The organism is Cnuibacter physcomitrellae (genome assembly GCF_014640535.1).
Lineage (GTDB): Bacteria > Actinomycetota > Actinomycetes > Actinomycetales > Microbacteriaceae > Cnuibacter > Cnuibacter physcomitrellae.
Genome location: NZ_BMHD01000001.1, coordinates 851244 through 1312616, shown reverse-complemented (window position 1 = coordinate 1312616; position 461373 = coordinate 851244). Strand labels below are relative to the sequence as shown.

Annotated in this window: 409 protein-coding genes, 4 tRNA genes, 1 pseudogene and 2 riboswitches (2 of these 416 running past the window's edge); of the genes and pseudogenes, 244 read left to right on the top strand and 170 right to left on the bottom strand. The window is 71.2% G+C overall.

The features are described 5' to 3' along the window. The 9 genes from IEX69_RS06095 to IEX69_RS06055 form a co-directional block, all read left to right on the top strand. Positions 1-385, top strand: the 3' portion of a protein-coding gene (locus tag IEX69_RS06095) for a mannose-1-phosphate guanylyltransferase (RefSeq protein ID WP_085020180.1). 737 nt of this gene lie to the left of the window's left edge; only the last 385 of its 1122 coding nucleotides appear in the window; its start codon lies beyond the left edge, outside the window; it ends in the stop codon at positions 383-385. 81 nt (positions 386-466) lie between these two features. Beyond that, positions 467-1564, top strand: coding sequence for a BMP family lipoprotein (locus IEX69_RS06090; protein WP_085020179.1), 1098 nt, complete (start codon positions 467-469; stop codon positions 1562-1564). Between the two features lie 215 nt (positions 1565-1779). Next, entirely contained in the window at positions 1780-2868 is a 1089-nt protein-coding gene (locus IEX69_RS06085) for a BMP family lipoprotein (RefSeq protein ID WP_085020178.1), read from the top strand. Between the two features lie 110 nt (positions 2869-2978). Continuing rightward, a complete protein-coding gene (locus IEX69_RS06080) occupies positions 2979-4535 on the top strand; it encodes an ABC transporter ATP-binding protein (RefSeq protein WP_085020177.1) in 1557 nt (518 codons plus the stop codon). Beyond that, a complete protein-coding gene (locus tag IEX69_RS06075; protein WP_229756247.1) occupies positions 4532-5923 on the top strand; it encodes an ABC transporter permease in 1392 nt (463 codons plus the stop codon). Before IEX69_RS06080 ends, IEX69_RS06075 begins: the two co-directional genes overlap by 4 nt. A gap of 77 nt (positions 5924-6000) precedes the next feature. Then, positions 6001-7251: an ABC transporter permease gene (locus IEX69_RS06070; RefSeq protein WP_085021513.1), complete on the top strand. Its 1251-nt coding sequence runs from the start codon at positions 6001-6003 to the stop codon at positions 7249-7251. A gap of 9 nt (positions 7252-7260) precedes the next feature. Beyond that, positions 7261-7683 (top strand): cytidine deaminase, encoded by a 423-nt coding sequence (locus IEX69_RS06065; RefSeq protein ID WP_085020174.1) that lies wholly within the window; start codon positions 7261-7263, stop codon positions 7681-7683. A gap of 108 nt (positions 7684-7791) precedes the next feature. After that, a complete protein-coding gene (locus IEX69_RS06060; RefSeq protein ID WP_085020173.1) occupies positions 7792-9081 on the top strand; it encodes a thymidine phosphorylase in 1290 nt (429 codons plus the stop codon). Between the two features lie 155 nt (positions 9082-9236). Next, positions 9237-9758: a DinB family protein gene (locus tag IEX69_RS06055; protein ID WP_085020172.1), complete on the top strand. Its 522-nt coding sequence runs from the start codon at positions 9237-9239 to the stop codon at positions 9756-9758. A gap of 13 nt (positions 9759-9771) precedes the next feature. Here the strand turns inward: IEX69_RS06055 and uriH are convergent, their stop codons facing one another. Beyond that, complete coding sequence (uriH, locus tag IEX69_RS06050; RefSeq protein ID WP_157127214.1) at positions 9772-10719, bottom strand: uridine-preferring nucleoside hydrolase UriH; 948 nt, start codon at positions 10717-10719, stop codon at positions 9772-9774. A 61-nt stretch (positions 10720-10780) separates the two neighbouring features. Between uriH and IEX69_RS06045 the strand changes: the two genes are divergently transcribed. Both IEX69_RS06045 and IEX69_RS06040 read left to right on the top strand, forming a co-directional pair. Then, positions 10781-11965 carry an adenosylhomocysteinase gene (locus tag IEX69_RS06045; RefSeq protein WP_085020171.1) on the top strand — a complete coding sequence of 395 codons (1185 nt, stop codon included), beginning with the start codon at positions 10781-10783 and terminating at the stop codon, positions 11963-11965. Positions 11966-11977: 12 nt separating this feature from the next. Further along, the gene (locus IEX69_RS06040) at positions 11978-12709 is read left to right on the top strand and encodes an IclR family transcriptional regulator (RefSeq protein WP_085020170.1); all 732 of its coding nucleotides are present in this window, start codon (positions 11978-11980) and stop codon (positions 12707-12709) included. 40 nt (positions 12710-12749) lie between these two features. On the opposite strand, the gene IEX69_RS06035 is transcribed toward IEX69_RS06040, so the two are convergent. Continuing rightward, the gene (locus tag IEX69_RS06035; RefSeq protein WP_085020169.1) at positions 12750-14030 is read right to left on the bottom strand and encodes a hypothetical protein; all 1281 of its coding nucleotides are present in this window, start codon (positions 14028-14030) and stop codon (positions 12750-12752) included. A 93-nt stretch (positions 14031-14123) separates the two neighbouring features. Here IEX69_RS06035 and IEX69_RS06030 point away from each other — a divergent pair, with 93 nt between their 5' ends. Then, a complete protein-coding gene (locus tag IEX69_RS06030) occupies positions 14124-15245 on the top strand; it encodes an adenosine deaminase (protein WP_085020168.1) in 1122 nt (373 codons plus the stop codon). A 69-nt stretch (positions 15246-15314) separates the two neighbouring features. Here IEX69_RS06030 and IEX69_RS06025 read toward each other — a convergent pair whose 3' ends face one another. Continuing rightward, on the bottom strand, positions 15315-15707 hold the full coding sequence (locus tag IEX69_RS06025; RefSeq protein ID WP_085020167.1) for a VOC family protein: 393 nt from the start codon (positions 15705-15707) through the stop codon (positions 15315-15317). 82 nt (positions 15708-15789) lie between these two features. Between IEX69_RS06025 and IEX69_RS06020 the strand changes: the two genes are divergently transcribed. Continuing rightward, entirely contained in the window at positions 15790-16758 is a 969-nt protein-coding gene (locus tag IEX69_RS06020) for a helix-turn-helix transcriptional regulator (RefSeq protein WP_085020166.1), read from the top strand. A gap of 46 nt (positions 16759-16804) precedes the next feature. Next, positions 16805-17254 (top strand): PTS sugar transporter subunit IIA, encoded by a 450-nt coding sequence (locus tag IEX69_RS06015; RefSeq protein WP_229756246.1) that lies wholly within the window; start codon positions 16805-16807, stop codon positions 17252-17254. A gap of 6 nt (positions 17255-17260) precedes the next feature. Here the strand turns inward: IEX69_RS06015 and poxB are convergent, their stop codons facing one another. The 3 genes from poxB to IEX69_RS06000 all read right to left on the bottom strand — a co-directional run bounded on the left by poxB (position 17261) and on the right by IEX69_RS06000 (position 21709). Continuing rightward, positions 17261-18994, bottom strand: a complete 1734-nt coding sequence (gene poxB / locus IEX69_RS06010) for a ubiquinone-dependent pyruvate dehydrogenase (protein WP_085020165.1) — start codon at positions 18992-18994, stop codon at positions 17261-17263. Positions 18995-19088: 94 nt separating this feature from the next. After that, positions 19089-20741 (bottom strand): phospho-sugar mutase, encoded by a 1653-nt coding sequence (locus tag IEX69_RS06005; RefSeq protein WP_229756409.1) that lies wholly within the window; start codon positions 20739-20741, stop codon positions 19089-19091. A gap of 134 nt (positions 20742-20875) precedes the next feature. Next, positions 20876-21709: a purine-nucleoside phosphorylase gene (locus IEX69_RS06000; RefSeq protein WP_085020163.1), complete on the bottom strand. Its 834-nt coding sequence runs from the start codon at positions 21707-21709 to the stop codon at positions 20876-20878. Positions 21710-21808: 99 nt separating this feature from the next. Between IEX69_RS06000 and IEX69_RS05995 the strand changes: the two genes are divergently transcribed. Further along, positions 21809-23239, top strand: a complete 1431-nt coding sequence (locus IEX69_RS05995) for an NAD(P)H-quinone dehydrogenase (protein ID WP_085020162.1) — start codon at positions 21809-21811, stop codon at positions 23237-23239. Positions 23240-23264: 25 nt separating this feature from the next. On the opposite strand, the gene IEX69_RS05990 is transcribed toward IEX69_RS05995, so the two are convergent. Beyond that, entirely contained in the window at positions 23265-25046 is a 1782-nt protein-coding gene (locus IEX69_RS05990; RefSeq protein WP_085020161.1) for an acetyl/propionyl/methylcrotonyl-CoA carboxylase subunit alpha, read from the bottom strand. Positions 25047-25157: 111 nt separating this feature from the next. Further along, entirely contained in the window at positions 25158-25796 is a 639-nt protein-coding gene (locus IEX69_RS05985; protein ID WP_085020160.1) for a Maf family protein, read from the bottom strand. A 44-nt stretch (positions 25797-25840) separates the two neighbouring features. On the opposite strand from IEX69_RS05985, the gene IEX69_RS05980 reads away from it, so the two are divergent. From IEX69_RS05980 to IEX69_RS05965, 4 genes are all read left to right on the top strand, one after another. Further along, a complete protein-coding gene (locus IEX69_RS05980) occupies positions 25841-27088 on the top strand; it encodes a class I SAM-dependent RNA methyltransferase (RefSeq protein WP_085020159.1) in 1248 nt (415 codons plus the stop codon). 80 nt (positions 27089-27168) lie between these two features. Continuing rightward, the gene (locus IEX69_RS05975) at positions 27169-27837 is read left to right on the top strand and encodes a response regulator transcription factor (RefSeq protein WP_229756245.1); all 669 of its coding nucleotides are present in this window, start codon (positions 27169-27171) and stop codon (positions 27835-27837) included. 7 nt (positions 27838-27844) lie between these two features. Beyond that, on the top strand, positions 27845-29236 hold the full coding sequence (locus tag IEX69_RS05970; RefSeq protein ID WP_085020157.1) for an ATP-binding protein: 1392 nt from the start codon (positions 27845-27847) through the stop codon (positions 29234-29236). Continuing rightward, positions 29233-30228, top strand: coding sequence for a DUF8320 family protein (locus IEX69_RS05965; RefSeq protein ID WP_085020156.1), 996 nt, complete (start codon positions 29233-29235; stop codon positions 30226-30228). Before IEX69_RS05970 ends, IEX69_RS05965 begins: the two co-directional genes overlap by 4 nt. A 373-nt stretch (positions 30229-30601) precedes the next feature. Here IEX69_RS05965 and IEX69_RS05960 read toward each other — a convergent pair whose 3' ends face one another. Further along, a complete protein-coding gene (locus IEX69_RS05960) occupies positions 30602-30850 on the bottom strand; it encodes an acyl-CoA carboxylase epsilon subunit (protein WP_085020155.1) in 249 nt (82 codons plus the stop codon). 42 nt (positions 30851-30892) lie between these two features. On the opposite strand from IEX69_RS05960, the gene IEX69_RS05955 reads away from it, so the two are divergent. Continuing rightward, the gene (locus tag IEX69_RS05955; RefSeq protein ID WP_085020154.1) at positions 30893-33433 is read left to right on the top strand and encodes a bifunctional lysylphosphatidylglycerol flippase/synthetase MprF; all 2541 of its coding nucleotides are present in this window, start codon (positions 30893-30895) and stop codon (positions 33431-33433) included. A 115-nt stretch (positions 33434-33548) separates the two neighbouring features. Here the strand turns inward: IEX69_RS05955 and IEX69_RS05950 are convergent, their stop codons facing one another. After that, on the bottom strand, positions 33549-35153 hold the full coding sequence (locus IEX69_RS05950) for an acyl-CoA carboxylase subunit beta (protein WP_085021510.1): 1605 nt from the start codon (positions 35151-35153) through the stop codon (positions 33549-33551). Positions 35154-35222: 69 nt separating this feature from the next. Between IEX69_RS05950 and IEX69_RS05945 the strand changes: the two genes are divergently transcribed. The 5 genes from IEX69_RS05945 (at position 35223) to IEX69_RS05925 (ending at position 39978) form a co-directional block, all read left to right on the top strand. Continuing rightward, positions 35223-36035: a biotin--[acetyl-CoA-carboxylase] ligase gene (locus IEX69_RS05945; RefSeq protein ID WP_085020153.1), complete on the top strand. Its 813-nt coding sequence runs from the start codon at positions 35223-35225 to the stop codon at positions 36033-36035. A 29-nt stretch (positions 36036-36064) separates the two neighbouring features. Continuing rightward, the gene (locus tag IEX69_RS05940; protein WP_085020152.1) at positions 36065-36805 is read left to right on the top strand and encodes a PH domain-containing protein; all 741 of its coding nucleotides are present in this window, start codon (positions 36065-36067) and stop codon (positions 36803-36805) included. Between the two features lie 46 nt (positions 36806-36851). Beyond that, positions 36852-37985, top strand: coding sequence for a 5-(carboxyamino)imidazole ribonucleotide synthase (locus tag IEX69_RS05935; protein ID WP_268235383.1), 1134 nt, complete (start codon positions 36852-36854; stop codon positions 37983-37985). 173 nt (positions 37986-38158) lie between these two features. Continuing rightward, entirely contained in the window at positions 38159-38626 is a 468-nt protein-coding gene (gene purE, locus IEX69_RS05930; protein ID WP_085020150.1) for a 5-(carboxyamino)imidazole ribonucleotide mutase, read from the top strand. Next, positions 38623-39978, top strand: coding sequence for an LCP family protein (locus IEX69_RS05925; RefSeq protein ID WP_229756244.1), 1356 nt, complete (start codon positions 38623-38625; stop codon positions 39976-39978). The genes purE and IEX69_RS05925 overlap by 4 nt, the downstream gene beginning before the upstream one ends. 89 nt (positions 39979-40067) lie before the next feature. Here the strand turns inward: IEX69_RS05925 and IEX69_RS05920 are convergent, their stop codons facing one another. From IEX69_RS05920 to rfbB, 4 genes are all read right to left on the bottom strand, one after another. Beyond that, positions 40068-42251: a hypothetical protein gene (locus IEX69_RS05920; RefSeq protein WP_174604469.1), complete on the bottom strand. Its 2184-nt coding sequence runs from the start codon at positions 42249-42251 to the stop codon at positions 40068-40070. Positions 42252-42431: 180 nt separating this feature from the next. Then, positions 42432-43571: a glycosyltransferase family 4 protein gene (locus IEX69_RS05915; protein ID WP_085020149.1), complete on the bottom strand. Its 1140-nt coding sequence runs from the start codon at positions 43569-43571 to the stop codon at positions 42432-42434. Beyond that, the gene (gene rfbD, locus IEX69_RS05910) at positions 43572-44423 is read right to left on the bottom strand and encodes a dTDP-4-dehydrorhamnose reductase (protein ID WP_085020148.1); all 852 of its coding nucleotides are present in this window, start codon (positions 44421-44423) and stop codon (positions 43572-43574) included. Between the two features lie 11 nt (positions 44424-44434). Continuing rightward, the gene (rfbB, locus tag IEX69_RS05905; RefSeq protein WP_085020147.1) at positions 44435-45424 is read right to left on the bottom strand and encodes a dTDP-glucose 4,6-dehydratase; all 990 of its coding nucleotides are present in this window, start codon (positions 45422-45424) and stop codon (positions 44435-44437) included. A 98-nt stretch (positions 45425-45522) separates the two neighbouring features. On the opposite strand from rfbB, the gene IEX69_RS05900 reads away from it, so the two are divergent. From IEX69_RS05900 to IEX69_RS05865, 8 genes are all read left to right on the top strand, one after another. Beyond that, the gene (locus IEX69_RS05900; RefSeq protein ID WP_085021508.1) at positions 45523-46017 is read left to right on the top strand and encodes a GtrA family protein; all 495 of its coding nucleotides are present in this window, start codon (positions 45523-45525) and stop codon (positions 46015-46017) included. Then, a complete protein-coding gene (locus IEX69_RS05895) occupies positions 46017-46853 on the top strand; it encodes a glycosyltransferase family 2 protein (RefSeq protein ID WP_085020146.1) in 837 nt (278 codons plus the stop codon). The genes IEX69_RS05900 and IEX69_RS05895 overlap by 1 nt, the downstream gene beginning before the upstream one ends. After that, positions 46850-48682, top strand: coding sequence for a putative glycosyltransferase family protein (locus IEX69_RS05890; protein ID WP_085020145.1), 1833 nt, complete (start codon positions 46850-46852; stop codon positions 48680-48682). The genes IEX69_RS05895 and IEX69_RS05890 overlap by 4 nt, the downstream gene beginning before the upstream one ends. A gap of 74 nt (positions 48683-48756) precedes the next feature. After that, positions 48757-49770 carry a glycosyltransferase gene (locus tag IEX69_RS05885; protein WP_217348610.1) on the top strand — a complete coding sequence of 338 codons (1014 nt, stop codon included), beginning with the start codon at positions 48757-48759 and terminating at the stop codon, positions 49768-49770. Positions 49771-49772: 2 nt separating this feature from the next. Then, the gene (gene rffA, locus IEX69_RS05880) at positions 49773-50930 is read left to right on the top strand and encodes a dTDP-4-amino-4,6-dideoxygalactose transaminase (protein ID WP_085021506.1); all 1158 of its coding nucleotides are present in this window, start codon (positions 49773-49775) and stop codon (positions 50928-50930) included. A 9-nt stretch (positions 50931-50939) separates the two neighbouring features. Beyond that, positions 50940-51563: a dTDP-4-dehydrorhamnose 3,5-epimerase family protein gene (locus tag IEX69_RS05875; RefSeq protein ID WP_085020144.1), complete on the top strand. Its 624-nt coding sequence runs from the start codon at positions 50940-50942 to the stop codon at positions 51561-51563. After that, positions 51563-52432 (top strand): glucose-1-phosphate thymidylyltransferase RfbA, encoded by an 870-nt coding sequence (gene rfbA / locus IEX69_RS05870; protein ID WP_085020143.1) that lies wholly within the window; start codon positions 51563-51565, stop codon positions 52430-52432. The genes IEX69_RS05875 and rfbA overlap by 1 nt, the downstream gene beginning before the upstream one ends. A 3-nt stretch (positions 52433-52435) precedes the next feature. Further along, positions 52436-53446 (top strand): glycosyltransferase family protein, encoded by a 1011-nt coding sequence (locus IEX69_RS05865; protein ID WP_085020142.1) that lies wholly within the window; start codon positions 52436-52438, stop codon positions 53444-53446. On the opposite strand, the gene IEX69_RS05860 is transcribed toward IEX69_RS05865, so the two are convergent. From IEX69_RS05860 to IEX69_RS05825, 8 genes are all read right to left on the bottom strand, one after another. Beyond that, entirely contained in the window at positions 53443-54411 is a 969-nt protein-coding gene (locus IEX69_RS05860; protein ID WP_157127213.1) for a class I SAM-dependent methyltransferase, read from the bottom strand. The two genes, IEX69_RS05865 and IEX69_RS05860, sit on opposite strands and share 4 nt — an antisense overlap. Before the next feature lie 6 nt (positions 54412-54417). After that, complete coding sequence (locus IEX69_RS05855; RefSeq protein WP_085020141.1) at positions 54418-55683, bottom strand: glycosyltransferase family protein; 1266 nt, start codon at positions 55681-55683, stop codon at positions 54418-54420. 167 nt (positions 55684-55850) lie between these two features. Beyond that, positions 55851-56771, bottom strand: coding sequence for a glycosyltransferase (locus IEX69_RS05850; RefSeq protein WP_085020140.1), 921 nt, complete (start codon positions 56769-56771; stop codon positions 55851-55853). Further along, positions 56768-57940 (bottom strand): glycosyltransferase family 4 protein, encoded by a 1173-nt coding sequence (locus tag IEX69_RS05845; protein ID WP_157127212.1) that lies wholly within the window; start codon positions 57938-57940, stop codon positions 56768-56770. The genes IEX69_RS05850 and IEX69_RS05845 overlap by 4 nt, the downstream gene beginning before the upstream one ends. Further along, the gene (locus IEX69_RS05840) at positions 57937-59022 is read right to left on the bottom strand and encodes a glycosyltransferase family 2 protein (protein ID WP_085020139.1); all 1086 of its coding nucleotides are present in this window, start codon (positions 59020-59022) and stop codon (positions 57937-57939) included. Before IEX69_RS05840 ends, IEX69_RS05845 begins: the two co-directional genes overlap by 4 nt. A 4-nt stretch (positions 59023-59026) precedes the next feature. Further along, the gene (locus IEX69_RS05835; protein ID WP_229756243.1) at positions 59027-60226 is read right to left on the bottom strand and encodes an ABC transporter ATP-binding protein; all 1200 of its coding nucleotides are present in this window, start codon (positions 60224-60226) and stop codon (positions 59027-59029) included. 2 nt (positions 60227-60228) lie between these two features. After that, positions 60229-61137, bottom strand: coding sequence for an ABC transporter permease (locus IEX69_RS05830; protein ID WP_085020138.1), 909 nt, complete (start codon positions 61135-61137; stop codon positions 60229-60231). A gap of 91 nt (positions 61138-61228) precedes the next feature. Continuing rightward, a complete protein-coding gene (locus IEX69_RS05825; protein ID WP_085020137.1) occupies positions 61229-63772 on the bottom strand; it encodes a glycosyltransferase in 2544 nt (847 codons plus the stop codon). Between the two features lie 99 nt (positions 63773-63871). Here IEX69_RS05825 and IEX69_RS05820 point away from each other — a divergent pair, with 99 nt between their 5' ends. From IEX69_RS05820 to IEX69_RS05800, 5 genes are all read left to right on the top strand, one after another. Beyond that, entirely contained in the window at positions 63872-64420 is a 549-nt protein-coding gene (locus tag IEX69_RS05820) for a hypothetical protein (RefSeq protein ID WP_085020136.1), read from the top strand. Between the two features lie 118 nt (positions 64421-64538). Next, positions 64539-64784: a nucleotide exchange factor GrpE gene (locus IEX69_RS05815; RefSeq protein ID WP_085020135.1), complete on the top strand. Its 246-nt coding sequence runs from the start codon at positions 64539-64541 to the stop codon at positions 64782-64784. Beyond that, complete coding sequence (locus IEX69_RS05810; protein WP_085020134.1) at positions 64784-65596, top strand: rhamnan synthesis F family protein; 813 nt, start codon at positions 64784-64786, stop codon at positions 65594-65596. The genes IEX69_RS05815 and IEX69_RS05810 overlap by 1 nt, the downstream gene beginning before the upstream one ends. A 40-nt stretch (positions 65597-65636) precedes the next feature. Next, positions 65637-67679 (top strand): glycoside hydrolase family 99-like domain-containing protein, encoded by a 2043-nt coding sequence (locus IEX69_RS05805; protein ID WP_085020133.1) that lies wholly within the window; start codon positions 65637-65639, stop codon positions 67677-67679. A gap of 130 nt (positions 67680-67809) precedes the next feature. Next, positions 67810-70419 (top strand): hypothetical protein, encoded by a 2610-nt coding sequence (locus IEX69_RS05800; protein WP_157127211.1) that lies wholly within the window; start codon positions 67810-67812, stop codon positions 70417-70419. A 15-nt stretch (positions 70420-70434) separates the two neighbouring features. Here IEX69_RS05800 and IEX69_RS05795 read toward each other — a convergent pair whose 3' ends face one another. The 4 genes from IEX69_RS05795 to IEX69_RS05780 are packed head-to-tail and all read right to left on the bottom strand — an operon-like array spanning position 70435 to position 74831. Next, positions 70435-71745, bottom strand: a complete 1311-nt coding sequence (locus IEX69_RS05795; protein ID WP_085020131.1) for a hypothetical protein — start codon at positions 71743-71745, stop codon at positions 70435-70437. Between the two features lie 31 nt (positions 71746-71776). Further along, a complete protein-coding gene (locus IEX69_RS05790; RefSeq protein ID WP_085020130.1) occupies positions 71777-72802 on the bottom strand; it encodes an NAD-dependent epimerase/dehydratase family protein in 1026 nt (341 codons plus the stop codon). A 29-nt stretch (positions 72803-72831) separates the two neighbouring features. After that, positions 72832-73629, bottom strand: a complete 798-nt coding sequence (locus IEX69_RS05785; protein ID WP_085020129.1) for a glycosyltransferase — start codon at positions 73627-73629, stop codon at positions 72832-72834. After that, on the bottom strand, positions 73626-74831 hold the full coding sequence (locus IEX69_RS05780; RefSeq protein WP_217348609.1) for a nucleotide sugar dehydrogenase: 1206 nt from the start codon (positions 74829-74831) through the stop codon (positions 73626-73628). The genes IEX69_RS05785 and IEX69_RS05780 overlap by 4 nt, the downstream gene beginning before the upstream one ends. Before the next feature lie 178 nt (positions 74832-75009). On the opposite strand from IEX69_RS05780, the gene IEX69_RS05775 reads away from it, so the two are divergent. Both IEX69_RS05775 and IEX69_RS05770 read left to right on the top strand, forming a co-directional pair. Continuing rightward, positions 75010-75555, top strand: a complete 546-nt coding sequence (locus IEX69_RS05775) for a GtrA family protein (protein WP_229756242.1) — start codon at positions 75010-75012, stop codon at positions 75553-75555. A gap of 236 nt (positions 75556-75791) precedes the next feature. Further along, the gene (locus IEX69_RS05770; protein WP_085020127.1) at positions 75792-77105 is read left to right on the top strand and encodes a glycosyltransferase family protein; all 1314 of its coding nucleotides are present in this window, start codon (positions 75792-75794) and stop codon (positions 77103-77105) included. Here IEX69_RS05770 and IEX69_RS05765 read toward each other — a convergent pair. Genes IEX69_RS05765 through IEX69_RS05750 form a run of 4 tightly spaced genes read right to left on the bottom strand, consistent with a single transcriptional unit; the run spans position 77092 to position 80746 of the window. Continuing rightward, a complete protein-coding gene (locus tag IEX69_RS05765) occupies positions 77092-78639 on the bottom strand; it encodes a DUF2142 domain-containing protein (RefSeq protein WP_085020126.1) in 1548 nt (515 codons plus the stop codon). The two genes, IEX69_RS05770 and IEX69_RS05765, sit on opposite strands and share 14 nt — an antisense overlap. Next, positions 78636-79061, bottom strand: a complete 426-nt coding sequence (locus IEX69_RS05760; RefSeq protein WP_085020125.1) for a DUF2304 domain-containing protein — start codon at positions 79059-79061, stop codon at positions 78636-78638. The genes IEX69_RS05765 and IEX69_RS05760 overlap by 4 nt, the downstream gene beginning before the upstream one ends. Continuing rightward, positions 79058-79813, bottom strand: coding sequence for a glycosyltransferase family 2 protein (locus IEX69_RS05755; protein ID WP_085020124.1), 756 nt, complete (start codon positions 79811-79813; stop codon positions 79058-79060). Before IEX69_RS05755 ends, IEX69_RS05760 begins: the two co-directional genes overlap by 4 nt. A gap of 39 nt (positions 79814-79852) precedes the next feature. Continuing rightward, complete coding sequence (locus IEX69_RS05750; RefSeq protein WP_174604468.1) at positions 79853-80746, bottom strand: glycosyltransferase; 894 nt, start codon at positions 80744-80746, stop codon at positions 79853-79855. Between the two features lie 63 nt (positions 80747-80809). Here IEX69_RS05750 and IEX69_RS05745 point away from each other — a divergent pair, with 63 nt between their 5' ends. After that, complete coding sequence (locus IEX69_RS05745) at positions 80810-82078, top strand: polysaccharide biosynthesis protein (protein WP_174604467.1); 1269 nt, start codon at positions 80810-80812, stop codon at positions 82076-82078. Beyond that, a complete protein-coding gene (locus IEX69_RS05740; protein WP_085020123.1) occupies positions 82075-82857 on the top strand; it encodes a glycosyltransferase in 783 nt (260 codons plus the stop codon). Before IEX69_RS05745 ends, IEX69_RS05740 begins: the two co-directional genes overlap by 4 nt. On the opposite strand, the gene IEX69_RS05735 is transcribed toward IEX69_RS05740, so the two are convergent. The 3 genes from IEX69_RS05735 to IEX69_RS05725 are packed head-to-tail and all read right to left on the bottom strand — an operon-like array spanning position 82823 to position 86087. Further along, the gene (locus tag IEX69_RS05735; protein ID WP_229756241.1) at positions 82823-83692 is read right to left on the bottom strand and encodes a glycosyltransferase family 2 protein; all 870 of its coding nucleotides are present in this window, start codon (positions 83690-83692) and stop codon (positions 82823-82825) included. The two genes, IEX69_RS05740 and IEX69_RS05735, sit on opposite strands and share 35 nt — an antisense overlap. A gap of 11 nt (positions 83693-83703) precedes the next feature. Further along, positions 83704-84864: a hypothetical protein gene (locus IEX69_RS05730; RefSeq protein WP_085020121.1), complete on the bottom strand. Its 1161-nt coding sequence runs from the start codon at positions 84862-84864 to the stop codon at positions 83704-83706. A 44-nt stretch (positions 84865-84908) separates the two neighbouring features. Then, on the bottom strand, positions 84909-86087 hold the full coding sequence (locus IEX69_RS05725) for an acyl-CoA dehydrogenase family protein (RefSeq protein ID WP_085020120.1): 1179 nt from the start codon (positions 86085-86087) through the stop codon (positions 84909-84911). A gap of 172 nt (positions 86088-86259) precedes the next feature. Here IEX69_RS05725 and manA point away from each other — a divergent pair, with 172 nt between their 5' ends. Beyond that, entirely contained in the window at positions 86260-87510 is a 1251-nt protein-coding gene (gene manA, locus IEX69_RS05720) for a mannose-6-phosphate isomerase, class I (RefSeq protein WP_085020119.1), read from the top strand. A 38-nt stretch (positions 87511-87548) separates the two neighbouring features. Here manA and IEX69_RS05715 read toward each other — a convergent pair whose 3' ends face one another. Continuing rightward, entirely contained in the window at positions 87549-88502 is a 954-nt protein-coding gene (locus tag IEX69_RS05715; RefSeq protein ID WP_085020118.1) for a GlxA family transcriptional regulator, read from the bottom strand. 183 nt (positions 88503-88685) lie between these two features. Between IEX69_RS05715 and IEX69_RS05710 the strand changes: the two genes are divergently transcribed. The 3 genes from IEX69_RS05710 to IEX69_RS05700 all read left to right on the top strand — a co-directional run bounded on the left by IEX69_RS05710 (position 88686) and on the right by IEX69_RS05700 (position 94112). Beyond that, positions 88686-89009, top strand: a complete 324-nt coding sequence (locus tag IEX69_RS05710) for a WhiB family transcriptional regulator (protein ID WP_085020117.1) — start codon at positions 88686-88688, stop codon at positions 89007-89009. A gap of 137 nt (positions 89010-89146) precedes the next feature. Next, positions 89147-92686: a glycosyltransferase family 2 protein gene (locus IEX69_RS05705; RefSeq protein WP_085020116.1), complete on the top strand. Its 3540-nt coding sequence runs from the start codon at positions 89147-89149 to the stop codon at positions 92684-92686. Continuing rightward, the gene (locus IEX69_RS05700) at positions 92676-94112 is read left to right on the top strand and encodes a DUF5719 family protein (RefSeq protein WP_157127210.1); all 1437 of its coding nucleotides are present in this window, start codon (positions 92676-92678) and stop codon (positions 94110-94112) included. The genes IEX69_RS05705 and IEX69_RS05700 overlap by 11 nt, the downstream gene beginning before the upstream one ends. Positions 94113-94155: 43 nt before the next feature. Here IEX69_RS05700 and IEX69_RS05695 read toward each other — a convergent pair whose 3' ends face one another. Then, positions 94156-94596, bottom strand: coding sequence for a metallopeptidase family protein (locus tag IEX69_RS05695; protein WP_085020114.1), 441 nt, complete (start codon positions 94594-94596; stop codon positions 94156-94158). Positions 94597-94679: 83 nt separating this feature from the next. Here IEX69_RS05695 and IEX69_RS05690 point away from each other — a divergent pair, with 83 nt between their 5' ends. Both IEX69_RS05690 and ahcY read left to right on the top strand, forming a co-directional pair. Beyond that, on the top strand, positions 94680-94883 hold the full coding sequence (locus tag IEX69_RS05690) for a DUF3499 family protein (RefSeq protein WP_085021501.1): 204 nt from the start codon (positions 94680-94682) through the stop codon (positions 94881-94883). A gap of 60 nt (positions 94884-94943) precedes the next feature. Next, entirely contained in the window at positions 94944-96425 is a 1482-nt protein-coding gene (ahcY, locus tag IEX69_RS05685) for an adenosylhomocysteinase (RefSeq protein ID WP_085020113.1), read from the top strand. A gap of 82 nt (positions 96426-96507) precedes the next feature. Here the strand turns inward: ahcY and IEX69_RS05680 are convergent, their stop codons facing one another. Beyond that, positions 96508-97419, bottom strand: a complete 912-nt coding sequence (locus tag IEX69_RS05680; protein ID WP_085020112.1) for an RDD family protein — start codon at positions 97417-97419, stop codon at positions 96508-96510. Between the two features lie 17 nt (positions 97420-97436). Between IEX69_RS05680 and IEX69_RS05675 the strand changes: the two genes are divergently transcribed. Further along, positions 97437-98432 (top strand): stage II sporulation protein M, encoded by a 996-nt coding sequence (locus tag IEX69_RS05675; RefSeq protein ID WP_085020111.1) that lies wholly within the window; start codon positions 97437-97439, stop codon positions 98430-98432. Positions 98433-98456: 24 nt separating this feature from the next. Here IEX69_RS05675 and IEX69_RS05670 read toward each other — a convergent pair whose 3' ends face one another. From IEX69_RS05670 to IEX69_RS05650, 5 genes are all read right to left on the bottom strand, one after another. After that, complete coding sequence (locus IEX69_RS05670) at positions 98457-99764, bottom strand: DUF58 domain-containing protein (RefSeq protein WP_085020110.1); 1308 nt, start codon at positions 99762-99764, stop codon at positions 98457-98459. 7 nt (positions 99765-99771) lie between these two features. Next, the gene (locus IEX69_RS05665) at positions 99772-100746 is read right to left on the bottom strand and encodes an AAA family ATPase (RefSeq protein WP_085020109.1); all 975 of its coding nucleotides are present in this window, start codon (positions 100744-100746) and stop codon (positions 99772-99774) included. A gap of 61 nt (positions 100747-100807) precedes the next feature. Further along, complete coding sequence (locus IEX69_RS05660; RefSeq protein ID WP_085020108.1) at positions 100808-101989, bottom strand: DUF4350 domain-containing protein; 1182 nt, start codon at positions 101987-101989, stop codon at positions 100808-100810. After that, entirely contained in the window at positions 101986-102651 is a 666-nt protein-coding gene (locus IEX69_RS05655; protein ID WP_085020107.1) for a DUF4129 domain-containing protein, read from the bottom strand. The genes IEX69_RS05660 and IEX69_RS05655 overlap by 4 nt, the downstream gene beginning before the upstream one ends. Beyond that, positions 102648-104153 carry a hypothetical protein gene (locus IEX69_RS05650; RefSeq protein WP_085020106.1) on the bottom strand — a complete coding sequence of 502 codons (1506 nt, stop codon included), beginning with the start codon at positions 104151-104153 and terminating at the stop codon, positions 102648-102650. The genes IEX69_RS05655 and IEX69_RS05650 overlap by 4 nt, the downstream gene beginning before the upstream one ends. A 150-nt stretch (positions 104154-104303) precedes the next feature. Between IEX69_RS05650 and mtrA the strand changes: the two genes are divergently transcribed. The 6 genes from mtrA to secA all read left to right on the top strand — a co-directional run bounded on the left by mtrA (position 104304) and on the right by secA (position 113051). Continuing rightward, a complete protein-coding gene (gene mtrA, locus IEX69_RS05645; protein ID WP_085020105.1) occupies positions 104304-104984 on the top strand; it encodes an MtrAB system response regulator MtrA in 681 nt (226 codons plus the stop codon). A 31-nt stretch (positions 104985-105015) separates the two neighbouring features. Continuing rightward, positions 105016-106692 (top strand): MtrAB system histidine kinase MtrB, encoded by a 1677-nt coding sequence (gene mtrB, locus IEX69_RS05640; protein WP_085020104.1) that lies wholly within the window; start codon positions 105016-105018, stop codon positions 106690-106692. After that, entirely contained in the window at positions 106685-108385 is a 1701-nt protein-coding gene (locus IEX69_RS05635; RefSeq protein ID WP_157127209.1) for an LpqB family beta-propeller domain-containing protein, read from the top strand. Before mtrB ends, IEX69_RS05635 begins: the two co-directional genes overlap by 8 nt. A 91-nt stretch (positions 108386-108476) precedes the next feature. Beyond that, positions 108477-109190, top strand: coding sequence for a ComF family protein (locus IEX69_RS05630; protein ID WP_085020102.1), 714 nt, complete (start codon positions 108477-108479; stop codon positions 109188-109190). 100 nt (positions 109191-109290) lie between these two features. Continuing rightward, complete coding sequence (gene hpf, locus IEX69_RS05625) at positions 109291-109998, top strand: ribosome hibernation-promoting factor, HPF/YfiA family (protein ID WP_085020101.1); 708 nt, start codon at positions 109291-109293, stop codon at positions 109996-109998. 119 nt (positions 109999-110117) lie between these two features. Then, complete coding sequence (gene secA / locus IEX69_RS05620) at positions 110118-113051, top strand: preprotein translocase subunit SecA (RefSeq protein ID WP_085020100.1); 2934 nt, start codon at positions 110118-110120, stop codon at positions 113049-113051. Between the two features lie 102 nt (positions 113052-113153). Here the strand turns inward: secA and IEX69_RS05615 are convergent, their stop codons facing one another. Further along, a complete protein-coding gene (locus tag IEX69_RS05615) occupies positions 113154-113618 on the bottom strand; it encodes an Rv3235 family protein (protein WP_085020099.1) in 465 nt (154 codons plus the stop codon). A 472-nt stretch (positions 113619-114090) separates the two neighbouring features. Between IEX69_RS05615 and IEX69_RS05610 the strand changes: the two genes are divergently transcribed. Further along, a complete protein-coding gene (locus IEX69_RS05610; protein WP_085020098.1) occupies positions 114091-115584 on the top strand; it encodes a sensor histidine kinase in 1494 nt (497 codons plus the stop codon). A 695-nt stretch (positions 115585-116279) separates the two neighbouring features. On the opposite strand, the gene IEX69_RS05605 is transcribed toward IEX69_RS05610, so the two are convergent. Further along, complete coding sequence (locus tag IEX69_RS05605) at positions 116280-116528, bottom strand: WhiB family transcriptional regulator (protein ID WP_085020097.1); 249 nt, start codon at positions 116526-116528, stop codon at positions 116280-116282. Between the two features lie 202 nt (positions 116529-116730). Here IEX69_RS05605 and IEX69_RS05600 point away from each other — a divergent pair, with 202 nt between their 5' ends. Then, entirely contained in the window at positions 116731-117153 is a 423-nt protein-coding gene (locus IEX69_RS05600; protein ID WP_157127208.1) for a hypothetical protein, read from the top strand. A 63-nt stretch (positions 117154-117216) separates the two neighbouring features. Here the strand turns inward: IEX69_RS05600 and bcp are convergent, their stop codons facing one another. After that, entirely contained in the window at positions 117217-117696 is a 480-nt protein-coding gene (gene bcp, locus IEX69_RS05595; RefSeq protein WP_085020095.1) for a thioredoxin-dependent thiol peroxidase, read from the bottom strand. Between the two features lie 76 nt (positions 117697-117772). Here bcp and IEX69_RS05590 point away from each other — a divergent pair. The 3 genes from IEX69_RS05590 to IEX69_RS05580 all read left to right on the top strand — a co-directional run bounded on the left by IEX69_RS05590 (position 117773) and on the right by IEX69_RS05580 (position 122620). Next, positions 117773-117848 (top strand) — tRNA-Lys (locus IEX69_RS05590). Positions 117849-118171: 323 nt separating this feature from the next. Beyond that, positions 118172-120943 carry a helix-turn-helix transcriptional regulator gene (locus IEX69_RS05585; RefSeq protein WP_085020094.1) on the top strand — a complete coding sequence of 924 codons (2772 nt, stop codon included), beginning with the start codon at positions 118172-118174 and terminating at the stop codon, positions 120941-120943. A 300-nt stretch (positions 120944-121243) separates the two neighbouring features. Beyond that, entirely contained in the window at positions 121244-122620 is a 1377-nt protein-coding gene (locus IEX69_RS05580) for a glucose-6-phosphate dehydrogenase (protein WP_085020093.1), read from the top strand. A gap of 119 nt (positions 122621-122739) precedes the next feature. Here the strand turns inward: IEX69_RS05580 and IEX69_RS05575 are convergent, their stop codons facing one another. Next, positions 122740-123234, bottom strand: a complete 495-nt coding sequence (locus IEX69_RS05575) for a hypothetical protein (protein WP_157127206.1) — start codon at positions 123232-123234, stop codon at positions 122740-122742. 160 nt (positions 123235-123394) lie between these two features. Between IEX69_RS05575 and IEX69_RS05570 the strand changes: the two genes are divergently transcribed. Further along, positions 123395-124633, top strand: a complete 1239-nt coding sequence (locus IEX69_RS05570; RefSeq protein ID WP_085020091.1) for a mechanosensitive ion channel family protein — start codon at positions 123395-123397, stop codon at positions 124631-124633. A gap of 31 nt (positions 124634-124664) precedes the next feature. Here the strand turns inward: IEX69_RS05570 and IEX69_RS05565 are convergent, their stop codons facing one another. Continuing rightward, complete coding sequence (locus IEX69_RS05565) at positions 124665-124859, bottom strand: hypothetical protein (protein WP_085021500.1); 195 nt, start codon at positions 124857-124859, stop codon at positions 124665-124667. Positions 124860-124954: 95 nt separating this feature from the next. On the opposite strand from IEX69_RS05565, the gene otsA reads away from it, so the two are divergent. The 6 genes from otsA (at position 124955) to ilvC (ending at position 132490) form a co-directional block, all read left to right on the top strand. Then, positions 124955-126523 carry an alpha,alpha-trehalose-phosphate synthase (UDP-forming) gene (gene otsA, locus IEX69_RS05560; RefSeq protein WP_229756240.1) on the top strand — a complete coding sequence of 523 codons (1569 nt, stop codon included), beginning with the start codon at positions 124955-124957 and terminating at the stop codon, positions 126521-126523. Continuing rightward, the gene (otsB, locus tag IEX69_RS05555; RefSeq protein WP_085020090.1) at positions 126520-127299 is read left to right on the top strand and encodes a trehalose-phosphatase; all 780 of its coding nucleotides are present in this window, start codon (positions 126520-126522) and stop codon (positions 127297-127299) included. The genes otsA and otsB overlap by 4 nt, the downstream gene beginning before the upstream one ends. Positions 127300-127364: 65 nt before the next feature. After that, complete coding sequence (gene ilvD, locus IEX69_RS05550; protein ID WP_085020089.1) at positions 127365-129059, top strand: dihydroxy-acid dehydratase; 1695 nt, start codon at positions 127365-127367, stop codon at positions 129057-129059. Between the two features lie 40 nt (positions 129060-129099). Beyond that, positions 129100-130914 carry an acetolactate synthase large subunit gene (locus IEX69_RS05545; protein ID WP_085020088.1) on the top strand — a complete coding sequence of 605 codons (1815 nt, stop codon included), beginning with the start codon at positions 129100-129102 and terminating at the stop codon, positions 130912-130914. A gap of 3 nt (positions 130915-130917) precedes the next feature. Beyond that, positions 130918-131427, top strand: a complete 510-nt coding sequence (ilvN, locus tag IEX69_RS05540) for an acetolactate synthase small subunit (protein WP_085020087.1) — start codon at positions 130918-130920, stop codon at positions 131425-131427. Between the two features lie 37 nt (positions 131428-131464). Then, on the top strand, positions 131465-132490 hold the full coding sequence (gene ilvC / locus IEX69_RS05535) for a ketol-acid reductoisomerase (RefSeq protein WP_085020086.1): 1026 nt from the start codon (positions 131465-131467) through the stop codon (positions 132488-132490). A gap of 202 nt (positions 132491-132692) precedes the next feature. On the opposite strand, the gene IEX69_RS05530 is transcribed toward ilvC, so the two are convergent. Continuing rightward, entirely contained in the window at positions 132693-133736 is a 1044-nt protein-coding gene (locus IEX69_RS05530) for a LacI family DNA-binding transcriptional regulator (protein ID WP_085020085.1), read from the bottom strand. 154 nt (positions 133737-133890) lie between these two features. Here IEX69_RS05530 and IEX69_RS05525 point away from each other — a divergent pair, with 154 nt between their 5' ends. From IEX69_RS05525 to IEX69_RS05495, 7 genes are all read left to right on the top strand, one after another. Beyond that, positions 133891-135129 (top strand): sugar ABC transporter substrate-binding protein, encoded by a 1239-nt coding sequence (locus IEX69_RS05525; protein WP_085020084.1) that lies wholly within the window; start codon positions 133891-133893, stop codon positions 135127-135129. Between the two features lie 372 nt (positions 135130-135501). Next, positions 135502-136644, top strand: coding sequence for a carbohydrate ABC transporter permease (locus IEX69_RS05520; RefSeq protein ID WP_085020083.1), 1143 nt, complete (start codon positions 135502-135504; stop codon positions 136642-136644). A gap of 89 nt (positions 136645-136733) precedes the next feature. Beyond that, positions 136734-137567 (top strand): carbohydrate ABC transporter permease, encoded by an 834-nt coding sequence (locus IEX69_RS05515; RefSeq protein WP_229756408.1) that lies wholly within the window; start codon positions 136734-136736, stop codon positions 137565-137567. After that, positions 137564-138403 (top strand): Type 1 glutamine amidotransferase-like domain-containing protein, encoded by an 840-nt coding sequence (locus IEX69_RS05510; RefSeq protein ID WP_085020082.1) that lies wholly within the window; start codon positions 137564-137566, stop codon positions 138401-138403. Before IEX69_RS05515 ends, IEX69_RS05510 begins: the two co-directional genes overlap by 4 nt. Next, positions 138400-140466: a glycogen debranching N-terminal domain-containing protein gene (locus tag IEX69_RS05505; protein WP_085020081.1), complete on the top strand. Its 2067-nt coding sequence runs from the start codon at positions 138400-138402 to the stop codon at positions 140464-140466. Before IEX69_RS05510 ends, IEX69_RS05505 begins: the two co-directional genes overlap by 4 nt. Positions 140467-140623: 157 nt before the next feature. Further along, the gene (locus IEX69_RS05500; protein WP_085020080.1) at positions 140624-141223 is read left to right on the top strand and encodes a hypothetical protein; all 600 of its coding nucleotides are present in this window, start codon (positions 140624-140626) and stop codon (positions 141221-141223) included. 1 nt (position 141224) lies between these two features. Next, on the top strand, positions 141225-141557 hold the full coding sequence (locus IEX69_RS05495) for a hypothetical protein (RefSeq protein ID WP_085020079.1): 333 nt from the start codon (positions 141225-141227) through the stop codon (positions 141555-141557). 39 nt (positions 141558-141596) lie between these two features. Here the strand turns inward: IEX69_RS05495 and IEX69_RS05490 are convergent, their stop codons facing one another. Together IEX69_RS05490 and IEX69_RS05485 are read right to left on the bottom strand one after the other, a co-directional pair. Beyond that, entirely contained in the window at positions 141597-143090 is a 1494-nt protein-coding gene (locus tag IEX69_RS05490) for a hypothetical protein (protein WP_157127205.1), read from the bottom strand. Between the two features lie 201 nt (positions 143091-143291). Next, positions 143292-143696, bottom strand: coding sequence for a DoxX family protein (locus tag IEX69_RS05485; protein ID WP_085020077.1), 405 nt, complete (start codon positions 143694-143696; stop codon positions 143292-143294). Positions 143697-143807: 111 nt separating this feature from the next. On the opposite strand from IEX69_RS05485, the gene serA reads away from it, so the two are divergent. The 4 genes from serA to IEX69_RS05465 all read left to right on the top strand — a co-directional run bounded on the left by serA (position 143808) and on the right by IEX69_RS05465 (position 148518). Further along, positions 143808-145400, top strand: coding sequence for a phosphoglycerate dehydrogenase (gene serA, locus IEX69_RS05480; protein WP_085020076.1), 1593 nt, complete (start codon positions 143808-143810; stop codon positions 145398-145400). 100 nt (positions 145401-145500) lie between these two features. Next, positions 145501-146565 carry a 3-isopropylmalate dehydrogenase gene (locus IEX69_RS05475; protein WP_085020075.1) on the top strand — a complete coding sequence of 355 codons (1065 nt, stop codon included), beginning with the start codon at positions 145501-145503 and terminating at the stop codon, positions 146563-146565. Between the two features lie 37 nt (positions 146566-146602). After that, positions 146603-147757 (top strand): branched-chain amino acid aminotransferase, encoded by a 1155-nt coding sequence (locus IEX69_RS05470; protein WP_085020074.1) that lies wholly within the window; start codon positions 146603-146605, stop codon positions 147755-147757. Further along, positions 147754-148518 (top strand): fumarylacetoacetate hydrolase family protein, encoded by a 765-nt coding sequence (locus tag IEX69_RS05465; RefSeq protein WP_085020073.1) that lies wholly within the window; start codon positions 147754-147756, stop codon positions 148516-148518. Before IEX69_RS05470 ends, IEX69_RS05465 begins: the two co-directional genes overlap by 4 nt. Positions 148519-148591: 73 nt before the next feature. Here the strand turns inward: IEX69_RS05465 and IEX69_RS05460 are convergent, their stop codons facing one another. Then, the gene (locus tag IEX69_RS05460; RefSeq protein ID WP_229756239.1) at positions 148592-149038 is read right to left on the bottom strand and encodes a MarR family winged helix-turn-helix transcriptional regulator; all 447 of its coding nucleotides are present in this window, start codon (positions 149036-149038) and stop codon (positions 148592-148594) included. A 109-nt stretch (positions 149039-149147) separates the two neighbouring features. Next, positions 149148-150392 carry an MFS transporter gene (locus IEX69_RS05455; RefSeq protein WP_085021497.1) on the bottom strand — a complete coding sequence of 415 codons (1245 nt, stop codon included), beginning with the start codon at positions 150390-150392 and terminating at the stop codon, positions 149148-149150. Between the two features lie 189 nt (positions 150393-150581). Between IEX69_RS05455 and IEX69_RS05450 the strand changes: the two genes are divergently transcribed. Both IEX69_RS05450 and IEX69_RS05445 read left to right on the top strand, forming a co-directional pair. Beyond that, positions 150582-152063, top strand: coding sequence for an MDR family MFS transporter (locus IEX69_RS05450; RefSeq protein WP_373284419.1), 1482 nt, complete (start codon positions 150582-150584; stop codon positions 152061-152063). A 112-nt stretch (positions 152064-152175) separates the two neighbouring features. Then, entirely contained in the window at positions 152176-153699 is a 1524-nt protein-coding gene (locus IEX69_RS05445; RefSeq protein ID WP_085020071.1) for an amino acid permease, read from the top strand. A gap of 4 nt (positions 153700-153703) precedes the next feature. Here the strand turns inward: IEX69_RS05445 and IEX69_RS05440 are convergent, their stop codons facing one another. Further along, the gene (locus tag IEX69_RS05440; protein ID WP_085020070.1) at positions 153704-154159 is read right to left on the bottom strand and encodes a MaoC/PaaZ C-terminal domain-containing protein; all 456 of its coding nucleotides are present in this window, start codon (positions 154157-154159) and stop codon (positions 153704-153706) included. A gap of 25 nt (positions 154160-154184) precedes the next feature. Beyond that, on the bottom strand, positions 154185-155024 hold the full coding sequence (locus tag IEX69_RS05435; RefSeq protein WP_085020069.1) for an SDR family oxidoreductase: 840 nt from the start codon (positions 155022-155024) through the stop codon (positions 154185-154187). A gap of 96 nt (positions 155025-155120) precedes the next feature. Here IEX69_RS05435 and IEX69_RS05430 point away from each other — a divergent pair, with 96 nt between their 5' ends. Then, entirely contained in the window at positions 155121-155795 is a 675-nt protein-coding gene (locus tag IEX69_RS05430) for an esterase/lipase family protein (RefSeq protein WP_229756238.1), read from the top strand. 67 nt (positions 155796-155862) lie between these two features. On the opposite strand, the gene IEX69_RS05425 is transcribed toward IEX69_RS05430, so the two are convergent. Beyond that, entirely contained in the window at positions 155863-157119 is a 1257-nt protein-coding gene (locus IEX69_RS05425) for an MFS transporter (protein ID WP_085021495.1), read from the bottom strand. A gap of 81 nt (positions 157120-157200) precedes the next feature. Here IEX69_RS05425 and IEX69_RS05420 point away from each other — a divergent pair, with 81 nt between their 5' ends. Genes IEX69_RS05420 through IEX69_RS05410 form a run of 3 tightly spaced genes read left to right on the top strand, consistent with a single transcriptional unit; the run spans position 157201 to position 159723 of the window. Continuing rightward, complete coding sequence (locus IEX69_RS05420; protein ID WP_162818546.1) at positions 157201-158079, top strand: LysR family transcriptional regulator; 879 nt, start codon at positions 157201-157203, stop codon at positions 158077-158079. A 47-nt stretch (positions 158080-158126) separates the two neighbouring features. Further along, on the top strand, positions 158127-158867 hold the full coding sequence (locus IEX69_RS05415) for a histidine phosphatase family protein (RefSeq protein WP_085020067.1): 741 nt from the start codon (positions 158127-158129) through the stop codon (positions 158865-158867). After that, positions 158851-159723, top strand: coding sequence for an NAD(P)H-hydrate dehydratase (locus IEX69_RS05410; protein WP_157127204.1), 873 nt, complete (start codon positions 158851-158853; stop codon positions 159721-159723). Before IEX69_RS05415 ends, IEX69_RS05410 begins: the two co-directional genes overlap by 17 nt. Positions 159724-159758: 35 nt before the next feature. Here IEX69_RS05410 and IEX69_RS05405 read toward each other — a convergent pair whose 3' ends face one another. Next, a complete protein-coding gene (locus tag IEX69_RS05405; protein ID WP_157127203.1) occupies positions 159759-160145 on the bottom strand; it encodes a hypothetical protein in 387 nt (128 codons plus the stop codon). 92 nt (positions 160146-160237) lie between these two features. Here IEX69_RS05405 and IEX69_RS05400 point away from each other — a divergent pair, with 92 nt between their 5' ends. The 6 genes from IEX69_RS05400 (at position 160238) to IEX69_RS05375 (ending at position 165977) form a co-directional block, all read left to right on the top strand. Continuing rightward, complete coding sequence (locus IEX69_RS05400) at positions 160238-160489, top strand: DUF3253 domain-containing protein (RefSeq protein WP_229756237.1); 252 nt, start codon at positions 160238-160240, stop codon at positions 160487-160489. Continuing rightward, positions 160486-161016 (top strand): 2'-5' RNA ligase family protein, encoded by a 531-nt coding sequence (locus tag IEX69_RS05395; RefSeq protein WP_085020063.1) that lies wholly within the window; start codon positions 160486-160488, stop codon positions 161014-161016. Before IEX69_RS05400 ends, IEX69_RS05395 begins: the two co-directional genes overlap by 4 nt. 16 nt (positions 161017-161032) lie before the next feature. After that, entirely contained in the window at positions 161033-162007 is a 975-nt protein-coding gene (locus IEX69_RS05390) for a diacylglycerol/lipid kinase family protein (RefSeq protein WP_085020062.1), read from the top strand. Positions 162008-162176: 169 nt separating this feature from the next. Further along, positions 162177-163487 (top strand): hemolysin family protein, encoded by a 1311-nt coding sequence (locus IEX69_RS05385; RefSeq protein WP_085020061.1) that lies wholly within the window; start codon positions 162177-162179, stop codon positions 163485-163487. Positions 163488-163626: 139 nt separating this feature from the next. Further along, the gene (locus IEX69_RS05380) at positions 163627-164418 is read left to right on the top strand and encodes an ABC transporter ATP-binding protein (protein ID WP_229756406.1); all 792 of its coding nucleotides are present in this window, start codon (positions 163627-163629) and stop codon (positions 164416-164418) included. After that, positions 164400-165977, top strand: coding sequence for a hypothetical protein (locus IEX69_RS05375; protein WP_085020060.1), 1578 nt, complete (start codon positions 164400-164402; stop codon positions 165975-165977). The genes IEX69_RS05380 and IEX69_RS05375 overlap by 19 nt, the downstream gene beginning before the upstream one ends. Positions 165978-166007: 30 nt before the next feature. Here the strand turns inward: IEX69_RS05375 and IEX69_RS05370 are convergent, their stop codons facing one another. Further along, positions 166008-166826: a DUF1206 domain-containing protein gene (locus tag IEX69_RS05370; RefSeq protein WP_085020059.1), complete on the bottom strand. Its 819-nt coding sequence runs from the start codon at positions 166824-166826 to the stop codon at positions 166008-166010. Between the two features lie 92 nt (positions 166827-166918). Between IEX69_RS05370 and gltX the strand changes: the two genes are divergently transcribed. Further along, positions 166919-168439 (top strand): glutamate--tRNA ligase, encoded by a 1521-nt coding sequence (gltX, locus tag IEX69_RS05365; RefSeq protein ID WP_085020058.1) that lies wholly within the window; start codon positions 166919-166921, stop codon positions 168437-168439. Beyond that, entirely contained in the window at positions 168436-169407 is a 972-nt protein-coding gene (locus IEX69_RS05360; protein WP_085020057.1) for an NAD(P)/FAD-dependent oxidoreductase, read from the top strand. Before gltX ends, IEX69_RS05360 begins: the two co-directional genes overlap by 4 nt. Before the next feature lie 208 nt (positions 169408-169615). On the opposite strand, the gene IEX69_RS05355 is transcribed toward IEX69_RS05360, so the two are convergent. The 3 genes from IEX69_RS05355 to IEX69_RS05345 form a co-directional block, all read right to left on the bottom strand. Then, positions 169616-170851, bottom strand: coding sequence for an RNA polymerase sigma factor (locus IEX69_RS05355; RefSeq protein WP_085020056.1), 1236 nt, complete (start codon positions 170849-170851; stop codon positions 169616-169618). Then, a complete protein-coding gene (locus tag IEX69_RS05350; RefSeq protein ID WP_085020055.1) occupies positions 170848-171309 on the bottom strand; it encodes a YciI family protein in 462 nt (153 codons plus the stop codon). Before IEX69_RS05350 ends, IEX69_RS05355 begins: the two co-directional genes overlap by 4 nt. Before the next feature lie 111 nt (positions 171310-171420). After that, positions 171421-171990 (bottom strand): hypothetical protein, encoded by a 570-nt coding sequence (locus IEX69_RS05345; RefSeq protein WP_085020054.1) that lies wholly within the window; start codon positions 171988-171990, stop codon positions 171421-171423. A 151-nt stretch (positions 171991-172141) separates the two neighbouring features. Between IEX69_RS05345 and IEX69_RS21065 the strand changes: the two genes are divergently transcribed. Next, positions 172142-172735, top strand: a complete 594-nt coding sequence (locus IEX69_RS21065; RefSeq protein WP_174604465.1) for a hypothetical protein — start codon at positions 172142-172144, stop codon at positions 172733-172735. On the opposite strand, the gene IEX69_RS05335 is transcribed toward IEX69_RS21065, so the two are convergent. Together IEX69_RS05335 and IEX69_RS05330 are read right to left on the bottom strand one after the other, a co-directional pair. Then, positions 172720-173310, bottom strand: a complete 591-nt coding sequence (locus IEX69_RS05335; RefSeq protein WP_085020052.1) for a DJ-1/PfpI family protein — start codon at positions 173308-173310, stop codon at positions 172720-172722. The two genes, IEX69_RS21065 and IEX69_RS05335, sit on opposite strands and share 16 nt — an antisense overlap. Positions 173311-173515: 205 nt before the next feature. Then, entirely contained in the window at positions 173516-174058 is a 543-nt protein-coding gene (locus IEX69_RS05330) for a GNAT family N-acetyltransferase (protein WP_085020051.1), read from the bottom strand. Between the two features lie 90 nt (positions 174059-174148). Between IEX69_RS05330 and IEX69_RS05325 the strand changes: the two genes are divergently transcribed. From IEX69_RS05325 to IEX69_RS05315, 3 genes are all read left to right on the top strand, one after another. Continuing rightward, positions 174149-174220, top strand: a tRNA-Gln gene (locus IEX69_RS05325). Positions 174221-174618: 398 nt separating this feature from the next. After that, positions 174619-175041: a type IV toxin-antitoxin system AbiEi family antitoxin domain-containing protein gene (locus tag IEX69_RS05320; RefSeq protein ID WP_229756236.1), complete on the top strand. Its 423-nt coding sequence runs from the start codon at positions 174619-174621 to the stop codon at positions 175039-175041. Beyond that, positions 175038-175997 (top strand): nucleotidyl transferase AbiEii/AbiGii toxin family protein, encoded by a 960-nt coding sequence (locus tag IEX69_RS05315; protein ID WP_085020049.1) that lies wholly within the window; start codon positions 175038-175040, stop codon positions 175995-175997. Before IEX69_RS05320 ends, IEX69_RS05315 begins: the two co-directional genes overlap by 4 nt. Before the next feature lie 52 nt (positions 175998-176049). Here the strand turns inward: IEX69_RS05315 and IEX69_RS05310 are convergent, their stop codons facing one another. The 3 genes from IEX69_RS05310 to IEX69_RS05300 form a co-directional block, all read right to left on the bottom strand. Further along, positions 176050-177306, bottom strand: a complete 1257-nt coding sequence (locus tag IEX69_RS05310) for a hypothetical protein (protein ID WP_085020048.1) — start codon at positions 177304-177306, stop codon at positions 176050-176052. After that, a complete protein-coding gene (locus tag IEX69_RS21195; RefSeq protein ID WP_373284486.1) occupies positions 177296-177424 on the bottom strand; it encodes a sigma factor-like helix-turn-helix DNA-binding protein in 129 nt (42 codons plus the stop codon). The genes IEX69_RS05310 and IEX69_RS21195 overlap by 11 nt, the downstream gene beginning before the upstream one ends. 120 nt (positions 177425-177544) lie before the next feature. After that, a complete protein-coding gene (locus IEX69_RS05300; protein WP_174604464.1) occupies positions 177545-177823 on the bottom strand; it encodes an RNA polymerase sigma factor in 279 nt (92 codons plus the stop codon). Positions 177824-177926: 103 nt separating this feature from the next. Here IEX69_RS05300 and IEX69_RS05295 point away from each other — a divergent pair, with 103 nt between their 5' ends. After that, complete coding sequence (locus tag IEX69_RS05295) at positions 177927-178286, top strand: hypothetical protein (protein ID WP_157127201.1); 360 nt, start codon at positions 177927-177929, stop codon at positions 178284-178286. A gap of 11 nt (positions 178287-178297) precedes the next feature. Here IEX69_RS05295 and IEX69_RS05290 read toward each other — a convergent pair whose 3' ends face one another. The 3 genes and pseudogenes from IEX69_RS05290 to IEX69_RS05285 all read right to left on the bottom strand — a co-directional run bounded on the left by IEX69_RS05290 (position 178298) and on the right by IEX69_RS05285 (position 181225). Continuing rightward, positions 178298-178888 carry an aminoglycoside adenylyltransferase domain-containing protein gene (locus IEX69_RS05290; RefSeq protein ID WP_157127200.1) on the bottom strand — a complete coding sequence of 197 codons (591 nt, stop codon included), beginning with the start codon at positions 178886-178888 and terminating at the stop codon, positions 178298-178300. 38 nt (positions 178889-178926) lie between these two features. After that, positions 178927-179007, bottom strand: a pseudogene (locus IEX69_RS21190) (nucleotidyltransferase domain-containing protein); the annotation flags it as partial. 199 nt (positions 179008-179206) lie between these two features. Beyond that, the gene (locus IEX69_RS05285; RefSeq protein WP_085020043.1) at positions 179207-181225 is read right to left on the bottom strand and encodes a DUF262 domain-containing protein; all 2019 of its coding nucleotides are present in this window, start codon (positions 181223-181225) and stop codon (positions 179207-179209) included. Positions 181226-181358: 133 nt separating this feature from the next. Here IEX69_RS05285 and IEX69_RS05280 point away from each other — a divergent pair, with 133 nt between their 5' ends. The 3 genes from IEX69_RS05280 to IEX69_RS05270 all read left to right on the top strand — a co-directional run bounded on the left by IEX69_RS05280 (position 181359) and on the right by IEX69_RS05270 (position 185136). Then, the gene (locus IEX69_RS05280; protein ID WP_085020042.1) at positions 181359-182132 is read left to right on the top strand and encodes a hypothetical protein; all 774 of its coding nucleotides are present in this window, start codon (positions 181359-181361) and stop codon (positions 182130-182132) included. 102 nt (positions 182133-182234) lie between these two features. Continuing rightward, positions 182235-184070 carry a glycoside hydrolase family 15 protein gene (locus tag IEX69_RS05275; protein ID WP_174604463.1) on the top strand — a complete coding sequence of 612 codons (1836 nt, stop codon included), beginning with the start codon at positions 182235-182237 and terminating at the stop codon, positions 184068-184070. Positions 184071-184077: 7 nt separating this feature from the next. Next, a complete protein-coding gene (locus IEX69_RS05270; protein ID WP_229756234.1) occupies positions 184078-185136 on the top strand; it encodes an FUSC family protein in 1059 nt (352 codons plus the stop codon). A 26-nt stretch (positions 185137-185162) separates the two neighbouring features. On the opposite strand, the gene IEX69_RS05265 is transcribed toward IEX69_RS05270, so the two are convergent. Genes IEX69_RS05265 through IEX69_RS05255 form a run of 3 tightly spaced genes read right to left on the bottom strand, consistent with a single transcriptional unit; the run spans position 185163 to position 187629 of the window. Then, positions 185163-186338 (bottom strand): substrate-binding domain-containing protein, encoded by a 1176-nt coding sequence (locus IEX69_RS05265; RefSeq protein ID WP_085020041.1) that lies wholly within the window; start codon positions 186336-186338, stop codon positions 185163-185165. Between the two features lie 59 nt (positions 186339-186397). Beyond that, positions 186398-186874 (bottom strand): cupin domain-containing protein, encoded by a 477-nt coding sequence (locus tag IEX69_RS05260; protein ID WP_085020040.1) that lies wholly within the window; start codon positions 186872-186874, stop codon positions 186398-186400. Continuing rightward, positions 186874-187629 (bottom strand): cysteine hydrolase family protein, encoded by a 756-nt coding sequence (locus IEX69_RS05255; protein WP_085020039.1) that lies wholly within the window; start codon positions 187627-187629, stop codon positions 186874-186876. The genes IEX69_RS05260 and IEX69_RS05255 overlap by 1 nt, the downstream gene beginning before the upstream one ends. 169 nt (positions 187630-187798) lie before the next feature. On the opposite strand from IEX69_RS05255, the gene IEX69_RS05250 reads away from it, so the two are divergent. Continuing rightward, positions 187799-188497, top strand: a complete 699-nt coding sequence (locus IEX69_RS05250; protein ID WP_174604462.1) for a GntR family transcriptional regulator — start codon at positions 187799-187801, stop codon at positions 188495-188497. 42 nt (positions 188498-188539) lie between these two features. On the opposite strand, the gene IEX69_RS05245 is transcribed toward IEX69_RS05250, so the two are convergent. Genes IEX69_RS05245 through IEX69_RS05235 form a run of 3 tightly spaced genes read right to left on the bottom strand, consistent with a single transcriptional unit; the run spans position 188540 to position 191179 of the window. Next, positions 188540-189700 carry a SpoIIE family protein phosphatase gene (locus IEX69_RS05245; RefSeq protein ID WP_157127197.1) on the bottom strand — a complete coding sequence of 387 codons (1161 nt, stop codon included), beginning with the start codon at positions 189698-189700 and terminating at the stop codon, positions 188540-188542. 10 nt (positions 189701-189710) lie between these two features. Continuing rightward, the gene (locus IEX69_RS05240; protein ID WP_085020036.1) at positions 189711-190685 is read right to left on the bottom strand and encodes a hypothetical protein; all 975 of its coding nucleotides are present in this window, start codon (positions 190683-190685) and stop codon (positions 189711-189713) included. 32 nt (positions 190686-190717) lie between these two features. Further along, positions 190718-191179, bottom strand: coding sequence for an SRPBCC family protein (locus IEX69_RS05235; protein WP_085020035.1), 462 nt, complete (start codon positions 191177-191179; stop codon positions 190718-190720). A 64-nt stretch (positions 191180-191243) separates the two neighbouring features. Between IEX69_RS05235 and IEX69_RS05230 the strand changes: the two genes are divergently transcribed. Continuing rightward, positions 191244-191957 (top strand): alpha/beta fold hydrolase, encoded by a 714-nt coding sequence (locus IEX69_RS05230; RefSeq protein ID WP_085020034.1) that lies wholly within the window; start codon positions 191244-191246, stop codon positions 191955-191957. A 54-nt stretch (positions 191958-192011) separates the two neighbouring features. Here IEX69_RS05230 and IEX69_RS05225 read toward each other — a convergent pair whose 3' ends face one another. Then, a complete protein-coding gene (locus IEX69_RS05225; RefSeq protein WP_085020033.1) occupies positions 192012-192665 on the bottom strand; it encodes an FMN-dependent NADH-azoreductase in 654 nt (217 codons plus the stop codon). 111 nt (positions 192666-192776) lie between these two features. Between IEX69_RS05225 and IEX69_RS05220 the strand changes: the two genes are divergently transcribed. Further along, the gene (locus IEX69_RS05220) at positions 192777-194504 is read left to right on the top strand and encodes an amidohydrolase (RefSeq protein WP_217348605.1); all 1728 of its coding nucleotides are present in this window, start codon (positions 192777-192779) and stop codon (positions 194502-194504) included. Between the two features lie 120 nt (positions 194505-194624). Here IEX69_RS05220 and IEX69_RS05215 read toward each other — a convergent pair whose 3' ends face one another. The 8 genes from IEX69_RS05215 to IEX69_RS05185 form a co-directional block, all read right to left on the bottom strand. Next, positions 194625-196796: an oxidoreductase gene (locus IEX69_RS05215; protein WP_217348604.1), complete on the bottom strand. Its 2172-nt coding sequence runs from the start codon at positions 196794-196796 to the stop codon at positions 194625-194627. A 25-nt stretch (positions 196797-196821) separates the two neighbouring features. Beyond that, positions 196822-197664, bottom strand: coding sequence for an SDR family oxidoreductase (locus IEX69_RS05210; RefSeq protein WP_085020032.1), 843 nt, complete (start codon positions 197662-197664; stop codon positions 196822-196824). Then, the gene (locus IEX69_RS05205; RefSeq protein WP_085020031.1) at positions 197661-198866 is read right to left on the bottom strand and encodes an acyl-CoA dehydrogenase family protein; all 1206 of its coding nucleotides are present in this window, start codon (positions 198864-198866) and stop codon (positions 197661-197663) included. The genes IEX69_RS05210 and IEX69_RS05205 overlap by 4 nt, the downstream gene beginning before the upstream one ends. A gap of 45 nt (positions 198867-198911) precedes the next feature. Further along, entirely contained in the window at positions 198912-200672 is a 1761-nt protein-coding gene (locus tag IEX69_RS20830) for an AMP-binding protein (RefSeq protein ID WP_217348603.1), read from the bottom strand. Continuing rightward, the gene (gene aroA / locus IEX69_RS20825; RefSeq protein WP_217348602.1) at positions 200669-202051 is read right to left on the bottom strand and encodes a 3-phosphoshikimate 1-carboxyvinyltransferase; all 1383 of its coding nucleotides are present in this window, start codon (positions 202049-202051) and stop codon (positions 200669-200671) included. Before aroA ends, IEX69_RS20830 begins: the two co-directional genes overlap by 4 nt. A gap of 100 nt (positions 202052-202151) precedes the next feature. Continuing rightward, a complete protein-coding gene (locus tag IEX69_RS05195; protein WP_085020030.1) occupies positions 202152-202850 on the bottom strand; it encodes an anti-sigma factor family protein in 699 nt (232 codons plus the stop codon). After that, positions 202847-203353, bottom strand: a complete 507-nt coding sequence (locus IEX69_RS05190; RefSeq protein WP_085020029.1) for a sigma-70 family RNA polymerase sigma factor — start codon at positions 203351-203353, stop codon at positions 202847-202849. Before IEX69_RS05190 ends, IEX69_RS05195 begins: the two co-directional genes overlap by 4 nt. Positions 203354-203429: 76 nt before the next feature. Next, positions 203430-205142, bottom strand: a complete 1713-nt coding sequence (locus IEX69_RS05185; RefSeq protein ID WP_085020028.1) for a class I adenylate-forming enzyme family protein — start codon at positions 205140-205142, stop codon at positions 203430-203432. 155 nt (positions 205143-205297) lie between these two features. Here IEX69_RS05185 and IEX69_RS05180 point away from each other — a divergent pair, with 155 nt between their 5' ends. Further along, positions 205298-206758 (top strand): phytoene desaturase family protein, encoded by a 1461-nt coding sequence (locus IEX69_RS05180; RefSeq protein WP_085020027.1) that lies wholly within the window; start codon positions 205298-205300, stop codon positions 206756-206758. A gap of 9 nt (positions 206759-206767) precedes the next feature. Here IEX69_RS05180 and IEX69_RS05175 read toward each other — a convergent pair whose 3' ends face one another. Then, positions 206768-207403, bottom strand: coding sequence for an MBL fold metallo-hydrolase (locus IEX69_RS05175; protein WP_085020026.1), 636 nt, complete (start codon positions 207401-207403; stop codon positions 206768-206770). A 78-nt stretch (positions 207404-207481) separates the two neighbouring features. On the opposite strand from IEX69_RS05175, the gene IEX69_RS05170 reads away from it, so the two are divergent. From IEX69_RS05170 to IEX69_RS05160, 3 genes are all read left to right on the top strand, one after another. Continuing rightward, entirely contained in the window at positions 207482-208390 is a 909-nt protein-coding gene (locus IEX69_RS05170; RefSeq protein ID WP_085020025.1) for a diacylglycerol/lipid kinase family protein, read from the top strand. Between the two features lie 62 nt (positions 208391-208452). Further along, positions 208453-208525, top strand: a tRNA-Glu gene (locus IEX69_RS05165). A gap of 129 nt (positions 208526-208654) precedes the next feature. Then, positions 208655-208837, top strand: a complete 183-nt coding sequence (locus tag IEX69_RS05160) for a hypothetical protein (RefSeq protein WP_085020024.1) — start codon at positions 208655-208657, stop codon at positions 208835-208837. A 314-nt stretch (positions 208838-209151) separates the two neighbouring features. Here IEX69_RS05160 and IEX69_RS05155 read toward each other — a convergent pair whose 3' ends face one another. From IEX69_RS05155 to IEX69_RS05145, 3 genes are all read right to left on the bottom strand, one after another. Then, complete coding sequence (locus IEX69_RS05155; RefSeq protein WP_085020023.1) at positions 209152-211185, bottom strand: glycosyltransferase family A protein; 2034 nt, start codon at positions 211183-211185, stop codon at positions 209152-209154. 80 nt (positions 211186-211265) lie between these two features. Next, on the bottom strand, positions 211266-211760 hold the full coding sequence (locus IEX69_RS05150) for an FBP domain-containing protein (protein ID WP_085020022.1): 495 nt from the start codon (positions 211758-211760) through the stop codon (positions 211266-211268). Positions 211761-211815: 55 nt separating this feature from the next. Continuing rightward, positions 211816-213627: a glycoside hydrolase family 15 protein gene (locus tag IEX69_RS05145; protein WP_085020021.1), complete on the bottom strand. Its 1812-nt coding sequence runs from the start codon at positions 213625-213627 to the stop codon at positions 211816-211818. 103 nt (positions 213628-213730) lie between these two features. Between IEX69_RS05145 and IEX69_RS05140 the strand changes: the two genes are divergently transcribed. The 3 genes from IEX69_RS05140 to IEX69_RS05130 all read left to right on the top strand — a co-directional run bounded on the left by IEX69_RS05140 (position 213731) and on the right by IEX69_RS05130 (position 216191). Further along, positions 213731-214474 (top strand): M23 family metallopeptidase, encoded by a 744-nt coding sequence (locus IEX69_RS05140; protein WP_085020020.1) that lies wholly within the window; start codon positions 213731-213733, stop codon positions 214472-214474. Between the two features lie 167 nt (positions 214475-214641). Beyond that, positions 214642-215562: a DUF4097 family beta strand repeat-containing protein gene (locus IEX69_RS05135; protein ID WP_085020019.1), complete on the top strand. Its 921-nt coding sequence runs from the start codon at positions 214642-214644 to the stop codon at positions 215560-215562. Beyond that, positions 215559-216191 (top strand): PadR family transcriptional regulator, encoded by a 633-nt coding sequence (locus tag IEX69_RS05130; protein WP_085020018.1) that lies wholly within the window; start codon positions 215559-215561, stop codon positions 216189-216191. The genes IEX69_RS05135 and IEX69_RS05130 overlap by 4 nt, the downstream gene beginning before the upstream one ends. Here IEX69_RS05130 and IEX69_RS05125 read toward each other — a convergent pair. After that, positions 216175-216987 (bottom strand): TIGR00645 family protein, encoded by an 813-nt coding sequence (locus tag IEX69_RS05125; RefSeq protein ID WP_085020017.1) that lies wholly within the window; start codon positions 216985-216987, stop codon positions 216175-216177. The two genes, IEX69_RS05130 and IEX69_RS05125, sit on opposite strands and share 17 nt — an antisense overlap. A 195-nt stretch (positions 216988-217182) precedes the next feature. Here IEX69_RS05125 and IEX69_RS05120 point away from each other — a divergent pair, with 195 nt between their 5' ends. Further along, complete coding sequence (locus IEX69_RS05120) at positions 217183-218193, top strand: TerC family protein (RefSeq protein WP_085020016.1); 1011 nt, start codon at positions 217183-217185, stop codon at positions 218191-218193. A gap of 31 nt (positions 218194-218224) precedes the next feature. Here the strand turns inward: IEX69_RS05120 and IEX69_RS05115 are convergent, their stop codons facing one another. Then, the gene (locus tag IEX69_RS05115) at positions 218225-219178 is read right to left on the bottom strand and encodes a putative endonuclease domain-containing protein (protein WP_085020015.1); all 954 of its coding nucleotides are present in this window, start codon (positions 219176-219178) and stop codon (positions 218225-218227) included. Between the two features lie 314 nt (positions 219179-219492). Here IEX69_RS05115 and leuC point away from each other — a divergent pair, with 314 nt between their 5' ends. Genes leuC through IEX69_RS05085 form a run of 6 tightly spaced genes read left to right on the top strand, consistent with a single transcriptional unit; the run spans position 219493 to position 226031 of the window. Then, positions 219493-220941, top strand: a complete 1449-nt coding sequence (gene leuC / locus IEX69_RS05110) for a 3-isopropylmalate dehydratase large subunit (protein ID WP_085020014.1) — start codon at positions 219493-219495, stop codon at positions 220939-220941. Positions 220942-220943: 2 nt separating this feature from the next. Next, complete coding sequence (leuD, locus tag IEX69_RS05105) at positions 220944-221540, top strand: 3-isopropylmalate dehydratase small subunit (protein WP_085020013.1); 597 nt, start codon at positions 220944-220946, stop codon at positions 221538-221540. Between the two features lie 59 nt (positions 221541-221599). Further along, on the top strand, positions 221600-222970 hold the full coding sequence (gene murA / locus IEX69_RS05100; protein ID WP_085020012.1) for a UDP-N-acetylglucosamine 1-carboxyvinyltransferase: 1371 nt from the start codon (positions 221600-221602) through the stop codon (positions 222968-222970). 28 nt (positions 222971-222998) lie between these two features. Beyond that, complete coding sequence (locus tag IEX69_RS05095) at positions 222999-223901, top strand: lysophospholipid acyltransferase family protein (protein ID WP_085020011.1); 903 nt, start codon at positions 222999-223001, stop codon at positions 223899-223901. Continuing rightward, positions 223898-225040, top strand: a complete 1143-nt coding sequence (locus IEX69_RS05090) for an NAD(P)H-dependent glycerol-3-phosphate dehydrogenase (RefSeq protein WP_229756233.1) — start codon at positions 223898-223900, stop codon at positions 225038-225040. Before IEX69_RS05095 ends, IEX69_RS05090 begins: the two co-directional genes overlap by 4 nt. Further along, positions 224940-226031 carry a D-alanine--D-alanine ligase family protein gene (locus IEX69_RS05085; RefSeq protein WP_085020010.1) on the top strand — a complete coding sequence of 364 codons (1092 nt, stop codon included), beginning with the start codon at positions 224940-224942 and terminating at the stop codon, positions 226029-226031. The genes IEX69_RS05090 and IEX69_RS05085 overlap by 101 nt, the downstream gene beginning before the upstream one ends. 92 nt (positions 226032-226123) lie before the next feature. Here IEX69_RS05085 and IEX69_RS05080 read toward each other — a convergent pair whose 3' ends face one another. Continuing rightward, positions 226124-226609, bottom strand: coding sequence for a DUF3515 family protein (locus IEX69_RS05080; RefSeq protein ID WP_085020009.1), 486 nt, complete (start codon positions 226607-226609; stop codon positions 226124-226126). A gap of 24 nt (positions 226610-226633) precedes the next feature. On the opposite strand from IEX69_RS05080, the gene IEX69_RS05075 reads away from it, so the two are divergent. Next, positions 226634-227794 (top strand): thiamine-phosphate kinase, encoded by a 1161-nt coding sequence (locus IEX69_RS05075; protein WP_085020008.1) that lies wholly within the window; start codon positions 226634-226636, stop codon positions 227792-227794. A gap of 25 nt (positions 227795-227819) precedes the next feature. Here IEX69_RS05075 and rsmD read toward each other — a convergent pair whose 3' ends face one another. Further along, positions 227820-228386, bottom strand: coding sequence for a 16S rRNA (guanine(966)-N(2))-methyltransferase RsmD (rsmD, locus tag IEX69_RS05070; protein WP_085020007.1), 567 nt, complete (start codon positions 228384-228386; stop codon positions 227820-227822). Positions 228387-228485: 99 nt separating this feature from the next. Between rsmD and IEX69_RS05065 the strand changes: the two genes are divergently transcribed. From IEX69_RS05065 to IEX69_RS21160, 4 genes are all read left to right on the top strand, one after another. Beyond that, on the top strand, positions 228486-230699 hold the full coding sequence (locus IEX69_RS05065; protein ID WP_085020006.1) for an ATP-dependent DNA helicase RecG: 2214 nt from the start codon (positions 228486-228488) through the stop codon (positions 230697-230699). Positions 230700-230773: 74 nt separating this feature from the next. Then, a complete protein-coding gene (coaD, locus tag IEX69_RS05060; RefSeq protein ID WP_085020005.1) occupies positions 230774-231268 on the top strand; it encodes a pantetheine-phosphate adenylyltransferase in 495 nt (164 codons plus the stop codon). Between the two features lie 39 nt (positions 231269-231307). Further along, complete coding sequence (locus tag IEX69_RS05055; RefSeq protein ID WP_157127195.1) at positions 231308-232873, top strand: TolB family protein; 1566 nt, start codon at positions 231308-231310, stop codon at positions 232871-232873. Positions 232874-233021: 148 nt separating this feature from the next. Next, positions 233022-234245, top strand: coding sequence for a coenzyme F420-0:L-glutamate ligase (locus IEX69_RS21160; protein WP_308420477.1), 1224 nt, complete (start codon positions 233022-233024; stop codon positions 234243-234245). A gap of 51 nt (positions 234246-234296) precedes the next feature. Here IEX69_RS21160 and yidC read toward each other — a convergent pair whose 3' ends face one another. The 3 genes from yidC to IEX69_RS05035 form a co-directional block, all read right to left on the bottom strand. Beyond that, positions 234297-235046, bottom strand: a complete 750-nt coding sequence (gene yidC / locus IEX69_RS05045; RefSeq protein WP_085020003.1) for a membrane protein insertase YidC — start codon at positions 235044-235046, stop codon at positions 234297-234299. Positions 235047-235151: 105 nt separating this feature from the next. Next, positions 235152-235472, bottom strand: coding sequence for a hypothetical protein (locus IEX69_RS05040; protein WP_157127194.1), 321 nt, complete (start codon positions 235470-235472; stop codon positions 235152-235154). A 207-nt stretch (positions 235473-235679) separates the two neighbouring features. Next, the gene (locus tag IEX69_RS05035; protein ID WP_174604461.1) at positions 235680-236090 is read right to left on the bottom strand and encodes a transferase; all 411 of its coding nucleotides are present in this window, start codon (positions 236088-236090) and stop codon (positions 235680-235682) included. Positions 236091-236198: 108 nt separating this feature from the next. Here IEX69_RS05035 and cofC point away from each other — a divergent pair, with 108 nt between their 5' ends. Further along, entirely contained in the window at positions 236199-236822 is a 624-nt protein-coding gene (gene cofC, locus IEX69_RS05030) for a 2-phospho-L-lactate guanylyltransferase (RefSeq protein WP_085020000.1), read from the top strand. Positions 236823-236879: 57 nt separating this feature from the next. Here the strand turns inward: cofC and IEX69_RS05025 are convergent, their stop codons facing one another. Further along, positions 236880-237851, bottom strand: a complete 972-nt coding sequence (locus IEX69_RS05025; protein WP_085019999.1) for a sugar-binding transcriptional regulator — start codon at positions 237849-237851, stop codon at positions 236880-236882. A 177-nt stretch (positions 237852-238028) separates the two neighbouring features. Here IEX69_RS05025 and IEX69_RS05020 point away from each other — a divergent pair, with 177 nt between their 5' ends. The 3 genes from IEX69_RS05020 to glpK all read left to right on the top strand — a co-directional run bounded on the left by IEX69_RS05020 (position 238029) and on the right by glpK (position 242348). After that, positions 238029-239810, top strand: coding sequence for a glycerol-3-phosphate dehydrogenase/oxidase (locus IEX69_RS05020; RefSeq protein WP_085019998.1), 1782 nt, complete (start codon positions 238029-238031; stop codon positions 239808-239810). A 193-nt stretch (positions 239811-240003) separates the two neighbouring features. Continuing rightward, positions 240004-240726: an MIP/aquaporin family protein gene (locus tag IEX69_RS05015; protein ID WP_229756405.1), complete on the top strand. Its 723-nt coding sequence runs from the start codon at positions 240004-240006 to the stop codon at positions 240724-240726. Positions 240727-240830: 104 nt separating this feature from the next. Next, complete coding sequence (gene glpK, locus IEX69_RS05010) at positions 240831-242348, top strand: glycerol kinase GlpK (protein WP_085019996.1); 1518 nt, start codon at positions 240831-240833, stop codon at positions 242346-242348. A 118-nt stretch (positions 242349-242466) separates the two neighbouring features. Here glpK and cofD read toward each other — a convergent pair whose 3' ends face one another. Further along, on the bottom strand, positions 242467-243468 hold the full coding sequence (gene cofD / locus IEX69_RS05005) for a 2-phospho-L-lactate transferase (protein WP_085019995.1): 1002 nt from the start codon (positions 243466-243468) through the stop codon (positions 242467-242469). Positions 243469-243545: 77 nt separating this feature from the next. Between cofD and IEX69_RS05000 the strand changes: the two genes are divergently transcribed. Next, a complete protein-coding gene (locus IEX69_RS05000; protein ID WP_085021488.1) occupies positions 243546-244193 on the top strand; it encodes an MOSC domain-containing protein in 648 nt (215 codons plus the stop codon). Positions 244194-244307: 114 nt separating this feature from the next. Here IEX69_RS05000 and IEX69_RS04995 read toward each other — a convergent pair whose 3' ends face one another. Beyond that, complete coding sequence (locus IEX69_RS04995; RefSeq protein WP_085019994.1) at positions 244308-245669, bottom strand: aminotransferase class I/II-fold pyridoxal phosphate-dependent enzyme; 1362 nt, start codon at positions 245667-245669, stop codon at positions 244308-244310. 158 nt (positions 245670-245827) lie between these two features. Here IEX69_RS04995 and IEX69_RS04990 point away from each other — a divergent pair, with 158 nt between their 5' ends. The 8 genes from IEX69_RS04990 to IEX69_RS04955 all read left to right on the top strand — a co-directional run bounded on the left by IEX69_RS04990 (position 245828) and on the right by IEX69_RS04955 (position 254391). Next, complete coding sequence (locus IEX69_RS04990) at positions 245828-246676, top strand: nitrilase-related carbon-nitrogen hydrolase (RefSeq protein ID WP_085019993.1); 849 nt, start codon at positions 245828-245830, stop codon at positions 246674-246676. Between the two features lie 56 nt (positions 246677-246732). Continuing rightward, positions 246733-248169, top strand: a complete 1437-nt coding sequence (gene hydA, locus IEX69_RS04985) for a dihydropyrimidinase (RefSeq protein WP_085019992.1) — start codon at positions 246733-246735, stop codon at positions 248167-248169. Positions 248170-248214: 45 nt separating this feature from the next. Continuing rightward, on the top strand, positions 248215-249231 hold the full coding sequence (locus IEX69_RS04980; protein ID WP_085019991.1) for a TIGR03842 family LLM class F420-dependent oxidoreductase: 1017 nt from the start codon (positions 248215-248217) through the stop codon (positions 249229-249231). Continuing rightward, positions 249228-250100 (top strand): ABC transporter permease, encoded by an 873-nt coding sequence (locus tag IEX69_RS04975; protein ID WP_085019990.1) that lies wholly within the window; start codon positions 249228-249230, stop codon positions 250098-250100. Before IEX69_RS04980 ends, IEX69_RS04975 begins: the two co-directional genes overlap by 4 nt. Then, on the top strand, positions 250097-250921 hold the full coding sequence (locus IEX69_RS04970; protein WP_114704485.1) for an ABC transporter ATP-binding protein: 825 nt from the start codon (positions 250097-250099) through the stop codon (positions 250919-250921). The genes IEX69_RS04975 and IEX69_RS04970 overlap by 4 nt, the downstream gene beginning before the upstream one ends. Beyond that, complete coding sequence (locus IEX69_RS04965) at positions 250918-251691, top strand: ABC transporter permease (RefSeq protein WP_085019989.1); 774 nt, start codon at positions 250918-250920, stop codon at positions 251689-251691. The genes IEX69_RS04970 and IEX69_RS04965 overlap by 4 nt, the downstream gene beginning before the upstream one ends. Positions 251692-251775: 84 nt before the next feature. After that, a complete protein-coding gene (locus IEX69_RS04960) occupies positions 251776-252927 on the top strand; it encodes an ABC transporter substrate-binding protein (protein WP_085019988.1) in 1152 nt (383 codons plus the stop codon). Between the two features lie 132 nt (positions 252928-253059). Then, the gene (locus IEX69_RS04955; protein ID WP_085019987.1) at positions 253060-254391 is read left to right on the top strand and encodes an aspartate aminotransferase family protein; all 1332 of its coding nucleotides are present in this window, start codon (positions 253060-253062) and stop codon (positions 254389-254391) included. 85 nt (positions 254392-254476) lie between these two features. On the opposite strand, the gene IEX69_RS21060 is transcribed toward IEX69_RS04955, so the two are convergent. Continuing rightward, positions 254477-254602, bottom strand: coding sequence for a hypothetical protein (locus IEX69_RS21060; protein ID WP_259421087.1), 126 nt, complete (start codon positions 254600-254602; stop codon positions 254477-254479). A gap of 114 nt (positions 254603-254716) precedes the next feature. Between IEX69_RS21060 and IEX69_RS04950 the strand changes: the two genes are divergently transcribed. The 7 genes from IEX69_RS04950 to IEX69_RS04920 all read left to right on the top strand — a co-directional run bounded on the left by IEX69_RS04950 (position 254717) and on the right by IEX69_RS04920 (position 259089). Then, a complete protein-coding gene (locus IEX69_RS04950) occupies positions 254717-255655 on the top strand; it encodes a LysR family transcriptional regulator (RefSeq protein WP_085019986.1) in 939 nt (312 codons plus the stop codon). A 36-nt stretch (positions 255656-255691) separates the two neighbouring features. Then, positions 255692-256207 (top strand): YceD family protein, encoded by a 516-nt coding sequence (locus IEX69_RS04945; protein ID WP_085021486.1) that lies wholly within the window; start codon positions 255692-255694, stop codon positions 256205-256207. Positions 256208-256280: 73 nt separating this feature from the next. Next, entirely contained in the window at positions 256281-256484 is a 204-nt protein-coding gene (gene rpmF, locus IEX69_RS04940) for a 50S ribosomal protein L32 (RefSeq protein ID WP_085019985.1), read from the top strand. A gap of 46 nt (positions 256485-256530) precedes the next feature. Further along, the gene (gene rnc / locus IEX69_RS04935; RefSeq protein WP_085019984.1) at positions 256531-257265 is read left to right on the top strand and encodes a ribonuclease III; all 735 of its coding nucleotides are present in this window, start codon (positions 256531-256533) and stop codon (positions 257263-257265) included. Between the two features lies 1 nt (position 257266). Then, the gene (locus IEX69_RS04930; protein WP_085019983.1) at positions 257267-258280 is read left to right on the top strand and encodes an Fpg/Nei family DNA glycosylase; all 1014 of its coding nucleotides are present in this window, start codon (positions 257267-257269) and stop codon (positions 258278-258280) included. Positions 258281-258400: 120 nt separating this feature from the next. Then, positions 258401-258778 (top strand): type II toxin-antitoxin system RelE/ParE family toxin, encoded by a 378-nt coding sequence (locus tag IEX69_RS04925; RefSeq protein WP_085019982.1) that lies wholly within the window; start codon positions 258401-258403, stop codon positions 258776-258778. A gap of 5 nt (positions 258779-258783) precedes the next feature. Continuing rightward, on the top strand, positions 258784-259089 hold the full coding sequence (locus IEX69_RS04920; protein WP_085021485.1) for a helix-turn-helix domain-containing protein: 306 nt from the start codon (positions 258784-258786) through the stop codon (positions 259087-259089). Positions 259090-259308: 219 nt separating this feature from the next. Here the strand turns inward: IEX69_RS04920 and IEX69_RS04915 are convergent, their stop codons facing one another. After that, complete coding sequence (locus IEX69_RS04915) at positions 259309-260043, bottom strand: YoaK family protein (protein WP_085019981.1); 735 nt, start codon at positions 260041-260043, stop codon at positions 259309-259311. 52 nt (positions 260044-260095) lie between these two features. On the opposite strand from IEX69_RS04915, the gene IEX69_RS04910 reads away from it, so the two are divergent. From IEX69_RS04910 to IEX69_RS04890, 5 genes are all read left to right on the top strand, one after another. After that, positions 260096-261175 carry an acetamidase/formamidase family protein gene (locus IEX69_RS04910; RefSeq protein WP_085019980.1) on the top strand — a complete coding sequence of 360 codons (1080 nt, stop codon included), beginning with the start codon at positions 260096-260098 and terminating at the stop codon, positions 261173-261175. Next, positions 261168-262739, top strand: coding sequence for an AtzH-like domain-containing protein (locus tag IEX69_RS04905; protein ID WP_085019979.1), 1572 nt, complete (start codon positions 261168-261170; stop codon positions 262737-262739). Before IEX69_RS04910 ends, IEX69_RS04905 begins: the two co-directional genes overlap by 8 nt. Before the next feature lie 131 nt (positions 262740-262870). Next, the gene (locus tag IEX69_RS04900) at positions 262871-264088 is read left to right on the top strand and encodes a pyridoxal-phosphate-dependent aminotransferase family protein (protein WP_085019978.1); all 1218 of its coding nucleotides are present in this window, start codon (positions 262871-262873) and stop codon (positions 264086-264088) included. Continuing rightward, positions 264085-265365 carry an allantoate amidohydrolase gene (locus tag IEX69_RS04895; protein ID WP_085019977.1) on the top strand — a complete coding sequence of 427 codons (1281 nt, stop codon included), beginning with the start codon at positions 264085-264087 and terminating at the stop codon, positions 265363-265365. Before IEX69_RS04900 ends, IEX69_RS04895 begins: the two co-directional genes overlap by 4 nt. 4 nt (positions 265366-265369) lie before the next feature. Beyond that, positions 265370-266248 carry a MurR/RpiR family transcriptional regulator gene (locus IEX69_RS04890; protein ID WP_229756231.1) on the top strand — a complete coding sequence of 293 codons (879 nt, stop codon included), beginning with the start codon at positions 265370-265372 and terminating at the stop codon, positions 266246-266248. Between the two features lie 112 nt (positions 266249-266360). Here the strand turns inward: IEX69_RS04890 and IEX69_RS04885 are convergent, their stop codons facing one another. Together IEX69_RS04885 and IEX69_RS04880 are read right to left on the bottom strand one after the other, a co-directional pair. Then, entirely contained in the window at positions 266361-267008 is a 648-nt protein-coding gene (locus IEX69_RS04885; protein ID WP_085021484.1) for an NADPH-dependent F420 reductase, read from the bottom strand. Between the two features lie 78 nt (positions 267009-267086). Next, positions 267087-267710 carry a nucleotidyltransferase family protein gene (locus IEX69_RS04880; RefSeq protein ID WP_085019975.1) on the bottom strand — a complete coding sequence of 208 codons (624 nt, stop codon included), beginning with the start codon at positions 267708-267710 and terminating at the stop codon, positions 267087-267089. A gap of 22 nt (positions 267711-267732) precedes the next feature. Here IEX69_RS04880 and uraD point away from each other — a divergent pair, with 22 nt between their 5' ends. Together uraD and uraH are read left to right on the top strand one after the other, a co-directional pair. Beyond that, the gene (gene uraD / locus IEX69_RS04875; RefSeq protein WP_085019974.1) at positions 267733-268275 is read left to right on the top strand and encodes a 2-oxo-4-hydroxy-4-carboxy-5-ureidoimidazoline decarboxylase; all 543 of its coding nucleotides are present in this window, start codon (positions 267733-267735) and stop codon (positions 268273-268275) included. Then, a complete protein-coding gene (uraH, locus tag IEX69_RS04870; protein ID WP_085019973.1) occupies positions 268272-268616 on the top strand; it encodes a hydroxyisourate hydrolase in 345 nt (114 codons plus the stop codon). Before uraD ends, uraH begins: the two co-directional genes overlap by 4 nt. Before the next feature lie 65 nt (positions 268617-268681). Here the strand turns inward: uraH and pucL are convergent, their stop codons facing one another. The 3 genes from pucL to IEX69_RS04855 form a co-directional block, all read right to left on the bottom strand. Next, positions 268682-269605: a factor-independent urate hydroxylase gene (gene pucL / locus IEX69_RS04865; RefSeq protein WP_085019972.1), complete on the bottom strand. Its 924-nt coding sequence runs from the start codon at positions 269603-269605 to the stop codon at positions 268682-268684. A 125-nt stretch (positions 269606-269730) separates the two neighbouring features. Next, complete coding sequence (allB, locus tag IEX69_RS04860) at positions 269731-271116, bottom strand: allantoinase AllB (RefSeq protein WP_085019971.1); 1386 nt, start codon at positions 271114-271116, stop codon at positions 269731-269733. 9 nt (positions 271117-271125) lie between these two features. Then, the gene (locus tag IEX69_RS04855) at positions 271126-272523 is read right to left on the bottom strand and encodes an NHL repeat-containing protein (RefSeq protein WP_188760935.1); all 1398 of its coding nucleotides are present in this window, start codon (positions 272521-272523) and stop codon (positions 271126-271128) included. A gap of 63 nt (positions 272524-272586) precedes the next feature. Between IEX69_RS04855 and IEX69_RS04850 the strand changes: the two genes are divergently transcribed. The 3 genes from IEX69_RS04850 (at position 272587) to IEX69_RS04840 (ending at position 276208) form a co-directional block, all read left to right on the top strand. Beyond that, complete coding sequence (locus IEX69_RS04850) at positions 272587-273639, top strand: methylenetetrahydrofolate reductase C-terminal domain-containing protein (protein WP_085019969.1); 1053 nt, start codon at positions 272587-272589, stop codon at positions 273637-273639. Between the two features lie 55 nt (positions 273640-273694). Further along, the gene (locus tag IEX69_RS04845; protein WP_085019968.1) at positions 273695-275416 is read left to right on the top strand and encodes an alpha-keto acid decarboxylase family protein; all 1722 of its coding nucleotides are present in this window, start codon (positions 273695-273697) and stop codon (positions 275414-275416) included. A gap of 117 nt (positions 275417-275533) precedes the next feature. Next, positions 275534-276208 carry a hypothetical protein gene (locus tag IEX69_RS04840; protein WP_157127192.1) on the top strand — a complete coding sequence of 225 codons (675 nt, stop codon included), beginning with the start codon at positions 275534-275536 and terminating at the stop codon, positions 276206-276208. 47 nt (positions 276209-276255) lie between these two features. Here the strand turns inward: IEX69_RS04840 and IEX69_RS04835 are convergent, their stop codons facing one another. Beyond that, positions 276256-277095: a PhzF family phenazine biosynthesis protein gene (locus tag IEX69_RS04835; protein ID WP_085019966.1), complete on the bottom strand. Its 840-nt coding sequence runs from the start codon at positions 277093-277095 to the stop codon at positions 276256-276258. A 248-nt stretch (positions 277096-277343) separates the two neighbouring features. Between IEX69_RS04835 and IEX69_RS04830 the strand changes: the two genes are divergently transcribed. The 3 genes from IEX69_RS04830 (at position 277344) to IEX69_RS04820 (ending at position 283221) form a co-directional block, all read left to right on the top strand. After that, positions 277344-281384, top strand: coding sequence for a GH92 family glycosyl hydrolase (locus IEX69_RS04830; protein WP_174604459.1), 4041 nt, complete (start codon positions 277344-277346; stop codon positions 281382-281384). 155 nt (positions 281385-281539) lie between these two features. After that, positions 281540-282862, top strand: coding sequence for an MFS transporter (locus tag IEX69_RS04825; protein ID WP_085019964.1), 1323 nt, complete (start codon positions 281540-281542; stop codon positions 282860-282862). A 65-nt stretch (positions 282863-282927) separates the two neighbouring features. Beyond that, complete coding sequence (locus IEX69_RS04820; RefSeq protein WP_085019963.1) at positions 282928-283221, top strand: DUF4287 domain-containing protein; 294 nt, start codon at positions 282928-282930, stop codon at positions 283219-283221. A gap of 217 nt (positions 283222-283438) precedes the next feature. Here the strand turns inward: IEX69_RS04820 and IEX69_RS04815 are convergent, their stop codons facing one another. From IEX69_RS04815 to IEX69_RS04785, 7 genes are all read right to left on the bottom strand, one after another. Then, on the bottom strand, positions 283439-284014 hold the full coding sequence (locus tag IEX69_RS04815; RefSeq protein WP_085019962.1) for a pyridoxine/pyridoxamine 5'-phosphate oxidase: 576 nt from the start codon (positions 284012-284014) through the stop codon (positions 283439-283441). After that, positions 284011-284817 (bottom strand): creatininase family protein, encoded by an 807-nt coding sequence (locus IEX69_RS04810; protein WP_217348601.1) that lies wholly within the window; start codon positions 284815-284817, stop codon positions 284011-284013. The genes IEX69_RS04815 and IEX69_RS04810 overlap by 4 nt, the downstream gene beginning before the upstream one ends. Next, entirely contained in the window at positions 284814-286142 is a 1329-nt protein-coding gene (locus IEX69_RS04805) for an FAD-binding oxidoreductase (protein ID WP_085019961.1), read from the bottom strand. Before IEX69_RS04805 ends, IEX69_RS04810 begins: the two co-directional genes overlap by 4 nt. Positions 286143-286223: 81 nt before the next feature. After that, on the bottom strand, positions 286224-287405 hold the full coding sequence (locus IEX69_RS04800) for a nitrate ABC transporter substrate-binding protein (RefSeq protein ID WP_085019960.1): 1182 nt from the start codon (positions 287403-287405) through the stop codon (positions 286224-286226). Positions 287406-287486: 81 nt separating this feature from the next. Next, the gene (locus tag IEX69_RS04795) at positions 287487-288338 is read right to left on the bottom strand and encodes an ABC transporter permease (protein ID WP_085019959.1); all 852 of its coding nucleotides are present in this window, start codon (positions 288336-288338) and stop codon (positions 287487-287489) included. 5 nt (positions 288339-288343) lie between these two features. After that, positions 288344-289114, bottom strand: coding sequence for an ABC transporter ATP-binding protein (locus tag IEX69_RS04790; protein ID WP_085019958.1), 771 nt, complete (start codon positions 289112-289114; stop codon positions 288344-288346). A gap of 8 nt (positions 289115-289122) precedes the next feature. Then, the gene (locus IEX69_RS04785; protein ID WP_085019957.1) at positions 289123-290376 is read right to left on the bottom strand and encodes an amidohydrolase family protein; all 1254 of its coding nucleotides are present in this window, start codon (positions 290374-290376) and stop codon (positions 289123-289125) included. A 271-nt stretch (positions 290377-290647) separates the two neighbouring features. Here IEX69_RS04785 and IEX69_RS04780 point away from each other — a divergent pair, with 271 nt between their 5' ends. Continuing rightward, positions 290648-291241 (top strand): helix-turn-helix domain-containing protein, encoded by a 594-nt coding sequence (locus tag IEX69_RS04780; protein ID WP_085019956.1) that lies wholly within the window; start codon positions 290648-290650, stop codon positions 291239-291241. Continuing rightward, the gene (locus tag IEX69_RS04775; protein WP_085019955.1) at positions 291238-292185 is read left to right on the top strand and encodes a PDR/VanB family oxidoreductase; all 948 of its coding nucleotides are present in this window, start codon (positions 291238-291240) and stop codon (positions 292183-292185) included. The genes IEX69_RS04780 and IEX69_RS04775 overlap by 4 nt, the downstream gene beginning before the upstream one ends. A gap of 121 nt (positions 292186-292306) precedes the next feature. Here IEX69_RS04775 and IEX69_RS04770 read toward each other — a convergent pair whose 3' ends face one another. Next, positions 292307-293650 carry an amidohydrolase family protein gene (locus IEX69_RS04770; RefSeq protein ID WP_085019954.1) on the bottom strand — a complete coding sequence of 448 codons (1344 nt, stop codon included), beginning with the start codon at positions 293648-293650 and terminating at the stop codon, positions 292307-292309. A 115-nt stretch (positions 293651-293765) separates the two neighbouring features. On the opposite strand from IEX69_RS04770, the gene IEX69_RS04765 reads away from it, so the two are divergent. Together IEX69_RS04765 and IEX69_RS04760 are read left to right on the top strand one after the other, a co-directional pair. Then, a complete protein-coding gene (locus IEX69_RS04765) occupies positions 293766-294896 on the top strand; it encodes an XdhC family protein (protein WP_085019953.1) in 1131 nt (376 codons plus the stop codon). After that, a complete protein-coding gene (locus IEX69_RS04760; RefSeq protein ID WP_085019952.1) occupies positions 294893-296293 on the top strand; it encodes an 8-oxoguanine deaminase in 1401 nt (466 codons plus the stop codon). The genes IEX69_RS04765 and IEX69_RS04760 overlap by 4 nt, the downstream gene beginning before the upstream one ends. A gap of 686 nt (positions 296294-296979) precedes the next feature. Here IEX69_RS04760 and IEX69_RS04755 read toward each other — a convergent pair. Then, the gene (locus IEX69_RS04755; RefSeq protein ID WP_085019951.1) at positions 296980-297606 is read right to left on the bottom strand and encodes a LysE/ArgO family amino acid transporter; all 627 of its coding nucleotides are present in this window, start codon (positions 297604-297606) and stop codon (positions 296980-296982) included. 69 nt (positions 297607-297675) lie between these two features. Here IEX69_RS04755 and IEX69_RS04750 point away from each other — a divergent pair, with 69 nt between their 5' ends. Then, positions 297676-298551 carry a LysR family transcriptional regulator ArgP gene (locus IEX69_RS04750; RefSeq protein WP_217348600.1) on the top strand — a complete coding sequence of 292 codons (876 nt, stop codon included), beginning with the start codon at positions 297676-297678 and terminating at the stop codon, positions 298549-298551. Between the two features lie 454 nt (positions 298552-299005). Here IEX69_RS04750 and IEX69_RS04745 read toward each other — a convergent pair whose 3' ends face one another. The 9 genes from IEX69_RS04745 to IEX69_RS04705 all read right to left on the bottom strand — a co-directional run bounded on the left by IEX69_RS04745 (position 299006) and on the right by IEX69_RS04705 (position 308936). Further along, entirely contained in the window at positions 299006-301924 is a 2919-nt protein-coding gene (locus IEX69_RS04745) for a molybdopterin-dependent oxidoreductase (protein WP_085019949.1), read from the bottom strand. Beyond that, on the bottom strand, positions 301921-302736 hold the full coding sequence (locus IEX69_RS04740; RefSeq protein WP_085019948.1) for an FAD binding domain-containing protein: 816 nt from the start codon (positions 302734-302736) through the stop codon (positions 301921-301923). Before IEX69_RS04740 ends, IEX69_RS04745 begins: the two co-directional genes overlap by 4 nt. 153 nt (positions 302737-302889) lie before the next feature. After that, positions 302890-303336 (bottom strand): molybdenum cofactor biosynthesis protein MoaE, encoded by a 447-nt coding sequence (locus tag IEX69_RS04735; RefSeq protein WP_085019947.1) that lies wholly within the window; start codon positions 303334-303336, stop codon positions 302890-302892. After that, positions 303320-303853, bottom strand: a complete 534-nt coding sequence (locus tag IEX69_RS04730) for a MogA/MoaB family molybdenum cofactor biosynthesis protein (protein WP_229756229.1) — start codon at positions 303851-303853, stop codon at positions 303320-303322. Before IEX69_RS04730 ends, IEX69_RS04735 begins: the two co-directional genes overlap by 17 nt. Beyond that, positions 303850-304278 carry a cyclic pyranopterin monophosphate synthase MoaC gene (gene moaC / locus IEX69_RS04725; RefSeq protein WP_085021482.1) on the bottom strand — a complete coding sequence of 143 codons (429 nt, stop codon included), beginning with the start codon at positions 304276-304278 and terminating at the stop codon, positions 303850-303852. The genes IEX69_RS04730 and moaC overlap by 4 nt, the downstream gene beginning before the upstream one ends. An 80-nt stretch (positions 304279-304358) precedes the next feature. Beyond that, positions 304359-305726, bottom strand: a complete 1368-nt coding sequence (locus IEX69_RS04720) for a molybdopterin molybdotransferase MoeA (RefSeq protein ID WP_229756228.1) — start codon at positions 305724-305726, stop codon at positions 304359-304361. A gap of 181 nt (positions 305727-305907) precedes the next feature. After that, entirely contained in the window at positions 305908-306171 is a 264-nt protein-coding gene (locus IEX69_RS04715) for a MoaD/ThiS family protein (RefSeq protein ID WP_085019945.1), read from the bottom strand. Further along, positions 306168-307289: a GTP 3',8-cyclase MoaA gene (moaA, locus tag IEX69_RS04710; protein ID WP_085019944.1), complete on the bottom strand. Its 1122-nt coding sequence runs from the start codon at positions 307287-307289 to the stop codon at positions 306168-306170. Before moaA ends, IEX69_RS04715 begins: the two co-directional genes overlap by 4 nt. Before the next feature lie 405 nt (positions 307290-307694). Further along, positions 307695-308936, bottom strand: coding sequence for a ThiF family adenylyltransferase (locus tag IEX69_RS04705; RefSeq protein WP_085019943.1), 1242 nt, complete (start codon positions 308934-308936; stop codon positions 307695-307697). Positions 308937-309507: 571 nt separating this feature from the next. Between IEX69_RS04705 and IEX69_RS04700 the strand changes: the two genes are divergently transcribed. Continuing rightward, positions 309508-313254: an AAA family ATPase gene (locus tag IEX69_RS04700; RefSeq protein ID WP_085019942.1), complete on the top strand. Its 3747-nt coding sequence runs from the start codon at positions 309508-309510 to the stop codon at positions 313252-313254. A gap of 81 nt (positions 313255-313335) precedes the next feature. On the opposite strand, the gene gnd is transcribed toward IEX69_RS04700, so the two are convergent. Then, entirely contained in the window at positions 313336-314790 is a 1455-nt protein-coding gene (gene gnd / locus IEX69_RS04695) for an NADP-dependent phosphogluconate dehydrogenase (protein WP_085019941.1), read from the bottom strand. Between the two features lie 166 nt (positions 314791-314956). Then, on the bottom strand, positions 314957-319504 hold the full coding sequence (locus IEX69_RS04690; RefSeq protein ID WP_085019940.1) for a lamin tail domain-containing protein: 4548 nt from the start codon (positions 319502-319504) through the stop codon (positions 314957-314959). Positions 319505-319854: 350 nt separating this feature from the next. Here IEX69_RS04690 and IEX69_RS04685 point away from each other — a divergent pair, with 350 nt between their 5' ends. Both IEX69_RS04685 and pth read left to right on the top strand, forming a co-directional pair. Continuing rightward, positions 319855-320487 carry a 50S ribosomal protein L25/general stress protein Ctc gene (locus IEX69_RS04685; RefSeq protein ID WP_085019939.1) on the top strand — a complete coding sequence of 211 codons (633 nt, stop codon included), beginning with the start codon at positions 319855-319857 and terminating at the stop codon, positions 320485-320487. A 21-nt stretch (positions 320488-320508) separates the two neighbouring features. Next, on the top strand, positions 320509-321099 hold the full coding sequence (pth, locus tag IEX69_RS04680; RefSeq protein ID WP_085019938.1) for an aminoacyl-tRNA hydrolase: 591 nt from the start codon (positions 320509-320511) through the stop codon (positions 321097-321099). Here the strand turns inward: pth and IEX69_RS04675 are convergent. Then, positions 321096-323075, bottom strand: a complete 1980-nt coding sequence (locus tag IEX69_RS04675) for a solute carrier family 23 protein (RefSeq protein WP_229756227.1) — start codon at positions 323073-323075, stop codon at positions 321096-321098. The genes pth and IEX69_RS04675 overlap by 4 nt on opposite strands. Positions 323076-323170: 95 nt before the next feature. Between IEX69_RS04675 and mfd the strand changes: the two genes are divergently transcribed. Further along, on the top strand, positions 323171-326806 hold the full coding sequence (gene mfd, locus IEX69_RS04670; protein ID WP_085019937.1) for a transcription-repair coupling factor: 3636 nt from the start codon (positions 323171-323173) through the stop codon (positions 326804-326806). On the opposite strand, the gene nhaA is transcribed toward mfd, so the two are convergent. Beyond that, positions 326803-327987, bottom strand: coding sequence for a Na+/H+ antiporter NhaA (gene nhaA / locus IEX69_RS04665; protein ID WP_085019936.1), 1185 nt, complete (start codon positions 327985-327987; stop codon positions 326803-326805). The genes mfd and nhaA overlap by 4 nt on opposite strands. Positions 327988-328092: 105 nt before the next feature. Here nhaA and IEX69_RS04660 point away from each other — a divergent pair, with 105 nt between their 5' ends. Beyond that, positions 328093-328767 (top strand): nucleoside triphosphate pyrophosphohydrolase, encoded by a 675-nt coding sequence (locus tag IEX69_RS04660; RefSeq protein ID WP_085019935.1) that lies wholly within the window; start codon positions 328093-328095, stop codon positions 328765-328767. 1 nt (position 328768) lies between these two features. On the opposite strand, the gene IEX69_RS04655 is transcribed toward IEX69_RS04660, so the two are convergent. Both IEX69_RS04655 and IEX69_RS04650 read right to left on the bottom strand, forming a co-directional pair. Then, on the bottom strand, positions 328769-329821 hold the full coding sequence (locus IEX69_RS04655) for an ABC transporter permease (RefSeq protein WP_085019934.1): 1053 nt from the start codon (positions 329819-329821) through the stop codon (positions 328769-328771). Next, positions 329818-330744, bottom strand: coding sequence for an ABC transporter ATP-binding protein (locus IEX69_RS04650; protein WP_085019933.1), 927 nt, complete (start codon positions 330742-330744; stop codon positions 329818-329820). The genes IEX69_RS04655 and IEX69_RS04650 overlap by 4 nt, the downstream gene beginning before the upstream one ends. 89 nt (positions 330745-330833) lie before the next feature. Here IEX69_RS04650 and hisS point away from each other — a divergent pair, with 89 nt between their 5' ends. The 13 genes from hisS (at position 330834) to IEX69_RS04585 (ending at position 343312) form a co-directional block, all read left to right on the top strand. Then, positions 330834-332123, top strand: coding sequence for a histidine--tRNA ligase (hisS, locus tag IEX69_RS04645; protein WP_085019932.1), 1290 nt, complete (start codon positions 330834-330836; stop codon positions 332121-332123). A 24-nt stretch (positions 332124-332147) separates the two neighbouring features. After that, positions 332148-332624: a MarR family winged helix-turn-helix transcriptional regulator gene (locus tag IEX69_RS04640; RefSeq protein ID WP_085019931.1), complete on the top strand. Its 477-nt coding sequence runs from the start codon at positions 332148-332150 to the stop codon at positions 332622-332624. After that, complete coding sequence (locus tag IEX69_RS04635) at positions 332624-333865, top strand: MFS transporter (protein ID WP_085019930.1); 1242 nt, start codon at positions 332624-332626, stop codon at positions 333863-333865. Before IEX69_RS04640 ends, IEX69_RS04635 begins: the two co-directional genes overlap by 1 nt. Before the next feature lie 160 nt (positions 333866-334025). Next, positions 334026-335690, top strand: coding sequence for an MDR family MFS transporter (locus tag IEX69_RS04630; protein WP_085019929.1), 1665 nt, complete (start codon positions 334026-334028; stop codon positions 335688-335690). A gap of 20 nt (positions 335691-335710) precedes the next feature. After that, positions 335711-336157, top strand: a complete 447-nt coding sequence (locus IEX69_RS04625; RefSeq protein ID WP_162818556.1) for a MarR family winged helix-turn-helix transcriptional regulator — start codon at positions 335711-335713, stop codon at positions 336155-336157. Further along, positions 336154-336753, top strand: coding sequence for a TetR family transcriptional regulator (locus tag IEX69_RS04620; protein ID WP_085019927.1), 600 nt, complete (start codon positions 336154-336156; stop codon positions 336751-336753). The genes IEX69_RS04625 and IEX69_RS04620 overlap by 4 nt, the downstream gene beginning before the upstream one ends. A gap of 55 nt (positions 336754-336808) precedes the next feature. After that, a complete protein-coding gene (eno, locus tag IEX69_RS04615; protein ID WP_085019926.1) occupies positions 336809-338089 on the top strand; it encodes a phosphopyruvate hydratase in 1281 nt (426 codons plus the stop codon). A gap of 41 nt (positions 338090-338130) precedes the next feature. Then, positions 338131-338652, top strand: coding sequence for an FtsB family cell division protein (locus IEX69_RS04610; protein ID WP_085019925.1), 522 nt, complete (start codon positions 338131-338133; stop codon positions 338650-338652). Continuing rightward, positions 338649-339161, top strand: a complete 513-nt coding sequence (locus tag IEX69_RS04605) for a DUF501 domain-containing protein (RefSeq protein ID WP_085019924.1) — start codon at positions 338649-338651, stop codon at positions 339159-339161. The genes IEX69_RS04610 and IEX69_RS04605 overlap by 4 nt, the downstream gene beginning before the upstream one ends. Next, positions 339161-340411, top strand: a complete 1251-nt coding sequence (locus IEX69_RS04600) for a S8 family peptidase (protein ID WP_085019923.1) — start codon at positions 339161-339163, stop codon at positions 340409-340411. The genes IEX69_RS04605 and IEX69_RS04600 overlap by 1 nt, the downstream gene beginning before the upstream one ends. Before the next feature lie 42 nt (positions 340412-340453). After that, the gene (locus IEX69_RS04595) at positions 340454-341992 is read left to right on the top strand and encodes an NAD(P)/FAD-dependent oxidoreductase (protein WP_085019922.1); all 1539 of its coding nucleotides are present in this window, start codon (positions 340454-340456) and stop codon (positions 341990-341992) included. Positions 341993-342088: 96 nt separating this feature from the next. After that, positions 342089-342162 (top strand) — tRNA-Leu (locus IEX69_RS04590). A gap of 280 nt (positions 342163-342442) precedes the next feature. Further along, on the top strand, positions 342443-343312 hold the full coding sequence (locus IEX69_RS04585; RefSeq protein ID WP_085019921.1) for a hypothetical protein: 870 nt from the start codon (positions 342443-342445) through the stop codon (positions 343310-343312). On the opposite strand, the gene IEX69_RS04580 is transcribed toward IEX69_RS04585, so the two are convergent. Then, positions 343288-343563: a hypothetical protein gene (locus tag IEX69_RS04580; protein WP_157127191.1), complete on the bottom strand. Its 276-nt coding sequence runs from the start codon at positions 343561-343563 to the stop codon at positions 343288-343290. The genes IEX69_RS04585 and IEX69_RS04580 overlap by 25 nt on opposite strands. 49 nt (positions 343564-343612) lie before the next feature. Between IEX69_RS04580 and IEX69_RS04575 the strand changes: the two genes are divergently transcribed. Next, positions 343613-343825 (top strand): hypothetical protein, encoded by a 213-nt coding sequence (locus IEX69_RS04575; RefSeq protein ID WP_157127190.1) that lies wholly within the window; start codon positions 343613-343615, stop codon positions 343823-343825. Between the two features lie 84 nt (positions 343826-343909). On the opposite strand, the gene IEX69_RS04570 is transcribed toward IEX69_RS04575, so the two are convergent. Both IEX69_RS04570 and IEX69_RS04565 read right to left on the bottom strand, forming a co-directional pair. After that, positions 343910-344440, bottom strand: coding sequence for a metallophosphoesterase family protein (locus IEX69_RS04570; protein WP_085019918.1), 531 nt, complete (start codon positions 344438-344440; stop codon positions 343910-343912). 653 nt (positions 344441-345093) lie between these two features. Continuing rightward, positions 345094-346749 (bottom strand): glycerol-3-phosphate dehydrogenase/oxidase, encoded by a 1656-nt coding sequence (locus IEX69_RS04565; protein WP_085019917.1) that lies wholly within the window; start codon positions 346747-346749, stop codon positions 345094-345096. Positions 346750-346886: 137 nt separating this feature from the next. On the opposite strand from IEX69_RS04565, the gene IEX69_RS04560 reads away from it, so the two are divergent. Next, positions 346887-347660, top strand: a complete 774-nt coding sequence (locus IEX69_RS04560) for a triose-phosphate isomerase family protein (RefSeq protein ID WP_085019916.1) — start codon at positions 346887-346889, stop codon at positions 347658-347660. 154 nt (positions 347661-347814) lie between these two features. On the opposite strand, the gene IEX69_RS04555 is transcribed toward IEX69_RS04560, so the two are convergent. Then, positions 347815-348549, bottom strand: a complete 735-nt coding sequence (locus IEX69_RS04555; protein ID WP_085019915.1) for an ABC transporter ATP-binding protein — start codon at positions 348547-348549, stop codon at positions 347815-347817. Next, the gene (locus IEX69_RS04550; RefSeq protein ID WP_085019914.1) at positions 348546-349631 is read right to left on the bottom strand and encodes an FtsX-like permease family protein; all 1086 of its coding nucleotides are present in this window, start codon (positions 349629-349631) and stop codon (positions 348546-348548) included. The genes IEX69_RS04555 and IEX69_RS04550 overlap by 4 nt, the downstream gene beginning before the upstream one ends. 149 nt (positions 349632-349780) lie before the next feature. Between IEX69_RS04550 and IEX69_RS04545 the strand changes: the two genes are divergently transcribed. The 4 genes from IEX69_RS04545 to IEX69_RS04530 all read left to right on the top strand — a co-directional run bounded on the left by IEX69_RS04545 (position 349781) and on the right by IEX69_RS04530 (position 353436). Next, positions 349781-350956 (top strand): sensor histidine kinase, encoded by a 1176-nt coding sequence (locus tag IEX69_RS04545; protein ID WP_085019913.1) that lies wholly within the window; start codon positions 349781-349783, stop codon positions 350954-350956. After that, complete coding sequence (locus IEX69_RS04540) at positions 350953-351573, top strand: response regulator (RefSeq protein WP_085019912.1); 621 nt, start codon at positions 350953-350955, stop codon at positions 351571-351573. Before IEX69_RS04545 ends, IEX69_RS04540 begins: the two co-directional genes overlap by 4 nt. A gap of 73 nt (positions 351574-351646) precedes the next feature. Next, complete coding sequence (locus IEX69_RS04535) at positions 351647-352186, top strand: ArsR/SmtB family transcription factor (RefSeq protein ID WP_085019911.1); 540 nt, start codon at positions 351647-351649, stop codon at positions 352184-352186. After that, positions 352183-353436 (top strand): MFS transporter, encoded by a 1254-nt coding sequence (locus tag IEX69_RS04530; protein ID WP_085019910.1) that lies wholly within the window; start codon positions 352183-352185, stop codon positions 353434-353436. The genes IEX69_RS04535 and IEX69_RS04530 overlap by 4 nt, the downstream gene beginning before the upstream one ends. A gap of 88 nt (positions 353437-353524) precedes the next feature. On the opposite strand, the gene IEX69_RS04525 is transcribed toward IEX69_RS04530, so the two are convergent. The 3 genes from IEX69_RS04525 to IEX69_RS04515 form a co-directional block, all read right to left on the bottom strand. Beyond that, positions 353525-354802: a RuBisCO large subunit C-terminal-like domain-containing protein gene (locus tag IEX69_RS04525; RefSeq protein ID WP_085019909.1), complete on the bottom strand. Its 1278-nt coding sequence runs from the start codon at positions 354800-354802 to the stop codon at positions 353525-353527. 93 nt (positions 354803-354895) lie between these two features. Next, positions 354896-355741: an HAD family hydrolase gene (locus tag IEX69_RS04520; RefSeq protein WP_085019908.1), complete on the bottom strand. Its 846-nt coding sequence runs from the start codon at positions 355739-355741 to the stop codon at positions 354896-354898. Between the two features lie 22 nt (positions 355742-355763). Further along, positions 355764-356705: a DUF7973 family transport facilitator gene (locus IEX69_RS04515; protein WP_085019907.1), complete on the bottom strand. Its 942-nt coding sequence runs from the start codon at positions 356703-356705 to the stop codon at positions 355764-355766. 216 nt (positions 356706-356921) lie between these two features. Here IEX69_RS04515 and IEX69_RS04510 point away from each other — a divergent pair, with 216 nt between their 5' ends. Further along, complete coding sequence (locus IEX69_RS04510) at positions 356922-358421, top strand: FGGY family carbohydrate kinase (protein ID WP_085019906.1); 1500 nt, start codon at positions 356922-356924, stop codon at positions 358419-358421. A 136-nt stretch (positions 358422-358557) separates the two neighbouring features. Further along, a complete protein-coding gene (locus tag IEX69_RS04505; protein WP_085019905.1) occupies positions 358558-360051 on the top strand; it encodes an FGGY family carbohydrate kinase in 1494 nt (497 codons plus the stop codon). Between the two features lie 113 nt (positions 360052-360164). Here the strand turns inward: IEX69_RS04505 and IEX69_RS04500 are convergent, their stop codons facing one another. Then, on the bottom strand, positions 360165-361199 hold the full coding sequence (locus IEX69_RS04500; protein ID WP_157127189.1) for a zinc-binding dehydrogenase: 1035 nt from the start codon (positions 361197-361199) through the stop codon (positions 360165-360167). A 166-nt stretch (positions 361200-361365) separates the two neighbouring features. Between IEX69_RS04500 and IEX69_RS04495 the strand changes: the two genes are divergently transcribed. From IEX69_RS04495 to IEX69_RS04475, 5 genes are all read left to right on the top strand, one after another. After that, positions 361366-362925, top strand: coding sequence for an FGGY-family carbohydrate kinase (locus IEX69_RS04495; protein WP_174604457.1), 1560 nt, complete (start codon positions 361366-361368; stop codon positions 362923-362925). Positions 362926-362959: 34 nt separating this feature from the next. Beyond that, positions 362960-363802: an HAD-IIA family hydrolase gene (locus tag IEX69_RS04490; RefSeq protein WP_085019903.1), complete on the top strand. Its 843-nt coding sequence runs from the start codon at positions 362960-362962 to the stop codon at positions 363800-363802. A gap of 21 nt (positions 363803-363823) precedes the next feature. Beyond that, entirely contained in the window at positions 363824-365215 is a 1392-nt protein-coding gene (locus IEX69_RS04485; protein ID WP_085019902.1) for an iron-containing alcohol dehydrogenase, read from the top strand. Positions 365216-365285: 70 nt separating this feature from the next. After that, positions 365286-366158: a class II fructose-bisphosphate aldolase gene (locus IEX69_RS04480; protein WP_085019901.1), complete on the top strand. Its 873-nt coding sequence runs from the start codon at positions 365286-365288 to the stop codon at positions 366156-366158. After that, positions 366155-366943, top strand: a complete 789-nt coding sequence (locus IEX69_RS04475) for an HAD-IA family hydrolase (RefSeq protein WP_085019900.1) — start codon at positions 366155-366157, stop codon at positions 366941-366943. Before IEX69_RS04480 ends, IEX69_RS04475 begins: the two co-directional genes overlap by 4 nt. Positions 366944-367040: 97 nt before the next feature. Here the strand turns inward: IEX69_RS04475 and IEX69_RS04470 are convergent, their stop codons facing one another. Further along, a complete protein-coding gene (locus tag IEX69_RS04470; protein ID WP_217348599.1) occupies positions 367041-367775 on the bottom strand; it encodes a GntR family transcriptional regulator in 735 nt (244 codons plus the stop codon). A gap of 223 nt (positions 367776-367998) precedes the next feature. On the opposite strand from IEX69_RS04470, the gene IEX69_RS04465 reads away from it, so the two are divergent. Together IEX69_RS04465 and IEX69_RS04460 are read left to right on the top strand one after the other, a co-directional pair. After that, a complete protein-coding gene (locus IEX69_RS04465) occupies positions 367999-370173 on the top strand; it encodes an alpha-ketoacid dehydrogenase subunit alpha/beta (RefSeq protein WP_085019898.1) in 2175 nt (724 codons plus the stop codon). 33 nt (positions 370174-370206) lie between these two features. Beyond that, positions 370207-371703 (top strand): dihydrolipoamide acetyltransferase family protein, encoded by a 1497-nt coding sequence (locus IEX69_RS04460; RefSeq protein WP_085019897.1) that lies wholly within the window; start codon positions 370207-370209, stop codon positions 371701-371703. A gap of 181 nt (positions 371704-371884) precedes the next feature. On the opposite strand, the gene IEX69_RS04455 is transcribed toward IEX69_RS04460, so the two are convergent. Together IEX69_RS04455 and IEX69_RS04450 are read right to left on the bottom strand one after the other, a co-directional pair. Beyond that, positions 371885-372448, bottom strand: a complete 564-nt coding sequence (locus IEX69_RS04455) for a flavin reductase family protein (protein WP_229756226.1) — start codon at positions 372446-372448, stop codon at positions 371885-371887. Next, entirely contained in the window at positions 372438-374780 is a 2343-nt protein-coding gene (locus IEX69_RS04450) for an Ig-like domain-containing protein (protein ID WP_157127188.1), read from the bottom strand. Before IEX69_RS04450 ends, IEX69_RS04455 begins: the two co-directional genes overlap by 11 nt. Before the next feature lie 122 nt (positions 374781-374902). Between IEX69_RS04450 and IEX69_RS04445 the strand changes: the two genes are divergently transcribed. From IEX69_RS04445 to IEX69_RS04415, 7 genes are all read left to right on the top strand, one after another. Beyond that, entirely contained in the window at positions 374903-375634 is a 732-nt protein-coding gene (locus IEX69_RS04445; protein WP_085019895.1) for a TetR/AcrR family transcriptional regulator, read from the top strand. Continuing rightward, positions 375631-376902 carry an MFS transporter gene (locus tag IEX69_RS04440; protein WP_085019894.1) on the top strand — a complete coding sequence of 424 codons (1272 nt, stop codon included), beginning with the start codon at positions 375631-375633 and terminating at the stop codon, positions 376900-376902. The genes IEX69_RS04445 and IEX69_RS04440 overlap by 4 nt, the downstream gene beginning before the upstream one ends. Further along, positions 376899-378194, top strand: a complete 1296-nt coding sequence (locus tag IEX69_RS04435) for a type III PLP-dependent enzyme domain-containing protein (protein ID WP_229756225.1) — start codon at positions 376899-376901, stop codon at positions 378192-378194. The genes IEX69_RS04440 and IEX69_RS04435 overlap by 4 nt, the downstream gene beginning before the upstream one ends. Then, entirely contained in the window at positions 378191-379504 is a 1314-nt protein-coding gene (locus IEX69_RS04430; protein WP_085019893.1) for a D-arabinono-1,4-lactone oxidase, read from the top strand. Before IEX69_RS04435 ends, IEX69_RS04430 begins: the two co-directional genes overlap by 4 nt. A gap of 60 nt (positions 379505-379564) precedes the next feature. After that, positions 379565-380995: a GH1 family beta-glucosidase gene (locus IEX69_RS04425; RefSeq protein WP_308420476.1), complete on the top strand. Its 1431-nt coding sequence runs from the start codon at positions 379565-379567 to the stop codon at positions 380993-380995. A gap of 63 nt (positions 380996-381058) precedes the next feature. Beyond that, the gene (locus IEX69_RS04420; protein WP_085019892.1) at positions 381059-381625 is read left to right on the top strand and encodes a LemA family protein; all 567 of its coding nucleotides are present in this window, start codon (positions 381059-381061) and stop codon (positions 381623-381625) included. A 26-nt stretch (positions 381626-381651) separates the two neighbouring features. Then, positions 381652-382521, top strand: a complete 870-nt coding sequence (locus IEX69_RS04415) for a M48 family metalloprotease (protein WP_085019891.1) — start codon at positions 381652-381654, stop codon at positions 382519-382521. On the opposite strand, the gene IEX69_RS04410 is transcribed toward IEX69_RS04415, so the two are convergent. After that, positions 382518-383705 (bottom strand): winged helix-turn-helix domain-containing protein, encoded by a 1188-nt coding sequence (locus tag IEX69_RS04410; RefSeq protein WP_229756224.1) that lies wholly within the window; start codon positions 383703-383705, stop codon positions 382518-382520. The genes IEX69_RS04415 and IEX69_RS04410 overlap by 4 nt on opposite strands. 68 nt (positions 383706-383773) lie before the next feature. Here IEX69_RS04410 and IEX69_RS04405 point away from each other — a divergent pair, with 68 nt between their 5' ends. Then, positions 383774-384997, top strand: coding sequence for an AI-2E family transporter (locus tag IEX69_RS04405; RefSeq protein WP_085019890.1), 1224 nt, complete (start codon positions 383774-383776; stop codon positions 384995-384997). Then, on the top strand, positions 384994-386238 hold the full coding sequence (gene ilvA, locus IEX69_RS04400) for a threonine ammonia-lyase (RefSeq protein WP_085019889.1): 1245 nt from the start codon (positions 384994-384996) through the stop codon (positions 386236-386238). The genes IEX69_RS04405 and ilvA overlap by 4 nt, the downstream gene beginning before the upstream one ends. Before the next feature lie 18 nt (positions 386239-386256). On the opposite strand, the gene IEX69_RS04395 is transcribed toward ilvA, so the two are convergent. Next, positions 386257-387180 carry a CE1 family esterase gene (locus tag IEX69_RS04395; RefSeq protein ID WP_085019888.1) on the bottom strand — a complete coding sequence of 308 codons (924 nt, stop codon included), beginning with the start codon at positions 387178-387180 and terminating at the stop codon, positions 386257-386259. 54 nt (positions 387181-387234) lie between these two features. Here IEX69_RS04395 and IEX69_RS04390 point away from each other — a divergent pair, with 54 nt between their 5' ends. After that, positions 387235-387576, top strand: coding sequence for a MerR family DNA-binding transcriptional regulator (locus tag IEX69_RS04390; protein WP_085019887.1), 342 nt, complete (start codon positions 387235-387237; stop codon positions 387574-387576). Between the two features lie 79 nt (positions 387577-387655). On the opposite strand, the gene greA is transcribed toward IEX69_RS04390, so the two are convergent. Both greA and IEX69_RS04380 read right to left on the bottom strand, forming a co-directional pair. Then, entirely contained in the window at positions 387656-388135 is a 480-nt protein-coding gene (greA, locus tag IEX69_RS04385) for a transcription elongation factor GreA (protein WP_085019886.1), read from the bottom strand. A gap of 60 nt (positions 388136-388195) precedes the next feature. Then, the gene (locus IEX69_RS04380) at positions 388196-388654 is read right to left on the bottom strand and encodes a DUF4307 domain-containing protein (RefSeq protein ID WP_174604456.1); all 459 of its coding nucleotides are present in this window, start codon (positions 388652-388654) and stop codon (positions 388196-388198) included. Positions 388655-388745: 91 nt separating this feature from the next. Here IEX69_RS04380 and mca point away from each other — a divergent pair, with 91 nt between their 5' ends. Both mca and IEX69_RS04370 read left to right on the top strand, forming a co-directional pair. Further along, positions 388746-389609 carry a mycothiol conjugate amidase Mca gene (gene mca, locus IEX69_RS04375; protein ID WP_085019884.1) on the top strand — a complete coding sequence of 288 codons (864 nt, stop codon included), beginning with the start codon at positions 388746-388748 and terminating at the stop codon, positions 389607-389609. Then, positions 389606-389869, top strand: a complete 264-nt coding sequence (locus IEX69_RS04370; protein WP_085019883.1) for a hypothetical protein — start codon at positions 389606-389608, stop codon at positions 389867-389869. The genes mca and IEX69_RS04370 overlap by 4 nt, the downstream gene beginning before the upstream one ends. A gap of 116 nt (positions 389870-389985) precedes the next feature. Here IEX69_RS04370 and trhA read toward each other — a convergent pair whose 3' ends face one another. Further along, positions 389986-390681 carry a PAQR family membrane homeostasis protein TrhA gene (trhA, locus tag IEX69_RS04365; protein WP_085019882.1) on the bottom strand — a complete coding sequence of 232 codons (696 nt, stop codon included), beginning with the start codon at positions 390679-390681 and terminating at the stop codon, positions 389986-389988. A 70-nt stretch (positions 390682-390751) separates the two neighbouring features. On the opposite strand from trhA, the gene IEX69_RS04360 reads away from it, so the two are divergent. Together IEX69_RS04360 and phoH2 are read left to right on the top strand one after the other, a co-directional pair. Further along, positions 390752-391537 (top strand): isoprenyl transferase, encoded by a 786-nt coding sequence (locus tag IEX69_RS04360; protein WP_276328899.1) that lies wholly within the window; start codon positions 390752-390754, stop codon positions 391535-391537. 200 nt (positions 391538-391737) lie between these two features. Further along, positions 391738-393102, top strand: a complete 1365-nt coding sequence (gene phoH2, locus IEX69_RS04355; RefSeq protein WP_085019880.1) for an RNA 5'-3' helicase PhoH2 — start codon at positions 391738-391740, stop codon at positions 393100-393102. Between the two features lie 3 nt (positions 393103-393105). Here phoH2 and IEX69_RS04350 read toward each other — a convergent pair whose 3' ends face one another. From IEX69_RS04350 to xseA, 7 genes are all read right to left on the bottom strand, one after another. Then, positions 393106-393657, bottom strand: a complete 552-nt coding sequence (locus IEX69_RS04350; protein ID WP_085021474.1) for a dihydrofolate reductase family protein — start codon at positions 393655-393657, stop codon at positions 393106-393108. 66 nt (positions 393658-393723) lie between these two features. Then, complete coding sequence (locus IEX69_RS04345) at positions 393724-394194, bottom strand: prepilin peptidase (protein WP_085019879.1); 471 nt, start codon at positions 394192-394194, stop codon at positions 393724-393726. Between the two features lie 112 nt (positions 394195-394306). Further along, on the bottom strand, positions 394307-395719 hold the full coding sequence (locus IEX69_RS04340) for a class II fumarate hydratase (protein ID WP_085019878.1): 1413 nt from the start codon (positions 395717-395719) through the stop codon (positions 394307-394309). 64 nt (positions 395720-395783) lie between these two features. Continuing rightward, entirely contained in the window at positions 395784-396389 is a 606-nt protein-coding gene (locus tag IEX69_RS04335; RefSeq protein ID WP_085021473.1) for a carbonic anhydrase, read from the bottom strand. 96 nt (positions 396390-396485) lie between these two features. Continuing rightward, positions 396486-397148 carry a DUF4245 domain-containing protein gene (locus IEX69_RS04330; RefSeq protein ID WP_085019877.1) on the bottom strand — a complete coding sequence of 221 codons (663 nt, stop codon included), beginning with the start codon at positions 397146-397148 and terminating at the stop codon, positions 396486-396488. A 2-nt stretch (positions 397149-397150) separates the two neighbouring features. After that, the gene (locus tag IEX69_RS04325) at positions 397151-397369 is read right to left on the bottom strand and encodes an exodeoxyribonuclease VII small subunit (protein WP_085019876.1); all 219 of its coding nucleotides are present in this window, start codon (positions 397367-397369) and stop codon (positions 397151-397153) included. 35 nt (positions 397370-397404) lie between these two features. Next, positions 397405-398667 carry an exodeoxyribonuclease VII large subunit gene (xseA, locus tag IEX69_RS04320; RefSeq protein ID WP_229756223.1) on the bottom strand — a complete coding sequence of 421 codons (1263 nt, stop codon included), beginning with the start codon at positions 398665-398667 and terminating at the stop codon, positions 397405-397407. Between the two features lie 103 nt (positions 398668-398770). On the opposite strand from xseA, the gene IEX69_RS04315 reads away from it, so the two are divergent. Beyond that, a complete protein-coding gene (locus tag IEX69_RS04315; protein ID WP_085019875.1) occupies positions 398771-399805 on the top strand; it encodes a 4-hydroxy-3-methylbut-2-enyl diphosphate reductase in 1035 nt (344 codons plus the stop codon). Between the two features lie 18 nt (positions 399806-399823). Here IEX69_RS04315 and IEX69_RS04310 read toward each other — a convergent pair whose 3' ends face one another. Both IEX69_RS04310 and fbaA read right to left on the bottom strand, forming a co-directional pair. Continuing rightward, positions 399824-400450 (bottom strand): DUF6264 family protein, encoded by a 627-nt coding sequence (locus tag IEX69_RS04310; protein WP_085019874.1) that lies wholly within the window; start codon positions 400448-400450, stop codon positions 399824-399826. A 10-nt stretch (positions 400451-400460) separates the two neighbouring features. Then, the gene (fbaA, locus tag IEX69_RS04305) at positions 400461-401486 is read right to left on the bottom strand and encodes a class II fructose-bisphosphate aldolase (protein WP_085019873.1); all 1026 of its coding nucleotides are present in this window, start codon (positions 401484-401486) and stop codon (positions 400461-400463) included. Positions 401487-401679: 193 nt separating this feature from the next. On the opposite strand from fbaA, the gene IEX69_RS04300 reads away from it, so the two are divergent. From IEX69_RS04300 to glpX, 5 genes are all read left to right on the top strand, one after another. Next, complete coding sequence (locus tag IEX69_RS04300) at positions 401680-403041, top strand: NAD(P)H-dependent oxidoreductase (RefSeq protein WP_085019872.1); 1362 nt, start codon at positions 401680-401682, stop codon at positions 403039-403041. A 64-nt stretch (positions 403042-403105) separates the two neighbouring features. Beyond that, the gene (locus IEX69_RS04295) at positions 403106-403897 is read left to right on the top strand and encodes a FadR/GntR family transcriptional regulator (protein ID WP_217348598.1); all 792 of its coding nucleotides are present in this window, start codon (positions 403106-403108) and stop codon (positions 403895-403897) included. Between the two features lie 67 nt (positions 403898-403964). Continuing rightward, entirely contained in the window at positions 403965-405287 is a 1323-nt protein-coding gene (locus tag IEX69_RS04290) for an MFS transporter (RefSeq protein WP_085019871.1), read from the top strand. Positions 405288-405341: 54 nt separating this feature from the next. Next, a complete protein-coding gene (locus tag IEX69_RS04285; protein ID WP_085019870.1) occupies positions 405342-406613 on the top strand; it encodes a four-carbon acid sugar kinase family protein in 1272 nt (423 codons plus the stop codon). A gap of 17 nt (positions 406614-406630) precedes the next feature. Beyond that, positions 406631-407617 (top strand): class II fructose-bisphosphatase, encoded by a 987-nt coding sequence (gene glpX, locus IEX69_RS04280; protein WP_174604576.1) that lies wholly within the window; start codon positions 406631-406633, stop codon positions 407615-407617. Positions 407618-407777: 160 nt separating this feature from the next. Here glpX and IEX69_RS04275 read toward each other — a convergent pair whose 3' ends face one another. After that, positions 407778-409328 (bottom strand): DNA recombination protein RmuC, encoded by a 1551-nt coding sequence (locus tag IEX69_RS04275; RefSeq protein WP_085019869.1) that lies wholly within the window; start codon positions 409326-409328, stop codon positions 407778-407780. Positions 409329-409444: 116 nt separating this feature from the next. Continuing rightward, complete coding sequence (locus tag IEX69_RS04270; protein ID WP_174604453.1) at positions 409445-411046, bottom strand: PucR family transcriptional regulator; 1602 nt, start codon at positions 411044-411046, stop codon at positions 409445-409447. A gap of 164 nt (positions 411047-411210) precedes the next feature. On the opposite strand from IEX69_RS04270, the gene IEX69_RS04265 reads away from it, so the two are divergent. The 3 genes from IEX69_RS04265 to IEX69_RS04255 all read left to right on the top strand — a co-directional run bounded on the left by IEX69_RS04265 (position 411211) and on the right by IEX69_RS04255 (position 414829). Next, a complete protein-coding gene (locus tag IEX69_RS04265) occupies positions 411211-412722 on the top strand; it encodes a CoA-acylating methylmalonate-semialdehyde dehydrogenase (RefSeq protein WP_085019867.1) in 1512 nt (503 codons plus the stop codon). Positions 412723-412797: 75 nt separating this feature from the next. Next, positions 412798-413871, top strand: coding sequence for a redox-regulated ATPase YchF (gene ychF, locus IEX69_RS04260; protein ID WP_085019866.1), 1074 nt, complete (start codon positions 412798-412800; stop codon positions 413869-413871). Positions 413872-414346: 475 nt separating this feature from the next. Then, the gene (locus tag IEX69_RS04255) at positions 414347-414829 is read left to right on the top strand and encodes a DUF5071 domain-containing protein (RefSeq protein ID WP_085019865.1); all 483 of its coding nucleotides are present in this window, start codon (positions 414347-414349) and stop codon (positions 414827-414829) included. A 178-nt stretch (positions 414830-415007) separates the two neighbouring features. Here IEX69_RS04255 and IEX69_RS04250 read toward each other — a convergent pair whose 3' ends face one another. Continuing rightward, entirely contained in the window at positions 415008-415316 is a 309-nt protein-coding gene (locus IEX69_RS04250) for a hypothetical protein (RefSeq protein ID WP_085019864.1), read from the bottom strand. Between the two features lie 58 nt (positions 415317-415374). Here IEX69_RS04250 and IEX69_RS04245 point away from each other — a divergent pair, with 58 nt between their 5' ends. From IEX69_RS04245 to IEX69_RS04205, 9 genes are all read left to right on the top strand, one after another. Further along, entirely contained in the window at positions 415375-416142 is a 768-nt protein-coding gene (locus IEX69_RS04245; protein ID WP_085019863.1) for a hypothetical protein, read from the top strand. Continuing rightward, a complete protein-coding gene (locus IEX69_RS04240) occupies positions 416129-417253 on the top strand; it encodes a hypothetical protein (RefSeq protein WP_085019862.1) in 1125 nt (374 codons plus the stop codon). Before IEX69_RS04245 ends, IEX69_RS04240 begins: the two co-directional genes overlap by 14 nt. 49 nt (positions 417254-417302) lie before the next feature. Beyond that, the gene (locus IEX69_RS04235) at positions 417303-417449 is read left to right on the top strand and encodes a hypothetical protein (protein WP_157127186.1); all 147 of its coding nucleotides are present in this window, start codon (positions 417303-417305) and stop codon (positions 417447-417449) included. A gap of 76 nt (positions 417450-417525) precedes the next feature. Next, on the top strand, positions 417526-419322 hold the full coding sequence (locus IEX69_RS04230) for a hypothetical protein (protein WP_085019861.1): 1797 nt from the start codon (positions 417526-417528) through the stop codon (positions 419320-419322). Next, positions 419322-422228, top strand: coding sequence for a tetratricopeptide repeat protein (locus IEX69_RS04225; protein WP_157127185.1), 2907 nt, complete (start codon positions 419322-419324; stop codon positions 422226-422228). Before IEX69_RS04230 ends, IEX69_RS04225 begins: the two co-directional genes overlap by 1 nt. A 30-nt stretch (positions 422229-422258) precedes the next feature. After that, positions 422259-422347: riboswitch (glycine riboswitch) on the top strand. Beyond that, positions 422348-422445: riboswitch (glycine riboswitch) on the top strand. It abuts the riboswitch before it with no gap. Positions 422446-422500: 55 nt separating this feature from the next. Then, positions 422501-423622, top strand: coding sequence for a glycine cleavage system aminomethyltransferase GcvT (gene gcvT, locus IEX69_RS04220; RefSeq protein WP_085021468.1), 1122 nt, complete (start codon positions 422501-422503; stop codon positions 423620-423622). Position 423623: 1 nt separating this feature from the next. Then, positions 423624-424001, top strand: a complete 378-nt coding sequence (gene gcvH, locus IEX69_RS04215) for a glycine cleavage system protein GcvH (RefSeq protein ID WP_085019860.1) — start codon at positions 423624-423626, stop codon at positions 423999-424001. 4 nt (positions 424002-424005) lie between these two features. After that, entirely contained in the window at positions 424006-426879 is a 2874-nt protein-coding gene (gene gcvP, locus IEX69_RS04210; RefSeq protein WP_085019859.1) for an aminomethyl-transferring glycine dehydrogenase, read from the top strand. A gap of 50 nt (positions 426880-426929) precedes the next feature. After that, entirely contained in the window at positions 426930-427688 is a 759-nt protein-coding gene (locus IEX69_RS04205) for a pentapeptide repeat-containing protein (protein ID WP_085019858.1), read from the top strand. A 26-nt stretch (positions 427689-427714) separates the two neighbouring features. Here IEX69_RS04205 and IEX69_RS04200 read toward each other — a convergent pair whose 3' ends face one another. After that, the gene (locus tag IEX69_RS04200) at positions 427715-428491 is read right to left on the bottom strand and encodes a CPBP family intramembrane glutamic endopeptidase (protein WP_085019857.1); all 777 of its coding nucleotides are present in this window, start codon (positions 428489-428491) and stop codon (positions 427715-427717) included. Positions 428492-428689: 198 nt separating this feature from the next. Between IEX69_RS04200 and IEX69_RS04195 the strand changes: the two genes are divergently transcribed. From IEX69_RS04195 to IEX69_RS04170, 6 genes are all read left to right on the top strand, one after another. Further along, complete coding sequence (locus IEX69_RS04195) at positions 428690-430303, top strand: peptide ABC transporter substrate-binding protein (protein ID WP_085019856.1); 1614 nt, start codon at positions 428690-428692, stop codon at positions 430301-430303. A gap of 159 nt (positions 430304-430462) precedes the next feature. Then, positions 430463-431392, top strand: coding sequence for an ABC transporter permease (locus IEX69_RS04190; protein ID WP_085019855.1), 930 nt, complete (start codon positions 430463-430465; stop codon positions 431390-431392). Further along, positions 431382-432338: an ABC transporter permease gene (locus IEX69_RS04185; RefSeq protein WP_085019854.1), complete on the top strand. Its 957-nt coding sequence runs from the start codon at positions 431382-431384 to the stop codon at positions 432336-432338. The genes IEX69_RS04190 and IEX69_RS04185 overlap by 11 nt, the downstream gene beginning before the upstream one ends. Beyond that, on the top strand, positions 432335-434062 hold the full coding sequence (locus IEX69_RS04180) for a dipeptide ABC transporter ATP-binding protein (protein ID WP_085019853.1): 1728 nt from the start codon (positions 432335-432337) through the stop codon (positions 434060-434062). Before IEX69_RS04185 ends, IEX69_RS04180 begins: the two co-directional genes overlap by 4 nt. An 88-nt stretch (positions 434063-434150) precedes the next feature. Continuing rightward, on the top strand, positions 434151-436055 hold the full coding sequence (gene typA, locus IEX69_RS04175; RefSeq protein WP_085019852.1) for a translational GTPase TypA: 1905 nt from the start codon (positions 434151-434153) through the stop codon (positions 436053-436055). A gap of 139 nt (positions 436056-436194) precedes the next feature. Then, complete coding sequence (locus IEX69_RS04170; protein ID WP_157127184.1) at positions 436195-436722, top strand: hypothetical protein; 528 nt, start codon at positions 436195-436197, stop codon at positions 436720-436722. 93 nt (positions 436723-436815) lie between these two features. Here the strand turns inward: IEX69_RS04170 and efeB are convergent, their stop codons facing one another. From efeB to efeU, 3 genes are read right to left on the bottom strand one after another with little or no spacing between them, the layout of a single operon-like run. After that, complete coding sequence (gene efeB, locus IEX69_RS04165; RefSeq protein WP_085019850.1) at positions 436816-438114, bottom strand: iron uptake transporter deferrochelatase/peroxidase subunit; 1299 nt, start codon at positions 438112-438114, stop codon at positions 436816-436818. 17 nt (positions 438115-438131) lie between these two features. Further along, positions 438132-439316, bottom strand: a complete 1185-nt coding sequence (efeO, locus tag IEX69_RS04160; RefSeq protein WP_085019849.1) for an iron uptake system protein EfeO — start codon at positions 439314-439316, stop codon at positions 438132-438134. Beyond that, entirely contained in the window at positions 439313-440227 is a 915-nt protein-coding gene (efeU, locus tag IEX69_RS04155) for an iron uptake transporter permease EfeU (RefSeq protein ID WP_085019848.1), read from the bottom strand. Before efeU ends, efeO begins: the two co-directional genes overlap by 4 nt. A gap of 170 nt (positions 440228-440397) precedes the next feature. Here efeU and IEX69_RS04150 point away from each other — a divergent pair, with 170 nt between their 5' ends. The 4 genes from IEX69_RS04150 (at position 440398) to IEX69_RS04135 (ending at position 443758) form a co-directional block, all read left to right on the top strand. Further along, positions 440398-440829, top strand: a complete 432-nt coding sequence (locus IEX69_RS04150; RefSeq protein ID WP_085019847.1) for a hypothetical protein — start codon at positions 440398-440400, stop codon at positions 440827-440829. A 36-nt stretch (positions 440830-440865) separates the two neighbouring features. Further along, positions 440866-441192, top strand: a complete 327-nt coding sequence (fdxA, locus tag IEX69_RS04145; protein ID WP_085019846.1) for a ferredoxin — start codon at positions 440866-440868, stop codon at positions 441190-441192. Continuing rightward, positions 441193-442308 carry a succinyldiaminopimelate transaminase gene (dapC, locus tag IEX69_RS04140; protein WP_085019845.1) on the top strand — a complete coding sequence of 372 codons (1116 nt, stop codon included), beginning with the start codon at positions 441193-441195 and terminating at the stop codon, positions 442306-442308. Positions 442309-442453: 145 nt separating this feature from the next. Continuing rightward, a complete protein-coding gene (locus tag IEX69_RS04135) occupies positions 442454-443758 on the top strand; it encodes a citrate synthase (RefSeq protein WP_085019844.1) in 1305 nt (434 codons plus the stop codon). 17 nt (positions 443759-443775) lie between these two features. On the opposite strand, the gene dapD is transcribed toward IEX69_RS04135, so the two are convergent. Further along, complete coding sequence (gene dapD / locus IEX69_RS04130; RefSeq protein WP_085019843.1) at positions 443776-444735, bottom strand: 2,3,4,5-tetrahydropyridine-2,6-dicarboxylate N-succinyltransferase; 960 nt, start codon at positions 444733-444735, stop codon at positions 443776-443778. 40 nt (positions 444736-444775) lie between these two features. On the opposite strand from dapD, the gene dapE reads away from it, so the two are divergent. From dapE to IEX69_RS04115, 3 genes are all read left to right on the top strand, one after another. After that, positions 444776-445870, top strand: coding sequence for a succinyl-diaminopimelate desuccinylase (gene dapE / locus IEX69_RS04125; protein WP_085019842.1), 1095 nt, complete (start codon positions 444776-444778; stop codon positions 445868-445870). 10 nt (positions 445871-445880) lie between these two features. Continuing rightward, entirely contained in the window at positions 445881-447071 is a 1191-nt protein-coding gene (locus tag IEX69_RS04120; RefSeq protein WP_085019841.1) for a mannosyltransferase family protein, read from the top strand. Between the two features lie 88 nt (positions 447072-447159). Then, the gene (locus IEX69_RS04115; protein WP_085019840.1) at positions 447160-447333 is read left to right on the top strand and encodes a DUF3117 domain-containing protein; all 174 of its coding nucleotides are present in this window, start codon (positions 447160-447162) and stop codon (positions 447331-447333) included. Between the two features lie 72 nt (positions 447334-447405). Here the strand turns inward: IEX69_RS04115 and IEX69_RS04110 are convergent, their stop codons facing one another. After that, a complete protein-coding gene (locus IEX69_RS04110) occupies positions 447406-448044 on the bottom strand; it encodes an O-methyltransferase (RefSeq protein WP_085019839.1) in 639 nt (212 codons plus the stop codon). Between the two features lie 96 nt (positions 448045-448140). Between IEX69_RS04110 and IEX69_RS04105 the strand changes: the two genes are divergently transcribed. After that, positions 448141-448554, top strand: coding sequence for a twin-arginine translocase TatA/TatE family subunit (locus tag IEX69_RS04105; protein ID WP_085019838.1), 414 nt, complete (start codon positions 448141-448143; stop codon positions 448552-448554). A 53-nt stretch (positions 448555-448607) separates the two neighbouring features. On the opposite strand, the gene IEX69_RS04100 is transcribed toward IEX69_RS04105, so the two are convergent. From IEX69_RS04100 to IEX69_RS04090, 3 genes are read right to left on the bottom strand one after another with little or no spacing between them, the layout of a single operon-like run. Then, positions 448608-449753 (bottom strand): P-loop NTPase, encoded by a 1146-nt coding sequence (locus IEX69_RS04100; RefSeq protein ID WP_085019837.1) that lies wholly within the window; start codon positions 449751-449753, stop codon positions 448608-448610. Next, the gene (locus IEX69_RS04095; RefSeq protein WP_085019836.1) at positions 449750-450274 is read right to left on the bottom strand and encodes a DUF1003 domain-containing protein; all 525 of its coding nucleotides are present in this window, start codon (positions 450272-450274) and stop codon (positions 449750-449752) included. Before IEX69_RS04095 ends, IEX69_RS04100 begins: the two co-directional genes overlap by 4 nt. Next, entirely contained in the window at positions 450264-451625 is a 1362-nt protein-coding gene (locus IEX69_RS04090; protein WP_085021467.1) for a magnesium transporter MgtE N-terminal domain-containing protein, read from the bottom strand. The genes IEX69_RS04095 and IEX69_RS04090 overlap by 11 nt, the downstream gene beginning before the upstream one ends. 84 nt (positions 451626-451709) lie before the next feature. On the opposite strand from IEX69_RS04090, the gene IEX69_RS04085 reads away from it, so the two are divergent. Beyond that, complete coding sequence (locus tag IEX69_RS04085; protein WP_085019835.1) at positions 451710-452273, top strand: LapA family protein; 564 nt, start codon at positions 451710-451712, stop codon at positions 452271-452273. Between the two features lie 18 nt (positions 452274-452291). On the opposite strand, the gene IEX69_RS04080 is transcribed toward IEX69_RS04085, so the two are convergent. Then, complete coding sequence (locus tag IEX69_RS04080; protein ID WP_085019834.1) at positions 452292-453761, bottom strand: aminopeptidase P family protein; 1470 nt, start codon at positions 453759-453761, stop codon at positions 452292-452294. Between the two features lie 30 nt (positions 453762-453791). Here IEX69_RS04080 and IEX69_RS04075 point away from each other — a divergent pair, with 30 nt between their 5' ends. Then, positions 453792-454661: a PHP domain-containing protein gene (locus tag IEX69_RS04075; protein WP_085019833.1), complete on the top strand. Its 870-nt coding sequence runs from the start codon at positions 453792-453794 to the stop codon at positions 454659-454661. Positions 454662-454984: 323 nt separating this feature from the next. On the opposite strand, the gene IEX69_RS04070 is transcribed toward IEX69_RS04075, so the two are convergent. Continuing rightward, positions 454985-456514, bottom strand: a complete 1530-nt coding sequence (locus IEX69_RS04070) for a DEAD/DEAH box helicase (RefSeq protein ID WP_085019832.1) — start codon at positions 456512-456514, stop codon at positions 454985-454987. Positions 456515-456702: 188 nt separating this feature from the next. Here IEX69_RS04070 and IEX69_RS04065 point away from each other — a divergent pair, with 188 nt between their 5' ends. Next, positions 456703-457419, top strand: coding sequence for a ferritin-like fold-containing protein (locus IEX69_RS04065; RefSeq protein ID WP_373284408.1), 717 nt, complete (start codon positions 456703-456705; stop codon positions 457417-457419). 85 nt (positions 457420-457504) lie between these two features. Continuing rightward, positions 457505-458428 (top strand): Ig domain-containing protein, encoded by a 924-nt coding sequence (locus IEX69_RS04060; RefSeq protein WP_085019830.1) that lies wholly within the window; start codon positions 457505-457507, stop codon positions 458426-458428. Here IEX69_RS04060 and IEX69_RS04055 read toward each other — a convergent pair. Further along, positions 458409-458726 carry a hypothetical protein gene (locus IEX69_RS04055; protein ID WP_085019829.1) on the bottom strand — a complete coding sequence of 106 codons (318 nt, stop codon included), beginning with the start codon at positions 458724-458726 and terminating at the stop codon, positions 458409-458411. The genes IEX69_RS04060 and IEX69_RS04055 overlap by 20 nt on opposite strands. Before the next feature lie 4 nt (positions 458727-458730). Then, positions 458731-458955, bottom strand: a complete 225-nt coding sequence (locus IEX69_RS04050) for a DUF3107 domain-containing protein (RefSeq protein WP_085019828.1) — start codon at positions 458953-458955, stop codon at positions 458731-458733. A 170-nt stretch (positions 458956-459125) separates the two neighbouring features. Here IEX69_RS04050 and IEX69_RS04045 point away from each other — a divergent pair, with 170 nt between their 5' ends. Next, positions 459126-461373 carry the 5' portion of a UrvD/REP family ATP-dependent DNA helicase gene (locus IEX69_RS04045; RefSeq protein WP_085019827.1) on the top strand. Its footprint extends 938 nt past the window's final position, so 2248 of the gene's 3186 nt are visible here — the first part of the coding sequence; it begins with the start codon at positions 459126-459128; its stop codon lies off the right edge, out of view.

The window sequence follows — 461373 nt, the reverse complement described above, 5'->3', positions numbered from 1 at the left end:
CGTCGACCGTGTCTGGCCTCGCCTGAAGAAGATCGCCATCGACTACTCGGTCGCCGAGCCCGCGGCGAAGGACGGCGCGCTGGCCGTCATCCCCGGGGAGTTCGAGTGGGACGACGTCGGGGACTTCGCGTCCATCGCGAAGCTGCACAGCAGCGGTCGGGGCAGCGAGCTGGCCATCCTGGGCAAGAACGCGCGTGTCCTGGCGGACGCCTCGAGCGGGATCGTCGTGTCGCAGTCCAAGCGGGTGATCTCGCTGATCGGGGTGACCGACATCGTCGTGGTCGACACCCCGGATGCGCTGCTGGTCACCACCAGCGAGAACGCCCAGCGGGTCAAGTCCGTCGTCGACGCGCTCCGCGCAGGCGGCTCCGGCGACGTGCTCTGACCCGTCGCGCGCCGCTCGGGGAGTGCCGCGCGCATCCGATCACGGCAGAATCGACCACAGCATCACGGAGGTAGGAAGACCATGACGTCACGGCAGGGCATCGGCGCCGCAGGGGCACGACGACTGGCCGGAGTGCTCGTCGCGGTGGGGGCGCTCGCCCTCGCGGGCTGCGCACCCGCGCCCACCGCGGAGCAGTCGGCCACGGCCACGCAGGCGGGCGACGACGCGTACTGCGCCCGCATGGTCACCAACTCGGGCGGTCTCGAGGACCGCTCCTTCAACCAGTCGAGCTGGGAGGGCCTGGAGAAGGCGCAGCAGGAGCTCGGCATCGACGCGCAGGTCCTGGTGTCGACCGGCGAGAACGACCTCGCGCCGAACGTCGACCAGGCGGTGCAGAGCGGATGCGGGTTCGTCCTGACCGTCGGCTACGAGCTCGCCCAGGCCACCCTCGACGCGGCGACCGCCTCGCCGGACACCCACTTCGCGATCGTCGATGAGACCGTCGACGCCCCGAACGTGAAGCCCATCGTGTTCGACACCGCCCAGGCCGCCTACCTCGCGGGCTACCTCGCGGCCGGGGTGACGAAGACCGGCAAGGTCGCGACGTTCGGCGGCGGCAACCAGCCCCCGGTCACCCTCTTCATGGACGGGTTCTCGGACGGCGTCGACCGCTACAACGCCGACCACGGCACCTCGGTGCAGCTGCTCGGCTGGAGCAAGGCCGCGCAGGACGGCGTCTTCACCGGCGACTTCGAGGACATCAACAAGGGCAAGACCGTCACGCAGAGCTTCATCGACCAGGGCGCCGACGTCATCCTCCCCGTGGCGGGGCAGGTCGGCGAGGGCGCCGCGTCCGCCGCCCTCGACTCCGGCGACGTGCTCATCGTGTGGGTCGACAACGACGGATACGACACCCTCCCGGCCGAGTACCGCCCGATCATCCTGACCAGCGTCATGAAGAACACCGGTGACGCCGTCGTGTCGATCGTCGGCGACGACGAGGACGGCTCGTTCGACAACACGCCCTACGTCGGGACGCTCGCGAACGGCGGCGTCGGTCTCGCTCCGTACCACTCGCTGGAGCCGGAGGTGAGCGCGGACCTCGACGCCGAGCTCAAGGACCTCGAGAAGCAGATCGTGGCCGGCACGATCGTGGTGCAGTCGCCGAGCACGCCCTGAGCCGGGTTCGTGCGCGGCCTCCCCACTACCAGCAGATCCGGTGCGGATGGCTGCGCTTCGCGCAGACATTTCGCGCAGATTACGTGGTGATCGCAGGTTTGTAACTCTTGCTCCTCGACCTCGTCGGGAGGTCTGACGCGCGGCGTCACATTGGGTAACGTGTACTCCCACACAGCCCCTGCGTGCGCGCAGGGCCTCACTTTGGAGGATTCATCTTGAGCATCACCCTGCGTCGCGCCGGCATCGTCGGCGTCGCCACCTTCGGTGTGGCCGCGCTGCTCGCCGGTTGCGCATCCGCACCGTCCGACAGCTCCTCGACCGGCACCGCGGCCGCCTCGAGCGACTTCCTGCCCTGCATGGTCTCCGACTCGGGCGGCTTCGACGACAAGTCGTTCAACCAGGCCGGCTACGAGGGCATCATCGAGGCCGGTGACGAGCTCGGCGTGAAGCCGATCACGGTCGAGTCGTCCGGCGACACCGACTTCGCTCCCAACATCGACCAGCTGATCTCGCAGAACTGCAACCTGGTGATCTCGGTCGGCTTCCTCCTCGCCGACGCCACCAAGGCCGCCGCCGAGGCCAACCCCGACGTGAACTTCGCGATCATCGACGACGCGTCGATCGACGCCTCCAACGTCAAGCCGATCACGTTCGAGACCTCGCAGGCCGCGTTCCTCGCCGGCTACGCCGCCGCCGCCTACTCGAAGACCGGCACCGTCGGCACCTTCGGCGGCATCCAGATCCCGTCGGTCACCATCTTCATGGACGGCTTCGCCGACGGCGTGAAGTACTACAACGAGCAGAACGGCGCGTCCGTCAAGACGGTCGGCTGGGACGTCGCGTCGCAGACCGGCTCCTTCACCGGTGGCTTCGCCGCCGGCGTCGAGGCCAAGACCGCGGCCCAGGGTCTGATCGACCAGGGCGCCGACGTGATCCTCCCCGTGGGTGGACCGATCTTCCTCTCCGCAGGCGAGGCGATCCGCGACTCCGGCAAGGACATCGCCCTCATCGGCGTCGACTCCGACAACTACGACACCGCTCCCGACCTCAAGGACCTCTTCCTCACCTCGGTGCTCAAGGGCGTCAAGGTCGGCACGGAGGACGTCGTGAAGGCCGCGGCGGAGGGCGACTACTCGGCTGAGCCGTTCGTCGGCACGCTCGAGAACGACGGCGTCGGCATCGCGCCGTTCCACGACTTCGAGTCGAAGGTCCCGTCGGACCTGCAGTCGAAGCTCGACGAGATCAAGAAGGGCATCATCGACGGCTCGATCAAGGTCGAGTCGCCGTCGTCGCTCGTCGGCTGACGATCCGGCGCGTCCAGCGCACACGAGGTCGGGGGAGCCAGCATCGCTGGTTCTCCCGACCTCTTCTTTCCACGACAGACTTCCCACGACCCGATGGATAGGGTGAGGCTATGAAGCTCGAACTACGGGGCATCACGAAGCGTTTCGGTGCCCTGACCGCGAACGACCACATCGATCTGACGGTCGAACCGGGCGAGATCCACTGCCTTCTCGGCGAGAACGGCGCCGGCAAGTCGACGCTCATGAACGTGCTCTACGGCCTCTACCAGGCCGACGAGGGCGAGATCCTGCTGGACGACGTGGTCCAGCAGTTCTCCGGGCCCGGAGACGCCATGAACGCCGGCATCGGCATGGTCCACCAGCACTTCATGCTCATCCCGGTCTTCACCGTGGCCGAGAACGTGATGCTCGGGCACGAGCAGACCGGCTTCGGCGGGCGGCTCGACGTCGGCGCGGCCCGCAAGCGGGTCCGCGAGATCAGCGACCGGTTCGGGTTCGACGTCGATCCCGACGCCCTGGTCGAGGATCTCCCGGTCGGCGTGCAGCAGCGCGTGGAGATCATCAAGGCGCTGTCCCGCGATGCGAAGGTGCTCGTGTTCGACGAGCCCACCGCGGTGCTCACGCCGCAGGAGACCGACGAGCTGATGGAGATCATGCGTCAGCTGAAGGCGTCGGGCACCGCCATCGTCTTCATCACCCACAAGCTCCGCGAGGTCCGCGAGGTCGCCGACCGCATCACCGTGGTGCGCCTGGGCAAGGTGGTCGGCGAGGCCGAGCCCACCGCATCCAACGCCGAGCTGGCCGCCCTCATGGTGGGCCGCTCCGTGGAGCTGACCGTGCAGAAGGAGGCGCCGCGCCTGACCTCCAACGCCCTCGTGGTCGAGAACCTCTCGGTGATCGACCCTCGCGGGCAGATCGTGGTCGACGACGTCTCGTTCGACGTCAAGGGCGGCGAGATCCTCGCCATCGCGGGCGTCCAGGGCAACGGGCAGACCGAGCTCACCGAGGCGCTGCTGGGCCTCCAGGAGCGTGTGACCGGCGAGGTGTCGCTCGACGGGGCGTCGCTGCGCGGCCTCTCTGTGCGTCGCATCCTCGAGGCGGGCGTCGGGTTCGTGCCCGAGGACCGCAAGGAGGACGGCCTCGTCGGCGAGTTCACCATCGCGGAGAACCTCATGCTCGACCGCGCCGAGGGCAAGCCCTTCGTCAAGGCCGGGACCGTGCAGGAGAAGTACCTGCGGGATTTCGCGACCGAGAAGTCGCGTGAGTTCGACGTGCGCTCGCAGGGCATCGACACCCCGGTGGGCCGTCTCTCGGGCGGCAACCAGCAGAAGGTCGTGCTGGCGCGCGAGCTCAGCCGCGAGCTCCGGCTCTTCGTGGCCGCGCAGCCCACGCGAGGCATCGACGTGGGCTCGATCGAGTTCGTGCACAAGCGCATCGTCGCCACGCGCGACGAGGGCATCCCGGTGATCGTGGTCTCCACTGAGCTCGACGAGGTCGTCGCGCTCGCCGACCGCATCGCCGTGATGTACCGAGGCGGCATCGTGGGCATCGTGCCCGGGAACACGCCGCGCGACATCCTCGGCCTCATGATGGCGGGCGAGGCCCCGCCGGCCGACCTCCACCTCTCGGCGGCGACGCCGGCAGACACCGAAGGGATCATCGCGTGAGCGACGGCACCCGCCACGACCTCGGAGGCGCTCAGGAGGAGCCCATCACCCCGGGCTCCGACGACGCCACCTCCACCACGGAGGTCTCCCCCCAGCCCGACACGGCCGCCGCGAGCTCGGCGACCGCACCCGCGACCGGCACCGCCCCGACGTCGTCGACCGAGGCCGTCGAGCCGCCGTCGCGCTGGCGGAGGGCGTTCACCGAGATCGTCGGCGGGTCGGTGATGATCTCGATCCTCGCGGTGGTGCTGGCGATGATCGCCGGCGGCATCCTGATCGCGGTGACCGACGAGAACGTCCAGGCCGCGTCGCAGTACTTCTTCGCGCGCCCGGGCGACACCCTGGCCGCCATCTGGGACTCGGTGTCGGGGGCGTACGTCTCGCTCTTCCAGGGGGCGATCTTCAACCCCAAGCGCGGCGACTTCCTCTCCCAGATCAAGCCGTTCACCGAGACGCTGACGTTCGCGACGCCGCTGATCGCCGCGGGCCTGGGTGTGGGGCTCGCGTTCCGCGTCGGCCTGTTCAACATCGGCGGCCGCGGCCAGATGATCATCGCGGCGGCATGCGCCGGGTGGGTGGGCTTCACGTTCCACCTGCCGTACGGGCTCCACATGGTGCTCGCCGTGCTCGCCGGCCTCATCGGCGGCGGCATCTGGGGCGGCATCGTCGGGCTCCTCAAGGCCCGCACCGGCGCCCACGAGGTGATCGTCACGATCATGCTCAACTACGTCGCGTTCTACCTGGTGTCGTACCTGCTGCGCACTCCGATCCTCCAGGCGCCGGGCTCGAACAACCCCAAGTCGCCGCCGCTGGACGACACCGCGACGTTCTTCCCCATCCTCGGTCCGCAGTTCAACCTCACGTTCGGGTTCGTCCTCGTGATCGCGGCGACGGTCTTCGCGTGGTGGCTGCTCAACAAGTCCGCGCTGGGCTTCCAGTTCAAGGCCGTGGGCATCAACCCGAACGCGGCTCGCGTCGCGGGCATCAACGTCAAGAACATGTACGTGTACGCGATGCTCATCTCCGGCGCGCTGGTCGGCCTGGCCGGCGTCTCCCAGGTGCTCGGCCCGCAGAAGGCCGGGTTCACCTCGGGTGTGGATGCGGGCATCGGCTTCGATGCGATCACCGTCGCCCTGCTGGGCCGGTCGAAGCCGTGGGGCATCTTCGTCGCCGGCATCCTGTTCGGTGCGTTCAAGGCGGGCGGGTTCTCGATGCAGGCCGCGGAGGGCATCCCGATCGACATCGTGCTCGTCGTGCAGTCGCTCATCGTGCTGTTCATCGCGGCGCCGCCGCTGGTGCGGGCCGTGTTCAGGCTGCCCGACCCGTCGGCTCCGACCAGACCCAAGAAGCAGAAGGCGCGCGCGCAGAAGGCGGTGGCGGCACAGTGAGCGAGAACGTCTCGACCCACAACCTGGCATCGGATGCGGGTGTCCCGCCGACCGAGCACAACCACCCCGACGCCCCGATCGATCCGGCGCAGCAGGTCGTGGTGCGCTCCTGGAAGGCGCCCATCGCGTTCGCGATCTTCGCCGTGGCCTCGGTGCTGCTGTTCATCGTCTTCGGGCGCGACGGCGACACGACCTTCCGGCTCTCCACCGACAGCGACGTGATCCAGCTGCCGCAGGCGGTGCTGCCCACGCGCGGGACCGGCATCGTGCTCTCGATCGTGCTCGTCGCGCTCGCGCTGCTGTCGTTCTACCTCGTCGCCTCGGCGCGCAAGGTGCGCCTGTGGTACTCGGCGATCTTCGCCGTGCTGTTCCTCGTCGCCTTCCTCACCTGGGCCGCGGCGGGGCAGACGCTGCCGGTGCCGGGCCTCCTCATCGGCACGGTCGGCCTCTCGGTGCCGCTCGTGTTCGGTGCCCTCGGCGGCGTCATCTCCGAGCGCGTCGGTGTGGTCAACGTCGCGATCGAGGGTCAGCTGCTCGGCGGCGCGTTCGTCTCCGCGGTCATCGCCTCCGTCGTCGGCAACCCCTACGTGGGCCTCATCGGCGCGATCATCGCGGGCATGCTGGTGTCGTTCGTGCTCGCCGCGTTCTCCATCAAGTACTGGGTCGACCAGGTCATCGTCGGGGTCGTGCTCAACGTCCTCGTCACCGGCCTGACCTCGTTCCTGTACTCGACGGTCCTCACCGAGGACGCGCCGCTGCTCAACTCCCCGCCGCGGTTCGACGTGATCGAGATCCCGCTGCTGTCGCAGATCCCCATCATCGGGCCGACGCTCTTCCGGCAGACGATCATCGTCTACCTGGTGTACATCGCCGTCGCCGCGGTCTACATCGGGCTGTTCCACACCAAGTGGGGCCTCCGGCTCCGCGCGGTGGGCGAGCACCCGCAGGCCGCCGACACGGTCGGCATCAAGGTCAACACCACCCGGTTCTGGAACGTCGCGCTCGCCGGTGCGATCGCCGGCCTCGGCGGGGCGTACTTCACCCTCGGATCGGTGGGCTCGTTCCAGAAGGAGATGACCGCGGGCATGGGGTACATCGCCCTCGCCGCCGTGATCTTCGGACGGTGGGACCCCATCCGAGCCACCCTGGCCGCCCTGCTGTTCGGCTTCGCGACGAACCTGCAGTACGTGCTCGGCGTCATCGGCTCGCCGGTCCCGAGCGAGTTCATGCTGATGCTGCCGTACGTGGTCACCATCGTCGCGGTCGCGGGGCTGGTGGGACGCGTCCGCGGGCCGGCCGCATCCGGCATACCGTACGCCAGCAGATAGGAGCACCCCATGGATCGCACGGATGTCGACTGGGACTCGCTGCGCGCCGTCGCCCTCGAGGCGATGGAGAAGGCGTACGTCCCCTACTCGAAGTTCCCCGTCGGGGTCGCCGCGATCGTCGACGACGGCCGCGTCATCTCCGGCTGCAACGTGGAGAACGCCTCCTACGGCCTGACCCTCTGCGCCGAGTGCACCCTGGTCTCGACGCTGCACATGACCGGGGGCGGGAAGCTCGTCGCGTTCACGTGCGTCGACGGGCACGGCGACGCGCTCATGCCCTGCGGCCGCTGCCGCCAGCTGCTCTTCGAGCACTCGGCGGAGGGGATGCTGCTCGAGACGGTCTCGGGGATCAAGACCATCGACGAGGTCATCCCCGATGCGTTCGGCCCCCGCACACTGCAGGAGTACCGGGCGGAGTCGGTCGCCGAGTAGCGCACCGCCCGTCCAGCCCCACGCTGATCCGTCACTTTCGGACAGTGCGCGGGCCCGACACTGGCGGAAAGTGACGGATCACCAGACACGAGAACGAGGGATTGCACCATGACCGAGGCCTTCGACGCCGTCGACCTCATCCGCACGAAGCGCGATCACGGCACGCTGACCACCCCGGAGATCGACTGGCTGGTCGACGCGTACACGCGCGGCTACGTCACCGACGAGCAGATGGCCGCGCTCGCGATGGCGATCCTGCTCAACGGGATGACACGATCCGAGATCCGCGACCTCACCCTGGCGATGATCGCGTCGGGGGAGCGGATGGACTTCTCCACGCTCGGGAAGCCGACGGTCGACAAGCACTCGACCGGGGGAGTGGGCGACAAGATCACCCTGCCGCTGATGCCCCTCGTGGCCTCCTTCGGCGTCGCGGTGCCCCAGCTCTCCGGACGCGGCCTCGGTCACACCGGCGGCACGCTCGACAAGCTCGAGTCGATCCCCGGTTGGCGCGCCTCCCTCACCAACGAGGAGATGTTCGCGCAGCTGCGCGACGTGGGCGGCGTCATCTGCGCCGCGGGATCGGGGCTCGCCCCCGCCGACAAGAAGCTCTACGCCCTGCGCGACACGACGGGCACGGTGGAGGCCATCCCGCTGATCGCGTCCTCGATCATGTCGAAGAAGATCGCCGAGGGCACCGGATCCCTGGTCCTCGACGTGAAGTTCGGATCGGGCGCGTTCATGCAGGACTACGACCGCGCGCTCGAGCTCGCCCGCACGATGGTCGACCTCGGCAACGACGCCGGGGTCGCGACCACGGCGCTGCTCACCGACATGAACGTGCCCCTGGGCCTCGCGATCGGCAACGCCAACGAGGTGCGCGAGTCGGTGGAGGTGCTCGCCGGCGGCGGGCCCGCCGACGTCCGGGAGCTCACGCTGGCCCTCGCTCGGGAGATGCTGCGGCTGGCGGGCCAGCCCGATGCCGACGTCGAGGCCGCCCTCGACGACGGTCGGGCGATGGACACCTGGCGCCGCGCCATCGCGGCGCAGGGCGGCGATCCGGATGCTCCGCTGCCGGTCGCGCAGGAGACCCACGTCGTCACCGCCCCGTCCTCCGGCGTGCTGGTGCGTCAGGATGCGCTGCCGTTCGGCATCGCGGCCTGGCGGCTCGGCGCGGGCCGCGCCCGCATGAGCGACCCCGTCGTGCACGCGGCCGGCGTCGACCTGCACGCGAAGCCCGGTGACGAGGTCGTGGCGGGGCAGCCGCTCTTCACCCTGCTCGCCGACGACGCCGCCCGCTTCCCCCGCGCTCTCGAGGCCGTGGAGGGCGCGTGGGAGATCGCCCCCGCCGGCACCGAGATCCCCGCCCGCCCCTTGGTCGCCGCGCGCGTCGACTGACCTGCGCAGCGCGGGGCTCACGCGCCGTCAGGTCCACTGAGCGCTCACTTCAGGGCCCCACCCGTGCCGAGGTGGTGCCGAAAGTGAGCACTGGATCGTGGGTGGGTGGCAGGAAGTCGGTGGAGGGACGACGGGCGCGCGCCTAGCGTGAGAGCATGCCCATCACGCCCGACACGAAGAACTGGACGTGGGTGCTCGAACGCGAGTGCCCCGAGTGCGGGTTCGACGCCTCCGCCGTCGATCTCGTCGAGGTGCCCGCGCTGCTGCGCGAGAACGCGGCGGCGTGGCCGTCCGTCCTCGAGCGAGAGGATGTACGCGAGCGGCCGGACGACGCCACCTGGAGCGACCTCGAGTACGCCGCACACGTGCGCGACGTGTTCCGGGTCTTCCGCGAACGGCTCCGGCTCATGCTCGCGGAGGAGGCACCCCGTTTCGAGAACTGGGACCAGGACGCGACCGCGATCGAGGATCGCTACCGCGAGCAGGATCCGGCGGTCGTCTCGGCCGAGCTGACCGCCGCGGCCGACGAGATGGCCGAGGCGCTCGCCGCCGTCCCCGACGACGCACGGCAGCGGACCGGGCTCCGCAGCGACGGCTCGGCGTTCACCGTCGAGACCCTGGCGCAGTACTTCCTCCACGACCCCGTGCACCACCTGCACGACGTGAGCCGGGGCTGACGGGTTACGGAACCTACCGAACCGGCTCGCCGATGCGCTCGAGGGCGCGCACCACCAGGTCCCAGAACCCGCCGTGGTCCAGGCCCACGGCGGCGGAGGTGGTGCAGCCCTCGGGTGCGGGTCGGCGGAAGTCGGCCACCGTCATGCCGAGCGTGAGCGCCCCGGACAGCTCGACGTCGAGCGGCACCGGCACCGTCCGCACGATGCTCGGGTCGATCACGCGCGCCACCGCGACAGGGTCGTGCACGGGCGGATGCTCGAAGCCCTGCGCCTCGAGGTACGTCGCTCCGAAGAACTCGAGGAGCTCGACGACGAACCGAGCCGGCGAGGTGTCGAGGGCGCGGATGCGCGACACGACGTCCGGGGTCGCCAGCGCCTGGTGGGTGACGTCGAGACCGACCATCGTGACCGGCCAGGCCTCGTTGAAGACGATGTGGGCGGCCTCCGGGTCGATGATGATGTTGAACTCGCTCGTCGCCGACCAGTTGCCGCCGTGGTAGCCGCCGCCCATCAGCACGACCTCGCGGACGCGCGGCACGATCCGCGGCTCCTTGCGCGCGGCGAGCGCGATGTTGGTGAGCCCGCCGGTGGGCACGAGCGTGATCGTGCCCGGCTCGTGCGCGAGCACGGTCTCGATGATGAGGTCGACGGCGTGGCGCCCGTCGACCTCGAAGGCGGGTGCGGGCAGCTCCGGCCCGTCGAGCCCCGAGTCGCCGTGGATGTCGGGCGCGACCTCCACCTCGCGGACCAGCGGCCGCGCGCATCCGGCGGCGAAGGGGACGCCCGTGATGCCGGCGACGGTGGCGACCGAGAGGGCGTTGCGCGTGACCTTCTCGAGCGTCTGGTTGCCGACGACCGTGGTCACGGCGACCAGCTCGATCGAGGGGTCGCCGTGGGCGAGCAGCATCGCGATGGCGTCGTCGTGGCCCGGGTCGCAGTCGAGGATGATCTTCGTCGGCACGACGCCATCCTAGCGTGGATTGCATATATGAAAGCGAGCTTCATATGTGTAGAGTGCGGTCATGACCGATCTCGCTGCCCAGGGCGCCGCACGCGTCGACTGGATCCGCTCCCGCATGGCCCTCCTCGCCGCCGCTCGTGACGAGCTGAGCGTCACCAGGCCGTTCGCGGGCCGTCGCATCGGCATGTCGCTGCACGTCGAGCCGAAGACGGCGGTGCTCGTCGAGACCCTCGCCGCGGGCGGGGCGGAGCTCATCGGCACCGGCAACCACGGTTCGACGCAGGATGACGTGGTCGCCTACCTCAACACCCTCCCGGGCATCGAGATCGTGGGGCGTCGCGACGACGACCTCGACCAGCACCACGCCAACCTCGCCCACGTGCTCGACTCCGGCTTCGACATGGTGCTCGACAACGGCGCCGACCTCGTCGCGGGTCTGGTGGCGCGCGGCACCGCCGCCACCGTGCTCGGCGGCACGGAGGAGACGACGTCCGGCGGCCTCCGCCTCCGCGACGACGGCGAGCTCGCCGGGCGGGTCCCGTTCCCGGTGATCGTGATCAACGACAGCATGCTCAAGGCGATCGGCGAGAACCGGCACGCCGTCGGCCAGTCCGTCGTCGAGAGCCTCATGCGCATCACGAACCTCATGGTGCCCGGCCGTCGCTTCGTGGTCTTCGGCTACGGCTGGTGCGGCCGCGGAGTCGCCCAGTACCTGCGGGCCCTGGGCGGCCGGGTCGCCGTCGTGGAGGTCGACGAGCTCAAGGCCTTCGAGGCCGCGCTCGACGGCTATCGGGTGGGCTCGATCGACGACTTCGCCGAGTGGGGGGACGTGTTCATCACCGCGACCGGCCACCCCGGGGTGCTCCCGGTGGAGCAGATCGAGCGGATGCATGACGGTGCCGTCCTCGCCAACTGCGGTCACTTCCCGTGGGAGATCGACGTGGCCGGCCTCCGAGCCGCGGCGACCGGGTCCCGCGAGATCATCGACTCCGTCGAGCGGATCGACCTCCCCAGCGGCCGCCACGTGGTCCTCATCGCGGACGGCAGGATGTTCAACCTGGCCGGGCGCGAGCCGAAGGGCAACTCGATCGAGTCGATGGATCTCGGCTTCCTCCTGCAGACGCTCTCGCTGGAGCGGGTCGCGACGCGCGCGGCCGAGCTCCCGGCCGGCGCGCAGCCCGTCCCCGACGACATCGAGCGCACCATCGCGAGGCGGTTCGTGGCGGCGCTGTCCTCGGCCGAGTAGGGCGGCGGAACCGTGGCGGAGCCCGCCCAGACCCCGGAGTACGCCGTCCCGGCGCTCGACAAGGCGCTCGACGTCCTCGAGCTGCTCGCCGAGCGCGGGGGCGGCCTCAGCCAGCTCGACATCGCGACGGCCATCGACCGGTCGCCCGGCCAGATCTTCCGCGTGCTCGCCACCCTGGAACGCCGCGGCTACCTCCTGCGCGACCGGAGGAGCGGCCTGTACGAGCTCTCGCTGCGGCTGTTCGACCTGGCCCACCGGCAGGAGCCGCTGCACGCGCTCGAGACGGCCGGGCTGCCCGTGATGCGCGCGCTCACCGAGTCGGTGCGGCAGTCGTGCAACCTCAGCGTGCTCGACGCCGAGAGGGTGCGGGTCGTCGCCCAGGTCGAGAGCCCGGCCGACTTCGGGTTCCGCGTGCGGGTGGGCGCCCTCTTCGAGATCGGGCCCACCGCGACCGGTCTCGTGCTGGCCGCGTTCGATCCCCGGGGGGCCGAGCTCGCCGACCGGCGCGGCGTCGATCCTGCGCTGCTCGAGCGCATCCGCGAGGCCGGGCACCTGGTGAGGGCGGATGCGGTCCAGCCGTCGATCACCGACGTGGTCGTCCCCGTCCTGCGTGGGGACGGGACCGCGCTCGCCGCACTCACGGTGCCCTACGTTGCGACGAGCCTCAGCGCCTCCCTAGCGGACGACGTGCTGGCCGCCGCCCGGGCGGCCGCGAGCGAGATCGCCGCCGACCTCGTGCTCTGACCGCTCCGGCCCTGCGCTCGAACCGAGGCCGGCGCCGCGCTCAGTTGCACTGGGCCGCGGCGGCGATCTGCTCGTCCGAGGGCCGGCCGTAGGCCTGGATGCCCGAGCCGTCGGTGTCGAACCCCTGCGCGATGGCCCAGGCCGTGGCCCACATCTCGTCGTCGCCGCCGAACACCGGGCTCCGGAAGATCTTCTCGCACTCGGGCCTGAGCACCTGCGTGTGGCCGACCTCGTGGGTCACGACGGCCTTGGCGTCGAAGTCGTTGTAGCCGTCGTTCCAGCCCTCGGCGATGGGGTAGTTGAGCATGATGATCGCCCACCCGTCGTGGTCGTACATGTACTGGGCCGTCCCGGAGAACCAGCCCTCGCCGAGCCCCGACACCTCCGGCGCCCAGTCGATGTCGAGCTGGACGCCCCGCGAGATCGAGTTCGCGTACGCCTCGATCTCCTTGCGGACGGCCAGCGCCGGGTCGGCGCGCTCGGCCAGCTCGGTCGCCTCGGCTGCCGCGACGGCATCCTCGGCGGCGGCCATCGAGTCGACGAGATCGCCGTTGCGTCCGGCCACCAGGACGGCGTCGGACGCCTGGTCGATGAGGTCGGCCAGGTGGAACCGGGCCTCGTAGCTGGTGGCAGGATGCGCGTCGATCGTCGCCTGCCCCGCCGCCGCGAGGGCGCCGAAGTACGTGGTCTCGGCTCCGCTTGTCGCCTCCACGGCCGCAGCGACCGCGTCGTCGTTCGCTCCCGCCTCGGCGGCGACGCCCTCGAGGTCGTCGATCTGGTCCTCCATCGAGCCCGACGCCGCGTCGAGCTCCCACGGCGGCCGCCAGCCGTCGGAGACCGGCGGCGGGACCGTGACCGAGGTCACGCTGAACTCGGGGGAGGCGGTGATGGTGGTCTCGAGGTCCGTCGACGAGGTGCGCAGGGCCTCCGCCTCGGCCGAGGCATCGCGGCCGAAGGCGCTCGCCGCGGTGACGCCCTCGAGCCGGAGGTGCAGCGATCGGGCGTCCTCGAGTCGCGCGGTGTTGGCGGCGATCGCGAGACGCTGGTCGTCGGCGGCCTCCTGCAGCGCGGCCGTGTCGGCGGAGTAGCGCTGGATCGAGAGCACGCTCCATGTCGTGAAGCCGGCGGCCAGTGCGAGGAAGGCCAGGGTGGGGATGAGGATCGCCGCGACCAGCCGGCCCCGGCTGCGACGGCGCGTGGGCGCCTGCCCCGGCGGCGGCCACTCCTGCGCCGGAGGCTGCAGCGGCGCCGCCTGGACGCCGTCCCCGGTCCCGTCGTAGCCGGGCGGCGGCCATCCCGCGGTGGTGTGCTGGTCGCTCATGGTGCTCCCCCTCGTCAGCGGCCCCCGCCGCGTCGCCATCCTAGGGGAAGCCGGGCTGTTCGCCCGGACGCGCGGAGCCCTAGGCTTGAGCCCATGAGCGACAGCGCAGACGACGGCCTCGTGCCCGGCACCGACATCCCCTTCGAGTCCCTTCCGAAGGTGTCGCTCCACGACCACCTCGACGGGGGTCTGCGTCCGGCGACGATCATCGAGCTCGCCGACGAGATCGGCTTCGAGCTGCCCGCGACGGACGCGGACGACCTCGGCGACTGGTTCGAGGAGAGCGCCGACTCCGGCTCGCTCCCGGACTACCTGGCCACCTTCGACGTCACCCTCGGCGTGATGCAGACCCGCGAGGGCCTCACACGGGTGGCGCGCGAGTTCGTCCAGGACCTCGCCGCCGACGGCGTGGTCTACGGCGAGGTGCGCTGGGCGCCGGAGCAGCACCTGCAGCGCGGCCTCACGCTGGACGAGGTCGTCGAGGCGGTGCAGGCCGGCCTCGAGCAGGGCGTCGACGACGTGCACGCCGAGGGGCAGACCATCCGCGTCGGGCAGCTCATCACGGCCATGCGCCACGCCGGCCGCGGTCTCGAGATCGCGGAGCTCGCGGTGCGGCATCGCGACCGCGGCGCGGTCGGGTTCGACATCGCCGGGGCGGAGCTGGGCTTCCCGCCCGCCAACCAGCTGGCGGCCTTCGACTACCTCGCCCACCACCTCTTCCCGACGACCGTGCACGCCGGCGAGGCCGACGGGCTCGACAGCATCCGCGGGGCCCTCTTCCACGGCCGGGCCCTGCGCCTCGGTCACGGCGTCCGCCTGGCCGAGGACGTGACGATCGAGCGCCAGGACGACGACAACACGTACGTCTCGCTCGGCGTGCTCGCCCAGTGGGTGAAGGACCGCGAGATCGCCCTCGAGCTCTCGCCGTCGTCGAACCTCCAGACCGGGGCCATCGCCCAGTGGGGCGACGAGCTCGTCGACCACCCGTTCGACCTGCTGTACCAGCTCGGCTTCCGCGTCACCGTCAACCCCGACAACCGCCTGATGTCGAACACGACGATCAGCCGCGAGCTGGCGCTGCTCACCGAGACGTTCGCGTACGACCTCGACGACCTCGAGACGTTCCAGCTGAACGCGGCCGCGGCGAGCTTCCTCCCGCTCGAGGACCGCGAGGACCTCGCCGACGCGATCTCCGACGCGTTCGACGAGCTCTGATCCCGCACCCCCGGCGCCGCGCCGCCGCCGATCCGGCGGGGCGCGGCGCTGCCGAGTGAGGGGCGGTCCCTAATCGGCGGCTCGCCTGGCCGCGGCGTGGTCGGGCAGCTCCTGGAGCGTCCAGCGGTTGCCGTCGGGGTCGGCGAACGAGACGAAGCGTCCCCAGTCGAGGTCGAGCACGCCCTCGGCGGCGACCCCGGCGGCCTCGAGGCGTGCCAGCGCCGCATCCGCGTCGGGCACGACGACCTGGATGCCGTTCTGCGATCCCGGCGCCATCTCGGTCAGTCCCGTGCCGAACGCGATGGAGCACGCCGACCCGGGCGGGGTGCACTGCACGAAGCGCACACCGTCGCCGGGGGATGCGTCGTGGTCGGCGCTGAAGCCCAGCGCATCGACGTAGAACGCCTTCGCGCGGTCGACGTCGGTCACCGGCACGAAGATGAGCTCGATCTTCCAGTCCATGGTCTCTTCCCTTCTCGGATGCGCACCACGGTAGGCGGGAAACAGGTCAGTTCTCGTCCTGATGATCGGGGAGAATCGGGAGATGGCCGAGACGACCTCCCGCATCCTCGCGTTGCTCTCGCTGCTGCAGACCCACCGGCAGTGGCCGGGTCCCGAGCTGGCGGCGCGGCTCGAGGTGACGCAGCGCACGCTCCGGCGCGACGTCGAGCGCCTGCGTGAGCTCGGGTACCGGGTCGAGGCCACGCGAGGCAGCACCGGAGGCTACCGGCTCGAGGCCGGATCGCAGCTGCCGCCCCTGCTCCTCAGCGACGACGAGGCCGTGACGATGGCGATCGGACTGCGCGCCGCGGTCACCCAGGGGCTCGTCGACGGCGACGTCACGACCACGAGCGCGCTGGCGAAGTTCGAGCAGGTGCTGCCCCCGGCCCTGCGCAGCCGCGTGAACGCGCTGGCGGCGCACGTCGAGACGCGGGCCCCCGAGACGGGAGCCGCCCCCGTCTCGCAGGAGCTCCTCGGCCGGCTCGCCCTGGCCTGCCGAGACAGGGAGCGCATCCGCTTCCGCTACGACCGGCCCGGTGCCGATCCGACGCGGAGGGTCGTCGAGCCGCACGCGCTCGTCGCCTCCGCCCGGACCTGGTTCCTCGTCTGCTGGGACGTCGACCGGAGCGACTGGCGCACCTTCCGGGTCGATCGGATGGACGACCTGCTCCTCACCCGTCTGCGCTTCGAGCCGCGCGCCCTGCCGACGGAGTCGGCGGCGGCGTTCGTCGAGCGGGCGTTCGAGGGGTTGCGGACCCGGTCGAGCGCGGAGATCCATCTCCACGCCCCGCTGGCGGAGGTGCTCGCCCGCTTCGGGCCCTGGGCGAAGGGAGCCGTCGCCGTCGACGAGCGGACGACCCGCTGGACCATCCAGGCGGACGGGACTCCGGCGCTCCTCCGCATCCTCTCCTGGATCCCCGAGGACATGCCCTTCACGATCGTCGACCCCGGCCTGGCCGAGGCGGCGCGTCGCCACTCCCGCCGGCTCGACGAGGCTGTGCAGGGGCGCTGAGCGCACTCAGCGTTCTCGGAACACGCGCTGGGAGGATCGGCTCACGATGTCGACGCCGATGGAGCAGCCCTCTCTTCCCCTGCCGGCCGTGTCCGTGGGCGTCTCCGCCGCCGACTGGCGCGAGGCGATCCGCAGCGCCGGGGAGGCGCTCGAGTCGGCGGGGACGACCGGCCCCGGCTACGCCGATCGGATGGTCGCGATGGTCGACGACCACGGGCCCTACATCGTGATCGCGCCCGGGGTGGCGCTGGCCCACGCGCGACCCGACGACGACGTGCGGCGCACCGGGTGGGCCGTGGTGACGCTCGCCGAGCCGGTGGTCTTCGGGCATCCCCACCACGACCCGGTGTCGGTCGTCGTGGGATTCGCGGCCACCGAGCCGGACGCCCACGTCACGGGCGTCGCGCGCATCGCCAACCTCTTCAACGACGAGTCGCTCGCCGCCGCCCTCGCCCGTGCCACGTCCCCCGACGCCGTCCGCGCCCTCCTGCCCTGAGGACGGTCAGGAGAACAGGCGGCGGAAGACGTTCGTGTCGGCGAGGTCGATGAGCTCGGTGCCGCGGCCGGACATCACGGTGCGGAGCGCGTAGAGTGTGAACCCCTTCACCTGCTCGGCCGTGATGGTGGGCGGGATGGAGAGCTCCTGCCGCGCCGTCACGACGTTGACGAGCGCGGGGCCGTCGTGCGCGAACGCGTCGCGCAGGGCGCCCTCGAGGTCGCCGGGCTTCTCGACACGGCGGGCGAACAGCCCCACCGCGGACGCGACGGCGGCGAGGTCGGGGTTGTCGAGCTCGGTGCCGTAGTTGACGAACCCCGCGGCCTTCATCTCCACCTCGACGAAGTTGAGCGAGGAGTTGTCGAACACGACGACCTTCACGGGGAGCTTGTTCTGACGAAGCGTCAGCAGCTCGCCGAGGAGCATCGCCAGACCGCCGTCGCCCGCCAGGGCCACCACCTGGCGGCCGGGAGCGGCGCTCTGCACACCGACCGCCTGCGACAGCGCGTTCGCCATCGAGCCGTGCGAGAACGAGCCCACGAGGCGACGGCGGCCGTTCATCCTGAGGTAGCGCGCCGCCCAGACGACCGGGCTGCCCACGTCGGGGAGGAACACCGCGTCGTCGGCGGCGAGCTCGCTGACGAGCTTGGCCACGTACTCGGGATGGATGGGCGTGCGACCGCGATCGTCGACCGCCAGCTCGTCGAGCTCCTTGCGGGTGCTCGCGTAGTGCTTCAGCGAGCGCTCGAGATGGCGGGACGACTTCCTCTCGCCGAGGAGGGGCAGCAGCGCGGGGATGGTGTCGGCGACGCTGCCCACGAGCCCGAGGTCGACGGGGGTGCGGCGGCCCAGCTGCTCTCCGCGGATGTCGAGCTGGATGACCTTCGCCTTCGACGGATAGAACTGGGGGTAGGGGAAGTCGGTGCCGAGCATCAGCAGCGCGTCGCACGACTCGATCGCCCGGTAGCCGGACGAGAAGCCGAGCAGCCCGGTCATGCCGACGTCGTACGGGTTGTCGTACTCGACGAACTCCTTGCCGCGCAGCGCGTGCACGATCGGTGCCTGGAGCCGCTCCGCGAGCTCGAGGAGCTGCGCGTGCGCGCCCTCCACGCCGGCGCCGGCGAGGATCGTGACCTTCTCGGCCGAGTCGAGGATGCTCGCGGCCTCGGCGAGCTGTGCGTCGGTCGGGCGGGCCACCCTCGGCAGCGTGCGGATCGGGGTGGTCGACCGGCGGCCCTTGCTCGACTCCAGGAACAGCTCGCCCGGGATGACGAGCACGGCCACGCCCCGGCGCTCCACCGCCGTGCGCATCGCGATCTCGAGCATGCGCGGCATCTGGCTGGGGTCGGAGACCATCTCGCAGTACACGCTGCACTCGCGGAAGAGCTCCTGCGGGTGGGTCTCCTGGAAGTAGTTCGTCCCGATCTCGGAGATCGGGATGTGCGCGGCGATCGCCAGCACGGGCACGCGCGAGCGGTTCGCCTCGTACAGCCCGTTGATGAGGTGCAGGTTGCCCGGTCCGCAGCTGCCGGCGCAGACCGCCAGCTCGCCCGTGATCGCCGCCTCACCCGACGCGGCGAACGCGGCCGCCTCCTCGTGCCGGACGTGCTGCCACGCGACCTTGCCGTACCGGCGCAGCGCATCCGTGAACCCGTTGAGCGAGTCGCCGGGGATGCCGTACACCCTCTCGACTCCGGCGGCGTGGATGGTCTCGACGATGGTGTCGGCGATCGTGGTCATGCGGTTCCCCTCGTGACTGGCGGACGTGGTCCACGCTACGCCGTGCGTCCGACCGAGCGGAGAGGGTCGTCTGGTCCTGTCGGGGTCAGGCCGGTCAGGAGATGCGCGCCCGCAGGTCCGCCTCGAGGCGGAGGAGGGCCTCCGCGACGGCGGTCTTCCGTGCCAGGAGGTCGCCCTCCGTGCTCCACGCGTCGACGTAGACCTTGAGCTTGGGCTCCGTGCCGCTCGGCCGCACCATCACGCGTGCGTCCCCGAGGTCGAAGCGGAGCGCATCCGTCGTCGGGGCGTCGCCCGCCGCGGCGGCGAGGTCGTCCATCGACACCACGGGGAAGTCGCCGAGCTCGGTCGGGGGAGTGGCCCGCAGCTCCGCCATCAGCTCCCGGATGCGCGAGAGGTCGGTCACCCGCAACGAGATCTGCGAGGAGCCGTACGCCCCGAACCGCTCCACGAAGTCGTCGAGGCGGTCGGCCAGCGTGCGCCCCTCGGCGGCGAGCGTCGAGGCGAGGTCGAGCACGGCCACGGCGGCCGAGATGCCGTCCTTGTCTCGGACGGTCCCGGGGTTCACGAGGTAGCCGAGCGCCTCCTCGTAGCCGAAGACGAGCGAGGGGACCCGCGAGATCCACTTGAAGCCGGTGAGCGCCTCGACGAAGCCGAGCCCGTACTCCTCGGCGACCGCGCGCAGGCCCGGGGAGGAGACGATCGAGCACGACAGCATCCCGTCGGTCACCCCCGCGGCGGCGGCCCGTTCGGCCGCGCGCCAGCCCAGGAGCTGGCCGACCTCGTTCCCCGTCAGACGACGGAACCCGCTCGGCGCGGCCCGGTCGGGGATCGCGACGCCCAGTCGATCCGCATCGGGGTCGTTGGCGAGGATGAGGTCGGCACGCGACTCGCGGGCGTAGGCGTAGGCGAGGTCGAGCGCCCCGACCTCCTCGGGGTTCGGGAACACGACGGTGGGGAAGGCGCTGTCGGGCGCGATCTGCTCCTCGACGAGGACGGGCTCCTCGAATCCCGCCCGAACGAGCACGCGGGAGAGCGTCTCCCATCCGACGCCGTGCATGGCGGTGTAGACCACGCGCAGCGGGCCGCGCTCGCCCGGAGCGCTGGTGGCCACGCCGGCCGTGGCCTCGACGTAGCGCTCGACGAGGGCCTCGTCGGCGACCTCGTAGTCGCCGGACCGCGGAAGCTCGAGCACGTCGTCCTCACGGGCGACGCGCTCGATGTGCGCGGCGATGTCGGCGTCGGCCGGCGGCACGATCTGGGAGCCCTCGTCGTCGCCGCCGAGGTACACCTTGTAGCCGTTGTCGCGCGGCGGGTTGTGGGACGCGGTGACCATCACCCCGGCGCTCACCCCCAGATCGCGCACCGCATAGGCGACGAGCGGCGTGGGCAGGAGGCGCGGGAGGAGGACGGCGCGCACCCCGGCGCCCGCCATGATCTCGGCGGTGTCGCGTGCGAACACGTCCGACTTGCGGCGCCCGTCGTAGCCGATGACCACCGACGGGCGGACGCCGGGCGCCGCGCGCTCGAGGAGGTAAGCGGCGAGCCCGGCCGCGGCCTGCGACACGAGCACCCGGTTCATGCGGTTCGGGCCGGCCGCGACCTCGCCGCGGAGGCCCGCGGTGCCGAAGCCGAGCCGGGAGCCGAACCGGGAGCGCAGGGCGGCGACCGCCTCGGGGTCGTTGGTCCCCACGCCGTCGAGGATGGCGGACAGCTCGGCCCGGGTCTCCGGGTCGGGGTCCTGGGCCATCCACGAGGCCGCGGCGTCGACGAGCCGCTCGAGGTCGTTCGGCCGCTCCGGCTCGCCGTGCCGTTCGGCCCCGGTGGGGGTCGACCGGTCGTCGAGGTGCTCGGCGCCGTCGCCGGTGGTGCGGGTGGTGCTCATCAGAGGCTGCCGACCACCTTCGCGAGGAGGTCCCCGATGCGCGCCTCGGCGTTCTTGCCCGCCTCGATGACCTCGGCGTGGCTGAGCGGGGTCTTCTGGATGCCCGCGGCCAGGTTGGTGATGAGCGAGAAGCCGAGGATCTCCATCCCGGCCTGGCGGGCGGCGATCGCCTCGAGCGCGGTCGACATGCCCACGATGTGGCCGCCGATGGTCTTCGCCATCTGCACCTCGGCGGGGGTCTCGTACTGCGGCCCGCGGAACTGCACGTACACGCCCTCGTCGAGCTCGGGCGCCACGGCCCGGGCGGCGTCGCGCAGGCGCGAGGCGTAGAGGTCGGTGAGGTCGACGAAGGTGGCGCCCTCGAGCGGCGAGTCGCCGGTGAGGTTGATGTGGTCGCTGATGAGCACGGGGGTGCCCGGCGTCCAGGTCTCCCTGATGCCGCCCGCGCCGTTGGTGAGCACCATGACGGAGGCGCCGGTCGCGGCCGCCGTGCGCACGCTGTGCACCACGCGCCGCACGCCGTGACCCTCGTAGTAGTGCGTGCGGGCGCCGATGACGAGCGCGTGCTTGCCGTTCGCCAGACGGATCGAGCGCAGCGATCCCACGTGCCCGGCCACGGCCGGCGCGCTGAACCCCACGACCTCGGTGGCGGGGATCTCGGCGACGGTCTCGCCGAGCAGGTCGGCCGCCTTGCCCCAGCCGCTGCCGAGCGTGAGGGCGACGTCGTGACGCTCCACTCCGGTCAGCTCGGCGATCCGATCCGCCGCCTCCTTCGCGACCTCGAACGGGTCGGTCTCGGGGTTGTCGAGGGGATGGGGGATGCTGCCTGCCATGCCTCCAGCCTAACGCCGGTGAGTGTTCGTCATCCGTTCACGCCGGACGCCGGAGCCGGGCCGGATCGCGGCGGCTCGCACCCTGGCAGAATGGCGTGCATGGCCTATGAGTTCGAGCGCAAGCAGAAGGTCGTCGTCGTCGGCGGCGGCCCCGGCGGATACGAGGCGGCGATCGCCGGAGCGCAGCTCGGGGCAGACGTGGTGCTGGTCGAGTCGACCGGGGTGGGCGGCTCCGCCGTGCTCACCGACGTCGTCCCCTCGAAGGGCCTGATCGCCGTCGCCGAGGCGACCAACGGCATCCGCGAGGCCGCCGACATCGGCGTGCAGTTCTTCGCCCGCACCGAGAAGGGCCGCCCCATCCGTCCCGACGTCGCCATCAACCTCGCCCAGGTCAACAAGCGCCTCATGGGTCTGGCCCGGCAGCAGTCGGAGGACGAGCGCGCGAGCCTCGTGCACGCGGGCGTCAAGATCGTGAACGGCTACGGCCGGCTCGAGGGCCCGTCCTCGGTCGTGGTCTCGACCGGCCCCGGGGGGACGGACTTCGACCAGTTCGACGCCGACACCGTGGTCGTCTCGGTCGGTGCCAGCCCCCGCGTGCTGTCGACCGCGATGCCCGACGGCAAGCGCATCCTCACGTGGAAGCAGCTGTACGACCTGCAGACGATGCCCGACCACCTCATCGTGGTCGGATCCGGTGTGACCGGCGCCGAGTTCGCCTCCGCCTTCAACGCCCTGGGCTCCAAGGTCACGCTGATCTCGTCGCGCGACCAGGTGCTCCCGGGTGAGGACGCGGACGCGGCGGCCGTCATCGAGAACGTCTTCAAGCGCAACGGGATGACGGTGCTGTCGAAGTCCCGAGCCGACTCGGTGGTCGCCACCGAGGACGGCGTCGTCGCGACCCTGTCGGACGGCCGGACGGTCGAGGGATCCCACTGCCTCATGGCGGTCGGCGCGGTCCCGAACACGAAGGGCATCGGTCTCGCGGAGGCGGGCGTCCAGCTCACCGACTCGGGGCACATCCGCGTCAACCGCGTCGCCCGCACGAGCGTGCCGAACATCTACGCGGCGGGCGACTGCACCAACTTCCTGCCGCTGGCCTCGGTGGCCTCGATGCAGGGCCGCACGTCGATGCTCCACGCCATGGGCGACGCGGTCACCCCCACCGAGCTGCGCAACGTGGCGTCGAACATCTTCACCCAGCCGCAGATCGCGACGGTCGGATGGACGCAGCGGCAGATCGAGGAGGGCATCGCCCAGGGCGACATCTACAAGCTGCCGCTGTCGTCGAACCCCCGCGCGAAGATGATGGGCATCCGCGACGGGTTCGTGAAGATCTTCGCGCGCACCGGCTCCGGCACCGTGATCGGCGGGGTCGTCGTCGCGCCGAACGCCTCCGAGCTCATCTTCCCGATCGCGCTCGCGGTGGAGCACCGCCTCACCGTCGACCAGGTGAGCCGCGCCTTCACGGTCTACCCCTCGCTCTCGGGCAGCATCACCGACGCCGCCCGCGCCATGCACATCGTCCTCTGACCGCCGGGCGGATGCTCGGCGCAGGTCAGGCGATGGTGAGGAGGACCTGGCCGGAGGGGACCGTGGTGCCCACCTGGGCGGCGATGTCGGAGATCGTGCCGTCCTTGTGAGCCGTGATGGGCTGCTCCATCTTCATCGCCTCGAGCACGAGCACGAGGTCGCCCTTGACGACCTGGGTGCCCTCCTCGACGGCGATCTTCACGACGGTGGCCTGCATCGGCGCCTTCACCGAGTCGCCGGTGGCGGTCGAGACGCCGCCCGACCCGGCCCCGCGGCGGCGGGGAGCGGCGCCGGACGAACGACCGCCGTGCGCGGCGACCGAGCGGGCCTCGGCGGCGACCAGGCGTGACGGCAGGGCCACCTCGACGCGCTTGCCGTCGACCTCGACGACGATGGTGCGGCGCTCCGCCGGCTCCTGGAGCTCGTCGAGCGACCCGCTCCACGGCTCGGCGGGGTTGGCGTACTCGGTCTCGATCCAGCGGGTGTACACCGAGAACGGCGCCCCCTCGGCGGTGAACGCGGGGTTGGTGACGATGTCGCGGTGGAAGGGCAGCACGGTCGGGAGCCCGGCGACCTCGAACTCGGCGAGGGCACGGCGGGAGCGCTCGAGCGCCTCCTCGCGGGTCGCGCCGGTGACGATGAGCTTCGCGAGCAGCGAGTCGAACGCGCCGCTGATCACATCGCCCGCCTGCACTCCGGAGTCCACGCGCACGCCGGGGCCGCCCGCGGGCTTGAACACGTGCACCGGCCCGGGGGCGGGGAGGAAGTTTCGGCCCGGGTCCTCGCCGTTGATGCGGAACTCGAACGAGTGCGCGCGGGGGGCGGGGTCCGGGTAGTCGAGCACGCCGCCCTCGGCCAGGCGGAACTGCTCGCGCACGAGATCGATCCCGGTGACCTCCTCGGAGACCGGATGCTCGACCTGGAGCCGCGTGTTCACCTCGAGGAAGGACACGGTGCCGTCCTTGCCGACGAGGAACTCGCAGGTCCCGGCGCCGACGTAGCCCACCTCGCGGAGGATGGCCTTCGACGCCGAGTACAGCAGGGCGACCTGCTCGTCGCTGAGGAAGGGCGCGGGCGCCTCCTCGACGAGCTTCTGGTGACGGCGCTGCAGCGAGCAGTCGCGGGTGGAGACCACGACGACGTTGCCGTGCTCGTCGGCGAGGCACTGGGTCTCGACGTGGCGCGGCTGGTCGAGGTACTTCTCGACGAAGCACTCGCCGCGGCCGAAGGCCGCGATCGCCTCGCGGGTGGCCGACTCGAACTGCTCGGGCACCTCCTCGAGGGTGCGGGCGACCTTGAGGCCGCGGCCGCCGCCGCCGAAGGCCGCCTTGATGGCGACGGGCAGGCCGTGCTCGGCGACGAAGTCGAGCACCTCGCCCGCGTCCTTCACCGGGTCGAGGGTCCCGGGAGCCAGCGGCGCCCCGACCTTCTCGGCGACGTGACGCGCGGAGACCTTGTCGCCGAGGCGCTCGATCGCCTCCGGGGAGGGGCCGATCCAGGTGAGGCCGGCGCCGATCACGGCGCGGGCGAAGTCGGCGTTCTCCGCCAGGAACCCGTATCCCGGGTGGACCGCATCCGCCCCGGAGCGTCGGGCGACGGAGAGGATCTTCTCGATCACGAGGTACGTGTCGGCGCTCGTCGAGCCGTCGAGCGCGTAGGCCTCGTCGGCGAGCTGAGCGTGCAGTGCGTCGCGGTCCTGGTCGGCGTACACCGCCACCGAGCCGATCCCCGAGTCCCTCGCGGCCCGGATCACCCGGACGGCGATCTCTCCACGGTTGGCGACGAGGACCTTCGAGATACGCGGCATGACACACAAGCCTATTGGGGGGTGGCGGATACGTTTTGGCGGAACGGCATAAAGATCGAGTCTCGATCAGTCACCGTGTCTACAACGGCCCGTCGGGCATCCTGAACGCGGTCAGCGATTCCAGAACGACGTCCAGTCGGCGCCGAAGCCGCGGAGCAGATCGCGCACCACCGGCAGCGACATCCCGACGACGGCCGACGGCGCGCCCTCGATCGAGCGGATGAACGGGGCGGCGAGGCCGTCGATCGTGAACGCGCCCGCGACGAGCAGCGGCTCGCCAGAGGCGACGTACGCGTCGATCTCGTCGTCGGTGATGTCGTCGGCGAACGTCAGGCGCGCCTCGTCGACCCGGCCCGCTCCGTCGCGGCGCGCTCCGCCGCGGTGGTCGACGATCCAGTGACCCGAGTGGAGGACGCCCGATCCGCCGCGCTGGGCGAGCCAGCGGTCGCGGGCCACCTCGGGGCGGTGGGGCTTGCCGTAGGCCACGCCGCCGAACTCGAACGCGGAGTCGCCGCCCAGGATGAAGCCGTCGATCGGCTCCCCGTCGACCTCGGTGCCCACGATGGCCTCCGCTTTGAGCCGGGCGAGCAGTTGGACCATGGCGCCCGGGGCGAGCGGGCCGGTCTCGGCCTCCACGCGGGCGACCTCCGCCTCCTCGTCGACGAGCGGCGGGACCACGACCGGCTCGATGCCGATCTGCCGGAGCAGGGAGAGCCGGGCGGGGGACGTGGAGGCGAGGTAGAGGCGCATGACTGCCTTCGCGGGGAGGCATCGCATCGTGAGATGCTCGATGCATGGCTGGAACGACCGACGGGCTCGTCGAGCTCGACGTACTCACCGTAGCCCACGGGGGTGTCTCGGTCGCCCGGCTCGAGGGCCGCGTGGTCTTCGTCTCCGACACGCTGCCCGGCGAGCGTGTGCTCGCCCGGGTGACCGACGACAGCAAGTCGTCGTTCTGGCGGGCCGAGACCGTCGAGGTGCTCGAGCCGTCGCCTCACCGCCGCCCGCACGTCTGGGCGGCCGCGGGTCTGGAGCGCGCACCGGAGGACCGCGCCGGCGGCGCGGAGTTCGGGCACATCGACCTCGCGCACCAGCGCGCGCTCAAGACCGACGTGCTGACGGATGCGCTGAAGCGCCAGGGCCGGATCGACCGCGTCGTCGAGGTGGCGGCGCTCCCGGGCGACGAGGAGTCGGACGGGCTCGGCTGGCGCACCAGGCTCACCCTGCACACGGACGGTCGCGGTGCTCTCGGTCCGTACGCCGCCCGATCGCACCGCGTCATCGACGTCGACGCGCATCCGCTCGCTCGACCGGCGATCGAGGCGGCCGCGCTCGCCGAGGCCCGGGCCGGGTCGTCCGCGCGCTCCGAGGGCGGCGAGCTCTCGTTCGCGGAGACCGCCGACGGCGACGTCCTGATCTCCTCGGGCCGTCACGACGATCCGATCCTCGAGCGGGTGGGGGACCGCCTCTTCCGCGTCGCCCGCACGGGCTTCTGGCAGGTGCACCGCGGAGCGCCGACCGCGCTCACCGCCGCCGTCCAGGAGGCGGTCGACGCCGACCGCTTCGACCCCGCCGCCGCCAACCTCGACCTCTACGGGGGCGTCGGGCTCCTGGCCGCCGCGCTCGGCGACCGGTTCGGCCGCTCCACGCGCGTGACCAGCGTGGAGAGCGACGCCGTCGCGACCGGGTTCGCCCAGGAGAACCTCGCGGACTGGGTGGGCGCCTCGGCGGTCACCGCCCGTGTCGACCGCTACCTCGACCGGGTGGAGCGTTCGGCCTCGTCCGCGGAGCGGCGCCGACTGGCGGGCGCCACCGTCGTGCTCGACCCGCCCCGCTCGGGTGCGGGCAAGGCTGTGGTCGGGTCGCTGACCCGGCTCGGCGTGGCCCAGGTGGTCTACGTCGCCTGCGATCCGGTGGCGTTCGCGCGGGACGTGGCCCTGTTCGGCGAGGCCGGCTACACGCTCGGTCGAGCGCAGGCGTTCGACCTCTTCCCGCACACCCACCACCTCGAGACCGTGGGGACGTTCACCCGGGCGGACTGACCGCCCGCGGCGCCGAGCGCCCGGCCTCCGACGAGGCGCCGCGCCGCGTCCCTTCTAGGATGAGGGAAGGGGAGCATGACATGGCAGACGATGACGACCTGATCCGCGTGGCGATCGTGGACGACCACGAGTCCGTCCGGCTGGGGGTCCGCGCGGCCTGCGAGAGCGCGGGGTACGAGGTGCTCGCGGCGACCGCGTCGGTGGGCGAGCTGTGGACGGCGCTGGACGGACGAGCGTGCGACGTGATCGTGCTCGACCTCAGCCTCGGCGACGGGTTCACCGTCACCGAGAACGTGCAGCACTCCCTCTCCCTCGGCGCCGCCGTGCTCGTGCACAGCATCGCGGACCGTGTCGGACTGGTGCGCGAGGCGCTCGCGGCGGGGGCGGCCGGCGTCATCCCCAAGGCCGTGCCGACGCAGACGATGATCGACGCCATCGGCACCGTCGCCCGGGGAGGGGTGCTCAACAACCTCGAGTGGGCCAGCGCGATCGACGCCGACCGCGAGTTCGGGAAGGCGCAGCTGGCTCAGCGCGAGCGCGACGTGCTCCACCTCTACGCCTCGGGGCTGCCCCTCTCGCAGGTCGCCGCCCGTCTGAACATCAAGGTCTCCACCGCGAAGGAGTACCTCGACCGCATCCGCGCCAAGTACGTCGAGGTGGGCCGCCCGGCCCGCTCGAAGATCGAGTTGCTGCGGCGCGCGGTGGAGGACGGGATCCTCGCCCTCGACGAGCGCGCCGACGACCGGTGACGATCCCGTGATCGGCGACGGCGCCGTGGACGGCGGCGGCCGAGGCGGACGCCGCGTCCGTCCCGCCGACCGCGGCGGGCGGGTCCGGGCGGTGATCGGCGGACTCGGCTCGCGCCGGCCGCGCGCCTCGACCAGGGAGCGGATCGACACGATCCTCGCCCGCCTCGTCGCCCTGTTCGGCCTCGTCTTCACCGTGCAGTCGATCCCCGCCATGCTCGGGGCGGCAAAGGGCGTGAGCCCGGTCTGGGCGGTGGTGACGCCCGTGTGGTGGCTCGCGGTCATCGCGGCCGCCGCCGTGTGCTCGGTCGTCCGCCGGGGCGCCCGCGTCAGTGCCGGGGTCGTGGCGATCAGCTTCGTGCTCATCATGGTGCTGTGGCCGCTCGGCGTGCCGGACCCGTCCGATGCCGACGGCGTGCAGCCCTGGATCTTCTACGTGCTCAGCCTCACCATCGCGGCAGCGGCGATCGCCTTCCCGCCGTTCGTCGCCGGCGGATACGCCCTCGCCGTCGCCGCGATCTACGTCGCGCTCCGGCTCTCGCCGGCCGGCGGGGCCGCGACGCCGATCCCGGTCGCGATCGAGACCGCCTACGGGGTGCTGATCGGGATGTTCGTCGTGGTCGTCATCGGGACGCTCCGTGCGGCGGCGTCGAAGGTGGACTCCGCGCAGGCGCAGGCGATCGCCAGCTACACCGTCGCCGCCAGGCAGCACGCGATCGAGCTCGAGCGCACGCGCATCGACGGGATCGTGCACGACCGCGTGCTCGCCTCGCTCCTCGCCGCCGCGCGCGCCGAAGGGGAGGAGCAGCGCGGCGTCGCCGTCGCCATGGCCGCCAGGGCCCTCGACGAGCTGCGGGAGCTCGGCGCGTCCGACGACGCGACCGAGAGCGCGGCGGAGACCGGCCCGGCCGGCCCCAGCGACGGGATCGCGGACGGGGCATCGGCCGCCGCCGACGCGATCGAGCGGATGGAACCGGGTCCGGCCCTGCTGGAGCGGTTGCGGCTCATCGCCGCCGCGGCTCCCGGTGTCGGGTTCGACGCCCTGGACGTGCCGCCCGCGATCCCCTCCCGCATCGCCGACGCCCTGTGCGCCGCGACGGCGCAGGCGGTCGAGAACAGCGTCCTCCACGCGGAGTCGCCCGGCGCTCCGGTGCTCGAGCGGCCGGTGCGTCGGGAGGTCGTCGTCTCCCGGGCCGGGGGCGGGGTGACGGTGGTCGTCACCGACACCGGGACCGGCTTCTCCGTGGAGGACGTCCCGGCGGATCGACTGGGCCTCCGGGTGTCGGTCCTCGAACGGATGCGGTCCGTCGGCGGCGAGGCGGACGTCGCCTCCGCCCATGGCGCCGGCACCCGCATCCGGCTGGCGTGGCGGCGCCTCGACGACGAGGAGGGCAGAGCGTGATCGTCGTGCCGCGGCTGCTCCTCATCCTGCTCACCGCCGCCATCTCGGCCTACCACATCGTGCTCGGCGTCTACACGCTGGGCACCCCGCAGTCGCCCTGGCCGGTCGTCGTCTCGATGGTCCTCTACGCCGTCGCGACCACGCTGAGCCTGTGGCCGGGGCGACGGCAGCGCATGCCCGCGTGGCTGGCCGCGGGCGACGGCGCCGTGTCGGTGGTGATGCTCATCCTGGTGCTCAACCAGCTCGATCCGCGCGCCGACAACGGCTACGCCACCTGGCCGATCGCCGCGGTCGGCACCCTGATGACGATCGTCGTCGTGCGGCAGCGGGCCTGGTTCGCCTGGAGCGGCGTCGTCGTGCTGGCGCTCACCGTCCTGGTCTGGGCGGACGATCCCGTCGCCCTCACGACGCTGGGGGTGGTCGGCAGTGCGGTCTTCGTCGGCGTCGGCCAGGCGGCGACCCGCGCCGTCGGGCTCTCCGCCCGCGACGCCCGGCTGTACGAGCGCGCCGCCCGGCGTGCGGTCGAGTGGCATGCGCGAGAGGAGGCGGAGCGGAGCGAGCGCGGAGACCGGGTGAGGATGATGACCACCGTCGCCACGCCCCTGCTCGAGCGGATCGTCGCCACCGGCGGTGTCCTGGACGAGGACGAGCGCGCCGAGTGCCTCCGCCTAGAGGCCGCCCTGCGCGACGAGATCCGCGGGCGTCGACTGCTCGACGACGAGGTGCGCCGGGTGGTCTCCGCCGCCCGGCAGCGCGGCGCGGAGGTGAGCCTCCTCGACGAGGGCGGGATCGACGAGCTCCCCGACGCCGATCGGGCGCGGATCATGGCCGAGATCGCCGAGCACATCGGAGGCAGCGAGGCCGACCGGATCGTCGTGCGCACGGGCGCCGTCGACGACGACGTCGCGGTCACCGTGGTGGGTCTCTCCCGCCGTCCGGACGAGGAGGAGGACGCCGTCACGCTCTGGCTGGAGATCCCGCGGCGGGCCTGAGCTGCGCTTCAGGTGAGGTACTACCTACGCTCGGGCGGTCGATCCGAGCGGCCCTCCACGCGGCGGACGAAGGGGCCGAGGGCGGAGCGTGTGGAGAGGGCTCAGAGGACGGAGACGACGAAGGGGCCGGCCTGACGGCCGACCCCTTCGTGAAGACTCCGAGTCAGGGCGATAACCCGAATACCGCCCTGACTCGCCCCCAAGCATCCGCCCGCTTACCCTAGTCAGCGGATGCCCGGCGGTGTTCCTCGGGTCAAAGACTGAGAGACACCTAGCACTGACGATATTGCCGCCTCCGAGAGGCGGCGTCAGTAGGGATTTCGGAGGACATTTCCTTCAGGTCGTTCAGGAATCGTCCAACCTGCTCTCAGCTTCAGGCGCCGCCGAACGAGCGCCAGCCGTGACGGCCCGGCTGGAGCGGCTGCCGGAGCGCGCGCTGGCTGTGGCTCCAGGCGGAGGGAGCGATGGCGGGCTCGTCGTGGATCGACTCGAGTTCGGCCGCGACGGCGGCCTCGACGACGACCGTGACGGCCGCGACCTCCTCGGCGGTGACCCCTGCGGTGAGGACCCGGATGCCGGAGTCGGTGCCGGACTGGGGGTGCTGCGCGGTCGAGTCGGTCACACCGACGAGGCTACATTAGTCACGACGACAAGGGGGCTCTGGATGCTGACGACCTGGACTGTCCTGCGCAGGTATCTCGCGAGCATCCCGCTCTCGCTGGGGTTCGCCGCGCTCCTCGTGGTGACGGCTCTCGTCACGGGCACGTTCTTCGGCGAGCCGAGCGACCCCACGGTGCAGACCTGGGCGGCCGGGGTGACCACGACCGTCGACGCGGGACGCTGGTACACGGTCCTCACCGCTCCCTTCATCCCGTGGGACCCGCCGCAGCTGATCGCCGGCATCGTGCTCTCCGCGGGACTGCTCGGCATCGCCGAGCGGCTGCTGGGGCGCGTGCGGATGCTCGTCGTGCTCGTCGTCACCGGCATCCTCGGGGTCGGGGTGGGCGTCCTCGTGCAGTGGCTCGGCTCGATCGCGGGCGAGTGGTGGTCGGACGGGACGAGCGCCGACCTCACGATGGATCCGCTGACACCCATCGCGGGTGCCCTGATGGTCGCCACCGCCTTCATGGGGCCGCTCTGGCGGAGGCGCTTCCGCCTCACCGTGTTCGCGCTGCTGGCGATGCTCGTCCTCTACGACGGCGACACCTCGAGCGTGTACAAGCTCATCGCGGCGCTCGCGGGACTGGTGATCGGATGGGCGGTGTCGCCGCGCCGAGGCCACCTCACCTGGCATCGCAGCTCCTTCGCGGAGTCGCGTGTGCTCATTGCCACCATCGTGGTCGTCACCGCGATCGGCCCGCTCATCACCTACCTGCATCCCGACAGCGACAACCTCGGCGCGCTGAGCCTGATCTCGAGCCTCTTCGGTCCGGAGGTGTTCCCGTCCGCCTCCGACCTCGCCGACACCTGCGGGTTCAGCAGCGCCGAGATCTGCGCTCAGCTGACGGCGTTCAGCGCCCTCGGCAGCGTGGGCGCGGTTGTGCTGACGTTCGCGCCGATCGCGCTGCTGCTCGTCGCCGCGTACGGGCTCCGCAGGGGTCGCCGCTTCGCCTGGGCACTCGCGCTCGTCACCAACGCGGCGCTGGCCGCGATGGGCGCGTCGCTCGCTGCCCTCTACTTCGGGCTCCTCGGTCCGCTGTTCGACGGGGCCGACCTCAGCGGCTTCGACATCGGCGACATGGTCGTCCTCGGCGGGTCGATCGTGCTGGTGCCCGTGGGGGTCATCGTCCTGCTCGTGGTCACCCGGAAGCGGTTCTGGAACCCTGCGCCGCGCGAGGCCGTCATCCGGTTCTGGGTGACGATGGCGGTGGTCCTCGTCGTGCTCGGGGTGGCGTACTCGGTGTCGGCGTTCCTCACGATCGACGAGTTCTCTCCCGCGACGTCGCCGGGAGAGCTCGTCGTCGACACCTGGCGGCGCTTCCTTCCCGCGACCGCGCTCGGTGTCGTCGCCGCGATCCCGGTGCCCACCAACCCGATCACCCTCCTGCTCTTCCAGTGGGTGGGGCCGGTGTTCTGGGCGGTGTTCGCGGTCGGCGTCGTGCGCCTCCTCCGCGCCGACGAGCGCCATGTCGCCGTCGGCGACCACCAGCGCATCCGCGCCCTGCTGCGCCGTGGCGGCGGCGGGACGCTCGGATGGATGACGACCTGGCCCGGCAACGTCTACTGGTTCCGCGAGGACGGCCAGGCCGCCGTCGCGTACCGCGTGATCAACGGCGTCGCGATCACGATGTCCGATCCGGTCTGCGCGCCCGGCGAGGAGGACCGCACCATCCGCGAGTTCGCCTCCTACTGCGACCGGCACAGCTGGATCCCCGTCTTCTACAGCGTCCACGACGACCTCCTCCCGGTCTTCACGGGCATGGGCTGGCAGCACATGTCGGTGGGCGAGGAGACGCTGATGCACCCGCAGACGCTCGAGATGACGGGGAAGCCCTGGCAGAACGTCCGCTCCGCGCTCAACCGCGGCACCAAGGAGGGCATGACGACGGTCTGGACCACCTACGACGAGCTGCCGCGCGCGACGATCGCCCAGATCAACGCGATCTCCGAGGCCTGGGTGTCGGAGAAGGAGCTCCCCGAGATGGGCTTCACCCTCGGGGCGCTCGAGGAGATCAAGGACCCCGACGTCAAGCTGATGCTCGCCGTCGACCCGGAGGGGCGCATCCACGGCGTCACGAGCTGGCTCCCGGTCTACCGCGACGGACGCCCGATCGGCTACACGATCGACTTCATGCGCCGCGCCGACCAGTCGATGAACGGGACCATGGAGTTCCTCATCGCCTCCGCCGCGCTCCACATGAAGGAGGAGGGCATCGAGGTCCTCAGCCTCTCCGGGGCGCCGCTCGCCAAGGCGCCCGTGCCGAAGGGGGAGGAGCCTCCCGCACCGACCGTGATGACCGAGCTGCTCGACTTCCTCGCGAAGACGCTCGAGCCCGCCTACGGCTTCTCGACGCTGTTCCGGTTCAAGGCGAAGTTCAACCCGACCTACGTCGGCATCCACATGGCGTACCCCGACCCGCTCGCGCTGCCCACCATCGGCACCGCGATCGGCAAGGCGTACCTGCCGTCGATGACGACGCGCGAGACCGTCGCCCTCGTCCGCACCCTCGCCGGCTCCGGCTCGAGCTCCTCCGCGTCGAAGTAGCCCGCCCGCCTCGCCTCACCCCTGGCTTTGTCCAGGAAATCGTCGCCTTTCGCACGATTTGCGACGGTTTCCTGGACAAAGCCAGGGGTGGACGGGGCGCGTGCTACCGCGGGGATCAGAGGGGGATGTTGCCGTGCTTCTTCGGGGGCAGGCTCGCCCGCTTGGTGCGGAGGGCGCGGAGCGCCTTCACGACGGCCACCCGCGTGGCCGCGGGCTCGATCACGCCGTCGAGCTCGCCGCGCTCGGCCGCGAGGAACGGCGAGGCCACGTTGTAGGTGTACTCGTTGGCCAGACGGGTGCGCACGGCGGCGACGTCCTCGCCGGCCTCCTCGGCGCGCTTGATCTCACCGCGGTACAGGATGTTCACCGCGCCCTGGCCGCCCATCACCGCGATCTCCGCGGTGGGCCAGGCGAGGTTGATGTCGGCGCCGAGCTGCTTGGATCCCATCACGATGTACGCGCCGCCGTACGCCTTGCGGGTGATGACGGTGACGAGCGGGACGGTCGCCTCGGCGTAGGCATAGAGCAGCTTGGCCCCGCGGCGGATGACGCCGGTCCACTCCTGGTCGGTGCCGGGCAGGTACCCGGGCACGTCGACGAGCGTGAGGATGGGGATGGAGAACGCGTCGCAGAAGCGCACGAACCGGGCGGCCTTCTCGCCCGCCTCGATGTTGAGGGTGCCCGCCATCACGTTCGGCTGGTTCGCGATCACGCCCACGGAGCGGCCTTCGACCCGGGCGAACCCGATCACGATGTTGGGCGCATACAGCGGCTGCACCTCGAGGAAGTCGCCGCCGTCGACGATGTGCTCGATGATCGTGTGCACGTCGTAGGGCTGGTTCGTCGAGTCGGGGATGATCGTGTTCAGCTTGCGATCGGAGTCCGTCACCTCGAGCTCGACCTCGGCGTCGTAGACCGGGAGCTCGGCGAGGTTGTTGTCGGGGAGGAACCCGATGAGGGCGCGGGCGTAGTCGAGCGCGTCGTCCTCGTCGCTGGCGAGGTAGTGCGAGACGCCCGAGACCTTGTTGTGCGTGAGGGCTCCGCCGAGCTCCTCCATCCCGACGTCCTCGCCGGTGACGGTCTTGATCACGTCGGGGCCGGTGACGAACATCTGGCTCGTCTTGTCGACCATGATGACGAAGTCCGTCAGAGCGGGGGAGTAGACCGCGCCGCCCGCGGCCGGGCCCATGACGATCGAGATCTGCGGGATGACGCCCGACGCCGCGGTGTTGCGGCGGAAGATCTCGCCGTACTTCCCGAGCGCGACGACACCCTCCTGGATGCGAGCGCCGCCGGAGTCGAGCATGCCGATGATCGGGACGCCCGTCTTGAGCGCGAGGTCCATGATCTTCACGATCTTCTCGCCCGCCACCTCGCCGAGGGAGCCGCCGAAGATGGTGAAGTCCTGCGCGTACACCGCGACCTGGCGGCCGTGGATCGTGCCCGTCCCGATGACGACGGCGTCGCCGTAGGGACGGGAGCGCTCCATGCCGAACGCGTGCGTGCGATGGCGGACGAACTCGTCGAGCTCGACGAAGCTGCCGTGGTCGAGGAGGGCCTCGATGCGCTCGCGCGCGGTCTTCTTGCCCTTGGCGTGCTGCTTGGCGATGGCGGCCTCGCCCGACGCCGTCACTGCCTCGTGATAGCGGTCGCGGAGATCGGCCAGCTTGCCCGCCGTGGTGGAGAGGTCGGGCGAGGTCGTGGTCTGGTCGTCGGTCACGCCGTTCACTCTACAGTCGGCCTCCCGCGCCTCCTCGTTGACGAAACCCACAAACGGTAGCGTGGAGACATGCCCATGCCGCTGTCGTCGTCCCTGGTCCCGCGCCTGGAGTGGCTCGAGCGGACCGGGTCGACCAACGCCGACCTCGTCGCCTGGGCCGCCGGCCCGGAGGCTGCCGCCTGGCCCGACCTGTCGGTGGTGGCGACGGCGGACCAGACCGCCGGGCGCGGGCGCCTGGGACGCACCTGGATCGCGCCGCCGGGACGCACGCTCGCCGTGTCGGTGCTCGTCAGGCCCGGGCCCGCGGACGTCGCTCCCGCGGTGATCGGGCTGCTGCCCCTCCTCGCCGGGGTCGCGATGACCGCGGTCGTCCGCGAGCTGGTCCGCCCGGAGGACGGCGACCGCCCGGCGACCGGCATGAAGTGGCCCAACGACGTGCTCATCGGCGACCGCAAGGTGGCGGGCATCCTGGGCGAGGTCCTGCCGGACGGCGGCGGTGCGGTGATCGGCGCCGGGCTGAACCTCACGCTCTCCGACGACGAGCTGCCCACACCCGTGTCGACCTCGCTCGCCCTCGAGGGCGTCGACGAGCTGTCGACGGATGCGGTGCTCGCCGCCTACCTCCGCGAGCTCTCGACGCGCTACCGCGACCTGCTCGCCGCCGACGGCGACGCCGAGCGCAGCGGCCTGCTGGTGGCGGCGCGCGAGCTGAGCGCCACGCTCGGCCGCCGCGTGCGCGTCGAGCTGCCCGACGGCGCCGTCCGGGAGGGGACGGCGGTGGCGCTCGACGCGGTCGGCCGGCTCGAGGTCGAGGAGGGCTCCGGCGGGCGGCTGATCGTCTCGGCGGCCGATATCACGCATCTCCGGCACAGCGACAGCTGAAATCGAGCAACTGCCCGCACAATGGCAGCATGCCGAAGTCCGCTGGCGACACCGACGACCTCACGTCGGCCTTCGGCGACGGCGGATGGGACGACCCCACCGCGTTCGGCGAGACCGTGGCGCACCCGCGTCCCCAGGGGCGTCGACCGAAGAACCGGCGCCCCGCCCCCTCCGGCGACGAGGCGTCGACGGAGCGCTTCGGCTGGGGCGCCGCGCGACCTCCGCAGACCGTGCTCGGTGCCTCCGCCTCCCCGAACCCCTGGCCGCTCGCCCCGCTGAGCTCCGAGACGGCCCCCGTGCCCGAGCGCATCCTCGCCAGGGTGCGGCCGCACGGGCGGCGCCTCATCCTGCCCGCGCTGGTGCTCTTCGCCGTGAGCGGCGCGTTCGGCTGGTTCTACGGCTCCTTCGCGGAGGAGTGGCAGAACATCGCCGTGCTGGCGGGCGCGATCGCCGCCGTGGTGCTGCTGGTCCTGCTGCCCTACCTCGCCTGGCTCGGGCACCGCTACACGATCACGACCCGCCGCATCATCGCGCGTCGGGGGCTCCTGGTGCGTCATCGACAGGACGTCTTCCTCGCTCGGGTGACCGACGTGCGCCTCCGCCGCGGTCCGCTGCAGGCGATGGTCCGCTCCGGCGACGTCCGCGTCGTGGCCGGGCCCGACCTCACGCTCGTGCTCCACGACGTGCCCTCGGCCACGCTCGTCTCGGCGCTCCTCGGCGACCTCACCGAGCATCCGACCGCCACCTGGTCGCTCGGCGCCGGCGGCTGACCGTCCTCCCGCGGAGACTCCCCGCGTCGCGAGTAGGCTGGTCGCCGTGCTGAGAGTGGGAGTGGTCGGTGGCGGACAGCTGGCGCGGATGATGATCCCGCCCGCGATCGAGCTGGGGATCGTCATCCGCGTGCTCGCCGAGGACGAGGGGATGGCCGCGCAGATCGCGGCCACGCAGGTGGGCGACTACCGCGACCTCGACACGGTGCTCGCGTTCGCCGAGACCGTCGACGTGGTCACCTTCGATCACGAGCACGTTCCGCAGACCGTCCTGCGCGAGCTCGTCGCACGGGGTGTCGCGGTGCACCCGGGTCCGGATGCCCTGCAGTACGCCCAGGACAAGATCCGGATGCGCGAGGGGCTCACCGCACTCGGCGTGCCCGTCCCGGACTGGGCCGCGGTGACGGATGCCGCGGGTCTGCAGGCCTTCCTCGACGACCACGGCGGTGCCGCCGTCGTCAAGACGGCGCGGGGCGGTTACGACGGCAAGGGCGTCCGCGTCGTGCGCTCGGCCTCCGACGTCGAGGACTGGTTCGCCGCCCTCGACGAGGACGGACGCGGGGGCGCGCTGCTCGTGGAGGAGCTCGTCTCGTTCCGCCGCGAGCTCGCGCAGCTGGTGGCGCGGCGGCCCTCCGGCGAGACGACGCTCTGGCCGGTCGTCGAGACCGTGCAGCAGGACGGCGTGTGCGCCGAGGTGTTCGCGCCGGCGCCCGGGGCGGCGGAGCGTCTGGCGGAGATGGCGGCCCGGATCGGACTCCAGATCGCCGAAGGGCTCGGTGTGACGGGCGTGCTGGCGGTGGAGCTGTTCGAGACCGACGACGACCGGATCCTCGTCAACGAGCTGGCCATGCGTCCGCACAACAGCGGTCACTGGAGCATCGACGGATCGACGACGAGCCAGTTCGAGCAGCACCTGAGAGCCGTCCTCGACCTCCCGCTCGGGGCGACCGGGGTGCGCGAGCCGTGGGCGGTCATGATCAACGTGCTCGGCGGCCCCGAGACGGCGACGCTCGACGAGCGCCTGCCCCTCGCACTCGCCGACCAGCCGGAGGCGAAGGTGCACCTCTACGGCAAGAGCCCGCGCCCGGGCCGCAAGATCGGGCACGTGACGGTGACCGGCGACGACCTCGACGACGTCACCTACCGGGCCCGTGCCGCGGCCGCCTTCTTCCGTGACTGAGTCCCCGGAACCGACCCCTGATCCGTCACTTTCTGCTAGTGCGCGCCGCCCGCACTAGCAGAAAGTGACGGATCAGGATTCCCGGCCCACGCCGAGGAGCTACGGAGGGATCCCAGGGTCGCCGACCTAGAGTGTCATCCGTGTCATCACCCGCGCCCGTCGTAGGAATCGTCATGGGTTCCGACTCCGACTTCTCCGTCATGAAGGACGCCGTCGAGGTCCTCGACGACTTCGGCGTGCCCGCCGAGGTGCAGGTGGTCTCGGCGCACCGCACCCCCGAGCGGATGATCGACTACGGCAGGACCGCCCGGCTCCGGGGCCTCCGTGTCGTGATCGCGGGAGCCGGAGGTGCCGCGCACCTCCCGGGCATGCTCGCCGCGGTGACGACGCTGCCGGTGATCGGGGTCCCGGTGCCGCTCGCCCGACTCGACGGGCTCGACTCGCTGCTCTCGATCGTGCAGATGCCGGCCGGCATCCCCGTCGCGACCGTCTCGATCGGCAACGCCAAGAACGCGGGCCTTCTCGCCCTCAGCATCCTCTCGGTCGCCGACGACGGCATCGCCGATCGCCTCGCCGGCTATCGCGAGGAGCTCGTCGAGCTCGTCGACCGCAAGAACGCCGACCTGCAGGAGCGCCTGTGACGACGCTGGCCGCCAGCCCCATCCGCTACCCCGACCTAGGGTCGGAGAAGGCGATGACCGTCCGCGGCTGGTGGCTCGTCGTCATGAACGTGCTGATCCCCGGGTCCGCGCAGGTGCTCGCGGGCAACAGGCGCCTCGGCCGCTTCGGGCTCGTGTTCACCCTCGTGATGTGGGTGCTGCTGCTCGCCACGGTGATCGTGGGCCTGGTGTCCCGCACGACGCTCATCTCGCTCGCCACCATGCCGATCGCGCTCACGGTGCTGCAGGTGATCCTCGTCGCCTACGCGGTGCTCTGGATCGTGCTCACCCTCGACACGCTCCGGCTCGTGCGCATCATCCGGGTCACGCCCCAGGCGCGGCCGCTGATCGCGGCGTTCGCCGTCATCCTGCTCTTCGTCTCCGCCGGATCGGCCGCCTACGGCGCGACGCTCGCCGGATCGCAGCGCGACCTCCTCAACTCGGTGTTCAACGTGCAGGCCGCGGCCGAGCCGCCCGTCGACGGGCGCTACAACATCCTCCTCCTCGGCGGCGACGCCGGACCCGACCGCGAGGGCATGCGTCCCGACTCGATCTCCGTGGTGTCGATCGAGGCGGCGACCGGCAAGGCCACGATGTTCGGCATCCCGCGGAACCTCGAGAACGCGCCCCTGGTCGAGGGCTCGCCGCTCATCGGCACCGACTACGCGCCCGACGGCAGCTACGACTGCGGCAGCGACTGCCAGATCAGCTTCCTCTACCCCCGGGTGGAGGCGTTCGACGAGGACCTCTATCCGAATGCCGAGGCGGAGGGCTCGCTGCCCGGCATCGAGGCGACGAAGGATGCGGTCCAGGCCGTGCTCGGGATCACCATCCAGTACTACGTGCTCATCGACATGCAGGGCTTCGCCGACCTCATCGACGCGCTCGGCGGTGTCGACATCGACGTGGCGGAGCGCCTGCCCATCGGCGGCGACGAGGACCTCAACGAGGTCGAGGGCTGGATCGAGCCGGGGATGCAGCACATGGACGGCGACCTCGCCCTCTGGTACGCGCGTTCTCGTCACTCCACGAGCGACTACGACCGCATGGAGCGTCAGCGCCAGCTGCAGGAGGCGATCCTCGCGCAGTTCGATCCGGCGAACGTGCTCTCGAAGTTCCAGGGCATCGCCTCGGCGGGTGCCCAGGTGGTGAAGACCGACATCCCGCAGTCGACGCTGCCCTACTTCGTCGAGCTGGCGATGAAGACGAAGGACCTCCCGATCGACTCGGTCGAGCTCACGCCCCCGCTCATCGACCCCGAAGACCCGGACTACACCGTCATCCACGACACGGTCGCCGCGGCCCTGGCCCCCTCCACGCCCGCGCCTCAGTAGCCCCTCCCGTTCCGCCACCCTCCTGGCCTTTCGCCACGCGCATGCGCATGGCGAAAGGCCAGGAGTGTGGCGAACGGGTGATCGAGCGCTCAGCGTTCGCGGCGGCGCGCGGCGAGGAGGGCGGTGGCGAGTGCTGCCACGAGGAGAGCGAGCGCGGCGAGCGCCAGAGCGGGCGTGACGGGCGCGCCGGTCGCAGCGAGCTCAGCGGAGGCCGCGGCGCTGGAGGACGGGGTCGGCGAGACCGGCGGCGTGGGCGGAGCGTCGGGAGCGGCGACCGCGATCGGGGCCGCGAGCCCCAGGAAGGCGACGATCTCGTGTCCGGCGGGATTGGTCTGGAGAGGGACCTCGGCCCAGTTGTTCGCCAGCCACACGGTGCCGGACTGGTCGATCGCGACGCCCGTGTTGCGGACGAGCCCGTCGAAGAAGTATCCGGTGATGTCCGGCGAGATCGCGTCACCCGTGGTCAGCCCCTCCGGACAGGTCGACGCCGTCGTCCCGCAGAACGCGGAGAGGCGCTTGCCCGCGAAGTTCGCGACCCAGACGTTGCCGTCGCCGTCGGTCGCGATGCCCCAGGGGAGCGTGGCGCCGCCCCCTTCGTACTGCTCGACGGTCGACCCGTCAGCGGCGATGGCAGCGACCGAGCCGAGGTACGGATCCTGACCGGCTCCGTCCCAGACGCCTCGATCGTCGAACTGCGCCGCCATGAGGGAGTCGAAGGTGGGGCCGCCCGAGTCGGGACGTACCGGACAGGGCAGGGTCACGCCGCCCGAGTTCGCCACCCAGACCGTGCCGTCCGCCGAGGACGCCAGCCCCATCGGGTTGTCGAACGCGGCGTTCGGACCGGGGGAGCCGGCGAGGACTCCGCCGTCGTAGGACAGCATGTCGACCGCGTCGTTCACGATGCCCGACACGAACAGGGCCGATCCGTTGTCGACGACGTCGAAGGGCTGGTCGAGGTCGAGCTCGTCGGCTGGGACGATACGGGCCTGCGCGGGGTCGCCGCCCGGATAGACGGTGACGGTGCCGTCGTTGCAGTTGGCGAACCAGACCGATCGGTTCGCGTCGATCGCCAGCCCCTGGGGCCAGTTCAACGATCCCTGCGTGAACCCGGTATCCGCAGGCGAGAGCGCGACGCCCTCGGAGGTGAAGAGCGATGCGCTGTCGTGCGGCGGCTGCTGGTCGGCGGGGCATCCCGGCGCGGGAGCCGCGAAGCCGAAGTTCGCGACCCAGACGTTCCCGGTGGGCACGTCGATCCCTACGCCGAACCCGGCACCGGAGAGGCCGCCGCCGGTGAATGCGGTCATCTCGCCGGTCGGAGAGAACCTGAACACCTCGTCCGACCCGCAGACGGGCGAGTGGGGATCGGCGTCGTACTGGTAGTTGTTGATCACCCAGATGTCGCCCTCGTGATCGACCGCGAAGTTGCCCGGTCCGGCGAGCGACTGCCCGTCGCCGTCGAACCGAAGCGCCAGGGTCCACGCCACCGGGGATCGATCCAGTACCGCGGAGGCCGGATCGAGCGCGGTGAGCGTCGAGAGCTCGTAGAGGCGCTCGGGGGCAGAGCTCGGGTTCCGTGCGACGCCGGACAGGGCCCGCAGTGGATCGACCGGGGTCTCCGGGGCCGTGGCGAGCGCACCGAGGGAGACGATCTCGCGACAGGTGCCGTCGGGGTATCGGACGGGGTCGGCGAAGGGGCTCGTCACGCACGTCGCGAGGGCTGCGGTCAGCGTGTGGAACGCCGCCTCTGTCGAGGTCTCCGCGCCGTTCGGGGGCGACGCGAGCACCTCCGCTTCCGCGCCCGTGGCCGTGTCGGCGAGATTCGCCGCCATCCCCGCCGCGTTCCGGATGCCGGGCGCGACCCCGGCGACACCGGTCGCGGAGACGAACTGAGCCATGGCCCAGGCCATCGCCACCGTGGTCCGTTCGTTGATCACGGCCGAGCCCGCACCCACCGGCAGCACGGCCGCGAGCGTCGCGGGGACCGCATCCGGATGCACGGGGTCGGCCGGAGCCACCGCCCGCAACCACACCACGCCGTCCTCGGGCGCGGCCGGCGCCGGCACGGAGAACGTCCCGTCCGCGGCGACCACTGCGCTGGAGGGATCTGCGGAGGAACCGGATGCGCGTGCCTCGACGGTCCATCCTGCCCAGCCCGCGGGCATGCCCGCCGCGGCGACGGTGCCCAGCGACCCCGTGACGACGCCCGGAGCGGCCGCGTCGGCGGAGGCGCCGAGGGCGACCGCCGATCCGACCAGCCCGACCGCGACCGCCATCCCGATGATCCTGCCCCGTCGCACCATCTCGCGCCCTCCCGACGCCACCCTAGGCCGCGACACCCGCGCGCGTCGAGCGTCCCCGGGCGATCCCGTTCGCCACCCTCAAGTGGTTTCGCCACACCGATCGAGGTGGCGAAACCACTTGAGTATGGCGAAACGTGTGAAAGGGGACGCGGGTCAGAGGTCGGCGTGGAGCTGCCAGACCTTCTCGGCGGAGTCGCGCCAGGAGAAGGAGCGGGCGCGGTCGAGACCCGAGATGGTCAGGCGCTCGGCGAGCGCCGCGTCGGTCGTCACGGCCTCGATCGCCTCGGCGATCTGGGCGGGATACGCCTCGGCGGTGGTGCGCTCGATGACATGCGTCGCGCCGGCGCCCACCTCGAGGAGCGCGGGGACGTTCGCGTGGATCACCGGTGTGCCGAAGCTCATCGCCTCGACCACGGGCAGGCCGAAGCCCTCGGCGAGGCTCGGATAGACGAACGCCGTGGCGCGGTCGATCACGAGCGCCAGATCGCTGTCGCTGAGGAAGCCGAGCACCCGCACGCGGGAGGCGTCGACGCCGGCGGACGCGGCCACCTGGAGGACGTCGACGTCGCCCCAGCCCTGAGGGCCGGCGATGAGCAGCGGCAGGTCGCCCGACTGCGGCAGTGCGAGGGCGCGGATCAGCAGCTCGAGACCCTTGCGCGGCTCGAGCGTGCCGACGGCGAGCAGGTATCGGTCGGGCAGCTCGAGCTCGCGGGCGCGGGCGGAGGCCTGCACCGGCAGCTTGAGCGCCGGGCTGACCGCGCCGCCGATCACCCGAATGCGGTCGCCGAACGAGAAGTAGCGGTCGAGGTCGTCGGCCACGGCGTGGGTGGGCACGACGATGGCGTCGGCGTACTTGGCCGCGCGCTTGGCCATCGCCCGATGCCAGGCGACACCCCGCGGTGTGAGCGCATCCGGATGCGTCCACGGCACGACGTCGTGGATGGTCACGGCGACCTGGGTGCCCAGCTGCTCGGCCCTGTTGTGGCGGCGAAGCGGCGCCATGAGGCTCGTGGCGTGCACCATGCCGTTGCCGGACGAGCCGATGACTCCGTGTTGCCAGGCAGCCGTCAGCTCACGGCGGGGGAGCGACGCGCGGTGGAGATCGGCGAGACCGGGAAGGGTCTCGCGGATCTCGGCGGCGCGCTCGTCGGGGATCTTGGAGACGATCCCCTCGACATCGCAGCCGCGCGGAGCTGTCGCGATGAGCTGACGGGTCAGCTCCGTGGTGTAACGGCCGATTCCCCCCGGAACACTCGCGACGAGCTGATCGACGATCACTCGCAGCGTTGCCATCTACTCTCCAAAGACTCCCGAGCTCGCCGCCTCGTGCAGGGCGGCCCGCCAGTCGCGCATGGGCGCGAGACCTGCTCGGGACCACGCGTCGTGCCCGAGTACGGAGTACGCGGGACGCGGGGCAGGACGGACGAACTGCGAGCTGTCGGTGGGTTCGACCTTATCAGGGGAGAGTCCGGCTTCCTGGAAGGTCGCCTGGGCGAACTCGAACCAGGAGGCGGTGCCCGCGTTGGTGCCGTGATAGATGCCCGCGGGCGCGCCGGAGTCGGCGAGGAGCACGAGCTGGCGTGCCAGGTCGGCCGTCCAGGTCGGCTGGCCCACCTGGTCGTCGACCACGCTGACGGTGTCGCGCTCGCGCCCGAGGCGGAGCATCGTGGCCGGGAAGTTCGGACCATCGGCGCCGTAGAGCCAGGCCGTGCGCACCACGTATCCGCGGGCGGGGTTGAGACGCAGCACCGCCTCCTCGCCGGCGGCCTTGGTGCGGCCGTAGGCGTTGAGCGGATCGCGCGGCTCGTCCTCGCTGTAGGGGGATGTGGCGTCGCCCTGGAAGACGTAGTCGGTGGAGACCTGGATGAGCGCGGCGTCGTTGGCCGCGGTCGCCAGGGCGAGGGTCGCGGCCCCGGTCGCGTTGACGGCGTACGCGGCGTCCTCGTCGGTCTCGGCCGCGTCGACCTTGGTGTAGGCGGCGCAGTTGAAGACCACGTCGATCCCGGCCACCGCCGCGGCGACCGCGTCGGGGTCGGTGATGTCGAGCTCCGCGCGGGACAGGGCGACCACGTCGCGCCCTGCGAGCGCCCGCTGGAGGTCGTGGCCGAGCATCCCGGAGGCGCCGGTGATGAGGTATCGCGTCACGGTCCCGTGCCTCAGACCAGGGCGGCGCGGGCCTTGAGCGGCTCCCACCAGGCGCGGTTGTCGCGGTACCACTGCACCACGTCGGCGAGGCCCTGCTCGAACGGCACGAGCGGCTCGTAGCCCAGCTCCGCCTGGATCTTGGAGATGTCGACCGAGTAGCGCAGGTCGTGGCCGAGGCGGTCGGCGACGCGGTCGACGTACGACCAGTCCTTGCCGGTGGCGTCGAGCAGCAGCTGGGTCAGCTCCTTGTTGGTCAGCTCGGTGCCGCCGCCGATGTTGTAGATCTCGCCCGCGCGGCCGCGGGTGAGGACCATGGCGATGCCGCGGGTGTGGTCGTCGACGTGCAGCCAGTCGCGGATGTTGTTGCCCTCGCCGTACAGCGGCACGTGCTTGTCGTCGATGAGGTTGGTCACGAACAGCGGGATGACCTTCTCGGGGAAGTGGTACGGGCCGTAGTTGTTCGAGCAGCGCGTGATCGACAGGTTGAGGCCGTGCGTGCGGAAGTAGGAGCGGGCGAGCAGGTCGCTGCCGGCCTTCGACGCGGAGTACGGCGAGTTCGGCTCGAGCGGGCGGTCCTCGGCCCACGAGCCCTCGGCGATGGATCCGTACACCTCGTCGGTGGACACGTGCACGAAGCGGGGCAGGTCGTTGCGGAGCGCCGCGTCGAGGAGCTGCTGTGTGCCGAGCACGTTGGTCTCGACGAAGATCGACGCGTCGCGCACCGACCGGTCGACGTGCGACTCGGCGGCGAAGTGCACCACGGCGTCGAGGCCGGGGAAGAGGTCGTCGAGCAGCTGTCCGTCGCGGATGTCGCCCTTGACGAACGTGAGCCGCGGCGAGTCGGACACCGGGAGCAGGTTGTCGAGGTTGCCGGAGTACGTCAGTGCGTCGAGCACCACGACCTCCGCGCCCTCGAGGCCCGGGTAGGCGTCCTCCAACGTGCGACGCACGAAGTTGGAGCCGATGAACCCGGCGCCGCCGGTGACCAGGATCTTCTTCATGGGGTGAGTACTCCTCGCTCGATGACCCGTCGATTGTAGCGGGCGTGTCCTGGAGGTTCCGGACGCGGGCACCTGCGCTCTATAGAGTGAGCGTCGTGATGCGGCCAGACGAGACCCCGGCGGAGCGGCCGGGCCTCCTCCTCAGGCTCGTCCGCGACCAGCGCATCGCCTTCCTGCTGGTGGGGGCGACGAACACCGGCTTCGGCTTCCTGGTCTTCATCGCCTTCGACCTCACCCTCGGGGTGTGGGTCGACGCCGCGGCGGGCGAGACAATCGGCTCGCTCGCCGTGCTGCTCGCCGCGCACGTGATCAGCGTGCTGTTCGCGTTCGTCATGTACCGCACGTTCGTGTTCCGGGTGCGAGGTCACGTCCTCCGCGACCTGGCGCGCTTCGAGAGCGTGTACCTCGTCGCGATCGGGATCAACGCCGTGATCCTGCCCATCCTGGTGAACCTCGGCTGGAACCGGATCGTGGCCCAGCTGGCGATCCTCGTCGTCACGACCCTCATCAGCTGGTTCGGTCATCGCGGCTTCTCGTTCCGCAGGCAGGGCGAGGTGGCGACCGAGACGGAGCCGGAGAGGGGGCGGACCTGATGCCCAAGCTCTCCGTCGTCATCCCGGCCTACCAGAACGAGGCGTTCATCGCCGCCGCGGTCGAGTCCGTCCTGGACCAGGACCACCCCGACTTCGAGCTCGTCGTGGCCGACCACTCGTCCACCGACGCGACGAGGCGCATCCTGGAGCGGTACCTCGGCGACCCCCGGTTCACGCTGCTCGACACGCCGACCGGCGGGGGTGCGGAGGCCAACTGGCGACGGGTGTCCGCAGCCGCGAGCGGGGAGCTCCTGAAGCTCCTCCCCGGCGACGACGTGCTCTATCCCGGCGCGCTGCGGGCGCACACGGAGGCGCTCGACGAGCACCCGAGCGTGGTGCTCGTCTCGAGCCCCCGCGACATCCTCGACGCGGCCGGCCGCGTCACCATCCGCAACCGCGGGCTCCAGGGCGTGGCCCGGCGTGTGCAGCCCGGGGTCGAGGCGGTGCGGCAGACCGTCCGGCGCGGCACCAACGTGTTCGGCGAGCCGGGATCGGTGACGATGCGACGAGCGGTCCTCGAGGAGGCCGGCGGCTGGGATGCCCGATTCCCCTACCTGATCGACCAGAAGACCTACTCCGCGGTGCTGTTCCGCGGGGACTACCTCCCGGTCGACAAGACCTTCGGCGGGTTCCGGGTCAACCAGGGTCAGTGGAGCGTCGCCCTGACGAACGAGCAGGCGGCCCAGGCGAAGGCCTACCACCACTGGTGTCGCGAGAGCGCACCCGACAGGATCAGCGCATCCGACGTCTGGATCGGCGACCGGCGGGCCGAGCTCATGGCCCTGGCGCGTCGCGCCTACTACACGGTGAACGGCAGACGGATGAGGTCGGCATGAGGACCCTCGACCGGTTGTCGCTGCGACTGGCCACCTGGCGGTGGCTGCCCTACGCGACGGCGGCGGTCCTGTCGCTCGCCGCCCTGTGGATCGGGTTCGACCTCTGGCACGTCGACTGGACGGTGCCGTTCTGGTACTCGGGCGACGCCCTCGCCGTCGCCTCCCACTTCAAGACCGTCATCGAGACCGGGTGGTTCACCTACCAGCCCGATCTCGGGGCGCCCTACGGCCAGCGGTACAACGACTACCCGCAGGCCGACAACCTCAACTTCATCGCCGCGAACCTCCTCCGCGTCTTCAGCGGGCAGTTCGGCGTGCTGATGAACGTGTACTTCGTGCTCGGCTTCCCGCTCGCCGCGCTCACCGCGGTGTGGTTCCTGCGGCGGGTGGGCGTGTCTCGGACGCTCTCGGTCGCGCTCGCGGTGGTCTACTCCCTCGCCCCGTACCACTTCATCAAGGGGGAGGGTCACCTCTTCCTCGCGCAGTACTTCGTGGTGCCGCTCGCCCTCGGGATCGTGTGGCGAGTGGCGACCGGACGCGGACTCTGGCGTCTGCGGCCCACCGGTTCCGGACCGGTGCGCGTGCTGACCCTGCGCAACGCGGCGACGCTCGGCTCGTTCGTCCTGATCGCCACGGCGTCGAGCTACTACACGGTCTTCGTGGCGCTCCTCCTGGCCGTCGCCGGCGTCTCCCGGCTCTGGCGCACCCGGCGGTGGCGACCGTTCTGGGGCGCGGCCGCGGCCGGAGGCGTCCTCGTCGTCACGATGGCGATCAACCTCCTGCCGGACCTGCTCTACCGCCTGCAGAACGGGGTGAACGACGCCGTCCTGGTGCGCAGCCCGCCCGAGGCCGAGCTCTACTCGTTCAAGCTCGCGGCTCTGCTGCTGCCCACGCCCGGTCATCGCTTCGAGCCCTTCGCCACCCTGCGGGCGCTCTACGACGCCCACTACCCGCTGCCGAGCGAGCAGCCGGTGCTCGGCATCATCGCGTCCGCCGGGCTGATCGCGCTGCTCGTCGCGGCGCTGCACCTGCTGCTGTCGGCGGGACGTCCTGGCTGGCGCACGACGCGGTCGCTGGCGCGCCGGCTGTCGATCCTCGCCGGTCTGGCGCTCACCGCCTTCCTCTTCGCTACCGTCGGCGGGTTCTCGACCTTCCTCTCCTTCGTCGACTTCCCCATCCGGTCGTGGAACCGGATGGCCATCCTCCTCGCGCTGCTCTCGCTCGCCGCGGTGGGCCTCCTGCTCGACCGCCTCGTGCGGCGGGCGGTCCTCCGCCGTCGTGCCGCGACACGGCGGTCCTCCGCGCGGCGCTGGGTCGTGGCGGTGCCGCTGGCGGTCGTGCTCGTGGTCCTGGCGACCTGGGACCAGATCCCCGCCGTGGACCAGTCGGCCAGGGCGGCCGCGGTCGCGTCGTTCGACTCCGACCAGCGGTTCGCGGAGGACGTCGAGGCCGCCGTGCCGGCCGACTGCATCGTCTACCAGCTGCCCTACATCGCCTTCCCCGAGTCGCCGCCCGTGAACGGCATGACGGACACCGACGAGCTCCGACCGTTCCTCCACTCCGACTCCGTGCGCTGGACCGCGGGCGGCATCAAGGGCAGGCCCGAGGTCGACGAGGTGGGGTCGTGGTCGTCGCTGCCGGTGCCGGAGCTCCTCCAGAAGCTCGACGGGATCGACGCCTGCGGCGTCGTCGTCGACACGGCGGGCTACGCGGACCGCGGCGCGGACGTCCTGGGGCAGCTCCAGCAGACGACGGGAGCATCGCCGGAGAGGTCCGACGACGGCCGCTTCGTGTTCCTCTCCCTGGCCGGAGGCCCCCAGCAAGGGTGAACGTCGTCTGAGAGGGCGTGAGATGCCGCTCGGGCATCCCGGTTCATGTCGAATCCACATGATACGTTTCCGCCGTGCAACAGGACGAGCTGGGGGAGGCCGCCTACTCGGTGTCGGTGGTGATCCCCGTCTACCAGGGTGAGCGCACGCTGGCGTCGGTCGTGTCCGAGCTCGAGCCTCTCACCCACACGAGCGTCACGCCAGGGGGCATCGCCTACCGCGTCGACGAGGTGGTCCTCGTGCACGACAACGGCCCCGACCACTCCGACGTGGTGATGCGGGACCTCGCCGCCCGGCATCCGTTCGTCAGGATCGTGTGGCTCAGCCGGAACTTCGGTCAGCACGCCGCGACGATCGCGGGGCTCGCCCGCGCCACGGGCCGCTGGATCGTGACGATGGACGAGGACGGCCAGCACGACCCGGCCGCCATCCCGCTCTTCCTCGACGCCGCCGTGCAGGAGCGTGCCGGCGTCGTCTACGCCGACTTCACCAACGAGCGACCGCACGGCGCCGTGCGGTCGGTGGCGTCTCGATCGTCGAAGTCGCTGCTCGGCCGGGTCTTCGACACGCCGGATGCGCGCCTGTTCCAGAGCTACCGCCTCATCCGCGGCGACATGGCCCGTAAGCTCGCGCAGTTCGCGGCGACCGGCGTCTACCTCGACGTGGCGCTGTCCTGGGTCACCAACCGGGTGGCGACCGTCCCGACCCGGCTGCGCTCCGACGACGGCCGGGTCTCCAGCTACACGGTCGGCTCCCTCTTCGCCTACTTCTGGCGGATGGTGCTGACGAGCGGGACGCGCGGCCTGCGCCTCGTGAGCGTGCTGGGCGGTGCTCTGGCGGCGATCGGGTTCCTCCTCGCCGTGTACGTCATCGTCGCGATGATCGTCGGCGAGGGCGACTCGGTGGAGGGGTGGGGCTCGACCATGGTCGTCATGCTGATCTGCTTCGGCGCCGTCCTCGTCTCGCTCGGCGTGATCGCGGAGTACATCGGCGTCTCGCTCAGCGTCTCGATGGGCCGTCCGCTCTATCTCGTGGTGGACGACCCGGAGACCGTCATGTCCGACACCCCCTCCCCGCGGACGCTGTGACGGTGGCGGGGGGAGACTCCGGTGGGGGAGACGTCGTGTTCAGCCGGCCGTTCCGGGCGCCCGGCGAGCTGGAGAACCTCGACCGGGTCCTGCGGTCCGACCACTCGCACGGCGACGGGGTCTTCACCGCCTCCGCCACCGCGCGCCTGCGGGAGATCACGGGGGCCGGGCACGTCCTGCTGACGACGTCCTGCACGCACGCGCTCGAGATGGCGTCGATGCTCCTCGACCTCGGACCGGGAGACGAGGTCGTGCTGCCGACGTTCACCTTCCCGTCCGCCGCGACGGCGATCGTCACGCGCGGCGCGACGCCGGTCTTCGCCGACATCGACCCCCGCACCGGCAACGTCGACCCCGAGTCCGTCGCGGAGGCCGTGACCGAGCGCACCCGCGCGATCTCCGTCATGCACTACGGGGGAGTGGCCGCCGACCTCGACGCGCTGGAGGCGATCGCCCGGCCGAGGGGCATCCCGATCATCGAGGACAACGCCCACGGCCTCGGCGGCGTCTCCGGCGGACGTCGACTGGGCACGGAGGGCGCCTTCGGGGCGCAGAGCTTCCACGACACCAAGAACGTCCACTGCGGCGAGGGCGGCGCCCTCCTCATCAACGACGAGCGCTACGTCGCCCGCGCGGAGATCATCCGCGAGAAGGGAACCGACCGCTCGCGCTTCCTCCGGGGCGCCGTCGACAAGTACTCCTGGCAGGACGCGGGGTCCAGCTACCTCCCGAGCGAGCTCAACGCCGCCGTGCTCGACGCCCAGCTCGCCGCCTTCGACGAGATCCAGCGCAGGCGGCGCGCGGTGTGGGACGCCTACGCGGCAGGGCTCGCCGACTGGGCGGGGGAGCACGGCGTCGACACGATGTCGGCCGCGCCGGGTCTCGAGCACTCCGCTCACCTCTACTACCTGCTGCTGCCCGAGCACGAGGACCAGCAGGCGCTGATCGCGCACCTCAAGGCGCGCGGCGTGCGCGCGGCGTTCCACTACATCCCGCTCGACAGCGCACCCGCGGGGCTCCGCTACGGCAGGAGGGTGCGTCCCCTCGATCGGGCCGCCCGCTTCCACGACAGGCTCGTGCGCCTGCCCCTCTGGGCGGGCATGACGGATGCGGAGGTCGAGCGGGTGCTCGACGGTGTCCGCTCATTCCGCCCCCGCTAGACTGCACGGGTGCAATTCAGAGAACTGAGCATCCCGGACAGCTACGAGATCACCCCTCGGCAGTTCCCGGACGATCGTGGCGTGTTCCTCGAGTGGTACCGCTTCGACAGGCTGGCCGCCGAGATCGGACACCCCCTCGACCTCGCGCAGGCGAACACCTCGGTCTCCAAGCGCGGTGTGGTGCGCGGCATCCACTTCGCCGACATCCCGCCGAGCCAGGCCAAGTACGTCACGGCCACCCACGGCGCCGTGCTCGACTTCGTGATCGACATCCGCGTCGGATCGCCGACCTTCGGTCAGTGGGACTCGGTGCTCCTCGACGACGTCGACCGCCGCGGCATCTACCTGGCCGAGGGCCTGGGTCACGCCTTCGTCGCGCTCACCGATGACGCCACCGTCAGCTACCTGGTCTCGAGCACCTTCAACGCGGAGCGCGAGCACGGGATCAACCCGCTCGACGAGGAGGTGGGCCTGGTGTTCCCCGAGGCCGCCGGCGAGCTGCTGCTCTCTCCGAAGGACACCGACGCCCCCGGCCTCAGCGAGGCGGCGGCGTCCGGGCTCCTCCCGACCTGGGACGAGGCGCGGGCGTTCTACGACTCGCTGAGCCGCGGTGCGACGGAGGGTGGTCGCTGATGCGCGGGATCATCCTCGCCGGAGGCTCCGGCACGCGGCTCTGGCCGATCACCAAGGGCATCTCCAAGCAGCTGATGCCGATCTACGACAAGCCGATGATCTACTACCCGCTGTCGACCCTGATGATGGCGGGCATCAGCGAGATCCTCATCATCACGACGCCGGAGTACAACGAGCAGTTCAAGGCGCTCCTCGGCGACGGATCGAGCCTGGGCATCCGTCTCGAGTACGCGGTCCAGCCCTCGCCCGACGGTCTCGCGCAGGCGTTCATCATCGGTGAGGAGTTCATCGGCGACGAGTCCGTCGCCCTCGTCCTCGGCGACAACATCTTCCACGGTGTCGGTCTCGGGTCCTCGCTCCGGAACAACGAGGAGCTCACCGGCGCCCGGATCTTCGCGTACCACGTGTCGAACCCCAAGGCCTACGGCGTGGTCGAGTTCGACGACGAGTTCCGTGCGCTCTCCATCGAGGAGAAGCCGGCGCAGCCCAAGAGCAACTACGCCGTGCCCGGTCTCTACTTCTACGACAACGACGTGGTCGAGATCGCGAAGTCGATCGAGCCGAGCGCGCGCGGCGAGCTGGAGATCTCCACCGTCAACGAGCGCTACCTGGAGCGCGGCACCCTCACCGTGCAGGTGCTCGATCGCGGCACCGCGTGGCTCGACACCGGAACGTTCGAGTCGATGATGCAGGCATCCGAGTACGTGCGTGTGATCGAGGACCGTCAGGGCTTCAAGATCGGCTGCATCGAGGAGATCGCCTGGCGCGCAGGGTGGATCGACACCGCGCAGCTCGCCGAGCTCGCCGCGCCGCTGGTGAAGAGCGGCTACGGCGCGTATCTGCAGGAGCTCATCGCCGGCGAGTCGTAGCCGGTGAGCGGGATCCTCCGGCGGGCGCGCAAGGGCGCGTTCGCCGTCCGGAGGGGCGTGCGCCGCGCCGTGGGACGCCTGCGAGGCGCTCCCCGGCTGACGTGGTCCCTCCGCATCTCCGCTCCCGCCGGCCCCGCGGGGGACGTCTGGGGCGACGTCTACTACGCGGAGGACCTCGCGGCGGCTCTGCGCCGGCTCGGCCAGGAGGTCTACGTCGACCGCCTCGAGCAGCGCATCCGGCCCGTGGCCCGTCTGCGCGACGATGTCGTGCTCCAGCTCACAGGCCTCCATCGACCCGAGCTCGTTCCCGGCGCGGTCAACGTGATCTGGGTGATCAGCCATCCCGAGTGCCGTGACGTTGAGGAGCTCCGCCGCTTCGACCTCCGGTACGCCGCCTCCGGTCGCTGGGCGGCGCGGATCGCTGCCGAGGACGGCGTCGCGGTCCGGGCGCTGCCCCAGGCGACCGCGCCCGGCCGGTTCACCCCGCGGCGCTCGGGCGACGAGCTGGCGAGCGACGTCCTCTTCGTGGGGAAGACGCGACGCGTCTTCCGTCCGATCGTCCGCGACGCGGTCGCCGTCGGCGCCGACCTGACGATCTACGGCGACGGATGGGGCGACTTCATCGACCCGTCGCACGTCGCCGCCGAGTTCCTCGACAACGCCCGCGTGCCGGACGCCTACCGCGGCGCCCGCATCGTCCTGAACGACCACTGGCGCGAGATGGCCGAGGAGGGATTCCTCTCGAACCGGCTCTTCGACGCCGTCGCTGCGGGGGCGAGGGTGGTCTCCGACCCGGTCGAGTCGAAGGACGCCGACTTCGGCGGTGCCGTGCGCTTCGCTGCGACGCAGGAGGAGCTCGCCGCGCTGCTCGATCCGGCGGAGCCGGGATGGCCCGACGACGCGAGGATGCGCGAGATCGCCGCCGACGTCGCCGCTCGTCACTCCTTCGACAGGAGAGCCGAGACGCTCCTCGCCGACGTCCTCGCGGTCCGCGGTCGTCGCGGCGGGGCCTAGCGCCCCTTCAGCTTCGCGACGACCGACCCGGCCGCCCTGACGGGGGCCGACACCCGCCACGACGTGCTCGTGCGCAGCTCCCTGATCTGAGCCTGAAGGGCCTCGTTCTCGGCCGAGATCCGCCCCACCTGGCCCCGCAGGGCCGTCGCCTCCGCGGACGTCTCGGACTCGTACTGCTGCGCCCGCTCCATCTCCGCTTCGCGGTCCCGGTACGACTGGGCCAGTCGGCGGTGCAGGTCGAGCCGCTCCTCGTCGAGCTTCAGCCTCTCTCCGGCCGCGGCGAAGCGAGCGCGCAGGCGCGAGGCCTCGGTCTCGTCCGCCTCGACGAAGGGGCGCAGGGCCTCGGGGACGTCCGCCCCGACGGCGAGCACCCCCAGCCCGTGCTCGTGGTGGAACTCGAAGGAGGGGTAGGCGGCCTTGAGCTCGTCCCACACCCTCCAGACACCGAACTCGCGATCGCGCTCGGCGATGTCGTGCATGATGACCACCCCGCGGCTCGACACCTTCGGAAGCCACCGGTCGACGTCGTTCCGCACCGCTTCGTAGGTGTGCAGGCCGTCGATGTGGAGCAGGTCGATCGAGCCGGGGGAGAACTGCTCCGCGGCCTCGTCGAAGGTCGTGCGGAGCAGGTGCGTGAAGTCGCCGTAGCGCCGGGCGCAGAAGGCGCTCCAGTCGACCCAGACGTCCTCGCCGTACTCGCCCGCCTGGAAGTCGCCGGCCCAGGTGTCGACCGCGTAGCAGGTCGTCGGGAGCCCTGCGGCGATCACGGCGTCGCAGAACGACGAGAAGGAGACGCCGTTGTGCGTGCCCAGCTCGACGAGGAGGTCGGGTCGGACGGCGCCGACCAGCCAGTGGCCGAAGGGCACATGGCCGTACCAGGCGCTGGGGACGTCGACGCGCGTGGGTCGATAGAGGTCGATCTCGGCGAAAGGGTCAGCGGGGGAGCGCGCATCGATCATGGTCATCCGAGTTTAGGTGTTCCGACGGCGTGGCCGCAGGTGGCGGAGGACGGTGGTCGCCAGGGCCCTCAGGCGGCGTTCGCCGCGGACGGAGGGCCAGGAGGACAGCGTCGCGATCTCCTGGCGCACGAGGCTCAGGTCGTCCTCCTGCGTGTCGCGCTCGGTGGTGAGCCGGTCGACCTCCTCGCCGAGCTCGGCGGCGTCCGCTCGGGCGGCGGTGAGGGCGTGCTCGAGTGACTCGACCTCCTCCTCGCGCCGGGTGATCTCGTGCTGCAGCTCGGCGATGCTGTCCGCGTGGAGGGCGGCCGTGGTCGAGGAGGCGATGGCGGACCAGCGCTCCCGGGCGGCCCAGGTGAGCATGGGGCGCGGCCGCGGACTCTGCCGGGCGCGCGCGACGGCGACGTCGACGAGGTCCTCCGCCTGCTCCGCTCGGAGGGAGGTGGTGTGAGCCGACCGGACCCGCTCCTGGAGTCGTGCCGACAGGGCGGCGTACGTCGCCGGATCCGCGTGGAGACCCTCGATCGTGGCGATCAGGTCCGCCGAGTCCCGGTACGTCGGGACCTCCTCGAGCCCGAGGGCGTCGAGGCCGAGGCTCTCGTTGGTGATCGGGATGCTGCCCGCAGCGATCGACTCGAAGAGCCGGCTGTTGTGGCAGCCGTACACCCGCGCCTGAGCGATCACGTCGTCGAGGACGAACCACGACCGACGGTACGCGTCGGGCAGGGAGAAGTAGCTCACCGCTCCCCGGTGGTCCGCCGCCGGCGGCGCGGTGTCGGGGTCCCCGACCCCGAACATCGTGGTGGGCACGGACTCGGACACGGAGTGGAGGACGGTGTCGAGCTGCCGAGGAGACCCCCAGCCGTTGGCCGTCGTCAGGAGGAGGGCCTCACGGTCGACGGGTGACGGGGAGGGGGAGAAGAGGTCGGCGTCGACCGAGATCGGCACGACGGCGACCTCGTCGCCGTACGGCACGGCAAGCGTCGAGGCGGCCGCGGGGGAGGAGGCCCAGACGCCGTCGTACTCGCTCAGGTACGGCAGCTCGGACCAGGCGTCGATCCAGTTCCGCGCCCACGCGATCGCGGCCGTCGTCGGGGCGAGGAGGCCCGGCACGAAGCTCTCGAGCATGACGATGACGGCGTCGACGTCATCCGGCGTCCGCCGGCCCCAGTCCGACATCGGATGCAGGGCGACGCCCCACCCTCGGGCCGCCAGGGCCCGCGAGAGCCCCAGGGCGACGTACACGTCGCCCTTGCCCTCGTCGAGGTCCGCCGTGGACACGGCGAACAGGAGCCGGCCGCGAGGTCCGGCGCGATGGTCTCCGCGAGCGAGCGCGTCATACTCGTCTCGGAGGGCTCTCTCGATCTCGGGTGCGCGTTCGAATGCGATGGGTGCCTCCGGGTGAGATTCGGGTTCTGGACCAACGAGGCATCGTCAGAACGTCCAGTCTACCCGTCGCCGCGGCGGCTCCTCCGGGTCGCGCTCACCCTCCGGATGTCGAGGCCGAGGCCGAGCACGGCGCGCAGCGGCCACAGGAGGCGACCGGGGTACCTCCGGGTGAGGAACGTCTTGGCGCTGTCGTGGTGCGCGCGAAGCATCATCTCGGACGACTCGGCCGTCGAGTGGGCGCCCGTGTGCGTGACGACGGCACGTGGAGCGTAGACGTTGCGGTAGCCCAGCCGGCCGAGGCGGAAGCCGAGGTCGACGTCCTCGAAGTACATGAAGTAGGCCTGGTCGAACCCGCCCAGCTCGTCGAAGACCGACCGCCTCACGAGGAGGCAGGCTCCGGAGAGCCATCCGGCGTCGCGTTCGGTGGGGACCGACTCGTGCTGGCGGTACGCGGCGGTCCACGGATTGCCCGGCCAGATCCGCGAGAAGAGCGCGTGTCCGGCACCGTTCACCACCGACGGGATGGCCCGGGCCGACGGGTACACGGTGCCGTCGGCCTCCAGGATGCGCGGACCGGCGGCCCCGATCGAGTCGTCGGAGGCGAGTGCGGCGGTGAGGCGGACGATGCTCGCGGGTCCGAGCACGACGTCGGGGTTGCTGATGAGCACGGCGTCGACCCCGGGATCGAGCGTGCGGACGACGGCGTTCACGGCGGAGCCGTATCCCGGGTTGCCGGCGATGGCGGTGTACGACGCGGCGTGACGGGCGGCGACGTCGCGGACGGCGCCCGCCTGACCCGACTCGGGGTGGTTGTCGGCCACGTGCGTCTCGACGCGCACCGCCGGGCCCTCGGCCGTCTCGTCGGCCGGCCGCGATGCGGCGTCGATCGATCCCAGGAACGACTCGAGCTCCTTGACGGAGTCGTAGCTCACCGTCACGACGGCCACCCGCCAGGGATCCGTCCGATCGGTCGCGCTCATGGTGTCACCCCCGCGTCAGCGTAGGCCCGCAGGTGCTCGCGAGCGCAGGCCTCCCAGGTGAACTCCGCCGCGCGGAGCACCGCGGCCGATCGCAGCCGCTCGGTCATCGCGGGATCGTCGAGCATGTCGGCCAGGGCGGCGGTCAGCGAGGCCTCGTCGGGCTCGGAGTACACGACGGCGTCGCCGCCGACCTCGGGGATGGAGAGCCGCGGTGTCGTCAGGACGGCCGATCCGCAGGCCATCGCCTCCAGGACGGGGAGGCCGAACCCCTCGCCGAGGCTCGGGTACGCGACGAGCGCTGCGGAGCCGAGGAAGGCGGGGAGGTCGTCGATCGGCAGGTAGCCGAGCTCGCGCACGCCCTCGGGGCGCGTGTCGAGGAGCGAGGCCGCCTCCGCATCCCACCCGCGGGCGCCGGAGAGCGCGAGGACGGGCGTGGTCCGGCCCTCCGCGGCGCGCGTCCGCGTGAGGGTGCGGTGGGCCCGGATGAGGGCGGGCACGTTCTTCCGCGGCTCGATCGTGCCGAGGAAGGCGATCCAGCCGCGCTCGAGAGGCAGATCGTTCTGCGCGCCGAACCGCTCCCCGGCCTCGGGCGCGGGTGGGCGGAAGACGTCGGCGTCGATCGCCAGATACGCGACGACCGCGGACCCCCTGATGCGGCCGACGTGCTCTCGCAGCGCCTCGATGGTCGCGCGGCTCGGCGACACGATCGCGCGGGCGCGGCGGAGCGCCAGCCGGGTCCACGTGGTGAAGAAGAGCCTCTTGAGGCGGGAGTGCACGGCGGGATCGGTGAAGAACGTGGCGTCGTGGACGGTCACGACCGAGGCCCCGCGGCGCAGCAGCGGGAAGGTGTAGTGCGGGGAGTGGACGACCCGGGCCCCGAGCCTCCTGGCCAGACGCGGGAGCCCGACCTGTTCCCAGATCAGACGGGCGGGTCTAGCGTCGACGGCCTTGGGTGCGAGCACGTACCGGTGGCTCGGAGCCGCGGATCTCAGCGACTCGACGTCCCGCTCCTTCGTCACGACCGTGATCGAGTGTCCGAGCCTGTCGAGCCCCGAGAGCAGCCCCACGATGTACCGGGCCACGCCGCCGCGGTTCGGGGGGAGGGACGTGGCGTCGAGGAGGATGGGCAACGCCCCGTCCGACCCGGTCGTCCCTCGTGCACTCGTCATCGGCTCTTCAGCCTAGTCGGTGGCGTCCCGGCGGGCGGCTTGGCGCGGTCGGGGACCAGCCACTGCGCCACCGCAGCGCGGCTCACCGTCGCCGAACGGTCGACCCTCCGCCTCGCCGCCCAGGCGCCGGGGAGGGCCCGGACGGCCGCGGACAGGGACCGCCGCCGCCGACGTGCCTCGGCCGAACGCGGTGACCGGAGGGTGGCGGCCGCCGCCTTGGCGGTGGTGCGCACGAGCGCCGTCGCCCAGACGCGGAGCGGTGCATGCCGGACGGCGACGACCACGCGGTTGCGCTCGTTCCAGAACCGGAACAGCTCGGATCCCGTCCCGCTCGACGCCGCGTGGGCGTGACGGGACTCGGCATCCGCCGCGTAGGTGATGCGCCAACCTCGCCGGCGCAGACGCCAGGAGAGCTCGGTGTCCTCGTAGTACATGAAGAGGGACTCCAGGAACAGGCCGACCTCGTCGAGGGCCGCGCCGCGGATCGCCGCGCCGCCCCCGGAGAACCCGAACACGTCGTCGGAGCCGCGCGCGTCCGACGCCGGCGTGAGCCAGTCGCGATCCCGCCCGTTCCCGCTCGCGGTGACCTCGTTGCCCGTGCTGTTGACGAGGACCGCGCCGGCGGCATCGGGCGCCCATCGGGTGCCGGCCGCGTCGACCACCGTCCGCGGTGTGTCCGGCGCTGATGCGGGCACGGGGGAGTAGGGGTCGGCGAGCAGGATCCGCGCCGTCACCGCACCGACGTCCGGCTCACGGAGGCCGCGGAGGAGAGCCGCGACGAACCCCGGGTCGGCGACCGCGTCGTTGTTGAGCAGGACGTACGCATCGGCGGGATGGGACCGGATGGCCGAGTTGACTGCGGCGCCGAAGCCGCGGTTCGTCTCGTTGGCCACGTGCGCGGCCGAGGGGTGCCGTGCCTGCAGGGTCTCCGCCGAGCCGTCGCCGGACCCGTTGTCGACCACGACGATGCCGAAGTCCACGCCATCCAGGCCCGTCTGACGCTCCAGCGACGCCACGGCGGCCGAGGTGAGGTCGGGCCGGCGCCAGTTGACGACGACGGCTCGGACGCGGAGGCCCTCCACCCGCTCAGCCGAGATCGGCGAACCGCGGGATCGAGTGGACGGCGCCGACGGACAGCTCGTCGTGCGGCACCTCGAAGCTGGCGGCCTGCGGCAGCTCGTGGAGGTGTCGTCGGTCCAGGTCGACCAGGGTCGCGTTGACGAAGTACTTCCCGGAGCCGAAGTTGACGTCGGTGAGGGTGAACTCGACCGTGCGGCGTCGACCCAGCGGCGACAGCTGCGCGTCGAGGCGGGCGCTGCCCGTGCCGTACGCGACCTGCCCCATGACGTTGTCGATCTGCAGCTCGACCGCCCAGCCCCTGAGCTCCTCGCCCTCGTTCTCGAGGGTGACGGAGACGATGAGGTCGTCCCCGGGCTGGACCGCCTCGCCCGGGTCGCGGCCCTCGGCGCGGACGCTCACCTCGGCGACCCGCGCGGACTCGCCGGGGACGGGGGTGCCCCCGTGGGCGGCCTCCTCGGACTGCCGGCGCTCCTCGAGCAGCTCGCGGAAGTCGCGCACCGCGACGTACGGCGCGCCGTCGTACACCACGCCGCCCTTGCTGAGCAGGACGGCCCGGTCGCAGAGGTCGGTGACCTGGCCGAGTGCGTGGGTGACGAGGACGATCGTGCGTCCCTCTGCCTGGAAGGAGCGGATCTTGTCGAGGCACTTCCGCTGGAAGGCCTCGTCGCCGACCGCGAGCACCTCGTCGACCAGGAGCAGGTCCGGGTCGACGTGCACGGCGACGGCGAACGCGAGCCGGACGTACATGCCGCTGGAGTAGAACTTCACCTGGGTGTCGATGAAGTCGCGGATGCCCGAGAAGTCGACGATGTCGTCGAAGTAGAGGTCGGTCTGCTTCTTCGTCAGCCCGAGGATCGAGGCGTTCAGGTAGACGTTCTCGCGCCCCGTGAGGTCCTGGTGGAAGCCCGCTCCGAGCTCGAGGAGGGCGGCCAGGCGACCCCGCCGGCGCACCGTCCCGGAGGTCGGCTGGATGATGCCGCCGATCGTCTTCAGCAGGGTGCTCTTGCCCGAGCCGTTCGAGCCGATGAGCCCGATCGTCGATCCCGAGTCGATCTCGAGCGAGACGTTGCGGAGGGCCCAGAAGTCCTCCTTGAACTTCTGGGAGCGGCCCCAGTTGAGCAGACGCTCCTTGAGGCTCTTCTCCTTCCGGATGACGAACCGCTTCGAGACGTCGTTCACCTGGACGACGGGGACGTGTGAGACCACGATCAGAGCTCCTGGGCGAAGTCGCCCTGCAGTCGATGGAAGATGCGCTGAGCGCCGAACAGCAGCACGACGCCGACGGCGGCGGCGATCAGCATGCGGACGCCGAGCTGGGGGAGGGAGAAGCTGCCGCCCGGATCGGCCCAGATGGCCTCCTGGAAGCCGAGCACGGCAAGCGTGACGGGGTTGTCGATGTAGATCTCGGTCAGCCAGCCGGGAAGCGAGGTCGACGCCTGCTGCCAGGTGTAGAGGATCGGGGAGCCCCACATCATCAGCAGGAGCACCACCTCGACGAGGTACTGGACGTCGCGCAGGTAGACGTTGAGCGCGGCCAGCAGGATCCCGATCGCGGTGCCGTAGAGGAGCACCAGGACGATCGACCCCACACCGTAGAGCAGATGCGGGCCGAACGACAGCGTGCCGAACGCGAGGGCGGCGATCAGCAGGATGACGAACTGGATGACGAAGTTGAACAGGGCCGAGCCGACGGCCGCGAGCGGGAAGATCTCGCGCGGCAGGTAGACCTTCTTGACCAGTCCGGCGTTCGCGATGATCGACCCGGTGCCGCCGCCGACGATCTCGCTGAAGAGCGTGTAGATCGTCAGGCCGCCGAAGATGTAGACCGCGAAGTCCGGGATCCCGCGGGCGGCGCCGAGGAACTGGCCGATGACGAGCCAGTAGATGAGCAGCTGGGTGAGCGGCTTGATCAGGCTCCACACGAACCCGAGCGCGCTGTCCTTGTACCGCGCCTTCAGCTCGCGCCGCGTGAGCAGGCCGAGCAGGCGGCGGTGGTCCCAGATCTCGCGGATCGATGACGCGCTCGCGGCGACTCCCGACGATGCTCCGGCATCCTGCCAGGGGGTCTCGGCGAGGCGTGCGGCCCGGGCGTCGGATGTCTCGAGCAGGTCCGTCACGATGCGACCTCCTGGGGCTCAAGTGCGACCGACAGGGGCGTCGGCGGGTTCGAGGATACAGCACAAAGGCTGAGCCCCCGCCGGAGCGCGCTCACCCTCGCGAGGCCCGCCGGTGCGTGATCCTGGACTGGACCTTGCCGGCGAGAGAGCTGATCCCGCCGGTGGTGAGGTAGTGCCTGGCCAGGGCCAGATCCCGGCTCAGGCCGTGCCTGCGGGCCGAGATCGCCTGGAAGCGCTCCTCCGGGGTCCGGGCCGCCCCCCGCCTGGCTCCCGGGAGATCCGGGAGTCCCGCTCGGAACGCGAGGTCGGGCGCGCGCCGGGGCTCGCGGCAGAACTCCACGAGCGGGCGCAGGGTCCTCTCCCAGGTGAACCGCTCCCGCACCCGGGCGACCGCGGCGCGGGCGTCGGCCGCCTTCCCCTCGTCGTAGAGCACGGACTCGAGCGCTGCGGCGAGGGCCTCGACGTCGCGGGAGGGCACGGCCGCACCGAGTCCCTCCTGCTCGATGAGGTCGGCGAAGCCGTCCCCGCGGGTGGCGACGATCGGGAGGCCTGCCCAGAGGTAGTCGAGGATGCGGGTGCGGAACGAGAAGGTGGTCTCGATGTGCTCGTAGTGGGTGCTTACCCCGAGGTCGGCCTCGAGCAGGTAGTTCTGCCGGTCGTTCAGCGCCACCCAGCTGTCGTTGAAGAAGACGTGGCGGTCGGTCAGGCCGAGCTCCGCGGCGAGGCGACGTGTGCTCGAGACGATCGCCATCTCGGGCACGTCGGGGTTCGGGTGGGCGACCCCCATGAAGAACAGCCTGATGTCGGGATGACGTTCCGCGACGACGCCGATCGCCCTGACGAGCGTGCGGGTGTCGAACCAGTTGTAGATGCCGCCGCCCCAGATGACGACCTTGTCGTCCTCGCCGATGCCGTCCACGACACCGCGGAGGGCGCGCCGGGTGTGCTCGGGCGGGGTGGAGTCCATGCCGAACGGGGCGATGGCGATGAGCTCCTCGAGGGTGTCGTCGGCGGAGTACGTGGCCGGGTTGATCCGGCCCAGCGCCGCCAGCTGGCCGAGCCAGAACAGCCGCTGGCGCTCCGAGGCGCAGAGGAAGAAGTCGCCGCGGGCCAGCTGCTGGTTGAGGACGTCGGTGGCGGAGCGCACCTGGGCGCTCCAGCGCTCGCCGCCGAACTCCCGGCCCTGCTCGAGCTGCTCGAGGTGCATCGGGTCGTAGAGGTCGGCGACGATGACCTTCTCCGACTGCTGGAGGGTCTCGTAGTGGTGCAGCGCGTAGCCCTGGAAGAAGATCACGTCCGCCCACTGCTCGTGCACCCGCATCTGGCGCTCGTTCTGCAGGTCGACGTGCGCGACCTCGAACGCGTCCGACGCGCGGTTCGCGGCGTTCCAGGTGAGCAGGCGCACATCGTTCTCGGCGCTGAGGGCCTCGCACACCTTCCAGGCCCGCAGGCCCGGACCCGCCATCTTCTCGCCGAGGGCGTCACCGGTGATGACGAGCACCCGCCGGCGGGCGGGAGCCTCCTCGATCCCGAACACGTCCACGATCGAGCGGAAGCCCTCGAGGTACTCCGAGTCGGGCAGGAGCGGGTGGATCATGGAGCCGAAGAGCCGGAAGAGCTCGCCGTCCGTCCGCCGCCGCTCCTGCTGGATGCGCGCGCGATCGGCGTCGAGCCCGGGGAGGTCGGCGACGAAGCGGTCCAGGGCGTAGAGCCCGGCCAGGGTCTCCTTGGGCACCTCGGTGGAGGCCGACGACTCGTCGGCGGCGTCGCTGTAGCTCCGGATGTCGAGGGAGGTCGAGTCGAGGCCGCCCTTCGCCACCGAGCGCCGGGCCAGCAGGGCCATCGCGCCGGGGAGGAAGCGGGCGAGGTTCTCGTCCGAGAGGTTCTTGTACAGCGTCGCGAGGGCGTTCTTCTCGAGGAGGTAGGTCTCGCGATAGGCGCCGAACGAGCCCATCGAGGCGTGGTGCCGGTGGAACACGGTCGAGGACGGGACGAACCGGACCCGGAACCCCATGAGGTTGAGGCGCCACCCGAGGTCGACGTCCTCGAAGAACATGAAGTAGCGCTCGTCGAACCCGCCCGCCTCGCGGAAGGCCTCGGAGCGGACCAGGAGCGCGGAGCCGGTGCCGTAGAGCACGTCGCGTTCCCGGTCGAAGCGGGCGTCGTCCGGCTCGGACTCGTGCTCCTTGTAGCCCATCCCGAACCAGGTCAGGCCCCCGCCCACGAAGTCGACCGTCTCGCCGTTCCAGTCGAGGACCTTGCTGGCGACGGCGGCGATGTCGGACGAGGAGCGGAACGCGGTCGCGGCCGCGGTGAGCCAGGCCGCGTCGGGGCGCGCATCGCTGTTGAGGAAGGCCAGGATGCTCCCGCTCGCGGCGCCGGCGCCGAGGTTGGACCCTCCCGCGAAGCCGAGGTTCACCTCGGAGACGATGAGTCGGACGTCGTCGCGCCCCGCGAACGCGGCCCGGAGGACGGACTCGCTGTCGTCGCCCGAGCCGTTCTCGACGACGACGATCTCGAGCCGGTCCCGGGGCCAGTCCAGACCGTCGAGCCCTCGCACGCACTCGAGCACGTCCGACGCGCCTCGATAGTTGACGATGATGACCGAGACGACCTCGGGGATGTCCGGATCCACGCTCTTCCTCACTGTCGGCCGCCGTCGGGCGGGCACCGGCTCAGCCTATCGCCGGTGGGTCTGCGGGCTTCTGGAGCACGGCTTCCTAGTATCGGAACCATGATGCGCCGTGACCCGCTGATCCGCTCCGCCCGTTCGGGCCTCGTCGTCGCCGCGACCGCGACGGCGCTCGCGCTCGGCCTCTCCGGCTGCGTCGACCCCGGGCCGGCGTCGCCCTCGACCGGTACCGCGACGTCCACGCCGTCCGCCACGTCGTCGCCCACGTCCTCTCCCAGGCCCACGGCACCCTCGACCTCGCCGGCCCCGGGCTCGCCCACCGCGTCTCCGAGCCCGTCGTCGACCCCTCAGCCGAGCACGGTGACGGTCCAGATCCTCAACACGCAGTACGACGGCGGCTCCGGCCAGATCCGCGTGGCGGGGATGGTCACCGATCTCGTCAGCAGCACCGGGATGTGCGTGGCGACGGCCAGCCAGGGCAGCACCACCGTCGATGCCCAGGTGGCGGGGCAGGCGGACGCAACGGTCACCTACTGCGCGGATCTCGCCGTCACTCTGCCGGCCGGGGCGACGGGCACCTGGGACCTGGCGCTCGGCTTCGTCGACGCCGATCACCAGGGGGTGGCCACGACGACCGTGCTCGTCGGTTGACCCGTCGCGCCGGGCCGTTCGTCCGTTCGCCCCAGCGCGCCCCTGTACTATGTCTGGGTTTCCCTCTGCACGTCGACGGAGGGCGATCGAGGGGTGTACGAGTGATTCGAGGCGACGGATGAGCGAGTCGGGGTCCGCTGAGCAACAGCTGGCCGAGCTGCGACGCGAGCTCACCGCTCTCCGTTCGCAGCTCGCGCGGGCGAACGCCGAGACCGAGGAGCTCCGGCAGCGGCTCAAGGGCAGCAGGGGCGAGGCCGCGCGCTTCGCCGCGCAGACCCAGTCGATGCGCCGCTCCCTCTCGTGGCGGATCACCCGACCGCTGAGGATGTGGCGCCGCAAGGGGCTCAACGGCGGTTGGACCTGATGGCGGCGCCCACCGTCCTCGAGCGCGTCCTCCCCGTGGCGCGCCTCGAGGGGTCGAGGACCGCGCTCGCGGCCTCCGACCGGTACGCCGTCGTGGCGAGCTGGGGCCCGGGCCCGCGTGTCTCGCGGTCGCTGGCGGAGATGGTCGTCGCCCTCGAGACGCAGGGCTACTCCGTGGTCGTCGTCCGGGCGAGCGAGGACGACTCGCCGCTCGACTGGTCGGGCCTGCCGGAGAACGACGCCCTCGTCGTGCGCAAGCCCAACATCGGCTACGACTTCGGATCCTGGGCGACCGCCTTCGAGCTCTTCCCCGAGATCAGGCGAGCGCCCTACGTGCTGATCACCAACGACAGCCTGGTCGGTCCGTTCGCCTCGATCGAGCCCCTGGTGCGCGACTTCGAGGACAGCTTCTACGACGTCTGGGGCTCGACCTGGACCACCCAGTTCATGCCGCACCTCCAGAGCTTCTTCGTGGGCTTCCGCGGCGGCATCCTCGAGGACCACGTCCTGCGCAAGTTCTGGCACGACCTCCCCGACCAGACGGTGAAGTCCAAGATCATCCACATGTACGAGCTCGGCCTGAACCGTCTCCTGCAGGGTGAGGGCTACGTGACGGGCGCCTGGCTCGACTACAACCTCGTCGTGCGCTACTCGCAGAACCCCGTGATCCTGGGCTGGCGGCGGATGGTCGAGCTCGGCTTCCCGTTCGTCAAGCGCGAGCTGCTCCGCGATCCCTCGATCGTCGGCGACGGACGCGACGTGCCCGACGTGATCCAGCGCACCTATGGTGTCGACCCTCGGGAGTGGATGTGAAGCGGGCCGTTCGACGACAGGTCGAGAGTGGGACAGGGACATGAGAAGGTACACGATCGGCGGTGCGAAGCGCCGCAGCGGACGACTGCTGAAGCGGATCGGCGAGAGGCTGGCGGAGACCCCGAAGCCGAAGGAGCCGGGGACCTTCCCGGCCGACTTCGGGCGCTGGGCCGCGGGCCGCAACGGCCGCTTGCGCGCCCTGTACCCGGGCGGGTGGAAGAAGCTCATCGATCGGACGCCTACCGGCGCCCGGGTCGGCGTGGTGGTCCACGTGTACTACACCGACCTGCTGCCGGGCATCGTGGAGTCGCTCGCCGCGATTCCCGTGCCCTTCGACCTGCTCGTCACCAACGCCTCCGGTGAGCCGGTGGAGATCGATCCGGACCTCCTGCCGCGCGCGGCACGCATCCAGATCCTGCCCATCGAGAACCACGGCCGCGACATCCTGCCGCTCGTCTCGCTCGCGAACGCGGGCCTGCTCGACCCCTACGAGCTCGTGTTCAAGGTCCACACGAAGAAGAGCGAGTGGCGACAGGCCCACGGCGAGCTCGAGGGCTCGGGGGACCAGTGGCGGGAGGCGTTCTTCGAGGAGCTGATCGGATCGGCGTCCGTCGTCGAGCGGGTGCTCGGGGAGTTCGCCTCCGATCCGTCGCTCGGCATCCTGACCTCCGACGGCAACGTCCTGGGGCCGGAGTTCTGGGGCGGCGACGTCGACATCGTCGGCTCGCTGCTGCGTCGCATCCAGCTCGACCTCGAGCTCGACGACCTGCGGTTCGCCGCCGGCTCGATCTACTGGATCCGCGGCTTCCTGCTGCAGGCGCTCCGGTCGTTCGAGCTCAGCGCCGACGACTTCGAGCCCGAGCAGGGTCAGGTCGACGGCACGACGGCGCACGGCGTCGAGCGCGTGCTCGGCCTGACGGCGATCGAGGCGGGGTACGACATCAGGACGGCGTCCGAGCTGTCCGCCGAGATCGACCAGGAGGCCTGGCGGCACTACGAGGTCGAGGCGACCCGTGGCCCTCGCGCCCGTGTCATCCCCTTCTACCTCCCGCAGTTCCACACGTTCCCCGAGAACGACGAGTGGTGGGAGAAGGGCTTCACCGAGTGGTCGAACGTGGCGGCGGCCCGCCCGCTGTACCACGGCCACGTGCAGCCGTTCCTGCCCAGCGAGCTCGGGTTCTACGACCTCCGGACGCCGGGCGTCCGCGATGCGCAGTACGAGCTGGCGACCTCGATGGGCATCGAGGGCTTCATGTACTACTACTACTGGTTCGCGGGCAAGAAGCTGATGGACCTCCCCATCGAGGATCTCGCCGCGAGCGACCGCGATCAGCCGTTCTGCATCATGTGGGCCAACGAGAACTGGACCAGGCGCTGGGACGGCAGCGAGAGCAACGTGCTCATCGCCCAGGACTACGACCGCGTCCCGGCCGAGCAGTTCATCCACGACGTCATGCACCTGCTCCTCGACGAGCGGTACATCCGCGTCGACGGCAAGCCCGTCCTGGCGGTGTACCGGATCACCCAGCTCCCCGAGCACCGGTCGGTCGTCGACTACTGGAGGGCCGAGGCCGTCAAGGCGGGGCTGCCGGGCCTGACGCTCCTCACGGTCGACGTCGGCGCCAGCATGCAGGGCATCGTGGGGCGCCCGGCGGACCAGGGCCTCGACGGCTACCTGGAGTTCGCCCCGCACAACAAGCTCTGGGCGGGGCTGCCTCGCGACGTGTTCGGGTTCGACGAGCGCTTCGAGGGCAACTTCCTGAGCTATGCCGCCATGGCCGAGGACGCCGAGCAGACGCTGCTCCGCGACGGGGCCGAGGCCGATCGGTATCCCGGTGTGATGGTCAACTTCGACAACACCGCTCGGCGTCAGTGGCAGCCCGACATGTGGTGGGGAGCGAACCCCTACACGTTCCGCCGATGGCTGTCGGCGGCGGTGGGAGCCGTGGCCGACCGCGATCCCGACCAGCGGGTGGTCTTCGTCAACGCCTGGAACGAGTGGGCGGAGGGGGCCGTGCTCGAGCCCTCGCAGCGGTTCGGACGGAGCTACCTGCTCGCGGTCCGCGACGTGCTGGTCCGCTGAACGGAGGACACGCGCGGCACTGCGACCCCGCCCACGAGCCCGTCTTCCCTAATATGGAGCGAACGAGCCTCGACAGATGCCGCGGACGGCGATAGTCCCGGGACGGCTCGTCCGACCGAATGGGGACACCATGGCTGACGGCCGGCGGACTCGCGGAGTGCTCGCGATGCTCATCAGCGTCGTGATCGCGGCAGCTGGGCTGGCGGTGGTCATGCCGATCGCTGCGGAGCCCGCCTCGGCCGCGAACGCGGCGGACTTCGACCCCGGCAACATCATCAGCGACGAGAACTTCTTCAACGGCGACGCGATGAGCGCCCAGGCCGTGCAGTCGTTCCTCAACGGGCAGGTGTCGTCGTGCCGGTCCGGATACACCTGTCTGAAGGACTACTCCCAGTCGACCTGGACGCGTCCCGCCGACGCGATGTGCGGGCAGTACACGGGCGCGGGGAACGAGTCGTCGGCGACGATCATCTACAAGGTCGGCAAGGCGTGCGGGGTCAGCCAGGCCGTGCTGATCGTGCTGCTCGAGAAGGAGCAGTCGCTCATCACCGACACCTGGCCGAGCGCCCGGCAGTACCAGGCCGCGACCGGGTTCGCCTGCCCCGACACCGCCCCGTGCGATGCGGAGTACTCGGGCTTCTACAACCAGGTGTACAAGGCCGCCTGGCAGTACAAGCGGTACACGAACCCGGCCGGGACGAGCGCCTTCTTCACCTGGTTCCCGGTCGGCCGCACCTCCAACATCCTGTACAACCCGAACGCGGCCTGCGGCTCCGGCCCCGTCCTCATCAAGAACAAGGCCACGGCGGGGCTGTACTACTACACGCCCTACCAGCCCAACGCCACGGCGATGTCGAACGTGTACGGCGGCCAGACCGACGGCTGCTCCTCCTACGGCAACCGCAACTTCTGGCGGCTCTACACCGACTGGTTCGGCGACCCCCGGTCGAGCAACAACAAGTACGGCTCCTACGACAACGCGTACCCCGTCGCGGGCGGGGTGCAGGTGACCGGCTGGGCGGTCGACTCCGCGACCGACGCGACCCAGACCCTCAACGTCTCGATCGACGGCAACCTCGCTGCGACGATCACGGCCGACTACCGCCTCGACTGGATCTCGGCGATGTTCCCCGGCAAGAGCGCCAATCACGGGTTCACCTCGATCCTCGGCGCGAGCCCCGGCAGGCACACCGTCTGCGTCGTCAAGCAGGGTGGCATCGACCTGGGCTGCAAGGTGGTGACGGTCCCGTCGAACGCCAGGGCCGCCGGCTACCTCGACGTGGCGGAGGGGACGCCGCGGGGGATCCACATCTCGGGCTGGGCCGTCAACAAGACCTCGTCCGCTCCCGTCTACCTCTGGGTGAGCGTCAAGGACGGCGCGGGCGGTCCTCAGCCGGTGAACATCGACCTGCCCTGGACCGGGCAGGCGTACCCCGGCACCGGCACCACCCACGGGTTCGACCTGACCATCCCGGCCGACCCCGGCATCCGCGAGGTCTGCGTCTACGGCGTCGACTCGATCCTGCTCGCCTGCAAGGTCGTGACGGTGCCGCCCTACGAGGCGGGCAAGGTCGAGAGCGCCACGGGCATCGTGGGAGGCATCACCGTCAAGGGGTACAGCCTCGACCAGCGCAAGAGCGAGTCCACCTACGTCTGGATCACCGTCGACGGCAACGGGGGACCGTACGCGGCCAACCAGCCCTCCGACACCGCGGCCGCGGCCTATCCGGGACTGGGCAAGAACCACGGCTTCTCCGCCACCCTGCCCGCATCCCCTGGCGACCACCGGGTCTGCGTCATCGGGACGAGCCTGCAGACCGACTACGGCTGCCAGACCGTCACGGTCCCGCACAACGAGATCGGCTCCTTCGACACCGTCACGGCGACGATGGGCACGGTCACGGTGAGCGGCTGGTCGATGGATCGGACCAGCACCAAGTCGACGTACGTCTGGGTCTTCATCGACGGCGTCGGCGGGCCGCTCGCCGCCAACCAGCCCCTGAACTGGATCGACGGGATGTTCGGCAAGGGCGCCAATCACGGCTTCTCCGGCTCGTTCCGCGCCTCGGCGGGCACCCACCAGGTCTGCATCGTCGGCACGCAGGAGAACGTCTCCTACGGCTGCAAGACCGTCGACGTCCCCACGAGCGGGGCGGCCAGCCTCGACTCCGTGACCACCTCCGACCGGAAGATCACGCTCAGCGGGTGGGCGGTCGACCGTCTGTCCACGGCGACGACGTACGTCTGGGTGACGGTGGACGGCGTCGGCGGCCCGTACGCCGCCAATCGGCCGCTGGACTGGATCAACAACTACTTCCCCGGTGTCGGACCGAACCACGGGTTCCTCATCGACATCCCCGCCACGGTCGGCAACCACACGGTGTGCGTGCGGGCGACCCACGACGGCCAGGACCTGGGCTGCCGCACGGTGAACGTGCCGTCGACGGGCGCCGCGAGCATCGACTCGGTGACCGGGGTGAAGGGCGGCGTCCGCGTCCAGGGCTGGGCGGTCAACCGGGCGACGACCGAGACCACGTACGTCTGGGTGTTCGTCGACGGCGCGGGCGGACCGCTCGCGGCCGACAAGCCGCTGTCGTGGATCGACTCCTACTTCCCGGGCGTCGGACCGAACCACGGGATCGACGGGGTGATCGCGGCCTCGCCGGGATCGCACCAGGTCTGCGTCACCGCGACCTTCGACGGAGCGAACCTCGGCTGTCGGACGGTCGTCGTTCCCTGACCGCCTGCCGCCGGCTCACTTCTCGACGATGTTGTGCCAGGCCTCGCGGTACGCCTCGTCGTCGTACGGTCCGATGTGGAGGTATCCGGCGTCCACCAGCTCACCGAGCTCGCCGAGCGTGAACAGCGGCGCGTAGTTGGGCTCGGGCTCGGCCTTCTCGTCGACGAGATCGGGGTGCTCCTCCCGGATCGCCGCGGCGGCGAAGAGGACCTCCCTCGTGTGCAGCTCATTGCGCGACTGCGCATCGGCCGAGATCCGCATGCCCCACACACCCCACACGATCGACCCCGCCAGCAGAGTGGCTCCGACGGCCGCCAGGATCCGGCCCCGCAGGACGGTGTCGAGCCCGACGGCGATGAGGGGGACGAGCATGGCGAAGGCGAAGTAGATGTAGCGACTCGACCCCGACGCCTCGAAGGAGAGATTGAGGCGCGAGAAGCCGGTCAGGAGCGCGAAGACGATCCCGGCGAAGGCGAACGCGAAGGCCAGGGGCTGGTCCCGCCAGATCCTGCGGAACCTCACGAGGGCGAACACGAGGAGCGCCACGCCCAGGACGATGCCCACGTACTGCACCGGGGTGAGCGAGCTGAGCGCGACCTGGATCATGTTGAGCGCGTACAGCGGCACGGCGAGCAGCAGCTCGGAGATCGAGCGCGGTTGCCAGTCGGAGGGCATGAAGTAGATCGGGTGCGTCTTGACCCACACGTACCAGACGGAGTACACGGCGCCGGGTACGGCCACCAGGAGCGCGGCGCGCCACAGGCCGACGCGGCGGAACGCGATGATCGCGAGCCCCGCGATCATCGCCAGCGCGGTGCCCGCGAACATCAGGCTGACGATCGAGATGAGGCTCAAGGGCGCGAGCCATCGGAGGTAGTTCTCGCGGGTCAGCCGATCGGCGAGCAGGAGCGTGAGGGCGCCGAGCGCGATGGCGCCCACGAACCCGACCTGGAACGCCCAGAAGAGGTTCTCCGAGCCCGCACCGTAGAAGAGGAACACCGCCGCCATGAGAGTGGACAGCCACGGGCGCACGCCGAGGCGGTTCATCGCGCGCCAGAGGAGGTGCGCCAGGGCCAGGTGCGCCAGCACGGCCAGCGCGAGGTACGGCCAGTACTGATCGAGCCCGATGGTGCGGACCAGCCCCTGGGTCAGGAGCATCGGGATGGTGCTCCAGTGCCCGAGATGCGGTGTGATCCAGTCGGTCGCCCGGAGGGAGATGAAGAGCCACTCGTCGTAGAAGAACCACTGGGCCCGACCCAGGTACATGATCAGCGCGAACGCCGCACCGAGTGAGGCCAGGTGGAACAGGAGGGGCAGCCGCTTCATCCGTGCCTCCGCTGCGGGATCCGCCGCCTGCTCAGATCGTGCCGTCGGCGACGGCGTTCTCGATCCACGGGATGACCTCGTCGAGCATGGTCTCGAGCGACGTCGTCGCCTCGAAGCCCAGGAGCTCCTTGGCCTTGCTGACGTCCGGGACGCGCTTGGCGACGTCGTACTCGAAGCCGGGGTCGCTGACGAGGTTGAGCGGCACGTCGGGGCCCTTGATCTTGCGCCAGATGACCTCGGCCAGCTCCTTCACCGAGTGGCCCTCGGCGGTGGAGATGTTGAAGTCGTTGTTGAGCGCGGCGGGGTGGTCGAGCGAGAGCACGATGCCGCGCGCCAGGTCGCCGCCGTAGGTGTAGTGGCGGACCTGCTCGCCGGACCCGAGGATGTGGAGCGGGTCCTGGCCCTTGAGGACCTTCTGCACGAGGTCGGGGACCACGTGGCTCATGGCGAGCTTCACGTTGCCCGAGTCGATCTCGACGTCGCCCAGGGCGCGGCTCTCGCCGATGCCCACGCAGTTGAAGGGGCGGAGGATCGTGTAGGGCAGCTTGTACTGGTCCCACGCGGCGCGCGCGAAGTACTCGACCGCGAGCTTCTGGAAGCCGTAGGACGACAGCGGCGGCGGCACCTCGCGCTCGTCGCCCTCCTTCGACGGCCACCGGTCGGTCGACTCGAACACCATCGAGCTCGACATGTAGGTGACCTTCTCCAGGCGACCGGACTTGTGGGCGGCGATCGCGGCGTCGACGCTCGAGGCGATGATGCGCTCGTTCTGCGCCAGCAGGTCGTAGGCGTAGGTGTGGAAGTAGGAGATCCCGCCGATGAGCGCGGCGCCCGCGATGAAGTGGTCGACGTCCGCGAGGAGCTTGGTCATGAGCTCGACGTCCTGGACGTCGCCGACCACGAGCTCGTAGTTCGGGTCGTCGTCGTAGGACTTCTTCACCGGGCCGTACTTCGAGTAGTTGTCGACGCCGACGACCTGGTAGCCCTTGGCGAGCAGCTCTTCGACGATGTAGCCGCCGATGAATCCGGCGGAGCCGGTGACGAGGACCTTCTTCATGGGGTGGGTGTTCCTCTCCGTAGGGAGTGTCAGGGGTTCGTGATCGTGTCGGCGAGGGCGCGCACCTCGGGTGCGGTCAGCTTCCGGCCGAAGCCGAAACGGTACCAGCGGAGGTACTTGGGGATCCACTTCGCGAGCTTGAAGTTGGACTGCCCGAAGGTGCGGTCGAGCCAGATGGTGGGGATCTCGGCGACGGGGGCGCGGAGCCGGTGGGCCTTCGCGGTCAGCTCGAGTCCGATCTCGAAGCCGTCGCGGCTGTGGATCCCGACGCTGCGGACGAACTCGGCGTTGTACGCCTTGAACGAGTTGGTGGCGTCGCGGGTGCCGGTGTTCGTGAACAGCTGGAAGGTCAGTCCCGCCAACCGGGAGAGCAGGCTCTTGAACCGGGGGCCTCCGACCTGCTGGCCGCCCGGCATGTAGCGGGAGGCGCAGGCGACGACGACACCGCGCTCGACGAGCCGGACGAGGTCGTCGATCTGCCTCGGGTCGTCGCACCCGTCGGCCATCGTCACCACGACGGTCTCGCTCGTGGCGTGGTCGATGCCGTACCGGATGGCATGGGCGGGTCCTCGGCCGTAGTCGTTCACCGCCAGCTTCAGACGCGGCTCCGCCTCGGCGTAGGCGGTCACCACGGGGGCGGTCGTGTCGGTCGGCGAGTCGACCACCACGATCACCTCGGCGTCGACGTGGACCGCCTCGAAGATCCGGTCGAGCCCGGGGACGATGTCCTCGCCCTCGTTGTACGCCGGGATGACGATCGAGGCCCGTGGCCCCTCCCGCTCGCCGGCGTCGTCGCTCGGGCGATCGGGTCGATCCGGGGAGGTCACACCACGACCCCGTTGCCGAGGAGGTTCCAGACGTCGGCGACCGGCTTGTCGGTCGTCAGGCCGCGGTACTCCTTGTGCGGGGTGGCGACGATGAGGATGTCGGCCTTCTCCAGCACGGCATCGAGGGGGAGGAGGGTGTCGTCGATGTGCTCGGGCACGTACGGGTCGGTCCCGATGACGGCCTTGGCCCGGAACTTCAGCACGCGCCGCAGCTTGTAGGACAGGCTCGAGCGGATGTCGTCGGAGCCCGCCTTGAAGGCCATGCCGAGGATGCCGACCGTGAGGTTCTCGAGGTCGAAGCGCTTCTCGAGCTGGGTCACGATGTAGAGCGGGAGCCCCTCGTTCACGAGCATCGCGGAGTGGCCGAGCGAGAACTGGTTGTCGCTGAAGGCGGCGAGCTGCATCGCGTCCTTGAACAGGCACGGGCCGGCGGCGAAGCCGGGACCGGGCAGGTCCTTCGCGCGGGGGTAGTTGTACGTCAGGCCGGCGCGGATGCGCTCGAAGTCGAGCCCGCGGGAGTTGGCCATCATGTAGAACTGGTTGGCCGCGGCGAACTTGATGTAGCGCCACGTGTTGGTGAAGAGCTTCGCGAGCTCCGCCTCCTCGGGCTCGAGGTCGACGATCTCGTCGGTGAGCGTGCGGAACAGCGTCGAGGCGCGCTCGCGGCCGCTCTGCGTCCGGCTGGAGACGATCTGGGGGAGCGTGAACAGCTCCTCCATCGCCTTGTGCTCGGCGATGCGCTCGGGGCAGAAGGCGACCTCGGTGGCCAGGCCCTTGTCGCGCAGCATGCGCTCGACCAGAGCCGTGACGCCGGGGTAGACGGTGCTGCGGAGGATCAGCAGCTGGTCGTCGTGGAAGTAGGGGCTGCAGCTCTCGAGGGCGGCGGGGATGGCGTTCGGGTCGGGGTTCAGGTGCTCGTCGACCGGGGTGCCGATGACCACGACGACGTTCTCGGCGGTGCCCACGACCGCGGCGTCGGTCGACGCGGTGAACATGCCGTTGGCGAGGACCCGCTGCAGCACCTCCTCGGCGCCGGGCTCGCTGAAGGGCATCTCGCCCCGGAGGATGGTCTCGACCGCGGTGGCGCTCAGATCGTAGACGACGGTCTTGGATCCCCGGTCCGCGAGGGCGATCGCCAGGGGGAGACCGACATGTCCGCCCCCACCGATCACCACCACGTCGTTCTCGAAATTCGTAGGCAATTCTGCTCCTGAAGAGGAAGGACACGCCCCAGCCGACCCCCGGCCCGCGTGCTTGAACCAGCCAAGAATACATGGCGGTTATGATTCTCTTGTTTCGGCGCGGTGGGACGGCTGAGATATCTTCGGGTCGACCATGAGGATTCTTCGCCCAAGAGCTATCGTAGGGAGCGGTCGACTGGTGCAGCGAGTGAGACGGGTCTGGACCTACGCGTACGACAAGTTCATCCGGCACGCGCTGAAGTTCGGTGTCGTCGGACTCGCGGGCTACCTGATCGACGTCGGCGTCTTCAACGTGCTCCGCCTCGACTGGCTCGGCGACGGCTGGTGGTCCGACCCGCTGGGGGCGAAGTTCGTCTCCGTGACCTGCTCCACGATCGCGACCTGGTTCGGCAACCGGTACTGGACCTTCCGGGAGAACCGCCGCAAGAACGTCGTCCTCGAGTTCGTCGAGTTCACCGCCATCGCCGTGGTGGGCCTCGGCATCAGCCTCGGCTGCCTCTGGGTGTCGCACTACGTCCTGGGCTTCGACAACCTCGTGGCCGACAACATCTCGGGGAACGTGATCGGCCTCGTGCTGGCCACGCTGTTCCGGTTCCTGCTCTACCGGTACTGGGTCTTCTCGCCCAAGCGGGCCGACGGCTTCGCCGCGCTGCAGGAGAAGGAGCGGCTCGCCGCGGAGGCCGCCGTCCTCGGTCTGCCGCCCCAGACCGTCCGCGACGTCTGATCGCCCGCCGCGGCCGCCATCGGACGGTCTCGTCCCTGCTCTACGGTTAAGGCGTGCCCGCGTAAGATGTGCCCGCGCCACCCGCTCGGGTGGGTGCACCGCTCGGACGATCCGCGAGCGCACCGCTCCAGAGAACCACCGCACCGTGAGGAACCCCTGTTGCACCACCACAGAGTCCAGAAGACAGGGCGACCGCCGGGCCGCCCCCGCGGCCCTCTGAATCAGGGTCGCGCGCTGTGATCCGTGCTCTCCTCGCCCGCCTCGGGTCGTGGCGGGTGCTTCCCGCCGTCGTGCTCTCGCTGGCCAGCGTCGCCCTGGTCGCCGTCCAGGCGCCCCAGCACTCCGCGCTCTCGCTCTACGACGAGTACGTGTACTACGACTACCTGGTGAAGGTCCCCACCCAGGGGCTCGTGGTCACGGGGGAGCGCACGGGCCCCGAGGCCCGGAGCGCCATCCTCTGCCGGGGCGTGGTGAACATCACCGATCCCAAGTCGAACTGCGAGTCGTACGACATCACGGACGACAAGTACTTCCCCTACGGCGGGCGCACGGGCGCCGACATCTACACGCCGCTCTACTTCGCCGTCACCTGGGTCGCGGCGCAGCCCTTCACCTGGTTCGGGATCGGTCTGCTCGATGCCGGAAGGCTCGTGGGCATGCTGTGGCTCGCCGGGGGAGTGCTGGTGCTGTACGCGCTGCTCCGCCGGCTCGGGGTGGGGCGGCTCCTCGCGACGGGCCTCGGACTGGGCGTGGTGGCCACCCCGTCGGCGTACTGGGCCACGACCTACCTGAGCACCGACGCGCCGGCGATCCTGGTCTCGGCGGGCGCCTTCCTCCTCGGCGTCGCGGTGATGCGTCGCGAGCGCTCGCCCTGGTGGCTGCTGCCGTTCACGGTGATCGCCGTCGCCCTCAAGGTCCAGTTCATCTTCCCGGTGCTGGCGGTCGGGCTGGCGATCATCGTCATGCGCATCCTCGCGTGGCGTCGCGACCGCGACCCCGGCCTCGTCCGCTCCCTCCTCGGCGATCGCGCCGTGGTCGCCGTCGTGGTGAGCGTGGTGGCGGGGGTGATCGCCCAGGCCGTCTGGCTGGTCGTCCGGACCGTCCTGGCCAAGCCGAGCGTCGACGGGGGCTACCTGGAGGCGGAGAAGCTCAACCCGGTCAGCCTGGTGCAGAACGTCTTCCTCTTCGTCAGCAACGTCGGACTCGACCAGACCAACGTCGGCGCGATCGGGACCTTCTTCGGGTACCTGCTCACCATGGCCACGGCCACCTTCCTCGTGGTCATGATCACGCGTCTGGTGAAGGGGTCGGACGAGGAGACGTCACTGGCCTGGGGGCTCGGCGTCATCGGGCTCCTGATGGGCCCGGCGCTGCTGTTCCTGGTCTGGATGTCCTCGCGGACGATCATCGAGCTCCCGCTCCGCTACGGCATCGTCCTCCTGCCGGGGTTCGTCGCCGGCGTCGGGATGCTGGTCAGCCGTCTCCGCTGGGCGGGTCCGGCGACGGCGGTGCTCGGCGTGGCCGCCGTGCTGACGTCTATCGCCTCGTGAGCTCGTCGTCCGACGACCGCACGACGGAGACGGCGAGGCCCGCGGTGGCCACGGTGAAAAGCGTCAGCAGCACGACGGGGCCCAGCGGGGGCGCCCATCCGGGGCTGCCCAGCATCTCGCCCCAGGATCCGAGGTAGCCGACGGTGTTGCGACGCATCGCGGTCGCGAACGCCCACACGCTGCACGCGGTCCAGATCGCCGCGAACGCCCACACGACGATCGTCGTCGCCCGGCCCGACCTGCGCCCGGCGAGGAAGCGCGGCGACGTCGCGATGACGGCGGCCGCACCGACGATCAGGCACATCAGCAGGACGAGGCTGTAGCGACCCTGCCAGATGTACCCGCCCCGGGTGATGTAGAGCGCCTGCACGAAGGGCGGCAGGAAGAAGAAGGCCGCGGCCAGCACGGCCGCGAAGACCAACCGTCTTCCACGCACCCAGATCAGGACGCCGACGGCCAGCAGTCCGATCATCGCGTAGAACGCGATGTACACCAGCGGGTTGAAGATCGTGTCGAGCCAGCCGAGCACGCCGATCATCTGCCGGATCTGCGTGTAGAAGTCGCCGATGCTCTGGAGGAAGCCCTGGAGGAACGGCGTCCCCACGCCCTTGGCGGGCGGCGCGACATCGGGCCCGGTCGTCGGCGCGGTGCCGAGCGAGTTGCTGGTCAGGGTCCACCACACACTCAGCAGCGTGGCGGCCACGATCACCGCGGCGGCGACGATGACGGCGCGGCGTCGGAGGAGGGCGAGGAGGTCCCGCCACCCGAGCAGCAGCAGCGGGGCCAGCAGCAGCACGGCCATCCAGAGCGGTGAGATCGAACGGGCGTGGACGACGAGCGCCGTGGCGACGGCGACGACCGTCACCCGTCCTCTCAGCCGGGACTCGTCGGGCGAGAGGACGATCGAGAGGAGGGCGGTGAATGCCGCCAGGGCCCCGGTGAACTCGAGGGCGTTCGGGTTGACGGACGCCATGATGAAGACGGCCATCGGGGTGAGGGCGACGAGCACCGCGGTGGCGGGCAGCCGCCCGCGCCGCCAGCCGCCGACGAGGTGGATCGACAGCGCGACGAGGAACGAGCACAGGATGCCGCTCACGATGCGCATGGCGTAGAGGCCCGACTCGTCCTGAAACAGCAGACTCGGCCATCCGACGAGGGCGTAGTAGACGGGGTCGTACAGGCTCGCGGAGGAGTAGCTCGACACCATGGCGGCCGGATCGCCGGAGAACTGCGGGATGCAGTCCACGGGCTGGGTGGCGAAGAAGGCGTAGCAGGTCTGCTCGTACTCGAAGGCGACCCAGGCCGGGACCTGGAGCACGCCGCCCTTCTCGATCATCGCCGACGGCGTCAGCTCGCCGCGGGCCACCGAGGCGGCCTTGACCATGTGGGCGGGCTCGTCGGGAGAGCCGCCCGGGGGCGTGGCCAGCGCCCAGATGCTCGTCACGACGGCGAGCAGGAGCCAGGGCAGCAGCAGGGACCGCCAGAGAGGACGTCGGCGGGGGACCGTGACGTCGGGACCGGTGGTCGCCGTCATTCGCGCCGCTGCTCCTGTCTGCCCTGCTCCGGGACGTCGCGGGGGCTCTCCTGGCGGCTCCGGTACGACTCGAGTGCGTCCTCCAGCCGCTTCACACGGAGCTCCTGGAGGGCGGCCGCCTCCGTCAGCGTGCGCACCTGGCCCTCGAGCTTGGTGAGCTCACCGCTGTGCTGGATCGAGACCAGGAACAGCACGGCGATGCTGAGGAAGAAGGCGAGGTTGATCGGGACGGTGACGCCGAGGAGGCTCGCCGCCCGGTCGAGCAGGCCCGGGAACACCGCGAAGACGAGCGCCACGAGGCCGGCCAGCAGCCACCACACGGCGTGCCGCTCTCGGAGGTGGTGCCGTCGGAGGGACTCGATCACCACGGCGAGGGTGAACAGGGCGGCCACGATGCCGACGATGTAGATGGTGATGCTCATGCGGGGGCGTTCACGCTCGGTTCTGCGACGGTCGCGGACAGCGGGAGCCGCGGGCGGATCAGCGCGACGAAGAGCGCCATGCCCGCCCTGCCGAGGTACACGGCGGCCTTGTACGGGTTGTGCGACGGCACGCCACCGGCACGGGGACGCATGGCCACGGGCACCTGGGCGATGCTGAGGCCCGCGCGCTGGGCGATGACGAGGGACTCGATGGTGTCGCCGAGGTACTCCGACGGGTAGTGCACCGCGAACAGCCGCACCGCCCGGGGGCCGCTGGCGCGGAAGCCCGAGGTGGTGTCGGTGAGCCTCGTCTTCGCGATGCGGCTGAGGACGGCGGACAGCACCACCATCGCCCAGTGCCGCGGCCCGCTGACCCGGTAGTCGCCGACGCCGGCGAAGCGTGCTCCCATGACGACGTCGTGGGTCTCGAGAGCGGAGACGAGCTCGGGGATCGAGCGGGGGTCGTGCTGCCCGTCGGAGTCGACCTGGATGACCGTGTCGTATCCGTACTGCAGGGCGTACTTGAAGCCGGCGCGCATCGCTCCGCCCACGCCAAGGTTGATCGGCAGGCGGAGCACGGTGGCCCCCGCCTCCGCCGCACGACGACTGGTGGCGTCGCTCGAGCCGTCGTCGACCACGAGGACCCCGACGCCCGGGACGGTGGCGAACACCTCGCGCACGACGTCGGCGACGGCCTCCTCCTCGTTGTACGCAGGCATCACCACGAGGATTCTCGAGGGGGAGTGCGACATGCCCGCCATCCTACCGGGGGCGCCTGGAGGCCCCGGGAGTCAGGCCGCTGTGGCGACCCGCTCGACCTCCACGGGCATCCGCCCCGTGCGGCCGCGCCAGCCGTCGCGGATGCCCGCGACGATCATCCGCAGGCGGCGACCGCGGTCGGGCACGAGGACCAGGGCGATCACGAAGTGGCGCAGGTCCGCCGCGGTCTGCTGGAGCGCCCACGCCCGGCGCCCGCGGCCGTGCATCCGGTTCATGAGGATGCGATTGCGCGCGAGGTAGTAGTAGCGGAACGTGGCCGCGTGCGTGACGTGGAGCTCGCGTCCCAGCGCGCGCACGACGTGCCGGCGGCCCAGGGCGTGGCCGAGCTCGGCGAGCGGATCGAGCACCACCTCGAACCCGTGGTCGCGGACACGCAGCCAGAGGTCGGTGTCGACGCAGTCGATGAAGAGCGCCTCGGCGAAGGGGCCGACGGCCTCGAGCACGGCGACGGGGATGAGGAGGCCGGACTGGATCGGCTCGGAGCCGAGGACGAACCCGTCGCGCACCCCGGCCTCCAGCGCGGGGAGCCCCTCCACCCGGCGCGGCGCGACCAGGCCGACCCGGATCCCGGCGGCCGTCGCCGCCTGCGCGGTCGCGACGAGGGAGGCGACGTAGTCGGGCGCGACCGTGGAGTCCTGGTCGAAGGTGAGGACCCACCGCGCGTCGACGTGGGCCCGCGCCGTCCTGATCCCGGTGTTCAGCGCCGCCGCGATGCCCCGGTTCTCGTCGTGCGTCACGACGATCGCTCCGGCCTCCGCCGCGTCGTCGAACGGGGCCGTCGCGCCCGAACCGTCGTCGACGACGACGACGGCCTCCACCTGAGGCCGCAGGGCGGCGACGAGGGAGGCGAGAGAGTCGCCGTCGGGACGGTAGGCCGTGATGACGGCGACGGATCCGGGCTGCACGGCCCCATTATGCTTGGAGCCCATGAGCGCCACGACTCCGCACTGCCGGGGACCGGCCGTCTGATGACGGGCCAGGCTCAGACGATCAGCCGCCGCTCCTTCCTGGGGGTGGGCGCGGCCTCCGGCATCTCCGCGGGTGTCGGCTTCGTCGTGCTGCTCCTCGTCCCGCACATCCTCGACCCCGCCGACACGGCGCTCTTCATCGCGTTCTGGTCGTTCCTGTTCGCCTGGTTCGGCATCCTCGGCGGGCTGTCCGCCGAGTCCACGAGGGCCGTCCACGCGAGCGACCGGATGCCGGCCGACGGCAGACGACCGCGCATCCTGCCGGTCGGCCTCGCGCTCGGGGTCGCCGTGGGAGTGCTGCTCTGGGTCACGAGCCTGTGGTGGGGCGCCCTGGTCTTCGATGCGGCCCACGCCTGGCTCGCCGTCCCGCTCAGCTGCTCGGTCGCGCTGTTCTCGGGCCACGCCGTGATCGTCGGCGTGCTGGGCGGCCGGATCCAGTGGCCGACCTTCGCGCGACTGGTCACCGCCGAGTCCCTGCTCCGGCTCGTGCTGGTCGTCGTCGCCGCCCTCGTCGCCGCCGTGCTCGGCGGCCTCGCCGTCGCGGTGAGCGTCTCGAGCGTGACGTGGCTGATCGGTCTGGCGTTCTCGCCCACGCTCCGCGCCGCCGCCCGCGCCCGCAGCGACGGATCGGCCGGTGCGCTGCTGCGCCGCTTCGGGCACGCCTGCGTCGCCTCGGGCTCCAGCGCGATCCTCGTGGTCGGCTTCCCCGTCATCCTGAAGCTCACCTCGAGCGAGGCGGCGTACGCGGCCGCGGCGCCCCTCCTCCTCGCGATCACCTTCACGCGCGCCCCGCTGCTCATCCCGCTGAACGCGTACCAGGGTGTCGCGATCGCCCACTTCCTGAACAACCGCGCCGCGGGCTTCCGCGCGATGCTGCCGATCGGAGGGCTCATCGCGGCCGTGGCCGTGGTGGGCGGGGTGATCGCCTACTTCGCGGGACCGCCGCTCCTCGTGTGGTGGTACGGGCCCGACTACTCGCTGGAGGCCTGGGTCGTCGGGGCCCTGGTCCTCGCGGCCGGCCTGCTCGCGCTGGTCACGGTCACCGGTGCGCTCTGCCTCGCGCTCGACCGCCACTCCGCGTACTCCGCGGGATGGATCACCGCCACCGTCGTGGCGATCCTCGTGCTCCTGCTCCCGCTCGGGGTCGACGCCCGCGCCGTCCTGGCCCTCGCGGTCGGCCCGCTCGCCGGACTCGCGGTGCATGCGGTGGCGATCAGACGGGCTGCGCGCGAGCCGCTGCCGACCACGACCGAGGAGGAGCCGGCATGACCGACGGGATCAGGGCCAGCGTCTGCATGGCCACCTACCGCGGCGCCGCCTACGTGGCGGAGCAGATCGAGTCGATCGTCGCACAGCTGGGCCCGGACGACGAGCTCGTCATCGTCGACGACTGCTCCCCGGACGACACCCGTGCGGTCATCGTGGAGACCGTGGCGCGCCTCGGCGAGTCGCGCGTGCTCCTCACGAGCACCGACCGGAACGTCGGCTACGTGCGAGCGTTCGAGACGGCCATCCGCCGCGCTCGCGGGCGCTACGTCTTCCTCTCGGACCAGGACGACGTCTGGACCCCGGGCCGGCACGAGGCGATGATCGCCGGACTCTCCGACTCGCTCGTCGTGGCGGCGAACCACAGCATCCTGGGGCGGAACGGGGCCCGCCTCTGGTACCCGCCCCTCACGGCACGCCAGTCGGGGAGGTGGTGGGCGAACCTCTTCGCCGTGATGATCGGATACCGCCCCTACTTCGGATGCGCGATGGGCTTCCGGCGCGAGGCGATCGACGCGGGCATCCTGCCCATCCCGTCCTACCTCCACGAGTCGCACGACGTCTGGATCGCCATCGTCGGGAACGTGTGGCGGAGCATCCGTCATCTCGAGGACGTCGTCGTCGAGCGCCGCCTCCACGACTCCAACCAGACGCCGCTCGGCATCCGAGGGCTGGGCACGATCCTGCGGGCCCGAGCCGTGTTCGCGCGACTCATCGTCGAGGCCGCGCGCCGTCGGCGGGCGAGGGTCAGCGCGCGACGACGTGGTGCAGCAGGGTCCTGACCCCGGCGGAGTCGCGCGCTCGGAGGGCTGACGGCAGCTCGCTCGCGGCGTTCAAGCGCGACGTGAGGTGGAGGCGCGCGGCACGCGCGGCGCGGCGCCATCCGCGGGCACGCATCCGGTCGGCCATCTCGTGGAACAGGGCGCGCTCCTCGAGGAACTTCGCGCCGTCGGGCCCGCGGAGCGCCGAGACGCTCGCGCGATGCCGTCGGTAGGAGAACACCACCTCGTCGTCCAGCACCAGGTCGCCGCCGGCCAGCAGGATCTCGAGGATGAGCGCAAGGTCCTCGACGACCTCGAACTCCTCCCGGAAGTCGAATCGGCGCAGCTCGTCGGCACGCCAGACGAGGGCGGGGAAGTAGAGCCAGTTGCCGCGGAGGAGGCTCGCGGCGAGGTCCTCGCCCCCGAGCACCCGCGGTCCGGACCCGCGCGGGCGCAGGAGGGCCTTGATGCGGTCGGCCATCGGGGTGTGCTCGGCGCCCTCGGCGTCGATGACGTCGACGCCGGGCTGGAGGATGGCGGCGTCGGGGAACCGCTCGGCGAGCTCGGCCACGCGCGCGACGTAGCCCGGGTGCATCCGGTCGTCGCTGCCGAGGATGACGGCGCGCTCGTGCTCGACCAGGCGTACGCACTCGCGGAAGTTCCCGGTGACCCCGAGGTTCCGGGCGTTGCGCCGGTACTCCACCCGAGGGTCCTCGATCGCGCGCACCCACTCGCCCGGGGCTTCGTCCGGGTAGCGGTCGTCGACCACCACCAGGCGCCAGTCCGGGTCGGTCTGGGCGAGCACGCTCTCGACCGCCACGCGGAGGTGATCCGCCCTGCCGTAGAACGGCATCATGACGTCGAGCGTCATCGGACGGCGACCGCGGAGGCAGAGGCGACGAAGGACCGGCGCGGCACACCCAGGTCGAGGCCGACGCGGTGGTTGTCGAGCTTCGAGTGCACCGCGAGGGCGACGAGCAGCATCCAGCCGCCGGTCACGATCATGACGTCGTTCCAGACGCTCACGGTGACCAGCGCCGTGGAGACGAGAGCCGGATACAGGGTCATTGGCACGTGCTCGCCGGGCACGCCGCGGGAGTCGAGCGGCCGGTCGACGGCGAACCACCAGAGCCGGTAGAACAGGCCGGCGATCAGGGCGGCGAGCAGCAGCACTCCGACGATCCCCGCGTGCTGCTGGACGTCGGCCCACGCACCGGCGGACTGTGCCGACCAGGCGAGGGCGAGCACGACGCCGAGCTTCACCGCCCCCATGGCGACCAGGAGCACGACGCGGGCGACCGGGCCGAGGCGGCGGGCGAGCACCATCACGCCGAGCATGAGGGCGCACACGCCGGTGGCCGTGAGCACCGGCAGGTCGCGCGTGAGGACGATCGTCGCTGCGCCGAGCACGACCCAGATCACGGCGGATGCGGTCGGCCGCAGGGACTGCGCCCACTGGATGCCGACCGTGATCACCAGCAGGAGCGCGATGAACCCGAGCGCGGCGGAGGAGCCGACGAGCCCCTGCACATGGCCGTAGCGGAACAGGTCGCCGTACGTCCACACCGGCTCGCCCTCGCGGGGCACCAGGGGGTGGACGGGCTGCCGCACGAACACCGCGACGACCAGCTCGAACAGCAGCGAGAACCCGATGAGGAGGGAGAACGCCCTGGTGAGCGCGGAGAGCAGGACCGGCCAGGTCAGCCCGGCAGCGAGGAACAGACCGACCACGAGACCGGCCAGCTGGGCGAACGCCACGAGGGCGTCCTCGCCCGGACGCAGCGTGAACGGGATCATGACCACCAGGACGAGCACGTACAGCAGCAGCGTCTTCGGCAGCCGCGACAGCGGGAGGTTCCGCCACAGCCTGGTCCGGGTGAGGTGGACCACCGTGACCGCGACCAGCACGCCGGCCAGGCAGAGGTAGCCCCAGACGCCGAGCAGATCGCGCCAGAGACCCGCGCCGAAGCCGACCAGGAGGGCGGCGACGGCGAGCCCACGGCCGCTTACGTCGATCGGATAGCGCACCCAGGGATCCTATCGACGCCGGCGCGGCTCCGCCGCGGCACGGATCACACGAACGCGGCCGACCCGGTGAGCGCGCGCCCGACGATGAGGGTGTTCATCTCACGCGTGCCCTCGTAGGAGTAGAGCGCCTCCGCATCCGCGAAGTGCCTCGCCACGTCGTACTCGAGCACGATGCCGTTGCCGCCGAGGACCTCGCGGGCGTGCGAGACGGTCTCGCGCATCCGGGCCGTGGTGTACGCCTTCGCGAGGGCCGAGTGCTCGTCGCGCTGGGTGCCGGCGTCGAGCATCTGCGACACCCGCACCACCATCCCGAGGCTCGCGGTGATGTTGCCCATGCAGGTCACGAGGTGGTCCTGGACCAGCTGGTGGGAGGCGATGGGCTTCCCGAACTGGACGCGCTCGCGGGCGTAGCGGAGAGCAGCCTCGTAGGCGCCGATGGAGTTGCCGACCGCGGCCCAGGCGACCTCGGCGCGGGTGAGGCGCAGCACCTTCGCGGTGTCGCGGAACGAGTTCGCGTTCTGCAGGCGGTTCGCCTCGGGCACCCGGACGTCCTCGAGGGTGATGTCGGCGTTCTGCACGATGCGGAGGCTCTGCTTGCCCTCGATCTTCGTCGCCGTGAAGCCGGGGGTGGCGCGGGGGACGATGAAGCCCTTCACCTGGCCGTCCTCCGCGGACTTGGCCCAGATCACGGTGATGTCGCCGAACGTGGCGTTGCCGATCCAGCGCTTGGAGCCGTTCAGCACCCACTCGTCGCCGTCGCGGGTCGCGACCGTCCTGAGGCCCTGCGCGGAGTCGGAGCCCGAGTCGGGCTCGGTGAGCCCGAACGAGCCCACCACGTCGCCCGCGGCCATCTTCGGCAGCCACTCCCGGCGCTGCTCCTGCGAGCCCGCCACGCTGATCGAGCCCATGGCGAGGCCGTTCTGCACGCCGACCAGCGTCGCGATCGACGCGTCGACGCGGGCGAGCTCGAGGGCGACGAACCCGCGGAAGACCGCCGAGTTCTCGAACGGGCGGGTCTCCTCCCAGGCGAAGCTGTAGACGTCCTGGGCGGCGAGGCCCTTCACGGTCTCGTGGGGGAAGGTGGCGGCCTCCCAGTGCCCGTTGACGATCGGCTTCACCTCCGTCTCGAGGTAGTCGCGGAGCGAGGCGAGAGCCTCCTTCTCGCGATCGGTGAGGAGGTCGGCGTATCCGTAGAAGTCGCTGGCGAGGGGCTCGAACGTCATCGGTGATGCTCCAGTGCGGGTGAGGCGGGGGGGTGTTCGACGGGGAGCCTAACGGCGCTGTCAGGATGAGCGACGAGCGGTTGGTACTTTGGTCTAAAGACCCGTGTCGACGCCTCCGACGGATTGTAGGCAGGTGCCAACCGGTGAGACGTCCTACGGGAGGAACGAGACAGTGTTCGTCGAGATCACCAACACGCCGCGCGACTACGCCTGGGGGTCGGAGACCGCCATCCCCGATCTGCTCGGCTCCCCCCGGACCGGCGATCCGCAGGCCGAGCTCTGGCTCGGGACGCATCCGTCCAATCCGAGCCGGGTCGTGCATCCGGATGCGGTCGGCGGAGCCGCCGACCTCGCGGAGCTGCTGCGCCGCGAGGGTCAGCCGCCGCTGCCCTTCCTGCTCAAGGTGCTGGCCGCCGAGCGGCCGCTGTCGCTGCAGGCGCACCCGACCCCCGAGCGCGCCCGCGAGGGCTTCGAGCGCGAGAACGCGGCCGGCGTGCCGATCGACGCGCCCCACCGCAACTACCGCGACGCCTCGCACAAGCCCGAGATCATCGTGGCCCTGAGCCCGACCTTCGACGCGCTCTGCGGCTTCCGCCCGGTCGAGGAGGTGCGCGACATCGTGAACCTCTTCGTCACCATCGACAGCGCGCGCTCGGCGCCGAGCTGGGACGTGCTCGGCAGGCTGGTGCACTACCTCGAGGACTCGCAGGCGATCGGCCGACCCGATGCGGAGGTGCTGCAGAGGGCATTCGAGTGGCTCGTCGCGGGCGGTCCCGAGGTCGAGGAGCTCGTCTCCCTCGTGGTCCTGCTGGCGGAGATGGCCCTCCACCCGGCTCACGCCCACATGACCGAGCCCTACACGAAGGCGGTCGAGACCGTCGTGCGCCTCGGTGAGGAGTACCCGGGTGACCCGGGCATCGTCGTCTCCCTGCTGCTGAACCGCGTCACCCTGACAGCCGGTCAGTCGCTCTTCCTGCCAGCGGGGAACATCCACGCCTACCTGTCGGGGCTCGGCATCGAGGTGATGGCCTCCTCCGACAACGTGCTGCGCGGGGGGCTCACCCCGAAGCACGTCGACGTCGCCGAGCTGCTCGAGGTGCTCGAGTTCGGCGTGCTGCCCGTGCCGTACCTCGAGCCGGCCCACCCGGCGCCGGGCCTCAGCGTCTTCGCGCCGCCGGTGCCCGACTTCGAGCTGGTGCGCGCCGACCTCGACGGGGAGGCGGGGCCGTCGTCGGCCGAGTACGAGCCCGCGGGCGGCGCCATCGTGCTCTGCACGTCCGGCGCGGCCTCGATCGCCGGCGCCCACGGCTCGATCACGCTCGTGCGCGGTCAGGCCGCGTACGTGTCGGCCGACGAGGGCAGTCTCACCCTCGCCGGGACGGCGACCCTCTTCCTGGCCGCCCCCTCTCGCACGGCGGGCTGATCCGCGAAAGGCCGAGCGACCCCGCGTGGTCGCGCGGCCTAGGCCGACTGGACGCAGAAGGTGCGACGGTAGGCGGCGGGGGTGGTGGCCAGCGTCCTGGCGAAGTGGTGGCGCATGACCGCCGCCGTCCCGAAGCCGCTCTCCGCCGCGACCGCGTCGAGCGGGAGGTCGCTCTGCTCGAGCAGCTCCTGCGCCCGGAGCAGGCGCTGCCGGTTCAGCCACGCGCCCGGGGTCGCACCCAGCTCCGCCTTGAACCGGCGCGCGAAGGTCCGGGGCGACATGATCGCCCGCTTGGCGAGCTGGTCGACGGTCAGGTCCTGGTCGAGGTTCTTCAGCATCCAGTCGGTCACCGCGGCGAACGAGTCGGTCTGCTGGGCGGGGATCGGGTTGGCGATGTACTGCGACTGGCCGCCGTCGCGCTGGGGCGGTACGACCATGCGCCGGGCGACGACGTTGGCCGACGCCGCTCCGAGCTCCTTGCGGATGAGGTGGAGGCACGCGTCGATGCCCGCCGCGGTCCCGGCGCTGGTCACGACGTTCCCGTCCTCGACGAAGAGCACGTCGGGATCGACCTCGATCGTCGGGAACTCCGTCGCCAGCCGGGCCGCGTGCATCCAGTGGGTGGTCGCCCGACGGCCGTCGAGGAGCCCCGCCTTCGCCAGGGTGAAGGCGCCGCTGCACACGCTCAGCACCCAGGCGCCGCGCTCGACCGCGTCACGCAGCACGTCCACGACCTGGGGATGCACGTCGTCGTCGATCCGGTGCGCGGGCACGGCGATCAGGTCGGCGGCGTACGCGCTCTCGAGCCCGGCCTGGATCATCATGTCGTAGCCCAGGCTGGTCGGCACGGGCCCCGGCTCCGCGGTGACGATGGAGAAGTCGAAGCTCGGGCCGCCCATCTCGCTGCGGTCGATCCCGAACGCCTCGCACACCACCCCGAACTCGAACGGAGCGACACCGGGGACGGCGAGGAGGGCGACACGACGCAGCATGACGGCAGGATATCGACGTCCGTCGCCTCTTCGCCACCGCGACCGCGACACGAACCGTGTCGGACCCTCGAGGATCGGTTGAGGGTTTAGCATCTGCGACTTGACGCATTCGAACTACATCGGTGTAATTAGTTAAAGGGGTTCTCCGGCAGGTCGCAGCGAATTCAGAAGGGTGGCCGTGATATGGCAATGTCCGAGTATCGCGCAGGCGTCCCCGACGACTGGTTCGTCGATCCGGTCAACCTCGGTGTCCCGGGTGTCCGCAAGGTCGCTGCCGACGACGATGACGCCCTCGCCTGGCAGGCCGATTCGCTCTGCGCGCAGACCGATCCCGAGGCCTTCTTCCCCGAGAAGGGCGGCTCCACCCGCGACGCGAAGCGCATCTGCGCCTCCTGCGAGGTGAAGGCGCAGTGCCTCGACTACGCGCTCGCGAACGACGAGCGGTTCGGCATCTGGGGCGGGCTCTCCGAGCGCGAGCGTCGCAAGCTCCGCAAGCGCGCGGGCTGATCCGCGCCCCGCGGGCGATCCGCGCTCGATCCGCGCTCCATCCTGGGATGCCGGGTCTCATAGAGGGCTCACATAAGCGGCGGCACGCCGCAGATGAGGCGATCCGCGTCGATCGTCCCGCATAGCATCGACGCGATATGCACGCTCGAGTCACAGCCGTTCTCGTCGCCTCGAATGGCGGCGAGCACCTTCCGCGCACCCTCGAGGCGCTCGCGGCTCAGACCCGGCGCCCCGACACCATCATCGTGGTCGACTGCGCCTCCACCGACGACACCCAGTCGCTGCTGGCGAAGTCGAAGCCCGACCACTTCATCCAGGCCTCCGGCCGGCTGTCGTTCGGCACGGCGATCGACCACGCGCTCGGCGTGGTCGCGCCGCCCGAGCACCAGGACGAGTGGCTCTGGCTCCTCGCCCACGACACCGCTCCCGAACCCGATGCCCTGGCGGCGCTGCTCGCCGCCGTCGAGGTCAACCCCTCCGTCGCGGCGGCGGGCCCGAAGCAGATGGAGTGGGACGACACGGCCTACCTGGCCGCGTTCGGCGAGACCGTCACGCGCTTCGGCGCGAGCGTGCAGCTGACGGAGATCGAGCTCGATCAGGCGCAGCACGATCGGATGAGCGACGTGCTCGGCATGGGGGCGGCGGGCCTGCTGGTGCGCCACCGCGTCTGGAACGAGCTCGGCGGCTTCGACCCCGCGCTCCCGACGGCCGACAACGCGCTCGACTTCTCCATCCGTGTCCGGCTCGCCGGGCACCGGGTGCTCGCCGTGCCGGCGGCGCGCGTCGCGACCGACGGCGACGGCCTCTCCGGGCCCGGCCGCTCGCAGAAGGGGTCCGCCCGGCGGCGCCGCCAGGCTGCCGCTCGCGCCGCTCAGCTCCACCGCCGACTCGTCTACGCACCCGGGGCGGCCGTGGCCCTGCTCTGGCTGTCGCTGGTGCCCCTCGCGGTCGTCCGCGCGCTGTTCCAACTCGTGCGCAAGCAGCCCGGAGCGGTGGGAGGCGAGTTCTCCGCCGCCTTCCGGACGGCGTTCGGATCGCACATCGGCGAGGCGCGTCGCAGGCTGAAGGCCGCGAAGCGGGTCGGCTGGAGCGCGATCGCTCCGCTCCGCATGCCCGGCGACGAGGTGCGGAGACGGCGTTCGCTGCAGCGCGAGATCGCCCTCACCTACCTCCGCGGCGATCGTGACCGCATCCAGTTCATCGCCAGCGGCGGGCTGGCGACCGTACTCGTCATGGCGCTGGTCGGGTTCGTGCTGTTCATCCCGCTCTTCGGCGCCGCAGCGCTCCTGGGTGGCGGCGCCCTGCCGCTGTCGTCGGATGCGGGCAGCCTGTGGGCGCAGATCGGCGTCGGCTTCCGCGACATCGGGCTCGGGTTCACCGGCGCCGCGGACCCGTTCGCCGCCGTGCTCGCGGTCCTCGGCTCGATCACGTTCTGGTCGCCCAGCTTCGTGCTGGTCTGCCTGTACCTCGTCACGCTGCCCCTCGCCGCCCTCGCGGCCTGGTTCTGCGCCGCAGCGCTGACCGACCGGCCGCTGGCCCGCACGACCGCGGCCGTGCTCTGGGCGATCGCGCCGCCGCTGCTCTCCGGGCTCGACGCGGGCATGATCGGCCCGGTCATCGCCCACCTCCTCCTGCCGTGGCTGGTCCTCGCGGCTCTGTCGGCGCCGCGTTCCTGGTCGGCATCGGGCATGGCGGCGATCCTCTTCGCCGCGGTCGCCGCCGCGGCGCCGTCGCTCTGGCCTGCTCTCCTGGTCATGTGGGTCGCCGCGACCATCGCGAGCAGGCGCGACGTGGCTCGGCTCATCGGCATCCCCATCCCCGCCCTCGTGCTCTTCGCCCCGCTGGCGTACGACCAGTGGATGCGCGGGACCCCGCTGGCCCTGCTGGCCGACCCCGGCGTGCCGGTCTGGCGCGATCCGGCCGGCGCCGTCGACCTCCTCCTCGGTCTGCCCCAGCGCGGGCTCTCGGGCTGGGTCGACCTCGCTGGACAGGTGGGCATCTCGTCGACGCTCGTCGGGATCATCGCCGTCGTCCTCATCGTGCCGCTCGCGCTGACCGCGCTCGTCGCCCTCTTCCTCCCGCGCAGCTACGCGGCGCTCGCGTCGATCGGGATCGCGATCCTCGGGCTCGGCACCGCGCTCCTGGCCGGACAGCTCCAGCTGGCCACCAGCGGCAGCCACTCCGTGGCGATCTGGTCCGGTTCGGGGCTCAGCCTCTACTGGCTCGGCATGGTGGGCGCAGCCGTGCTCGCCCTGCATTCCCTCCGCTCCTTCGCCGCCGTCCCCGCCGTGATCGGGTCCGTCGCGATCGGCGTCCTCGTCCTGCCGCTCGGACTGGGCGTGCTCCTCGGCACGGCCGAGGTGGTGCCCGGCAGCGGTCGGCAGATGCCCGCCTTCGTCGTCGCGGAGGCCATCGCCAACCCCCGGGTGGGCACCCTCGTCCTCTCCCCGCAGGCGGACGGCGGCCTCGCCGCCTCGGTCGTCCACGGTGCCGGGCCGACGCTCGACCAGCAGTCGACGCTCGCCTCCACGTCCGCGCTCTCCGGCGCGGGATCGGACACGCTCGACGAGCTGGTCGGCAACGCCGCGTCGATCAGCGGATCCGACGTCTCGGGCGAGCTGAACGCGCTCGGCATCGCGTTCGTGCTGCTGCAGCCGGTCAGCGCTGCCGAGTCGAGCACCGAGGCGGCGGCGACCGTCGCCCGCACCTCGAACGCCCTCGGAAGCAACCCCTCGCTGACCCTCGTGGGCGACACCTCGGTCGGCGGGCTCTGGCAGGTGGGGTCGGCCCAGCCGTTGCCGAGCCTGCCCGCTCCGGTGCCGAGCAACGTCGGCACCCCGCTCGGCATCCTGGTGCTGGTGGTGCAGGGCGCCGTCTTCCTCATTGCCCTGCTGCTCGCCCTGCCCGCGGGACGCCTGCAGGTGCAGGGCGGACGCGCCGTGAGCTCGACCGCGCACGTCGCGGCGGCGCACTCGACGGCGGAGGCCATCGCGGAGGACAAGACCAGCGAGTACGACGACGACGAGGTCGCCGGCGACGAGCCCGAGATGCTCGACGAGGTCCGGGCCGACGAGGAGACCCCGGTGCGCGAGGTACCGGTGGGCACCATCGTGGGGGGATCCGGCTTCGTGCCGGTCGAGCCCCCGGCGCCCACGGCGCCCGCCACGACGGGTGCGGCCGCGGCGTCGACTGCCGCGGCTCCGGCCGGCCCGGTCATCCTCGTCGAGGACGAACGGCCCGCACCGGACTCGGTAGTCGAGGTCCCCTCCGAGTCGGGTCCCGCTGCCGAGGAGGTCGACGTGGTCGTCCTCGCGGACCCGGGGAGCGCGGAGGACGCCGTCGTGGCGCCTGCCCCCGGTCCGGCCGACGCCCGCGGTGCCGACGGCGGGGTCTCCGATGCCAGGATCTCGGACGCTCGGGTCTCGGATGCCGAGAGCGCTGACGCCGACTCCGACTCGGCCGCGTCCGACGCCGCCGGTTCCGACGCTTCAGCGTCGCCCGTCGCGCAGCCCGTCGCTCCGACGCCCGACCTCGAGGAGCCGGCCGCGGCCGACGACGCTTCCCCGGCGGGGGCGACGGATCCCGGTTACGACCCCGACGACGAGACGGTGCTGAGCGTGCGCGACGCGATCGCCCGCCACGACGCCCAGCGACGAGGAGACGACGATGCCCGCTGATCGCAGGATGGTGGCGAGAGGGGCGCGCATCGCGGCAGGGGTCGTGGGTGTGGTGGCGGTGGCCGCGTCAATCGGAGTCGCCTTCTTCGTCCCGTTGCCGAGCGTCACCGCCGAGCCTCGTTCCACGGTGGTCGATCCGACGCCCGCGGCGGAGGTGCGAGCGTGCCCCGGTGGTCTCGTCCGGCTGTCCGACGACTCCGGCCAGGACGCCACGGCCATCTCGTCGATCGGGGCGCCCACGGTGACGGACTACGTGAACGTCTCGCCCGACCCGCTCACCACGGAGCAGCTGGCCTCCCCGGACGACCGCGCCGGTCGCGCCGACGCCGCACCCGTGCGGGTGGCGCTGCCGGCCGGGGCTCAGGACGGCGACACGCTCTTCGGCGCGGGCCAGGCGCAGGTGGCCGGCACCCCCGAGATCTCCGGTCTCGCGGTGGCGTCCTGCACGCAGCCGACGTCCGACACGTGGCTCGTCGCCGGTGCGACCACCACCGGCCGCACGAGCTTCGTCATCCTGGCGAACCCTCAGGACGTGGCGGCGAAGGCCGACATCGCGATCTTCGACGAGAAGGGTCAGGTCGAGGCTCCCGGTGCTCGCGGCATCGACATCCCCGCGCGCAGCACGCGCATCCTCTCGCTGGCCGGGCTCGCGCCCGACGCGACCTCGCCCGTCCTGCACGTGACGACGACCGTCGGAGCGGTGACCGCTGCCGTGCAGCAGAGCGTCGTGCGCGGACTGGAGCCCGGGGGAGTGGAGCTGGCGGGTCCCTCCGCGCCCCCCTCGACCGAGGCGACCGTCCCCGGCATCGAGATCACCTCGTCGGCCGCGATCTCGGGGCGCCTGGCCGACGCGGACGAGGGCGACCTCCAGAGCATCCTGCGCCTCTACCTGCCCGGCACGGAGCCCGCCGCGGTCCGCATCCACATCCAGGGCGAGACCGAGGGCAGTGCCTCGACCGACTACCAGGTCGGGCTCACACCCGGGGTCGTCACCGACTTCCCGCTGCAGGACGTGCCTGACGGCACGTACACGGTGACGCTCGAGTCCGATCATCCGGTCGTGACGGCGGCACGCACCTCGCGGGTCGACGGCAGCAGCCCCGATCTGGCCTGGTTCCCCTCCGTCCAGGCGCAGGCGGAGTCGTTCGTCGCCGCCGTCCCCGCCGCGGCGGCCTCGCGCATCCACCTGTACAACCCCGGCGACTCGGAGCTGTCGGTGACGGTGACGGGCTCGGCCGCGCCCGCGTCGGTCACCATCCCCGCGCACTCCACGCGCTTCATCTACCTCGACTCCGGTCAGGGCTACAGGGTCGAGTCGAACGGCCCCGTCGCGGCGTCGCTGTCCTTCGTCGGCGACGGCAGGCTCGCCGGGATGGGCCTGATGCCTCCGGACGCCGCGTCGCCGCCGGTCCTCGTCTACGGCTGACGTCCGCGGCGGAGCTCGCGCTCAGAGGCCGTGGGCTCCGCGCTCAGAGGTGGGTGAAGCCCTCGGGCGCGACGTCCCAGGGATCCTTGCCGAGCATCTCCGCGACCGCACGGAAGACGCACGCCTCGATGGCCATCCTCCGATGCGACTCGTCGTCGCGGTGGAGGTTCGACATCCGCTGGATGGGCAGACGGAAGAGGATCACGCGGTCGTCGCCGACGGCCCAGCGGTCGACGTGGTCGGGCGACCCGAAGCGACCGAACGGCATCGGCGCGACCTCGAACGAGGTCGTGGCGAGCTCGTTGGGGAAGACGCTCCGCAGGTACTCCGCGGTATCGGCGACGACGAGGTCGAAGAAGTCGAGGCGGGAGCGCAGCGGAGGCAGGAAGGGGCCGGTGGCGGAGGACCTCAGGTCACGGCCGTGCCTCGATCGGGACCTCCGGCTGGCCGCGGATGCTCGGCTCGTCCGTCGTGCTCGGGGCATGCGCCCAGTCTAGGAGACGGCGTCCGGCGACACGTCGGCGAGCCGCCGATCCAGCGGCCAGGGAGACGACTATCGTGAACACGATGATCATCAGGGAGTGCTCGCGACCCTCGTGCCGCGGCGAGGCTGTGACGACGCTCACCTACGACTACCGCGACTCCCTCGTCGTGGTCGGTCCACTCAGCCCGACGCCCGAGCCCCACAGCTACGACCTCTGCGCCGTGCACACCGATCGGCTCTCGGCCCCGCAGGGGTGGCAGATCGTCCGGTACGTCGTCGCCGACTGAGTCGTCCCGCAGCACCCGTGCTGCAAGGCCTCTCCCATCTCCGCATGGGATGATGAGGCAATGAGCATTGTGTCGACCGACGTCCGTCCTGCCTACAAGGTCGCCGACCTCGCGCTGGCCGAGGCCGGCCGTCATCAGATCCGCCTGGCGGAGAACGAGATGCCCGGACTGATGGCCCTCCGCGAGGAGTACGGCCCGCTCCAGCCGCTGGCCGGCGCGCGCATCACGGGTTCGCTGCACATGACGGTGCAGACCGCGGTGCTCATCGAGACGCTCGTCGCGCTCGGCGCGCGGGTGCGGTGGGCCAGCTGCAACATCTTCTCCACGCAGGACGAGGCCGCCGCCGCCATCGTCGTCGGCGCCCACGGCACCCCGGACGCGCCGGCCGGCGTGCCGGTCTACGCCTGGAAGGGCGAGACGCTCGACGAGTACTGGTGGTGCACCGACCGCGCCTTCGACTGGTCCGCCGAGGCCGAGGCGACCGGGGCCGACTGGGTCGGCCCGAACATGATCCTCGACGACGGCGGCGACGCCACCCTCCTCGTGCACAAGGGGCGCGAGTTCGAGGCGGCGGGAGCAGTCCCGGACGACCAGCCCGGCGACAGCGAGGAGTACCGCATCATCCTCGCCACCCTCCGTCGTACCCTCGCCGAGACGCCGACGCGGTGGACCACGGTCGCCGAGGAGGTGCAGGGGGTCACCGAGGAGACGACGACCGGAGTGCACCGCCTCTACGAGCTCTTCGCTCGCGGCGAGCTGCTCTTCCCCGCCATCAACGTGAACGACTCCGTCACCAAGTCGAAGTTCGACAACAAGTACGGCATCCGCCACTCGCTGCCCGACGGCATCAACCGGGCCACCGACGTGCTCATCGGCGGGAAGGTCGCGTTCGTCGCCGGCTACGGTGACGTGGGCAAGGGCGCCGCGGAGGCCCTGCGCGGCCAGGGCGCGCGTGTCATCGTCTCCGAGGTCGACCCGATCTGCGCCCTCCAGGCGGCCATGGACGGCTACCAGGTCGCCCGGCTGGAGTCGGTCGCCGACGAGGTCGACATCGTGATCACCTGCACCGGCGACGTCGACGTCATCACGGTCGACGACATCCTGAGCCTCAAGCACCTCGCCATCATCGGCAACGTCGGCCACTTCGACAACGAGATCGACATGGCCGGCCTCGCCGCCCTCCCCGGCGTCGAGAAGGTCGAGATCAAGCCGCAGGTGCACGAGTGGCGGCTCCCGACCGGGCGCAGCGTGCTCGTGCTGTCGGAGGGGCGCCTGATGAACCTCGGCAACGCGACGGGTCACCCCAGCTTCGTGATGAGCAACTCGTTCACCAACCAGGTGCTCGCCCAGATCGAGCTCTACACGCGTCCCGAGGCCTACCCGGTGGGCGTCTACGTCCTGCCCAAGGCGCTCGACGAGAAGGTCGCTCGTCTCCACCTCGACGCGCTGGGCGTCGAGCTGACGACCCTCCGCCCGGAGCAGGCCGCCTACATCAACGTCCCGGTCGAGGGCCCGTACAAGCCCGACCACTACCGGTACTGACCCCGCCGCCCGAGAAGGGGTCCTTCCGCACCCGCGGGCGGGCCCCTTCTCGCCTTTCGGCGGGGTTGGGAGGGCGTGCTCGTCAGCGGTCGGGGAAGCCGTGGGGGAGGCTGCGCAGGGCGGGCTGGAGGCGCTCCAGGCGGCGGCGCTCGCCGAGCAGGGCGGCGTAGTCGCGGTCGCGGCGCATCACCGCCACCCCCACCAGGAAGACGAACGGGTCGACGTCCGGGAGCGGGGACACGAATCGCGACGCCTCCGCCGCGAGCTCGAACGACAGGCGGGCGCGGATGCGCGGATCGGTGCGCGGGGCCGACGCCAGGTGCGCGGCGATCCTCCGGGAGAGGCGGTCGGGCAGCTTCGCCACATCCGCGATCTGCGCCCACGCGAAGAGCTCAGGCGGCATCGCGTAGCCGTGCGGCACGGGATGCGGCACCCGTTCGTGCTGGCTGTACGTCCCGGCGATCAGGTCACCGAGCCGCTTCGACCTCCGGTTGAGGAGAGACACGATGAACGCGATGGATCCGAAGCTGACGAAGATCTCCACGTAGCCCAGGAGGCCGCGGATGATGGCGTGCCGGAGTCCGGCGGCCCCGCCGTCGTCGCGCACGATCCTCGACCCGACCGCGAGTCGACCGAGCGACCGGCCTCTCGTCAGCACCTCCACCACGATCGGTGCGACGACCCAGAAGAACACGGTCGTCGCGGTGACGAGCGCGGTCGCGAGCGCCTGGTCGATGGGGAGGGCGGGCAGGAGCTGCCCGTACCAGGTGAGGACGGCGATCAACGGGAGGGTGAACACCAGCCAGTCGATCGCTCCGCCGGCGCTGCGCAGGAGGAACCCGGTGGGCCTCACGTCCAGGGCGACGGCCTCCCCGGTCAGCAGCTCGTCGTCTCCGACGCCCACGACGGCGGCGGCCCCGGACGCCCCCGCGACAGGGGCGCCGGCGGAGCTCGCGCCCGTCCGGCCCGGGTCCGAGACAGGCGGTCGGCTCATGGATATCATCTAATCAGATGGACCTCGACGCCTACACAGCGGCTCACTCCGAGGAGTGGGCTCGCCTCGACGAGCTGGGACGCAAGCGCGCCTTCACCGGCCAGGAGGCCGACGAGCTCATCGAGCGCTATCAGTCCGGCGCGACCCAGCTCTCGGCGCTGAAGACGGTCGCCGGCTCCACGGCGCAGGGCGATCGACTGTCGGTGTCGCTGTCCCGCGCCAGGTTGCGCTTCACCGGCGCCAGCGCGAACGTGCTGCGGGCCGTCCCCGCCTTCTTCGCCCTGCAGCTCCCGGCAGCCCTGTACCGCATCCGCTGGCTCACGCTGGCGATGGCGCTGGCCACCGTGCTGATCGCCACGCTCTGGGCGCTCTGGATCGGCGGCGATCCCGCGGTCATGGCCAACCTCGGCGACGACGAGCAGCTCAAGAAGCTCGCCAACGAGGACTTCGTCGACTACTACAGCGAGAACCCCGCGGCGAGCTTCACCGGGCAGGTCTGGACCAACAACGCCTGGATCGCGGCGCAGTGCCTCGCCTTCGGGATCCTCGGGGTCTGGGTGCCGCTCGTCATCCTCCAGAACGCGCAGAACCTCGGCATCAACGCCGCCGTGCTGTTCGAGTACGGCCACGGCGACACGTTCTTCCTCTACATCCTCCCGCACGGGCTGCTCGAGCTCACCGCGATCTTCGTCGCGGCCGCCGCGGGCACACGGTTGTTCTGGGCCTGGATCGCGCCGGGGGCCCGCACTCGCGGCCAGGCGCTCGCCGAGGACGGCCGGGCGCTCTTCACCATCGCCCTGGGGCTCGTGATCGTGCTCTTCGTCTCGGGCGTCATCGAGGGCTTCGTCACGCCGTCGCCGCTGCCCTGGCCGGTGAAGATCGGGATCGGCGTGGTCGCGCTGGGCGCGTTCCTCTTCTACATGCTCTTCGTCGGCGGGCGGGCCTACCGGGCCGGGCAGACCGGCGACCTCGAGGAGTTCGAGGCCGGAGCCCGGACGCTCACGGCGGCCTGAACGGATCCTAGGCCGTTCACCCAGTCAGAGCCGGCCGGCGGCCTTGAGCGCGAGATAGCGGTCGGCGACGGCGGGCGGCAGGTCGCCGGGCGGGGCCGTCACGACCTCGGCGCCCTCCTGTCGGAGAGCGGTCGAGACACGCTGCACGTCGAGGAGCGCCCGCTCGGACGCGGCGGCCCGGTACGTCTCCTCTCGGGTCGATCGCTCGGACACGGCGGCCGCGAGATCGGGGTCGGTGACCGACGCCACCACCACCAGGTGATCGCGGCTGAGCTGCGGCACGGTCGCGAGCAGTCCCGAGGACCCGCCCGGCGAGTCCGCGGCCGTGACGAGCACGACCAGGGCGCGCTGCGTCGTGACCTGCCTCACGAGCGCCGGGACGGCGGTCCAGTCCGTCTCGATGAGGTCGGGGTCGACCGGGGCCATGGCGTCGACCATCCGGGAGAGCAGCTCGGGACCGGATGCGCCGTGCACGCGACCGCGGAGCCGCCGGTCGTAGAGCACGAGATCGACCCGGTCGCCCGCTCGTGTGGCGAGGGCGGCGAGGAGGAGGGCGGCCTCGAACGCGGTGTCGAGGCGGACCTCGTCGCCGATGCGGGCCGCGGACGTCCGGCCCGTGTCGATCACGATCACGACGCGCCGATCACGCTCCGGCCGCCAGGTGCGGACCATCACGTCGGAGTGCCTCGCCGTGGCCCGCCAGTCGATCGACCTCACGTCGTCGCCGCGGACGTACTCGCGGAGACTGTCGAACTCGGTGCCCTGGCCACGGACCATGATGCTCGTGCGGCCGTCGAGCTCGCGCAGGCGCGCCAGACGGGAGGGCAGGTGCCGCCGCGACAGGAACGGCGGCAGCACCCGCAGTCGCCCGGGCGAGAGCAGCACCGCCTGCCGGGCCGCGAACCCCAGCGGACCGAACGAGCGCAGCGCCACCCGCGCGACCCGGCGCTCGCCGCGGCGGAAGGGCGTGAGCGGGATCTGCATCGCGCGCCGCTCACCGGCCGGGATCACCAGACGCATCCGCGTGCGTGCCGCGCCCGCCGAGGGCTGCCACGCGTCTCGGACCAGGACGACCATCCGGCGCCGACCGAGGTTGGAGACGTAGAGGGTGCTGACGGCCGACTCGCCGAGTCGGATGCGCGCGGGGAGATCGCGTTCGAGGGCCACCCGCCGCGGCGAGGCGGCGAACGCCACGTCGACGAGCACGAGCAGCAGGGTGAGGGCCAGCCACGCGAGCAGCGTGGGATAGGCGAGGTCGAAGAGCACGTCGAGCACCACCACGGGGACGAGGCCCACGAGGAGGAACGCGACGACGCGACCGGTCAGTGCCATGCGCGGATCAGATCGGCACCCGGACCTGCGTGAGGATCGACCGGAGGATCGCGTCGACCGCGACCCCCTCGAGCTCCGCCTCAGGTCGCAGCTGGATGCGGTGCCGCAGCACCGGGACCACCATCGCCTGCACGTGGTCGGGCGTGATGGCGGGATAGCCGTTGAGCCACGCCCACGCCTTCGAGGCCGCCAGGAGGGCGGTCGCCCCGCGCGGGCTCACGCCGAGCTTCACGGACGGGCTCTGCCGGGTGGCGCGGGCGAGGTCGACGATGTAGGCGAGCACGTCGGGTGCGGCCTGCACCTGGCGCACGGCCCGCTGCGCGGACTCGAGGCCGGCGGCGTCGAGCACCGGCGTGACGCCGGCGGCCCGGAGGTCGCGGGGATCGAAGCCGCTCGCGTGCCGGGCGAGCACCGCGACCTCGGCGTCGCGCTCCGGGAGGTCGAGCACGAGCTTGACGAGGAACCGGTCGAGCTGCGCCTCGGGCAGGGTGTACGTGCCCTCGTACTCGATCGGGTTCTGCGTGGCGGCGACGAGGAACGGGCTCGGGAGCGCCCGGCTCACGCCGTCGACGCTGACCTGACGCTCCTCCATCGCCTCGAGGAGTGCCGACTGCGTCTTCGGCGGCGTGCGGTTGATCTCGTCGGCGAGCAGGATGTTCGTGAAGACCGGACCCTCGCGGAACGTGAACTCACCGGACCGTGCGTCGTAGACGAGCGAGCCGGTGACGTCGCCGGGCATCAGGTCGGGCGTGAACTGCACGCGCTTCGTGTCGAGCGAGAGCGCGTGGCTGAGGCTCCGGACGAGCAGCGTCTTCGCCACACCGGGCACGCCCTCGAGCAGCACGTGCCCGCGCGCGAGCAGCGCGATGATGAGGCCGGTGACGGCACCGTCCTGGGCGACGACGGCCTTGCCCACCTCGGTGCGCACCCGGCCCAGCGCGGCGCGGAGCTCATCCGGTGAGAGGTCTGGTCGATCCGTCATTCTCGTGTGTCCTCGTTCCTGCGATGGTGGTCGGTCGTCTCCGCCGCGGTGCGGCGGGTCGTCAGTCGGGCCTGGTCGCCGCCCGGACCTCGCGCTCGAGCACGAGGAGCCGGTCGGAGAGGGCCTGGAGGTCGGCCTCGCCGGCGGGGACCGCCCCGACGAGTGTGTCGTACACCTCGGCGGACGGTCTACCGGTCACCGCCGACACCGCCGACACGACCTCCGTCAGGTCGCTCGAGCGGGAGAGGTTCAGCGCCGTGGAGAGCCGCTGCACGGTCCCGACGCGGAGGGCGTCGACCGCTCGGAGCGTGGCCCCCTCGCGAGCGTAGAGGCGGGCACGGCCCTCGGCCGTCTCGCGGGCCCGGACGACGACGGGCATCTCCTCGACGACGACCGGCCCGAGACGGCGCCCGCGCCAGACCGCCGCAGCCACGAAGACCACGATGAGCAGCAGGATGACGGGCGTGACCCACCCCGGGGTGAGCTCCTGGATCGTCGGCGGCGCGTCCTCGGGGAGGTCGGCGGAGGTGGGCAGGTACCAGACGAGGGTCGGGTTCTCGCCCAGGAGGCCCAGCGCCAGCGCGGCGTTGCCGGCGAGCGGGATCGAGTCGTTCCGCAGGGCGTCGCTCACGCCGAGCACGTCGACGGTGCGGTCGCCCTGGTCGAGTCGCACCAGGCCGTAGGCGCCCGCGCCCGTGTCGAAGCATCCGGTGGCGTCACCCGGGTCGGCCGTGTAGGCGATGTCCGCCTGCGACACCTCGCCGGCGCGCTCGGCCGCGGGGATGCCGCATCCGGCGTCGACCGTGTCGTCGGACGACTCGACCGCCGTGGTACGGACCCCGGGGGCGAGGATGTCGAGCTCGTCGTCCGACGGCGTCGGCAGGACGAGGTCGGCGTCGAGGTCGCCGAGCGCCTCGAGGCCGTCGTCGTCGAGGTAGCCGTAGAGATCGGCCATCATCACGGTGACCGGGCCCTGCGCCCCCGACACGGCTCGGCGGGTCTCGTCGAGGGATCCCGTCACCACGACGTCGACGCCCTGCTGCTTCAACACCTCGACGAGAGCCTTGGATCCAGCCGAGCTGGGGCTCGTCGCGGAGTAGAGGCCCTGATCGACGAGGCCGCGGAAGCTCGACAGCAGGGTGAACCCGGCGAGGAGGATCGCGGCGACCGAGGCGAGGATCCAGAACAGCCAGCGTCGCAGCCGGGGGCCCGTGCGAGGCGTCTCGACGACCGTGGCGGTCATCGCGCGGCCGCCGAGGGGACGGCCTCGAGGCGGGTGGGTCGGGCGCGCTCCAGGGCGCCGTCGAGTGCGACGAGCCTGTCGTAGCCCGCGCTGGTGCCGGGCTGATCGAGATACCGCACCTCGTCGAAGGCGCGCGCGCCGAGACGCAGCTCCTCGGCCGAGTCGGGGAAGGACCGGCCCGCGCGGCTCGCGAACTCCTGCGCCGTGGTGCCCGGTGCCGACAGGACGACCGTCCGCTCGGCGAGGGCTCGCGCGATGGCGCGGTACTGCTCCTCGATCGCGGTCGACCAGTCGCCCGCGCTCGAGGCTCGGCGGGCGGCGGCGCGGATCTCCGCGGCGGATCGGGCGTCGTCGGCGCCGAACAGCTCGGTCGTCCGCAGCGCGCTCCTGGTGTTCAGGCGCGGGCGGCCGAACACGAGGAACGCGACCACGATCAAGGCGGCGACCACGAGCACGACGCCCAGGGGGATGAGGGCCCCGAAGCTGGGGCCACCCGGCGCCTGCAGCGAGCCGAGCCAGTCCTGGAACGCCTTCGACGCCTGATCGAACCAGGTCGGCCGCGCCGCCTGGTACTCGGGCTTCGACAGCTCGTCGAGCAGCCACTGACGGCCTTGGTCGGCGTCGGGCTGGACCGGCGGGTCGAGCAGGGCGAAGGGGTTCATGCACCTGCCCTGGGGAGGTACGGATCGGGCCAGCGGCCCTCCTCGTCGGGCGACTGCGCCGACTCGACGAACCGCGTGAGCTCGACGTCGAGCCCCTCCTTGCGCATCCGCAGGTCGATGTAGATCACGGCGACCACCGCGGCCTGGACGACGGAGGTGATGGCGCTGACGGCCGTGGTGAACGCGATGAACACGACGTAGAGCACGATGATCGCGACGATGCCGGAGCCCGTCCCCGTGGGGTCGATGAGGGACGGGACGATGCCGATGAGCAGGGAGAACGGCGTGCTGAGGATCTGGCTGGCGAAGTACAGGATGACGCCGACGAGCGCGATCGTGCCGAACGTGCGCCAGAAGTAGCCGCCCGTGAGCGACCAGGAGCGGCGGATCGCCGCGATGACGCCCTTCCTCTCGAGCACGATGATGCTCGGGACCATCGCGGTCTTCGTCCCGAGCCAGGCCCCGAGGACCAGGAAGCCGAGGCCGAGGAACACGGAGACCAGGACCGCGGCCGCGACGCCGCCTCCCGTCCCGCTGATCGCGCCGAGCACGATGATGCCGATCACGATTGCGAGTCCGATGAGGCCCGCTCCGACGAGCATGAGCAGCCACAGCGAGAGGGGGAGCACGCGCTTGAACGCGGCCTTCCAGAGCTCTCCCAGGCGCCGCTTCTCACCGAGGGTGCCCCGGGCGACCTCGACGACCAGGACGCCCTGCAGGAGAGCCGAGGCGAAGAGGCTGACCGCCAGCACCACGATCGTGCCGATGATGCCGAGCGCGACGTTGCCTGCGGCGATCACGTCGGCGTCGTCACCGACCGCGTTGAGGCTGCGACCGACGAGGAAGACGGTGAGGCCGACGAAGAAGAGCGTGGTGACGACGACGACGGCGGCCTGGATGATGAGGCCCGAGCCGAACGTCGCCTTCGGATTGCGCCGGAGCACCTGGAACGGTGCGCCGAGCAGGGTGCCGAAGCCGAGCGGACGGAGGGGGATGAGGCCGGGCTTGGGCGGTGGCGTCCACCCCTCGGGGGTGCCGGGCGCGGCGAACTGCGCGCCGTACTGCGCGTAGGCGGGCGTGCCGTTCCCGGGCGGCGGATACTGCGGCTGCCCGTACTGGGGCGGCGGGTACTGGGGCTGCCCGTACTGGGGCGGCGGGTACTGGGGCTGTCCGTACTGGGGAGGCGCGTACTGCGGCGGCGGGTACTGGGCCTGCGGCGGCGCGGAGGAGGGCTGGCCGGGCGGCGGCGCGTACTGTCCGTACTCCGGTGCCTGCGGCAGGGGAGCGTACTGTCCGTATTCCGGCGCCTGAGGCGCGTACTGCCCGTACTCGGGAGCCTGCGGCGGGGGAGCGTACTGCCCGTACTGGGGCTGCGGGGGCGCGGCAGGCGGGGGAGCGTCCTGGCCGTGCTGCGGCTGGGCGGGGCCGGAGGGCGGCGGTGGGGTGGGCTCGTCGCGACGCCCCTCGGTGCCCGGCGCGGTCCACCCGTGGTCGTCGCTCATCGAAGCCCTTCTCGCTGCGGCGGCAGGGAACCCCCAGCCCCCGGCACCCATGCTACGCACTCTCGTTCTGAGATTTCACAGTGCTCGCTCGCGCGTTCCTGATCAGCGCTCGATTACGCTGGTGCCACACCCGTCTGGAGAGAACAGCACATGGACCCTCGCATCCTGGTCGTCGACGATGACACCGCGCTGGCCGAGATGATCGGCATCGTGTTGCGATCGGAGGGGTACGAGCCGTCCTTCTGCACCGACGGGGCCGAGGCGCTGGGCGCGTTCCGCGACTCCCGGCCCGACCTCGTACTCCTCGACCTCATGCTGCCCGGCCTCGACGGCATCGAGGTGTGCCGCTTGATCCGCGCCGAGTCCGGCACGCCCATCATCATGCTCACTGCGCGGAGCGACACGTCCGACGTGGTGAAGGGCCTCGAGTCCGGCGCCGACGACTACGTCGTCAAGCCCTTCAACCCCAAGGAGCTGGTCGCCCGCATCCGCACCCGGTTGCGTCCATCGAGCGACGCCGCTCCCGAGACGCTGCGTGTCGGCGACCTCGTGGTCGACGTCGCCGGGCACGAGGTGCGGCGCGGATCCGATCGCATCAACCTCACGCCGCTCGAGTTCGACCTGCTGCACGCGCTGGCCGCGAAGCCGCAGCAGGTCTTCACCCGCGAGATGCTCCTGGAGCAGGTGTGGGGCTACCACTACAAGGCCGACACCCGTCTCGTGAACGTGCACGTGCAGCGGCTGCGGGCCAAGGTCGAGGCGGATCCCGACAACCCGCGCATCGTGATGACCGTGCGCGGGGTGGGCTACCGCGCCGGCGCGGTCACATGACGCCGCCCGCCGTGCGGGCAGCGAGCGGCGGATGACCGAGAACGTCCGGCGTTCCCGGGTCGGCCCGACGGTGGTACGCACCTGGCGCCGTTGGCCGCTCGAGATCGCCCGTGCCTGGCGCCGATCGCTGCAGTTCCGGACCATCGTGGTCACGGTCGCGCTGTCGACCGTCGCCGTGGTCGCGACCGGCACGTACATGTCGATCAGCATCGGCAACGATCTCTTCCAGTCGCGCCTCAACCAGGTCGTGACCGAGTCGCGGAACGCCGCCACGGCCGCCCAGAACATCTTCGACGCGGCGGACGCGGCGTCGGATGCGTCGACGCTGTCGCTGCTGAACTCCGCCAAGTCGGCGATCATCGCGTCCTCGTCCTCGCGGCTGATCGCGCTGCTGGCGATCCCCGGCCAGACCTCGCCCTCCTCGACGGTGCTCTCGTTCTCCAGTCCCGAGCTCACCGGCGACGTCATCTCCGACCAGCTCCAGGACGAGGTGGCCGCGAGCGACGGCGGCACGCAGACGCAGTACTGGCAGTCCGTCTCGCTCGCCGACGAGCGCGGCGACAGCCAGCCGGGCATCATCGTGGGCACGCCCCTCAGCATCCCCGGGGTGGGCAACTTCCAGCTCTACATCGGCTACAACCTCGCCGATGCGGAGCAGACGCTGGTGTTCGTCCAGCAGACGCTGTGGCTGGGCGGGCTGGCGCTGATCGTGCTCATCGGGCTGGTCTCCTGGGTCATCGTCCGGCTCGTGGTCGAGCCGATCCGCCTCGCCGCCGAGACGAGCGAGAAGCTCGCGGCCGGTGAGCTGGAGGTGCGCATCCCGGAACGCGGGGAGGACGTGATCTCGACGCTCGCGCGCTCGTTCAACGGGATGGCCGACAGCATGGCCGCCCAGATCAACCAGCTGGCGGAGCTGTCGCAGGTGCAGCAGCGCTTCGTCTCCGACGTCTCGCACGAGCTGCGCACGCCGTTGACCACCATCCGTCTGGCCGGCGACATGCTCTACGACCAGCGCTCCACGTTCCCGCCCGCCACTGAGCGCACGGCCGAGCTGCTGCACACGCAGACGAAGCGGTTCGAGGAGATGCTCTCCGACCTGCTCGAGATCAGCCGGTTCGACGCGGGCTCGGCGTCGCTCGACACCGAGCCGACGAGTCTCGTCCGGCTCGCCGAGGATGCCGCGGACCAGATGCGGTCCCTCGCCGAGCAGGCGGGCTCGGATCTGCGGGTGGTGGCGCCGGGCGGGTACACGGAGGTCGAGATGGACCCCCGCCGCATCCGCAGGATCGTGCTCAACCTCATCGGCAACGCGATCGAGCACGGGGAGCGCCGGCCCGTCGTGATCACCGTCGACAGCTCGCCGACGGCGGTCGCGCTGTCGGTGCGCGACTACGGCGTCGGGATGAGCCCCGAGGACGCCGAGCGCGTCTTCGACCGGTTCTGGCGCGCCGACCCGTCCCGCAAGCGGACGATCGGCGGCACCGGCCTCGGTCTGGCGATCTCGCTCGAGGATGCGACGCTCCACGGCGGCGCGCTCGAGGTGTGGTCGGCCCCCGGGGAGGGCTCGAACTTCCGGCTGACGCTCCCGCGTCGGCGTGGCGTCACCCGCGGGCCGTCGCCGCTGCCGCTCGAGCCCGACGACGTGCGGGGCGCGCAGGCGTCCCTCGGCGACGTCCGTCGCCCCGAGGGAGGCGATCGGGATGCGTGAACGACTGGCCCTCCTGCGCAGGAGCGCGGCGCTCAGGGTCGGGGCCGTGCTCGCGGTGCTGGCGCTCGCGGTCTCGCTCGCGTCCTGCGCCGCCATCCCGCGTTCCGGCGACGTCGGCTCGGAGTCGGGGCCCGCCACCGACGACAACATCGACGTCATCTTCCTCGCGGCGGGTCCCTCGGCCGGCGCGACGCAGGAGCAGATCCTGGCGGGGTTCGTCAACGCCGCGAAGGATCCGCAGAACGACTACGAGGTGGCGCGCAACTACCTGTCGCAGGGCTTCGCCGCTCAGTGGAAGCCCACGGCGGACGTCATCGTCGACAGCGGTCCGCGGTCGACCACCCCCACCGGCGACACGTCGCTGCGGCTCACCGTCACACCCCAGGCCCGTGTCGACGGGGAGGGCAGCTACAGCGAGACCGCGGCGGCGCCGCTCTCGCTCGACTACTCGTTCGTGCAGCAGGACGGCGAGTGGCGCATCTCCGCCGCGCCCGACGGCACGCTCATCGAGGACGTCTTCTTCGAGCAGGTGTTCAGCTCGCACTCCCTCTACTTCTTCGATCCCACCTACACCTTCCTGGTCCCCGACCTCCGCTGGTTCCCGACCTCCGCCTCCGTCGGCACCCGCATCGTGAGGTCGCTGCTCGAAGGCCCGACACCCTGGCTCGACGGGGCGGTGGTCACCGCCTTCCCGGACGGCACGTCGACCTCCAGCGTCGTCACCTCGGGAGGCACCACCCGCGTCGAGCTCTCGAGCAACGTCCTCCAGGCCTCGACGATCGACCTGCAGCGGATGCGGTTCCAGCTGTCCGCGAGCCTGGGCGGGGTGGCCTCGGTGTCGTCGGTGGCGATCAGCGTCGACCAGAACATCGTCGACGTGCCCTCGACCGATCGCGCGGCGCCCGAGGTGGCGCCCCGAGTCGGGCTCACCCCGCTCGTGGTCTCCGGCGATCGCTTCGGCTACCTCAGCGCCGACTCGGTCGCGGAGGTGCCGGGCCTGAGCGACGCCGTCGTCGCACTGCAGCCGAACGCGGTGGCCTACTCGGCCCGATCCACGGTCGCGGCGGTCAGGGCCGGGGATGGCGTCGTGGCCGCGGTCCGCGCCGGGGGAGCGACCACGGTCGTCGACCAGCGGTCGGGACTCATCGCGCCGGCGGTCGACCCGTTCGGCTGGGTGTGGAGCATCCCCGCGGCCGACCCCGGCGCCGTCGTCGCGGTGTCGCCGAGCAACGCGGCGTCGAACGTGCCCGCCCAGTGGGGCGGCGCGACCGAGATCCGGTCCTTCGAGATCTCCCGCGACGGCACGCGCGCGGTGGCCTACCTCGTGAGCGGGGGCGTGCCCCAGCTGGTGGTCGCGGCGGTGCTCCGCGACCAGGCGGGGACGCCGACGGGGCTCGGGCAGCCCGTCGTGCTCGCGGGCGGGTCCGGCACGCCGATCGACGCCACCTGGGTCGACCAGTACAGCGTCGCCGCGGTCTACGCCACGCCCTCCAGTGAACCGCAGGCGCTCTCGCAGCTGCTCGGCGGACGCAGCTCGGCGCTGGGCTCTCCCACGGGCGCCGACGCGGTCGCCGGCGGGAACGACCTCGACGGTCTGCGGGTGCGCACGACCGAGGGGACGCTGCTCCAGCTGCGCGGGAGCGCGTGGCAGACCGTGGCCTCCGACGTGTCGGTGCTGGCCGTGCAGAACTGAGCGCTCCTGCACAGCCCCGTCGGGAGATCGTCCTCTCCACCGCGCTGGCCTCGGCGACGCACGCCCCGGCGGCCGCGGCCATGATCGGGGGATGTCCGATCTCCCGTCCGCTCTGGTCGCGACCGTCCGCGACGCGCTCGCCGTGCTCCTCCCCGTCGACTGCGGCGGATGCGGGCAGCCGGGTCTCGCGCTCTGTCCTCGCTGCCGGGCCTCGATGACGCCGCAGCCGGCCGCCGTCGACGGCCTTCCGGCGGAGGCGCCAGGGGTGACCGCCGCCCTGCGGTACGAGGGCGCGGTCGCGGCGGCCCTCCGCCGGTACAAGGATGCGGGGCGCGTCGATCTGGCGCGCGCCCTCGCGCCCGCGCTGCGGGCGTCGATCGTCGAGCTCTGGCCCGCGGTCGCCGCCGGTGGGGAGCCGCCGGGCCTGCTGGTCGTCCCCGCGTCGAGGCCCGCGCTCCGTCGGCGGGGGTACGCGCCGGTGGCCCGGCTGCTGCAGAGCGCGGGGCTCCGAGCCACGTCGAGCACCCGTCTCGAGCTCACCCGGCGGGTCGGGGACCAGGCCGATCTGGGGCGCGAGGAGAGGCGGGCGAACGTCTCCGGCGCGATGAGAGCGGTCGGGGCCCGGGGCGGTCGATTCGTCCTCGTCGACGACGTCGTGACGACCGGCGCGACCCTCACCGAGGCCGCGCGGGCCGTCGTCGCGGCGGGCGGTCAGGTGGTCGCCGCGGCCTGTCTCGCGCACGCCGAACGCCGCCTGCAGACCACTTCGGAAACGCCTGGCCACCACTCGGCGGACGATCAGTGACATTCCGTCCGCACCCGGATAGGTTGGTCGGCACACAAGGCGCGAAGGGACTCGCACTTGACGGCGAGGACCTCGCGGCTCAGACGGCTAGGAGGTCTCCATGGACGTGAACATCATCGGACGGAACGTGGGAATCACGGATCGGTTCCGCGAGTACGCCACCGAGAAGGCCGAGAAGGTCGCTCATCTCGCCGACCGGGCCCTCGCCCTCGAGATCCGGGTCTGCCGCCACCATACGGGCAGCCAGATGGCGTCGTCCGGCGACGACCGGGTCGAGCTCACCCTGATCGGCCCCGGGCCGCTGGTGCGCGCTGAGAGCGCCGCATCCGACAAGTACGCCGCCTTTGACCTGGCCATCGGGAAGCTGATGGAGCGCATCCGCCGGGCGAAGGACCGCAAGAAGGTGCACCGCGGTCAGCATCGGCCCGCATCCCTCCACGAGGTGGCGACGGGCGGGTTCAGCGCGGTCGCCCTCGAGCCGGTCGACGCCGGGGTCCTGAACGGCACGAACGCGGCCTCGGAGCCGTCCGGCGACGAGCCGGCCGAGGCGACGGACGACTACAGCCCCGTGGTCATCCGCGAGAAGGTGTTCCCCGCCGTGCCGATGACGGTGGACGACGCCCTGTACCGGATGGAGCTCGTGGGCCACGACTTCTACCTCTTCGTCGACTCGGGCACCATGCAGCCGAGCGTCGTGTACCGGCGCAAGGGCTGGAACTACGGCGTGATCCATCTCGACGAGAACGCCGACGCCACACCGCTGCCCGCGAGCGAGGGCATCAAGCGGGTCGCCGCGGCCACCCGCTGACGGCCGAGGGCTTCTCCCACTGCGCATCCTGCGCTCACACCGGCCACGTCCAGGCGTGAGCAAGTAGTATGTTCCGCGATGCTCGCCAGCCGAGCGACGATCGCAGTGGGAGAAGCTCCGTGGCCTCAGTTCTCGAAAAAGTCCTCCGCGTCGGCGAAGGGCGCACCCTCCGCCGACTCCAGGCGTACGCGAAGGCGATCAACGCGCTGGAGGACGACTTCAAGTCGCTGACCGACGAGGAGCTCCGCGAGGAGACGACGCAGCTGCGCGTGCGCCACGAGGCGGGCGAGTCGCTCGACCACCTCCTGCCCGAGGCCTTCGCCGCGGTGCGCGAGGCGTCGGTCCGCACCCTCGGCCTCCGGCACTTCGACGTGCAGCTCATGGGTGGCGCGGCCCTCCACCTCGGCAACATCGCCGAGATGAAGACCGGTGAGGGGAAGACCCTCGTGGCCACCACGGCGGCCTACCTCAACGCCATCGCCGGCAAGGGCGTGCACATCGTCACGGTGAACGACTACCTCGCCAGCTACCAGAGCGAGCTGATGGGTCGCGTCTTCCGTGCCCTCGGCATGACGACCGGCGTCATCCTCGCCGGGCAGACGCCCGCCGAGCGCCGCGAGCAGTACGCCGCCGACATCACCTACGGCACGAACAACGAGTTCGGCTTCGACTACCTCCGCGACAACATGGCCTGGCAGGCCTCCGACATGGTGCAGCGCGGCCACTACTTCGCCATCGTCGACGAGGTCGACTCCATCCTGATCGACGAGGCCCGGACCCCGCTCATCATCTCCGGGCCGGCGTCGGGCGAGGCGAACCGTTGGTTCAACGAGTTCGCCACCATCGCCACCAAGCTGAAGCCCGAGGTCGACTACGAGGTCGACGAGAAGAAGCGCACGGTCGGCGTGCTCGAGCCCGGCATCGAGAAGGTCGAGGACTACCTCGGCATCGACAACCTCTACGAGTCGGCGAACACCCCGCTCATCTCCTTCCTCAACAACGCGATCAAGGCGCGTGCGCTGTTCAAGAAGGACAAGGACTACGTCGTCCTCAACGGCGAGGTGCTGATCGTCGACGAGCACACCGGTCGCATCCTGGCCGGGCGTCGCTACAACGAGGGCATCCACCAGGCCATCGAGGCCAAGGAGGGCGTGCAGGTCAAGGCCGAGAACCAGACCCTGGCCACCGTGACCCTGCAGAACTACTTCCGCCTCTACGACAAGCTCTCCGGCATGACCGGTACGGCCGAGACCGAGGCCGCCGAGTTCATGAGCACGTACAAGCTCGGCGTGGTCCCGATCCCCACGAACAAGCCGATGCAGCGCATCGACCAGCCCGACCTCGTCTACAAGAACGAGCAGGCGAAGTTCGACCAGGTCGTGGAGGACATCGTCGAGCGCCACGAGAAGGGGCAGCCGGTCCTCGTCGGCACGACGAGCGTCGAGAAGAGCGAGTACCTCTCGCGCCTGCTCGCCAAGCGCGGCGTCCGGCACGAGGTGCTGAACGCGAAGAACCACGCGCGTGAGGCGGCGATCGTCGCTCAGGCCGGTCGACTCGGCTCCGTCACCGTCGCCACGAACATGGCCGGTCGAGGCACCGACATCATGCTCGGCGGCAACGCCGAGTTCCTCGCCGTGTCCGAGATGCACGCCCGCGGTCTCAACGCCTCCGAGAACCCGGAGGAGTACGAGGCGCAGTGGGACGAGGTCTTCGACAAGGTCAAGGCGGAGGTCGCCGAGGAGGCCGAGAAGGTCATCGCGGCCGGCGGTCTCTACGTCCTCGGCACCGAGCGCCACGAGTCGCGGCGCATCGACAACCAGCTGCGCGGTCGATCCGGCCGTCAGGGCGACCCGGGCGAGAGTCGCTTCTACCTCTCCCTCACCGACGACCTCATGCGCCTGTTCAACGCGGGTGCCGCCGAGGCGCTGATGGGGCGAGGCTCGGTGCCCGACGACCTGGCGATCGAGTCGAAGGTCGTCTCGCGCGCCATCCGCAGCGCCCAGTCGCAGGTCGAGAGCCGCAACGCCGAGATCCGGAAGAACGTCCTCAAGTACGACGACGTCCTCAACCGTCAGCGCGAGGCGATCTACAGCGACCGCAAGCACATCCTCGAGGGAGACAACCTCCAGGACCGCGCCCAGAAGTTCCTCGAGACGGTGATCGACGACATCATCACCGACCACGCCGGCTCCGGCAACGGCGACGACTGGGACTTCGACGCGCTCTGGGCCGAGCTGAAGACCCTCTACCCGATCTCGATCACGGTCGACGAGGTCGTCGCCGAGGCGGGCAGCAAGGGCAAGATCAACCGCGACTTCATCGCCCGCGAGGTGCTGTCGGATGCGCGCATCGCGTACCAGAAGCGCGAGGAGACGCTCGGCGAGACCGCCATGCGCGAGCTCGAGCGCCGCGTCGTGCTCTCGGTGATCGACCGCCGCTGGCGCGACCACCTCTACGAGATGGACTACCTGAAGGACGGCATCGGCCTGCGCGCGATGGCCCAGCGCGACCCGCTCGTGGAGTACCAGCGCGAGGGATACGCGCTGTTCCAGTCCATGATGGGCCAGATCCGCGAGGAGTCGGTCGGCTTCCTGTTCAACCTCGAGGTCGAGGTCAACGCCGCCCCCGCGGGCGTCGAGGCGCCGACCGTCGAGGCCAAGGGGCTCGCCCCGCAGACGGCCGGGACCGAGAAGCTCAGCTACTCGGCGCCCAGCGACTCGGGCGGCGTGGAGGTGCGCAACCAGCGCGGCCAGGTCGAGCAGGCCGCCACGGCGCGCGCTCGCGAGGCGGAGGAGCGCTCCGCGCCCGTCGCCTCCGCGTTCGCGAAGTCGGAGCCGCAGGGCGGCGGTGCTCCGGCACCGAGGTCGGGCGGCCAGGGCGGAGCCTCGGGGTCCGGCTCGGGCTCTGGCTCGGGCAAGGGTCAGGCGGCGAAGGGCGGTGCGCAGGGCGGCGGTCAGCGTGGCGCCTTCGGACAGCGCCCGGGCGGCGGACAGCCGGCTCCCGCGGCGAACAACCGCGCCCAGCGCCGCGCGCAGGGCAAGAAGAAGGGCTAGCCCTCCTCCCTCTACGGGCGCCGCTCGGCTGCGGCCGCTCGCGGGCTGCGTCCTGCGCTCGGCTACGGCCGTGGTGCTCGGCTACGGCCGCCTGAGCGCCGTTCAGAGGACGTGCACGGCGGTGGCGCGCCAGCGCGACCGCGACCATTCGAGGCGCAGCGCCACGGCTCGTGACCGAGCGCGCCCGTGGATGATGACCACCGCATCCACGATGCCCGTCGACGGTTCGCTCAGCACCGTGCTGCCCATCGTGAGGGCCAGCCGTGCGGGCGCCTCCCCGCGGGCCGCCCTCCCGCGTCGCCCCAGCGCGTCGCGGAGCAGCAGATGCTCGTAGACGTCGTCGCTGAGCCAGCGGGCGAGTTGATCGAGCGCGCGCGTTCCCGCCAGCACCTCGACAACGCACCGCGCCATGTTCTGGGCGAAGACGCGTGCGTCCGGGGGAGCAGAGTCCTCCTGGCCGTCCTCCTCGCCGCGTGAGGGAGGCCGGACGAGGTCGTCGGTCAGGGTGACGTCGTCGTCGGCGGTCGGGGTGGGACAGGCGAGCTCCACGACGGGTGGCACGGTCATCAGGCGGCTTCCTCTGCTCGGGCCGCGCAGGGCGCGGCCGTTCGGTCGGGATGCGTGCGACGACCCACCCCCTCATCGTCCCGCCCTACCGACGCGGGATGAGCATCCCCTGCTCACCCTGCGGCGGTGGTTACTCAATCAGGTCGCTCGCGCCAGTGTCCAGAAGCGTTTGTGCCCTGTGGAGAGGGGGTCGTCGCTGTGCAGGTTGAGTGGCAATTGCTCATAACGCAGCCGGGCGCGTCAGTGGTGAACTGTCTCTGCAACACCCCCAGGACCACCTGCTGAGATGCCCGTTCCCCCGACCTACCGATCGTCTCAGCAGGCTGGAAAGGCCCCCGTGATCACGTTGCTCAAGGCGTCTGATCGCGGGGGCCGATCTCTCTGCCGGGCCGCCGGCGCCGAGGCCGGCGGTGCCCCCGCGCGGGGCGCCGGGCACACGACCGCCCCAGTGGCACGCCGTAGGCTAGGAGTCGTGTCCACCCTCAGCGATCTCGTCTCCGCGCACGGCAGCTCGACCGACGCCGACATCGAGTGGCTCCACCTCGTCGTCAGCGACTGCCAGCTCCTCGCCGACCTCGCGTTCGCCGACATCGTGCTCTGGGTCCCCACCGTCGACGGCACGTTCATCGCCGTCGCACACGCCCGTCCGTCCGGCTCCGCGACGCTGTTCTACCGCGACTTCGTCGGGCAGACGATCAAGCCGGAGTGGCGCAAGCAGGTCACCGACGCGTTCGAGAGCGCACGGATCGTCGACACCGCGGCCCCCGACTGGTATGAGGAGACACCCACCCGCGTCCGCGCGATCCCGGTGATGCGTCGCCTCTCCGTCTCCGAGCAGACGACGTCCGAGCGGCCCATCGCCGTCATCACGCGGCACACCAACCTCAGCGAGGCGCGCACCCCCAGCCGCCAGGAGCTGACGTTCAACGAGTGCGCCAACGACCTCTTCGCGATGATCGCAGCGGGAGACTTCCCCGACCTCGGAGCGCCGACGGGGCCGCGTCGGGGCGCTCCGCGTGCATCCGACGGCCTCATCCGCCTCGACGTCGACGGCATCGTCACCTTCGCGAGCCCCAACGGACTCTCCGCCTTCAACCGCATGGGCTTCGCGGGCGAGCTCGAGGGCGAGTCGCTCGCCGAGGTGACCACGGCGCTGCTGGCGGGACGCCTCGTCGTCGACGAGTCGCTCCCTCTCGTCGTCACCGGACGCGCGCCCTGGCGCACCGAGATCGAGGCGCGAGGCGTCACGGTGTCGCTGCGTGCCATCCCGTTGCGCACACGCGGGCACCGGTTCGGGGCGATCGTCCTCAGCCGCGACGTCACCGAGCTGCGGCACCAGGAGCGCGAGCTCATCACCAAGGATGCGACGATCCGCGAGATCCACCACCGCGTCAAGAACAACCTGCAGACCGTGGCCTCGCTGCTGCGCATCCAGGCCCGCCGGACCCACTCCGACGAGGCGCGCGAGGCCCTCAACCAGGCGATGCGGCGCGTCGCGGCGATCGCCGTCGTGCACGATACCCTCTCCGAGGGACTCAACCAGCGCGTCGACTTCGACACCGTGTTCGACCGGGTGCTCCTCCTCGTCGCCGAGGTGGCCTCCGCGCACAACACCACCGTGCATCCGAAGTCGACCGGCAGCTTCGGCGTGCTCCCCAGCGAGTACGCCACACCGCTCGCGCTCGCCCTCACCGAGCTCGTCACCAACGCCGTGGAGCACGGTCTGGCCGGCCAGGAGGGCGAGGTCGAGATCAAGGCGACCCGGTCCGACGACCTCCTCACCGTCGAGGTGCGCGACACCGGGACCGGACTGCCCGAGGGCAAGGTCGGCTCCGGGCTCGGCACCCAGATCGTGCGCACCCTCATCCAGGGCGAGCTCGGCGGGACGATCGACTGGCACACCATGGTCGGCAGCGGCACCGTCGTCACGATCGAGGTGCCGTTCCGCTGGTTGAAGAAGCGCTAAGTCCTCCGGGGGTCGGTGGGCCGGGGGTGGGATGTCCTGCCGCCGAATCAGCGGGGGCCCCTGCCCCGATATTCGGCGGCAGGACATCCCACCCCCGGCCCACCTCGCGTCGATCCTGCGCTCGGGTGGGGGAGGACGCCTCGCGCTTCGCGCCTCGGCGTTCGGTCTGCGGGTAGTGCGGTTCTGCGGGCGCCTTCGCGCGCATCCGTGCTGGGCCAACTCCGGAGATTCGGCGGGACACGCCGGGGGAAGTCCGGAGTTGGCGCAGATGGGGGCGGAACTCCGGAGTTAGCGCGCGGTGGGTGGGTGCGCGGCTGGACGGCTGGTGCTTGCTGCTGTCCGTCGGGGCGGGGCGCCGGGGCTGGGCCAATTCCGGAGATTCGGCGGGACACGCCGGTGGAAGTCCGGAGTTGGCACCGATGGGGGCGGAATTCCGGAGTTAGCGCGCGGCGGGCAGTGCGTGGCCGGATGTGCTGGTGCTTGCCGCTGCAGTCGGGGCCGGGCGTTGGGGCTGGGCCAATTCCGGAGATTTGGCGGGACACGCCGGTGGAGGTCCGGAGTTGGCGCAGGTGGGGGGCGGAATTCCGGAGTTGGCGCGCGGCGGGTGGGGGCGGAGAAGGCGCCCGGAAAGGGCTCGCGCCCTGAGCGCGAGGCGTCAGGGCGCGAGGGGGAGCGGGGCGCGCGAGGCGCGGGGGTCAGGAGGCGCGGCGGGCGCGGGCGGCGCGGCGCTTGAGGGCGCGGCGCTCGTCCTCGGAGAGGCCTCCCCAGACGCCCGAGTCCTGGCCGGTCTCGAGGGCGTACTGGAGGCAGATCTCGGTGACGGAGCAACGCGCGCAGACGCTCTTGGCCTTGTCGATCTGGTCGACGGCGGGTCCGGTGTTCCCGACGGGGAAGAACAGCTCGGGGTCAGCGGTGAGGCAGGCGGCTTTGTCGCGCCAATCCATGCGGGGGCTCCTTAGATAACAGGAAGAATCGATCGCTGCGATCGACGTGATTTCGGGTGATCTGTCGACGGCACAGTGGACGCTGCAATCAGAGGAGACTGCACCCGCTCACGCCGCTGTGAGCAACATCGACAAGCCATCGTTGCATACTGGTTTGTGCAAAATCAAGGATTTTTTGTGGAGAACGGGCGGGGTTGACGGCGTGAACGATCAGCGAAATCCAGGCGACGAGGCGGATGCGGGCACCCTCCGCCGACCCGCCTCGGTGACCGCGCTCGGCATCATCGTGTCGGTAGAAGCCCTGGTCATGGTGGGTCTCGTCGTCTGGCTGGGCATCGAGACCGCCGTGGCGCAGCCCGAGTACCTCGTCACCGCCGTCGCGATCCTCGTGCTCGCCGCGATCGCCGCGCTGTTCCTCGTGTTCGTGGCGATCGGCACGTTCCGGATGCAGGTGTGGACCAGGTCCGCGACGCTCGTCTGGCAGATCTTCCAGGTGGTCGCCGCGATCGCCGCGTTCCAGGGCATCATCGGATCGCCGAGCATCGGCTGGTTCCTGCTCGTCCCGGCGGTGCTCGCCGTCATCCTGCTCTTCACCCGCGCCTCCCTCGCGGCGGCGCGTCGCTGAGAAGGCGCTCCGCTGAGAGGCGCTCCGCGCATCCGATCCGCTCCGGATGCGCGAGGCGGCGGCTCAGTCGATGCCGAGCTTCTTGCGGAGCGACGCCACGTGCCCCGTGGCCTTCACGTTGTAGAGCGCCTGCGTGAGCCGGCCCTCCTCGTCGACCACGAAGGTCGAGCGGATCACGCCGGTGACGGTCTTGCCGTAGAGCGACTTCTCGCCGTAGGCGCCGTAGGCCTTGTGCACCTCGAGCCCCTCGTCGGAGAGCAGCGGGAAGGTGAGCGACTCCTCGTCGTGCCACGCCTTGAGCTTGGCGACGCCGTCCTTCGAGACGCCGAGCACGGTGTAGCCGGCGCTCTTCAGCGAGCCCAGGTTGTCGCGGAAGTCGCACGTCTCGGTGGTGCATCCCGGAGTCCCGGCCGCGGGGTAGAAGTAGACGACGACCTTCTGGCCGCGCAGATCGTGGAGCGACACGTCGTCGCCGTCCTGATCGGTGAGCGTGAAGTCGGGAGCGAGATCGCCCGCGGCGAGGCGCGTGGTCGTGTCGGTCATGCACCCAGTATCCCGTGTCGCGAGCACCGCGCGGAGCATGCTATCGTTGACGACTGGCCCGCTCGGTCGGGCCGATGCACCTCTAGCTCAATCGGCAGAGCAACTGACTCTTAATCAGTGGGTTCAGGGTTCAAGTCCCTGGGGGTGCACCACTGAACGAAGGCCCCGGTCCGGTATGGATCGGGGCCTTCGTCGTTCATCGCCGGCGGGCGTGTGCCCACATCCTGCCCATGCGGATCAGCGCGCCACCCGATGAGGTAGACGGACACCGACTACGTACTTCCGCGGCTTCGACTACGCAAAGTCCGTCTCGGGCGCGCGCGTGAGTAGAAACTGCTCATAACCCGAGCACTACTCACAGGGGGAAACATCGAGAGGTTCGGCCGCATCCACCCAGCGGTCGGCGCCTACCTGATCCGAGAACAGGGCGCAAGCACGGGGCCTTCGCCGCGCGCGCCCGGATGACGAGAGAGCGATGAGCATCCACATGCCCGAGACCACCAGCATCACCACGCGGCGCGACGAGACGGCCGAGACCCTCGTCGGCCGCACGCGCCAGATCGACCAGGTCGTCCACGCGATCGCCGCCGATCCCGACCTCGCCGTGACCATCACCGGGCCGCGGGGAACCGGCCGCACCGCCGTGCTCCGCGCGATCCGGGAGCGGATGGGGGCAGCGACGCCCACCTACTGGGTCGCCGGCGACAGGGCCCTCGCGTCGCTGCCGCTCGGGGCCCTCGCTCCGCTGCTCGCCGAGCTCGACATCGATCCCGCCTCGGAGGGCGTGCTCGTGGGGCTCCATCGCGCGCTCGGTGGTGGGGCCGTCGTGTTCGTCGACGACGCCCACCTGCTCGACGAGGCGTCGGTCGGGGTCGTGGCCCAACTCGTGCGATCCGGCGACGTGTCGGTCGTCACGTCCACCGTCGAGGAGGCGGGCCCCCACAGCCACCCGGCCGGCCCCGCCGGCGGCACGACCGCCCCCGCGGTCCGGCCGGCCGGTGCCGCGGGCCCCGCCACCCACCCCGCGGAGGGGCTCCACCTCCGGCTCGCGCCGCTCGACGACGCCGACCAGCGGCTCGTCGTGTCGAACCTGCTCGGCGCGTCGCCGCATCCGCACACGGTCGAGGAGATCGTCCGTCTGGCCGACGGCAGTACGCGCATCCTCGTCGCGCTCGCCGAGGCCGTGCGCGACGCGCCCCTGCCGCCGGATGCGCACGGCTCGCTCACCGACCGGCTCGCCCTGTCGCGCGCGATCATCGACGCGCTGCCGGTCGATCCCTTCGCCGCACCTGAGCCGGTACTCGACCTGCTCTCCCTCCTGGCGGTCTGCGGGCCCCTTCCGCTGGAGCTCGCGGGCGAGCCCGGGGCCTCCTCCCGATCCGCCGCCGACGCCGAGCAGCTCGGACTCGTGAGGTCGTACGAGGAGGAGGGCAGGCGCTGGGTCGCCCTCGCCCACCCGATGCTCGAGCCGGTCGTCCTCATGGACGTCTCCCCGCTCCGCCGCTACGACTACTGCGCGGCCGGTGCCGACATGCTGAGCGGATCACCGGCGCATCGTGTGCGTCACACGCTCCTGCGGCTGCGGGCGGGCATCCCCGTCGATCCTCGCGAGCTCGACCTGCTGGCCCGCGGCGAGCTGCGCGCTCAGCGGTACGGCACGGCGCTGACGCTGGGCGAGCACGCCGTGCTCCAGAGCGACGGCGACGCGGCCCTCCGCGCCTCCGGCCAGGCGATCCGAGCACAGGCCGCCTCGCAGATCGGACGGATCGCCGAGGCGACGGAGTGGTTCGCCGACGCCTGGGCGACCGCCTCCGAGGCGGCGGAGGAGGGCGCCCAGGGGCCCTCCCAGGAGTTCTTCGCCCGCCTGGCGCAGGCCGAGGGGAACCACCTCGCGTTCCGACTCCTCCAACCGGCGACAGCGGTGCGCCGGGTGGAGGAGATCCTCACCCGCATCCACGATGCCCGGTGGCGGGCGTTCGTCGATCCCGACCTCGTGAAGTGGCGCCTGATGGCCGGGGAGGGGCTTCCGGAGAGCGTCGACGAGCTGCCCGTCCTGCAGTCCGTCGAGTCGCCCGGTGACCTGAACCTGCTCATCATGACCGCGATGATCCAGACGACGGGAGGCAGTCTCGAGGCGGCCCGGACGGCGACGGTGCGGGGGCTGCGCGAGGCCGAGCGCTTCGCCGACGTGCTCCCGAACGCCCGCGACCTGCTCACCCTGAGCGACGTGCTCGCTCGCGCGTTCGGCGGCGACGTGGCAGGGGCGCGGACGCAGGCTCGCGAGGAGCTCGCCGCGGCCGACGCGGCCAACCCCAGCGCGCGGGGCATGTGGGAGTTCGTGCTGGCCATCGTCGAGCTGCACGCCGGATGCCCGGCCCGCGGGTGGAAGCTGATCGTCGACGCCCGGCGCGACCTGCTGTGGCGCGACATCGCGGGGCTGCTGCCGACGGCCGAGGCCGTGCACGCCGCTCTCGCCGCTCGGACGGGGCGGTTCGCGGTGGCGCGTCGCTGGCTCGACCGCCATCCGGCCGACACGATCGCGGACCCCAAGGCCGCCCTCTACGCCCAGCTGGCGCGAGCGTGGGTGACGGCGGCGGCGGGCCGGCCGGGCTTCGCCGTGCGAGCGCTCGCCACCGTCGTCTCCGAGGCCGTCGACCGGGGACAGCTCTACCTCGGCGCGCTCTGCGCCTACGAGGGGGTGCGGATCGAGCCGGTGGTCGGCGCGAGCGTCATGCTCCCGCACCTCACGCGGGCGCAGCACGCCTTCCCCACGCAGCTGGCGCACGTCCGCGTGGTCCTGGCCCGGGGCGACACGCTGCCGGTGGCGAAGGACCTCGCCGACGCCGGTCTGCTGGGGCCGGCCATCGATGCCGCCCGCTGGTGCGCCGAGACGACGAAGGATCGCGCGCTGCAGAGCGAGGCGACGCGCCTGGCCGATGCCTGGACGGTGCGGACCGGCGTGGCGATCACCCCGCGGCGCACCGACACCCAGCCGCGGATGACACCGCTGACCGACCGCGAGTGGCAGCTCGCCTCGGGGGCGGCGTCCCTGCGCACGAGCGCCGAGCTCGCCGCCGAGTACGGCATCTCGGTGCGCACGGTCGACAACCACCTCGCCCGCATCTACCGCAAGCTCGGCATCGCGAGCCGACGGGAGCTGGCGGCCGAGCTCGGTGCGCTGAGCGCCGAGAACCCGTACTCGAACGTCCGCGAGGGCGCCGAACGGGGGAGTAGGAAGTACTCATAACGCTCGGCGACCGCCGCAGCGCACAATCGTGGTGGTGACAGCGGCGCCAACCGGCGCCGACCGATCCGCTGCAGTGCTCGACGACATCTCACCGGTCCACTCGTCAGTTCCGGTGCGTCGGGTCCGGCAGCGGGTCTCGAACAGGGGCGGCCTTCGGGTGGCCGCCCCTGTTCTCTTCCCCCGTCGTTCCCGGCCGAGCGCCGCTCGCACAGCAAGTGCACAGGCGCCACCGAGCGACGTCTTCACCAGGGTCGAGCAACCTCCCTGGCAGGGATGCGCGCGGGCTGTACTGTGTGCACCATGAGCCAACACGTCGGGACGCTGTTCATCTTCGGAGCCAGTGGAGACCTCACCGCACGCCTCCTGCTGCCGGGCCTCGCCCAGCTCCTGACCGCTCAGCCGGAGCGCCGTCTCACGCTCGTCGGAGCGGGCGGCAACGACTGGACCGACGACGACTGGCGCGACCTGGTGAAGAAGTCGTTCGCCACGGTCGACGCGAAGGGTGCCGCGGTCGACGACGTCCTGGCGCGCACCACGTACGTCAAGGCCGACGTGACGGATGCGCAGCAGCTGTCCTCCCTGCTGGGACGGTCCGATGGCGTCCCCGCCATCTACTTCGCCCTGCCGCCCGCGGTCGCCGCCGCCTGCGTGACCACGCTGCAGTCGATCGACCGACCCGACGGGCTCGTCCTCGCGCTCGAGAAGCCGTTCGGACTCGACGTCGCCAGCGCCGAGAAGCTCAACGCGGAGCTGGCGAAGATCGTGCCCGAGAACCACGTGCACCGCGTCGACCACTTCCTCGGCCGGTCGACGGTGTTCAACATCCTGGGCCTGCGCTTCGCGAACCGCATCTTCGAGCCCGTGTGGAGCTCCGACCACATCGCGAGCGTCGACATCGTCTACGATGAGCAGCTCGGTCTCGAGGGGCGCGCGGGGTACTACGACAAGGCGGGCGCGATGGTCGACATGATCCAGAGCCACCTGCTGCAGGTGATGGCGGTGCTGGCCATGGAGCCGCCCTCGACGCTCGGGTCCGACGACCTCCGCGACGCCAAGGAGCTCGTGCTCCGCGCGACGCACATCTACGGCGACGACCCCGAGGCCTCGAGCCGCCGCGCTCGATACAGCGCGGGGACCATCGACGGCCGATCCCTGCCGAGCTACGTCGACGAGCAGGGCGTCGACCCCTCCCGCGAGACGGAGACGCTCGCGGAGGTCACCGTCGAGGTGCAGACGTGGCGCTGGATGGGGGTGCCCATCACGCTCCGCTCCGGCAAGGCGCTCGGACGGCGACGCCGCGAGATCGTGATCACGTTCAAGCCCGCGCAGCGGCTCCCCGTCGGTCTCAAGGGCGAGAACTCGCCGACGGTGCTGCGCATCATGCTGGCTCCCGACACGATGGCCCTCGAGATCGACATCAACGGCCCGGGCGACCCGTACGAGCTCGAGCGGGCCTCCCTCGAGGCCACGTTCGGAGACGGACAGCTGCTGGCCTATCGCGAGGTGCTCGCCGGCATCCTCGACGGCGACCCCTCGCTCAGCGTCCGTGGCGACTCGGCGGTGGAGGGCTGGCGCATCCTCGAGCCCGTCATCGCGGCCTGGAAGGCCGACGACGTGCCGCTCGACGAGTACCCGGCCGGCAGCGAGGGCCCTTCCTCCTGGACCCCGATCGGCTGACGCTCGTCTGCGGCGCGCGGAGCGCGTCGTTCGTCACGAGAAACGGCGAAGCCCCCGCGTAGAGGCGGGGGCTTCGTCGTATTCCGTGACGAGCGACGGCGATGCGCCGCCGCGAAGGCTCAGGCGGACGCGGAGCCGGCGGTCTCGGTGCGGTGACGCTCGGCAGCCTCGGTGACCTCGGCGTGGTGCGCGACCAGGGCGCGCAGCGCGTCGTCGTCGCGAGGATCGGCGGCGGCCGCGGGCGAGGACCCTGCGGCAGGCAGGTCGACGGGGACGAGGTGCGCGACGGGGCGGGGGAGCGGGACACGATCGACCGGCGCGAGAGCGGGAGCCGCGGAGCCCTTCCCGGTCGGGTCGAGCTGCATCACGATGTTGTGCTCGGTGAGGTTGACGACGATGTCGCGCGCCACCGAGGCGGCGAGCACGGTGTGGAAGATGTCGTCGGTGTCGGCGCCGCTGCGTCGCGTGATCGCGAACGAGCCCAGCGGTCCGAAGTTCTCCATGAGGGTCTGGCTGACCAGCTCGTAGAGGCGCTCGCGGCTCACCGCCGCCTCGCGCGCTGCCCGTGCTCGTCGTCTCCAGCCGATCATGAGCAGTCCTTCCGCCGTCGCCACCCTCCCGACCATTGTCGGTCCTGAACATCCTCTGTCCGTTCGGGACACGCCGCGTGCCGGTCGCCGAAAGGCTGATTAGGCTGGAATTTCGTCTGTTCGTCCAGCCCGTCGTCGCGCTCCGCTCCGACGGAGCGCGGCTCCCCGATCCGCGAAGGAAGACATGACCGGAGACCGCACCTGGCTCGCGTTCGCCATCGCCTGCGCCGCTGCCCTCGTCCTCGCCCTCGTCGCCACGGCCGTGGTGGCCCTCGTCCTGCGGGTCACGGCGAAGCGCGTGGAGTGGCCGAAGGCCCTGATCCGGCGCTCGCGGGTGCCCTTCCGGCTCTTCCTGCTCGTGCTGCTGCTGTGGACCGCGGTCGCCGCGACCCTCCCCGTGACCGACCTGCTCGACGGGGTGAACCAGGGGTTCCTCATCGTCTCGATCGGGGTGGGGGCGTGGTTCGCCTGCACGCTGCTCATGTTCTTCGAGGACATCGCGCTCGAGCGCTATCGCATCGACCGTCGTGACAACCGCGTCGCACGCCGCGCGCGCACCCAGGTGCTCATCCTCCGGCGCCTCGGCATCGCCGCCATCGTGGTGATCGCCCTCGGCGCGATCCTGCTCACGTTCCCGGGAGCGAGGGCGGCGGGCGCGAGCGTGCTGGCGTCGGCCGGGCTCGTCTCGATCGTCGCGGGTCTCGCCGCTCAGTCGACCCTCGCGAACGTGTTCGCGGGGATGCAGATCGCGTTCAGCGACGCGCTGCGGGTCGACGACGTGGTCATCGTCGAGAAGGAGTGGGGTCGGATCGAGGAGATCACGCTCACCTACGTCGTCGTGCACATCTGGGACGACCGGCGCCTCGTGCTCCCCAGCACCTACTTCACGACGAAGCCCTTCGAGAACTGGACCCGCCGCAACTCCGAGCTGCTCGGCTCGGTGGAGTTCGACCTCGACTGGCGGGTCACGCCGGCGCTCATGCGCGAGGAGCTCGAGCGCATCCTCCGCCGCACCGACCTCTGGGACGGCCGCGTCTCCGTCCTGCAGGTGACGGATGCGACGGCGGGCTTCGTGCGCGTGCGCATCCTCGTCACCGCGGTGGACGCGCCCACCCTGTTCGACCTGCGCTGCCACATCCGCGAGGAGATGGTGGCGTGGCTGCACCGCAGCAGCCCGCAGTCGCTGCCGCGCACCCGCGTCAACGTCCTCGAGCCCGAGGTCGACGTGGAGGCCGCGCACCGTCGCACCGACACGGATGCGGTCGGGCTGTTCCACGGCGACGACGGTGCCGAGGGGCGCGCCAGCCTCTTCACCGGCCCGATCCAGACCGCTCGGATCGACCCGTCCGACCTCGAGGGCTCCGGTCGGGACGCCGCGGGCCGAGACGCTGCCGACGGCTCACGCGACGGACGGATCCGCTGACGCGGATGCCCGTGCCGTCAGACGGCGGCGGTCACTTGTCCTCGAGGGCGCGGGCCTCCTCGTCGTCCTGCAGGACGCTCCCGATGGCGAGCGCGAGGCTGATGCCCCAGCTGACCCACATCAGGATCACACGCCAGTCGCGAGGACCCTTGCGGGTCGTCTGCACGACCGACCAGGCGCCGAACACCGCGGCCAGGAAGCTGCCGTTGAAGAGGAACTTGCGCACGTCGCCCACCATCTCTCTCGAACCTGCCTCCCACGCTACCGTGATGGCCCCCTGGTAGGGTTGCCGCCGATTGCGGAAGCACGGAACGGACCCTCTTGCCTGACGACGACGCCCCATCCCGCCCCTCCACCGACAGCCCGGACGACGGCTCCTACGACTTCGTCGTGGTGGCCAACCGCCTCCCCGTCGACCGGATCACGACCCCGGAGGGCGAGCCGTCGTTCCGCACCTCCCCGGGCGGTCTCGTCACCGCTCTCGAGCCGGTGATGCGGGCCGCGGACGGCGCCTGGGTGGGCTGGACCGGGTCGGTCGACGACCACCTCGAGCCGTTCGAGCACGACGGCATCCACATCATCCCGGTGGCGCTGAGCGCCGACGACGTGGAGCTCTACTACGAGGGCTTCAGCAACGACACGCTCTGGCCGCTCTACCACGACGTGATCGCCCCGCCGGCGTACCACCGTGAGTGGTGGGAGAGGTACGTCGCGGTCAACCGCCGGTTCGCCGAGCGCGCGGCCGAGATCGCCGCGGAGGACGCTACGGTCTGGGTGCAGGACTACCAGCTGCAGCTGGTGCCCCGCATGCTGCGTCAGGCGCGACCCGATCTCACGATCGGCTTCTTCAACCACATCCCCTTCCCCGCGTACGGGATCTTCTCGCAGCTGCCCTGGCGCACGCAGATCGTCGAGGGGCTGCTGGGGGCCGACGTGATCGGCTTCCAGCGCACGGCGGATGCGGGCAACTTCTCGCGCGCGGTCCGCCGCCTCCTGGGATACCAGGCCAAGGGATCCGTCATCGACGTGCCGCTCGACGACAGCGAGCTGGCCAGCGCGAAGCACCGGATCTCCGCGGTGCGCCCGAACAAGCCCGTGCGTACCGTCGTCGCCCGTGCCTTCCCCATCTCGATCGACGCCGAGTCGTACGAGGACCTCGCCCGGCGGCCCGACATCCAGGCCCGTGCGAAGGAGATCCGGGAGGGGCTCGGCAACCCCGACGTCGTCATGCTGGGCGTCGACCGGCTCGACTACACGAAGGGCATCGGCCACCGGCTGAAGGCGTTCGGCGAGCTCCTGGCCGACGGAGCCGTCGACGTCGAGGACGTCACGCTCGTGCAGGTGGCCTCGCCCAGCCGCGAGCGGGTCCGCACGTACCAGCGCCTCCGCGACGAGATCGAGCTGCAGGTCGGCCGCATCAACGGCGACTACTCCACGCTCAGCCACACCGCGATCAGCTACCTCCACCACGGATACCCGCGCGAGGAGATGGTGGCGCTCTACCTCGCCGCCGACGTGATGCTCGTCACCGCCCTCCGCGACGGCATGAACCTCGTGGCCAAGGAGTACGTCGCGTGTCGGTTCGACAACGACGGCGTGCTCGTGCTCAGCGAGTTCGCCGGCGCCGCCGACGAGCTCAAGACCGCGCTGCGCGTGAACCCGCACGACATCGAGGGCCTCAAGGAGGCCATGCTCACCGCCATGCGGATGCCGCGGGCCGAACGATCGCGGCGGATGCGGGCCATGCGCAAGCGCGTGACCGAGAACGACGTCGAGCGCTGGTCCTCCGAGTTCCTCGCCGCCCTGGCCGCGCCGAGCACGAGCCTCGCGCTCCCGGCGGCCAACGAGGCGACGGATCCGACGGATCCGTCCGAGGAGGCGGGCTCGTGACCACCGACGCCATTGACACGGCCGCTCTGGACCGTGCGCTCGAGCGCCTCGCCGCCACCGAGCGCCTCCTGATCGCCCTCGACTTCGACGGCACCCTCTCGCCGATCGTCCCGAGGCCCGAGGAGGCGCGAGCGCTCCCCGAGGCCGACGAGGCGCTGCAGGCTCTCGTCGCCGCGCCCGACACCACGGTCGTCCTGGTCTCGGGCCGGTCGATGGCGAGTCTCGAGCACGTCTCGGGGTCGCCCGCGCACGTGCTCCTCGTCGGCTCGCACGGCGCCGAGGTGAAGGACGACGACGGCGTCCACGTCGAGCTCGATGACGACGAGCGGGGACGACGCGAGGCGCTGCACCGCGCCCTCGAGTCGGCCGTCGCCGATCACGACGGGGTCTGGGTCGAGGGCAAGCCCGCCGGCTTCGCCGTGCACACCCGCCGTGCGTCGGACGAGGCCGCCTCCGCCGCGCGCGCCGCGGCCCGATCCGCTGTCGAGGGCATCGACGGCCTCACCGAGCGCGAGGGCAAGGGCGTGCTCGAGTTCGCCGTGAAGGCGACGAGCAAGGGCGACTCGCTCCGGACGCTGCGCGAGTCGACCGGGGCCACCGGCGTGCTCTTCGCCGGCGACGACGTAACGGACGAGGACGGGTTCGCTGTCCTGGGCGAGGGCGACCTGGGCCTCAAGGTCGGCCCGGGGGAGACGGCGGCGGCGTACCGCGTCGACGACCCGGCCGCGGTCGCAGGCCTCCTCGCCCGCCTCGCCGCGCTGCGCGCCGCGAGGTGACGGCCTCCGGCGGGGCGGTGCTCGCCGCGTGCAGCCGATGTCGGACGCGGCCCTAAACTCATACCATGCCGGAAATCGATATGAAGCCGCGCTCGCGCGTGGTCACCGATGGGATCGAAGCCACCACCTCGCGCGGGATGCTGCGTGCGGTCGGCATGGGCGACGAGGACTGGGACAAGCCCCAGATCGGCATCGCGAGCTCGTGGAACGAGATCACGCCCTGCAACCTCTCGCTCGCCCGCCTCGCGCAGGCGTCGAAGGAGGGCGTGTTCGCCGGAGGCGGCTACCCGCTGCAGTTCGGCACCATCTCCGTCTCCGACGGCATCTCCATGGGCCACGAGGGCATGCACTTCTCGCTGGTCTCCCGCGAGGTCATCGCCGACTCGGTCGAGACCGTCATGATGGCCGAGCGCCTCGACGGCTCCGTCCTGCTGGCGGGATGCGACAAGTCGCTCCCGGGCATGCTCATGGCCGCGGCCCGGCTCGACCTCTCGAGCGTGTTCCTCTACTCCGGCTCCATCGCCCCCGGCTGGGTGAAGCTCTCTGACGGCACGGAGAAGGACATCACGATCATCGACTCCTTCGAGGCGGTCGGCGCGGTCAAGGCCGGCAAGATGAGCGAGGCGGATGCCAAGCGCATCGAGTGCGCGTTCGCCCCCGGTGAGGGCTCGTGCGGCGGCATGTACACCGCGAACACGATGGCCAGCGCGGCCGAGGCGATGGGCATGAGCCTCCCGGGCTCGGCGAGCCCCGCGTCCGCCGACCGACGCCGCGACTACTTCGCGCACCGCTCGGGTGAGGCCGTCGTCAACCTGCTGCGCCAGGGCATCACCACCCGCGACATCATCACGAAGAAGTCGCTCGAGAACGCGATCGCCATCGGCATGGCCTTCGGCGGCTCCACGAACCTGGTCCTGCACCTGCTGGCGATCGCGAACGAGGCCGAGGTCGACCTCACGCTCGCCGACTTCAACCGCATCGGCGACAAGGTCCCCCACATCGGCGACCTCAAGCCCTTCGGCAAGTACGTCATGAACGACGTCGACCGCCACGGCGGCGTGCCGGCCGTGATGAAGGCGCTCCTCGAGGAGGGGCTCATCCACGGCGACGCGCTCACCGTCACCGGCAAGACGGTCGAGGAGAACCTCGCCGAGATGGACATCGCCCCGCTCGACGGCGAGGTGCTGAAGCCCCTCGACAAGCCGATCCACAAGAGCGGCGGTCTCACCATCCTCACCGGCTCGCTCGCCCCCGAGGGCGCGGTCGTGAAGTCGGCCGGCTTCGACGCCGACGTGTTCGAGGGCCCCGCGCGCGTGTTCGAGCGTGAGCGCGCCGCGATGGACGCCCTCACCGAGGGCCGGATCAACGCCGGCGACGTCGTCGTGATCCGCTACGAGGGCCCCAAGGGCGGCCCCGGCATGCGGGAGATGCTCGCCATCACCGCCGCCATCAAGGGTGCAGGCCTCGGCAAGGATGTACTACTCTTGACGGACGGACGATTCTCAGGCGGCACAACCGGCCTGTGCATCGGCCACATAGCTCCCGAAGCGGTCGACGCTGGTCCGATCGCCTTCGTACGCGATGGTGATCTGATTCGGGTCGATATCGCAGCTCGCTCGATCGACCTACTTGTCGACGACGCAGAGCTGGAGGCCCGCCGAGAAGGCTGGGCTCCTCTTCCTCCCCGCTACACCCGCGGCGTCCTCGCGAAGTACTCGAAGCTCGTGCATTCAGCAGCCGAAGGCGCGATCACCGGGTAGCTGCGCGCATCCACCTGCTTCACAACGGAGAAAGACAGTCATGTCCACGGATCCCACACCCGTGCCCCCGAGAGCGACCATCCCGGCCCCTGCGGCGCCGACCGGACCGGAGCTCCTGACCGGATCGGGCGCGGTCCTCCGCACCCTCGAGCTGCTCGGCGTCAAGGACGTCTTCGGCCTCCCCGGCGGCGCGATCATCCCCTTCTACGACGAGCTCATGCAGCAGGATGCGATCCGTCACATCCTCGTCCGGCACGAGCAGGGCGCCGGCCACGCGGCCGAGGGCTACGCCGCCGCGACCGGCGAGGTCGGCGTGGCCATCGCGACCTCGGGGCCGGGAGCGACGAACCTCGTCACCGCGATCGCGGACGCCTACCTCGACTCGGTGCCCCTGCTCGCCATCACGGGCCAGGTGTTCTCGCACCTCATGGGCACCGACGCGTTCCAGGAGGCCGACATCGTCGGCATCACGATGCCGATCACGAAGCACGCCTTCCTGGTCAAGCGCGCGGAGGAGGTGCCGGCGGCCATCGCCGCCGCGTACCAGATCGCGACGACCGGCCGTCCCGGCCCGGTCCTCGTCGACATCACCAAGGACGCCCAGCAGAACACGGCCCCGTTCGTGTGGCCGCCGAAGGTCGACCTGCCCGGCTACCGGCCGATCACCAAGGCGCACGGCAAGCAGATCCAGGCCGCGGCGCAGCTGCTCAGCGAGTCGCGCCGTCCGGTCCTCTACGTCGGCGGCGGCGTCATCCGCGCCGAGGCGTCGGCCGAGCTGCTCGCGTTCGCGGAGGCGACGGGGGCGCCGATCGTCACGACGCTGATGGCGCGGGGCGCGTTCCCCGACTCCCACCCGCAGCACCTGGGCATGCCCGGCATGCACGGCACGGTGCCCGCGGTGCTCGCCCTGCAGGAGAGCGACCTGCTCATCTCGCTCGGCGCCCGGTTCGACGACCGCGTGACCGGTCGCGCGGCCGACTTCGCGCCCGGCGCCAAGGTCGTGCACGTCGACATCGACCCGGCTGAGATCGGCAAGATCCGCACCGCCGACGTCCCGATCGTGGGAGACGTCAAGGAGGTGCTCTCCGACCTGCTCGCCGCTTGGGCCGACGTGTCGGGAGGCGCCGACCTCGACCTCACCGAGTGGTGGGAGCGTCTGCACGCGCTGCAGGCCGAGTACCCGCTCGGCTACAGCGAGCCGTCCGACGGACTCCTCGCCCCGCAGTACGTGGTCCAGCGCATCGGCGAGCTCACCGGACCGGAGGCGGTGTACGCCGCCGGCGTCGGCCAGCACCAGATGTGGGCGGCGCAGTTCATCAAGTACGAGCGTCCGCACGCCTGGCTGAACTCCGGCGGTGCCGGGACGATGGGCTACGCGGTTCCGGCCGCCATGGGCGCGAAGGTCGGCGAACCCAACCGCGTGGTGTGGGCGATCGATGGCGACGGCTGCTTCCAGATGACCAACCAGGAGCTGGCCACCTGCACGATCAACAAGATCCCGATCAAGGTCGCGATCATCAACAACTCGTCGCTCGGCATGGTGCGGCAGTGGCAGAACCTGTTCTACGACGGACGGTTCTCGTTCACCGACCTCAACACCGGCCACGACACCGTGATGGTCCCCGACTTCGTGAAGATGGCCGACGCCTACGGCGCCCTGGGCATCCGGGTCACGAAGAAGGAGGAGGTCGACGCCGCGATCAAGCTCGCCCTCGAGACGAACGACCGCCCCGTGGTGATTGACTTCGTCGTCTCGCGCGAGGCGATGGTGTGGCCGATGGTGCCGCAGGGCGTGTCGAACAGCGACATCCAGTACGCCAAAGACCATGCGCCGAGCTGGGATGGTGAGGAGTAGACCATGAGCACCCACGTCCTGAGCCTCCTCGTCGAGGACAAGCCCGGTCTCCTCACGCGTGTGGCGGGCCTGTTCGCCCGTCGCGGCTTCAACATCGAGTCGCTCGCCGTCGGCAGCTCCGAGATCGACGGGCTCTCGCGCATCACGGTCGTCGTCGACGTCGAGGACACCCCGCTCGAGCAGGTGACCAAGCAGCTGAACAAGCTGATCAACGTCATCAAGATCGTCGAGCTCGATCCCTCGCAGTCGGTGCACCGCGAGCACCTGCTGGTCAAGGTGCGCGTCGACAACACCACACGGTCGCAGGTGATCGAGGCGGTCAACCTCTTCCGTGCTCGAGTCGTCGACGTCTCGACCGACGCGCTCGTCATCGAGGTGACCGGAGACACCGGCAAGATCAACGCGTTCCTCAAGGTCGTCGAGCCGTACGGCATCAAGGAGATCGCTCAGTCCGGCCTCCTCGCCATCGGCCGCGGCGGCAAGAGCATCACCGAGCGCGTCTTCAAGAACTGACCTCAGCATCCGGATCCAACCAAGGAGAACAGAACAAGTGACCGAGATCTTCTACGACAACGACGCCGACCTGTCGCTCATCCAGGGCAAGAAGGTCGCCGTGGTCGGCTACGGCTCGCAGGGCCACGCCCACGCTCAGAACCTCCGCGACTCGGGCGTCGAGGTCCACATCGCGCTGAAGGACGGGTCGAAGTCGACCGCCAAGGCCGAGGAGGCCGGCTTCGTCGTGCAGAACGTGGCCGACGCCACCGCCTGGGCCGACGTCATCGTCATCCTCGCGCCCGACCAGCACCAGCGCGGCATCTACGCCGAGTCGATCGAGCCCAACCTCGCGGCCGGGAAGACCCTCCTCTTCGCGCACGGGTTCAACATCCGCTTCGGCTACATCAAGGCCCCGGAGGGCATCGACGTGATCATGGTCGCCCCCAAGGGCCCCGGTCACACCGTGCGCCGCGAGTACGAGGCCGGCCGTGGCGTCCCGGTGATCGCCGCCGTCGAGGTCGACGCCTCGGGCCAGGCCTGGGACCTCGCCTGGTCCTACGCCAAGGCCATCGGCGGCCTGCGTGCGGGTGGCATCAAGACCACCTTCACCGAGGAGACCGAGACCGACCTGTTCGGCGAGCAGGCCGTGCTCTGCGGTGGCATGAGCCACCTGGTGCAGGCCGGCTTCGAGACCCTCGTCGAGGCGGGCTACCAGCCGCAGATCGCCTACTTCGAGGTGCTGCACGAGCTGAAGCTCATCGTCGACCTCATGTGGGAGGGCGGCATCGCCAAGCAGCGCTGGTCGATCTCCGACACGGCCGAGTACGGCGACTACGTCTCCGGTCCCCGCGTCATCGACTCGGAGGTCAAGTCGCACATGAAGGACGTGCTCTCCGACATCCAGTCGGGCGCGTTCGCGCAGCGCTTCATCGACGACCAGGACAACGGCGCCACCGAGTTCCTCGCCCTCCGCGAGAAGGAGCAGCAGCACCCGATCGAGGCCACCGGCAAGGAGCTCCGCGCCCTCTTCGCGTGGAAGCAGCAGGACGCCGACTACACGGATGGCAGCGCTGCGCGCTGACATCCGTGTAGTCGGCACGCCGACGCTGTGCTTGTCTGGCCCGGATGCGCGAGCGCATCCGGGCGTGGACGGCAGCGCCGCGCGCTGACGCCTCTGCGCCTCCGCATCGCCACCTCTTCGAACACCCCCAGAAGGAGCGCTTTCACGGTCGTGGGAGCCGCACCTTCTGGGGGTGTTCGGCTGTCTCGGAAGCCCGGGACGCTCAGCGCGGAGGGAGCGGAGCGGGGGAGCGCGTCACCAGGCGCGGACGGACCAGGCGGTGGCGCGGGTCGTTCGCCGGACCACCCGTCGAGCGACCGGCGTGGGCGCCGGTGAGGAGCTCGAGGACGCCCGCGGCGACCTCGTCGAGGGGCTGGCGGACGCTCGACAGACCCACCGCGGCCGCGACCGGGGTGTCGTCGTAGCCTGTGACGGGGATCGCGCCGCCCGAGGCGAGGAGCGCGCCGAGCGCGAGGGAGTCGCTCGCGCACACCACGGCGTCGACCTCGCCCGCGGCACGGAGACGGCGGTACGCCTCGGCGCCCTGGCTCACGCCGTCCTCCACCGCGACGCAGAGCGCCTCGAGCTCCACCTCGCCCGAGGCCGGCGACTGCGCCGCCTCGAGCATGGCGTCGCGCCAGCCGCGCATCCGGTCGTCGCCCGAACCGGAGCCGGCCGGCCAGCCGATGTAGCCGACCCGGCGGAGGCCCGTGGAGAGGTAGGCGGAGGTGGCCTCGTGGAGGCCGGAGCGACCGTCGACGTCCACCCAGAGATGCGCCGGATCGTCCATGTCGTCGACACCCCACGGGCGTCCGAAGGTCACGAACGAGACACCCAGCTCCGCCAGGCGCGTGGTGCGGGGGTCGCCCAGCGTGGTCGACGTCAGGACGAAGGCGTCGACGTCCCCGGTGTCGCGCAGGCGCTCGATCTGCGTCACCTCGTCGTGGTGATCGCGGGCGGTGAACAGGAGGATGCGCAGGCCCTGCTCCGCCGCCTGCTCGGTGAGCGCGTGGAGGAAGCGGTCGAGCACCGACCCCGAGATGCCGTCGGTCTGCGGATCGAGGCGGATGCCGATGGTGGAGCTCTTCCGCATCCGGAGCCGGCGCGCCGACTCGTGGGGGTGGTAGCCGAGCGACGCGATCGCCGCCTCCACCCGGATGCGGGTCTCGGGCTTGACGATGTCGGGGGAGTTGAGCACGTTCGACACCGTCTGCCGTGACACCCCTGCCGTGGAGGCGACGTCGACGATGGTCGGGAGTCGCTGCACTCGCCCCTCCTGGTGAACCCTTGCCCCCGTTCTGGGGATGTGCCTATGCTATCGCCAGATCAGTTTGAACGATCAAAAGAGTTCGTGCAAGACTTTGAACGTTCCAACAGCACCAGAGGCACGCAGCGACGCTGCCCCACAGAGGAGACACACCATGCAAAGACGCACATCCCGCTGGATCGTCGGCGCCGGCCTCGCCGCCGTAGGCGCCCTCACCCTCACCGCCTGCGGCTCGGGCTTCAGCGGCGACGCCGGGTCGTCGCAGGACTCGAGCGCCCCGCTGAGCGTGCTCATCGGCTCGTCCGGCGACGCCGAGACCGCCGCGGTCACGTCCGCCGTCGCCGACTGGTCGAGCGAGTCGGGCACCCAGGCCACCGTGACCGCCGCATCCGACCTCAACCAGCAGCTCAGCCAGGGCTTCGCCTCCGGCCAGCCCGCCGACGTGTTCTACGTCTCGACGGATGCGCTGGCCGGCTTCGCCTCCAACGGCTCGCTCTACGCCTACGGCGACCAGCTCTCCAACAAGGACGACTTCTACCCGACGCTCGTCGACTCGTTCACCTACGACGGCACGTTCTACTGCGCCCCGAAGGACTTCTCCACGCTCGGGCTCGTGATCAACACAGACATGTGGGCGGCGGCAGGCCTGACCGACGCCGACATCCCGACCACGTGGGATCAGCTCACTGCCGTCGCGACGAAGCTCACCACCCCCGAGCATGTGGGCCTCGCCTTCTCGCCCGAGTACGCGCGTGTCGGCGCGTTCATGGCTCAAGCCGGCGGGTCGCTCCTCAACTCCGACCAGACCGAGGCCACCGTCGACAGCCCGGAGAACCTCCAGGCGCTGGAGTACGTGAAGGGCCTGCTCACCGCCGGAGTGGCGAAGTACTCCTCCGACCTCGGCGCCGGATGGGGCGGCGAGGCGTTCGGCAAGGGCCAGGCCGCGATGACGATCGAGGGCAACTGGATCGCCGGAGGCCTGAAGAACGACTACCCGGACGTGAAGTACACCGTCGCCGAGCTCCCCGCGGGCCCGGGCGGACAGGGCACCCTGCAGTTCACCAACTGCTGGGGCATCGCCGCTGACAGCAAGAACAAGGATGCCGCGCTCGCGCTGGTCGAGAAGCTGACGTCCACCGAGGACCAGCTCGCGTTCGCGCAGGCCTTCGGCGTCATGCCCTCGGTGCAGTCCGCCGCCGACCAGTGGAAGACCGCCAACCCCGACTCGGTCGCCTTCCTCGACTCGGCCGACTTCGCGCAGGGCGTCCCCACCCTCGCCGGCTCCGCCGACGTCATCAAGGACCTCAACTCGCAGCTCGAGTCCCTGGCCACGGGTGACCCCGCCGCCATCCTGAAGTCCGCCCAGTCGAACATGGAAGCGGTCGTCAAGTAGCCCGCCCGCCGGTCTCCCCGGAGGGTCCGGCTTTGTCCAGGTTTCCGTCGCGTTTTCCGCGATTTGCGACGGAAATCTGGACAAACCGGGGGGTGAGTTCCGGGGAGCGGGGCGGGTGGGGCTCGGGGCTTCCCTCCGACTCGCAGTCCCGGCGCCTGCGGCGCCCCGCCAGACCCGATGCCTGCGAGTCGGAGGGAAGCCCCGAACCCCACCCGCCCCTCGGCCGAGGTCCTCGAGGGCCGCGAGTCGGAGGGGAGGCCCGAACCCCACCCGCCCCTCGGCCGAGGTCCTTGAGGGCCGCGAGTCGGAGGGGAGGCCCGAACCCCACCCGCCCCTCGCAGGTCCTTGAGGCGAACATGAGAAGAGGAACGCATGAGCACGCACACCGCGGCCGCGGCGCCCGCTCGCGGCACCAGGCCCTCGAAGAGCGGGCCCCCGAAGGGGATCCGCCGGAGTGAGGGCGTGGCGGGGTGGCTCTTCACCGCGCCGATGCTGATCGTGCTGGGACTGTTCCTCGTGGTCCCGGTGATCATGGCGCTGTGGGTGAGCTTCTCCGACTGGACCGGCCGCGGGAGTCCGTTCTCGTCGACCGTGAGCTTCGTGGGGCTCGACAACTACTCCGACCTCCTCGGCGGCGGTGGCCTCGCGGAGCGCGACTTCGGCATCTCGCTCCGGAACAACGCCTGGTACGTGGTCCTCGTGGTGCCGCTGCAGACCGCGATCGCGCTGCTGCTGGCGGTGCTGGTGAACCGTCAGATCCTCAAGGGGCGGGGGTTCTTCCGGACGGCGTTCTACTTCCCGTCGGTCACCAGCTCGGTGGCGATCACGGTGCTCTGGCTGTTCCTGTTCAGCGCGTCCGGTGCCGTGAACGCGGTCCTGAGCTGGTTCGGGGTGAACGGCCCGAACTGGTTCCAGGATCCCTCGGGCGTGGTCCACAACCTCCTGGCCGCCGTCGGCGTCACGCAGGGCCCGGGCTGGCTCACCGAGCCGACCGTGCTGAACGTGTCGCTGTGGGACTGGCTCGCCGGGCCGTCGGTGGCGATGAGCGCGTTCGTCCTGATGGCCGTGTTCACGACGTCCGGGACCTTCATGCTGCTCTTCATCGCGGCGCTGCAGAACCTCTCGCACGACGTGCAGGAGGCGGCGATGATCGACGGGGCGAACGGATGGCAGCGCTTCTGGCGGGTCACCTTCCCGCAGCTGCGTCCGACCCTGTTCACCGTGCTCACCCTCGGGCTCATTGGCACGTGGCAGGTCTTCGACCAGATCTACACCGGCACCCAGGGCGGCCCGGGGAAGACCACGGTCACCCCGGCCTACCTCTCCTACACGTCGGCGTTCGAGAGCCAGCAGTGGGGCCGCGGTGCGGCGATCGCGTTCGTGCTGTTCGTGATCATCGTGGTGCTCACGATCCTGCAGCGCGTCATCCTGCGGGAGCGGGGCGTCTCGAAGCGTCGGATGCGCGCCTACAGCGTCGCGAGATCCCAGACCGCGAACAAGGGGGGACGGCCGTGACGACCATCGATGATGCCACCCCGACCGCCGGCGGGGCGACGGGCGCCGCCGGACCCGGAGGCCCCCGTCCCGCGCCGACGCGTCGCCGCATCGGCTCGAGGACCCTGGCGGGCACGTCGATCCTGTACGCCATCCTGGTCGTGGTCGCGATCGTCTACATCTTCCCCTTCCTCATCAACATCGCGACCTCGTTCAAGACGGATGCGGAGGCGGCGAGCGACCCGCTGTCGCTCATCCCGCAGATCTGGACGACGGCAGCCTACGAGCGGCTGTTCCTCAACAGCGACTTCCCCACCTGGTTCATGAACTCCGCGATCGTCACGGTCTTCGTCACGATCGGCCGCGTCTTCCTCGACTCGCTCGCCGGCTACGCCCTCGCGCGGCTGCACTTCCGGGGCCGCGGCATCGTCTTCGCGGGTCTGGTCGCGGTGATGGCCGTGCCGCTCGTGGTGCTGCTCATCCCGAAGTTCCTCGTGATCAACCAGCTCGGGATGTACGACTCGTACGCCGGCATGATCATCCCCCTGCTCGTCGATGCGGCGGGCGTGTTCATCATGAAGAACTTCTTCGAGTCGATCCCGGCGTCGGTCGAGGAGCAGGCGCGGATCGACGGTGCCGGGACGTTCCGCATCTTCTGGTCGGTCGTGCTGCCGATGGCGCGTCCGGCGCTCATCACGATCATCATCCTGTCGTTCCAGGGGTCCTGGAACGAGCTGTCGCACTTCATCATCTCCACGCAGTCGCCGGAGCTGACGACCCTGACCAAGGGCGTCGCCTCGCTCGCCTCGGGGCAGCTCAGCCAGGGCACGCAGTATCCGTTGAAGCTCGCGGCGGCGCTCATCATGACCGTGCCGGTCGCCGTGATGTTCTTCGTCTTCCAGCGGCGCATCATGAACGCCAGCGAGGGCGCGGTGAAGGAGTGACCGCGGCCGAGCCGACGATCGTCGCCACCTGCGCCGGTCTCGTGGGCGGGGAGTGGACCGACCTCGCCTACGGGCCGGTGATGCTCCACGCCCTGTCGCTCGCCCGCGTCGAGGGGCGCAGACCCCGCGTGCTCCACGTGAACACCGCGGGCGGCGACCCGCGTGGGGCGGAGGGTCCTGAGATCGAGGCGGCCTGGGCGGCGGGAGCCGAGGCTCGGCATCTGCGGCTCTTCCCGCATCCGAACACCCCCGACGTGTCCTCGTTCGTGCTCGAGCACGACCTGGTCTGGGTCTCCGGCGGGAGCGTGGCGAACCTCGCGGCCCTGTGGCGGCTGCACGGTGTCGATCGCGCCATGCGGGCCGCCTGGGAGGCGGGTGTCGTCCTCGCCGGCGGGTCCGCCGGTGGCGTGATCTGGCACGAGGGCGGCACGACGAGCTCCTTCGGCCCGTCGATCTCCGCCTTCACGACGGGGCTCGGCCTCGTGCCGGGCGCGCTCGCGGTGCACTACGACTCGGATGCACGCCGGCGCGAGTCCTTCCACCGCTCGATCGTCGACGGGACGCTCTCCGGAGGGTTCGCCCTCGAGGAGGGGACCGGTGTCGTCTACCGGGGCGCGGGCCCCCATCCGTCCGTCGAGGCCGTGACGGAGCGCGCCGGGGCCAGGGTGCGCCGGGTCCTCCTCGACGACGGCGGTCGGGTGGCTGAGCACGACGTCCCGGCACGGCTCGTCGTCGCACCCGCCGACGCCACAGGGCCACCCGGCGCTCTGCCCGAACGCCCTCCCGTGCCCCCTGGCACGACGACCGACACGACCCCCTCGAGGAGCCGACCATGACCGCCGACCGCCAGCCCCTGCTCCACGACTCCGTCGTCGCGCTCGCAGCGCCGACCCAGGCGTGGTCCGCGGCCGATGGCCGCATGCACGCGCCGATCCACGGCATCTACCACTCCGAGACCCGGGTGATCCGCGGCCTCGACCTGACGGTCGAGGGGGAACGGCTGGAGTCCCTCTCGTCCGCCGTCCGCGGCGCCACCCAGGTCTCCTTCTCGGGACTCGCCCGGGGCATCGACGACGGGGGCGCCGACCCGCGCGTGCGGCTCGACGTGGTGCGGACGACGGAGCCCGGCGCGGTCTCCGACGCGCTCGTGCTGTCGACCGCCCTGGCCGAGCCGCTCACCACGACGCTCCGGATCGTGCTCACGCCCGACTTCCAGGAGCTGCCGGTCGTGAAGTCCGGGCGCGGGAGTGGTGGAGACGCCTTCTTCGTGGAGGAGTCGGACAACGAGGGCGGTGTGCACCTCGCCGGCGGGACGGTGTCGGCGGCGGTCAGCGCGACGGCCGGCGCGGGCGTGCCTGCGCCCCCCGAGATCCTCGTCGACGACGCGACGGGCGACATCCATCTCGTCTGGCAGGTGACCCTGCCGCCGCGAGGTGCGGCCGAGCTGGGCTGGCGGATCGAGATGCACGACACCGCCGCCGTGGTGGGCCCCGCCCGCGGTCACGCGGAGTGGCGGGACGCCTCCGTGCTCGCCGACGACTCCCGCCTGACCCGCTGGGCGGAGCGGGCGCTCGACGACCTCGACGCCCTCCGCATGACGACGGCCGCGCGTCCCGACGACACGTTCCTCGCCGCCGGAGCGCCCTGGTTCTTCACGCTGTTCGGCCGCGACTCGCTGTGGGCGGCGCGCCTGCTCCTGCCGTTCGGCACCGAGCTGGCAGCGTCGACGCTGCGCGTGCTCGCGTCGATGCAGGGCACCGTGACCGACCCGGAGACGGCGGAGCAACCGGGCAAGATCATGCACGAGCTGCGGCCCTCCACGCTCGAGATCCCGGGGGAGGGCATCTCGCTGCCCCCGCTCTACTTCGGCACGATCGACGCGACCCCGCTCTGGATCGTGCTGCTCCACGACGCCTGGCGGTGGGGGATGCCCGACGACGAGGTGCGCGCCCTCCTGCCGACCCTGCTCGCGGCACTCGAGTGGATGCGCGACCACGGCGACAGCGACGAGGACGGCTTCCTCGAGTACGTCGACCTGACCGGTCACGGCCTCGCCAACCAGGGGTGGAAGGACTCGGGCGACTCGGTGCAGTGGCGCGACGGGACCCTGGCCACGGGGCCGATCGCCCTCTGCGAGGTGCAGGGATACGCTTACGAGGCGGCCGTGGGCGCCGCGGCGCTGCTGGACCACCTGGGGGAGCCGGGCGGCGACGAGTGGCGTGCGTGGGCGGCCGACCTCGCCGACCGGTTCCGCGCCTCCTTCTGGGTGGAGAGCCCGATCGGACGGTATCCCGCGATCGCGCTCGACGCCGAGAAGCGACCGGTCGACACCCTCACGAGCAACATCGGGCACCTGCTGGCGACGGGTCTGCTCTCGGCCGGCGAGGAGGAGGAGATCGCGCGTCTGCTGGTCTCGCCGCTGATGTCGTCGGGCTTCGGCCTGCGCACCATGTCGACGGACTCGGGCGGATACTGGCCGCTCAGCTATCACGGCGGATCGGTGTGGGCGCACGACACCGCGATCGCGGTCAGCGGGCTCTCCCGCGCGGGGTTCGCCGCGGAGGCCGCGACGCTGGGCCGCGGGCTGCTCGCCGCCGCCGAGGCGTTCGCGTACCGGATGCCGGAGCTGCACTCCGGCGACTCCGCTCTCGTCACGCCTGCGCCGGCTCCCTATCCGGCGGCCTGCCGTCCGCAGGCGTGGAGCGCGGCCGCCGCGGTCGCGGTCGCGGCGGCGTCGGTGGGCCTCCGCGCGCCGGAGACGCCCGGGGCGGCTCCGTCGGTGCGAGGTCTCGCGGACCCGTCCCTCGGCGGGGTGTCCCTCTCCGGCGTCCGCTCGGCGGGCCGTCCCTTCCGCGTGAGCGCCGTCCCCTCGGCCGCGCCGACCGTCGAGCCCCTCTGACCCGCCCGTCCTCGGCTTTCGCCACACACGTGACCTTCCGCCACCTGCATGCGCGTGGCGAAAGGCCACGCGTGTGGCGAAACCGGGGGGGGTGTGGCGCGCGGCGCGGGCGGAACGGGCGGGCGCCGCGCGGGGAGCGCGGGGATAGGGTGAGGGGGTGAGCAGCAGGGATGACGACGCCTTCTCCTGGGCCGGTGACGACGACCCCACGCTGCGGCCCGTCTCCGAGCGCGGCACCGAAGCGGCGGACGCCCCCGAGGTGACCGACGAGATCGCGGTCGAGGACCTCGAGACCCGGGACGCCGTCGAGACCGCTGCGGCCCCCAGCGATCCGGTGGCCGTGCCCGTCCCCTCCCGTCAGAAGAGGGCTCCGTCGGGCAGGCGTCCGGGACGCACCGTCCTCGAGGAGGCGGAGGAGACCGAGGAGCTCGCCGCCGCCCGAGACCTCGCGGAGGCGGAGCGCGAGACCGCCCCGATGAGCTCGATCTCGCTCATCGTCATGGGCATCCTCGGAGGGATCTACGCCCTCTACACGATCGGCTGGCTGATCAGCTTCAGCCGCTTCCCGGTCGGCGACGGCTTCACCTTCACGATCCTGACCATCCGGATGCTGCAGGTGCTCGCCGTGGCTGCCGCGCCGCTGTGGTTCGGCGGCACCCTGCTCGTCCTGCAGAGGCGTCCGATCCGCTATCGCTTCCTCTGGCTCGTGATCGGAGTGCTCGTGCTCGTGCCCTGGCCCTTCCTGATGGGGGTGTGACGTGACCGTCTCCGACGAGCGCACGCCGCTCATCCACCAGCCCCGTGCCGTCTCCTGGGTGGTCGGCGGCGTGTTCGTGCTCGCCTACGCGTTCTTCCTCTGGGGCGGCATCTCCAACCTCGTCGGCGTCGTGGCGAACTTCGCGGTCTACAACATCGCCGTCACGGGCGAGATCTGGGCGCTCCTCATCGGATACGCGGCGACCCCGGTGGTCGTGTTCTTCGCTGCGCTGCTGATCGGGATCCGGCTGAGCATCGTCAACCGGGTCGTCGTCTACCTGATCGGCCTGGGCGTCGTCGGCGTCGTCTCCCTGGGCCTCCTCGCCATCGCCTGAGCGGGACGGCACGCCCGGGGCACGCGGTCCCGCCCGGACTCAGGATGACGGGATCACGTTCACGGTGAACTCACCCTGGCCCAGCGCCCCGTTGTTCTCGCCCCTGAAGGTGAAGGTCACCGGGCCCGCCTGATCGGGGTCGGGAATGTACGTGAATGACCCGATCTCAGGATCGATCTCGGAGACGCGTCCGACGTCGGGCATCGACGTGAGCGAGTAGACCACGTTCCTCAGGGGGTGATACCCCGCCGGGCCGTCGAGGCGGCAGTCCAGGTCGACCACGACGGCCTCACCGGCGACGGCCTGGAGGTTGCCGTTGAGACAGCTCGGCGTCACGTCTCGCACCCGGAACTCGATGGTGACGGGCCGGGAGAGGATGCCGAAACGGTCTCTCGCCTGAACGGTCACCCGGTCGGTGGCGGCCCCCTCGACGGCGTCGATGGCATGGTAACGCAGCACCCCGGAGGCGTCGAAGGTGGCGTGGCCGTAGGCGCCGTCGGAGATCACCTCGCCGGCGAGCACGTCGTGGGTGTACTCGGACCACCGATCGATGTCCGGATCGCGGAACAGCCGGTCCATCGGAACCTCGACATCCGTGCCGCGTATGGCCTCGACCACCGGGCCGTCCTGGGCAATGGGCGCGAAGTGATTTCGGATCACGACGGTGAAGGGCCACGACTCGAACCCGTCGAGCTTGCTGACGGCCGCCAGCGTGAGCACGGTGTACGTGCCGTCTGCATCGCCGGTCGCCGTGTAGTGGAGCTCGCCGGTGGTGGCGTCGATCGTCGCCACGGCAGAAGCGGGATCGGCGGTCGAGGAGATCACCCTCAGGCGATCGGGCGCCGTGGCAGGCGAGGAGTCGCAGAAGAGGTCGTCGACGCCGATCACGGTCTCGACGCCGGGCCCGCCGTCGAAGGCCCCGCCGGCGCACAGCGGGATCGCGCGGGTCGACGCCGGCTCGACGACGGGCGGGGTCAGAAACCGGAACGGAGCATCCCCGCCCTCACGCCCCGAGACCATGACACCGCCGCGGAGAGCGCAGTTCACGACGAGGTCTGCGACGAACGAGCACGTGGAGAAGTCGCCGGCTGTCGTGGCGAAGATCGCCGAGAGGATCCGGCTACGACTGTCCAGGACCTGGTCGAAGTGGTAGGTGATGCTGGTCGCAGTGGTCGTGCCGTCGGGGCTGGCGGAGTACTCAGTGTGCATGACGGAGACATCGGGAACGGTCTGGAACGAGAGCCGACCGTCCTTCCTCACGATGAGGACCTGCTCTCTCGGAAGATTCGACATCGGCGCGGGGTTGACCATCGTCCCGAGATCCGGTCCGGCGGACCCTCCACCGGCACCGCGACCCGTTCCGGCGACAGACCCGCTCGTCCCGCCGGCACCGCGGGCGGCGTCGGCTTCACCCGTCGTGAGGTTCGGCACGGCGGGCACGCTGCCGCGGTCGACGGGCGGCCGCGGAGTGTCCTTCGGTGGCGGGGGAGGCGCAGGGAGCGGAGGCGCCTTGTCGAAGAGGACGTCCTTCACGACGGGAAGCTGCGGGGGCTGGGCGGGACTCCCGGCGCAGTCCGGCCTGCTCGAGTCGCAATCCAACGCTCCCGCGGGCAGAGCGGTGATGCCGGTCAGTGCGATCGCCAGGGCAGCGATCGCGACGAATGGATATCGGGTCTTCACGGAACTCACTCCATCTCGACCCACCGATGGGATGAGGGTACCTCATGATCGAGCTCAGGGCAGCAGTGCGACCACGAGGACCAGGGCCGCGAGCACGATCTGGCCGACGAGGCGCGGCCAGAACGGGATCGCGAGGGCGCCGAAGCGGTCGCGGTGCCGCGCCGCGTACGCGTTGGCGGGGAACACCGCGGCGAGGAACACCACCAGGGCGATCCCGGCGGCGACGCGGGTCGGAGGCCAGAGGAGCCCCAGCCCGCCCGCGATCTCGCAGACGCCGGTGAACCAGACGAGCACGCGTGGGGAGAGCGCCGGCGACGACGAGCGGAGCGCCGGCGGGATCATCGCGGCCATCGTGCGCACGGAGGCGGGCACGAAGTGGTTGACCCCCATCCCCACGAAGACGAGGGCGACGAGCGCCCTCAGGATCCAGAGGATGACGTCCCAGGTCGCTGCGTCCATCCGCCCATTGTCGCCTGCACTAGGGTGGGGGAGGGTCGGCGCACGTACGCCCGGAACGGCAGCACGCGGCGCGGCCCGTCTCCCCGTGCCGCAGAACCGAAGGAACCGCGCGTGTCGAAGCCGGTCGTGCTGATCGCAGAAGAACTCTCACCCGCCACCGTCGACGCCCTCGGGCCCGACTTCGACGTGCGGTCCGTCGACGGGACCGACCGTCCGGCGCTCCTCGAGGCGCTCGCCGAGTCCGACGCGATCCTGGTCCGCTCCGCCACCAAGGTCGACGCCGAGGCGATCGCCGCGGCCAAGCAGCTGAAGGTCATCGCCCGTGCGGGCGTGGGACTCGACAACGTCGACATCAAGGCCGCCACCGCCGCGGGCGTGATGGTGGTCAACGCGCCCACCTCGAACATCATCTCCGCCGCGGAGCTGACCGTCGGTCACATCCTCAGCCTGGCCCGTCACATCCCCGCCGCGCACAACGCGCTCGCGCAGGGGCAGTGGAAGCGCAGCGCCTACACGGGCGTCGAGCTCTACGAGAAGACGCTCGGCATCATCGGCCTCGGCCGCATCGGCGCGCTCATCACCGCCCGCCTCCAGGCCTTCGGGGTGAACGTCATCGCCTACGACCCCTACGTGACCAGTGCGCGCGCCCAGCAGCTCGGGGTCACCCTCGTGTCGCTCGACGAGCTCCTCGCGCAGAGCGACTTCATCACGATCCACATGCCGAAGACGCCCGAGACCACGGGCATGATCGGCACCGAGCAGCTGGCCATGATGAAGCCCACGGCGTTCATCGTGAACGTCGCGCGCGGCGGCCTGATCGACGAGGACGCGCTGTACACCGCGCTCACCTCCGGCACGATCGCGGGCGCCGGCCTCGACGTCTTCGTGTCGGAGCCGCCGAAGGACAGCCCGCTCCTCGCCCTCCCGAACGTCGTCGTCACGCCGCACCTCGGCGCCTCGACCGACGAGGCCCAGGAGAAGGCCGGTGTCTCCGTCGCGAAGAGCGTCCGCCTCGCGCTCTCGGGCGAGCTGGTGCCGGACGCCGTCAACGTCGCCGGCGGTGTGATCGCCGAGGACGTCCGGCCCGGCATCCCCCTCGTCGAGAAGCTCGGCCAGGTGTTCTCCGGGCTGGCGACCAGCCCGCTCACGAGCGTCGACGTCATCGTCCGCGGCGAGATCGCCGCCTCCGACGTGAGCGTGCTGAAGCTCGCCGCGCTCAAGGGCGTCTTCACCAACGTCGTCAGCGAGACGGTCTCGTACGTCAACGCCCCGCTCCTGGCGGAGCAGCGCGGCGTCACCGTGCGTCTCATCGCCGAGACCGAGTCGGAGGAGTACCGGAACGTCATCCAGCTCGTGGGTGCGCTGTCCGACGGATCGCAGATCTCGGTGTCGGGAACGCTGACGGGGCAGAAGCAGATCCAGAAGATCGTTGAGATCAACGGCTACGACGTCGAGGTGCCGATCGCCGCGCACCTCATCGTGATGCTGTACACCGACCGTCCGGGGATCGTCGCGGTCTACGGCAAGCGCTTCGGCGACGCCGCGATCAACATCGCGGGGATGCAGATCGCGCGCACCGAGGCCGGCGGCAAGGCTCTCAGCGTGCTTACCGTCGACAGCCCGGTGCCCTCCGAGATCCTCGACGAGGTCCGCGAGGCCATCGACGCCGACAGCCTCCACGAGATCGACATCGTCGAGTCCTGACGCGAGCCCCGCATCCGCCCGGCTTCGTCCACCTTTCCGTCGCGAATCACTCGAATCGCGACGGAAAGGTGGACAAAGCCCGGGCGATAGGATCGGGAGCATGGCACGCACCGTTCGTCTCGCACTCATCCCCGGCGACGGGATCGGACCCGAGGTGGTCGCCGAGGCGGTGAAGGTGCTCGACGCCGTCGCCCCCGACGACGTGGTCTTCGAGAAGACCACGTACGAGCTCGGCGCCGCGCGCTACCTCGCGACCGGCGACGTGCTGACGGAGGCGGACCTCGCCGCCATCAAGGAGCACGACGCGATCATCCTGGGCGCGGTCGGCGGCGTGCCCGGTGACCCGCGCCTGAAGGACGCGAACATCGAGCGCGGACTGCTGCTGAAGCTGCGGTTCGAGCTCGACCACTACGTGAACCTGCGCCCGACGGTCATCTACGACGGCGTGCCGAGCCCCCTGGCCGAGCACGGACCGGTCGACTTCGTCGTCGTCCGCGAGGGCACCGAGGGGCCGTACGTCGGCAACGGCGGCTCGCTCCGCAAAGGCACCCCTCACGAGGTCGCCACCGAGGTCTCGCTCAACACCGCCTTCGGCGTCGAGCGCGTCGTGCGCTACGCCTTCGACGCGGCGCAGAAGCGGCGGGGGAAGCTCACGCTGGTGCACAAGACCAACGTGCTGGTCTTCGCGGGGTCGCTGTGGCAGTCCACCGTGAACAGAGTGGCCTCGGAATACCCCGATGTGGCCGTGGACTACCTCCACGTCGACGCCGCGACGATCTTCCTCGTCACCGATCCTGCTAGGTTCGATGTCATCGTCACGGACAACCTCTTCGGCGACATCCTCACCGACCTCGCGGGCGCTATCAGCGGCGGGATCGGATTGGCGGCCTCGGGCAACATCAACCCCGACGGCACGTTCCCCTCGATGTTCGAGCCGGTCCACGGATCCGCACCCGACATCGCCGGCCAGCAGAAGGCCGATCCGACCGCGACGATCCTGTCGGTCGCCCTCCTCCTCGACCACCTCGGTCTGGGGGAGGCAGCGACCCGCGTCCGCGACGCGGTCGTCGCCGACATCGAGTCGCGCGACGGCAGCCCCCGCACGACGACGGAGATCGGCGACGCGATCGCCTCGGCCCTCACCCCGGCCACCGCACTCGACTGACCCCACGGACGCAGCCCCCGGGCTGCAGGAGAAGATGATGACCATCGCAGACACCACCACGTTCCCCCTCAGGTTCGAGCTCACCCCCTCGACCGATGCTCGGGAGGAGGCGGAGCGCGAGGTCATCCTGGCCGACCCCGGGTTCGGCCAGCACTTCACCGATCACATGATCTCGATCGACTGGACGATCCAGGACGGCTGGCACAACGCCTCCGTCGTGCCCTACGGTCCGCTGCAGCTCGACCCGAGCGCCGCCGTGCTGCACTACGCGCAGGAGATCTTCGAGGGGCTCAAGGCGTACCGCCACGAGGACGGCTCGATCTGGACCTTCCGTCCCGAGGAGAACGCCAAGCGCCTCCAGCGCTCCGCGCACCGCCTCGCGCTGCCCGAGCTGAGCGTCGACGACTTCATCGAATCGCTGAAGCAGCTGATCGCGATCGACGGGGCCTGGGTGCCGAGCGCGCCCGAGACGAGCCTGTACATCCGTCCGTTCATGATCGCGAACGAGTCGTTCCTCGGTGTGCGTCCGTCGCAGAAGGTCGGCTACTACGTGATCGCGAGCCCCGCCGGGGCGTACTTCTCGGGCGGCGTCGCGCCGATCTCCATCTGGCTGTCGACCGAGTACTCCCGCGCCGGACGCGGGGGCACGGGCGCGGCCAAGTGCGGCGGCAACTACGCCGCCTCGCTGCTGCCTCAGCAGGAGGCCTACGAGCACGGATGCGCGCAGGTGCTCTTCCTCGACGGCGAGACCGGCTCGCACATCGACGAGCTCGGCGGCATGAACATCTTCTTCGTGCGCAGCGACAACACGATCATGACCCCGCGCCTGTCCGGGACCATCCTCGAGGGCATCACCCGCGACAGCATCCTCCAGATCGCCCGCGACCGCGGGATGGAGGTCGAGGAGCGCGACATCACCATCGACGAGTGGCGCGAGGGGCTCGAGTCGGGCCTCATCACCGAGGTGTTCGTCTGCGGCACCGCGGCCGTGATCGCGCCGGTGGCGGCGCTGAAGTCCGACGGGTTCACGATCGGCGACGAGAACGCGGCCGCAGGGGAGCTCACCATGTCGATCCGCAAGGAGCTCACCGACATCCAGTACGGGCGCATCCCCGACCGTCACGGATGGCTCACCCGTCTCGACGAGCCCGGCGCGGAGGGCGCGGGCGCCGGAGCGGGGGCGGGCGCGTGAAGGTCGCACGCTTCAGCCACGACGGCGCGATCGACTTCGGCATCCTCGACGAGGACGAGCAGGAGCTCGTCGTCCTCAAGGCCGACCCGCTCTTCGCCGGCCTCGACACCACCGGAGAACGGGTGCCGCTGGCCTCGGCGAAGCTGCTCGCGCCCGTGATCCCGCGCTCGAAGGTGGTCGCGGTGGGGCGCAACTACCGCGCTCACGCGGCCGAGTTCGGCAACGACGTGCCCGCCGAGCCGATGCTCTTCTTCAAGCCGAACACCTCGGTGATCGGCCCGGGCGACACGATCGTGCGTCCGAGGGGATCCGAGCAGGTCGACTTCGAGGGCGAGCTCGCCGTCGTCATCGGCGCCGTCGCGCGCAACGTCCGAGCGTCCGACGCACACGCGGTGATCTTCGGCTACACGGTCGGCAACGACGTGTCGGCGAGGGACTGGCAGCGCTCCGACGGTCAGTGGGCCCGTGCGAAGGGCTTCGACACCTCGTGCCCGCTGGGCCCGTTCGTCGAGACCGACTTCGACGTCGCGGGCTCGCGTCTGCGCTCGAGCGTCAACGGCGAGCTGAAGCAGGACGCGCCCTTCACCGACATGGTGCACGACGTGGCGACGGTCATCGAGTACGCCTCGGCGGTGTTCACGCTCCTGCCGGGCGACGTGATCCTCACCGGCACCCCTGCGGGCGTGGGCCCGATCGTCGCAGGCGACCGGGTCGACATCGAGATCGACGGGATCGGGACCCTCTCGAACCCCGTCGCCTGACGCTCGACACCGAATACGCGAAAGTCCCGCAGATACGCCGGGGCTTTCGCGTATTCGGTGTCGAAGTGAAGGCTCACTCGGTCAGTTCGGGGGAGTGGACGCCCGCGGCCTTCTCGAGCGCCTCGATCGCGGCGGCGACGGACGCGTACTCGGCGTCGTCCAGCTCCTCGAAGAGCTCGAGCACACGCTCGGCCCGGGCCGACCGGGCGTTCTGCACCTCGGCGGCGCCGAGCTCCGTGGTCTCGACGAAGAACGAGCGTCCGTCGTCCGGGTCGGCCGTGCGGGAGATGTAGCCGCGCGACTCCAGGTCGGCGAGGATGCGCGTCACGGTGGGGGCGGCCACCCTCTCGGCGCGGGCGAGGTCCCCGGGCCGGATGGGGGCGAAGCGCGCGATCGTGGCGAGCGCTGACAGCTGACCCGTCGTGATGTCGGCGCCCGAGGGACGGATGCGGCGGTTGAGGCGACCCGCGGCCAGGGCGAGTCGCGCGGCGACCTCGGCGCGGTCGGGGTGGTCGGTCATCAGGCTGTTCTCTCGGCGGTGGGGACAGGCACGGTGGCGGCCTCGGTCGAGTCTTCCACATGCGCGCGCTTCCCGCTCCGCAGCCCGCGCCGTCGGAGGCCCGACCGCGTCAACGACGCGCCTCCCGGGGGAGCACGAGGAGCGTCACCGCGACGGCCACGACGACCAACGCGGCCACCATGCCCGCGGTCCCGGTCCATCCGGCCGCGGTGAAGAACACCCCGCCGAGCCAGCCGAAGAGGCTGGATCCGCCGTAGTAGGCGAGGTTGTAGAGCGAGGACGACTGCGCCTTGCCCTGAGCCGCCGCCACCCCGGTCCATCCGGAGGCGATCGCGTGGGCGGCGAAGAATCCGGCGGTGGCCACGACGAGCCCGGCGACGATGACCACGACGGCCGAGGCCATCGTCATCGCGACCCCGGCGAGCATCACGAGCGATCCGCCGAGGAGGACGGAGCGCCGGCCGAAGCGTCCCACGAGGGAACCGGCTCTCGACGACGACCAGGTGCCGGCGAGGTAGGCCACGAAGATCAGGCTCACCAGGGCGGGGGAGAGGTCGTAGGGCGCTGCCACGAGTCGGAACGCCAGGTAGTTGTACATCGCGACGAAGCCGCCCATGAGGAGCAGGCCCTGGGCGTAGAGGGCGAGGAGCCGCGGATCGCGGAGGTGCCGTCCCAGCGTCCTGGCGATGCCGACCGCGGGCCCGTGCCGGCTCCGCGCGGCCGGCACGAGCCGGATGAAGACGATCGCGGCCGCGGCGCACAGCACGGCGACGGCGAGCATCCCGGCACGCCAGCCGGGCAGGGCGTCGTGGTCGAGCGGGAGGACGTCGACGAGGTCGGCGACCGGGCCCGAGACCAGTCGCCCGGACAGTCCGCCGATGCTCGTCCCGGCGATGTAGGTCGCCGCGGCCCTCGCCACATGGGCCGGAGCGATCTCCTCGGACAGGTACGCGATCGCGACCGCGGGCACCCCGCCCACGAGGGCGCCCTCCACGAGCCTCGCGCCGATGAGGAGGGGCAGCGTGGGCAGGAAGGGGATCACCAGCGCCAGGGACGTGGCCCCCACGGTCGCGACGGTCATCGCGCGGACCCTGCCGAACCGGTCCGCCGCCATCGACCAGGGGATCACCCCGGCCGCGAGGCCGATCGTGGCGGCGGAGACCAGCAACGCGGAGTCGGCGGCCCCGATGCCGAGCTGCTCGGAGATCTGAGGCAGCACGGCCTGCGGAGAGTAGAGCTGCGCGAAGGTCGCGACGCCGGCGAAGAAGAGGGCGATCAGCGCCCGGCGGTAGTCCCGGTCGCCTCGGGCATGCCCGCCGAAGCCACCGCGCTCGGGGGCGGTGGAGTCGGGCATCGAGTCCATCGTACGATCGGACTGGCGCTCGAGCGTTCTATGTGTACACTGTTCACATGCTTCTCTCTCGCTGATCCCGGTGCCGGATGCGCTCTCGCGGAATTCCGTCCGCTCCCGGCAGGTTGTCCTCCCTGTTCCCCCTCTCCCTCTTCTTCATATTCACGCCTCCAGCGACGGGACACTCCTGAAGTGACTGAAAGCACCCTGCCCGACAGCCGACTCTCCGGCGCCGAGCTCGACGCACCCGACGACGAGCGCCACGCCGGCCGCAACCGGCTCGTCATCAACATCCTCATCGTCTCGGCGTTCGTCGTCATCCTGAACGAGACCATCATGGGTGTCGCCCTGCCGCACCTGATGGCCGACTTCTCCATCACGGCGAACGCGGCGCAGTGGCTCACGACCGCCTTCATGCTCACCATGGCGGTGGTGATCCCCATCACGGGGTTCCTCATCCAGCGCTTCACCACCCGCCAGGTCTTCATCGCCGCGATGGCGCTGTTCAGCCTCGGCACGCTCGTCGCCGCGGCGGCACCCGGCTTCGAGGTGCTCCTGGTCGCACGAGTGGTCCAGGCGCTCGGCACGGCGATCATGATGCCGCTGCTCATGACCACCGTGATGACGCTGGTGCCCGCTCAGACCCGCGGACGCACCATGGGCAACATCTCCATCGTCATCTCCGTGGCGCCCGCGATCGGTCCGACCATCTCGGGCCTGATCCTCTCCGCGCTGTCGTGGCGCTTCATGTTCATCCTCGTGCTGCCCATCGCGATCGCGGCCCTGGTCATCGGTGCGATGCGGATCAAGAACGTGACCGTGCCGAGGCAGGTCCCGATCGACGTCCTCTCGATCGTGCTGTCCGCGTTCGCGTTCGGCGGGCTGGTGTTCGGGCTGTCCAGCATGGGCGAGTCGGCGAACGGCGGCATGCCCGGCTGGATCCCGCTGGTGGTGGGCGGCGTGGCGCTCGCGGCGTTCATCGTGCGTCAGCTGGTGCTCCAGCGACAGGACCGCGCCCTCCTCGACCTGCGCACCTTCACGGCTCGCACGTTCACCGTCTCCGTGCTCATGTTCGCCATCAGCATGATGGCGCTGTTCGGCACCATCATCCTGCTGCCGCTGTACATGCAGGAGGTGCTGCACCTCGACACCCTGGCGAGCGGGCTGCTCCTGCTTCCCGGCGGGCTGCTGATGGGTCTGCTGAGCCCGGTCGTCGGACGGCTCTACGACCGCTTCGGCCCGAGGCCGCTGCTCGTCCCCGGATCGATCGTGCTGAGCGGGGTGCTGTGGTCGCTCACCCAGGTGTCGCCCACGACTCCCTGGTGGGCCGTCCTTCTCGCCCACATCGGCCTGAGCGCCGCCCTCGCGTTCATGTTCACGCCGCTGTTCACCGCGAGCCTGGGTTCGCTGCGCCCGTCGCTGTACTCGCACGGCAGCGCCGTGGTCGGCACGGTGCAGCAGGTGGCGGGCGCCGCCGGGACGGCGCTGTTCATCTCGGTGATGTCGGCCGTCGCCGCGAGCCAGGTCGCGTCGGGTACGGATGCCGTGGCCGCTCAGGCGTCCGGCATCACGACCGCGTTCACCTACGGAGCCGTGATCTCGCTCTTCGGCATCGTGGCGGCGTTCTTCGTCCGTCGCCCCGCCGACTCCGACGCCCCCGCGATGGGGCACTGACCGCGTCGGGCGCCGCGGCGCGTGAGCGCTGCTGCCCGTCGCTCCGGCGTCTGCGCGCGTCAGGTTTTATGCTGACCTGACGCGCGCAGCCCTGTGCGCCGGAGGGGATGCCATGACCGACGAGCGAGAGCACCACCGCCCCGAGGCGCCGGCCGGGGAGGGTCCCGACGCCGCGTCGGGCTTCGCCTCCGAGCAGGCCGGGTACCACAAGGGTCTGAAGCCCCGTCAGCTGCAGATGATCGCGATCGGCGGAGCGATCGGAACCGGGCTCTTCCTCGGCGCCGGGGGTCGCCTGGCCGCAGCCGGACCGGTGCTGGTCGTCGTCTACGCGGTGTGCGGGTTCTTCGCCTTCCTCATCCTCCGCGCCCTGGGCGAGCTCGTCCTCCACCGGCCGTCGTCGGGATCGTTCGTCTCCTACGCTCGCGAGTTCCTGGGCGAGAAGGCGGCGTTCGTCTCCGGATGGATGTACTTCCTCAACTGGGCCATGACGGCGATCGTCGACTGCACGGCGGCCGCCCTCTACGTGCAGTTCTGGTCGGTGTTCACCGACGTGCCGCAGTGGCTCCTCGCCCTCATCGCCCTGGCCCTCGTGCTCACCGTCAACCTCGTCTCGGTGAAGGTCTTCGGGGAGCTCGAGTTCTGGTTCGCCCTCATCAAGGTCGTGGCGCTGGTCACCTTCCTGATCGTCGGGGCGGTGTTCCTCGGCTTCGGCTGGCCGACGGATGAGGGGCCGACCGGCCTGACGATGCTCGCCCAGAACGGCGGCTTCATCCCGAACGGCATCCTGCCGGCGGTCGTCATGGTGCAGGGCGTGATCTTCGCCTACGCGGCGATCGAGCTCGTGGGCACGGCGGCGGGGGAGACCCCGAACCCCGAGAAGGTGATGCCGCGGGCCATCAACTCGGTGATCCTCCGCGTCGCGGTGTTCTACGTGGGGTCGGTGCTGCTGCTCGCGCTGCTGCTGCCCTCCACCGTCTACTCGGCCGACGAGAGCCCCTTCGTGACGTTCTTCTCGCACATCGGCTCTCCCGAGGCCGCGGCGATCGCGGGCTCGGCGATGAACTTCGTCGTGCTCACCGCCGCCCTCTCGAGCCTGAACGCCGGTCTGTACTCGACCGGGCGCATCCTGCACTCGATGTCGCTCAACGGGGCAGCGCCCCGCTTCACGTCCCGGATGAACAAGGCGGGTGTGCCCTACGGCGGGATCCTCCTCACCGTCGCCATCGCCCTGGTCGGAGTGGGCCTCAACGCCGTCGTGCCGGAGCAGGCCTTCGAGATCGTGCTCAACATCTCGGCGCTCGGCATCGTGTCGAGCTGGGCGACCATCGTGCTGTGCCAGATCCAGCTGCAGCGGTGGGCGAAGCAGGGCAAGCTGAAGCGGCCCTCGTTCCGGCTGTTCGGGGCGCCGTTCACGTCGTACCTGACGCTCGTGTTCCTGCTCGCCGTGCTGGTCCTCATGGCGTTCGACTACCCGGTCGGGACCCTGACGATCTCGTCGCTCGTCGTGGTGATCCCGCTCCTCATCGTGGGCTGGTTCGTCTACCGTGGCCGCATCCTCGAGGCCGCGCGACGCCGTGAGGGGTACACCGGGGCGTATCCGGTGATCGCGAACCGGCCCCTCGACCCCGAGGAGTAACGCGTCAGCCGATGGCTGCCGCGCGGGTCAGGACCATCAGGTCCATGCGGCCCTCCTGCACGACCTCGTCGCGCTGATTCCGCAGCGTGACGACCCTCTCCAGGATGCCCGTGGTCCCGCTGGAGGTCAGCCGCATCCCCTGGATCGCCACCGTGCACGTCACGGTGTCGCCGATGAAGACCGGGCCGGTGAAGCGCCAGCCGTCGATGCCGAGGAGCGCGACCGCGCTGCCCTCGAAGACCCCGGTGCGCGCGATGAGGCCCAGGCAGAGCGAGGCGCCGAGCATGCCATGGACCACCCGCTGCCCGTATCGGGTGCGGGAGGCGAACTCGACATCCGTGTGCACCTGGTTGTTGTCGCCCGTCCACGCGGCGAACGACATGACGTCGGCCTCGGTGATCGTGCGCCCGGGCGTGACGAACGTCTGGCCCGGCTCGAAGTCCTCGTAGTAGTGGGGCATCCGACCATTCAAGCAGTGGCGTCCGTCAGGCGCGGCGCCAGTCGTCGCTGACGATGTGCGATCCGCCCTGCGGACCCATGAGCAGCATGCCGCCGTCGGCCACGATGCTCGCCCCGGTGACGTAGCTCGCGGCCGGGCTCGCGAGGAACGCGACGACCGCGCCGATCTCGGCCGAGGTGCCGGAACGGCCGAGGGGGATGCCCGGACGGTGCGTCGAGAGGGCCTCCTCCTCCGTCATGTCGTTCATCGGAGTCGCGATCTCACCCGGGGCGACGGCGTTCACCGTGATCCCGAACTCCGCGAGCTCCAGGGCCATCGTCTTCAGCAGGCCGCCGAGACCGTGCTTCGCGGCGTCGTAGGCGCTGAAGCCGACCCGGGGCTGATGCTCGTGCACGCTCGTGACGCCGATGATCCGGCCGCCCGTGCCCTGCTCGACCATGTGACGAGCGGCGCGCTGCATGCAGGCGAACGCGCCGGTGAGGTCCGCGGCGATCACGGTGTCCCACTGCTCGAGGTCGACCTCCAGGAAGTGCGCGGACGATCCCATCCCGGCGTTGTTGACGAAGACGTCGACGGAGCCGAGCTCCCGCACCAGCTCGTCGATGGTGGCGGCCGCGCTCGCGGCATCCGTGGTGTCGAGCTGCGCCACCACGGCGCGCCCGCCGCGGGCCCGCACCTCGGCGGCGGTGTCCTGCGCCCCGGCCTCGTCGCTGTGCCAGGTGATGCCGACGTCGAGGCCGGCCTCGGCGAGGGCGAGGGCCGTGGCTCGGCCGATGCCCGAGTCCGACCCGGTGACGATCGCCCGGAAGGGCTCGAACCGATCGGCGGGAGAGAGCGGGCGGGTGGACTCGCTGACGTTGCTCATGACGTCCACGCTAGGCACACTCCGGCTCGGATGCCCATCCCGGAGGGACTCTGTCGCACGCCGGCCCGGGAGGGCCAAGCTGGGAGGGTGGCGGACGTGGTGCGATCGGCGACCTGGATGGCCAGGGACCTCGCCACGGCGGCTCGTCTGCAGGCGGCCGGGATGCGGCGTCTCGAGTCGCCGGACGACTTCACCACGGGATCCCGGCGCCCCGTGCTGGCCGTGCCGGGCGTCTACGAGACGTGGCGGTTCATGCTGCCGCTGGTGCGCCTCCTGCACGGGGGCGGGCATCCCGTGCACGTCCTGCCGGACCTCGCGCACAACAGCCGGCCCATCGCCGACTCCGCCGAGCTCGTGATGGGCATCGTCGACAGGCTCGACCTCGAGGACGTGTTCGTGGTCGCGCACAGCAAGGGCGGCCTGATCGGCAAGTACGCGATGGTCCGGCTCGATCCCGCTGAGCGGATCACCCGGATGCTCGCGGTGGCGACACCGTTCTCCGGCTCCCGTCTCGCGACGATCGCGCCGTCCCGAGCGCTGCGGGCCTTCCGTGCGGACGACCCGATCACGCGCCTCCTCGTGGCGGAGGCGGAGGTCAACAGCCGGATCACGTCGATCTATCCGGCGCAGGATCCGCTGGTGCCCGAGGGCAGCGAGCTGCCGGGTGCCGACAACATCCGGCTCCCGATCGGCGGGCACTGGTCGCCGCTCGTGCATCCGACGACGCTCGCCGTGGCCCTCGCGCTCGCCGCCGACGAGCCGCTGCGCTGACGACCGCCGACGTCGACGGCCGCAGCGCCGACGGCCGCAGCGCCGACGGCCGCAGCGCCGACGGCCGTCAGGCGCGTCGGCGGGACAGGGCGAGGACGCCCAGCAGCACGACGGCCGCGGCGACGATCGCGAAGCCGAGCACGGCGACGCTCTGGGGGATCGTGAGCACGGCGATCCCGATGCCGAGCACGGGCACCACGAGGCCGAGGTACCCGGCGAGGAAGATGCCGGCGAGGGTCTCACCGCGGTGCGCCGGCGACGCGAGGCTACCGGCCGTGGCGAGGCTCGCCTTGAACAGGATGCCCGCCCCGGCCCCGGCCAGGACCCCGCCGATGAGGACCAGGGCGAGAGACGACGCCACGAGCGACAGGGTCACCCCCGCCAGCCCGACGACGAGGAGCGCGGTCCCGAGTCCGAGCTGGCGTGCGGCGCTCAGGCGTCCCACGAGCAGCTGGCTCACGGCTGCCGACCCGAAGACGGCAGCCACGACCAGGCCGGCCACGGCGTGGTCGGTGATGCCGAGGCGACCGGCGAGGAGCACGGGCGCGAGGGACGAGAAGAGCCCGAACACCGAGAACGCGCCGAACGCGATCGCCGCCGCGGCGAAGAAGGCGCCGCGACCCGATCGGGGCACCGCGATCCGCTGGGGCCGATAGGGACGCGAGGTGCCCGCGGGCACGGTCTCGGGGACGAGGCCCATCGCCACCAGCGCTCCGAGCAGCACGACGATGAAGACGACGTACGGAGTGACCAGGGGGAGCGCGACGAACTGGGTGAGCAGTCCCGAGACGAGCGAGCCGATCGCGAAGCCGCCCATGTTGGCGCCCGTGGAGAGCAGGCCGGCGCGCGACGGGTCCGAGTCGGGGTGCGCCCGCGTGAAGAGCTCGGTGATGTGCGCCGTCGCCGTCGCCGTGATCATCCCGATCCCGATCCCGCACAGCACCCGGGCGATGAGGAGCCCGGGGAGGTCGTTCCACACGATGAACACCACGGCGGAGACGACCTCGATCGCCAGGGCGGGCACCAGGATGCGCTTCCGCCCCACCCAGTCGCTGACGTGGCCGAGGAGGAACAGGCTGAGGATGACCCCGACCGCGTAGGCCGCGAAGGCGATGGTCACGACGAAGGTCGAGAACCCGTCCTGCTGCTGGTAGAGCGGCCACAGGGGAGTGGGGACGACGGAGAACGCCATCGCCGAGAGGAAGGCGAAGGCGACCACCCAGGTGCCGCCGGCGTGGCCCATCCGCCGCGGTCGATGCAGCGTGGCGCGGGTCGGAGCGGAGGTCTGAGCGGGGACGCTGCCGGTGGGGATCGTCGAAGTCACCACCCCAGGATGCGCGCGTTCATCCATCGTGTCCAACGCTGATACACGATGGTGACGATCGCGATATGCGATGATCAAGTCATGGAGATCCGCCAGGTCGAGACGTTCCTCGCGGTGGCCCGCGAGCTGAACTTCACGCGCGCCGCCGAGACGCTGCACACCGCGCAGTCGGCCGTGTCGGCGACGGTCCGCGGGCTCGAGCGCGAGCTCGGGCTCGAGCTGTTCGACCGCAGCACACGGCGCATCGTGCTCACCCCTGCAGGCGAGGCCCTGGTGCCCCGCGCGATCGACCTGCTCGACGCCGCGCAGGCGGCGAAGGACGCGGTCGCGGATGCGGCGGGACGAGTGACCGGCTCCCTCCGGATCGGCTTCATGGCCTCGGTCACGCTCTACGACATCCCCCGTCTGCTGGGGCGCTTCGGCCGGATGCACGGTGACGTGGCCATCAGCCTCCTCACCTCGCCGCAGGGGACGAGCGGCCTGGCCGAGATGCTGCGGAGCGGGGAGATCGACGTCGCGTTCCTCGCGGCGGGGACGGGGCTCGACGCGAGCATCCGATCCAAGACGCTCGCGTCGTCCCCTCTGGTGCTCGCGCTCCCCGAGGGGCATCCGTTCCTCGGCCGGTCGCGGGTGAGCCTGGCGGAGGCGGTCGGCGAGGCCCTGATCGACTTCCCCAGCGGGTTCGGCAACCGCACCATCGTCGATCGCCGGATCGCGCAGGCGGGCCTGGCCCGCACGGTCAGGTTCGAGACGAACGACATCGCCGACGCGGCGGAGCTCGTGCGGAACGGGCTGGCCGCCGCCTTCCTCCCTCGCTTCGTCGTCGACCGTCGCGAGCCGCTCCCGTGGGTCGAGGTCACGGGACTCGACGCCGAGCTCGCCGTGGCGATCGCGGTGTCGTCCGAGCGGCGCCTCCCGGAGGCGGCTCGGCGGCTGTGGGGTCTGGCGCTCGCCGACTGAGCGCAACCCCGGTGCCGGGATCACGCCGTCGTCGTAGCGTCGTCGTCATGGGTGCGAAGGAGCTGTGGCTGATCCGGCACGGGGAGAGCGAGGCGAACGTCGCCGCATTGCGGGCAGAACGATCGGGCGCCGAGGTCGTGGAGGCGCCGGCTCGCGATGCCGACGTCGCGCTGTCGGAGCTGGGGATCGAGCAGGCCAGGGCGGTCGGTGCCTGGCTCAGGGAGAACGCGCACCAGGGTGTGCCGACCTCCGCCTGGGTCTCGCCCTACGTGCGGGCTCGCCAGACGCTGGGCGCCGCGATGGCGGAGGCGGGTCTCGAGCTGGAGCCGAGACAGGACGAGCGCATCCGCGACCGCGAGCTCGGCATCCTCGACCTGCTCACCTCGCTCGGCGTGGACGTGCGCTACCCCGAGGAGGCCGAGCGGCGGCGCTGGCTCGGCAAGTTCTACTACCGGCCGCCGGGTGGCGAGTCGTGGGCGGATGTGGCCCTGCGCATCCGCTCGTTCCTGCGCGACCTCGATGACACCGACGACGGCGGAGTCTCGCTCGTCGTGGCCCACGACGCGGTCATCATGCTGTTCCTCTACGTCTGCGACGGCCTCGCCGAGGAGGAGCTGCTCGACTTCGCCCAGCAGCACACCGTGGGCAACGCGACGGTCACCCGTCTCGTGCGCCCGACCGGAGAGGGACCCTGGAGCGTCGGGGTGTTCGCGGACGCATCGCACCTCGAGCGCGTGGGCGTGCCGACGACCGAGCATGGAGGAGACCAGGATGCCGACATCCACTGAGCACGTGGTGACCCCCGACCTGCTGAGGGGGTGGCCGCTTCCCGAGGCAGGGGACTCCAAGTACGGCCGGGGCCAGGTGGTCGTGGTCGGCGGCGCCCGCCGGTCGCCGGGCGCGGCGATGCTCGCCGCGGAGGCCGCCCTCCGGGTGGGGGCGGGACGCCTGACGGTGGCTACGGCGGCCTCGGTGGCCCCGCAGCTGGCGATCGCGCTGCCGGAGTGCGGCGTCGCGTTCCTCGTCGAGACCGAGGACGGGCACATCGCGGGAGGCGACCTCGGCCCCGCCGTGCCGGACCTCGAGAGTGCGGACTGCGTGCTGGTCGGACCCGGGCTCGACGACGCCGACCAGGCTGCGGCCACGGTCCGCAGCGTCATCGAGGCGGTGGGCGAGGACGCGGTCGTGGTGCTCGACGCCTTCGGGCTCGGCGTGCTTCCCGGGCTGGTCGACGAGGTGCAGGCCCTGCGGGGCCGGCTCGTCCTGACCCCGAACCGCCAGGAGGCGGGGATCCTGCTCGGTCGGGAGCCGGGCTCCGACGAGTCCGCGGACGTCCTCGAGATCGCGGACCGGTACGGCGCCGCCGTCACCTGCTACGGGGTGGTCGCGTCCGCCGAGGGGGAGACGTGGCGGGTGGGCACGGGCTCGTCCGGGTTGGCGACGTCGGGCAGCGGGGATGTCCTCGGCGGCGCGGTCGCGGGACTCGCGGCGCGCGGCTGCGGCCCGGCGCAGGCCGCGGTGTGGGCGACGTACGCCCACGCGGCCGCGGGGGACCGGCTCTCGGTGGGCGTGGGGCCGCTGGGGTACCTCGCCCGGGAGCTGCTGCCCGAGCTGCCGAGGGCCCTCGTCGAGGTCGGCGGCTGAGCGGCCGGTTCGGCGGCTGAGCAGCCGACAGCGCGTCAGGCGGCGGAGAAGACCTTCACCTTGTTGATCGTGCTGTACAGCGCCGCCAGCAGGGCCACGAACGGCACCAGGATCCGCAGCGTGTAGACGAGCGCGGTGATGTCGAGGAAGTCGCCCAGCGCGAACGCGGCGATCGCGAGCACGCCGAAGACCAGCGTGTTGCCGAGCGGCCGCGGCCAGGTGATGAACGGAGCGGCGAACCCGACCGACGCGAAGACGATCCCGGTGTCGATGAGGAAGGCGCCGAGCTCGGCCCAGTGGATGTTCGGGGCGATGATCCACAGCGCGATGGCGATCAGCCAGAAGAGCACGAAGATCAGGCCCTTGAGCGGCGTCGCCACGACGTCGCCACCGGGGGTCTCCTGCGCGATCGGGTCCTTCACGATGATGCTCCTCGTCGTCGATGCGGCCGCCTGCGCAGCCGCCACCCACTCTACCGGTACACGATCCGCGCCGAGAGGAGTGTGATGGAGCTGTGGCGGACGACGAACAGGACTGGCGGGCGGTCATCCTCGAGCTGCTCGGGCAGAGGGCGGAGGGCGCCACGATCTGCCCTTCGGATGCGGCGCGGGCGGCCGGCGGCGAGCGGTGGCGCGACCGCATGGACGACGTGAGGGAGGCCGCTCACGGCCTGGTCGCCGACGGGGAGGTGGAGATCACCCAGCACGGCGAGGTCGTCGATCCGTCGTCGGCTCGCGGGCCCATCCGCATCCGGCGCCGCCGGTGAGGAGCGTCGAGCTGACCCTCGACGGGGCGAGCGACGCGGCCGTGCGAGAGGACTGGGGCCGGCTCGCCGACGCCGGACTGCCCAGCCTCGCCGACCACACCGGAGCGAGCAACCGCCCGCACGTCACCCTGGCGGCGGGGGAGCGGCTCGAGGTCGACGAGCCGCGGCTGGCGGCCGCAGCGGCGACGGCCCTCCCTCTGAGCCTGTCGTTCTCGGGGCTCCTGCTCTTCGGCGCCCGCGGGGGTCGGTTCGTGCTCGTGCGGGCGGTGGTGGTCTCGTCCGAGCTCGCGGCTCTCCACGGCTCGGCCTCACGGCACATCACCGGGGCGACGCCGACGTCGCTGCCCGGCGCGTGGACTCCCCACGTCACGTTGGCGCGGCGACTCTCGGCGCCGCAGGTGTCGACGGCGCTCGAGGTGCTCGACGCGTCCGCTCCTCCTGCGCTCGCGGACGCGTGCAGGCTCTGGCTCGGCGAGGTCAAGGTGGTGCGCGAGATCGCCGGTCAGGGCACAGTGGGGAGGATCTGAGGATTGAGAGGGACGTGTGGCTGAAGCACGGTTCGCGGCGCTGGTCTACAACCCGGTGAAGGTCGATGTCGAGGCGTTGAAGGCGGCGATCGCCGACGAGGAGGCCGCCACCGGGTGGGCCGAGACGCTCTGGCTCGAGACCACCCAGGAGGATCCGGGGCCTGGCCAGGCGCGGGAGGCGATCGGGCGCGGCGCCGCCGTGGTGATCGCGGCCGGCGGTGACGGGACGGTGCGCGCGGTGGCCCAGGAGCTGCGCGGCACGGGGATCCCTCTCGCGCTGCTGCCGTCCGGCACGGGGAACCTGCTGGCGCGCAACCTCGACCTCACGCTGGGGGATCCGGTGAACGCCATCTCGACGGCGTTCACCGGCGACGATCGCCCCATCGACGTGGGCGTCATCGACATCCGCAGCGAGAAGGGGTCCGTCTCGCGCTTCGCCTATCTCGTGATGGCGGGATTCGGGCTGGATGCGAAGATGCTCGCGAGCACCGACGACGACCTGAAGGCGAAGGCGGGCTGGCTCGCGTACGTCAAGGCGATCGTGCAGGTGCTGCGGGATCGGAACGAGCTGCGGTTCCGCTACCGTCTCGACGACACCCCGGCCCGGTCGGTGCGCGCCCACACGATCATGATCGGGAACTGCGGATCGCTGCCGGCCAACATCCTGCTGCTGCCGGAGGCGGCGATCGACGACGGCGAGTTCGACATCGTGGTGCTGCGCCCCGAGGGCTTCCTCGGCTGGGTGCAGATCACGCTCAAGGTGTTCTGGGAGAACGGCGTGCTCCGCCGGACGTCGGCGGGCCGGCGCTTCCTGTCGAAGGGCGAGCGCGAGATCCGTGCGCTCAACTATCTGAAGGGCCGGGAGCTCGTGATGCGGCTCTCGCGTCCCGAGGACATCGAGCTCGACGGCGACGGGTTCGGCAAGGCCACCGCCATCCGCACCTGGGTCGACCCGCGGTCGCTGGTCGTGAAGGTGCCGGCGGAGTCCTGATCCGGCGCACCGCGACCCCGCGGTCACCCGGGCCGGCACCCTCAGCCGACTCAAATGGAGCCCGGCTACCCTCGATGAGCATGACGCGCACAGCCGAACCCACGTCCGACTGCCATAGTCCCAGCGCCCGGGTGACCCCGGGCGCATCCCGAACCGCAGAGGGCCGCCGGTGAACGGCGACCTCCTCCTGAACATCGTCCTGGTGGTGGTGTTCGTCCTCATCGGCGGTGTCTTCGCCGCCACGGAGATGGCCCTCGTCACCCTCCGCGAGAGCCAGATCTCGGCCATCGCCCAGCGCGGTCGGCGCGGCGGCAAGGTCGCCGAGCTCGCCCGCAACCCCAACCGCTTCCTCTCTGCCGTGCAGATCGGCGTGACGGTCGCGGGCTTCGCCTCGGCCGCATACGGGGCGTCGTCGATCGCGCCCTCGGTCGCGCCTCTCCTCGTCGGATGGGGGCTGCCGGAGTCGGCCGCGTCGACGATCGCGACGATCGCGCTGACGCTCGTGATCGCCTACCTCTCGCTGGTGCTCGGCGAGCTGGTCCCGAAGCGGCTCGCCATCCAGCGCAACGCCCAGTTCTCCTACGCCGTGGCCCCCGTGCTGAGCGGGTTCGCCACGCTCATGCGCCCCGTCATCTGGTTGCTCTCGATCTCGACCAACGCGCTCGTGCGCCTGCTGGGCGGCGACCCGCACAAGACGGGCGACGAGATGACCGAGGAGGAGCTCCGCGACATCGTGTCGAGCCATGAGGGGCTCCCGGAGGACGAGCGGCGCATCCTCGACGACGTGCTCTCGCTCCGGGGGCGGCAGGTCAGCGAGGTGATGCGCCCGCGGCCCGAGGTGGTCGCGCTCGACGCGTCCGGCCTCGTCGGCGACGCCGTCCAGGCGGTCGCCGACCAGCCCTACTCGCGATACCCCGTCCGAGACGCCTCCATCGACGACATCGTCGGGTTCGTTCATGTCCGCGACCTCTACGACGCCGTCCACGACGACCCCGCGCGGCCTCTCTCGTCCCTGACCCGGCCGATCGCGTACGTGCCGTCCACCGCCACCGTCCTCGCGACGCTCACCGGGATGCGGGCGAAGGGGGACCAGATCGCCGTCGTGATCGACGAGTACGGCGGCACCGACGGCATCGTCACCCTCGAGGACCTGATCGAGGAGGTCGTCGGCGAGATCTTCGACGAGTACGACACGGAGTCGACCTCGGGCGGGATCGCCGTCGTCGACGGCCTTGTCGACGGTCGGCTCAACCTGACCGACTTCGAGGAGGCCACCGGCATCGCGCTGGAGCGCGGATCCTCCGAGACCGTCGCCGGCTTCGTGACCGAGCGGCTCGGCCGCCTCGCCGCCGTCGGCGACACGGTCGAGGTGCCCGGCGCCACGCTCGAGGTGGTGCAGATCGAGCGGCGTCGCATCGCGCAGGTCCGCGTGGTGCGGCGCGAGGACGAGGCCGTGGCCGTCGAGGCCGTCGCGTCCTGACCCGGCGGCGAGTCGGGTTGCCCTGCGCGGCGCGAGCCGATTGGGTTGAGAGACCGGCCGGACGAGGCCGGGCACGAATGAGGGGACACGCGTGACCGATCCATCCCAGCCCGCGACGGGCATCCCGACACCGGCACCGGTGACCGGCCTCCCGTCACCGACTCCGGCCGACACCTCGCTGCCGGCGATCGAGCTCACCGGCCTCTCGAAGCGATTCGGTGAGAAGGTCGCCGTCGACGACCTCAGCCTCACCGTGCCGACCGGCTCGTTCTACGGCCTCGTCGGCCCGAACGGCGCGGGGAAGACGACCACGCTCTCCATGGCGACCGGGCTCCTCCGTCCCGACGCGGGCCGCGCGCTCATCCACGGCGTCGACATGTGGGCCGAACCGCTCAAGGCCAAGGCGCTGCTCGGCAACCTCGCCGACGGCGTCAAGCTGTTCGACCGTCTCACCGGCGAGCAGCTCATCACCTACAACGGCATGCTGTTCGGGCTCGATCGGGACACCGTCGCCGCCCGCGCGGCCGACCTGCTGCGGCTGCTCGACCTCGAGAGCGCGGCAGGCACCGTCGTCGTCGACTACTCGGCCGGCATGACGAAGAAGATCGCGCTGGCCTGTGCCCTCGTGCACGCCCCGCGCATCCTCGTGCTCGACGAGCCGTTCGAGTCGGTCGACCCGGTGTCGGCGGCGAACATCCGCGACATCCTCACCTCGTACGTCCGCGACGGCGGCACGGTCATCGTCTCGAGCCACGTCATGGACCTCGTGCAGCGGATGTGCGACCACGTCGCCGTGGTCTCGAACGGCCGTGTGCTCGCGGCCGGGACCGTGGACGAGGTGCGCGGCACGTCGTCGCTCGAGGACAGGTTCGTCGAGCTCGTCGGCGGCCGTCACCACGCGGAGGGCCCGGAATGGTTGCGACACTCGTAAGGCTGCGCTTCCGCATCCTGGGCAACAACCTCAAGAGGAGCACGTGGCAGCTGGTCGCCACCATCCTCGGCGGGCTGTACGCGCTCGGCATGCTGGGCGGTCTGCTCCTGGCCCTGATCGTCGCCGGTCAGGCCGGTGACCCCCGATGGATCGGCGTCGCCGTCGTGCTCGGCGGGTCGCTCCTCACGCTCGGCTGGGTCGTCGGCCCGCTCCTCATCGGGGGAGTCGACCAGACGCTCGAGCCGGCACGCCTGGCGCAGTTCCCGATCCCGTTGCGGACGCTGCTCGTCGGCATCACGGTCGCGGGCATGCTGGGCATCCCGGCGCTGGTGAGCCTGGTCGCGGGCCTGGGCACGGTCGCGGCGTGGATCCGCGTCCCGGCCGCCGCGATCGCCGCGGTGCCCTGCGCCGTGCTCGGCGTGCTCATCGCGGTCGTCGCCTCCCGCACGGTCGCCGCGCTCTCCGCGAGCCTGCAGTCGAGCCGTCGCTACCGGGAGCTGAGCAGCGTGATCATCCTGTTCGCGGTCATCCTCATCTACCCCGCGATCATCTTCTTCACGCAGGGATCGGGCACCTTCGTCGACACCCTTCCGGGACTCGCGAACGGCCTCGGATGGACCCCGCTCGGCGCCTCGTGGGCCGTGCCGGCCGCGATCGCGGGCGGGGACTGGGTCGGCGCCGTGCTCCGTCTGCTGATCGCCCTGGCCACGGTCGTGCTGCTGTTCGTGCTGTGGCGGCGAGCGCTCGCGACGGCGCTCGTGACCCCGCCGTCGGCGGAGATCAAGCGTGTGGCCCGGGGCAAGATCGGAGCCTTCGCGTGGGTTCCGCAGACGCCGGCGGGCGCGGTCATGGCCAGGAGCCTCACGTACTGGCGGCGAGACCCGCGCTACGGCCAGCAGCTGATCTCGGCGCCCCTGATGCTCGTGATCCTCTGGTTCTACTCGACCATCAACGACGGAGCGCCGTTCCTGATGTGGGGTGGACCGATCGTCGGGTTCTTCCTCGCGATGGTGCTCGTGACCGACATCTCGTACGACGGCACCGCCTTCGCCACGCACCTCATCGACGGGGTCCGCGGCCGCGACGACCGTCTCGGGAGGGTCGCCGCCGCCGCGGTGATCGCCGTCCCGCTCACGCTCATCGCCACGCTGATCGGCGTGGGGCTGACCGGGGAGTGGACCCGTCTGCCCGCGATGCTCGGGCTCGCCTTCGGCGCCCTCGCGACGGGCTACGGGGCGGCGAGCGTCTCGAGCGCCCGCTTCGTCATGCCGGTGAAGCAGGCGGGCGACAACCCGTTCAAGTCGACGCCGGGGGCCGGGTTCACCCAGGGCCTGCAGACGTTCGCGGTCTGGGGCATCGTGCTCCTCGTGCTGTCGCCCGCGATCGTGCTGACGGTGCTCGACCTCGTGATCGGTCCGCTGTTCGGCTGGATCGCGCTGATCGTGGCCCTCGTCATCGGCGTGGTGGCGCTCATCATCGGCATCCGCGTGGGCGGCCGTCTGCTCGACCGCACCGGTCCGACGCTCCTCGCCCAGCTCAAGCGGATGCGCAACGCCTGAGCCGCGGCGGAGGCCCGGTGGGCCGTCTGGTCACAGGCGCGCCCACCGGGCACGAGCACCGAGGAAGATGCCGTACGCGATGAGTCCCACGCCGACGGCCGACAGCACCACGACCCCGAAGGGGAGTGCAGCAAGGGCCTTCAGCGCGCCGTCGAGGCCCGACGCCTGCTGCGCGTCGTGGGTGAACGCGGCGACCACGAAGAGCACCCCGACGACGGCGAGGGCGATGCCCTTCGCGACGTATCCCACGACGCCCAGGGTGACGACGGCCGACCCGGCGGGCTTCGGGGGCACCACCAGCTTCTTCGTGAAGCTCCGCCGGACGCCGATGACCACGAACGAGACGCCGGCGGCGAACACGCCGATCCCGATCGCGACGACGAGGAAGACGCCGCCAGGCGACGCCAGCAGGGTCGCGCTCATCGACGAGGTGGACTCGGACGAGCTCGAGTCGGATCCGAGCGCCACCGACAGGGCGGTCCCGCCGATCACGAGGTAGACGGCCGCCTTCGCCCATTCGCCGATGCGCTTCGCCCAGCGCTTCTTGGAGTCCTCCTCGTGCACGAGGAACCCCGAGATGATCTGCCACAGGCCGAGCGCGAAGAGGCCGACCACGACGATCCAGACCACGGCGTATCCGATCGGATTCGACGAGAGCTGCTTGAGCGCTCCGGACTGGTCGGCCTCCTGCGACCCACCGGCTCCGACCGCGACCGCGATCGCGATGATCCCGATGAGGATGTGGAGCAGGCCGTTCACGGCGTAGCCCGTGCGGGCCAGGATCCTGAGGACGGGGTTGCCCTCGGCTGTGCGTGCCGCGGACTTGGCCGTTCCCGATGCGCTTCCCATGGGATCCAGCCTGGTCCGACCGGCCCGGCTCGCACAGGGCCGTGCGGCTGAGCATGGCTCGCCGAATGAGGGGCCCGTAGAATCGAGTCGACATGAGCACCGACATCCATCCCTGGTCGACTGCCACCGGCAGCGACGTCCGTGTCCGCTTCTGCCCGAGCCCCACCGGCACGCCGCACGTCGGCCTGGTGCGCACGGCGCTCTTCAACTGGGCGTACGCCCGCCACACCGGCGGCACGTTCGTCTTCCGGATCGAGGACACCGACGCCGCCCGCGACTCGCAGGAGAGCTTCGACCAGATCATCGACGCGCTCACCTGGCTGGGGCTGGACTGGGACGAGGGTGTGAACGTCGGCGGACCGCACGGCCCCTACCGGCAGTCGGAGCGCTACGGCATCTACACCGACGTGATCGAGCGGCTCAAGGCCTCCGGGCACGTGTACGAGAGCTACTCGACCGCCGAGGAGATCGACGCCCGCAACGAGGCCGCCGGCCGGCCGAAGCAGCTCGGGTACGACAACCACGACCGCCACCTCACCGACGAGGAGCGGGCGGCGTTCCGCGCCGAGGGCCGCGAGCCCGCGCTCCGACTCCGGGTGCCGGACGAGGACCTCTCGTTCACCGACCTCGTGCGCGGCGAGATCACCTTCCCCGCCGGGTCCTTCTCCGACTTCGTCGTCGTCCGGCCGAACGGCCATCCGCTCTACACGCTCGTGAACCCGGTCGACGACGCGCTCATGGGGATCACCCACGTCCTGCGGGGCGAGGACATCCTGTCCTCGACGCCCCGTCAGATCGCGCTCTACCGCGCCCTGATCGACATCGGCGTGACGACGTTCGTGCCGCGCTTCGGCCACCTCCCGTACGTGATGGGGGAGGGCAACAAGAAGCTCTCCAAGCGCGACCCCGAGTCGAACCTGTTCCACCACCGCGACCGCGGGTTCATCCCCGAGGGGCTCATCAACTACCTGGCCCTGCTCGGCTGGTCGATCGCCGCCGACCGCGACGTGTTCTCCATCGACGAGATGGTGGCCGCGTTCGACGTCGAGGACGTGCTGCCCAACCCGGCACGCTTCGACCTGGCCAAGGCCGAGGCGATCAACGGCGACCACATCCGCCTGCTCGACGTCGGCGACTTCGCCGAGCGTCTCATCCCCTACCTGCAGGATGCGGGCATCCTCGGCGAGGAGGTGCCGAGCGAGCAGCGTGCCGTCCTGGCCCAGCTGGCTCCGCTGGTGCAGACCAGGATGGCGCTGCTGGGGGAGGCTCCGGCTCTGCTGGGCTCGTTCTTCCGCTCCGCCGCCGAGCTCGAGTACGACGAGTCCGCGGTGGCGTCGCTGCCGGAGAACGCCGGTCTGGTGCTGGCCGCGGCGATCGAGGCGCTCGAGGTGGTGCCCGAGTCGGAGTGGCAGCACGAGCGCATCCAGGAGACGCTGGCGGCTGCGCTGATCGAGGGACTGGGGCTCAAGCCGCGCGTGGCGTACGGACCGCTCCGCGTCGCGCTCTCGGGACGCCGGGTGTCGCCGCCGCTGTTCGAGTCGATGCAGATCCTCGGCAGGTCCGAGACGGTCGCCCGTCTGGTCCGCCTCGCCGGGGAGCGCACGCAGGCATGAGCACCGTCACGAACGTCGATCCCGGCGCCGTGTCCGTCCCCGGGTTCGCGGGCGACGACTACGAGGTCGTGATCATCGGCGGCGGTCCCGCCGGGCTCTCCGCCGGGCTCAACCTGGTGCGCCAGCGCCGGCGCGTCCTCATCCTCGACAGCAACCGGCCCCGGCACTCCGCGACGCTCGTCTCGCACGGCTTCCTCACCCGCGACGGCGTCTCCCCGCTCGAGCTGCGTGGGCTCGGCCGGGAGGAGTTCTCGGGGTACCCGACGGCCGAGTTCCACCAGGGTCTGGTGTCGTCGATCGCACCTCGCGACGACGACGGCTGGTTCGCGATCTCGGCCCGCGGCGTGCGCGGGTCCGCCGACCGGTCGGTGCGCGCCCGCGTCGTCCTGCTCGCCAGCGGGCTCGCCGAGACGCTCCCGGGCCTGCCCAGCATCCGAGCCTTCTACGGCACCGCCCTGCACAGCTGCATCGAGTGCGACGCGTTCGACAAGAGCGCGGCCCCGCTCGCGCTCCTCGGCGACACCGCCGACCTCCACGAGCGTGCGGTCCTCATCTCACAGGTCACCGACGACCTCGTCGTCTTCACCCTCGGGTCGGATGCCGTGACGAGCGACGAGGAGGCCGACCTCCTGGATCGCGGGGTGCGTGTCGAGCGTGCCGCCGTGTCCGACGTCGCCGGCGACCGCTCGGGCATGACGGGCGTCGTGCTCGCCGACGGGACCGTCGTGCCTCGCACCGGCGGGTTCGTCCGCCCGCACTGGTCGGCGCCGCTCGAGTTCGCCGAGGCGCTCGGCCTCGCCCGCGACGCCGACGGCTTCGTCCAGGTCGACGGTGTCGGCCGCACGAGCGTTGCGGGCGTCTGGGCGGCGGGCGACATCACCCCGCCCGGCCCACAGCAGCTCATCGTCGCCGCCGGCGCCGGCGCCCGCACCGCCGCCGCGGTGAACCGCACCCTCCTCGCCCTGTAGCCCGCGCCCGCGCCCCCGCGTGGCGCCCCCGCGGCCGCGCGCTCCTCGAGTGCCCCCAGGAAAAACGTTTCCACGCGCCGTGCAACCGCTCCTTCTGGGTGTACTCGATCGCGATCTTTTCGAGCACACCCGGAAGGAGCGCTTTCCACGCGCGCTGAGACGTTTTTCTTGGGGGTACTCGCCCCGGACGCGAGACGCGGGACGCGGGTCAGAGGGCGGCGAGCTTCGCCTCGAGGACGGCGCGGGTGCGCGCGTTCTGCGCGAGGGTGGCCGCGGTGGCGAGCTCGGAGCGCGCCTCCTCGGTGCGGCCCAGCTGCGCCAGCAGCTCGCCGCGCACGCTCGGCAGCAGGTGCGAGCCGCGCAGGGCGCCGTCGCCCGCGAGCCGGTCGACGATGAGCAGGGCGGATGCGGGCCCCGTCGCCCGAGAGACCGCCACGGCCCGGTTGAGGTCGACGACGGGATTGGGTGCGAGGCGGCCGAGCGCCTCGTAGAGGAGCACTATCCGCTCCCAGTCGGTCTCGTCCGCCGACGGTGCCATCGCGTGGCACTCCGCGATCGCCGCCTGCAGGCCATAGGCGCCCCGTCCGCGGCCCAGCGCATCCGCCCGCCGGAGTGCCGCTCGGCCGCGCTCGATCTGAGCGCGATCCCAGCGCGTGCGGTCCTGGTCGTCGAGCAGGATGGGGGAGCCGTCGGCCGCAGTGCGGGCCGGGAACCGTGACGACTGCAGCTCCATCAGCGCCACCAGTGCGTGCGCCTCGGGCTCGCGGGGGAGCAGCCCCGCGACCATCCGCCCCAGGCGCAGCGCCTCGTCGGCGAGCTCGACGCGCATCCACCGGTCGCCGGTCGTCGCCGAGTAGCCCTCCGTGTAGACGAGGTAGACCACGCCGAGCACCGCCGACAGGCGTGCCCGCCACTCGGACGGCTCGGGCGTCTCGAACGGCACGGCGGCGGCGCCGAGCGTCTTCTTCGCCCGGACTATCCGCTGTTGCACGGTGGCGACGGGGACGACGAACAGGCGCGCGATCTCCTCCGTGCTGAGGCCCGCGACCACACGGAGGGTGAGCGCGATCTGCGCCTCCTTCGAGAGCACCGGATGGCAGGCCGTGAAGACCAGGCGCAGCACGTCGTCGTCGATCGGCTCCCATCGGTCCTCCGCATGCTCCTCGAGCTCCGCCGCCATCGCCCGATGGCGTTCGTCGAGACGCTCGCGGCGACGCCAGGTGTCGATGAGGCGCCGCTTCCCGACGGTGGTGAGCCAGGCTCCGGGGTTGTCGGGCATGCCGCCGTCCGGCCAGGAGCGGAGCGCCTCGACGAACGCCTCCTGCGCCAGGTCCTCGGCGAGAGCGAGGTCGCCGCACGCTGCGGCGAGGGTGGCGACGATCCGCCCGCCCTCGATGCGCCAGACGGCGTCGAGGGTGGGGCGGACGTCGCTCGCCGGGGTCACGGCGCCTCGTCGCCCTTCGCCGCAGCCGCGGCGGCGGTGGCCTCGGCCGCGCGCCACTCGCTCTCCTTCTGGATGTACTCGTTGTCGGCGAAGTCCGCGAAGTCGCTCTCGTCGGTGACCCGACGCACCTCGAGCTTCGAGCCCGGACCGAGCGGGCAGCGCTTGGCCCACTCCGCTGCCTCCTCCTTCGAGGAGACCTGGATGATCCAGAACCCGTTGAACAGCTCGTGGATCTCGCCGTAGGGGCCATCCGTCACCGCGGGCGGCTCGGACGCGAAGTCGACCACGAAGCCGGTCGTGTCGACGTCCTCGGCGAGGCCCTCGCCCGCGAGGAGCACACCCGCCTTGATCATCTCCTCGTTGTACCGGCCCATGCGGGTGATGACCTCGTCGAAGGGGATGTCCTTGTACGCCTCGACGGCAGCGGGGGTGGCGCGCATGATGAGCATGTACTTCATGGTGTTCTCCTGACGTGGGGGCGCCGTGTGCGCCCTTCTACTATCCCGTCGAACGAGCGCTCGCTCGATCGACACGACGGGGGAGAAATCTCGGAACGGATCGCCGAGACGTCAGAGTCGGTGGCCGTCGAGCCAGCGGCGACGCTCCGCGAGGAGGTCCTCGACCTCCGCCGCGCCGATGCGCTCGAGCCCGATCAGGTCGATCGTCACGTCGTGGGCCTCGATCACGACGGTGCGCGCTCCGATCGTCGTGGCCGCCCACCAGTGCGGTCCGGCGATCCACAGCTCGAACGCCTCGGGGCTCCCCTCGACCGGGATGGCGGAGATGCGGTCGGGCAAAGGGTCGAGGGCCGCGACCGGCCGCTCCCATCCTGCCCGGAGCGAGTCCCGGGCGAGCCATCGCATCCGCAGCTCGGCGACCCGGTGGCGCACGTCGCCCTCGAGCGAGTGCACCTGCACGTCGAACGGCGTCCCGCTGAGCGCGGGGGCGGGGAGGATGGTCCGGGCGTAGGCGAGCACCCGGCGAGTGCCCGAGAACGACCAGTCGTGGACCATGCCAGGGCCGTCCCACCCGGCGAGCCCGAACACCGGGGCGAGCGGCAGCGTGTCGCGGACGCGGTCGTCGCCGTCGTCCAGGCGGGCCCTGTGCTCCTCGGGACCCCGCTCTCCGGGCTGCTGCATGCGCTCAGGGTAGGGCGGCAAGGTTAACGGTCGTCGTGACCGACGGTGTCCCGCGCGCCGGAACCCCTACGCGAGGAGACTGCTGTCCGGTATCGTCGTGGAGTCGTGATCGAGCGAGGATCGCGCATCGGCATGCTTCGGTGGGGAGAGCATGAACGTCGCTGACATCGTGAGCGCGGGAGTCGCCGCGCTCGAGCGCATCCCTCGGTCGGTCGCCTCGGGGATCGTGATCGGCACGCTCGGCGCCGGTGCCGCCGTGCTCGTCGCGGTCGCGTTGTCCGGGACGCATCTCGGGGGCGGGGCCGGAGGGTCGACCGGCGTGGGCGGAGTCCCGGCGTCGGATCTGCGCACCGCGACTCCGTCGCCCTCCGCCCCCGTGTCCACGGTGCCGACGGTGACGCCCACGCCCGCGCCGGCCCCCGGTCCCGCGCCTGCCCCTGCTCCTGCTCCGGAGGACAGCGGGTCGGGTGGATCGGGAGGGTCGGACGGATCCGGAGGATCGGACGGGTCCGAGGGGCCCGGGCCGGCGGATGCGCCACCGCCTGCGGACCCCGGCGCCCCCGCCGATCCGGGCACGCCCGCCGAGCCGGGTGGCGGAACCGGTGATCCCGGCGGTCCGGGCGGCAGCGATCCCGGAACGCCCAGCGACCCCGGAACGCCCATCGACCCGGGTGCTCCCGCGGACCCGGTGACGCCTTCGGATCCGGGCGTCCCCGGAACCCCTGCCGGTCAGACGGGCGGGTGAGGGTCGTACTGGATCCCGCGGCGCACCTGTCGGGCGCGATCGACCCCGGCGATCCGGGCGACGAGGTGCAGCGCCATGTCGATCCCGGCGGAGACGCCGGAGGAGGTGATCACGTCGCCGTCGTCGACGAAGCGCGCCTCGGGCTGCACCTCGATCGAGGGATCGAGCTCGGCGAGCAGGTCGAGCGAGCCCCAGTGCGTCGTGGCGGGACGGCCTCGCAGCACGCCCGCAGCGGCGTAGACGAGGGCGCCCGTGCACACGCTGGTCAGCAGCGGCACCGTGTCACGCTGCGCACGCACCCACGCGAGCTCGCGCTCGTCGGCCAGGCGCGCCCGCGTGCCGAACCCTCCGGGGTAGAGCAGCACCTCGAGCGGCGGGGCCTCCGCGACCGTCGTGTCGGGCAGCAGGCGCAGGCCCTTCGCGCAGGTCACCGGGTCGAGCGTGTCGGCGAGCATCCGCACCTCGTACCCGTCCTCGGGGAAGGTGCGCGTCCAGTAGGCGAGCACCTCCCAGGGCCCGACAGCGTCGAGCTCCTCGACGTCGTCGAAGAGCAGGATCCCGATCGTCTTCACCATGCCGCCACGCTATCGCCGCCGCGCCGTCGACGCCCCCTCGCGGACTGCCATCCGTGCCCCGATGTCCGCCAGATCTGGCCGGGCGAGCGGAGGTGAGCGTCGAAAGGGAGTCTCAGAGCCGACACGGACGCCAGAGCGGCGCGTAGTCGCTCTCAGGCTCCCTTTCGACCGTCACCGCTTCGATGCCGCCGGCAGCGTCAGGGCCTCAGGTCCGGTCGGAGGGGAGGAGGGCGTACAGGTCCATGTCGTGACGCTCGTCGCCCACGGGATGAGCGGACCGCATGGTCCCCTCGCGGACGAAGCCGAGCCGCTCGGCGACCCCACGGCTGCGGGCGTTGTGCGCGGCGGTGTGGAGCTCGACGCGCGCGAGGCCCAGGTCGTCGAACGCGTGATCGACGAGTGCCCTCGTCGCCCGGGTGACGACGCCGCGACCCTCGTGGGCTTCGTCGATCCAGTATCCGATCTCCGCGACGGAGGTGAAGGTCCGGATGCGCAGACTGATCGTCCCGACGGGCTCGCCCTGGTACCGGATCACGCACGGCACCTCCGTGCCCTCGGCGAGCGCGTGCAGGCTCGCCACGGTGAACGCGACGGTCGCCTCGCGCGTCGGCTCATGCTGAGCCCACGGCTCCCAGAGCCGCAGTCGATCGATGTTCGCGACGGTGAGAGCGAACACCGCATCCACCGTCGACGTGTCGCGGAGGGCGAGGTCGTAGCCGTCGCCGAGGTCGTGAGTGAAGAGTGCCATCGACGGGATGCTACCCCGCCGCGCCGTTTTGGCACCGGGGCTCGTCGTGGGCTACAGTAGACCGTCGGTTCGAGCTTCGGCTGGAACCATTGGGGTATGGTGTAATTGGCAACACGGCTGATTCTGGTTCAGTTGTTCTTGGTTCGAGTCCAGGTACCCCAGCAAGAAAAACCCCCGGCCTGACCGGGGGTTTTCTCGTTCTGAGCCCGGCTCGCGGGGGCGATGCTCGGGCGCGGCGCTGCAAAGAGACGACCACGAGGAGCAAACGTGGGTCGCTCTACGCGCTGGTCCCCGTAGTTCCATCGACTCGACGCACGCGACATCGGCGCCGTCCAAAACAGGCGTGGATAAAACCCACACATCATTGAGCTGACTGTGCAAGGATCTTATCCATGAAGGAGTTGGACGAGTCGCTCCCGTCGACGTTCACGACGGGGACCTCACGAGCGCACGGAGTGCATCCGCGAGACCTCTATGCCTGGCGAGATGGCGGGCAGATCCGCGAACTCTCTCGCGGGGTCTTCCGTCGAGCAGACGCCCCACCGGCGTCGTACCCAGACATGATCGCCGTGGCGTACCGCGCTCCTCGTGCGATCGTCTGCTGTATCTCGGCGGCGGTGATTCACGACCTGACGGACGAACTGCCAACGTCGGTGCAGATCGCGGTACCCAAGCGGTCGCATACGCCGGTGATCGCTTACCCGCCCGTGACCGTGTTCCGCTTCGAGGAGGCCACGTTCGAGCTCGGCTTGACCGCGTTCGAGGCCGGGCCGGGGGAGCGCGTGCGCGCCTACGACGCGGCGAGGACGGTGGTGGATCTCATGAGATTTCGGAGACGCCTTGGCGAGCCGATCGCGCACGCCGCGCTTCACCGATACCTGGCGGCGCCGAGCTCGAAGCCGGCGCTGCTGCTGGACTACGCGGAGGCGCTGGGGACGTTCGGGCCGGTGCGTGCTGCGCTCGATGTCGCGAGCGCCCGATGAATCGCCCCACGCGAGAGAGCGCTGCAGGGCGCGCATACCTCGACCTGCAGAACCAGGCTCGCCGCCAGAGCAGTGGCACGCAAGAACTGCTCACGATGTACGTCGTCGAGCGCTGGCTGTCGCGGATGTCGCGATCACCGTACGCCGACGACTTCATCCTGAAGGGCGGGATGCTGCTGGCTTCGTTCGGCACCCGCCGTCCCACGGTCGACGCCGACGCCCTCGCACGCAACATGCCCTCCGACGAAGAGACCGTCGCTCGCCGCGTCGCTGACATCGCCGCGATCGAAGACCCAGACGACGGCGTGGAGTTCCTGCCGGACACGGTCACCACTGCGGTGATCCGCGATGACGCGCTGTATTCCGGCGTGCGGGTGACGATGACGGCGCGACTCGCAACGGCGCAGGTGAAGCTGCGGCTCGACATCAACTTCGGCGACCCCGTGACTCCGGCCCCGCGAACGGTCGAGCTGCCGTCGCTGCGGTCGGACGCTCCGCCGATCCGCATCCTGGGCTACCCGATCGAGACGGTGCTCGCGGAGAAGCTCGTCACCGCGATCGAGCTGGGACGAGCGAACACGCGCGTGCGCGACTTCGCGGACATCCACCTCGTGACCGGCACACAGGCTCTCCAGTGCGGGGCACTGCGTGACGCGCTCACGGCGACCGCAACGTTCCGCGGAACCACGTTGATCCCGTTGGCGCACGCCACCGAGGGGCTCGCAATGCTCCGAGACTCGACCTATGTCGCTTACCGGAAGGGGCTCGGCGAGGCGGGCGCGACTCTGCCAGAGAGGTTCTCCGACACCGTTGCGGCGGCTGCCGACTTCGTCGACCCGGTGCTCGACGAGCTCGACGCCGAGGCCGTGTGGAGCCCCGCCGAACGGAGGTGGAACACGGCACGCGTCATGCCGGCTGAGTCGACCGAATCGGCTACGGGTAAGACCGACCTGTGACGGTTTCTGTCGGACCTGGCCGCAGCCGATCCGGTGACCAGAAACCGTCCCGCTACCGCGCGACGCCGACGTTGCTCAGCACGACGTCGACGAACGCGGGCAGGCTGTCCGCCGTGGGCACCGTGACCTGGATCCAGTTGTCGTCGATGAGCACGACGGCGCTCAACCCGTCCGGGGTAATGTAGGCCTCGCCGGGGAGCGAGCCGGTGGGCTGCCAGGCCGGCGCGTCGGCCGCCTGCCGAGCCTCGGCGAAGAACGAGGCTCCGCCCGGCAGGACCGATGCGCTCGCCTGAAGCGAGCCCGAGTCGAGATCCGCCCAACTGCACTGGAAGGCCCCGACGAGCTGCTGCGCCTGGAACGCACCGGGGTCGTTCTCGCCTCCGCTCGACTTGTAGTCGGACCACGTGCCCCCGAACAGCGCGTCCAGCTGGTCGGTCGTGGCGAGGTCGGGGCAGTCGTTCGCTCCCCGGATCGCACCCGAAGGCGGCTCCCACAGCGGTGCCGGCGCGCCCAGCGCCACGACGCGAGGGTAGATCAGGGAGTACGCCTGGGTCATCTCCTGCTGCTGCGCGTCCGAGATGCCGACAGCGGTCTCGGGTACCCAGCCGGTGACGAGCACTCCATACCCGTTGACCCGGTCCACGAAGCCCGCGAAGTTCGGGTTCGTACCGCTCGGGACCTCGTACACGCGCGTGTCGGGACCGAAGCCTGCGATCGGATCCGCGTCGGGCCAGTTGGCGGCCATGCGGATCCTCTCCTCGAACGCGGCGTCGGACACGTCCGGTGCCACGATCAGCGAGACCCTCAGGGCGCCCATCGGGAGGTATCCGGTCGAGGGATCCGCGGACGCGGAGACCATCCCGCAGGAGAGGTATCCAGCGCGGGCATCGACGTACGAGTTCGAGTACGGGGCCGCTTCGGCGGCCACGAGCTTCAGGGGCCCGTACTGATCGCTGATGTCGGTCCCCTGCGTCAGCTCCTCGCAGATCGTCGGCACGCGCACGCTGGGCGCCGCCGCCGGTGGCGGAGGCGTCGGCGTCGGGGTGGGCGTGGGCGACGGGGTGGGGGTGGCCGTGGGTGTGGGGGTCTCTGTGACGATCGGCGCGGGCGGCTGGCTCAGCGTGACGCCGAACGCCACCGCTCCACCGATGGCGCCGAGACCGAGCACGGTCGCCAGTCCGACGACGAGGCCGGTCCTGGCGCCGCGCGAGGCGCGACGGGGCGACGCGGCGATGCGTCGCTCGACGCCGTCCTGGATCGAGGCGACCCTGCGCTCCAGGTCGTCGCCTGTGGGAGGCTCATTCCTCATGACTCACCGCCTTTCGTAGGCGTCTGCGTGATCGGGAGACACGTTGACGGACGGAGTCGACCGACAGGCCGAGCTCGCGGGCGACCTCGTCGTAGGGGCGGTCCTGCACGAGGCACAGCTCGCAGACCCGGCGATCGAGGGCGGGGAGCCTCTCGATCTCGTCCAGGACCCACCGGAGGCGGTCTCGGGTGTCCTGCTGGTCGTCCCAGACGGGCTCATCGGTGATCGGATAGGTGCGCTAGCGTGACCGCGACCTGGCCAGGTTCGCCGCGTGGTTGCGGCAGGTCACGAGCAGCCACGGCAGGGCCGACTCCCCGGACAGCGCGATCCGGTCCGCACCGCGCCACGCCGTCACGAACGTGTCCTGCACGACGTCGTCGACGTCGCTGGGGCTCTCGACGAGCGCCCACGCGTAGCGGATCAGCGTCCGGGAGTGCTTCTCGACCAGAGCACGCATCCCGGACTGAGAGCCGGCTGCGATCTGTCGCAGCAGCTCCCCGTCGCTCGTCTCGTCCACGGATCGATCACCCCCTACTCCTGGAATGTCCGGCAGGGGCATCCGTGTGACAGCGTTCCCGAAAAAGGAAGCCGCGGACACGATATCGGGGGAGGGTGGAGGGATGCGCTGCATCACCTACGCGGGAGAGACCGTGACCACGACCGACGACGTCGCCGCCGTGCTCGTCGAGCTGACGGCGGCCCTCGCCAACCGCGGCAAGGCCGAGTCGGTCGACATCCCGATCATGCTCGACGACGGCGGTGGGCGCAGCGACGCCGAGCTCGTGATCGGGGTGGGCAACGACGTGCTGTCGGTGGCGGAGGACTGGGACGGTCCGCAGCCCGACTTCTCCGAGGCCGCGGATCGGCTGCAGCGGATGCTCGACGACCTCAAGCCCAAGGCGGTCGCGTACACGATCCCCGACGGGGCCGACAGCAGCGACCCCTACGGCGACTTCGACGACCCGAGCGAGCGCCCGTAGTCGGAGGGCTCCTAGCCGGCGCGCCGGCGCACCTCGTCGCGGGCCCAGAGCGCGAAGTCCTCGGCGATCGGCACGAGCACCGGATCGGCGGCGCCCGAGATCGGGTCGAACGGATGCAGGCGGTACCCGATCGAGGCCGACAGCAGTGGGCGGAAGCGGGCCGGCACGATCAGCGACCGGGCCCACTCCGCCGCCTCGACCTTCCCCGTCACCGTGCCGGTGGCGGCCGTCCAGAGCAGACGGCACAGCGTGAGCACGGCGTAGGGCTGCGCCCATCCGTCGTCGAGCACGTCGGGGTCGTCGAGGATCCATGCGCTCTTGGCCTCCGCCTGCTCCACCGTCTCTCGCCGGAGGTCCGAGGCGGCGACCGCGGGCACAAGCGTGTCGGCCCGCGCGCCGACCACCGCCACTCCCGAGTCGCGGAGCACCCACCGGGCGTTCCACGTGTCGTCGTGGCGCGACCGCTCCATCGTGCGGCTGCCGCGGTCGACGTACAGCCACGGATGCGCACCCACCCGGTCGCGGAGGGCGGCGGAGGTGGTCCAGCTCCCCTCGACGCGACGCGCCCACCCCTCGGGCCGCAACGGCAGAGCTGCGTGCAAGGTACGGCGGCCTGCTCCTGCTCGGGCGAGAGCGCCTGCGCCGAGACCACCAGGACGTCGACGTCGCTCGCGAGGTCACCCCATCCCAGCGCGAACGACCCGGTGAGGTAGACGCCCACCAGGTCGGCGCCCAGGGCCGCCTGAGCACCTTCCCTCAGCGCGACCAGGACGCCGAGAAGCGACCGGCCCTCCGTCTCGCCGAGCTGCTCGTCGAGACTGCGACGGAGCGCGGCGAGCTGGATCACGTCCGCTGACCCTACTCCGCTCCGGCCAAGCGCGAGAGACCCGCGAGAGACCCGCGAGAGACCCGTGAGCGGCCTACATGACCTCGCCGATGTAGCTGTACTTCACGAACACCTCGGAGGCGAGCCCCGCCTCGGCGAGGAGCCCCTGCACCGCGAGGAGCATGTACCGCGAGTCCCAGCCCATGTAGAGCCACGTGTCGGCATCGAGGGAGTCCCACTGGCCGTTCCACGCCTGGGCGTCGTAGACCGGGCCTCCCCGGCGGGCGCTGTACCGCTCGACGGCAGCGCGGTCGTCGGCCCAGAGCCGCTTGAACACCCGGTTGAAGAGGTACTTGACGTCGTAGACCTCCCAGTGCTCGCCGCGGTACTCGACGTAGTCCCACTCGCGTTCCCAGCCGCGCGGCCATCCCCGGCGGGGGATCGCGTCGAGGATGGGCGTGAGGTTGTCGTCGTCGATGTCGACGGCCAGCGGACGGCGCCACAGGCGCACGAACGCCGCAGCGAGCTCCTCCGTGCGGGCGGAGAGAGCCGCCGTGCCCCACGCCTCGACGTCGGCCAGGGCGGATGTCGAGGGGATGGCGCTCCGCGCGTACAGCGGGCGCTTCTCGGGGAAGGACCGGTCGGCGGCGCGCTCGGCGAGCCCCTCCTCGATCAGGGCGAGGTTGCCGAGGGTCTCCGCCAGGGCGCGGTGGCTGTTCTGCTCGTCCTCGGTGTACTCGGCCCACTCGCGGGCGCCGTCGCCCGTCCAGGAGTCGCCGGGGGCGAGGGGGACGATGTGCTCGATCTCCAGGTCGGCGAGGCTGTCGACCCCCGCGAGACGCCCGAGCACGTAGAGCGGATGCGGCAGCGCCCCGTACTTCAGCGCCACGCGCACACGCTCGTCGGAGGGCGTGATCCGCGCCATCGCCCGCTGCAGGGCGGCGGCCCCGTCCGACCCCGCACGAGCCCGGCAGAGCCGCGCCACGAGCCGTTCCGTCGGGACGCCCACGACCGTGCGGCGAAGCAGCAGGGACTGCACGTCCTCGAGCGTCCGGATGAGGTCGTCACGCGACAGCGAGCCCTGTGTCCACTCGAGGTACGCGCGCATGACGAGGGGGTACATCCCCCGCCCGAAGACGTTGAGGTAGGCGAGCTGGCGGGCGATCTCCGCATCCGGGGCCTGCATGGGATCGAGCAGGATGCGGTAGACGTCCGAGTAGGAGCGCCACTGCCCGGCGTGCGCCCGCAGGGTGGCGAGATCCAGACGCGGGAACTCCTGCCGGAAGGCGTCGTAGACGCCGCGTCCGCCGGTGAGGGCGACCTCGCGTCCCGTCGTCATGACGAGGTAGTGCCGCCAGAACCCGGCGATCTGCTCGCCGGTGTTCTGCTCGATGGGCAGCCAGTAGGTCTCCTCGATGTCGCTCTGCTCGGCGTGCGTGAGGCCCATGAGCACGTAGTTGTGGATGAGCTCGTGGTCGCGGAGCGGCTCGCCGGTGGAGTTGAGGCTCTCGAAGATCTGCTGCGCGTTGGCGTCGGCGCCGAGGGTGATCGCGACGTGCTCGAGCTTGTTCAGGCCCCGCCAGATGCGCGGCACCTCCTCCAGCCGGATCTGGCTGCGGAAGAAGGCGTAGTTGTCGTCGAAGCGGGAGTCGCGCAGCTCGTCGTCGGCGCCGCGGCTGTCGAGCACGACGCTCTCGAACACGTCGGCCCAGGCGCGGTGCGGCCGCAGCTTCGTGCGGCGCGGATCGGAGGCGCGCACCAGCACGCGCTCGAGGTCCGCGGCCAGCGCGGGGTCGGTGGCACGGACCGTGTGGTGCAGCGCCGCGACGAGGAGCATCAGAGTGGTGATGCGCTGCTGTCCGTCGATGAGCACGAGCTCGGCGTCGGACTCCGAGGCGGCGGTCCCTCGAGTCGAGAGGATCGATCCGAGGAAGTGCCTCTGGCTGTCGTCGGTGTCGGAGACGGCACGGATGTCGGCGAGCAGCTGCTCGCATCCGCCGATGTCCCAGCGGTACTGCCTCTGGTAGACGGGGACGACGATGCTCGTCTCGGGCGCGGAGAGCCAGCGGATGGTGTTGACGGCCGTGGCGTCGACGTTCGTGGCGGTGCTCATAGCGGTCTCGAGCCTATCGGGCGCACTCGGCGTGGCCTCTCGGACAGCGTTCATCCGACGCTGTTAGGCTGCCCTTACCTGGGCCTGTAAAAACTTCGCTCGCCCTCCAACCGAAAGGTCATGGTTCACACCCATGGGTTACATCACCTCCGAGCTCCTCGAGGAGACCGGTTACGTCGTGCTCGACTCGTACGACCAGCCGATCGATCCGAAGGAGTGGCTCGACATCGAGTACGTCGACTGGAAGTCCTCCGGCGACACCCGGTTCGCTCCGCTCGCCTCCGCCAAGGGCGAGATCGAGTGCAACGGCTTCTGGAACCACAAGCCGCCGCGCACCGACAAGGACGGCGTCTGGATCGACTCGCAGACCGCGATCGCGCCGACCCTCACCGCCCGCGCCAAGGAGCCGGGTTCGAACGTGGGGCGCTGCCGCGTGATCGAGCTGCAGCCGAACACGTACGCCGACGCGCTGTACAACCTCCACCAGGACGACAACAACCGCCTCAACCCCGACGGCACCGGCTGGGTCGTGCGGTCGTTCTTCAATCTGACCGACGACAAGGACAGCTTCTTCGTCCTCCGTCACAACCGCACCGATCCGTCGGGCGAGACCCGCATCGCGCTGCCCGCCGGTGCTCAGCTGGTCATCGACACCCAGCGCCTGTGGCACGCTGCCGCCCACTTCGGCGACGAGCCGCGCTACTGCCTCATCACCTCGTGGGAGTCCGGCCCCGAGCTCGACGCCTACCTCGAGAAGTACCACGCGCGGAAGCACGTCGACAGCGTCGAGGTGCCGCAGGACGTGCTCGACGCCGGCCAGGCCGAGCAGTCCCGCCGCATCGCCGCCCGTGAGGCCGCTCTGCGCGCCCGCGGTCAGCAGGAGAAGCTGGCGATGAGCGAGGCCTAGGCCACCGCATCCCCTGAGCACCCCCAGAGGGGCGTTCCCACCACCGGTGGAGCGCGTCCCCTGGGGGTGCTCGTCTGTCCCGGCCCGCGTAGGTTCATACAGGTGAATGCAGGCGGAGCGCTCGAGCGTCAGGACGGATACGCGGACCTCAGGGGCTACGCCGGGATCGGCGACGGGCGCACCGTCGCCCTCGTGGCCCGTGACGGACAGATCGACTGGCTCCCCATGCCCGCCCTGCACACCCCGCCCGTCTTCGCCGGGATCGTGGACGAGCGAGACGGCGGACGCCTCGAGCTCCGCCCGGTCGACGCCTTCGAGTCGACGCGCGAGTACGTCGAGGGCACCAACGTGCTGCGTACCACGTTCACGACGGCGACCGGGACGGCGACGGTGACGGATGCGCTGGTCACCGGCGTCGCGGGGCGCCTGCCCTGGACGGAGCTGGCACGCCGCATCGACGGCGTCGACGGGGAGGTCGCGTTCGAGTGGGCCGTGATCCCGGGCAACACCTTCGGGACCGAGCCCGTCCAGCGCCTCGACACCCTGCACGGTCCGATCCTGCGCGCCGCGAGCATCGACCTCGTGCTCGTGGGCTTCGAGCACGGCCGCACGGACCCGCACGAACCCGGCGACGGCTTCCCTGACGGCCCGCTGGAGTTCCGGGGCGCGTTCACGACCTCTCCGGGCTCGCGGCACCTGATCGCCGTGTGCGGGACGGACGACGAGCCGATCCACGTCCCCGATCCGAGGATCGTGGATCGCGGCATCGACCGCACCATCGCGAACTGGCAGCGCTGGTCGGAGGAGTTCGACTACGAGGGTCCGTGGCGGGAGGCGGTGCAGCGCAGCGCGCTCGCGCTCAAGCTCCTGATCTTCTCGCCCACGGGCGCGATCGCGGCGGCGGCGACCACGGGCCTGCCGGAGGACCTCCGGGGCGGCAAGAACTGGGACTACCGCTTCGCGTGGGTCCGCGACCTCGCGTACACGGTCGGCGCGCTCACCCGATACGGGCTGCGCGAGGAGCCGCACGCGGCGGTGTCCTGGGTGCTCAAGATGCTCAAGGAGTACGGCAACGACCTGCAGATCTTCTTCGCCCTCGACGGCTCCCTGCCCGACGGCGTGCACGGGACGAAGTCGGAGGGCTGGCGCGGCATCGGTCCGGTGCACGCGGGGAACCCCGCCGCCGGTCAGCTCCAGCTCGGCGTCTTCGCCGACGTGATCGGGATCATGCTGCACTACGTCGAGTCGGGCAACATCCTCGACGAGCGCACCAGCGAGCTCATCGTCGCCTACGCCGACCACGCCTGCCGCACGTGGCCGAAGAAGGACTCCGGGATGTGGGAGCTGCCGAAGAAGCGCCACTACGTCACGAGCAAGATCGGCTGCTGGAAGGCGCTCACCGACGCGCTTCGGCTCTACGAGCTGGGCGAGATCAAGCCCACCGACGAGGACGTCGAGATGTGGCGGAAGAACAAGGGACTGCTCGAGGAGTGGCTGGCGACGAAGGGATGGTCCGAGAAGAGGGGCGCCTACACGATGTGGCCGGGCAGCAAGGACCTCGACGCCTCCTTCCTCCTCCACGTCGCCGAGGACTTCGGCGATCCTGCGCGTACGCGCAGGACGGTCGAGCGCATCCGCGACGAGCTGGCGGTGGGGGAGCAGGTGTACCGGTACACCGGCGTGGACCGTGAGGAGGGCGCGTTCGTCGCCTGCGGCTTCTGGCTGGTGCAGGCCCAGGTCTGGCTGGGCGAGCTCGAGGCGGCCGAGGCCCGCATGGACGCGCTGGTCGCGGCGGCGAACGATGTGGGCCTCTACGCGGAGATGATCTCGACCGAGACGGGCGACTTCCTGGGCAACCTGCCGCAGGGCCTCAGCCACCTCGCCCTGGTCGACGCGGCCTCCGCCTATGACAACGCCACGCGTCGGGGTGAGGAGTGATCGAGCGGTGAGCAGGAGCCCGTTCCTGACCGGGCTGGGGGCCTGGACGCTCGACCTCGTCCGCGTCGGCCCCGCACCGCATCCACGCTGGCCGATCGCGACCCAGGCCGCGCTGGCCATGGCCCTGCCGGTCGGCCTCTTCACCGTGGTCGGCCAGCCGCTGGTGGGGCTCCAGGCCGCGGGCGGCGCCTTCACCGCGCTCTACCTCGCCTCGGCCACCGTCCGGGAGCGGGCCAAGGCGCTGCCGCTCGTCGGAGTGCTGCTGCTGGCGTGCGCGGCGGCCGGGACCGCGGCGGCCGCGGATCCGACGGCCGTCCTCCTAGGGCTCGTCGCGGTGACCGTCGTCTCGTCGGCGCTCGCGTACGCGTTCGCGCTCGGTCCGCCGGGGCCGGTGTTCTTCGTGCTGGTCTACGGGATGGCGACGACCGTGACCGCGGCCGTCGACGGGGCGCGGCGCGTCGAGCCGCTCGCCTTCCTCGCCGCCTTCGCCGTGGGCTGCCTCCTCGCCTACGCCGTGGCGGTGGCCCCGCTGGTGGTGCCCGGTGTGCGGCGGCGCCCGGCGCGGGCGCTCCGTGCACTGCTGCCCGGACCGCGCCTGAGCCTGGACGCCCGGCTCCTGCTCGTGCGCGTCGTGATCGTCGCGGTGGCCGGCACCGTGCTCAGCGCCCTCTGGGTCGACCAGGAGCGGGTCTACTGGACCGTCTGCTCGGGTGTGGCGGTGATCGGCCTGAGCGCCGGACGCCGGACCGCGATGCTCCGGGGGAGCCAGCGCTTCGTCGGCACCGTGGTCGGGGCCGGGCTCTTCGCGCTGATCGCCCTGGTGTCGATCCCCGCTCCACTGCTGGCGCTCGTGCTGGCCGCGCTGCAGTTCCTCATCGAGCTGGTGGTGGTGCGCAACTACGCGCTGGCGCTGGTGTTCATCACGCCTCTCGTGCTGCTCATCTCCACCGCAGCGGTCCCGGGAGCCGATCCCGGCGGGCTCGCGTCGGAACGCGTGGTCGACACGCTCCTCGGGGCGGTGCTCGGCATGCTCACCGCCTTCATCCATCCGCGCCAGGATCGCTGAGCAGACGCGATCCCGGCGCGGAGTGGCTACTTCGTCAGGGAGATCGACGGATCGATGAACTCGTTCGTGTAGATGTCGCTGACGGTGAGGCCGTCGGCGGGCGGGGTGCCGAGGCTGTCGAACACCGGGACGATCTTGTCGAAGACGTCCGCGATGCGGGCGTCGTCGAAGTCGCCGACCGTGTCGTTCGTGCCGTTGCCAACGAGTCCGAGGTCGAGCTGCGTCTTCACGGAGTAGTCCGCGACGCCCTGGGAGTACACCCAGCCGGTGTCATAGTCCTGGACGAGCTGCAGGATGAGGTCGATCGCGGGCTGAGGGTCGGCGTAGTAGTCGACCTCGGCCTGCTGCATGACCGGTACGAGCGCCTTGAGGCAGTCGGAGTACTGGTCGACCTTGTCCGCACGCACGGACACGGCGCCGTAGTAGATCGGATAGCCCAGGTCGTTGATGAGCGTGTACTTCACGGGCTTGCCCCAGCTCGAGACCTCGTTCTGGTAGATGTAGGGCTCCGCGGAGGCGAAGCCCTGCTGGGCGTCCTTGCCTCCGGCCGCCACGAAGGAGGCCGGCGTCCCGTCGTACGAGCCGTCGGTCTGCTCCCGGGGGATGATCCCTGCGCTCATCAGGTACTCCATGTAGGAGGAGCCCTCGAAGTAGCGGACCGTCGCGCCGTCGGCCACGACGTCCTTGATGCTGGTGGCGTCCGGGTAGGTCGCGGGATCCCACATGAGCATCGTGGGGGCGATCTCGAGCGGGGTGTAGACGGCCTTGGTCGGCATGTCCTGCGAGAGCTGGATGGCCTCGTCGGTGGAGACGTAGCCGAGCATGATGTCGTCGTCGGTGTACATCTGGCTCGAGACGGTCTGGAAGCCGATCGCGGGGCCGCCGGCGCGGATCTGGATGTCGACGCCGGTGTACTCGCCTCCCGCCATGAGCGGACCGGTGACGGTCTTGTTCTGCGAGTCGATGGTCGGGTTCGCGCCGACCATCTGGTACCAGTGGCCGTGCTCGGCCTCCGGGTTCCAGTCGGTCTGCATCACGATCGTCGACGGGCAGCCGGCGGCGGCGAGGTCGATGGACCCGACCGTCAGGTCCGACGAGGACCCGGTCGAGGCGGACGAGCCGCTCGAGCAGGCGGTCAGGGCGGCGGCCGAGACCACGGTCAGGCCGGCGGCGAGGATCAGCCGGGAACGAGGGGTGCGCATGTGTGTCTCCTACTCAATCGAGGTGCGTCGGTCGGGCGGTGCGTCGGTCGGTGCGTCGGTCAGTCGAGGGAGAGTCGTCGTCGAGCCGCGAAGACGACCGCGAGGTCCTTCTCGTCGAGAGGCTCGGGGATGCCGTTGACGACGAGGTCGTAGAAGCCCGGCATGCCCGACTCCTCGGGCTGCGAGCCCTGGTCGTTGGTCATGATGGTGATCGCGTAGAGACGATCGGTGGCCGACGTGTTCCGGATGCGGTGCACGCTGGTCGCGGGTAGCGTCAGCACGTCGCCGGCCGAGAGCTCGACGGTGTGCTCGTCGCTGAAGGCGGTCGCCTTGCCGTCGAGGATCACGAAGACCTCGACGGACTCCGGGTGGGAGTTGTCGGGCTGCGACCCCTCCGGGTCCCAGATCTCGAGGAAGACGCTCGAGGGCGATCCGTCGACGGGGCCGGTGAGCGGGATGAGCTTGACGGTGTCGCCGGCCGAGATCCGATAGGCGGTCGTGGACTCGATCGGGGTGACGGTGGGGGCCTGGGCCATCAGTGGTGTCCTTCCGTGGTGAGGGCGAGTTCGAGGTCGGCGGCGGCGACGCAGAAGCCGAAGCACTGGTCGACGTTGTAGACGGTCGCGTCGACGCAGAAGTCGGGGGAGGTGGTGGCGGACGCCTGCTCGACGAGGATGCAGTCGTAGCCGAGGCAGGCGGCGTCGAAGAGGGTGGCGTAGACGCACTGGTCGAGGTTGACGCCCGCGAAGAGCACGGTGTCGATGCCGAGGGTGCGCAGGGTCGAGTCGAGCGGGGTGTCCCAGAACCCGCTCATCCGGTGCTTGGAGACGCGGATGTCGTCGTCGCGGACGTCGAGCTCGTCGACCAGGGCGGCGCCCCACGATCCCTCCTCGAGCACCGCGGGGCTGTCGGCGTGGGCAGCGCCGATGCCGGCGCCGACGCCTTCCGGGTCGTACACGTGGATCACGTTCGGCGGCAGGTTGACCCGATCGGCGCGCGTGCCCCAGTCGAGCCAGAGGACGGGGACGCCGGCGCTCCTGAGCAGGGGCGAGAGCCTGTTGATCGGGCCGATCGCCGAGCGGGCGGCGGACACGTCGACGCCGATCGAGGCGAGCCAGCCACCGGGGTGGCAGAAGTCGTTCTGCATGTCGACCACGACGAACGCCGTGCGGGCGGCGTCGAAGCGGACCGACCCGCGTCGGGTCGCCACCTCGACGGGGGACGTGGCCGCGGCCGGCCGCACGAGGTCGGTGCGGCCGCCTTCGACGGCCCAGCGGCGCACGGCGCTCATCGGGATCCTCTCGTCTGGTGGCAGGGTCGGATGCTCGGGACGCCACGCATCCGTGGCGCATACTGGAGGAGATGCCGCCGGTCCGTCCGGCGGTAGGGCAACTGTAAGACCGGTTTATAACGATCCGGTTCCGCGCTCGTTGCGAGCGTGTTTCGAGGGAGGGTGCAGCGTGAACACCAGTCGCGCGAGACTGCTCGAGCTCTGGCGGGCGGCCGCCGAGGCGGGCACGCCCCTGCCCTCCGAGGCGACCCTCGCGGCGGAGCTCGGCGTGAGCCGGCCGACCGTCCGGGAGGAGCTGATCCGGCTCGAATCCCATGGGATGCTCACCCGGCTCCCGAGTGCGGGCACCTTCCCCAACCGGTTCGCCCTCGACATGGGACTGAGGCTCGACCAGAGCTACGAGTTCTCCGACATGCTGCGAGAAGCCGGCTACGAGCCCTCCATGGAGGTGCTGTCGGCGGGCTGGGGTGAACTGGATGCGGTACGCGCGGCGCGCCTGGACGTGCGACCCGGCACCGCCGCGTTCGTGACCGTGAAGCGCTGGAGCGCGAACGGCCAGCCCGTCATGGTCGCGGTCGACCACATCCCGGCCTCGCCCTCACGCTCGCCGGAGCCGGACGCCTCGGCGACCGTCTTCGAGCTCGTCCGCGAGCTGCGGGGGTCGACGGTGGAGTGGGAGCTCAGCTTCGTCGAGGCCCGACTGGCGGAGGACGAGGAGCGGGAGCTGCTCGGCCTGCCCGATCCGAGCAGCGTGCTGCAGGTCACGATGACCGGCATCTCGGTGCTGGGCGTCAAGCTCTACCTCGCCGAGGAGACCCACCGCCAGGGCGTCGTCCCGTACGGGCTCATCCGGACCGTTCCCCGCTGATCGCGATCGGCATAATCCGCGCCGCGGGAGCGGGGTCGTCGCTCAGTGGACCTCGACGACCACGGCCGTGACGTCGTCGTCGACGACGTGCTCCGACACCTTGACCGTCAGGTGGTCGAGGAACGCCCGCGTCTCCCGTGCGGCACGCAGGTCGTCTGCCAGCATCCGGAGGCTCTCGAGCGTGGAGTCGTAGGCGTCGAGCACGCCGTCGGAGACGGTGATGAGGAGGTCGCCGGAGGAGACGGTGAGCTCGCCCGGCTCCCACGGCACCCCCGGGGGCCGGAGCCCCAGCGGGAGGTTGTGCGAGGCCAGGCGGGTGAGCGAACCGTCCGCCGCGACGTGGAGGGTGAGTCCGTGCCCGGCGTCCACGTACTCGACCCGACCCGTCGTGGTGTCGATGGCGGCGTGGAAGAGCGTCGCGAAGGTGACGTCGAGGGCGTGCTGCGCCTCCAGCTCCTCCTCGACACGGAGGACGGCCTCGAGCGCGCCCTCGTCCTCGTGGTCGCCCGAGCCCTCGAGCAGCGCCCCGACGATGCGCTGGGCCAGCGCGCCCTGCGCCTCGCCCTTCCCCATCACGTCGGTGAGCGCCACCCGCACGCTCGATCCCGTCTGCCGCCACGCGCCCCGATCGCCGCTCACCGCACCGTACGGGATCGCGAGCGTGGACACGCTGACGTCGTCGCCGTCCACCGCGTCGAGCACGGGCGCCGACGCGCCCGGCGTCGTCCGTTGGTCGTCGAGCCGGATCTCGGCCTCGGCCCAGGCCCCCATCCGCGTGAACGCCTCTCGATCCTCGTCGCTCAGCGTCCGGGGCTCGGGGTCGAGCAGGCAGAGCGTGGCGACGGTGTCGCCGTCCTCGGTCTTCAGCGGCAGGCCGGCGTAGAAGCGGATGCCGTGCTCCGTGACGATGGCGCGGTCGGAGAAGCGGTCGTCCCTGGTCGCGTCGTCGACCTCGAGGAGGTCGTCCTGCTGCACCGTCACCGCGCAGAACGAGTCCTCCTGCGGGGTGTGCCGGAACGTGCCTCCCGCGGGCTGCGACTTCGTGAAGATCGTGGTCGAGTCGACGATGTTGACGACGGCGTGATCGACGTCGAACACGTCCTTCGCCAGCCGGGTGATCCGGTCGTAGCGCTCCTCCGGGTCGGTGTCCATCAGGCCGAGCCGCTCGACCGCTGCATCGCGCCTGTCCGCGTCGGTGGTCATGCCGCCCACCCTACTCGGGTGTCAGCCGGTCCACTCGTCGTTCGGCATCCGTCACGGCGCGCTCGCCGCGGGAGCGCCGACGACGCAGCTCGCCGCGCTCGCGGTCGACCCGGGCGAGGTCCTCGCGGGCACCCTCCAGCTGCTCGGTGAGCTCGTCGATCTCGGTCTCGAGCCGGCCCCGTTCGCCGTCCAGCTCGCGGAGGCGGTCGCGGACCTCGGCGAGCTCTCCTCGGGCCTCCTCGAGCTCCCGCTCGGCGGCTGCCAGGCGCTCGGCGGCACGACGCTCGGCGGCGCGGTCGGGTGCGGCACCGTCGTCCTCGGCCGCTCGGCCCCTCCTCGGCTGCTGCCCGCCGGACGCGCTTCCGGCGTCGCGACCCCGCTCCGCACGGGATCCGGCGCCCTTCGCCGACCCGGCCTGGCGAGGACGCGGCCGGAACTCGATGACCTCCGCGTCCGGTGCGCCCTGGGCCTCACGGGCCTCGTCGGCGACCTCCGGGAGCGCGACCGCATCCGAGACGTCGACCGCGTCGAGGCCGCTCGCGGCGAGCGGGCGCACGAGCAGGCCGCTCCGCAGGGCGACCGCCGCGCCGGCGTCGATGACGGCGGCCTGGACGGTCGACTCGAGGTCGCGCTGGACGGCCTCCGACACCGAGGTCCCGCCCGCCTCCGCGGCCGCCGCCCACTCGCGCGCGGCACGCGCGATCAGCCGCCGGCGGTCCGATCCGAGCTCCCGCAGCTCCACGTCGTCGTGCTCGCCGCGGAGGGCCGCCCCGAGCCGGTCGATCTCGTCGAGGAGGTCGGGCCGGGCGCGGACTCCGGCGTTGATCACCCACGCCGCGACCGTGGGCTTGCGGAGGGACGTCAGCCGCTTCGCGAGGTCCCTCTCGCCCGCCGTCCTGGCCTCCGCCACCAGACGGGACCGCTCGGCCATGAACCTCGCGGGATCGACGCCGTAGAGCTCCTCGGCGGCGGTGCGCAGATCCATGCCCCCAGTCTGCCCTCGCAGGACGCCTGCGGTCAGGAGGCCGCGTGCCTGCCGTGCTGATCCGTCCGGTTCTCGGCGATGAAGGCGAGTCGACGCAGCGTCTCGACGTTGCGCAGGTGGATGGCCAGGTCCATCGCCGGGTTGTGGAGCCAACGGCCGGGCCCCGCGACCGGCACCTCGTCGATCCGCACGACGCATCCCGTCCCGCGCGGCTTCACCTCGAGCGTGACCCGGGCCTCTCCGATCGGGCGGCCCTTCGGCTGCATCACCGCGCGATGCGGCGGCGACCACTCGAGCATCCGCGTCTCGTCGTCGAGCAGCATCGGCCAGACGCCGAAGGAGTGCTGCAGGACCGCGTCCGGGCCGGGCCAGCGGTCGTCGACGTCGCGCATCCGCGAGGCGCCCACCACCCAGGTCGGATAGAGCCAGCCGTCCGAGAGCACCTCGAACACCGCCTCGGGGCTGCAGTCCATCTCCCGCACCGTCACTGCCATGCGCCCATCGTGCTCTCCACGATCGAACCACCCCACGGGGTTGCGCTGCGGCTACGGTGGGGTCATGGCGACGCTGGTGCTGGTCCACGGGGCGATGCACGGAGGATGGGCGTGGAGCCCGGTCGCGCGGCTGCTGCGCGAGCGCGGACACGAGGTGCACGCACCGACCCTCACCGGTCAGGGCGACCGGCGTGCCGAGCTCACCCCCGCGGTCGGGGTCTCGACCCACGTGAGGGACCTCACCGAGCTCCTCTGGTTCGAGGACCTGCACGACGTCGTCCTCGTCCTGCACTCCTACGCGGGAGTGCTCGCGGGACCCGTCGTCGAGACCTGCTCCGGCAGGATCCGGAGCGTCGTGTTCGCCGGCGCGTTCTACGTCCGGCCCGGCCAGCGTCTGCTCGACGTCGAACCGCCCGCGGTGGCCGAGCGCTACACGGCCCTGGCTCGCGAGCAGGGTGACGGCTGGCGTCTGCCCGCCACGACGGCGTTCCTGTCGCAGTGGGCCGTGACCGATCCTGCGATGCAGGCGTTCGTGGGCCCGCGCCTCACCGACTTCCCGTTCAAGGCCCAGACGGACGCGGTCGACTTCGACCCCGGTCCGCTCCTATCGATCCCGAGGACGTACATCGAGCACACGGCGCCTCCGCTCCCGTCGCTCGCCGTCTCGCAGGAGGCCGCGCTCGCGGACGGTGCGACCCACGTCACCCTCGAGACCGGGCACGACATGATGCTGGCCGCGCCCGAGGCGACGGCCGCGCTGCTCGAGTCGCTCGTCTGAGCACCCTGGGCCGCCTGAGGCGGGCCTGACTCGTCGCGCCGGCGCAGTCCTGGGTCAGGCGGACGCGGCGCCCAGCGTCGAGCCCAGCTCCCTCGCCGCGGCGACCGCGTCGGCGAGCTCCTGTCGCGCCCGCGGGATCTCCGCGGCCAGCGCGGGCACCGACTCGGCGAGCGTGAGTTGGGCGGTGATCACGCGCACGTCCATGCCGAGAGCCTCGCCCAGGATGAGCGTCAGCGGCGGGACCAGGTGATCCCATCCCTCGGTCGGCGATCCCGGATCGTAGGAGGCGCCGCGGGTCGACACGATGACGGCGGGCCGCCCGGCGAGGGGCTGCGTCGGGACGTCGAACGGCGCCGTCACGCCAGGGACGTGGATGTGGTCGATCCACGCCTTGAGGGCGGAGGGCATGGAGTAGTTGTACATCGGTGCATCGACGAGCACCGCGTCGGACGCCAGCAGCTCCTCGATGAGCGAGCCCTGCAGCGCCTCGGCGTCGGCCGGCGGCCTCGCACGGTCGCCCCGCAGCCTCGGCGGCCAGTGCAGCGACGCATCCGCCAGATGGGGGAGGGGATCGCGGTGCAGGTCGCGATGCACGACCTCGTTGCCCGGCGAGGCCGCGAGCCAGGCGTCGGCGAACTCCTTCCCGATCGAACGGCTCCGTGAGCCGGAGTCGTCGCTGGACGAGTCGAGATGGAGCAGCACCGCCATCCCGCCACGGTATCGCCTCCGTCCGGATCGGACCAGCGTCCCGGGGGACCACGGGGTCGTGGGGCAGGACGGGCGATTGTGCGCGAGGGGCGCGTGCGCCAGGCTGAGCGCGTGCCTCTCGACCGCATCGTCCTCGCCCGCACCGTCCTGACCATGGACCCCGAGCATCCGCGGGCCGAAGCGGTGGGCGTCGACACCTCGTCCGGGACGATCGTGGCCGTGGGATCCCACGAGGGGCTGACCGCGGCCCATCCGGACGCCGACCTCGTCGACCTGGGCGACGCCGCCCTGCTGCCCGGCTTCATCGACTCGCACAGCCACCCCATCATGAGCGGGATGATGTGCCGCGAGCCGGCCCAGTGGATCGCGCCCTACGTGGGCTACCCGAGCTACGCCGACGTCACGGCTCTGTTCGAGCGGCTCGAGACGGAGACGCCGGCCGGCGTCGGGCTGCTGTTCAACGGACTCGACCGCACCCTGCAGGCGGCGCCGGAGCTGACGAACCTCGATCTCGACGCGTTCTTCCCGGACCGGCCGGTGTTCGTGCTCGACAACTCCGGGCACGAGGGCTACTTCACCAGCGCGCTCATCCGGCAGCTCGGGTGGGCCGACGGGAAACCGCCGGCCGACCCTGTGGGCGCCCGCTTCGGACGCCACGCCGACGGCACCTCGAACGGGCGCTGCTACGAGCTGCAGGCGGTCATGGCCGTCCTCCAGCCCCTGATGGCCACCGTGCTCACGGACCCGCTGCTCTCGGCGGCCAAGTGGTACCGCTACATGGCCGAGAACGGGATCACCGCGACCACCGAGCACACCTTCGGCCTGAGTCTGCTGCCCGCGATCACCGCTCTCGGCTCACTGCCCGACAGTCCGCTCGGGCTGTCGCTGTACCACATGTCGACCGAGCCCGACCCGACGGCACCGCTCGAGACGTCGGCGCCGGAGGCGATGGTGCGGAAGGTGGGCGTGAAGCTCTGGGCAGACGGATCGCCCTGGACGGGCACCATCGCGACCACCTTCCCATACCTCGACAACGACACCGTCCGGGGCGCAGGCATCACGCCGGGACCGGGTGGCGAGGCGATGATGAACTACACGCGCGCCGACCTCGACGAGCTGCTCGACTCCTTCGCCGGCAGCGGACTCCAGATGGCGTTCCACGTCAACGGCGACCTCGGGCTCGACATCGTCCTCGACGCCTACGAGCGCGCTCTGACCAGGCAGGGCCTCCTCGGCTCCGACCACGGCTGGCGGGTGGAGCACGTCGGGGCGGCACGCCGTGAGCAGTTCGGCCGCGCCGCCGCGCTCGGGGTCGGCGTCTCGATGAGCCCGTTCCAGTTCGTCTACTGGGGCGACGTGCTCGACGGGACGCTCTTCGCGTCGGAGATCGGCTCGCAGTGGCAGCGGTTCGCGGATGCGATCGCGAGCGGCGCCACGGTGAGCTTCCACAACGACGGGTCGGTCAGCCCGCCCATCCCGCTGCTCAACCTCCAGACGGCGGTCACGCGCCTCACCGGGTCGGGCACGCTCCGCGGCCCCGAGCAGCGGATCACCCTCGACGAGGCGCTGAAGGCGGAGACCGTCAGCGCCGCGCGCCACCTCGGCCGCGGTGACGAGATCGGGTCGATCGAGCCGGGCAAGCGCGCCGACTTCGTCGTGCTCTCCGCCGACCCGTACACGGCCGATCCGGCCCGACTCGTCGACGACGTGCGGGTGCTCGGCACCTGGCGGGACGGCCGCCCTCTCGACCTCGACGCGTTCCTCCAGCAGGTCGCCGCGATCGACCCCGCGCAGCACGCCGACCTCCCCGCCCACGCCGCCGTCCACCCGCACTGCTGAAGCGCCGCACTCACCGTCGAAAGGTCGCCTGAGAGCGGCGATGGGCCGCATATCGGGTCATGTTCGCTCTGACGGTACCTTTTCGCGGCCCACCATCCGCGGGGCGCGGGCGGCGGCCGGTCAGGCGGCGGGGACGGACGCCGGGCGAGGGAGACGACGGGCTGCGTCGAGCCCCTGCCGTGTGGCCCGCACGGCGTCGACGCCGGAGGCGTCGAGCGCGCCGCCCACGACCTCGTGGCGCACGCCCCGGGCGGCCAGCTCGGCGCTCAGCGGGTCGTGCGAGACCTGGCCCGCGCACACGATCACGGTCGACGCGGCGAGGAGCTCGCTGCGGCCGTCGCCGAAGCGCACGCGCACGCCGTCGGGGGTGATCTCCTCGTACTCGAGGTCCGCCAGCATCCGCACTCCCGCGTCCCGCAGCTCGCCGAGGGCGACCCAGCGCGACGTGATGCCCATGCCCGCCCCGAACTTCCCGCGACGGCGCAGCACCGTCACCGACGAACCGGGCCGCGGATCGTGGTGGACGAGAGGCCGGCGCATCCGCACCCGCTGCGGGTACGCCGATCCCTCGAGCATCGTCTCCGGAGCGGCCAGCGCGAACCGGGCGTCGAACTCGCGTCCGCGCTCCACGGCGTCGTGCGAGAGGACGAGGAACTTCGCGGTGTCGACGCCGATCCCACCCCCGCCGATCACCACCACGGGGCCCGACGGTACGCCGCCCCGGATCGCCTCCTCGTACGAGAGCACGTGCGGCAGGGTCGCGCCGGGGACGTCGATGGTGCGCGGACGCACCCCCGTCGCCACGACGACCCCGTCGAACTCGGCGAGCTCGTCGACGATCGCGGGATGCGCCACCTCGATCTGGACCCCCTGCCGCTCGAGGAGCGACTCGTAGTGCCTCACGGTGAGGGCGTAGTCCTCCTTGGTGGGGATGCGCGCGGCCAGGGTGAACTGCCCGCCGAGCTCGGCGGACGCCTCGAACAGCGTGACGCGATGACCCTGTCCGGCGAGGTCGGAGGCGGCGACGAGACCCGCAGGGCCACCGCCCACCACCGCGAAGCGCGCGGCGGAGGAGGTCCGCAGCGACACCGCCACCGGATATCGCGACTCGCGAGCGGCTCGGGGGTTCACCAGGCAGGAGACCGGAGCGAGGGCGAAGGACCGGTCGAGGCACGCCTGGTTGCAGCCGATGCACGTGTTCACGTGATCGAAGCGGCCTTCGCGGGAATGGTCGACGAGCGACGCGTCAGCCAGGAACGGACGCGCGAGCGCGACCGCGGTGACCGTGCGCCGACCGAGGACGTCCTCGACGTCACGGAGGTCGTTCATCCGGTTGCTCGCGATGACCGGGACAGGGGACCTGCCCTTTCGGCCCTCGTCGTCGCGCACCCAGTGCTCCTCGGGCAGGGTGCAGATCGCCGACACGATGGCCTCCGAGTACCGGAGCCACACGCCGTGCGGCACCGCGGCCTGCACCGTCGGGACGGTCGACTCGTGCCAGCCGATGCCGATGTTGAGCGCATCCGCGCCGGCGACCACGAGGGCCCGCGCCAGCTCGTCGGTCTCCTCCTGCGTCGACGAGCCCGGCACGAGGTCGGCGCCCGACATCCGCATGATGACCGGCACGTCGCGGCCCACGCCGCGCCGCACGGCGCGGACGACCTCGACGGCGAACCGGCGGCGTCGAGCTGGGTCGCCGCCCCACTCGTCCTCGCGCAGGTTCGTCACCGGCGAGCAGAACTGGTTGATCAGGTAGCCCTCCGACCCCATGATCTCCACGGCGTCGAAGCCCAGCTGCACCGCGCGAGCAGCCGCCAGCCTGAACTCGTCGATCACCCTGAGCACGCCTGCCTCGTCGAGCTCCTGCGGGACGGCGCCGCGAGCCCCGCGCCAGGGCAGCGGCGAGGGCGCCACCGAGCGCGTGGGCGTCCCGTCGGGCTCGGTCATGCCCTCGAGGAGCGCGTACCGGCCGGCGTGGAACAGCTGCGCCGCGATCAGCCCACCCGCCGCGTGCACCGCGCTGACGGCGCGCGCCATCCGCGCGTCGCCCGCCGGATCGCCGAACACGCTGAAGTCGAGGGCGCCGCTGCCCTGACGGCTCACCGCGATGCCGCCGGTGATCACGAGGCACGCGCCACCCCGGACCCGCTCGGAGTAGTACGCCGCGAGGGCGTCGCCTCCGTCATCGAGGGTCTCGAGGCCGGCGTGCATGCTGCCCATGATCACGCGGTGGGGCAGCTCGATCGTGCCGAGTCTCCACGGTGAGAAGGTGCGTCGAAGGTGTGCGGACACGCTGTTCAGTCTCGCAGCATCCGGGTCACTCGGGGAGCACCGACGGGTCCGGCCTGTCGAGCATCACGGCGGCCCGGAGATCGCCGGTCGTGTCGGCCCAGAACGGCGGGGCGACCACGGTCAGCCCGCCGTCGACCGAGATCACCTGGCCGGTGATGTACGACGCACGGTCCGAGAGCAGGAAGTCGATCGCGTCCGCCATGTCGTCCGCGGTCCCGGGGCGCTGCAGCGGCACCTTCGCCAGCACGGACTCCATCGGCGCCATCCCCGGGACGCGATTGTAGAAGTAGTCGAGGGAGTCGGTGTCGATGAGCCCGCCGTTGACCGCGTTCACGGTGATCTGGCGCGGGCCGAACTCGGTGGCCATGAACTTCACGTAGGCCTCGTTCGCCGCCTTCGCCGCGCCGAGCGCCGCGTAGGTGGGGAAGGCGCGGAGCGAGCCGTAGCTCGTCACCGCCACGATGCGTCCGCCGGCGTCCATGAGCTCCGCCGCTCGGATGGCGCCGAGCACGAACGACCGGGTGTTCATGGCGTAACTGCGATCGAGGTGGTGGGTCTTCAGCGCCGAGACGGGCTTGAACGCGCTCGCGGCGGCGTTGGCGACGAACCCGTCGAGCCGGCCGTACTCGGAGCGGATGCGGTCGAAGAGCGCGTCGATGTCGTCGGCCTGCTCGATGTCGGCCTGCACCGTGATGCCCGAGCCGCCGGCGGCGACGACGTCGGCGAGCGACTCCTCGGCGAGGTCGGCGTTCACCTTGTAGTTGATGACGACGGCCGCCCCCTGCGCCCCGAGCTTCTGGGCGAGCAGGCGCCCGATGCCGCGGGAGGCTCCGGTGATGGCGACGATGCGCTGGGTCGAGTCGGTCATGCCCTGTCCTCTGCCTTCTCCTGGGTGTCCGTCGGCTGCGTCGACGCGGCGGCCCGCGCCGCGACCGCCTCCGTCAGCACGTGGCGTGCGACGACGGTCTTCTGGATCTCGTTGGTGCCCTCCTCGAAGCGCGGAGCCCTCGCGTCGCGGTAGACGCGCTCGATCGCATTCCGGTGCCAGTATCCCTGGCCGCCGTGCACCTGCAGCGCCTTGTCGGTGACGCGACCGATCATGTCGACCGCGACCATCTTCGACGCGCTCGACAGCGCGGCGGCGTCGGGGCGGCCCTCCTCGTAGGCGCGACCCGCCTCGAGGACGAGGGCGCGCGCGGCGGCGATGTCCGCGTAGTTCTCGGCCAGGTACTGCTGGATGACGGGGCGCTCGGCGAGCCTCTTGCCGAAGGTCTCGCGCTTCAGCGCGTACTCGACGGCGAGCTGCTGCGCTCGCTCGGCGAGCCCCACGCAGCTCATCGCGACGGAGATGCGCGAGGGCAGCAGGAAGCCGCCGAGCGCCACCTCGAGCCCCTGCCCCTCCTCGCCCAGGCGGGCCGACGCGGGGACGGGAGCGTCCTGGAAGCGGAGGATGGCGTGGTCGGTCCCGCGGATCCCCATCGTGTCGGAGTCGTCGATGACCTCGACGCCGGGGAGCCCGCTGTTCGGCATGAGGAACTCGACCGTGCCCTCGTTGCCGCTGGTGCCCTCCAGGCGAGCGGTGATCAGCCAGTAGTCGCACTTCACGCCGAACGTGATGAGGTGCTTCTCACCGGTCATGTAGTAGGTGTCGCCCTCGCGCCGCACCGTGGTGCGGATGTCGGCGCCGGTGCCCGCGGTAGCCTCGGTGAGCGTGAACGCGACGAGCACCTCGCCCGCCACGGACGGCTTGACGATCCGCTCGAGCTGCTCGGGCGTGGCGTAGGGCTCCATCGCGCGCCAGGTGCCGTTGATGACGTGCACGAGCATCCGCACCGAGCCGTGGGAGCGGGAGAAGACCTCCATGAGCTCCAGATATCTCGAGAACGGGATGCCGCGGCCGCCGAGGCGCTCGGGCGCGGCCAGCGAGAGGTAGCCGCGCTCCCTCAACGTCTCGAACAGGTCGGGTGGGACCACCCCGGTCGCTTCGATGCGCTCGGCGAACTCCTCGCCCGGGCCCTCGACCCAGGCGGTGATCTCGGCCTTGAGCTCCTGGAACTCGTCTTCGGTCACTGGCGTGCTCTCTCCTGAGGTGGTCGGGTGGGGGTCGTGAGGGGGTCAGGCGCGGGTCGAGGTGAGCCCGCCGCCGTCGGCGACGAGCTCCGCCGCGCGCACCCGCAGCAGGTTCTTCTGCACCTTGCCTACCGGATTGCGGGGCAGCTCGTCGACGAACGCCAGCCGTTCGGGCCAGAAGTACTTCGACACCTTCGCCGCGGCGAGGTACTCCTGCATCTCGCCGAAGCCGAGCGGCTCGGCCCCGTCGGCGGTGACCACGAAGGCGCACGCGCGCTCGCCGAGGCGCGGATGCGGTTCGGCGACGATGGCGACGTCCTTCACCCGCGGATGCTGGAACAGCAGGTTCTCGATCTCGACCACGGGCACCTTCTCGCCGCCGCGGTTGATCACGTCCTTCACGCGGCCCGTGATGTGGAGGAACCCGGCCTCGTCGAGGATGGCCAGATCGCCCGTGCGGTACCAGCCGTCCGCGGTGAACACCTCAGCGGTGAGATCGGGGCGGTCGAGGTAGCCGAGGAACATCGTGGGCGAGCTCAGCTCGTAGTTCCCCTCCGCTCCGCGCGGGAGCTCGACCCCCTCGTCGTCGACGATGCGGATGCCGACCCCCTCGAGCGCACGCCCGTCGCTGCCCCACGCCGCCGGTCCGTCGCCGGGGGAGGCCAGCGCGCCGAGGCAGGTCTCGGTCGTCCCGAACGCCCCGAGGGTCACGGTGCCGAGCACCCTCATGGCACGCTCGGCCAGCTCGCGCGGCACGGCGGCTCCGGTCGGCACCACGATCCGGAGAGACTCGGGGGCGGGCTCACCGCCCTCGACCGCCTCGACGAGGTCCATGAGGAAGGGCGTCGCCGCCTGCACGAAGGTGGCGCGGGCGGTGCCGAACGCCTGCGACAGGGCGGTCCGTGCATCCCAGATGGGCTGGACGACGCTCGGGACCCCGAGCCGCCAGCTCAGGAGCAGGCCGTAGAGGAAGCCGGTCTGATGGGCCAACGGCGAGGGGATGTAGACGCGGTCGTCGGCGCCGAGCCCGGTCTGCGCGACGTGCATCGCGGTCGCCAGCCCGAGCGACCGGTGGGCGTGCTGCACACCCTTCGGCTCGCCGGTCGTGCCCGAGGTGAACAGCAGCTGGGCCACGTCATCGGGACCAGGGCGGCGGGCCTCGAGGGCGCTGCGATCCACGGATACGGAGGCGAGCGCGTCGTCGAAGTCGTGCCAGGTCCATCCGGATGCGCTCCCGGGCCGTCTCTCCCGCCCCGGCTCGTCGTCGGTGATCGGCACGGCGGGAGCGGCGGGCGGCGTGAAGGGGCCGTCGCCGGCGGTGCCTGCGCGGGGCGTGCCCTCACGATCGGCGTCGGCGACCACGACGACGTGCTCGACGGCGAGGGGGAGTCCGCGCGCATCCGCCTCGATCGCGACCTGAGCGAGCTCGGCGGCGTGCGGGCGCTTGCGGAACGACTGCGGGACGAAGAGCACCCTCGCGCGCGAGCGCGAGAGCACCATCGAGACCTCCCGTGGCCCGAACACGGGCATGATCGGGGCCACGACCGCGCCGATCTGCAGCACACCGAGGGTCGTGGTGACGCACTCGATCCAGTTGGGCAGCTGGAACGCGACCGACTCTCCCGGACGCACGCCGAGGTCGAGGAGGAGCGCCGAGACGCGGTCGGCGGCGTCCTGCAGCTCACCCCAGGTCAGAGCGGTCGGCCGCTCGCCGACCTCGATCACGGCGGGGGAGTCCGGGGCGGTCCGGGCGAGCTCGTGCACGAGCTCCGAGTGCACGAGGACCGGCGGTGCGACGACGCTCACGAGGCGATCGAGTGGGAGCCGTGGGACCCGTCGGCCTCGGTGCGGGCCGGTGCGGTGATGTCCATCTCGAGGCCGACGCGCGTCATCTCCTGGAGGAACGTGGGGTAGGAGATGCGATAGGCGCGCGGATAGGTGAGCCGGGATCGGCCCTCGGCGCGCGTGGCGGCGATGGCCAGCGACATGAGCACACGATGGTCGTTGAAGGACGACATCGGCGAGCCGTGCAGGGAGTCGACGCCGGTGATGCGGAGCTCCTCGCCGGAGTCGACCAGATCGCCGCCGAGCCGGTTGAGCTGCAGCATGGCGTTCACCCGGTCGCTCTCCTTGAGGCGGATGTGCGAGATGTTGCGGAACCGCGAGGTCCCGCGCGCGAACGTCGCCAGGGTGGACAGGACGGGCAGCAGATCGGGGATGGGCTGGCAGTCGATGTCGAGCGGCGCGAGCTCGATCCCGTCGTGGCGCACGCGGACGAACCCCGAGTCGGGGTCGATGGCCATCGGCAGGCCCATCGCCGCCACCAGGTCGAGGAACTCCGCCTCGGGGTGGTCGGTCTCCGCGGCCGTCATGGTCGACATGCCGCGGAACAGCACATCGGACGGCCGGATCGCCGCAGCGGCGAGTCCGAACGCGGCCGAGCCGATGTCGGGCGGGATCGTGTACTCGGCCGGCGTCGCCGTCTGCCCGGCCGGGATGGTGAAGGTGCGCCAGTCGTCCGACACCTCGACGGTGAGCCCCCAGTGACGCATCATCGACACCGTGAGCTCGACGTACGGCTGCTCGTTGAGCTCGCCGACGACCTCGATCGTGGTCTCGCGCTCGGCGAAGGGGGCGAGCAGGAGCAGCCCGGAGACCCATTGCGACAGGGTGCCGGCGATCTGCACGCGACCCCCTCGCGGCCGGCGCGGCTGGACGGTGATGGGCGGGCAGTCGTTCGTCGACTCGTACTCCACGCCCATCTCGCCGAGCGCGGTCAGCAGCGCCTTGATGGGCCGCCGCCGGAAGTACTTCATCCCGGTCAGGGTGATCGGCTTGTCGGCGAGGCTGGCGAGCCCGGTCATGAAGTAGAGCGTCGTGCCGGACGAGCCGACGTTGAGGAGGCCCTCGTCGCTGGACGAGCCGTGATCCAGGACGTGCTCGGTGGTCGTGTAGGGCCCGCCGTCGACGACGTAGGAGTCGCCGACGATCTCGATCCTCGTGCCGAGCGCCCGCAGGACGCCGATGGTCCAGACCACCTGCCGCGTCTCCGACAGGCCGTGGATGACGCTCCTGCCGGGCGACAGCGAGGCGAGGACCAGGGCTCGATGGGCGTGGTACTTCGAGACCGGGATGTGGAGCTCCCCTGAGAGGGGTGAGGTGGTGCCGGTGACGAAGAGCTGCACGTGCTGACCTCCAGACTCGGGCCTGACTCAGACAGCTCTCAGTCTCGCACCTCCTCCATGCCGATTCGAGCATGGGATCCTGACCCTTCCAGGGCCTGGGTCAGGCGGTCAGGTTCGCCTCGGCGAGCGCCTCGTCGCTGTCGGGGAACCGGATCTCGACCGAGCGGATCCGATCCACCGGGATGCTGGTGGAGGCGGTGAGGTTGCCCGTCCTGGCGCCCGCCGCGGTCCACGTGGCGACCACGGTGTCGTGCCCGTCGACGTCGGTGACGACGAGGTCGTAGTCGGCGCTCACTCCCTCGTCGGCCCAGGTCCCGTAGCTGCAGTTCCAGTCGAATCGCGTGCCCCACGACTTGGCGGTCACCGCGATCCGCGCCTCGACGGAGTCCGGCACGGTGGACTGCATGGCGTACGTCGTCGCGCCGGGCTCCCACGGGATCGACGGCGCCAGGAGGATGCCGGCGCCGACCCCGAGGGCGGCGAGGGCGAGGCCCGCCGCGACGGACCCGGCCACCACTCGGCGGCGCAGGCGACGACGACGGACCCTCACCGAGGTGGCGAGCGACCGCACCAGCGAGGGCGGCGCCTCGTCGCGCATCCCGGTGGAGTCGTCGGTCACGAGGGCCACCGCCTCCTCGGGCGTGACGGCGCCCAGGATGCCGGGCATCCCCGCCAGCTCGGCCACCTGGGTCCGGCACTCGGCGCATCCCTCGAGGTGCCGCTCGTACTCGCGGCGCTCGTCGGGCGCCAGTGCCCCGAGCACGTATGCGGCGTCCCAGTCCCGGTAGTCGTCGGTCATCGGGTCACCCCCCTCTCCTGCAGGGCGAGTCGCAGCGCCCTCAGCGCGTAGTGCATCCTCGACCGGACGGTGCCCTCGGGGATGCCCTCCTTCTCGGCGATCTCGGCCACCGATCGGCCGAGGTAGTACGACGACACCACGATCGTGCGGTGCTCCCGGCTCAGCGACGAGAGCGCATCCGAGACCAGCCAGCGGTCGAGCACGGCGTCCGTGTGGTCTCGGGTGGGCGACTCCGGCAGGTCGGAGGTGCTGAACTCGTGGGCGCGCCGGGCGCTGCGGCTGTCGTCGATCACGATGTTGCGCGCCACGGTGAACAGCCACGCCCGCGCCGCCTCGTCGCCCTGCTCGAGGATCGCCGGCTTCCGCCAGGCCCGCAGCAGGGCCTCCTGCACGACGTCCTGCGCCTGCACGGGGTCGCGGGTGAGACGCGTCACGAAGCGCAGCAGCGCCGCGCCGTGGGCGTCGTGCACCGCGCGCATGAGCTCGGCCTGCTCATCGGTCATGGGTCGTCCTCCACCCTGTACGACGAGACGGGGGCGTGCGGCGTTCAGATCTCGACGGAGATCCTCGGCGCAGGCGCTACGGCGTGACGAACAGTCCCGCCTCGGCGTCGGCGGGGGCACGGTCCTTCAGGAGGAAGTGCTGCTTCTTCCCGGTCGCCGTGTAGGGCAGCTCCTCGACGAAGGCGTACCGGCGAGGGCGCTTGAAGCGAGCCAGCGCGACGCCGTCCAGCAGGAAGCGGTCGAGCTCCGTCGCGGCTGCTGCGGCGTCCTCCAGCGCTCCGGGCCGACGCCTCACGTAGGCGACCACCAGCTGGCCCCACTCCGGGTCGGGGAGGCCGACGACGATCGAGTCGGCGACACCGGAGTGGCCGGCGAGCGCCTCCTCGACCTGCACCGGATGCACGTTCTCGCCGCCCGAGATGATCATGTCGTCCTTGCGGCCGATCACCGTGACGATCTCGTCCTCGTCCCAGGTGGCGAGGTCGCCGGGGTACACCCAGCCGTCGCGGAACTTCCTCGCCTGCTCCTCGGGGTTGTGCATGTACGCATACCCGCTCTTGACGCTGCGCATGATGACCTCGCCGACCTCGACGCCGTCCTTCGCGACGACGTCGGTGGGATCCGCGAAGCGGTCCTCGCCGTAGACCTTCACGACGGCGACGTCGTCGTCCAGGCAGGCGCGGCCGGCGGCACCGGCCGCATCCGGGAGGTCGTCGGGACGCAGGTACGTGTTCCAGAACGCCTCCGTGGTGCCGTAGCCGTTGGCGATCCGCTTCGTGAGCGTGGCCTGGTAGCGGAGGGCGGCAGCCCGCTCGAGCGGGGCGCCCATCGTGACGATGCCCGACAGGGACGAGAGGTCGCGGGGCCGGGCCTCCTGCGCCTCCGCCAGCCGCTCCAGGTTCGTGGGGGCGCCGATGACGTAGGTCAGCCGGTGGCGCTCGACCAGGTCGAGCACCAGGTCGGCATCGAACTGCGGGAGCGTGACGACCTCCGACCCGACGTAGAAGGCGGTGTTCGGCCCGGCGCAGTAGTTCCCGCCGCGGTGGAACCAGGGCGACATGTTCATCGTCCTGTCGACGGGGGAGAGCGGGAAGTGCATGATCACGTCGTGCGCGGTCAGCACCTCGTTGAGGCTCGTCAGGGGGACGGACTTCGGCATGCCCGTCGTCCCCGAGGTGTAGAGCCGGCTCGTCTCGTCCCACACCGTGGCGCCCTCCGGCGCTCGGAAGCTCGGCGCCCCCTCGACCAGCAGGTCCGAGAACGGGATGGCGCCGGGCAGCAGGTCGCCCTCGCCGACGGCGACGAGCACCGACGGGGTGTGGCTCGAGAGCGCGAGGGCCTTGGAGACGTCGCCGGACAGCGCCGACTCGTAGACGAACACGACGGGCTCGGACTCGGTGAGGATGTGGGCCGTCTCCGCGGGAGAGAGCCGGAAGTTCATGGGCGACGAGACCGCACGGAGCCCCTGCGCGGCGACGTACAGGAACGCGAACTCGGGACGGTTGAGCAGCTGGTATCCGACGATGTCGCCGACCCCCACGCCGTGACGTCGAAGACCCTCGACCAGGGCGCCGGTCACCTCGCCGAGCCGGCGGTACGTCCAGGACTCGCCGGTCGTGGAGTCGGTGATCGCGGTGCGGTTCGCGTAGCGGTGCGTGTTGCGCTCGACCGCCGAGGCGTAGGTGAAGGCGGTCTCGAAGACCTGGCGGAAGCCGCTCGGGTCGTAGTCGGAATTGGGCTCGGGGACGGTGATGCCGGCCCCCATGACATCGGTGTCGCTCACTGGCATGGAGCCATTATGCGCGTCCACCGTCGCGCGATCGGCGCTCTCGGGGTTGGCTCGGTTCATGGCGTACGACATCGCGACCCGGGTCGCGGCCCACCGGGTGGTCTGGGAGCGGCAGGCATGACCGCCGCCGCCCTCGACCTGGTTAGCCTGGGAGCATGAGCACGGACGCGGTCGACGTCGTCGTGGTGGGCAGCGGGCCGAACGGTCTCGCCGCCGCCGTGACGATGGCCAGGGCAGGGCTGTCCGTCGTGGTCTACGAGGCGGGAGCCGCCGCGGGCGGGGGAGCGCGCACGGCGGAGCTCACCCTTCCGGGACACTTCCACGACGTGTGCTCCGCGGTGCATCCGATGGCCTGGGCGTCTCCGTTCTTCCGCGAGTTCGGACTGTCGACCCGCATCGAGCTCGTCACGCCCGAGCTGTCGTACGCCCACGTCTTCGACGGCGGCGCGGCGGCGTACGCCTGGCACGACATCGAGCGCACCGCCGACGGCCTCGGGCGCGACGCCGACGCCTGGGCGCGCCTGTTCACCCCCATCCTCCGCGACCTCGCTCAGGTGCTCGACTTCACCTCCAACCCCGTCCTGCGTGTGCCGTCGCATCCGATCGCCGCCGCTCAGTACGGGCTGCGCGCGCTCGCGACCTCGATCGGGACAGCAGGAGGCTTCCGCACGCAGCGCGCGGCCGGACTCCTCGCCGGGGTCAGCGCTCACGCCATCGCGCCGATCTCCTCCCTCGGCGCCCGCGCCGCCGGACTGCTGCTCGCGGCCCTCGCGCACGGGCCCGGCGGCTGGCCGATCCCGATCGGCGGATCGCGGACGATCGTGGACGCGCTCGTCGCCGACCTGCTCGCGCACGGCGGACGCCTGGTGACCGAGCACCGCGTCGACGACCTCCGGTCACTGCCGACGGCTCATGCCGTCCTGCTCGACGTCACGCCGCGGGCTCTGGCCTCGATCGCGGGAGACCTGCTGCCCCCGCGATACCAGGCCATGCTGCGCCGCTTCCGGTATGGCGACGCCGCGTCGAAGGTCGACTTCGTGCTGGACGGACCCATCCCGTGGCGCGATCCGGACCTCGCCCGCGCCGGGACGCTCCACCTCGGCGGGACGGCGGCGCAGCTGCAGGCCTCGGAGAAGGAGGTGGCCGCGGGTCGGCACCCCGAGCATCCGTACGTCCTGCTCTCGCAGCCGAGCGTGTTCGACCCGAGCCGCGCGCCGGACGGGCACCAGACCGTCTGGACCTACACGCACGTCCCCCGCGGGTCGGGGCGGGACATGACCGAGGCCGTCGCCGACCGGATCGAGGACGCCGCCCCCGGGTTCCGCGATCGGATCATCGCCTCCTCCGCCATCCCGGCGGCGGCTCTGCAGCTCTACAACGCGAACTACGTCGGAGGCGACATCGCCTCCGGGGCGAGCTCGTTCACGCAGCTGGTCAAGCGTCCGCGGCTCTCGCCCGATCCCTACCGCACACCCCTCGACGGGGTGTACCTGTGCTCGGCCAGCACGGCGCCCGGCCCGGGCGTTCACGGGATGTCGGGATGGAACGCGGCCAGGGCCGCGCTCCGCGACGTGTTCGGCTCGGAGCCGCCGTCGCTGTTCCCCGTGCTGAGCTGAGGCGGTCGCTCAAACGTCGAGGGTGTCGCCGGGCTCGAGCGCGACGTACTCGCCGCCGGCCTGCTCCGTCGCCCAGCGTAGACGGTCGTGTCCCATCTGCTTGCCGGCGACCGACAGCACCATCTCGTGTGTGGCGAACGCGCGCTTCGGCTTCAGGGCGAGCACGTAGTCGATCGACTCGGAGATCTTCAGCCACGGCGCACCGACCGGGACCGCGAGCAGGTCGACCTGCTCGGCGGGGTCGGCGAAGGAGTCGCCCGGGTAGAACAGCGAGTCGTTCACGATCACGCCCACGTTGTCGACGACCGGGATCGAGGTGTGGATCACCGCGTGCCGGCCGCCGAAGAACCGCAGCGAGAACGGTGCGGCGTCGACGACCTCGCCGGGACGCACCTCGACGACGGGGAAGTCGCTCGCCGCGGCCACGACGCCCGCCGGTCCGTAGATCGTCACGTCGGGGGAGGCGTCGACGATGCGCTTGAGCTGGTCCGGGGTCCAGTGATCCGGGTGCTCGTGCGTGATCACGACGGCGACGGCGTTCGCCGCCTCGGTGATCGGGGTCGTGAAGACACCCGGGTCGATGAACAGGCGACGGCCGTTCTGCTCGAGCTGGAGGGCGGCGTGTTCGAACTTCGTGAGTCTCATCGCGACTCAGCAAACACCCGGCGCCCCGGTGTGCGCAACGGCGCGGGAGGTCGCCGTCGTATGGGAGGATCAGGGCCCATGGGTTCCCCAGCGAAGCGGATCGTCGTCGCGATCAACCCGAACGCCTCCTTCGGCCGGACCCGGCACGTCGGTCCCGCCGTCGTCGGCACCCTGAAGGCGGCCGGCCACGACGTCGTCCCGCTGAGCGCCCCCGACTTCGACGGGCTCGTGCGCGTCGCCCGCGACGCCCTCCGCCTGCCGACGGCGGCGTTCGTGGTCGTGGGAGGAGACGGCATGGTGAACCTCGGCGTCGACCTCGTTGCCGGCACCGACGTGCCCCTCGGCATCGTGCCCGCCGGCACCGGCAACGACTTCGCGAGCGGCCTCGGTCTGCCCGCCGACACGGCGGCGGCGACCGACGTGCTCCTCGAGAGGCTCGCGAGCCCCGCGGGGGTGCGCCGCGTGGATGCCGCCGTGGTCTCGGGCCTGGACGGCCCGGATCGCTGGTTCGCCGGCGCGCTGTCCGCGGGCTTCGACGCGCGGGTCAACGAGCGCGCGAACGCCATGCGGCGCCCCAAGGGTGCGTCGCGCTACGTGATCGCCCTGGCGGCCGAGCTCGTGCGGCTGCGGGCGCGCCGGTATCGGCTCACGATCGACGGGGAGCCCTGGGAGGTGGACTCGGTGCTCCTGTCGGTGGCCAACAACGGTCGCATCGGCGGAGGGATGCGCATCGCCCCCGATGCCGCGCTCGACGACGGCCTGCTCGACGTCTTCGTCGTGGCGCCGGTGAGCCGGGGCCGCTTCCTCCGTCTGTTCCCGAAGGTCTTCTCCGGGACGCATGCCGGGCTCGACATCGTCGAGTTCCGCCGCGGGAGGGTCGTCACGCTCGACGCGGAGGGCATCACCGCCTTCGCCGACGGGGAGCCGTTCGGTCCGCTCCCGCTCACCGTGACCCTCCACCCGGGCGCCCTGAGGGTGCTCGCGTGACGCGCCTCCGCCGATTTGTACTCGCCCCGGGAACCTGCCTATAATCGTCAGGTTGCAAAAACGGCCCCATCGTTTAGCGGCCTAGGACGTCGCCCTCTCACGGCGGTAACGCGGGTTCAAATCCCGCTGGGGTCACAACACGACGAAGCCCCCCGGATCACTCGGTCCGGGGGGCTTCGTCGTTCTCGGGCGTGGGTGACCGTCGCGGGACCTGGCGCTCGCGGGAGGGCCGGGTATGGTCGGGGACACGACGAAGGGAAGAGCATGACGAACCCGAACGAGTTCCCCGACTACGCCGGCTACCCCGACGGGGAGGGCATCGTGGGCAATGGCCCCACCACCGACGCTCCGCCCTCGGGCGTCGACCCCACGGTCGCCGACGAGCCGGAGCCCGATGGCGACGACGTCCCCACCGACGAGGACGACATCTCGGTCAACGACGGCTGACCCCTCCGGGGCTCGCCGCGCGCTTCTCGTGCGGTGGATCTGACAGTCGTGGCGGGCTCAGCCGCCGGGAGATCGCCATAGGTGTCACATTCGGCTGAAGGCCGCCCGCCCCGCCCGTCGGGGCGAGTCGGATCTGACAGTCGTGGCGGGTTCGGGCGGCGGAAGGTCGCCACAAGTGCCACATCCGGCTGGGCGCCGCCCGTCCCCGCCCATCGGGGCGAGTCGGATCTGACAGTCGTGGCGGGTTCGGGCGGCGGAAGGTCGCCACAAGTGTCATATCCGCAAGTCGTCGGCCCGCACGTAGGGGCGGGACGTCACATCGGGGCCTGCAGCGTGCGGTCGGGGAGAGGGGCGCGGGTCTCGGCGCGAAGCGCGGACGAGGCCTGGTGCTCGACGAGCCGCGGCACGTACGAGCGGATGCGGTGGCCGGCGAGCGCGGCGTGCTCCGCCGTCACGAGGTCCCTCACGCGTCCCGGATCGACGTCGGGGTAGCGGGAGCACAGCCGCTCCACGACGGCGGCGACGGCCTCGAGCTCGCCCGCCTCACCCCGGTCGGCGTACAGCGCCCGCGGGCTGACCCTGTCGTCGGCCCTGCTCTCGACGCCCGGCGACGACGAGAGACGCAACGGACGCGGGATCGAGCGGGCGCGCACGATCCGGCCGATCCGCCAGGGCTGATCCGCCGGATCCTGCAGGGTCGCCGCGTCGATCACGTACGCCACGCCCGCTCCCGCCTCGGCCCCGGTGAGGACGAGCGTCGCGACGCCGTCGTCGAACAGCGCCTGCATCGCCGGCACGTAGTGCAGGGGCAGCAGCGGCTCCGGCCCCGCGCTCCACGCGTGCGCCACCCCCACGCGCCTCCCGGACCGCACCTCCTGCCGGATGCGGTGGGCGAGCCTGTCGAACGATCTCGCGTCGCCGATGCGCTCGACCAGGTCGACCACGAAGAGGAGGTCGACCTGGGGGTCGAGGACCGGGGGGACGATCTCGGCGACCTCGCTGCTCAGGATGTCTGCGGGCGCGGGGAACGGACGTGCCGCCGAGGTCCGCTCGCTGCGCGGGTCGGCGGTGCCCGCCGCGATCGCTCGATGCCACGACGCGTATGCGCTGGCGTAGGCGATCCGGGACGGGCTCAGCCAGCGCGGCCCGATCTCCTCCCCGGTGAGCGAGGCCGACCGCCAGCGCTGGAGCGTCAGCGGGACCCCGGGGAGGAGGATGTCGGACGGCCGGTCGAACACGGCGCCGATCCGGCGGCGGAACTCGGTGTCGGCGCCCTTGCGCACGGCGTCGAACGCGCCGACACGGTCGGCGATGAGCCGTCGGCGGAACATCAGGGACGGCTCGCAGAGCCGCACGAGGTAGCCGCGCGGCTGTGTGAAGGACAGCTCGTCGGTGATCCGCAGGGCGTGCGTCGAGTTCGAGGGCGCATCGGGCGTCTGCTGCAGATGCCGCACCTGCGTCTCGAGGCGTCGCGGATGCATCCAGTCGTCGGAGTCGTGGGTCGTCACGAACTCGCCCCGCGCCGCGCGCAGGGCGAGGTTGCGGCAGGTGTACGTGCCCGCGTTCGTCGACCGGTGGAGGATGCGGATGCGGGGATCGAGCCGGCCGAGGGCGGCCAGGGTCCGCTTGTAGTCCGCGGGGGATCCGTCGTCGACGATGATCAGCTCGAGCCGCTGCCAGGTCTGCGCGAGCACCGACGCGACCGCCGTGAACGCCTCGACGCCGGGCCGGTGGCACGTCATGACGACCGACACCAGAGGGTCGTCCGGCCCCGAGACCGAGGGCAGCTCCGGGGAGCGGAGCCGATCGAACGGATGGCGTCCCGCGTCGCCCTCGAGCTCCGGTGCGTCGTAGCCCGCCTCGGTGAAGACGCTCGAGAACGCGGCTCGCCAGCGCGCGTCGTCGCCCCCGTCCGGCCGAGTCCAGGGGTTCAGCACGTCGGCCGCGATCTGTCGGAGCTCCTCGACGGGCACGCCGTGGAGGAGGGTCAGCATGCCCGCGGCGTCGTCATGGTGCCCGGAGCCGAGGAGCGCGGAGATCATCGCCGACTGCGCCTCGGGATCCAGCAGCACGACCTCGCCGCGGGTGACCGAGGACCGGAACAGCTGCGACGCCGCGAGGTGGTCGCGCTCGTCGCGGGCCTGCCGCTCGACGCTCTCCGCCAGCGCGACCCCGCTGCCGCGGTCGAGGTCGACCGGACCGGCGGCCAGGGCGTCGAGCAGTCCGGCGTAGTCGAGACGGCCCCGGGATGCTCGGCGGGCCAGCTCGTCGCGCACGATCGTGGTGTGGGACCACTGAGCGGTCCGCGCGAGCTCGCTGCTCGAGCTGCCGCGCCACCTCGCTCCCACCGGACTCCTCCCGCGCGCGTTCGCGACGCCTCCGCGTCAGCGTAGGTCGTGCGGGTGAACCGCCGGTGAACCGCTGTCGCTCAGGAGGCGCGGAGCACGTCGTCGGTGAACGAGCGCAGGCGGTGGGTGAGGCCCTCGGCGCGCATCGCGACCATCGCCTGCGGATCCGGGTTCACCTCCGAGCGCGGCGGAACGAGGCGGATGAGGTGCGAGCAGGAGAGGTCGGAGCAGATGTACTGCCCGATCGTCGACCCGTCGACGCCCGCCTGGCCGGCTCGGGGCGCGGTGAACAGCGTGACCTGCCCGCCTGGCAGCGGGGAGCGGCAGAACGAGCACATCGCCGCGATGCCCGGCCGCATCCGGGCGCCGGCGGCCTTGAGCACGATGCCCACGGGCTCGCCGTCACGCCAGTACACGATGTACCCGCGGTGGATGGCATGGGCGTCGCGCCAGCCGAGGAACTCGCGCTCCTCCCAGAGGATCTCGTGGAGGCCGGGGAGGGTCATCCTGGAGAGGTCGAAGGCGTCCTCGTTGGCGAACGAGGACCGGATCTGCGACTCGGTGAGTGGCTGCATCCCTTCGATGCTAACCCCGCCGCCCCTCGCTTCGGCGTCTGAGCCGTCTGCCGGCTCAGGCCTCCGGCGCGAGCCGACCGCTCTGAGGAGCGGGCCGCGTGCCCGTCGCCGTCGCGATCGCGTCGGCCGCGCGGACGAGCGCGAGATGCGAGAACGCCTGCGGGAAGTTGCCCGCCTGGCGTCCGCCGGCGACGTCGTACTCCTCGGAGAGCAGGCCGAGGTCGTTCGACAGCCCGACCAGCCGGTCCATCAGCACCCGCGCATCCTCGAGCCTGCCGGAGTGGGCGTACTGCTGCACCAGCCAGAACGAGCAGGCGAGGAAGGGGTTCTCATCGCCCGGGAGTCCGTCCACCCCGCTCTCCGTGCGGTACCGCATCACGAGGCCGTCGCGGAGGAGGTCCGCCTCGATCGCGGCGACCGTGCCCAGCATCCTCGGGTCGTCGGGCGCGATGAAGCCGATCTGGCCGAGCAGCAGCAGGGAGGCGTCGACCTCCTTGGTGTCGTAGTGCTGGACGAACGTGTTCCGCTCCGGGTCGTAGCCCCGGGTGAGGACCTCCTCGCGGATCTCGTCACGCAGCTTCTCCCAGCGTTCGACAGGCCCGTCGAGACCGTAGACGCGCACCGCCTCCACGGCGCAGGCGAACGCGGCCCACACCATCACGCGCGAGTGCGTGAACGGGCGGGCCGGTCCGCGGATCTCCCAGATGCCGTTGTCGGGGCGGTCCCACACGGTCTCCAGATAGCCCATCAGCGCCCGCTGCAGCGGCCAGCTGTACTCGTCCTCCTCGACGCCGATGATGCGGGCGGCGCGGAGCGCGACCATGAGCTCCCCGAAGATGTCGCTCTGGTACTGGTCCGACGCCGCGTTGCCGATGCGCACGGGGGACGCCCCCTGGTAGCCGGGCAGGCTGTCGAGCTCGTACTCCTGGAGACGGCGCTCTCCCGCGAGTCCGTACATGATCTGGATGTCGGACGGGTCGCCCGCCAGGGCGCGCAGCAGCCAGCGGCGCCAGTGCTGCGCCTCCTCGCCGTAGCCGTGGAGCATGAGCGCCGCGAGCGTCAGCGAGGCGTCGCGGATCCAGACGTAGCGGTAGTCCCAGTTCCGCGGGCCCCCGAACTGCTCCGGCAGGCTGGTGGTGGGCGCCGCCACGATGCCGCCGGTGTCGGCGTGCGTGAGGGCGCGCAGGACGAGGAGCGACCGGCGCACGTGGTCGCGGTAGGGCGTCTCGAACTCGCCCACCCAGTCGCGCCACCAGTGCAGTGTGTCCTCGATGCGCTTGTCGACCTCGACGGCGTCGGGGACGTGCCGCTGAGACGGGAACCAGGTGATGACGCTGTCGACCTGCTCGCCCTCCGAGACCTCGAAGACGGCCTCGTGACGATGGTCGCGGGCGACCAGCTCGGGGCCGCGGACGATCAGCGCGTCCGGGCCGGCGATGGCGATCAGCGCGTTGCCCCCGTGCTTCGGAGACTGGCGTACCCAGGGGAGGGCGCTCGCGTAGTCGAAGCGCATCCTCAGCTCGGAGCGCATCCGCACGGTCCCCTTGACGCCGCGCACCCTGCGGATCACGTCCGGCAGCGAGCCGCCGTACGGCATGAGGTCGACCACCTCAACCTCACCGGTCGGCGTCTGCCACCGGGTGAGGAGGACGAACGTGTCGTCCAGGTACTTCCTGCTGGTGCTGACGACCTCGCCGTCGGGCGCGAGCAGCCAGCGGCCGTGGTCCGGGTCGCCGAGCAGGGCGCCGAACACCGAGGCGCTGTCGAAGCGGGGGAGGCAGAGCCAGTCGATGCTGCCGTCCTTGCCCACGAGGGCCGCCGTGTGGCTGTCGCCGATGATCGCGTAGTCCTCGATGGGGAGTGCCATGGGACCGATTCTGGCAGCGCGCTCGTCGCCCCGCCGCCATCTCCCGGCGCGCGTCCGGGCTGGCGCGGTTGTGCTCTGCCGGGCGCCACCGCAGAATGGGTCGGTGAAGTACGGAGGGCCGGTCCTCGGCGTGATCGCGATGACGTTCGTGTTCGGCGTCGCGATCGCCACCTCCGTCCCCGCCGCCTCCCTGTCGGCGCCGGGCGGCTTCGACGCGGTCCAGTACGCGGCCGAGCGCGGTGCCGACCAGACGTACGACGCCGGCGGCCTCGCCGTCCCCGAGGTGGATCGCGACGGCTACGCGGTGCAGACGCCGACTCCGACGCCCACCCCGAAGCCGGTGCAGAGCGCGGGCTCGAGCGGCGCATCCGGAGCCGATCTCGGCGGCTACGGCGGGGCGCAGTGCGCCGCGGGAGCGGCCGAGGCCACCCCGGCCACCACCTTCTCGTGGCCGTACCCGAACGGCGAGTCGCACGTCGGCGATCCGTTCGGATGGCGGGCCGAGGGGTTCCACAAGGGTGTCGACATGCTCGCCCCGGAGGGCACGCCCGTGCACTCGATCGCCGACGGCGTCGTCATCGCGCTCTCCACGGGCAGCAGCGGCACCGGCGGGCTCTACGTCTCGATCGCGCACAACGTCGACGGGCAGCCGCTCTGCAGCATGTACATGCACTTCCTCGAGGGATCGATCCTCGTGAACATCGGCGACCACGTGACCACGGGACAGGTGATCGCCGCCACGGGGGAGACCGGCAACGCGACCGCGTTCCACACCCACTTCGAGCTCTACGGGGCGGATGGGCTCCGGTTCGATCCGATGCCGTGGATGCAGGCCCACGCCGGCTGAGGCGCCGCTCGACTCCTCGCGCTCCTCGCGCTTTTCCCGTTCTGCGCGCTCTTCGCGTCCGGTTCGCGCTCCCGAGTCGCGATATATCTTGACTTCGATCGCTCTCGAGATATATCGTGTCTCTCGTCCGTTCGAGATATATCGCGATTGCGAGGAAGGAGGGCGAGATGGTGCTCGAGAAGTGGCTCCTCGACGGCCCCAGGGTCATCGACGTCGAGCTCGTGCGCTCGGTCAAGGTCAGCCTGATCGGAGGTCAGGTCGACATCCTCGCCCATGACGAGCCGGGGGCCCGCATCGAGGTGCACTCGGTCGTCGGGCGCGAGCTCAAGGTCTCCATCGACGGCGATCGCCTCGAGGTCGACCACCCGCAGCTGCGGTGGGACAACTTCATCGACGTCTTCAAGTCCTGGCGCGGCAACGCGCGGGCCGACGTCAGCATCCTCGTGCCCCGCGACGCCGCGCTGAAGTTCGGCGTGATCTCCGCCTCGGCGCTCGTCTCGGGCCTCACCTCCGATGCGCGCATCAGCACGATCACCGGCGACGTCGTCCTCGACTCGCTGGAGGGCGACATCGAGGTCAACAGCGTCTCCGGCGAGGTCTCGGTCCGCGACCACGTCGGCCGCATCTCCGCTCACACGGTGTCCGGCGACATCGCCGCCTCGGGGCGGATCTCCCGCTTCTCGAGCGACGGCGTCTCGGGATCCGTGTTCGTCGACCTCTCCGGGCACCCGTACGAGCTCCAGAACAACACCGTGTCGGGCGACCTCACCGTCCGCGTCGACGACGGACTGCCCATGCGCTACAACATCAACACGGTGTCGGGCACGCTGCAGCTGGGCGGCAGCACCATCAAGGGGCTGCGCGGCTCGGGGTACAACGGCTCGACCGGCACGCTCGAGGGGGAGTGGCTCGACGTGAAGGCGAACTCCGTGTCGGGGAGCATCACCGTGCTGTCTCGTCCTGCCGCCGCCGACGAGACGTCCTCGGGGGAGTCCACGGGCGGGTCCTCCACCGGGTCCTCCGGCGGCGCCGACTCCGACTCCGACTCCGCGACGTCGGACGCGAGCACCGAGGGGGCGTCGCTGTGACCCCGGTGTTCGGCCACGGCCACCTGCGGCTCTACCTGCTGCGGCTGCTCGACGAGTCGCCGAAGCACGGCTACGAGCTCATCCAGGCGCTCAGCGACCGCTTCGGCGGCACGTACACGCCGAGCGCCGGCACGATCTACCCCCGTCTGGCCAAGCTCGAGGAGGAGGGGCTGGTGACGAAGACCGCCGACGGCCGGAAGACCGTCTACACCATCACCGATGCCGGCCGGCAGGAGCTCGCCGACCGCGGTGGCGAGCTCGACGACATCGAGGCCGAGCTGTCCGACTCGGTGAGGCGGCTCGCCGACGAGGTGCGCTCGGGCGTCGATCGTGCGATGCGCAGCCTCAAGGCGGACCTCGCCTCCGCGGCCCGCGAGGCCCGCCAGGGCAGCAGTCGTGAGGAGGCCACCGCCGCCGGCGAGGCGGCGCGGGCGCGCCAGCGCTCGGCCGACGCGCTGCGCGACGCCGAGATCGCGATCACCGAGTTCCGTCAGGACCTCCGCGCCGACCTGCGTGCGGCCGCCGGCCGGGGCGAGCTGACCGACGAGACCGTCAGCACGCTCAAGCGCGGTCTCGACGCCCTCGTCGTCGAGGTGCGCTCCTCCCTCCGCGTCACGCCGAGGGGATGAACCTGCCGTCGACGATGTAGCCCGTCACCGGGGTCGCGCTCACGAGCGAGGCTCCGGTGGTGGCGTCTCCGGAGGCGGCTCCGCCGCCCGCCCCGACCCCGACCGGGATCCCCGCGGGCGCCGGGGAGACGGGTGCGGGCGCGACGGCGTCGGCCTTCCGCTTCACCGCGAAGTGGTGCGACCAGCGGTCGATGAGCGCGAGCGCGATGGCGGAGACCACGAACGAGAGGTGGATGACCACCTGCCAGAGCACGCCCGCCTCGGTGTAGGTCTCTCCCGTGTCGGACTCCTGGTCGGGCGCGCCGATGTCACCCACCTCGATGAAGGTCCGCAGCAGGTGGATCGACGAGATCGAGATGATCGAGACGGCCAGCTTGACCTTCAGCAGGTTCGTGTTGACGTGCGAGAGCCACTCGGGTTCGTCCGGATGTCCGTTCACGCGGATCTTCGACACGAAGGTCTCGTACCCGCCGATGATCACCATGATGAGCAGGTTCGCGATCATGACCACGTCGATCAGACCGAGGACGGCCAGCATGATCTGCGTCTCGTCGATGTTCGCCCAGTTGTGGAGGACGTTGTCCTCGACGATGTGCCACAGGTCGACCATGAACACGATCACGTAGGTGATCTGCGCCACGATCAGGCCGAAGTAGAGCGGGGCCTGGAGCCACCGGCTGGCGAAGATGAAGAGGCCGAGCGCGCGAGCGGTCGTGCTGTCGCGGTAGACGCGACCATCCGTCTCGCTCGGCTTGGCGGCTGAAGTCTGGGCGGCGTTCCGGTCGTCCTGGCTCACGAGGGAATGGTATCGGCCCCGGGGCTGTAAGGTGGCTCGGAAGAAGGGGAGTATCCCGCATCCGCGAGCCTCGTCAGCACAGCATCCGCCGAAGGATGCTCGGGGGCGCGACGGCCTGCAGACCGTGGTCGGCAGAGCCGGGGGAGAGACTTTCGGTCCTCGTCGCGCCCGCGCGACGCCATCCGAAAGGCCCCCGTGCTCCAGCTCCCGCTCGGCTTCGAGATCGCCTCGCTCATCGCGCTCGTGCTGATCCTGGCCGCCGATCTCTTCCTCGCGTACAAGCGACCGCATGTGCCGAGCGTGAAGGAGGCGACCCTGTGGGTCGTCTTCTACGTCGCGCTCGCCCTGGTGTTCGCCGGTCTCATGCTGATCTTCGGGGATGCGGAGCACGCGGGGCAGTTCCTGGCCGGCTGGCTGACGGAGTACAGCCTGTCGATCGACAACCTGTTCGTCTTCATCGTGATCATGTCGCGCTTCTCGGTGCCGAAGAGGTACCAGCAGGAGGCGCTGATGGTGGGCATCATCATCGCGCTCGTGCTGCGCGGCATCTTCATCCTCGTGGGTGCGCAGCTCATCGAGACGCTGTCGTGGATCTTCTACATCTTCGGCGCGTTCCTGCTCTTCACCGCCTGGCGGCAGGCGTTCGGGCATGAGGACGAGGGGGACGGCGAGAACGGCCTGGTGAGGTTCCTCCGCAAGCGCATCGCGCTCTCGCCCGACTTCGACGGGGCCAAGGTGCGTACCACGCTCGGCGGCAAGCGGGTGTGGACGCCGATGATCATCGTCTTCATCGCCCTCGGGTCGACGGACCTGCTCTTCGCGCTCGACTCGATCCCCGCGATCTTCGGCATCACGCAGAGCCCCTTCATCGTCTTCACCGCCAACGTGTTCGCGCTGATGGGCCTGCGGCAGCTCTACTTCCTGCTCGGCGGCCTCCTCGAGAAGCTCGTGTACCTCAAGTACGGGATCGCGTTCATCCTCGCCTTCATCGGCGTGAAGCTCGTGCTGCACGCCCTGCACGAGAACGAGCTCTTCTTCATCAACGGCGGTCACCCGATCGAGTGGGCCCCCGACATCGGCACCTGGACGAGCCTCGCCGTCATCGTCGGCGCCATGGCCGTCGCCACCGTCGCCTCCCTCCTCCGCATGCGCGCCGACTCCCGCCGCCCCCGCACCCCCGTGGACTCCTCCCCCTCCTCCTCGTAGCGCGCGGCTTTGTCCAGGTTTCCGTCGCGAATCAGCGATTTCGCGACGGAAACCTGGACAAAGCCCGGGCTGCGGGCGCACACCCTGCGGACGCCAGAGCGCGGGCTACCGCCAGCGCGGCGGGGAGCGCGTCGTTCGCCAGGCCCGACTTGCGGATGCGGACCACCTCGCGGCCGGTTCGGCGGACGGCGTCGAGGCGCACCATGTCCTTCTCGTACTGCTGCGTGCTCGTCCGGTGCTGGTCACCGTCGTACTCGACCGCCACGCCGAAGGCCGGATAGTCCATGTCGAGGCGCGCGACGAACGCGCCCGCCGGCGTCCGCAGCACGCTGCCGAGTACGGGTTCCGGGAGACCGAACCTCCGGATCGCCAAGCGGACCAGCGTCTCGGGGCGCGACTCCGCACCCTGCCGCAGGAGGACGGCGGCCTTCGTAGCCTTACCGGCCCCGTGCGAGCGGCTGTCGGTGAGGCGACGGCGGAGCTCGTCGATCGTCGTGAAGGGGCGGCCGGGCTCAGCGAACGCCGGTTCGAGGATGAGATGGTCGCCGACCGCGACGAGGTCGTCGAGCCGCAGCAGAGTGGCGGCCTGCAGGAAGGCGGACGCCGCATCCGCTACTCGTAGCCCTCGCAGAACGATGGGGGCTATCTCGTTGTCGCTCAGCCGATGACCCTCGATGCCCTCTCGTCCCGGCCCCTTGGCGGGCACGATCGCGCTGACGTGAAGGGCGGCGGTCGCGTTCGCGGGAAGCGGGGCACCCCAGAGGTACGCCGCGGTGGTGTGGCTGAAGAAGTGCTCCGGGTGCGTGCGGGTCGCGTAGGCGACGCATCGGTCGCGGAGCGACTGCGGCGGGGCGGTCATCCGCACACCGGAGAACGGCCGCACCAGGTCGCGCCCCCGCAGGCGCCCTTCGCCGACGCCGAGCGCCTGCGCTCCACGTACGGAGAAGGCAGCGGCGAGCTCGGACGGAAGTGCGCGGTGTCTCATCGCGCCAGTGTGGCCGCGCGCCGCCGGTCCCGCGGCGGCCCGGCCGATCCAGTGGGATCCGTGCCCACCCAAGCGCCCTGTGCGGGAGCCGGGCTTTGTCCAGGTTTCCGTTGCGAAATCGTGAAAACGCGACGGAAACCTGGACAAACCCCGGCGGGCGGAGAACGCGAGGGGCGGGGAGGAGGGTGGTAGAGTGCAGGGGTGTTCGGGCGGCTCCTTCTTGAGTGCCGCGACGAGTCCTCGTTCTGAAGGCCCACCTCGTCGCGGAGTGTTCGCGTGGCCGAATCCGCAGAACCCGCTAGAAGGATGAGTCAATGAACGACAGCCGACCCCGCACGCTGGCCGAGAAGGTCTGGGACGCCCACCTGGTGAAGAAGGGTGAGGACGGCACGCCCGACCTCATCTACATCGACCTCCACCTCGTCCACGAGGTGACCAGCCCGCAGGCGTTCGACGGCCTGCGCGCGGAGGGCCGCCCGGTCCGCCGCCCCGACCTCACGATCGCCACCGAGGACCACAACACCCCCACGCTGAACATCGACCAGCGCATCGCCGACGACACCAGCCGCACGCAGATCGAGACGCTGCGCCGGAACGCCAAGGAGTTCGGGATCCGCCTGCACTCGCTGGGCGACGTCGAGCAGGGCATCGTGCACGTGGTGGGCCCGCAGCTGGGCCTGACGATGCCCGGCATCACCGTGGTCTGCGGCGACTCCCACACCTCCACGCACGGCGCCTTCGGTGCGATGGCCTTCGGCATCGGCACGAGCGAGGTCGAACACGTGCTCGCCACGCAGACCCTGCCGCTGAAGCCCTTCAAGACCATGGCGATCACTGTCGAGGGCACGCTCAAGCCGGGCGTCACGGCGAAGGACATCATCCTCGCCGTCATCGCCAAGATCGGCACCGGCGGCGGGCAGGGCTACGTGCTCGAGTACCGCGGCTCCGCGATCCGCAGCCTCTCCATGGAGGGGCGCATGACGATCTGCAACATGTCGATCGAGGCCGGTGCCCGCGCGGGGATGGTCGCTCCCGACCAGACGACGTTCGACTACGTCCAGGGCCGCCCGCACGCCCCGCAGGGCGCCGACTGGGATGCGGCGGTCGAGTACTGGAAGACCCTCCCGAGCGACGAGGGCGCCGTCTACGACGCCGAGGTCTTCCTCGACGCGGATGCGCTCGAGCCGTTCGTGACGTGGGGCACCAACCCGGGGCAGGGCGTGAGCCTCTCCGACACCGTGCCGAACCCCGCCGACATCGCCGACCCCAACCAGCGCGCCGCCGCCGAGCGGGCGCTGGAGTACATGGACCTCGAGGCGGGCACCCCGCTGAAGGACGTCCGCGTCGACGCCGTCTTCATGGGCTCCTGCACCAACTCCCGCATCGAGGACCTCCGCGCGTTCGCCGAAATCATCAAGGGCCGCAAGAAGGCCGACGGCGTCCGCGTCATGGTCGTGCCGGGCAGCGCCCGGGTGCGCATCGAGGCCGAGATGGAGGGCATCGACAAGATCGTCGAGGAGTTCGGCGCCGAGTGGCGCTTCGCGGGCTGCTCGATGTGCCTGGGCATGAACCCCGATCAGCTGGCTCCGGGGGAGCGCTGCGCGAGCACGTCGAACCGCAACTTCGAGGGCCGGCAGGGCAAGGGCGGTCGCACGCACCTGGTGTCGCCGGTGGTCGCCGCGGCGACCGCCATCCGCGGCACGCTGTCGAGTCCGAGCGATCTCGAGGATGCGCGTGACAGCGCCGAGCTGGTGGGAGCCTGATCATGGATGCGTTCGCGAAGCACACCGGAGTCGCCGTCCCGCTGAAGCGGTCGAACGTCGACACCGACCAGATCATCCCCGCGGTCTACCTCAAGCGCGTCACCAAGACGGGCTTCGACGACGCGCTGTTCTCCGCCTGGCGGAACGACCCCGAGTTCGTGCTCAACCAGGAGCCGTTCAAGGCGGGCAGCATCCTCGTGGCCGGCCCCGACTTCGGCACGGGCTCGAGCCGCGAGCACGCCGTGTGGGCGCTCCGCGACTACGGCTTCAAGGTGGTGCTCAGCCCCCGGTTCGCCGACATCTTCCGCGGGAACTCGGGCAAGCAGGGCCTGGTCACGGGGATCGTCGACGAGCCCGACATCGAGCGGATCTGGGCGATCATCGACGCCCAGCCGGGCATTGAGATGACGGTCGACCTCGTCGAGAAGACCGCCACGGTCGGCGACTTCACAGTCGGATTCGACATCGACGATTACACTCGGTGGAGACTGCTCGAGGGTCTGGATGACATCGGGCTCACGCTCCGCGATGAGGCGGCGATCACGGAATTCGAGGGACGACGCGACGGTTGGAGACCTCAGACCCTACCCGTGAGATAACGGACGCCACCGCTGGTGGCGGCCGCCACGACCGTCAACAGGCAAGTGCAGGTGAAGCAGTGAACTCTCTCGTCCAGGATGCCCGAGCAGCGGCAGCGCGCGTCGGACTCAAGTCCGACACCATCGTCATCGAAGGCGGTCGACCGCTCCGCGGCTCGATCGACGTCCGCGGGGCCAAGAACCTCGTGACCAAGGCGATGGTCGCGTCGCTCCTCGGCGACGAGAAGAGCATCCTCCGCGACGTCCCCGACATCAGCGACGTCCACGTCGTGATGAGCCTGCTCGGGGCGCATGGGGTGCAGATCACCGGCGACCCCGCCACCGGCGTGCTCGTCCTCGACCCGGCCAACGTGTCGCACGGCGACAGCGCCGAGATCGACGCGCTCTCGGGCTCCAGCCGCATCCCGATCTTGTTCTGCGGCCCGCTGCTGCACCGCCTGGGCCGGGCGTTCATCCCCGACCTCGGCGGGTGCCGCATCGGCGACCGGCCGATCGACTTCCACCTGGATGCGCTGCGCGCGTTCGGCGCGATCGTCGACAAGCTGCCGAGCGGCATCGACATCACCGCTCCGAACGGTCTGCACGCGGCGAAGATCGAGCTGCCCTACCCGAGCGTCGGCGCGACCGAGCAGGTCCTGCTCACCGGCGTGCGCGTGCCCGGCGAGACCGAGCTGAAGAACGCCGCCATCGAGCCCGAGATCATGGACCTCATCGCGGTGCTGCAGAAGATGGGCGCGATCATCTCGGTCGAGCCCAACCGCACCATCCTCATCGAGGGCGTCGACTCGCTGGGCGGCTACAACCACCGCGCGCTGTTCGACCGCAACGAGGCCGCCAGCTGGGCATCGGCGGCGCTGGCCACCGGGGGCTCGATCTTCACGGCCGGTGCGAAGCAGTCCGAGATGATGACCTTCCTCAACGTGTTCCGCAAGATCGGCGGAGCGTTCGACATCGAGGAGGACGGCATCCGCTTCTACCACCCGGGTGGCGACCTCAAGCCCGTCGTGGTCGAGACCGATGTGCATCCCGGCTTCATGACCGACTGGCAGCAGCCGCTCATCGTGGCGCTGACGCAGGCCCACGGCACCTCGATCGTGCACGAGACCGTGTACGAGAACCGCTTCGGCTTCACGGATGCGCTGATCGAGATGGGCGCGAACATCGAGATCCACAAGGAGGGTCTGGCCGACCCCAACCGTCGTGTGCCGCGCCGCGCGCTCGAGCAGGCCGCGGTCATCACCGGCCCGACGAAGCTGCACGGCACCGAGATGGTCGTCCCCGACCTCCGCGGCGGGTTCAGCCACCTCATCGCGGCGCTCACCGCCGAGGGGCAGTCCGTGGTCTCGAACCTCGGGCTCATCGCCCGCGGCTACGGCGACATCGTGAACAAGCTCGAGAAGCTCGGGGCCGACTTCCGCTTCCAGGAGTAGCGGCAGCCGGACCGGTACCCTCGTTCCGATGGCAGCGAAGAAGCCCAAGACCGATCGTGTCGCCGCGTTCCGCGTGATCGCGGTGTTCGTGGTCCCGTTCCTGACGGCGGTGTCGAAGCTCGACATCCGCGGCCGGGAGAACGTGCCCCGCACCGGCGCGTTCGTGCTGAGCCCGAACCACTACAGCAACATCGACCCGCTGATCATGGCGTGGGCGCTGTGGCGGAGCGGTCGGGCGCCGCGGTTCCTCGCGAAGGCCTCGCTGTGGAAGATCCCGGTGGTGCGGTTCGCGCTGGAGAAGAGCGGTCAGATCCCGGTCGAGCGGGCCGGAGCCACCCGGGGCTCCGCGCCGCTGGCCGCGGCGACGCGGCTCGTCGACGAGGATGCCGCCGTCATCGTCTACCCGGAGGGCACGCTCACCCGCGATCCCGACCTGTGGCCGATGCGCGGCAAGACGGGGGCGGCGCGGCTGGCGCTCGAGCAGGGCGTGCCCCTCATCCCGGCGGCGCACTGGGGCACCCAGAAGCTGCTGCCGCGGTACTCGAAGCGGCTGCATGGCGTCCCCCGTAAGCGGATCGAGGTGCTCTTCGGCCCGCCCGTCGACCTCGACGACCTGCGCGGCCGGCCGCTCGACTCGAAGACGCTGAACGAGGCGACCGACCGCATCATGGCGGCGATCACCGCACTGGTCGAGGACCTGCGCGGCGAGACGGCCCCGGCCGAGCGCTGGAACCCCTCCGCGCACGGACAGAGCGAGTTCGGGCGGATGGGCGACGGGCGGGACGGAGCGGCATCGCGTGCCGACCTCTCGGGGACGACCGGCGTCGTCGCGGGCTCAGCAGCGTCCGCCGCCACCGATCCGGGTCCGTCCGCCGCCGATGACGCGCCCGGAGCCCATGACGACGGCGCCACGACCGGGCGCACCGCGTGACGCCGCGCGTCCTGCACGCCGCTCCCGTCCGCCGCCGCGTCACCGTGGTGGGAGCGGGCAGCTGGGGCACCACCTTCGCCAAGGTGCTCGCCGATGGCGGCGCCGAGGTGACGCTCTGGGCGCGCCGGCCGGAGGTGGCCCACGAGATCCGCGAGGCGCACCGGAACAGCGACTACCTCCCGGGTGTCAACCTGCCTCCGCTGGTCACGGCGACCAGCGACCTGGGCGCCGCCCTGGCCGACGCGGAGCAGGTGTTCGTCTCGATCCCGAGCCAGTCGCTGCGCGAGAACCTCGAGGCCATGCGTCCGCTGCTGCCGTCTGCGGTGCCCGTCGTCAGCCTCATGAAGGGCGTCGAGAAGAGCACCGGGCTCCGCATGAGCGAGGTGCTCGAGATCGGTCTCGGGCTCGACGCCGACCGGGTCGCGGTCGCCTCCGGGCCGAACCTCGCCCTCGAGATCGCGAAGGAGCAGCCGACGGCGGCCGTGGTCTCGTCGAGCTCGCTCGAGACGGCGGAGGCGGTGGCCATGGTCGCGCGCAACCGCTACTTCCGCAGCTTCGTGAACACCGACGTCATCGGCACCGAGTTCGGCGGGGTGCTCAAGAACCTCGTGGCCGTCGCCATCGGCATCGTCGACGGCGTCGGCTACGGCGAGAACACGAAGGCCTCGATCATCACGCGGGGTCTGGTCGAGATGACCGACTTCGCCGTCGCCTACGGCGCGCATCCGGAGACCCTGTCGGGGCTGGCGGGCCTCGGCGATCTCATCGCCACCTGCGGATCCCCGCTCTCGCGCAACAACACCGCCGGCCGGCTGCTCGGCCAGGGATACGGCTACGCCGACGTCGTGGCGCAGATGCACCAGACGGCGGAGGGCCTCGCCTCCCTCGCGCCGGTGCTCGCGCTGGCGGCCGAGAAGAACGTGGACATGCCCATCTGCCGTCAGGTCGAGCAGGTGCTGGCCGGTACGCTCGATCCGAAGGACATAGCACCCCACCTGACGACGGACGACTCCGAGCCTGTGGGTGAAAGGACCACGGATGCCCGACAGACTCAGGGTCGCTCTCGTCTTCGGCGGACGATCGAGCGAGCACTCGATCAGCTGCGCCACGGCGGGCGGAGTGCTGGAGGCGATCGATAGGTCGCGCTACGAGGTGATCCCCGTGGGCATCACTCGCGACGGCGCCTTCGTGCTGGAGCAGGACGACCCCTCGCGCTTCGCGCTCGACGCGACACGCCTTCCCGAGGTCGTCGACAACGGCACGCGCATCCAGTGGCCCGACAGCGTCTCCTCCCGCGAGCTGACGGTGACGGAGGCGCGGGGCGCGGCTCCGCGCTCGCTCGGAGCCATCGACGTGGTGTTCCCGATCCTGCACGGCCCCTACGGGGAGGACGGCACGATCCAGGGCCTCTTCGAGCTGCTCGGGCTGCCGTACGTGGGCTCGGGCGTGCTCGCCTCGGCGCTCGGCATGGACAAGCACTTCACCAAGACCGTGCTCGAGAAGGCGGGGATCGCGGTCGCGCCCTGGCAGACCGTGACGGCCCAGCAGTGGGCGTCCTCCGCGTCGTCGGTGACCGCGTCGGCCGAGGCGCTCGGGCTGCCCGTCTTCGTCAAGCCCGCGCGCGCCGGCTCGTCGGTCGGCGTCACGAAGGTCTCCGCGTGGGACGAGCTGCCCGCCGCGATCGACATCGCGCTGCACGAGGACAGCCGCATCCTGATCGAGAGCGCCATCGTCGGGCGGGAGGTGGAGTGCGGAGTGCTCTCCGGCCGCGGGGGAGCGGCGCCCCGCGTGTCGGTGGCGGGCGAGATCGTGATGACCGCGCGCGAGTTCTACGACTTCGAGGCGAAGTACCTCGACGCCCCCGGGGTCGACCTGGTGTGCCCCGCATCCCTCACCGACGACGAGCTGTCGCGCATGCAGGAGCTCGCCGCGCGCGCGTTCACCGCGATCGACGGCGCGGGCCTCGCGCGGGTCGACTTCTTCCTGACGCCGTCGGGCGAGTTCGTCATCAACGAGATCAACACGATGCCGGGGTTCACCCCCATCTCGATGTTCCCCAAGTGCTGGATCGCGAGCGGCGTCTCCTACCCCGCCCTCATCGACGAGCTCCTCGCGCTCGCCCTCGAGTAGCTCCTGCATTTCCACTCTCGTGACCTTTCGCCATGCGCATGCGCGTGGCGAAAGGTCAGGGATGTGGCGAAACGGCGGGTGAGGACGGCGGGTCAGCCGGAGAAGGAGTCGGAGATGTCGGTGCACTTCGCCGTCTGGGGGACGACCTGCACCGCGTTCGTGAGGTCGACGAGCGCCGTCGTGCCTGACACCGCGTCCCCGTTGACGATCACCTCCGTCGTGGGAGTCCGACCGAAGGTCGTGAAGCGGTAGTTCGGAGCGTCGGAGTCGTCGCGCACCCAGTCGATGCCGTTCACGTCCACGCAGGGGAGCGTGGTGGGACCCGTGTCGGCGACGCCGCAGCGCAGCAGCACGGAGGCGGGAGAGCCCCACGCGCCGGTGGCCTGCGCATCCGTCTCGCGCTTGGGCTGGTCGGCGACCGTGTCGGGCAGCCGGACGATCACCTCGGCGCAGCCCGGGTCGGTGGCGTCGGCCGCGGCCTCGAGCGAGACGGCGGGCGTGCATCCGGTGAGGGCGACGACGGCGAGGAGGACTCCGCCGACGAGGGCGGAGACGCGGCGGAGGGGGCGTGCGGACATCGTCGTCAAGGCTACCGTTGAGGCATGTGCCCAGCCCGAAGGTCAGCTGATGACGACGCCCGACGGTCAGCTGAGGACGACGCGCGCGACCTCCCGTCGTCGGGGGCGGACGACGCGCGCGACCTCCCCTCGTCCGACGCGGACGACGCGGCGACGCTCGCCGAGGTCGGGGAGGGCGAGGTCCTCCGCCGGATCTTCCCCCGCCTGCCGCACTCCGCGGCGGAGCTGCTGGGTCCGGGCGACGACTGCGCGGTGCTCGCCGCGCCCGACGGCCGCTTCGTCGTGACCACCGACACGATGGTGCAGGGCCCCGACTTCCGGCTGGCGTGGTCGACCGCCCACGACATCGGGTGGAAGGCGGCGATGACGAACCTCGCCGACGTGGCCGCGATGGGTGCGCGTCCGACCGGGCTGGTGGTCGCGATCGCCGCCCCGCTCGACACCCCGGTCTCGGTCCTGCTGGGGATCGCCGACGGCCTCCGGGAGGCGTGCGTGAGCGCCGCACCCGGGTGCGGGGTGGTGGGCGGCGACCTCTCGACGTCGTCGGCGCTCACGATCGCGGTGACGGCGTTCGGCTCGCTCGACGGCGGCGAGCCGGTGACGCGAGCGGGTGCCCGTCCCGGTGACGTCGTCGCGGTCGCGGGCGAGCTCGGGCTCGCCGGCGCCGGCATCTGGCTGCTCTTCCGCGACGGCACGCACGACGCGGATGCGGACGGCGACTCGATCCCGGATGCGCGGCGGGGCCGCGCCCTCCGCAGGCATCACGGCGCCCTCCTCGAGGCGCAGCTCGCACCGCGCGTCCCGGTCGCGCTCGGCGTGACCGCCCGCGAGGCGGGCGCGACCGCGATGCTCGACGTGTCGGACGGACTGACCCTCGACGCCCGACGTCTGGCTCGAGCGAGCGGATGCACGGTGCGGCTCGACCCTGCGGCGATCGAGCGGGAGGCCGCGGCGCTCCACGCCGTCGATCCGATCGTGGGGGAGCGGGCGAGGGCGTTCGTGCTCTCGGGCGGCGAGGACCACGCGCTCCTCGCGACCTTCCCCGCCTCCGTCCCCCTGCCGGAGGGGTTCCGGCCGCTCGGTGCGGTGACGGCGGGGGAGCCGGACGTGCTCGTGGGCGAGGTGCCCTCCGCGTCGCTCGGCGGCTGGGATCCGTATGCCGACTGGGACGGTCGCGCGGGCTGAGGCCCTACGCCGAGAGGTCACGCCCTCAGGCGCGAGCGGCCCACCAGAGCGTGGTCTCGCCGTAGGAGCGGTCGCGGGTGGGCACGAGTCCCTCCGGCCAGCGGGGCTCGGTCGAGCGGGAGCTCCGCTCGACCAGCACCACCGCATCCGACGCCAGTCGGGGGACGAGCGCCGAGAGCGCCTCGCCGAGCTCCGTCTCGCCGACGTCGTACGGCGGGTCCAGGAACACCACGTCGTACTCGCCCCTCGACGCGGCGAGGTAGCCCGCGACGGTGGACGTGGACACCTCGACCGTCGGCGCGAGCCCCGCGGGCGCAGCACGCCGGACGATCGCCGCGTTCGCCTTCGCCACGCGCGCCGCCGCCTGGTTGCGCTCCACGAGCACGACGTGGGAGGCGCCACGGCTGGCGGACTCGAGGCCGAGCGCGCCCGATCCGGCGTAGAGGTCGAGCACTCGATCGCCGTCGAGCCCGCCACGCGACTCGAGCGCGGAGAAGATCGCCTCGCGGACACGGTCGCTGGTGGGCCGCGTCCCGGACTTCGGCACGGCCAGCGAGAGCGAGCCCGCGAACCCGGCGATGATGCGTGTCACCCTGCGACCCTATGACACAGCGGTGGTGGTGCGTTCCGTCGTCCACAGCACGTCGGGATGCTCTGGGGCGGCGTCACGGGTCGCGCCTAGACTTCTGGCATGCCCCCCCGACCGGTCACGGAGACCGTCACGTCGCCGCCTCGCATCGGGTACTCGCTCGACGCGAAGCTGCCCGGTGTCGTCGGCGATCGCACCGCATCCGCTCTGAAGCGCGCCTTCGGCATGATCACGGTCGCCGACCTGCTCACGCACTACCCGAGGCGCTATGCGCGTCGCGGTGAGCTGACGGCGCTCGCGAAGCTCCCCCTGGGGGAGGACGTCACGATCATCGCGGAGGTGCGCGAGGTGCGCGAGCGCCCCATGCGACAGCGGCGGGGCTCCCTCCTCGAGGTGTCGATCACCGACGGCGAGGGCTTCCTCACGCTCACCTGGTTCAACCAGAAGTGGCGCGCCGATCAGCTTCGGCCGGGTACCCGCGGCATCTTCGCCGGCAAGGTCACCGAGTACCGGGGCAAGGTGCAGCTCGCGCATCCGGATTACCACCTCCTCGACGACCTCCAGCTGGCGGGCGGCGGGAAGGACCTCAAGGAGTGGGCGGAGTCGCCCATCCCGATCTACCCGGCGACGAGCACGGTGGCGTCGTGGCAGATCCAGAAGGCGATGGAGGTCGTCCTCGACGGCATCGGCGAGATCCCCGACCCCGTGCCCGCCGAGGTGCGGGCCGAGCACGGGCTGCTGTCGCTCACCGAGGCGTTCGAGCTCATCCACCGTCCCGAGAAGGACTCCGAGTGGCGGCGTGCGCGCGACGCCCTCCGCTTCCAGGAGGCGTTCGTCCTGCAGACGGCTCTGCTCGCACAGCGGGCGGCCGCGCACAGCGAGCCCGCCACTCCTCGCGCGCCGAAGCCGGGCGGCCTGCTGGAGCGCTTCGACGCGGCGCTTCCGTTCGAGCTGACCGGCGACCAGAAGGCAGTCGGGGCCGACATCGAGCGCGATCTCGGGTCCGACGCCGCCATGATGCGGCTGCTGCAGGGCGAGGTCGGCTCGGGCAAGACGCTCGTCGCCGTCCGCGCCATGCTCGCGGTGGCCGACAGCGGCGGCCAGTCCGCGCTGCTGGCGCCGACGGAGGTGCTCGCCACGCAGCACCTCCGTTCCATCGCGCGGGTGCTCGGGCCGGATCTCTCGGCTCAGCTCATGCCGACGCTGCTCACCGGCCAGATGTCGACCGCGGAGCGCAAGAAGGCGCTGCTGCGCATCGTCACGGGCCAGGCGCGCATAGTGGTCGGCACGCACGCCCTCTTGTCCGAGTCGGTGCAGTTCTACGATCTCGGGTTCGTGGTGGTCGACGAGCAGCACCGCTTCGGCGTCGAGCAGCGCGACACCCTGCGCCGCAAGGGCGCGACCCCGCCGCACGTGCTCGTCATGACGGCCACCCCCATCCCGCGCACGGTCGCGATGACGGTGTTCGGCGACCTCGACGTCAGCGTCATCTCCGAGCTGCCGGCCGGCAGGCAGGGCATCCAGAGCGTCGCCGTGCCCATCGTCGAGAAGCCGGCCTGGGGCACCCGCATCTGGGAGCGCGTGCACGAGGAGCTGGAGCTCGGGCGACAGGCGTTCGTGGTGTGCCCCGCGATCGACGCGAGCGGATCGGCCGAGGAGGACGCCGACGTCGAGGAGCCGCCGGAGGGATCCGCGCCTCCCGCACGCGCGACCGTGCTCGACACGGCGGAGCAGCTGCGGAAGCTGCCCGTGCTCTCCTCCGCTCGCATCGAGGTGCTGCACGGTCGCATGTCCGGCGACGAGAAGGATGCGGTGATGCGCGCCTTCGCCGCCGGCGAGATCGACGTGCTGGTCGCCACCACGGTGATCGAGGTGGGTGTCGACGTGCCGAACGCGTCGGTGATGGTGGTCCTCGACGCCGACCGCTTCGGTGTCAGTCAGCTCCATCAGCTGCGCGGGCGCGTCGGTCGTGGCGGTGTCCCGGGGCTCTGCCTGCTCGTCACGACGGCCGAGCAGGGGACGACGGCGCGGGAGCGGGTGGAGGCCGTGGCCGAGACGCTCGACGGGTTCGCGCTGGCCGAGACCGACCTCGAGCTCCGTCGCGAGGGCGACGTCCTCGGGAGCACGCAGTCCGGCGCCCGGTCGTCGCTGCGGCTCCTGCGCGTGGTGAAGGACGCCGACGTGATCTCCGACGCGCGCGCCGCGGCGGGCCCGCTGGTCGACGCCGATCCCACGCTCGCCGCGCATCCGGCGCTGGCCGCCGCGCTGGAGCGCCGGCTGGCCGAGACCGAGCGGGAGTTCCTCGCCAAGACCTGAGCGCGGCCGTCCGCGGACCCCGTGGGCGGGCCCGCGTTACGTGACGGAAATGCGCGGGTTGATAGCCTGTATACATGAGCAGCGTCGCCGTCGTCCCCGGGTCGTTCGACCCCATCACCCTCGGCCATCTCGACGTCATCGAGCGCGCCGCGCGCGTGTTCGACGAGATCCATGTCGTCGTCGTGCACAACCCCGACAAGCACGCGCTCATCCCGATCGCCCACCGCATCGAGCTGATCGAGAAGTCGCTCGTGGAGCGCCTCGGCGCCATCCCGTCGAACTTCGTCATCACGTCGTGGAGCATGGGCCTGCTCGTCGACTACTGCACGGATGTGGGTGCGACGGCGATCGTGAAGGGGATCCGCTCGCAGATCGACGTCGCGTACGAGACCCCGATGGCGATCGTCAACCGCAACCTGGCGGGCGTCGAGACGATCTTCCTGCTGCCCGATCCGGCGCACGCCCACGTCTCCAGCTCGCTCGTGCGGCAGGTGTCGACGCTCGGCGGCGACGTCACCCCCTACGTCTCGACCGCCGTCGCGGAGTTCCTGAAGCACGCGCTCGATTGAGGTTTGCTCATTCTGCCGTAGTCCGCTACCGTTCTCGGCATGCATGAGAACCTGAGAATTGCTCGCGCGAGCAGGACGCGACGCATCCTCGCCGCGACTGGAGGGATGGCCCTCGTCGGCGGCGCGCTCCTGGGGGTCGTCCTCCCCGCATCCGCCGCCGTTCCCGGGCCCGGACAGATCGTTCCGGTGAGCCTCGAGGATGCCGCGGGCACCGCGTTCCTCCAGCAAGGCCGGGACCCTGCCGTCTCTGCCGACGGGCGCTATGTGGCGTTCGTGTCGGACGACAACCCGAGCAACACCGATCAGATCTTCCTCCGCGATCTGCAGACGGGGGCGATGTCGATCATCTCCCACGCGGCCGATGGAACCCTCGGGAACAAGTTCTCCGAGCAGCCCGAGGTCTCCCGTGATGGGAGGTTCGTCACGTACACCTCGTTTGCGACGAATCTGGCGGCGGGTGTGGATACCCACTCGGTGAAGCAGGTCTATCGCTACGACGTGACGTCGAACTCGTCGACGATGGTCAGCGTCGACGACGCGGCGACTCCCTCCGGCGCGCTGACGGGCGTCACCGATCGCGTCGCGATGTCCGATGACGGCAACCTCATCGCCTTCGTCAGCAACTCGAGCCTCGTCACCGGCGACGTCGTGACAGCCAGCCAGGTCTGGGTGCGCGACATGCAGTCGGAGCAGACGACGCTCGTGAGCCACACCTCGACCGTGACGAACGGCGGGGACGGGGCGTCCGGCGGGCCGGCGATGTCGCCCAACGGCGCCTACATCGCCTGGCACTCCCTGGCCACCGACCTCGATGGAGCGAACGCGGGCGCGCAGCAGATCTACATCAGCTCCGGGGCGGGGACCGTGACGATGGTCTCGCGCCAGCCGGACGGGACGACGCCGGGTGAGCTGGCGTCACGCGATCCCGACGTCGCCGACGACGGGGCCGTGAGCTTCCTCTCGTTCGCGCAGAAGCTCGTCACCCCGTCCCTCACGTCCGGTCGCGAGCAGGCGTACTTCAACTCGGCGGACGCGATCACGACGCTCATCAGCCACGCGGACGGGAAGCCGACCGTCGACGTCTCCGGCGCGGCCTTCGAGGCGTCGATCTCGGGCGACGGGCAGACGGTCCTGTTCACCTCGGAGGCGACCAATGTCACGGCCGACGGAGGCAACGGAGTCCGCCAGCTGTACTCCTGGTCGAGGTCCACCAACGCCTCTCGACTGCTCTCCGTCACCACGGCCGGGACGCTGCCCACTCGGGCGCCCGAGCAGATCGAGCTCGCCTCCGACGGGGTGACGGCGGTCTTCCAGTCGCAGGCCGACGACCTCGTGGCATCGCCCGACTCGGACGAGACCACCCAGGCGTTCGCCGTGTCGACGCTGGCGTCGGTGCCGCCGACGCCCACACCGGACCCGTCGAACGGCGGGTCGAACGGCTCGACCGCGGGTTCGGGTGGCGCGGGCGCGAAGCTCGCCAGCACCGGTGCCGACGTGAGCGGCGCCGGACTCGCGGGCGCCCTCGGTGCGGTGCTGCTCGCGGGAGGTGCCGGAACCGCGCTCCTCCTCCGCCGTCGGGGTGAGCGGGACGCGAGCCGCGGCTGAGTCGAGCGGCTCGACGAGCCGCTGAAGGGCGCGGATGCGCGGTGCGGGAGGCGACAGACTGCCTACACCGCGCATCCGTCTGCGCGTGAGACGCGCACCGCCTCCGCCGGCACCCGACGGCGAGCGGGCCCACGCCTAGACTCGAGGGGTGGAGCAGGACGTGGAGCAGGGCGAGATCCGCGTCATCCCGGTCCCGGGCATCCCCGAGGTGGACGAGGGCGCCGATCTCGCCGCGCTGATCGGCGCGGCGCTCGCGTCGAGCGGGATCACCCTCGAGGACGGCGACGTCCTCGTCGTGACGAGCAAGATCGTGTCGAAGGCGGAGGGGCGGCGCGTCGCGGCGGCCGACCGAGAGGACGCGATCACCGCGGAGACCGTGCGGGTCGTCGCGACGCGACCCTACCCGGGCGGTGTCACCCGCATCGTCGAGAACCGGCAGGGCATCGTGCAGGCGGCCGCGGGCGTCGACGCCTCGAACACCCCGGACGGCACCGTCCTCCTGCTGCCCGTCGATCCCGACGCCTCCGCCCGTACCCTGGCCGCATCGCTCCGCGCCTCCACAGGGGCACGGATCGGCGTCGTGATCACGGACACCCTCGGCAGGGCCTGGCGGGAGGGGCAGATCGATCTCGCCATCGGCGCCGCCGGGGTGAGGGTGTTCGACGACCTGCACGGCAGCCGCGACACGTTCGGACGCGAGCTCCTGGTCACGAAGACCGTGCTGGCCGACGAGCTGGCCTCCGCCGGCGACCTCGTGAAGGGCAAGACGACGGGGGTCCCGGTCGCCGTCGTGCGGGGATTCGACCGCGGTGTGGTCGACGACCTCGACACGCCCGCGCGGGCGATCTCCCGCACCGGCGAGCGCGACATGTTCCGGCTCGGCACCGATGAGGCGATCCTCCTCGGACGCTCCGAGGAGCGCGCCGTCCCCGCCTTCCGGTCCCTCGCGCTCCGGGGATTGCGCACGCCGGACCTCGTCGACGTGGTGGTGCTCCCGCTGCCGCCCGGTACCTCGCACTCCGCGAGCGAGTGGGTCGACGCGGCGTTCGATCGTCGTCCGCCACGGTGGGCGCGGGGCCTGGCGGGCATCGCACCCTTCGATGCGGCGCGGAGCCGGGTCGCCGAGGCTCGCGATCTCCTCGCCGACGAGCTCGGGTCGGAGGTCCTCCTCGTCGCGGACACGCCGGCGGTCGAGGCGAGGCTCGCGCTCGCGGTCGATGCCGAGTCCGGACTCGTGCGTGTGACCACGGCTCTGCGGATGCGCACGGCGGAGGGGCGGGCGCCGGGCCCCGTGGCGCGACTCCTGCACCCGGTCGCCATCCGCATCCTGCTCGCCCGCGCGGCCCGCGCTCTCGCGCGATCCCGCGACTGACCGGCGATCCGCCCGAGCCGGACGCTCGGTCGATCACGGCGCGACTCCCGCTCACACCGGGAGCGCGACCGCGAGGATGGTCCGCTCGACGAGCGTCCACCCCATGCTCGTCGCGAGGTACAGTGCGGCGGCGAGGGGCGCGAGCGCGGCGAACACCACGCTGACGAGCGGCAGCCACGACAGGGCGCGCCCGAACCCCGGCCCACCCGGGAGTCCGACCGCCGCGGAGCTGCCGAGGTCGAGCGTCGCCGTGCGCTGCTGCAGCCGACGGGTCAGGACGACCAGCAGGAGCACCACGGCCACGACGATCCCGCACACCGCCAGTCCGGGCAGCGATCCGGCCCCGGCCGCGGCCACGAGCCCCTGACCGAGGGGAGCGCCGGCGAGGCTGTGCGCGAGGAGCGGATTCGCGTGACCGGCGATCATCGGCAGACTGAAGACCGCGTAGACCACGGCGAGGACGGGCGCCTGAGCCAGCACGGGCAGGCAGCCGGCGAGCGGGGAGGCCTTCTCCGAGGCGTAGAGCGCCGACAGCTCGCGCTCGAGACGCGCCGGATCGGATCGATGCCGCTGCTGCAGCGAACGGATGCGGGGAGCGAGCCGGGCGCGGGTCCGCTGGGCTCGCCGCTGCGAGACGCCCACCGGAACGAGCACGGCGCGGACCAGCAGGGTGACGACGACGATGGCGAGCGCGGCGGCGGAGGCCCCGGCGAGAGGATCGAGCAGCGACGAGAGCTGCTCGATGAGGCGAGAGGCGCCCTCGAGCACGGCGGCGAGGACGGGGATGTCGTAGGGGTTCACGGAGTTCTTCCTGTCGGAGCAGAGGACGGGGTCATCTGGCGACAGAGGATCCGCTCCGCGCAGGGATGCAGGCGGAGCTTCCTCCGCAGGGGCGGAGGAAGGGGATCAGGCCGTCGCCGGAGAGACGCCCGCCGGGGCTCGAGGAGACGGAAGGACGTGCGGACGCGAGGCACCCGCGGAGACGCGCGGCTCGACCGGAGCGCAACGGGCGACGGCGCCCGGCGCGGTCATCGGACGGTCGCCGGACCGCGCCACCACGCGCACGGCGACGAGGAGAGCCGCGCCGGCGAGGACGGCGGCCGCGGCCAGGGCGAGAGCGGGGGCGGAGCCCACGGACACAGCGAGCTCGCCGATCGACACGCCCGCCACGGCGTACCCCGAGGCGACGACGAGCGTCACCACCAGGGAACGCAGCGCCATCCGCATGCCCCCAGTGTGCCGCATCCCCGTGCGGGCTGCATCAGTCCCGGTCGTGGGAGGCGAGTGCCGCGGAGAATGCAGGGGATGAGGCGGGTCGTCCCTCATCGCGGGACATCGAGCCTGAGCCCCTGCGTCTTCTGCGGCCCCGGGTGGAAAAGCCGATCGCCCCGCGCTCCGGGGAGGAGGGCGGGGCGATCGGGACGAGGAGGCGGCTCAGGCCGCGCGGGCGTATCCTCGCGATCCGTCGGTGCGCACCAGGGTTCCGGAGGCGAGCGTCGAGTCGTTCTCGACGTGGGCGTGGTCGGCGATCGTCGACCCGGCCCCGATCCTGCTGTGGCTGCCCACCTTCGCACCGAGGCCGATGCGCGAGTCCTCGCCGACGTGCACGTGGGCGCCGATCACGGTGCCGGCCCCGACGAGGGCGCCCCGCTCGATCCAGCTGCCCTGGCCGATCCACACGTTCTGAGCGACCCTCGCACCCGTCTCGACGTACGAGGTCGGGTGGACGTAGGCGCTCGGATCGACCTCGGCGCCGACGGCGACGAGTCCCTTGCCATTGACGTGCTTGCGGTACCGAGACACCTGGCCCCGGTCTCCTTCGATCTCCACAAACGTTCTGCTCACGATGTATACAACCCTCGATGTGTCTGCATCATTCCCCGGATCGGCGAATACATTGTGGGTTCGGCACAGCGGTCGGAACGGTTGGGTCGCGGCGCGATACTGGAGGGGATGACCCTGCACTGGAGCGTCGTCGTCCCCGTCAAGGGGACGGCCGACTCGAAGTCCCGACTGGCCCCCGACCGCACCCTCTCCGAGCGGGCGGCGCTCGCGGCGGCCTTCGCCACGGATGCGGTGAGCGCGCTCCTCGAGACGCCCGACGTCGCCGAGGTGATCGTCGTGGCGCCGCGGGGGAGTCTCGCCGCCGACCTGGAGCGGCGAGGCGCGCGCTTGGTCGCCGATCCGGGGGAGGGACTCAACGCGGCCGTCCGCGCCGGGCTCACCGCCCTCCGCCCGCACGGCCTCGCTCGAGCGGCCATGCTCGGCGACCTCCCCGCCCTGCGCGCGGACGCCGTGGCGACGGCCCTGTCGGCGGCCTCCGCGCATCCGCTCGCCTACGTCGCGGACGCCGACGGCACCGGGACGACGCTGATCACCGCGACCGGCGCCCATCCGCTGGTGCCGCGCTTCGGCGCCGGCTCCGCCCTGCGGCACGCAGCGGCCGGGCACCGCGAGCTCGGCGACGCGGCCGGCGCCGTCCTCCGCCGCGACGTCGACACCGAGGCGGACCTCGACGCGGCCCTCGCCCTCGGCGTCGGCCCCGCCACCACCGCCGCCCTCGCCCTCCACCCCTGAGCCCAGCCCGGCCCGCCACGCCGTGCCCGGCCCGGCCCGCGGTCGAACAGCTGCGGGTCAGGGCTCCAGGAGGGAGTGGGCGGTGGCCTCGTCGACGATGAGGTCCGTGATGACGCCGGCCGCGAGGGCGCCGCGGAGCGCGGGGAGCTTCGACCGCCCCGACACCACGCACACCCGTCGCGACACGCGCCGCATCAGCTCGAGCGACGGCCCCGACGACCGGGCGTTCAGCGGGATGTCGTCGCTGGATCCGTCCGCGCGGTAGAACACGGTCGCGACGTCGCCGACCACGCCCCACTGCGTCAGCGAGGCCAGGTCGTCCTCGTCGAGGTATCCGGAGGAGTACACGTGAGAGGGGACGTCGGCGAGCAGCGAGCCGAGTCCGAACAGCGCGACGTCCATGTGCTTCTGGATCTCCAGGACGCGCCGGATGCTGCGCTCACGCCAGAGCACCTCCTTCGTGCGCGGGTCGTCGAAGAACGCCGGGACGGCGAACTGCTGCACGTACGCGCCGAAGGCACGCCCGAAGCGCCCCATGATCTCGCTCGCGTACCCGATGCCGGTGGTGCGCGTGTTCGCGGCTCCGTTGAGCTGCACGATCTGCGAGTTGTGCGTCACCTTCTCCTGCAGATGCCGCGAGACGGCGGACAGCGTGGACCCCCAGGCGATGCCCATCGTCATGTTCGAGTCGAAGAACGGGCCGAGAATCCGTGCAGCGCTCAGCGCCACGCGCTCGAGCCGATCGACCTCGTTGATCGAGTCCGGGACCGGCACGACGTGAGCTGTGACGTTGAACTGCGTCCGGATGCGCTCCTGGACCGTCGAGAGGCGGTCGACCGGCGACTTCACCTGGATCTCGACCAGGCCGATCTCCCGCGCGAAGCTGAGCAGTCGGGACACGGAGGACCGGGACGTCCGCAGCTCCGAGGCGATCGCCTCCATCGTCAGATCCTGCATGTAGTACAGGTGTGCGGCGCGCAGCGCGTCGCGGATCTTCTCGGTCGTCGCTGCGCTCTCGCCCATCGCCATCGTCGGGGTCCCTTTCCTTCCGAGACTGCGGATCCATCGTCCGTTGCACATATGTGCACTGAGCTTGATCATATGTGACGAAGCTCGTACAACTGGATGTCGTCGTATGGAACGCGCCCTCACAGAGTCCGTGACAGCAGCCTCGATGCGACGCTCAATGACGAAGGCGAGTGCACAGTGAGTACCGAGAACACGCCCGTCGACGCGCAGACGCGTGCCGACGTGCAGTCCATCCTCGACCGCCCCTCCGCTCAGGTGCTGATCATCGGCGCCGGCATCAACGGGATCGGGACCTTCCGCGACCTGGCGCTGCAGGGCGTCGACGTCGTGCTCGTCGAGCGCGGCGACTACGCCTCGGGCGCGTCGAGCGCCTCGAGCCACATGATCCACGGCGGCGTCCGCTACCTCGAGAACGGCGAGTTCCGGCTCGTCAAGGAGAGCGTGCAGGAGCGCAACCGGCTGATGAAGCTGGCTCCCCACTACGTGAAGCCGCTGCCGACCACCATCCCGATCTTCTCCACCTTCTCGGGCATCGTGTCGGCCCCGCTCCGCTTCCTCACCCACAAGCAGGGCAAGCCGAAGGAGCGCGGTGCCGCTCTGATCAAGCTCGGCCTCACCGGATACGACTCGTTCTCGCGCGACGGCGGCACCGTGCCCCGTCACCGCTTCGTCGGTCACAAGAAGACGATGCAGAAGTTCCCGAAGCTGCGCCCGGACGTGAAGTACACGGCGACGTACTACGACGCGGCCGTCGAGAACCCCGAGCGCCTCGCGCTCGACCTGGTCCAGGACGCCCTCGCCACGGGGTCGCACGCCCGCACGGCGAACTACGTCGAGGCGATCGGCGCGGACGGCGACGGCGTGCTGCTGCGCGACACGCTCACCGGCCGGACGTTCACCGTCACCGCCGACGTCGTCGTCAACACCACCGGCCCCTGGACCGACGAGACCAACAGGGCTCTCGGCGAGGCCACCCAGTGGATGGGCGGCACCAAGGGCTCGCACATCGTGCTCGACAACCAGGAGCTGTTCGACGCCTGCGCCGGCGGAGAGGTGTTCTTCGAGAACAACGACGGCCGCATCGTGCTGATCTACCCGCTCAACGGTCGCGTCCTCGTCGGCACCACCGACCTCGAGGCCGACGTGAACGAGCCGAGCGTCTGCACCGAGGAGGAGGTCGACTACTTCTTCGCCCTCGTGAAGCACGTCTTCCCGACCATCCACGTCGGCCGCGAGCAGATCGTGTACCGCTACGCCGGCATCCGCCCGCTGCCCGGTCACGGCGACACCGCTCCCGGGTTCGTCTCCCGCGACTACCGGATCGAGCAGACCCCGTTCGCGAAGTCGACCAAGACCAAGCAGCTCAGCCTGGTCGGCGGCAAGTGGACGACGTTCCGTGCGCTCTCCGAGCACCTCGCGAACGACACCCTGGCGCTGCTCGGCAAGACCCGTACCGTGCAGACCACCGAGCTCCAGATCGGCGGCGGCAAGGGCTACCCGACCACCGCGTCCGGCCAGAGCCAGTGGGTGAAGCGGCACGCGGATGCGCTGGGCGAGGCGCGGATGCGCGACCTGTTCCAGCGCTACGGCACCAAGGCGGCGGAGGTCGCCGAGTTCCTCGCCTCCTCCGAGGGCGACGCCCCGCTCGCGTCGCTGCCGCACTACTCGACCGGCGAGATCGCCTACATGGCGACCCGCGAGCACACGGTGCACCTGGCCGACATGGTGCTGCGCCGCACGATCGTGGCCTTCGTGGGCGGCCTGACGCAGCCCGTGTTCGACGAGCTGGCCTCGGTCACCGCGTCGGCGCTCGGCTGGTCGGATGCGCGTCTCGCCGACGAGCGTGCGCTCGCCGTGGAGACGCTCCGCTTCCTGCACGGGATCGAGCTCGAGGCGGCCGCCCCGGCGACCGCTCCGGCCCGGAACGCGGAGAAGGCGACGGCGGCCTCGGCCGCCTGACACGTCGCCGTCGTCCTGGCGGGAGCCGACCCGAGCTCCGCCCGCCAGGACGACGGCGGACACCTCCTCCCTGTCGGGAGGAGGACAACCGCGGCGCTGACGCCGCACTAGGGGGTGGGCGAGTGCCCGCCGAAGAAAGGTCAACGTGGACAATCTCGGAATCGACTTCTTGTCGGAGCTGGTGGGCACGGCGATGCTCGTGCTCCTCGGCTGCGGCGTCGTCGCGAACGTCGCTCTCATCCGCACCAAGGGCTTCAACGGCGGAACCCTGATGGTGAACGTCGCCTGGGGTCTCGCCGTCTTCGCCGGTGTCATCGTCTCCTACGCGTCGGGTGCTCACCTCAACCCGGCCGTCACCCTCGGTCTCGTGGCCAACGGCGCCAAGACGTTCGGGTCCGCCGCGACGCCGGTCGACGTGAACTTCGTGTCGGTCATCGCCTACATCGGGGCGCAGATGATCGGTGCGATCATCGGCGCCGTGCTGGTGTGGCTGGCCTACAAGCAGCACTTCGACGAGGAGCCGGAGGCCGCGAACAAGCTCGGCGTGTTCTCGACCGGTCCGGCGATCCGCTCGTACGGCTGGAACCTGGTGACCGAGATCATCGGCACCTTCGTGCTGGTGTTCGTGGTCATCGGCTTCGGCGGCGGACGTCAGGGTGAGGGCGGCCTCGCCGCGCTCGGTGCCCTTCCCGTGGCGCTGCTCGTGATCGGGATCGGCGCGTCGCTCGGTGGTCCCACCGGCTACGCGATCAACCCGGCCCGTGACCTCGGCCCCCGCATCGTGCACGCCATCCTCCCGATCAAGGGCAAGGGCTCGTCCGACTGGTCCTATTCCTGGGTGCCGGTCGTCGGCCCCATCATCGGCGGTGTGCTGGCGGGTCTCGCCGCCATCCCCCTCCTCCCTCTCCTGGGCTGACGGTGAACGGATGCGCGCACTCCGCGCATCCGTTCACCCGAAAGCACTAGACAGATCCGCACAGACTCAGACAATCGAAGTAGCACGAGACAAAGGAGTAATCCGTGGCTGAACAGAAGTACGTCCTCGCCATCGATCAGGGCACCACGAGCACCAGGGCGATCATCTTCGATCACTCGGGTTCCATCGTGTCGGTGGGCCAGAAGGAGCACGAGCAGATCTTCCCGCGTGCGGGCTGGGTCGAGCACGACCCGAAGGAGATCTGGGACAACACCCGCGAGGTCATCGGCCAGGCGCTGTCGAAGGCCGACCTGACCCGTCACGACATCGCCGCGGTCGGCATCACCAACCAGCGCGAGACCGCGGTGGTGTGGGACAAGAACACCGGCGAGCCGGTGTACAACGCCATCGTCTGGCAGGACACGCGCACGCAGCCGATCGTCGACCGTCTCGCCGACGGCGACCCCGAGCGCTTCAAGCAGATCGTGGGCCTGCCGCTCGCGACCTACTTCTCGGGCACGAAGATCGTCTGGATCCTCGAGAACGTCGAGGGCGCGCGCGAGAAGGCCGAGGCCGGCGACCTGCTGTTCGGCACCACCGACACCTGGGTGCTGTGGAACCTCACCGGCGGCACCGACGGCGGCGTGCACGCCACCGACGTCACGAACGCCTCGCGCACCCTGTTCATGGACCTCGAGACGCTGCAGTGGCGCGACGACATCCTCGAGGCGTTCGGCGTCCCGAAGTCGATGCTGCCCGAGATCAAGTCCTCCTCCGAGGTCTACGGCCAGGTCGAGTCGTCGAACCTCCTGCGCGAGGTCCCCGTCGCCGGCATCCTGGGCGACCAGCAGGCCGCGACGTTCGGTCAGGCGGCGTTCGACGCCGGTGAGTCGAAGAACACCTACGGCACGGGCAACTTCCTGATCTTTAACACCGACACGGAGATCGTCCACTCGAAGAACGGCCTGCTCACCACCCTGGGCTACAAGCTGGGCGACCAGCCGGCGCACTACGCGCTCGAGGGTTCGATCGCAGTGACCGGGTCGCTGATCCAGTGGCTGCGCGACAACCTCGGTCTCATCGGCTCGGCTCCCGAGGTCGAGGAGCTGGCGAAGACGGTCGAGGACAACGGTGGCGCGTACTTCGTGCCGGCGTTCTCCGGACTGTTCGCGCCGTACTGGCGTCCGGATGCGCGTGGCGCGCTGGTGGGCCTGACCCGCTACGTGAACAAGGGCCACATCGCCCGCGCCGCGCTCGAGGCGACCGCGTTCCAGACCCGCGAGGTCCTCGACGCCGTCAACGCCGACTCCGGCGTCGAGCTGCAGGAGCTCAAGGTCGACGGCGGCATGATCGCCAACAACCTGCTCATGCAGTTCCAGGCCGACATCCTCGGCGTGCCCGTGGTGCGTCCGGTCGTCGCCGAGACGACCGCGCTCGGCGCCGCGTACGCGGCCGGTCTCGCGGTGGGCTTCTGGGCCAACCTCGACGAGCTGCGCGCGAACTGGCAGGAGGACTCCCGCTGGGAGCCCCAGATGGACGCCGAGGAGCGCGAGCGTCAGCTGCGCCTGTGGAAGAAGGCCGTCACGAAGACCCTCGACTGGGTCGACGAGGACGTCCAGTAGTCCCCACCTCTCGGGCTTTGTCCGCCTTTCCGTCCTGATCTCGCCGATCGGGGACGGAAAGGCGGACAAAGCCGCTTAAGGGGGCTCGCGGACGCGGCGCAGCGAGAGTGTGCGCGGTCTAGCGCCGGGGGACGGCGAAGGCGGCGTCGAGGGCGTCGGAGGCGAGCTGAGCGCTCGTCGTCGCATCCGTCATCCACAGCGGCACGACCGAGGTGCGGATGCCCGCGGCCTCGATCACGCGCGCCGACGGCTCGTCGATGCCGTCGATCAGCCACGCGTCGAGCACGCCGCCGCGCCCGCGCGCGCCGTAGTGCTTCGCGACCGCGGCCGCCGTGGTCTCGACGCCGATCGCCGTGAGGCACTGGTCGGCCATGCCGCGCACCGCGGAGCCGCCGATGATGGGGGAGACGCCGGCGATCGGCGCGCCGGCGCGGTCGAGCGCCTGCCTCATGCCGCGCAGCTCCAGGATGGTGCCGATCGACACCACGGGGTTCGAGGGGGCGAACAGGATGACGTCAGCGCGCTCGAGGGAGCGCACGGCGAGCGGGTTCGCCACCGCCTTGTCGAGGCCGACCTGGATGAAGCGCTGCGCGGGGACGGTGGCGCGGTACTTCACCCACCACTCCTCGAAGTGCACGATGCGGCGTTTGCCGTCGACGGTGATCTCGACGTGCGTCTCGACCGGCTGGTCGCTCATCGGCAGCAGGCGCACGCCGAGGTTCCAGCGCTCGGCCAGGCGGGCGGTCACCTCGGTCAGCGTGAGGCCGTCGCGCAGGAGGCTGGAGCGCGCGATGTGGGTGGCCAGGTCGAGGTCGCCGAGGGTGAACCACGGCCATCCGATGCCGTAGGCGGTGAGCTCGGCGCTGACCCGCTCGGTCTCGTCGGCGCGGCCCCAGCCGCGCTCGGTGTCGTTGGCGCCGCCGAGGGCGTACATGATCGAGTCGAGGTCGGGGCAGACCTTGAGGCCGGCGAGCCACATGTCGTCGCCGGTGTTGACGACCACGTCGACCTCCGCGGTGGTGCCCCCGTCGCCGTCGGGCCAGCGCTCCGCGAGATGATCGCGAAGCCCCAGGAGGAACTTCGCACCGCCGACGCCGCCCGCAAGCACTGTGATCCGCACGGGTCCATTCTGCCGGGTCGGGAGGGGCACATCCGCGCGACTCACGTCGGCGGGGCGAGCTCGCGTACTCTGTGTCGATGGGTCTCGTGTCCGCCGTCTGCGTCGTCCACCAGCTGCTGCCCGATGCCGGGACCGACGGCGTCACGGCCATCGACAAGCGTCCGACCGACGAGCCGGTCCGCGTGGGGCCGTACGGTCTCCGCGGCGACGTGCAGGTGAGCCGCAAGCACCACGGCGGCCGCACGAAGGCCGTCTACGCGTACTCGGAGGACGACGCCGCCTACTGGGCGGGGGAGCTCGGTCGCGAGATCCCGCCGGGACTGTTCGGTGAGAACCTGCGGGTCGACGGCGTCGAGGCATCGGGCGCGGTCATCGGCGAGCGCTGGCGGGTGGGCGACACCCTCGTGCTCGAGGTCGCCTCACCCCGCACCCCCTGCGCGACCTTCGCCCGGCGGATGCGCGAGCCGCGCTGGGTGCGCCGGTTCGACGAGGCGGGGCGCCCGGGCGCCTACCTGCGGGTCGTGAAGAGCGGCGACGTGAGGACGGGTGACCCGATCGAGGTCATCTCGCGTCCGGAGCACGGGGTCACGGTGGCCGGCTGGTTCGCCGCGGGAGACGCCGACCAGGCCCGCGCCCTGCTCGAGGCCGACGCCGCGGGCGAGGTCGACCTCGTCCCCGAGCTGCGGGCCGCCGTCGAGAAGGTCCTCCTCCGCGCCGCCGTCTGACGCGCACCGCGGGTTGCGCCCGCCTGAGGCGGCGTCGCTCGCGCGGGGGCGGCGACGCGGCGCCCAGCGGGCGGAACCCGCCCGCCACCCCCGCTCGCGAGGACCGATCGCGAGCTACGCCCAGCTGCCCGAGCGGGCGGTGGCGGCCGACGCGATGAGCGCGGCGACCTGGGCGAAGTCCTCCCGGATCCGGCCCGCGGTGACGCGGATGTGCGCGGGCGCGCCGGTGATCGGCGGCGCGGCGAGGAACGACGAACCACCGGCGACGCGGATGCCCGACGCCGCCAACGCCACCATCGCGGCGCGCTCGTCGGCGACGGGGATCCACGCGTTGATCCCGTCGGCCGGCTCGTGGGCGACCCCGAGCCGGGTCAGCTCCTCGGCGAGGCTGCGCTGGCGGGCGTGGTAGACGCGGCGGGCCTCGTGCACGGCCGAGGCCGACGTGCTCGCGGTGAGCAGCTCGTAGAGGATGGTCTGCAGCATCCGCGAGGTCCAGCCGGGCCCCAGCAGTCGCCGTGCGACGATCCGGTCGACGAGGGGAGCCGGCCCGCCGAGGGCGGCGATGCGGAGGTCGGGCCCGTGCGACTTCGCGAAGCTCCGCACGTGCAGCGTGCGAGCGGGCAGCCACGCCCCCATGCTGTGCGGGGCGGCGGTGCTGATCTCGCCGGAGTGGTCGTCCTCGATGATCACCGGATCGCCGAGGTGCTCGTGGCTGCGCAGCACCCGCGCGAGCTCCTTCGCGCGGGACGCGCTGAGTGACGCCCCGGTCGGGTTGTGCGCGCGGGGCTGCATGATGATCGCCACGGGACCCAGGGCGAGCGCCTTGGCGAGCGCATCCGGCCGCATGCCCTCCGAGTCCACCTCGACCGGCACGCGCTCGCAGCCCAGCGTCTCGAGCAGGTCGAAGAACGGCGGGAAGCAGGGATCCTCGACGACGACGCGGTCGCCGAACCGGACGATCGCGTCGAGCGCACGCGAGATGGCGTCGAGGGCGCCGTCGACGATCGTCAGCGACGCCACGGGCGCCGGCCACGAGGCGCGCAGGGTGCGCTCGAGCTCGGGGAGCACGGGGGAGTTGAGGTAGCTGGCGGTGTCGGCCCGCGTGGGCACCTTCGTCAGGGCCGGGCCGAGGTCGGGCAGCAGCTCCGGATCGGGGGTGCCCGAGGACAGGTCGAGGCGCGCCTCGACGTGGTCTCCCGCCAGGCCGCCGAAGTGCCTCGGCATCCAGGCGGTGCTGGCCTCGAGCACGAAGCTGCCGGCCCGTCCCCGCGAGGTGATGAGCCCGACGGCCGACAGCGCCTGCCAGGCGCTGCTCACCGTCGCGGGGCTGACGCCGAGCGCCGCGGCGACGGTGCGGACGGTGGGCAGCCGCGCTCCCGGCCCGAGCTCCCCGGCTCTGATCAGCCGGGAGATCGCCGCGGCGATGCCCTCCGGCGTCCGGCTCTCCACCGAGTCCGTGATGACCTCGAGGTCCATGCGTCGACCTGCCTGCCTCTATCGCGACGCGAGGGGATTCGTTACGCTCGCGTCACATCCTGAAACACAAGGGAAATGTTCAGGCTCAATAATAACAAAACGATCGGATTCGCAAAGAGGCGATCCGGACGATTGGGCCAGAAGAGGGAGGAACCACCTTGACGGTTGTGCGGGCAGCGCTCACTCAGACGACGTGGACGGGCGACAAGGACTCGATGCTCGACAAGCACGAGCAGTTCGCGAGGGACGCGAAGGAGCAGGGGGCGCAGGTCATCTGCTTCCAGGAGCTGTTCTATGGTCCGTACTTCGGCATCACGCAGGACAAGAAGTACTACCGGTACGCCGAGGCGGCCGACGGCCCCATCGTGCAGCGCTTCGCCGCCCTGGCCAAGGAGCTCGAGATGGTCATGGTCCTCCCGATCTACGAGGAGGCCGAGATCGGGGTGTACTACAACACCACCGTCGTCGTGGATGCGGACGGCACGATCCTCGGCAAGTACCGCAAGCACCACATCCCTCACGTCGACCGCTTCTGGGAGAAGTTCTACTTCCGTCCGGGCAACCTCGGGTACCCGGTGTTCGACACGGCCGTCGGCCGCATCGGCACCTACATCTGCTACGACCGGCACTTCCCGGAGGGATGGCGGGAGCTCGGCCTGAACGGCGCCCACATCGTCTTCAACCCGAACGCCACCAAGCCCGGCCTGTCGAACCGGCTGTGGGAGGTCGAGGGGCCGGCCGCGGCCGTCGCCAACGGCTACTTCGTGGTGCAGCCCAACCGCGTCGGTCGCGAGGACAACGAGTACGGCGACCTCGCGGTCGACTTCTACGGCACCAGCCAGGTGATCGACCCGCGCGGGAACTTCGTGGGGGAGCGCGGCTCGGGCACCGAGGAGGAGCTGCTCATCCGCGACCTCGAGATGGACATGGTCCAGGAGATGCGCGACGACTGGCAGTTCTACCGCGACCGCCGTCCCGACTCGTACACCGCCATCCCGCAGCCGTAGCCGACCCGACCTCGCAGCGAAGCGACGAAGAGGACGAAGAGAAGGAGCCCGAACCCATGGCCACCACCCTCATCACCGGCGGTACCGTCGTCAGCGCCACGGGGCGCGGACAGGCCGATGTGCTGGTCGACGGCGAGACCATCGCCGCCGTGCTCGAGCCCGGCAGCGTGCTGCTCGGGACCGACCTGAAGTCGACCGTCGACACCGTGATCGACGCGACGGGCAAGTACGTGATCCCGGGCGGGATCGACGCGCACACCCACATGGAGATGCCGTTCGGCGGCACCTTCGCGTCGGACACCTTCGAGACCGGCACCCGCGCCGCGGCGTGGGGCGGGACCACCTCCATCGTCGACTTCGTGGTGCAGTACCCGGATCAGAACATCCTCGACCAGTACCACGCCTGGCACGAGAAGGCGGCGGGCAACTGCGCGATCGACTACGGCTTCCACCAGATCCTGTCGGATGTGCAGGACTCGTCGCTCACCGCCATGGACGAGCTCATCGAGGAGGGCGTGACGAGCTTCAAGCTCTTCATGGCCTACAAGGGCGTGTTCCTCTCCGACGACGGCCAGATCCTGCGGGCGTTCCAGAAGGGCGCCTCCAACGGCGCGATGATGATGATGCACGCCGAGAACGGCGCGATCATCGACGTGCTCGTGAAGCAGGCGCTCGAGGCGGGGAACACCACCCCCTACTTCCACGGCACCACCCGCCCGTGGCAGGCCGAGGAGGAGGCCACCCACCGCGCGATCATGCTCGCCGACCTCACCGGAGCGCCGCTGTACGTGGTGCACGTGAGCGCGAAGCAGGCGGTCGAGCAGATCGCCGGGGCCCGCGACCGCGGACTCAACGTCTTCGGCGAGACCTGCCCGCAGTACCTCTACCTCTCCCTCGAGGACCAGCTCGGCGCGACCAGCGAGGAGTGGGGCGACTTCGAGGGCGCCAAGTGGGTGTGCTCGACGCCGCTGCGCTCGAAGCACGAGGGGCACCAGCACCACATGTGGCAGTCGCTGCGCACCAACGACATCCAGATGGTCTCCACCGACCACTGCCCGTTCTGCATGAAGGGGCAGAAGGACATGGGAATCGGCGACTTCTCCAAGATCCCGAACGGGATCGGCTCGGTCGAGAACCGGATGGACCTCATGTACCAGGGCGTCGTGACCGGTCAGATCACCCTCGAGCGCTGGGTCGAGATCACCTCCACGACCCCCGCGCGCATGTTCGGCATGTACGGCAAGAAGGGCGTCATCCAGCCCGGAGCGGACGCCGACATCGTGGTCTACGACCCGAACGGCCACACCTCGATCGGCCTGGGCAAGGCGCACCACATGAACATGGACTACTCCGCCTGGGAGGGCTACGAGATCGACGGCCACGTCGACACCGTGCTCTCGCGCGGCAAGGTCATCGTCGACGACGACCAGTACATCGGCGCGAAGGGCGACGGCAAGTACTTCAAGCGCGGTCTGAGCCAGTACCTGGTCTGAGCGGCCCACCCCCATCCACCCACCGGATCCGAGGAGACACACAGCATGGAATTCGGCGCGGTCGTCCAGACCAACCCACCCGCGGCCCGCACGGTCGGGCTCGCGAAGCTCAGCGAGCAGTACGGCTTCGACTACTTCTGGACCTTCGACTCGCACCTGCTCTGGCAGGAGCCGTACGTGATCTACAGCCAGATCCTCGCGGAGACGCACAAGATCAAGGTCGGCCCGATGGTGACGAACCCCGCCACCCGCGACTGGACCGTCACGGCCTCGCACTACGCGACCCTCAACGAGATGTACGGAAACCGCACGATCTGCGGCATCGGCCGCGGTGACTCCGCGGTGCGCGTCACCAACGGCGCGCCGACGACGCTGAAGACGCTGCGCGAGTCGATCCACGTCATCCGCGAGCTCGCGAACTCGCGCGCGGTCGAGTACAACGGTGCGACGCTCCAGTTCCCGTGGAGCCACGGCTCCGAGCTCGACGTGTGGGTGGCCGCCTACGGCCCCCTCGCCCTGAAGCTCACCGGAGAGGTCGGCGACGGGTTCATCCTGCAGTGCGGCGACATCGACATCGCCAAGTGGATGATCGACCACGTGCGGGCCGCGGCCGAGAACGTCGGGCGCGATCCCGACGAGATCGCCTTCTGCGTCGCCGCTCCGTTCTACATCGGCGACGACTGGGAGCACATGCGCGACCAGTGCCGCTGGTTCGGCGGGATGGTCGGCAACCATGTCGCGGACATCGTCTCGAAGTACGGATCCGACGGCGCGGTGCCGCAGGCGCTCACCGACTACATCAAGGGCCGAGAGGGCTACGACTACAACGAGCACGGCCGTGCGGGCAACTCGCACACCACGTTCGTGCCGGACGAGATCGTCGACCGGTTCTGCGTCCTGGGCACGGCCGAGCAGCACATCGAGAAGCTGAAGCAGTACGCGGAGATCGGGGTCACCCAGTTCGCCGGCTACCTGCAGCACGACAACAAGGAGGAGACCCTCCGCGTCTACGGCGAGACCGTCATGCCCGCCCTGCGCGACCACATCACGGCCAAGTCATGAGCAGGACGGCCCTTCGCGGGGTGCTGCTGGGGGCGGCCGGCGTGGTGCTGCTGGTCGTCCTCTGGGAGCTCTACAAGGCGGTCGGACCGTCCGGCGGAGTGGTCGTGGGGGGGCTGACCGTCCTCCCGCGCACCACCGACATCGCGATGCCGCACGTCTGGGACATGGTGGCCAGCTTCGGTCAGGCCGTCCAGGGCAACAAGGGCAAGACCGTGTTCGGCGCCGTGCTGGAGGCCTCGGCCTTCTCGCTCGGCATCGCCGCGGTGGGCTGGGTCGTGGGCGTCGTCGTCGGGATGCTGCTCGCGATCCTCATGCAGCGCTTCCGGACCGCCGAGTCAGCGGTCCTGCCGTGGATCATCCTCAGCCAGACCGTGCCCCTCATCGCCATCGCCCCGCTCGTGAAGCGCTGGGGGTCGCAGATCGAGATCGGCTCGTTCAGCTGGGCCGACTGGATGTCGGTGGCCGTGATCGCCTCCTACCTCGCGTTCTTCCCGGTGTCGGTCGGAGCGCTCCGCGGACTGAACTCGCCCGATCGCATCCACGTCGAGCTCTTCCGCACCTACTCCGTGGGCTGGTGGCGCACGCTGTTCCGGCTCCGCCTCCCGGCGAGCGTGCCCTACCTGCTCCCGGCGCTCCGCCTCGCCGCCGCCAACGCCGTCATCGGCACGGTCGTCGCCGAGGTCTCCATCGGGCTGCGCGGCGGGATCGGCCGCATGATCATCGAGTTCGCCCAGCAGGCGTCGGGGGATCCCGCACGCACCTGGGCTCCAATCTTCGGAGCCATCGTCGTCGGCCTCATCGCCGCCGGCTTCATCGGCCTCATCGGCCTGGTGCTCCGCCGATTCCGCAGAGGGGAGGTGCCCGCGTGACCGACGCGAGCACGACAGAGGCCGCCGTCCAGGTGACGGGGGTCGACAAGATCTTCACCACGAAGAAGAAGGCGACCGTGACGGCGCTGGAGAAGATCGACCTCACCGTCGCGCCGGGCGAGTTCGTCTCGCTCATCGGGCCGTCCGGATGCGGCAAGTCGACTCTCCTCCGGCTCATCGCCGACCTCGAGACCCCGTCCACCGGCACGCTGACGGTCTTCGGCAAGACGGCCCGTCAGGCCCGGATCGACCAGGAGTACGGCATCGCCTTCCAGCAGGCGGGACTCCTGCCCTGGCGCACCGTGCGCGGCAACATCGAGCTCCCGCTCGAGCTGCACAAGGTGTCGCCGCAGGCCCGCCGCGCCCGGTCGGACGAGCTGCTCGGCATGGTGGGCCTCGGCGACTTCGCCGACAACTACCCCGACCAGCTCTCCGGAGGCATGCAGCAGCGCGTCGCGATCGCCCGGGCGCTCGCCGAGAGCCCGAAGCTGCTGCTCATGGACGAGCCGTTCGGCGCGCTCGACGAGATGACGCGCGAGCGGATGCAGACCGAGCTCCTGCGCATCTGCGGCGAGACCGGAGCGGCCGTGGTGTTCGTGACCCACTCCATCCCGGAGGCGGTGTACCTCTCCGACCGCGTGGTCGTGATGTCGCCGCGACCGGGCCGCATCCGCGACATCCTCCCCGTGAAGCTCGGCTCGGCCGAGGAGCGCGGCGAGGGCCTGCGCGAGGAGGCCGGCTTCTTCGACGCCGTGAGCAAGGTGCGCGAGCTCCTCCACGGCGAGGCGCCGGTGGGCGTCAAGGGAGTGGAGAACCGATGAGGGACTCGTCGAGCCTCGCGCGCACCATCGTGGCGCCGGTGGTGCTCGGCATCGTCGCGCTCGCGCTGTGGCAGCTCGTCGTGGTGCTGCTCGACGTGAAGCCGTTCGTCGTGCCGTCCCCGGCGGCGATCGGGCAGTCGTTCGGCGCCAACCTCCCGACCGTGGTCCAGGGGGCGCTGGTGACCGGCGGCAACGCCCTGGTCGGACTCGTCCTCGGGGCGGTCGTGGGCATCGTGTTCGCCATCGTCGCGGCCCTGGTGAAGGTCATCGACGAGCTGAGCGCGGCCGTCATCGCCGCCATCGCGGTGGTGCCGATCGTGGCGCTCGCGCCGGTGCTGTACTCGATGTTCGGCGCCAACGTCGAGACCGGGCGTCAGCTGGTCGCGGCCATCGCGGTCTTCATCCCGATGTACCTCAACACGCTGCGCGGCCTCCGTCAGGTCCGTCCGGTCCACCGGGACCTCATGACCGCTTACGCGGCGTCGCCGTGGCAGACCACCCGGTACGTCACGCTCCCCGGAGCGCTGCCGTTCCTCTTCACAGGCCTGCGCATCGCGTCGAGCCTCGCCGTCATCTCCGCCCTCATCGCGGAGTACTTCGGCGGACCCGTGGGCGGGCTCGGCAAGTCGATCACCACCGCGGCGTCGAGCAGCAACTACAGCCTCGCCTGGGCGTACGTCCTCGGCGCCATCCTCGTCGGACTCGTCTTCTACTGCGCCACGCTGGCGCTGGAGCGGCTCGTCACCCGACGCCATCGTCCCGCGACCTGATCCGGGAGACCCGGCCGAGACGCACCGATCGGCCGGAGGCAGCACCGCACCACATCCGAAGCACCAGCATCAAGGAGGAAAGCAGTGAAACGCAGCACACGACTCATCACCGGCGCCAGCGCGCTCGCCATCACGGCGCTCGCGCTCGCCGGCTGTTCGACCGGCGGCTCCGACGACACGTCGTCGACCGATTCGGCGTCGGGCGACCTGACCCCCGTCAAGCTGCAGCTGCAGTGGTACTCGCAGGCGCAGTTCGCCGGCTACTACGCCGCGCTGTCGCAGGGGTACTACAAGGACGAGGGCCTCGACGTCCAGATCCTCGAGGGCGCGGCCGACATCGTCCCGATCGACGTCCTCACCTCGGGCGACGCCGACTTCGCGATCTCCTGGGTGCCCAAGGTGCTCGGCTCGATCGAGCAGGGCGCCGCGGTCACCGACATCGCGCAGATCTTCGAGCGGTCGGGCACCACGCAGATCTCGTTCAAGGACAAGAACATCACCGATGCCGCCGCGCTCAAGGGCCACACCGTGGGCAGCTGGGGCTACGGCAACGAGTGGGAGCTCTTCGCCGGCATGAACAAGGCCGGAGTCGCGCTGCCCGACATCTCGCTCGTGCAGCAGGCGTTCGACATGAACGGATTCCTGGCCGGTGACATCGATGCCGCGCAGGCGATGACGTACAACGAGTACGCCCAGGTGCTCGAGACGGTGAACCCCGCCACGGGCAAGCTGTACCAGCCGAGCGACCTCAACGTCATCAACTGGAACGACGAGGGCACGGCGATGCTCCAGGATGCGATCTGGGCCGACTCCGACCGGCTCTCGAGCGACTCCGACTACGCCGACACCGCGGTGAAGTTCATCAAGGCGTCGATCAAGGGCTGGGCGTACGCGCGCGACAACCCGCAGGAGGCGGCGACCATCGTCACCGACTCCGGCTCCCAGCTCGGGGCGAGCCACCAGCTCTGGATGACCAACGAGGTCAACAAGCTGATCTGGCCCAGCGAGAACGGCGTCGGCATGATCAACCAGGACGAGTGGGACCAGACGGTCTCGATCGCGAAGGGCACGCCGAACGAGACCGGCTCCACCATCATCACCTCCGACCCGCCGGAGTCGGCCTACTCGAACGAGTACGTCGAGAAGGCGCTCCAGGAGCTGAAGGACGAGGGGGTCGACGTCAACGGCGCCGACTTCGCGCCCATCACCGTCGAGCTGAAGGAGGGCGGCAACTAGCCGTCCTCCCCACCCCTGATCCGTCACTTTCGGCTAGTCGCGGGCCTCCGCACCAGCCGAAAGTGACGGATCGGGGATCGCACGACCCGCACCACCACCGCACCACCCGCACCACACCACGAAGGACACACCGTGACTCTCGACCCCGCCGACCAGCAGCTCGCCCTCGAGCTCGATCGCGCCCACGTCTTCCACTCCTGGTCGGCCCAGGGGTCGCTCAAGCCCATGGTCATCGCCGGGGGAGCCGGCTCGACGGTCTGGGACTTCGAGGGGCATGAGTACCTCGACTTCTCGAGCATGCTCGTCAACACCAACATCGGGCACCAACATCCCGCCGTGGTCGCCGCCATCAAGGAGCAGGCCGACGTGCTCGCGACCGTCGGGCCCGCGTTCGCGAACCTGACCCGGGGCCAGGCGGCCGAGCGCATCCTCGCCCGGGCCGGCGACGGCTTCACGAAGGTGTTCTTCACCAACGGCGGGGCGGATGCGAACGAGAACGCCATCCGCATGGCCCGCCTCTACACGGGGCGCGACAAGGTGCTCTCGATGTACCGCTCGTACCACGGCAACACAGGCGCCGCGATCGTCGCGACCGGAGACTGGCGGCGCATCCCCAACGAGTACTCGCGCGGCCACGCGCACTTCTTCGGCCCGTTCGCGTACCGCTCGGAGTTCTGGTCGGCCAGCGTGGAGGAGGAGGGCGAGCGCGCTCTGCACCACCTCCGCCGGGTCATCCAGGCCGAGGGTCCCGCGTCGATCGCCGCCATCCTGATCGAGACCGTGCCCGGCACCGCCGGCGTGCTGGTCCCACCGCCCGGCTATCTGGCGGGGGTGCGGGCCCTGGCCGACGAGTACGGCATCGTCCTCATCTTCGACGAGGTGATGGCCGGGTTCGGCCGCACGGGCGGCTGGTTCGCGTTCCAGTCCCTCGCCGAGGACGGCGAGGTCGTCGCCCCCGACCTCATCACCTTCGCCAAAGGCGTCAACTCCGGATACGTGCCCGCGGGCGGCGTCATCATCTCGCCCGCGATCGCGGAGCAGTTCGACGATGCGGTCTACCCCGGAGGTCTCACCTACTCCGGTCACCCCCTGGCCATGGCGGCCATCGTCGGCACCCTCGACGCGATGGAGTCCGAGGGCATCGTGGCGCACGCCGCCCACGTCGGCGCCGACCTGCTCGCGCCGGGCCTGGCGGAGCTGGCGGAGAAGCACAGGACCATCGGCGACGTGCGGGGCCTCGGCGTCTTCTGGGCGCTCGACCTCGTCGCCGACCGCGACAGCCGTGAGCCGCTGTCGGCATCCGGAGTCGGGGCGCTCAAGAGCGACCTGCTCGCGCGGGGCCTGCTCCCGTTCACGGCCGACAACCGCATCCACGTCGTGCCGCCGTGCGTCGTCACCGACGACGAGGTGGCGCGGGCGCTGGCGATCTACGACGAGGCCTTCACCGCCTTCGAGAACGCCTGACACGAAGAACGCAGGGGCTCCGGCGTCACATCGATCTCTCGTCGACGTGAGGCCGGGGCCCCTGCGTTCTTCGGTACGGCGGCGCTCAGGCCCGGGCGACCTGGTTCGTCCGGATGGCGGGGGTGCCGTACCCGTCGAGGATCGTCTCGACGACGGAGCCCGCGATGGCGATGACGGCCAGGGCGGCGAGGATGAGGAGGAAGACGAGCATGGCGGGACCTTTCTGTGCGAGACGGACGGGATTCGTTGCGTCTGCAACCATTCTCGGACGGTCCTCCCTTTAGCACAATCGCATAGTTCTGAAGTGCTCGTGTAGTATCCCTTCATGGACGTACGGAGACTCGAACTCCTCCGCGAGCTGGCCGAGCGCGGCAGCATCACCGAGGTCGCCCGGGCCACCCACCGCACCCCGAGCGCGGTGTCGCAGCAGCTGCGCGTGCTCGAGCGCGAGGCGGGGCTGCCCCTGACGGAGAAGTCCGGGCGCGGCATCGTCCTGACCGACGCGGGCCGTGCCCTCGCGCGCAGCGCCGCCGACATCGCCGTCGCGATCGAGCGAGCCGAGGCGCTGTGGGACGAGTTCCGCAACGACCCCACGGGCGAGGTCTCGCTGTCGACCTTCCCGACCGGAGGTCAGATGCTGCTCCCGGGGCTCGTGAAGCGCCTCGACTCCCTGGGCGGCCTGGTGCTCACCTGCGCCGACCGCGACGTGGACTCCGCGGAGTTCCCCCTCCTCACGGCCGACTTCGACATCGTGCTCGCCCACTCGCCGACCGATCCGCCGCAGAACTGGAACTCGACCGAGGTCACCGCGGTCAAGCTCATGACCGAGCCGCTCGACATCGCCCTCCCGCCCGGTCATCCCCTGGCGCAGAAGGAGGTGCTCGACCCGGAGGACCTCGTCGGCGAGCAGTGGATCGGGGTGCCCTGGGGGTACCCCTTCGAGCGCACGATCCACGACATCTCGGCCGCCGCCGGGTCGCCGATGGACGTGGTGCAGCGCTTCGGTGACACCCGCGTCACCGAGGCGTTCGTCGCCGCCGGGCTCGGCGTGGCGGTCCTGCCCTGCTACACCGCGGGCGGGGCGTACCGCGACCAGATCGTGCTGCGGAACCTCCGCGGCGTCGTCGCCGAACGGCACATCTACGCGCTCATGCGACCCGACCGCGCCGAGCGTCTCGCGGTGCGCACGGTCATCGATGCGCTCAGAGCGGAAGCGGCCGAGGTCATCGATGCGAACCGCCACCGCAACCCGCCGACCGAGTAAAATGCTTCGGTGAGTACGTTCAAGAAGACGCCGTTCATGCTGAACGTCCGCGACCTCGAGGGCCGTCCTGGCGAGATGCGGGAGAAGGATCTCGACATCACGCTCAGCGAGCGGATGGGGGAGGGCCTCCTCGCCGTGCAGCAGGGATCGACACTCCATGTCGACGCCCGACTCGAGTCGGTGCACGAGGGGATCCTCGTCACCGCCGAGGTGACCGCCGTCGCCGACGGGGAGTGCGGCCGCTGCCTCCGCGAGATCAGCCAGCCTGTCGAAGTCGAATTCCAGGAGCTTTTCGCGTATCCTTCTGAGGAAGCTTTTGACTCTGTGGTCGAGGCCGACCATGTCGACCTCGAACCGCTGGTCAGGGATGCGGTGGTGCTGTCACTGCCGTTCCAGCCGGTGTGCAGCCCGGATTGTCCCGGCCTCGACCCCGCCACGGGGGAGCGGCTGCAGGAGAATGCAGTGGGTGCGGCACCTTCCGACGTAGACCCCCGGTGGGCGGCGTTGGCCGGCCTGGCGGCTTCCGCAGACCCGGACGACGAGAAGCACTGACTCGGGTCACCAGAGCCCGGCGCGGTGAGATGCGCCTGGCACGACCCCGACGACAAGAAGAGAGACGATACCCATGGCTGTTCCCAAGCGGAAGAAGTCGCGTTCGAACACCCACGCCCGACGCTCGCAGTGGAAGGCCGAGGTCCCCACCCTGGTCAAGACCGTCGAGAACGGCAAGACCACCTACAGCCTCCCGCACCGCGCGAAGGTCGTCGAAGACAGCGCCGGTACGCCGCTGTTCCTCGAGTACAAGGGCCGCAAGGTCGCCGACGTTTGATCCGAGGCGGTCGATGCCTGGCATCGACGCATCGGAGGAAGGCGCGATGCGCGTGACCTCCCCTCAGCAGCGAGCTGGAGGAGACCACGGCGCCTCGCGCCTTCTGTCGACCCTGCAGATCGATCTCGATCGGGATCTCCTCGATCTCGCCCTGACGCACCGCTCGTACTCCTACGAGCACGGCGGCATCCCCACGAACGAGCGCCTCGAGTTCCTCGGCGACTCCATCCTGGGCCAGGCCGTCACAGTCATGCTCTACACGTCCTACCCCGACCTCGACGAGGGCGAGCTCGCGAAGCGGCGGGCGAGCCTGGTGTCGACGGTGGCGCTGGCCGACATCGGCCGGACCATCGGCCTCGGTGAGCACATCAAGCTCGGCAAGGGCGAGGAGCTGACGGGCGGACGCGACAAGTCCTCCATCCTGGCCGATGCGATGGAGGCGCTCATCGGCGCCACCTACCTCGATCTCGGGCCCGACGCCGCGACCGCGCTGGTGCTGCGCCTCGTCGATCCCCTGGTGAGGGATCCGCGCCGCTTCGGCATCTCGATGGATCCGAAGACCGCACTCCAGGAGGCCGCGGCCGAGCGCGGCTACGGCGCACCCGTCTACGACATCGAGTCGACCGGGCCCGACCATCAGAAGACCTTCATCGCCACGGTCACCCTGTCGCCCACGGCCGGCTCCGCCGAGCCGGTCGCCGAGACGGGCGAGGGCAGCAGCAAGAAGCAGGCCGAGATGAACGCGGCGGCTGCGGCGTTCACGACGCTCACCGAGGGCTGACGTGCCGGAGCTGCCCGAGGTCGAGGTGGTGCGGGCCGGGCTCGAGCCCGCGGTCAGCGGTGCGGTGATCCTCGGCGTCGAGGTGTTCGAGCCACGGTCGCTGAAGCGTCACGATCAGCTCCTCGGAGCCTTCGACGCGCTGCTCACGGGTCGGCGGATGCTCGGAGCCGGCCGCCGGGGGAAGTTCCTGTGGCTCCCGCTCTCGGCGATCCAGGGCGACGAGTCGCCGCTCGCGCTCGTCGCGCATCTGGGCATGAGCGGCCAGGTGCTGCTCCGGGAGCCGGGGTACGAGGAGTCGGGACTCCTGCGCATCCGACTGCACGTGGAGCACCCGGAGCACGGTGAGCTGTGGGTGAACTTCGTCGACCAGCGCATCTTCGGCTCGATGGCCGTCGATCGTCTCGTCCCCGCGGACGACGGCCGGGAGGCCGGGTGGTTCGGTCCGGGCCTCGCCCACGACGTGGGCGACGTCGAGGCCGCTGTCGACGACGCGCTCGCCCCGCTGACGCCCGCGCTCCTCGCCGAGTGGCGGAGCGGCGTCCCCTCGCAGGTCGCCCACATCGCGCGCGATCCGCTCGACCCGGCCTTCGACGACGACGCGTTCCTCGCTGCGCTGTCGAAGCGCCGCACCGGGATCAAACGCGCCCTCCTCGATCAGACGCTCGTGTCGGGCATCGGGAACATCTACGCCGACGAGTCGCTCTGGGCGGCGCGGGTGCACTACGAGCATCCGACCGATCGGCTGCCCCGCGCCCGCGCCCGCGTGCTGCTCGCCGAGGTGCGTCTCGTGCTGGAGAAGGCATTGGCCGAGGGCGGCACCAGCTTCGATGCCCAGTACGTCAACGTCAACGGCGCCTCGGGCTACTTCTCCCACAGCCTCAACGCCTACGGCCAGCAGGGGAAGCCGTGTCCCCGCTGCGGCACGCCGATCGTGCGGGAGCAGTTCATGAACCGCGGCTCCCACCTCTGCCCGCGCTGCCAGCGTCGCCCCCGGGCGCCACGCACGGCGGCCTAGTGTCACCAATGGTGATGTCTTCCTGTTCTGCAGGAGAACGGTCGTCTGCGATCCGACGGCTTGGATAGACGCGGCTGGATGGTCCTTGCGACTAGACCCTGCAAGGTCTAAACTTCGGGTATGTGGACCGTCGACCTCGGGTTGATCGAGGATTGGCTGATGGACCTGGATGACGACACATATGACCAGGTCATCGCTGCCATCGAACTCCTCCAGGAACACGGCCCACAGCTGGGACGTCCCCTCGTGGACACGGTGAAGGGATCCTCGTACAAGAACATGAAGGAGCTTCGACCCGGCTCATCCGGTAAGTCGGAGCTGAGGGTGCTGTTCGCCTTCGATCCCCAGCGACAAGCGATCGTGCTGGTCGCCGGCGACAAGGCCGGTAACTGGAAGACGTGGTACCGGGAGAACATCCCGATCGCAGACGCTCGTTTCACAGAGCATCTGGCCCAGATGAAGAAGCAGACCGAGAAGAACAAGACGAAGAGGAAGTGATCACGATGGCTCTTACTCCGGAGCAGCTGCTTGAGAAGCGTCCCGCGAACCGTGCACGTGTCGACGCGCAGAAGGAGCGGATGCTGGGCGAGGTGCGGGCGTACCGGCTGCGCGAACTCCGTGAGCAACTCGGACTCAGCCAAGCTCAGCTCGCCGAGCGCATCGGTGTCGGTCAGCGCCAGGTCTCGAAGATCGAGAACGGCGATCTCGACAGCGCCCGCGTCGGCACGATTCGGAAGTACATCGAAGCTGTCGGCGGCGACCTCGTCGTCGAGTACGTCGCCGGTGATAGCCGACTGCAGGTCGCCTGATCGGGCCCAGCATCTTCGTCGACCGCAGGGTTCTCCTGAGCGCTGATCCTCTCCTGTGTCCTCGACGTCCGACTTCAGCGTGAACGTCCTCGCAGCATCGACGCCTACGGGGCCAGCGGCGTGAGCCCTGCCCACCCCGGCCCGTGCCGAATCCCGGGACCTCCCTGTGGAGCCGTCCTCGAGGCGGCGAAGGCGGGCCGGTCTGACTCCGGCACCGCCTCAGGCGCTGGTGCCGGCGGCCGTCGGCGCGTCGGCGGGGGCGGGCTTGTAGCGGTCGTGGGCGATCAGGTGGCCGACGAGGGCGGCGACGACGGTGACGCCGCCGGCGGCGAGGAGGCCGGCGCCGATGTGGAGCTGGAGGAGGAGCGCCCCCACGCCCGCGCCCGCCGCGATGAGCACGATGGCGGCTCCGCGCCGGAACCACGGTTGGCCCTTGCCGCCGGCGAGGCGGGAGTCGGCGGCGAATCCGGTGATGGTCGAGGTCACGACCACGGTCGTGACGTCCTTGACGGCGATGTGGCGGGCCGTCGCGGCCTGGAGGCCCATCGATCCGGCGAGGAGCACGGTGATCACGTACTCCCACGGGTCCGGCGGCGCCCCGTGGGTGAGGAAGAGGGCGATGCCGAGACCGAGGATGACCACGCCGACGGCGAAGAACGTCCACGTCGAGCGGTTCGACCACCCGCTCTTCACCGGCCGGAGGATGCGCCCGCCGATGACCGCGCCGAGCATGAACGCGAAGAGCGCGAGCAGCGGTCCGAACCAGGGCAGGTCGTCCGCTCCGGCGACCGCCATGCCCAGGATCACCACGTTGCCGGTCATGTTGCCGGCGAACACCTTGTCGAGGCCCAGGTAGCCGATCGCGTCGACGATGCCGGTCGAGAACGTCAGGGCCAGCATGAGCGCGATGTGGACGTTGTCGCGCGAGCTGCGGAGGCGGGTGAGCATGGGCATGACCGTATCCGCCGTAACAGAGCCGAAGCAAACGGACGCTAGCCTCGGACCCATGACCCACCCCACCGTGCTGCAGCCCGGATCAGGGCCGATCCGCGCCGCCGAGTACCTCCCCGCGACCGCCGGGCACGTCCTCTGGGGCCGGCTGCCCAGCGCATCCGACAGCCCTGTGCTCACGATCGACCCGGGCACCGACGTGACGATCGACACGATCAGTCATGAGGGCGTCATGGAGGACCAGGGCCGCGATCCGCTCGCGTACTTCCGCTCGAAGGGCGTCGACGGCGACGGCGTGCTGCAGGATGCGATCGCGCTGGCGGCGTCCGACTACCCGCGCGATCCCGCGCACGACGGCCCGCACGTCGTGACGGGCCCGATCGCGGTGCGCGGGGCGCGCCCGGGCGATCTGCTCAAGATGACCGTGCTCGAGACCTCGCTGCGTGTGCCCTACGGCGTCATCACGAACCGCCACGGCAAGGGTGCGCTCCCCGGGGAGTTCCCGGAGGGTCCCGACAACGTGAGCGTCTTCGCCTCGGCGATCGAGGACGGCCGGTTCGGCACGTTCCCCATCGCCCCCGGCAGCGACCGGTCGGTGCGGTTCCCGCTCGCGCCGTTCCTCGGCATCATGGGTGTCGCGACCGAGTCGCCGCTACGTCCACACTCCGTCCCGCCGGCCGAGTACGGCGGCAACATCGACATCAAGCTCCTCACCGTCGGCTCGTCCCTCTACCTCCCGGTCCAGGTGCCGGACGCGCTGGCCTACGTCGGCGACCCGCACTTCGCGCAGGGCGACGGCGAGGTGGCGCTCACGGCGATGGAGGCCTCGCTGCGGGTGACGGTCCGCTTCGACCTGCTGTCGCAGTCGGACGCGCTCGCCGAGTTCGGCGCGGTGGCGGGGCCGCTCGCCGAGACGAGCGAGTTCCTCGTGCCCACCGGGCTCGACGAGGACCTCGACGTCGCCGTGGCGAACTGCGTCCGAGCGTCGATCGCACTGCTCGAGGCGCGCTGGGGTCTCGACCGCGCGCACGCGCTGGCGTACCTCTCCGCGGCGACGGACTTCGACATCTCCCAGGTGGTCGACATCGTCAAGGGCGTGCACGCCCGCATCCGGAAGGCGGACTTCGATGTCTGAGCAGCGCGCACAGTCGGACCGCGTCGTGCCCGTCGTCGAGGGTGAGCTCCCGGAGGGTCTCGTCGAGGCGTTCTGGGAGTACGAGGACGCCCTCATGGCGAACGACACGGAGGCGCTCGATCGGCTGTTCGCACCGGGCGACTCGACGATGCGGACCGACGCGTCGGGGCTCCTGGTCGGGCACGAGCGCATCGGCGCGTTCCGCCGGATGCGGGGCGGGACGCCGGCCCGCACGATCGCCGAGGTGCGGATCCGGGTGGTGTCGCCGGCGGCGGCGCTGATCGTCTCGATCAGCCGCGCGGCCAAGGGCGGTACGGGTGTGCAGACGCAGCTCTGGGAGCGCCTGTCCGACCAGGGCTGGGCGATCACCGGCGCTCACGTGCAGGCCGCGCCGCCGCCCTTCGACCGGAGCGTCTGGCGGGCCGTGGGAGATCCGCTCGCCGCGCCGACCGCATCCGGGCCGCTCGACGGGATGACGGTCGCCGTGAAGGACCTCTTCGCGGTCGGCGGCTTCGCGGTCGGTGCGGGCATCCCCGACTACCTCGCGGAGTCGCCGGTCGAGGAGGCCGACGCGGATGCGGTCGCGGCCCTGCGCGCTGCGGGGGCGGCCGTGCTCGGCATCGCCCGCACCGACGAGTTCGCCTACAGCGTCGCCGGACGCAACGTCCACTACGGCACCCCGCCCAACCCCGCGGTGCCCGGGGCGATCCCCGGGGGGTCCTCGAGCGGACCCGCGTCGGCGGTCGCGCTCGGACAGGCCACGATCGGACTCGCCACCGACACCGCGGGCTCGATCCGCGTGCCCGCTTCGTATCAGGGCCTGTGGGGGCTCCGCACCACGCACGGGGCAGTCAGCGCGGAGGGGCTCGTGCCCCTGGCGCCGTCGTTCGACACGATCGGATGGCTGACCCGCTCGGCGGCGACGCTCGAGGCCGCCGCGGTCGCGTCGCTCGATCCCGCGATGCAGGCCGTCGCCCCGGAGACGTTCGTCGTGTCCAGCGATCTGGTCGAGAGCTGCACTCCGGAGGTGCGGGCCGCCTTCGACGGCTTCATCGCGGATCTCGGCGGGGTGGAGGTCGTCGACCTGGGCGACCTCGACGAGATGTTCACGACCTTCCGCACGGTGCAGGGCGCCGAGGCGTGGGCTGCCGACGGGGCGTGGATCTCCGCGCACCCCGGCGTGCTCGGACCGGACGTGGCCGAGCGGTTCGAGATCGCCTCGCGGACCAGCGCCGCCGAGGCGGACGCCGCTCGGGCCCGCCTCGTCGAGCTTCGCGGGCGGCTCGACGCCGTGCTCGACGGCCGCGTGCTGCTGCTGCCGAGCACATCGTCCACGGCGCCCGGGCTCGACGCCTCGCCCGAGGAGATCGCCGCCGTGCGCGCGGGCACGCTCCGGATGACCGCCGTCGCGGGAGTGGGCGGGTACCCGGCGGTCTCGGCGCCGGTGCTGTCGGCTCCGTCGGCCGTGCTCTCGGGCCGCCTCGCTCCGCTCGGCCTGTGCCTCGTCGGCCCGCGCTACACCGACCTCTCCCTGATCGCCCTCGCGTCGTCGTTCACCGCCTGAGCCGGGGCACGCGCACGAAACACGGGTGAAACACCGGTTTCGTACGATGGGGGTCACGAAACAGTGCTCTCACGTCGAGACAGGAGCCTCCCATCAGCACGCTGCCGATCAACCCGCCGCCTCGCCTCCTGATGGGCCCCGGCCCGATCAACGCCGACCCGCGCGTGCTGCGCGCGATGTCCGCCCAGCTGGTGGGTCAGTACGACCCGGCGATGACCGGGTACATGAACGAGACGATGGAGCTCTACCGCCAGGTCTTCAAGACGCGCAACCGGCAGACGCTCCTCGTCGACGGCACGTCGCGGGCGGGCATCGAGGCGGCGATCGTCAGCCTGGTCAGCCCCGGAGACCGCGTGCTCGTGCCGATCTTCGGCCGCTTCGGTCATCTGCTGCGTGAGATCGCCGAGCGCGCCGGCGCCGAGGTGCACGTGATCGAGAAGGAGTGGGGCCAGGTCTTCACCGAGGCCGAGATCGCGTCGGCGCTCCGGAGCGTCCAGCCTAAGCTCCTCGCGGTCGTGCACGGCGACACCAGCACGACGGTGGCGCAGCCGCTCGAGGGCCTCGGCGAGCTGTGCGCGAAGCACGGCGTGCTGTTCTACACCGACGTCACCGCCAGTCTCGGCGGCAACCCGTTCGACACGGATGCGCTGGGTCTCGACGCCGTCACGGCCGGGCTCCAGAAGTGCCTCGGCGGGCCGTCCGGATCCGCGCCCGCGACGTTCTCGCCCCGCGCCGTCGAGGTCATCGACTCGCGGAAGAGCATCGAAGCGGGCATCGCGTCGAGCGCCGACGAGGTGCACGCCACCCGCATCCGCTCGAACTACCTCGACCTCGCGATGATCTTCGACTACTGGGGCGAGAAGCGCCTCAACCATCACACCGAGGCGACGAGCATGCTGTACGGCGCGCGCGAATGCGCCCGCCTGCTGGTGGAGGAGGGCGTCGACGCCGCGGTCGAGAGGCACCGCGTGCACGGCGCGGCGATGCTGGCCGGCGTGCAGGGCCTCGGTCTGGCCACGTTCGGCGACCTCTCGCACAAGATGAACAACGTCGTCGCGGTGGTGATCCCCGACGGCGTGAACGGGGACGCGGTCCGCGGCGAGCTGCTGGAGGACTTCGGCATCGAGATCGGAACCTCGTTCGGACCGCTGCACGGCAAGGTCTGGCGCATCGGCACCATGGGCTACAACGCCCGCAAGGATGCGGTGCTCACCACGCTCGCCGCCCTCGAGACGGTGCTGCGCCGACAGGGCGCGGCCGTGGTCCCGGGCGGGGGAGTGGATGCGGCGTACCAGGCGTACGCGTCCTCGGTCGTGGACACGTCGGCAGACGAGGGGAGCGCGGCATGAGCGTCCTGGCCTCGACGAGCGCCGCGGAGATCCTCGAGCGCTGCGATCGGCTCGCCACGTTCTCCTCGCTTCCGGATGGGCTGATCCAGCGGGTCTATCTCTCGAAGGAGCATCGCGAGGTCAACGACCTCGTCGCGGAGTGGATGCGTCAGGCGGGCATGCGCACCTGGCAGGATGCGGCGGGCAACCTCTGCGGCCGGCTCGAGGGCCGCGAGCAGGGTCTGCCCGCACTGCTGCTCGGCTCGCACCTCGACACCGTCCCGTCCGCGGGGAGGTACGACGGGATCCTCGGCGTCCTGTCGGCCATCGCGGTGGTCGAGCGCATCCATGCGTCCGGTCGAGAGCTGCCGTTCGCGCTCGAGGTCGTGGCGTTCGCCGACGAGGAGGGCACCCGCTTCGGCCGCGCCCTGCTCGGCAGCCGCGCGCTCGCGGGCACCTGGGAGGACGAGTGGTGGGCGCTCGAGGACGAGCACGGCGTCTCGCTGCGCCAGGCGTACCTCGACTTCGGTCTCGACCCCGAACGGATCGCCGACGCCGCCCGGCGCCCGGAGGAGCTCGTCGGGTACCTCGAGTCGCACATCGAGCAGGGGCCGTACCTGGAGGACGAGAACAAGGCGCTGGGCGTCGTGAGCTCGATCGCCGGCGCGCGCCGCTTCCTCATCACCATCCACGGGCGGGCCGGCCACTCGGGCACCCCGTACGAGCGGCGACGCGACGCGCTCGCCGGCGCCTCCGACGCGATCCTCGCGATCGAGCGGATCGCCCGCTCCGCGCAGCTCATCGCCACGGTCGGGCACCTCGAGGTGTGGCCGGATGCGGTCAACGTGATCCCGGGGCGCGTCGAGTTCAGCCTCGACCTCCGGGGTGAGTACGACTCGGAGCGCGATCGCATCTGGGACGTCATCCAGGACATGCTGAGCGACATCTGCCGCCAGCGCCGGCTGCGCTGGGAGAGCGTGCAGACGCACTCGGCGCCCGCCGCATCCTGCAGCCCGAGGCTCAAGGGCGTGATCTCCGCCGGGATCAAGGCGACGGGGGACCACCGTCCGATGTCGCTGTTCTCGAAGGCGGGTCACGACGCCATGGCGGTCGCCGAGATCGCGGAGATCGGGATGATGTTCATCCGCTGCGAGGGCGGCGTCAGCCATCATCCCGACGAGCACGTCACGGAGGACGACGTCGCCAAGGCGCTCGACGCGTTCGAGGCGGCGGTGCTCGCCGTGGTGGACGACACCCCGGAGCCGCTCGCTCCGGTGTCGCCGACGCCGGTCGGGTAGTCCCATGAGCACCACGGTCGGGCGGTCAGGGGCGACGCCGTCGCGTCCGCCGATGAGCATCGGGCAGCGGATCGACCGCTCCTACGGCGACCTCTCGCCGCAGGAGCAGCGGGCCGCCGACTTCATCCTCGACCACCTCGGCGATCTCGCGATCTACTCCGGCACCGAGCTGGCCCAGCGCAGCGGCGTCTCGAAGGCCACGGTGTCGAGGCTCTTCCGCCGGCTCGGCTTCGAGAACGCGCAGGAGGTGCGGGAGCACGCCCGCGCGCTGCGATCGTCCGGTGTGCCGGTGGGCGGCGTCGTGCCCGGCGCCTCGGCCGATCTCGCCGCGCACCTCGTGCGCGAGGTGGAGAACCTCCGGCGGATGCTCGACTCGCTCCCCGCGGGCCGGCTCGAGCAGGTCGCGACGCTGCTCGCCCGCGCCCGCACGGTGACGATCATCGGCCAGCGCAACGGCTTCCCGCTCGCGCTGCACCTCCGTGAGCAGCTGGCGCAGGGCCGGGGGCACGTGCACGTCGCTCCGCTGCCCGGCCAGACCGTGTCGGAGGAGATCGCAGAGCTCGACGCCCGCGACGCGGTCGTGCTCTTCGGGTTCCGCCGACGTGCGGCGGGCTTCGGGCGGATGCTCGACGGCATCGCCTCCCGGGGCGTCCCGATCGTGCTCATCGCCGACGCCTCCGCGCGCCGGTACGCCGACGGCGTCACGACGTGGATCGAGTGCCCTATCGACAGCGTCTCGGCGCTCGACAGCTATGCGTCCGCGATGAGCCTGGTGAACGTCCTCGCGTCGTCGGCGCTCGCGCTGCGCACCCGCGAGTCGCGCACGCGCATCGCGACGATCACGACCCTCTACGACCGCCTAGGCGAGCTCGACCCGAGCTGAAGCGTGCGCGTCCCGCGCCGTCCGTGGGCCCCGGCTTTGTCCAGGTTTCCGTCGCCTTTTCACGAAAGAGCGACGGAAACCTGGACAAAGCCCGCCCGAGTGGGGGCGTGGGCTACATGTCGGCGTAGCGGACGGCGGCGGCGAGGCGCTCGACGGCCTCGGGAGCCGTCATGCGGGTCACGTAGGCGGGCTCGTCGCGCTGGAAGCGCCATCCCTCAGCGAGAGGGCCCGCGTCGACGACGTCGAACCCGAACTCCTCGATCAGGGCGGAGACCGTGGCCTTCGCCGTCTCGTCGTCACCGGCGATGATGAGCGCGCGGCGATCGGGGGTGCCCGGTGCACTGCCGTCGGTGGTGAGGTCGGCCGCCATGATGTTGTTGAACGCCTTCACGACGGTCGAGGTCGGCAGGTGCGCCTGCAGCAGCTCCGCGGTCGTGGTGGTCTCGTCGTCGAGCTCGGCGATCTGCCCGTCGCGCTGCGGGTAGTAGTTGTTCGTGTCGATGACGACCTTGCCGGCCAGGGGCTCGACCGGCACCTGGGCGTAGTTCCTCAGCGGGATGGTGACGACGACCAGGTCGCCCGCTTCACCCGCTTCGGCGGCGGTCGCCGCGCGGGCGGTCGGTCCGAGCTCGGCGATGAGGTCGGAGAGGGTCTCGGGGCCGCGGGAGTTGCTGATCACGGCGTCGTAGCCGTGTCGGACGGCGAGCCGAGCGAGCTGCCCTCCGATGTTGCCTGCGCCGATGATCCCCATGGTCTTCACGTCTGCGATGGTCATGTCGTCGTCAACGCGCGAGGGACACGAGCGCATTCCGGCGCCGTCGTGATCCGGAGGTGCCGCTCAGTCGAGCGGAAGCCTGTCCGGCACGTCACGGTCGTCGTCCCCGCCGAGCCCCGTGCAGTCGACCTCCAGCACGTCGTGCGCGACGAGGTAGGGGCGTGCGCCGACGTCGCCGTCGAGCGAGTCGACGAGCGCGGGGAGATGCGTCGCTCCGATGAGCACCGGGTGCCCGGGTCGCCCGTCGTACACGGCCTGTCGCAGCGCATCCTCGCTCGGCGGATGCGGCGTGCCGATCACACGCTCGACCGCACTCGGTTGGAGGGCGGGGAGGTCGACGAGGGTGACCACGACGGCGACCGGGTCGACACGCGCGGCCTCCGTGAGCCCGGCGCGCAGCGACTCGCCGATGCCACGGGCCCAGTGCTCGGTCTCCACCACCCGGACCGGGGACTCGCCATCCTCCTCCGTGTCGTCGCCGAGGCCCGTCTCGCGGAGCAGCGCACCCGCCTCGACGGCCGACGCGCCGAGCACGACGACCACCTCGTCGCATCCGCCGCTCCTCAGCACGTCGATCGCGCGGGCGAGCCACGGCACGCCGTCGTCGCCCACGACGAGCGCCTTGGGTCCTCCGTAGCGGCTCCCGGAGCCCGCGGCCAGCACGAGCCCGACGATCGTGTCGGTCATGCCCTCATCGTAAGCTGGACGAATGGCGGATGCGGTGAGCGGACAGTCGAACGATGAGCTCCGCGAGGCCCTGCTGTCGTGTCTGGGCGTCCAGCGCTTCGCGGACGACGTCGTGGCCGCGGGTCCCTACTCCGACAACGCGGCGCTGCTCGCGGCGGCCGACGACGTCGCCGCCTCCCTCACCCCGGCCGAGGTCGATGCCGCCCTCGCCCACCATCCGCGCATCGGCGAGCGGGCTCAGGGGGAGGGGCAGGCGCAGCGCTTCTCGCGCAGCGAGCAGTCGACCGCCGACGCCTCGGACGAGCACCTCGCGGCCGCGATCGCCGACGGCAACCGAGCCTACGAGGCGCGGTTCGACCGCGTGTTCCTCATCCGCGCCGCCGGTCGTTCGCGCGCCGAGATCCTGTCCGAGTTGCAGCGACGTCTCGAGCTCGACGATGCGACCGAGGCGGCGACGGTGGCCTCGGAGCTCCACGACATCACGATGCTGCGGCTCGCGTCGCTCTACCCCGTCTCGGCGGAGGCCGTCCCCGCCACCCCCGCCCCGAGTCCGGAGGACCGATGACCGACCGCAGCCACGTCACCTCGCACGTCCTCGACTCGGTGATCGGCCGTCCCGCGGCGGGCGTGCCGATCATCCTCGAGCACGATGAGCTCGGCAACTGGCACATGATCGGGTCGGCGGTGACGGATGCGGATGGGCGCGTCAACCAGCTCGGTCCGGCACGCCTGGAGCCCGGCCGCTACCGCGTCACCTTCGACACCGCGACCTACTTCGCCGAGCAGGAGGTGCGCCCGTTCTACCCCGAGGTGCACGTGGTGTTCGAGCTGATGGATGCGGACCAGCACTACCACATCCCGCTCCTGCTGAGCCCCTTCGCCTACAGCACCTACCGCGGCAGCTGACGCGCGTCGACCCCGGAACGCGCGTCGACCGGGGACGCGGGACGACGCAACCGACAGGCCGGTGATCAGGCGAAGCCGGCGCCGGGGGTCCAGGCGGAGCCCGCGTCGGGGGCGTCGTCGCGGAGGACCGAGGCCTGGATGAGGCCGTAGGGGCGGTCGTCGGCGTGGAAGACCTCGCCGGGGTTGTCGACCCCGAAGCGCGAGAGGTCGTAGAGGAAGTGGTGCTTGTTCGGCGCCGAGAGGCGCACCTCCGCGAGCACGTCGTAGCGCTCGAGCACCGCCTTGCCCATCTCGAACAGCGTCTGCTGCAGCGCCAGCGACTGCAGCGTCGCGAACACCTCGACCATGGTCTGCTTCACCCCGGCGTAGAGGCCCTCCCAGTCGAGGTCCGCCCAGTCGGCGGGATCGGTGGAGGCGAACCTCCACCGCGCCACGAGCGACGTCGCCATGATGCGGTCGCTGGTGGGCTCGAGCACGGTGTACGGGTCGGTGAGGAAGCCGTGGAACTCGCTGCCGGTGGTCTTCAGGATCGTGAGGTCCTTCAGGCCGCCCACCAGCCACACGCGTTGCGCATCGCCCTTGCCCTCGACGGTGATCGCGGCGGTGCGTACCTCCTGGCCACGGCGGACGAAGGTGTGGTCGTGCTCCGCGCCGTCGACCGTGACCCGCTCCCAGGCGTACTCCTCGATCTCGACGCGGGCGCCATCGACGGGGACGACGTCGTCGACGAAGTGCGTGGCCAGGGTGATGCCGTACGGCTCGATCGAGGTGAGGCCCTTCTCCTTCGCGTAGGAGTAGGCGGTCTGCTTCTGCGTGTCGGTGGGGAGCACCGAGCCCTGATCGCCGGCGAGGTGCGCGGCCGCGAAGTCGCCGCGGAGGGACGTCGACACGTTCACGTCGTGGATCTCGTGCCGCGGGCTGTCGCGGTAGATGCGCACCACGCGGTTCTCGGCCTTGCCGTACTGATTCGGTCCGAGGACGATCGCCATGCGGTCCACCTTTCCTCCGCTGAGGGGACGCGGGCGTGCGCGCCGCATCCGCGACCCCAGTCTCTCGTCGGTGCCGGCCCGACGCCGCCCGAGGGAGCGGCGGCCCGCACGAATTTACGTGCTGTTTACAGCCCGTGCCGGTCGCCGGTCCGCTCGAGCAGACGCCCCGAGGGCGCCGCGAAGACGGCGTCGCCCGCCGGAGCGAGCGAGTAGACGGGAGCGCCGGCGAGCCATGTCGTGTGCACGACGCCGTGCAGCTCGCGGCCGTCGAACGCGCTCACCTTGTTGCGGTGCTCGAGCTCGGACGCGTGGACGGTGAAGGACTCCTCGGGGGCGAAGGCGACGAGGTCGGCGGCGGCCCCGGGCTCGATCGAGCCCTTCGAACCCGTCAGACCCGTCAGCGCCGCGGGACCCTCGCACATCCATCCGATGACCCGTTCGAGCGGGATGCCGCGATCGCGGGCGGCCGTCCACACGGCGGGCAGTGACACCTGCAGCCCTGAGATGCCGCCCCATGCCTCCAGGAAGTCGCCGCCGGACGAGAACTTGAGCTCGGCGGTGGAGGGGGAGTGATCGGAGGCGACGAGGTCGATGGTGCCGTCGACCAGCGCCTCCCAGAGCAGGTCGCGGTTGCCCTCGTCGCGGATGGGCGGGCAGCACTTGAACTGGGTGGCGCCGTCGGGGATCTCGCCCGCGGCGAAGCTGAGGTAGTGCGGGCAGGTCTCGACCGTGATCGGCAGGCCCTCGGCCTTCGCCGCGCGGATCTGGTCGAGGGCGCGCGCACTGGAGAGGTGGAGCACATGCGCCCGCGCGCCGCTGCGGCGGACACCGGCGATCACGTGGGCGATCGCGTCCTCCTCGGCCAGATCGGGGCGGCTCGCGACGAAGTCGAGGTAGTGGGTGCTGCTCTCGGAGGCGCCGCTGCGGTCGAGCACGTCGGGATCCTCCGCGTGCACGATCAGGAGCCCGCCGAAGCCGGCGATCTCGTCGAGGGCAGCGTTCAGCTGATCCGTCGTCAGGTGCGGGAACTCGTCGACCCCCGAGGGCGAGAGGAACGCCTTGAAGCCGAACACGCCGCGCTCCCACAGCGGCCGGAGCGAGCCCAGGCTCGACGGGATCGCGCCGCCCCAGAACCCCACGTCGACGCTCGCCTGCGGCTCGGCCGCCGCGCGCTTGACGTCGAGACCCTCGACCGTCGTCGTGGGCGGGATGCTGTTCAGCGGCATGTCGACGATGGTGGTGACCCCGCCGGCGGCGGCGGCGCGGGTGCCGGTGGTGAAGCCCTCCCACTCGGTGCGGCCGGGCTCGTTGACGTGCACGTGCGAATCCACCACGCCGGGCATGAGCACCTGTCCCTCCGGCAGGACCACCTCGACGTGGGCCGGGATCTCCTCCTCGTACTCGGCGAGGAGCACGACGATCCCGTCGCGCACGGCGACGGCCGCCTCACGCCACCGGCCCTCGGTGAAGACGGCGCGGGAACGGACGACGAGGTCGAAGGGTGCGGTCATGCCGACAGCCTAGAGGCGGCGGCCGACCCTGCTCGCCGCGAGGAGCGCGAGGCCCGCCCCGAGGAGGCAGAGCACGAGGACCGCGGCGAGCGGGCCATCCGACCGGGTCGGGGAGCCGGAGGCGGCGAGCCCGGTGGCCGCCAGGGCGGGTGCGACGGTCGAGGTCCCGGAGGGTCCCGTCCTCGGGTCGGCGCCCGCCGGGGGAGAGTCGACGACGCCGGGGGGAGCGCCGGGGTCGGAGCCCGGCTCCGCGCCGCCCAGACCCGCCGGCAGCAGTCCGAGCAGCTGCTCGGGCTGGTCGGGAAGCCGGTCGAGGAAGACGGCGGCCTTCGTCGTGGAGTCGCCCTTCGCATCCAGCGTGTAGGCGATGACCTGCTGCGCGACCCGGCTGGCCACGTACAACCGGCCGTCCGCACCGAAGGCCAGGCCCGACGGATGGTCGAGCTCGAGGTGATCGACCTTCCCCGAGACCACGGTGTGCGTCGTCCCGCTCGAGAGGTCGACGCTCGTCACGTCGTCGGTGCCCTCGCTCGTGACGTACAGGCGTCCGTCGTGGAGGGCGAGCCCGACGGGGCTCCCGAGACCGTCGCGGGAGGCGGTGAGCACGTCGCCGAGGAACTCCCCGGTCACGGCGTCATAGCTCCGCACAGCCTGGGCTCCGTTGTCGGCCACGTACAGCGTCGCGTCGTCCGTCCCAGCATCACCGGATGCGACGATCAGGATGCCGCGCGGCGCCACGAGCCCGCCGTCCTTCGCGGGCACGTCGGCGGACGACGGGACGAGCGTGCCCGGCGGCAGGTCCGCATCCGGATGCTGTGACGACCACCACGGGGCACCGCCCGAGGCCGGATCGGGCTGCCCGTCCGCGGTGAGGAGGGTCACGACCTGGGAGTCCTGGCTCGAGACCGCGATGTCGCCGGAGGGCAGGGTCGCGAGCCCGTACGGATGCGCCAGCCCCGCTCCGGCGGTGGTCCCCGAGGCGAGGATGCCGTCGGGCGGGACGATCGGACGGATGCCGTCGGCGTCGGTGGGGCCGTACTGGAGGACGGTGCTGTCGTCCTCGGTCGCGTTGGCCACGAGGAGGGCGCCCGACGGGGTGACCGCCATGCCCCTCAGTTCGGCGAGGACGGGGTCCGAAGGGCCGGACGCGAGGACGGCCGGTTGGACCAAGACGCCCGTGCTGTCGTAGCCGTACACCTGGTTCACGCCCGAGCCGGCCGCGCCGCCGTGGAAGGAGAGGTACCACGCGGCGGTCGGGGTGGACGTGGAGGCGCTCGCGGTGGTCACGGTGGGGCTCGAAGCGAGCAGCGCCGCGGAGGCGAGGGCCGCGAAGAGGGGCGCGGCACCACGCCGTAAGACAGGACGGAACGCACGACCTCGTCCGCCCCGCGCCTGCACTGTCCGCATGGGCCGAGCATAGGGGCGCGGGGGCGAAACGTGGTGGACACATCCGCTGGCTAGCATGACCGCATGGTCGGTCCGGCTGTGCAGGAGGCATGCCCGAAGCGCATGGAGTACGGCCCCTGTGGCGGCGTCGAGCTCGACGGTCGCTGCGAGGTCGCCGTGCACCCCTGCGTCTTCCTCGACGAGCCGACCGTCCGGTGGCACGGGGCGCCCGACGCCTCGGGAGGGGCCGACCTCGACGACCGCATCCCGTCGGCCCGGCGGATGCGTGATCTGCTCGCCACGCGACCCGTCGTGGTCGCCGACTTCCCCGCTCGAGCGCTCGACCGCGGGTCGCTCGAGCGCTGCGCCGACGTGCTCGCGGGACGCGTGGATGCGGTGCTCGCCGGCGACTCGGGCACGTCACGCGTGCAGTTCCCGCCCGCCTACCGTGCCCGCCTGATCCAGGACCGCGGTGTCGCGGTGTGGGCCGGGTTCAACAACCGCGACCGCAACCGCGTCGCCCTCGAGGGTGAACTGGCGGCGCTCGCGGACGCCGGTGTCGCCGCGGTGCACTGCGTCACCGGCGACCACACCCTCACCGGAGACCGTCCGGACGCGATGCCGGTCTTCGACCTCGACTCGACCCGCACCGCGGCGCTGGCGCGAGCGGCAGGGCACCTGGTGTCGGTCGGCGAGTCGCCGACGACCCCGCCCGTCGACCGCCGGGCGGCGCGGCTCGCCGAGAAGCTGCGCGCGGGCGCCGACGTCTGCTTCATCGACCACTGCGGCGGGGTGGAGCCGGTGCGCCGCTTCATCGGGGACGTACGCGGTGAGGGCGCCGATCCGGCGTTCGTCGTCTGCGTCCCGATGGTCGTCGATGCCGGGAGCGCGGCCCTGCTGCGGTCGTTCACGTCCCTCGTCCTCCCGGACGGCTTCCTCGATCGGATCCTGCACGCGCGCGACCCGCGGGCCGCCGGGCTCGACGCCGTGACCGAACTGTGCGAGGCTCTGCTCGCGGTGGACGGCGTCTCGGGCGTCGACCTCTCCGGCGGGCCGTCGCAGGGCGAGCCCGGGGCCGAGGAGTCGTTCGCCGAAGCGATGGGCAGCGTGGCCGACCGTCTCGGGCTCGTCGCATGACCGCACGCCGCGCGGCTCACGAGGGCGCCGGCGCCGACACGAAGGAATCGCAGCCATGACCGACACCATCACCGACGACCCCGCCTCCGCGACCGTCGTCCATCCGACCGTCACGGTCGGGCAGTACCTCGCCACACGTCTCGTGCAGCTCGGAGCGGATCACGTGTTCGGCCTCCCCGGCGACTTCAACCTGAGCCTCCTCGACCAGATGACCACGGTCGACGGCTTCACCTGGGTCGGATCCACGAACGAGCTCAATGCCGCCTACGCGGCCGACGGCTACGCGCGGCTCAAGCGGGGCATCGGCGCCCTCGTCACGACCTTCGGCGTGGGCGAGATGTCGGCGATCAACGGGGTGGCCGGCAGCTTCTCGGAGGACGTGCCCGTGGTGCAGATCACCGGCATGCCCTCGACGGTCGCCCGGGCGGCGGGTGCACACCTCCACCACACGCTCATCGACGGCGACTACGAGCACTTCGTGCGCGCGTATCGCGAGGTCACCGCCTCCGCGACGATCGTGCGCGCTCAGAGCGCCACGCGCGACATCGACTCCGCCCTCATGACGGCCCTCCGCGAATCGAAGCCCGTGTACCTCGCCATCCCGACGGACGTCGCCGTCGCCCCCGTGCACGCGGCGAACCTCCGCACCCCGCTCGTCGGGGCGACGAGCGACGCGGGCGAGCTGGCGCGCTTCCGGGAGGGCCTCCGCGCCGTGGTGACCCCGTCCGAACGGGTGACGCTCCTCGTCGGGCCGCAGGTGCACCGCACGTCGCTCGAGCCGGTCATCCGCGACATCGCCGACCACGACGGCGTCTACGTCGCGTCGCAGAACATGGCGAAGGCCGTGCTCGACGAGTCGCACCCGGCCAGCCTCGGCACGTACATGGGCGCCTTCACCCGCATCGACGAGGCGCGCGAGGCCGTGGACGGCGCCGAGCTCCTGGTGCTCGCCGGCACCGTGATGAGCGACTTCCTCACCGGCTTCTTCACCCAGGCGTTCGACGAGGACGCCGCGATCGAGCTGGGGCTCACATCCGCGCGGATCGCCGACACCACCTACTACGGCGTCCGCCTCTCCGACTCGCTGCGCGCCCTGCACGAGGTGCTGGGGGAGTCGCACCGGCCGGCGGTGACGCCGGTCGGGCATCCGCCGGTGCTCGTCGCCGACCCGCCCGCCCCCGACGCGGAGCTCGACCAGGACTTCTTCTGGGACAGCATCCAGGGCTGGCTGCAGCCCGACACCACCGTGATCGCGGATGCGGGCACCTCCTTCTACGGTGCGCTCGACCTCCTGCTGCCCGACGGATGCGCGCTGCTCGGCCAGCCCGTCTGGTCGGCGATCGGCTACACCGTGCCCGCGACGCTCGGTGCCGCCGTAGCCGATCCCTCGAAGCGCTGCGTGCTCTTCGTCGGTGACGGAGCGGCGCAGCTGACGATCCAGGAGCTCGCCACGATCCTCCACCGCGGTTACACGCCGATCGTGTTCCTGTTGAACAACGGCGGTTACACGGTCGAGCGCATGATCCAGAGCCCGGCGGCCGTGTACCAGGACATCACGCCCTGGGACTGGACGCTCATCCCCGCGGCGTTCGGCGCGCGCGACCTCGCGGTGACGGTGTCGGCGTCGACCCAGGCCGAGCTCGCGGAGGCGCTGGCGCTCGCGCACGCCACCACCGAGCGCGCTGTCTTCATCGAGGTGCACCTGCCCGAGCGGTCGTCGCCGCGACTGCTCACGATCCTCGCCGCGGCCGCCGCCGCCCAGAACGCGAAGCACTGACGGCGTCGTCCTCCGTCTCCTGCGGGTTTCGCTGCCTTCGTGACCTCTCGCGGGGTCAGTGGGCGCGCGGAAGGTCAAACAGGGCGCGAAACCCCGCTTCATGGCAGGGTGCGTGTCATGGGGATGCGGAGAGCGGCGTGGGTGGGCGGCCTCGTCCTGGTGTCGTGCCTCGCCGTCACCGGGTGCACGGCGAACACCCCGGACGGGACCGCGCCGGAGGAGACGGTGGGCTGCCCGCCCTCCCCGACCGGGGAGACCGACGTCGTGACGCCGGAGGAGTTGTGCGTCCGGGACGGGCGCCGGTGGCAGGAGTCGAACTACACCTTCATCGTGAACACACCGGAGTGGACGTCCTCGCCCGAGTGCGACGCCGCGCGGAAGGACGCGTGGTGGGGTGCGTGGTCGCACGTCCAGGAGAACATCGAGACGATCGACCTGGGCGTCGCCGCGGAGCCGGAGCGGCTCGAGGCGTCGATCGGCATCGCGATCATCGACGACCGGGCCGGCGGCGTGGCCGACGACCCCCTCGCGGCGCTCGACGCCGAGGTAGCCGCCTGCTCCGCATCCGACCCCACGTGGACCGCGGTCTCGCACGAGGGCTGGAACGGCGTGAGCGGGCCCTCGCAGCAGGACGGCGACACCGTCCGCTCGACCTGGTGGACCGACGCCGGCGACCGGTGGGTGGTGGTGCAGACGTACGTCGCGAACGGCGTCACGGCGGCCGAGACCCAGGACGCGGAGGACGCGGTGCTCGCCGTCCTCGACGCCCAGGCCGCCGCCCTCGGCGCCTGACCAGCGCCACGCGGGTCCCCGAGCCCGGACGGGCGGGGCGGGCGGGGTCAGAGGAGGGCGGTGCCGCGGACGACGGTGGTGCACGCGCCGCCCACCCAGAGGTCGTCGCCGTCCGGGGTGATCGAGACGCGGCCGGCTCGGCCCAGGCGAGTGCCCTGCGAGGCGGTCCACGCGCCCGTCATGGCGCCCGTCCGCAGCAGCCACTGGGCCACGCTCGCGTTGAGGCTGCCCGTGACCGGATCCTCGCCCCCACCGAGCGCCGCCGAGAACGCACGGACCTCGAACGCCTCGGGCGACCCGGGCGGGTACGCGCCGACCACGCCGACCTTGGCGTCGGGGATCAGCGCGAGCCGCGGCTCCACGGCGAGCACGTGCTCGGCCGACGGGAGCTGGATCACGAGCCACCCCGGTCCGTTGTCGACCCACTGGTGCGCCACGACGTCGTCCGTCTCGACGCCCAGGGCCTCGACCACGCGCGCCAGGAGGGCGGCGTCCACCGGACCCGAGCGGACGGTCGGCGGCGCCGCGAACGACAACATGTTGCCCTCGATCCGGATGCGGACGAGTCCCGCCCCGCACTCCTGCACGATCGTCCCCGCACGCTGCGGCGATCCGCCCCCGTCGAGCCAGGCACGCGCGCTTCCCAGCGTGGGGTGCCCGGCGAACGGGAGCTCACGGGTGGGTGTGAAGATGCGCAGCCGGTAGTCGGCGTCCGGGTCGACCGGGGGCAGGAGGAACGTCGTCTCCGACAGGTTCGTCCAGTGCGCGAGGCCCTGCATGTCCGCGTCGGACATCCCCTCTCCGTCGAGCACCACGGCGACCGGGTTCCCCCGGAGCGGCTGCGCCGAGAACACGTCGACCTGGGCGAAGGAGCGGAGACGGGCCATCCCGCGACGATAGCCGCACACCTCCCGCTCGCGCGCGGTCCACCGCGCATCCGGTGGACGCCTCGAGGTTCCGTTCCCCGGTCGCCGCGGCCGTTCTGACGTGTCGCGCGCCCTCTGGTCGGGCGATCCTCCAGACAGGGCGCGGAAGCGGGGGAGGCGGGGAGCCCGTGTCACCCGTTCAGGGTTGACAACGTTGTCACATGGATGGTTTCATGGCGGAACAATCCCAGGTCCATCGGAGTACCTACGTGACATCTCGCACCATCCACGGCCGCCCTCTGCGTGCCGCCCTCGCGGCCGTCGCCACCTCGGCCCTCGCCGCCGGCCTCACCGTCACGGGGGGAGGGATCGCCCAGGCCGCCGCGCCGGCCGCGACGAACCCCCTCGTCACCGATCCCGCCCAGTACGTCGACCCGCTCGTCGGCAGCTCGAACGCGGGGAACACCTACCCCGGAGCGGTCGCCCCGTTCGGCATGCTCGCCTGGAGCCCCGACCAGAGCACGGTCGCGGGGGACGGCACGCTTCGGAGCGCCTCCCCGAGCGGATACGACTACAGCCGCGACATCATCCGCGGCTTCGGCCTGACCCACGTCTCGGGCGCCGGCTGCGCGGGCCTGTCGGGCGACCTCCCCTTCATGCCGGTGAGCGGGAGCGTCGACGTCTCACCGTCCGCCGCCGACGCGGCGGGCACGCCCTTCCAAAGCACCTTCTCGCACGAGAACGAGCAGGCCTCGCCGGGAAGCTACTCCGTCGACCTCGACAACGGCGTCCAGGTCGACCTCGGTGCCACGACGCGCACCGGCGCGGGACGATTCACGTACCCCTCGGGCTCGCCCGCGTCGATGCTCATCCGCACCTCGGACTCGCTCGTCGGCTCGAGCGATGCCGACGTGCACATCGACCAGGCCACGAACACCGTGTCCGGTTCGGTCACGAGCGGCAACTTCTGCGGCGGGTTCACCGGCGACGGCATCCTCCAGAAGAGCTACTACACCGTCTACTTCACCGCCCAGTTCGACACCCCGTTCGCGAGCGTCGGCACCTGGCAGGACGACCAGCTGCGCCCGGGCACGACTGAGGCGGAGGGCGGGACCACCTACCCGGGCGGCTACCCGCCGGCGGGCAAGGGCTCGGGCGCGTACGTCGAGTTCGACACCTCGGCCGGCAGCACCGTCAACGCGCGCGTGGGCATCTCCTACGTGAGCCTCGCCAACGCGCAGGAGAACCTCGCGACGGAGAACCCGGACGGGACGACCCTCGAGCAGGTGCGCGACCGGACGCGAGCCGACTGGAACGAGCAGCTCGACCGCATCCAGACCGGCGGCGGCACCGGCGACGAGCGCACCACCTTCTACACCGCGCTCTACCACGCTCTGCTGCATCCGAACGTCACCAGCGACGTCAACGGTCAGTACACGGGCTTCGACCTCGCGACGCACGAGGTGCCGGAAGGGCGGGATGCGCAGTACGCCACGTTCTCCGGCTGGGACGTCTATCGGTCGCAGGTGCAGCTCGTCACGCTGCTGGACCCGAAGCGCGGCAGCGACATCGCGGCGTCGCTCCTCGACCAGGCCGACCAGAACGGCGGCGAGTGGGACCGCTGGACGCACAACTCGGGCGGCACGCACGTCATGGTGGGCGACCCGTCGGCGGTCGCACTGGCCGGGATCGTCGCCTTCGGCGGCGACGACTTCGACGTCGACCGCGCGTACCAGTCGCTGAAGACCGCGGCCACCGTGCCCACCGCGAACGATCTGTCCCGGGCGGGCTGGAACATCGCCGTGGTCGGACAGCGTCCGTCGCTCGATCAGTTCCTCCAGCACGGGTACTACCCGGAGGGCTGCAACGCCTGGGGCTGCCCCAACGAGACGCTCGAGATGGCGGCGGCCGACTACGGTCTCGCCACCCTCGCCGACCACCTCGGGTACGCCGACGACCACGACGCCTTCATCGCCCGCTCGCAGTCGTGGCAGAACCAGTTCAACCTCGCCGCGACCCCGGCGGGCGGGTACGTCCAGGGCCGCAACGCCGACGGCACCTGGACCACCGGGTTCGACCCCGCGTCGAGCAACGGCTTCGTCGAGGGCACCAGCGCGCAGTACACCTGGATGGTGCAGCACGATCCGGCGGGGCTGTTCCAGGCGATGGGCGGCAACGCGGCGGCCGAGTCGCGGCTCGACGCCTTCTTCCACGAGGTGGGCGACGAGGACGGCGACGGCGTCCCGAACGAGTGGACGCTCGCGGGCGGCTCCTGGGACACCAACCTGCACTCCAACGTCGACAACGAGCCGTCGATCGGCGCGCCGTGGCTGTACAACTACGCCGGCACCCCGTGGAAGACGCAGGAGACCGTGCGCGCCACCATCCAGCAGCTGTGGCTCGACACGAAGGACGGCGTGCCCAACGGGCCCGACGGCATCCCCGGCAACGACGACCTCGGAGAGATGTCGTCATGGCTGGTGTTCGCCGCGATGGGGCTGTACCCGGAGAACCCGTCGCGCTCCGAGCTGACGGTGGCGGCTCCGCTGTTCACCGACACGGTCATCCACCGCGCCAGCGGCGAGACGATCACCCTCTCCGCGCCTGCGGCGAGCATCGAGAACCAGTACATCCAGTCGATGAGCGTCGACGGGCAGGCGCAGACCGCGACCTGGCTCCCGGCCGACGCGATCTCGCACGACACCGTCGTCGACTACACGCTCGGCAGCGCTCCGAATACGTCGTGGGGGACGGCAGCGGCGGATGCGCCCCCGTCGGTGCGTCAGGGCGAGCAGTCGGTGCTGGCGAGCGTCGACCCCACGACCGACGCGGTCCGGGGCGGAACCACCTCGCCGGTCACGGTGCGTGCACAGCGCTTCGGCGACGCCGCGGTCGACGCCGGGTACTCGATCGAGGCGCCCACCGGGCTCACCGCGGACGCCCCGTCCGGGAGCTTCGCCTTCGACGAGAACGGGACCGCGACGACGCCCGTCGTGCTGCGGGCCGCAGCCGACCTCGCCGCGGGCACGTATCCGGTGACCGTCCACTTCACTGCGAACGGATCGGCGCTGCCTGACGCCGTCGTGAACGTCTCCGTGCACGAGCAGGGCACCCCGGTGATCGACACGAGCTTCGAGGACGGACAGGCCCGCCCGACCGACAACACCGTCCTCGACCAGGACGGCTGGAGCGAGTACTGCTGCGGCATCGGCGGACCGGAGACGAAGCTCCACCAGGAGAAGGCGCACACCGGCAGCTACTCGATCGTCTACTCGGGCCGGGCCGTCGAGCGCGACGCGAGCGCGACGACGCAGCTGCTCGACGTCGACGGGCTGCGTGCGCAGGCCGGCTCGACCCTGAGCTGGTCGGTGTACCCGCAGGGGGAGACGACCGCCATCGCGGGCCTGGTGCAGGATGCGAGCCAGTACGTCGCGGTCGACCTCCTGTTCTCGGACGGGACGCGCCTGAGCGACAGCGGCGTGACCGCGTCGAACGGCGCGACCCTGGATCCGCTCGCGCAGGGGGGTGTGCTCACGACGGATGCCTGGAACGACGTCTCCGTCGTGCTCCCCGACTCGGTGGACGGGAAGACCATCGATCAGGTCGTGCTCCACTTCTCGACGGGAGACCACTACGCCACCGCCGACGACAACGGGTATCTCCGCGGGTGGGTCGACGACCTGCGGCTGACGCAGCAGTTCTCGCCGCTCACCGTCACGCCGTCCGCCGGGCTCGCGGCCACCGCCGGCGTCGCGCTCGACGCGGTCCTCGCGACGTTCACCGGGGGTGCGGGAGCGAGCGCCGACGAGTACACGGCGACGGTGGACTGGGGCGACGGGACGGGCGTGTCCTCCGCGGCCGTGACGTCGGGAGGCGACGCCCCCGGCGTCCGGGCCCTCGCCGACGGCGAGGTCTACTCGGTGAGCGCGAGCCACACCTACGCGGCGGTCGGCGACTACGCGGCCGTGGTCACGGTGACCGACGCGGACGGCGTCCAGGCGACCGCGACGGTCACGGTCGCCGTCACGCCGGCGGACCCGGGGCCCGGTCCCGGCGGACCCGGCACGGGCGGTCCGGGATCCGGTGGGCCGGGATCGGGTGGACCTGGCTCAGGTGGTCCCGGTGCGGGCGGGTCCGGCCCCGGCGCGGGTGGGTCCGGCTCGGGCGCGGTTCCCGCGGGGACCGGATCCGACGGGTCCCTCGCCGCCACGGGCGCCCCGACGTACCTGCCGGGCGCGGCGATCCTCGCCCTCCTCGCCGGGCTCGGGGGTCTCGCCCTCGTCCTGCTGCGCCGCCGCCGCGCGTCGTAGCACCTCGACCCACCGTCGCCGGCCCCCACCACGGGCCGGCGGCGGTGCCCCTCCCGCCCTCCTTTCCGCACTGTGCGTCCGCCCGGACGTCATCCCTCGGCGGCGTTGCTCGCAACCCCCACGGCATGGTGCTCCGCAGAGACGAGAGTCGGAGGATGAGCAGCGTCACGAGCAGCCCGACCGCCGATGCCGTCGATCATCGGCGGCGGATCCTGATCCGCAGGATCAACCTCAGCGCAGCCTGGGGGGAGGGACTCGACGGATACGACCTCGGCGTGCTCAGCGTCGTCCTTCCCGCGATCACGGTCGCTCTCGGGATGTCTCCGGTGGAGGCGGGGCTCGTCGGCGCCTCCTCGCTCATCGGGATCTTCGTGGGCGCGCCCCTGGCGGGCTGGCTGTCCGATCGCTTCGGTCGGCAGCGCATGTTCACCATCGACATCCTCTGCTTCGTGGTGCTCGGGCTGGCGCAGGCGTTCGTGACCGACACCGGCCAGCTCTTCGTCATGCGGGTTCTCCTCGGCATGGCGATCGGGGCGGAGTACGCGATCGGCGCGGCGATGCTGGCGGAGTTCGCTCCGTCGAAGGGGCGTGGGCGACGACTCTCTGCACTGCTCGTCTGCTGGTACGGCGGCTTCCTGGTCGCCGTCGTCGTCGCCTACGCGATGACCGCGGGCGGGCTGTCGTGGCGCTGGGTCCTCGCGACGAGCGTCATCCCTGCGGCCGCGGCGTACGTCATCCGGTTCGGGGTGCCCGAGTCGCCGCGGTGGCTGCTGAGCCACGGGCGCACGGTCCGGGCACGGGAGGTCATCGACCGGCACCTCGGCGACGAGTACGTCGAGCGCGAGGGCATCGCCGACGAGACTCGTCGGCGGGGCGGATACCGGGAGCTGTTCCGGGGAGAGAACAGGCGCCGCCTGATCTTCCTCGCGGTGTTCTGGGCGTGCAACGTGGCTCCGTACTTCGCGATCTTCACGTTCGCGCCCGTGGTGCTCGAGTCGTTGGACCTCGGCGACCCGACCGCGGGGACCATCGGCGTGAACGCCCTGGCGACACTCGGGGCTCTCGTCGGCGCGCTGACGATCGAGCGTCTCGGACGACGCAAGCAGCTCATCCCGCCGTTCTGGATCATGGCGGTCGCGCTGGCCGTGGTCGGCATCTGGTCCGGAGCGCCAGCCTGGGCGACCCTGCTCTGCTTCGCCGTGTTCGCGTTCTTCAACGCCCTCCAGGGCAACCTCACGGCGGTGTACCCGATCGAGATCATGCCGACGGAGGTCAGGAGCTCGGCGGTCGGCGTGGCTGCGGCCGCCAGCCGCGTGGGCGCGGCCGTCGGCACGTTCCTCCTCCCCGTGGGGATCTCGACGATCGGCACCGGCTGGTGCATGCTCATCGGCGCGGGCATCTGCGTGATCGGCGCCGTCGTGTCGCAGGTGCGCGCACCGGAGACGACGGGGAAGACGCTGGCTGAGACTAGTCGCTGAGACGAGCCGACCAGCCGCCCTGATCCGCCCTCGACGTGCTCGGCGGCCGCCGGTAGGGTCGGGGCATGTCGTACCAGGCGTATCTCGACGCGATCGAGGCGAAGACCGGGAAGACGCCGCAGCAGCTGCTCGACGAGGCCGCCGCCCGCGGCTTCGGCCCGGGCACGAAGGCGGGTGAGGTCGTGGACTGGCTCCGCGACGACTACGGCGTCGGACGCGGCCACGCGATGGCCCTCTACGGCGTGCTCAAGAAGGGCGCCGATGGCGCCGTCCCCGAGAAGCACGTGGGCGCTGCGGGCTCGCACCGCGACGAGTCCGCGACCCTCCGCCTCGACGGCATCGCCGCCCGCGACTCCTGACCCGCCCTCGCTCCTGCGCCGCTTCCGCGGCGAGTGCCCCCCCGGGAAGCGCGGCTGCGCGGGGCGTGGAAGCGCTCCTTCTGGGTGTGCTCGGGTCGTGGGTGATGAGCCGCGGGGTGTCTCGGCGGGACGGGCGCGCATCCGCGGGCGAGTGCACCCGGGATGCGCGGCTGGGCGGGGCGTGGAAGCGCTCTTTCTGGGGGCGCTCGGCTGGGCGTCAGCCGGGGAGGAGGGACTCCTGCCACGTGGAGGACACGAGGGCGAACTCGCGGCGGCGCGAGGCGGCGTCGTCGCGGCCCTCCCAGAACGTGAGGCGGACCGGCGCGACGCGGAAGCCCTGCCAGGTGTCCGGCGCGGACAGCGCGGGGTTCGCGGCGTCGAACGACGCCCAGCGAGCGACCCGCTCCACCTCCGGCAGTGCGGCGAAGGCGGGGTCGTTCAGCCACGCCAGCAGCTGCAGGTACCGGGACCGGTGTCCGTACGCCCACGTCTCCTCGTCGGCGGAGGCGGGGGCCGCGTCGCCCTGCACGACCAGCTGGCGCTTGAGCTCGGGCCAGACCAGCGTCAGCGCCGCGCGGGGCTCGGCCCCGAGCTGCAGCGCCTTCCGAGACCGTGCGTCGGTGTGGAGGAAGAACCCGTCCTCGTCCCACTCCGAGAGCAGCACGGAGCGCGCATCCGGATACCCGTCGAGCCCGATCGTCGACAGCGTCATCAGCGGACGCGCCGGCGACTCGTTCGACGGCAGCCACTCCTGCAGCAGCGCGAGGGCCGGCGCCGGGAGCGCCGCGCTCATCGGGAGCCGTCCGCGCTGAAGCGGGCGACCTCGGCGAACGCGGCCACCGCCTCCGAGACGGCGTTCTCGAAGAGCTGCGCGCCGTAGGCGGCGTTGGCGCGGGTGGGGTCGCCGACGGTGCCGTTCGTGCCGAAGTCGTTCGACAGCCAGCCGAACGTGACGCGCTTCTTGAAGCCGATGTGCTCGTACCCGGCGAGGTGCTCCGGCACGCTCCGCTCGGCCAGCGACAGATCGACGAGATCCGGGCGCACGTGCATCACCAGCGAGGTCTCCGCGTGTCCGCCGTGGATGCCGAGCCCGAACTCCTCCGGGGCGTCGTCGTCGTGGGCGCCGGCGGGCACCGACGCGCCCATGAGGAAGGTCTCGAGGCCGTAGAGCCGCCGCAGCTCGCGGCACGCGACCTGCAGGAGGGCCAGGTTGCCGCCGTGCCCGTTGAAGAAGACGAGCTTGCGGGCGGGCATCGCGGCGATCGAGTTGCCGAGGTCGACGACGGTGCGCATGAGGGTGTCCCAGGACAGCCACATCGTCCCGGGCGCCCAGTGGTGCTCGTCGGACTTGGTGTAGGCGAGCGCGGGGAGGATCCAGACGTCCTGGCCGTCCGCCGCGGCGCCGTCGACGGCCGCGTTCGCGATCGAGTCGGCGAGCAGGAAGTCGGTCATGAGGGGCAGGTGCGGTCCGTGGTGCTCGATGGCGCCGGTCGGCAGCACCAGGACCGAGTCCGACGACAGCGCTGCGGCGGCGGCCGGCCCGGAGAGCTCGACGAGCTTGCGCGACGGGAGCGAGGACGACACGGGGCTGCTCACGAGACCTTCGCCCCCGTGGGTGCGGTGGCGGCGACGAGCTTGCCCGGGTTGAGCAGACCCTCGGGATCGGTGGTGGCGGCGACCGCGCGGGTGCGGTCGGGCTGGTGGTCGACGAACCACTGGTGCGGGCTGTGGTAGCCTACGCCCAGCTCGACGAGCCGGTCGTAGCCGGCGTAGACCTCCTCGGCGCTGACGTACGGGGCGGCGAGCATCCCGATCGGACGATCGTGCTGCGCCTCGATGTGCAGGAGCGCGCCGGGGTAGACGGACTGCACCTCGTCGAGGCGGTCGACGAGGGCGTCGCCCGACACCTCGACGTGGAAGTAGACGCCCGGGTCGCTCTTCTGCAGCCACTCGATGGGGTGGTTGTACGACAGCATCGAGATGCGCACCGTGTGCTGCGGACCCTCGCGGACGTCCTCGACGCGTCCCCCCGCGCCCTCGACGAGCGCGGTCGCCGCCTCGATCGTGGCGACGTCGAGGATGGCGCGCAGCGACGCGCGGTCCTTCACGATGGCCGGATCGTCGGGCAGGGCGTTGACGATGGTCTCGCGGTCGGCCGACACCAGTCGCGGTGTGGGCTCGAGGCGCCCGATCTGGCGGATGACGCCGGTCGCCGCCTCGAAGGTCGGGAAGCTCGCGTAGAAGCCCCGCCAGTCCTGCATCGGCTCGAGCGCGATGGTGGCGCGGGCGATGATCCCCGCCGTCCCGTAGGTGTGCACGTAGGGCTGGGCGTCCTCACCCTCGACGTGCACGAGCGCCGCCTCGGGGGAGGCGAACACCACGTCGAGCGCCTTGACGAAGTAGCCGTTCGAGTTGCTGCCGTGCTTGATCGAGCCGGTGCCGCCCGATCCGCCCGACAGGAACCCGCCGAGGGAGGACTGCGCGGTCGAGGGGTACATGAGGATCTGCTGCCCGGTCTCGCGAGCCGCGTTCTCGAGCACCACCATGGGCGTGCCCGCCTCGGCGGTGATGTACCCGTCGCCCACCTCGACGACCGCGCGGGCCTTCGACATGTCGAGCACCAGCCCGTCGGGCATCGGGATCGCCTGCCCGTAGTTGCCCGTCCCCTTGCCGCGCGGCGTCACCGGAACGCCATGACGCACGGCGGCGGCGACCACCTCCGCGATCTGCTCCGCGTTCTGCGGGAAGGCGACGAGGTCGGCCAGCCCGAGCGGCAGCTGCTCGGCGAGGATGGGGGACATCCGCGCGCCGTCGACGGAGGCCTTCTCACGGCCGCGGAGGTCTGTCGTCACGCCGCGCTCGCCGAGGAGGTCGGTGAGCTCGGCTGCCAGTGCGGCGATCTGGTCGGGGGAGGTGCTCATGATGCGGTCCTTCTCAGACGTGATCCGCCACCTCCCGCCGGCGGCACGAGGGCCGCGCGGCGGGAGATGACGGATCGGGGATTACTTGGCCGGGAGTCCGATCGAGGTGTCGATGAACTCGTTGGTGTAGATGTCGTCGACCGTGAGACCGTCGGCGGGCGGGGTGCCGAGCTTCTCGAAGACCGGCGACACCGCGTCGTAGAAGGTCTTCATGCGAGCGTCGTCGAAGTCGCCGATGGTGCTGTTCGGGCCGTTGCCCACGATGCCCTCGTCGATCATGGTCTTCACCGAGTAGTCGGCCACACCCTGGGAGTAGACCCAGCCGGTGTCGAACTGCTTGACGAGGTCGAGGATCATCGTGTTGACCGGGGCGGGGTCGGCGAAGTAGTCGACCTCGGCCTGCTGCAGCACGGGCACGAGCGCCTTCAGGCAGCCGCTGTCCTTCTCGAGGTCACCCGAGCGCACGACCATCGCCGACTGGTACGCCTCGTAGCCGAGGTCGTTGACGAGCTCGTACTTGACGGGCTTCATCCAGCTCTCGACCTCGTTCTCGTAGATGTACGGCTCGGCCGACGCGAAGCCCTGCTGCGCATCCTTGCCGCCCGAGGCGACGAAGGACGCGGGGGTGCCGTCGTAGCTGCCGTCGGACTGCGCGGTCGGCACGGTGCCGACGGAGTTGAGGTACTCCATGTAGGCGGATCCGCCGAAGTAGCGGACCACGGCGCCCTTCGCGACGACGTCCTGGACGGTCTTCGCGTCGGGGTAGGTGGCCGGGTCCCACATGATCATCAGCGGGCTGATGTCGAGGGGAGCGAACACGGCGGTGGTCGGAGCGCTCTGGGAGAGCAGGACCGACTCGTCGGTGGTGACGTAGCCGAGCATGATGTCCTGGTCGGTGTACATCTGGGTCGACACCTGCTGGAAGCCGATCGCGGGGCCGCCGGAGCGGACCTCGACGTTCACGCCGGTGTACTCGCCCTTCGACATGAGCGGGCCGGAGACGGACTTGTTCTGGGCGTCCACGGTGTAGCCGGGGCCGAGCATCTGGTACAGGTGGCCGTGCTCGGCCTCAGGGTTCCAGTCGGTCTGGATGACGACCGTCGCCGGGCAGCCGGCGGCGGCGAGGTCGACCGAGCCGACGGTGAGATCGGCGGAGGCTGTGGACTCCGACGAGCTCGATCCGCCCGAACAGGCGGACAGGGCGACCGCGGTGGCCGCGGCGAGACCGGCCGCGATGACCAGTCTGGATCGGGTGCTGCGCATGACTACTCCTCGAGTTGTGCGTGTGATGCAGGGAGGTGGAGCTGTGGTGCGGGTGGTGCGGTCGAACAGGTAGGGGGGGCGTCAGTTGGCGGAGAAGTCGTACCACTTGCCGACGACGCGCTTTCCGATCCAGCCGAACAGCGCGAAGATCAGCACGCCGAAGAGGCAGGCGACGATGATCGCGGCGAACAGCTCGGCGGACTGGACGCGGGACTGGTAGTTCGAGATGAGGGAGCCGAGGCCCGGCTCGCCCCGGCGGAAGAAGTAGTCGCCGACGATCGCGCCGATGACGGAGAGGCCGGCGGAGATCCGCATCCCGGCGAAGATCGCGGGGAGCGCGGCGGGGAGCTCGAGCTTCGTGAGCACCGTCCAGCGCGACGCCTTCTGCAGCTGGAACAGCTCGCGCTGACCCTTGTCGACCGACTGGAGTCCGAACAGGGTGTTCGACACCATCGGGAAGAGCGAGATCAGCACGCAGACGATGATCCGGGCGGGGTAGTCGAAGCCGAACCAGAACCCGATGAGCGGCACGAGCGCGAGGATCGGGATGCACTGGAGGATGACGGCGTAGGGGAACAGCGAGCGCTCCACCCACCGCGCCTGGCTCATCGCGATGGCCCAGAGCACGCCGATCACGATGGCGATCGCGAGGCCGACGAGCGCCACGATCGCGGTGCGTCCAAGCGCGACCATGATGTCGCTGATGACGTCGCCCTTGAAGAACGCCTGCGTGAACAGCTCGTGGGGTGGCGGCAGCAGGAAGCGGCGCTGCGCGTCGAGCACCACGTAGGAGACGAAGTACCAGATCGCGATGATGGCGAGCGCGACGAGGATGGGCGGGCCGTACGTCCCGAGCGGGCTCTTCGCCTTGCGGACCGTAGCCGGCTTCGCGAGCGTCCGGTTCTTCGGGGGAGCAGGAGGGGTGGTGGTCATGATGCTTACCGGTGTCCTTCTCGGAGTGCGTGGGAGACCTTGCCGGAGAGCTCGGCGAACTCGGCGGTGAAGCGGATGTCGGGATCCCGCGGGAAGGGGAAGTCCACCTCGAACTCGTCGACGATCTTCCCGGGACGACCGGACATGACGATGACGCGGGTGGAGAGGTAGACGGCCTCGGCGACGGAGTGGGTGATGAAGAGCCCGGCGAACTGCTGCTCGTCGAAGAGGCGGATGAGCTCGTCGTTCAGGCGCTCGCGGGTGATCTCGTCGAGCGCGCCGAAGGGCTCGTCGAAGAGGAACAGCTCGGGGTTCAGGGTCAGCGACCGCGCGAGGGAGGTGCGCATCTTCATGCCGCCGGAGAGCATCCGCGGCAGGTTCTTCTCGAAGCCCTTGAGGCCGACGAGGTCGATGGCCTGCGCGGCCTGGGCGGCGCGCTCCTTCTTGCCGATGCCGTTGAGCTCGGCGAGGAGCTCGACGTTGGACTGCACGTCGCGCCAGGGCAGGAGCGTCGCGTCCTGGAAGACGTAGCCGATGCGGCTGGTGTCGATCTCGACGGATCCGTCGGAGGCCTTCTCGAGGCCCGAGGCGATCCGCAGCAGGGTCGACTTGCCGCAGCCGGAGGGACCGACGACGGTGACGAACTCGCCGCGCTTCACGGTGAGATCGACGCCGGACAGGGCGACCGTGCCGTTGGGGAACGTCATCTCGACGTTCTCGAACTTCAGCAGCGTGTCGGTGGTGGTCTCGGGAAGCGTCTGCGTAGCGATGGACATGGAGCTTCTCACCTCGTTTCGACTAGGGATCGTGGGGCTGGGACGGCGATGCGCCGGACCGTCTCGCTCTGGGCGACGAGCATCCCGGCGTGGATGACGGCGCGGTCGGCGGGCGCGGTGGCGATGACGTCGGAGAGCGAGGCTCCCCGGACGGCGACGAGCTCGGCGCGCGCACCGGGCACGACGCCGGCGTCGGGCAGGCCCATGACGCTGCGGGCCCCGATGCTCACCGCGTCGTAGGCCTCGTCGAGGGTGAGGTGTCCGGCCGTGACGAGGAGCATGGCCGTCTCGAGCGCATCCCCTCGGCCCACTGGGTTGAACGGGTCGCGCACGTTGTCGGCGCCGGCACCGAGGCGCACGCCGGCGTCGAGCAGGGCGCGCACGGCGGTGAGCCCGCGAGGGGTCGAGGTCGGATGCTCCCAGCCCTGCAGGTAGAGGTTGGTGATGGGGAGGGTCACGATGCCGATGTCGGCGGCCACCACGTCGTCGATGATCCGGCCGAGCTCGGCGGCCTCGAGCGTGCCCAGCCGGACGCAGTGGCCGGCGGTCGCGACCCGGCCCGCGGGCCGGTCGCGGAGCGCGATCGCGAGGGCGTCGAGCGTGATCGCACCGGAGAGGCTCTCGTCGGTGTGCATGTCGACGCCGACGCCGTACCGCTCGGCGATCGCGAGGAGACGGTGGAGGTCGGCGATCGGGTCGTCGGCGAGATGCGGCGCGCCGCCGACGAGGTCGATCCCCGCGTCGAGCGCGGCCTCGACGACGGCGTCGGGCACGGTCGGCCCGGCGAGGGCGACGAGCTCGAGGTCGAGGATCCCGGCGAGCTCGTCGCGCACCCGGACGAGCGCCTCGACGCCGCGCAGCGGAGCCTCGCCGTGGAGCAGATCGACGTGGGTCCGGATCGCGGTGGTGCCGTTGGCGAGCATGGCGAGCGCGGTGGTGCGGGCGCGGTCGGCGATCGAGTCGACGGTCATCTCCGCCGAGTAGGCGCGCCACGACTCGATGGCGAGCCCGAGGTCTCCCATCGGCGGGCGGATGAGGTCCCACGACAGCGCCTTGTCGAGGTGGGCGTGGGGTTCGGCCGGGGCCGGGAGGAGGAGGAAGCCCTCGAGGTCGAGGACCGAGTCGGGATCGGCCGGACGAGGTGCCGTTCCCGCCGGGAGCACCTCCGCGACGGTGTCGCCGTCGAGCACCACGTCGACGGTGCGTCCGTCGCGGAGGGAGGCGCCGGCGAGGAGTCCGAGGGGGCGGGGGAGAGCGGTCATCGGCGGCGTCTCCTCTGCGCTCGGGTGGGTCTCGCTGGTGGGGCTCTGATGGGGCTCGGGCCGGGCTCGTGCGAGTCCCGGGGCCGGTCGCAGAGGCCTCTCCGAGCGGACCCCGGAATGTTGATGGCCTCAACACGGGCCACGCTACGAGCGCTTCGTTTCCGACACGTAACGCGGTGATTTCGCATTATTAATTGCTCGGGACGCCGATTTCCGGCTTGGGCGGTGTCGTGATTACTGTTCTCGCGAGACCAGTTCGAAAGGGGTCGCCATCAGCACCGGAAGCGTCGCACTCGACGAGCAGACCGAGCGCCTCGGCGCGCGCATCCGCTCGTTCAGGCAGGCGCGCGGGCTGACGCTCGTGGAGCTGGCGCGACTGTCGGACCTGTCGCATCCGTTCCTCTCGCAGCTCGAGCGCGGGCACGCGAGGCCGAGCATGCCGTCGCTCGAGCGCATCGCGCGGGCTCTGGGCTCGAGCCAGGTCGAGCTCATGGCGGGGTCCACCGATCAGGAGCTGCCGTCGGGGCAGCCGGGTCGCGCGTCGGTGGTGCTCGCCCATGAGGGGGTGCAGGGTCCGTTCGGGGGCGGGCAGGCGCGCATCCTCGTCCGGGGGGACGCTCCGTTCATCCCGATGGACTTCGCCGGCCAGAACGCCGAGTTCGGCGAGTTCTACACCCACGACGAGGCCGAGTTCCTGCACGTCGTCAGCGGCACGGTCGTCGTCGACCTGGCGGACGAGGGGATCCACACGCTCGAGCCGGGGGACTCGCTGCACTACGCGGGAGGGACGCTGCACCGCTGGCGTTCCTTCGACGGGAAGGCGTACCGCATGTTCATCGTCAAGGAGCGGAGGGCGGGCGCATGAGCGTCTCGCTGGCCCAGCTCGACCTGGTGGTCGCGGAGGCGCGTCAGGTCGCGGAGGGGGTGCTGCTCCTCGAGCTGGTGTCTCCCAGCGGGGCGAACCTCCCCGCCTGGACTCCCGGGGCGCACCTCGACGTGGTCGTGCGGCCCGGGGTGGAGAGGCAGTACTCGCTCTGCGGCGACCCGTCCGACCGCTCCCGCTACCGCATCGCCGTGCTGCGCGAGCCCGACGGGCGCGGCGGGTCCGCGCACCTGCACGACCACGTGCACGCCGGGTCGGCGCTCCGGGTGAAGGGCCCGCTCAACCACTTCGAGCTCGAGCCGGCGCCGGCCTACCGCTTCGTGGCGGGTGGGATCGGGATCACGCCCATCCTGCCGATGATCGCTGCCGCGGACGCCGCGGGCGTCCCCTGGACCCTCGACTACGCCGGGCGCTCGCGGGCGACCATGGCGTTCGTCGACGAGCTCGTCGAGGCGTACGGATCGCGGGTCACCGTGCACGCTGCCGACGAGGGCGGCCGACTCGACGTCACCGCGCTCGATCCGTCTGGCGCTCAGGTGTACAGCTGCGGCCCGGCGCGGATGATCGAGGCGCTCGAGGCCCGCGCCGCGGGCTGGCCCCGGCACACGCTGCACGTGGAGCGCTTCGAGGCGCGCGCCGTCACCGAGCCGGTCTACCACGAGGCGTTCGAGGTGGAGCTGGAGCTGTCGGGCATCACCGTGACCGTGCCTCCGGAGAAGTCGATCCTCGACGTCGTGGAGGAGCAGGGCGTGTTCGCCCTCTGGTCCTGCCGCGAGGGCACCTGCGGCACGTGCGAGACACCGGTCGTGGAGGGCGAGGTCGACCACCGCGACTCCGTCCTCACCCCCGAGGAGCAGGAGGCCAACGAGGTCATGATGATCTGCGTCTCCCGCTCCGCCTGCCCCCGCCTCGTCCTGGAGCTCTAGCCCGCCTGCCCGCCGGGCCCTCCGCGGGTTTTCGCGCCCTTCTTGGCGTTTCGCGTGGTCAATGGGCACGCGAAACGCCACACAGGGCGCGAGAGCAGCGTGTGGGGGTCGCGGCGGCGGATCAGGGGCGGCGGGCGGTGAGCAGGGCGGCGAGGTCGGCGGCGATCGCGCGCTCGTCGGCGGCGACGAGGGCGTAGTCGCGGACGACGACGCGGCCCGCGACCACGACGTGCCGGGGCCGGCGGCCCGGGTTCGCCCAGAGGAGCCCGGCCACCGGGTCCGCGACACCCGCGTCCGCCACGCCCGAGACGTCCCACACGCAGAGGTCCGCCGCGGAGCCGGGGGCGAGCATCCCGAGCTCGGGACGGCCGAGACCCGTGGCCGAGCCGTGCGTGGCCATCGACAGCACCTCGCGGGCGGTGAGCGGCCGACCGGCGAGGGGGGCGACCTGCATCGCCAGCCGCGCATCCGCCAGCAGGTGGCCGGCGTCGTTGCTGCCCCCGCCGCTCGTGCCGAGGCCCACCGGCAGCCCCGCGTCCCGGAGCGCGGCGACCGGCGCGATGCCCCAGCCCATCGGCAGGTCGCACCCGGGCGCGTGCGTGGCCGTGACACCGCGCTCGGCCAGGAGGGCGATCTCCGCATCCGTGACGTCGCAGAGGTGGGCGAGCGTCACATCCGGCTCGAGCCAGCCCCACTCGTCGAGGAGGTCGATCGGACGCCGTCCGTAGCGCTCCAGCGCGATCGCGACGTCGACCTGCTCGTTCGCCTGAGTGCGTCGTCGGAGCCCCCGCCGCGCGGCGACCTCCCCGAAGCGCTCGAACGTGTCCCGCCCGTCGCTGTGGACGCCGGCCGGTCCGATCGCGACCTGCAGCATCCCGTCGCCCGTGAGGCCGCCGCGCGCCGGGGCGAGCGACTCGGCGATCGCGTCGGCGGACTCCGCGGCCTGGGCCGCGTCGTCCCGGGCGGCACCGCGGACGAAGACGAGCCGTCCGCCGAGCTCGCGGGCGGCGGATGCGGTGGCCGCGGCCAGCGCGACCGTCTCGTCGGTCGACATCGCGGCGGGCCAGGTGAGGTGGTGGTCGGCGACCGTGGTCACCCCGCTGAGGAGTCCCTCGGCGACCGCGGTGAGCGCCGCGGCGTGGGCGAGCTCGGGGTCGACGCCGACGCTCGAGTAGGCGGCCGCCATCGTGGGCAGCCAGTCGCGCATCGCGACCCCGCGCGTGCCCGGGAGCGTGCGGAACGCGCTCTGCAGCAGGTGGTGGTGCGCGTTGACGAGGCCGGGGGTGACGACGCAGCCCGAGGCGTCGAGGACCTCGGTCGAGCTCGTGCTCGGGGTTCCCGGGGTGCTCGCCAGCGAGGCGACCACGCCGTCCTCCACCACGACGTCGCCGCCCGGCTCGAGGCCGTCGGCCGGTGCCGCGGCGGTGCCGGTGAACACGTGCTGGGCGTCGCGCAGGATGAGCATGCACCGATCATGGCAAGCGGATGTGTCGGGCAGATGTCGTACGACGCGGGGGACGGCCGACGTAACGTCGGCGTCACACGGCCGACCTATGCTGAGGGCACGACAGGAGGTCCGCATGCTCGAACTCGCCTCCCGGCTGCTCGCCGTGATCGACGCGGGCGGGCGCGTCGCCGTCGCGACCGTGGTCGCCGTCGACGGGAGCGCCCCGCGGGCGCTCGGCACCTCGATGGCGGTCGATGCCGCGGGCGCCGTGATCGGCAGCATCTCCGGTGGCTGCGTCGAGGGCGCCGTCTACGACGCGTGCGTCCGCGTGCTCGAGACCGGGCGGAGCGAGCTGTGCGAGTTCGGCTTCAGCGACGACGACGCCTTCGCGGTGGGCCTGGCCTGCGGGGGGCGGCTCAGCGTCGTCGTGCACGAGCTCGCGCCGATCGGGCAGCGCAACGTGCTCGACTCCCGCGTACGGCAGGAGCTCGAGGCCGCGGCCGACGGGCGGGCGGCCTCGCTCGGTCTCGTCGTCGACGACGAGGGCGGCCGCATCCTCGCGCCGGGCTCCGCTGAGGAGGATCCGCGGCTCCTCCGCGAGATCGACTCCGCTCGCTCGAGCGGGGTCACCCGGCGGCGGGCCGTCGAGTGCGACGGCGAGGTCGTGCAGCTGCTCCTGCTGGCCAGCGCTCCGCCGCCGCGCATGATCGTGTTCGGCGCGGTCGACTTCTCGGCCGCGCTCGCCTCCGCGGCGGCCCTGCTCGGATACCGGGTGACGGTGTGCGACGCCCGTCCCGTCTTCGCCACGGCCGAGCGCTTCCCGCAGGCGGAGGTGGTCAACCGCTGGCCGAGCGACTACCTGGCCGAGACCGAGGTCGACGAGCGGACGGTCCTCTGCGTCCTGACCCACGACGACAAGTTCGACGTCCCGTTGCTCACCCTCGCCCTCCGGCTCCCGGTGGCGTACGTGGGCGCGATAGGATCCCGGCGCACGCACGACCGCCGCCTCGAGCGCCTGCGCGAGGCCGGTCTCGAGGAGGCCGAGCTGGCCGTGCTGCACTCGCCGATCGGGCTCGACCTCGGCGCCTCGAGCCCGGAGGAGACCGCCGTGTCGATCCTCGCCGAGGTGCTGCAGAGCCGCACGAGCTCGAGCGCCGCACCGCTTCGCGAGACCCGTGGTCCGATCCATCGCCCGGCGGCGGAGGCGGAGTCGGCCGCGAGGTCGGCCGCGGGTCCCGTCTCCCTGGAGGGCCGGGCGGGATGAGCGCCGACCGACTGATCCTCGAGCACGCCTACGTCGTGACGGTCGACGTCGACGGCACTGAGCATCCGGACGGTCACGTGGTCGTCGACGGCGGCCGCATCGTCGCCGTGGGTGCCGGCGCGGCGCCCGGCTGGGCCCGCGAGGGGGCCGACCCGCAGCGTCCCGATGCCGGCGGGTTCCTCTCCGTCGAACGGCTCGACGCCTCCGGGTGTCTCGTCACGCCCGGCCTCGTCAACACGCACCACCACCTGTACCAGTGGCTCACCCGCGGTCTCGCGCAGGACAGCATCCTCTTCGACTGGCTCGTCGCGCTCTACCCCACGTGGGCGCGCATCACCGCCGACACCGTCGGCCCCGGAGCGCTCGGGGCGATGGCGGTCGCGGCCCGCTCGGGCTGCACCACCGTCGGCGACCACCACTACGTCTTCCCCCAGGGCGGCGGCGACGTACTCGGCTCGATCGTCGAGGCCGCGAGCGAGCTCGGCGTGCGCCTCCACGCGACCCGGGGATCGATGGACCTCGGGCGCTCGCAGGGCGGACTGCCGCCCGACTTCGCGGTCGAGACGACGTCCGCCGCGCTGCAGGCGAGCGCCGATGCGGTGCACCGCTGGCACGACCCGTCGCCGTCGTCGATGGTGCGCATCGCGATCGCCCCGTGCTCCCCGTTCTCGGTCACTCCCGAGCTGCTGCGCGATGCGGCGGTGCTCGGGCGCGAGCTCGGCGTCCGGCTGCACACGCACGGCTCGGAGACCGTCGAGGAGGACGCCTTCTGCCTCGAGCGCTTCGGCACGACCCCCACCCGCTACCTCGACGACCTCGGATGGCTCGGCGATGACGTGTGGATGGCGCACTGCGTCCACCTCGACGACGACGCGATCGGGCGGTTCGCGCGGACGGGCACGGGTGTGGCGCACTGCCCGTCGTCGAACGCGCGCCTGGCGGCGGGCATCGCGCCCGTGGCCGACCTCCTCGCCGCGGGGGTGCCGGTGGGCCTGGGCGTCGACGGCGCGGCCTCGAACGAGTCGGGGCAGCTCGGCACCGAGATCCGGATGGCGACTCTCGCCGGGAGGCTGCGGTCGGGGGCGTCGGCGATGAGCGGACGGACCGCTCTGCGGATGGCGACGATGGGCGGGGCCCGCGTCCTCGGGCGTTCGGCCGAGATCGGGTCGCTCGAGGCCGGGAAGCTCGCCGACATCGCGGTGTGGGACGTGTCGGATGTGGAGCACGCCGGCATCGCCGACCCCGTCGCCGCGCTCACCCTCGGCGCGCTGCCCCCGCTGCGGCGCCTCTTCGTGAACGGCGAGGCGGTGGTCGCCGACGGCGAGCTCACCCGTGTGTCCTCCCGCGACGTCGCCGCGCGCGTCTCCCGTGCCGTCGACACCCTCCTCGCCCGCTAGGGCTCGCTGCGCGCGCGGCGCGCCGGGCGGCGTGCGCCGCGCGGCTGCGTGTGCTCGGCCGCGACTGCGCGGCCCCGGAGGGCGCTCTTCCTGGGTGCACTCGCGCCCTGCGGGTGAGCTCCCGCGCTCTGTGGGCAGGGCGTTCGTGCGACGCTCCTGTGCACCCAGGAACCGCGGGCACGCGGGCTGGGAAAGCGCTTCTTCTGGGTGCGCTCGAGTTCGGTCGGTGTGCTCGCGCGCGGCGGGGGCGCGTTCCCCGCGCGCTGTGCACCCAGGAACCGTGGGCGCGCGGGCTGGTAAAGCGCTTCTTTCGGGTGTACTCGAGCTCGGCGGGTGAGCTCCCGCGCTCTGTGGGTGGGGCGTTCGTGCGACGCTCCTGTGCACCCACGAACCGCGGGCGCGCGGGCCGGGAAAGCGCTTCTTCTGGGTGCGCTCGAGTTCGGTCGGGGTGCTCGCGCCGCGGCGGGCGCGTTCCCGCGCGCTGTGCACCCAAGAACCGCGGACACGCGGGCCGGGAAAGCGCTTCTTCTGGGTGCGCTCCCGCTAGGTCGGTGCGATCAGGCGCGGTGCGTCCCTAGGGCGCTCCTGTGCACCCGGAAACCGCGGGTGCGCGGCGCGGGAGAGCGCTCTTTCGGGGTGTACTCGCGCCTCGAGGGTGAGCTCGGGCGCGGGGCAGGGCGGGCGGGTCAGGAGGGGAGGAGCAGGGGGAGCACCAGGGAGACCGCGAGGGCGAGCATCACGAGGGCGATCGCGGCGTCGAGGATGCGCCAGGCGAGCGGGCGGGCGAAGACGGGGCGGAGCAGCCGTGCGCCGTATCCGAGCGCCGAGAACCACAGGACGCTGCCCGCGGCGGCGCCGAGCGCGAACCACCAGCGCTCGTCGCCGTGGGTGTTCGCCACGGATCCGAGAAGGAGCACGGTGTCCAGGTAGACGTGCGGGTTGAGCCAGGTGAGCGCGAGGCACGTGAGCACGGCGGCCCACAGACTCCCGGAGCCGGGGCGCGCATCCGCGGTGAGGATCGCTGGACGCAGTGCGCGCCTCGCCGCGAGCACTCCGTAGAACGCGAGGAACACCGCGCCCGCGAGCCGCACGATCACGAGCACGAGCGGGAACTGCTCGACGATCACGCCGATCCCCGCCACGCCCGCGGCGATGAGCAGCGCATCGCTCGCGGCGCAGATCGCCACCACGGCGCCGACGTGCGAGCGCAGCAGCCCCTGCCGCAGCACGTACGCGTTCTGAGCGCCGATCGCCACGATGAGGGAGAGCCCGAAGCCCAGTCCGGCGAGGACGGCAAGGAGAGGGGAGGTCACGCGTCGACGCTACGGGGCGGTCGTCGCCTGAGTCCAACTGAACATTCCACTGAACCATTAGCATCGCTGATGATGAACCTGCAGCCCGATCAGCTCGACGCCCTCCGCGCGGTCGTCTCGGAGGGCAGCTTCGAGCGCGCGGCCCGCGCCCTCTCGGTCACGCAGTCGGCGGTGAGTCAGCGCATCAAGTCGCTGGAGACCGCGGTGGGGGCGGTTCTCGTCACCCGGACCAGGCCGGTCGCGGCGACCGCCACCGGCGAGGTGCTGCTTCAGCTCGGGCGGGAGATCGACCTGCTCAGCAGGGAGGCGCTCGTCCGGATCGGCGCGGCGGAGAGCATCCGGCCCGAGGTGCCGATCGCGGTGAACGCCGATTCGCTGGCCACCTGGTTCCTGCCCGCCGTGGCTCCGCTGGTGGAGTCGGTCGGGCTCCGCGTCCTCCGGGAGGATGAGGGCCACACGCCGGCGCTCCTCCGCGACGGGAGCGCGATGGCGGCGGTCACCTCGGACCGCGAGCCGGTGCAGGGCTGCTCCGTCGAGCCGCTCGGCGCGATGCGATATCGACCGCGGGCGAGCCGGTTCTTCGCGGCGCGCTGGTTCGCCGAGGGGGCGACCCCCGCCTCCTTCGCGGCAGCGCCGGTCGTGGCGTTCGACGCGAAGGACGACATGCAGGATGCGCTCCTGCGCGCACGCGGCCTCGACCCGTCTGCGGTGCCGCACACGTTCATCCCGGCCTCGGTCGACATGGCGGAGGCGGTGCGCCGCGGCTTCGGATGGGCGATGCTGCCCGACCTGCAGGTCGCCGACGGCGACGACCTCGTCACGATCGACGACCAGGGCACGCGCGACGTGCCGCTCTACTGGCAGCAGTGGCGCCTGCGCTCCACCGCGCTCACGGCCGTCGCCGACGCCGTCCGCGCCGGCGCCGCCCTCGCGCTCCGTCGCTGAGCCCGTGCTGCGTCTGCAGCTGGGCTCGTGCTGCGTCTGCAGCTGGGCTCGCGCTGCGTCCGGGTTCTGCGGTGGGCCAACTCCGGAGATTCAGCGCGACACGCCGTGCGGATTCCGAAGTTGGCTGCGATGGAGTCGAATCTCCGGAGTTAGCTCCACCAGAACCGGGCGGTCGGCAGCGCCAGCGCCAGGGTCCGGGTTCCGCGGTGGGCCAACTCCGGAGTTTCAGCGCGACACGCCGTGCGGATTCCGGAGTTGGCTGCGATGGAGCCGAATCTCCGGAGTTAGCCCCGCCGGTCCGGCCCCGACCGGCCCGAACCGGCGCGGCCCGGCCCGGCCCGGCCCGGAAGGCCCGAACCGGCGCGGCCCGGCCCGGCCCGGCTCGGAAGGCCCGAACCGGACCCGACCACACCAGCCCGGCCCGAACCACACCGGAGCCGGCGCCCAGGCAGACTCACCCCTGCAGCATCCGCCACACCCGGTCGCGGGACATCGGGAGCTCGTGGGGGCGGACGCCGATGGCGTCGCGCACCGCGTTCGCCAGCGCGGGGGCGACGGGGTTGTACGGCGCCTCGCTCATCGACTTCGCCCCGAACGGGCCCACCGTGTCGGCGGTGTCGGCGAAGAGCACCTCCGTGACGGGCACGTCCGCCATCTGCGGCAGGTGGTACCCGCGGAACACGGGGTTCGTCACGACGCCCTGGTCGAGGAGCATCTCCTCGTAGAGCGCCGTGCCGAGGGCCTGCGCCACACCGCCCTCGATCTGCCCGCGCAGCTGCTCGGGGTTGAGGACGAAGCCCGCATCGGCGGCGTGCACCGACTGCAGGATGCGCACCTCGCCGGTGCTGCGGTCGACGGCGACGCGGAACGCCTGCACGTTGAACGCCAGCGACCGCTTCGCGCCGTCCTCGCTGCCGGAGGCGCTGAGCGATCCGCCCGCCGCCGCGGCGATCTCGGTGAGCGGCACGAACCGCTCGCCGATGCGCACGCCGTCGGCCTCGAGGTGGCCCTCGCTCCACTCGCCCGCGATCTCCGAGGCGGTGCGGAGGATGGCGGACTTCAGCGACGTCGCCGCCGAGTAGAGCGCCTTGCCCGCGATGACCGACCCGGCCGATCCGAAGGCGCCCGTGTCGTAGGCCGCCGCATCCGTGTCGGACTGGCGGATGCGGATCCGCTCCGGTCGTGTGTCGAGCACGCTGGACGCGATCTGCGTGTGCACCGTCGTGGTGCCGTTGCCGAACTCGGCGGTGCCGACGCCCGCGGTGTAGGACCCGTCGGCGTCGAGGGTGATCGAGACGGTGGAGAAGTGTCCGCGCGGCGGCAGCGTCGCGATCATCGACGACGCCATGCCCACCCCGATGCTCCACTGGTCGCCGGACGGCGCCGCAGGGACGGCGGGACCGGGACCGGCGGCGGCACCGGCGCCCCGGGCCAGTGCCTCCTCGACGAGGTCGAGGCACTGGTCGAGCCCGTAGCTGCCGAAGCCGATGTCGTCGCCCTCCACGTGCGTCGCCACGAGTGGGTCGCCCGGCTTCACGGCGTTGATCCGCCGCAGCTCGAAGGGGTCGATGCCCGCCTTCACCGCGAGCTCGTCGAGGGCGGACTCGATGGCGAACAGCACCTGTCCGAGCCCGTAACCGCGGAACGCCCCGGACGGGATGTTGTTCGTGTAGACGACCTCGGCGTCGATGCGCTTGCTGGGGACGTCGTAGAGGCTCACCGTCTCGCCCACCGAGTGCCAGAGCACCCCGATGGAGTGGTTGCCGTAGGCGCCCGTGTCGCTCAGCACGTCGATCGCGAGTCCGGTGAGCCGGCCCTCGGCGGTGGCGCCGAGCTCGACCGAGACGCGCATCGGATGGCGACAGGGCGCGATCGTGAACTCGTCGGCGCGGGTGAACTCGTAGGAGACCGGCCGCCCGGTGCGCAGCACGGCGAGCGTGACGACGTCCTCGGTGAGCAGCTCCTGCTTCCCGCCGAAGCCGCCGCCGACCCGCGCCGTGAAGACGCGCACCTTCTCGCGGTCGAGTCCGAACACGTGGCACAGCTCGTCGCGGATGAGGAACGGCACCTGGCTCGAGGTGCGCAGCACGAGCCGGTCGTCCTCCATCCATCCCACGGTCGCGTGCGTCTCGAGGGACGCGTGCGAGACGCGGCTGGTCTGCCAGGTCCCCGACACGCGCACCTCCGCGGACGCCAGGGCGGACTCGACGTCGCCGTGCTCGGCGTGGATCGACTGCACGGTGTTCCGCTCGGGGTGCTGGATGCGCGACGTGCCCGCATCCTTGTCGCCGTGCAGCAGCGGGGCGCCGGCGGCGCGCGCCTCCTCCGGGTCGAACACGGCGGGGAGCGGTTCGTACGTCACGCGGATGAGGCGGCAGGCCGCCTCCGCGATCCCGATCGTGTCGGCGACGACCGCCGCGACGCGCTGTCCGCGGAAGCGCACCACGTCGTCGAAGACGCGGGTGTCGTCGGGGTCGTCGGTGCGGTGCTCGTGGCGGCCCGTGGAGAAGTACGTGGCGGGGGAGTCGCGGTGCGTCAGCACGGCGTGCACGCCTTCGAGGGCCTCCGCCTCGCGGGTGTCGATGTCGACGATGCGGGCGTGCGGATGCGGGCTGCCGAGCACCTTGAGGTGCGTCACCCCGGGAACGGCGACGTCGAGCGTGTAGGGCTCGCGGCCCGTGACGATCCGCCGGCCGGCGGGAGCCTTCACGGCGGTGCCGACGGTGAGCGCCGGGGGAGTGCTCGTCTGGACGATCGGGTCGGCGGCGAGGGGCGCGGGCGCGCCGGCGGGCGCCGGGGCCTCGGCCGGGCCGGCGGCTGCGGCTGACGCGGCGGCCTCCGCCGGAGCCTCCGCCGGAGCTCCGCCCGGCGCGGCGGCCTCGGCGGCGGCATGCGTGCCGCAGATCCCACCGCATCCGCCCGCCGAGCCGGCGCCGGCCTGCGCGCACACCCCCGCCGTGATCGAGTCGCGGATCGCGCGGTAGCCGGTGCAGCGGCAGAGGTTGCCCTTCATGAGACGGGGCAGGTCGTCGAGCTGCTCGGGCTTGAGGGTCGTCGCGGTGACCACCATCCCGGCGGTGCAGAAGCCGCACTGGAAGCCCGCGTTGTCGACGAAGGCCTGCTGCACGGGGCTCAGGTCGTCGGGGTCGCCGAGCCCGGCGACCGTGGTGACCATCCGGTCCGCGGCGCGGTAGGCCGGGTAGATGCAGGAGTGGACGGGCGTGCCGTCGACGATCACGGAGCAGGCGCCGCAGTCGCCCGAGTCGCAGCCCTTCTTCACCTCGAAGCCGCCCTGATCGCGCAGGAACGTGCGGAGGCACTGACCCGGGGCGGGCTCGGCCTCGCGCTGCTCGCCGTTCATCACGAACCTCATCGGGAGACCTCCTCCAGCTCGTCGCGGATCTCGACCGCGAGCAGGGCCGACACCGCCCGCCGCCAGTCGGCGGCGCCGTGCGGATCGGTGAACCACGTCGTGAGGGCCGAGACGTCGGCCTCGAGCGCGGGTGCCTTCGGCAGCGCGGCATACCGCAGCTGCTCGGGTCGCACGGTCGCGCCGCTCACGGTGAGCGTGAAGGCGCCGTCGGTCGCGAGGCGTCCGATCACGACGGCTCCCGACCGTCCGATCGGAGACAGCGCGATCTTCCGGAACGCGGTGCGGGCGGCCAGCGACGAGGCCGGCACCCGGAAGGAGCGCACGACGTCGCCGACGCCGAGCGCGTTCTGTCCGTTCCCCGTCACGAGCGCGGCGACCGGGATCTCCTCGTCGGTGCCGTCCGCGCGCCACACGAGGGCCACGGCGTCGAGACCGGAGAGCAGCGACGTCATCGGACCCGCCGGCAGCGAGGCGCACACGTTGCCACCCACCGTGGCCACGTTCCACACCTTGAACGACCCGAGGAGCGCCGTGCAGGCCTGGAAGAAGAGCGGATGCGCAGCCCACCCGCGATCGTCGGGGATCGCCGCGAGCTCGGCGAGGGTGCAGGTCGAGGAGAGGACGAGGTCGTCGTCGAGCATCGTCCAGGCCGGCCACTCGAACGCCATCAGGTCGACGAGGCCGGTGAGGTGCGGCTGGGTCTCCGAGAACACCCACGAGCCGCCCGCGACCGGAGCGACGTCCGGTGCCAGCCGAGCGAGGTCGGCGCGATCCCTGGCCGGGATGATCGAGGTGACGGTGTGGAGATCCATGGGGTGGTGCCTTTCCCGCAGTGCGACCCGCGTTCTCACACGGGATCCCAGTACACCGCACGCCTGTTTCCGCAGTGTAACGGCGCGTTTCAGCGGCAGCGGGCCCCGCTTCGGGTGAATCGCCGCGCGGCGCGGGCCGAGAGAGGGGGCGGGTCAGCCCAGGGAGGCGACCCACTCCGAGGCGCCGTCGTCGAAGAGCTGCTCCTTCCAGATCGGGAGCCGCTCCTTCACGAGGTCGACGAGGTCGGCGCAGGCGGCGAACGCGGCCGCCCGATGCGCGGACGCGACGGCTGCCGCGAGGGCGACGTCGCCGACGACGAGGTCTCCGATCCGGTGGGAGAACGCGAGCCGCACCTCGGGATGGCGGCGGGCGATCTCCGCCGCCACCTCCGCTGCCACCTCGGGCGCTGACGGATGCGCGGAGTACGACAGCGCATCCACCCCGCGGCCGTCGTCGTGGTCGCGCACCACGCCCGCGAACGTCACCACGGCGCCGTCCTGCGCCGTCTCGACGAGCGCGGCGCAGCGGCCGACGTCGATCCGCTCCTCGGTCACTTCGGCCAGGAGCACGCGGGGGTCGTGGTCAGTCGGTGCGGACATGGTCGCCTCCGTGCAGCTGATCGACGAGGTGCTCGAGCACCCCGTCCAGGACGTCGAGCCCGTCGCGCACGCCGCCGCGGGATCCCGGGAGGTTCACGATCACCGTCGTGCCCGTGACGCCCGCGAGGCCGCGCGACACGATCGCCAGCGGGGTGGCGGCCGTCCCGCGCCGGCGGATCTCCTCCGCGACGCCGGGCAGCTCGCGGTCGAGGAGCACCCTCGTCATCTCGGGTGTCGCATCGGTGGGGGAGACGCCGGTCCCGCCCGAGGTGATCACCGCATCCATGCCCGCCGCGATCGCCGCCTCGAGCGCTCGCCCGACGGGCGCACCGTCGGGGACGACCTCGACGACGCAGGCCCAGCCGCGCGCGGCGAACCACTCCGCGATCAGCGGGCCCGCGGTGTCCTCGTAGACCCCGGCCGCCGCACGTGTCGACGCCACCACGACCATCGCGCGGCGCCGAGCGCCGATGGGGTCGGCGTCGGCGCCCGTCCCCCGCGCATCCGCGTCGCTCACCCGCGACTCCACTCGCCGCTCGCGCCGCCGGACTTCTCCAGCACGCACACGTCGCCGATCACGGCGCCGCGATCGACCGCCTTGATCATGTCGTAGACGGTGAGCGCGGCCACGGTCACGGCCGTGAGCGCCTCCATCTCGACCCCGGTCACCCCGGTGGTCTTCACGCTCGCCACGATGCGGAGGCTCGTCTCCCCGGGCTCGAACTCCACCGACGCGCCAGAGATGGGCAGCGGATGGCAGAGCGGGATGAGCGACGGCGTCTGCTTGGCGCCGAGGATGCCGGCCACACGGGCGACGGGCAGCGCCTCGCCCTTCGGGAGCTCACCGGCGACGAGGAGCGACATCACGTGCGGCGTCGTCGTCACGACGGCCTGCGCGACCGCCCGCCGGGAGGTCACGGCCTTGTCGGACACGTCGACCATCCGCGCGGCGCCGCTGTCGTCGAGGTGGGTGAGCTCGGTGCCGTCAGCCACGGTCGTGCTCCGGGATGGGGGCTGTGGTGTCAGTCATCGATCCTCCAGAACTCGAGCGGGGAGCCGGCGGCGACGTGGTCGACGCCGACGGGGACGTGGATGAGGACGGTCGAGTCCGCGAGCGCGTGCAGCAGGTGGCTCGAGGGCCCGCCCAGCGTGTGCAGCTCGCCGTCCACCAGCACACCGCGGCGCAGCTGCAGCACGTGGGGCGGGGAGTCGAGATCGTGGGCGAGCGGAGCGCTGCGGCGCTCGCGGTCGGTCACGGAGGCGCCCGCGGTCGTGAGCAGCGCGCTGCGCAGGAACACTTCGAACGAGACCAGCGCGCTCACGGGGTTGCCGGGGAGGCACACCACGGGCAGCGTCCGGCCGTCTCCGAGGCTCGCGAGCCCGAGACCCTGCGGTCCGCCCGGCTGGAGCGCGACCTTCTCGAAGCGCACGCCGAGCGGTCCGAGCGCGTCGCGCACCACCTCGCGAGCCCCCGCGCTCACCCCGCCCACGGTGATGAGGAGGTCTGGTGGGCCCGTGACCGCCCCGTCGCCGCTGATCTCCGCCGGCGGCGTGGGAGCGCTCGTGGGCGCGGCGTCGTTCGTGCCACCGGCCCGTGGGTCCCCCGCGCTCTCGCCCAGGGCGGACTCGACGATCGCGAGGAGATCGACCGCGTCGTCGCTGCGGCACGGGCGCACGTCGACGCCGCATCCGATCGACTGGAGCGCGGCGGTGAGAGCGACGGAGTTCGAGTCGTGGATGCGCCCGGGCGTCAGCTCCTCGCCCGGGTCGCGGATCTCGTGCCCCGTGGGCACGAGCAGCACGCGGAGACGCCGGCGTACGGCGACCTCGGTGAGCCCGACGCCGTTGATCACGCCGGCGCGGGCCGCGCTGAGCCGGTCGCCCGCCCGGAGCAGGACCTGTCCGTCCGCGACGTCCGACCCCTGCGCTCGCACGTACGTGCCGGGCGCGACCGGAGCGGTGAAGCCCGCGATCGCCTCCGTCCCCGGGGCGGGGAAGAGCGGCGGGTCGACCCGCTCGACCGGCACCACGGCGTCCGCGCCCGGCGGGAGGGCCGCTCCGGTCATGATCGGCGTCGCCGTGCCGGGTCGGTGCGGATGCCCGGCGTCGCCTGCCGCGATCCGCTCGGCGACGGGGAGGGTCACCGGCGACTCCGGGGAGGCGCCCTCGAGGTCGGCGGCGAGGACGGCGAACCCGTCCATCTGCGAGTTGTCGAACCCCGGCAGCGCCCGCGGCGCGATGACGTCGGTGGCGAGGTACCGCGCGGCGTGCTCCCAGGGGCGCGCCGTGAAGGCGGCCCCGCCCACCTCGATCGGCTCGGCGGCGAGCTGGTCGGCGACGGGCCGCAGCAGCTCGACGATCTCGTCGCGGTGGTCGTCGATCGTGCGCACCCGTCCATCCTGCCCCACGCCCGCCGCCCCGCCGGCGTCGGGATGGTCGGCGTCGCGCGCCTCTGCGGGTTGCGCCCGCCCGGAGCGCTCTGCCCGCCGGGATGGCGACGAGAGGACGCAGGCGAGGCGCTGTCCGCGGACGCGCGGGGAGGGTCGGCGCTCTGGCGGGGTGCGGCGGGGCTCAGCCGCCCGCGAAGGGAGGGAGGACGTCGAGCGAGTCCCCGTCGGCGAGGATGCGCGCGCGGTCCGTGGTGGCCGAACGGTTGAGCAGGAAGGAGCACCGCGCCAGGACGGCCTCGGCCTCGGCCGGTGACCCTCCCGTGGCGGTGGCGGCGACCTCGTGCAGCAGGTCCGCGATCGAGCGGCCGGCGGCGTCGAGCTCGTCGCGCCCGCGCCCGAGGGTGGCCTTGGCGGCGGCGAAGTAGCGGAGGGTGACCACGCTCATCCGCCGATCGCGCTCATGGTGCGGGCGGGCTGCGCGAACGTGGGGTCGTCGAGTCCGTGGCCGGCGGGCTTCGCCCACATGGCCGCGCGCCACAGGTCGGCGAGGTCGTCGTCGGAGGCGCCGGAGCGCATCGGCTCGAGCAGGTCGGTCTCCGTGTGCGAGAAGAGGCAGCTGCGCACCCGGCCCTCCGCGGTGAGGCGGGTCCGGCGGCAGTCGGAGCAGAACGCCTCGGTGACGGAGGCGATGACACCGACCCTGCCGAGCATCCGCTCGCCGTCGTAGACGCGGTACAGCTCGGCGGGGGCTCCGTCGCGGGGCGCGTCGTCGGGTGCGAGCCGGTACCGCTCCTCGAGCAGCCCGCGGATCTCGGCCGCCGTGATCATGTCGGTGCGGCTCCAGGAGTGGTCGGCGTCGAGAGGCATCTGCTCGATGAACCGCAGCTGGTGGCCGCCGGCCAGCGCCCAGTCGAGCAGGTCGACGGCCTGGTGGTCGTTGACCCCGCGCATCAGGACGGCGTTCACCTTCGTGGACAACAGCCCCGCCGACCGGACGGCATCGATCCCGGCGAGCACCCGATCGAGGAACGGACGCCGGGTGATCGCCTCGAACGTGGCGGGCTCGATCGAGTCGAGCGAGACGTTGACGCGGTCGAGGCCGGCCTCGGCCAGAGCGGCCGCGCGCGACGCGAGGCCGATGGCGTTCGTGGTGAGCGAGATCTCCGGGCGGGGGTCGAGCGCCGCGACCTCGCGGACGATGTCGACGAGGTCGGCCCGCAGGAGCGGCTCGCCGCCGGTGAAGCGCACCTGCCGCACGCCGAGGTGCTCGGCCGCGAGGCGCACGAGCCGCACGATCTCGGTCCGCGACATCAGCGCCGGGCGGGGGAGGAACGGCAGCCCCTCGGCGGGCATGCAGTACGTGCAGCGCAGGTTGCAGCGGTCGGTGAGCGAGACCCGGAGGTCGGTGGCGACCCGTCCGAACCGGTCGCTCAGCCCCGCTCCGGCGTCCCGCGGCCGTGCCGCGACGCCGCCGGCGGGCGGCTCGGTGGCGCTGCCCGCGTCGGCGCTCGCGCCCGCGGGCACGCCCACGCGAAGGGCGGGGATCCCGAGCGCGACCGTCATGCATCCACCCTACGCGCGCCCGCGCCCGCCCTGCGCCCGCGTCCGCGCCGCCACGCGATGCCGCGCCGTGGATCTGACACTCGTGGCGGCCTCTGCGCGCGGGAGGGCGCCACGAGTGTCAGATCCGCACCATCCGGGCGGTTGGCGCTCCGACGGCGGGCGGGCGGCGGCAATCCTGGATCTGACACTCGTGGTGGCTTCTGTGCGCGGGAGGGCGCCAGGAGTGTCAGATCGGGGCCCGGCCTCGGGCGTGAGGTGCGATCGCGTCCTGCTGCAGTCGACGGCGGGCAGGCGGCGCGGCTTCTGCGGGTTGCGCCCGCTCCACGCGCTCTCATGCCCGAGGGGGCCTCGAAGCGGCTCTCAGCGGGCGAAACCCGCGCCGTCCCTCCGCCGGCGGCGCGGACGTCAGTAGCGGGGCTTCTCGGGCTCGATCTCGGCGACCCACGCGTCGATGCCGCCGCGCACGAAGCGGACGTCGTCGTAGCCGGACTGGCGGAGGGCCTGCGCGGCGCGCTGCGACCGTCCGTCGTGGTGGCAGTGCACGATCACGGTGGCGTCGGCGGGGACGGCCTCGCGCGCCTCGGGGGAGAGGATCCCGCCGAGAGGCACGAGCACCGAGCCGTCGATCGAGACGAGCTCGTGCTCGTGCGGCTCGCGCACGTCGACGAGCACGAAGTCCGCCTCTCCGCGGGCGCGGGCCTGGAGGAGCGAGTCGAGCTCGGAGACCGAGACCGAGTCGGTGGAGGCGTCGTCCTGCATGGTGTTCCTCTCGTTGCGTGGTCGCGCGGCAGGCCCGGGGGAGCCGCCCGCGGTGGGTCCGTCGATGAACGGGTCGTAGGGGCGGCCCACGTTCGCCACCCGGGGCGTCGCGGGCTCGGCCGTGCCGAACGGCACCTCGGTCGTCGTGCCGTCGAGGGCATCGACGACGAGGAGGCGGCCGAGCAGCGGCTCGCCGTATCCGCCGAGGAGCTTGAGGGTCTCCGACGCGAGGATGCCGCCGACCGTGGCGCACAGGGGACCGAGGACGCCCGCGATCGCGCAGGTCTCGTCAGCGTCCGCTCCCCGGCGCTCGAGGTCGGGGTAGAGATCGGACAGCGTGCGTGCCGCGCCGCCGGGCGCCTGCGACCAGAAGACGGTCGCCTGACCGTCGAACCGCAGCACCGAGCCCCAGACGTAGGGCTTGCCCACGAGCGCGCAGGCTGCGTCGGCGATGATCTGCACGTCGAAGGTGTCGGTGCCGTCGACGACCACGTCGTACTCCGACACGAGGTCGAGCACGGTCTCCGGGGTGATCTCGACGTCGTGCTCGATCACCTCGATGTGCGGGTTCAGTCGCCGCAGCTGCTCGGCGGCGGAGGCGACCTTGCGCTCGCCCACAGCCGCATCCGGATGCAGGACCTGCCGATGCAGGTTCGACACGTCGACAGTGTCGCGGTCGACCACCCCGATCGTGCCGACGCCGGCCGCCGCGAGGTAGAGCAGCACGGGCGAGCCGAGCCCGCCGGCGCCCAGCACCACGACGCGGCTGTTCTTCAGCCGACGCTGTCCTTCGAGACCGATCTGCGGGAGCGCCATCTGCCGGGCGTAGCGCAGCAGCTCGGCTCGGGAGAGCTCGGGCCCGGGGGAGACGAGCGGAGCGAGGGCCATTCCTCGATTCTGCCACCGCGCCCGGGGCGTGCTGCCCCGATCCGGGCGCACTCGGTCGCGCATCCGGACAGGGCTCGCTCGTCGCTCAGGGGTCCGGTTCGTATGCTCCGCCCCGGATGGGGCTCGAGCGGATGTGGCACTCGTGGTGCCCTCCCGCGCGCCGAGCCCACCATGACTGCCGCATCCACGCCGTCTTGGTGCTGGATGCACGCGGGCAAGCACCCGGCTGCGGGCGCTCGCCGAGCCGATCAGGGCGCTCCGCCCCCGATGGGGCTCGAGCGGATGTGGCAGTCGTGGTGCCCTCCCGCGCGCCGAGCCCACCACGACTGCCACATCCACGCCCAAGCAGCCCCGCCCGCACGCACACCCGCGCGCTCGCCCCGCGAACACCGGACCCACCGACGCGCCCGCCCGCGCGGGCACGCAGCGCACGCACGCCCGCGAAGCGCACGCACACGCGCCCACGCCCGCGCAGCGCACGCGCACCCGCGCGGCGAGGCCACGCGGCGGGCGGGCGCGTCTCGGGTACCGTAGTGGCACGCATCCGACCCGGAGCGTAGAGAGGCGTGCCGTGTACCTGAAGAGCTTGACCCTCAAGGGGTTCAAGTCCTTCGCCAACCCCACGACCTTCCAGTTCGAGCCCGGCGTCACGTGCGTGGTCGGCCCGAACGGGTCGGGCAAGAGCAACGTCGTCGACGCCCTCGCCTGGGTGATGGGGGAGCAGGGCGCCAAGACCCTCCGCGGCGGCAAGATGGAGGACGTCATCTTCGCCGGGACGGCGACGAAGGGTCCGCTCGGCCGCGCCGAGGTCACGCTCACGATCGACAACGCCGACGGGGCGCTCCCCATCGACTACACCGAGGTGACGATCAGCCGCACGCTCTTCCGCAACGGCGGCAGCGAGTACGCCATCAACGGCGAGAGCTGTCGGCTCCTCGACCTCCAGGAGCTGCTGAGCGACTCCGGTCTCGGCCGTGAGATGCACGTCATCGTCGGCCAGGGTCAGCTGGATGCGGTGCTGCACGCCACCCCCGAAGGTCGTCGCGGCTTCATCGAGGAGGCGGCGGGCATCCTCAAGCACCGTCGCCGCAAGGAGAAGACGCAGCGCAAGCTCGAGGCGATGCAGGCCAACCTCACGCGCCTCAGCGATCTCGCGGGCGAGATCCGCAGACAGCTGCGGCCGCTCGGCCGACAGGCGGAGATCGCGAAGCAGGCGCAGGGCATCGCGGCGATCGTGCGCGACGCGCGAGCACGACTGCTCGCCGACGAGGTCGTCGAGCTCCGGCGTGCTCTCGACGCGCACTCGCGCACCGAGAGCGAGCGCCACTCCGAGCGGATCGTGCTGCAGGAGCGGCTCGAGCAGTTCACGCTCCGCATCGCCCGCATCGAGGCCGCGCAGGTCGGCGACGCCGTCGACTCCGCCCGCCAGGTCAGCTTCGGCCTCGAGAGCGCGCAGCAGCGGCTGCGCAACCTCTCCAACCTCGCCCACCAGCGGCTGGCGCTGCTCGGCGGCGAGGCGTCCGTGCCCGAGATGCAGCCGGGCGTCACCCCCGGCATGGTCGCCGAGTCGCGCGAGGAGGCCGAGCGGCTGGCGGCGCTCGTGGGCACCTCCGAGCAGGCGCACCGCGACGCCCAGGCCGCCACCGCCTCCGCCCGTGCCGCCCTCGACTCGCTCGACGAGCAGATCGCGTACCAGTCGTCGCTCGTGTCGAAGCACGACCTCGAGCTCTCCAAGCTCACCGGCCAGCTCGAGTCGGCCCACTCCCGGCTCGCCGCCGTGCGCGGTGAGGTGCTGCGCCAGCAGAACGCCCTCGACGCCGCCACGACCCGCGCCCAGGGGGTGCGCGCCGAGTTCGCGCAGGCCGAGGAGCAGCAGGCCGAGGCGGAGGAGAACGACACCGACCTCGACGAGGCCTACGAGTTCGCGCAGGCCGCGGTGTTCGAGGCCGAGGGCGAGATCGACCGCCTGCGCGACGAGCTCCACACCCACGAGCGCGAGCGCGACGCCCTCGCCGCCCGCTCGAGCGCCCTGTCGATGGCGCTCGACCAGCGCGACGGCTCGGCCGATCTCGTCGCCGCCGGGCTCACGGGCATCCGCGGTCTGGTGGCCGACCACGTGAAGGTGTCGCCCGGCTTCGAGGCGGCGATCGCCGCCGCGCTCGGGCCGTTGGCGGATGCGGTGCTCGCGACCTCCACGTCGGATGCGGTCGATGCGGTCGCCGCGGCCGCCGAGTCGGACATGGGCCGGGTCGAGATCGTGATCGGTTCGCCGGACGACGCCTCGGACGCCGGAGAGGAGTCGGCCGCGGCCGGGGGATCCCGCGCGGCCGCCGCCCTGGAGGGCCTCGGCTCGCCTGCCGGTCTCACCGCGGCCACCCGGGTCGTCGACGGGCCGGCCGGCATCGCCGGCATCCTCGACGCCGTCGTGGTCGCCGACGACCTGGCGGCCGGCCGCGACTCATGGGAGGAGCTCAGCCGCGAGATCGGACCGGCTCTCACGATGGTGTCGCGCGACGGCGACGTGCTGACCAGGTACGTGCTGCGCGGCGGCTCCGGCGCGACGCGCTCCCGCATCGAGCTCATCGCCGAGCGCGACTCCGCCGCCGCCCTGCTGGAGGAGCGGCTGTCGCTCATCGAGCGCGCCCGCTTCGCGCTCGCCGAGCAGCGCGGTGTGCTGCAGGTGGCGAAGGAGCAGTCGCAGGCGGCGCTCGCGTCGCTGCGCGAGCACGACTCGCAGCTGGCGTCCCGGACCGAGAAGCTCAGCCGGCTCCGCGCGCAGGCGGAGGCGTCCGAGGGCGAGCTCGAGCGGCTCGCCCGCTCGCTGAAGCTGGCGCAGGACACCGTGTCCTCGGCGGAGGCGGGGGCCGAGAAGGCGCGCGCCGAGCTCGACGAGCTGCGGGCGCGACCGCGGCCGATCCTCGACGTGAGCTCGCGCGACGGGCTCCTCGCCGAGCTCGAGCGGGCGCGCGAGCACGAGGTGGAGGCGCGGCTCGGCGTCGAGACGGCGCGGGAGCGGGTGCGCGCCGAGCAGCTGCGCGCCGCCGCCCTCGAGAAGCAGCTCGAGTCGGAGCGGGCGGCCGCGGAGGCCGCCGCCCGTCGTGCGGTGATCCGGCGGCGGCAGATGGAGGCGGCGACCGCGGTGGTGGAGGCGCTGCCCGCGGTGCTGGAGTCGGTCGACCGCTCGGTCGACGAGGCACGCCTGCTGCTGGCCCGGCGCGAGGCCGAGCGGGCCGAGCAGAACGAGGAGCTCACGGCGCTGCGCCGCGACGAGGCCGCTCTGCGGCGCCGGCTGCAGGAGATCACCGAGAACGTGCACGGCCTCGAGCTGCAGATCTACGAGAAGAAGCTCCACCTCTCGAGCCTCCTCGAGCGTGTCGGCTCCGAGCTCGGCCTCGTGGAGGACGTGCTCATCGCCGAGTACGGTCCCGACCAGCCGGTTCCCGACGACGACGCGCCGCTGCCGGCGCCGTCCGCGAGCGGCAGCGACGACGAGTCGAGGGAGGCGGAGGACGCGCCCCGCGCATCCGACGGCCCCGACGCATCCGACGGCGAGCACGACGAGGACGACGACCGCGGCCTCGACGCATCGGGCGGCGACGCATCCGACGACACCGAGGAGGCCCCGGCACCCGGCCGGCCCTTCGTGCGCGCCGAGCAGCAGCAGCGCCTCGCGAAGGCCGAGCGCAAGCTCGCCGAGCTGGGCCGGGTGAACCCGCTGGCGCTGGAGGAGTTCGAGGCGCTCGAGCAGCGCCACCGCTTCCTCACCGAGCAGCTCACCGACCTCACGAACACCCGCAAGGACCTCCTCACGATCATCGAGGAGATCGACGAGCGGATGCAGACGATCTTCGAGAGCGCGTTCGCCGACACCCAGCAGGCGTTCTCGGAGGTGTTCCCGGTGCTCTTCCCGGGCGGCACCGGCTCGATCACGCTGACCGATCCGGGCGACATGCTCACGACCGGCATCGAGGTGAGCGTGAAGCCCGCCGGGAAGAAGATCGAGCGCCTCTCGCTGCTCTCGGGCGGCGAGCGCTCGCTCGCCGCGGTGGCGCTGCTCATGGCCATCTTCAAGGCCCGGCCCAGCCCGTTCTACATCATGGACGAGGTGGAGGCGGCCCTCGACGACGCGAACCTCGGCCGCCTGCTCACCACGTTCGAGGACCTGCGCGAGTCGTCGCAGCTCATCGTGATCACGCACCAGAAGCGCACCATGGAGATCGCCGACGCCCTCTACGGCGTCTCGATGCGCCAGGACGGCGTCTCGGCCGTCGTCGGCCAGCGCGTGAAGGCCGAGCAGGCCGAGGACGTCCCCGCCTAGCCTTCACGTTCCGCCATACTCAGGCTGTTTCGCCATGTCGATCGACGTGGCGAAACAGCGCTGGTATGGCGAAACGGGTTTCTAGTGCGTGCTGGGCTCGGTCTCGATCTCCGAGCGGTCGCCCGACCAGAGCGTGTGGAACACGCCGGGCTCGTCGACGCGCTTGTAGGTGTGCGCGCCGAAGAAGTCGCGCTGACCCTGGATGAGGGCGGCGGGCAGGCGCTTCGACGCGAGGCCGTCGTAGTACGACAGCGCCGAGCTGAACCCGGGGATCGGCACACCCGACAGGGCGGCGGTCGAGACCACGCGCCGCCAGGCGGCCTCGCCCTCGGCGACGGCCTTGGCGAAGTACGGGTCCTCGAGGAGCGACGTGATGTCGGGGTCGTTCTCGTACGCCTCGACGATGCGGTTGAGGAACTGGGCGCGGATGATGCAGCCCGCCCGCCAGATCTTCGCCACCGCTCCCTTGTCGATCTCCCAGCCGTACTGCTTCGCTCCGGCGATGATCTCGTCGAAGCCCTGCGCGTAGGCGACCACCTTCGACGCGTAGAGCGCGGCGCGGATGTCGTCGGCGAACGAGTCGACGTCCACCTCGACGACGTCGGGGCGCGACTGGATCGTCTTCTGCACGGCCTCGCGCTGCTCCGGGTGCGACGACAGTGAGCGCGCGAACACGGCCTCGGCGATGCCGCCGACCGGGGTGCCCAGGTCGAGGGCGTTCTGCACGGTCCACGCGCCGGTGCCCTTGGCCCCGGCCTGGTCGAGGACGATGTCGACGAACGGCTTGCCGGTCTTCGCGTCGACCTGCTTCAGCACCTCGGCGGTGATCTCGATGAGGTACGACTCGAGGTCGCCCGAGTTCCAGGTCTCGAACACCTCGGCCAGCTCGGCGGGCTCGCGCTTGGTGAGCGTGCGGAGCAGGTCGTAGGCCTCGGCGATGAGCTGCATGTCGGCGTACTCGATGCCGTTGTGCACCATCTTGACGAAGTGGCCTGCGCCGTCGGTGCCGATGTGGGTCACGCACGGCTCGCCCTCGGCGACCGCCGCGATCGAGGCGAGGATGGGGCCGAGGGTCTCGTAGGCCTCGGCGGTGCCGCCGGGCATGATCGAGGGTCCGTTCAGGGCGCCCTCCTCGCCGCCGGAGATGCCGGTGCCGACGAAGTGGATGCCGCGGGCCGAGACGTCCTTCTCGCGGCGGATGGTGTCGTGGAAGTTCGCGTTCCCGCCGTCGACGATGATGTCGCCGGGCTCGAAGCGGTCGGCCAGCTCGGCGATGACCGCGTCCGTGCCCGCGCCGGCCTGGACCATGATGATCGCGGTGCGCGGCTTCGACAGCGACGCGACGAAGTCGTCGACGGACTCCGACGCGAGGAACCCCGCCTCCGGATGCTCCGACACCAGCTTGCGGGTGCGCTCAGGGGAGCGGTTGTACACCGCCACCGTGTTGCCCTCGCGGCTGGCCAGGTTCCGGGCGAGGTTCGAGCCCATCACCGCCATTCCCACCACACCGATGTTGGCCTTGCCCTGTTCGGTCATTCTTCCTCCGTGCCGTCTTCGGGCCCGCTCCTCGCGCGCCCTCGTACAGTCTTCCGCATCCGCGCCCGTCTGTCCCGGCGACGGCGCGGTGGCATGGCGACGGCGCGGTGGCATGGCGACGGGGGCGAGGCCGCGGATGCGGTCCCGCCCCCGTGCCGTCCCGCCGCTAGTGCGCGCGGCGGCGGCGCAGCACGAGCGCCACGGTGCCGAGCGCGAGCAGCAGCGCGGCGGCCGCGCCGCCGAGCAGGGGCGCCGCGCCGGTCGCGGCGAGGCCGTCCTGCGCCGCACCGGAGCCCGCGCCGGTCGGGGCGGTCACCCCGGCCCCCGCGTCGGCTCCCGCGCCGTCCCCGCTGTCGGAGTCGGACGGATCCTCGGGCTGGCCGGGCGTGCCGGGCCCACCGGGCGTGCCGGGCCCACCGGGCGTGCCGGGCTCACCCGGGGTGCCCGGGCCGCCGGGGTTCCCCGGCTCGTCGACCGCGGCCACGGTGAACGTCCGCACCGCCGAGAGGTCGATCGCGCCGTAGGGGTCCTCGGTCCGCACGTACCATCCGTGCGGGCCGTTCGCGAGGCCGGTCCAGGGCACGGTCACGGTCGTGCCGCTGGCGACGTCCTCGAGCGATCCGATGACGTCGGTCGTCAGGATGTCGGCGCTGAACGCCTCCGTCGACAGCTCCTTCGTCGCAGGCGTGATGCCGAGCGTGTCGTATGACATGGTGAACTCCTGGTTCTGCATGTCGAGCGTCGGGTCGTCGGAGTCGAAGTCGTCGAGCGACGGCGAGTACGTCCGGACCGTGATGGTGCCGGTCGCGTCGTCGAAGTGGAGCAGGCGCAGGTAGCCGAGGCCGCCCTCCGCGAGGCCCTGGTAGTCGAACAGCATCGAGTACACGGTGCGCTCGGCGACGCCGTCCCCGTCGTCGTCGAACGCATCCGTCCGGGTGAAGGCGTCGTGGTAGTGGCCGGACATGACCATCATCACGTTCGCGTTCGTCGCCACGACCTCGTCCTGGATGCGCTGCGGGATGTCGCCGAGGCCGCCCGTGGTGAGCATGAACTCGTGCAGGTTGAGGATCACCTTCCGCTCCGGGTACTGGGCGATGACGTCGTTCATCCAGGCGATCTCCGCGTCGCCCGGACCCCATCCCATCGACACGACCATGAAGTCGATGCCGCCGGCGGAGAACAGGTCGTAGTGCCCGCGGTTGTCGAGGTAGCTGTCGCCGTACCAGGGGTTCGACGCGTACCGCGAGGCGCCGAACCACTGCGAGTAGTGCGAGTAGTCGTCCTCCTTGTGGCCGACGTCGTGGTTGCCCGCCAGCACGCCGTAGGGCAGGCCCGCGGCGTCCAGCTCGTCGTACGCGGCGTCCGCCCGCAGCCACTGGTCCTCGATCGTCGAGTCGTCGACGATGTCGCCCGTGTGGAAGAGGTACTGCAGGTTGAGGTCGTCGCGCTGGTCGAGGACGAAGTCGTGGATGTCGAGCTGGTGCTGGTAGTACTCCGGGTTCGCGTTGTAGTACTGGGTGTCCGTCTCCCACGCGAGGGTGAAGTCGTAGTCCGAGCGCGGGGTCGCGTCCGGATGGTACGGCGTCACGTCCGACGAGCGCGCCGAGAGGTCGCCCGAGGTGAAGCCCTCGGAGTGCTGCACGAGCACCGTGATCACACCGTCGGCCACGTGATCGGCGGCGGGCACCGTCGCGCCGAGGTCGAACGACTCGGGCGCCGTGCCGGATGCGGTGACGTGACGGTCCACCTCCTCCCACGAGCCGGATGCGGTGTTCAGCACGTACATCAGCACCTTGGCGTTCGCGTTGGCCGACCCCGACCACGCCAGGCGGGCCTGGAAGTCGTCGCCCGCATCGGCCGGGACGGTCACGTCGAACATCTCGTACGGGAACGCCGTGTCGCTCGACACCGACGAGTCGATGCCGTCGACGCCGGTCATCGCGGCCAGCTCCTCGCCGGTGATGGCCGTGCGGTCGCTGCGGTCCGTGCCCGCGGCGATCTGCGTGGCGCCCTTCCAGCTCGACACCTCGGCGTCGACGGGGTCGAGGCGGTAGCCCTTCGCGACGTCGACGTCGAGCACGTCGCCCGAGGGGTCGGTCGGCGTCGCCGTGAGGTCGACGTCGTGGGAGCCGACGATCGCGCCGTCGACGGGGGAGACGAGCTCCGTCCCGGGCTGCTCGTCGGGCGTCGTGAACGAGACGGTGCGGGTCGCGGTGTTGCCGAGCGCATCCTTCGCCGTCACGACGAACGAGTGCGTCCCCGAGGCCAGCGTCACCGAGGAGGTGGCGTAGGGGAGGACGATCCGCGACCCGTCCAGCGTCGCGTCGGAGGACGCCACGCCCGACCCCGCATCCGTCACGGAGGCGTCGAGCGTGAACCCGCCGCGGTACTCGGTGCCGTCGACGGCCTCCGTCGTGATGACCGGCGCGGTGTTGTCGACCGAGACCGACGCGGAGACCTCCGACCCGGTCGCGCTGGCGCGGACGGTGTGCGGACCGTCCGCGACGGTCGTGGTGTCCCAGAGGGCGGCCTTCGCGGCGAAGGCGTCGTCCGGCAGCACGAAGCGCGCGTCGTAGTAGTCGAGCTTCCCGGTCGAGTCGCCCATCTGCAGCACCGTCGACGGGTCGTCGTAGCCCACCGGGGTGAGCGTCCGGCCGTCGGGGAGCACGAGCCGCAGGTTCTTGATGGTGAAGTCGTCGTTGTTCTCGTTCGGATCGATGACGGGTGCGGCCTTCGTGCCCGCCCAGACGCTCACCACGAGCTCCTGCCCCTGCGTGACGTACGACAGCGGCACGGAGGTCGCGATCGTCTCGTAGCCCTCCGGGATGCCGTCGTCGAAGATGCGCAGGACGTCGTCGCCGATCCGCACGCCGTTCTTGAAGAAGACGTTGACGCCGCTCGCGTCGAACGCGAACACCGGCTCGGACTCGAGCGAGGCCGTGGTCGGCACGGGCGTGCCGTCGACGCTCAGCGTCACGGGGTCGGAGGCGTCGTCGGTCGCCGCGGCGAGCCGCGTCTGCCCCGCCACGAACTGCCCGTCGGTCACGTTGAGCCGCAGCGGCGAGGCGTCGGCGCCGTCGACCGGGAGGTGCACGACCTCGGTCGAGGAGAGCGACCGGCCGTCGGAGGCCGTGACCTGGTAGTCCACCGAGCGCGCGCCGGTCAGATCGGCGGCGGGGACGGTGAACGAGTACCCGTCCGAGCCGTCCGAGGTGAGGTTGACCGAGCGGAACCCGGCGTCGACGTTCGTCTTCCAGCGGAGGGTCACGGTGCGCACCTGCGTGTCGTCGGTCACCGAGAACGCGAAGCGGAAGGGGACGTCCGGCGTGATCGTCGAGGCGGTGGTGTCGGTGATGGTCGGCGCGGCCGTGTCATGCGCCGGGAGCATGAGTCCGGTGGGCACCTGGTCGGCGCTCACGGCGCCGGGCGATGCCGGGGCGAGCCCGCCGAGGCGCTGACGCGTGGTGTCCGCTCCGTCGACGGCGTACTGGATGCCCTGGTCGGCCACGGTGTCGTCGGCGCCGGCGAGGTTGTAGTAGGCCCGGTTGACGCTGAAGCCGGTGTTGGTGATGACCTCGATGCCACGGGGGCTGCCGTTGGCCATGCCCGCGGAGTGGATCTCGACGAGGTCCGTCCCCGCGGTGAGCGACGTGCCGAACTTCGCGTTGAAGTCCGCCGCGGTGAGCGCGTCGTTGGCGCCGTTCTTCACCCAGAGCACCAGCGTCCCGCCCGCCGGGATGACCGGGTTAGAGGGCTGGGCGGGCCAGAGCGCGGTCTGGCTGTTGGTGAGGTCCTCCAGCGGGTAGAGGTACCGGATGGTGTAGTCGCCGAAGTCGACCGGTTCGCTCGTGGCGTTGTACACCTCGATGAACTCGTAGCCGTCGCCGGTGCCGACGTTGGCGGAGTCGGGGAGGAGCTCGCTGACCTGCAGCGGCGCCGTGACCAGCGTGGGGTCGGGCTGAGGGCCGGGTGCGGGCTCGCCGGGGTCCGTCGGCTCGGGGTCGGGGTCGGGGCCGGGGGCCGTGTCGCCGGGGCGCTGGAGCGCGGCGGGGTCGACGACGCCGGGCGTCGCCTCCGCCTGCGCGGTCAGCACTCGCATCGACGGTGCGGTCGGATCGGCGGGGAGCGCGAAGTGCGCGCTCAGGTCCGCTCCCACCGAGCCCGTCGGGTAGAACGACCAGCTGATGGCCGCGCCTGAGCCGTCGATGACGCGGATGCCTCGGTCGCCGCCGTTGGCCATCCCGGCCTGCCCGGTGGCATGGATGATCGGATAGTCCTCGGCGCCCTCCGGGAAGTGCGCCCGGAAGTCGTCGTCGGTCTTCGAGAACGAGTCCACCTTGCCCGACGCGTACTGCAGCCAGACCACCGCGGCGCCGTGAGCCGGGACGACGCTGCCGGCGGGAACGGTGAGAGCCTTGTCCTTCGCGCGGTCGTCGCCGTCGGCGTAGATGTACGTCAGCGACAGGCCCGACGCGGTCAGGTCGATGTCCGCGTCCGTCGTGTTGGCGAGCTCGAAGAACTCGTAGTGGTCGTCCCCGACGTTGTCGGGGTCGATCTCGGTGACGACGAGCGGGGGGACGGCGGGGACGGGGGCCGCGGCGGGGACGGGGGCCGCGACGGCGGCGGGCGCCGCGACGACGGCTCCCGTTCCCAGGGTAAGGCCGGTGGCTCCGGCGAGCAGGGCGGCGAACGCCCTTCGGGTCGGTGATGGCATGCGGTGCAGCTCTCGATGTCGGTGGTCGTGACGGTCGGCGCTTCGCACGCCGGACCGGGCGTGACCCCTGCTGGGGACAAACGTCGCCGACGCTAGGGAGCCGAGGTGTCGCGCGACGGGACGAGCGGTGAACGACAGGTGTCGATGCTGGGTGCGGGATGTGACGTGGCGGGTCGGCGGTGCGGATGCGGTAGCATGGACGACTGACCTCGGCGAGGGCCGTCGCTACTGTGCGATGGCCGTGATCGACGCGGTGGGTTTCGGCCGGCATGGCTTCCCTCCCGCTCACGCGGTCGAGTCGAACAAGACACCATCATGCGGGCCGGCCTGGCTCGCGAAGGAGCAGAACCATGGCAACCCAGGAAGACACCCACGTCGTCGCAGAGCTGCGCACCGAGTTCGGCAAGGGCGCAGCCCGCCGCATCCGTGCCGCTCACAAGATCCCCGCGGTCATCTACGGCCACGGCACCGAGCCGCAGCACGTCACGCTGCCCGGCCACCAGGTCTCCCTCATCCTCCGCAAGGCGAACGCCGTGCTCGAGCTCTCGATCGAGGGCAAGGAGCAGCTGGCCCTCGTGAAGGACGTCCAGAAGGACCCGGTGCTCCAGCTCATCGAGCACATCGACCTCATCGTCGTGCGTCGCGGCGAGAAGGTCGAGGTCGAGGTCCCCGTCGTCCTCGAGGGCGAGTCGTTCGCCGGCACCATCGCCACGCAGGACACCGCGGCGATCGCGGTCGAGGTCGAGGCCACCCACATCCCGGAGCGCTTCGTCGTCTCGATCGAGGGCCTCGAGGAGGGCACCCTCATCCACGCGAAGGACGTCGAGCTCCCCGCCGGCGCCACCCTGGTCTCCGACCCCGAGCTCGTCGTCGTGGGCATCACCATCCCGGCCGCGACCGAGTCGGAGGAGAACGCCGAGGCCGCCGAGGGCGCCGAGGGCGCCGAGGGCGAGGCCACCTCGTCCGACGAGAGCGCCGAGTAGCAGCTCCCGGAACCACCTGACGTGGCGGACGCACCCTGGCTCGTGGTCGGGCTCGGCAACCCCGGGCCCGACTACGCCGCCACCCGCCACAACGTCGGCCAGATGGTGGTCGACGAGCTCGCGACGCGGATGCGCGCGAGCTTCAAGCGGCATCGTGCGAACGCGGTGGTCGCCGAGGGACGACTCGTCCCCGGCGGCCCCCGCTTCGTTCTGGCAAAGCCGCTCACGTACATGAACGTCTCGGGCGGCCCGGTGAACGGGCTCGCCCAGTTCTACGGCGTCCCCGCCGACCACGTCATCGTGGTGCACGACGAGCTCGACATCCCGTTCGACGACGTCCGCCTCAAGCAGGGCGGCGGCCATGGCGGCCACAACGGGCTGCGCGACATCATCGCCGCCACCGGCACCGCCGACTTCCTCCGCGTGCGCACCGGCATCGGCCGCCCGCCCGGCCGGATGCAGGCCGCCGACTTCGTCCTGAAGCCCTTCTCGAAGGATGAGCGCGACTCGCTCCCGAACCTCGTCGCCGACGCCGCCGATGCCGTCGAGCTCATCGCCTCCGAGGGCCTCACCGCCGCCCAGCAGCGGTTCCACTCTCCCCGCAGCGGCTAGGGGTTGAAGGGGGAGGACAGGGGGTTCGCGTCGGCGACGGCGTCCTCGAAGCGGTGGGTGAACACCTTCGAGACCTCGAGGAGGGCCGTGGCGCGCTCCGCGGCCTCGGCGTTCGCCAGGCGCGAGCGCCCGGCGCCGACGACGCGCTCGTAGCGGTCCACGTCGCGGGCGCTGACGATGAGCGGGAAGCCGAAGCGTGCGCGGTACGCCTGCGACAGCGCGACGGCGTCGTCGAGGTCCTCGTCGGTGAGGGAGTCGATGCCCCGCTCGGAGTGCTCGCGCACGTAGGCGTGCTCGCGGTCGTCGGCGCTGCCGAGGTCGGGGAACGACCGGAGCAGCTCCAGCTGCTGCTCCGGCGAGCCGCCGAGGATCGCCTCCTGGAACGCCGCGCGCAGCGCGGTCGCGTCGTCGAAGGGACGCCGGGCGTACGCCGCCGCCACGACCCAGGGGGAGTCGTTCACCATCGAGCCGAAGGTGCGCGCGAAGGCGGCCTCGTCCATCCGGTCGACCTCGTCGAGCGTGACGAGGTCGGCGCCCGGCCGCCCGGCCACCCCGGATCCGCGTCCGCCGGTGTGGAAGAACAGCAGGTTCAGCAGGATGGCGGTGATCGCGCCGAGGGTGATGCCCGAGCCGAAGAGGATCGACGCCCACGCGGGGAACGCGGAGGCGATGGCGCCGTAGGCCGTCACGAGACCCGCCAGCCCGAGCGTGGTGCCCACGATGATCGAGTTGCGGTGGTCGCTGAAGTCCACCTTCTGGAGCGTCTGCACGCCGGCGACCGCGACCGCGCCGAACAGGGCGAGCGCCGCTCCGCCCAGCACCGGATGCGGGATGCCCGCCACGAGCGCCGCCGCCTTCGGGAACAGACCGAGCACGATCATGATGACCCCCGCCGCGGTGACCACCCAGCGCGACCGGACCTGCGTCAGCCGGACGAGTCCGACGTTCTCCGCGAACGCCGTGTAGGGGAACGAGTTGAACACCCCGCCGAGCGTGGTCGCGAGCCCGTCGGCCCGGATGGCGGCGGCGATGTCGGCAGGCCGGATGCGCTTGCCCACGATCTCGCCGGTGGCGTACGTGTCGCCGGTGGTCTCGACCATCGTGATGAGCATCACGACGATCATCGACAGGATCGCGGTGATCGAGAACTGCGGCACCCCGAACGAGAAGGGCGTGACGAAGCCGAACCAGGGCGACGACCCGACCGCCTCGAACGAGGCGTCGCCGAGGAGGAACGCGACCAGCGTGCCGACCACGAGGCCGATCAGCACCGCGATCGTCTGGAGGAACCCGCGGAAGATCCGCTGCACGATGAGGATGAGCGCGAGCGTCCCGAACGCGTAGGCGAGGTTCTGCAGCAGCAGTCCGCCGTTGGCGAGGCCGAAGTCGAGCGGTGGGGCGGGCACGGTGGCGCCCGACGCATCCACCACGACGCCGTTGGTGCCGCCGATCGCCCCGTACGTGATGTCGCCCGCGGCGACGGGGATGAGGGCGATGCCGATGATGAGGATGATCGAGCCGGTGACGACGGGCGGGAAGAAGCGCAGGAGCTTCACGAAGACGGGGGCGAGCGCGATCGTCACGAGCCCGGCGACGATGACCGAGCCGTAGATCGTGAGCAGGCCGTCGATCGAGGACCCGCCGCCGGCCATCACCGCCGTGCCGATGGCGATCATGGGCGAGACGGCCGTGAACGTCACTCCCTGCAGCAGCGGCAGCTTCACGCCGAACCGGAACCAGCGCCGTCCGAACCCGACGGACTGGATGATCGAGGCGATCCCGCAGGTGAACAGGTCGGCGTTGATGAGGTGGATCAGCTGCTCGGTGCTCAGTCCCAGGGCGTTGGCGACGAGGATCGGGACCAGCACCGCGCCGGCGTAGAAGGCCAGCACGTGCTGGAAGCCGTACGCGGCCAGCTTGGGGACGGGCAGGACCTCGTCGACGGCGTGGCGGCGACGTGCGGTGGTGGAGCTCACCAGACGAGTCTGCACGACGGGATGGCGCACTCCGTACGCCCACAGCGCAGGTCGGCCCGGCTCCGCTGTCGGGGGCCGCGGGTAGAATCGGACGAGTGATCCTTCAGGGCTTGACGCATGCGCTCACGCGCGCCTCCGTGTTCGAACGGGCCCTCGGCAACGCCGGCCGCGCCACCGACTTCTCGGCCCCTGAGGGCCTTCGTGTGCCCCTGCTCGCCGGCCTCCTCGAGCGGCGTGCCGAGCTCGACCTGCCCCAGGCGCTCCTCGTCGTCACCGCCACCGGCCGCGAGTCCGAGGCCGTGCGGTCCGCCCTCGCGTCGTACGCGCCGCGGGCCGACGTCCTCGAGTTTCCCGCCTGGGAGACCCTCCCGCACGAGCGGCTGAGCCCGAGCCCCGAGATCGTCGGCCGACGCATCGAGGCCCTGCGCCGCCTGCGCGACTGGGCGGATGCGCACGAGCGCGGCGATCGTCCGTCGCCTCTCGTGGTGGTCGCCTCGGTGCGTGCCGCGCTGCAGCCCATCGCCGACGACCTGGCCGACCTCGAGCCGATCCGCCTCGCCACGGGCTCGCGCGGCTACGACCTCGCCTCGATCTCCGAGCAGCTCGTCGCGCTCGCCTACCTGCGGGTCGACATGGTCACCCGCCGCGGCGAGTTCGCGGTCCGCGGCGGCATCCTCGACGTGTTCCCACCCACGGCGGAGCACCCCTACCGCATCGACTTCTTCGGCGACGAGGTCGACGAGATGCGCGCCTTCTCGGTGGCCGACCAGCGGTCGCTGCCGGATGCGGTGGCCGAGGTCGTGCTGGCGCCGAGCCGCGAGCTGCTCCTCGGCGACGCCGTGCGTCAGCGCGCGCGCGAGATGCAGCACGAGTTCCCGAGCCTCGCCGGCATGCTCGAGAAGATCGCGGAGGGCATCCCGGTCGAGGGCATGGAGTCGCTGGCGCCCGCGCTCGTCGACCGCCTGGTGCCGCTCACGCACTACCTCCCCGCGCGGTCCGCGATCGCGGTGCTGTCGCCCGAACGCGTGGCCACGCGCTCCATCTCGCTGGCCGAGACCAACCGCGAGTTCCTCTCCGCCGCCTGGCTGGCCGCCACGGCGGGCGCCCAGGCGCCGATCGACCTCGCCGCCGGCGAGTTCCTCTCCCTCAACCAGCTGCGCGACGCCGCCGGCGTCGACCGCGCGTGGTGGACGGTGAGCGAGTTCCAGCAGGGCCCCGACGACGTGCTCCCCGAGCATCGCGAGCTGGAGGAGCACCTCACGGTGCGCCTCGACGGCGAGACCGTGCCCAGCTTCCACGGCAACGTCGACGGGGCGATCGACCACGTCGCCCAGCGCACACGAGACGGCTGGTCCGTCGTGATCGCCGCGGTCGGACAGGGTCTCGTGGAGCGCGCGGTCGACGTGCTGGCCGAGCAGGGCGTCGCGGCCGTCGCCGTCGACGACGTGCCCGACGAGCCCGAGGCGGGGAGCGCCTACGTCGTGCGCGCCGCGGTCGAGCGGGGCTTCGAGCTCACCGCGGACCGGCTCGCCCTCCTCAGCGAGACCGAGTTCTACGGTCGCACCGTCGGCTACGAGGCGCGCCAGGTCAAGAAGCTGGCGTCGCGGCGGAGGAACGTCGTCGATCCGATGCAGCTCAAGGCGGGCGACTACGTGGTGCACGAGACCCACGGCATCGGCAAGTTCCTCGAGCTCACCCAGCGCCAGGTCTCGAGCGGCGGCCGTCACGCGGTGAAGAGCACGCGGGAGTACCTCGTGCTCGAGTACGCGCCGTCCAAGCGCGGCTACCCGGGCGACAAGCTGTACGTCCCCACCGATCAGCTCGACCAGCTGTCCCGCTACGTCGGCGGTGAGGCGCCGACCCTGTCCAAGATGGGCGGCAGCGACTGGTCGGCCGCGAAGGGCAAGGCGCGCAAGGCCGTCCGCGACATCGCCGTCGAGCTCGTGAAGCTCTACTCCGCCCGCATGGCCTCCAAGGGCTACGCGTTCGGACCCGACACCCCCTGGCAGCGCGAGCTGGAGGAGGCGTTCCCGTTCGCCGAGACGCCCGACCAGCTCACCGTGATCGACGAGGTGAAGGCCGACATGGAGCGGCCGATCCCCATGGACCGCCTGCTCTCGGGCGACGTCGGGTTCGGGAAGACCGAGATCGCGGTCCGCGCGGCGTTCAAGGCGGTGCAGGACGGCAAGCAGGTCGCCGTGCTCGTGCCCACGACGCTGCTCGTGCGCCAGCACCTCGAGACGTTCCATGAACGGTTCGCCGGCTTCCCCGTGCATCTGAGAGCGATGAGCCGCTTCCAGACCGACAAGGAGGTGCGCGAGACGGTCGCGGGCCTGGCCGACGGCACGGTCGACGTCGTGATCGGCACCCACCGCCTCCTCACCGACAACGTCGTGTTCAAGGACCTCGGGCTCGTCATCATCGACGAGGAGCAGCGCTTCGGCGTCGAGCACAAGGACGCGCTGAAGAAGCTCAAGACGAACGTCGACATCCTCGCGATGAGCGCGACGCCCATCCCGCGCACGCTCGAGATGGCCGTCACCGGCATCCGCGAGATGTCGACCCTCGCCACCCCGCCGGAGGACCGGCACCCCATCCTCACCTTCGTGGGGCCGTACTCCGACAAGCAGGTGGCCGCGGCCATCCGCCGCGAGCTGCTCCGCGAGGGCCAGGTGTTCTTCGTGCACAACCGCGTGCAGTCGATCGGGCGCGTGGCCGCGAACCTCGCCGAGCTGGTGCCGGAGGCGCGCATCGCCGTCGCGCACGGGAAGATGAACGAGCACCAGCTCGAGCAGGTGATCGTCGACTTCTGGGAGCGCAAGTTCGACGTGCTCGTGTCGACGACGATCATCGAGACGGGCATCGACATCGCCAACGCCAACACCCTCATCGTCGACCGGGCCGACAAGTACGGCCTCAGCCAGCTGCACCAGCTGCGCGGTCGTGTGGGCCGCGGACGAGAGCGCGCCTACGCCTACCTGCTGTGGGACGAGAACAAGCCGCTCTCCGAGACGGCGAACGACCGGCTCTCCACGCTGGCGGCCAACAACGAGCTCGGCAGCGGCATGCAGGTGGCGCTCAAGGACCTCGAGATCCGCGGGGCGGGCAACCTGCTCGGCGGCGAGCAGGCGGGCCACATCGCGGGCGTCGGCTTCGACCTCTACCTGCGCATGATCGGCGAGGCCGTCTCGACGTTCCGGGGCGATGTGGCCGAGGGGCAGACGGAGCTCCGTCTCGAGCTCCCGGTGGATGCGCACATCCCCGAGGAGTACGTCGACAGCGAGCGGCTGCGTCTCGAGGCGTACCAGAAGATGTCGACGGCCAGCGCGCCGACCGCCTCCGACGACAGCATCGACCGCGTGGTCGAGGAGCTCGTCGACCGCTACGGTCCGCTGCCGGAGCCTGTGGTCAACCTCGTCGCGGTGTCGCGGCTGCGTCGGATGGCGCAGAAGGCGAACCTGGGCGAGGTCGTGGCGATGGGCTCGAACCTCCGGGTGGCGCCCGCCGACCTCCCCGAGTCGCTGCAGGTTCGGCTGAAACGGATGTACCCGTCGGCGAAGCACTTCGCGGCGACGAACTCGGTCTCGGTGCCCATGCCCGTGGTCGACGGCTCCCCGCTGGCGGATGCGGAGCTGATCGAGTGGGTCGCGAACCTGATCGAGGCGATCTTCGCCCCCGCGGTGGCCTCGGCGTCCTCGGCTCCGGCGTCGGCCTCGACTCCGTCGGCCTAGGCCGCGGCGGCCCGCCGTCGGCTCCGGGCGGAGCGCGCCGCGAGCACGAGGGCGGCGGCGACGATCGAGATGCCCGAGCCGAGCAGCACGGCGAGGGTGCCCTCGTCGACCACCTCCGGGCTGTCGCGGAAGGCCAGCTCGTTCATGAGCAGCGACACGGTGAAGCCGATGCCGCCGAGGAGCCCCACGGTGAGCAGATCGTGCAGGGGGAGCCGGTCCTCGACGTCAGCCCCTCGCGACGGTCGGATCACGATGCGCTGACCGAGCCAGCCGGCCGCGGAGATGCCGAGGAGCTTGCCGACGGGCAGGGCGACGAGGATGCCCCAGAACGCCGGGCTCAGTTCGCCGACGCTCACCTGGGGGATCGCGACCAGCGCCGCCGAGAACGCGAACAGCGGCAGGACGAGCCCGTTGGAGAACGGTTCGAGCACGTGCGCTGTGCGTGCCCCCTGTCGTCGCGGCAGGACGAGGCCGAGCGCGACACCGGCGATGGTGGCGTGCACGCCGGACTGGAGGACGGCCCACCAGACCAGCAGGCCGACGGCGATCATCAGGAGGATCAGCGGTCCGCGCATCCGGCCGCGCTTCAGGAGCACGCCGAGCAGCGCGAACGCGATCACGCCGACGACCGCGCCGACGAGGGCCGCGAGGTCGATGGTCGAGGTGAAGAAGAGGGCGATGATGAGGATCGCGACGAGGTCGTCGAGGACGGCCAGGGCCAGGAGGAACACCCGGACCCCGGAGGGGAGGCTGCGGCCGAACGTGGCCAGCACGCCGAGGGCGAAGGCGATGTCGGTCGCCGTCGGCACCGGCCAGCCGTTCGCGAGGCCGTCGTCGAAGCCGCCCGTCGTGCCCACGACGCCGAGGAAGACCAACGCGGGCACGGCGATCCCGCCGACCGCGGCGATGCCGGGCACGACGGCCTTGGAGAACGAGTCGAGCGACCCCTCGGTCAGCTCGTACTTCAGCTCGATCGCGACGATGAGGAAGAACACGGCGAGGAGGCCGTCGCTGATCCAGTGCCCGATCGACAGCTCGATGCCGAGGGCGGGCAGGTCGAGGTGCGCCGCCTTCGCGTCGAGGAGGAACGGCCCTGCGGAGGTGTTGGCGAGGAGCAGGCCGAGCACGGCGGCGAGGAGCAGGAGGACGGCGGCGTTGCGCTCGGAACGGATGACGCTCATGGGGTCCGATCTGGGGAGGGTGGCGCGGGCGCACAGCGCCCCCGTGCCGACCAGACTTCCCGGCTCACCGTGAACGAGTCTACCCGGGGCACCTAGGGTGGGTCTGTGACCGAGGATGCGACGACGGACGGACCGACCCGACTCGACGAGCTCGTCGAGGTGGTGCACGTGCTGCGCGCACCGGGGGGATGCCCGTGGGACGCCGATCAGACCCACGAGTCGCTCGTGCGGTACCTGGTCGAGGAGACGCACGAGCTCATCGAGGCGATCGAGACCGGCGATCGCGACGCGATGCTGGAGGAGCTCGGCGACGTGCTCTACCAGGTGCTGTTCCACGCCGACATCGCGGCGGCGACTCCGGGAGAGGGGTTCGACGTCCAGGACGTCGCCGCCCACATGACCGCCAAGATGGTCGGCAGGCATCCGCACGTCTTCGGCGACGCCCACGCCGAGACGGCGAGCGACGTGGAGGCCGTGTGGGACGACCTCAAGGCGCGCGAGAAGCCCGCCCGGACGAGCGTGCTGGACGGCATCCCGATGGGCATGCCGTCGCTGGCGCTCGCCGACAAGCTGCTGGGGCGGGCTGAGAAGGTGGGCGTGACGGCGGCGGGACCCGCTGTGGAGTCGCCCGACGACGAGGAGGGCCTCGGCGCGCTGCTGCTGCAGCTCGCCGCGTCGGCGCGGGAGCGCGGCCTCGACCCGGAGCGCGCCCTGCGCGGCGCGCTGCGAGGTCTCCGCGACGACATCGTGACGGCGGAGGCGTCGACGGCCGGAGCCTGAGCTACGCGATCCGCGACTCCCGCCCCAGGCGGCCGGACGGCGCCCGGGTGGCTCGCCAGGCGCCGAGGAGCGCTCCCGCTCCCAGCGCCGCCTGGATGGCCAGACCGAGGAACCAGCTCGGCGCCCCGGTCCGCAGCGACTCCTCGGCGGTGATGCCCGGCGTGCCGTCGCTGTCGCTCCGGCAGTAGTCGTAGGTCTTCTCGGCCTCGGGTGTCTGCTGAGCCAGACGCACCCCGGAGGCGATGAAGCCGAACACGTCCCGTGGCGTCCCGTACTGGTCGAAGTCGCGGGCCGACGCATCCGCCACGACGACGTAGGGGTTCGCCGCCAGGAAGCCCCAGTACAGGTCGTAGCGCGGGGTGGTCTCGTACCGCACCTCGGGGGCGTCGCAGAGCGCCGTCGACTCGCCGGACTCGGGGTCCGTCGTCCACTGCGACTGGATCGTGGTGACCTTCACCGGCGTCTGCGTGAGCGTCCCGGCGATGCCGAACACCAGCAGCGTGCCGATCGAGAGACCCGCGATCACGAGGTAGGACACCACCACGGAGAACAGCGGCTTGCGGATGAGCCCGGAGAGCCCGACTCCGATCGCGGACAGGACGCCGAGCTCGGCCGCGAGGATGAGCGTGGAGGAGAGCACCGTGAGCGCGGAGATCTCGCCGAACGCGAGCCCGAGGGCGAGGAACGGGACCGAGACCGCGAGGAACACCAGCGAGGTCGCCCACGCGGCCAGGAACTTGCCCAGCACGATCTGGCCGGTGGTGATCGACGTGACCTGGATCGTGGCGAGGGTGCCGGCCTCGCGCTCGCCGTTGATGGCGGTGCCGCTGAGCGCGGGGGAGACGAGCGTCGCCAGCAGGAGCACGAAGTACACGACGACCGAGTAGAGGACGCCGCCGCCCGCCCAGTTCGCCACCGTGGCCGCGGCGCCCACGGAGAAGACGAGCAGGACCGCGGCGTAGACGCCGAGGATGACGTACCAGGCGGTGCTCCGCACCCGCTGCCGGAGGTCGAGGGTGAGCATCAGCCAGACGCTCGCGAGGTAGCGGCTCACGCGATGCCCCGCTCACGGATGTCGAGGAGCGTGTGCTCGAGATCGCCCACGGCGGGCGCGAACGACGTCATCCGCACCCCCGTCTGCACCAGATCGGCGAGCAGCGTCGCGGCGTCGGCCTCGGAGTCGACGAGGACCAGCCAATCGCGGTCGTCACGGCGGACCCGCTGCGGATGGACGCCGAGCGCGGCGAGCGACCCCGCGAGGTCGGGGGCGCCCGGCGCCTCGAGGACCCGGATGCGCCACTCGCGTGCGCTGGTCCGTGCCGCCTGCACACGCTCGGCGCTCGCCGTGACGCCGCGGTCGAGGTACACGGCGTCGTCGGCCATCTCGTCGAGCTCGGCCAGGACGTGGCTCGAGATCAGGACGGTCCGCCCGAGGGACGCCAGCTCCAGCACCAGCTCCCGCAGCTCGATGCGGGCGCCGGGATCCAGGCCCGACGCCGGCTCGTCGAGGAGGAGCACCGCCGGGTCGTTGATGAGGGCCCTGGCCAGGCTGAGCTTCTGCTTCTGCCCCCGCGAGAGCACGCGGGTGGGTCGCCCGGCGAGCTCGTCGAGCCCCACGGCGGAGAGGACGACGGCGGCTCGCTCGACCGCGTCGAGGCGGGAGCGGCCGTACATGCGCGCCGAGACCTCCAGCACCGCACGGACGGTGAGGTTGTTCCAGGAGCCGAGGGCGTCGGGCATCCAGCCGATCAGCGGCCGCGCGGCGCGGGGATCCGCGATCGGATCGACGCCGGCCACCCGCATCCAGCCCGCGTCGGGGCGCAGCAGCGTGGCGAGCATCAGCATGAGGGTGGTCTTGCCCGACCCGTTCGGCCCGATGAGGGCGGTGACGCGACCGGGCGCGGCCTCGAACGAGACCTGGCGGACGGCCTGCACGTCGCCGAACGATCGCGCGAGGCCGGAGACGACGATGCTCATGGATGACCCCCTCGCCTCCACGATAGGGCCGGACGGTCACGGAGCCCTGTGAGCAATCCCTCCTCACGCCGATCGGTAACCTTGAGGCCATGGCTTCCCCCGTCGTCCCTCCCCGCGGCATGCGCGACTTCCTCCCGCACGAGAAGGCCAAGCGCGAGCGTGCGCTGGGCGTCATCCGCCGGGTGTACGCCGCCCACGGCTTCGACGAGATCGAGACGCCCGTCGTGGAGGACTACGACCGCCTCCACTCCGGCCTCGGCGGCGACAACGAGAAGCTGGCCTTCAACCTCCTCCGGCGCGGCCTCACCCGCGCCGACCTCGAGGCTGCCGCCGCCTCCGACGACCCGGACTCGCTCGCCGACCTCGGCCTGCGCTTCGACCTCACCGTCCCCCTGGCCCGGTTCTACGCCTCCCACCGCGCCGAGCTCCCGCAGGTGTTCCGGTCCGTCCAGGTCGCGCCCGTCTGGCGGGCCGAACGCCCGCAGAAGGGGCGCTACCGGCAGTTCGTGCAGTGCGACATCGACATCATCGGCGAGGCGGGCCTCCTCGCGGAGGTCGAGCTCATCGCCGCCACCCTCGCCACGCTCGACGCGCTGGGGCTCACCGGCTGCAGCGTCCGCATCAACGACCGCCGCATCCTGAACGCCATGCTCGCCGTCTTCGGCTTCGGGGAGGACGAGGTGGCTCCCGTCCTCATCACCCTCGACAAGCTCGACAAGATCGGCGCCGCCGGAGTGGTCGCCGAGCTCCGTGACCGGGGGGTCTCGGCCCCCGCAGCCGACGCGGTGGAGGCGCACTTCGCCGCCGGCATCGGCGGGCACGTGCCGCTCGACGCGGAGGCCATGCTCGCCGTGCTCCCCTCCGGCGTCGACCGGGTCGCGGTCGACGACCTCGCCGCCATCGGCGCCGCGCTCGCGGCGGCCGGGGTCGCCGGGTCGCTGACGTTCGACCCGTTCCTCGTGCGCGGCATGGGGTACTACACGGGCACCATCTTCGAGATCGAGCACCCCGAGTTCTCGTTCTCCCTCGGGGGCGGAGGCCGGTACGACGGCATGATCGGACGCTTCGTGGGGGAGCAGGTCCCCGCGTGCGGCTTCTCGATCGGCTTCGAGCGCATCATCGACCTCATCGCGGACGAGGCGGGGGAGGAGCACACCGCGGTGGTGCTCGTCCACGGGAAGGACGTCGCCCCCGAGCGGCTGCTCTCGCTCAAGACGGCGCTGGTCTCGGACGGAGCCGCTCGCGTCAGGCTCGAGCGGCGGACCAAGAACCTCGGCAACCTGCTCGACCGCGCGGCAGCGGCAGGCTTCACGCACTTCGCCCAGGTCTCGGAGACGACCTCGTCCGTCGCGGATCTCGAGCTGAGGACACTTGCATAGCCGAGCTATGTATACTTGTTAGTTGTGACTAACGAACTAACACACTCCCACAAGGAACCAGAACTCGAGTCACTGCTCTCAGACCTCGTCTCCGTCACGCAGCGCCTCACCCGTCTCGCCGCCCAGGCCTCCGGCGACACCACGTCGCCCGCCGTCTGGCGCACGCTCAGCGTGCTCGACCACTTCGGGCCCATGCGGCTCGGCCAGCTGGCCAAGCAGAACCGCGTCAGCCAGCCCACCATGACCAAGATCGTCGCCAACCTCAACGAGTCGGAGTGGATCCGCCGGATCGCCGACGTGGACGACGCCCGCGCCTGGCAGATCGCCCTCGCGCCCAAGGGGGTCGCCGCGCTCGCCGACTGGCGTCGCAAGGTCGGATCCGTGCTCGCCCCGCTGTTCTCCGAGCTCGGGCCCGTCGACGTCGAGACCCTCTCGCGGGCGATCGACCTCATTCACGAGTGCACGGACGCCCGCGAGGAGTCCCTCGTGAGGGCCGCCTGATGGCGGCGACGGTGGTCGAGCAGAAGCCGTCGCTGCTGCGCCAGCCCCTCGCCGTCTGGGCGGTGGCGTTCGCCTGCGTGATCGCCTTCATGGGCATCGGGCTCGTCGACCCCATCCTCCCGGCGATCGCCGAGGGGCTGGATGCCACGCAGACCCAGACCTCGCTCCTGTTCACGAGCTACCTCGTGATCACGGGCGTCGCGATGCTCTTCACGAGCTGGCTCTCCACGCGGATCGGCGCCCGCCGCACCCTGCTCTTCGGCCTGGCGATGATCGTCGTCTTCGCGCTCGCCGCGGGGCTCAGCCAGAACGTGGAGTCGGTCATCGGCTTCCGGGCGGGCTGGGGCCTCGGCAACGCGCTGTTCATCTCCACCGCGCTCGCCACGATCGTCGGGGCGGCCAGCGGTGGTCCCGGATCGGCCATCATCCTCTACGAGGCCGCGCTCGGCCTGGGCATCGCGATCGGCCCGCTCCTCGGCGGGCTACTCGGCTCGGTCAGCTGGCGCGGTCCGTTCTTCGGCACCGCCGTGCTGATGGCCGTGGCGTTCATCGCGATCGCGACGCTCCTGAAGAAGGATGCGGAGACCCCGCCGACGCCCACGCCGCTCTCGGCTCCGTTCCGGGCGCTCCGACGCCCGGCGCTGGCCACCTTCGCGATCACCGCGCTGTTCTACAACATCGGGTTCTTCATCCTGCTCGCGTACACGCCCTACGTCCTCCCGCTGAACGAGATGGGGCTCGGCTTCACCTTCTTCGGATGGGGTGTGGCGCTGGCCATCACCTCGGTCTGGGTGGCGCCGTGGCTGACGCGCCGCATCCCGAAGACCCACGTGCTGTGGGGCGCTCTCCTCCTGCTGGCGGCCGACCTCGTCGCCGCCGGGCTCTCGACCGGCCACACCGGCGCGCTCATCACCTGCGTCGTCATCGGCGGCCTGATGCTGGGCGTGATGAACACCGTGCTCACGGAGTCGGTCATGGAGGCGACCGATCTGCCGCGGCAGGTGGCCTCGTCGTCGTACTCGGCGGTGCGGTTCATCGGCGGCGCCGTCGCTCCGCCCCTCGCCTCGGCCATCGGCGGGGTCATGGGGGCGTCCGTGCCCTTCTACGTCGCGGCGGGCTCGGTCGTCGTGGCGGCGCTCATCGTGCTGCTGTTCCGACGGTACATCCGCCACGTCGACCACCACGAGGCGCCCGACCGGGTCGCGGAGGCCGAGGCGATCACCCAGGGGGAGGACCTCTAGGACGGCGTCCGGCTTCATGGACTGAAATTCTTCAGTCTCTGCAGGAATTAGTTGACGACGGTCAACGATCAGGGTATCGTTGACCGTCGTCAACTATTTCTCCAGGAGAACCGTGTCACTGAGAACCGAAGAGCCCACGCCCGACACGGCGTCGGGCGCCATGAGCCGCCGACAGGTGCTCGAAGCCCTGTCCGGGCTGCTGCTGGGCATGTTCGTCGCGATGCTCGCCTCGACCGTGGTGTCGAGCTCGCTGCCCAAGATCCTCTCCGACCTGGGCGGCGACCAGGCCGGCTACACCTGGGTCGTCACCTCGACCCTGCTCGCCACCACGGTCTCGACGCCCATCTGGGGCAAGCTCGCCGACCTCACGAACCGCAAGCTCCTCATCCAGCTCGCCCTCGTGATCTTCGTCGTGGGCTCCGGTCTCGCCGGCCTCGCCCAGAACACCGAGATGCTCATCACGTTCCGCGTGCTGCAGGGCCTCGGCGCGGGCGGTCTCACCGCCCTGGTCCAGGTCGTCATGGCCGACATCATCCCGCCGCGCGAGCGCGGACGGTACATGGGCCTGCTCGGCGCGGTCATGGCGGTCGCCACGGTCGGCGGCCCGCTGCTCGGCGGCGTGATCACCGACTCGGCCGGATGGCGCTGGAACTTCTACATCGCGGTCCCGTTCGCCGTGGTCGCGATCATCCTGCTGCAGAAGACGCTGCACATCCCCACCCGCCGCAGGAAGGTGACCATCGACTACCTCGGCGCCGTGCTCATCGCGGCCGGGGTCTCGACGCTCCTGATCTGGGTGACCCTCGCGGGCAACCAGTTCGAGTGGGGCTCGGCCACGAGCATCCTCATGATCGTGGGCGCCGTCGTGCTGCTCGGCCTCGCGGTGCTCGTCGAGCTCCGCGCCAAGGAGCCGATCATCCCGATGACGCTGTTCAAGAACCGCACGTTCTCACTCGCGGTGATCGCGTCGATCTCGGTCGGTGTGGCCATGTTCGGCACCAGCGTCTTCCTCGGTCAGTACATGCAGCTCGCCCGCGGCAAGACGCCCACCGAGTCGGGGCTGCTCACCATCCCGATGATCGCCGGCGTGCTCATCTCGAGCGTCGTGATCGGGCAGGTGATCAGCCGCACCGGGAAGTGGAAGCGGTACATGGTGACGGGCTCCATCCTCCTCACGATCGGCCTCGCGCTGATGGGGACGATCCGCTACGACACGAGCTTCCTGCTCGTCTTCGTGTTCATGTTCGTGATGGGCGCCGGCGTCGGCATGGTGATGCAGAACCTCGTGCTCATCGTCCAGAACGCCGTCGACCCGCGCCAGATCGGGACGGCGAGCGCCTCGGTCGCGTTCTTCCGCAGCCTCGGCGGCACCATCGGCGTGAGCGTCATGGGCGCCGTGCTCGGGAGCCGGATCAAGGACCTCGTGGTGGACGGACTCCGGGGCCTCGGAGTCGACCCCTCCCAGGCGGGCGGCCTCGGCAGCGGGACCATCCCCGACCTCAGCACCCTTCCCGGCCCCTTCCGCACCGTGATCGAGTCCGCCTACGGCGAGGGCGTGGGCGACGTCTTCCTCCTCGCGGCACCGCTGGCCGTCATCTCGATCATCGCCATCGCGCTCCTGCCGAACCTGCCGCTCAGCCGTCAGACCTCGCAGCAGAAGCTGCAGGAGCAGGAGCGGGACACGATCGTCGCGGTGTCGGCCGCCGAGGTCGCGGGGGACACGCACGGGATCGACCTCGTCGAGCAGGATGAGGAGGCCGTCGACGCCCCGTCCGGGCCGACCGCGAACGGCTCGGATGCCGGAGGTTCGCGGCGACGCCGATGACAACGCCTACCCTGGAGGGTGTGACCGACCGTCAACGCTCTCTCGCCCGAGTCGAGGACGACATGGTGCGCATCGTGAGATCGGTGCGCGCCGGGATCGTCCGCAACGCGACGGCCTTCTGCCCGGAGGTGCAGCCGTCCGGCTACTCGGTCATGACGTACATCGCCGGCCACCACCCGACCCCGCCCAGCGCGATCGTGGCCCACACCGGCATGGACAAGAGCGCGGTCAGCCGTCAGCTCCGCATCCTCAAGGATCTGGGCTTCGTCACCTCCTCGCCCGACCCGAGCGACAAGCGCGCCGACCTCTTCTCGCCCACCCCGGAGGCGCTCGACCGGCTCGAGCGCCTCCGGGTGGAGGCGAAGGCCGCGTACGCCGACGTCTTCGAGGGTTGGGCCGACGACGACCTGGCCCGGTTCGCCGAGCTGCTCACCGTGTTCACCGAGCGGTTGGAGGACGTGCGATGACAGGCAAGCCCGCAGCGACATCGCTGCGCGAGCGCAAGAAGAGCGAGACGCGCACGGCCATCCACGAGGCGGCGCTGCGGCTCGTGGTCGAGAACGGCGTCGAGCACACCTCGGTGGATGCGATCTGCTCCGAGGCCGGGGTGTCGAGCCGCACGTTCTTCAACTACTTCCCGTCGAAGGTCTCGGCCATCGTGGGCGTCGACGGCTTCGTGGTGAGCGACGAGGCGAGGGCGGAGTTCCTGGCCGGGGACGGCGAGCACGACCTGGTGCGCGACGTGTGCCGGCTCGTGGCGCGGCTCACCGATCTGCCGTCGGAGAAGCGGCGCCGCCACGAGGCCCTCCGCGACCTCCTCGTGCGGCGCCCCGAGCTCGTCCCCGACCTGTTCCTCCTGATGGCGGACGTGAGGCACCAGATCGCGGGTCTGGTCGAGCAGCGCACCACGCCGCGTCGTGCGAGGCTCGCGACCGCCCTGGTGTTCGCCGCGGTCGGCGCCGCGATGGACGATCCCCGCGGCCGCGCCTCCGACGAGCTCGCCGACTGGCTGATGGCCACGGTGGAGGACATGGGTGGCCTCCTCCACGACTCAGTAGACTGACTGGCGGCGGGCGCCACAGCGCCCCTCTGCACGCCTGAATCTGAGGAGATACCCCGTGGCCTTGATCGAAGCCGTTGGCGCTAGAGAGATTCTCGACTCGCGAGGCAACCCAACCGTCGAGGTGGAGGTCCTCCTCGACGACGGCGTCGTCTCTCGCGCCGCCGTCCCGTCCGGCGCCTCCACCGGCGCCTTCGAGGCGTACGAGCTGCGCGACGGCGACAAGTCGCGCTACCTGGGCAAGGGCGTCGAGAAGGCCGTCGACGCCGTGATCGACGAGATCGGCCCGGCCATCGAGGGCTTCGACGCCACCGACCAGCGCCTCGTCGACGCCGCCCTCATCGACCTCGACGGCACCGACAACAAGAAGCGTCTCGGCGCCAACGCGATCCTCGGCGTCTCGCTCGCGGTCGCACGCGCCGCGGCCGACTCGGCCGACCTGCCGCTGTTCCGCTACGTCGGCGGACCGAACGCGCACGTGCTCCCCGTCCCGCTGATGAACATCGTCAACGGCGGCGCCCACGCCGACACCGGCGTCGACATCCAGGAGTTCATGGCGGTGCCGCTCGGCGCCGAGTCGTTCTCCGAGGCGCTCCGCTGGGGCGTCGAGACCTACCACTCCCTGAAGTCGCTGCTGAAGTCGAAGGGCCTCAACACCGGCCTCGGCGACGAGGGCGGCTTCGCCCCCGAGCTGCCGCACAACCGCGAGGCGCTCGACCTCATCCTCGAGGCGATCTCGCAGGCCGGGTTCACCCCCGGCAAGGACGTCGCGCTCGCGCTCGACGTCGCCTCCACCGAGTTCTTCGAGGGCGGCTCCTACTCCTTCGAGGGCAAGCAGTGGAGCGCGCAGGAGCTCTCGGCGTACTACGCCGAGCTCGTCGCCAACTACCCGCTGGTGTCCATCGAGGACCCGCTGGCCGAGGACGACTGGGAGGGCTGGGCCCACCTCACCGCCGAGCTCGGCTCGAAGGTGCAGCTGGTCGGCGACGACCTCTTCGTCACCAACCCGAAGCGCCTGGCCGACGGCATCGCGAAGCACGCCGGCAACTCGATCCTGGTGAAGGTCAACCAGATCGGCACGCTCACCGAGACGCTCGACGCGGTCTCCCTGGCGCAGCGCAGCGGCTACACCGCGATCCTCTCCCACCGCTCCGGCGAGACCGAGGACACCACGATCGCCGACCTCGCCGTGGCCACGGACGCGGGTCAGATCAAGACCGGAGCGCCTGCCAGGAGCGAGCGGGTCGCCAAGTACAATCAGCTGCTGAGGATCGAGGAGGAGCTCGCTGAGGCCGCCGTCTACGCCGGCCGCAGCGCGTTCCCCCGCTTCGCCTCCTAGCAGACCAGCGGTCGGTGGCCCCGCCGTCCGACCCGAGGAGCATGATGCGGCAACGCGACCAGAAGACACGCACCGAGCGCGTCCCGGTCGCGTTGCCGCAGGGCTCCGCGGAGGAGCCCGCCGCTCCCGGAGGGTGGCTGCGCAGCATCCGCTTCTCCGGGTTCACGGTGCTCATGTTCGTGGTGATCGTGCTCTTCGTGATCATCGTCGCGCCGGGCTTGCGGGTCTACCTCGAGCAGCGGCAGCAGCTCGCCGAGCTCCATGCCGCGGTCGATGCGAAGACCGCGCAGAACGACGCGCTCTCCCAGCAGATCGCCCGCTGGAACGACCCGGCCTACATCAAGGCGCAGGCGCGCGACAGGCTCTACTTCGTCATGCCGGGCGAGACCAGCTTCCTCGTGATCGACGACGTGCCCCAGACGGGCGACGAGTCGCCGACGGTGAGCGACCAGATCCAGAGCACCGAGGTCGACTGGCTCGGAGCGCTGTTCTCGTCCGGCCTGACGGCCGGCCTGTCCACCCAGACCCCCGACCAGCTCCAACAGACGGGCACCGTGCAATGAGACCGCCGTTCGATCCGCCGAGCGAGCGCGACCTCGCGATCGCGTCGGCTCAGCTCGGCCGTCCCGTGCGCGACGTGGTGGGCATCGCCGCCCGGTGCGTGTGCGGCAACCCGACCGTCGTGTCGACGTCGCCGAGGCTGTCCGACGGGACGCCCTTCCCGACCTTCTACTACATGACCCACCCGGCGGCCACGGCGGCGATGAGCGACCTCGAGGCGCAGCACGTCATGGTGGAGCTGCAGGACATGCTCGAGGACGACGACGTCTCCGCCGCCTACCTCGCGGCGCACCGCTCGTACCTCGCCGACCGCGAGCAGTACGGCGTGGTCGCCGAGATCGCGGGCATCTCGGCGGGCGGGATGCCGAGTCGTGTCAAGTGCCTCCATGCCCTGGCGGCCCACGCGCTGGCCGCGGGACCAGGTGTGAACCCGATCGGCGATCTCGCCCTCGACAGGGGCGACTGGTCGCCTCTGGTGTGCGAGTGCGCCGACTACGGGATCGACCCCTGATGTCGCGGCGCCGGCTGGTCATCGCGCTCTGGTCGGCGGCGACGACCGTGCTGGTCGCCGCGAGCCCGATCGGCGCCCTTCCCGTCGCGCAGGCCGACGAGGTCCGATCGCTCGAGTACTGGCTGGCCGACTACGGCTTCACCGACGCGTGGAAGACCACGCGGGGCGCCGGCGTCACCGTCGCGGTCATCGACACCGGGGTGGACGGCTCCGTGCCCGACCTCGCCGGCGCGGTCGTCGGCGGCACCGACCTCTCGGGCCTCGGCAGCGCCGACGGGCAGACCCCCGTCGGCGACGAGAGCTGGCACGGCACCGCGGTGGCCGAGCTCATCGCGGGCCGCGGCACCGGAGGGTCGAACGGGGTCATGGGGGTCGCCCCCGAGGCCTCGATCCTCACCGTCTCCGTCGAGCTCGGCGAGGGGGCGGTGGGATCCGACGGCCAGATCGCCGACGCCGTGCGCTGGGCCGTCGACCACGGCGCCGACGTCATCAACCTCTCGCTCACGCGGAACAGCCTCGACTGGCCGCAGAGCTGGGACGACGCCTTCTCGTACGCCTTCGACCACGACGTCGTCATCGTCGCGGCGGCGGGCAACCGGGGGACCGGGACCGAGGAGGTGGGCGCTCCGGCGACCATCCCCGGAGTGGTGGCCGTCGCCGGCGTCGACCGCGACGGGACGGCGAGCCAGGACGCGTCCTCGCAGGGGACGACCATCGCGGTCTCGGCCCCGAGCGAGCGGCTCATCGCCGTCGACCCGGACGGGTCTCCACGCGTCTGGAGCGGGACGAGCGGAGCGGCGCCGATCGTGAGCGGGCTCGCCGCTCTCGTGCGGTCCGCGCATCCGGACCTCGACGCCGACGACGTCGTCAACCGGCTCATCGCGACCGCCGATCCGAAGGGCGATCCCGTCCCCGGGCCGATCTACGGCTACGGCCTGATCGACGCCGCCGCCGCGGTCACGGCCGCCGTCCCACACGTCGAGGCCAACCCCCTGGGGTCGCTCTCCGACTGGATCGCGACGTACCGTCCGGCGTCCGGAGCCTCGACCCTGTTCGACATCGTGATCCCCGCGCCCGAGTCGACGGCGGAGGCCGCGCCGCGGCGCCCCGCCACGGCCGGTTCGTTCGACGTGTACTCTTTTTCTCTGTGGGCTGGGCCCGTCGCCCTGCTCATCGGACTGGCGGCGTCGCTCGTCGTGCTCGTGGTCGGTCTGCGCGCGCGGCTCAGGGTGCTCCAGCGCAAGGAGTAGATTGGCGGGTGCGCGCACCCCTATCGAGGAGAGTTTCTTACTGTGCCCAAGATCCTCATTGTCGGCGGCGGCTACGCCGGGTTCTACACCGCGTGGAAGCTCGAGAAGTGGCTGCGCAAGGGCGAGGCCGAGGTCACCGTGGTCGACCCGCTGCCCTACATGACGTACCAGCCGTTCCTGCCGGAGGTGGCTGCGGGCTCCATCGAGCCGCGCCACGCGGTCGTGAGCCTGCGTCGTCACCTCAAGTCGACCCGCGTCCTCGCGGCGAAGGTCACGAAGATCGACCACGCGTCCAAGACCGCGACGATCACCCCCAACGCCGGTGAGGCCTGGGAGGAGTCGTACGACATCATCGTGGTCACGGCCGGCGCCGTCTCGCGCACGTTCCCGATCCCCGGTGTCGCCGACAACGCGATCGGTCTCAAGACGATCGAGGAGGCCACGGCGATCCGTGACCAGATCCTCACGAACTTCGACAAGGCCGCCGTGCTTCCCCCCGGCCCCGAGCGCGAGCGCCTGCTCACGGTCGTCGTGGTCGGCGGCGGGTTCGCCGGCATCGAGGTGTTCGCCGAGCTGCGCTCGTTCGCATCGGCGCTGCTGCAGAAGTACCCCGAGCTCTCGTTCGAGGAGACCCACTTCCACCTCATCGAGGCGATGGGGCGGATCATGCCCGAGGTCAGCCTGCCGACGAGCCACTGGGTGCTCAAGAACCTCGCCGAGCGCGGTGCGCAGGTCCACCTCGACACGCAGCTGAAGTCGGCGGTCGACGGCGTGATCGAGCTGTCGACGGGCGAGTCGTTCGCCGCGGGCACCATCATCTGGACCGCCGGCGTCATGGCCACCCCCGACGTCAAGAACAGCGACCTCCCCATCGAGGAGCGGGGGCGCCTGCGGGTGCGCGCCGACCTCCGGGTCGAGGGCGACGACGGCATCGTCGAGGGCGCCTGGGGCTGCGGCGACGTCGCGGCTGTGCCCGACCTCACCGGCGGGGGAGTGGGCGGCTTCTGCGTGCCCAACGCCCAGCACGCGGTGCGTCAGGGCAAGACCCTCGCGAAGAACCTCGTGGCGACGCTGCGCGGCGAGAAGGTGCACGACTACTTCCACAAGAACCTCGGTGCGGTGGCCGGCCTCGGCCTCGGGATCGGCGTGTTCCAGTCGGGCAAGATCGCGCTGAAGGGCCTGCTGGCCTGGTTCGCACACCGCGGCTACCACGGCCTGGCGATGCCGTCGTGGGAGCGCAAGCTCCGCGTCATCTGGGGTTGGGTGAACAACTTCTTCCTCGGCCGCGACATCGTCTCGCTCGAGGCGCGGGAGCACCCGCGTGTCGCGTTCGAGACGTTCGCCGCGCGCCCGCGTCCGGCGGCTCCCGCCGCCGCGCCCGCCCCGGCGGCGCCTGCAGTCGAGCCCGCGAAGAAGGAGCCCGCGCTCGTCGGCGCCCCCGCGTCGTCGCCCGCTCCTGAGGCGACCGCGGCGGCTGCTGCGCCGGCTGCTGCCGCTGCTGCTCCGGCCGAGGGCGCGGAGAAGCCTGCGCGCGCACCCCGTGCCCGCGCTCCGCGCAAGACCACTCCGAAGTCGGAGTAGTCCGCGCGGTCCCGCACCGCATCCGACCGAAGCCGCCGCGCACCGTCGCGGCGGCTTCGTCGTTCCCCACGGTTGCGGCGGCTACGATCGTCACGCGCCCCCATAGCCCAATCGGCAGAGGCAGCCGACTTAAAATCGTCTCAGTCTGGGTTCGAATCCCAGTGGGGGCACGCCTCCCGTCGCCCCGTCCGGCTCCCGCGCTCGTCCGTTCTCAGGACATCCGCCCGGGATCGCCCGTTCTCAGGACGATCCGTCCTGAACCCGGGCGCCGGTCCTGAATACGGGCGGTGGGGTCGGATGCGGATGCGGATGCGCTGCGGCCTCGGCGGCGGCTGCGCGACGGCTGCGGCTGCGCTCCGGCTGCGGCTGCGGCTGCGCGACGGATGCGGATGCGGCCGCGCGGATGTGGGGGCCTGTGTCCTCACGGGCGCCGATGATAATGTCCCGTGCATGGGTGATGCCCGCGGCGCTGGCGCCGATCCTCTGCCGACGGCGACGCCGTCGGAGTTCGTCCTGCCCCAGCCGCGTTCGGCGCGCGAGCACGTGGGCGACGCCGAGCCGATGATCCTGGGCCTCGTGCCCGAGCCCGAGCCCGAGCCGGAGGCACCGGAGCCGCGTGTCGAGCCGGAGCATGCGCCCGAGCTCACCCAGGAGCCCGCACCCGAATCGGGCACGGAGCCCGAGGTCGAGCCCGAGACAGCGGTCGAGCCCGATTCTGCGCCGGCGTCCGCTCCCGAGCCTGCGGTCGAGCCTGAGTCGGGGGTCGAGCCTGAGTCGGCGGTCGAGCCTGAGTCGGCGGTCGAGCCTGAGTCGGCGGTCCAGCCCGAGCCGGCGGTCGAGCCTGGGCCAGCGGTCGGGTCTGCCTCTGCGCCCGCGCCGGTGTCCGGTCCTGATCCGGTCGTCGACTCCGATCAGCCCGTCGACGCCGACCGCACGGCGGAGTGGGTCGAGTCCCTCTTCGAGGAGGAAGCGCCCTCCGGCACCGGTCACCCGGCCGAGGCCGAGCCACTCGAGCAGGCCGCGGCCTCGACGAGCGCGTCGCACGCGCAGGAGCCGCAGCCCGCCGCGCAGCGACCGCAGGCATACGACCACCAGTCCCAGGTGCATGCGGAACAGCCGTCGTACGAGCAGCAGTCCCGAGACTACGCTCAGCAGCCCCAGCCCCAGCCCCAGCCCCAGCAACCGCAGCCGCAGCCGCCGGCGGGGGCGTGGTGGCCCGACTACAGCGGTCGCTTCGAGCACCGCTGGCACGACGGCGTGGCGTGGACGGCGTACGTCTCCACCCAGGGCGCGGTCTACACCGATCCGTTCGGGGTCTGATCCGCGCGAGCGGCGCCGGATCCCAAATCCGCAACCCCGCCCGCACCCGCACCCGCGGCAATGACGGCACGACGCCGGGACGTGCGCCGGAAGCGCACGACGATCATCGCGATGCCGCCCGCGATCCCGAGGCAGCCGAGGATGACGCCGATGCTCGAGTTGTTGCGCGATCCGTACACGACGGCGGCGCTGGCGAGCACCATGAGGATGCCGCCGACGAGCTCGATCCCGTCCATCTCCCGGTCGTCCATGCTCCGAGCCTACGGTGGTCCGGACGCCGGGAGGGATAGTGTGGGCGGCGTGGAGGACGAGGAGTACGACGACGGGACGGCGGCCGAGCTGCGGCATCCGTGGCTGATGTGGGCGCAGCTCGCCCTCACGCTGCTGCTCGTGGTGTCGATCGCGGTGCTGCTGTTCCTGCCCGACGTCACGGCCGGGGCCGCCGTCGTGCTCCCGCTGTTCGCTCTGCTCACGGCCTCGTCGATCTACGGCGTCACGCTGAAGAGGCGCTGACGTCCGGCGCTCTGCCGTGCGGCGAGCACCGTGCGGTCTCGCTGCCTAGATGACGTCCTGCGCGCCCCACGACGTGGCGAGAGGTCACACAGGACGCGACAGTCCCGCCACCGACGGCACGGGCACGAGTCGCACGTCGGCGAGGCGCCCGCCCGAGACGTCAAGCGAGAGGAACGTGCCCACCGGCTGTCGTCGGCGGTCCGTCGGCGATCCCGGGTTGAGCAGGCGGAGGCCGCGTGGCGTGACGGTGTCCCACGGGATGTGGCTGTGCCCGAAGACCAGCACGTCCGCGTCGTCGGCGTGGAGCGCATCCATCCGCCTCTCGCGCCCCGACGCCGCACCGGTCTCGTGCACCATGGCGAAGCGCACGCCCTCGATCGTGGTCCGCGCCACCTCGGGGAGCCGGTCACGCAGGGGCGCGGGGTCGTTGTTGCCCCACACGCCGACGAGCCGACGACTCCGCGCCTCGAGCAGGTCGAGGGTCGCGACGTCGACCCAGTCGCCGGCGTGCATGACGACGTCCGCCTCGCCGATCGCCGCGAGGAGCATGTCCGGAAGCACCTTCGCCCGCGTCGGCAGGTGGGTGTCGGACAGCACGACGACGCGAGAGCTCACCCGCCCAGTCTGCCCCCACGCGTCCTGCCCGTGCATCAGGGCGCGAGTGCGCCCGGGAAGAGCGGTTGCACGGCGGCCGCGTCCGCGTTTCCCGGGTGTGCTCGCGTGCGGATGCCGTGAGCGGCACGCCGCCGCGTGCACGCCGCGGCCCCGTGGGGCGAGTGCACCCGGAGGGAGCGGTTGCACGGCGGTCGGGTCCGCGCCTTTCGGGTGTGCTCGCGTGCGGAAGCCCTGAGTGGCACGCCGCCGCGTACACGCCGCGGCCCTGTGCGGCGAGTGCACCCGGAGAGAGCGGTTGCACGGCGGTCGGGTCCGCGTTTTGCGGGTGTGCTCGCGTGTGGATGCCCTGAGTGGCACGCCGCCGCGTGCACGCCGCGGCCCCGTGGGGCGAGTGCACCCGGAGAGAGCGGTTGCACGGCGGTCGGGTCCGCGCTTTGCGGGTGTGCTCGCGTGCGGATGCCCTGAGCGACACGCCCCCGTGTGCACGCCGCTGCCCCGTGTGGCGAGTGCGCCCAGAGAGAGCGGTTGCACGGCTGGCCGAGCCGCGCCTTCCGGGTGTGCTCGCACCCCCCGCCGGCGGAGCGCCCGCCAGCGGAGCGGCGCGGCGCCCGCCGGCGCGGCGCGGCGCCCCCGGGCAGGACGGGCGCGCGGGCTCAGGCGTCGACGAGACGCGGATGCGGGACGCCGCCCTGCAGGCGCGTGATGTACTCCCGGTGCGCCGCGAGCTCCGCCGCCACGCGTGCCTCGTCCCAGCCCGCGATCGTCGCCGCGAGCTCCGCGACCGGGCGCTCGACGTCCGTCCCCATCGCGGGCTCGAGGCCCACCATGGATCGGCGGTGCAGGATGTCCACCAGCGTCAGCGCACCCTCCGAGCGGATCGCGTAGACGACCTCGGCCGCCGTGATGGCGCCGCGGCCCTCGCCGAAGACCGCCCGGTACCGCTCGTCGCTCTCGTAGACGTCGACGATGCCCGACACGAGTCCGCCGTAGACGTCGACGAGGCGCTCGTTGATCGTCTCGCTCCACGGCAGCCGCGCCCGCAGCTTCGACGCGGCGAGCGACTTGGCCGCCCACTTCGTGGTGTACGCGCCGGGCAGGGGCGATCGGGCGGTGCGCGACTTCGGCAGCTGGCGGCCGAGCACCTCGCCGACCTTGTCGACGGTCTGCTGGCCGAGGCTGAGGTGCGGGGTGAGCTTCCCGCCGACGATGGTGACGAGACCGTGGATGCGGTCGTCCGCCAGGATCAGGTGGCTGCGCGGAATCGCCCCGGCCTTCACACCGGGCCGATACGGCAGCGGCCGCACGCCCGTGTAGGTGAGCAGGATGTCATCGGCGGTGAGATTCGCCTCCGGGATCAGGAGGTTCGTCTCCCGGAGGAGGTAGTCGACCTCGGCGTCGGTGCCGCGGACGGTCGAGGCGTCGCCCTCGAAGCGGTCGTCGGTGGTGCCGATGAGGTAGCGGCCGTTCCACGGGATGACGAGGATCGGCCGGTTGTCGGCCCGCGCCTCGAAGTAGATGCAGGAGTCCGGCGCCCCGGGGAAGGGGTCGACGACGAAGTGCGTGCCGGTGGTGCCGCCGATCTGCCGCTTCATGCCGAGCTCCTCGCCGAGGAGGTCGACCCAGGGACCGGCCGCGTTGACGACGCTGGACGCGGAGATCGTGAACTCCTCGCCCGTGAGGGTGTCGCGCGCGGTGACGCCCGTCACCCCGGAGTCGTCGTGCGTGATCCCGGTGGCCTCCACGTAGTTCGCGACGTCCGCACCCCAGCGCTGCGCGGAGATGGCGGTCTCCAGCACGAGGCGCTCGGGGAACTCGACCTGTCCGTCGTAGTAGTGCACGGCGCCGGAGAGGCCGCGCTTGTCGAGGCCGGGGAGCTCCGCGGCGACCTGCTTGCGGCCCAGTCCGCGGTGCGTCGGCACGGACTTGTTGAACGAGAGCACGTCGTAGAGGATCATGCCGATCCGGAACATCCATCCGGGGAGGTGGTTGTGCTTGTACAGCGGCACGACGAAGGCGAGCGGCTCGACCAGGTGGGGAGCGATCCGCAGCAGGCACTCCCGGTCGTGCAGCGACTCGTACACCAGCGGGATCTCCCCGTGCTCGAGGTACCGCAGGCCGCCGTGGATCAGACGGCTGTTCCACGACGAGGTGCCGACGGCGAAGTCGCCCCGCTCCACGAGGGCCACGCTCAGGCCGCGCTGCGCCGCATCCCGCGCGATCGCGACGCCGTTGATGCCGCCCCCCACCACGACGATGTCGTACTTCCTGCTGGTCAGCCGCGCCGCGTCTGCGCGAACGAAGTCGGTCATGCTGTCTCTTTCTCCATTGACGTCGACGGTGAGGGGATGCGCATCCGCAGCCCGATCAACATGTATATACATCATCGCACAACCCACCGTTCCGCTGATACATTCGGAGGCGTTCCCCACCGGCGAGGAGACCCACGATGTTGCCAGCGACCCTGATCGGATGCAGCTCCAAGAGCTATTTCACCGCGGATTCGGCTCGAGCGTGGTTCCGGATCGTCACGGAGGGGCTCGCGGCGACCCCGGAGGGCGCCGAGGACGTCTTCCTGTGCCCGTCGTTCCCGCTGATCCGCGACGCGCTCGATGCGCTGCGGCCTCTCGGCGGTCTGGTCGGTGCGCAGGACGTCTCGCGCTTCCCGGCCGGCGCCTACACGGGTGAGGTGAGCGCCGAGCTGCTGGCGGGGATGGGGGCCCGCTTCGTCATGATCGGGCACCCGGAGCGGGTGAAGCACCTCGGGGAGGGGCCCTCCGACTTCGCGGTCAAGGCGGAGGCCGCGGCCGAGGCCGGGCTCGTCCCCATCCTCATCGTCGGCGAGCCCGAGCGCGGGGCCGATCCGGAGCAGATCATCCGGCCGCAGATCGACATCGCCTTCGGCGGGATCAGCTCGGATGCGCCCGTGATCGTCGCCTACGAGCCGACCTGGGCGATCGGCGCCGCCGAGCCTGCGCCGGGGGACCACGTCGTGGGAGTCGTGGCCCGCATCCGCGAGATGCTCGCCGAGCGTCGGGGCGAGTCGCGTGTGCTCTACGGCGGCAGCGCCGGGCCGGGCACCTTCGACGCGATCGCCGCCGCCGGGCGCGAGCGGGGAGACGCGGCGGGGATCCCGGACGGCGTCTTCCTCGGCCGCGCCGGCGTCGACCCCCGCACGTTCCTGGCCACCGTCGCGGAGGTCCGCGCCGCCGTCGCGGCGTGAGGAGCCCGTCCGTCGCCCCCTGAAGACGCGCTGCCGTCACCCCCTGGGGACCACCGCCGTCGCACGCTCTGCGGACGGCTGCCCCCGCGGGAACGGCCACCGTCACTTCGAGGTGATCTCCGGGCCGGGCCCCGCGGGTCTCCGCAACCGGACCCTAGGACGTCCGCGCCGGCCGAAGCGAGTCGACTGCGGATGGCCGGGGAGAGCCGTCGCCCTCCGACACGATCCGGCCGTCCACCACCGTCACGATGTCGTCCAGCGTCTCGGCGTGCACGAGGTCGTGGGTGACGAGGAGGGTCGCCGTCGCCCGCTCTCGCGTGAGCAGCGCGACGAGCCGCATGATCTCCCCGCCGCGCTCCTGATCGAGCGCGCTGGTGGGCTCGTCGACGAGCAGGGCGGAGGGGTCGTGCACGAGTGCGCGGGCGATCGCGACGCGCTGGCGCTGGCCGCCGGAGAGCTGGGACGGCCGCCGATCGGCGAACCCCGCCAGGCCGACGGCGTCGAGCAGCTCGTCCGCCCTCGCCCTGACCGCCCCTCGACGGGCACGCGACCGCCCGCCGAGCTCGGCCATCACGACGAGCTGCTCCCGCGCGGTGAGCGAGGGGATGAGGTTCGACTGCTGGAAGACGATGCCGATCCTGTCCCGTCGCAGCGCGGTCGCCTCGCGTGGTCGCAGGGCCGTGACGTCGACCTCGTCGATCCTCAAGCTGCCGGAGTCGGGTCGGATGAGGGCGGCGGCGACCGCAAGCAGCGACGACTTCCCGGATCCGGACGGGCCGACGATGCCGGTCACGAGCCCCTCGCGGGCGACGAGGGAGACGCGGTCGAGGGCGGTGATGCGCGCGTCGCCGTCCTGGTAGGTGAGGGTGACGTCGGTCAGGGTGATCATCGAGTGCTCCCGAGTGCGGTGAGGGGGTCGGCGGAGGTGACGGTCCGGAGCGCGACGGCGGCTCCCGCCAGACCGAGGAGGGTGAGGAGGACCGCCGGGACGACGGTGGTGAGCGGGCTGAGCAGGAACGGCAGCGCCTCGCCGAGGAGTACCGCCGAGCCCACCACGACGCCGGTGCCGACGCCGATGCCGACGACGAGGACGACGAGCGCCTGACCCAGGGCGTCGCGGACGAGGGACCGGGTCGAGGCCCCGAGCGCCTTGAGCACGGCGATGTCGCCCGCCCGCTGCAGCGTCCACACCGTGAAGAACGCGCCCACCACGAGCGCGGAGATGCCGAGGAGCATCACGATCATGAGCCCGAGGGAGCCGATCTCGGACCGGAAGGTCTCCAACGCCGAGAGGCTGCCGAGCGGGGTCTCGGCGACCGTGCCGGTGCTCGCCGCCACGGAGTCCCACGCGGGGGACCCGCTCACCGCCAGGACGGTGGGGTCGCCGGTGCCGCCGAGGCGCTGATCGAGCTCGGCCCACGCCGTCGGCGAGAGCGCCACGACCGGGGTGTGGCTGTACCAGGCGTCACCGCCGACGCTCTCGACGCGGAAGTCGCTGCCCGCGAGGGAGATGGTGTCTCCGACGGAGGCCCGCAGCGCTGACGCGGCGCCCGAGGACAGCCCCACGGTGTCGTCGCCGGCGGGCGCGAGGTCACCGACCGTCGATCCGCGCGCATCCGAGGGGATGCCGACCAGGGCGACGCCCACCGCACCGGAGTCGGCGCCGGGTCCGGCGGCCCGGCCCTGGGTGATGCCGAGGGGCGTCACCGCGGTGACCCCCGGAGCGCTCCGCCAGTCGTCGACGACGTCGGGGGTGATGCTCGACTCCGAGAACGAGACGGATCCGGTCGACGGCTGCTGGAGGACGAGCCGGTCCCCGGGCAGGCCGAGCACGGCGGACACGTTCTGCCCCGCCAGCCCTCCCGTGAGGCCGGCGAGGAACCCGACGAGGAGGGTGATGAGGCCGACGACCGTGCCGATGAGGAGGAACCTCCCTCGGGCGTAGCGCAGATCGCGCCAGGCGACGAACACGGTTGCTCCCTTCCGGCGTCGGGATCCGTTCCCGCGCCGTCCTCAGACTCGTCGAGCGCAGACCGGAGGACATCAGCGCCGAGTCGGGTCCTCGTCTCCGACTTCTGGTTGATCCCTTCGTGCTCCGCGGCCCGTACGCTGCTAGGACGATGGCTCACAGCACCCTCACCCCCGTCTTCGTGGGACTGCGCATCGGCCTGCACGCGCTGGTCGTGACGCTGCTCACCCTCGTGCTGGTGCGCATCCTGATCGCGAGCGACGACCTGATGGCGGTGGAGCTCGGACTCGTCGCGGTGTTCGCCGTGGTCTACGTGCTCGGGGCGCGCATCCAGAGGATGACCGCGGCACGGAGACGTCCGGCGGGTGCGCTCTGGGTGACGGCGCTCACGATCGTCTGGGCTGCCCTGATGGTGCTCGTGCCCGAGGCCGCCTACCTCGTGTTCCCGCTGTTCTTCCTGTACCTCCATGTGCTCCCGAGGGTCGCCGGACCCGTCGCCGTCGTGCTCAGCACGGGCATCGCGGTGCTCGCCCTCGGCCTCCACGGCGGCTTCACCCTGGGGGGAGTGGTCGGCCCGCTGGTGGGTGCGGCCGTCGCGATGCTCATCGGGCTGGGCTACCGGGCGCTGGCGCGGGAGGCGGCCGAACGAGAGGCCCTCGTGGCCGAGCTAGTGTCGACCCGCGACCGCCTCGCGGCCACGGAACGCGAGCAGGGGATGCTCGCCGAGCGGGCCCGACTCGCCCGCGAGATCCACGACACGGTCGCGCAGGGCCTGTCGAGCATCCAGATGCTGCTCCATGCTGCAGAGGCGGCGGACGGTGACCGGCCGGGGATCGAGCACATCCGTCTCGCGAGGGCGACGGCCGCGGAAGGAGTGGCCGACACCCGGCGCTTCATCCGCGAGCTCGCCCCGCCCACCCTCGACGACGGCCTCGGCCCGGCGCTCGTCCGTCTCGGCGACCGGTGGTCGCGCGTCGACCTCCCCGTCGAGGTCGAGGCGCCTGCGTCCGACGCCGGGCTGTCGATGGATGCGCAGATCGCCCTGCTGAGGATCGCGCAGGGCGCGGTCGCGAACGCCGTCCAGCATGCCGACGCCGACCGCATCCGGGTGCGTCTCGAGGTCGACGGCGCTCGGGCGACCCTGACGGTGGCCGACGACGGAGTCGGCTTCGATCCGACCCGGGTCGCACCCGCCCGCGGATCCGACTCGTTCGGCCTGCAGGCCATGGCCGAACGGGTCGAACAGCTCGACGGGACGCTCCGGATCGACAGCCGTACGGGCGACGGGACCACGATCACGGTGATGCTCGAGAAGGCGGCGCCGTGATCCGCGTGGTGATCGCCGACGACCATCCCGTGGTGCGGGCCGGTCTCCGGGCGCTCCTCGCCGCTGCCGGCGACGTCGACGTCGTGGGGGAGGCCTCGACGCCCGATGAGGCGGTGGCGCTCGCCGCGGAGGCTGGGCCCGACCTCGTGCTCATGGACCTCCAGTTCGGACAGGAGCGCACGGGCGCCGACGCCACGCGCCAGGTGCGCTCGGTCGAGGGAGCGCCGGCCGTCCTGGTGCTCACGAACTACGACAGCGACGGCGACATCCTCGCCGCCGTGGAGGCGGGGGCGAGCGGCTATCTCCTGAAGGACGCCCCGCCCGACCAGCTGCTCGCCGCGGTGCGGGCGGCGGCCGCGGGCGAGAGCGCGCTGGCCCCGGCCGTCGCGGGCCGACTGCTGGCGCGGATGCGGGCGCCGCGGGTGAGCCTCTCGGCGCGCGAGATCGAGGTGCTCGCCCTGGTCGCCGAGGGCGCCTCGAACGCCGAGATCGCCGGGCGCCTCCACATCACCGACGCGACCGTGAAGTCGCACCTCGTCCACGTCTTCGACAAGCTCGGCGTCGGCTCCCGCACCGCCGCCGTCTCCCGCGCCCGCGACCTCGGCATCCTCCGCTGAGTCCGACTCGTTCTGGGGCGCGACCCCCAAAGGCACGTTTGACGGTGTGGAACGCCGCTGGGAGCATGGCGTCATGTCCACCCTCGACGAGCTCCGCGCCACCGCGCATCCCCTCCGGCTCCGGCTGCTGTCGCTGCTCACCGGCGCGGCGATGAGCGCGGCGGAGGCCGGCCGCGAGCTCGGCTGCAGTCAGGCCTCCGCGAGCTATCACCTGCGGGTCCTCGAGAGGGCCGGTCTCATCCGGGTGGTCGAGGTGGTGCGTCTCCGGGGCGGCGAGGCGAAGCGCTACCGTCATGAGTCGTCCGCGAAGCGGCCCGAGGCCGACGCCGACCGAAGCACGCTGGGGGAGGTGGGCGCGGGGCTGTCGGCGGAGCAGATCGCCTACGTGGAGGCCCTGATCGACGAGCTGCGGCGCCGGTCACGGAACCGGCTCGATGGCCCGCACATGTCGACCGACGCCGAGCTCTGGATCGACGAGGACACCTGGCGCCGCGTCGTCCACCACGTCCGCGAGGCCTCGGCGCTGCTGCACGCCGCCGCGCGACCGCCGCGCACACCCGGGACGAGCCCGGTCTCGATGACGGCGGTGCTGTTCCCGCTCTCTCGCGCATGATCGAGCAGACGCACGCGAGCGAGAGCGAGCGCATCCCCACGCCCGCTCCCCGCACCGGTCCCCTCCGTCACCCCCGCTTCCGCTGGCTCCTCGCCGCCCGGACGACGAGCATCCTCGGCAACGCCGTCGCGCCGATCGCCCTCGCGTTCGCCGTGCTCGACCTCACGGGCTCGGTCGCCGACCTCGGTCTCGTCGTCGGAGCCCGATCCCTGGCCACGGTGCTCGTCCTCGTGTTCGGCGGCGTCCTCGCCGACCGGCTGCCCCGCGACATCCTGCTGGTGGGCACCTCGCTCGCTGCGGCGGTGCTGCAGGCGGCCGTGGCGACGCTGGTCCTCACCGGGTCTGCCGCCATGCCCGTCCTTCTCGTCCTGAGCGCGCTGGGCGGAGCGGTCGCCGCCGTGAGCCTCCCGGCTTCGGCGGCGATGGTCCCCGAGACGGTGCCGAAGGGCGAGCTCCGCTCGGCGAACGCCGTGCTCCGCCTCGGCCTGAACGCCGGGAGCATCGTCGGCGCGTCCGCGGGGGCGGGCATCGTCGCGCTGATCGGCCCCGGGTGGGGCCTCGCCGTCGACGCCGCGGGATTCCTGCTGGCGGCCCTGCTGTTCTCGCGGATGCGCCTCCCGCGCGGGCGAGCCGGCACCGTCGGCGAGGTGCGCTCCTCCGTCGTCGCGGAGCTCCGCGACGGCTGGCGCGAGTTCGCCGGCCGACGATGGGTCTGGATCGTCGTCGTCCAGTTCACGGTGCTCAACGCGGCGTTCGTCGGCGCCACGACCGTGCTGGGGCCGGTGGCCGCCGACGAGTCGTTCGGCCGGGCCGCATGGGGGCTGGTGGTCGCCGCCCAGACGGCGGGCCTCGCGCTCGGCGCAGTGCTGGCCCTCCGCTGGCGCCCTCGCCGGGCTCTCGGAATCGGGGTGGCGCTCATGGCCGTCACCGCGCTGCCGGTCGCGACCCTCGGGGTGGCGCCCGCACTGCCCTCCCTGCTCGTGGCGTTCGCTCTCGGAGGGGTCGCGCTCGAGGTCTTCGCCATCGCGTGGGACCAGTCGCTGCAGGGCCACATCCCGCCCGCGGCGCTGTCGCGCGTCTACTCGTACGACATGATCGGGTCGTTCGCCGCCATCCCGCTCGGCGAGACGCTCGTCGGACCGGTCGCCCACGCCGTCGGCATCACGCCCACTCTCCTCGGCTGCGCGGCCGTCATCGTCCTCGCCACGGTGGTGGCTGCCTCGACGAAGGCCGTCTGGCGGGTGCGATGACGGCCGGGCGAGGCCGCCACATGGGCCCCGGGCCATCACGGCCGCACCTCCGGTCTGACGGCCGGGCGAGCCCGGGAGCAGCGCGGGGCTAGAGGGTGCCCCAGGCGGCGAGGGCCTGGCCGAGCTCCTCGTGGGAGGCGGCGGCCTCGGCGACGGGGACGCCCGCCATCCGGGCCTCGAGCGCCTGCTTCATCGCCCGGACGCCGGCCGCGGCGCCGGAGGGGTGACCCTGGATCGCGCCGCCGACGCCGAGCACGATGTCGGAGCCGAGGTCGGAGACGTAGCGGTCGACCGTGCCGGGATGCACTCCGCCGCCGATGATCGGGATCGTCGGCTTCAGCGACGGCCGCTCGAGCAGCATCTGGTGCACGGTCCGGATGTACTGCACCTTCCGGATGTTGTACCCGCCGTACGGCGTGGTGACGAGCGCCATGTCGGCTCCGCCGAGCCGAGGCAGCAGTCCCATCGCCAGCGGCGCGCTCATCCCCGTGGAAGGGCCCTCGAAGTAGGGCGCTGCCCCCGCGAAGTGCGCGAGCACGGGGACGTCGACACTCTCGGCCAGCGCCTCGAGCGAGCCGTAGCCCGCGGTGGCGTACGTCACCATGACGGCCCGGGCGCCCGCGTCCACGGCGCGACGGGCCGTGTCGAGCATCCGATCGGGGCGGTCGGTGACGTTCGGGATGTAGAGCGTCTCGACGCCGGTCTGCTCCGCAGCGCGCGCGGCCGCCGCGGTGAACAGCCGCACCCGCTCGACCACGGGGGAGTAGCTCGGGTTCGCGATGAGCTCGTCGTCCTTGATCATGTCGATCCCGCCGAGGGCGGTCTCGTAGAAGATCTGCGCCCCGGCCTCGGGCGTGAGGCCCGTGCACGGCTTGATCATGTTGAGCAGGATGGGGCGGTCGTGCACGTCGAGCAGGTCGCGCAGCCCCTCGACACCGAACTTCGGGCCGCTGAACTGCGCGGCGAGCGAGTCGGGGAGCTCGAGGTCGACGAGCTTCGCCTCCACCGAGGTCGAGGAGTCGTTGCCGAGCACCGTGGTGAGGATCATGGGGATCGACGGTCCGACGTTGAGTGTCGGCAGCGCGATCCGCACGAAGTAGCCGAACCTCTCGGGGCCGTCGGCGTGCTGCAGGTCGGTGGGCGGTGCGTTGAGCACGCCGATGACGCGTCCCTCGTGGCGGGCGCGCATCTCGTCGGTGATCCCGGGGACCGGGAGCCAGGTGCCGATGGTCTGCCCGATCGCGAACGCCGCCGTGCGCGCCATGACGTCGGCGTCGGCGGGCAGCTCCAGGTAGTACGTGGCGACGATGTAGTCGTCGTCGCGCACCTGCTCGGGCAGGCGGTACAGGTGGAGGGGGGAGGGCATGAGCTGCTCCTTCGTCGTGCGTGCCGATCATGGGTCCGGATGCGCGCCGGCCGCGGGTGCGGATGCTGCGCTCCGGTGGGGGAGAGGCGAGCCTCAGCGTACGCGCGGGGCGTCACGGCCGGCCGCGATGAGGTCGTGGGCGACCTCGAGGATCTCGGCCGCACCGTCCTCGGCGTGGTGGCCCGTGCGGTGCTTCGTGACACCGATCACCTCGTCACGGGCGTTGCCCATGGCGATCGGATGGCCGATCCGCGAGAGCCACGCCACGTCGTTGCCGCCGTCACCCATCCCGAGCACGTCGTCGGCGGACACGCCGAGACGCTCGAGGAGGTAGGAGAGCGCGGCCCACTTGTTCGCGTCCGGGTCGACGAACTCGAAGAACACGTCCATCGAGCGGGTCCCCTGCGGAGCGCGGGCGAGGATCTCGGCGGTGGCCGCATCGAGACGCTCCGGGGACGAGTAGAGCATCATCTTCACGACCTGGTCCGGGTCGATGCCCTCGACGGAGGCGACCTCGACCTCCGACTCGTTCAGCTCCATGAGCTGACGGCGCATCAGGCCGTCGCGCTCGACGACGATGTCGTCGGGCGTCCACCAGGTCAGCTCGAGGTCGAGGTCCCGGTGGAGGTCGATCAGGACCTCGACGTCCGCCGCCGCCATCGTGACGACGCGGACGTTCTCGTCGGCCACCGGGTCGAAGACGACCGCGCCGTTGCAGGCGGCGACGAGGTTCGTGATGCCCACCTCCCGGGCGAGCTCGAGCGTGTTCCGCCGCGAGCGACCGGTGAGGAGGATGACTGGGACATCGAGCGACGTGAGCGATCGGATGGCGTCCGCGGTGCGTGGACTCACACGATGGTCGCCACCGGCGATCGTCCCGTCGACGTCGAGTGCGACGGCGCGCACTCCTGCCAGGTGCTCGATGTCCCAGTCGGTCATGGAGAGGTGCTCCTCGAGGGGGTCAGCTGACGGCCGTCACGATGGCGGCGGCGCCCAGGATGAGGGTGGTGGCGGGCCAGATGGCGGCCGCCGGGGGGTCGATGTGGGTGTCGCCGTGGGCCAGCCACAGGCGGCTGAAGAACTCGGCGAACCAGGCTCCGATCAGGCCGCCCAGGGCCCCGATGAGCATCGCGATCCAGGCCTCCCCGACGATCGGGAGGAACGTGACCGCGGCGACGCCGGCGGGGAGCGTGATGTGGTGCGTCACGGGGACGGCGTGCCCGAACGAGAGGAACATCAGTGACACGGCGGAGATGCCGAACATGAAGGTCTGCGCGCTTCCGGCCAGCTGCGGGAGCGACTGCAGGAGCGTGACCGCGACGAAGGCGGAGAGCAGACCCACGAAGACGCCGAGGACGGTGTTGGGGACGAAGCGCTCCTGTCCTTCGATCCACCGGCCCTTGTCGGTCGGCGAGTACGCGGCCCACCCGGAGGCTCCGGTGTCGTTCTTCGGGAACAGCCCGCTCTTGCCGAAGATCAGACGCACCACGATCGCCGAGATGATCACGGTCAGCGCGACCGAGTCCGTGTTCGCGCCGAACCACGGGATGAGCGCGATCAGCTTCTGCACGAAGTAGCCGAAGAGGCCGAACACGGCTCCGATGAGCAGGACGTCGGGGCGGGCGAACTTCGCGAGCGGGGTCACGATGTCCTTGCCGATCAGCTCGCTCTTGCGCGAGGCGTAGGCGGCGGCGGCGACACCACCGGCGAACGCGATGTGCGGACCGAAGGCGGGGCCGAACGCGACGTCGCTGAGGATGGTCGAGTTCGGGTCGGCGATCAGGGCCACCACGCCGGCGAGCACCAGGAAGCCGGTGAAGATGAACGCCTGCAGCGCGCCGAGCGCTGCTCCGAAGAAGCCTCCGGCCGCGGCCGCGAGGATGGAGACGAAGCTGATGTCCATTGACGAGTCCTTTGCTTCACATCGTTGTGTCGCTCAAAGGGCGGGCGCGCCCTCGTGCGGAGATCCGGCATCCGCGCCGGGTCGAGGGGAAGCGTATAGGCAATCATCCGGGGCGGGCAATACTTGACTATACAGCTACGTACTAATACGTTTACGCCAGCCTCATACGGCCGCGCACGGCGTGCGACGGGCCTCTAACACGACGAAGTGGGAGACATGGTCAAGTACATCCTGGGAATCGACGAAGGCACCACGAGCGCTCGCGCGTTCGTGATCGACGAGGACACCAACGTCCGAGGGTTCGGCCAGGCCGAGCTCACGCAGATCTACCCCCGGCCGGGCTGGATCGAGCACGACCCGATGCAGATCCTCAACGTCCAGCTCGAGGTCATCCGCGCCGCCCTGCGCGACGCCGGGATCACCCCCGACCAGCTGTCGGGGGCCGGCCTGACCAACCAGCGCGAGACCGGCATCGTCTGGGAGAAGGACACCGGCCGCCCCATCTTCAACGCGGTCGTCTGGGCCTCGCGCCACTCGGTCGACATCGTCCAGGGCTGGGTCGACGCCGGGCTCGGCGACCTCATCCAGCAGCGCACCGGCCTCATCCCTGATGCGTACTACACGGCCTCCAAGATCCGCTGGATCCTCGACCAGGTGCCCGGCGCCCAGGGCCGCGCCGAGCGCGGCGAGCTGCTCGCCGGCACGGTCGACACCTGGTTGATCTGGAACCTCACCGGCCGGAAGTCCTTCGTGACGGACTACTCGAACGCCTCGCGCACGATGATGATGAACGTCGAGACGCTGCAGTGGGACGACGAGCTCCTCGGCCACTACGGCATCCCGAAGTCGATGCTCGCGGAGATCGTCCCGTCGGACTCGAACTTCGGCGACATGGAGGCCACGTTCGGCACGTCGATCCCGATCGGCTCCGACCTCGGCGACCAGCAGGCCGGGCTCTTCGGGCAGGCCGCGTTCAAGCAGGGCCAGGTCAAGATGACCTACGGCACCGCGGGCGTGCTGAACATCAACTGCGGCTCCACCCCGCAGCGCATCGAGGGCCTCACCCCGAGTCTCGCGTGGGGCGTGCAGGGTCAGACGGCGTACGAGATCGAGGGCGTGCTGTTCTCGATGGGCAAGACGATGCAGTGGCTGCGCGACGACCTGCAGCTCATCCACGCCGCGCCCGACAGCGAGTGGTACGCCGGGCAGGTCTCGAGCACCGAGGGCGTCTACCTGATCCCCGCGTTCACCGGCCTGGCGGCCCCGACCTGGGACCCGTACGCCCGTGCCGCGCTCATCGGCATGTCGAACGCCACCAACCGCCTGCACGTCATCCGTGCGGCCGTGGAGTCGATGGTGTACCAGACGCGCGACGTCGTCGAGGCGGCCCTGGCCGGATCCGACCTCACCATCCCCGAGCTGCGGGTCGACGGCGGCGCCGTGAAGAACAACCTGCTCTGCCAGCTGCAGGCCGACCTCCTCGGCATCCCGGTCATCCGCCCCAAGAACGCGGAGGCGACCATCTTCGGTGCGATGCTCATGGCCGGGCTCTCGACCGGCGTCTACTCCAGCCTCGAGGAGCTCGAGTCGAAGTGGGCCGTCGACCGCGTGTTCGAGCCGCAGATGAGCCGCGACCAGGCCGATTCGCTGTACGCCGGCTGGACCGCGGCACGCGAGCTGACCAAGGGCTGGACCAAGAAGGTCCCGCTCTCCTAGAGACCGGGCGGTGTCGCGGATGCGCTCACGAGCATCCGCGGCACCGTCTCGTCGTGCGCCCCGCCGGTGGGCGCACGATGCCCCGACCCGACCGGCGACGCACGCCATCCGGCACATCACGACGAAGTGGGAGACCATGACCCAGTACATCCTCGGAATCGACGAGGGCACGACGAGCGCGCGGGCGTTCGTCATCGACGAGGACACGAACGTCCTCGGGTTCGGCCAGGCCGAGCTGACGCAGATCTATCCGCGCCCGGGCTGGCTCGAGCACGACCCGATGCAGATCCTCAACACCCAGCTCGAGGTGATGCGCGCGGCGATGCGTCAGGCGGGCATCACCCCGGACCAGCTCTCCGCCGTCGGCCTCACCAACCAGCGCGAGTCGGGCATGGTCTGGGAGAAGGACACCGGCCGGCCCATCTTCAACCTCATCGTCTGGGCCTCCAGGCACTCCGACGAGATCGTGCAGCAGTGGGTGGACTCCGGATTCGGCGAGCTCATCAAGGAGCGCACCGGACTCGTGCCGGATGCGTTCTACGCGGCCTCCAAGATCCGCTGGATCCTCGACAACGTGCCGGGCGCCCAGGAGCGTGCCGAGCGCGGTGAGCTCCTCGCCGGCACGGTCGACACCTGGCTGATCTGGAACCTCACGGGGCGGCAGTCGTTCGTCACCGAGCCGTCGAACGCCTCGCAGACGATGATGATGAACCTCGACACCTGCGACTGGGACGACGACCTGCTGCGCGAGATGCGCATCCCGCGCCACATGCTCGCCGAGATCCTCCCCTCGGATGCGCACTTCGGCACCATCGAGGCCACCTTCGGGGCGGCCGTGCCGATCACGTCGACGCTGGGCGACCAGCAGGCGGGGCTCTTCGGGCAGGCCGCGTACAAGCAGGGCCAGGTCAAGATGACCTACGGCACCGCCGGCGTGCTCAACATCAACAACGGCCCCACGCCGTTCCGCCCGGAGGGGCTGACGCCGAGCGCGGCCTGGAACATCCAGGGCAAGCTGGCGTACGAGACCGAGGGTGTCGTCTACGCCATGGGCAAGACGATGCAGTGGCTGCGCGACGACCTGCAGCTCATCCACGCAGCGCCCGACAGCGAGTGGTACGCCGGGCAGGTGTCGAGCACGGAGGGCGTCTACCTCGTGCCGGCGTTCACCGGCCTCGCCGCTCCCACCTGGGACCCGACGGCGCGAGCGGTGCTCGTCGGGATGTCGAACGCGACGAACCGGCTGCACGTCATCCGCGCGGCGGTGGAGTCGATGGTCTACCAGACCCGCGACCTCGTGGATGCGGCGGTGCAGGGCTCGGCGTTCGAGATCCCGGAGCTGCGGGTGGACGGCGGTGCGGTGAAGAACAACCTGCTCTGCCAGCTGCAGGCCGACATCCTCGGCATCCCCGTCATCCGTCCCAAGAACGCGGAGGCGACGATCTTCGGCGCGATGCTCCTCGCCGGCCTGTCCGCGGGCGTCTACACCAGCCTGGAGGAGGTGGAGGCGAAGTACCAGGTGGACCGCGTCTTCGAGCCGCAGATCTCCCGTGACCAGGCCGACGCCCTCTACGCCGGCTGGAGCACCGCGAGGGACATGACGCGGGGCTGGACCCGCAAGATCGCCTGACCCGCTGGCACCAGGGCCCGGCGCACCGACCGGGCCCTTTCGCCACACCGTTGGCCTTTCGCCACCTGCATGCGCATGGCGAAAGGCCAAGGGTGTGGCGAAGGCGGGGGAGGTCAGGGGCGCAGGGTGAAGATGACCTTGCGGCCGGCGGCGACCGCCGCGAGGCCCTCCTGCCACTGCTCCAAGGGGAGGTGCAGGGGGGAGAGAGGAGAGAGGTCGACCTGACGGGACTCCATCAGGCGGAGGGCGGTGCGGTAGCTCGACGGGCGCTTGCCGCGGGAGCCGACGACCTCGATCTCGCGGTTGATGACCGCGTCGATGTCGACGTGCGGATCCTCGCGGAAGAAGGCCACCAGCACCAGGCGACCGCCCCGGCGCAGCAGCGGGATCGACGACTCCACCACTCCGGAGGCGCCGCTGCACTCGAACACCGAGTGGGCGCCGTAGCCTCCGGTGAGCCCCGCCACGATCGCGTCGAGGTCCTCGGTCTCCGCGTCGACTACGTGGGGGATGCCGGCGTCCTTCGCGCGCTGCAGGGCCTCCGCATGGCGCGTGCGGCCGACGAGCACCACCGTCGCCCCGACCGCGTGCGCGACCTGGGCGCACAGCTGCCCGATCGCCCCGGGGCCGACGACGACCACGACCTGGCCGGCGAGGGAGGGGCTCTGCTCCACCACGGCGTGCACGGCGATCGCGAGCGGCTCCGTGAGCGCGCCCTCGACGAGGTCGATCCCGTCGGGCAGCACGTGCACGGCCCGCTCGGGCATGACGAGCTGGTCGGCGAGGGCGCCGTCGGTGGTCGTCCCGATGCCCTTGCGATACGGGCAGCGGTTGAACTCCTCCTTGCGGCAGTACTCGCAGCGCATGCAGAGGTACGCGTCGGTCTCGACGGTGACCCGGGCGCCGACCACGAGGTCGGGCCGGTCGACGACGTCGTCGGCGACGGCGGCGATGACGCCCGACGCCTCGTGTCCGAGAGTCCGCGCCACGCCGAAGTCGTGGCTGCCCTCGACCGCGAGCCGGTCCGTGCCGCACACGGCCGCGTAGGCGATGTCGATGAGCACGTGGCCGGGGGTGAGGACGGGCGGATCGACCTCCCGGATCTCCACGTGCCCTGGTCCGGTCTCGTACTTCACGAGGGCTCGCACGGCGCCTCACGCTCCTTCGCGGGTGGGTGGCCGGATGTGGGATACACACCCCTATACAAGTTCTATCATCCCTCTTCCATCTGTATGTACATGTCTATATATTTGGTCCGTCACCGCGGACGACGCGTCCGACACGACGCACCTCAAGGGAGAGGACGAGGAACGAATGGGTCAGTACATCCTGGGAATCGATGCCGGCACGTCGGTGCTGAAGGCGGCGATCTTCGACACCAAGGGCAACGAGCTCAACCGAGGAGCACGCAACGTGCCGATCACCAACCCGGAGCCGCACCTCGCGGAGGAGAACATGCAGGAGGTGTGGGTCGCCGCCTCCGAGGCGATCCGCGACGCGCTCACCGGCACCAGCGTCCGCCCGGACGAGATCGTGGCGATCTCGGTGACGGGTCAGGGCGACGGCAGCTGGCTGATCGACCGGGAGACCGGCAAGCCGATCGGCCCGGCCATCCTGTGGACCGACGGCCGCACCGGACCCATCATCGACCGCTGGTACGAGGACGGCACCGTGCGCGAGCAGTTCGAGATCTCGGGCACCGGCCCCTACGCCGGCACCGCCTCCACGATCCTCCGCTGGCGCGCCGAGAACCAGGCCGACCTGCTGGGCGGCGCCGTCAACCTGTGGTGCAAGGACTGGATCGAGTACAACCTCACCGGCGACATCTCGACGGACCCCTCCGACGCCAGCCTCTCGGGCATCGACGTCCGCGCCCGCACCTGGTCGGAGGAGGTCAACCGGCTCTGGGGGATCGACGGGATCGAGGCCGTGCTGCCCCCGATCAAGAGCCCGACCGATCTCGCCGGAACCGTCACGCGCGCCGCGGCGGGCGTGACGGGGCTCAAGGAGGGCACCCCGGTCTACAAGGGGCAGATGGACATCACCGCGTCCTCCCTGGGGGTCGGCGTCGCCCGCCCGGGGGACTGCATGGCCGTCATCGGCACCGCGGGCATCGTCACGGTGTGCACCGACGACATCTCCGGCGAGATCCAGCCGAAGGACGTCGGCTGGCTCATCCCGCACGGCCCCGACACCTGGATCCGCGCGATGGGCATGAACTTCTGCACGCCCAACCTCGACTGGTTCCTGCGCGAGTTCGGCGCGCCGTTCCGCGCCGAGGCCGAGGCGCACGCGCCCTCGGACGGCGATCTGTTCGCCTACCTCAACCAGAAGGTGCTCGACACCCCGATCGGTGCGCGCGGCGTGATCTACCACGGCTACCTCGCTCCCGGCGGCGAGCGCGCCCCCTTCGTGCGTCCGAGCGCCCGCGGCTCGTTCAACGGCATCACGGGCGACCACAACCGGTTCGACCTGCTCCGCGCCGTCTACGAGGGCGTCGCCTACGGCATCAGGGACTGCCTCGACTCGATCCCGACCGAGGTCAAGACGGTGCGGATGGCGGGTGGCGGGGCCAACAGCCCGGTCTGGTGCCAGATCTTCGCCGACGTCCTGGGACGCAAGATCATCGTGCCCGCGGGCACCGAGTTCGGCGCCAAGGGCGCGGCCATCGTCGCGGGCGTCGGTGCGGGGCTGTACAACAGCTACAGCGAAGGTGCGGACTCGACGGTCAACATCGTGCGCGAGTACGAGCCCGACCTGGAGAAGACGGCGCTCTACACGCCGTTCTTCGAGGTCTACCGCGACATCCGCACGTCGATGATGCCCATCTGGGACAAGCTGCAGAGCGCCACGCGAGTCGCGGCCGCGGCCTGACCCGCCCATCCCACCAGGAAGACCACCGGAGACCATGCAGCACCAGGCAGAGCCCTTCCCGAGCGACCCCATCCTCGAGTTCGAGTCGTACGTGTTCGACCTCGACGGGACCATCTATCTCGGGGAGGCTCTGCTCCCGGGCGCGCAGCGGCTCATCGAGGGGCTGCGCGAGCGTGGCAAGCGCGTGGTCTTCTGCAGCAACAACCCCACCAAGCGGCCCGACGACTACGCGGCGAAGCTCACGAGGCTGGGCCTCCCGACCGAGGTGTCGGAGGTCTACACGAGCCTCGCGGCGACGGTGTCGTGGATCAGCCGCACGATGCCCGAGGCGAGGGTCTACCCGATCGGCGAGATGCCGCTCGTGGAGGCCCTCGCCGAGGCGGGCATCGAGATGACCGACGATCCCGAGCGCATCGACCTCGTCGTGTCCTCCTACGACCGCACCTTCGAGTACCGCAAGCTGCAGATCGCGTTCGACGCGCTCTGGTTCCACAAGCGGGCCCGGCTGGTCACCACGAACCCCGATCGCTACTGCCCCTTCCCGGGCGGCCGAGGCGAGCCCGACGCCGCGTGCATCACCGCCGCCATCACGGCGGGCACGCAGGTCGAGTGCGAGGCCGTCTTCGGCAAGCCCTCGAAGGACCTCCTCGACATCATCTCGGCCGAGACCGGCCTCGACCCGGCGACCAGCGTGATGGTGGGCGACCGTCTCGCCACCGACATCCTGTTCGCCAAGAACACGGGGATGCGCTCCGCGCTCGTGCTCACCGGCGAGACCGACCTCGACATGCTCCGCGTCGCGCCCGACGAGCACCGCCCCGACTGGGTGCTCGGCCGCATCGACGACCTCCTCGATCATCAGCCCGTCGCCTCCTGAGGCGACGGCGAAAGGACCCCGATGACCACCGCCTCCCTCGCCGAGCTCTCCCTCGCCTCCTCGCAGGGCGCCATGCGCGTCCTCTCGGGCGAGGGCGCCGTCCGCGGGATCGGCGCCCTCGTCGACGAGCTCGCACCCACCGGCGAGATCGTGCTGCTCACCGACTCGGCGGCCAAGGTCGTCGACACGGTCGACCTCCTGGAGCTCGTGCGTGCGCTGCTCCACGAGGGCCGCTCGAGCCGGACGGTCGAGGCCCTCGAGTCCGATCACGGCGTGACGCTCGACGAGGCCACGGTCGCCCGGGCGTCGGCGGATGCGGCGGGGGCGGCCGTCGTGATCGCCGTCGGCTCCGGCACGGTGAGCGACCTGGGCAAGGTGGTGGCCGCGGCCGTGGCCGCGCCGCTGATCTCGGTCCAGACGGCGGCGAGCGTCAACGGCTTCGCCGACCCGCTCTCCGTCCTCGTGCAGAACGGCGCGAAGCGCACGGTCCCGAGCATGTGGCCGGCCGCACTCGTCATCGACTCCGACGTCGTCGCGGAGGCGCCGGTCGAGCTCACCCGAGCAGGAGTGGGGGATGCCGTGGCGATCTGGTCGGCGCCCGCCGACTGGTACCTGGCCTGCGCCATCGGGATGGACCCGGGGGAGTACGACGACCGCTTCGTCGATCCGGTCCGCGAGATCGCCCCGCGGCTCGCCGACGCGTCGGCGACCGAGGCCGAGCGCCTCGCCGCCCTCGTCGAGGTGCTCACGGTCGGCGGACTCGTCATCGGCGACGCCGGGACGACCGCTCCGCTCTCGGGCGTCGAGCACCTGGTGAGCCACGTGCTCGACATGTCCGCGATGGCCACTCACGCCCGGCACGATCTGCACGGCGCCCAGGTGGGCGTCGCGAGCATCCTCGCCGCCTCCCTGTGGGACGTCGCGCTCCACGAGGAGCATCTGCTGGATCTCGGCCCGGACGATCTCTCGGCGCCGACCGGGCTGCGGGAGCGCGTGCTCGAGACCTGGTCGCCCGTCGACCCCTCCGGCGCGCTGGGCGAGGAGTGCTGGCGCGCCGTCGAGAAGAAGATAGATCGCTGGGCGTCCGTCGGCGATCGGGTGGAGGCGTTCTTCGCCGGTCGCGAGGGCCATCTCGCCACGCTCGAGCAGCTCGCCGGCGATCCGGCGCATCCGGCCGCGGCGTTGAGGCTCTGGGGGGGCGCCCCTGACCTTCTCCGAGCTGACCCCGGCCGTGTCCTCCGAGCGTGCCCGATGGGCGCTCGGTGCGCTTCCCTTCATGCGCGACCGGCTGTCGCTCGCCGACGTCTTCGTGCTCGCCGGCCGGTGGGACGACCGGCTGTTCGACCGTGTGTTCGCGCGCGCGGCCGAGGTCGGCGGAGGGCTCTGATCCCCGCCGTCAACCAGGTTGTATAGGGTTGGCTATACTTGTTATATTGGTCCGGATCGCAGCAGAGCCGCTCCGATCCAGAGGAGGGAACACCTGATGACTTTCGCCAGCACGAAGCAGCTCGCGCTGGAGGCGCGCGCGGCCGGCTACGCGGTCCCGGCGGTCAACATCGTCGACGGCATCTCGATCGCGGCCGTCGTGAAGGCCGCCGACTCGGTCGGCTCGCCGATCATCCTGCAGACCTCGGTCAAGACGGTGAAGTACTTCGGAGCCCCCGTGCTCGCGGCGCTCGCTCAGGCCGCGGCCGACGACGCGTCCGTGCCCGTCGCACTGCACCTCGACCACTGCCCCGATCGGGCGGTGATCACCGAGGCGATCGCCCACGGCTGGTCGTCGGTGCTCTTCGACGCCTCCGACCGCCCCTTCGACGTCGCCCGCGCCGAGACCGCGGAGGTCACGGCCGAGGCGCACGCCCGGGGCGTCGACGTGGAGAGCGAGATCGAGAACATCGTCGGTGTCGAGGACGGCGTCGGCTCCGACGATCCGAACGTGCACTTCTACTCCGACGAGCAGCTCGTCGAGGTGGCGCAGGAGACGTCGACCGACCTCATCGCCCCCGCCCTCGGCACCGCGCACGGCCTGTACAAGGCGGCGCCCGTGCTCCTGGTCGACCGGGTCAGGGCGCTCGCCGCGCTCACCGACATCCCGATCGTGCTGCACGGTGGCACGGGGCTCTCCGCCGAGGAGTTCCGCGCCTTCATCGACGCCGGCGTCTCGAAGATCAACATCTCCACGGCTCTGAAGCTGTCGTACATGTACTCGGCGCGCGACCATCTCGCCGAGGCCGAGCGCACCGGCAAGTGGGAGCCGGTGAAGCTGTTCGACCAGATCCGCGACTCCGTCACCGAGACCGTGATCGAGCACATCCAGCTGTTCGGGTCCGCGGGACGAGCGGGGGTGACCGCGTGAGCGGCCGCGCCCTGATCCTCGACTGCGACGGCGTGCTGGCGGAGACCGAGCTCGACGGTCACCTCGTCGCGTTCAACCGCACGTTCGAGCAGCTCGGGTTCCCCTTCCGCTGGACCGCGGAGGAGTACGGCCCCCTGCTGCGGATCGGCGGCGGCAAGGAGCGCCTCAAGGCCTACCTCGCGCAGCATCCGGAGATCGACCTCGGATCGGGCGAGGAGCTCGACGAGCGGATCCTCGCCGCGCACAAGCTGAAGTCGGCCATCTACGTCGAGCTCGTCGACTCCGGCGCCCTCCCCGGCCGCACCGGCATCGCGCGGATCATCGGCGAGGCCCTGGATGCGGGATGGCAGGTCGCCTGCGCGTCCACCTCCGCCGAGAAGAGCGTGGAGGCGGTGCTCGCCTCCGTCATCGGCCCCGACCAGCGGGCGAGGATGGCGGGCGTCTACGCCGGCGACATCGTGCCCGCGAAGAAGCCGGCGCCCGACATCTACCTGCTCACCGCCTCGGAGCTCGGCCGCACGCCCGACGAGGTCGTCGTCATCGAGGACTCCCAGTCCGGAGCCGCGGCGGCCGCCGCCGCAGGAATGGCGCACGTCGTCACCGTCAGCCACTTCACCGGCGACGACGAGTTCCCGGCCGCGACGACGGTGGTCGACTCGCTCGGCGACGAGGGAGCCCCCGCGAAGCTCCTCGCCGGCCTCGACGTCCGCAACGCCGACGGCGTCATCGACCTCGCGGGCCTCGAGCGCGTCCTCGCGGACCACGCCGCCCTCCGCGCCTCCTGACCCCTCTCAGCACCACCCGGGCTTTGTCCACGAAAGGCACGTTCCGCGACGCGGGAACGTGCCTTTCGTGGACAAAGCCGGCGCCGCCGCGCGCGGGCTAGAGGTCGTAGTGGAACTCGAGGCGGATCATGTCGCCGCGGAAGTGGATGCGGGCGAACTCGAACGGGACGCCCGATGCCGACGAGATCCGCTGCTCGAGCAGGAGCAGCGGAGTGCCCGGCCGATTGCCGAACAGCTTCGCCTCGGCCTTCGACGCCGCTGACGTCTCCAGCGTCTCGGTCACGTGCGCCATCTGCAGGTCGTAGTCGAGCTCGAGCACCGTGCACAGCTGCTGCGAGGCGAGGTCGCGCTCGATGATGCCGGGCGCGAGGGTCTGCGGCACGTACGACTCGTGCAGGCTGATCGGGGTGTCCTCCACCCGCCGCAGCCGGCGGATGGCGTAGACGGGCGTGCCCTCCGCCAGTCCGAGCTCGCGGGCGACCCGCGCATCCGCCTCGATGAGCTGCTCGCTCAGGATCTCGGTGCTCGTGGCGTAGCCCTGCTGCTCGAGCTGCTCGCGGATGCCCATGTAGGAGGGTGAGCGCGTCGAGATCTTGCGGCGCGACACGAACGTGCCCTTGCCCTGCACCCGGAACAGCAGACCCTCGTCGACCAGTCGCGCGAGCACCTGGCGCGCCGTCATGCGGCTGATGCCGTAGAGCGCGTTGAACTCGTTCTCGGACGGGATCTTCTGGTCGGGCACCCACTCTCCGCGCGTGATCTTGTCGCGGATGAGGTCGGACAGCTGCACGTAGAGCGGCGTCGCCGAATTGCGGTCGAGAACCTCAGTCACCGTCGAAATCTCCTCGCATCAGACCTGGTAGCACTCCGCCCCGATCTCGAAGTCACCGGCATTCTCACAGTCACGATGTGTACATGTATAGAGTTGTACGGTAGGTTTGCTCCAGGTGAGGCACCATCGTCGTGCTTCGCCCCAGCATATCCGACGCCTTCGGCGACGAGGCCGACCGTCGATCCCGTGTGACACACGGGGGATTCATCGAGGATGAGGATCAATGGCAACGACCACCAAGCTCAAGCCGGCCGCCCAGTGGGTGGAACTGCGCACGACGAAGTCCGACTGGGACTCGGCCGACCCGAGGCTGCTGCAGACCATGCTGGTGCAGCTGAACCTCATCCGCGCGTTCGAGGAGTACGTCCTCGAGCTGGCCGGGCAGAAGCTCATCAACGGCCCGGCCCACTCGTCGATCGGCCAGGAGGGCGGGGCCGTGGGCTCGATCCTCCCGCTGGTCAGCGCGGACCAGATCAACGGCTCGCACCGAGGCCACCACCAGTTCCTCGCCAAGGCGCTGGGGCACGTCTCGCCCGACGGGTTCGACGCGAAGGCGGACTTCAGCCCCGAGGTGCGCGACGTGCTGTACCGCACGCTCTCCGAGATCGCCGGTCTCGCCGACGGCTACTGCAACGGCCGCGGCGGCTCGATGCACCTCCAGTGGACCGAGGCGGGCGCGATGGGCACCAACGCCATCGTGGGCGGCGCCGTGCCGTTCGCGGTCGGCTTCGGCTGGGCCGACCGTCACGCCGGCACCGACAACGTGGCGTTCACCTACTTCGGCGACGGGGCGGTGAACATCGGGTCGGTGCTCGAGAGCTTCAACCTCGCCTCGGCGTGGTCGACCCCCACCTGCTTCTTCATCGAGAACAACCAGTACGCGGTGTCGACGAACGTCGGCGAGGCGACGGGAGAGGCCCGCCTCTCCGGTCGCGGGCTCGGCTTCGGCATCCCCTCGTGGCGCGTCGACGGGCAGGACACCCTCGCCGTCTACCTCGCGACGAAGGCGGCCGTCGACTACATGCGGAACGGCGGCGGTCCGACCATCATCGAGGCCGACACCTACCGCTACTTCCACCAGAACGGCCCGTTCCCGGGCAGCGCCTTCGGCTACCGCACGAAGGACGAGGAGAAGTCGTGGCGCGACCGCGATCCGATCGCGATCATGGAGCAGCACATCGTGCGCCGCGGCATCCTCACCGCCGACGAGGCGAAGGACCTCCGTGCCCGCTCGAAGGCGATCATGCAGGAGATCGGCACGACGGTCGTCGAGCCCGTGCCCGGCGGGAAGCCCGGGCAGCTCCAGATCCAGTCGCAGCTCTGGCCCGACCCGGCGAACATCAACACCGGCATCCGGGGCGACATCCCGTCGTTCGAGGGGCTCACGGTCAAGGACGACTCGGAGCTCGGCCCCGACGACCTCGAGCAGAAGAAGTTCGTCGACGTCGTGGCCGAGGTCATGCACCGGCGGATGGAGCAGGACTCGAGCATCGTCGTGCTCGGGGAGGACGTCCATCGCCTGAACGGAGGCTCGCGCGGCGCCACGAAGGGCCTCGCCGACGACTTCCCGGACCGCACGCTCGGCACGCCGATCAGCGAGAACGCCTTCACCGGCTTCGGCGGCGGACTCGCCCTCGACGGGCGCTACTACCCGGTGGTCGAGCTCATGTACGCCGACTTCCTGTGGGTGGCGGCCGACCAGCTGTTCAACCAGATCGGCAAGGCCCGCCACATGTTCGGCGGCAAGCACGACATGCCGCTGCTGCTCCGCATCAAGATCGGCACGAACACCGGCTACGGATCGCAGCACTCCATGGACCCGGCCGGCATCCTGGCCACGAGCGTCGGCTGGCGGATCATCGCGCCCTCGAGCGCCGTCGACTACGTCGGCCTCCTCAACACCGCGATGCGCCTCAAGGACCCGGTGGCGGTGCTCGAGCACGACGCCGACCTCTACAAGACGGTCGGCGACGCGCCCAAGGACCTCGACTTCCTGCTCCCGTTCGGCAAGGCCGCGGTGCGCCGCCAGGGCGAGGACGTGACCGTCATCAGCTACCTGTCGATGGTCGCCCGTGCGCTCGAGGCGGTCGACAAGGCCGGCGTCGACGGCGAGGTCATCGACCTGCGCTGGCTCGACAAGGCGAGCGTCGACTGGGACACCATCGGCGAGTCCATCAGGAAGACGAACCGTGTCATCATCGTCGAGCAGGGCTCCGCGGGCACCTCGTACGGGGGATGGATGGCCGACGAGATCCAGCGCCGCTTCTTCGACTGGCTCGACGCCCCGGTGCTCCGGGTCAGCGGGTCGGAGTCGTCGCCGAGCATCTCCAAGGTGCTCGAGGCCGCAGCGCTCGCGACCACCGACGACATCGTCGCCGCGATCGCCGAGATCGTCTGACGTCGGCCGTAGAGAATCAGAGAGGATCCTGACATGGCACGTCTGCTGAGGATGCCCGGCGTCTCCGCCGACTCCGACGAGGCCGCGCTCGAGGGCTGGACGGTCGAGGTCGGCGCGACGCTCGCCTCCGGCGACACCATCGCCTCGGTCGAGACCGAGAAGGCCGTCGTCGACATCGACGTCGACGAGGACTCGATCGTCCACGCTCTGCTCGTCGACTCCGGCGCCATGGTGCCGGTCGGCGACCCGATCGCGGTCCTGCTCGCCCCGGGTGAGCCGGCCAGTGCGGGCGAGGAGCTCGTGCGCGAGCTGAGCGGCGGCACCGACCCCACGCTGTCGTCGAGTGCGGACGCCGCTGTGGCCGTGGCGGCGGAGGCGGACGCGGGGGGAGCGGTCACCGGACTGCCCGAGGCCGAGGAGGCCGAGACGGTGGAGGGTGTGGTGCCCGTCGAGGCGCCCGCCCAGACGCCGGCTACGGAGCCGGTCGCGGCCCCCGCGGCGACGCCCGCCCCCGCCGAGCCGGCCAGGCCGGCCATCGCCTCGGGCGGCGGCCAGGATGCGTCGGACGAGGCTCCTGCCGGGCCGGCGCCCGACGCGGGCACGGGGGAGCGCCGCTTCGCCAGCCCGCTGGCACGGCGGCTGGCGAAGGAGCTCGGAGTCGACATCGCGTCGCTCACCGGGTCGGGTCCGGGCGGCCGCATCGTCCGCGACGACGTGAAGGCGGCGGCCGAGTCCGGCCCCGCACCCGCCGAGAGGGCGACCGAGGCTCCGGCAGCCGCGGCTCCCTCACCCGCGGCCTCCGCCGGGTCGACCGCCGCACCGGCGGCGAAGACCCCCGCGTTGCCCGAGGGGGCGACCTCCGAGCCGCACTCGAGGCTGCGGAAGCTCATCGCGTCGCGTCTGCAGGAGTCGAAGCGCACGGCGCCGCACTTCTATCTCACGAAGCACCTCGACGTGACGGCGCTCCTCGAGCTCCGCGCCCAGGTCAACGCCCAGTCGTCCGTCCGGGTGTCGGTGAACGACTTCTTCGTGAAGGCGGCCGCTCGCGCTCTCATCGACGTGCCCGAGATGAACGTGATCTGGACCGACGAGGCCGTGGTCTCGTTCCCGACGGCCGACGTCTCCGTCGCCGTGGCGAGCGAGCGCGGGCTGGTCACCCCGACCATCCGCGGCATCGAGAGCCTGTCGCTGTCGTCCCTGTCGTCGAAGATCAAGGATGCGGTCTCCCGCGCCAACGCCGGGAAGCTGCAGCAGTCGGAGCTCGAGGGCGGCACGCTGTCGATCTCGAACCTCGGCATGTTCGGCGTGGACGAGTTCGCCGCGATCATCAACCCGCCGCAGGCGGCGATCCTCGCCATCGGCGCCGCGCGGAGGCAGCCCGTCTTCGCCGAGGACGGCAGCGTCGTGCCGGCGGACATCGTCACCGTCACGCTGTCGGTCGACCACCGTCCGGTGGACGGGGCGATCGCCGCCCGGTGGCTCGCCCGCCTCGCGGAGCTCGTCGAGAACCCGATGCAGATCCTGCTCTGATCCCGTCGCCGTGCGCGCACGCGTGCGCATCCTCGGCCTGAGCCAACTCCGGTGATCCGGCCCTGTCTGAGCCGACTCCGGAGATCCGGCGGCGTGTCGCGCCGGATCTCCGGAGTCGGCGCGCGCCGGGGAGGGGAGAGCTGGGCGCGGAGCGTTCGCGAAGAGCTGTTCGGAGGGCGGCTCAGGCGATCTTCGAGTGGTCGCCGAGGCGGTGCCACGTGCGGTTGTGGTACACCAGCGGCTGGGCCTCCTCGGCGTCGGCCGAGTGGTCGCCCGGAGGCGGCGCGTGCGTCTCGAGCGCCTGCACGGCGACGACGGTGGAGCCGCCGACCTCCATCTGGTTGACGACCTCACCCCGGATCCAGGCGTGGGCGGCGGGGAAGTAGGGCTCGCCCGTCGGGAGCCTGCTCCAGATCGACGTGTCGGCGAAGCGGTCGATGCCGCTCGTCGCGCCGAGCTTCGCGATGTCGAGCTGGCCCGCTCCGAGCAGGTGGACGACGACGGTGGCCGCCCGACGGATCGTCGGCGTCGAGGAGGAGTGCTCCGAGACCGAGAACACCAGCACCGGGGGTTCGGCGCTCACCGAGAACACGCTGGTGGCGGTGAGGGCGACAGGCCCGTCGCCCGCGTCGGCCGTGATCACGGCCACACCGGCGGGGTGGTTGCGGAAGGCTGCCTTGAACTGCTCCGGCGTCACCGACGACGGGGTCGGATGCGGGACCAGCCGATGCTCATCACTCGTCACCATCCGATCCTAGGACGGGTGCGACGTACCGCTGCCACGCCCAGACGCTCACCGACACCGCCGCGAAGCCCACGCCGACGACGATCGGGATCCATATCCGTCCCGACCCGGCGACGGCGGGCAGGAGGAGGGCGGACAGTCCGCCGAAGGAGACCACCGCGAGGCCGACCCACATCGCGGGCGACCAGCGCAGGAGGGCCCGCCCCGGCGAGGCCCCGAGCGGGAGGGAGAGCGCGGAGGCGGTGCCGAAGCAGGCCAGAGCGGTGACCGTGAGCACCTCCGTGAGCCACGCGCCCGCTGCTCCCTCGGGGAGCGGCATCAGCGACTGTGCGATCCAGGCGCAGGCGCCGAGGGCGAGCAGCGGGACGAGCTGCGCCACGGCGAGCCGTCCGCGATCGGCCGTGCCGGTGGCGACGGGGACCGCGAGGGCCACGACGAGTCCGAAGACCAGCGCCGGATCGAGGCCGGCCAGCCGCGACAGCACCGCTCCCGCGGCGGAGACCAGCAGCAGGGCCGGCGCGAGGCGGATCGTGACGGCGGCGCCGAGCATCCGCCGCCCGGCGACGGCGGCCGGGACGGTGGCGGCGGCGTTCACGATCGCCAGCGCGGTGGCGGCGGCGAGGAAGAGGCGGAGGTAGGCGGGTTGACCCAGGACCGGCACCGAGAGCACCGAGACGGCGGCGGAGGCGAGGAGGGCTCCCGCGCCGACGACGAGGGGTGAGAGCGAGACGTCCGGGGCCCGCTCGAACTCGTACCGGGAGCGGTTGCGGCCGGTCAGTCGTGCGGCCAGGCGAGCCCGTCGCCCGTCGCCGTCCCGGTCGAAGGTGCCGAGCGTACCCGCCAGAAGGCGGGCCGGGAGGGCGACGACCGCGACCACGAAGCCCCCGGCGATCAGGGCGACGAGCCAGGTCGAGGCGGAGCCCGCGCCGATGAGCGGCGAGAGCGCGGTCGTGAACTGCGTCGCGTCGGCCCAGGTGCCCTGCGAGCGCTCGAGACCGTCCGGACCGCTCGGGGTGCCCGGTGCGCCCGGCGCGGACGGGGTCGAGTCGCCTGGAGCCGGCGCAGAGGTCGACGGCGGCGCTGCCGCGTCGGTGGGCGAGGGCGCCGCGGGGTCGGTCGGAGTGCCAGGAGCGGCACCGTCCGGCGTGGCGGGCGTGGTGCCGGCTGCGGTGCCGAAGGCGAGCTCGATCGGTGAGGACTGCACGCTCACGTTGCCCGCGGCGTCCTGCTGCAGCACGACGACGCGGTACGTGCCCGCGGGCACCTCCGAGGCGGGGCACGACCACGACCCGTCGACCACGGGTGCCTGGCAGAGCACGTAGGCGTCGGCGAACACCGAGACCGCCGAGCCGTCCTCGCCGGTGCCGGAGAACACGGCGCCGGAGGCGGGGAGCCCGGCCCCCGCCGCGGGGGAGAGCAGGGCGGGAGCCGCCGGCGCGGTGGTGTCGAGGGTGATCGCGACGGCGGCGCTCTCCGGGGAGGCGCCCGCGCTCCACGGCGTCTCCTGCCAGGCGCGGACCGAGTGCGGTCCGTCGGCCAGACCGCTCAGCGGGCAGGACCACGCGCCCGACCCGTCGGCCACGCCCTGACAGGTCGCCCCGTCGGCCGCCGCGGTGACGACGGCCCCGGGGTAGGCGGTCCCGCGGAGGGCCCCGTTCGTGAGCGGTCCCCGGGGTCCGCCGGACACGGTGGGCGGCGTGAGCACGGCGATCGTCACCGAGGCCGTCTGCGCCTGGCCGTCGCCCGAGACGCCGTCGTCCTGCGTCACGATGAGGGTGGTTGAGGGGGAGGACGTGAGTCCGTCGACCTCGCAGGACCAGGCGCCGTCGCCGTCGACCGTCGTGCTGCAGAGCACAACGCCCCCGGAGGAGACGGTGAGGGGGGCGCCCGGCTCGCCCTGCCCGCGCACGGAGACCGCCCCCGGCGAGACGTAGCCCGCGGTCGGAGCGGAGAGGGTGGGCGGCGTCGCGGTGGGCGGCGGCGTGGTGTCGCCCGGCGGCGTGGGTGCGGATCCGGTCGGGCCGGGGTCGGTGGGAGTGACGTCGGCCGGAGCGGTCGCGTCGGCCGGAGCGGTCGCGTCGCTTGACGCGGTCGGGCCGCTCGAGGTGGTGGCGTCGGCCGGGCTGGACGCAGCGGGGACGGGGGAGTCGGAGGGCGCCGCGGTCGCCGGGGAGGCGGCGCCCAGCGCGAGGCCGGCGAGCGCGGCGGAGCCGCAGACGCCCAGCAGAGCCAGCGCGGCGAGCCGCCGGACCGCATCCGGGATCGAGCGATTCGCGGAGCCGCGGTCGCGCGACACCGCCGTCCTCGTCACACCCTGTCGCGTCTCCGGCACCACATCCTTCCTAGGCGCGATCGCGGGGCAAGTCAAAGCCACCGTGGGCGGTTCGCACGAAATCCTCACCTGACCATGGACGCCGAGGGACGCGGTAGGACATACTTGCCCGACTGGGACGCTTGACCCAGTCGGCGCTCGAGGCGCCGCTCCGCGGGGAGGTGATCGTCGTGGCGCACATGAACGTGCAGGAGCGCCGTGCGCGGCTGGTCCGCGCCGCGTTCACCGTCATCGCCGAGCGCGGGATCGCGGGGGCGACGACCCGCGCGATCACGGCCGAGGCGGGCATGGCCCTCGCGAGCTTCCACTACGCGTTCGCCTCCCGCGACGAGCTGCTCACCACCCTGATCGCCGACGCCGTCGAGTCGGAGACCAGCGCGCTCGAGGTCACCACCCGCGACCACGCCTCGCTCGAGGACGTCCTGGTCGCCGGCCTGAGCGCGTACCTCGACGGGCTGAAGGCGGACCCGCACCGGGAGCGCGCGATGCTCGAGCTCACCCAGCACGCGGTGCGCGATCCCGACACGCGGGCGCTCGCGGTGCGGCAGTACGAGAGGTATCGGATGCTCGCACGTCGTTCGCTCGAGGCCGCGGCCCACCGCACCGGCTCGGAGTGGCTGGATCCCGTCGACGAGCTCGCCGCGCAGCTCGTGGCCCTCACCGACGGCCTCACGCTGGCCTGGCTCGTCGACGAGGACGAGGTGCGCGCCGAGGCGACCATCCGCTTCGCCGCCCGCTCGCTCGCGAGCAGAGCGCGACCGGACGGGGCGCGACCGGACCGGGCGCATCCGCACCGGGCGCGCCCGTCGAGGGAGACCGTGACAGACCGAGAGGGACGGGGGGAGCGCGGATGACGTCATCCGACGGCGTGGTGGGTGTCGCGGGACCGGGAGCGGAACCCCGCACCAGGGTGGGCGGCGGCTGGATCGCGCTGTTCGCGACGGCCTGGCTCGGGGTGTGGATGGCGCAGCTCACCCCCGTGCAGCTGCTCCTGCCCCTGCAGGTGGAGGTGCACGTCGACTCGGGTCGCTGGGTCGACAGCGTGGTCGCCTTCGGCGTCATCAGCGCCATCGCCGGCGCCGCGGCACTCGTCGTGTTCCCGCTGACCGGCGCGCTCTCCGACCGCACGACGTCGCGGTTCGGGCGCCGACGGCCGTGGATCGCCCTCGGCGCCCTGGTGTTCGCCGTAGGGCTCGCGGTGCTCGGCCTCCAGGACGGCCTCGTCGGGGTCGGCGTGTGGTGGACCGTCTCGATCGTCGGCTTCTGCATCCTCTCCGCCGCGCTGACGGCGTGCATCAGCGACCAGGTGCCGGTGCTGCAGCGCGGCTTCGTCTCGAGCTGGATCTCGGCTCCGCAGGCGATCGGGCTGATCCTCGGCGTGCTCCTGGCGACGACCCTCTTCACCGGGCAGCTGCTCGGCTACTCCGCGATGGCGATCCTGCTCGTGATCCTCGTCGTGCCCTTCCTCCTCCTCGTGCCGGATGCGCGGCTGCATCCCGCGGACCGCCCGCCCACGACGGTGGCGGCTCTGGTGGAGGGGTTCTGGGTGAGTCCGCGCAAGCACCCGGACTTCGGGTGGACGCTGGCCGGGCGCATCCTCGTCAACATCGGGAACGCGCTCGGCACGTCGCTGCTGCTCTACTTCCTCATGTTCGGGCTCGGCGACGCGGACGCCGAGGACGATCTGCTCGTGCTCATCGTGATCTACACGGTCTTCGTCGTGATCGCCTCGATCGTGTGCGGCCGGCTGTCCGACCGGCTCGCCCGGCGACGGGTGTTCGTGCTCGTCTCCTCGGTGCTGCAGGCGGTCGCCGCGCTCCTGCTCGCCCTCGTGCCGCAGCTGGACGCGACCATGGTGGCCGCCGCCCTCCTCGGCGCGGGCTACGGCTGCTTCCTGTCGGTCGACCAGGCGCTCGCCACCCAGGTGCTGCCCGACCCCGCCTCCCGTGGAAAGGACCTCGGAATCATGAACATCGCCACTGCCGTGCCCCAGGCGGTCGCGCCCCTGGTCGGCGCGGGCATCGTCTGGTCGCTGGGCGGCTTCCCCGTCCTCTTCCTCGCCTCGGCCGCGTTCGCCCTCCTCGGCGCCCTCGCGGTCTCCCGCGTCAGGAGCGTCCGATGAGCCCGCGCAGGACCGCGGCGTCCCGCGCGAGCGGCGCACCCGGCACGAGTGCCCTGCTCGACCTGACCCGCCCGCCCGCCGTGCCCGGGGTCTGGCGCGACGAGCTGCGCTACTGGCCCGCCCTGGCCGAGGCGACACGATCGCTCGAGACGCCGTACGCGGTCCTCGGGTTCGAGGCGCTCGCCCACAACGCCCACGACATGCTGCGCCGGGCGGCGGGGACCCCCATCCGCGTCGCGTCCAAGTCCATCCGCATCCGCGCCGTGATCGACGCGGTGCTCGCACTCCCGGGCTTCCACGGCATCCTCGCGTACACGCTCCCCGAGGCGCTCTGGCTCGCCGAGACCTGCGACGACGTCGTGGTCGGCTACCCGAGCGTCGACCGGACGGCGCTCGCGGCGCTCGCGGCCGACGAACGGGCCGCCTCACGCGTGACGGTGATGATCGACTCGGCCGCCCACCTCGACCTCATCGACTCGGTCGTGCCGGCGTCGCGCCGCGCAGCCCCCCTCCGGGTGGCCCTGGAGCTCGACGCCGCGTTCGTCGCGCCGGGACTCGGTCACCTCGGCGCCTTCCGCTCGCCCGTGTTCGACGCGGCCGACGCGACCGCCCTCGCCCGGGAGGTCCTCGGCAGGCCCGGATACGTGCTCGTCGGGATGATGGCGTACGAGTCGCAGATCGCGGGGGTCGGTAACCGCCCTCGGGGCAACCCGATCCGCGGGCGGATCCTCGACGTCATCCAGCGGCGGTCGGTGGCCGAGCTGCGCGAGCGCCGCGGTGCGGTGGTCGACGCCGTGCGCCGCCTCGCCCCGCTGGAGTTCGTGAACGGCGGCGGCACGGGATCGCTCGAGACGACCGGCGCCGACCCGTCGGTGACCGAGATCGGCGCCGGCAGCGGACTGCTGGGCGGTCACCTCTTCGACACCTACTCGCGCTTCCGGCCCGCCCCCGCGGCCGCCTTCGCGATGTCCGTGGTGCGGAAGCCGACTCCGGAGATGGCGACCGTGCTGGGCGGCGGCTGGATCGCTTCGGGTCCGCCCGCGCTCGACCGCCTGCCCGAGGTGGTCTGGCCGCGCCCGACGCGGATGGTGCCGCGCGAGATGGCCGGCGAGGTGCAGACGCCCCTGACCGGCCGGGGCGCCGAGCGCCTGCGCATCGGCGATCGGGTGTGGTTCCGGCACACGAAGTCGGGCGAGCTCTCCGAGCACGTGGACCGGTTCGCGGTCGTCGAGGACGGACGGCTGGTGGGCGAGGTGCCCAGCTACCGAGGTGAGGGGAAGGCGTTCCTGTGACGGCGGCGAACGGGGTGTGGCGCAACTGGTCGCGCCTGGAGAGGGTCAAGCCCGTGCGGGTGGAGCGACCCCCGACGATCGCCGCGGTGCAGCGGGCGGTGACGGCCGCCGCGAGGGCGGGACTGCGGGTGAAGGCCGTCGGAGCGGGTCACAGCTTCACGGGGATCGCGGTCGCGACCGGGGTGCTCCTCGAGCTCGACGAGCTGAGCGGCATCGTGTCGGTCGACCGCGAGCGGATGCGCGTCACGCTGCTGGCCGGGACCCGCCTCCACGAGGCGGCCCGGCTGCTGCGACCGCACGGGCTCGCCATGGAGAACCTCGGCGACATCGACGTGCAGACGATCGCGGGCGCCATCTCCACGGGCACCCACGGGACGGGCTCGCGGTTCGGGGGGATCGCGACCCAGGTCGTCGGCATCACCCTCGTCACCGCCGACGGCGAGCTCCGACGCATCGACGAGGACCACGAGCCGGAGCTCCTGCCGGCCGTGGCCCTCTCCCTCGGCGCCCTCGGGGTGATCGTCGAGGTCACCCTCCAGTGCGTGCCCGCGTTCGTCCTCACCGCCCTCGAGTGCCCGGCCCCGCTCGACGAGACCCTCGACGACCTCGAGGGGATCGTCGAGCGCTCGGACCACTTCGAGTTCTACTGGTTCACCGATACGACTACGGCCGTGACGAAGACGAACGAGCGGCGCCCCGGTGGGGAGCGCACCAGACCGCTGTCCGCGATGCGGCGCTTCGTGGACGACTCGCTCATGGCCAACGGCGTCTACCGGGTCACCTGCGCGGCGAGCTCGATGGTGCCCGGGATCGTGCCCTCCGTGAACCGGCTCGCCGACCGGCTCTGGACCAACCGCGAGTACAGCGACCTCTCCCACCGCGTCTTCGCGACCCGGCGGACCGTGCGCTTCCGCGAGATGGAGTACGCGGTGCCCGCCGAACGGACGGCCGACGTCGTGCGGGCCATCGACGAGCTCACGCGCTCGCGCGGCTGGCACGTCTCGTTCCCGATCGAGGTGCGGTTCGCCGCCGCCGACGACCTCTGGCTCTCCACCGCGAGCGGTCGACCGAGCGGGTACATCGCCGTCCATCGCTACCACCGTGAGGACCATCGGCCGTACTTCGAGGCCGTCGAGGACATCATGCGCGAGCACCGGGGCCGGCCCCACTGGGGCAAGCTCCACACGCAGGACGCCGCGTCGCTGGCCGATCTCTACCCGCGGCATGCCGACTTCGTCGCCCTGCGCGACCGGATGGACCCGGACCGGCTGTTCACGAACGCCTACCTCGAGCGGGTGCTGGGGGGATGAGGCGATGACGTCGGCGCGCATCCGGGACCTCCGCCGCACGAGGCCTGGGAGGATGGGGGAGTGATCGACGACGAGCGCCTCGAGCGTGCCCGCGAGCTGGCGGCGAGACTCCCCGACGGGTTCGTGCTCGGGACCGCGACCAGCGCGTTCCAGATCGAGGGCGCGGTGCGCGAGGGCGGCCGGGGCGAATCGGTGTGGGATGCGTTCACGCGTGTCCCCGGTGCGATCGCCGGCGGTGCGAACGCCGACGTGGCGACCGACCACTACCACCGCTACGCCGACGACGTCGCCCTGCTCGCCGACCTCGGCGCGGACTCGTACCGGTTCTCCCTCTCCTGGACCCGCCTCCAGCCGGAGGGGCGCGGCGGTCTGGCCGAGGAGGGCGCCGCGTTCTACGACCGACTGCTCGACGGCCTGCTCGCCGCGGGCATCCAGCCGTTCGCGACGCTGTTCCACTGGGACACCCCGACCGCGCTCCGCGGGGGCTGGCTCGACCGGGACACCGCCTCGAGGTTCGCCGACCTCGCCTACGCCGTCGGGGAGCGCTTCGGAGATCGCATCCCCACCTGGGCCACGCTCAACGAACCCGCGACCGTCACGCTCGAGGGCTACGCGCTCGGCGTGCACGCTCCCGGCGCGACCCGTCTGTTCGGCGCGCTCCCGACGGCCCACCACCAGCTCCTCGGGCACGGCCTCGCCACCCAGGCGCTGCGTGCGAGCGCGCCGGGCACCCGCGTCGGCCTCGTCAACGTGCACACCCCGGTGAGCCCCGCCTCCGACTCCGAGGCCGACTCGGCGTTCGCCGAGCTGTTCGACGTGCTGCACAACCGGATCTTCGCCGACCCCGTGCTCCTCGGCCGCTACCCGGACGCCCCCGAGGGCTTCGAGGCTCTGCTGGGCGCGCTCGCGGTCGACCCGGCCGACCTCGCCACGATCGCCCAGCCGATCGACTTCCTCGGCCTCAACTACTACATGCCCTCCCGGATCGCCGCCGGCTCGGGCTCGGCGTCGACCCCCGACGGCGACGCCGAGGCGATGCGGTCGCTGCCGTTCCACCTCGCGCCCTGGCCCGAGTACCCGACGAGCGGGTTCGGCTGGCCCATCGCGCCCGAGATGCTCGGCACGGCGCTCGACGAGCTCGCCGAGCGATACGGCGAGGCCCTGCCGCCCCTCGTGATCACCGAGAGCGGGGTGAGCCTGCCCGATCGCGTGCGCCGCCTGGACGACGGATCGGTCGAGGTGCCGGACGACCGGCGCATCGACTACGTCGACGCGCACCTCCGGGCGGCCCTCGACGCGGTGGCCGACGAGACCCGGCCCGCGTCCTCGATCGACCTGCGGGGCTTCCATGTGTGGTCGCTGCTCGACAACTTCGAGTGGGCGGCCGGATACACGCAGCGCTTCGGTCTCGTCCACGTCGACTTCACCACGCTCGAGCGCACCACGAAGCGCTCGTTCGAGTGGTTCCGAGAGGTGTGCCGCAGCCGCTGAGTATTGCTGTGAGGACGCCTCACCACCCGGGGGAGGCGGGGGTCGACCGCTATAGTTGAGGCCATGGAGTGGCTCATCCCGGTCATCATCGTCGTCGTCCTCGTCGTCATCATCGGCATCTACCTGTGGGCGACCTACAACTCGCTCGTCACGCTCAACGTGCGTGTCGACGAGGCGTGGAGCGACATCACGGTGCAGCTCAAGCGGCGAGCCGACCTCATCCCGAACCTCATCGAGGCGGTGAAGGGATACGCCGCCCATGAGAAGGGCGTCTTCGAGAGCGTCACGCAGGCGCGAGCCGAGACGTTGAGCGCCCAGGGGCCGGCCGAGGCCTCCGTGGCCGAGAACCACATGCAACAGGCGCTGAAGAGCGTGTTCGCGGTCGCCGAGGCGTACCCGCAGCTGCAGGCGAGCCAGAACTTCCTCCAGCTCCAGGGCGAGCTGGTCGACACCGAGGACAAGATCCAGGCCTCGCGCCGGTTCTACAACGGCGGCGTGCGCGAGCTGAACACGAAGATCAAGGTGTTCCCGAACAACATCTTCGCCCGGCAGCTGGGCTTCACGGAGCGCGAGTTCTTCGAGGTCACCGACGTGGCGGCCATCAGCGAGCCGCCGCGCGTGCAGTTCTGATCCGCTGAGGAGGCGTACACCACCCGATGTACCGCGCCATAGCGAAGAACAAGCGCAACACCGTCTTCATCATCGCCCTCTTCCTCCTGATCATCGGAGGGCTCGGCTACCTGGCGAGCGTGATCTACCACAACACGGCGATCGTCGTCGTGGTGGTCGTGGTGGCCTCGCTGTACGCGCTGTTCCAGTACTTCATCGCCAGCGGGCAGGCCATCGCCATGAGCGGTGCCCGCGAGATCCAGAAGGCCGACAACCCGCGGCTCTACCGCATCGTCGAGAACCTGTCGATCACCACGGGCACGCCCATGCCCAAGGTCTACATCGTCGATGACCCCGCGCCGAACGCCTTCGCGACCGGCCGCGATCCGAAGCACGCCATCGTGGCCGCCACGACCGGGCTCCTCGCGATCATGGACGACGCGGAGCTCGAGGGCGTGATGGCGCACGAGCTGGGGCACGTGCGGAACTACGACATCCGGGTCTCGATGATCGTCTTCGGGCTCGTCGTCGCGGTGGGCTTCATCGCCGACATGCTGCTCCGTCTGACCATCTTCGGCCGGAACAACAACAACAACCCCGTGCTGATGATCGCGGGCCTGATCGCGCTGATCGTGGCGCCCATCCTGGCCACCGTCGTGCAGCTCGCCGTGTCGCGGCAGCGGGAGTACCTGGCGGATGCGACGGGGGCCCTCACGACCCGCCACCCGGATGCTCTCGCCAGCGCCCTCGCCAAGCTCGAGGCCTACGGGCGACCGATGCAGAAGCAGTCGTCGTCGATGGCGCACATGTGGATCGCCGACCCGATGAAGCCGGGTGTCGTGGCTCGCCTGTTCGCCACGCACCCGCCGATCCCCGACCGCATCGAGCGTCTGCACAAGATGGGCGGCTCCTTCTAGGAGAGCGCGCCTCGCAGGGCGCCGGTGAGGGTGCCCCAGTCGGCCACCTCGATCCGCTCGAGTCCCTGCCAGCCGGCGGCCTGTCGGAGCAGTCCGACGATCCGGGGCAGGTCGTCGTCGACGAACCCCGGCTCGGCCCACGCGGACTGCACCCGCAGCACCCCCGCCTTGCGGTCGCTCTTGAGGTCGATCCGCGCGGGCAGTCGGTCGTCGATCAGCACCGGCAGCGTGTAGTACCCGTAGACGCGCTTCGGAGCCGGCGTGTAGATCTCGATGCGGTAGTGGAAGTCGTACAGCCGCAGGGCCCGTGCGCGCTCCCACACCACCGGGTCGAACGGCGACAGCAGGGCCGCCGCCTCGATCCGCCGCGGGAGCCGCGCCTCCGTGTGGAGGTACGCGTCGCGTCCCCATCCGGGAACCTGGACCCTGCGCACCGACCCGGCGTCCTCGAGGTCGCGGAGGGCGCTCACGGTGTCGGCCGACTTGAGTCGGAAGTAGTCGGCGACATCGCTCACGGTGCCGATGCCGAGGGCGCGGATGCTCGTGGACACGAGCTCGCGGAGCGCCTCCTCGCGCGGCACGCTGCGCTCGAGCACCTCGCGGGGGAGCACCTGCTCGGGCAGCGCGTAGGTGCGCTCGAAGCGGGTGCGCGGCGCCGCGACCACCTCGCCCGTGCGGAAGAGGGTCTCGAGCCCGCGCTTGACGTCGGACCAGCCCCACCACGGGCCGCGGCGGACGTTCGAGTCGTGCTCCACCTCGCTGGCGCGCAGCGGCCCCTTCTCGGCGAGCTCGGACCTCAGCCAGGAGAGCATCTCGGGATTCTGGTTCGGGAAGGAGTCGGGCCGAGCGGCGTACCAGTCGCGGTACTCGGCCTTCCGCCAGTCGAACAGCGGCAGGTCGGTCACCGGGAAGAAGGCCGCTTCGTGCGCCCAGTACTCGGTCATCGCCGGGCCGGCCAGGATGCGGTCGAGCAGCGAACGATCGTACGCACCCAGACGCGCCAGGGCAGGCAGGTAGTGGCTGCGCTCGAAGACGTTCACGGAGTCGATCTGCAGCACTCCGAGACGCCGGAGGAACAGGTTCAGCTGCCTGGTGCCGACCATCGCCTGAGGCGGCGAGCCGAATCCCTGGGCGGCCAGCGCCACCCGCCGTGCGAGCGCGGGCGAGAGGCTCTCTGTCGACACTCTCCGACCCTACCGGGAGCCGCCGACATGACGACGGACGCTCAGCTTCCGGACCGTAGACTGACTCCATGCCGGAGCCGATGCCGCGACCGTCTCGCCACCTGAGAGCGGCTGCACGCGCACGCGGCGCGGCGGCGGATCCCGTGGCGGAGTCGATCCCGCGGGGCATGCGCGTCGCCTCCGCCTGGTCGTGGCGGATCCTCCTGGTCGCCGCGGTCGTCGCCCTCGTGCTCTTCCTCATCGCCCAGCTGCGCGAGATCATCGTGCCGCTGCTCGTCGCCGTGGTGCTCGCCGCCCTGCTCGTGCCCTTCAAGAACTTCCTCGTGCGTCATCGGTGGCCCCGGTGGGCCGCGATCGTGGTCGCGGAGGTCGGCACGCTCGTGGCGGTCGCGGCGCTGATCTACCTCGTCGCGACCCAGGTGGCCGCGGGGTTCGGCGATGTGCGCGACCGAGCCGTGTCGTCGTTCATGGAGCTGAGGCGCTGGCTCGAGGAGTCGCCGCTCCATCTCACCGACCAGCAGTTCGACCAGTACGTCGCCCAGGCCTGGCAGGCCATCCAGGACGACGCGTCCTCCTTGGCGCGGAGCGCGCTGAGCGTGGGCACGACGTTCGGTCACGTCCTCGTGGGCGCCCTCCTGGTGCTGTTCGCCACGCTCTTCATCCTCATCGACGGGGAGCGCATCTGGGGGTGGATCGTCCGGGTCTTCCCCAGGCGCGCCCGCCTCGCGGTCGACGGCGCGGGCAAGGCGGGGTGGACGACGCTGCGCTCGTTCGTGAAGGTCCAGATCCTCGTCGCCCTCATCGACGCGATCGGCATCGCCACGGGTGCGGCGATCCTCGGGGTGCCGTTGGCCATCCCGATCGGCGTGCTCGTCTTCCTCGGGTCCTTCATCCCCATCGTGGGCGCCGTGGTGACGGGAGCGTTCGCCGTCTTCATCGCGCTCGTCTACAACGGCTGGGTCATCGCCCTGATCATGCTGGGCGTCGTCCTCCTGGTGCAGCAGATCGAGGGCCACGTGCTGCAGCCGCTCGTCATGGGCACCGCGGTCAAGGTGCATCCGCTCGCCGTGGTGCTCGCCGTCGCCGGCGGCTCGATGATCGCGGGGATCGCCGGGGCGTTCTTCGCGGTGCCCGTGGTGGCCACGCTTAATGTCATGATCAAGTACGTCGCGAGCGGACAGTGGCGTACCGACGGGCGAGCCCCACGTGCACCCGTCAGCGATCCGGGCCCCGCGCCTCGGAGCCCCCGCCGTCTGCGCACCCGAAGCACGAAGGACACCGCCACCCCATGACCGACACCACGCATGTGCAGGCAGCGCCGACGCTGGAGCAGATGGAGGCCGCGCGCGACCGCGTGAGCGCGGTGGCGAAGATCACGCCCATGGAGCGGTCCACCTACCTGGCCGAGCTGGTGGGCTCGCCCGTCTTCCTCAAGTGCGAGAACCTGCAGCGCACGGGCTCCTACAAGATCCGGGGCGCGTACAACCGCATCTCGAGGCTCACCGACGAGGAGAAGGCCCGCGGCGTCGTCGCCGCGTCTGCCGGCAACCACGCCCAGGGCGTGGCCTTCGCGGCGCGCGAGCTGGGCATCCACGCCACGATCTTCATGCCCCTGGGCGTCGCGCTGCCCAAGCTCGAGGCCACCCGCGGCTACGGGGCCGACGTCCTCCTCCGGGGTCACACCGTCGAGGAGCCCCTGCGTGCCGCCGCGGAGTTCGCTGAGACCACGGGCGCGGTCTTCATCCCGCCGTTCGATCACGCGGACGTGATCGCCGGTCAGGGGACCCTCGGGCTCGAGATCCTCGACCAGGTCCCCGACCTCGAGACGGTCGTGGTGCCGATCGGCGGCGGCGGGCTCATCTCGGGCATCGCGGCCGCCGTCAAGCAGCGGGCCGCCCGCGAGGGCCGGGAGATCCGGGTGATCGGGGTGCAGGCGGCGAACTCCGCGGCGTACCCGCCGTCCCTCGAGTCCGGCGAGCCGGTTCAGATCGTCACGGTCCCGACCATCGCCGACGGGATCGCGGTCGCGCGTCCCGGCGAGCTCAACTTCGAGATCATCCGCGACCTGGTCGACGAGATCGTCACCGTCTCCGAAGCCGACATCGCGCGGGCTCTCGTGGTCCTCCTCGAGCGGGCGAAGCAGGTCGTCGAGCCCGCTGGTGCCGTCGGTGTGGCCGCGGTCCTCGCGGGCCTCGTCCGCGAGACGGGGACCACCGTCGTGATGCTCTCCGGCGGCAACATCGATCCGATGCTCATGCAGCGCGTCATCAGCCACGGTCTGGCCGCCTCCGACCGCTACCTCAAGCTCCGCGTCATGCTCCCCGATCGTCCCGGTCAGCTCGCGCGCACCGCGGAGCTGGTCGCCGAGGCCAACGCCAACGTCGTCGAGGTGCAGCACACCCGGCACGGCAAGGGCCTGCAGATCAGCGAGGTCGAGCTCGAGCTGCACATCGAGGCCCGCGGACACGATCATCGCGACGAGATCGTCGCGAAGCTCGAGGACGCCGGCTACACGCTCCGCGTGGAGCAGTAGCCGGCGCGTCTCGGGCGGTCAGCTCCGGCGGACCGCCTCCGCGACGAGATCCTCGAGCGTGATGTCGCCCGTCGTGCGTCCGACGACCCTGGGCGACGGCTCGCGGCCCGGGATGGTGTGTCCGCCGCCGCGGACCTCGTAGAGCGTCACGTCCGGCGCGTCCGGCGCGCTGTATCGCGTGCGCACGACGGAGGTCCGCCCGTGTGACGTCGCGAGGTGCGGCAGCGGCTGGAGCTCGGGCCGCCCGACGATGCCGTTCCGTGCGGCCAGGTATGCGGCCGTGTCGGGGGCCGAGAGGGTGCGTCCGCCGACCCGGAACATCCGCCTGGCCCACCAGCTCATCGTGCCCCCGTCGAACGGGACGATCCTGTCGTGCGTCCCGTGCACGAGCGCGATCGGCGTGGGCCTGGCCGGTGGGGCGGTCTCGCTCGACAGGAAGCTCTCCGGGGTGGGCATCGTCGCGGCGACGATGACCGCGGCGGCGACGAGCTCCGGTGCCTCGTGGAGGAGGCGGAGCACCATCTGGCCGCCGTTCGAGTACCCCACGGTGACGACGCGGTGGGGATCGATGCCGTGGGATGCGCTCAGCCGGTCGACCATGATCCGCGCGAAGGCGACGTCGTCGACTCCTCGCAGGCGGGCGGGGAACGCGCTCTCGCGGCGGGCGTCGTTCCAGTTGCCCCGGTAGCCGTTCAGATAGGCGACAACCGCCTGTCCGCTCGCCGCGAGGGGGAGGAGGGCGTCGTGGGTGAAGCGGCGGTGGGAGTCGGCGTCCTGTCGTGATCCGTGGAAGACGAGCACGAGCGGACGGGCGGCGGGGGAGTCCGTCGACCCGAGGACCGTGGACGTGCGCTCCAGCCCGTCGAGCGTGACGGAGTCGCGGGTGAGGGCGACAGGGGTGCGGGTGTCCTGACTGGTGAGGGGATCCGGGGATGTGGTCATGCGTCGGACTGTAGAGTGTGACATCGTGTCAAGGTCAAGCGGAGAGGAGACCCCATGCTCATCGGCGAGCTGAGCCGTCGGAGCGGCGTGAGCCCCCGATCCCTGAGGTACTACGAGCAGCACGGCCTCCTCACGGCCGACCGCGGCCTCAACGGCTACCGGGAGTACGACGAGAGCGCCGTCGCCCGGGCACGGAACCTCCACCTGCTGTTCGAGCTCGGCGTCAGCCGCGAGCTCGCCGCCACCGTCCTCGCGTGCAGCGGAGACGCCGCCCCCGAGGTACACAGGGCCTCGCGGGATCAGCTCGCCGAGGTACGGGACCGCATGGCCGAGCGGATCGCGGAGCTGACGGCGTCGCACGCCGCACTCGCCCGCATCGTCGAGCAGGTGAGCTGAGCGCCGCGCCCTCGGACGACGGCGTGCCTGCGTCGGACGCGCGCGGCGTTGCGGGCCGCGGCTCGCGGCCCGGGTCGGATCAGCCGGCGAAGGTCTCGACGTTGACGATCTCGACCGCGATGTCGCGGCCGTTCGGCGCGGTGTACGTGGTCTTCTCGCCGATCTTCAGGCCGATGATCGCGCTGCCGAGCGGGCTCTGCTCGCTGTACACGTCGAGGTCGGTCTGGCCCGCGATCTCGCGCGAGCCCAGCAGGAAGCGCTCCTCGCCCCCGGCCACGAGAGCGGTCACGACGGTGCCCGGCTCGACCACGCCGTGGCTCTCCTTGGCCTCGCCGACCTCGGCGGTGCGCAGCAGCTCGGTGAGCTGGCGGATACGAGCCTCGATCTTGCCCTGCTCGTCCTTCGCGGCGTGGTAGCCGCCGTTCTCCTTGAGGTCGCCCTCCTCGCGAGCGGCCTCGATCTTCTTCGCGATGTCGATGCGCGCGGGGCCGCTCAGCTCCTCGAGCTCGGCGGCGAGTCGGTCGTATGCGTCCTGCGTCAGGAAGGTGGCCTCTGCCATGAAAGCACTCCTCGTTAAAGCTCGACGCCCGGACCCCCGGCCCGGACGTATCAGAGCACTCTACGTCAGCCAGCAGCTGGAGATCAAACCGGTCGTGGCCAGCTCCGTGGTCCGCACGGTGTCGGAGAGGGGACGGATCGCGGTGTCGCTCGGGGGCACGTCGACGACCTTCCAGCCGACCGTGCGGAAGTCGGCGTTCATCGCCTGGATCGCGCAGCGGACGGAGGCGCCCGCCGGTGCGGAGAGGTTCCAGTCGACCGTGACCGCGGTGTCGTCGATCACCTCGTGGCCGGTGTCGGTGGCCTGGATGGTCGCCGAGTCGCCGTCGAGTCCCGCCCAGACGACCCACGTGCCCGCGACCACGAGCGCGGCGATCGTGCCGCCGATCGCGAAGACCCGGCCGCGGACGCGGCGGCTGCGCGTGCGGCCGTAGCGTGCGGCGATCTCCGCCGGCTCGATCCGGTCGTCGGGATCAATGTACGCCGGAACCGGCGTCTCGATCTCCTCGTCCCTGCTCACGCGGCGACCTCTCGGACTCGAACGGATAGTCTGGATGCACCACAAGGGTAGACGTACTTCCTAGGAGTTGAGACCGCTGAGCCTCCGTTTGATGGCGGTGCACGCCCATCCCGACGACGAGTCGAGCAAGGGAGCCGCGACCTACGCGTACTACCTCGATCGGGGCGTCGAGGTGATGGTGGTCAGCTGCACCGGAGGGGAGCGCGGCTCGATCCTCAACGAGTCCCTCGCCGACCGGAGCTGGGCCGAACGCGACATGGCGGGTCTGCGCCGCGTCGAGATGGCGGCGGCGCAGAAGGCCGTCGGCTTCCAGCACCGCTGGCTGGGCTACCACGACTCGGGTCTGCCCGAGGAGGGCGACCCGCTGCCGGCCAACGCGTTCGGGGCGATCCCCGTGGAGATCTCGGCGGCGCCGCTCGTGCGCCTGATCCGCCGGTTCCAGCCCCAGGTCCTCGTGACGTACGACGAGAACGGCGGGTACCCGCATCCCGACCACATCCGGTGCCACGAGATCTCGATGCACGCCTACGAGGCGGCCGCCGACGCGGCGGCGTACCCGGGTGCGGGGGAGCCGTGGGCGGTCTCGAAGGTCTACTACGACCGGATCATGAACCCCGCGAGGTTCGAGGCGGTGTTCGACACCCTGCAGAGCGAGAGTCCCGAGAGCCCCCTGCTCGCCTCGTTCACCGAGATGCGCGAGTGGATGACGAAGCGCGAGCAGCCCGTGGTGACCACGAGGGTGCCGGCGGGCGGGTTCTTCGAGGTGCGCGACTCCGCTCTGCGAGCTCACGCCAGCCAGGTCGCCCCCGACACCCCCTTCTTCTTCTGGCCCAACGACATGCAGCGCCGGGCCTGGCCGTACGAGGACTTCCAGCTGGCCGCGTCGCGGATCTCCCCGCTGACCGCCGTCGGCGACGTCGAGAGCGACCTGTTCGCCGGGATCGAGGACGCATGACCCCCCTGTTCTCCGCCGCCACCTCGGTGTGGCTGCTCGCCGACGAGACGACCCCCGACCCCGACACCGTCACGCCGGGCGTGGTGGGGTTCATCGTCACGTTCCTGGTCGCGACCGTGACGGTGCTCCTCGTCATCGACATGGTGCGCCGCGTGCGCCGGGTCAACTACCGCGAGCAGGTGCGGGCCGAGCTCGAGGAGGAGCTGGCCGCGCAGAGCCGCGGCGACAAGGGCAAGGGCACGGGCGCCCCGAAGCGCTGACGTCGCTCCCCGGGATTTCTCGGGGATGCCGTCGCTTCGACACCGATCCGAGGCAAGTTCGGCGAATGGGGCGGGACTTCCGCCGATTCGGTGTCGAGGTGACGCCCGCAGCCCAATCAGACGCCGTTGGGCGGGGCGATGGCGACGAGGAGGATCGCCGTCCAGTGGCAGAGGAACGCGATGACGGTGAACGCGTGGAACACCTCGTGGAAGCCGAAGCGACCCGGGAACGGGTTCGGCCGCTTGAGCGCGTAGGCGACGGCGCCCAGGCTGTAGGCGATCCCGCCGACCCCGACCAGGATCATCGTGGCGGGGTTCGCGGTGTAGATGTCGACCACGTACATCACGGCGGCCCAGCCGAGCAGGAGATAGAGCGCGACGTACAGCCAGCGCGGTGCGCCGATCCAGAACACGCGGAACGCGATGCCGAGGATCGCGCCGCCCCACACGAGCGAGAGCAGGATCGCGGCCTTGTCGCCGGGCAGCGTCAGCGCCGCCATGGGTGTGTAGGTGCCCGCGATCAGCAGGAAGATGTTCGAGTGGTCGATGCGCTTGAGAAGCAGCTTCGCCCTCGGCGTCCAGGCGAACCGGTGATACAGCGCCGAGTTGCCGAACAGCATGATCGACGTGGCCATGAAGACCGCGCTCGTCCACTTCGCCACCGCGCCGTCGCCCAGGCAGATGAGGACGATGCCCGCCGCGATCGACAGGGGGAGCATGCCGGCGTGCAGCCAGCCGCGCCACGACGGACGCACCTCCTCGGGTGCCGGAGACGAGGCCTCCTCGAGGACGGGGATGTGGGCGGAGCTCATGGGGTCAAGGCTACGTGCTGGCATCGGTGGTCGGCTGGGAGAACGTCTGTCGGGCGAGTACGGTAGGCCTGTGCCGATCCGCCGCGACCTCCTCGGGGAGGGCCTTCTCTACCGGGTGTACCAGCGGCGCATCCGCAAGAGCCTCGGATCGGCCGTGCTGCCCAAGCACGTCGCCATGATCGTCGACGGGAACCGCCGCTGGGCGAAGCAGCGGGCCCTCGAGACCGCCGCGCACGGCCATCGCGCCGGCGCGGCCAAGATGCTGGAGTTCCTGCAGTGGTGCGACGACCTCGGCATCGAGGTCGTCACGCTCTACCTGCTGTCGACCGACAACCTGAAGAACCGCGGATCCGAGGAGCTCGACGAGCTCGTGCGCATCATCGCCGACCTCGCCTACGACGTCTCGCACTACCGCGACTGGCGGGTGCAGCACATCGGCTCCGACACCGGTCTGCCCGACCATCTCGTGGCCGCGCTGCGCGACGCGGAGGCGAGCACCGCCTCCGCGACAGGCCTGCACGTCAACCTCGCCGTCGGCTACGGCGGCCGCCACGAGATCGCGGAGGCCGTGCGGAGCATCATCCAGGCGCACCGCGCGGCGGGTCACGGGTTCGACGAGCTCGAGGCGTCGATCGACCAGGAGCTGATCGCCGAGCACCTCTACACGGGTGGTCAGCCCGATCCCGATCTGGTCATCCGCACCTCGGGGGAGCAGCGCCTCAGCGACTTCATGCTCTGGCAGAGCGCGCACAGCGAGTTCTACTTCATGGAGGCCCTCGGCCCCGACGTCCGCGAGGTCGACTTCCTGCGGGCCCTCCGCGACTACGCCCGTCGCCACCGCCGCTACGGCGGATGAACTACACCGGTGTAACTCGGCGTTAATCTGATCGGTCGCGTGTCGTAACCCGCCAGGGGCGCCGGAGACGTAGTTTCAGTGTCATCAGGTATGGCACCTGGTCGAGACGGCCACATAAGTTCGTTTCGCGATCCACTGGCCGACTCGTTACACGGTCCGAGCGCCACGCGCTCGGGGTTGGAGTGGATGTGGCCGAGCCCATGACCCGCAAGCCCAGCAAGATCACTCGAAAGGACGTCTCGCCCTCAGGCAGCACCCCGGACACCGTCAAGCAGACCGAGCGTACCTATGTCCTGGATACCTCGGTCCTGTTGTCTGACCCGAAGGCGATCTTCCGATTCGCGGAGCACGACGTCGTGCTGCCGGTGGTGGTGATCTCGGAGCTGGAGAAGAAGCGGAACGACCCCGAGATCGGGTACTTCGCCCGCCAGGCGCTGCGCAACCTCGACGAGCTGCGCATCCAGCACGAGCGACTCGACTTCCCGATCGCGCTCGAGAACGGCGGAAGCGTCCGCGTCGAGCTCAACCACTCCAACCAGTCGGTGCTGCCGTCCGGTCTCCAGCTCGGAGACAACGACACCCGCATCCTCGCCGTGGCCCTCAACCTGTCGAACGACGGGCTCGACGTCACGGTGGTCTCCAAGGACCTCCCGCTGCGCGTGAAGGCCGCCTCGATCGGTCTCACCGCCGAGGAGTATCGAGCCGAGCAGGCGCCCGACTCCGGCTGGACGGGCATCACCGACATCTCGCTCGGCTCCGATCTCATGTCGAAGCTGTACGAGCACGAGGAGCTCGACACCTCCGTCGTCGACGGTCTGCCCATCAACACCGGGCTCGTGATCCACTCCGACCGCGGATCGGCTCTCGGCCGGGTGACCGGTCAGGGCGCGCTGCGCCTGGTGCGCGGCGACCGCGACGTGTTCGGAGTGCACGGCCGCTCGGCCGAGCAGCGCATCGCGATCGACATGCTGCTCGACCCGGAGATCGGGATCGTGTCGCTCGGCGGACGCGCGGGCACGGGCAAGTCGGCGCTCGCCCTGTGCGCCGGCCTCGACGCGGTGCTGGAGAGGCAGCAGCACCGGAAGATCATGGTCTTCCGGCCGCTCTACGCGGTGGGCGGGCAGGAGCTCGGATACCTCCCCGGCGACGCGACCGAGAAGATGAACCCGTGGGCGCAGGCCGTGTTCGACACGCTCGGGTCGCTCGTCTCGCAGAACGTGCTCGACGAGGTCGTCGACCGCGGCATCCTCGAGGTGCTGCCGCTGACCCACATCCGAGGCCGTTCGCTGCACGACGCCTTCGTGATCGTCGACGAGGCGCAGTCGCTCGAGCGCAACGTGCTCCTCACCGTGCTCTCGCGCATCGGGCAGAACTCGCGGGTGGTGCTGACCCACGACGTGGCGCAGCGCGACAACCTGCGTGTCGGCCGGCACGACGGCGTCGCCTCCGTGATCGAGACGCTGAAGGGGCACTCGCTGTTCGGGCACGTCACCTTCACCCGGTCGGAGCGCTCCGCCATCGCGGCTCTCGTGACCGAGATGCTGGAGTCGAACGAGCTGGCGTAGAGGTCAGCGGGTCGGGATGTACCGGGTGGCCACGGCCCCGGAACCGAGGCGGGTCTCGCCGATCGCGGTGAGCTCGATCGGCGAGGGGAGCCCGCCGAACAGGTAGGGGCCGTGGCCGGCCACTCGGGGATGCACGATGAACTCGTACTCGTCGATGAGGTCGAGCCGGGCGAGGGCCGTGGGGAGCGTGACGCCTCCCGTGTAGAGGCCCTCACCCGGCTGAGCCTTGAGCGCCCGGATCTCGTCCTCGAGACCGTCGCCTCCGCGCAGCACGTCGGCGTTCCAGTCCGGAGCCTCGAGGGTGGTCGAGACGACGTACTTCTTCGCGGCGTCGATCGTCTCGGCGAACGGATGCATCCACTCCGGCATCGAGGGTGGGAGGGGGGCGCGCCAGGCGTCCTCCATCAGCGTGTAGATGCGACGCCCGAAGATCAGCGCGTCGGCCCGGGCGAGCGTCTCGGCGGCGTGCCTGTGGAGTGACGGGTCGGCCAGCCCCTCCCGGTGGTCGACGCAGCCGTCGAGCGTGACGTTGATGGAGTACCGCAGCGGACGCATGGCCACAGGGTAGCCGCCCGCCGAAGGCACGTCACCATGGCGCGGGCATCGTGCGTCGGGGCGTCGTCAGCCCGGAGCGACGATCGTGCCCGCCCAGGCGGCGAGCAGCATCGGGGGGCCGAGCGGGAGGTGCCGGTCACCCGATCGGATGGCGTCGACCGCCAGCGCACCGCAGAGCAGGACGCCGACGGCGCCGGCCGTCAGCGCGGCCGACGCGCCGCCCAACAGGACCACCGCACCGGCGAGTCCCACCCCGAGCTTGACGTCGCCCATGCCGACCGCCCCGACCCACCAGCTCAGCGAGAGCACCGCCGCTGTCCCGAGCATCCAGACGCCGGCCGGAGGGTCTCTGCAGGCCGCTGCTGCAGCGAGGACGAGTCCCGGGAGGGTGAGCGCGTTCGGGAGTCGTCGTTCCCCGAGATCGGTGATCGCGAGCCGCCATCCGGTCGCGGCGAACCACAACCCGGGCAGCACGCCCGCCTCCGCTCCCCGCGTCGCGACCGTGACGAGACCGAGGAGGGGGAGCAGGAACCGCATGCGACGACGGTAGGGGCTGCCCTGCGGAGACGAGGGAGCCGGGTGCGCATCTGTGGACGCGCACCCGGCTCACCGGCGTTGTGCAGGAGTGCGGCCGTCGGCCGCGACGACCTCAGGACTGGGCGGGACGGGTCATCGAGAGGACGTCGAGGGCGGAGTCGAGCTGCTCGAGGGTGACCTCGCCGCGCTCGACGAAGCCGAGGTCGATGACGGCGTCGCGCACGGTGATGCCCTTGGCCACCGAGTGCTTCGCGATCTTCGCCGCGGCCTCGTACCCGATCACGCGGTTCAGCGGCGTGACGATCGAGGGTGACGACTCGGCCAGGGCGCGAGCGCGCTCGACGTTGGCCTGGAGACCCTTGACGGTCTTGTCGGCCAGCAGCACCGACGACGACGACAGCAGACGGATCGACTCGAGCAGGGCCGTGCCCATCACGGGGATGGCGACGTTGAGCTCGAACGAGCCCGAGGCGCCGGACCAGGCGATCGAGGCGTCGTTGCCGATCACACGCGAGGCGACCTGGAGCACGGCCTCGGGGATGACCGGGTTGACCTTGCCGGGCATGATCGACGAGCCGGGCTGGAGGTCGGGGATGTGGAGCTCGCCGAGGCCCGTGTTCGGGCCCGATCCCATCCACCGGAGGTCGTTGCAGATCTTCGTCAGCGAGACCGCGAGCACACGGAGCGCCCCGGACGCCTCGACGAGCGAGTCGCGCGCGCCCTGGGCCTCGAAGTGATCGCGCGCCTCGGTGATCGGGAGGCCCGTCTCCTCGGCGAGGAGCGAGATGACGAGCTGCGGGAAGCCCGCCGGGGTGTTGATGCCCGTGCCCACGGCGGTGCCGCCGAGCGGGACCTCCGCCACGTGGGGCAGCGTGTTCTGCACGCGCTCGATCCCCAGGCGGATCTGCGCGGCGTATCCGCCGAACTCCTGCCCGAGCGTCACAGGGGTGGCGTCCATGAGGTGGGTGCGTCCCGACTTGACGACCGTGGCCCACTCGGTGGCCTTCTCCTCGAGGGCCTCCGCGAGGTGCTGCAGCGATGGGATGAGGTCGTGGATGAGCGCGCCGGTCACGGCGACGTGCACCGAGGTGGGAAACACGTCGTTCGACGACTGCGAGGCGTTGACGTGGTCGTTGGGGTGCACGGTGCGTCCCAACGACTCGGTCGCGAGCGTCGAGAGCACCTCGTTCATGTTCATGTTGGACGAGGTGCCGGATCCCGTCTGGTAGACGTCGATCGGGAACTGGGCGTCGAGGTCACCGCTGATGACGCGGTCGGCCGCAGCGGCGATCGACTCGGCGACGTCCTGCTCGAGGACTCCGAGGCGGGCGTTGGCCTGAGCCGCGGCCTTCTTGATGCGGGCGAGCGCCGCGATCTGCGCCGACTCGAGCACGGCGCCCGAGACGGGGAAGTTCTCGACCGCGCGCTGGGTCTGCGCGGCGTAGAGGGCCGACTTCGGGACCCTCACCTCTCCCATCGTGTCGTGCTCGATGCGGTACTCGGTCTCGGGAGCGGTGTCCACCACTGTGTGGTCGTCCTTTCATCATGAGGATCGCTGCGGGAGCGCAGCGGGAGGGCGAGCGAAGAGGTCAGACCTCGCCGATCACGATGTCGGCGTAGGCGCGGCCCTCGGCGAGACGGTAGTTCGCGCCCACCACGGCCAATCTACCGTCCGCGACCGCGCGCGCGACGATGTCGGAGGACTGCAGCAGCTCCTGCACCGTGTCGCGCAGATGCATCCTGCCCACCTCGTGGGGGTCGATGTCGGCCACCATCAGCTCGCCGTTCTCGTCGCGCGGGGACGGCAGCTTGTAGATGGCGGGGGTGATCTTCTGCACGAGGGTGCGGATGTTGCCGGGCAGCGGGGCCGCCCCGGGCTCCACCGAGCCGATCGCCGCGGCGACGGCGCCGCAGGCATCGTGCCCGAGCACCACGATGAGCTTCACCCCGAGCACCTCGACCGCGTACTCCAGCGAACCCGCGATCGACTCCGCCATGACCTGGCCTGCGTTCCGCACCACGAAGAGGTCGCCGAGCCCGAGGTCGAAGATGATCTCGGCCGCCAGGCGGGAGTCGGAGCAGCCGAACAGGGCCGCCATGGGCCGCTGGACGGCCTCGAGCTCGTGACGGCGCTCGACGTCCTGGCGCGGGTGCAGGGGTGTGCCGGCCACGAAGCGCTCGTTGCCGGCCATCATCTCGGCCCACACGGATGCGGGCGTCGTCGCGGTGTCTGTCACGTCGTCTCCTGGACCCGCGGTCGGGTCATGTCGTCTCGGCGGATGGGTGATCGGCTAGTCGCCGGATGCGTCGGGCTGGGCGAGGACGTCGGACGCGATCGAGGAGGCCACCTGCTGGACCTCCTCGGGCGTCGCCGTGCCCGCGACGATGTACGTCGACCTGCCCGACTCGGCTTCGAGGGCGTACTGGTTGTTGCCGAAGTCGCCAGACCTGCCGCGATTGTCGAACACGGTCCAGGTCACGCCGCCGAGGTCGACCGTCCCGGCGGCGACGCTGTCGCCCAGCTGCTGGGCCAGCCACGTGGGGTTGGAGTCGAGCGCCTGGGTGAGTCCGACGTACTGCGGCGAGTCGCCGGGGGTGAGGAGCCCGACGTACCAGGAGGCCACTCCGTCGGCCCCGCCGCCGCGGAGCTCGGCGGCGTTGGAGGTCCACCCCTCGGGCAGAGTCGGCACGGCCAGCGGCACGGGCATCGAGGACTGCACGGACTGCGCCACCTGCGCGTAGTCGACCGGGTCGCGTTCCACGGTCGCCGGGCGGGGGACCGCGAGGACGATCACGACCACCAGCCCTACCGTGACCAGGAGCGAGAGCACCAGGTTGTTCAGCGTCTTGCGCTGACGGTAGAGGCGGGACTGCTCGGCCTGGCGAGCGGCGGTCTCCTCGGGGGTCTCGGGACGGCCGAGCTCCGCGACGATCGGCTTCGACGCGTTCGCCACGGTCAGGCCTCGGTTCCCCGGCGGGCGGCGTCGAGCCGCTCGCGCGCGCCGAGCAGCCACTGCTCGCAGCGGGAGGCGAGGGCCTCGCCCCGCTCCCAGAGGGAGAGCGACTGCTCGAGGGTGGCCGAGCCCTGCTCGAGCTCGCCCACGACACGGATCAGCTCGTCGCGAGCCTGCTCGTAGCTGAGCTCGGAGACGTCGGCCGTGGGCGATTCGGGCATGGTGGGGATTCTATCCGTTCTGGCCTGGACGACGCTCAGAGCGGGGGATGCTCGGAGCGGACGTGATCCGCTTGGGATCCCCGCGATGCGGCCCCGATGACACCCTCCGCGAGGGTGATGGTCAGGGTCTCTCCGGCGGGGGCGTCGGAGGCGGCGCGGATGACGGCGCCCGTCGACGACTGGGCGATCGCGTACCCGCGATCGAGCGTGCGCTGGGGGGAGAGGGCGCGGACGTGCGCGGCGAGCTCGCGCACGGTGCGCGCCTCGTGCTCGATCGCCCTCTCGACGAGCTCGACGCCACGGGCGACGAAGCGGGTCAGCTCCTCGGACCGGGAGTCGATGATCCACGCCGGCGTGGCCAGCGACGGCCTGGACCTCAGCTGCCCGATCCGGTCGACCTCGACCTGCACCTGGTGGCCCACCCGCATCCGGATGCGAGAGCGTGCCTGGTCGACCCGGCTCAGCTCCTCGGCCACGTCGGGGATCACCCGCTTGGCCGCATCGGTCGGGGTGGAGGCCCGCAGGTCGGCCACGAGGTCGAGCAGCGGGCTGTCGGCCTCGTGGCCGATGGCGCTGACGAGGGGAGTGGTCGCGGCGGCCGCAGCGCGCAGGACCGCCTCGTCGCTGAAGCCCAGCAGGTTCTGGAAGTCGCCGCCACCACGGGCCACGATGATCACGTCGACCTCCGGGTCGGCGTCGAGCTGCGCGATCGCCCGGCTCACCTCGCGAGCGGTGCGATCACCCTGCACGGCGGCGTGCACCACGCGGAAGTGCACCGACGGCCAGCGCAGCTGCGCGTTGCGCAGCACGTCCTTCTCCGCGTCGCTGTCCTTGCCGGTGATGAGGCCCACACAACCGGGCAGGAAGGGCAGCGGGCGCTTCCGCTCCGGGGCGAACAGGCCCTCCGCGGCGAGCGTGCGCTTGAGCTGCTCGAGGCGCTCGAGGAGGTCGCCGATCCCGACGTGCCGGACGTCGTACGCCTGCATCGTGAGCGACCCGCCCTTGACCCAGTAGTTGGGCTTCACGAGCATCAGCACGCGATCGCCCTGCTTGAGGTCGGCCGGGATGCGGGCGCGGACGGAGGACCAGATGGTGAAGCCGATCGTCGCATCCGCGGTCAGGTCGCGGAGCTTGCCGTAGACGTTGCCGCCGGAGACGCCCCACTGGGTGATCTCGCCCTCCACCCAGGCGGTGCCCAAGCGGTCGATGTAGCCGCGGATCTTCTCGGCGAACCCGGCGACCGGCCAGGGGTTCTCGAGCGTGGGCGGTGCGTCGATGCCGGCGGGTGCGTCGGTCACTGTCCTCCTGTTCGCGGCCGTGTTCGCGGTGGGCGGACCCCACCTGCGTCTCAGGAGCCCGACATAGAATCGGGAGGTGAGCAACGCGACGATCAGCCTCGGAGTGCCGCGGATCCCGGGCACGAGGACCAGGCTAGACGATAAGCCCGTGGCCGGTCAGAAGCGTGTGCTCCTCGCCGCCCCCCGCGGCTACTGTGCAGGAGTCGACCGCGCCGTGGTCGCCGTGGAGAAGGCGCTCGAGCACTACGGCTCGCCCGTCTACGTGCGCAAGCAGATCGTCCACAACAAGCACGTCGTCGCCACGCTCGAGAAGCGCGGAGCGATCTTCGTCGAGGAGGTCGACGAGGTGCCCGAGGGGTCCCACGTCGTCTTCTCCGCGCACGGGGTGTCGCCCGCGGTCGTGCAGGGCGCGGCCGATCGCGGTCTCCAGGCCATCGACGCCACCTGCCCGCTGGTCACCAAGGTGCACCGCGAGGCGGTGCGGTTCGCCCGCGACGACTTCGAGATCCTCCTCATCGGCCACAAGGGTCACGAGGAGGTCGAGGGCACGGCGGGCGAGGCCCCCGAGCACATCACGCTCGTGAACGGCCCCGAGGACGTGCCCTTCGTCGAGGTGAAGGACCCCGACAAGGTGGTGTGGCTGTCGCAGACCACGCTCTCGGTCGACGAGACGATGGAGACGGTCCGCCTGCTGCGCGAGCGCTTCCCGAACCTGCAGGATCCGCCGAGCGACGACATCTGCTACGCCACGCAGAACCGCCAGGTGGCCATCAAGAAGGTGGCGAAGGACGCCGATCTCGTGATCGTCGTCGGCTCGGCGAACTCGTCGAACTCCGTGCGGCTGGTCGAGGTCGCGCTCGAGTACGGCGCGAAGGCCGCCTACCGCGTCGACTACGCCGACGAGGTGCAGCAGGAGTGGCTCGACGGCGTCGAGACCGTCGGTGTCACCTCCGGCGCCTCGGTCCCGGAGGTCCTCGTGCAGGAGCTCCTCGATCAGCTCGCGGGCGCCGGGTACGGTGACGTCGAGACGGTGACCACGGCGGAGGAGGACCTCGTGTTCTCGCTGCCGAAGGAGCTGCGGAAGGACACCGCGGGCCAGCGTGACGCCCGCGCGCTCGGAGGCCGCTCGCGCGCCTGACGCCGGCCGGCCCGCCGGCTACAGCGGGGGCGCGGTCGAGAACTGGTCGAGGACGGTCGGATCCGACAGCAGCGCGACGAGGTACAGCACGGTCGCCGAGAGCGTCGCGACCGCTCCCGCGGTGAGCGGGATCCAGAACGTCAGCCGTCGCGCGCGCAGCGACAGCACCGAGAGCCACACCGTGGCGAGGTAGAGCACGATCCAGAAGATCCCCACGCCGACGCCCGCGGCGGAGAACTCGCCGTTCGGCGAGTAGCCCTGGATGTCGTAGAGGGCGGCGAACTGGCGCAGGAAGGCGTCGAGGTCGAACAGCGTCACCAGGTTGTTGATGACCGAGAAAAGCCCGAACACGAGCAGGGCGATGGTGGCGACGAAGTCGCCGCTGCGCCGCGGCCGTTCCGCGGCGGCGGGACCGGCTCCCGGCACGGGCCCGGGTGTCCCCGGCGTGCGCGGCGGCGCCCACCCCGCCGAGGGGGCGGATCCGCGCCCGGGCTCTGCTTCCTCGGCCGGCTTCTTCTCGGGGGCGGCGTAGGGGTCGGGCGGCGGCTGCCACGTCCATCCGGGCGGGGCCAGCTCACCGTACTTGGGCTTCGGCCGGGGGTCGCTCTGCTCGCCCCGGCCGTCGCCGCTCTGCTCGTCGGTCACGCGCGGGCGACTACTTCCCGGAGTGTCCGGCGGAGCCGAGCTGCTGGGTGGCCTCGACCACGCGGGCGGCCATCGCCGTCTCGGCCGACTTGCCCCAGGCGCGGGGGTCGTACACCTTCTTGTTGCCGACCTCGCCGTCGACCTTGAGGACGCCGTCGTAGTTCGTGAACATCCAGCCGGCGACGCCGCGGGTGAACGCGTACTGGGTGTCGGTGTCGATGTTCATCTTCACGACGCCGTTCGCGACGGCCTCGGCGATCTCCGCATCCGTCGATCCCGAACCGCCGTGGAAGACCAGGTCCAGGGGCTTCGGGCCGTGGCCGTACCGCTCCGCGAGTCCGGCCTGGATCTCGCCGAGAAGCTCGGGACGGAGTTTGACGTTGCCGGGCTTGTAGACGCCGTGCACGTTGCCGAAGGTGAGGGCGGCCATGTAGCGGCCGTTCTCGCCCAGGCCCAGGGCCTCGACCGTCTTCGTGGCGTCGGCCAGCGTGGTGTAGAGGTGCTCGTTGATCTCGTGGGCGACGCCGTCCTCCTCGCCGCCGACGACGCCGATCTCGACCTCGAGGATGGCGTTGATGTTCTTGGTGCGCTTCAGCATGTCCTGCGCGATCTCGAGGTTCTCCTCGAGCGGCACGGCCGAGCCGTCCCACATGTGCGACTGGAAGATCGGCTCGCGACCGGCCTTGACCTCCTCCTCGGAGGCGGCGATCAGCGGGAGCACGAAGTCCTCGAGCGCGGGCTTGGGGCAGTGGTCGGTGTGCAGCGCGACCGTGATGTCGTAGCTCTTCGCCACCTCGTGGGCGAAGCGGGCGAACGCCAGAGCGCCCGTGGCGCGGGCCTTCACGGACTGGCCGGCGAAGTAGTCGGCGCCACCGGTGGTGACCTGGATGATGCCGTCGGAACCGGCCTCCTGGAAGCCCTGGAGCACGGCGTTCAGCGTCTGCGACGAGGACACGTTGATGGCCGGGTATGCGAAGCCGCCTGCCTTCGCCTTGTCGAGCATCTCTGCGTACTGGTCGGGAGTCGCGATGGGCATGTCATCTCCTTCGGTGGGCGCGTCACGGCGCCGGCCTGTGCGTTCGACTCCGAGTCTAGGGCTCGGACCTCGGCGGGACTTGACACTCGATCCGATCCGGCGCACGATGGGTGAACGACAGATGGTCAGACCATCAGTCCTAAGGCAGATCGGATGAGGGCAACGGCGCTCATCTACGAGGGAGTAGTCCGCAATGAACCTGTTTTCGCTTCTCCAGAAGCGCACCGCCGAGAGCGGCCCCATCCGGGTCGGCGTCATCGGGGCCGGGAAGTTCTCATCGATGTTCCTGACCCAGGCCGTCGATCAGCCCGGCATCCACGTCGTGGGCGTCGCCGACATCAACGTCCCCAAGGCACGTGAGGCGCTCGAGCGCACCGGCTGGGCCCTCGACCGCTATGCCGCGTCCAGCCTCGACGAGGCGCTCGCCACGGGCGGGACGCACGTCACGGAGAGCGCGGACTCGCTCCTGACGAACGGCCGCATCGAGGTCATCCTCGAGATCACGGGCAACCCGATCATCGGCACATACCACGCGCTGAAGGCGATCGACAACGGCAAGCACATCGTCATGGTGAACGTCGAGGCCGACTGCATGGTGGGCCCGATCCTGGCTCGACGCGCGGCCGCCGCCGGCGTCGTCTACTCGATGGCCTACGGCGACCAGCCCGCGCTCATCTCGGAGCTCGTCGACTGGTGCCGCACTGTGGGCTTCGACGTGGTGTCGGCCGGCAAGGGGACCAAGTACCTGCCCGAGTACCACTACTCCACGCCCGACACGGTGTGGGACTACTACGGCTTCACCGCCGAGCAGCTGGCCACGGGCGACTACAACCCGAAGATGTTCAACTCGTTCCTCGACGGCACGAAGTCGGCGATCGAGGCGGCAGCCGTCGCCAACGGCACCGGCCTGATCCCGATGGACGAGGGCCTGCACTTCACGCCCGTCGACGTCGATGAGCTCTCGCAGAAGCTCAAGGAGCGCGAGAAGGGCGGGACGCTGTCTCGTCGCGGCACCGTCGACATCATCTCCAGCCTGAACCGGGATGGCACGGAGGTGGCCCGCGACCTTCGCTGGGGCGTCTTCGTGACCTTCGAGGCCAAGACGGACTACGCGGCGCAGTGCTTCGCGGAGTACGGCGTGAAGACCGACGACAGCGGGCGCTACGGCTCGCTCTACCGCCCGTACCACATGATCGGACTGGAGCTGCCCGTCTCGATCGCGTCGGCTGTCCTCCGCGGCGAGCCCACGGGCACCGCTCACGGATTCCACGGCGACGTCGTCTCGACCGCGAAGAAGGAGCTGCGTGCCGGTGAGACGCTCGACGGCGAGGGCGGCTACACGGTCTTCGGGAAGCTCGCGCCCGCCCACATCTCGCTCGGCCACAACGCCCTGCCCCTCGGCCTCGCACACGGCATGAAGCTCATCCGCGACGTGCCGAAGGATCAGATGATCTCCTGGGACGACGTCGACGCCGACGAGTCGCTGCTCGCGGTGCAGGTGCGCCGTGAGCTCGAGAGCGAGTTCCGCGCCGAGCATCTCGCAGCTACGGCCTGAGCCGATCCGCCTGTCGGAGGTCTGACCATCATGCCCGCGGAAACTACCATGAGGAGGTGCGCCGATGACCGCATCGGCGGCCTTCGAACGGGGAAGCGGGTCAGGCATGACGACCGAGTCGAGCGGATGGGAGCCCGTCCAGCGGGTGCGCACCTACGAGCAGGTGATGGCGCAGATCGAGGAACGCATCCTCGACGGCCGGCTCAAGGTGGGCGACCACCTGCCGAGCGAACGCGATCTCGCGGTGCTGCTGGGCGTCTCGCGGCCGTCGCTGCGCGAGTCTCTGCGAGTGCTCGAGGCGCTCGGCGTGGTCGACATCCGACGGGGTGGTGGTGCGGATGGGGGAGCGGTCCTCCTCGGCACCCCCGGCCCCGGGATGGTGAACCTGCTCAAGCTGCAGCTCGCGCTCGGGCACTTCAGCCAGCACGACGTGCTCGAGACGCGCCTCGCGCTCGAGACGTGGTCGGTCGCGGAGGCCGCCCGGACGTCGACCGAGGATGACATCCGGGAGCTCGCCGCCATCCTCGATCAGATGGATGCCCCCGACATCACCGCGGACCAGTTCAACAGCCTCGACGCCGCGTACCACGTGCGTATCGCGTCGTCGTCGGGCAATGCGCTCGCCGCCCACCTCATGGGCTCGCTGCGCATCGCCATCCACAAGCAGATGATCGACGCGTACGCCCGCCTGGCCGACTGGCGGAAGACCGCGACGATCGTCCGTGCCGAGCACAGGAGCATCCTCGCCGCCATCGAGCGGAAGGACGCGGACGAGGCTGTGCGCCTCGTCCGCGAGCACATCACCGACTTCTACAAGACCGGACGAGTCGGAGGCGTGGTGCTGCCCGACGTGTGACGGGCCGGGTGACCGGCTCGACGCACCCGGTCACCCGCCTGCCGCATATCAAAGGAGATACACCCCCATGACCACCGTCACTCAGCCGACTGCGAAGCAGGCGGCCCAGGGTTCGCCCGACAAGCTGAAGACCGCCTTCGGCTCCGCAGTCGGCACCACCATCGAGAACTACGACTTCCTCGCCTACGGCACCGCCGCTGCGCTCTACTTCGGCACCGACTTCTTCCCGAACACCGATCCGGTGGTCGGGGTGCTGCTCGGATTCCTGACCTTCGGCATCGGGTTCGCCATGCGACCGATCGGCGGGATCATCGGGGGCTACCTCGGTGACAAGATCGGGCGGAAGCCCGTCCTCGTCGGCGCGCTGTTCGTCATGGGCATCTCGACCGTCCTGATCGGACTGCTGCCGACCTACGCGCAGGTCGGTCTCCTCGCTCCGCTGCTGCTGACCGCCATCCGCGTCATCCAGGGCCTGGCGTTCGGCGCCGAGTGGGGCGGCGCGATCCTCATGACGTTCGAGCACGCGCCTTGGCGCAAGCGCGGCAAGTACGCCGCCATCCCGCAGGCCGGTGTGCCCTTCGGAGTGTTCCTCGCCAACCTCGCGTTCCTCGCCACCGCCGGCTTCGACAGCGAGTGGGCGTGGCGCCTGCCGTTCCTGTTCTCCGCGATCCTGATCATCGCGGGCATCATCATCCGGCTGAAGGTCTCGGAGAGCCCCGAGTTCGTCGAGACGAAGTCGACCGGCATGGTCGTGAAGAACCCGATCCTCACGGTCATCCGCGAGGACTGGAGGAACATCCTCCGCGTCATCGGTCTGCGCCTGGCCGAGACCGGCGGCTTCTACGTCATCGTCACGTACATGATCAGCTACATCACCTCGAACGAGCTCGCCGACCGACAGGTCGCCCTGACCGGCCTCATCATCGCCACCGGCCTCGGCATCTTCACGACCGTGTTCTGGGGGGCGCTCAGCGACCGCGTCGGCCGTCGCACGATGTACCTCATCGGCTCAGCCGCCACGATCGCGTTCGGCTTCCCGATGTTCCTCCTGGTCAACACAGGCGTGCCGTTCCTCATCATCGGCGTGTACTTCATCGCGCTGACGGTCATCCACGACCTGCTGGCGGGCACGCAGGGCGCGTACTTCAGCGAGCTGTTCCCGACCCACACCCGCACCTCGGGCGCGTCGCTCGGCTACCAGTTCTCGGCGGCGATCTCGGGCTTCATCCCCTTCATCGCGACCGCGGCAGCGGCCGCGATGGGCTGGACCGGTGTGGCCTGGATCTTCGTCGCGGTGGGCGTCATCGGGTTCGTCGCAGCGCTCCTCACCCGTGAGACGTGGGGGAAGAAGGAGCGGGCCGAGGTGGACGCGATCATCGCCCCCGGATAGTCCGCACCCGCCTTGCCGCCCGACCCGCCGTCTCGTCACCCAAGGAGAGAGCCCATGAAGACCGTCATCCTCGACGACGACCCCACCGGCACCCAGTCCGCCTCGGGCGTGCCCGTGCTGCTCACGACCAGCGAGGAGCTGCTCCGCGACGCGCTCGGTGAGCACGACAGCGTCTACGTGCTCACCAACTCCCGGGCGATCGGCGAGACGGATGCGGTCGAGCTGGTCACGCGCATCCGTCGCGAGAGCGAGGCCGCCGCGGCGTCGCTCGGGCAGAGCGTGCAGTTCGTGCTGCGGGGCGACTCCACCCTGCGCGGCCACGTCTTCCCCGAGACCGAGGCGTTCCTGACACCCGAGGCGATCGTGGTGTTCGTGCCCGCCTTCCCCGACGGAGGTCGCACGACGGTCGACGGCGTCCACTACGTGGCGGTCGACGGCGTGCGGATGCGCGCGGACGAGACCGAGTTCGCCGAGGATCCGGTGTTCCCGTTCCGGACCGCGGTGCTCGTCGACTACGTCGCGGAGAAGTCGGGACGGCGGGCGTACGGGCTCACGCGCGCCGAGCTCCGCGACGACCCGGCCAGGCTCGTGGAGCTCCTGCGGACCGCGCCGGCGGGTGCCGTCGTGGTGCCGGACGCGGAGACGAACGACGACATCCGGGCGATCGCGAGGGCGCTCCAGTCCGCGCGGGAGAGCGGGCGCACGATCGTCGTCCGCAGCGCTGCGCCGCTCGCCGCGGCGCTCGCCGGGGTCGAGAGCGACGGACTGCTCGCGACACCGCTGGTGCCGCAGAGAGTGCGCACGCTCCTCGTCTGCGGATCGCACACGGCGGGAGCGACCGCCCAGCTCGCCCTCGTGGGGGAGCGCTTCGGGCCGTTCTCGGTCATCGACACGGAGGACGCCCTCCTCGACCCCGCCGCCGAAGGGCGCCGCGCGGCCGAGGCCGCCCGGCCCCTGCTCGAGTCACGGGGGATCGCGGTCGTGACGACCGAGCGCGTCCGCTCGGCCTCGCACAACACGCTCCAGCACGGCGAGAAGGTCATGACCGCGCTCACGACGAGCGTGCGAGACCTGCTGCCGGACGTCGACGTCGTGGTCTCGAAGGGCGGGATCACCTCGGCCGACGTCGCTCGCCTCGGACTCGGCGCCACCCGGGCGGTGGTGATCGGCCAGGTGCTCGCCGGGGTCTCGGTGTGGCGGCTCACGGTCGCCGACGGCCGCTCCCTGCTCTACGTGGTGGTGCCCGGCAACGTCGGCGGGCCGTCCACGCTCCTCGACGTGCTCACGGCCCTCCGCGTCGGCGGCGAGGCGGACCGGGACGCGTGATCACCCCGGTCGGTAGGCTGGGCGACGTGACCAGCGACAAGAAGTACGAGAACCCCGACCGCAACCTCGCGCTCGAGCTGGTGAGAGCCACCGAGGCCGCCGCCATCCGGGCGCAGCCCTGGATCGGCAAGGGCGACAAGAACGCCGCGGACGGCGCCGCCGTCGACGCCATGCGGGCGTTCCTCGGCACGGTCGACTTCGCGGGCACGATCGTGATCGGCGAGGGCGAGAAGGACGCCGCCCCCATGCTGTTCAACGGCGAGCAGGTCGGCACCGGCGTCGGTCCCTCGGTCGACATCGCGGTCGACCCGATCGACGGCACCTCCCTCACCGCCGCAGGGCGGCAGAACGCGCTCTCCGTGCTCGCCGCCGCCGACCGCGGGACGATGCTCGACGCGTCGAGCGTGTTCTACATGAACAAGATCGTCACCGACGCCGACGGCATCGGCGTGATCGACATCGAGCGGCCGATCGGCGACAACATCCGCGCCCTGGCGAAGGCGAAGGGGAAGGACGTGGGCGAGCTCCGCATCGCCGTCCTCGACCGGCCCCGTCACGCCCAGCTGATCGACGACATCCGCGCGGCCGGTGCCGGCACGCGTCTGCTGCTCGACGGCGACGTGGCCGGCGGCATCAACGCCGCCCGTTACGGCACGCGCATCGACATGTGCGTCGGCATCGGCGGCAGCCCGGAGGGTGTGGTCACCGCGTGCGCGATCAAGGCGCTCGGCGGGTTCATCCAGGCCAAGCTCGCGCCGAAGGACGACGACGAGCGCCAGAAGGGGATCGACGCCGGGCTCGACGTCGACGCCGTACTGGGCGCCGACGACCTCGTGAGGAGCGACAACACGTTCTTCGTCGCCACGGGGGTGACCGACGGTGGGCTCGTGGCCGGTGTGAAGCGACTCGGCCCGATCATCCGCACCGAGTCGGTCGTGCTGCGGTCGCGGTCGGGCACCATCCGCCGCATCGAGGCCGACCACCTAGCCGAGAAGTGGCTCTGAGGCCCTAGAGGCTCGCTCGCGGCCGCCTGTCCCGCCACCCTCACGTGGTTCCGCCACACTCAGGTGGTTCCGCCACACCGATCTGCATGGCGGAACCACCTGAGTGTGGCGAAACCGCTCAGGTGCGGTGAGACCGCGCGGGATGCGACGCGGGGTGCGCTCAGGCGCGGGCGGAACGCGGAGAGTCGTCGGAGGCGTCGACGGGGAACGCCAGCATCTGCGCGTCGGCGTCCTCGGGGGCGGAGGCCGCGCCGCGGGCGGCGGCGTCGAGGGCCGCCGGCGTGGCGACCTCGAGCTCGGCCAGCAGCTCGTGGGCCGAGACCTCGCGCGGCGTCTCCTCGATCGCCTCGACCGGCTCGAACAGGTTGTCGCCCGAGAGGGCGGCGAGCTTGCGCGCGGTGGGAAACACCTTCCGCTCGAACGAGCCGATGAACGCGTTGTAGTCCTTCACGCTGCGGTCGATCGTGCGGCCGAGCTTGCTGATGTGCCCCGCCGTGGTCCCGAGCCGGCCGTAGAGCTCCTGGGAGAGGTCGAAGAGCTGACGCGCCTCCTGGGTCAGGACGTCCTGCTGCCAGGAGAAGGCCACCGTCTTGAGCACCGACCAGAGCGTGACGGGCGAGGCGAGCGCCACGCGCTTGGCGAAGGCGAACTCCATGATCCCCGGATCCGCCTCGAGCGCGCTCGACACCAAGGACTCGCTCGGGATGAACGCGATCACGAGCTCGGGGGAGGCCTCGAGGCCGTTCCAGTACCCCTTGCTGCCGAGGGCGGTGATGTGGGCGCGGAGCGCCTTGACGTGCCTGTCGAGCAACTGCGTGCGGCGATCGAGGTCGGCCCCCGCAGCCGTGGCCGGGATGGCGCTCGCCTCGAGGTACGCGTCGAACGGCACCTTCGCGTCGACCGCGATGTTCTTCCCGCCAGGGAGGTGCACGACCATGTCCGGCCGACCGGCGCCGGAGTCGCTGGAGATCGTGGTCTGCACGTCGAAGTCGACACGCTCGATGAGGCCGGCGGCCTCGACCACGCTGCGCAGCTGGGTCTCGCCCCAGACGCCGCGCGTCGAGTTCGACCGCAGTGCCGACGCGAGCGACTCGGCCGTGGACCTGAGCCGCTCCTCCGACTCGGAGGCGCTCCGCAGCTGCTGGCTGAGCTCGCCGTACTGCTGCTGACGCTGCTTCTCGAGCTCGGCCACCTTCTCCTGCATCGCCGTCAGCGTCTGCTTGACGGGACTCAGCGCCAGCAGGACCCGGCCGTCCTCCTTCTGGCGGGCGGCATCGCTGTCCTGCAGCTCGCGGATGCGCTCCTGCAGCTCGCGGATGCGCTCGGCCTGATCGGCCAGCTGCTCGCGATGCTGTGCCTCCTGGGCGGCGATGCGCTCCTCGGTCTGGGAGCGAAGGAGCTCGACGCGTTCGCGGGCCTGCTCGGTGACGTAGGCGAGCTGGTTCTCGTGCCCCTGGGCTTGCGTGGCGGCCTGCTCGCGGAGCAGCGTCGCGGTGGCCTCGAGCGCGGCGGCGCGAGGCCGCAGCTCACCCAGCTCGGCCTGGACCGAGACGAGCTGGACCTTCGTGGCGGCGAGCTCGGCCTCGGCAGCGTCGCTCGCGACCGAGCCGTCGGTCGCGACCTGTCCCCGGCGGGACAGGAGCCACGAGACTCCGAGGCCGAGGGCGGCGCCGATCGCGAGGCCGATCACGAGCGTGAGCAGAGCATCCATGAGGACAGTGTGTCATCGGCCTCCGACAGCGTCCTCGAGGCACGTCGGGATGGGCACAGACCGAGGTCCAGCGTGGCCTGTGCAGGAGGCGGTCGGCCTCCGGGCGGCGCGATCGTTCAGTCGCGGCGGAGGAGGCGCAGGGCGAGCCAGACCTCGGCCCGGTCCGTCGGATCGTCGAGGTCGCGGCCGAGGAGGACACCGGCACGGGCGACGCGGGTCCGCACCGTGTGGCGGTGCACGCCGAGCACGCGCGCGGCCCGGTCCCACGAGCATCCGCTCTCGAACCACGCGCGTACGGTGTCCTCGAGGGAGGCCCCCTCCGCCGTCCGCGCAGGGTCGGCGTCAGCCTCCAGGATCGGGGCGAGCATCCGCCGTGCCAGGCCCTCCGCTCCGCTGGCGACGAGGAGGCCCTCCAGTCCGTCCCCCACGAGGTCGTCGTACTCGCCGATCGCCGCGCGCGAGGCGGTGTGGGCGGCGGCGGCCTCGGACAGGCCGCGCTCGAGCGTCGCGGCGTCGACCCGGCCGGACACCCCCGCGCGAACGCCATGAGCGGAGAGCAGCGAGCGCACGGTGCGCATCCCGAGCTCGTCGGCGATCATCACGAGGTCGCCGTCCCGTTCGGCGAAGAACGTCCAGCCGCGATCTCCGGCGGCGGCCTCCAGCGCGTCGAGCAGCTCCGCCGACTCCGCACCGTGCGGGGCGACCGCGACCCGCAGCGGCCCGTCGGGTGCGGTGCCCCACAGGGGAGCCGCGACCCTGTCGGCAGTGTCCAGGCGCCCGCTGAGCAGCAGCTCGAGGGCTCCGCTCCGGAGCCGGCGGCGCTCCAGGTCGAGGGCGCGCCGCTGCTCGAGCGCGATGCTGGCCAGCGCGAGCACGCTCGCCACGAGGTCGTTGGCCGCGGGATCGAAGGGGGCCGTGGTGCGGACCGCGAGCACGCCGAGCGGATGCGCGGACGTCCCGATCCGCTCCAGGGCCACGGCCTCGTCGGAGCCGAGGCTGTGGCGGCGGTTCGGACGGGGCGTCGTGAGCGTGCGCTGCACGAGCAGCTCGACCTGGTCGGCGTGCTCGGCGGGGGCTCCGCCGAAGGGCAGCGGCCTGCCGGCGGCGTCGTAGAGCGCGGCCCATCCGCCCAGCCGTCGCTCGAGCTCGTCGATGGTCGCGCCCAGTCCTCCGCTGCTCGATGCCGCGCGCGCGACGGCGCGCTGGGCGTCGAGAGACCACTCCAGCCGCTCCCGCCGGTCTCGGGCCAGGATGTCGGCGACGTATCTGATCACGGCGATGAACGGCGTCCGTCGCGGCACGCTCAGCAGCGGCAGCCCGCGCTCCCGGCAGGCCTCGACGACCGCGTCCGGGATGCGGTCGTGCACGATGCCCTCGGACAGGCCGAGGCCGATGAGACCGCGGTCGGCCAACCGCGCCACGTACTCCTGGGCGAACCGCTCGGATCGGTCGCCCGCGAACTGCGCGCCGTCGCTGAGCAGGAGCTGGCCGGGCTCGAGCCACGGAGCAGGGTCGGGCAGGTCGGAGCTGTGCACCCAGGCGACCTCGGTCGCCAGCACGCGCGGGAGCGCCGTCTGCTCGCTCGAGTCGGATGCGCCCTCCGGCGCGCGCCCGGGCCCGCCCATGGCTCGCGGGTCGGGGCCGTCGTCGAGGGTCGGCCACACCATCCGGAGACCGAACTCCGGAGCCGTCACCAGGTCGCCGAGGGTCACCGGCATGCGCGCCCCGCACAGGTGTGCCACAACGTCGAACCCGGCATCTCCATGCTGTCCATTCTGGCAGTGTTCACCGTGCATCCGTTCGCCTAGCATGAGGGCACCGCAGCGCACCGCCCTGTCCTGGGAGGAGGCGGACCTCCCTCACGAAGCACTGGAGCACCTCGATGACCGACACCCTCGACACCGGCCTCGCCGTCGTCACCCACTGGATCTCGGGCGCGGAGTCGCCGTCGACGAGCGGTCGCACCTCGCCGGTGTACGACCCGGCCCTCGGCGTCGAGACCAAGCGCGTCGCGCTGGCGAGTCTCGAGGAGGTCGACGCGGCCGTCGCCAGCGCCAAGGCGGCGTTCCCGGGCTGGCGCGACACGTCGATCGCCAAGCGGCAGCAGGTGATCTTCGCCTTCCGTGAGCTCCTCAACGCGCGCCGCGGCGAGCTCGCGGAGATCCTGACGAGCGAGCACGGCAAGGTGCTGTCCGACGCGATGGGCGAGATCACCCGCGGTCTCGAGGTCGTCGAGCTCGCCACGGGCTTCCCGCACCTGCTCAAGGGGGAGTACTCGGAGAACGTCTCGACCGGGGTCGACGTCTACTCGCTGAAGCAGCCCCTCGGCGTGGTGGGCATCATCTCGCCCTTCAACTTCCCGGCCATGGTGCCGATGTGGTTCTTCCCGATCGCGATCGCCGCGGGCAACACCGTCGTGGTGAAGCCGAGCGAGAAGGATCCGTCGGCGGTGAACTGGATGGCGGCCCTCTGGAAGGAGGCCGGCCTCCCCGACGGCGTGTTCAACGTGCTCCACGGCGACAAGGTGGCGGTCGACGGGCTCCTCGAGCACCCCGACGTCAAGAGCATCTCCTTCGTCGGCTCGACGCCGATCGCCAAGTACATCTACGAGACGGCCGCGAAGAACGGCAAGCGCGTGCAGGCGCTCGGCGGGGCGAAGAACCACATGCTGGTCCTGCCCGACGCCGACCTCGACCTCACGGCCGACGCCGCCGTCAACGCCGGATTCGGATCGGCGGGCGAGCGCTGCATGGCCATCTCGGTCGTCGTGGCCGTGGAGCCGGTGGCGGACGCGCTGATCGAGAAGATCACGCAGCGCATGGCCACGCTGAAGGTCGGCGACGGACGCCGCTCGTGCGACATGGGACCGCTCGTCACGCGCGAGCACCGCGACAAGGTCGCGGGCTACATCGACGTCGCGGTGGAGGACGGCGCGGTCGTCGTGGTGGACGGCCGCGGCATCGAGGTCGACGGCGCCGCCGACGGCTTCTGGCTCGGCCCCACCCTCATCGACCAGGTGCCCACCACCTCGCGTGTCTACACCGAGGAGATCTTCGGCCCGGTGCTCTCCGTGGTGCGCGTCGCCTCCTACGAGGACGGCCTCGAGCTCATCAACAGCGGCGCCTTCGGCAACGGGACGGCGATCTTCACCAACGACGGCGGCGCGGCGCGGCGCTTCCAGAACGAGGTCGAGGTGGGCATGGTCGGCGTGAACGTCCCGATCCCGGTGCCCGTCGCCTACTACTCCTTCGGCGGGTTCAAGGACTCGATCTTCGGCGACACCAAGGCCTACGGCGAGGCGGGCTTCCGCTTCTTCACGCGGGAGAAGGCCATCACGTCGCGCTGGCTCGACCCGTCGCACGGCGGCATCAACCTCGGCTTCCCGCAGAACTGAGACCCTCTCGTCCGGGCCCTGCGGGCGGATGCGCGTGACCGCATCCGCCCGCAGGGCCGACTAGGGTAGAGGCCCGTGGCTCTCACTATCGGCATCGTCGGACTCCCGAACGTCGGCAAGTCGACGCTCTTCAACGCGCTCACCAAGAACACGGTCCTGGCCGAGAACTATCCGTTCGCCACGATCGAGCCCAACGTGGGTGTGGTGAACCTCCCCGACCCGAGGCTCCAGCAGCTCGCCGAGGTGTTCCACAGCGAGCGCATCGTGCCCGCGACGGTGTCGTTCGTCGACATCGCGGGCATCGTGCGCGGGGCCAGCGAGGGGGAGGGGCTGGGGAACCAGTTCCTCGCGAACATCCGCGAGGCCGATGCCATCGCCCAGGTGGTCCGCGGCTTCGACGACTCCGACATCGTCCACGTCGACGGCCGGGTCGACCCGGCGGGCGACATGGAGACGATCAACACCGAGCTCATCCTCGCCGACCTCCAGACCCTCGAGAAGGCCATCACGCGCTACGAGAAGGAGGTGCGGGGCAAGAAGCTCGAGCCCGTCGTGCTCGAGACGGCCTCCGCCGCCCGGGAGTGGCTCGACAGTGGACAGCCGCTCTCCGCCTCCTCGATCGACCTCGCGCCGCTGCGTGAGCTCGGCCTGCTCACCGCGAAGCCCTTCATCTACGTCTTCAACGTCGACGAGGGCGTCCTCACCGACCCGGCGCGCAAGGAGGCGCTCGCCGCTCTGGTCGCGCCCGCTCAGGCGGTCTTCCTCGACGCGAAGATCGAGTCCGAGCTCATCGACCTCGACCCGGCCGATGCCGCCGAGCTGCTCGAGTCGACCGGCCAGGAGGAGAGCGGTCTCGACCAGCTCGCCCGGGTCGGCTTCGACACGCTGGGCCTCCAGACCTACCTCACCGCCGGACCCAAGGAGTCCCGCGCCTGGACGATCGGCAAGGGATGGACCGCCCCGCAGGCTGCGGGCGTCATCCACACCGACTTCCAGAAGGGCTTCATCAAGGCCGAGGTGATCTCGTTCGCCGACCTCCTCGAGGCCGGCTCCGTCGCCGAGGCCCGCTCCCGCGGCAAGGCGCGCGTCGAGGGCAAGGACTACGTCATGCAGGACGGCGACGTCGTGGAGTTCCGCTTCAACGTGTAGACGGGGGCGCCTGTCGCCCGGATGATTCGAAGTCGTCGAACTGCAGGAACGCCACGTCCTTGGCGAGGCCGTCCGCTCGCGGCGCTGGGGCGGGGAGGCAGTCGAGGCGCACCGGAGTGGCCGGCGAGATGAAAGGTCCGAGCTGCCGCGCCGGTGAGCGCTGTCCACGAGGTCGCCGCCGACCCGGGACGCTGCGACTCTCCGATGGGAGCCGGTCTACGTCGACGGCGGGATCGAGAGCACGAAGCGGCTCTGGTTCGCTGTCATCACGGTCGACTTCGCTCCTCCCCGAGGCGCCTCGCGAGTCGATGATCGGGTTCATCCGCTCACCGTTGGGCTCGGAACGAATCCCGCACGGGGGATTGTGTTTCCGCCCGCCGGCTGGGAGCGACCGAAGCGAAGGATGCGTCTCGATGGCTCGGCGCAGTAGTGAGGTAAAGTCGAGATCTGCAAGCTGCCGAATCGGGAGGAATAGATGAGCGGCGGGTCCGAGGCGTTCTCAGAAACAGCGGCCCATAGCGAAGGCTTGTTTCGCCTCTACGGTCCTAATGCTCTTCGGGGCCTAACGACTGCCCAGTTGGAGGCGCTGCCCCGACACAAAGATGACCTGATCGATCGTCTGTCGGATCTCTCGCGAGGCGAGGAGCTCGGTTTGCTGGAAGCTCTGTTTCAGTGGACGCAGGACTCGAATTGGCCGATCTTTGCGCGCATCTCGGACTACTTGGTGCAGTTCCCGATCGAATCGGTCGGGATTGTCCGAAAAATACTGACTGGCCAAGACGATTCCTGGAAAGCAGCTACCTTAGAGTATGTCGTGGCGCGATGGCCTCTGCCTGTTCAAGCGATGCTCGAGGATGACTTGATACGCGTGGCCTCTACGCGTGATCTGGAAGGAGCCTGGACTGCGGCAGCTGACCGGCTTGACGTTATCGAGGAGCACACGCTCCGCGATTCTTAGATGAGGTCGAACGCGCGGCGGTGTCTTCGCTTCCGGGTCATCTGTCCGATGTCACGCACCAGATGCACCGATCATCCCGCGGGTGCTTCGATCATCTTCCCCTGTGTGAGGCGGGAACGCAGGCAGGCGCCACGCTTATCGGCCAAGCGGCGCGGGCTCAACCTTCATGCCGGTCACCTCAGGACCTCTGGGCTGCTCCGGGCCCCTCCGGCGGCAGGGTGAGGCGGATGCGGTTCTCGGTGTAGGCGGGATCGCCGGGGGAGGGCGCGGGGACGACGTGCTCCTGCTGCACCTGCCGCTCGAAGACGGCGTTGCGCGCCGAGGGGTTGAAGAGCTCGTCGACGACGCCGAAGCCCGCGACGCCGTGGCTGCCCGCCTCGTGCTCCTCGCGCTGGCGGGCGCGCTCGGCGGACATCATACGGGGGATCCCGATCAGCGCGGCGGTGATGGCGACGACCATCACCGCGAGTGCCACGAGGAGGTCCATCGCTCCACCGTATCCCACCTTCACCGAGGATTCCTCGAGGATGAGGTAAGCTCATCCCATGCAGTCCTCGTCCGGAGACCTCGTGATCGCGACCGATGCTCTCACGCGCGCGATCCCCGCGGCGGAGCGTCGGCGGCTGAGGCGTCCCGCCCCTGCCGGTGCGCCGAGGCGCCTGCTCGTCACCGTGGGCTCGTACGCGGCGACCGCCGTCGTGCTGGTCGTGGTGTGCGTGTACCTCGTCGGTGCCGACCTCGAGCTGCTGCCGATCGTCGGCGCGCTCATCCTCGCCTTCGTGGTGTACTCGGTGGTGGTCGGCCTCAAGCGGAGGCGACGAAGCGCCGAGGACGGCTTCCGGCTCGATCTCCTCGCGGCCGAGAACGGTCTTGAGATCGAGCGCGACGTCACCGACCCCGACACCCCGGGCGTGCTGTTCCGGGAGGGGACGGGGCGGATCACCGTCGTGCGCCTCCGTCGCCGATCGCCGCTGTTCCTCGAGGTCGGTCGCTTCCGTGCGACGGCCTCGGCGCTCGACGGGGGCGGCGGCATCGACGTGGGCTATCTCCTCGTGCACGATCCCGACTCGGCGAAGAGGTGGGGGTCGTCCGTCGCTGTGGGGATGACGGCGGCCACGTCACCGGCTCCGCCCGGCGGCGGGGCGCGCGCCCTGAGGGCACTGCCTGCCCTGAGCGTGGAGGAGTTGCCGCATCCGCTCCACGTCGAGGCGGAGGGGGAGTTCGTGCTCGTCTACTCCCCGCAGCCGTTCGCTCTCGAGCGGGCCGCGACCTGGCCTGCGCTTGCCGAGGCGGTGCGACGTGTCCGCAGCTGAGAGCCCGCTGCGCGGCCTCGACCTCGAGCCGCTCTCCGCGGCCCCTGCAGCTGACGAGCGGGCGTCATCTCGAGCTCGACTGAAGGCGGACGCTCCGGAGTTCGTCCCGCCCTGGCCGCTCCGGACGATCGCCGTCATCCTCGTCGTGGGGGTCGGCGCCCTCGCGAACGGCGTCCTGGCCCCGGTGAGCGCGTCGGGGATGATCCCTGGTCTGTCGCTTCGGGGCCTCTCGTTCCTCGTGGGCGCCACGATCCTCGTCGGCGGCGGGGTCTGGCTCGTGCTCAGCCGTCGTGCGGCCTGGGGCAGACGGCTCCGGCTCGCGGTGTTCGCCGAGCGGAACGGATTCGAGTTCCGACCCACCGACGACAGCGTGTACCCGGGCGTGCTGTTCCAGCAGGGTGGTGGTCGCCGACTCGAGAACGTCCTCCGGCGCAGCGGCGAGCGTGTCGTGGAGGTGGGGGAGTTCGTCTTCGAGACGGGTAACGAGAAGAACCGACGCGTGCATCGGCGTGGCTACCTCCTGCTGCAGCTCGATCGACGGCTTCCGCACATCCTCCTGGATGCCCGTGCGAACAACGGCCTGTTCGGCTCCAACCTGCCGATCGGGTTCAACCGCTCCCAGATCCTCAGCCTGGAGGGCGACTTCGACCGGTACTTCACGCTCTACTGCCCCTCGGGCTACGAGCGCCACGCCCTCTACGTCTTCACGCCGGACGTGATGGCGGCCTTCATCGACAGCGCCTCCCACGTCGACGTCGAGATCGTCGACGACCTCCTGTTCGTCTACGTCGGCGATGGTCTCCGGCTCGACGACCCGCACGAGTGGAGCCGGATCGAGGCGCTGGTGGCGGCGCTGTGGCCGAAGACCGCGAAGCAGACCGCCGCCTACTCCGACGATCGCGTGTCCGCGACGGTGCGCGGCGGTGGGTACCCGTCGGCGCAGGGGACGGCCGACGGTCTCGGTGCCACTCCCGCGCTCCGCGAGCGTCCGACCGAGGTGGCCGACGCGGGGCGTCGACTCCGAGCGCGGGTGCCCGTGCTGACGCTGGTGCTCTCCATCGCCTTCACGGGTGTCGCGGTCGCGTTCTGGGTGGTCCGACTCGCGGGCTGATCCGGCCAGGAGCGAGCGCGCGGGGGCGGGCCGACGTACGGTGAGGGGCATGAGCAGCATCGATCGTGGAGCACCCGAGGATCAGCCGACCGTGTGGGACGAGATCGGCACCGGAACCGATTCCGGCGACGACGAGGTGGGCGTCATGGAGGAGGAGTCCGACTTCTCGGAGGATGCCGAGCTCGGCGGCCCCTGAGCCCTTACACGAGGATGCTTCACTTTCTGCCGAGAAGTGAATAGGCTCCGTACTCGCACCGCGAGAAGGAGCTAGCATGGCAGGACTCGATGGCGCGATCACGCTCAGCGTCCCCACGCTGATCGGAGTCGCGTCGGGGCTGGTGATCGTCGCCGTGATCGGGCTCGTCACAGCCCGTGCAGTACGGACGTCCCGACGGCGACGCGCCCAGCTCCACGCCGAGCAGGGCTATCAGGTGGGCGTCGCCGCGGTCCGCGGCCCGAGACGCAGGCGATCGTCCGAGGGAGCCGCGCGGACGCCGACGGCCGGGGCGACGGGTCCCGCCCACACGGCGACCGCGCCGGACACGGCCTCGCAGCCTCTGCAGGACTCCGACGCCGTCGCCGAGCCCGCGTGGCCGCTCGGCCCCGAGCCGGTTCTGTCGCTTCCGCCCTTCCCCGCGGCGCCGGCGGGGGAGAGCAGCCGGTGGCCCCTGGCACCCGAGCCGGTTGCCGCCGCCGAGGATCCGGCCGCAGGCCATCCCGCCGCCGGCCGACCCACCTCCGACCGCGATCCGACTCCCTCGGCCACGGCGGTCAGGCTGTTCGGCCGGCCCGGCAGGGCAGTGGGCCTCGAGGCAGCCCGCGCCGTCTTCCTCCTCGCGCTGCTCGTCCCTGCGCTCGTCCCCTCCTCGTCGACGCTCGTCGTCACGGGGATCACGGCCGCCGACTGGTGCTCTCGGATCGGACTCAGCGGCGTCCTGCTCGTCTCGGCCGCCGCCTCGGTCGTCGCGCTCCGTGAGGGTGACGGTTCGCCGACGGAGCTGTCGCGCCGTCGGCTGCGACGCCTCACGCGGTCGTTGCTGCTCCTTCCGCTCGCTGCAGCGCTCCTCGCACTCGACGCGCCCGGCGGGGTGGAGGTCCTCCTGGCCGCCGTGCTGTCCCCGCTCGCCATCTTGCTCGCACCTCTCCGATCGCGGCTGCTCGTGCCGCTCGGATTCATGGTGCTCCTCCTGGCGCCGGCGATCTCCGCGGTGACGGCCTTCGTCCTTCCCCGCGCAGGAGACGCCTCCTCCGCCCTGCGGGCGGTCGGCGCCGTCACGGGATGGAGCGCGTCGCAGGGAGCGTCTCTCGCGATGGCCGTCGTCGCTGCGTTCGTCGGAGCGGCACTGGCTGGAGCGATCACGGGCGGCCCAGCACGTCGTGCGCTCGTGGCGCTCGCCGGTGCCGTTCTCGCCGTCGGCGGGTTCGCGGCCCTTCTGATGCTGCCGGGCCTGGAGTCCGTCCCCTCGTGGGCAGTCACTCCCGTCGCCGCGCCGGATCGGTCGTCGGTCGCCGTGCTGGCGACGTCGCTCGGCGTCGCCGTCGCCGTGACCGCGCTCCTGCTCCTCGCTCAGAACCTGCTGCGGGCCGCGCTGCTGCCCCTCAGCGCTGTGGGGAGCCTGGCGCTGTCCGCCACCGTGGTGGCTGGGGTGATCGTGCTGGCACGAGTGCCCGCGATCGTCGATGAGGCACTCCCGCCGCTGGCCTGGTTGCCGCTGGCGATCACAGCGCTGTCGACCGCGGTGCTCTGCGTCCTGTGGCGGACAGCACTCGGCGATGGCCCGCTGGAGCGACTGGTCGGGGCGGTCCTCGCCCGCATGGCTCCCGCGGCGAAGAGTGCCGAGGGCGAGGCCGAGGCCGAGGAGGGCGCCCGCCGGGTCAGGCAGGCCGCCGTCCCGCCGAGCCGCGCCGACGTCACCGTCCGCGCGACGAGCGAGAGGACCAGGCCGGGCGCACCGACATCCACACGCGCACCGACTCCGGCGCCGACCGCGCCGACGCCGCGCCCCTCGGATCCCCGCCCGGTCTCGCACTGGACACCCGGCCAGGCTCTGGGGCGCCTGCCCTACTGATGCAGCCGACCCACCACATCCGACGTCTGCTGAACCAGTCGGATCGCCTCACCCACGGCGCGTTCGAGCTCGAGGTGCTGCAGAGCGCCCGCGGACTGGCGCACTCGCTCGGCGACGACGAGCTGATCTACGCCGCCGAGCTCCGCCTCTCGAGCTGGGCGATGCTCGCCCGCGACGACAGCCTCCGTCTCGAGAGCTTCGGGCGGTGCCTCACGCTCCATCGCGCCGATCCACTGTGCTTCCCCACGAGCGTCGACGAGCTCGACCTGCTCTGGGATTACGCGACGATCACGAGAGCCCTCGCGGCGAGCCACCGTGTCAGCGCGGCGACGATCCAGCGCACCCTCGACGAGATGGTCGACGTCTACTCGGCGGCCGGTGCCGACCTCGCCCCGTGCTTCCTGGCCCGCTACGAGTGGTCGCTCCGCTCCGGCGGAGGCGACGGAGCGGCTCGTGAACGCTTCCTCCGCTCGGTCGAGGGCCGACCGGGGGTCTGCTGCCGAGGATGCGCGCACGCCGTGGAGCTGCGTCGTCACCTCGTCGCGGGCCGGGAGGCAGCTGCCGTCGCCGAGCTCGAGGCGCTCCGGCTGGACGACGACGGCTGCCCGACCGAACCCGAGGCTGCCGCCGCGGCCCTGCTGCTCCCGCTGGTGCGTCAGGGGAGGACGACCACCGCGTTGCAGCTGTCCGACGAGCTCGGCCGATCGTCGACGACCGGCGGCCTGTCGATCCTGGGAGCTCGGATCGGCCTGAGCGCCGTCGTCTCGGACCTCGAGGACGGCCTCGCGCTCGCCGTCTCGGCGGTGCAGCGACTGGCCCGGCACGAGCGGTCGACGGAGCAGGTCGTCGACCTCCTCGTCGGCCTGGGCGGGCTGCTCGACGCGCTCACCCGCGCGGGGCGAGGTTCCGCCGCCGTGCCGTTCGCCGAGCATCCCGCGTTCTCGGCGCTGATCGGCCCCCGCGTGGGCGCCTGGACGACCGCCACGCTCGGGCGGGCGGTCTGGGCACGAGCCCGTGATCTCGCCGGGCGTTTCGACTCTCGCGACGGGGTGACCGCGAGCGTGGCGCGGGTCGAACGCGATCGAGCGACCGGACACGGACCGCGTACGGTCATCGCGACCCGTGCGGCACTGCCCAGGGGATCCGGCGCTGCCCGCCGGGACGAGGACGTGCTGCCCGACACGCTGGCCTCGCTGACCGCCGCACGTGAGCACGCATCCGCGGGACGGGCCGATGAGGCCCGCCGGCTCATCGACGAGGGACTGCTGTGCGCCGACCGCGACGAGCGGGCGACCCTGCTCGAGCTCAGGGTGAGGCTCCTGGTCGACCAGGGCGCGCTGCGGGCGGCAGAGGAGGAACTGGAGCGTCGACTCGAGTGCCTCGTCGTCGACGACCTCGACGATGAGGCGGAGCTCGACCTGCAGCTCGGGCTGCTCCTGTTCGGCGGTGATGCCCCGGATGCGCTCCAGCGCTTCGCCGACTCCCTCGAGCGCTCCCGCGGTCTCGGTCTCGCAGACCCCGTCCTGGCGCGCCTCCTCCTCGCGTACGGGGGCGTGGAGCTGAAGAGGGGGCGGTGGCGCGAGGCAGACCGGCTCCTGGGCGAGGCGGTCACGAGGGCGTCGACGGCGCACCCCTCTCAGCAGCTGCGGGCGAGAGCGCTGCTGCTGCGTGCCCGCGCGAGGGGTGCCGCAGGGGACCACCGGGGTGCCCTCACCCTTCTCGGCGACGTGCTCGTCGAGCGGATAGACCGCGGGATCCGGGCCGCCGCCCACCTGCACCGCTCGCACGCCCATCTCGCGCTGGGCTCAGCGGACGACGGGGTGGCGGAGGCCGACCGGGCGCTCGCGGTCCACACGGAGCTCGGGGACCACGACGGCATGATCGACACCTGCGGGCTCCTGGCCGCCCTCCTGACGGACGCGGGCCAGCTCGACGGTGCGGTCGAGGCGCGGAGGACGGCCGCGCGGATCGCCGTGACGATCGGCCGGCCGGACGCCCTGGCGGCCCGCTTCGAGCTGGCCTCCGCTCTCGTGCTCGCGGGGCGGGGCGACGAGGCCCGCGCGGAGCTCGAGGGGGTGCTGGAGCACGCCGCACGCAGCGAGCACGGTCCGAGCACGGCGGAGGTCCTCTGGCTCCTGGGCCGGGCGTGCCGCGACGACGATGACGACGCAGCCGCCTACTGTGCCTGGAGTGTCGCCCTCGAGCACTTCGCCGCCGTCGACGACGCAACGGACGCCACCTCCGCGAACGCGGGTACGGACGCGGACACGGACGCGTTCGCCTCCGCGATCGCCGATGCGACCGCCACTGCGGCCGGTCCCTCCCCGGTCGAACGAGAACGGATGCGCCGCCGCCGCCTCGAGCTGGAGCTGACCCTCGGCGAGCTGCTCGCCGACCAGGGGAGCGAGGAGGCCGTCGACCTCCTCGATGCGGCACGGGCGTCGGCGATCCGGCTCGGCGACCCCGACGAGCTCGTCGAGCTGCGGCTGCGTGCGGCACGGGCGCTCGCGGCACTCGGTGACAGGCACGCCCTGCAGGAGATCGACGCGGTCGCGACCGTCCGCGCCGCGGTGACGGACCGAGCGCTCCGGGCCCGCACCCTCGAGGCCAGAGCCCGCGTGCTCGACGACCTGGGCGACGAGGACGCGGCGATCGAAGCGGCACGGGTGTCCGCCGACGAGTTCACCCGGATCGGCGAACCCGCCTGCTCGGCGCGACTCCGGCTCTTCGCCGGCCGGATGCTGATGCTCGTCGGCAGGCCCGAGGAGGCACGCGCGGAGCTGGCGCTCGCGGCGGCGGCGCCGGGGCCGGACGGGCGCGCCGCCGAGCAGGAGCTCGCGCGGCTCGACGGCCGCGAGGCCGCGGCCTCCGGCGAGCCCTCGACCGCCGAGGCCCGACCCGGCTAGACTCGCAACCACAATCGAACAACGGGCCCACACGTCACAGCGGGAGAGCCGGCTCGAGCCGGCACCGAAGGAGCAATCCTCCCCGATAATCTCTCAGGTCCTCGTACCGCTGTGACCAGGCCGCTCTGGAAAGCAGTCCGCGCACCGATGCGGGCTCGCCGATGGTGAAAGCCGCTCACGCGGTGAAGCTCTCAGGCCCGATGACAGAGGGGGAGTTCTTCGCCACCAGCGCGACGCCGTCGGCGTCGTGCTCCGCGCACGCTGGAGAGCTCATGCCCCCCGAATCGTCCCCCTCCCGACCCTCCCCGCTCCAGGCCGAGCACGAGGCGGCGGGCGCCTCCTTCGTCGACTTCGCCGGCTGGTCGATGCCGGTCCGCTTCGACAGCGACCTCGCCGAGCACCGGGCCGTCCGTGAGGCGGCGGGCCTGTTCGACCTGTCGCACATGGCGCAGTTCACCCTGACCGGTCCGGCCGCGGCGGAGGCGGCGGACCACGCCCTCGTCTCTCGCGTCCAGGACCTCGAGGCCGGCCGGGCGAAGTACTCCCTCCTGCTCGACGACGACGGGGGCGTCCTCGACGACGTCGTCGTCTACCGGCTCGCCGACGACGAGGTGCTCGTCATCGCCAACGCCGCGAACCACGACGTCGTCGTCCGCTCCGTCCGAGAGCGCGTCGAGGGGCTCGACGTGATCGTCACCGACCTGGACGACCGCGCCCTCATCGCCGTCCAGGGGCCCCAAGCCGCGCAGGTGCTCGCGGAGACCCAGGGCCTCGAGGTCGACGACCTCGGCTCCCTGGGCTACTACCGCATCGCCGCCGGCTCGTTCGGCGCGACACCGGTGCTCCTCGCCCGCACGGGCTACACGGGCGAGGACGGGTTCGAGATCTCGATCCCCGCGAGCGAGGCCGCCGCGCTGTGGCGTGCTCTTCGCGATGCGGGAGAGCCCCTCGGGCTGGTCGCCGCAGGCCTCGCCGCTCGCGACACGCTCCGCCTCGAGGCGGGCATGCCGCTCTACGGGCACGAGCTCGGCACCTCCATCCGACCGCCTCAGGCCGCCCTGGCGCGGGTCGTCGCCGCGAGCTCGACGGCTCCGGGCGCCGAGGCCGCCCGCTCTCCCCTCGGTCCGGATGAGCGCCGCCTGGTCGGTCTCGTCGGGGAGGGGCGCCGAGCACCCCGGGCGGGATACGCGGTCTTCCCCGACGAGTCCGCGACGGATCCGATCGGCGAGATCACGAGCGGCGCGCTCTCGCCGACCCTCGGCCACCCCATCGCCATGGCGTACGTCGACCCCGCGTCCGCCGCCTCCGACACCACCCTGTACGTCGACCTGAGGGGGAGCCGCCTCCCCGTCACGGTCGTCTCCCTCCCGTTCTACCGCCGGAAGAAGGACTGACATGACCGACGCACTCCCCGACGACCTGGGCTACACCGCCGAGCACGAGTGGGTCCGCATCGACGGCGACACCGCCACGATCGGGATCACCGACTACGCCGCGCAGCAGCTCGGCGACATCGTCTACCTCGACCTCCCGGACGAGGGAGCTGACGTGAGCTCCGGCGCCGTGGTCGGCGAGATCGAGTCCACCAAGTCCGTCGGCGAGCTCTTCTCGCCCCTGGACGGGACCGTGCTCGAGAAGAACGCCGACGCCGAGGCCGCGCCCGAGACCGTGAACGGCGATCCCTACGGCGCGGGCTGGCTGCTCAAGGTGCGCTTCGCCGAGCAGCCCGCGCTCCTGACGGCGGCCGAGTACGCCGCCCTGATCGGACGCTGACCGCATGACCGACGGCTTCGTCTCCCGCCACATCGGAACGGACTCGGCAGCTCAGGCGCGCATGCTCGAGACGCTCGGCTACGAGAGCGTCGACGCGCTGGTCCGTGCCGCCATCCCGACCGGGATCCAGCAGACCTCGTCGCTCGACGCCCTGCCCGTCCCCGCCTCGGAACGCGAGGCCCTCGCCGAGCTGCGGGCCCTCGCCTCCCTGAACCGGGTGAACCGCTCGTTCCTCGGCCTCGGCTACTACGACACCGTCACGCCGGCGGTGATCACGCGGTGCGTGCTCGAGAACCCCAGCTGGTACACCGCGTACACGCCGTACCAGCCCGAGATCTCGCAGGGCCGGCTCGAGGCCCTGATCAACTTCCAGACCATGGTCTCCGAGCTCACGGGCCTCGCCACCGGCAACGCCTCCATGCTCGACGAGGGCACCGCGGCCGTCGAGGGCATGCTCCTCGCGCGCCGCGCCAGCAGGTCGCGCTCGAACGTCTTCGTCGTCGACGCGGATGCGCTGCCGCAGACGCGCGCGCTCCTGGCCTCGCGGGCCGCGCCGGTGGGCATCGAGGTGGTCGAGGCCGATCTGTCCGGCGCCGAGCTGCCCCCGGTGCTGCACGACGCCTTCGGAGCGCTGGTCCAGTATCCCGGAGCGTCCGGCCGCGTGGCCGATCCCTCTGTGGTGATCGCCGCCGTGCACGCGGGCGGCGGCCTCGCGGTCGTCGCCGCCGACCTGCTGGCGATGACGCTGCTCACCCCTCCGGGCGAGCTCGGGGCCGACATCGCCGTCGGGACGTCCCAGCGCTTCGGCGTGCCCATGGGATTCGGCGGCCCGCACGCCGGGTACCTCGCCGTGCGCGACGGCCTCGAGCGGCAGCTGCCCGGGCGCCTGGTCGGCGTGAGCGTGGATGCGACGGGACGGACCGCCTATCGGCTCAGCCTGCAGACCCGTGAGCAGCACATCCGTCGCGAGAAGGCGACATCGAACATCTGCACCGCGCAGGTGCTCCTCGCCGTCATGGCCAGCATGTACGCGGTCTACCACGGCCCGGAGGGCCTGCGAGCGATCGCGGCTCGTGTCGCCTCCCACGCCCGCGCATTCGCCGGGCTGGTCCGGGCCGGCGGGCTCTCGACCGTGCACGACGCCTTCTTCGACACGGTGCTCGTCCGGGTGCCGGATGCGCGGGACGCCGTGGTCAGAGCCCACGACGCGGGTCTCCTGCTCCGACTGGTCGACGGGTCGACCGTCGGGGTGTCCTTCGACGAGACGACCGAACCCGCCGACGTCGCGGCGGTGGCGCGCGTGCTCACCGGCGACCCGACGACCGCGGCGACCGCGGGAGAGACGGAGGGCCTCGGCCTTCCCGCCGCCCTCGCCCGGACGTCGGCGTTCCTCGAGCACCCGGTCTTCGCGTCCCACCACTCCGAGACGAGCATGATGCGCTACCTCAAGCGCCTCGCCGACGCCGACTACGCGCTCGACCGCGGCATGATCCCGCTCGGATCGTGCACGATGAAGCTCAACGCCGCCACGGAGATGGAGGCGATCACATGGCCGGAGTTCGCGGGCGTCCATCCGTTCGCTCCGGAGAGCGACGTCGCGGGCCACCTGCAGCTGATCGACCAGCTCGAGCGCTGGCTGGCCGAGGTGACCGGGTACGACTCCGTGTCGCTTCAGCCGAACGCGGGCAGTCAGGGTGAGCTCTCCGGGCTCCTCGCCATCCGGGAGTACCACCGGTCGCGCGGCGACGAGGGCCGGACGGTCTGTCTGATCCCGTCGAGCGCTCACGGCACGAACGCCGCCTCGGCGGTGCTCGCGGGCATGCGCGTGGTCGTGGTGGCCTGCGACGACCTCGGCAACGTCGACCTCGACGACCTGCGGGCCAGGATCGCGGAGCATGCCGACGCGCTCGCCGCCCTCATGGTGACCTACCCGTCCACCCACGGCGTCTACGAGCACGACATCGCGGAGATCTGCCGTCTCGTCCACGCCGCCGGCGGTCAGGTGTACATCGACGGCGCGAACCTCAACGCCCTCCTGGGCTTTGCGCGGTTCGGGGACCTCGGCGGAGACGTCTCGCACCTCAACCTGCACAAGACGTTCTGCATCCCCCACGGCGGGGGAGGTCCGGGCGTCGGACCGGTCGCCGCGAAGGCTCACCTGGCTCCATTCCTCCCGGGGCATGCGTTCGCTCAGCACGCCGAGCACGCCTCGCTCGAGCTGGGCACGGTCGTGCACGGCGGTCCGACGGTGTCGGCGGCGCCCTACGGCAGCCCGAGCATCCTGCCCATCAGCTGGGCGTACGTCCGGATGATGGGGGCCGACGGCCTCCAGCGTGCGACGGCGGCCGCCGTGCTGTCGGCGAACTACCTCGCCGCGCGCCTCCGCGACGCGTTCCCGGTCCTCTACACCGGCGATGCGGGACTCGTCGCTCACGAGTGCATCCTCGACCTGCGCGAGCTGACCCAGCGGACCGGGGTGACCGTCGACGACGTCGCCAAGCGCCTCATCGACTACGGCTTCCACGCGCCGACGATGAGCTTCCCCGTCCCGGGGACGCTCATGGTGGAGCCGACCGAGAGCGAGGACCTCGCCGAGCTCGATCGGTTCGTGGAGGCGATGCTCGCGATCCGCGCCGAGATCGTCCGCGTCGCGTCGGGGGAGTGGCCGGTCGAGTCGAGCCCCCTGCGGCACGCGCCCCACACGGCGGAGTCGATCGCGGTCGACGACTGGTCGATGCCGTACGACCGCACGACGGCGGTGCATCCGGTGCCGACGCTGGTCAGGGGCAAGTACTGGCCGCCGGTCCGACGGATCGATCAGGCGTACGGCGACCGGAACCTGTTCTGCGCCTGTCCGCCGCCCGACGCGTTCGAGTGACGCGGCACGGGCGCGGGGAGTCGCCGCCGCCGTTTGATATCGTGCAGCCCATGCGCCTGCCTCGACGAAGCCTGCTCGCCCTCGCCGCTCTCGCGACGATCGGCGCTCCGGTGCTGATCGGCGCGACGGCGGCGAACGCCGACCCCGTCTACTCCGAGGGGTCGTGCGTGATCTCCCGGACCGTCGACAACGGCCCGGGGGCGGCGCAGTGCGCCGGCGCCGACCTGAGCGGCGAGAAGCTCGCGGAGGCCGACTTCACGAACGCCGATCTCACGGGCGCCTCCTTCGTGGACGGCGACGTCCAGGGCGCGGTCTTCACCGGCGCGAACCTCGCGGGGACGGACTTCAGCGGAGCGCGGGTGGTCGGCGCCGACTTCTCGGGCGCGGGCATCGTCCCGGCCTCGATCGACGTGCCCGCCACGTCACCCGACGGTGCCGCGGTCACCTGGACCGTGTCCCCGCCCGCGGGGATGACCGTCGACGGCTGCTCGATCGTCGGGGCCCCCGTCGACCCGGGCGCGACCTTCCCGATCGGCACGTCGGGCATCCTCTGCACGATCTCCACCTCGTCCGACAAGGGGACCGCGTCGGCGGTGATCGTCGTCAACGTCACGGCGCAGGCGACCGCGACGCCGACGATCGCCCCGCTGTTCAGCGACACGCCGGCCGCGGCGCCGTCGTCCTCCTCGACGGGCTCGGGCGGGACGCCGAACTGGCTCATGATCGGCGGCTTCGTCGGCGGCGCCGTCGTCGTGGCCGGCGGCATCGCCGCGCTCGTCGTGTCGAACAGGCGGGGCCGGGCCGAGTAGCCCGCCTGATCGTCCCGGCGGAGACGTCAGCCGAACAGGCCCGGGAAGAGCTGCAGGGCGAGCGGATACCCCACGAACGACACGATGTCGATGATCCAGTGGGCCACCACGAGGGGCATGACCCGTCCCCACCGGCGGTAGCACCATCCGAAGACCACTCCCATGACGACGTTGCCGAAGAACGGCCCGATGCCCTGGTAGAGGTGATAGCTTCCGCGCAGCACCGCCGACGCGAGGATGATGCGCCACTCGCCCCAGCCCAGCTGTCGCAGCCTCGTGAAGAGGTACCCGACGACGATGACCTCCTCCTGGAGTGCGGCACGCAGCGCCGCGAGGATGAGGACGGGCACGGTCCACCAATAGGTGTCGAGCGGCGAGGGCACCACGGTGACGGTGAAGCCCAACTGCCGTCCGACGACGTAGAGCAGGATGCCGGGCACGCCGATCACCGCGACCAGGAGCCAGCCGCGACCGAGATCGCTCCACGGCCTCCGCAGGTCGAACCCCAGCCTCCGGAACGGGCTCCCGCCCGAGATCGCCAGCAGGTAGAGCGCGAGGGCGACCGGCACGAGGTCGAAGCCGATCGCCAGGAGCTGATAGACGAGGTCGAAGACGGGCCGGTCGCTGAGGGAGCCGTTGATGGTGGCGGTCTGTCCTGAGAGCGGCGTCTCGGCGGTGAGTCGCTGCACGATCTGGACGATCGAGTAGACCGCGGATGCGCCGAGCGAGACCCCGAGCACGAGGGCGATCTCCGTCCACAGCCGACGCCTGCGGAGATGGGCCCATCGGGATGCTCGAGTCATGGATTCACTTTTCTTGCGTGAGGCGCGGAATCCACGCATCGGCTGTGGAGGGTCCACAACATTCTGCTGGAATTCGTTTCGTCTCTGTAACTTTCTCCGGCGCTATTTGATCTGTGCGCACCCCCCACCTAGGGTACTTCTCTAGGTTGCGGCCCCCGATCGGGGCTGCGCCATGCCCCCACTTGCACAGGAGGAAAATTGAAGATTCGACGGATAGGGGTCGGCGTCATCGCGCTGGCCGCGGCGAGCGCTCTCGCCCTGTCCGGATGCGCCACCGGCTCATCCGACAGTTCCTCGGGCAGCTCGTCCGCGGTGATCACCACGAACGGCTCCGAGCCTCAGAACCCGCTGATCCCCACCAACACCAACGAGACCGGCGGTGGCAAGATCCTCGACGCGATCTTCGCGGGTCTGGTGTACTACGACGCGACCGGTGCTCCCCAGAACGATCTGGCCGACAGCATCACGACCGACGACTCGAAGACCTTCACCATCAAGATCAAGGACGGCGAGACGTTCTCCGACGGCAGCCCCGTCACGGCGAACTCCTTCGTCGACGCCTGGCAGTACGGTGCGCTCCTGTCGAACAACCAGCTGAACAGCTACTTCTTCGAGGACATCGAGGGCTTCAGCTACGACGAGGACAGCCCGCTCACGGGCCTGAACGTCGTCGACGACCAGACCTTCACGGTCACGCTGAAGGAGGCGCGCTCCGACTTCCCGCTGCGCCTCGGCTACTCGGCGTTCTACCCGCTGCCCGAGTCCGCCTTCAAGGACATGGACGCGTACGGCCAGAACCCGATCGGCAACGGTCCCTACAAGCTCGCCAGCGACACCGCCTGGCAGCACAACGAGAAGATCGACCTCGTCCCGAACGAGTCGTACAACGGAGGCCGCAAGGCGAAGAACGGCGGGCTCAGCATCGTCTTCTACGCCACGCAGGACGCCGCGTACTCCGACCTGCTCGGCGGCAACCTCGACGTCCTCGACGCCGTCCCGGACAGCGCCTTCGGCACCTACCAGTCCGACCTCGGTGACCGCGCGGTCAACCAGCCGGCCGCGATCTTCCAGTCGTTCACGATCCCGGAGCGCCTCGCGCACTTCGGCAACGACGAAGAGGGCAAGCTGCGCCGCGCGGCGATCTCGATGGCGATCAACCGTCCCGAGATCACCCAGGTCATCTTCCAGGACACCCGTACCCCGGCCTCCGACTTCACCTCGCCGGTGATCGACGGCTGGAGCGACTCGCTCGAGGGTGCTGACGTCCTGCAGTACAACCCGGACGAGGCGAAGAAGCTGTGGGCCCAGGCCGACGCCATCTCGCCGTGGTCGGGCACCTTCCAGATCGCGTACAACGCGGACGGCGGCCACCAGGGCTGGGTCGACGCCGTGGCGAACAGCATCAAGAACACCCTCGGGATCGACGCCTCCGGCGCTCCGTACCCGACGTTCGCCGAGGCTCGCACCGCGATCACCGACCGCTCCATCCAGACCGCGTTCCGCACCGGATGGCAGGCCGACTACCCGGGTCTCTACAACTTCCTCGGACCGTTGTACGCGACCAACGCCTCCTCGAACGACGGCGACTACTCGAACCCCGAGTTCGACCAGCTGCTGCAGGAGGGCGCGGCCGACTCCGACCTCGCCGCCGCGAACGAGAAGTTCCAGCAGGCCCAGGAGGTGCTCCTCAAGGACCTCCCGGCGATCCCGCTCTGGTACTCGAACGTGACCGGTGGTTACGGCGAGAACGTCCAGAACGTCCAGTTCGGCTGGAACTCGGTGCCGCTCTACTACGAGATCACCAAGAACTAGCATCACCAGCACGGGGGCGGCAGCGACAGCTGCCGCCCCCGTCCTGCGTGTGCCAGGGACGCTCACGAGGCGTACCCTGTCCCTTTGAACTCTGGCTCTTCCAACCCAAGATTGGCCCCCCACCCCATGTCCACCTCTGAGAAGGGCGCCGCGTAGCAGATGGCCGGCTACATCCTCAGGCGTCTTCTGCAGGCGATCCCCGTCCTGCTGGGAACGACGTTCCTCATCTACTTCATGGTCTTCGCGATGCCCGGAGACCCCCTCCTCGCCCTGTTCGGCGACAAGACCCCCAACCCGGCTCTGCTCGCGCAGCTGCGAGCCGAGTACCACCTCGACCAGCCGTTCATCGTGCAGTACTTCCTGTACCTGGGCGGGATCTTCGTCGGCGACTTCGGCACCTCCTTCTCGGGGGAGCCGGTCACGCAGATCCTGGCTCGGACCTTCCCGGTCACGATCCAGCTCGCGATCCTCGCCCTCGCGATCGAGTTCATCGCCGGTGTGCTGATCGGCCTCGTGTCGGGCCTCCGCAAGGGCAAGCTGTTCGACGCGACCGCCCTCGTGGTCAGCCTGATCCTCATCTCGCTGCCCATCTTCGTGATCGCGTTCGTCGCGCAGTTCGTGTTCGGGATCCAGCTGGGATGGGCGAGGACGACGGTGTCCACCGGTGCTCCCATCCAGGACCTCATCCTCCCGGCGTTCGTGCTGGCGAGCATCTCCTTCGCTCAGATCGTGCGACTGACGAGGTCGTCGGTCATCGAGACCTCGGGGCTCGACTTCGTGCGCACGGCCTACAGCAAGGGTCTGTCGCGCCGTCGCGTCGTGCCGGTGCACATCCTGCGCAACTCGCTGATCCCCGTCGTCACCTATGCGGCGACCGACTTCGGCGTGCTCCTGGTGGGCGCCACGGTGACGGAGGGCATCTTCAACGTGCCCGGTGTCGGCCGCACGCTCTACCAGGCGATCATCCGAGGCGAAGGACCCACGGTCGTGTCCTTCGTGACCGTGATGGTGCTCATCTACCTGGTCGTCAACCTGATCGTCGACCTGCTCTACGGCCTTCTCGACCCGAGGATCCGCTATGTCAAGTAACACACCGACCCGGTCCGCGAATCACTACGTCGCACCGCTGGAGGAGACCCCTCTCGTCGCGGTCGACGCCGTCAAGGTCGCTGAGAAGCCGAGCAACCTCTGGATCGACGCCTGGCGCGACATGCGCCGCCGGGTGATGTTCTGGATCTCGGCCGCGATCATCCTGCTCGTCGTCATCGTCGCGCTGTTCCCCGGGCTCTTCACGCAGACGCCGCCTAACGACGACTGCTTCCTCTCGAACAGCAACGGCGGGCCTACCGACGGCCACCCCCTCGGGTACACCAAGCTCGGCTGCGACATCTACTCGCGCATCATCCACGGCACCAGCACGTCGCTGTCCGTCGGGATCATCGTGATCATCCTCACCACCGTGCTGGGGATCCTGTTCGGCATGTTCGCGGGCTACTACGGCGGCTGGATCGACTCGGTGCTCTCCCGTGCGGGCGACATCTTCTTCTCGATCCCCTACATCCTCGCCGCCGTGGTGATCATGAGCGTGTTCTCGGCCTACCGGAACGTGTTCGTCATCTCCCTGGCGATCGGCATCTTCGCGTGGCCCTCCACAGCGAGGGTGTTGAGAGCGGAGATCCTCAGGGTGAAGAACTCCGACTACGTGATGGCCTCCCAGGCCCTCGGCGTGTCCCGCTTCCGCATCCTGATCCGGCACGTGCTGCCGAACTCGATCGCCCCGGTGATCGTGGTGACGACCATCTCGCTCGCCGCAGCGATCGTGGCCGAGGCGACGCTGTCGTTCCTCGGAGTCGGCCTGCCCAACTCGACGATGTCGTGGGGCAACGACATCAGCGCGGCTCAGACCGACCTGCGCACCGCGCCGCAGACCCTCATCTACCCCTCCATCGCGCTGTCGATCACCGTGCTGAGCTTCATCATGCTCGGCGAGGTGGTCCGCGACGCGCTCGACCCGAAGGCGAGGGCTCAGCGATGAGCGACCAGACCGGCAAGCCGCTGCTCGAGATCAAGGGTCTCGAGGTCGGCTTCAGGAACCAGGGCGGGGTCGTCCCCGCCGTCCGTGGCGTCGACATCACCCTCAACGCGGGCCAGACCCTCGCGATCGTGGGGGAGTCGGGGTCGGGCAAGTCCACGACCGCGCACGCGATCATCAACCTGCTCCCCGGGACGGGCGCCATCACCGGCGGCAAGGTCTTCTTCGACGGTCAGGACCTCACGGCCCTGAACGAGAAGCAGATGGAGGACGTCCGCGGCAAGCTGATCGGCTTCGTCCCGCAGGACCCGATGTCGAACCTCAACCCGGTGTGGAACATCGGCTTCCAGGTCGAGGAGACGATCCGCGCCAACGGCATCGCGACCGGCAAGCGCGAGGTGAAGCAGCACGCGATCCAGGTGCTCAAGGAGGCCGGCCTCGCCGACGCCGACAAGCGCATGAAGCAGTTCCCGCACCAGTTCTCGGGCGGCATGCGCCAGCGCGTGCTGATCGGCATCGGCCTGTCGTCGCGTCCGAAGCTGCTCATCGCCGACGAGCCCACCTCGGCGCTCGACGTCACCGTGCAGCGGAAGATCCTCGACCACCTCGAGACGCTGACGCGCGACATCGGCACGGCACTGCTGTTCATCACGCACGACCTCGGCCTCGCCGCCGAGCGCGCCGAGCAGCTGGTCGTCATGTACAAGGGCCAGATCGTCGAGTCCGGCCCGTCCCGCGAGATCCTGCAGAACCCGCTGCACCCGTACACGCAGCGTCTGGTGGCCGCGGCGCCGAGCCTCGCTTCGCGCCGCATCCAGTCGTCGGCGAAGACGATCAGCGACCTCGACTACGCACGCACCAAGGTGACCGAGGGCGTCGATCTCATCGCTGCTGCGGAGGAGCGCGTCGCGCACCAGCCGAAGGAGCGTCGTCCGAACGCCATCGAGGTCACCGACCTCACGAAGGTGTACAAGCTGCGCGGGGTCAAGGGCTCGGCGGCCAACCTCACGGCGTCCGACAAGGTCTCGTTCGCGATCGAGCGCGGCACGACGACGGCGCTCGTGGGCGAGTCGGGGTCGGGGAAGTCGACCGTGGCGAAGATGATCCTCAAGCTCGAGGAGCCCACCAGCGGCTCCATCAAGATCGGCGGCGAGGACATCTCGGGCCTCAAGGGCAAGCAGCTGCTCGCCCTGCGTCGCAAGATGCAGCCCGTCTTCCAGGACCCGTACGGCTCGCTCGATCCGCTCCGCAACATCGGCAACACGATCGCCGAGCCGCTGCAGACCCACAAGGTGGGCGACGCCGCGTCGCGGAAGGCCCGTGTGAAGGAGCTGCTCGACCAGGTCGCGCTGCCCCAGACGCTGATCACCCGCTACCCGAGCGAGCTCTCCGGCGGACAGCGTCAGCGTGTGGCGATCGCCCGCGCGCTCGCGCTCAAGCCCGAGATCGTGGTGCTCGACGAGGCGGTCTCCGCGCTCGACGTGCTGGTGCAGGCTCAGATCCTCCAGCTGCTCGCCGAGCTGCAGGAGGAGCTGGAGCTGACGTACCTCTTCATCACGCACGACCTGGCGGTGGTCCGGGTGATCGCCGACAACGTCGCCGTGATGCAGCACGGACGCATCGTGGAGGCGGCGACCACCGACGAGGTCTTCGACTCGCCCAAGGAGCAGTACACTAGGGAGTTGCTGAACGCCATCCCCGGTGCGAACATCGCCCTCGGCGTCTAGCCCGCGGGCGCAGCCGCCCGCTCTCGCATCTCGAGTCCGCGGGTGGCCGTGCCACTGAGCGGGTTCATGACTCCAAGGAACTCAACTCATGGCACTGGCCACCCGCGCAGACCTGCGCAACGTCGCGATCGTCGCCCACGTCGACCACGGCAAGACCACCCTCGTCGACGCGATGCTCAAGCAGACGAACTCGTTCGACGCGCACTTCGAGGCCGACGACCGGATGATGGACTCGAACGACCTCGAGCGTGAGAAGGGCATCACGATCCTCGCCAAGAACACGGCGATCTCGTACAACGGCGTCCACGCGGGCGACACCCCGATCACGATCAACGTCATCGACACGCCGGGCCACGCCGACTTCGGCGGGGAGGTCGAGCGCGGTCTGTCCATGGTCGACGGCGTGGTGCTGCTCGTCGACGCGTCCGAGGGTCCGCTCCCGCAGACCCGCTTCGTGCTCCGCAAGGCGCTCGAGGCGAAGCTGCCCGTCATCCTGCTGGTCAACAAGACCGACCGCCCGGATGCCCGCATCGACGAGGTCGTCGGCGAGGCCCAGGACCTCCTGCTCGGCCTCGCGTCCGACCTGGCCGACGACGTGCCCGACCTCGACCTCGACGCCATCCTCGACGTCCCGGTGGTGTACGCCTCCGGCCGCAACGGCGCCGCGAGCCTGAACAAGCCCGAGAACGGGTCGCTGCCCGACAACGACGACCTCGAGCCGCTGTTCGGCGCGATCCTCGAGCACATCCCGGCGCCGACGTACGACGACGAGGCGCCCCTGCAGGCGCACGTCACCAACCTCGACGCGTCGCCGTTCCTCGGCCGCCTCGCGCTGCTGCGCGTCTTCAACGGCACCATCAAGAAGGGCCAGCAGGTCGCCTGGGTCAAGCACGACGGATCCGTGCAGAACCAGCGCATCACCGAGCTGCTCATGACCAAGGCGCTCACGCGCTTCCCGACCGAGTCCGCGGGCCCCGGCGACATCGTCGCCATCGCGGGCATCGAGGAGATCACGATCGGCGAGACCATCGCCGACCCGGAGGACGTCCGTCCGCTCCCGGCCATCGTCGTCGACGAGCCGGCGATCTCGATGACCATCGGCACCAACACCTCGCCGCTCGTCGGCAAGGTGAAGGGGCACAAGCTCACCGCCCGCATGGTGAAGGACCGTCTCGACCGCGAGCTGGTCGGAAACGTGTCGCTCCGGGTCCAGGACATCGGCCAGCCCGACGCGTGGGAGGTGCAGGGCCGCGGTGAGCTGGCGCTGGCCATCCTCGTCGAGAACATGCGCCGGGAGGGGTTCGAGCTGACCGTGGGCAAGCCCCAGGTGGTCACGAAGGTCGTCGACGGCAAGACCCTCGAGCCCTACGAGCACCTCACGATCGACGCACCCGAGGAGCACCTCGGCGCGATCACGCAGCTCCTCGCCGCGCGCAAGGGCCGCATGGAGAACATGTCGAACCACGGCACGGGCTGGGTGCGCATGGAGTTCATCGTGCCCTCCCGCGGCCTCATCGGGTTCCGTACCGAGTTCCTCACCATCACGCGCGGCACCGGCATCGCGAACGCGATCTCGCACGGCTACGACGAGTGGGCCGGGCAGATCGTGACCCGCAACAACGGCTCGATCGTGGCCGACCGCGCGGGTGTCGTGACGCCGTTCGCCATCATCGGCCTCCAGGAGCGCATGACGTTCTTCGTGAACCCCACCGAGGAGGTCTACGAGGGCATGGTCATCGGCGAGAACTCGCGCGCCGACGACATGGACGTGAACATCACCAAGGAGAAGAAGCTCACCAACATGCGCTCCTCCACGGCCGACACGTTCGAGTCGATGACTCCGAGCCGCCAGCTCTCCCTCGAGGAGTGCCTCGAGTTCGCCCGCGAGGACGAGTGCGTCGAGGTGACCCCCGAGACCGTGCGCATCCGCAAGGTCGAGCTCGACGCCCAGGCCCGCGCGCGCAACACCGCCCGCCTCAAGCGCCAGGCGTAGCAGGTCCAAGGTCGCGAAGGCTCTTAGCCGGGTCCGTGTTCGCGCACAGATCTCCGTGCATATCTTGGCCTGGCCCCCATGCGGGGGCCAAAAGTGCAAGGCTCTGACCAGTTCCTGAATCTGAGGGAAGGGGTAGGCCATGATGACGACCAATGAAGCGAAGGCGTTGGACCTTGCTGATGCGAGCGGCGTGGATGGGTCAGTGGGTCATCGCAGGAGACGCCGACGGGGCTGGATGGCTGCTGTGGGCGCCACACTTGCCGCGCTATTCACTGCGACGGCCACGGCTCCGGCATCAGCGAGTGATCTGACGGTCGTGTCGGTGGGAACGTCGAGTCTGGTCAGCGGAAACACCGACTACCAGGACTATGGGACGACCTTCACCCTTGCGGTAGTCGGGCATTGGAGTGGTCACACCCTTGAGTCGATCGACATCTGCTCGGGTGCGCTGGGAGATCTGGACACCATCTATGTCAACGCTCTGGCATATACGCAGGATGGGACCACCGTCGAGCTGGGTGCGAAGGATGTGGTCTCCACTGATTGCCAGAGCTGGTCGATCGGGACGTCATACACGCCTGCCAGCGATGGCGAGCTTGTGCGCATCTGGGCGGACGTGACGTACGCTGCCGGTCAGCACCGTCAGACGGTCAGCTTCGTCCAATAGGGCGGGGCCCCAGAGTATGACTCTCGCCACACTGCTGGCCTTTCGCAAGCGCATGCGTATGGCGAAAGGCCAGGAGTGTGGCGAAAGGCGTCTCTAGGCGAAGAGGGAGGCGCCGGGGAAGCTGCCCGTGCGGGCGCCCGGGGGGATCGCCCAGATGCCGCTGCCCACATGGCGGACGTACTCGTTCATCGCGTCGTTCTTCGCCAGGTTCTCCTGGATGGGGATGAACTGGGTCCGCGGGTCGCGCTGGTAGGCGATGAAGAAGAGCCCGGCGTTGAGGCGTCCGAGGTCGTCGTTGCCGTCGACGAAGTTGTAGCCGCGGCGCAGCAGCTGCGCTCCGGAGTTCTGATCCGGATGCGCCAGGCGCACGTGGGAGTCGGCCGCGATGAGCGGCTTGCCGCCCTGGCCGGTGGCGGAGAAGTCGGGAGCGGTGAACTCGGTTCCGCCGGAGTACGGCGCCCCCTCGCCCTTCGTGCGGCCGATGACGGCCTCCTGCTCGCGGAGGGAGGTGCGGTCCCAGGTCTCGATCGTCATGCGGATCTTGCGGGCGACGAGATAGGAGCCGCCGTCCATCCACGACGGACCGTCGCCGGGCTGAGCCCAGACCTGTGCGTCGACCGTGGTCCGGTCCTCGGCCTTGATGTTGGCCGTGCCGTCCTTGAAGCCGAACAGGTTCCGCGGGGTCTGCTGCGCCGTGCTGGTCGAGCTCGTCCGGCCGAAGCCCAGCTGCGACCAGCGCAGGGCGGCCCGGCCGAAGGCGATCCGCGACAGGTTGCGGATGGCGTGCACCGCGACCTGAGGGTCCTCGCTGCAGGCCTGGATGCAGAGGTCGCCACCCGTCAGAGTCTCGACGAGCGCGTCGGCGGGGAAGTGCGGCAGGTCGACGAGGGCCTCGGGCCGCTGGGAGGCGAGCCCGAACCGGTCGGTGCCGTCGGCCGAGGTGAACAGGCTCGGACCGAATCCGAAGGTCAGGGTGAGCCCGGAGGCGGGCAGACCGAGTGCCTCGCCCGTGTCGTCCGGCGGAGCGTCGTAGGGGCCGTTCACGGCCCCGTACCTGCCGGCGGGTGTCCCCGCCGTCATCAGCGCTGCCGCGTCCGCCCAGTCCTGGAGGAGCCCGACGAGGTCGTCGCGCGAGATGTCGGCGACGTCGAACGAGGCGAAGTGGAGCCGATCCTGGGCGGGGGTGACGATGCCGGCCTGGTGGTCGTCGTAGAACGGGTAGACGGTGGCCGCGGTGGCCGTCCCGCCACCCGCCGAGGCGGAGACCGCCTGGCCCACGGCGAACGTGGCACCGGCGCCGAGACCGGCGCCGAGCAGGCCCGCACCGAGCCCGAAGAGCCCGCGGCGGGAGAGGCCGCGGGCTTCGGGTTCCTGGTCGTCGTGCTCGGGCACGTCGTCGATCGTAGTCGTCAGCCGACCAGCGTCGCGGTGAGCTGGCTGAGCGGCTCGCTCAGCGCGTTGACCTGGTCTGCGAGCTGCTTGACCTGCTCGGTGGTCAGGTCGTTGTAGTACACGAACCCGCTGTCGAGGCTGCCGTACGTCGCGAGGGTGCTCTGCAGCGTCTGGAACCGCTGGTCGATCTCGTCGACGAGCTTCGGGTCCTTCTCGAGGGCGATGTCGCGGACGCCCTCGTAGGCGACCTTCGCGCCCTCGAGGTTGGCCTGGAAGTCCCACAGGTCGGTGTGCGACCAGATCTCCTCCTCGCCGGTGATCTTGCCGCTGGCGACCTCCTCGAGCAGGCCGATGGCCCCGTTGGAGATGGCGTCGATCGTCACCGTGTACGACGGGTCGTGCACGGCGTCGTACAGCTCCTGCGTGTTGTCGCGCAGCTTGTCGGCGTACATCGTGCGCTGGTCCTGGGTCAGCGGGGTGTACTCCACGCCACCGTTCTCCGCGGCGGTCGGCGGGAAGAGGTCCTTCTCGATCCGGTGCCATCCGGTCCACTCGTCGCCCTCGGCGACATCGGCCTCGCGGAAGTCGATCTCCGGGTCGAGGTCGCCGAACGACTCCGCGACGGGCTCGATGCGCTCGTAGTTCGCCCGGGTGATGGCGTAGAGCGAGCGGGCGGTGGCGTCGTCGCCGGACGTGTAGGCGTCGAGGAACGTGTCGGTGCCGGTCACGAGCTGGGCGACCTGGTCCTTGACGTACGCCACGTAGTTGGTCGCCGCCTGGTCGACCTGCGCCTGCAGGTCCCCGTCGAGCTCGACACGATCGCCGCTGACGGTGAACGCGGCCTTGCCGACGCCGTCGCCGACCATGCCCGGCTTGCAGACGGTGTAGTAGTCGCCGGGCTGCGCCTGCACCACGAGGTCGCGCGAGATGCCGGGGCCGACGTTCTCGACCTCGCCCACGATGCGCAGGCCGTCGTCTCCCAGCAGGTAGAACTCGGTCACCTGGTCGCCGGAGTTCGTCACCGAGAAGGTGAGCGTGCCGCTCGTCGCGCTGTCGGCGGAGACCGTGCAGGAGTCGGCCGAGCTGTCGACGGTGATCGCGCCCGCCGCGTCGGAGGACGACGGGTTGTTGGGCACGCAGCCGGCGAGGGCGAGGAGGACGACGCCGGCGCCGCCCGAGGCGAGGAGGGGCTTGAGGTTCACGGATGCTCCAGGTGAGGGGTGGTCGAGGTGCTGGGGGTGGTGGCCGCAGCGGCGGGTGCTGTTCCCGCGGGTGCTGCGGTCGCGGAGTCGCCGGCCGATCGCGATCCCGGCTTCCGGAAGGCGAGGACGAGGAACGCGGCCATTGTGGGGACGAAGTAGACGGTCCACGCGATCGCCTCGAGCCAGGTCGTGGCCGGCGAGAAGTTGAAGACGCCCTTCAGGAGGGTGCCGTACCAGCTGTCCGGCGGGATCGCGGCGCTGACGTCGAAGGCCAGCGCGCCGAGCCCCGGCAGGATGCCGGCCTCCTGCAGGTCGTGCACCCCGTAGGACAGCACGCCCGCGGCGACGAGGATGAGGAACACGCCCGACCAGGCGAAGAAGCGGGCGAGGTTGATCCGCACCATGCCGCGGTAGATCAGCCAGCCGAGCACGACCGCGAGGAGGATGCCGAGCAGCGCGCCGACGAGGGGGAGGAGCGTCTGCCCGGTGGCCTGGGCCGCGGCCCAGATGAACAGGGCCGTCTCGATGCCCTCGCGCCCGACGGAGAGGAACGCGAGCAGGACCAGGCTCCACCCCGCGCCGACGAGGGCCTTGTCGATGTCGGCCTGCAGGGTGCCCTTGAGGTTCTTGGAGGTCCGCAGCATCCAGAACACCATCCACGTCACGAACCCGGTCGCGACGATGGAGAGGCTGCCTCCGATCGCCTCCTGCGCCTCGAAGGTGAGGCCGTAGGCGCCGAAGGTCAGGATCGCGCCGAGCCCCAGCGAGACGACGATCGCGATGCCGACGCCGAACCAGATGCGGACCAGCACGTCGCGTCGGTCGAGCTTGCGCACGTACGCGATGAGAATGCCGACGACGAGAGCGGCCTCGAGGCCTTCGCGGAGCCCGATGAGGAAGTTGGCGAGCACGGGGACCTGTTCTGCTGGGTGAGGGATGCCTACCTGAGGTAAGGCTTGCCTTAGGCGTAGCGACTCTAGACCGCGGACCGGATCTTTGTCCAGCGCGAACGACCACGGAGCGGAACGGGGGCGCCGAGGCTCCGGCCCGGCGCTCAGCAACCGCGGACTATCGTGGTCGAGTGCTGTCCGACGCCCCGCCCCCGGCCCCGCGTGCCTCGCTGTCCGCCCGGATCCTCGGGGGCATCGTCTCCCTGCTGCTCGGCGCCGTGTTCGGCGCTCTCGGGACTGTCGTCCACATGGTCACGATCTCCCTCGCCGGCTGGGAGGCGCCCCTCGGGCTCGTGCTCGCGCTGATCGCCCTCGCGCTCCTGCTGCTCGGCCTCCGGCTGAGCTTCGAGTCGCGGCTGTACTCGGTGCTGGGAGCCGTGGGCGCCCTCGGCGTGGTCGCCCTGTTCGTCCTCCCCAGCCAGGGCGGGTCGATCCTCATCACCGGGACGGGGGAGGGGCCCCTGTGGCTCTACGGGGCGGTGATCGTGGCTCTCGTCATCGTCGTCTGGCCCCGGTTCCGCCGCACGCCCGTGCGGTCGGGGCGACCCGATCCCTCGGCGTAGAATCGAAGAGCTGGACCTGAGAGGACCTGAACCACTGTGACCTATGTCATCGCCCTTCCATGCGTCGACGTCAAAGACCGCGCCTGCATCGACGAGTGCCCGGTCGACTGCATCTACGAGGGTGAACGGTCGCTCTACATCCACCCCGACGAGTGCGTCGACTGCGGCGCCTGCGAGCCGGTGTGCCCCGTCGAGGCGATCTACTACGAGGACGACCTCCCCGAGGAGTGGGCCGACTACTACAAGGCCAACGTCGAGTTCTTCGACGAGGTCGGTTCGCCCGGCGGCGCGGCGAAGGTCGGCGTGATCAAGTACGACCACCCGCTGGTGGCCGCTCTGCCCCCTCAGGGCGAGGGTCACTAGGTGGCGCTGGGCGCCCTGCCCGACTACCCGTGGGACGCCATGGCGCCCTTCGCCGCCCGGGCGGCCGCGCATCCTGACGGCCTCGTCGACCTCTCGATCGGATCGCCGGTCGACCCGACGCCCGACGTCGTCCGTCGAGCGCTCTCCGAGGCGACCGACGCGCACGGCTACCCCGCCACCGCCGGCACGCCCGCGCTGCGTCGCGCGATCGTGGACTGGTATGCGCGGCGCCGCGGCGTGACGGGCCTCGACGACGCCGAGGTGCTCCCGACGATCGGCTCGAAGGAGTTCGTCGCCTGGCTGCCCTTCATGCTGGGCCTCGGGCAGGGCGACGTCGTCGTGCATCCGCGTGCCGCCTACCCGACCTACGCCATGGGGGCGGTCATCGCCGGTGCCGAGTCCTTCGCCTCCGACGATCCCGCCGAGTGGCCCGAGGCCACCAGGCTCGTCTGGCTGAACAGCCCGGGCAACCCCGACGGCAGCGTGCTCGAGGTCGAGCAGCTGGTGGCCGCCGTGGCCCGGGCGCGAGAGCTCGGGGCCGTCGTCGTGGGCGACGAGTGCTACGCGGAGCTCGGCTGGGAGGGTCGGTGGGCCGACGAGCCGGTCCCGAGCGTGCTCGATCCTCGCGTGACCGGAGGCGACCTCACGGGGATCCTGGCCGCCTACTCGCTCAGCAAGCAGTCGAACCTCGCCGGCTACCGGGCCGCGTTCGCGGCCGGCGACCCCGCGCTCATCGCCCGGCTCCTCACCGTCCGGAAGCAGGCGGGGATGATGCCGCCCGCTCCCGTGCAGCACGCGATGACGGTCGCCCTCGGCGACGACGCCCACGTGGCCGAGCAGAAGGAGCGCTACCGCGCCAGGCGCGCGGTGCTCGCTCCGGCTCTCGAGCGCGCGGGGCTGCGCATCGACCGCAGCGAGGCGGGTCTCTACCTCTGGGCCACCGAGGGCGTCGACTGCTGGGACACCGTGTCGTGGCTCGCCGACCTCGGCGTCCTCGCGGGCCCGGGCGCCTTCTACGGCGACCACTTCCCGCAGCACGTGCGGTTCTCGCTCACCGCCACCGACGAGCGGATCCGCGCCGCGGCGGACCGCCTGGACGCCCGGCGACGTTCGTAGGCTTCCTCCAATGCCGCCCGCCCGTCTCGGGCGGATGCGACAGTAGGGTTTCCGTCGGTCTAGGCTGTATACGGGCTGACGTCACCGGGGGTCTCGATCCTTCGCGTCTGCTCGGCAATCACGCAGGAACACTCGAGGAGGCGCTGTGACTGACGCCGGTCAGACCGCGAACGACGCACCGAAGGCCACTCTGACCTACGAGGGCACGACCACCGAGCTGCCCGTGCTGAGGAGCGTCGACGGCGCGTCGGCGATCGACGTCTCGCGTCTGACGAAGGACACCGGCCTCACCACGCTCGACTACGGCTTCGTCAACACGGCGGCGGTGAAGTCGCGGATCACCTACATCGACGGGGATCAGGGCATCCTCCGCTACCGCGGGTACCCCATCGAGCAGGTGGCCAAGAGCCTGACCTATCTCGAGACCGCGTGGCTCCTCATCTACGGCGAGCTGCCGAGCGCCTCCGAGCTCGAAGCGTTCGACGAGCGCATCCGCCGTCACACCCTCCTCCACGAGGACCTCAAGCGCTTCTTCGACGCGCTGCCGTACGACGCGCACCCGATGTCGGTGCTCTCCTCGGGCGTCTCGGCGCTCTCGACCTACTACCAGGACTCGACCGACCCCCACAAGCCGGAGGACCTCGAGATCTCGACGATCCGCCTCCTGGCGAAGCTTCCCGTCATGGCGGCGTACGCGCACAAGAAGAGCATCGGCCAGGCGTTCCTGTACCCCGACAACTCGCTGAGCTTCGTCGACAACTTCCTGCGCCTGAACTTCGGCACCCTCGCCGAGCCGTACGAGGTGAACCCGGTGCTGTCGAAGGCGCTCGAGCGGCTCCTCATCCTCCACGAGGACCACGAGCAGAACGCGTCGACGTCGACGGTCCGTCTCGTCGGATCGACCGAGGCGAACATGTACGCCTCGATCTCGGCCGGGATCAACGCCCTCTTCGGGCCGCTCCACGGCGGGGCGAACGAGGCGGTGCTGACGATGCTCGCCCAGATCCGCGACTCGGGCGAGGGCGTGGAGAAGTTCGTCGAGAAGGTGAAGAACAAGCAGTCCGGCATCCGCCTCATGGGCTTCGGGCACCGCGTCTACAAGAACTACGACCCGCGGGCGAAGCTCGTCAAGGAGAGCGCCGACGAGGTGCTCGCGGCCCTGGGCGTCCAGGACGACCTGCTCGACATCGCCAAGGAGCTCGAGGGCATCGCCCTGGCCGACGACTACTTCAAGGAGCGGCGCCTCTACCCGAACGTCGACTTCTACACCGGCGTCATCTATAAGGCGATGGGCTTCCCCACGCGGATGTTCACGGTGCTGTTCGCGATCGGCCGCCTTCCCGGCTGGATCGCCCACTACCGCGAGATGTTCGACGACCCGCAGACGAAGATCGGCCGCCCGCAGCAGCTCTACGTCGGCTCGCCGCAGCGCGACCTCCCCGCTCGCTGAGCGGGCGGGCGAGCGCGTCAGGCGTGCAGGGCGGCGTTGAGCGTGATGCCCGAGCCCGAGCGCGAGACCGCCTCGACCGCGCCCGTGAGGGAGTTGCGGCGGAACAGGAGGTTCGGCACGCCGGACAGCTCGACGGCCTTCACCGTGCGCTCGTCGCCCCCGTCCTTCAGGACCACCTTGGTGCCCGCGGTGACGTAGAGGCCCGCCTCGACCACGGTGTCGTCGCCGATCGAGATGCCCACGCCCGCGTTGGCGCCGAGGAGGGCGCGGCGTCCGATGGCGACGCGCTGCGTGCCGCCGCCGGAGAGCGTGCCCATGATGGAGGCGCCGCCGCCGATGTCGGACCCGTCGCCCACGACGACGCCCTGGGAGATGCGGCCCTCGACCATCGACTGGCCGAGCGTGCCGGCGTTGAAGTTGACGAAGCCCTCGTGCATGACCACCGTGCCCGGTGCGAGGTGGGCGCCGAGGCGGACGCGCGATCCGTCCGCGATGCGCACGCGATCCGGCGTGACGTAGTCGAGCAGGCGCGGGAACTTGTCGACGGCGTAGGCCTGGATGCCCTCGCGAAGCAGCGGACGCCGCAGCCGGTCGATGTCGGCGGGATGCACGGGGCCGGCGTTCGTCCACACCACGTTCGGGAGGTGGGCGAAGATCCCGTCGAGGTTCAGCCCGTTCGGGGCGACCAGGAGGTGGGAGAGCGCGTGCAGGCGCAGGTAGGCGTCGGATGTCGACGCCGGGGGCGCGGCGAGCTCGATCGAGACGGTGACCGTCTCGACGGTGACCGCCCGACGGTCGTCGGGCACGGCCTGCGCGGCGAGGTCGGCGGGGATCCCGTCGCCGCTCGGGGCGACGCCCGTGGCCGGCGCGGGGAACCAGGTGTCGAGCACGCTGCCGTCGGAGGCGACGGTGGCGAGGCCGTGTCCCCACACGTGGGTGGGAGCGGGCGCGGTCGAGCTGAGCGTCTCTGAGGGCATGGATCCCATGCTAGAGGGAGCCCCCGCCTAGACTTGTCGGGTGCCAGACTTCGACCCCGCGCATCCGGTCCTCGACCTCTCGCTCTCGTCCACCGTGCTCACGCAGCAGCTGTGCGACATCCCGTCGGTCTCCGGCGACGAGGGCGTCATCGCCGACGCGATCGTCGCCGCCCTGGCGGATGCGCACCACCTGGAGATCGTCCGCGACGGCGACACGATCGTGGCGCGCACGAACCTGGGCCGTGACCAGCGCGTCGTCATCGCTGGGCACATCGACACCGTGCCGATCAACGGGAACGTGCCGACGAGGTACGAGACCCTCGACGGTGAGGAGTACCTCTGGGGCCGCGGCACCGTCGACATGAAGGCCGGGGTGGCCGTGCAGCTGAAGCTCGCCGCCGAGCTCACCGAGCCGAACGTCGACATCACCTGGATGTGGTACGACCACGAGGAGGTGTCGAACGAGCTCAACGGGTTGACCAGGCTCGCGCGCAACCGGCCCGACCTGTTCGCCGGCGACTTCGCGATCCTCGGAGAGCCGTCGAACTCCAGCGTCGAGGGCGGCTGCAACGGCAACCTCCGAGCCGAGATCCGCGCCTACGGCCTGAGGGCGCACTCGGCCCGTAGCTGGGTGGGCGACAACGCGATCCACAAGGCGGCGCCCGTGCTCGACACGCTGGCGGCGTACGAGCCGCGACAGGTCGAGGTCGACGGGCTCGTCTACCGGGAGGGGCTCAACGCCGTCGGCATCACGGGCGGGGTCGCGGGCAACGTCATCCCCGACGAGGTCATGGTTCACGTCAACTACCGCTTCGCACCGAACCGTTCCGGCGCCGAGGCCGAGGCGCACGTCCGCGAGCTGTTCCCCGGCTACGACGTCCGCATCGTCGACCTCGCGGAGGGCGCCCGACCGGGCCTCGACGCGCCGCTCGCGCAGCGGTTCCTGGAGGCGGTCGGCGGTGAGGCGAAGCCGAAGTACGGCTGGACCGACGTGGCGCGCTTCTCGGCGATGGGGGTGCCGGCGGTCAACTTCGGCCCCGGTGACCCGCTCAAGGCCCATGCCGACGACGAGCGGGTGCTCGTCTCGCAGATCGAGTCGTGCGAGCGGGCCCTGCGCGCCTGGCTGACCGCCTGAGCCCGGCACGGTGGCCTCGCGACTGGCGGTGCGCCTCCGCTCGACCCCGTGGTGGGCGAGGGTGGTGGTGGTCTGGCTCCTGACCAGGCTGCTGACGACCGCGATCATCCTGGTCATCGCGAGCACCCAGGAGCAGAATCCCTGGACCGGCCCTCATCCGCCCTACCTCGCCTACTCCGCGATCTGGGACGGCAACTGGTACAAGATCGTCTCCTTCTACGGCTACCCGTCGACCCTGCCGATCACCGACACGGGCCACGTCGGGGAGAACGCCTGGGCGTTCATGCCCGGATACCCGTTCCTGGTGTCGCTGCTCCGCTTCGCGACGGGCGGGCAGTGGGAGGTCCTGGCCCTCGGCGTCTCGGTGGTCTGCGGGCTCGCCGCCGCCCTCGTCTTCTATCGCCTGATGCGCCACGTGCTCGGGGCCGATGGTCAGGCGCTGTTCGCGGTGCTCCTGTTCTGCGTGGCTCCCGTCTCGCCGCTGCTCCAGCTGTCGTACGCCGAGTCGATGTACACGCTCCTGCTCGTCATCGCCCTCTACCTCGTGGTGCTGCGGCGCTACGGTTGGTTGTTCCTGGTGGTGCCCATCATGGCCTTCACCCGGCCGAGCGGGCTCGCCTTCGCCCTGTTCCTGGTGCTCCACACGGTCGTGCGGTTCGTCACCCGAGCCCGCGATCCCTATCCGCTGCGCCAGCGTGTCCTCACCTCGGTGCTCGCGGTCTACAGCGGTCTCCTCGGCCTCGCCTGGCCGGCGATCGCGTGGCTCGCCACCGGCGACCTGACCGCGTACACCGACACGGAGCTCGCCTGGCGGGCGCCCTACATCGGCTACGTCGAGCTGGTGCCCTTCACCGCGTGGTTCCAGGGCGGCAACTGGTGGCTCGGCGCGCCGCTCGGCGCCATCCTCGTGGTGGTCCTCATCGCCCTCTTCGTGGCGATCCTCTTCTCGCCCTGGGTGAAGCGGCTGGGCGTCGACCTGCGGCTCTGGGTCGGAGCCTACGGGGTCTACCTGCTGGCGGTCTTCTTCCCGCAGTCGAGCACCTTCCGCCTGCTGATGCCCATGTTCCCGCTCCTCGGCGCCGCGGCCGTCCCACGGTCGGTCGTGTTCCGCGTGCTCCTCGTGATCGTGAGCGTGGCTCTGCAGATCGGCTGGCTGCTGATCTGCTGGGCGGTCTACGGCGCCGACTGGACGCCGCCGTGATCCGCTTCGTGACGCGCGGCGGAGCGGCGGGTCGACCGGCCCGGTGAGCATGCGGGATAATGGAACCAGGACACGAAAGGGGAGCCGAATGGCGGCCATGAAGCCCAGGACCGGCGACGGACCGATGGAGGCAGTGAAGGAAGGACGCCTCATCATCGTGCGCGTACCTCTGGAAGGCGGGGGGCGTCTCGTCGTCTCCGTCAACGACGAGGAGGCGAAGGAGCTCCACGACGCACTCGCGGGGGTCGTCAGCCCCGCCTGACGGACAGCCTTCTCCGGCCCCGGTCGCCCTCTCGGGCGCCGGGGCCGTCGTCGTCCCCCCGGACGGCGGCGGCTACTGCGCCGGAGGGCGCTTCACGACCTGGAGCAGGCCGTCGCCGGCCGGCGACACCGCCGAGACGACGACGGCGGAGGCCGCCATCTCGCCGGCGAGCATCCGGAAGTCGCTCTCGACGTCGCCCCGTGAGGCGGGGTCGGCGACACGATCCTCCCAGAGGGCGTGGGGGATGAGCACCACCCCGCCGGAGCGCACGATCCGCAGCGCATGCTCGACGTAGTCGATGATCGAGGCCGGGTCGGCGTCGAGGAGGACGAGGTCGTAGGCGTCGTCGTTCAGGCGGGGCAGCACATCGGCCGCCTTGCCCGTGATGAGTCGGATGCGGTTGGGCGCGGCCCCGGCCTCGAGGAGCGCCGCGCGCGCGATCTGCTGGTGCTCGGCCTCGGTGTCGATCGAGGTGATCGTGGCCTCGGGCGAACCGTCGAGGAAGTACAGCGCCGAGACGCCCACACCCGTTCCGACCTCGACGATCGACGTCGCTCCCGTGGCCGCGGCGATCACGGCGAGCTGGCTCCCGATGGCGGGGGACACCGCCCGAACCCCCAGCTCGATCGAGTGGGCGCGCGCGGCGACCACCCCGGGGCGATCGACGACGACGTCGTCGGCGTACTTCCAGCTCGACTCTTTGCGTGACACAGGACCTCCGATCACCAGCTTAGGCAGTGCCCGTCACCACATCGGGGTGCCACGCGGGCCGGGGGAGCGGCCAGGCCACGGCGATAGGATGCAGGCATGTTCGGCCTGACCTTCGAGAAGCTGCTGCTGATCGGGGTCATCGCCGCCTTCGTCATCGGACCCCAGCGTCTCCCGGAGTACGCCGCCCGGCTCGCGGGCTTCGTACGCCAGCTGCGCGGCATGGCCGACGGCGCCAAGGAGCGCATGCGCGAGGAGATGGGGCCGGAGTTCGACGAGGTCGACTGGAAGAAGCTCGATCCGCGTCAGTACGACCCGCGACGCATCATCCGCGACGCCCTGCTCGAGGAGCCCGGATCCGCTGCGCCCGCGCCCGCGCTGAAGCCCGTGTCACGATCCGGGCCCGGGCCGGCGGCCGCGGCGGCGATGGCGCCCCTGGCCGAGGGCAAGCCCGTCACCCCCGGCGGGCCGTCCGACGTGCGGGGTGTGCCCTTCGACGCCGAGGCGACCTGAGCCGACCGGCGACCTGAGCCGACCGGCGACCCGAGCCGACCGGCCGGCCGTCGCTACGCGCGCGAGAACGGCAGGGAGCGGCCCGCGAGGCCCCGGCCGCGCGCAGCGAGGCGGTCCGCGACCGCGGCGATCGCGAGTGCGGCCGGATCGGCGGGGGCGGCGACCACGACGGGGACACCGGCATCGCCGCCCGTGCGCAGGGCGACGCTGATCGGCACGGACGCGAGCAGCGGCACCTCGGTGCCCGTGGTCCGGGTGAGCCTGTCGGCGACGAGCTCGCCCCCGCCCGAGCCGAAGATCTCGAGCGTCGACCCGTCGGGTTGCGGCAGCCCGGCCATGTTCTCGATGACGCCGAAGACCGTCTGACCGGTCTGGGCGGCGACGAGGCCCGATCGCTCGGCGACCTCGGCCGCGGCCGCCTGCGGGGTGGTCACGACGAGGACGTCGGCGTTCGGCAGCAGCTGGCCGACCGAGATGGCGATGTCGCCGGTGCCCGGCGGCAGGTCGAGCAGCAGCACGTCGAGGTCGCCGAACCACACATCGGTGAGGAACTGCTGGATCGTGCGATGCAGCATGGGGCCCCGCCACGCCACGGCCTTCCCCGAGGCATGGTCGCTCGGGTCGAGGAACATGCCGATCGAGATGGTCTTCACCCCGTGGGCCACCGGCGGCAGGATCATGTCGTCCAGCCGGGTCGGACGGACGGCGGCTCCCGTCTCGTCCACGAGCCCGAGGATGCCGGGAATGGAGAAGCCGTGCACGTCCGCGTCCACGAGCCCCACGCGGAGCCCGCGCGCCGCCAGGGCGACGGCGAGGTTCGCGGTGAGCGTCGACTTCCCGACACCGCCCTTGCCGCTCGTCACGGCGTAGACCTGGGTGAGCGTCCCCGGCCCGAACGGCATGCTGCGCGTGCCCGGGCCCTTCAGGCGCTCCGTCAGCGCGGCCCGCTGGTCGGGCGTCATCACCGACACGTCCACGTCGACCGTCGCGACGCCGGGCACCGAGGCCGCGGCGTCGCGGACGTCCCGCTCGATCGTCCGGGCGGCCGGGCAGCCCACGATCGTGAGCCGCAGGCCCACCCGTGCCGTCCCCGACCCGTCGATCCGCGCCTCCGCGATCATGTCGAGCTCGGTGATCGGGCGGCGGATCTCGGGGTCGATCACCCGGGAGAGGGCGGCGAGCAGGCGCTCGTCGCTCACTCGCGGTCCTTCGCCGGCAGCGCCTCTTCCGCGCGATCCTTCTCGAGCTCCTCGAGGAGCGTCCGCAGCTCGGCCCGGATGAACTCCTTGCTGGCGACGTCCTGCAGGGCGAGGCGCAGCGCCACGACCTCGCGGGCGAGGTACTCGGTGTCGGCGAGGTTCCGCTCCGCGCGCTGCCTGTCCTGCTCGAACTGCACGCGGTCGCGGTCGTCCTGCCGGTTCTGCGCCAACAGGATGAGGGGAGCCGCGTAGGAGGCCTGGAGCGACAGGATCAGCGTGAGCGCCGTGAAGCCGATCGCGGCGGAGTCGAACCGCCAGCTCTCCGGCGCGAACGAGTTGAACAGCATCCACACCACGCAGAAGAGCGTCAGGCCGATGAGGAACCAGGGCGTGCCCATGGCGCGGGCGATCGCCTCGGTGAAGCGGCCGAAGCGGTCGCGGTTCGCCGGTCGGCGGGGCAGGACGCCCTGCCGGCGCCCCTTCGGTGCGTCGAGCGGGATGTCTCGTGCGTCACGTGCCATCGGTCGTCCTCCTTCCACGGGATGGGCGGTCAGCGCGGGCCTGGAGCGCAGGGGCCGGGCTCAGGGCCGCCTGCGGTCGTGGTTTCGGTCGCGTGGACGACCCGCGGGGGTCGTCGTCGCTGTCGGTACTTCGCCAGTCGTCGGGCAGGAGGTAGTCGAGGACGTCGTCGATGGTCACCACCCCGACGAGTCGGTGGGCGTCGTCGACCACGGGGACGGACACCAGGTTGTAGCTGGCGAGGATGCGCGCGACGTCGGCCGCGCTCGTGGTCGCCGTGACCGGGTCGAGGCCCTGGTCGAGGAGGGTGCCGAGGCGCTCGTGCGGCGGGTAGCGCAGCATCCGCTGGAAGTGCACCATGCCGAGGAAGCGACCCGTCGGAGGCTCGTACGGCGGCAGGGTCACGCAGATCGCGGCGCCGAGCGCCGGGGCGAGCTCGTGCCGGCGGATGAGGGCCAGGCCCTCCGCGACCGTCGCGTCGGCCGAGACGATGATCGGCTCGGTGGTCATCAGGCCACCGGCGGTGTCGGGCTCGTAGCGGAGCAGCATGCGGACGTCGTCCGCCTCCTCGGGCTGCATGAGTCCGAGGAGGTGCTGGCCGCGCTCGTCGGGGAGCTGCGCGATGAGGTCGGCGGCGTCGTCGGGCTGCATCTGGTCGAGCACGTCCGCGGCGCGGTCGTCGTCGAGCCCGGCGAGGATGCCCACCTGCTCGCTCTCGGGCATCTCCTCGAGCACGTCGGCGAGGCGGTCGTCCGGCAGCTCCTCCGCTACCTCGAGCATGCGCTGCTGCGGGAGGTCGAGCAGCGTCGAGGCGAGGTCGGCCGGCTTCATGTCGCTGTAGGTCGCGATCAGCTGCTCGGCGGACTGCGCCTCGCCCTTCGCTGTCTTCTCGCGCACCTCGTCCCAGTCGACGATGACGGTCGCCCCCTTGCCGAACGGCGTGGGGCCGCTGCGGGGACGACGGAGGAAGAGCTGCGCGACCTCCCACTCGCCGGGGCCGACCTCGACGATCGAGACGTCCTCGACGGTGCCCTCGCCGGACCCGTCGGTGAAGAGCATCGTGCGACCGAAGAGCTCCGCGATCACACGCACCTCGCCGCCGCGCTGCTCGAAGCGGCGCACGTTGATGAGGCCCGTGGTGATGATCTGGCCGCTCGAGATGCTCGTCACCCGACCGATCGAGACGAAGACGCGGCGCCTGCCCGGGATCTCGACGATCAGACCGACGACGCGCGGCGAATGGTCGTGACGGTAGACGACGAGGACGTCGCGCACCTTTCCCAACCGGTCGCCGGCGGGGTCGAAGACGGAGCGCCCCGCCAGCCGGGCGACGAAGACTCTGGTGGCACTCACATCCATCAACTGTAGACCCGTCTCACCGGGGCTCCTCCAGCCGTGCACAGGCGTGCATCCGCGGCCCCGTGCGAGAATGGGCCCATGACGAACCCGACGCCGAACGGTCGCCGCGGCCCCCTCCGGACGCCGGTCGTCCCGCGCGGGGAGGTCGTCGCGACCTACGAGACCTATCCCGAGGCCCAGGAGGCCGTCGACCGACTCGCCCACCACGAGTTCCCGGTGCGGGAGGTGTCGATCGTCGGCAGCGACCTGAAGACGGTCGAGCAGGTGACCGGCACCATGAGCTACGGCCGCGCGGCGCTCACCGGGGCGGTGTCTGGCCTCTGGCTCGGCGTGTTCTTCGGGCTCCTGTTCCTCATCTTCTCGCCGCAGATCTCGCTCGCGTTCCTGCTCGCCGCGGTGCTCATCGGGGCCGCCTTCGGCATGCTGTTCAGCCTCGCCGCCTACGCGCTCAACCGGCGCCGGCGCGACTTCACCTCGGTGATGCAGGTGGTCGCGTCGTCGTACTCGGTGATCGTCGAGCCCGAGCACGCGAACCGCGCGCGCAACCTGCTCGACGGCGGCGCGACGAGCGGACCGGGTGCCGGCTCGGGCGCGGCCAACGCGCCGGAGGCCCCGCATCCGTCGGAGCCTCCGCGCGCCTGAGCCGCTGCGCCCTCGCGCTCAGCGCGCCAGACGGGCGATCCACGCCTCCACGTCGTCGGCCGAGCGCGGGATCCCGATCGAGAGGTTCTCGGCACCCGACGCGGTGACCAGGATGTCGTCCTCGATGCGCACACCGATGCCCCGGTACTCCTCGGGGACGGTGAGGTCATCGGGCTGGAAGTAGAGCCCGGGCTCGATCGTGAACACCATGCCCGGCTCGAGCACGCCGTCGAGGTACATCTCGCGACGGGCCTTCGCGCAGTCGTGCACGTCGATGCCGAGGTGGTGGCTCGTGCCGTGCACCATGTACCGCCGGTGCTGCTGGTTGTCGGCCTCGAGCGCCTCCTCGGCGCTCACCGGGAGCAGCCCCCACTCGGCCGTCTTCCGCGCGATGACGGCCATCGCGGTCTGGTGGATCTCGCGGAAGCGGATGCCGGGACGGACGATCGCGAACGCCGCGTCGGCCGCCTCGCGCACCGCCTCGTAGACCCGGCGCTGGACGTCGGTGAACCGACCGCTCACGGGCAGGGTCCGGGTGATGTCGGCGGTGTAGAGGCTGTCGAGCTCGACGCCGGCGTCGACGAGGATGAGGTCGCCCGGCACGACGGGGCCGTCGTTGCGGGTCCAGTGCAGGATGCAGGCGTGCGGTCCCGAGGCGGCGATCGTGTCGTAGCCCACGGTGTTGCCGTCGAGTCGCGCCCGCGCGTTGAAGACGCCCTCGACGGCGCGCTCTCCCCGCTCGAGGGAGGCGATGCGCGGGAGGTCGGCGATGATGTCGTCGAACCCGCGGGCCGTGGCGTCGACGGCGAGGCGCATCTGCTCGATCTCGTAGGCGTCCTTCACCAGGCGCTGCTCGGAGAGCACGCGCGCCAGCTCGGCGTCGGCCTCCGCTCCGGCGCCCTCGGGGAGATGCCCGGCCGTCTCGCGCAGCACCAGCGTGCTCTCGTCGATCGGCACCGACTCGATCTCCGCGATGCCGGCGGTCGCGAGCCCGAGGTCGGCGGCGACCTGCGCGAGGGAGGGGCGGGGTCCGATCCAGAACTCGCCGATCTCCGGGTTGGCGTAGAACTCCTCCGAGTCGCGTCCGGCCCGCTCGCGGAAGTAGAGCGTGACGTCGTGACCGGTCTCGGAGGGCTCGAACACGAGCACGGAGTCGGGTTCGCTGTCGGAGGCCCAGGCCGTCAGGTACGAGAAGGCCGAGTGGGCGCGGAACGGGTAGTCGGTGTCGTTCGAGCGCTGCTTGCGGGAGCCGGCGGGGATCACGAGCCGCTTGCCGGGGAAGGCCGCCGACAGGGCGAGACGGCGCTCGAGCGCCGACGGCGCCTGCTCGCGGGCGGGAGGCAGGATCTCCTCGCGGTCGGCCCAGCCGCTCGCGATGTAGTGCTTGAACGCATCCGACCCCGGTGTGGTGGATCGGTTCGCGGTGGCGCGGGGCTCCGGGGTGGCGGGGGCTTCGGTGGTGGTGCGGGAACGCTCGCTGTCGGACATGCCCCCATTGTCCTCCAATAGCATGGGGGGATGTCCCGAGTCCGGTCGTTGCCTGCACCGATCGATCTGCACACCCACAGCCGGGTCAGCGACGGGACCGAGACGCCCGCCGAGCTGATGGCCGCGGCCGCAGAGGCGGGGCTCGGCACGGTGGCGCTCACCGACCACGACACCACCGCGGGGTGGGCCGAGGCGGCCGCCGCGGTGCCCGCGACCGGAGTCGCCCTCGTCCCGGGCATGGAGCTGAGCACACGCGTCGACTGGTCGAGCGTGCACATGCTCGCCTACCTGATCGACCCCGAGGCGCCGGGCCTCCTCGCCGAGACCCAGCGCATCCGCGAGGCGAGGCTGCACCGCGCCGAGGAGATGGTGGCGAGCATCGCCCGCGACTACGACATCGGGTGGGAGGACGTCGTGGCGCAGACCGAGCCCGGCGCCACGGTGGGGCGTCCGCACATCGCCGACGCGCTCGTGGCGCGCGGACTCGCCCGCACGCGCAGCGACGCGTTCGCGGGCATCCTGCACTGGCGTGCCGGGTACTATCAGCCGCACTACGCGCCCTCGCCGCTGCTCGGCGTGCAGCTCGTGCGCGCCGCCGGGGGAGTGCCGGTGCTCGCGCACCCCGCCACGAGGAGCCGCGCCGACATCGCGCTGTCGTCGATGATCGGCGACCTCGTCGATGCGGGGCTCTTCGGCCTGGAGATCGACCACCGGGAGAACACCTCCGAGGGGCGCGAGCGCCTGCTCGCGCTGTCGAAGCGCTACGGACTCGCGCTGACGGGCTCGAGCGACTACCACGGCTCGGGGAAGCCGAACCGGCTCGGCGAGAACACGACGGATCCCGCCGTGCTCGAGGCCCTCATCGAGTCCGCGACCGGCTCTGCCCCCGTCCTGCCCTAGCGCCGCGCGCGCGTCCGCGCTGCGTTGCCCGCGCGGCCGTGCTGCGCCGCATCGCGCTGAGTTGCGTCGCGCTGAGCTACGTCGTGCTGGCCGATGACCCGAGCCAACTCCGGAGAATCGGGCGTGGCTCAGGCCCGTGGCTCAGGACCCACCGCGTGGGCTCGTGCTGGCACGGTGCTCGGAAGAACCCTGGGCTAGAGCCAACTCCGGAGAATCGGGCGCCTGAGAGTCAACTCCGGAGTCTCAGCGGCGTGTCGGCCCGAAACTCCGGAGTTAGCCGACCCGCACGCACCCGCGGGCGGCCTCGGGCAGGAGGCGCGAGGCTACTCGGCGGCGGGGGCGGGGCGGGGGCCGCGGCGACGGCGGCGGCGGCGCGGGGCGCTGTTGCCGTCGCGGTGCTCGCCCGGGGCGTCGTGGTGGGCGGCGTCGCCGGATGCGCTCGACGCGTCGGCCGCCTCCGTCGACTCCGTGCTCCCGCCGGTGGCGGCGCCGACCGGAGCGCCCGACGGCTCGCTACCGCTTCCGCCGCTGCGGCGACGACGGCGGCGACGTGCGCTGGAGCTCGTGCCCTCGCCCTCGGCGCCCGACTCCGACGAGCGGGAGGCGCTCGAGGACGCCGACGCGGACGACGACGACCGCCGTGCGGACGGCTCGGCCTTGACGGCCGGCGTCGACTTCAGACGGCCCCTGGTGCCGGCGGGGATGTCGAGGTCGGTGTACAGGTGCGGCGACGACGAGTAGGTCTCGGTCGGCTCGGGCTGGCCGAACTCGAGGGCGCGGTTGATGAGCGCCCACTTGTGCAGGTCGTCCCAGTCGACGAAGGTGACGGCGATGCCCGTCTTCCCCGCACGGCCGGTGCGGCCGGCACGGTGGAGGTAGGTCTTCTCGTCGTCGGGGATGGTGTGGTTGATGACGTGGGTCACGTCGTCGACGTCGATGCCGCGGGCGGCCACGTCGGTCGCGATCAGGACGTCCTTCTTGCCCGCCTTGAACGCGGCCATGGCGCGCTCGCGCTGCTCCTGGCTGAGGTCACCGTGGACGGCGGCGGCGTTGAACCCGCGGTCGTTGAGCTCCTCGACCAGCTTCGCGGCGGCGCGCTTCGTGCGCGTGAAGATGACGGTCTTGCCCCGGCCCTCGGCCTGCAGGATGCGCGCGATCACCTCGTCCTTGTCGAGCGAGTGGGCGCGGTAGATGAGGTGCTTGATGTTCGCCTGGGTGAGGCCCTCATCCGGGTCGTTGGCGCGGATGTGGATGGGCCGGTTCATGAAGCGGCGCGCGAGGGCGACGATCGGCCCCGGCATCGTCGCGGAGAACAGCATGGTGTGGCGAAGCGGCGGCGTCTGAGCGAAGAGCTTCTCGATGTCGGCGAGGAACCCGAGGTCGAGCATCTTGTCGGCCTCGTCGAGCACCATCTCCTGCACGGCGCCGAGCGACAGCAGGCGCTGTCCGGCGAGGTCGAGGAGGCGGCCGGGGGTGCCGACCACGATCTGCGCGCCGGCCTTGATCTGCTCGATCTGGCCCTCGTAGGCCTTGCCGCCGTAGATCGAGACGATCTTCGTGGGACGGTTCGAGGCGGCGAGCTCGAGGTCCTCGGTGACCTGGACGCAGAGCTCGCGGGTGGGGACGACCACGAGGGCCTTCACGCCGGGCTCGGGGTCGGGGCCGAGGCGCTGGATGAGCGGCAGACCGAATCCGAAGGTCTTGCCGGTGCCCGTCTTGGCCTGGCCGATGATGTCCTGCCCGTCGAGGGCGAGGGGGATGGTCTGCTCCTGGATGGGGAACGGTTCGGTGATGCCCTTCGAGGCGAGGGCCTCGACGATGTCGGGATCGATGTTGAGTTCGCTGAAAGTCACTGGTGACCCTGTCGTGTCTGGTCTCGCCGCGAGAGAACGGTGCTGCGCAAGCGGTGCGCTGCGACGGCCGGCGATGGCGCCTGGCGGCGGCGAAGCGGCCCGTATCGTTCAAGGGCCGCTGGAGAGTCTACCGGACCCGCGTGCTGCCGGTCCTGCTCGCCCCGCCGGGCCCTTATAGGATGGCGCGCGTGTTCGGATTCCTCCGCCGCCCGACGGTGCGCATCGAGCTGCCTCGGCTGCGGCCCAGGGTCGACCCCGCCAGCTACCCCCGGGTCAACCTCGAGGACCTGACGCCGGAGGTCATCCCGTACCTGGGCCAGGCCGCCTACGTGCAGCTCGCCGTGTTCGAGGAGGTCTCCGACGCGATCGAGGGTGCGCCCGACGTGCCGTCGAAGCAGCGGCTCACGTCGCCGGCGGGGAAGGCGCTCGACAAGTACGAGCGTCTGGTCGCGGAGCTCCGGCGCCTGGTCGACGACCCGAACGCGGTGATCGGGCCGTTCACCCCGGGCATCGACCGCTATCGCGCTCTCGTCAAGGGGTCGGACTGGCATGAGCAGCTCCTCAGCGTCTACCTGACGGCGGGCATCCTCGACGACTTCTTCACGCTGCTCGCCTCGGGTCTGCCCGGCGACGTCTCAGGGCGATGCATCGCGATCCTCCGAGCGGACACGGGGCGCGACACCATCGCGGACGTGCTGTCCGAGGCGATCTCCGCCGACCGGATGCTCGGCTCCCGTCTGGCCCTCTGGGGCAGGCGCGTCGTGGGCGACACGCTCCTCGTGGCGCGGTCGGCGATCCACCTGTCGGGCAACCCGGCGTCCGACGAGCAGCGCATCGAGCCGGTGTTCACCGAGATCGTCGCGGGTCACACCCGCCGCATGGACCGGCTCGGCCTGACCGCCTGACCCGCCCGACCCGTCCGACCTTGAGGAGTCCTCGGGAAGAGCGGTAGCCTCGAGACCGGTGGGTCGGACGAGCGAAGGCGAGCCCATGCCCCGTCCCCTCCCACTTCTCACAGCCGCCGTGGCCGCGATCCTGGTCGCCGTCGCCGCGGTCGGCGGCCTCGTCGCGCCGGCGCCGGCCGTCTCCGCCGAGGCGGCCTCGGCCCCCGCCCTGCCGACGGCGCCGCGAGACTCCTCCGTGTCGATCGGCGGGTGCCCCGTCGAGACCGCGCACGTGGGCTCGCGGTACTTCTCCCTGCTGAGGTCGAACGACCGTGCGGTCTTCTCCCTCGTCGGCGCCCTCCCCGCCGGGCTCTCGCTCGACGCCGAGAGCGGGGCGATCCGAGGCGTCCCGACGACGGCCGGCTCGTCGCGCTTCACGATCGTCGCGACCCTCCATGGCGATCGCGGCGAGTACGGGCCCTGCGTCATCGACGTCGGGCCCTCGCTCGATCCGCCGGCCCTCGCCACGGGATGTCCCATCGACGACGCCGTCGTGGACCGGCCCTATCGCTTCGCGATGGCGGCCAGCGGGCCGGAGGGGATGGTCTACAGCGCGACCGGGCTCCCGGCCGGGCTGACCGTCGATCCCGCCACGGGCCTCATCAGCGGCACGCCGACCGTGCCGAGCTCATCGGTGATCGCCGTCTCGGTCTCGGGACTCGGCGGCACGTCCGCGAAGTTCGGATGCTCGTTCACGGTCCGTCCGCCGGACCGGCCCGAGATCGTGTCGTGTCCTGCCCCGGACGCCGTCGTCGGCGAGCCCTACTCCGGGGCGATCCTGGTCAGGTCAGACGTGGCCGTCGACTACGGGGCGAGCTGGCTTCCCGCGGGGCTCGAGCTCGACCACTCGAGCGGGGTCGTCTCGGGCGAGCCGACCGTCGCCGGGCGGTTCCCGATCATCGTGGACGCGTCGAACGCGTGGGGCGGCTACGCGCGGAGGTCGTGCGAGATCACCGTGCGGGAGAGCTGATCGGGGCGCGACCGGAGAGGAGGTCGGCCAGCCGTCGGCGGTCGGCCTCCTCGCGCACGCGACCGAGGACGAGGTCGACCACGGCCACGATCACCGCCGTCGCCACGAGGGTCACGGCCCAGATCCACCCGCCGTCCCACGGCCAGCCGAGCCAGGTGAGGGCCACCCAGATCACGGCCGACGCCAGGGCGCCGATGGCCGGCACCAGGATGACGCCGTGCGTGCCGCGCCGCGGGAGGACGTAGCGCGCGAGGATGCCGAGGATCACGCCTCCGAGCGTGACGAACAGCAGCTCCATCGGCTCAGGCGACGAAGCCGACGCGACGGGCCTCTTCGCTGCCGATCTCGACGTAGACCAGAGCCGCGGTGGGCACGACGAACAGGCGGCCCTTGTCGTCGCTCAGGCTGACGTGCGAGGCCTTGGAGGCGAGCGCCTCGGAGACGGTGCGCTCGATGTCCGCGGCCGACTGGGCGGACTCGAAGGTCAGTTCACGGGGCGAGTTGGCGATGCCGATACGAATGTCCACGGGGGAGTGCCTTTCACGTCGCGAGGCGCCTGCGCGCCTGTCGAGGCAAGCGTACGGCACGGCCCCGGGCCGTCGGCCGTGGGGCTGCTGAGCTGAGAGCGAACATCGGGCTGCGGGCTCGCGCGGAGAGCCGTTCGCGGGATGTCGGATGCCCCCGTTACCGTGATCGCGTGCCCATCCCCGACGTGCAGCTCGACGCCTCGCAGCGCGCCGTGCTCGACCGCCCCGCGAGCGAGACGTTCGCCGTGCTCGGCGGCCCGGGGAGTGGCAAGACGACGACCGCCGTCGCTCTCCTCGTCGACCGCATCCGATCGGGCCTCGTCGAGCCCGGGCACGCGCTGCTGCTCACCCCGCGGCGCACGGCCGCGGCCGAGCTGCGCGACGAGCTCGCTCTCCGCATCGGCACGGCCCTGCCGGGTCCGCTCGCGCGCACGCCTGCGTCGGTGGCCTTCGAGGTCGCGTCCGCGACCGCGTCCTCGCCGGGCCGCCCGGTGACCATGCTCAGCGGGGCGGAGCACGATCGACTGTTCGCCGACCTCCTCGAGTCGGGCTTCGACGACGAGGCCCAGGGCGCGGCGGAGGGCGGCGTTCGAGCGCCCGCGGTGCTCTGGCCCGACCACCTCCCGCCCGAGGTCCGCCGTCTGCGCTCGTTCCGCACCGAGCTGCGCGAGCTCGCCATGCGTGCCTCCGAGCGCGGCGTCGGCGCCTCCCTGCTCGCCGAGCTGGGGCGTCGCGAGTCGCTGCCGGAATGGGAGGCGGCGGGGGCCTTCCTCGCCGGAGTGGCCTCGACCCTCGACGCGTCGCCCGTCTCCGCCCTCGACTCGGCCGAGGTGCTCGCCGAGGCGACCAGGGCCGTCCGGGCCGGCGAGGCGCTGGGCGGACTGGGGCTCGTCGTGGTCGACGACTTCCACGACCTCGACACGGGCGCCGTGCAGCTGCTGCGCGCACTGGCCGGGGCGGGCACCACCGTGGTCGCGTTCGGCGACCCCGACGCGGCCACCGCCGCCTTCCGCGGCGCCGATCCGCGGTCGCTGGCGGCCCTCCGCACCACCCTCGGCGTCCGCACCGGGCCGCTCGCGGTGCTGTCCACCTCGCACAGGCAGGGCGGGCGACTCCGCCGCCTGACCGCGGCGGTCACCGAGCGCATCGGGACCGCCGGGGCGGGGCGCCAGCGTGCGATGCTTCCTGCCGACGGCACGGGCGTCCTCGGCGACGATCCGATCGGCGACCGCGCGACGGGCACCCCCCGCATCGACCGGTCGCCCGCGACCGAGCCCGAGGTGCGGGTGGTCCGCGCCGCCGGGCGAGGCGCCGAGATCGCCGCCCTGGCGCGGCTGCTGCGCGAGCAGCACCTGCTGCACGGCGTCGAGTGGTCCGACATGGCCGTGGTCGTCCGCTCGGGCGGTGCGGTCCCCGGGTACGCCAGAGGGCTCGCCGCCTCCGAGGTCCCCACGCGCACGACCGCCGGCGCGCTGGCCCTCCGCGACACATCGGCCGCGCGGCACCTCGCCGAGGTCATCGGCGCCGCGATCGGATGGAGGGAGATCGACGACGCGCTCGTCGTCGATCTCGTCCTCGGCCCGGTCTGCGGCCTCGATGCGATCGGGCTCCGGCGGCTCAGGCTCGCCCTCCGGCACGCGGAGCTGGCCGAGGGCGGCTCGAGATCGTCCGAGGAGCTCCTCCGCGAGGCCCTGCTGACACCCGGTTCGCTCGTCACCCTCGACCTCCCGGCCGCGCGCCGTGTGGAGGCGATGGCGGCGCTGCTGCGCGATCTGCGTGCGCAGCGCGACGCGGGCGGGTCCACCGAGGAGCTGCTCTGGGCGCTCTGGCGCCGCAGCGGCCTGGCAGAGCGGTGGCTCAGCGCCTCGCGCGGCACGGGCGTCGTCGCCGACGAGGCCGGGCGCGATCTCGACGCGGTGGTCGCCCTGTTCTCCGCCGCGAAGCGGGCCGCGGAGCGCGACCCGAGCGGCTCGCCCGAGGCGTTCCTCGACGGCTTCTTCGGCGCCGAGGTCCCGGAGGACTCCCTGTCGCCCCGGTCGCGTGCCGGGTCCGTGCTCGTGACCACCCCGGTGGGCATCGCCGGCCGTGAGGTCGCGGTGGTGGTCGTGGCGGGCCTGCAGGAGTCGGTCTGGCCAGACCTCCGCCTCCGCAACTCCCTCCTCCACGCCGAGCGGCTCGACGCCGCGCTCGACGCGTGGCGCGGTCGCGACGTGACCACCCAGCGGGAGCAGACGCGGGCCGATGTCCTGGCCGACGAGCTCAGGCTCTTCTCGGTCGCCGTCTCGCGGTCGAGGTCGCTGACCGTGCTGAGCTGCGTCGCGAGCGACGACGAGCGTCCCTCTCCGTTCCTCGCCCTCGCCCCCGACGCGCCGGAGTACACGCCGGAGCGGCATCCCTACACGCTGCGCGGCCTGGTCG

Excerpts from the sequence above, each read along its gene's own strand:
- IEX69_RS06090 (WP_085020179.1), top strand. The coding sequence starts at position 467 with ATGACGTCACGGCAGGGCATCGGCGCCGCAGGGGCACGACGACTGGCC.
- IEX69_RS06080 (WP_085020177.1), top strand. The coding sequence starts at position 2,979 with ATGAAGCTCGAACTACGGGGCATCACGAAGCGTTTCGGTGCCCTGACC.
- IEX69_RS06065 (WP_085020174.1), top strand. The coding sequence starts at position 7,261 with ATGGATCGCACGGATGTCGACTGGGACTCGCTGCGCGCCGTCGCCCTC.
- IEX69_RS06060 (WP_085020173.1), top strand. The coding sequence starts at position 7,792 with ATGACCGAGGCCTTCGACGCCGTCGACCTCATCCGCACGAAGCGCGAT.
- IEX69_RS06055 (WP_085020172.1), top strand. The coding sequence starts at position 9,237 with ATGCCCATCACGCCCGACACGAAGAACTGGACGTGGGTGCTCGAACGC.
- IEX69_RS06045 (WP_085020171.1), top strand. The coding sequence starts at position 10,781 with ATGACCGATCTCGCTGCCCAGGGCGCCGCACGCGTCGACTGGATCCGC.
- IEX69_RS06035 (WP_085020169.1), bottom strand. The coding sequence starts at position 14,030 with ATGAGCGACCAGCACACCACCGCGGGATGGCCGCCGCCCGGCTACGAC.
- IEX69_RS06030 (WP_085020168.1), top strand. The coding sequence starts at position 14,124 with ATGAGCGACAGCGCAGACGACGGCCTCGTGCCCGGCACCGACATCCCC.
- IEX69_RS06025 (WP_085020167.1), bottom strand. The coding sequence starts at position 15,707 with ATGGACTGGAAGATCGAGCTCATCTTCGTGCCGGTGACCGACGTCGAC.
- IEX69_RS06020 (WP_085020166.1), top strand. The coding sequence starts at position 15,790 with ATGGCCGAGACGACCTCCCGCATCCTCGCGTTGCTCTCGCTGCTGCAG.
- IEX69_RS06015 (WP_229756246.1), top strand. The coding sequence starts at position 16,805 with ATGTCGACGCCGATGGAGCAGCCCTCTCTTCCCCTGCCGGCCGTGTCC.
- poxB (WP_085020165.1), bottom strand. The coding sequence starts at position 18,994 with ATGACCACGATCGCCGACACCATCGTCGAGACCATCCACGCCGCCGGA.
- IEX69_RS06005 (WP_229756409.1), bottom strand. The coding sequence starts at position 20,741 with ATGGCCCAGGACCCCGACCCGGAGACCCGGGCCGAGCTGTCCGCCATC.
- IEX69_RS06000 (WP_085020163.1), bottom strand. The coding sequence starts at position 21,709 with ATGGCAGGCAGCATCCCCCATCCCCTCGACAACCCCGAGACCGACCCG.
- IEX69_RS05995 (WP_085020162.1), top strand. The coding sequence starts at position 21,809 with ATGGCCTATGAGTTCGAGCGCAAGCAGAAGGTCGTCGTCGTCGGCGGC.
- IEX69_RS05990 (WP_085020161.1), bottom strand. The coding sequence starts at position 25,046 with ATGCCGCGTATCTCGAAGGTCCTCGTCGCCAACCGTGGAGAGATCGCC.
- IEX69_RS05985 (WP_085020160.1), bottom strand. The coding sequence starts at position 25,796 with ATGCGCCTCTACCTCGCCTCCACGTCCCCCGCCCGGCTCTCCCTGCTC.
- IEX69_RS05980 (WP_085020159.1), top strand. The coding sequence starts at position 25,841 with ATGGCTGGAACGACCGACGGGCTCGTCGAGCTCGACGTACTCACCGTA.
- IEX69_RS05975 (WP_229756245.1), top strand. The coding sequence starts at position 27,169 with ATGGCAGACGATGACGACCTGATCCGCGTGGCGATCGTGGACGACCAC.
- IEX69_RS05955 (WP_085020154.1), top strand. The coding sequence starts at position 30,893 with ATGCTGACGACCTGGACTGTCCTGCGCAGGTATCTCGCGAGCATCCCG.
- IEX69_RS05945 (WP_085020153.1), top strand. The coding sequence starts at position 35,223 with ATGCCCATGCCGCTGTCGTCGTCCCTGGTCCCGCGCCTGGAGTGGCTC.
- IEX69_RS05940 (WP_085020152.1), top strand. The coding sequence starts at position 36,065 with ATGCCGAAGTCCGCTGGCGACACCGACGACCTCACGTCGGCCTTCGGC.
- purE (WP_085020150.1), top strand. The coding sequence starts at position 38,159 with ATGGGTTCCGACTCCGACTTCTCCGTCATGAAGGACGCCGTCGAGGTC.
- IEX69_RS05920 (WP_174604469.1), bottom strand. The coding sequence starts at position 42,251 with ATGGCGGTCGCGGTCGGGCTGGTCGGATCGGCGGTCGCCCTCGGCGCC.
- IEX69_RS05915 (WP_085020149.1), bottom strand. The coding sequence starts at position 43,571 with ATGGCAACGCTGCGAGTGATCGTCGATCAGCTCGTCGCGAGTGTTCCG.
- rfbB (WP_085020147.1), bottom strand. The coding sequence starts at position 45,424 with ATGAAGAAGATCCTGGTCACCGGCGGCGCCGGGTTCATCGGCTCCAAC.
- IEX69_RS05900 (WP_085021508.1), top strand. The coding sequence starts at position 45,523 with ATGCGGCCAGACGAGACCCCGGCGGAGCGGCCGGGCCTCCTCCTCAGG.
- IEX69_RS05895 (WP_085020146.1), top strand. The coding sequence starts at position 46,017 with ATGCCCAAGCTCTCCGTCGTCATCCCGGCCTACCAGAACGAGGCGTTC.
- IEX69_RS05890 (WP_085020145.1), top strand. The coding sequence starts at position 46,850 with ATGAGGACCCTCGACCGGTTGTCGCTGCGACTGGCCACCTGGCGGTGG.
- rfbA (WP_085020143.1), top strand. The coding sequence starts at position 51,563 with ATGCGCGGGATCATCCTCGCCGGAGGCTCCGGCACGCGGCTCTGGCCG.
- IEX69_RS05860 (WP_157127213.1), bottom strand. The coding sequence starts at position 54,411 with ATGACCATGATCGATGCGCGCTCCCCCGCTGACCCTTTCGCCGAGATC.
- IEX69_RS05850 (WP_085020140.1), bottom strand. The coding sequence starts at position 56,771 with ATGAGCGCGACCGATCGGACGGATCCCTGGCGGGTGGCCGTCGTGACG.
- IEX69_RS05845 (WP_157127212.1), bottom strand. The coding sequence starts at position 57,940 with ATGACGAGTGCACGAGGGACGACCGGGTCGGACGGGGCGTTGCCCATC.
- IEX69_RS05820 (WP_085020136.1), top strand. The coding sequence starts at position 63,872 with ATGATGCGCCGTGACCCGCTGATCCGCTCCGCCCGTTCGGGCCTCGTC.
- IEX69_RS05815 (WP_085020135.1), top strand. The coding sequence starts at position 64,539 with ATGAGCGAGTCGGGGTCCGCTGAGCAACAGCTGGCCGAGCTGCGACGC.
- IEX69_RS05810 (WP_085020134.1), top strand. The coding sequence starts at position 64,784 with ATGGCGGCGCCCACCGTCCTCGAGCGCGTCCTCCCCGTGGCGCGCCTC.
- IEX69_RS05805 (WP_085020133.1), top strand. The coding sequence starts at position 65,637 with ATGAGAAGGTACACGATCGGCGGTGCGAAGCGCCGCAGCGGACGACTG.
- IEX69_RS05800 (WP_157127211.1), top strand. The coding sequence starts at position 67,810 with ATGGCTGACGGCCGGCGGACTCGCGGAGTGCTCGCGATGCTCATCAGC.
- IEX69_RS05795 (WP_085020131.1), bottom strand. The coding sequence starts at position 71,745 with ATGAAGCGGCTGCCCCTCCTGTTCCACCTGGCCTCACTCGGTGCGGCG.
- IEX69_RS05790 (WP_085020130.1), bottom strand. The coding sequence starts at position 72,802 with ATGAAGAAGGTCCTCGTCACCGGCTCCGCCGGATTCATCGGCGGCTAC.
- IEX69_RS05765 (WP_085020126.1), bottom strand. The coding sequence starts at position 78,639 with ATGACGGCGACCACCGGTCCCGACGTCACGGTCCCCCGCCGACGTCCT.
- IEX69_RS05760 (WP_085020125.1), bottom strand. The coding sequence starts at position 79,061 with ATGAGCATCACCATCTACATCGTCGGCATCGTGGCCGCCCTGTTCACC.
- IEX69_RS05755 (WP_085020124.1), bottom strand. The coding sequence starts at position 79,813 with ATGTCGCACTCCCCCTCGAGAATCCTCGTGGTGATGCCTGCGTACAAC.
- IEX69_RS05745 (WP_174604467.1), top strand. The coding sequence starts at position 80,810 with ATGACGGGCCAGGCTCAGACGATCAGCCGCCGCTCCTTCCTGGGGGTG.
- IEX69_RS05740 (WP_085020123.1), top strand. The coding sequence starts at position 82,075 with ATGACCGACGGGATCAGGGCCAGCGTCTGCATGGCCACCTACCGCGGC.
- IEX69_RS05735 (WP_229756241.1), bottom strand. The coding sequence starts at position 83,692 with ATGATGCCGTTCTACGGCAGGGCGGATCACCTCCGCGTGGCGGTCGAG.
- IEX69_RS05725 (WP_085020120.1), bottom strand. The coding sequence starts at position 86,087 with ATGACGTTCGAGCCCCTCGCCAGCGACTTCTACGGATACGCCGACCTC.
- IEX69_RS05715 (WP_085020118.1), bottom strand. The coding sequence starts at position 88,502 with ATGCTGCGTCGTGTCGCCCTCCTCGCCGTCCCCGGTGTCGCTCCGTTC.
- IEX69_RS05710 (WP_085020117.1), top strand. The coding sequence starts at position 88,686 with ATGGCAATGTCCGAGTATCGCGCAGGCGTCCCCGACGACTGGTTCGTC.
- IEX69_RS05705 (WP_085020116.1), top strand. The coding sequence starts at position 89,147 with ATGCACGCTCGAGTCACAGCCGTTCTCGTCGCCTCGAATGGCGGCGAG.
- IEX69_RS05700 (WP_157127210.1), top strand. The coding sequence starts at position 92,676 with ATGCCCGCTGATCGCAGGATGGTGGCGAGAGGGGCGCGCATCGCGGCA.
- IEX69_RS05695 (WP_085020114.1), bottom strand. The coding sequence starts at position 94,596 with ATGCCCCGAGCACGACGGACGAGCCGAGCATCCGCGGCCAGCCGGAGG.
- IEX69_RS05690 (WP_085021501.1), top strand. The coding sequence starts at position 94,680 with ATGATCATCAGGGAGTGCTCGCGACCCTCGTGCCGCGGCGAGGCTGTG.
- ahcY (WP_085020113.1), top strand. The coding sequence starts at position 94,944 with ATGAGCATTGTGTCGACCGACGTCCGTCCTGCCTACAAGGTCGCCGAC.
- IEX69_RS05680 (WP_085020112.1), bottom strand. The coding sequence starts at position 97,419 with ATGAGCCGACCGCCTGTCTCGGACCCGGGCCGGACGGGCGCGAGCTCC.
- IEX69_RS05675 (WP_085020111.1), top strand. The coding sequence starts at position 97,437 with ATGGACCTCGACGCCTACACAGCGGCTCACTCCGAGGAGTGGGCTCGC.
- IEX69_RS05670 (WP_085020110.1), bottom strand. The coding sequence starts at position 99,764 with ATGGCACTGACCGGTCGCGTCGTCGCGTTCCTCCTCGTGGGCCTCGTC.
- IEX69_RS05665 (WP_085020109.1), bottom strand. The coding sequence starts at position 100,746 with ATGACGGATCGACCAGACCTCTCACCGGATGAGCTCCGCGCCGCGCTG.
- IEX69_RS05660 (WP_085020108.1), bottom strand. The coding sequence starts at position 101,989 with ATGACCGCCACGGTCGTCGAGACGCCTCGCACGGGCCCCCGGCTGCGA.
- IEX69_RS05655 (WP_085020107.1), bottom strand. The coding sequence starts at position 102,651 with ATGAACCCCTTCGCCCTGCTCGACCCGCCGGTCCAGCCCGACGCCGAC.
- IEX69_RS05650 (WP_085020106.1), bottom strand. The coding sequence starts at position 104,153 with ATGAGCGACGACCACGGGTGGACCGCGCCGGGCACCGAGGGGCGTCGC.
- mtrA (WP_085020105.1), top strand. The coding sequence starts at position 104,304 with ATGGACCCTCGCATCCTGGTCGTCGACGATGACACCGCGCTGGCCGAG.
- mtrB (WP_085020104.1), top strand. The coding sequence starts at position 105,016 with ATGACCGAGAACGTCCGGCGTTCCCGGGTCGGCCCGACGGTGGTACGC.
- IEX69_RS05635 (WP_157127209.1), top strand. The coding sequence starts at position 106,685 with ATGCGTGAACGACTGGCCCTCCTGCGCAGGAGCGCGGCGCTCAGGGTC.
- IEX69_RS05630 (WP_085020102.1), top strand. The coding sequence starts at position 108,477 with ATGTCCGATCTCCCGTCCGCTCTGGTCGCGACCGTCCGCGACGCGCTC.
- hpf (WP_085020101.1), top strand. The coding sequence starts at position 109,291 with ATGGACGTGAACATCATCGGACGGAACGTGGGAATCACGGATCGGTTC.
- IEX69_RS05615 (WP_085020099.1), bottom strand. The coding sequence starts at position 113,618 with ATGACCGTGCCACCCGTCGTGGAGCTCGCCTGTCCCACCCCGACCGCC.
- IEX69_RS05605 (WP_085020097.1), bottom strand. The coding sequence starts at position 116,528 with ATGGATTGGCGCGACAAAGCCGCCTGCCTCACCGCTGACCCCGAGCTG.
- bcp (WP_085020095.1), bottom strand. The coding sequence starts at position 117,696 with ATGACCGACACGACCACGCGCCTCGCCGCGGGCGATCTCGCTCCCGAC.
- IEX69_RS05585 (WP_085020094.1), top strand. The coding sequence starts at position 118,172 with ATGAGCATCCACATGCCCGAGACCACCAGCATCACCACGCGGCGCGAC.
- IEX69_RS05580 (WP_085020093.1), top strand. The coding sequence starts at position 121,244 with ATGAGCCAACACGTCGGGACGCTGTTCATCTTCGGAGCCAGTGGAGAC.
- IEX69_RS05570 (WP_085020091.1), top strand. The coding sequence starts at position 123,395 with ATGACCGGAGACCGCACCTGGCTCGCGTTCGCCATCGCCTGCGCCGCT.
- ilvD (WP_085020089.1), top strand. The coding sequence starts at position 127,365 with ATGCCGGAAATCGATATGAAGCCGCGCTCGCGCGTGGTCACCGATGGG.
- IEX69_RS05545 (WP_085020088.1), top strand. The coding sequence starts at position 129,100 with ATGTCCACGGATCCCACACCCGTGCCCCCGAGAGCGACCATCCCGGCC.
- ilvN (WP_085020087.1), top strand. The coding sequence starts at position 130,918 with ATGAGCACCCACGTCCTGAGCCTCCTCGTCGAGGACAAGCCCGGTCTC.
- IEX69_RS05525 (WP_085020084.1), top strand. The coding sequence starts at position 133,891 with ATGCAAAGACGCACATCCCGCTGGATCGTCGGCGCCGGCCTCGCCGCC.
- IEX69_RS05520 (WP_085020083.1), top strand. The coding sequence starts at position 135,502 with ATGAGCACGCACACCGCGGCCGCGGCGCCCGCTCGCGGCACCAGGCCC.
- IEX69_RS05505 (WP_085020081.1), top strand. The coding sequence starts at position 138,400 with ATGACCGCCGACCGCCAGCCCCTGCTCCACGACTCCGTCGTCGCGCTC.
- IEX69_RS05485 (WP_085020077.1), bottom strand. The coding sequence starts at position 143,696 with ATGGACGCAGCGACCTGGGACGTCATCCTCTGGATCCTGAGGGCGCTC.
- IEX69_RS05475 (WP_085020075.1), top strand. The coding sequence starts at position 145,501 with ATGGCACGCACCGTTCGTCTCGCACTCATCCCCGGCGACGGGATCGGA.
- IEX69_RS05470 (WP_085020074.1), top strand. The coding sequence starts at position 146,603 with ATGACCATCGCAGACACCACCACGTTCCCCCTCAGGTTCGAGCTCACC.
- IEX69_RS05460 (WP_229756239.1), bottom strand. The coding sequence starts at position 149,038 with ATGACCGACCACCCCGACCGCGCCGAGGTCGCCGCGCGACTCGCCCTG.
- IEX69_RS05455 (WP_085021497.1), bottom strand. The coding sequence starts at position 150,392 with ATGCCCGACTCCACCGCCCCCGAGCGCGGTGGCTTCGGCGGGCATGCC.
- IEX69_RS05445 (WP_085020071.1), top strand. The coding sequence starts at position 152,176 with ATGACCGACGAGCGAGAGCACCACCGCCCCGAGGCGCCGGCCGGGGAG.
- IEX69_RS05440 (WP_085020070.1), bottom strand. The coding sequence starts at position 154,159 with ATGCCCCACTACTACGAGGACTTCGAGCCGGGCCAGACGTTCGTCACG.
- IEX69_RS05435 (WP_085020069.1), bottom strand. The coding sequence starts at position 155,024 with ATGAGCAACGTCAGCGAGTCCACCCGCCCGCTCTCTCCCGCCGATCGG.
- IEX69_RS05420 (WP_162818546.1), top strand. The coding sequence starts at position 157,201 with ATGGAGATCCGCCAGGTCGAGACGTTCCTCGCGGTGGCCCGCGAGCTG.
- IEX69_RS05415 (WP_085020067.1), top strand. The coding sequence starts at position 158,127 with ATGGGTGCGAAGGAGCTGTGGCTGATCCGGCACGGGGAGAGCGAGGCG.
- IEX69_RS05410 (WP_157127204.1), top strand. The coding sequence starts at position 158,851 with ATGCCGACATCCACTGAGCACGTGGTGACCCCCGACCTGCTGAGGGGG.
- IEX69_RS05375 (WP_085020060.1), top strand. The coding sequence starts at position 164,400 with ATGGTTGCGACACTCGTAAGGCTGCGCTTCCGCATCCTGGGCAACAAC.
- IEX69_RS05370 (WP_085020059.1), bottom strand. The coding sequence starts at position 166,826 with ATGGGAAGCGCATCGGGAACGGCCAAGTCCGCGGCACGCACAGCCGAG.
- gltX (WP_085020058.1), top strand. The coding sequence starts at position 166,919 with ATGAGCACCGACATCCATCCCTGGTCGACTGCCACCGGCAGCGACGTC.
- IEX69_RS05360 (WP_085020057.1), top strand. The coding sequence starts at position 168,436 with ATGAGCACCGTCACGAACGTCGATCCCGGCGCCGTGTCCGTCCCCGGG.
- IEX69_RS05350 (WP_085020055.1), bottom strand. The coding sequence starts at position 171,309 with ATGAAGTACATGCTCATCATGCGCGCCACCCCCGCTGCCGTCGAGGCG.
- IEX69_RS05345 (WP_085020054.1), bottom strand. The coding sequence starts at position 171,990 with ATGCAGCAGCCCGGAGAGCGGGGTCCCGAGGAGCACAGGGCCCGCCTG.
- IEX69_RS21065 (WP_174604465.1), top strand. The coding sequence starts at position 172,142 with ATGAACGTCGCTGACATCGTGAGCGCGGGAGTCGCCGCGCTCGAGCGC.
- IEX69_RS05335 (WP_085020052.1), bottom strand. The coding sequence starts at position 173,310 with ATGGTGAAGACGATCGGGATCCTGCTCTTCGACGACGTCGAGGAGCTC.
- IEX69_RS05330 (WP_085020051.1), bottom strand. The coding sequence starts at position 174,058 with ATGGCACTCTTCACTCACGACCTCGGCGACGGCTACGACCTCGCCCTC.
- IEX69_RS05320 (WP_229756236.1), top strand. The coding sequence starts at position 174,619 with ATGATCGCCGTGGCGTACCGCGCTCCTCGTGCGATCGTCTGCTGTATC.
- IEX69_RS05315 (WP_085020049.1), top strand. The coding sequence starts at position 175,038 with ATGAATCGCCCCACGCGAGAGAGCGCTGCAGGGCGCGCATACCTCGAC.
- IEX69_RS05310 (WP_085020048.1), bottom strand. The coding sequence starts at position 177,306 with ATGAGGAATGAGCCTCCCACAGGCGACGACCTGGAGCGCAGGGTCGCC.
- IEX69_RS05295 (WP_157127201.1), top strand. The coding sequence starts at position 177,927 with ATGCGCTGCATCACCTACGCGGGAGAGACCGTGACCACGACCGACGAC.
- IEX69_RS05285 (WP_085020043.1), bottom strand. The coding sequence starts at position 181,225 with ATGAGCACCGCCACGAACGTCGACGCCACGGCCGTCAACACCATCCGC.
- IEX69_RS05280 (WP_085020042.1), top strand. The coding sequence starts at position 181,359 with ATGGGTTACATCACCTCCGAGCTCCTCGAGGAGACCGGTTACGTCGTG.
- IEX69_RS05265 (WP_085020041.1), bottom strand. The coding sequence starts at position 186,338 with ATGCGCACCCCTCGTTCCCGGCTGATCCTCGCCGCCGGCCTGACCGTG.
- IEX69_RS05260 (WP_085020040.1), bottom strand. The coding sequence starts at position 186,874 with ATGGCCCAGGCCCCCACCGTCACCCCGATCGAGTCCACGACCGCCTAT.
- IEX69_RS05255 (WP_085020039.1), bottom strand. The coding sequence starts at position 187,629 with ATGAGCGCCGTGCGCCGCTGGGCCGTCGAAGGCGGCCGCACCGACCTC.
- IEX69_RS05245 (WP_157127197.1), bottom strand. The coding sequence starts at position 189,700 with ATGACCACCGACGCGGACAGGCGCGATGCAGCGGTCGAGCGGCTCGGC.
- IEX69_RS05240 (WP_085020036.1), bottom strand. The coding sequence starts at position 190,685 with ATGGATCTGCGCACCGCCGCCGAGGAGCTCTACGGCGTCGATCCCGCG.
- IEX69_RS05235 (WP_085020035.1), bottom strand. The coding sequence starts at position 191,179 with ATGGCAGTGACGGTGCGGGAGATGGACTGCAGCCCCGAGGCGGTGTTC.
- IEX69_RS05230 (WP_085020034.1), top strand. The coding sequence starts at position 191,244 with ATGGCGACGCTGGTGCTGGTCCACGGGGCGATGCACGGAGGATGGGCG.
- IEX69_RS05225 (WP_085020033.1), bottom strand. The coding sequence starts at position 192,665 with ATGGCGGTGCTGCTCCATCTCGACTCGTCCAGCGACGACTCCGGCTCA.
- IEX69_RS05210 (WP_085020032.1), bottom strand. The coding sequence starts at position 197,664 with ATGACCGACTCGACCCAGCGCATCGTCGCCATCACCGGAGCCTCCCGC.
- IEX69_RS05195 (WP_085020030.1), bottom strand. The coding sequence starts at position 202,850 with ATGACCGACGACTACCGGGACTGGGACGCCGCATACGTGCTCGGGGCA.
- IEX69_RS05190 (WP_085020029.1), bottom strand. The coding sequence starts at position 203,353 with ATGACCGATGAGCAGGCCGAGCTCATGCGCGCGGTGCACGACGCCCAC.
- IEX69_RS05185 (WP_085020028.1), bottom strand. The coding sequence starts at position 205,142 with ATGCCAGTGAGCGACACCGATGTCATGGGGGCCGGCATCACCGTCCCC.
- IEX69_RS05180 (WP_085020027.1), top strand. The coding sequence starts at position 205,298 with ATGAGCACGGACGCGGTCGACGTCGTCGTGGTGGGCAGCGGGCCGAAC.
- IEX69_RS05175 (WP_085020026.1), bottom strand. The coding sequence starts at position 207,403 with ATGAGACTCACGAAGTTCGAACACGCCGCCCTCCAGCTCGAGCAGAAC.
- IEX69_RS05170 (WP_085020025.1), top strand. The coding sequence starts at position 207,482 with ATGGGTTCCCCAGCGAAGCGGATCGTCGTCGCGATCAACCCGAACGCC.
- IEX69_RS05160 (WP_085020024.1), top strand. The coding sequence starts at position 208,655 with ATGACGAACCCGAACGAGTTCCCCGACTACGCCGGCTACCCCGACGGG.
- IEX69_RS05150 (WP_085020022.1), bottom strand. The coding sequence starts at position 211,760 with ATGCAGCCACTCACCGAGTCGCAGATCCGGTCCTCGTTCGCCAACGAG.
- IEX69_RS05145 (WP_085020021.1), bottom strand. The coding sequence starts at position 213,627 with ATGGCACTCCCCATCGAGGACTACGCGATCATCGGCGACAGCCACACG.
- IEX69_RS05135 (WP_085020019.1), top strand. The coding sequence starts at position 214,642 with ATGGTGCTCGAGAAGTGGCTCCTCGACGGCCCCAGGGTCATCGACGTC.
- IEX69_RS05115 (WP_085020015.1), bottom strand. The coding sequence starts at position 219,178 with ATGAGACACCGCGCACTTCCGTCCGAGCTCGCCGCTGCCTTCTCCGTA.
- leuC (WP_085020014.1), top strand. The coding sequence starts at position 219,493 with ATGAACGACAGCCGACCCCGCACGCTGGCCGAGAAGGTCTGGGACGCC.
- leuD (WP_085020013.1), top strand. The coding sequence starts at position 220,944 with ATGGATGCGTTCGCGAAGCACACCGGAGTCGCCGTCCCGCTGAAGCGG.
- IEX69_RS05095 (WP_085020011.1), top strand. The coding sequence starts at position 222,999 with ATGGCAGCGAAGAAGCCCAAGACCGATCGTGTCGCCGCGTTCCGCGTG.
- IEX69_RS05085 (WP_085020010.1), top strand. The coding sequence starts at position 224,940 with ATGCCCGACAGACTCAGGGTCGCTCTCGTCTTCGGCGGACGATCGAGC.
- IEX69_RS05080 (WP_085020009.1), bottom strand. The coding sequence starts at position 226,609 with ATGTCCGCACGCCCCCTCCGCCGCGTCTCCGCCCTCGTCGGCGGAGTC.
- IEX69_RS05075 (WP_085020008.1), top strand. The coding sequence starts at position 226,634 with ATGTGCCCAGCCCGAAGGTCAGCTGATGACGACGCCCGACGGTCAGCT.
- IEX69_RS05065 (WP_085020006.1), top strand. The coding sequence starts at position 228,486 with ATGCCCCCCCGACCGGTCACGGAGACCGTCACGTCGCCGCCTCGCATC.
- coaD (WP_085020005.1), top strand. The coding sequence starts at position 230,774 with ATGAGCAGCGTCGCCGTCGTCCCCGGGTCGTTCGACCCCATCACCCTC.
- IEX69_RS05055 (WP_157127195.1), top strand. The coding sequence starts at position 231,308 with ATGCATGAGAACCTGAGAATTGCTCGCGCGAGCAGGACGCGACGCATC.
- IEX69_RS05040 (WP_157127194.1), bottom strand. The coding sequence starts at position 235,472 with ATGCGGATGGCGCTGCGTTCCCTGGTGGTGACGCTCGTCGTCGCCTCG.
- cofC (WP_085020000.1), top strand. The coding sequence starts at position 236,199 with ATGACCCTGCACTGGAGCGTCGTCGTCCCCGTCAAGGGGACGGCCGAC.
- IEX69_RS05025 (WP_085019999.1), bottom strand. The coding sequence starts at position 237,851 with ATGGCGATGGGCGAGAGCGCAGCGACGACCGAGAAGATCCGCGACGCG.
- IEX69_RS05015 (WP_229756405.1), top strand. The coding sequence starts at position 240,004 with ATGCTCGTGCTCCTCGGCTGCGGCGTCGTCGCGAACGTCGCTCTCATC.
- IEX69_RS05000 (WP_085021488.1), top strand. The coding sequence starts at position 243,546 with ATGGGTCTCGTGTCCGCCGTCTGCGTCGTCCACCAGCTGCTGCCCGAT.
- IEX69_RS04995 (WP_085019994.1), bottom strand. The coding sequence starts at position 245,669 with ATGGACCTCGAGGTCATCACGGACTCGGTGGAGAGCCGGACGCCGGAG.
- hydA (WP_085019992.1), top strand. The coding sequence starts at position 246,733 with ATGGCCACCACCCTCATCACCGGCGGTACCGTCGTCAGCGCCACGGGG.
- IEX69_RS04980 (WP_085019991.1), top strand. The coding sequence starts at position 248,215 with ATGGAATTCGGCGCGGTCGTCCAGACCAACCCACCCGCGGCCCGCACG.
- IEX69_RS04975 (WP_085019990.1), top strand. The coding sequence starts at position 249,228 with ATGAGCAGGACGGCCCTTCGCGGGGTGCTGCTGGGGGCGGCCGGCGTG.
- IEX69_RS04965 (WP_085019989.1), top strand. The coding sequence starts at position 250,918 with ATGAGGGACTCGTCGAGCCTCGCGCGCACCATCGTGGCGCCGGTGGTG.
- IEX69_RS21060 (WP_259421087.1), bottom strand. The coding sequence starts at position 254,602 with ATGCTCGTCTTCCTCCTCATCCTCGCCGCCCTGGCCGTCATCGCCATC.
- IEX69_RS04950 (WP_085019986.1), top strand. The coding sequence starts at position 254,717 with ATGGACGTACGGAGACTCGAACTCCTCCGCGAGCTGGCCGAGCGCGGC.
- IEX69_RS04945 (WP_085021486.1), top strand. The coding sequence starts at position 255,692 with ATGCTGAACGTCCGCGACCTCGAGGGCCGTCCTGGCGAGATGCGGGAG.
- rpmF (WP_085019985.1), top strand. The coding sequence starts at position 256,281 with ATGGCTGTTCCCAAGCGGAAGAAGTCGCGTTCGAACACCCACGCCCGA.
- rnc (WP_085019984.1), top strand. The coding sequence starts at position 256,531 with ATGCGCGTGACCTCCCCTCAGCAGCGAGCTGGAGGAGACCACGGCGCC.
- IEX69_RS04925 (WP_085019982.1), top strand. The coding sequence starts at position 258,401 with ATGTGGACCGTCGACCTCGGGTTGATCGAGGATTGGCTGATGGACCTG.
- IEX69_RS04920 (WP_085021485.1), top strand. The coding sequence starts at position 258,784 with ATGGCTCTTACTCCGGAGCAGCTGCTTGAGAAGCGTCCCGCGAACCGT.
- IEX69_RS04915 (WP_085019981.1), bottom strand. The coding sequence starts at position 260,043 with ATGCCCATGCTCACCCGCCTCCGCAGCTCGCGCGACAACGTCCACATC.
- IEX69_RS04910 (WP_085019980.1), top strand. The coding sequence starts at position 260,096 with ATGACCCACCCCACCGTGCTGCAGCCCGGATCAGGGCCGATCCGCGCC.
- IEX69_RS04905 (WP_085019979.1), top strand. The coding sequence starts at position 261,168 with ATGTCTGAGCAGCGCGCACAGTCGGACCGCGTCGTGCCCGTCGTCGAG.
- IEX69_RS04900 (WP_085019978.1), top strand. The coding sequence starts at position 262,871 with ATGGGCCCCGGCCCGATCAACGCCGACCCGCGCGTGCTGCGCGCGATG.
- IEX69_RS04895 (WP_085019977.1), top strand. The coding sequence starts at position 264,085 with ATGAGCGTCCTGGCCTCGACGAGCGCCGCGGAGATCCTCGAGCGCTGC.
- IEX69_RS04890 (WP_229756231.1), top strand. The coding sequence starts at position 265,370 with ATGAGCACCACGGTCGGGCGGTCAGGGGCGACGCCGTCGCGTCCGCCG.
- IEX69_RS04880 (WP_085019975.1), bottom strand. The coding sequence starts at position 267,710 with ATGACCGACACGATCGTCGGGCTCGTGCTGGCCGCGGGCTCCGGGAGC.
- uraD (WP_085019974.1), top strand. The coding sequence starts at position 267,733 with ATGGCGGATGCGGTGAGCGGACAGTCGAACGATGAGCTCCGCGAGGCC.
- uraH (WP_085019973.1), top strand. The coding sequence starts at position 268,272 with ATGACCGACCGCAGCCACGTCACCTCGCACGTCCTCGACTCGGTGATC.
- pucL (WP_085019972.1), bottom strand. The coding sequence starts at position 269,605 with ATGGCGATCGTCCTCGGACCGAATCAGTACGGCAAGGCCGAGAACCGC.
- allB (WP_085019971.1), bottom strand. The coding sequence starts at position 271,116 with ATGACCGCACCCTTCGACCTCGTCGTCCGTTCCCGCGCCGTCTTCACC.
- IEX69_RS04855 (WP_188760935.1), bottom strand. The coding sequence starts at position 272,523 with ATGCGGACAGTGCAGGCGCGGGGCGGACGAGGTCGTGCGTTCCGTCCT.
- IEX69_RS04850 (WP_085019969.1), top strand. The coding sequence starts at position 272,587 with ATGGTCGGTCCGGCTGTGCAGGAGGCATGCCCGAAGCGCATGGAGTAC.
- IEX69_RS04845 (WP_085019968.1), top strand. The coding sequence starts at position 273,695 with ATGACCGACACCATCACCGACGACCCCGCCTCCGCGACCGTCGTCCAT.
- IEX69_RS04840 (WP_157127192.1), top strand. The coding sequence starts at position 275,534 with ATGGGGATGCGGAGAGCGGCGTGGGTGGGCGGCCTCGTCCTGGTGTCG.
- IEX69_RS04835 (WP_085019966.1), bottom strand. The coding sequence starts at position 277,095 with ATGGCCCGTCTCCGCTCCTTCGCCCAGGTCGACGTGTTCTCGGCGCAG.
- IEX69_RS04825 (WP_085019964.1), top strand. The coding sequence starts at position 281,540 with ATGAGCAGCGTCACGAGCAGCCCGACCGCCGATGCCGTCGATCATCGG.
- IEX69_RS04820 (WP_085019963.1), top strand. The coding sequence starts at position 282,928 with ATGTCGTACCAGGCGTATCTCGACGCGATCGAGGCGAAGACCGGGAAG.
- IEX69_RS04815 (WP_085019962.1), bottom strand. The coding sequence starts at position 284,014 with ATGAGCGCGGCGCTCCCGGCGCCGGCCCTCGCGCTGCTGCAGGAGTGG.
- IEX69_RS04805 (WP_085019961.1), bottom strand. The coding sequence starts at position 286,142 with ATGAGCACCTCCCCCGACCAGATCGCCGCACTGGCAGCCGAGCTCACC.
- IEX69_RS04800 (WP_085019960.1), bottom strand. The coding sequence starts at position 287,405 with ATGCGCAGCACCCGATCCAGACTGGTCATCGCGGCCGGTCTCGCCGCG.
- IEX69_RS04795 (WP_085019959.1), bottom strand. The coding sequence starts at position 288,338 with ATGACCACCACCCCTCCTGCTCCCCCGAAGAACCGGACGCTCGCGAAG.
- IEX69_RS04790 (WP_085019958.1), bottom strand. The coding sequence starts at position 289,114 with ATGTCCATCGCTACGCAGACGCTTCCCGAGACCACCACCGACACGCTG.
- IEX69_RS04785 (WP_085019957.1), bottom strand. The coding sequence starts at position 290,376 with ATGACCGCTCTCCCCCGCCCCCTCGGACTCCTCGCCGGCGCCTCCCTC.
- IEX69_RS04775 (WP_085019955.1), top strand. The coding sequence starts at position 291,238 with ATGAGCGTCTCGCTGGCCCAGCTCGACCTGGTGGTCGCGGAGGCGCGT.
- IEX69_RS04770 (WP_085019954.1), bottom strand. The coding sequence starts at position 293,650 with ATGCTCATCCTGCGCGACGCCCAGCACGTGTTCACCGGCACCGCCGCG.
- IEX69_RS04765 (WP_085019953.1), top strand. The coding sequence starts at position 293,766 with ATGCTCGAACTCGCCTCCCGGCTGCTCGCCGTGATCGACGCGGGCGGG.
- IEX69_RS04760 (WP_085019952.1), top strand. The coding sequence starts at position 294,893 with ATGAGCGCCGACCGACTGATCCTCGAGCACGCCTACGTCGTGACGGTC.
- IEX69_RS04750 (WP_217348600.1), top strand. The coding sequence starts at position 297,676 with ATGATGAACCTGCAGCCCGATCAGCTCGACGCCCTCCGCGCGGTCGTC.
- IEX69_RS04745 (WP_085019949.1), bottom strand. The coding sequence starts at position 301,924 with ATGAGGTTCGTGATGAACGGCGAGCAGCGCGAGGCCGAGCCCGCCCCG.
- IEX69_RS04740 (WP_085019948.1), bottom strand. The coding sequence starts at position 302,736 with ATGGATCTCCACACCGTCACCTCGATCATCCCGGCCAGGGATCGCGCC.
- IEX69_RS04735 (WP_085019947.1), bottom strand. The coding sequence starts at position 303,336 with ATGTCCGCACCGACTGACCACGACCCCCGCGTGCTCCTGGCCGAAGTG.
- moaC (WP_085021482.1), bottom strand. The coding sequence starts at position 304,278 with ATGGTCGACGTGTCCGACAAGGCCGTGACCTCCCGGCGGGCGGTCGCG.
- IEX69_RS04715 (WP_085019945.1), bottom strand. The coding sequence starts at position 306,171 with ATGAGCGTGGTCACCCTCCGCTACTTCGCCGCCGCCAAGGCCACCCTC.
- moaA (WP_085019944.1), bottom strand. The coding sequence starts at position 307,289 with ATGACGGTCGCGCTCGGGATCCCCGCCCTTCGCGTGGGCGTGCCCGCG.
- IEX69_RS04705 (WP_085019943.1), bottom strand. The coding sequence starts at position 308,936 with ATGGCCCTCGCTCCGCTCGTCTCCCCCGGGCCCGAGCTCTCCCGAGCC.
- gnd (WP_085019941.1), bottom strand. The coding sequence starts at position 314,790 with ATGACCGAACAGGGCAAGGCCAACATCGGTGTGGTGGGAATGGCGGTG.
- IEX69_RS04690 (WP_085019940.1), bottom strand. The coding sequence starts at position 319,504 with ATGCCATCACCGACCCGAAGGGCGTTCGCCGCCCTGCTCGCCGGAGCC.
- IEX69_RS04685 (WP_085019939.1), top strand. The coding sequence starts at position 319,855 with ATGGCAACCCAGGAAGACACCCACGTCGTCGCAGAGCTGCGCACCGAG.
- nhaA (WP_085019936.1), bottom strand. The coding sequence starts at position 327,987 with ATGAGCGTCATCCGTTCCGAGCGCAACGCCGCCGTCCTCCTGCTCCTC.
- IEX69_RS04650 (WP_085019933.1), bottom strand. The coding sequence starts at position 330,744 with ATGAGCATCGTCGTCTCCGGCCTCGCGCGATCGTTCGGCGACGTGCAG.
- hisS (WP_085019932.1), top strand. The coding sequence starts at position 330,834 with ATGGCTTCCCCCGTCGTCCCTCCCCGCGGCATGCGCGACTTCCTCCCG.
- IEX69_RS04635 (WP_085019930.1), top strand. The coding sequence starts at position 332,624 with ATGGCGGCGACGGTGGTCGAGCAGAAGCCGTCGCTGCTGCGCCAGCCC.
- IEX69_RS04630 (WP_085019929.1), top strand. The coding sequence starts at position 334,026 with ATGAGCCGCCGACAGGTGCTCGAAGCCCTGTCCGGGCTGCTGCTGGGC.
- IEX69_RS04620 (WP_085019927.1), top strand. The coding sequence starts at position 336,154 with ATGACAGGCAAGCCCGCAGCGACATCGCTGCGCGAGCGCAAGAAGAGC.
- IEX69_RS04610 (WP_085019925.1), top strand. The coding sequence starts at position 338,131 with ATGATGCGGCAACGCGACCAGAAGACACGCACCGAGCGCGTCCCGGTC.
- IEX69_RS04605 (WP_085019924.1), top strand. The coding sequence starts at position 338,649 with ATGAGACCGCCGTTCGATCCGCCGAGCGAGCGCGACCTCGCGATCGCG.
- IEX69_RS04600 (WP_085019923.1), top strand. The coding sequence starts at position 339,161 with ATGTCGCGGCGCCGGCTGGTCATCGCGCTCTGGTCGGCGGCGACGACC.
- IEX69_RS04585 (WP_085019921.1), top strand. The coding sequence starts at position 342,443 with ATGGGTGATGCCCGCGGCGCTGGCGCCGATCCTCTGCCGACGGCGACG.
- IEX69_RS04580 (WP_157127191.1), bottom strand. The coding sequence starts at position 343,563 with ATGGACGACCGGGAGATGGACGGGATCGAGCTCGTCGGCGGCATCCTC.
- IEX69_RS04565 (WP_085019917.1), bottom strand. The coding sequence starts at position 346,749 with ATGACCGACTTCGTTCGCGCAGACGCGGCGCGGCTGACCAGCAGGAAG.
- IEX69_RS04560 (WP_085019916.1), top strand. The coding sequence starts at position 346,887 with ATGTTGCCAGCGACCCTGATCGGATGCAGCTCCAAGAGCTATTTCACC.
- IEX69_RS04555 (WP_085019915.1), bottom strand. The coding sequence starts at position 348,549 with ATGATCACCCTGACCGACGTCACCCTCACCTACCAGGACGGCGACGCG.
- IEX69_RS04545 (WP_085019913.1), top strand. The coding sequence starts at position 349,781 with ATGGCTCACAGCACCCTCACCCCCGTCTTCGTGGGACTGCGCATCGGC.
- IEX69_RS04535 (WP_085019911.1), top strand. The coding sequence starts at position 351,647 with ATGTCCACCCTCGACGAGCTCCGCGCCACCGCGCATCCCCTCCGGCTC.
- IEX69_RS04530 (WP_085019910.1), top strand. The coding sequence starts at position 352,183 with ATGATCGAGCAGACGCACGCGAGCGAGAGCGAGCGCATCCCCACGCCC.
- IEX69_RS04525 (WP_085019909.1), bottom strand. The coding sequence starts at position 354,802 with ATGCCCTCCCCCCTCCACCTGTACCGCCTGCCCGAGCAGGTGCGCGAC.
- IEX69_RS04520 (WP_085019908.1), bottom strand. The coding sequence starts at position 355,741 with ATGACCGACTGGGACATCGAGCACCTGGCAGGAGTGCGCGCCGTCGCA.
- IEX69_RS04515 (WP_085019907.1), bottom strand. The coding sequence starts at position 356,705 with ATGGACATCAGCTTCGTCTCCATCCTCGCGGCCGCGGCCGGAGGCTTC.
- IEX69_RS04510 (WP_085019906.1), top strand. The coding sequence starts at position 356,922 with ATGGTCAAGTACATCCTGGGAATCGACGAAGGCACCACGAGCGCTCGC.
- IEX69_RS04505 (WP_085019905.1), top strand. The coding sequence starts at position 358,558 with ATGACCCAGTACATCCTCGGAATCGACGAGGGCACGACGAGCGCGCGG.
- IEX69_RS04495 (WP_174604457.1), top strand. The coding sequence starts at position 361,366 with ATGGGTCAGTACATCCTGGGAATCGATGCCGGCACGTCGGTGCTGAAG.
- IEX69_RS04490 (WP_085019903.1), top strand. The coding sequence starts at position 362,960 with ATGCAGCACCAGGCAGAGCCCTTCCCGAGCGACCCCATCCTCGAGTTC.
- IEX69_RS04485 (WP_085019902.1), top strand. The coding sequence starts at position 363,824 with ATGACCACCGCCTCCCTCGCCGAGCTCTCCCTCGCCTCCTCGCAGGGC.
- IEX69_RS04480 (WP_085019901.1), top strand. The coding sequence starts at position 365,286 with ATGACTTTCGCCAGCACGAAGCAGCTCGCGCTGGAGGCGCGCGCGGCC.
- IEX69_RS04465 (WP_085019898.1), top strand. The coding sequence starts at position 367,999 with ATGGCAACGACCACCAAGCTCAAGCCGGCCGCCCAGTGGGTGGAACTG.
- IEX69_RS04460 (WP_085019897.1), top strand. The coding sequence starts at position 370,207 with ATGGCACGTCTGCTGAGGATGCCCGGCGTCTCCGCCGACTCCGACGAG.
- IEX69_RS04440 (WP_085019894.1), top strand. The coding sequence starts at position 375,631 with ATGACGTCATCCGACGGCGTGGTGGGTGTCGCGGGACCGGGAGCGGAA.
- IEX69_RS04435 (WP_229756225.1), top strand. The coding sequence starts at position 376,899 with ATGAGCCCGCGCAGGACCGCGGCGTCCCGCGCGAGCGGCGCACCCGGC.
- IEX69_RS04420 (WP_085019892.1), top strand. The coding sequence starts at position 381,059 with ATGGAGTGGCTCATCCCGGTCATCATCGTCGTCGTCCTCGTCGTCATC.
- IEX69_RS04415 (WP_085019891.1), top strand. The coding sequence starts at position 381,652 with ATGTACCGCGCCATAGCGAAGAACAAGCGCAACACCGTCTTCATCATC.
- IEX69_RS04405 (WP_085019890.1), top strand. The coding sequence starts at position 383,774 with ATGCCGGAGCCGATGCCGCGACCGTCTCGCCACCTGAGAGCGGCTGCA.
- ilvA (WP_085019889.1), top strand. The coding sequence starts at position 384,994 with ATGACCGACACCACGCATGTGCAGGCAGCGCCGACGCTGGAGCAGATG.
- IEX69_RS04395 (WP_085019888.1), bottom strand. The coding sequence starts at position 387,180 with ATGACCACATCCCCGGATCCCCTCACCAGTCAGGACACCCGCACCCCT.
- IEX69_RS04390 (WP_085019887.1), top strand. The coding sequence starts at position 387,235 with ATGCTCATCGGCGAGCTGAGCCGTCGGAGCGGCGTGAGCCCCCGATCC.
- greA (WP_085019886.1), bottom strand. The coding sequence starts at position 388,135 with ATGGCAGAGGCCACCTTCCTGACGCAGGACGCATACGACCGACTCGCC.
- mca (WP_085019884.1), top strand. The coding sequence starts at position 388,746 with ATGGCGGTGCACGCCCATCCCGACGACGAGTCGAGCAAGGGAGCCGCG.
- IEX69_RS04370 (WP_085019883.1), top strand. The coding sequence starts at position 389,606 with ATGACCCCCCTGTTCTCCGCCGCCACCTCGGTGTGGCTGCTCGCCGAC.
- trhA (WP_085019882.1), bottom strand. The coding sequence starts at position 390,681 with ATGAGCTCCGCCCACATCCCCGTCCTCGAGGAGGCCTCGTCTCCGGCA.
- phoH2 (WP_085019880.1), top strand. The coding sequence starts at position 391,738 with ATGACCCGCAAGCCCAGCAAGATCACTCGAAAGGACGTCTCGCCCTCA.
- IEX69_RS04350 (WP_085021474.1), bottom strand. The coding sequence starts at position 393,657 with ATGCGTCCGCTGCGGTACTCCATCAACGTCACGCTCGACGGCTGCGTC.
- IEX69_RS04345 (WP_085019879.1), bottom strand. The coding sequence starts at position 394,194 with ATGCGGTTCCTGCTCCCCCTCCTCGGTCTCGTCACGGTCGCGACGCGG.
- IEX69_RS04335 (WP_085021473.1), bottom strand. The coding sequence starts at position 396,389 with ATGATGGCCGGCAACGAGCGCTTCGTGGCCGGCACACCCCTGCACCCG.
- IEX69_RS04325 (WP_085019876.1), bottom strand. The coding sequence starts at position 397,369 with ATGCCCGAATCGCCCACGGCCGACGTCTCCGAGCTCAGCTACGAGCAG.
- fbaA (WP_085019873.1), bottom strand. The coding sequence starts at position 401,486 with ATGCCCATCGCGACTCCCGACCAGTACGCAGAGATGCTCGACAAGGCG.
- IEX69_RS04300 (WP_085019872.1), top strand. The coding sequence starts at position 401,680 with ATGAACCTGTTTTCGCTTCTCCAGAAGCGCACCGCCGAGAGCGGCCCC.
- IEX69_RS04295 (WP_217348598.1), top strand. The coding sequence starts at position 403,106 with ATGACCGCATCGGCGGCCTTCGAACGGGGAAGCGGGTCAGGCATGACG.
- IEX69_RS04290 (WP_085019871.1), top strand. The coding sequence starts at position 403,965 with ATGACCACCGTCACTCAGCCGACTGCGAAGCAGGCGGCCCAGGGTTCG.
- IEX69_RS04285 (WP_085019870.1), top strand. The coding sequence starts at position 405,342 with ATGAAGACCGTCATCCTCGACGACGACCCCACCGGCACCCAGTCCGCC.
- IEX69_RS04275 (WP_085019869.1), bottom strand. The coding sequence starts at position 409,328 with ATGGATGCTCTGCTCACGCTCGTGATCGGCCTCGCGATCGGCGCCGCC.
- IEX69_RS04270 (WP_174604453.1), bottom strand. The coding sequence starts at position 411,046 with ATGCCGGTGACCCTCGGCGACCTGGTGACGGCTCCGGAGTTCGGTCTC.
- IEX69_RS04265 (WP_085019867.1), top strand. The coding sequence starts at position 411,211 with ATGACCGACACCCTCGACACCGGCCTCGCCGTCGTCACCCACTGGATC.
- IEX69_RS04255 (WP_085019865.1), top strand. The coding sequence starts at position 414,347 with ATGAGCGGCGGGTCCGAGGCGTTCTCAGAAACAGCGGCCCATAGCGAA.
- IEX69_RS04250 (WP_085019864.1), bottom strand. The coding sequence starts at position 415,316 with ATGGACCTCCTCGTGGCACTCGCGGTGATGGTCGTCGCCATCACCGCC.
- IEX69_RS04245 (WP_085019863.1), top strand. The coding sequence starts at position 415,375 with ATGCAGTCCTCGTCCGGAGACCTCGTGATCGCGACCGATGCTCTCACG.
- IEX69_RS04235 (WP_157127186.1), top strand. The coding sequence starts at position 417,303 with ATGAGCAGCATCGATCGTGGAGCACCCGAGGATCAGCCGACCGTGTGG.
- IEX69_RS04230 (WP_085019861.1), top strand. The coding sequence starts at position 417,526 with ATGGCAGGACTCGATGGCGCGATCACGCTCAGCGTCCCCACGCTGATC.
- IEX69_RS04225 (WP_157127185.1), top strand. The coding sequence starts at position 419,322 with ATGCAGCCGACCCACCACATCCGACGTCTGCTGAACCAGTCGGATCGC.
- gcvT (WP_085021468.1), top strand. The coding sequence starts at position 422,501 with ATGCCCCCCGAATCGTCCCCCTCCCGACCCTCCCCGCTCCAGGCCGAG.
- gcvH (WP_085019860.1), top strand. The coding sequence starts at position 423,624 with ATGACCGACGCACTCCCCGACGACCTGGGCTACACCGCCGAGCACGAG.
- gcvP (WP_085019859.1), top strand. The coding sequence starts at position 424,006 with ATGACCGACGGCTTCGTCTCCCGCCACATCGGAACGGACTCGGCAGCT.
- IEX69_RS04205 (WP_085019858.1), top strand. The coding sequence starts at position 426,930 with ATGCGCCTGCCTCGACGAAGCCTGCTCGCCCTCGCCGCTCTCGCGACG.
- IEX69_RS04200 (WP_085019857.1), bottom strand. The coding sequence starts at position 428,491 with ATGACTCGAGCATCCCGATGGGCCCATCTCCGCAGGCGTCGGCTGTGG.
- IEX69_RS04190 (WP_085019855.1), top strand. The coding sequence starts at position 430,463 with ATGGCCGGCTACATCCTCAGGCGTCTTCTGCAGGCGATCCCCGTCCTG.
- IEX69_RS04185 (WP_085019854.1), top strand. The coding sequence starts at position 431,382 with ATGTCAAGTAACACACCGACCCGGTCCGCGAATCACTACGTCGCACCG.
- IEX69_RS04180 (WP_085019853.1), top strand. The coding sequence starts at position 432,335 with ATGAGCGACCAGACCGGCAAGCCGCTGCTCGAGATCAAGGGTCTCGAG.
- typA (WP_085019852.1), top strand. The coding sequence starts at position 434,151 with ATGGCACTGGCCACCCGCGCAGACCTGCGCAACGTCGCGATCGTCGCC.
- IEX69_RS04170 (WP_157127184.1), top strand. The coding sequence starts at position 436,195 with ATGATGACGACCAATGAAGCGAAGGCGTTGGACCTTGCTGATGCGAGC.
- dapD (WP_085019843.1), bottom strand. The coding sequence starts at position 444,735 with ATGCCCTCAGAGACGCTCAGCTCGACCGCGCCCGCTCCCACCCACGTG.
- IEX69_RS04115 (WP_085019840.1), top strand. The coding sequence starts at position 447,160 with ATGGCGGCCATGAAGCCCAGGACCGGCGACGGACCGATGGAGGCAGTG.
- IEX69_RS04105 (WP_085019838.1), top strand. The coding sequence starts at position 448,141 with ATGTTCGGCCTGACCTTCGAGAAGCTGCTGCTGATCGGGGTCATCGCC.
- IEX69_RS04095 (WP_085019836.1), bottom strand. The coding sequence starts at position 450,274 with ATGGCACGTGACGCACGAGACATCCCGCTCGACGCACCGAAGGGGCGC.
- IEX69_RS04085 (WP_085019835.1), top strand. The coding sequence starts at position 451,710 with ATGACGAACCCGACGCCGAACGGTCGCCGCGGCCCCCTCCGGACGCCG.
- IEX69_RS04080 (WP_085019834.1), bottom strand. The coding sequence starts at position 453,761 with ATGTCCGACAGCGAGCGTTCCCGCACCACCACCGAAGCCCCCGCCACC.
- IEX69_RS04075 (WP_085019833.1), top strand. The coding sequence starts at position 453,792 with ATGTCCCGAGTCCGGTCGTTGCCTGCACCGATCGATCTGCACACCCAC.
- IEX69_RS04060 (WP_085019830.1), top strand. The coding sequence starts at position 457,505 with ATGCCCCGTCCCCTCCCACTTCTCACAGCCGCCGTGGCCGCGATCCTG.
- IEX69_RS04055 (WP_085019829.1), bottom strand. The coding sequence starts at position 458,726 with ATGGAGCTGCTGTTCGTCACGCTCGGAGGCGTGATCCTCGGCATCCTC.